Consider the following 452610-nt stretch of genomic DNA (forward strand, 5'->3'; position numbering starts at 1 on the left):
GATGAATACTGCGACCAGGTTTGTTTTTTTCGCTGCCGGCCTGATACCTGCTGCGGCAACAGCTCAGGCAATTGACGAGGGTGCGTTTCTTGGGACGATCGTGCTGTCCTACCCCACGGTGCCCGGCCTCGGTGAAGACGAGATCAACGTCACCAGCGAAGGCCTCGCATTAAGCAATCCCGCCGACCTGTCCGAACTCTTCGTGGCCGAGCCGACGATCTCTGTCGGCAGTTCGATCCCGATGTCACAGAAAGTCTACGTTCAGGGAATCGAGGAAAACAACCTCGCCATCACCATCGACGGGGCAAGGCAGAACAACAAGGTCTTCCATCACAATACCACCACGCTGATCGACCCCGCGCTGCTCAAGGCCGTGCGGATCGAGCCCGGTGTCGCATCCGCCGATGCAGGCCCCGGTGCGCTCGGCGGTGCGCTGGCCTACGAGACCAAGGACGTGGCCGACCTGCTGCCCGTGGGCGAGACCTTCGGCGGACGCTACAAGTTCGAATACGATTCCAACGGCGACATCTTCTCCAACAGCGTCACGCTCTACGGGATGCGGGGCGGGTTCGAATACCTCGGGTTCCTGAAATTTGCCGAAGGCAACCTGCGCGAGGACGGCAGTGGCACCGACATCATCGGCTCCGGCACCAACGTGCTGAGCGGGTTGGGCAAGGTCGCCTACGAGACGCAGTCCGGCAGCCGTTTCGAACTCTCTTACGAACAGGTGGCCGACGACGAGGCGCGGCCTTACCGCGCCAACATCGGCCAGATCATCGGCGGCCGTCCGTTGCCATTGACCCGGCCCTACGAGCTTGAGCGGCGCAACGTGGTCTTTTCCTATTCCGAGACGAACCCCACCGGTGTGTGGGATCCGACCGTGCGACTGGCCTACAGCGGAACGGAACTGTTCAACGATGAAAGCACCCTGTCCACGGTGCAGACCACGTTTGGCGAGACCACCAGCTTCAGCGCCACCCTGTCGAACCGCTTCACGCTGGCGTGGGGCGAAGTGAACGCAGGGCTGGACTTCTACGATGACGAGGCGGGGATCGACTACGACAGTCTGTCCACGCCTGCCGACAGCTACGTGGCCCGCGAGAAGCTGCGCAATATCGGCGTCTTTGCCCAGGTCCGGATGGAGCCCACGGCAACCAGCCGCCTGTCCTTCGGCGCACGCGCCGATTTCCAGGAATTCACCGGCGTCGACGGGTCGGAGCAGAGCGACTCCGGTTTGTCAGCCAATGTCTCCGGAGAAGTCGACGTGACCGAACAGCTCACGCTGAGCGCGGGCTATGCCCATGTCTGGGGCGGACTCGAACTGGCGGAGAACTACATCATGAACCCGGCCTGGACGTATCCGGCGGGCGGGTTGCAGACGGCTTCTTCCGATAGCCTCTATGTTGCGGCAAGCTACGCGGTCGGCGACTGGGTCGTGGATGGCAAGGTCTTCGGCACGCAGATCGACGATGCCCGCGCGGCCAGCTACCGCGGCGGGCCGGGCCTGACCACGGATGTCGAAACCCGAGGCTTCGAGATCGGCGTCGGCACCGCCTGGGAGAACGGTTTCTTCCGAGCCGGCTTTGCCAGCATCGACACGGAGCTTAACGGCCGGAACGCAGACAGCTACGACGGCAATTACCTGACCATGCCGATGGGCGACTTCCTGACTTTCCAGGTGGCGCACCGCCTGAACAACGGTGTGCTGATCGGCGGCGACGCGCAGATCGCCTTCGACTACGAGGACACCTACGACAGCACGACCGGGGGCCGCGGGCCGGAGCTGCCCGGTTACACCGTGGTCAATGCCTTCGCCGAGTATTCGCCGAAGCGGATGAACAACCTGACCCTGCGGGCAGAGGTGAACAACCTCTTCGACGAGGACTATTCCAGCCGTGCCACCTATGGCCAGGAATTCATCGGAGAAGTGGCGCCGCTGAAGGAACCGGGTCGCTCGCTGCGGCTGAGTGCGGAGATCGTTTTCTAAGGTTTCCCGTCCACGGTTTTCTGCCGGGGCCAGTGTGAACGGCTCTCTGTTCGACTGGACCCAGCGGCGGGTTCAGTAGACGATTGGAAGCAGATCCTGCTTGATTGCAAGCTCGGCCGGACAACTGAGCCTGACGGCAACTAAATTCTGGATGATGATGGAAAGGCTGGTTTTCCCGCAAAGCCTAGTAAATATTCTTTCCGAGCATAGGCTCTTCGAAAAGCTGCGAGGCCCGGCTTTTGGTAGTTCCACCTACGCGCAGCAGGCGAGCCTGTTTCTCTACCGTTGGCATACATGCATCGTGAATTTTCCTTTCACGATCGAGATCTCTTTGCGCGGGTTCGTGCGCCCCGGGAAGGATCAGGACATGGCCGGTCACACTTGGCTCGATCGCTGGCGCTTGTTGCGACGGCGGGGCCGCATCGATGTTGTCAGGCTCGACCAGCCCTGCGAAATGCGCGACGAGATCCAGCACCACCGGATCGTTGCCGCCGGCGATTTGCACGGGGGGCTCCTCACAAAAGACGAATACTTGCATCACGTCTCCAGACCTGTCGAGGCGTTACGATTCGTCTTGTTGTCGCCAAAAATTGGGTTCGCACTTTGGCGGACATGAGGAATTCGTCGGTCAAATCAGGCGCTTTTGCCCTTGTGATGTCACATTTTGGATACACCCCGATCAGGGCCGGTAAACGTTTCCGGGGCAACCATTGCGACAATCAACCCGGGGTTGATCCGAAGTCGATCTTCATCCCGACACTACAACTTGCGGTTATGCGCACTTCCGGCCTCACATCGTGTGGCAGAATTAAGGCATCTGCGGAAACGAGTCGTAACAACCTGTCAGGACTCCAGGCGGAAAACGTCCTGAAGATTGCTGCGCGTCTGGAAAAGTGACGAGCCAATCGTGCACGATTCTGAAAAAATTCCTCGTACTATCAACTTCGTACCGTAGACTCTTGCTACCATGGACCCACAGGGCCGTCTTGGCCGCTTGAATACGGAGGCGTCCCAATATGCCGTCAAATGCCAACCTCGAGAACGCCTTGGGTCCTGAATTTCATGGGTCAAAGCCGTCGAACCAATCGGCCGAAACCGATTGGAGCGCATATGCGACAGCTTATGACCTCTTGTCCCTGCACAACCCTGAGTATCGGGCCCTTCTGCAGGAATTTGAAAGCTTCCTCTCAACCATCGAGACGCCGCAAGTCATCTACGACATCGGCGGCGGCACAGGCAGCTACACCGAGATCGCCGCAGGTGCCTTCCCCGGAAGCGAGATACACCTTGTCGAGCCCGACGCAACGATGTTGCGAACCGCGAGAGCCAAACTATCGAGATACAGCAAGGTCCACTTTCATGCCGCCGCACTGCAGGAGTTCAAGGCTCCCGGCAAAGCTGACCTGATCGTTTGCGTGCACGCGCTCTACACGATGCCAAACCAGCGGGAGCGGCTCGATGATCTGCGGCGAATGGTTCGCCCGGGCGGACATCTCTTTCTCATCGATCTTGGACGCTACATGGATGTGTCGGATTGGCGCCGCTATCTCTTCGCAGAGCTGAAACGAGAGCACGGTCTGATAGGTGCGCTCAAGGTTTTCTGGCAAGGCCGCCAGGTGGCAAAGCAGAACAAGGCCATTCTGAAATCTCAGCAATCCGGGGCGTACTGGACCTTTACTGGCCCTGAGCTGGCGGCTGCGGTGACCGATGCCGGCTTCGAGATCCTCAAGCAGCAACCCGTTTACCGTGGATACAGCGATCTTCTCGTGTGTCGCGCATGACCAGAGCCGCACCAAGATAACTCCAAGGCCGCATCCGCCCGTCAAGAGGCAGCGGCACAGACAGAGGACCGAGCATGGATCAGAGAGTCACCGATGCGCTGACGAGCGTTCGCTACAGAGTTGCGACTGAAAGCGACGACCTGGAGAATATCTACCGTCTGCGATATGCGTGCTACCGAGCCGAGCAATCGATATCCGAAAACGAACGCGGTCTGATGACCGATCCATTCGATGATACCGCGAACTGCGTCCATGTCGCGGTGGAGATGGAAGACAAGATCATCGCGGCACTCCGGCTGCATCTTGTCTCCAGACTTTCTCTCGCCTCCCCGACTTTGCAAGTATTCCCGGAACTTCAGGGCTACGTTGACAAGGGCCAGACCATTCTCGACCCGACGCGCTTCGTGATTGCCCCCTCTGCGCGAAAGAAGCGTGTGCCATTGCACTTCCTGGCGCTGAGAATCCCGTTTCTTGCCGCGATGTTCTATCATATCGACGTGGCTCTCGCCCCTGTCCGTGCAGAGCACACCGCCTTCTACCAGCGCTACCTTGGCTACGAGAAGGCGTTTGAGCCCCGTGATTATCCGCGCCTGAACAAGCCGATACAGTTGCTGACCGTCAACTTCCGTGAGCAGAGCGCAGCCGTACTGAAGCGCACGCCGGTATTCGGACCGATGGAGGACTTTCCCGAGGCGAACATCAGCTTCCCGCCGCTAACCGGGATTTATGCTCCCTCCAAGAAGGCGCGCACAGAGGCTGCCTGAACCAGGCCAAGGCCACATCTACCTGTCAGAATTTGTGACGGGAGAAGCCGCTGACAGCTCGCGTCTCCATCACAGACGTCGCATCCAGCGGGACGAAAAGACACATCTCGACCGGCCAGTGCCGAAGATTCACCATATTTGTATATTATTCTTCACCTCTAACAATGCCGTAGAGGTAAGAATGAACGCTCTTGAAATGTTCCAAGAAGGTCGGCCTGACTGGTTCACTTCAGAAGGTCGCGAGCAGAAGATCAAGGAATACATCAGGCTTGCCGACAAACTCGTCTGGAAACGCCAAGGCAGCTTCCTGGCCGCATCTGTGCTGACCGCATTCTACTTCGATGCAGTGTCGATCTTTACTTTCTATGGCATTGTCGTGCTCACCGAGGTTCTCGACCTGCACCTTGGCCGGGCAGCCCGGAACTGGGATGGTTCGGACGCAATTGTCGGCCGAAAAATCCTCAAGCGCATTGCCGTGAACACCGTGCTGAGCGCTGTCGCCATCGCAGCCTTCATCATCAACATCGCGCTACAGCAAGAAGCCACCGGACATTTCACGCCGCTGTTCTTCCTGATCTCGGCTTCGGTATTCGCCGCGATGTACAACAGTCAGATGTCTGGCATCCTGCTGTTGCGGCTCTCCATCTATGGTGCTGCTTTCCTCTACATCGCTCTGATCGACATCTTTAAATTCTTTCCGCCACTCAGTTCCACCATCTGGCTGGAATTCTGGACGATTGTCTTCGTTCTCTACTTCATCGCCGACATATCCATCAAATTCTACACCGGCTACGAGCAGCAGATGAAGTATGTGGCGCTGTTGAAAGAGGAGAATGAGCGCACGAAGACTGCCCTGGAGGTCAAGTCGAGGTTCCTGAGCATCGTCAGCCACGAGCTGCGCACGCCGCTGACATCGATCATTGGGTCGCTGGAGCTCATCAGGCGCGGTCATGGGGGTACGCTCCCAGACAACGTCAAGCCGGTGCTCGATATCGCTGCGAGAAACAGTCAGCGGCTTGCTTCCCTGGTCGAGGATCTTCTTGACCTGCAGAAGCTCGAAGCCGGCGAAATGGAGTTCATCTTCAAGCCGATCGATGCGAACGATCTCGTTCAGGAGGCAGTCGAGTCCGCCGAAGGCTATGCCAGCAAACTGGGTATCACTGTCGAGACCGAGTTCTGCACAGAGCCCTGCCAGATTTCAGGCGAGAACAAGCGGCTTGTTCAGGTAATGAACAATCTGCTGTCGAATGCGATAAAATTTTCGGACGAAGGATCGACTGTGACCGTGAGGGTCGAGGTCATTGGTGCGCATGTCCGCATCTCTGTTGAGGATCAGGGTGTCGGCATCCCCGAGGGTTCAAGAGAGGTTGTATTCGGCAAGTTCACCCAGGTGGACGCTTCTGACATTCGCAAGGTAGGCGGCACCGGTCTTGGTCTGAATATCACCGAGCAAATCCTTGATCGCCACAATGCGGTGATTGACTACGTCAGCGAAGTTGGTGTCGGATCCACCTTCTTCATCGAATTTGATCGTATCAAAAACGTGAAAGCTTTGCCTGGCGACAGGAAAGAGATCACGCAAGCGGCGTGATGCCAGGTTATCAGTTTCTGCGCTGAATCCGGGTGGAGGTTCGCCTTCTTTCGTCACCTGCCGGATTTATCAGGTTCGGAAAAGGCGATCACACTTCGGAGCAATTCAACCACGTTGGGCAAGCATCATGGCCCCGTCCTCCGGTCCTGGCGATGGGCTGGCAGCCGGAACGGTGATGCATCGACCGTCGTTACAAAATCTTCACTTGCGCTCCGCTCTTTATTTCATCATTCCATGAAATATGGAAAAAGATGTTCCCGATCAGCTCTCCGTTCTGGGTCACCCGCAGCGACTGGCCGTGTTCCGTTTGCTCATGCGCCGCTATCCGGACCGCGTGCCGGCGGGTGAATTGGCGGCGACGCTCGGCATCAAGGCCAGCACGATGTCCACCTACCTGTCCGCCCTGACGCGGGAACGTCTCGTGGAACAGCAGCGATCGGGCACATCGCTTCTCTACGCCATCGACATGAGCGCGGTGCAACGGCTGTTCGGATACCTTTTCAGCGACTGCTGCCGCGGGCGCCCGGACGTCTGCCTGCCTTTCAGCACGGGAACCCCTGCCATGCCTGACCGCAAATACAACGTTCTCTTCATCTGCGTCGGGAACTCCGCCCGTTCCATCTTTGCCGAGTCGATCCTGCGCGAATACGCGGGCGACCGGTTCAACGCGTTCTCCGCCGGTACGCGTCCGGGCACACAGCTCAATCCGTTCGCGGTTCAGGTCCTGAAAGACAAGGGCCACGATATTTCGGTGTTGCGGTCAAAGGATCTGACGGAGTTCTCGGGCCCCGACGCCCCACATTTCGATTTCGTTTTCACGGTCTGCGATCAGGCTGCGAACGAAGAGTGCCCCGCGTGGGAAGGGCAGCCCGTGACCGGCCATTGGGGCATGCCCGATCCGGTCAAGGCCGAGGGGAGGGACGCGCAGAAGGCGCTGGCCTTCCAGCACGCCTACGGCGCGCTGAAGCGCCGGATCGAATTGTTCACTGCACTCCATCCGGACTCTCTGAGCCGTGCAGCCATACAGCAGGCCGTCGATGATATCGGCCGCGCCAAACCCGAGGTGACCGCATGACGACCTACGCAATCAACGGCCTTGGCCGCATCGGCAAGCTTGCCCTTCGCCCCCTGCTGGAAACCGGCGCGAAGATCGCCTGGATCAACGATGCCGTCGGCGATCCCGGGATGCACGCGCATCTGCTGGAATTCGACACCGTCCACGGGCGCTGGAGGGCGGACTTTGCCCATGACGCTGACAGCGTGACAATCGACGGTACCCGCATCCCCTTCATCGGCACGAAGTCCCTGTCAGACTTGCCGCTCGACGGCGTAGACGTGGTGATCGACTGCACCGGCGTCTTCAAGTCCGAGGCAAAGCTGGCCCCGTATTTCGAGGCCGGTGTGAAGAAGGTCGTCGTGTCGGCGCCCGTCAAGGACGGCCCTACCGCGAACATTGTCATGGGTGTTAACCACGACACCTATGATCCGGCGCAGCACCGCATCGTGACCGCCGCCTCCTGCACCACCAATTGCCTCGCGCCGGTGGTGAAGGTCGTGCACGAGACCTTCGGGATCAAGCATGGCTCCATGACGACGATCCATGACGTGACGAACACGCAGACGATCGTCGACCGTCCGGCCAAGGACCTGCGCCGGGCCCGATCCGCCCTGAACTCTCTGATCCCTACGACCACCGGGTCGGCGACCGCGATCACGCTGATCTACCCGGAACTGAAAGGCCGCCTGAATGGCCACGCCGTGCGGGTGCCTCTGCTGAACGCCTCGCTCACCGACTGTGTGTTCGAACTGGAACGGGCCACCACCGTGGAAGAGGTCAACGCCGCCTTCAAGGCGGCGGCGGACGGCCCGCTCAGGGGCATCCTCGGCTACGAGACCCGCCCGCTGGTGTCGACCGATTACACCAACGACCCGCGGTCCTCGATCATCGACGCCCCCTCGACCATGGTCGTCAATGGCACCCAGCTGAAGGTCTACGCCTGGTATGACAACGAATGGGGATATGCCTGCCGTCTGGCGGACGTGGCGCTGATGGTCGGGGCGTCTTTGTGAACGACCGGCCGGAAGGCCTGTCGGCCTACATCGCCGTCACGGCGGCGTATTGGGCGTTCATGCTGACGGACGGGGCACTGCGGATGCTGGTGCTTCTCCACTTCCATACACTCGGCTTCAGCCCGGTGCAGCTGGCCTACCTCTTCGTCCTCTACGAGGTTGCGGGGATGATCACCAACCTCGCCGCCGGCTGGATCGCACGTCGGTTCGGGCTGACCTCCACGCTATATGTCGGGATCGGGTTGCAGGTGATCGCCCTGCTGGCTCTGGCGCAGCTTGATCCGGAATGGAGCATTGCCGTCTCGGTGGCTTTCGTGATGTGCGTGCAGGGGCTGTCGGGGGTCGCCAAGGATCTGGCAAAGATGTCGTCGAAATCGGCGGTGAAACTGCTCGCTCCGACCGCGAACGGAGGACTCTTTCGATGGGTCGCCGTGCTGACAGGATCAAAAAACGCCGTGAAGGGCGTCGGCTTCCTGCTGGGCGCTGCGCTGCTGGCCGGGATTGGCTTCGACTGGGCCGTGCTGGCGATGGCGATGGGGCTGGGGGTGGTCCTTCTGGCGGTGGTGGTCTTCATGCCCTCGGGCCTGCCCAAGGGGAAGAAGGGCACGAAGTTCTCCGAAGTGTTCTCGAAATCCGCCAATGTGAATTGGCTGTCGGCGGCACGCGTCTTCCTGTTCGGGGCGCGCGACGTGTGGTTCGTCGTGGGCATCCCGGTCTATTTCTACGCGGTCCTGTCCGATGGGACTGAGGCGGGCAACCGTGCCGCGTTCTTCCTGATCGGGACGTTCATGGCGGTCTGGATCATCCTCTACGGGATGGTGCAGGCCGCTGCGCCCGGGATCCTGCGTGCGGCGAGCAGACCGGAGGGCGAACTGATCCGCGCGGCCCGGGGCTGGGCCCTTGCGCTCTTTGTCGTGCCCGCCGCGCTCACGGTGGCCGTTGCCCTCTCGCCCGCGCCGCAGACGTGGCTGACGGTGACGCTCGTGGCAGGCCTGCTGGCATTCGGGGCGGTTTTCGCCGTCAATTCTTCGCTCCATTCCTACCTGATCCTTGCCTTCTCGAAATCCGACCGGGTGACGATGGATGTGGGCTTCTACTACATGGCCAATGCGGGCGGTCGTCTGATCGGCACGCTTCTGTCCGGCCTGACCTACCAGATCGGCGGGTTGACCCTCGTCATGGGCACGGCGGCCGCATTTGTCTTGCTGTCAGCGATGACCTCGGGGCGCCTGACCGATCAGTCAGCGGCAGGGTGACGTCCCGGCGCTGACCTTCGGGTTTCTGCCCAAGGTCTCGTCTTGAGGGGCCCGCTGATTAATGCGCGCGCTAGCTTTCCGGTCGGTCGAACCCCAGCCCTAGCGCCGCGCGCCGCAGGATATCGAGGATCTGGGCGCGCCGTTCCGGTTCCTGCAGCATCCCGACCGTCGCCGTCGTACCGAGCGCTGCGGGAACACCGCCAATCAGGCCGCAGGGCACCGCCAGCGCGCCTGCGCCCATCTCGAACTCGTTCTCGAGGTGGCACGCGCCTTCCTGGGCGGCTGCTTCGATCGAGGCGCGGAGGCGCGATCTGTCCACCTCTGTCGCGGAGGTGAACTGCCGGATTTCCGCATCGTTCAGGTAACCTTCGCGCTCCGCAGGGGGAAGCTGGGCCAAAAGCACCCGGCCCATGGCGGTCGGGAGCAGGGGCAGGGTGCTGCCCACCGTGAAGCCAAGGGAAATCCGCGCTGAAGGCGTGGCGGCACGGGCGACATAGATGGCCCTTTGACCGTCCAGCGTGGCAAGCGCGATCTCGCTGTCGAGTTCCGGCGCGGCCCTGTCGAGCACCGGTTGCACACGCCGGCCGAAATCGTGCCCGGCGAGATAGCCCGCACCCAAAGCAAGGGTGCGCGCCGTCAGCTCGAGTGCCCGGCCCGTCTGCCGCAGGTAGCCACAGTCCACCAGGGTCAGGCAGAGCCGCCGCGCCGTGGCCTTGTCGAAACCGGTGCGGCGCGCGACCTCGGCCATCGTCATGCTGTGCGGCGCCGTCTGAAAACAGGCGAGCACCTGCAGTCCCTTGGCGAAGGTGCTTGCTCCGATCGTCATGTTGACAAAACTCCCGGCCGCGATAAGATCAATTATCGACTTAAAGTTCAAATAACGCACTATTGATGGGCCGTCAACGCGTATGACCGACAGCAGCAAGATCGATACGGACGCCGACAATGCAGAGGGCGACTGGGTCCAGATCGCGGAAGTCGGACAGCTCGACCCGGAGCGTCCGCTGATCCCGGTCACACTTGGCGGCAGACCGTTCGTTCTGTTCCGGGATGACGACGGCCATCTGGGGCTTATCGGCCGGCACTGCCCCCACCGCGGGGCGGATCTGTGCTACGGTCGGCTGGAAGACAGCGGGCTGCGGTGCCCCTTTCACGGCTGGCATTTCGACAGGACCGGCCAATGCGTGGAGCAGCCCGCCGAACCGGAAGGGTCGCAGATGTACAAGGCCATCAAGGTGCCGATGGTGCCCGTCAGGGAAGAAGAGGGCCGAATTTTGGCCCGGCGCGTTCTCCCTCGGGAGGACGCCCGCGCAACCGCAGGAAAGGATCGACCATGATCAGTCAGGAACTCAACGACCGCATCACCCGGGTCGGCCCGGGAACGCCGGCGGGTGCCGTTTTGCGGCGCTACTGGCAGCCTGCGGCGCTGAGCGACGAGATGGCGCGCGGACTGCCGCTGGCGGTGAACCTGTTGGGCGAACGGCTTGCGCTGGTGGCCGATGATCGCGGCGGCCTGCAGCTTGTGCCGCGCGAAGCCGCCGCCGACGAGGCGCCGAGCCATTCACCCGACCCGTCCGAGATCGTGCTGGTCAAGGGGGGGCCGGTGTACCCGGCGCAGGAAAGAAACGGCGTGGTGTTCGCCTACCTCGGTCCCGACACGCCGCCCTCCTTTCCCGAGTTCGACTGCTTCCGCGCGCCGGAAAGCCATGTCTTCGCCTTCAAGGGCCTGTGGGAATGCAACTGGCTGCAGGCCCTGGAAATCGGGATCGACCCGGCACATGCGTCGTTCCTGCATCGGTTTCTCGAGGACGAGGATCCCGGCGACGGCTACGGAAAACAGTTCCGCGACCGGGCGGCCCACACGAACATGCCGATGACACAGGTGTTGCGCGAATATCCGCGCCCCGACATCCAAGTGGAAGAGACCGACTTCGGCCTCAAGATCGTGGCCCTGCGCCACATGGAAAACGAACTGACCCACGTGCGCGTGACGAACCAGATCTTTCCCGACGCGATCTGCATTCCGATGTCGCGCGAGATGACGATCACGCAATGGCATGTGCCGATCGACGATGAGAATTGCTATTGGGTGTCGATGTTCACCAGTTTCGGTGCGCCCGTGAACAAGGACGTGATGCGGGCGCAGCGTCTGGAAGAGCACGAACTGCCGACATACGCGCCGAAGAAGAACCGCGATAATCGCTATGGATACAACCCGGCCGAGCAGCAGAGCACGACCTACACGGGCATGGGGCTGGACATCAACGTCCACGACCAGTGGGCGGTCGAGGGCATGGGCGCCATTCAGGACCGCACCCAGGAGCATCTGGGGCGCAGCGACGTTGCCATCGTCCGGTACCGTCGGCTCTTGCGGAAGTGCATCGCGGCGGTGGAGGAGGCCGACGAGGCCGTGCTGCCGATGCGCGGGCAGGCGGACCTGTGCGCCCTGAAGGGGCCGCTATCGAACGATGCGATCGCGGAGACGCGTGATTGGTCCGGGGCAAACCACGCCGCCGACATGGCGCGGCGGGCGGCCTGCCCGTGGGACGCGACCGTCTGATCCGGGGATGAAAACGCAAAGACATTCCCGCATCGGCGCAGGAAAACTGGCGCAGATGGGCCTGCTGGACGATGACGCGCAGCGTCAGGCGGCAGAGTTGCTGGACCGGGTCGAGGCCGACGGACTGGAAACCGTGCGGCTCGCCTTTTCGGACCAGCATGGCATCCTGCGGGGCAAGACGCTGGTGGCATCTGCCCTTGAATCCGCATTCGTCTCGGGGTTGGGGCTGCCCTCGACCCTGCTGCTGAAGGACACGGCGCACCGGACGGTTTTCGATGTCTGGTCCGGTCGGGACGACCTCGACGGGTTGACGCTGAGGGGCGCCAGCGACGTTCTTCTGGTGCCGGATCCGGCGGCGTTCCACAAACTCGACTGGGCGCCGAAGAGCGGGCTGCTTCTGGGTGACGTCGTGCTGCGCGACGGCGCGCCCATCCCCTTTGCCCCGCGGCATGTGCTGCGCACGGCGGTGGAACGGCTTGCGGGAACGGGCCATGTCGCGATGATGGGGCTGGAAGTGGAGTTTCAGGTGTTCGAGCGCATCGACGCGCGGCTCGACCATGGGCAGGCGACGATGCCGGGCGCGCCGGTCGCCACCCGCAACACGACGCAGGGCTATCAATACCTGACAGAGACGCGCTACGGCGAGGCGGAGGCGCTTCTCGACGCGCTGCGCCGTGCGGCCGAGGTGATGGGCCTTGCGCCGCGCTCGGTCGAGATCGAGATGGGGCCGAGCCAGTACGAATTCACCTTCGACGCGTCCGACCCGATGGAGCAGGCCGACCGGTTCGTGCTGTTCCGTACCATGGTCAAGGAAGTCTGCCACGCCCGTGGGCTGCACGGCAGTTTCATGGCCAAGCCCGGACTGCCCAACGCTGCGGCCAACGGCTGGCACATCCATCAGTCCCTCGTCTCGGCCAAGGATGGTGTTCCGGCATTCATGCCCGAGCAGGACGGGATCCCCACGCCGGCGGCCGAGGGGTGGATCGCGGGGCTGCTGGAACATGCCGCGGCGAGTTGCCTGCTCACGACGCCGACGGTCAACGGCTACAAGCGCTACACGCCGTTCCAGCTTGCGCCGAACCGCATCCAGTGGGGCACGGACAACCGCGGTGCGATGATCCGGGCGCTGATGTTCAGGGGCGACAGGGCGAGCCGGATCGAGAACCGTGCTCCGGATTCCACCGCCAACCCTCATTACGCGCTGGCCGCGCAGATCCTGTCGGGGCTGGACGGGCTGCAACGCAAGGCCAGACCGCCTGCACCGACGTCAAATCCCTATGAGGGCGCCGCGCTCTTGCCGACAAGCCTCGGCGCCGCCATCGACGCGTTCGAGGCAAGTCCCCTGTTCCGCCAGACGCTTGGCGAGGGGTTCGTTTCCTATCTCGGCCATCTCAAACGGGCGGAATGGGACCGTTACCTCATGACCGTTTCGGACTGGGAGCAGGCCGAATACTTCAACCTGTTCTGACAATGGCCGATCCGCAACCCGTCGTTGGCCGCTTCTTCGAGGACACGGCGGATGGCTATTTCCAGTTGCACGACACGCTCGCGCAGGTGCTGGCGCGCCACGGGTTCGCCAGCGCTTGGATCGTGCTGACACATGCCCCGATCATGGCCCTGCCTGATGTGCCGCGCCATGCACCCGTGCCCCTGCGCCTGCCGCGGGGCGCTGCCGGCACGCTGCGCCATGCCGCGTTGATCGCGGAGACCCGGGGCGACAGCGCGCGGTTGCGGGGCCGGGCGACGTGGTCCTGGCTCGACCGGCGGCCCGCCGAAGCGGTGTTCGACCCGAACTGGCGCCTCGCGGAGCCCGCGTTTCTCTGCGGTATCGGTTTTCAGGCGGGCACGCTGGAAGTCCCCGGTTTCGGCCGCCTGACCGCGGCCGGGCCGACCGGCGCCTTCGCCATCGGCGACCCGGGAATTGCCGCCCCGGACCGGGGCAGGTCGGGCAGGGTTCGCGCCTGGGCGATGGACGGCCTTGAGATACTGAACGCGGCAGCACACCCCGGCGGCGTCTGCTACGGCGAAACGCCGGGGCCGGATTGTTCGTCGCCCGCCATCCTCGTGGATACCGCCGACAGCGACACCGCGGCGGCAGCGGCGCGCCTCGCGGCGGAGCGGTAGGCGGCACGGCTGATAAGAACCGATGCCGCCGGCAGGGTCATCGCGATCTGGCTCTTTCCCTAACAATCGTTTGGCAAACTGACCGGAATGGTGTTTCCTGCCGCAGGTACGGCCCGCCCGGGCCGATACCGAATTTCACGGGGGCAGACATGCACAACAGATTCTCAGACACGTCCTGCACGCGGGATGCAGCGTTGTGACCTTGCGGATCGGGATCGTCGGCGCGGGCGCCATCGGCGGGTTCTTTGCTGCCCACCTTGGCCAGGCCGGTGCGGAAATCCGGCTGCTGGCGCGGGGGGCGACACTGGCCGCGCTGCGCGAGAAGGGCGTGCAGCTCGAGCACGACGGAGGCCGCATTCACATGGAGCCGACCGTCGTTTCCGACGATCCGGCGCAACTGGGTCCGGTGGATATCCTGATGATAACGGTCAAGGGGCAGGACACCGCGGCGGCGATTGCCAACCTCGATCCGATGATCGGGCCGGAGACCCGTCTTCTCAGCCTGCAGAACGGATTGGCGGGTCTCGAGGTCATGGCGGACACCTATGGCGCAGACCGCGTGTTCAGCGGCATCACCTATGTGCCCGCCGGCGTGACCGAGCCGGGGCAGGTGCGCCACACCGGGGCCGTCACCCGAACCCTGTTCGGTCCCTACGTGGCCGGCGCGGCGCATCCGAACGGGCCGCGGCTTGCCGAACTGGGTGCGGCCGCAGGTCTCGACATGTCCTACCTCGAAGAGCCGCTGCCGGAAATCTGGGCAAAGTTCGTCATGCTGGCCCCGTTCCACATCGTATGCGCGCTCACCCGCGCGCCGCTGGGCGCATGGATCGACTGCTCCGAGACCCGCGAGGTCTACCGCGCAGCGATGGCGGAAGTGGCGGCGCTGGCACGAGCGCGCGGTGTCGATCTGCCTGCCGACATCGTCGATCGCCACCTCGCGTTTTCCGTCTCGCAAGCCGACCGGCGGACGCGCGCGTCGATGCTCGACGACCTTGAACGTGGCCGCGCGACCGAGCTCGAGGCGACCGTGGGCTGGCTGGTGCGCGAGGCCAGGCGCCTTTCGGTGCCGGTGCCCGTCCACGACATGGGCTACGCGCTGCTCAAGCCTCTGTCGGCGGGACGCCCCCCGGCGGGGAGCGCCGCGTGACGTGGCAGCGCACCGCGTCGCGCCGAGGCATACAGATCAAACGGCGTATTCTGCTCCCAGCCGATCCAGCCGCCGCTTAAGCGCGGCGAACTCCCGCGTGCCAAGATCAGCACCCAGTCCGGTCATGGCCTGCTTGTGCGCCAGCTGCTGCACCTCTTTCGGCGGAATATGAAGCGACCCTGCGGCCTGGGCCGCGATCTGGATGCGGCAGGCCTGCTCCAGGTAGAACATCATGATGAACGCCTCGGGGATCGACCGGCCACACGCCAGCAGACCGTGGTTGCGCAGGATCAGCATGTGCCGTTCCGGACCAAGGTCGGCCAGCAGCCTCTGCTGCTCTTCCATGTTCAGGGCCAGACCCTCGAATTCATGGTAACCGATCAGATCCCAGTAGAGCAGGCTGGTCTGGCTCAGGGGTAACAACCCCTCCGCCTGCGCTGATACGCCGACGCCGGCAGTGGTGTGGGTGTGGATGATGCAGGTGAGATCCGGCCGTTCGCGGTGCACGCAGGAGTGGATCACGTAGCCCGCCGGATTGATGTTCTCCTCGGTCTTGTCGATCTTGTTGCCGTCAAGATCGACCTTGATCAGAGAAGATGCCGTGACCTCCTCGTAGAGCACGCCGAAAGGGTTCAGCAGGAAGTGTTCCTCGGGCCCCGGCACACGCGCCGAGATGTGGTTGTAGATCAGGTCATCCATCCCGAAATGCGCGATCAGGCGGTAGGCCGCGGCGAGGTCGACTCGGACCTCCCATTCCGCATCCGACATGCCGGCGGGCTTGGTACCTTGTGTACCCATAGTCTGTTCCATGTGCGTATCCCTTTGATGTTTAAAGGTTATTGCATTCCGCGGGGCGGCTCCTCCCGGTTCCCGCTGGCGGTGAATCTGCATGGTTGCGCAAATTTTCTGTTGCGAGATTACACATTCGGCGTAACATGAACAGGCGTTTGTTTGGCAAAAGGAAGGACGGCCTTCGCCGGGCGACGCAACGACGGGCCGCAAGACGGCCTCGAAACAGCGGTCGGACGCCGCTCAGGGAGGAAACAGATGAAACTCAATCGACGCACGTTCTTCAAATCGGGCGCTCTCGGGGCGGGGGCCATGACCCTGGCCGCGCCCGCAATCGCACAGAATCGGCGGGAACTGACGATGGTCATGGCTTGGCCGCACAATTTCCCGGGGCTGGCTTCCATCGCGTATAATTTTGCCAAGTACGTCGAGGAACTGTCGGACGGTTCGATCACCATCAACGTCAACGCGGCGGGTGAACTTGTCGGCGCCTTCGAGGTGTTCGATGCCGTGGGCCAGGGGACGGCGGATTTCTACCATGCCTCGCCGATGTTCCTGGCGGGCAAGTGGCAGCCGGTCACGTTTTTCGGGCTGGTGCCCTTCGGGCTGAACGCGAACGAACACTGCGCCTGGATGTATTTCGGCGGCGGCGAGGAGCTGCAGGACAAGCCCTACCGCGAGATGTTCAATCTCAAGGGGTTCACCTGCGGTCACACGGGTACGCAGATGGCCGGCTGGTTCAACGAGGAAATCAATTCCCTCGACGACTTCAAGGGCGTCAAGATGCGCAGCTCCGGCATCGCGGGCGAAGTGATGCGCCGTGTCGGCGCCAGCGCGGTGATGATTCCCCCGCAGGAGATCTTCACCTCCCTGCAGTCGGGGGCCATCGACGCGACCGAGCTCTGCTGTGCATGGCTGGACAGCGCCAACGGCTTCCATCAATACGCCAAGTACTACTATGCGCCCGGCTGGCAGGAAGTGAACAGCGCCGGCGAGATCGGCATGAACGCGGACCTCTGGGACGATTTCAGCGCGCACGAAAAGGTCATCGTCCGTCACGCGGTGCAGTCCGCGAACTCCATCAACATCGGCGAATGGCCCTACTACAACGCCCGCGCGATGGACACACTGCGCAACGACCACGGCGTCGATGTACGGCTCTATCCCGATGACGTGCTCGAAGCTCTGGCGATCACCTCGGCCGAAGTCGTGGCTGAACTGGGCGAAACGGACGACTACGCGCGCGATATCTACGCCAGCTGGAAGGAATACCGCGACACCGCGCTGCGCTATTCCGCGCTGGTGGATTACCCGCTCTATCGCGCGCGCAAGATCGCTTTCGAAGCCGGGGCCTGAGGCCCACCCAAGCAATCGTGCGGCGCCCGAAGGGGCGTCGCCGCCATTTTTCCGGGGTGATCCGACTTGCGCTACCTAGACCTGCCAATCGCGATCCTTGACGCGGTGACCGCCGCGATCGGGCGCGCCTTTTCATGGCTGACGCTGTTCATGGTGCTGATGACATTCGTGAACGTGCTGCTGCGATACGTTTTCGGGCTGTCGGTCGTGGCGGCCCATGAAACGGTGATCTACGCCTTCGGCATCGTCATGACAGGCGTCGGCGGCTGGGCGCTGCTGACCGACCAGCACGTCCGGATCGACGTGTTCTACGGCGGCATGAGCGCACGCGCCAAGGCCATCGTGAACGTGGGCGGCACCCTGCTGTTCCTCGCGCCGCTGCTCTACGTGATCGCGTCGCGGTCGGTGGATTACGTGGCCCGGTCCTGGAAGGTGCGCGAAGGCTCCGCGGAGATCGCCGGGCTGGATTACCTTTACGTCCTCAAGAGCTTCATTCTCGTCTTTGTCGTTGTCCTGGGGCTGCAGGCCATTTCCTTCTTCCTGCGGAACCTGCGCATCCTCGTGCTGGGCTACGACCCCGCGCCCCCACCGCGGGTGGAGGATGTGACCGTCGGTGACAACCCGCTGACCGGGCAGGAAAAGTCATGATCGCCGAATACCTCGAACTGTTCCTTTTCCTCGCCATTTTCTTCCTGATCCTGCTGGGATTTCCGGTGGCCTTCACGCTGGCCGGGGTTGCGCTGATCTTCGCGGTGATCGGCTACTGGCTTGGCGAATTCCAGCTGCGGCAGCTCAGCTTTCTGCCGCAACGCATCTTCGGCACGATGTCCAGCGAGGTTCTGATCGCGGCGCCGATGTTCATCTTCATGGGGCTGGTGCTGGAGCGGTCCAAGGTCGCTGCCGACCTGTTGACGTCCATGGCCAAGCTGTTCCGCGGCATGCGGGGCGGGCTGGCCCTGTCGGTGGTGCTGGTCGGGATGCTGATGGCCGCGTCGACCGGGATCGTCGGCGCGACGGTCGTCACCATGGGATTGATCGCGCTTCCGGTGATGCTCAAGGCAGGCTATGACCCGCGCCTCGCCACCGGGACGATTTGCGCCAGCGGCACGCTGGGGCAGGTGATCCCGCCGTCGATCGTGCTGGTTTTCCTGGGCGACGTACTGACCTACGCGAACCAGCAGGCCAACCTCAAGGCCGGGAATTTCGCGGGCAAGTCCGTGGGCGTGGGCGATCTCTTTGCCGGATCGCTGATCCCGGGTCTCGTGCTGGTGGCGCTCTACGCGATCTACATCATCACCGTGGCCTGGCTGAAACCGGAGATCGCGCCGATCCCCGAACCCGAAGAGGGTGAAGAAGGGCTCAGCCGCGCGGAAAGCCTCAAGCTGCTTCTGAACGGGCTGCTGCCGCCCGGACTTCTGATCATCGCGGTGCTGGGGTCGATCCTGTCGGGTATCGCCACGCCGACGGAGGCCGCAGGCGTCGGCGCGGTCGGCGCGCTGATGCTGGCCGCGTCGCGCGGAAGGCCCCGGTTGGCCTGGGTCTTCCGGGCGGGCGTCGTGGCGGCCATCGGCCTCATCCTCCTGAACGTGTTCTTCGACCTCCTGATCCAGCGCAGCGACTTCAGCCCGACCGAACAGGTTGCGGTCTGGGGGGCGATGCTGCTGGTGGCGGTGGTGATCGTCGCCGTGCTGGTCGCCTGCTGGGTGCTCTTCCGGGACGGTCAACTGGCCCCGGTCGCGGAACAGACCGGCCTGATTACCGCGATGATCTTTGCAGTCCTGGTGGGCGCGAGCCTGTTCTCGCTGGTGTTCCGGGGTCTGGGCGGCGAGGAAACGGTGCACCACCTGCTCGACGCCCTGCCGGGCGGATTGTTCGGCGCGATGGTCTTCGTGATGTTGCTGATGTTCGTCATGGGCTTCTTCCTCGACTTCCTCGAGATCATTTTCATTCTGGTGCCCATCGTGGGACCGGTGCTGATCCTCATGGGGGCGGACCCGGTCTGGCTGGGCGTGATGATCGCGGTGAACCTGCAGACATCCTTCCTGACGCCGCCTTTCGGCTTCGCGCTTTTCTTCCTGCGCGGCGCGGCCCCGGCGAGTGTCCAGACCTTCGACATCTATCGTGGCGTGATGCCCTTCATCGCACTGCAACTGATCGGACTTGCATTGATCGCGGTCTTCCCGGCCCTGGCCACATGGCTGCCGGATTACCTCTTCTCCAAGTGACCGCGACCGAGAGACAAAGGAGCGACTGAATGACGGAAACAGTATTGGCCGGTGGCCTGCGTACGGCGCTGGGGGCCTTCGGTGGCAGCCTCGCGGGGCTCGAAATGACCGAAATGGCGGGCCGCACCGCGGCCGCTTGCATGGCGGACGCCGGGATCGCCCCTGAAAAGGTGGACCACATGGTCTTTACCACCACGGTTCCGTCGGACCGCGACAGCCTGTTTGCGGCGCGGGTGGTGGGCGTCAAGTCCGGGATCCCCGAATCCGCCGGTGCGCTGGGCGTGATACGGGCCTGTGCCTCGGGCCTGCAATCCCTGCTTTCCGCGGGCCAGCAGGTGGACAGCGGACATTCGAAAATCGCGCTGGCAGGCGGCGCGGAAAGCTATTCACGCGCGCCCCACGCCATCACCACCCTGCGCGGCGGTACGCCACGCGGCCCGGCGCAGATCGAGGACATGCTCGACTGGGCCTACCGTTGCCCTTTCTCGCAGGAATACATGGGCGATACCGCCGAGAACCTCGCAGATGACTACCAGTACACCCGCGACGCGATGGACACCTGGGGCGCGATGAGCCAGGAGCGCGCGCTCAAGGCCCGCGACAGCGGTTTCCTCGCGCGGCAGATCACGCCGATGACGCTCGAAAGCAGGGATGGTCCGGTCGTCTTCGACACCGACGAATGCCCCCGAGCCGATGCAACCGCCGAAAAGCTGGCCCGCTTGCGGCCCGCCTTCCGAAAGGACGGCCGCGTGACGGCGGGCAATGCCTCCACCGTGAACGATGCGGCGGCCTTCATGCTGGTCGGGGACCGGACCGCGCTGGAGAACGAGGGTGTCGCGCCCCGCGCCCGGATCACCGACTGGACCGTGGTCGGGGTTCCCGCCCGCATCATGGGGCACGGACCCGTGCCCGCGATCAACGCCTTGCTGGAGAAGACTGGCCTCGCGCTGTCCGATATCGACTACTTTGAAATCAACGAGGCCTTCGCCGCCGTCAACATCCACGCCGAGGCGCAGCTCGGCATTCCGCGCGACCTGCACAATCTCTACGGTGGGGGCATTTCGCTTGGCCATCCGCCGGGTGTCACGGGGGTGCGCATGGCCCTGACCGCGATGCAACATCTGGAGGACACGGGCGGGCGCCGCGCGATCCTGTCGATGTGCCTTGGCGCGGGTCAGGGGATGGCACTGCTGATGGAGCGGATCTGATGCAGACACTCTTTGCCGGACTGGAGGCGGCGGCGGACCGCTGGCCCGATCGTCCCTTCCTCTGCACGCCGCCGCGCCCCGGGCGGGATTACCTGCCCGAGGGATCGGAATGGACCTTCGCGGAAGTGCTGGAGAAGACCCGCGCGCTGGCCGAGACTTGGCGCGCGGCCGGCTGGGGGATGGGCCACCGCGTGGCGCTGGCGCTGGACAACCACCCGGCGCACGTCGTGCATTTCCTCGCGCTGAACGCGCTGGGCGTTTCCCAGGTGCCGGTGAATCCCTACTACCTTCACCACGAACTGACCTACCTGCTTGAGCACTCCGAGGCACAGGCCGCCGTGGCCCTGCCGCACAACCGCGCCCGGCTGGAGGCCGCCGGCGATCTGCCGATCGTCGACTGGGATGACCGGACCGACGTGACCGATTTCGCGCCGCCCCCGCCCCCGGTGCCCGCCGCCGACGGCGCGCCGGGCCGGAACACCGAGATCGCGGTCATCTATACATCCGGAACCACGTCGCGACCCAAGGGCGCGATCCTCGACACGGCCTATGCGGTCGCCGCCGGCCTGTCCTATGCCGAGCACGGCGGGGCGCTGACCCTGCGCCCCGGGGTCGAGCGGATCTTCGTCCCGCTGCCGTTCTTTCACGTCAACGCGGGCATCAACACCCTGACGGCGGCGCTGCTGACGGGAATTTGCCTGATCGTGCCGGACAGATTTCATGCGGAAACATGGTGGGACGATCTACGCGCCACCCGCGCCACAGCCTTCCATTATCTCGGCATCATCCCTCCCGTGCTGATGAAGGCGCCGCCGCGACCCGATGATGCGACCCACGGCCTGCGCTTCGGTCTCGGCGCGGGGATCGATCCGGCGATCCACGCCGCCTTCGAGGCGCGGTTCGCCGTGCCCATGGTCGAGGTGTGGGGCATGACCGAAACCGGTCGTTTCCTCGCAGCCTGCCACGAACCGCGCAAGGTCGACACGCGGGCGTTCGGCCGTCCCATGCCCGGTCACATGGAGGCCCGCGTGGTGGACGAGACCGGCGCCGAAGTGCCGCGCGGCACGGCCGGAGAACTGGTGGTCCGCGCCCCGGGGGACGATCCGCGCGCCGGCTTCTTTGCCGGATATCTCAAGAACGAGGCGGCCACGGCAGAGGTATGGCGCGACGGCTGGTTCCACACCGGGGACGTGGTGACCCAGGACGAAAGCGACATGCTGTGCTTTCTCGAGCGATCGAAGAACCTGATCCGGCGGTCGGGCGAGAACATTTCAGCCGCCGAAGTCGAGGACGCCCTGATCGACCATCCCGCCGTGGGTCAGGTCGCGGTGCTGTCCGTTCCCGACCGGATGCGCGACGAAGAGGTGATGGCCGTCATCGTGCCCGTCGCGGGTCACGCGCCGGATCACCAGACCGCGACCGCGATCCTCGATTTCGCGCGGGACCGGCTGGCCTACTACAAGCTGCCCGCCTGGGTCGTGTTCCGCGACAGCCTGCCTGTCACCGGGACCCAGAAAGTCCAGAAGCACAAGCTTTTCGAACCCGGCGCTGACCCTTGCGCGCATCCCGGAGCGATCGACCTCAGGACAGAAAAATCGAACCGGCGAAAGGAAAAGGCATGAGCGATCAGGGCGGTACCATCACGCTGGACCGGCAGGGGCCTGTCGCGATCCTGCGTTTCGGCAATCCCGACGCGGGTTACATGGATCCGGGCACCGAATCCGCGCTGCCCGGCATGCTGGACGCGGTCGAGGACGACCCGGCGATACGCGCAGTGGTCCTGACCGGCGCGCAGGACGACGTGTTCATACGGCACTACGACGTCAAGGTGCTTGAAAAGCGCAGCCGCAAGATGGCCGAACGAGGCCTGACCTTCGACACCGAGAGGCCGGTGCCGGAACCGGCCCTGCACCAGTGCATGCGACGGATCGAAACCAGCGCCAAACCCTATATCGCGGCGATCAACGGAACCGCCATGGGGGGCGGCTTCGAACTGGCCCTCGCCTGCGACATGCGCTTCGCGCAGGCAGGCGACTACCCGATCGGTCTCCCCGAGATCCGCATCGGTCTCCTGCCCGGCGCAGGCGGGACGCAGCGGCTCACGGCGCTGATCGGGCAGGCCCGCGCGCTGGAGTTCATGCTGCTGGGGCGCACGTTCGATCCGGGCCGCGCGGCGGAGCTGGGGATGGTCAACGCCTGCGTGGATGGGCCCGTTCTGGATCACGCCCTGCGCATCGCCGAAGAACTCGCCGCGCTGTCGCCGCGCGCGCTGGCGCAAATCAAGCGCCTGATCCGCCGGGCCACCCCCGATCCGGACGCGCTGGCAGATGAACGGACCCTGTTCTGCGACCTCATGGTTTCGCCCGAGGCGCTGGAACTGATGGGCAGGATGAACAGCAACGACAGCGACATCCGCACACCCTGAACCCCTGTTCGTCGCGACGGAACCGTGCGAAACAGTTGCCAACCCGCCCTTCCATCGCGAAAATGGCCCCGCCCGTCGACGACCGGACGCCCCAAGCAAAGAGATCAGCCCCTTGAGACCAAGACCCAAGCAGGAAACGACCGAAAAGCCCGCAACGTCGCCCCGGCCCGCACGCGGCAAGGGCGGCAAGAACCGGCGCGAGGACATCCTGCGCGCCGCCGGTACGCTGATGGCGGCCAAGGGCTACGATGCCACCTCGATGCGCGACATCTCGGCCGCGGTGGGGATGCTGCCCGGTTCGGTCTACTACCATTTCCCCTCCAAGGAGGCGCTCTTCGTCGAACTGCACAATGACGTGGTGCAGACCATGACGGCGCGCGTCCTCGCCGCTCTCGAAGGGGTCGACGACCCCTGGGAGCGCCTGCGCCTTTCCGCACGCGCCCACCTCGAGGGACTGATCCAGAACGACAACCTCGTGGCCATCGTTTCGCCCCAGTTCATCGGTGGCGAAAAGGAGGTGGCGCAGGTCGTCACCGATCACCGCCGCACCTACGAGCAGATCTTCCGCGACATTTTCGAGGCGCTGAACCTGCCGGAAGGGGCCGACCCTACCATCCTTCGGCTCGGCCTGTTCGGATCGCTGAACTGGGTGCCGGTCTGGTACGAAGGCGACGGGCGGCGCAGCCCCGCAGAGATTTCCGACCAGTTCGTGGCCACGCTCAAGAGCGCCTACGCCGCGTGAATCGCGCGGGCCGGCCCGCCCGTGCGCCCCGGTAACGCCGGGGCGATCCTGATACCTTCAGAAGCCCGGTCGCATTGACAGCGAATCCGTGCATTGTTAAAAAACAATCGTTCGTTTGATATTTGGGGAGCCGTGATGAACAAGGTCGAACAGACAGCGAATTGGCCCGGCCTCTCGGGCAGCGCCGCCCTCGTCACCGGTGCGTCCTCGGGCCTCGGGGTCCACTTTGCGCACCTGCTGGCGGGGCAGGGGGTCCGGGTCACCTTGGCGGCGCGCCGCGCCGACCGGCTGGAAACCGTCTGCCGCGAGATCCGCGATGCGGGTGGGCAGGCCGACGCGGTGGAAATGGACGTGTCGGCGCCCCAGTCTGTCGAACAGGCACTTCAGGGCCGCGTCTTCGACATCGTCGTCAACAACGCGGGGACAACGGCTTCGGCATCGGCCCTCGACCTCGATACCGCGACCATCGACCAGATCATCGACATCAACCTCAAGGGGGCGTTCCACGTCGCCCGCACCACGGCGCGCGCGATGAAGGATGCCGGGCGGCCGGGAACCATCGTCAACGTCGCCTCGATCCTCGGGATGCGCGTTGCCGGTCATGTATCCGCCTATGCCGCCTCCAAGGGGGGGCTTTTGCAACTGACGAAATCGCTGGCGCTGGAATGGGCGCGTCACGGCATTCGCGTGAATGCGCTCTGCCCCGGCTATGTGGAGACGGACCTGAACCGCGCCTTCTTCGAGACCGAGGCGGGCGAGGCGCTGATCCGGCGTGTGCCGATGCGGCGGCTGGGTCAGGCCGAGGATCTGGACGGGCCGCTGCTGCTGCTGGCATCCGACCTGGGCCGGTTCATGACCGGCACCGAGATCGCGGTGGACGGCGGCCACCTTGTGTCCTCGCTCTGAGGCAACCTCCGCGTGACGTCATCGCGGAAACATCCATCGCCCGGGAGGGGGCCGAACCATGCAGGATCTGGACGAGAGCGCGCTGGCCGATTGGCTGAAAGACGCCATGCCCGAAGGGGAGGGGCTGTCGACCCGGCGCATCAGCGGCGGACAGTCCAACCCGACGTGGTTCGTGACATGGGGTGACCGGGAACTGGTGCTGCGCAGCAAGCCGACCGGCCCGATCCTGCCGGGGGCGCACGCGATCGAACGGGAATTCCGCGTCATGACCGCACTGCGCGACACGCCGGTGCCCGTGCCGCGCGCGCTCCGTCTGGAAGAAGACCCGGAGGTGCTCGGCGCACCGTTCTACCTGATGGAACGGCTGGAAGGCCGCGTCCTCAGCGATTGCACGCTGCCGGGCATGACACCGCAGATGCGCCGCGACACCTACCTCGAAATGGCCCGCACCCTGGCCCGCCTGCATGCGGTCCGTCCGGAGAAAGTGGGCCTCGAAGACTTCGGTCGCCCCGGCAACTACTTCGAGCGGCAAATTCGCCGCTGGACCCGCCAATACGAGGAGTCCGAGACCGAACGTCTGCCCCGCCTCGACCGCCTGGCCCGCTGGCTGTCCGAAAACACGCCGCCGGACGACGGGGTCGTGGCCATTGCCCACGGTGACTTCCGGCTGGGCAACCTGATGTATCATCCCGACCGTCCCGAGGTGGTCGGCGTCCTGGACTGGGAACTTTCCACCCTGGGACATCCCCTGGCCGACCTCGGCTTCTGCGTCATCCCCTGGCATTCCTCACCCGAAGAGTACGGCGGCATCCTCGGCACCGGATGGGAAGACAGCGGAATCCCCACGCGCGCGGAATTCGTGGAGGAATATTTCCGTTACAGCGACCTCGATGCGCCGCTCCTGCCGTTCCATGTGGCCTTCGCCCTGTTCCGGTTCGCGGTGATCTTCATCGGCATCGCCGACCGCGCCCGTCGCGGGAACGCGGCCTCGGACGAAGCCGAAGCGCTCGGCCCGCTTGCGGACAGGTTCGCCGCACGGGCGCTGGACATTCCGGGAGTAGGCTGAATGACGGCGCTCCCGGTCCGCAATTCACCCCTGCGTCAAAAACTCCATCGGGCGCGCCCTGAACAGGCGGCGCCGGAAAGCCTGCCACGCAACGGACGTGTGCATCCGCGAAACGCACTGGCGTGCGCAAGCCGGGCAAACGGGCCCGGACGCGGATCGCACCATCATGAAAGGACACAGCCATGACGGATATGCTCGACGACCCGCAGGTCTATCTTCCAGACCTTTTCGCGACCCACGCACGGCACTACCCCCGCAAGACCGCCATCGTCTGCGGGGACGATACCCGGACCTGGGGGGATTTCTCGGCAAACGTGAACCGGGTGGCGCATCACCTCATCGACCAGGGCGTCGGCAAGGGCGACATGGTCGCCGTGATGATGGGTAACGCCATCGAGACGCTCGAGGCGATCTTCGGTGTCGTCCGGGCAGGGGCCTGCGTCGTGCCTCTCTCGGGGTTGTTGACCAGCGACCAGCTGGGCGGGCTTCTGTCCGACAGCGGCGCGGTGGTGGCGATCGTCTCCGATGCCTTCCGCGACCGCGTCGAACCGTTGCGCGCGGGGTCCGGCGCCGTCCGGCACTGGATTTCCCACGGTTTCTCCGGCGACGGCTGGTATCCGCTTGCGGACGTCCTGCAAGGCGACCGCACCGGTGCGCCCGACGTCCGCCACGCGCTGACCGATCCGTTCAACCTGATCTATTCTTCCGGCACCACGGGCTTGCCCAAGGGGATCCTGCAAACGCACCGCGCGCGGCTGCACTGGGCGTTTTCCAATGCGGTCGAAATGGGCTTTGGCGCATCCAGCCGCGCGCTGGTGACGACACCGCTCTATTCCAACGGAACATGGCTGATGATGCTGCCGATCCTGTTCGCGGGGGGCACATTGCACGTGATGCCGGGCTTCGACGCGGCCGGCTTCCTCGACATCGTCGAACGCGAGCGCATCACCCATACATTCATGGTGCCGGCGCAATACATCATGGTGCTGGATCAGCCCGCGCTGGACAAGGCCGACCTGTCCAGCCTGCAGACCGTCCTTTCTGCGGGATCGCCGCTGCGGCGGAACACCAAGCGCGAGGTGATGGACCGCATATCGCCCGGACTTTACGAACTCTACGGCTACTCCGAAGGGTTCGCGTCGATCCTGCGGCCTCACCAGCATGACGAGAAGTTCGACACCGTCGGCACCCCGGTGATCGGGTTCGAGGTCTGCATTCTCGATGACGAAGGCAACGAGATGCCGACCGGCGAAGCGGGCGAGATCGCGGGATACGGCGCCGGGATCATGTCCCGGTATCATGGCCGCGCGGAACAGACGGCCGAACTGATCTGGCGCGATGCGCGCGGGCGTACCTTCATCCGGTCGGGAGATATCGGGATGCTGGACGAGGACGGTTTCCTCAAGATCCTCGATCGCAAGAAGGACATGATCATCTCGGGCGGCTTCAACGTGTTCCCGAGCGACGTGGAAGCCATCGTGGGCCAGCATCCCGAGGTCAAGGACGTCACGGTGATCGGAGTGCCCCACGACAAGTGGGGGGAAAGCTGCCTCGCCCTCGTCATTCCCCACGATGCAAACGCCGATTCCGACGCGATACTGGCATGGTGCAACGAGCGGCTGGCCAAGACCCAACGGCTGGTGGGCGTCGAACTGCGCGAGGACTTTCCGCGCAACGCGCTCGGCAAGGTCATCAAGAAGGAACTGCGGGCGCCCTACTGGGAAGGCGTTGACGCCTGAAACCTGCGGGCAGGATATCCTGAAAGAAGAAGGCCCCGGCGACGATCGCCGGGGCCTTTCTCGTAACTGTAGGGCTGCCAGGTCCGGTACGCGAGGCCGTCAGGCTTCCGGCGCTTCGAGCAGGATCACCGAGCAGGCGGCCTCGTCAAAGCCGATCACGCCGCCGCCGTTCTCGGCCATGGCGATCCTCGGGCTGTCGGTCTGACGCTCTCCGGCTTCTCCTCGCAGCTGCAGGCCCAGTTCGTGGATCATCGACAGGCCGGTCGCGCCGACGGGATGCCCCTTGGACACCAGCCCCCCGGACAGGTTCACCGGCAGGCGGCCGCCCAGTCGGGTCGCGCCGCTTTCGACGAGGTCGCCCCCCTTGCCGTCCTCTGCGAACCCCAGCATCTCGAGCTGGAAGATCTCGCAGAACGAAGTCGCGTCATGCAATTCGACAAGGTTCACGTCGGACGGGGACAGGCCGGACTTCGCATAGGCCTTCTGCGCGGCGACGCGGCTCAGGCCGGGTTCGGCGGGATCGCGGTACTTGCCACCCGTCAGCACCGATGCCCGGACCTTCAGGGCGCGGGCGCGGACCTCTGCCGGCTGCCGCGCCAGAAAGTCGCCTGACACGAGTATCGCCGCGGCGGCACCGTCGCCTACCGGCGCGGCCATGGATCGGGTGATCGGCCAGGATACCTCGCGGTCGTTCAGCGCTTCCTCGACCGACACCTCGAAGCGATACTGTGCCTTGGGGTTCATGGACCCGTGCCAGTGGTTCTTGGACGCCGCGATCGCGATCTGCTCCTGCGTGGTGCCATAGGTCTTGATATGCCACGCGGCCTGCATGGCGTAGGTGTCCATGAAGACGGTCCCGCCCGCGCCGTTCGGATCGAAGGGCTTGCCTGCTTCGGCGCCGCGCGCCTTGTAGTAGGCGTGCCATTCCTCCGGATCGAGCTGGTCGATACCGCCCTCGAAGATTTCCAGCGTGCGGCCCGGATCGCCCTGCACAAAGGTCTTTTCGACACCGATGGCCAGAGAGGCCTCCATGTCGCCGGAGGCGACGTCCTTCCATGCCCCGTGAAACGCCATCGAAGCGGTGGCGCAGCCGCCTTCGACATTGATCATCGGCACGCGCTCGGGAAAGAGGCCCTCGCGCACCAGCGGCGTGAAACAGACCTGTCCCCGGATGTTGCGCTGGCCGAAAGTGCCCATGCCGCAGTTGCCGAACCACGCCTGTTCGATGACATCGCCGTTTTCCAACCCCGCATCCGCAAGCACGGCGGTATAGGCTTCGCGGGTCAGGTCCTTGAAGCTGTCACCGGGGCGCTTGCCGAAGGCGGTGCAGGAGGTTGCCAGTACATAAACGTCACGCATCTTTGTCTCCCGTCAACATGATCTTGCCGTTGCGTCCGCCCCGTGCCGCGTGGGACAGCGCGTCGTGAATGCGGTCCAGCGGATAGGCCGCATCGATTTCGGTGTGCAGCACGCCTGCCGCCAGCTTGTCCTCGAGGAACGTGTGCAGGTCGCGCATCTTCTCGGGCGTGGCGGTGCGATACCAGTCGAACAACCAGAAGCCCCGCAGCCGGACGTCGCGAAAGACCATGTCCCGCGCGGCGACACGGTGGTCCTCGCCCGAGAGCAGACCGTAGGTGACGACCGTGCCCCGGTCCGCCACGGCGGCGGCAAGCGCGCCTGTGGACGCGCCGCCGATCGCGTCGAGCGCCAGTTTCGGCGGGGCACCTGCGGCCTCGCGGACCGATTGAGCCAGTTCGTCTCCCCCGTCCGAGACGATCACCGCGTCCGCGCCGTCGTCCTTCAGCGCCCCTACGACGTCATCGCGCCGAACGACGTTCACCGTGCGGATGCCCCTTTCGCGGGCAAAGCGGATCACCATCCGGCCCACGTTGGAATTGGCGGCGTTCTGCACGATCCAGTCCCCTTCGGACAACGCCACCATGTCGGTCAGCAGCAACCATGCCGTGCCCGGATTGGCGCGCATCAGCGCGGCCTGCTGCGGGTCGGCGCCGACGGGCGCCTTGGGGGCCATCCGTTCGTGCAAAATCAGCGTATCGGCCCAGAAACCGCCGCCCACGGGCAGCACCGCGTCGCCAACCGCCAGCCGTGTGACCTCCGGCCCCACCGCATCGACGATCCCGTAGGCGCCGACGCCGGGGGTGGCGGGAAGGTCCATCGGTTCCGCACCGTAGCGGCCTTCGATGGACAGCAGATCGGCGGGATTGATGGTCATGAACCGGGTGCGGACGCGAACCTCTTTCGGCCCCGGCTGCGGGTCCGGTTCATCGACGAGTTCGATAACCTCGGTCGGGGCGCCGTGCCGGCGGAAGATCGCCTTTTTCATCTGTCCGTTTCCTCCCTTGCGCGCGACGATGCCGCGCCGAATGTCGTGGGCCGGCGCTGCGTCCGCCCGCCCTTTGCCGCCCGGCCCTGGCGTCAGCCGTTCAGCCTGACCGGCAGGCGGCGGGTGCCGCGGGGCACCATGGCGTCCAGCCACTCGGGGGGCTCGGCCGGGTTCAGCGTCAGATCGGGGAATCTCTCGAACAGCTTGCGCACGGCGATGCGTCCCTCCTCCCGCGCCAGCTTGGCCCCGAGACACAGGTGAATCCCTTGCCCGAACGTCAGATGCCGGTTCTGATCGCGGGTGATGTCAAACCGGTCCGCGTCGTCGAACATCCGCGGATCACGATTGGCCGAGTTGACCATGACAAAGACGCGCTCGCCCTCGCGCAGGGTGCGCCCGTGCAGGTCGTGGTCCCGCGCCACGACCCGGACCAGTGCATTGGTCGGTCCGTCGAAACGCAGCACTTCCTCGATCATCGGGTCCACCAGTTCGGGGTCCGCGCGCAGGCGGTCCAACTGCTCGGGATGGCGCAGCAGTAGCAGCGTGGCGTTGCCGATCAGGTTGGTGGTGGTCTCATGCCCGGCAAAAAGCACCAAGATGCAGGTCGCCACGAGTTCGTCGTCGCTCAGCTTGTCGCCTTCGTCACGGGCGTTGATCAGGTCCATCAGGAAGCCGGGCTTGGGATTCGCGGTGCGCTCCTCAATCAGCTTGCGGAAGTAGTCCGACATGTGGCGGCAGCCCCGTGCCGCGCGTTCGTACTTGTCGTCCGAATTGCGTGCCCCGCCAATGAAGACGGCCATGTCGTCTGACCATTCCTTGAATTCGTCCAGCATGTCGCGCGGCACGTCCAGAAGGTCCATGATCACGAAAGCGGGCAACTGCAGTGCGTATTCCCGGATCAGGTCGACGTCGTCGGTCCCCGCAGCGGCCAGACGGTCCAGCAGCAGGTCGCTGATCTCGTGGATCTGCGGGCGCATCGTGGCGATGGCATCGGCGGTGAAGGCATGGCGCATGATCCGGCGCACGCGCGTGTGGTCCGGCGGATCGCGGAAGGCCAGCCACAGGTTCAGGTAGTGGACGATGTCGCGCAGCAGCATCGCATCCGCCGGGGGCAGCGATTCATAGAATTGGAGCAACCGGTTGACGGACATCGTGTCGGAAAGAAGCAGATCGCGCACGTCCGTGTAGCGGGTGATGATCCACGACCGGAGCGACGGGCTCCAGTGGACGGGATCCTCCTCGCGCAGGCGGGCGTATACGGGAAAGGGGTCGGCCATCACCGCAGGATCGGTTGGGTCGTAGACAAGCTCCTCGGGGCGCGATGTATCTGGCATGGGCTAACCTCTCGATCGACATTGACAACTACCAAACGTTCGTTTGATATTGTGCATGTTTACGCTGGCTTGTACGTCAGATCAAGCCGGTTCGCGGCGTCGTGGTGAAATTGCATGTCGGCCGGCGGTGCCCGGCAAGGTCCGGTGCCCGGGATGAACGACGGGCGTGGCCGACCGGGCCGGAAATGATACAGGTCTCGAAAAAGGAGCTGAGAATGAAGATTGAAGGACAGGCGGCTGTCGTCACCGGTGGCGCGTCGGGCCTTGGCGGGGCGACTGCCGACCGGCTGGCGCGCGACGGGGCCAAGGTCGCGATATTCGACATGGACGAAGACCGTGGCCAGGCCCGTGCGGAGGCCGTGAAGGGCGCTTTCTTCCGGGTCGATGTCACGGATCCCCAGAGTGTCGAGGCCGGGCTTGCCGAAGCCGAGGCGCGTCACGGCAAGGCGCGCATCCTGGTGAACTGTGCCGGGATCGGACCGGCGGCCAAGGTTATCGGCCGCGACGGTGCCGCCGCCCCGCTCGAGGCATTCAACCGGGTTCTCGGCGTCAACCTGTCGGGCACCTTCAACGTGCTGTCCAAGTTCGCAGCCGCCCTGCAGCAGGCCGATACGGTGGGCGAGGAGCGGGGCATCATCGTCAACACCGCCTCCGTGGCGGCCTTCGATGGGCAGATCGGGCAGGCGGCTTACTCCGCCTCCAAGGGCGGCGTGGTGGGCATGACCCTGCCCATCGCCCGGGAACTGGCGCGCTATGGCATCCGCGTGATGACGATCGCGCCGGGCCTGTTCATGACCCCGATGCTCGAAACCCTGTCGGAGGAAATCCGCGCGTCCCTCGGGGCGCAGGTGCCGTTCCCGCCGCGGCTGGGCGATCCATCCGAATTCGCCGATCTCGTGGCGTCCATCGTTTCCAACCCCATGCTAAACGGCGAAACCATTCGCCTCGACGGCGCAATCAGGATGGCCCCCAAATGACGTTTCAAATGGAAAGGCGCGGAATTTCCGACCGCGCGCTCGATATTGCCGACCGGGTCGAACGCTTCGTGCGCGATCAGGTCGTACCGCTGGAACCCCAAGCGCGGAACAGCGCCCACGGTCCGTCAGAGGCACTTTCCGACCGGCTCAAGGACATGGCCCGCGCCGAAGGCCTTATGACGCCGCACATCCTCGACGATGGCGATCACCTGTCCCAGCGCGAGACCGCGGCGGTGCTGATCCGTTCGGGCCTTTCGCCGCTTGGTCCGCTGGCGCTGCACGTCTGCGCCCCCGACGAGGGCAACATGTTCCTTCTGGGCAAGGTCGCCTCGCCCGAATTGAAGGACAGGTTCCTGTCGCGCATGACGCGGGGCGAGATCCGTTCGGCCTTCTTCATGACCGAACCCGCACAGGAGGGCGGCGCAGGATCCGATCCATCCATGATGCAGACCACCTGCGCGCCGGACGGGAATCACTGGGTAATCAACGGGCGCAAGACCTTCATCACCGGCGCGGAAGGCGCGGGCATGGGGATCATCATGGCCAAGGCCGAAGAGGGTGCGTGCATGTTCCTTGTGGACCTGCCCGATCCCGCCATCCGCATCGACCGGGTGCTCGACACCATCGACAGCTCGATGCCCGGCGGCCACGCCGAGATCACGATCGACAACCTGCGATTGCCGGCCGACCAGATGTTGGGCGAGGCGGGCGAGGGCTTCAAATATGCGCAGGTGCGCCTTGCGCCCGCGCGCCTGAGCCACTGCATGCGCTGGCTGGGTGCCTGCATCCGCGCGCAGGAAATCGCGGTGGACTACGTCAACCGCCGCCACGCTTTCGGGAAACCGCTGATCGACCACGAAGGCGTGGGTTTCATGCTCGCCGAGAACGCGATGGATCTCAAGCAGGCCGAACTCATGGTCTACTGGTGCGCCGATGCGCTCGACAGCGGGTCACAGGGTTCCGTCGAAAGCTCCATGGCCAAGGTCGCCGTTTCCGAGGCGCTGATGCGGGTCGCCGATCGCTGCGTGCAATGCATGGGCGGGCAGGGCGTGACCGGCGACAGCGTGGTCGAACAGGTGTTCCGCGAAGTGCGTGCCTTCCGGATCTACGACGGGCCGACCGAAGTCCACAAATGGAGCCTCGCAAAGAAGATCAAGCGAGGCTGGAAGGATGCGAATCCGGCCTGAACCGCCCTTGCGGAACGGCATTGAAACAAAGGCTTCAGGCGGAAAAACAAACGTTTGGTTTTTTGGTGGACATCGGCCGTCGCGTCTGTAATCCTCTGCCCGAATGCCGAGCCGGCATGAGGACGCGTCCGGCCTTCGGGACCGGTCGCGCCGCGCTTGATATACGGGAGGTACGCATGCGCTCGATCACGAAACTCGTTCTCAATGGAACTTTCATGGGGCTTCTGGCCACGACGCAGGTCGCGGCACAGGATTATCCGTCGCTTTCCCTGCGCATGGCGCACCCGCTGCCGGAAACTTGGCCCGCGGTGAGCTGGGACAAGTGGTGGGCCGAGGAAGTCGAGCGCCGCAGCGGCGGCAAGATCGACATCGAGATTTTCTGGTCGGGCCAGCTTGGCGGCCTGACCGAGATCAAGTCGCTGGTGGGTGACGGTGCCGTCGAACTCGGCGTGTTCGCACAGGCCGTCCACGCCGAGGAACTTCCGATGATGGCCGCTTCCGCCGGGTTGCTGAACCGTGTTTCCGCCGACCCGCAGACCGCCAACACCCTCGCCGGCGAAATGTACGCGCAGGAGATGGTCAAGGCCGAGACCGACAAGGCGGGAATCGTGCCGATCAAGTGGACCGTGCCGTCGACCTACACGCTGCTGTGCAATAAGCCGGTCAACGAGATGGCCGATCTCGAAGGCTTGCGGGTGCGCGCGGTCGGCGGTGCCTATGTTCCGATCTGGATGGAGGAATATGGCATGGTGCCGACCCGCGTTCAGGCGCCCGAACTGCGCGAGGGGCTGGAACGCGGAACGATCGACTGCAACTTCGGCCCGATCGAATGGGCCACCTTCTCCGAACTGGAAGAGGTCGCGCCCTATTGGTCAGACATCAACACCGGCGCCTTCACCACGTTCCAGCTCATCGTCTCCAAGGAGTCTTGGGACAGCTGGCCGCAGGAGGTGCGCGACCTGATGACCGAAGTGGCCCGCGAAGCCATGGAGAAGGACCAGGCCGAATTGGCCGAGGTGGAGCAGAAGGCCATCGAGGAGTTTCAGGCCGCGGGGGGCGAGATCGTCAACCTCAGCGACATGGACGCCTTCGTCGCGCGGTCGCCCGACATGATCGAAATCTGGCGTGAACGCACCCTCGCCGGCGGCGTGAGCGAAGAGGATCTCGCCCCGATCATCGAGCTGCAGCGCAAGGCGGAAAGCTCTTTCGGGAACTGACGCGTGTCCGGCCGCCCATCATCCAACGGCACCTCCGCCCCGTCCAGGCTGACGGGGCGGAGCGTGTCCGCCCTGCTGACCGTAGCCTCGGCCGGCAGTGCCATCGCGATCTTCGTCGTGATGATCGTGGGCGTGGTGGATATCGTCCTGGGCGAGACGATCGGTTTCTACCTGCCGTTCAAGGTGGACATGTCCGGAACGCTGACCGCCGCCGCGGTCTTTCTGACCTGGCCGCTGGTCCAGTGGCAGCGGGGGCACATCAGTGTCGATCTGTTCAATCCCTTCATGCCGGACTGGCTGCTGCGGCTGCGCTGGTGGGTGGCGCAGGCCGCCGGGCTGGTGTTCGTGGCGCTGCTGACCTACGGCGTCTGGGTGCTCGCGCTTGACAGCATGTCGATCTGGGAACGCTCCGCCGCGACGCTGGGCTACCCCATCTGGCCGGCCAAGCTGGCCTGCGCCATCGGGGCGTCGCTGACCTGCCTCATCGTCCTGATACAGCTGATCCTGCACGCCCTGGGGCATGACGGGGTCGAGGGCGACGGTCCATGAGCGGGCTGGCGGAGGGCACCATCGGTTTCGTTGCCTTGCTTGTTATGCTCGGCATCGGGGTGCCCGTGGCCTATGCCATGGGCCTTGTCGCGGCGGTGGGCATCTACCTGTCGGTGGGCGAGCGCTTTCTGCTGACCACGTTCAAGTCGATGCCCTATGCGCTGACCAGCGACTACAACTTTGTCGTGATCCCGATGTTCGTGCTGATGGGCGCGATTGCCGGGCGCGCGGGCATCATCAAGGATCTCTATACCGCGGCGCAATATCTTCTCAGCCGGGTGCGGGGCAGCCTGCTGATGGCCACGATCTTTGCCCAGGCGGGGTTCGCCGCGGCGTCAGGCTCGACCGTGGTCGCGTCCAGCGTATTCACCCGCATGGCGCTGCCGGAAATGCTGCGGTTCGGCTACAACGGCGGCGTGGCGGGCGGCTGCATCGCCGCCGCGGGCACACTGGCGGGGCTCATCCCTCCTTCCATCGCGATGGTGCTTTTCGCCATGTTGACCTCCGAGCCGGTGGGCCAGCTTCTGGTGGCCGGGATCGTGCCCGGCGCCCTGACGGCAATCAGCTATGCCATCGGGATCCGGCTGTTCCTAATCGCGCGGCCCGAATGGGCCCCCCGCGCCACGACCGAAATCACCTGGGTGATGCGCGGGCGTGCCCTGTCCAAGGTGTGGAGCGTTCTGCTTCTCATGACCCTCGTCATGGGCGGCATCTACCTCGGCTTCTATCCGCCTTCCGCCGCCGGCGCGGTCGGTGCCGCAGGCGCGCTCGTCATCGCGCTGTCCATGCGGCGCATCGGTGGCGGCGACATCTGGGACTCGCTGGTCGAGGCGGTGCGCATGTCGGCGATCATCTTCGCCATCGTGATCGGGGGGCTGCTGTTCAGCCGTTTCCTGCTCATCAGCGGTTTCATCCCCGAGCTGCGGGGCGTCATCGTGGACACCGAGATCGGTCCCTTCGGCTTCATCGTCATCACCATCGCGATCTTTCTGCTGCTGGGCATGTTCGTCGACTCCGTGTCGCTGCTCGTGATCGCGGTTCCCTTCCTCTACCCGATCTCGCAGTCGCTTGGAATCGATGCGATCTGGTTCGCGGTGCTCGTGGTCAAGCTGATCGAGATCGCGGCGATCACGCCGCCGGTGGGCCTGAACCTCTATGCCGTGCTGGCCGCCGCGGACGGCAAGTTGCAGGCCGGTGCGCTGTTCAAGGGCGTTCTGCCCTTCATCCTGATCGAGGCGATGATTCTCGCGCTCATCATCATCTTCCCCGAGGTCGTCCTTTACCTGCCCCGGCAGATGTAAGACGGGCGATCACATCCCCGTGCTGTCGATTGCGCGCCCCCGTGCTTTCGGTCAGAAGACCTGCATGAGGATACTGAGACATCTCCTGATCCTGATGCTGACGGCGGGCCTGCTTCCATGGTGCGGCTTGACCTCGGCCTGGGCGGCGACCACGCCCCTCGATCCGGCGATCGTGGTATCGGCCGACAGCGTGCCGACGGCGGCTGCCGCCGTCGATCCGAGGGCGCAGCGTGTCGTCGACGGTGCCGAATCGTCCAGGGAGCCGCGCTTCCTCGCTTTCACCTCCCTGCATTGCAACGGCGCGGTGGGCCTGCTGCCTTCCGGCGTCGCACTCGATGCCGTGCTGACCGGACGGGCCCTGTTGCCGGACAGGGCGCAGGCCCGCTCCGGCGTGACCCGTGCGCCGCCCCGGATGCCGCCGCGCGTCGCCTGATCTGAACCCGGCGCGATGCGCCCAGATTTGGATTACAAAAGGCAATCACGGATGTTGAACAGAAGAACCCTCCTCGCCGCCGGCGGGGCGGCGGCAGTCGCCGCCTGCGCCCGCCAGCTTCCACCGGTGCCCGCCGCACCGCCCCCCGTCCAGCCCGGACCACCCCCGATGCCCGCGTTCTACGACGCGCTGCAGGGCGAGCCGTTCCCGGTCCCCGCCATCCCGAGAGGCAGCATCGAGCCGGAGCTCTGGCGGCAGGAGGTCGCGAACCCGTGGCCCGACCGGCCGCGCGGCACGATCATCGTGGATCCTGACGCCGCGATGCTGCATTTCGTCGAATCCGCCGAGACCGCCACCCGCTACGGTGTCAGCGTCGGGGCGGAAGGCTTTTCATGGAGCGGCACCGCGCGGCTGCAGTTCCAGCGCAAGTGGCCGCGCTGGAACGTCCCGGACTCCATGATCGCCCGCAAGCCCGAGCTCGAGCCCTATTCGGTCGCCAACGGCGGCATGGATCCGGGGCCGGGCAATCCGATGGGCGCACGGGCGCTCTACCTGTTTCAGGATGGGGTCGACACGCTCTACCGGATCCACGGCGACGCATCGCCGCGCGAACTGGGCAAGGCGGTGTCGTCGGGCTGCATCAGGATGCTGAACCAGGACGTGATCCACCTTTACGACCGGAGCATCCACGGCGCCGACGTGATCGTTCTGTCCTCGATGAGGCCACAGTCCACCGACGCCGTCTACTGACCGGCGGGGCGGCGCGGGCCGGCGGGCCCGCGCCGAAAGCCGCGTATAGCGGCCCCGCGGCGCGCTTCCTGGCCCGTAGGTCTTGCACGACCGCGTCAAATGGCCTATACGCGCGGCTGTCTAAGGGGCGATGACAGCACCGGGCGCAGTACCTGAGGCAGGGTCGGTATCACCGGCCCTCTTTCTTTTGCACCCGCCGGACCGTTCCGAAGTCCAATTCACATGCAAGACCGGCGGAGACAACCGCGCGGCCGGATACATCTAAAAAGGAAACGTAAAGCTACATGTCAAATGCTATGGACGAATTTGAAGCCCTCCTGGAGGAGAGCTTCGAGATGGACACCCCCGAGGAGGGGTCTGTTGTCAAAGGCAAGGTCATTGCCATCGAGGCCGGTCAGGCCATCATCGACGTCGGTTACAAGATGGAAGGCCGTGTCGAGCTGAAAGAATTTGCCGATCCGGGTGAAGCACCCAAGATCGAAGTCGGCGACGAAGTCGAAGTCTTCCTGCGCCAGGTCGAGAACGCCCGCGGCGAAGCGGTCATTTCCCGCGAGATGGCCCGCCGTGAAGAGGCGTGGGACCGTCTCGAGAAAGCCTATGCCGCGGAAGAGCGTGTCGAAGGCGCGATCTTCGGCCGCGTCAAGGGCGGCTTCACCGTCGATCTCGGCGGCGCCGTGGCCTTCCTGCCCGGCTCCCAGGTCGACGTGCGCCCCGTGCGCGACGCGGGCCCGCTCATGGGTCTCAAGCAGCCGTTCCAGATTCTCAAGATGGACCGCCGCCGTGGCAACATCGTGGTGTCGCGCCGTGCGATCCTCGAAGAGTCCCGTGCCGAGCAGCGCGCCGAAGTCATCGGCAACCTGACCGAAGGCCAGAACGTCGACGGCGTGGTCAAGAACATCACCGAATACGGTGCGTTCGTTGACCTCGGCGGTGTCGACGGCCTGCTGCACGTCACCGACATGGCATGGCGCCGCGTCAACCACCCGTCCGAGATCCTGTCGATCGGCGAGACCATCAAGGTCCAGGTCATCAAGATCAACAAGGAAACCCACCGCATCAGCCTGGGCATGAAGCAGCTGCAGGAAGATCCGTGGGATCTGGTTGCCGCCAAGTACCCGCTGGAAACGGTGCACACCGGCCGCGTGACCAACATCACCGATTACGGCGCCTTCGTGGAGCTGGAACCCGGTGTCGAAGGCCTGGTTCACGTCTCGGAAATGTCCTGGACCAAGAAGAACGTCCACCCCGGCAAGATCGTCTCCACCTCTCAGGAAGTGGAAGTCATGGTGCTGGAAATCGACCAGGCGAAACGTCGCGTGTCGCTCGGCCTCAAGCAGACCATGCGCAACCCGTGGGAAGTGTTCGCCGAAACGCACCCCGAGGGCACCGAGGTCGAAGGCGAAGTCAAGAACATCACCGAATTCGGTCTGTTCGTTGGCCTGCCCGGCGACATCGACGGCATGGTTCACCTTTCCGACCTCAGCTGGGACCAGCGCGGCGAAGAGGCGATCCAGGACTACCGCAAAGGCGACGTGGTTCAGGCCGTTGTCTCCGAAGTGGACGTCGAGAAGGAGCGCATCTCGCTCTCCATCAAGGGTGTCGGCGGCGACAAGTTCGCCGAAGCGGTCGGCGGCGTGAAGCGCGGCTCCATCGTGACGGTGACCGTGACCTCCATCGAGGACGGTGGCATCGAGGTGGAATACGAAGGCATGAAGTCCTTCATCCGCCGCTCCGATCTGTCGCGTGACCGGGCCGAACAGCGCCCCGAGCGTTTCTCGGTCGGTGACAAGGTCGACGTCCGCATCACCAACGTCGACACCAAGGCGCACCGCCTCGGCGTGTCGATCAAGGCGCGCGAGATCGCCGAGGAGAAGGAAGCGGTCGAGCAGTACGGCTCTTCGGACTCCGGTGCATCGCTGGGCGATATTCTCGGCGCGGCGCTGAAAGGCGACGACAAGTAAACCCGGCCTTGCCGGAAACGTCAGAGGGCCCCGCATGGCGACGTGCGGGGCCTTTTTTCGCGTCATGGGTGTGTCGCCGTCATGACCCTGACCGCAGAGGTGCGTCCTGTGACGCAGCCCACGAATCGGCCCCGGATCGGACGCGGAAGTCTCGTTGCGATGGTCCGCCGCGGCGCGGCGTCGGCGATGTTATGCAAAAAAGCCCGAAAAACAGCAGGTTCCGGTCCCAAAAAGCCGAAGTCTGTCGCAGCCACGGCTTCACTGGCGCAGGGTTTCTTCCTATAGTGCCCGGCGGAAGACATATAAAGAAGCGCCTTGGGGGGTATCGCGATGATCCGGTCTGAACTGATCCAGAAGATTGCGGACGACAACCCGCACCTGTACCAACGGGACGTGGAGCGGATCGTGAACACGATCTTCGACGAGATCACGGGCGCCATGGCCAAGGGCGACAGGGTGGAGCTGCGCGGATTCGGCGCATTCTCCGTCAAGAAGCGCGATGCCAGGGTGGGCCGCAATCCCCGAACCGGGGAGACCGTGCATGTGGAAGAGAAGCATGTACCCTTTTTCAAGACCGGAAAACTGCTCCGGGATCGGCTGAACGGGAAAGCATGATGCGTTATGTTCGTTACTTCTGCATCGCGGTTTTCGCGATCGCCCTGATCGCCGTCGCGCTGGCCAACCGCGAGATGGTCCTGCTCAAGGTCCTGCCCGCGGAAGTGGCCCAGTGGTTCGCGGTAACGCCTCAGGTCAGCCTGCCGCTCTTTGTCGTGATCCTGGGCAGCATTCTTGCGGGGCTGCTAATCGGTTTCATCTGGGAATGGATCCGCGAATACGGCGAACGCGCCGAAGCGGCCAGGCAGGCGCGCGAGATGCGCCGGCTGGAGCGCGAGGTCGCGCGGCTCAAGGGCGAGAAGCACAAGGGCAAGGACGAGGTCCTGGCGCTTCTGGACGAAACCGGCTGAACCAGCGGTGTCCGCTCCCGTCAACGTCAAGATCTGCGGCCTGACCGACAGCGCCGACGTGCCCGCCGCCATCCTGGCCGGGGCGCGCTATCTCGGCTTCGTGTTCTTCGAGAAATCGCCGCGCAACCTCGCGCTGCCCGATGCCGCCTTCATGGCCGGCACGGTGCCCGAGGGCATCTGCAAGGTCGCGCTTGCGGTGGATGCGACCGACGATTTTCTCGACCGGATGCTGGCCGAGGTGCCCATCGACATGCTTCAGCTTCACGGCAGGGAGACTCCGGCGCGGGTGAGCGAGATCAGGGCGCGACACGGCCTGCCGGTGATGAAGGCCGTCGGCGTGGCCGGGGCCGAGGACCTGGCGGCACTGGATGACTACGCGCAGGTCGCGGACCAGATCCTGGTGGATGCGAAGCCGCCGAAGGACGCGGCACTGCCCGGCGGCAACGGGCTGGCCTTTGACTGGCGGCTGATCGCGGGCCGCCGCTGGCCGGTGCCCTGGATGCTGGCGGGCGGCCTGACCCCGGACAACGTGGCGGAGGCGATCGCGATGACCGGGGCGCGGCAGGTCGACGTGTCCTCGGGCGTCGAAAGCGCGCCGGGGGTCAAGGACGCGGACCGGATGGCGGCCTTCTGCGCGGCGGCACTGTCGCGATGAACCGCTGACGCGGTACGCGATTTCATCTTGCTGATGAGGGGGCCTTGCCCCCTCAAACTCCCCCGCGAGTATTTATGGGCAAAAAGAGAGGGGGGTCGGGCCTTGTCCGTCGGGCAGTGCCTGATTATAAGCCCCGCATGGCATGGCATTTCGCGATCCTCATTCGAATTATTTCCCCGGCGCTCTGACCGATTGGAGACGCCGGGCTTGAGGTGTTCGAGACCATCGCACCGATCAGACCATTTTTCCCGAGATTCGAAGGACGCAAGACATGTGTGCCGACACGCCAGAAACACCTGACTACAAATCCACCCTGAACCTGCCCAAGACGGATTTCCCGATGCGCGCGGGCCTGCCCAAGCGCGAGCCCGAGTGGCTGGCGCGCTGGGAGCGGATCGGGGTCTACGACCGCCTGCGCGAGAAGGAGGGCAGGGCGCCCTTCACGCTCCACGACGGGCCACCCTACGCCAACGGCAACCTGCACATCGGCCACGCGCTGAACAAGACCATCAAGGACATGATCGTGCGGTCGCACCAGATGATGGGCTACGACGCGCGCTACATCCCCGGCTGGGACTGTCACGGTCTGCCGATCGAGTGGAAGATCGAGGAGCAGTATCGCAAGAAGGGCCGCGACAAGGACCAGGTCCCGATCAACGAGTTCCGCGCCGAGTGCCGCCAGTTCGCGGCCGGCTGGGTCGATGTCCAGCGCGAGGAATTCAAGCGGCTGGGGGTCACCGGGAACTGGGCCGACCCCTACCTGACGATGGATTTCCACGCCGAGCGCGTGATCGCGGAGGAATTCATGAAGTTCCTGATGAATGGCACGCTGTACCAGGGGTCCAAGCCGGTGATGTGGTCGCCGGTGGAGCAGACGGCGCTCGCAGAGGCGGAAGTCGAGTACCACGACAAGGAAAGCTTCACCGTCTGGGTCAAGTTTCGCGTCGCGGACTTCGACCTGCCGGAGCTTGTGACCATGGGCGAGGAAGAGACCCCGGATGCGCGCCAGCGGATCGAGGCCGCGCGCGCCGAGGTGGCCGAGGATCTTCTGGGGGCCTACGTGGTCATCTGGACGACCACGCCCTGGACCATGCCCAGCAACAAGGCGGTGGTTTACGGCGATGACATTTCATACGGTCTCTACGAGGTCACCGGCACGCCGGAGGAATGCTGGGCAAAGGTGGGCGACAGGTACCTCCTGGCCGACAACCTTGCTGCCGATGTCCTGGGTCGCGCCCGGCTGGAGGACGGCATGTGGACACGCCTGCGCGACGTCACCCCGGCGCAGCTTGCGGGCATCAGGCTGACGCATCCGCTGGCGGCTGCCGAAGGGTCGGAAGGCGAATGGGACGACCTGCGGGATTTCCGCGCGGCGGATTTCGTGACCGATACCGAAGGCACCGGGTTCGTCCATTGTGCCCCGTCGCACGGGCTGGAGGAATACGAGCTTTACCGCGGTCTGGGCATGCTGGGCCAGGTCATCACCTACAACGTGAACCCCGACGGCCGCTACCGCGACGACCTGCCTTTCTTTGGCGGCAAGGCGATCCTCAAGCCGAATGGCAAGGAGGGCAATGCCAACGCCGCGGTGATCGACAAGCTGGCGGAGGTCGGCGGCCTGCTGGCGCGCGGCAAGATCAAGCACAGCTATCCGCATTCGTGGCGCTCCAAGGCGCCGGTGATCTACCGCAACACGGCGCAGTGGTTCGCGGCCATCGACAAGCCGGTGGGCGACGGGCTGGACATGCACGGCAAGACCATCCGCGAGCGCGCGCTGACCGAGATCGACAACGTGCACTGGACACCGAAATCGGGGCGCAACAGGCTCTATTCCATGATGCAGGCGCGGCCCGACTGGGTGCTGTCGCGCCAGCGCGCCTGGGGCGTGCCGCTGACCTGCTTTACCAGGAAGGGCGCGCTGCCCACGGACGATGACTTCCTGCTGCGCAACGCGGAGGTGAACGCGCGCATCGTCGAGGCTTTCGAGGCCGAGGGCGCCGATGCCTGGTACGAGGAAGGCGCCAAGGTGCGCTTCCTCGAGGGGATCGTGAACCCGGACGACTACGAACAGGTGCGGGACATTCTCGACGTCTGGTTCGACAGCGGCTCCACCCACGCCTTCACCCTGCGGGACCGCCCCGACGGGACCAAGGACGGCATCGCCGACGTCTACATGGAAGGCACCGACCAGCATCGCGGCTGGTTCCATTCCTCGCTGCTGCAGGCGTGCGGGACCATGGGCCGCGCCCCGTACCGGAACGTGGTCACGCACGGTTTCACGCTGGATGCCAAGGGCATGAAGATGTCCAAGTCCATCGGCAACACCATCGTGCCCCAGCAGATCGTCGACCAGTACGGCGCCGACATCCTGCGGCTCTGGGTGGCGCAGACCGACTACACCGCCGACCAGCGGATCGGGGACGAGATCCTGAAAGGGGTCGCGGACAGCTACCGGCGGCTGCGCAACACGATGCGCTACATGCTGGGCGCGCTGAACGATTTCGAGGAAAGCGACCGCGTCGAACCGGCAGAGATGCCGGAGCTGGAACGCTGGGTGCTGCACCGGCTGGCGGAACTGGACAAGGTGGTGCGCGACGGCTACGCGCGCTTCGACTTCCAGGGCGTGTTCCAGGCGGTCTTCACCTTTGCCACGGTGGACCTTTCGGCCTTCTACTTCGACATCCGCAAGGATGCGCTCTATTGCGACGGCGACACGCTGCGGCGGCGCTCGGCGCGCACCGTGCTGGACCTGCTGTTCCACCGTCTGACCACATGGCTCGCCCCGGTGCTGGTCTTCACGATGGAGGAAGTCTGGCTGGAGCGGTTCGGGGGCGACGAGTCCTCGGTGCATCTGGTGGACATGCCGCGCACGCCGGACACATGGCTGGACCCGACGCTGGCGGCGAAATGGGCCAAGGTCCGGGCGGCCCGCCGGGTGGTGACCGCCGCGCTCGAGGTGCAGCGCACGGACAAGGTCATCGGTGCGTCGCTCGAGGCGGCGCCGGTGGTGCACGTGGCGGATCCTGACCAGCGCGCGGCGCTGGAAAGCGTGTCGTTCGAGGATGTGGCGATCACTTCCGACATCTCGGTCAGCGGCGATCCGGCCCCGGCGGAGGCGTTCCGTATGCCCGAGGTTGACGGCGTTGCGGTGGTCTTCGAAAAGGCATCCGGCGAGAAATGCCAACGCTGCTGGAAGGTGCTTCCCGATGTGGGCACGCACGACCATCCCGGAATCTGCGGCCGCTGCGACGAGGCGGTGCGCGAGGTCGAAGAACGCGGGTGAACCCGGCGGGTGGCGCGGCTGTTGCGCCGCGCCCCCGCTGCCCGCACTGGCGTGACACGCGGGTTTAACCGGCGACGCCTAGAACCCGATCCGATCGCGATCGACCGCCGGAAGACTTTCCACCTTACGGCACCACAGGAGCAGAGGCGCGCAAAAGGCGCGCCACACTGAACCGTTCAGGGTGCAGGGCCATGCCCTGTCTCGTTTTCCGAATCTGGCGGCGCCGCCATCCTTACCGGCTCCTTTCCATGTTCAGGCAGACTGCAGCGACACCGCCGGGGCCGAGGGCCTCGTGCGGGTATCGTTGCGTGCCCCACGAAACTCCGCCCGGCGGTTGTCGCAGGTTCCGGATTGAGCGGGCAGGCGTTCCGCGCCATTCTGCGCCGATGAAACGCACCCATGTCCCCACCCGTTTTGGCGATCTGACCCTGACAGAACAGGATGGCGCGATCACCGCTTCCGGCTGGGGGGCCGTGTCCCAGCCCGACCACAGCGATCTGCTGGCAGAGGCCGCCCGGCAACTGGCGGCCTACAATGCCGGGAAGTTGGAGGTTTTCGACCTGCCGCTGCGGGTCGCGGGCTCGGACCTTCAGCGCCGGGTCTGCGCCGCCATCGCGGCGATCCCCTTTGGTCATACCCGCACCTACGGTGAGATCGCGCGCGATCTCGGCGTGCCCGCGCAGGCGGTGGGGCAGGCCTGCGGCGGCAATCCGATCCCCGTGATCATTCCCTGCCACCGCGTCATGGGGGCCAGGGGGCTGACCGGGTTTTCGGGCCGCGGCGGGGTGGAGACCAAGGTGGCGCTGCTGCGTCACGAGGGCGCGGCAGGGCTGCTCATCTGAAGGCGGTCATCGTGCGGGTGGCGGCGCAGCAGTCCCGCCATTGCCGCCAGACCGATCAGCGCAAGAGGCAGGCTCCACAGGAACAGCAGGGTCGCGACATGCGCAGCGTCGGACGGCCCCTCCATTTCCAGGAAACCGCCGGCATTCACGACGATCCCGACATAGGCTGCGCCCAGCGCGTATCCCATCCGCTGGACCGTGGGGATCGCGCCGGATACGCGGGCGGCCTCCGCGGGCGGAACCAGGGCCGTTACCCGGCGCAGGATGAAGGTCCACGCGAGGCCGAAGCCGGCGCCGTCCAGCCCGGCGAAAAGGGCGATCAGCCAAATCGGCCCGTGGGGAACGGCATGGGCCAGACCCGCGACGCTGACCGTGGTGATCCCCATGCCCAGCCCTATCCAGAGCCGGTCGCGCCGCTCGGGCGAGCCGCTGACGGCCACCGCCGCCAATGTCCACCCGATGGAAGACGCGGCCACGATGTAGCCTGCCGTCAGCGCCGACATGCCGTGGATCAGCGTCATCAGCAGCGGCCCGTAGGCCAGCAGGCCGATGGTCGCCATCGACATGCACAGCAGCATCAGCAGGGTCGCCCCCGTGGCCCTGCGCGGGTCCAGCGGGGCGGCGGGCAAGAGCCGTGCGGCACCGGCACGGGCATCGCGCCACAGGAACCACCACAGGCAGGCGCCCCCCGCGAGGATCAGCAGCGTGCTGCGCAGCATCTCCACCCGCACGCCACCGGCCGAGATCAGCACCACGGCCCCGCACAGGACGGCCAGCCGGAACAGGGGGAAGGGGCCGGGAGGGCTTTCATCCAGCGCCGTTTTGCCCGGTTCCGTGCGCAGGGCGATCCACAGGCCCAGGCCCAGCGCCTGTGCCGCGAAAAAGGCGAAGCCCCAGCGCCATGTCGCGAATTCGACGAAGAGTCCGCCCAGCAGCGGACCGAGAAAGGCGGACATGCCCCAGAAGGCCGAAACGACAGCCAGTGTGCGCGCGGCGAGGCGGCGGGGAAACAGGGCATTGATGGCGATGAAGGACAGCGCCACCAGCCCGCCGCCGCCCAGCCCTTGCAGGCCGCGCCCCACCAGCACCAGCCCCATCGACCCACTCAGCGCCGAAAGCGCGCAGCCCGCGGCAAAGCAAAGGGCCGCCCCCGCCATCGGCAGGCGCAACCCGTGGCGCAGGGTCAGCAGGGCGCTGGCCGCGCCCGCCACGATCGATCCGATCTCGTAGATCGAGACGGTCCAGCTGACATAGGCCGCGCCGCCGATCTCGGCGACGATGGCGGGCAGCATGGTGGCGACCACGAGGCTGTCGGCGGCGTGCATCCAGACGCCGAGGCAGACCAGCACCAGCGGCGCGGTATAGCCGGCGGAGAGAAATTCGCGCCAGGAAACATAGTCGGGTTTGGGAGCTGTCTGCGCTTGGGTGGTCATGGGCAATCCTGTGCGGTTCACCCCTTGATGGCGGCTCAACCAAGGTTGAGGTCAAGCGGAAAGATCAGTCCTTCGGGTCGAAAAACGCCTGCTGTACCGCGCCCGCCAGCGTGAGGTAGAGCGAGGTGACCACCAGCCCCCAGTGTGACCAGCTGGACGCGTCGAAGTTGCCCCATGCGGCCCAGCCGGCAAAGACGGTCCAGGCGAGGGCCATCGGCAGCGTCACGGCGCGCCACCGCTCGGTCCGGACGGGATGCACGAACTTGATCGGCAGGAACATCGCGACGGACAGGACCGTGACGATGATAAGGCAGATCCACCACGACGGCGTCAGCGCGAAGAGCACCAGCACCAGCATGTTGAAGCAGCCGGGAAAGCCCCAGAAGGAGTTGTCCTTCGTCTTCATCCGGGTATCGCAGAAATACATGGCCGACGCGAAAGTGACGATGATGATCATGACCCAGCCGCTCCACCCGCTCATCAGGCCCGAGGTGAACAGGGCGAAGGCGGGGATGAACACGTAGGTCAGGTAGTCGATGATCAGATCGAGGAGAATTCCGTCGAACTCCGGCGCGTTGGTCTTGACGTCGTACTTGCGCGCGAGCGGCCCGTCGATCCCGTCGACGAAGAAGGCCACGACGAGCCATAGGAACATCATGTCCCACTTGCCATCCACGGCGGCCAGCATCGCCAGCATGGCGAAAACGGCACCGGTCGCGGTGAACAGATGAACCAGAAGGGCACGCATGCGAATACTCATTCCCAAGGTTTGACAAATCGGGCAGCGGGATGAAAGGGATATTTGCCAAAGGCGGGCCGGGGGGGGCTGATTGGGGGCGCGCGTGTGCGGGGTCGGGCCACTTTGTTGCGGCCTTGCCCGAAACCTGCGGACTTCGGCGGCCACTGCGGCTTGACGCCAAGGGTGATTCCCACTAAAGCCAGCGGACAAGTTTTCGGGTCGCATCGCGCGGCCCCTTTTATGTGTTGCAGCGGGCCGCGTTGCCACACCACTAAAACAAAGGATGAACCCATGTCGCGTGTTTGCGAACTGACCGGAAAAGGCCCGATGACGGGCAACAACGTAAGCCACGCCAACAACAAGACGCGGCGTCGCTTCCTGCCGAACCTGAACGACACCACCCTCCAGTCCGAGGCGCTGGGCCGCTCGTTCAAGCTGCGCATCTCCGCGCACGCGCTGCGGTCCGTCGACCACCGCGGTGGTCTGGACAAGTTCCTCGCCCGCGCGAAGGACGCCGATCTGTCGCCCAACGCGCTCAAGATCAAGAAGGCGATCAAGAAATCCGGCATGGAAGCAGACGTGCTGAGCTGATCAGCGCTTCCTGTCGCCGACACTGCAACCCCGGGCCCCGCCCGGGGTTGCGTCGTTTTCGCCCCTCGTCATCGCCGCGCGTAACGCATAGAACCGGGCCCATGACGCGCACGCTTTCTTCCCTGTTGCTGGCCTTGCTGCTGGCGCTCACCAGCCAGAGCATGGCGGTGGCGCGCGGCTCTGCTGCCGCGACCGGGCAGATGGTGCTTTGCACCGGGACCGGACCACTGGCGGTCTACGTCGATGCGCAGGGCCAGCCGACGCAGGCGCCCCACATCTGTCCCGATTCCGCGCTGAACGTCGTGTTCGACGGCGCCGCCCCCGCCGTGGTGCTGCCCCGGCGGCTGGTGTTCTTCCAGCCCGGCGGCCTGCAGGCGGGCGAACCCGCCCGAGCCTCGCACCGCCCCACACCGCCTCCGCGTGCGCCGCCCGTCCCTGTCTGATCTCGCACCTTTGCACTCATCGAACAGACCAAGGATACCACCATGACACGTTTTCTGACCGCAGCCGTCGCTGCGACCCTTCTTGCCGCGCCCGCGCTTGCCGACATCACGGTAAAGGACGCCTACGTGCGCAGTTCCACCCCGACCTCCGTGACCGGGGCCGCCTTCATGACGCTGATGAACGACGGGCCCGAGGACGACCGTCTTCTCGCCGCGTCCTCCGACGTGGCCGAAAGGGTCGAACTGCACACCCATACCCAGGACGCGAATGGCGTGATGCGCATGTCCGAGATCGAGGGCGGCATCGCCGTGCCTGCGGGGGGCAAGCACCAGCTGGCCCGCGGCGGCGACCACGTGATGTTCATGGGGCTGACCGGTCCGCTTGAACAGGACAGCGAGATCGCCGTCATCCTGACCTTCGAGAAGGCGGGCGAGATGCAGGTGATGATCCCCGTGGACCACGACCGCAAGCCCGACCACGGCGCCATGTCGCACGGGGACTGACCCCGGCGGGGCGGGCGCTTGCCCGCCCCCGTTCGCCGTTCATGAAATTGCGATCTCCTTGCGCCCGAGCGCGGCTTCCAGAAACAAGTCGGACCATCGCGCCGCGAAATTGTCCTCCGGTCGGACCGATGTCGCGATGTTGTCGGGGGCATTTTCGGACGGTGCCTCAGCCATGTCGAGAATCGCATCTTTCCACGCGGAAACGGAGCCGTTGCCGACAGCCCGTGCGCCGTTTGGGATGTGATCTCTCAAGCCATCCACCGGATTGACCAGAAGACGACGCCCCGCTGCCAGTGCCTCGATCGCTACGAGGCCGTAGGCTTCCCAGACGGATGGCATGGCGACGGCGTCCACCGTGGCCATCGCCGCGACGGGATCGTGGGTGAAACCCTTGAAGTGGATTCGGGCGTCATCTTCGGCCAGCGCCCGGAGCGATGCCTCCTCGGCGCCTTCTCCGAAGATGCAGAGGCTGATGTCCGACCGGTCCGTCATCCGGAACGCGCGGATCAGAGTGTCGAAGCCCTTCTGCTTCTCAAGTCGCCCGATCGCGCCGAACACACGTACGGGTGCCGTCGGCGGCGCGATGGCGCGGAAGGCAGAAAGATCCACGCAGGATTGTATGACTGTCAGCGCGGACTGTGGCACGGCACCGCTGCGCTGCAGCCACTCCCCTTGCGCATGGCTGACCGCGGCGACACGATCGAAGAGACGATAGGCGGCGCGCAGAAGAAGCGCGAAGCGGCGCGTGTGGATGACGTTGGTCGCCACGAACGCTTCGGTGTAGCTGTGTTCGACATGGACAAGACGGGCCGCCGGGTGGCGCGCGCGCAGGCTCAGGAGCAAGGGCAGAACCCGCCAGCTGACGGCAAGATGCGAGACGATCAAGTCCGCCTCGATGCGCCCCGAGAAGATCGCGCCGCGGTCGACGACCTTTAGACTGTGTGTCGCGCCGCGGGACAGCGCGGGCGCGGTCATCAGATGATCGAGCACCCGCATGACACCGCCTGCGGTGGTATCGTCAACCACATGAACGACGCGTAGCCGGGGCATCAGGCGGCCTCCGCACGGCGCAGGCGCGTGGAAAACTGGATGATCCTGTGCAGGGTCTGCCGACCGAACACCGACAGCACGGCGGCTGCGGTGAGGGTCACGGCGGATTTGACCGGCTCCTCGATCAACGGCATGCGCGATTGCGACACCCATGCCCGCGACAGCGCAGCGGCGCGCGGTGCGTCGAGATCGCTGATGGCGCGGCGGGCAAGATAGCGCAGCTGATAGGCCCGCGCGACCGGCGTGTTTACCTCGAAGAACGCCGGGTTCAGCGGGGTCAGCTTTTCAACCATCCGCTCCCATGCGGCAAGCTGGCGGTCGGTGGCGGCGGACAACCCGCCCGAAGCGATGCGGTAATGGGTCCAAAGACCGGGGATGCCCTCGAATTTCCACTCGGTGCCGAGAGCGATCCGCAACCAGCATTCGATATCCTCGGACTGGCGGAAGGTTTCGTCGAAATACCAGTCGCGCGACGGCTCGTGGCGCGGGCGGTAGGCGATGTCCTCCAGCACGGCGCGGCGCAGCACCGGGGCAGAGCCGTTGCCGACGGGGTTGCGCTTGAAGATCGTGGCGGCATCGACCTGCGCGAGCCGGGGGCGCTGTGCCTGCCCGGTCAGCACGCCCGCGTCATTCATCAGCGCGGAGCCGCAATAGCTGACGCCGACCTGCGGGTGCGCCTCGAGATGCGCGACGTGCAGGGCCAGCTTTTCGGGCCGCCACAGGTCATCGGAATCGCAGAACCCGATCACGTCGCCGCGCGCCGCGGCGATCCCGGTGTTGCGCGCCCCGGCGAGGCCCCGATTGGCCTGACGAATGACCCGGACACGGCGGTCCTGCGCGAATTGCGCGGCGATCCGCGGTGTGTCGTCGGTCGAGCCGTCGTCGACGATGATGACCTCGAACGCGGCATAGGTCTGCGCGAGCAGGGAGGTGAGCGTCTCGGCGAGGGTTGCGGAGACGTTGAAGGCGGGAACGACGATGGAAGCGAAGGTCATGGAGCGAATCTTTCGGTTTCAGGAGAAGAGGGATTGGCGAAAGGCGCGGGGTAGCAGCAGGGCCGCCAGTGCGCCCAGGAATGTCGGTACGCCCCGGCGCGGCGGACACAGGAAACCGGCCGGGCTGCGGATCATGCCGTGAACCGTGTGACGCAGGGGCGCGGTACGGCTGTCCGCCATGCGCAGGGCGCGGCGGGCAAGGTACCGGTGGTGGATGGCGTGACTTCTGTTCGAGGGGCGCACGCCAAAGGATGCCGCCGTTTCGACCGCCCGCGCGCGCCCGGCAAGCATCGCGTCGAGGTCGGTCGAGAGGCCGCCGGGGCTGGTGCGATACCAGGTATGGAGCAGATCCACGCCGACGACGCGCGCCCCGAGGCCGACCAGCCGGATGAGCCAGTCCAGATCCTCGTTGTGCACCATCGCCGGATCGAAGCCGCCGGACCGTTCGAAGACGCCCCGCCGCACGGTGATGTTGGACATGGTGCAGACCGGGTTTTCGCCCAGAAGCATGTCTATCGTCAGGTCTCGGGCAGGGACGGTCGAAAAGACACCGCTGTCGCCCGGTACACTCTGGAAAAACCCGATCCGTCCAAATACGGCGTCAATGCTGCGGTCGCTCAGGATATCGCGCAGATGGCTCAGCTTGCCGGGAACGAACAGGTCGTCCGCATCGCAGAACGCCAGCAGATCGCCCGACGCGCAGGCCAGGGCGCCCATGTTGCGGGCGTCGCTGGGGCCCTTGCCGGTATTGCTGACAAGCCTGATACGCGGATCGCGCCGCGCGGCCTTGCGCACGAGGAAGGCGGTCGCATCGGTCGATCCGTCGTCGACGCAGATCGCCTCCCAGTCGGCAAAGCTCTGCGCGGACAGGCTGGCGAGCGTGTCGGTGATGGTGGCTTCGGCGTTGAAGCAGGGCAGGATTATCGAGAAGAGGGGCATGGGATCAGGCCTTTGCGACGGTCGGGCCAAAGGCCAGGAACAGGGCGGGAAGGGAGGCGCCAACCATGACGACCGTCGCGACGATGGCGTAGCCTGTGGCAACGGTGGCGAGGCCGAAGGGGGCCAGCAGCGCCGTGTTCAGCATCAGCGCGACCGTCATGGCGCCGGTCACCCAGAATTCGCGGTGTGCGCGGCCGGTCGCCCGCAGCCAACCCGCCGTGGCGGACCAAAGCGTCGTCGGGATTGCGACGAGGCAGAGGATCGACACGATCAGGTCGAGGCCCTCCCATCCCGCGCCGAACAGGATCGGAACGTAATAGGGGGCGAGCACGGCCTGGACCACCACGGCAGGCGTAATCAGGCCCATGGCGAGAAGCATGCTCTGACGCAGGGCGAGGGATTTGTCGGTGCTGGCGCAGAGATGCGGAAAGAGCACGGTGGAGAAGGCGACGGAAAAGGAATTCGCAAGGCTGAGGCCCGCGTTGAAGGCCATGAAATAGAGACCCAGCGCTTCGGCCCCCATCAGCGTGCCGACGATCAGCTTGTCGGCCTGAAGCCGAAGCGCCTTGACCAGTTCGACACCCAGCACGGCCCAGCCGAAGCTCAGGAACGGACGAAGGGGGGCGAAGCCTTGGCGCAAATCGCGGGTCCACGGATGCAGGCGGCGCATCGCCACGAGCCAGAAGGGCGCGGTCAGCAGCCGGGGCAGGATCAGCGCCAGCGCGGAGGGCCAGAGCAGCGCGAGCGCCGCTGACATCACGTTCGCGCCCACGATCTGCGCGCCCGAGATAGCGGCGGTCTGGCGCAACTTGCCCGCGCGCATGGCCAGCGCTGTCTGCACCAGACCTGCGGGCATGAACAGGTATTCGCCCGCGAGCAACAGGATCAGCATCAGCAGTTCAGCACTCGCGCCGGTGGCATAGAGGGCGAGGCCGATCGCGGACTGCGCGAGGAACAGTCCCACGCACCAGACCCAGAAGATGCGGTGCGCCGTGGCGCAGGTTTGCGGCAGCTCGTCTTCGGGGGCAGCGATGATCCGCTGGCCGACGCCGTTCTCGGTCAGCGCCTTGAGGATGTCCGCCGCCGCCAGCGCGGCCGCCGCAACGCCGATCTGCGCGAGATCGAGGGATCGGGCCACCGCCACGACGACCAGCAGCCGCGACGCCTTGGCGGCCACTTCGGACGCGCCGTAGGCAAAGAGATTTTGCGCGATCTGCGGAAGCTTGTTGAGGGGTGTCATGATTTCGGGTCCAGTCCATTCGGTCGCCCCGTCTTACGCCCGAGGCTGACGTGGTGTCCCGGACGCCACGGGACAGCATGAAGGCGCAACCGAACTGCACCATATCCGAACGGATAGGCCCGCCGATGCCTTCGCACTCTCGACCGCGAAACGGGAAATCCGTAGAACCGTTGCAATCGCAGGCTGGAGTGAGCAGACAAATGCCGCAGACCCTCAAATTCGGATCGCTGTTGCTGGCGTTACTTGCCTTGGGCAACTGCGCGGGCTTCGATGCGCCCGACAATCTCGAACCGGTGGCCGCCGGTGACGGGTATCAGGCCCAGTATCGGACGCCGGATGTGGACAGGAAGAACGCGCAATTCCTGCGCTCTGCCAGCATCAACGCCCAGAAATGCCGCCCCGCACGGGGCGGGACCGGCGGCAAGGGCACCGGTATCGCCGCTGTCGCCTTGCGGGGCGAACGCCTGACGCGCAACGATCTGGTCGACGTGCGCATCGCGGACGACGACACGTTCAGCGGCGACTACGTTGTCTCGCGCGATGGCACGATCAAGCTGCCTTTCCTGACGCCGGTCCTCGCGCAGGGCCGGTCGACGGCCGAGGTCGAAAGCGACATCGCGGCCCAGTTGATCGCGGGCGATTTCTTTGACGACCGACCGCGGATTTCCGTCCGGGTGGCGGATTTCGCCTCGGTGACCGTCGGCGTATCCGGCGCGGTGTTCGAACCGCGCAGCGTCGAGATCGGCGGCGTGCCAGGCGACCAGGTGGACACGCGCCGCCAGAGTGCGCTTGGTGCATCGAGCGAAGGGCGCAACCTGTCGGCGGCCCTGCGTGCGGCTGGCGGCGTTCGTCCCGACGCCGATATTTCGGCGGTCGAAGTCCGCCGGGGTGGCGCGCTTTACGTTCTCGACATGCGGGGCGTGTTCGAAGGCCAGAATGCCGTCGACATCATGCTGCTGACCGGCGATGCGGTGTCGGTGCCGAGCCGGGGCTGCTTTCAGGAAGACCTGATGCGCCCCAGCCCGATCAGCCCGCCGGGTGTGTCGCTTTTCCTGTCCAACCTGACCCAGCCCGCCGCCGGCAACGCCCCGTCCGCCGTTGGGCGCGACGTGCGCGAAGTGCCCTATGGCACGCGCTACATGCAGGCGGTGATCGACACCAACTGCGTTGGCGGGGCGCGCGCGACGAGCGCCGACCGCTCCGCCGTCCTGTTCTCGCGCAATCCGATCACCGATGTCTCGGTGGTGATCGAGCGCGATATCGAGGATCTGCTGCGCCGCGCGGACCGGGACGACTACGACCCGTTCCTGCTGCCGGGAGATTCCATCGCCTGCTACGACAGCACCATCACCAATATCGGCGAAGTCGGCAGGGTGATCGGGATCGTCGGCCTGTCCGCCGTGGCGTTGTAACTTTCCGCCTCAACGCAGCGTTCTGCGCCGGTCCGCCCGCATCTGCGGGCGGGTGGCGCTCCAGATGGCGGAAAGCGCATCGATCGCCTCTGCCATCGCGTCGGCATTGCCGGCTTTGGCCGCTTCCTCCACCTTCAGCAATCCGGTCCGCAATTCGACCGCGCCCAGCGTGGCCGCGCTTCCCGCGATCCGGTGCGCGCGGGAAGCGATGTCGGCAGCTGTGTGCCGGGGGTGGTTTTTCAGAAACGCCAGCGTGTCGTCCACTTCGACCTTGAACCGGTCCAGCAACGGTGCAAGCGCGTCGATTCCCAGCGTCGCTCTGAGATCGTCGAGATAGGCCTGCGCGACGGCATTGGAGTGGTCAGTGCGCGAGGCGGTGATTTCGGTGCGCGCTTCCGTGTGGTTGGCGATCACCCGAAGCAATCCGTCCCGCGTCAGGGGTTTCGTCAGGATGTCGTTCATCCCGTCGGACAGGAAAGCTTCCTGCTCCTCGGCCATGGCATTCGCGGTCAGGGCCACGATGGGCGTCTGCGCCGCGGCCCCCTGACCGGCGCGGATCTCGCGGGTGGCCTGACGTCCGTCCATGACGGGCATGCTGATGTCCATGAAGATCAGGTCGAAGGGTTCGGATTCCGCCAGTTCGACGGCGCGTTTTCCGTTCGTCGCTTCGGTCACGTGATGCCCGGCGGCGGTCAGCATCTCGCGCGCGACGACGCGATTGATCTCGTTATCCTCGACCAGCAGGATGCGTTTGGGGCTTGCGGGTGCGCCCGGTTTGCGGATGTCAGGATGGGTGTTCGGCGGTTCCATCGTTTCGACAGGGAAGCGGATGCTGAAGGTGCTGCCGACGCCAGGTTCGCTCTCGACCTCGATCTCGCCGCCCAGCGCCTTCACGAAGCGCCGTGCGATCCCCAAGCCGAGCCCGGTGCCGCCGACATCCCGGTCGTAGGAGCTGTCGCCCGTCATGAAGTCGTCGAAGATCTGCGCCTGAAGCGCCTTGTCCATGCCGATGCCCGTATCGCTCACGTCGATCTGCAACCGGGGCGCGCCGGTGTCATTGTCCAGAACCTGCGCCTCTATCGTGATGCGCCCGTCGCGGGTGAATTTCACCGAGTTGCCGATGACGTTCATCAGGATGTGCTGGATCCGGTCACGGTCAGCGCAGATCCAGTCGGCCGAAGGGCCGATCCATCCCCACTCCAGCGTCGTGTTATGGGCCGCCGCAGCGCCGCTCTGGTTGTCGACGATATCCTGCAACAGCGTGCTGATGTTCATCGCGACAGGCCGCAGCCGCAGTTTTCCCGCGTCGTATTTCGTGATGTCGAGCACGTCCGAGATGTGGCTCATCAGGAGCTTGCCCGAGGTCTCCATGTTCCTGACCGACCGCATCTGCCTGGCGCTGAGCCTGGTGTCGCGCAGAAGGGCGAGGTTTCCCAGCAAGCCATTCAGAGGTGTCCGGATTTCATGGCTCATCGTCGCCAGGAAGTCGGTCTTGGCCTTTTCCCCGGCAAGCGCGCGGTCCCGCGCCGCGACCAGCTCGGCCTCGGCCCTGACGCGATGGGAGATGTCGCGCAGGAACGCGATGAAGATTTCTCCTTCGTCCGTGTCGGCAGACTGGATCGCGAGTTCGACGGGAAAGATTTCCCCGTTGGCGCGCTTGGCCTCCAGCTTGACACGGCCCTTGCCGACCATGCGCTTTTCGCCATCGGCGCGCAGGCGCGCCATGCCGGCGACATGGGCGTCACGGTGATGATCCGGAACGAGCAGCATCCCGAGATCCGCACCGATGGCGTCCCGGGCGGCGTGGCCGAAGATCTGTTCCGCCGCCGCGTTGAAGTCGAGGATGCGGCCGTGGCTATCGCTGACGACCACGGCATCGAGTGCCGTGCCGGTGACGATCTTCATGCGCGCGCTCGCCTGGACGGCTTCCGCCCGGCGGCGTGAATTCTGCCGGTTCAGATAGGCGAGATACAGCGCGAGGAACAGGAGCGTGACAAGCAGCGCGGTGACCGCCCCGGCCAGTTGGGTCAGCGTGACGGCGACGTTGTTGCGGCGGCGGTCGGAATCCTCGGCGAAGTGGTTCAGGCCGGAGTTCGCCAACATCCTGACGTTTGGCCGGACGTCCGTGGCAAGCTGCAAAAGCTCGGGCAACCGGGCGATCAGCTCCGCGTCGGGGGCGTCGATCCCGTCAACGGATCTGGACAGGAACGTCTCGACGATCCTGAGATTGCGCGAGAACGCCGGAAGGTCGCGCAGGTTTGCATAGGTCGACGCCTGCCGCAGGGTGGAGATCCGGCTGTAGAAGATATCGAACTCGCGGCGCAGGGTCTTCAGGTCGGGCTCCGCCCCGGCGGCCAGCAGCCCGAGGTGCATCTGGTATTCGAGAAACTCGACCTCGGTCTGCGACAGCGTCCATTGCACGTTGTCGGACCGGGCCGAGTTGAGCAGGCGCAGGTCACGGGCGACGGCGATCGACATGTAGAGGATCGCCGCCACGCCCACGATGCCGAGCAGCAGCATGATGAAAAGCCGAAGCCGGATCGGGGTGTTCTTCAGGTATCGCACGTGGTCCCGCCGGGGTGAGGAGATGCCATCGCAAGTGGCAAGGGATCCGACTAACTTTACTCCACGACCTCTATGCGGTCGAGTTGCCAGATACTGCGCGAATAGACGACCTCGGTGCGGTAATCGGGATTGGCGTCATAGGGATACACGATCCAGAGCGGGCCCTTGTCGCGCACCGACATGGTGTCGCCGTCCATCCGGTAGGCGACGATGGGGCCGCCCTCGACCGCATCGCTCAGCGGGATGTCGATGGCGTAGTCGTTGATGGCCGTGGCGCGCAGGGTCTCGCCCTCGAGGCCCAGCCGGTCGACCAGCAGGTCCAGCGAAACGCCGGTAAAGCTGTGTTCGCCTTCCGTCCAGATCGTTGTCGTCTCGAAGGTGGTCGCGTCCAGCGCCTCGAGCATCTCGAGGTCGAACTGCGCCGTTCCGTCCACGTTGGTGGTCGCGAGCGGGCCGGACACGGTCAGGATCACCTCGCCCTGCGGCTGGGCGAGTTCTTCGGCGCCGGCGGACAGGGCGCTTGCCGCGACAAGGGCAAGGGCGGGAAACAGGGCACGGAACATGGCAACATCCTTTGATAAGATGACCCAATATGACACAAACATCGCGTCGGCGCATACGGTCAGACGGATAGATCCCTATCCTTTCGGATAGGGGTCGTGTCAGGCGGCGTATTGCCGTGGGGCGCTCTTCGTCTCGAGGAAGCGTTCGATCCCGTCCTGCAGGTCGGGCCGGTCCAGGGCGAAGGCCATCGTCGCCTGGACGAAGCCCAGCACCGACCCGCAATCGAACCTCTCGCCTTCGAAGCGGTATCCGGTCACGCCGATCTCGTGGACGTCCGCGTTGATCGCATCGGTCAACTGCAGTTCGCCGCCCGCGCCGGGACCGAGATCGGACAGGCGGGCAAAGATCGACGGCTCGAGGATGTAGCGGCCGACGACCGCGCTGCACGAGGGGGCCAGTTCGGGGCGGGGTTTCTCGACCAGACCCCTCGCGCGGGCCAGCCTGCCGGATTCCCGCGCCACGTCGAGGATCCCGTAGGAAGATGTATCCTGCCGCGGCACCTCCATCGTGGCGACCATGTGGCCACGTATCCGCCCGTGCGCCGCCACCATCTGGGTCAGCGCGCCCTGCGGGGACCGGATCACGTCGTCGGGCAGCAGGACGGCAAAGGGCTCGTCCCCCACGAGGCGCTGCGCCAGCCGCACGGCGTGTCCCAATCCCAGAGGCGCCGCCTGGCGCACGAAGGACAGCGCGCCTTCGGGCATCCGCGCACGCTCAAGTGCTGCCAGCGCATCGGTCTTGCCGGCGGCGGCGAGGCGCTGCTCAAGCGCCGCGGCGGTATCGAAGTAATCTTCCAGCGCGCCCTTGCCTGCGGCGGTCACAAAGATGAACTCCTCGATCCCGGCGGCGCGGGCCTCGTCCACCGCGTACTGGATCAGCGGGCGGTCGACGAGCGGCAGCATCTCCTTGGGGATCGACTTGGTGGCGGGGAGGAAACGGGTGCCCATGCCGGCGACGGGAAAGACGGCCTTGCGAATATGTGTCATGGTTCTGGTCCTTTCGATTTCAAATGTGGGGGTCAGTAGGCGCCGCGGCCGGAGGCGACCGCACCGAAGGTCCTGAGGATCAGCACGAGATCCAGCAGCAGCGTCCGGGAGGAGGCATAGGAGAGGTCCATCTCGACCATCTGGTCGAAACCGACCGTCGCGCGGCCCGACACCTGCCAGACGCCGGTGATGCCCGGTTTCACCGCGAGCCGGCCGAGGGCGCGCTTGGGATAGGCCTCGACCTCGCAGGGCAGCGCGGGACGCGGGCCGACGATCGCCATCTCGCCGCGCAGCACGTTGATGATCTGCGGCAGTTCGTCGATGGAATACCGGCGGATGATCCTTCCCACGCGGGTGACACGCGGATCGGTGCGCGACTTGAAGCAGACGCCTTCGCGGTCGGAAGATGTCAGGATCTCGGCGCGCCGGGCTTCGGCATCCGTGGTCATGGACCGGAACTTGAGGATCGTGAAGGGCTTGCCGTTACGACCCACGCGTGTCTGCCGGAAGAAGACCGGCCCGTGGCTGTCGGCCTTGATCGCCAGCGCCGTCAGCGCCAGCAGCGGGGAAAGCAGCAGGAGCGCGCTGGCCGACACGGTGATGTCCAGGAACCGGCGCTGCACGTCTGCCACCGACGTCCGCGCGGCGACACGGAACCCGGCGTGGGCCAGAAACGAGACGTTGCCCGCGAGGTAGCGTTTGGCCAGGCGACGCGGCTCCTGTGCCAGCCGCCAGACCCATTCCAATCTCGCGCGACGCACGACTTCGGGTGCGCGCACGACCGTACCGGCCAGGAAATCGAACAGCGCGCCGACCGCGAGGGTCAGCGGGGCGTTCAGGCGGTGGGCGTACCGGTCCAGCCAAAGCTCCTGCATCGGCACGCCCAAGGCGACGAGCACGATGTCGGCGCCGCTGTCATTGATGTCTGCGATGACCGCTTCGGCGTCGGCGGCATCGGCAAAGCCGTTGGAGGTTCCGGCAATCCGCAGTCCGGGGATGGCGTGGCTCAGGTTTGCCGCCGCCGCGTCCGCGGTGCCGGGGGTGCCGCCGAACAGGTAGACCGACTTGCCGAAGCGGGCCGCCTTCTTGAGCAGCGCCGGAACGAGGTCGGTTCCATTGAGATTGGCGGTCAGTTTCTGACCCGTCATCTTTGCCGCCAGCTCGACGCCGATGCCGTCTGGCAGCAGAACGTCGGCGCGCGCCACGGCCTGGGCGTATGCCGCATCCCGTCTGCGCACGTTGCAGCAATGCGCGTTCATGAAGAACACCCGGCGACGGCCGGGGGCGAGCAGATGGTCGATCGTGCGTTCGGGCGTCGCGTCGACCAGATCGAGGTCGAGGGCAGGCAGGTGCATCGTCGGCAGGCAAGCCGGTTCAACGGGACGGGAAAGGTCGAAGTCGGAGGTGAAGGCAGCGTGTTTCATTCGGGTAAGTCCTTGAGTTTGCGGAAATTGCTCTCAGACTGACCACAATCGTCTCACCGCTCAACGGAGCGGAAGGCGAGGTTTCGGGGCCTTTGGTTAATGAAACCTTTCGGTTGGTTAACCGACCTATCCGGACGGAGGAGACAGTATACCGATGCGTCGCTCGCCTGCCTTGATCGGAACCCAATATTGTCGTGCATCGGACACGTTCACGGTTTAGTTGTGCACGGGAAAAAGGAGACCGGAATGCGCGTATTGATCGCAGATGACCACGACTTGCTGCGCGACACGCTTGTCCTGTTCTTGCAGGCTCAGGGCGACATCGAAACCAGCACTGCGGCGGACCTTCCCGGCGCCTGCAATCTGATCGAGACGGAAGACCGGTTCGACCTGATCCTGCTTGATCTGAACATGCCGGGCATGAACGGTCTCGAAGGCCTGAAGAAGACGATGGCCATCGGCGGGGGGCAACGGGTCGCGTTGCTGTCGGGCGAGGCGACCCGCGACATCGCCGAACGGGCGCTGGAGGCGGGTGCCGCCGGTTTCGTGCCCAAGACGCTGCCCGCGAAATCCATGATCAACGCGGTCAAGTTCATGGCCATGGGCGAACAATACGCCCCCATCGACTTCATGACGGCTGTGGACGAGACACCGTCGCACCCGCTGGCCGACAAGCTGACCCCGCGCGAGTTGCAGGTGCTCAAGGGCCTCACGGAAGGCAAGTCGAACAAGGAGATCGCGCGCGACCTCGACATCACCGAACCGACGGTCAAGCTGCACATGAAGACGCTTTATCGCAAGGTCGGCGCGGCAAACCGCACGCAGGCCGCGCTGATCGCGCGGGAGGCCGGGCTGTTCTGATCTATCCCTTCGGATAGGTCATGAACCCCGATGCGCGGCCTTGCTGCCCATGCGCGCGCGCGCACCGGCGCGACCGGTATCGTAGAGTGACGGGCAAAGGAGATGCCCGATGACACTGCAAGAGACCTTTCAGCCCGGCCTTGCCGCCCCCCGCCGCGCACGCCGCATTTCGTTCCGTCGCATTCTGGTGGGTGGGCGGATCGGCGATCTTGGTCGCTTTCCGCGCTACCTCGCCTTCGCGCTGATCGGCGGCACCCTGATCTGGGCCCCGATCACCGGCTACCTGCGCAACGCCCCGCTGTCGTTCAAGTCAGGGACATCGCTGATCCTGCCGGGGTCCGGTGCCTCTGCCTCGATGAACCTCAACGGTATCGGTCAGGCGTCGTCCTATGCGAACTCGGCGTTCTCCAGCAATTCCGTCAGCCCGACGGAAACCTACAAGCGCCTCATCGGCGCGGACCGCATCCTCGAGGCGGCGGCGCGGTCGATGGGGCTGAGTCGGGCGGAGTTCGGCAAGCCCCGGATCGACCTCGTGGATCAGACCAGCCTGATCCACCTTGAAATCACGGGCGCCACGGCCGAGGACGCGCAGGCCCGTGGCGACGCGCTGCTCAACGCCTTCTTTGCCGAACTCGATGCGCTGCGCCGCGACGAACAGGCGACCCGCGAGGACAGCGGACTGGCCGCCATCGCCGATTACCGCAATTCCGTCGCCGCCACCCGGTCGGACATCGCAAGACTGCAGAAGGAGACGGGGCTGATCTCGGCCGAGCAGTACGATGCCATCGTGGACGCGACACGGCTGCTCGACGCGCGTGTGCAGGATCTGGCCGCCACGCTGGAGGAAGAGACACAGAGCGTCACCGCGCTGGAAGCCAGCCTTGGCATTCCGGCAGATGCCGCTGCCGCGACGCTCAAACTCTTCGCCGACGCGGAATATATCGCCCTGCGGGACGAGGTCGCCCTCCACGCGGCAGACCTCGCCAAGACGCGCTCGAAGTTCGGGGAGGGGCACCCCAAGGTGCAGTCGGCCCGTTCCGCGCACAAGGCCGCGGATGCCGCGGCACTCCGGCGGGCCGGGGCCGTGACGGGGCTGGATGCGGCCCGGCTTGCGGCGCTGGATCTTGCCCCCGCCGGCGCGCGGGCGGACCTTCTGGCGGAGCTGGTACGGATGGATGCCGAACGCGCCGGGACCGCCCAGGAACATGCGACGCTTGCGGCCCGGCTGGCCACCGAAAAGGCAAGGCAGCAGAACCTTGCCGCCGCCGCTGCCCGGTTGCAGGACCTGCAACGGGATTTCACGGTGGCCGAAGCGGTCTTTGCCTCGGCCATTGCCCGGACGCAGTCGACGAAATCGGACGTCTACGCCTCCTATCCGTTGGTGCAGGTGTTGGAGAACCCCTCGCTGCCGGACCGGCCCTCGTCCCCCAACCGCAAGCTGGCCATCGCGGCGGGCGGTGCCGCGACGATGATGCTGCTGTTCGGTCTCCTGCTGGGCTGGATGCGTTCCGCCGTCATCGGGCGGCTGATGAACGCGCCGAAGGCCGCAGAATGACCCCGCAGAACCCGGCCGAGCGGCTGGTCTTTCGGACCATGGCGCTGACGTGGCCCTTCTACGCCATCGGCGCGCTCTACGTCGTGGGGCCTGTACTGGCCTGGATCATGGGCGGGCTGGCGGTGCTGGTCCTCTATCTTGGCCCGGCGGTCCGGCACGACCTGCGGGCGACCGGCTCGGTTCCGGGACTGATCTGGCTGTGGATCCTCGGGATGGTCGTCATGCTTGTGGCGCTGTGGGTCGGGCACCTCAACTGGGGTCTGGGCATGAAGCAGACGATCAAGTCGTCCATCGGCTGGGCCAAGGGCTGGGCGCTTCTGGCGCTTTTCCCGCTGGTGGGGGCCGTGCTGCCGATCCGCCGCGCGATCCTGATCCGGGGCCAGTGCGTCATCGGGGCGTGGACGCTTGCGCTCGCGCCCCTGTTGCTGGTCGCCCCCTACATCGGGCTGCCCGAACGGATATTCACGTCGCCCCTCAAGGCGATCGGCGGTCCGGGGCCGGAGTACTTCTCGGTGTTCCTGTTCACCTTCGATCCGGCAAGCTGGACGCCCCGGTGGCAGTTCTACGCCCCCTGGTCCCCCTTTGCCGCCCTTCTGGGCGTCGTGATGGTGCTGTTCGCGCTGGAGGAGAAGGACCGCAAGTGGATGCTGGCCGGGGTGGGTGCGGGTATCCTGATGATCCTCGCCTCGAAATCCCGCATGGGATTGGTCGGATTGGTCGCCTGTACCATCGCGCCGCGGATGATGCCGCTGATCCTGCGCAGCGGTGCGTGGTACATGACCGCCGCACTGACAGCATCGCTGGCCGTTCTCGGGACGGCGCTGATCACGCTGGCGCAGGATGCCGTATCGACGTTCAAGGGGGCCCGTGCCGACAGCACGCGGGTCCGCGAGACGCTCCAACGCATCGCGAGCGAGCGCTGGCGGAACGAGGCGGTCTGGTTCGGCCATGGGACGGTCCACCCCGGATCGCACGCCGTGGAATACATGCCGATCGGATCGCATCACACTTGGTACGGCCTTCTGTTCGTGAAGGGTTTGGTGGGCTTCGCGGCCCTTCTGGTCCCGTTGGCGCTGCATACGCTCATCGTCATCTCGGACGCCGCGCGGCACCCCCGGGGACGCCTGCCCATGGGAATCCTGATGACCATCGTTCTGCTATCATTCGGCGAGAATCTGGAAATCGAGGCCTATATGCTATGGCCGGGCCTTGTCTTGCTCGGGGTTCATCTGCGTGAGATGGCGGCGGACCAGACCGCGCCGCAGCACCACGAAAGACCGGTGAATGACAGTTCCATGCCGGTCGTGTCGCCCGCCTGAACCGAGAGGTCGACATCCCGGTCGCGGAGGCTGAACGCGTCGCGCCGACAAGGTCGGGTGGCGGGCGTGGCGCGTCAGGCGCCTAGCCGCGCAGGAATTCTTCGACCCAGTCTGTCACCGTCCGCGACGCGGGGCCGGTGCGGTGTTCTTCAAAATGGTTGCCGACCGACGACCGCTCGAGATTGAACTCGATCGTGTGGGCCCCCGCGCGGCGGGCTTCGGCCACGAACCCTGCCGCCGGGTAGACGTTGCCCGAGGTGCCGATGGCGATGAAGATGTCGGCCTCGCTCAGGTGCCGGAACAGCAGGTCCATGTCATAGGGCATCTCGCCGAACCATACCACGTCGGGCCGGGCGGCGGGCGCGTGGCAGGACGGGCAGGGGTCGCCCGGTGCCATGACAATCGGGGCGGGCCACCGGTGACCGCAGGCAGCGCAGAGTGCGGTCTTGAGCGCGCCGTGCATGTGAAAAACGGTCTGCGAGCCGCCGCGCTCGTGCAGGTCGTCGACATTCTGGGTAATGACGATCACCTCCCCGTCGTGCTCCGCCTCCAGCCGTGCCAAGGCGCGATGCGCCGCATTCGGTTCGACATCGGGCAGCTGGGCGCGGCGGCTGTTGTAGAAATCCACGACCAGCTTGGGATCGCGGGCGAACCCTTCGGGCGTGGCCACGTCCTCCACCCTGTGCTGCGCCCAGAGCCCGTCCTCGGCGCGGAAGGTCTCGATCCCGCTTTCGGCGGAAATTCCGGCACCGGTGAGGATCACGATCTTGCTGCGGGAATGGATCATCGGGTCTGGTCCTCGATCAGGTGAAAGCTTTCCGCCAGCCAGGGCAACTGCGCCGTGGCCGGGGCGATCATGTGGGTCTGCATCAGGCGGCGCATGGTGGCAGCTATATCGCGCGGCACAGGGTCCGACCAGTCCGCCCCGGCGAAAAGGGTGATCTGGCGCGCCGCGTCGGGCAGCGGCAGGGGCATCGGCTGCATCGCGTCGTGAAACCGCGCCGCGCGCATGTAGCCCAGTGGCGTGGTGATCGACCAGCCGATCCCCCGTGCCACCATCGCCATGAGCGCGAGGTGGCTGCCGATCTCGAACCGGGTGGGGAGGCTCAGCCCCGCCCGCGACAGGTGCTTGCCGATCTGCCGGGCGATCAGCTGCTCGCCGGCGTAGTGCAGCAGCGGCAGCGGCCCGGCCCCGGCCAGAAGGGCTTCGGAGGTGCACGCCTCCCCTGCGGGTGCCACGATGATGAGCGGGTCGCGCGCGAGCGGATACTCGGTGGCCCCCTCGGGCGGGGTTTCGGGCCGGGCCCCGATGGCGATATGCAGCTCCCGCGCCGTGATCGCGCGGGCCAGCTCCAGACTGCCGTCGGTGATCATGCGGAACCGGCAGCCGGTCAGGCTGTCCGCGAGGATCGTGGCAAGGCGCGGCGTCAGGTCGTTGTCGAAGTCGTCGATGATCCCGAGGTTCAGTTCCTCGAGGTGGGCGAGGTCCATCACCGTCACCTCGCTTTGCGCCTGGCGCAGCTCGGACAGGGCGACGCCGACATGACGCAGGAAAAGCTCTCCCGCGGGGGTGAGGCGCATGGGGCGGCGGGAGTGGTCGATCAGCTCGGCGCCGACCGCCTGTTCGAGATTGCGCATCTGCTGGCTGACCGCGGGCTGGCTGAGCCCCGTGGCAACCGCCGCCTGCGCCACCGAACCGGCCTGCGCCAGCGCCTCGAAAACCTCGATCCCGCGGAGCGTGACCCCTTTTTTCAGCATGGCCTGGTTCTCCCCCGTTTCGTGTTTTCTGAAACCCGCTGCCGCTAGGGTCAAGGTTTTCAGCCATCTTTCTTGAAGGTTCATCACGAAATCGGAATATGCCGGTCTTGCGATGGCCCCTTGCAGCCGGACGGCCGGGTGCCCACAATGCGCGAAAACGGAGACACCGATGAAGATCGCTACCGCAGCTTACCCGCTCGACGTCCTGACATCCTGGGCGCAGTACGAAGACAAGATCGCGCGCTGGGTCGCAGAGGCCGCGGGGCAGGGCGCGGATCTGCTGGTCTTTCCAGAATACGGCGCGATGGAACTGGCGACCCTTTCCGGACCCGATGTGGCGGCGGACCTCGAAGCCTCGCTGCATGCCGTGTCGGACCGGCTGGAGGACGCGGACGCGCTGCACCTCAGGCTCGCCCGCGAGCATGGCGTGCATATCGTCGCCGCTTCCGGTCCGGCGGACACGGATACCCGCCCTGTGAACCGTGCCCGGCTCATGACCCCCACGGGCCAGACCGGCGTGCAGGACAAGCAGATCATGACCCGCTTCGAGGCCGAAGTCTGGGACGTGATACCGGGCAACGGGCTTCAGGTGTTCGATACCGCGCTCGGCAAGATCGGGATCCTGATCTGCTATGACAGCGAATTTCCCCTGTTGGGACGGGCGCTTACGGAATGCGACATCATCTGTGTCCCGTCGGTGACCGAAGCGCTGGCGGGGTACTGGCGTGTGCGCATCGGCTCGATGGCGCGGGCGCTCGAGAATCAGTGCATCACCGCCATGTCCAGCGTCGTGGGAGAGGCCGACTGGTCGGATGCGCTGGGCACGAGCTTTGGCGCGGGCGGCATCTTTGGCCCGCCCGATACGGGCTTTCCGCCCACCGGGGTGCTCGCGGCAGGAGAGCTGAATGCCCCCGGATGGACCTTCGCCGAAGTCGATCTGGGGCAGGTCGCCCATGTCCGCCGCGATGGCGTGGTGCTCAACCGGCGCCACTGGACCGGGCAAATCGGGCGGGACGGCCCTGCGCCATCTGTCAGATTGCGCTGAATACCCCTTGAAAAATGGCCGCAATAGGCTCATTTAGCAGCGTGCCCCGAAATTGGGGGCAGGTAAGTCAAGGAGAGACCATGGCCAAGGAAGATACGCTCGAATTTCCCGGTGTCGTGAAGGAACTCCTGCCTAACGCGACGTTCCGGGTCGAGCTTGAAAACGGCCATGAGATCATCGCGCACACGGCAGGCAAGATGCGCAAGAACCGCATTCGCGTTCTGGCAGGCGACAAGGTACAGGTCGAGATGACCCCGTACGATCTGACCAAAGGTCGGATCAACTACCGGTTCAAGTAGGCCGCGCTTGCCGCGGCCCGCGCGGCGGGCGTCCTGCACGCAGGGCGCGGTCGGCACCCGTTTGCCATTCCGGCTGATGCCCTTGGTGAAAGGCCGTTCATGACACTTATCCTGGGTTCCGGTTCCCCCCGACGCCTCGAACTGCTGGCGCAGATCGGCGTCGTTCCCGATGATATCCGTCCCCCCGATATCGACGAAACACCGCGCAAGGCCGAGTTGCCACGCCCCTATTGCGCCCGCATGGCGCGGGAGAAGGTGGCAGCGGTGCCCTGCGGCGACGATGACATCGTGCTCTGCGCCGACACCACCGTGGCGCTGGGCCGGCGGATCCTGGGCAAGCCTGCCGACGCGGCAGAGGCAGAGACCTTTCTGAGGATGATGTCGGGGCGCCGGCACAAGGTGATCACCGCCGTCGCCGTCAAGCGGGGCGGGCGGCTGTGGGAACGTGACGTGCAAAGCGCGGTCCGCATGAAATCGCTGTCGGACGCCGAGATCGCGGCCTACCTCGCCACCGGCGACTGGCGGGGAAAGGCCGGCGGCTACGGGATCCAGGGGCCCGCGGGCGCGTTGGTCCCGTGGATCAGCGGATCGTTCACCGGTATCGTCGGGCTGCCGCTGGCCGAAACCGCCAACCTGTTGACCGCGGCGGGCCATCCGCCGCTGAAAGGAAGCGCATGAAGGGCCGGACGATCATATTGGACCACCTCGGCGACCGGGAGGCCGCCGCGCTGATGGTGGACGGACAGCTGGACGATCTGCTGGTCGACAGCGACGCACCGCGCCCCGGCACCGTCTACCGCGGCATCGCGGACCGCCCGGTCAAGGGGCAGGGCGGCATGTTCCTGAAGACGCCCGACGGCGCCGCGTTTCTGCGGCAGATCAAGGGGCTGGCACCGGGGCAACCGATCCTCGTTCAGGTCAGCGGCTTTGCCGAACCGGGCAAGGCGATCCCGGTGACCGCGAAGATTCTGTTCAAGAGCCGTTATGCCATCGTCACCCCGGAGGCGCCGGGCTTGAACATCTCGCGCGGGATCAAGGACGAGGCAGAGCGCGACCGCTTGCTGGAAATCGCCCATGACGTGGCCGGAGAGACCGGCTTCGGCCTGATCCTGCGTTCGGCGGCGGACGGGGCGGACGAGGACGATATCGCCGAGGACATCGCCGCCATGCTCGGCCTCGCCGATCGGGTGATGGGCGACACCTCCGACGCCATGGAAGTCCTGACCGAGGGCGACGGCCCCCACGTGCTTGCCTGGCGCGACTGGACCGCGCCCGCCGAGGTGGTGACGGAACCGGGTGGCTTCGACATCCACGGCGTGCTGGACGCCCTGTCGTCGGCCCGGGGCGCTCAAGTGGGCCTGGGCGGCGGCGCCTCGATGTACGTCGAGCCCACCCGCGCCCTCGTGGCCGTGGACGTGAACACCGGCAGCGACGCCTCGCTCGCCGCGGGGCTCAAGGCCAACATGGCCTGCGCCCGGCTGCTGCCGCGCGCGCTGCGGGTGCGCGGGCTTGGCGGGCAGATCACCCTGGATCTCGCGCCCATGGCCAAGAAGGATCGCCGGGCCTTCGAATCCGCGCTGCGCGCCGCGTTCCGGGGGGACGACGTGGAAACGGCCCTCGTCGGCTGGACGCCGCTGGGCCATTTCGAACTGCAACGCAAGCGCATGCGCGCGCCCCTGTCGGAGGTCTCGTGATGGCCTGCCCGATGTGCGGCAAACCCACGGTCAAGGCGTACCGCCCGTTCTGCTCGGGCCGCTGCGCCGACCTGGACCTGGCGAAATGGTTCAACGGATCCTACGCCGCCCCGTCGACCGATCCGGAGGACATCGAGGCCGCGATCGACGCCATCGAGGCCGCGACCCGCACGCCGCCGAAACCCCAGTAATTTTCCCCGGTCCGCCCGGCAAAAAGAGGCTGGACACCCCGTCCTAGAAACCCTAGAACCCGCACACCCGACCACCTCGTGGTCCCCGTGCCCGGGTAGCTCAGGGGTAGAGCAGTGGATTGAAAATCCTCGTGTCGGTGGTTCGATTCCGCCCCCGGGCACCACTTTAATCAGCAAAGACAATCGTATAGCTTCGTTCGCTGCATGGCTACGAGGCTCTGTGCTGGGGCTGGGTGCCGTATGGGTGTTAATTGACTTCGAACCCGACTAACGCCGAAGCTACCTCGGCAGAGCGGCAAGGATTCCTTCTATATCGCTTTGGTTTCCAATCCCAAGTGTCGGAAGGAAGGCCATCAAGATAATTACTATCCTGCCGGACCGATCCTGCGCCATCACGCGTTTGTGCCGGATCAGTGACCGCGTCGAGGCCGAAAGCTCCGAACGGTGCTTCTCGAGCACGGCGAGGCTGCCATACGCGTGAGGGATCATGCCCGACGTTTCAATCTGCCTCCCAACGGCCCGACCTTGATCGGGCAATAGTTCCGGTCTCTGAAATATCAGTCGCGTGTCATAGTGCCGGAGAGAGCTGAAGGGCTTTTCATCGGCTGGCTTTCGGTTGAACGAACCCGGCACGCGCAGCAGCTTGTTTGGCGCGCTTCCACCCGGGTCGACCCCCCCCCCCCCCCGATGGCGATAGGTCAACGCCTTCGAAAAGGCCGAAGCCCGTTTCGGTGTGTGGGGCCGGCTCCAGAACCAAAGGGCCTGAGTATTGCCCGGTGACGTTTCCCAGACAGCCGAAGGCAGCGGCTCAAAGCCGCTGGGGTTGGATTCTCCCGCAAACCCGGCGCGGTTCATTGCTTGACCTTTGAGCCATCTGTAGCGCAGACCGTCCCGTGCTTCTGTCGGGCCGTTTTTCGTTCTTTCCGTCCGCCGAGCTAACGGTGCATCGGGCGGGCTTCACTCTGAAAAGTGCCGACTGCCGGCAACGCCTCATGCGCAGGCCGAGAGCGCCGTCGCCAGATACATCGACGGGTTCTATGATCCTGGCACTCGACATCCATCCCGCGGCTTCCAAGGGGCCATCTCCTTCGAGAGAAAGGCGCAGGAAATGAGCTAAACACTCTCCACAAAAACAGGGCAAGTCTTGTGGCGGGCTTATCTCAAGCACCCAATCAGGCAGCTCAACCCGTCATCACCTACCCCGTTGGCGGCATAACCACCTCTGATACCCCCGGCGCGCGTCTCGAAAGGATGTTGCTTCTGGACGAAGTTGCGCGGGGATTGTTTCCAGAATCGTCAGTATGGCAACCTTGCCAGCTGCGGCAAATTTGCATACTATCGTAAGTCTGTAATTCTTTGGTATGGATAACTCCTGTGGAGTTTCGTACGAAGCGGTGTATGGTTAAAAGTATGGGGTCCTCGCTTTCGCGTTATGGTCGGCGATGGGGTCCGCTTTTTGATGCAGGGCATCATGTCGTGTGAACGGCTCAGAGTCATGGAGCTGCCAATTGGGCAAGTTTGAGAGCAACAAGGGTACTCAGGCGCAGGATCAGGGCGCGCGTTCGCCGATTCCGATGTCCCATTTGCAGGCATTGAGCGAAATGGGGTCGCGCAATACCGGCGTGACAGTCACGGCTGGCGCGATCGGCATGGGCTTGGCCTCGCAGAGCGCGTCTCAGGACGGGCTGCTTGCCTTTGCGGCGACCCTGCCCGGAGGTGAATTCGTCGCGCCCGTCGCGAAAGCCCGACCTCAGGCGCAGCGCGGCGGCGGGCCGGTGGATGGCGCGGTCGATATTGCGGCCGAAGCGGGTGTCGCGGCCGAATTTCAATCCGATTCTCCGCTGGCCGAAACTGGCGCCCGGAACGATTCTGTCGGTGCAGAGGGGCAGGAGACTGCCGCAAGCGACTTGGCGGCCGCCCCTGCGTTCCAAGAAAATCAGCAAATTTTCAGCATTGCCGGCGAGGCAAATACGCCCGGAACTGTTGCCGTTTCGGATACAGTGGTTGCAGTGCAGACCGATGCCCACGGCGGTGGAATGACCGCTCCGTTGGCCGGGGCCGGTGGAAATGCCGACTCTGAAGAAAACGCCAGCCCGGACGATCAAGGGGTGATCGGCGGCCTTCTGGGTGAGGATGGCGTTATCGGCGGGGGTATCGGTTCGATCATCGGCGATGATGGCCTTGTGGATGACCTGCTGGGTGGTGTGCTTGGCGAGGGCGGCGTGCTTGGCTCCGTCTTGGGCGAGAATGGCGTGGTGGACGCGATCATCGGTGAGGATGGCATCCTTGCGGGCGTTCTGGGCGACGGCAGCATCATCGAGTCCGTTCTTGGAGACGGTGGCCTGATCGACGTGGTGCTTGGCGATGACGGTCTGGTCGATGGGGTTCTCGGCGACGGTGGCCTGGTCGATGGTGTCGTGGACGGTGTTCTTGGGAATGACGGTCTGGTTGACGGCGTCCTTGGTGATGGCGGTCTGGTCGACGGGGTTCTGGACGGTGTTCTCGGGGATGAAGGCCTGGTTGGCGGTGTCCTTGGTGAAGAGGGCGTGCTGGGTGGTGTGCTTGGCGAGGGCGGCGTGCTTGGCTCCGTTCTGGGCGAGAATGGCGCGTTGGGCGTGCTCACCGGCGAAGACGGTGTCCTTTCGGGCGTACTTGGTGACGGGGGCGTTATCGTTTCCGTTCTCGGCGACGATGGTCTGGTTGACGCGGTGCTTGGCGACGACGGGATTGTTGGCGGGCTCTTGGGCGATGGTGGTCTGGTTGACGGTGTCCTCGGTGAGGACGGCGTTGTCGGTGGCCTGCTGGGCGACGACGGTGTGGTCGATGCGGTTCTGGGCGATGGCGGCCTGCTTGGTGGTCTGCTTGGTGGTTCCGCGCCCGATGTGGCCGCTCCGGAAGCGGTTGAGGGTGTCGTAGAGACGGTCGAGGAGCTTGCTGACAGTGTCCTCGGTGAGGATGGCGTTGTCGGTGGTCTGCTGGGCGACGACGGTGTTGTCGACGCGGTTCTGGGCGATGGTGACCTGCTTGGTGGTCTGCTTGGTGGTTCCGCGCCCGATGTGGCCGCTCCGGAAGCGGTTGAGGGTGTCGTAGAGACGGTCGAGGAGCTTGCTGACGGTGTCCTCGGTGAGGACGGCGTTGTCGGTGGCCTGCTGGGCGACGACGGTGTGGTCGATGCGGTTCTGGGCGATGGCGGCCTGCTTGGTGGTCTGCTTGGTGGTTCCGCGCCCGATGTGGCCGCTCCGGAAGCGGTTGAGGGTGTCGTAGAGACGGTCGAGGAGCTTGCTGACGGTGTCCTCGGTGAGGATGGCGTTGTCGGTGGTCTGCTGGGCGACGACGGTGTTGTCGACGCGGTTCTGGGCGATGGTGGCCTGCTTGGTGGTTCCGCGCCGGATGTGACCGCGCCGGAAGCGGTTGACGGTGTCGTAGAGACGGTCGAGGACCTTGCTGACGGCGTCCTCGGTGAGGATGGCGTTGTCGGTGGCCTGCTGGGCGACGACGGTGTTGTCGACGCGGTTCTGGGCGATGGCGGCCTGCTTGGTGGCCTGCTTGGTGGTTCCGCGCCGGATGTAGCCGCGCCGGAAGCGGTTGACGGTGTCGTAGAGACGGTCGAGGACCTTGCTGACGGCGTCCTCGGTGAGGATGGCGTTGTCGGTGGTCTGCTGGACGACGACGGTGTTGTCGATGCGGTCCTGGGTGATGGCGGTCTGCTTGGTGGTGATGCGCCAGATGTGGAAGATGTTCTTCCCGAGGTGCAGGCGGTTGATGAGCCGGTTGAGGATGCCGTCGAGACTGTCGAAGACCTTGCGGATGAGGGTCTCGGTGACGAGGGCGTTGTTGGTGGCCTGCTTGGGGATGGTAATCCGGCTGTTGCGGATGTTGTCGCACCGGAAGTGGTCGAGGATGTTGTAGAGACTGTCGAAGACCTTGCTGACGGTGTCCTTGGCGGTCTGCTTGGCGGTGATGAGCCGGATGTGGAGGATGTGCTTCCCGAGGTGCAGGCGGTTGATGAGCCGGTTGCGGATGTTGTGGAAGTCGTCTCGGCCGAACTGGTTGAGGATGCCGTAGAGACTGTCGCAGACCTTGCGGATGAGGGTCTCGGGGACGAGGGCGTTGTTGGTGGCCTGTTTGGGGATGGTACTCCGGATGTTGCGGATGTTGTCGCACCGGAAGTGGTCGAGGGTGTTGTAGAGACGGTCGAAGACCTTGCTGACGGTGTCCTTGGCGGTCTGCTTGGCGGTGATGCGCCGGATGTGGAAGATGTTCTTCCCGAGGTGCAGGCGGTTGATGAGCCGGTTTCGGATGTCGCTGACAATATCTCTCCGGACGTGGTTGAGGATGCCGCTGAGACGGTCGAGGACCTTGAGGATACAGTTCTTGCAGATGCGGGTGCTGCGGATGGCCTGCTTGGTGAAACACCTGTTGCCGGCGTACTTGCGGATACATTGCCCTCGGCGGGCGGTGTTCTGACCGACGGGGTAATTCCCATGCCCGTTGACAATGTCGATGAAGCCCCCGCGGCCGAAGTGGCTGAGGAAGACGACGAACCGGTCATCGAAGATCTGCCGGCTGGCGAGTCCGAAGGCGATGACGGCTTCCTGGATACGCTTGTGGCCGGGATCGGTGATGAAGCCGTGGGTCCTGCCGACGAAATCTTCGAACTGGGCGAGTCGGTCCTTGACGGGCTGCTTGGCGAAGCAGATGTCTTTGGTATCAACGTCGTCGAAAACGGCGGGGAAGGCGACGATCTTTTCGCGGGTCTGACCGGTGGCGAGGGGCTTTCCGGAAGCCTGATCGAGCAAGGTGTGCTGCAACTTTCCGATCCGGTCGATACCGGCGAAACCGACGAATATATCGACAACCTTCTGAACGATATTCTGGCTGGTGGCGTGAGTGACATCACCGGTGAGGAGGCCGCCTTTGACTCGCTTCTGGGCAACGATGTCGAAGTCGAGGAAGTGGGTGAAGTCGGCGAGCTGGTCGGGACCGAGGTTGGCGAAGTTGCGGAGGCGACGGCGGTCGAGGACGCTCTGGGCATTCTCTTCGACCAAGGAGCGGAACAAGGGCACAACTCGCCCTTTGGTGGATTGCTTGGTGGCTTGACTAACGACGACAGCGCTTAACGAGCGCGTTTCAGACGGGGAGGACAGACGGTCATCATAGTCAATTGGTGGCCAAATTTCGCTTGAGGTTTTTTACGGTAAGTGCCGAGTATCGTTAACTTTTCTCGATTGCCATAGAATTAACTCAATTTAGTTGCAGCGTGCAAAAGAGTACAATTAAAACTTGTAAAGAGCGACCTGGAAAGTTTTAAAGAAAACCACCTCTGGTTGGGTGGGAGTCTGAGATGGCTTGGAATGAAATCGGGCGAGAATAAGAATTTTGGAAGGGACTGGCCTTGGCAGTCGGCGTTACACTGAAGCAAAGGGGATCTTCCGAAGCGGGAGACCTGCAAACTGCGTCGAACGTGTCACTGAACAAGCCGATGGATGTCGCGCTTGTGACTGGGGCGGCCTCCATCGTTGCCTCGGACAAGCTGGGTTCCAACCTGGTTGTGACCTTTTCGGACGGCACCACGCTGCGCGTCGACGACTTTTTCGTGATCGGAGAGAATGGCGACTTCAGCCGTCTTCTGCTGCCCAGTGGAGACCCCTTCGTGACCGGGCTGATGGGGCCCGAACCGGCCTATCCCGACGGCGCGACGGAGCGGATGGCACAGGCATCGGGGGCGGAGGATGCCGCGGGGGATGATGGGGATGCCGATCAGGACGGGCTGGTCGGGCAATCGGTGGATTGGTCCGATCCTTTGCTTCTGGCCGGGGCCGGGATTTCGCTTGGGTCGGGCGTGGATTTCCTTTCGGGCGGCGGCAGCAGCACCGCGCCGGAGACCGGAAGGGAGGAGGAAGATGATCTTGCCCAGGTCATTGACGATTTCACTGGGGGTGAATCCGGAGTCTTGGATCCTTCGGAATATGATATGGATACCCAAGATGTCGATGTCGATGCCGAGGCGGCGGCGGAAGATATGGCAGGCGAAGCGATTGGTTCGGATGATTTCACTGTGGAAGGCACGTTTGTCGGTGCCTCTGAAACGGCGGATGTCCTGCAAAATGCCGAGTCTGACGCTCCGCATGATTTGCTGAATGAGTTGTTGACGGAGTTTTGAGTTGTTGGCGGAGTTTGTCGTATGAACCGTGTTGGTCCCATCGATCACTGGTGTCGGCCAAATGCCGTTTGGCTGAACTGCGGGTTTGCGCTGTTGCTGTTGCTGTTGCTGGTGACACCGGCGCAGGCGCAGATGGCGCTGAGCACGGCTGTTCTGCGCGCCACGGAAAGGGATGGTGAAATCTCGGCGCTGCGCCAGAAGGTTGCCAGCCGGACGATCGACATCCAGGCGGCCCGTGACGAATATTATCCCAGTGTCAGCCTGTCGGGCGATACCTCCACCACCGACTCGAACGGGCCGGGAATCACCTTGACGGTGTCACAGGTGCTGTTTGACTGGGGGCTCATCCGAAACAAGATCAATGCAGCGTCCCATGTCCGCGTGCAGGCGGTTTCCGACCTGAAAATGGCGGTGGAGGGGCTGACCCTTCAGGTGGCCGAGTATTTCATCGACGTTGAGATGACTGACCTCAAAGTCGCGCGCACCCGTGATTATCTCGCCTTTGCCAAGCGGATCGCGGGGCAGGCGCAGGATCGCGCCAGGGCGGGCATCGGTGACAACGGTGAAGTTGCGCGTGCGCGTCTAGAGATTGCCCGTGCAGAGGACCAGCTTTCGCAGCTGGTGGCGAACCGGCGGATTGCGCTGTCGCAGATCGAGTTTCTAGTCGGCGCGCAGGTGGGGGCGGTCGGCAGGCCGAGCGATCTGGGCTTTTCCGCCCGCTATGCCGCGCCCGCCAAGATCCGTTCTGCCGTGCGTATCGCGCCGGATTACATCGCCGCGCGCGCGGGGGTGGACGAGGCCGCTGCCGGTGTGGAAATCGCCAAGGCCTCGCGGCTGCCGACGATAAAATTGCAGGCTCAGGGGCGTGCTGACCTGAATGGCGGCAAAAGCCGGGCCGCGATTGGCCTGTCCACGGGGGTGGACCTGAGCTCCAGCGGGTTGGGTCGGCGTCAGATACAGGCGGCGCAGCTGGATTTGCAGGCGGCGGAATCGACCCTGACTTTCACCGAGCGCGAGCTGACCAATACGGCTGCCAGCGCGCTGCAGCAGATCAAGATCTTGCGCCAGACCGAAAGCGCGCGATCGCAGCAGCTGATCGAATCGCAGCGCGTGCTGGACAATTATGAGCAACAGTTCATTGGCGGGCAGCGCGAGTTGCTGGACCTGCTGACGACGGGTCGCGATTTGTACGATTCGGAAATCGAAAAGATCTCCACCTACGAGGATCGCAAGCGGGCCGAATACCAAGCGGCGCATGATCTGGGTGTCCTGGGGACCCTGATCATTGCCGCATCGGCAACCCGGTAGACAGGTGGGAATGTGCTAAACGGGTGTAGAAATGAGTAACCACGGTTCCCCGGATCCCCTGATTGCCGGTCTTGTCGAGCTTTGCCGGATTCAAGGTGTGACAACATCGGCAGAGCAATTGACCGACGGTCTGCCGAAAACCCATTGGGCCGAGAAGGGCGAGAGCCTTGCCGGCCTAGCGTTGCGCCGGGTGAATATGAGCTGCCGGATCAGCAAGGAGCCGCTAGCAACGCTGCCTGACCATTGTCTGCCGGCTTTGCTGTTCCTGAAAGACGGTCGGACCGTGGTGGTCGAAGCCCTGACGGAGACCCAAGCTTGGGTCATCCTGCCGGAATCCGGCGGCGGTCGCGGCGACTGGCCGCTTGAGGATCTCAACGCGCTGCATGACGGGCGGGTGCTGATTTCGAAGCCGATTGATATCGTGACCCGTCGGCTGGACGATTCCAAATCCGGCCAGCATTGGATCCTTGGCCCGGTGTTGGGCAACTGGAGCATCTATCGCGACGTGATCTGGGCCTCACTCGCGGCCAACCTGCTGGCGGTCGCCACGGCGCTGTTCTCGATGCAGGTCTATGACCGGGTAGTGCCTAGCAATGCATTCGATACCCTGTGGATCCTGGCCAGCGGTGTCGGGATCGCCATTGTGCTGGAACTGGTGCTGCGGCTGATGCGCGCGACGCTGGTCGATGTCTCGGGGCGGGACATCGACCTGAGGCTGTCGGCGCAGCTGTTCGACAAGGTGGCCAACATGCGGCTAAAACACCAGCCCCCCTCGACCGGGGTCTTTGCGAACCAGGTCCGCGACTTTGCAGTGGTGCGGGATTTCTTCACCTCCAGCACGGTGACGGCCATCTGCGACCTGCCCTTTGTGCTGATCTTTGTCGGGGTGATCTATTTTATCGGCGGATCAATCGCGCTGGTGGTCCTCGCAGGCGTGATCCTGACAGTGGTGCCGGGCTTGGTCATGCAGAAAAAGCTTGCACGGGCATCAAAGGAGAACACTCGTGAGGCTGCGGCGCTGAACGGTCTGTTGTTGGAAACGATTTCCAACCTTGAGACAGTCAAGGCCTCCCGCGCCGAAGGGCGCTTGCAACGGGCCCATGCCCATCTGACGGCGACGATGGCCACCACCGCGATCAACACCCGCAGTATCACCAACTTTTTAACCCAGCTGGTCAGCACGGTGCAGAAGCTGGCTTATGCCGGGGTGATCGTCACCGGCGTCTATCTGATCAGCGCGGGCGAGCTGACCGTGGGCAGCCTGATTGCCTGCACGTTGCTGTCGGGGCGTACCATGGCCCCGATGGGGCAGGTGGCCGGGCTGCTGGCGCGCTGGCAACACGTGCGCGCGGCCATGGAGGGGCTGGACCAGATCATGGACTTCTCCGTGGAACGGCCCGAAGACCGCCATTTCGTGCGCGCGCCCTCGCTTTCCGGGGCCTTCACGCTGGATGGCGTGGTGTTCCGCCACGATCCGCAAGCGCCGCCGGTGCTGTCGATCCCTGACCTTGCGATTGAACCGGGCGAACGCATCGCGTTGCTGGGCGGCAACGGTGCTGGCAAATCAACCTTGTTGCGGATGATGGCGGGCCTGATTGACCCGCAGTCCGGCAGCGTGCTGGTGGACAGCCTGTCGTTGAGCCAGATTGATCCCATCGACCGGCGGCGGCAGATCGGCTACCTGCCACAGAGTGTTGCGCTGTTCCAGGGGACACTGCGGGACAACCTGCTGTTGGACCATGGTCTGCACAGCGATGATGAACTGCTTGAAGCATTGGACGCGGTGGGTCTGGGCACCTTCGTCCGCCGCCATGTGCGCGGGCTGGACCTGATGCTGCAGGGCAATGCAAATGTGTCGGGCGGGCAGCGCCAGTCGATCGGTCTGGCGCGGGTGCTGTTGCAGGATCCCCGGATCGTGCTGCTGGATGAACCGACGTCGGCTTTCGACCATGTGACGGAAAACAAGGTCATCGCTCATATGAAGGATTGGCTGAAAAGCCGGACGACGATCATTTCGACCCACAAGAGGGAGCTGCTGGCCCTGACCGACAGGGCGGTTGTGCTGAAAGATGGCCGTGTCGCGCGTGACGGCGATCTGATGAACATCCTGAACACGGCGCGCGCCAATGCGGTTCAGAAAAAACCGGTGCAGGCCGTCACATGACCGTCGCGGAGGACATCCTGACCAGCCACCTGGATGGCAGTTACCGACGACAGACACTGAAGGTCGCGCGCTGGACGATCCGTACCGTCGTCCTCTCGCTGATCATCGCCATTGTCTGGGCCTCGATTGCCCAGATCAACGAGATCAAGCGCGGCGACGGGCGCGTTATTCCTCTGCGCAGAATGCAGACGATCCAGAGCCTCGAAGGGGGTATTCTCGCGGAGTTGATGGTGCGGGAAGGCGATATCGTCAAGGAGGGGCAGGTGCTGGCCCGGCTTGATCCGACCCGTTCGGAGGCTGCTTTCCTTTCGGCGGAATCCGAGATCACGGCGCTGGAGGCCGAGGTTGCCCGTCTTGAGGCGGAAGTGCTGGAACAGCCAAAGCTGGATTTCGGCGATACGCCGAATACCTCGGAAGTGACCGAGCTGAAGCTGTTCACCGCGCGGCGGACCAAGCTTGAGGCCTCCCTTACGGCCCTCGAAGCGGAGCTGACAGCGATCCAGCAACAGATCGACATCACCCGCCCGCTCGCGGCCAGCGGATCGGTCAGCCGCATCAACCTGCTTCAACTGGAGCAGAAGAAGGCCGAACTGGACGGCAAGATCAGCGAGACCCGCAATGCCTATGTGCAGGACGCCTATAAAGACCTGGCGCAACGTCGCGCCAAGCTGCAGATGATGCAGCAGCAACTGGTCCAGAAACAGGATGAGTTTCGCAGGACGGAGATCCGGTCTCCGGTGTCGGGCCGGGTTAACAACATCGACATCACCACGCTTGGCGGGGTGGTGCAGCCAGGTGAATCGATCATGGAGATCACCCCGACCGACGACCAGCTGATCATTGAGACCAAGATCAAGCCGCGGGACGTTGCGCTGATCGCGCCGGGTATGCCCGCCAGCGTCAAGATCACGGCCTATGATTTTGCCACCTACGGCGACCTGCGTGGCACGGTCACACAGATTTCGGAGGACACGGTGGAAGAAGATACGCCCCAGGGGCCGGCTGATTTTTATCGGGTCATGGTGCTTACCGAGCGCAGCTATCTCGAACGGTTCGGACAGCGTTACAGCATCCGGCCCGGCATGATTGCCCAGGTCGACATTGAAAGCGGCGAAAGGTCCATTCTAAGTTATTTGACACGCCCGATCCTCAAGGCGCGTCTTCAGTAAATCCGTGAGGAAGGGCCGCTGCTGGCCCGTCTCCACACCAAGTAAAACAGGAAAGTGCTGCCCTTGCCCCCTCTGCTACCGTCAGGTGCCTCGCGCGCCCTATTTTTCAGTGTCATTAGGGGATTGCCACCGGCTGCGGCGGTCTTACTGGCGATGATACCGGGGTCAGTGGCTGATGCGCAGGTTGTGCGCGACGTTGAGGTGCGCGGCGCCCAGTTCATTCCCGAAGACGACATCCGCAGGACCTGCGGTGCGGAATCGGGAGTGGAATATTCGCGCTGGGAACTGCTGGCCATCGAGGATTGCCTCATGTCCACCGGGGTGTTTGAAACCGTGGACCTGTCGCGGGAAGGGGACACGCTGGTGATCGACGTTCAGGAGCTGGACACAAGGCCCGGGCGCATTGATGCCAGCATCGCCTATGTCTCGCAGGATGGTCTGACGGCGAGCTTGGCCTATGAACGCTACAACCTTTTCGACCGGACCTATGGGGCGTTCAGCCTAGAGTACAGCAAGGAGATTCAACGCTATAGCGCGAACCTGTACCGCACCGAAGTCTTTGAGAGCGGTCTTGATCTGGGGTTCGAGCTTGTCGGCGGGCGTGACGATTTTGACGACCGCAGTTTCACCCATGAAACGATCCGTGCAGAAACCTATCTGGCCTGGCCGTTTTCACCCAGGACCCGGTTCGAGGGCGGCATCGGCTATCGTGACCACCGCCTCTATGATCTGGACCCTGCTGCCAGCCCCTTGCTGGTGCGCGAACAGACCAATGGTATTTCTGCGCCATATGTCCGTCTGGGGCTGAAACACAAGAGCCTGCTGGATGACGAAGAGGGCGGCGACCGCTGGCAAAACTTTGGCTATAGTGTCCGGCTGGACCAGTATTTCTGGAATATCGGCACATCGGACCCGCTGTCCGATACCAGGTTCGAGGCTCTGATGCAGTTTCCGATTGCGGACCAGACCCGTCTGTTGTTCGCGTTCGATGCGGGCGCGGTCACCGGGCTGAGCGGCAATGCGACTCGGGCAATCGACCGCTACTTTCCGGGCGCGGACGGCTTCCGCGGTTTTGCGCCCCGTGGCATCGGCCCGCGCGACGGCGGAGATGCCTTGGGGGGCAACACTTTTGTCCGGGCCTCCATCGAACTGCAGCGGGATTTTGGCGAAGTGTTCAAAGCGCCGGTGCTGGGGGTATTTTTCTGGAATCCGGCGGCAGCTGGGATTTGGACGATACGCTGGGGGGGGTCATTGACGATGGCTGGCGCCGGCGCAGCAGCGTCGGGCTGTCGGTTGTATTCGACATTGGCCAGACCCCGGTTTCGCTTTACCTCGCCACGCCGATTGAAAGCGAGCCCGGTGACGAGAGGCAGACCTTTGGCATCAGCCTGAGCACGCAGTTTTAGCGCCCTGAAGCCAAAAGACACTACATTGACCAATAGATCCCGGATCGCTTGCGACCCGGTTCGAGCCCGACTGCGCCCCCCCCCGGGGGGTGGGCGCGAGTTATTCCGACGTTTTTCTGCAATCTCTCGCCATACCTGCATCACACGCCAAGAGCCATCATGCCCACTCCGGAGCCCAGCCGGGAACCTCTGTTGCGCGCCTGTCTCAATGCTGCGGACTTCGAGTCCGGGTGACTATGGTCAACCCGGGGCAGGGCGGCCTATCCGTGCGGCGCGGTTGGACATGGCCTGCCGGAACAGGGCCATGTAACGCGGTGCGACGACGGACAGGTCGTATTGCGCGCGGGCCATGCTGCGCGCCTTTTGCCCATAGCGATAGCGCCGCGCCGGATCGTCCATCAGGGCGTTAATCTCGGCAATCCAGGCTTCGTTGTCATCGGGCAGAAGCCGGCCGTTGATGTCGTCCTGGATCAGCTCGGCGGCATAGCCGCGATCAGGGGCCAGAACACAGCCGCCGCGGCCCAAAATCTCCACCAATCCCCAGTTCGCGACGCCGAATTTCAGCGGATAGAGAAAGATATCGATCCCGGCGATGCGATTGGCGAAGTCGTGGTAGGGCAGCTTGCCGGGAAACTCGATCACCTTTGCCGCACGAGGATAGGCAAGCATCAGGTGGTCGCGGAAGCTCGTGACCTTGCCGCCATGCTGGCGTTTGACGGCCTGCTGCTCATAGCCATAGGTGGCCTCCTCGGCGCCGCCGAAGGCAACGAATTGCGCATCGACGCCCCGCTCCACCAGGGTGTCGACGAGCCGCACATAGGTCTCGAACCCCTTGGCGGAGGAGAGGTCGCGGGCGGCAAAACCGATCACCGGTTTGCTGCCCTTGCCCCGCTTGCCGCCGTTGCCGCTGACCGGGTTTACGGGGTCGGCCATGGCGGCAAAATCGAACCCCTCCAGCTGCACCTCGATGCGGGACCGCAAGGGAGCAGGAAACATGTTCTTGGCGTGCAGACTGGGGCAGATCACCAGATCGCTGTTCAGCGCCTGATGAAAGTTCAGCATTTCGGTGTTCCGGTCGGTAATCCGCTGTGCCAGATCAGGCGGATAGGCCGGATCCCATCCATGCGCCCGAAAGCTCGGAAATTCGATGTAGCTGATGATTGCCGCGTCTATTTCATCGTAAAGGAAATGCGGTGCCCCCCAGAGCGAATGCGCTACTACCGCGTCGATCCGGGTATGTTTGCGCATCGCGGTCAGGGCGTTGAGCACCCCCCGGCCGATACGGGCAGACCGTTCGACCTTGGCCGAATAATAGTAGCGGTCATCTGAGATGATCGGCCCGTCGGGCTGAAAACCCAGAATGTGGTTGCCCCGCTTGCGGTTGCGTTCCATGTGCCCTGGGGTGGTCAGGAAAAAGCTTTGTGCCTGATCAGTTTTGCGCAGGTAATCGCACAGATGGCCGAACTGGCCCGGGTACACCGCACCGACAAAGACGATCACTGGTTTGCTCATGGTGCATCTCCGTTCTCAGGCAGCTCGGATCAGGTCGGGCGACCGCGGCACCCAGGAGCGTAACTCACATAAACTTAAGGAGGCAACCAAAGACGAAATGCTGGCGGCGCGGTTTGCGGTCCTCCCCGGGGTCCGAGTGGTTGCTGGAAAACGAGTCTGTATGCGTTTTTATAAGTCGCAACTGGAAAATTCTTCTTCGATGCTGCCGCCGAAACCTTTGGCGCAGGCTGAAAGCCCGGGCCGCGCTTGCCCCCCGTCAAACCGAAGGTATCCCTTCGACAAAGCGAGAGGGCGCTTTTGCAACTTCATCCATTCATTGACAGCATAGAGCATTCGCGGCTCAGTGCCTTGTTCAAATGTCTGGAACGCTGGTCCTCCCTGATCCGAACGACGCAAGCGCAAAGACAATCCCCCTGCCCAGTGCCAACGTGTTAATGCCATGAGTTTTCGGCAGCCTGTTAGAAAATACCGATGTCCCGGGCCACGATCACCGCCTGAGTGCGGTTGCTGGCCCCCAGCTTCGCACAGATCGACTTGACGTGCATCTTCACGGTGGCCTCCGCGAGGCCGAGCTCGGCACCGATCTCCCGGTTGGGCTGGCCTTGGGCGAGTAGGGCCAAGACTGTCATCTCACGCTCTGACAGCGATGAATTGCCCGAGCTGTCGCGTGCCTTTGCACGGGGGCGGTTGATCAGTTCAACTGGGACATATCGCCCGCCATTGGCCATGAAACGGATCTCATTGGTCAGGTTCTTCAATGATTCCGTCTTGAGGATGATGCCAGCGCCGCCGAGTGACAGGGATTCTGAAACCACATGGGCGGACGGGTCGCTGGTCAGGATGCCCACCGGATTTCCGCCATTACGCTCGATTGCCTTTGACAGCCCGCCAACGCCGTTCATGCCGGGCATATCGAGATCAACCAGAACCAGGTCGAAGGGCCCCTCGGCGTCCAGCTTCTCGAGCGCAGTGTCGAGGTCGGGCGCGGTCTGCGCCTCGAAATCCGGAAGGCTGGACAGGAACTGTTTGAACATCTCCAAGACCATGGCATGGTCATCTGCAATCAGCACTCGGATCTGTTTGGATTCAGAGGGTGTCTTCATGCTCATCTTAGATTTAATAACCTTATGGTGATACCTACTCGTCAGAAAAGGCGCCGTCAGACGAATTCCCGACGGTAGATATCGTACGGGATCTGCCCGTCCGATTGACAGAGTGCGCGGTAATGTATCACGACGGCGAAGCGTGGCAAGCAGTCATCTCCCTTCACCGGCCTCTGACTCGATCCGGCTGATCGCCTCTTCCGTCACATGCAACGCTTGGTTCGCCTCTGCAATGATGGCGTTCAGGTTTGCCACCGGGCCGTCCAGTGCAATCTCGATTTGGCGCAGGCTGCTTTCCAGCAGGGCCAGACCGGTCAGCCCGGAAGACCCGGTCGCGGAATGCAGCAGGCGTTTGCAGTCCGGGTACTGGCTGTCTTGGGTGACTTTGTCTATGACCGTTTGCGCCTCTGCATGGGCGCGGATCATAAAGCCCAAGGCGGCTTTTTTCCCTAGTTGCCCGATCAGTTCGGCAACCACTTTTTGGGCCAGAGGATGACCCAAGGTTGCGGTGGCCCGCTCCGAACGCTGCTTCAGCCTGATCGCCTTGGCCGCCCCCGTGTCGGTTTTGCCTTGGGCTGCATTTTTCACGGCGCGGCAGAGCTCAGCGGTGCGGATCGGCTTCTCCAACAGTCGGGACATGCCGAGCGCCAGACAGGTCTTCTCCAGCCTGGTATCGGTATGTGCTGTTAGGCCGAGGATCCGCCCGTGCCATGCCATCGATTTTCTCGATCTTTCTGTATTGATGCGCTGCATAAGTTCGACACCGCTCATACTTGGTAGGGTGATGTCGGTCAGCAGGACATTTATTTGCTCCACTGCTTGGGGCTGTTTCAGGATCTCAAGCGCCTTGAAGCCATTTTCAACCCCATCGACCCGCGCCCCCGCCGTGCTCAGACATCGGACTAGCCAGTCACGGCTTGATGGGCTGTCTTCTACCACCAGCACGCCGATGTCCTGTAGCAGCCCGTTGTCTGTGGCGGCGGGCGGGTGTTCCTTCGTGTTGGGCGGCGCATAGGTACTTGTTTGCGGGAGCGAGAATGTCGCCCGCAGGATGGTGCCGATGACCGGGTTGTTCTTCGGCGGTCCGCCCTCGGCGATGCGGTCGAAGACTTCGATATTGCCGCCAAGCTGGCCGATGGCATGGGACAGCACGCTCAACCCTGCTGTTGTCCGGTCCGCGATGGCGCCCGTGGTGCGTGCGTCGCGGGTACCGTCGGCGCCGCTTCCCAGCAAGCGTGCCTTTTGCGCGGCAGGCAGGCCGCCCCCCTGATCCGCGACCTCGATGGTAATCAGCCGCTCCTTGCGGCCATCTTTCGAAGTGGTCGGTTCGGGGGCGCAGGCGACGCGGATGTCGATGGTCTCTCCGCCATGTTTGCTGGCATTATCGAACATGTTCTGCAACAGCGCCCGGACGATGTGCACCGGGCCGTGCAGGTCAATTGCTGCTTCCGGCTCTATCTTCATCGTCACGGTTGCGCGGCGCGCCTGTACAATCGGTTCGATCATATCGAGGATATTGCGAGATTCTTCGGCCAGATCGAAGTCTTCGTCGGCCTGCAGATCCGTGCTTGTCAACTCACCGCGGATGACCCGGATCACCTTGTCGATATGGGTCAGCGCCATCCGCGCCGATTTCTCTACTCTGGCGGTATCGGGATTGGTTCTTCCCGCGCAGTTGGCCCTGCTGTCAAAGAGCGCCTCTGCGGAAGCGAGCACGGACTGGATTGGCGTCTTGAGATCGTGCGAAACCCGAAGCAGCGTTGCCGCGCGTGCCCGGTTCTGCAAGAGCACCGCTTCCTGATCGGTTTCCACCAGACGCAGCAGAAAAGCAGCGGCGTTCCCCAACGGTAGGTGAACGAGCTCTCCCTCAAGGCGTTTGTCGCGGAAGGTGACCGATACAGCGACGCTGCCGCTGCGCCGCGCACGGGTGCAGAGGGTAGGCCAGTTGAAAGCCGTCTGCAGGGCGGAAGCGTCCAGTTCCAGCTGGGCGGCAGGCTTGTTCGACAGCAGGATTTCCGCCTTTTCCGTCGCCAGGACGACGATGCGCCGATCTGTGGAGATGAGCCGCGCAATTGCCTGTAGGGTGGGTCTGACCCGCGCTGCATCAAACGCTGGTTCGCTTTCGTTGGGCATCCCATTCTCCATGATACTGCATCTTCTTTCGCGCGGAACAAGCTCGACCCGAACCAAGTAATCGCGGGGAGTCTGCTGCTTTGATTCCATGCCGTCAATTGCGCGGGCGATTGCGGTGAAAGCAGCCAGCGCGTCAGGCATTGGAACAACGTTGGCATGATAATATCCCAAAGTATGTCTCTTCCATCTATTGACGGTAACTTTAGTATGTGGTGTGACTGAAAAAGATTGGGTGGGCGCCTGAACACGCTCTGGGGAGCGTTAGATAGACAGAGGGAAGTGATATGACGACGACTTCATACCGGGCCGGAAACATGGTCGAAGTGAAAATAAACGCGACAAAGGCAGATATTTCCAATTATGTGAAAAGAGGTGACGACCTCGTCGTCGAGCTGGCGGACGGCAACAAGATTGTTGTCTCCGATTTCTACGATCCCGCGCAGGGCGGCGTACCGCACCGGCTGATGCTGGCGGACGGCAGCTTCAGCGGTGTCGAGGGCATCTGGAACGAGGATGAGGAGGCCGCCGGACTGGGTGCCAACATGGAGCAGATCGGTGCCGGCCTGGGTGCGCTGGCGACCGGGCTTATCGCCGCGGCCAGTGACAGCGAAGACCCCACGGACCCGACAGATCCTACGGACCCGACCGATCCCACGGAGCCTACGGACCCGACCGATCCCACGGAGCCTACGGACCCGACCGATCCCACGGAGCCTACCGATCCGACCGATCCCACGGAGCCGACCGATCCGACCGATCCTACGGAGCCGACCGATCCGACCGATCCCACGGAGCCGACCGATCCGACCGATCCCACGGAGCCGACCGATCCGACCGATCCCACGGACCCAACTGATCCGACTGATGCGGGTGTTCTTGATCCGATTCTCGCGGACGAAGGCGTGCTGGGCGACCTCACGGGCAACGACGGGTTGCTCGGAGACCTGACCGGTTCCGACGGTTTGCTGGGCGACCTGGTTGGCAACGATGGCCTGCTCAGCCCGGTCACCGGAGAGGATGGCCTGCTCGGCACACTGACCGGCGGCGGGCTTCTGGGGAACAGCGATGGGTCGGGCAGCCTGACCGGCGGACTTCTGTCGGAAGATTCGCTGCTGGGCGATGTGCTTAGTGGCGTCGGTCTGACCGATGGTCTGCTTGGCGAAGGCGGCACAGTGGATGGAATCGTTGAAACCGTGGAGGAGGTTCTTGACGGGGTGATCGGTGACGAGGGTATCGTCGGCGGTCTGCTTGGTGGCGACGGTGGTTTGCTGGATGGCGTGCTCGGCGACGAGGGTATCGTCGGCGGTCTGCTTGGTGGCGACGGTGGTCTGCTGGATGGCGTGACCGGCGATGAGGGAATCGTTGGCGGTCTGCTCGGCGGTGACGGTGGTCTGCTGGATGGCGTGCTCGGCGACGAAGGCATAGTGGGCGGTCTGCTCGGTGGCGACGGTGGGCTGCTTGCGGGCATTGGTGCCGAAGACGGCTTGCTTGACCCGGTGATTGCCGACGGTGGTCTACTCGGCGATGTGACCGGAAACACAGGCGTGCTGGGCGATGTGACAGGCTCCGAGGGACTGGCGGGTGATCTCGTCGGTGACATGGGCCTGCTGGGCGACGTGACCGGCGAAAGCGGGCTGGCCGGTGACCTGACCGGTGTCGGCCTGCTGGGCGATGGCAGCGATGGCGGCCTTCTCGACGGCGGCCTGCTGGACGGTGTGATCGGTGACGAAGGCATCGTCGGCGGTCTTCTCGGCGGTGAGGGTGGTCTGCTCGATGGTGTGCTCGGTGACGAGGGTATCGTCGGTGGCTTGCTTGGTGGCGACGGCGGTCTGCTGGACGGTGTCCTTGGTGACGAGGGTGTCGTTGGCGGCTTGCTTGGCGGCGACGACGGTCTGCTGGATGGCGTGATCGGCGATGAAGGTATCGTTGGCGGCCTGCTTGGCGGTGACGATGGTCTGCTGGATGGTGTCATTGGTGACGAGGGTGTCGTTGGTGGATTGCTCGGCGGCGACGGTGCTGGTGGTGTCCTTTCAGGCACTGTCGAGGATCTGCTGGCCGGCATTGATGCCGAAGATGGCCTGCTTAACCCGGTGATTGCGGACGGTGGTCTGCTCGGCGATGTGACCGGGAACGCAGGCGCGCTGGGCGAGGTGACCGGCTCCGAGGGGCTGGCGGGCGATATTATCGGTGACATGGGCCTGATGGGTGACGTGACCGGGCAAAACGGGGTGCTCGGTGACCTGACAGGTGTCGGCCTGCTGGGAGACGGCGGCAATGGCGGCCTTCTCGGCAACCTGGGCGGCGATCTGCTTGATGGGCTGAACTGACGTGGCGCGGGTTCAAATCCGCCCGGAACGGTAAGCAGGATGTAAACAAACTGTTTCCATCTCAATAGATACTGAAAAAGCCCCGCCGGAAGACGGGGCTTTTTTATTTTAAAACAGCGCCTTCAGTGCTTTCACGTAGAAGTTGCTCTTTCTGGGTTAAGAGGGGTGAGAACCACCCATTCGGCATTGACATAGATACCAATGGCTGATTTTCATATACTTAAGATTGCATTACATACTTTAGTTCGTCTTGCCCGCAAGCGCACCCATGAGGAGTTCAAACATGGCAAACAGAAGCATCCAGGCTGGGCCTGAAATTGGCATCAAGATCGACGTGGATCGGTCTGAGATCGCCAATTACGCACGGAAGGGGAGTGATCTGTTCATCACCCTCAAAAACGGTGACGTGATCACCGTTGTCGATTTTTACGAGCCAGCGATGGACGGCTCTCTGCACAGCCTGATCCTGGCCGATGGTGAAGAAAGCGGTGTCGAGGGTGATCCCGCAGCCGGTGGCAGTGGCGAGATGACCGATGAGGGCATTATCGCTGCTGCCGTTGGTGGTTTGGGCTTGCTCGCCGCCGCATCCGGTGGTGGCGGCGGTGCGCCCGTTGATCCGACCGATCCCACGGACCCGACTGATCCGACAGATCCTACTGACCCGACTGATCCTACGGACCCGACTGATCCGACCGATCCTACGGACCCGACTGATCCAACCGATCCTACGGACCCGACTGATCCGACCGATCCTACGGACCCGACAGATCCGACCGATCCCACGGACCCGACTGATCCGACCGATCCTACGGACCCGACTGATCCGACCGATCCGACAGATCCTACTGACCCGACTGATCCTACGGACCCGACAGATCCGACCGATCCTACGGACCCGACAGATCCGACTGATCCTACGGACCCGACAGATCCGACCGATCCCACGGACCCGACTGATCCGACCGATCCTACGGACCCGACTGATCCGACCGATCCCACGGACCCGACAGATCCGACTGATCCCACGGACCCGACAGATCCGACCGATCCCACGGACCCGACAGATCCGACCGATCCCACGGACCCGACAGATCCGACCGATCCCACGGACCCGACAGATCCGACTGATCCTACGGACCCGACAGATCCGACCGATCCCACGGACCCGACTGATCCGACCGATCCTACGGATCCGACAGATCCGACTGATCCTACGGACCCGACAGATCCGACCGATCCTACGGACCCGACTGATCCGACCGATCCCACGGACCCGACAGATCCGACTGATCCCACGGACCCGACAGATCCGACCGATCCCACGGACCCGACAGATCCGACTGATCCTACGGACCCGACTGATCCTACGGATGCTGGCGACCAGGGCTTCCTTGATCCGATCATCGCTGATGACGGGCTGCTCGGTGACCTGACAGGCAACTCCGGGGCGCTCGGGGACATAACCGGCTCGGACGGCCTGCTCGGCGATCTGGTCGGAGATGGCACGCTGCTTGGCAATCTGGGTGATGACCTTCTGGGTCAGCCCCTGCTGGGCGACGGCGTGACCGGTGACGTTGGTATCGCCGACGGGCTCATCGGGGATGGCGGCCTTCTGGGCGACATCACCGGTAACTCCGGCTTGCTTGGCGAGTTGACGGGTTCCGATGGTCTGCTTGGTGACCTTATCGGCAACGACGGGCAATTGTCCGACGTCTCGGGCTCCGGCGGACTTGTCGGGGACCTGACCGGTACCGGCACGCTTGGTGACGGCACGCCGGGAGGTGACGGCATTGCCGGCGGTCTTCTGGATGGTGTCCTCGGCGACGACGGCCTGCTTGGCGGCCTGCTGGGCGACAATGACATCTTGGACGATGTTATCGGAGAGGATGGCCCGCTCGGTGACGTGCTTGGTGGTATTATCGGCGAAGATGGCCCGCTGGGTGACGTGCTCGGTGGTGTGATCGGCGAAGACGGTCCGCTGGGTGACGTGCTTGGTGGTGTGATCGGTGACGATGGCCCGCTGGGTGACGTGCTTGGTGGTGTGATCGGCGAGGATGGCCCCTTGGGTGAAGTGCTCGGTGGTGTGATCGGCGAAGAAGGCCCGCTGGGTGATGTGCTCGGTGGTGTGATCGGCGAGGATGGCCCCTTGGGTGAAGTGCTCGGTGGTGTCCTCGGCGAAAATGGCCCGCTGGGTGATGTGCTCGATGGTGTGATCGGAGAGGATGGCCTTGTAGGCGGTCTGCTCGGTGAGGGCAGCCCTCTGGATGGCGTGCTTGGCGGTGTTGTCGGTGAAGACGGCCCTCTGGGTGAGGTCCTCGGTGACGAGGGCATCGTGGGCGGCCTGCTCGGCGGCGACGGTGGTCTGCTGGATGGTGTCCTTGGTGAAGAGGGTATCGTGGGCGGCCTGACCGGTGAAGACGGTCCGCTGGGTGACGTGCTCGGTGGCCTGACCGGTGATGATGGCCTTGGCGGCGGACTGCTCGGTGGCCTGAGCGGAGAGGACGACCTGGTAGGTGATCTGCTGGGTGGTCTGACCGGAGAGGAAGACCTAGTTGGTGATCTGCTGGGCGGCGTGACCGGTGAGGACGGCCCCCTAGGTGATGTGCTTGGCGATCTGAACGGAGAGGACGGCCCGCTGGGTGACGTGCTTGGCGGTGGATTGCTGGGCGGCAGCAACCCGCTTGGTGAAACGCTCTCCGATGCCAGCGACCTGCTGGGCGGGCTTCTGGGTAACGACGGCCTGGGCGACATCTGATCGCCCGAGTTGACCCATAAATGCTAACGGGTTGGCCCCTCGCTGAAGTCGCAAGACAGCGGGGGGCCAAGCCAGTTCAAGGACCAATCGGGAACACTGGGCTGCGCAAGCAGCCGTTCCTCTTTAACGATCATCATTTTTCATATCCCAAGCAGACGATAGCGTGACCTTCCGTGGAATTGCATAACTGGGTCGACCACTGGCCGATCCTAGCAATAGCGACAAGATCAGGGGCCGAAATTGCGAACCACAAAAACCAGGAACGGCGCCGAAAAGCGCGAAGGCCGGGCTTTTGCATCCGGTTGGCTGTCCTTCGTTCCCCCCGCAAGCGTTGCGCTGATCGGCCTAATCTATGCGATCGTCGCCGCCACAGTCGTCTATCTTATAGGCGGTGTCGCTTGGACCGTGGTGGTCGCGTTCCTGCTTGGCGGGGCCAGCGCGATGAAAATTGCTGCGGCGGTCCGTGCCGATATCCTGCGCGAATTCCAAATTTCTGACATCCCGCCGGACACCCTGACTGAACAAAAGAAATCGGCCGGACCGGAAGAACCGTGTCTGGCCGGGTCTGATGCCCTACGTCTCTCGCGGACCGGCGATCAGCGTGCGGATGATACCGCAGGCGTGTGACCGAGCAATGCCTTGTGCATGGTTTTCTGGCGCTCGACCAGTCGGCCAATCGCCCGGTCAAAGGTGTTCTTGACCCGCTGTGTCCGGTGGGCATTCGGATGGATCGGGCGCCCCAGCGAGATGCTGATCGGGGCATCGAGCGGCTCTTGATCCCAGGGGATCAGGGTCTTCAGCTCTCTTTGCACCGATTGCTCGATCTGCGGCCATTCCGGCAGGTCATCGCCGGTGAGGATGCCCAGTAGCGTGCCGCTTCCGATATGCGCCATGAGAAGTTGTGGCTTGTCCACAACCCGGCCGATGGCTCTCGCGCCAGCCGCGATGGCCATGACATATTCACGGCTAGTGCAATGGGCGTAGAGAGCTGTGATATCTTCGACCTGCGCGCAGAATACATGGCAGGCATTGAGGTTATTACGCGAAAGCTGCGATAGGTAGTTGCCAAGGGTGAAAGGGGGGACCAGCTGATGAGTCCCCAGAACGTAAAGCGGATCTTCAAGAGAGAAAGCATGCCGGCCGCGTTCGCCGTTCGGCAGCATCATCTGCGGATTGACCCGCATCGCTACTTCGGTCGATTCCAGCATCCGCTGAGTGACCCGGAGCCGTTTTGCGATCTCGTGGACTTCGAAGGGTTTGAAGATGTAATCATTGGCGCCCGCAGCAAACGCCTTTTCGATCGAAACCGCGTCGGTCTTGAGTGTGAGCATCGTTATCGGCGTTGTCCGGTAGCTGCGCATCTCGCGTACCTTCCGGCAGAGCGTAATTCCGTCCATGTTGGGCATGACGATGTCAAGCAGCAGGCAATCGAAGGGCTCCGTCGCATTTTTTAGGATGCGCAGCGCTTCTTTGCCGGAGGATGCAACGGTAACATCCGGGAAATCCGCTTCTTTCAGGATCGCTGGCAAGAAGTCGAGCATGAAGGGATTGTCATCTACGGCGAGTATCTTCATGGGTGGTTTCCTTTAACCGTGGTTTGGCAGGCACAGATCAGAGCCGGAGGAGGTAGTTTTGATGACCTATTTCTGCCGGATCGACGTCGGATCAGCGATGGAGGTCACGGCAAGTTCGGTCTTTTCGTTAGCTTAAGATATATTCATAAGTATGGTACATACTAATGAGTATATCGACAACCAAGGCATTATTAGGGCTTTTTTGCGCTGAATTTTGTACGGTTGAACAAGAAATCCGAACAGCGCAGAAACTGATCATATCGCTGCCGCAAGTGAAGTTGTCTCCCCAGCGAGGGCATCAACATGGCTGACGATGACACGCACCAGCCGGCGTAGTCGTCCGCAAATTCAGGGCGATCAAACGCTGCATCGAGAAAAGCGACACGAGCGAGTATCTTGATGCAGCGTCGGCTTTGATCTTCTCGCGTCTATTCAAGCTAAAGGCTTCTGGGCATTGGGATATGGTTTCAATCAACTGAACTTGCCGTGGTTTGTGGCCTCTCCTTTGATAGCGTTTACAGCGCGAAGGAGGACTGATTCTGAGACTGAAACGGACGGATGAAATTCGCCATTTTTTAAATACAACAACAGCTTCAATAATCCGCACCGCTGACAATCAGCACTGGGCTGGAAGGGCCCACTCTCCTTCGAATTAAAGGGTGGCTCGAACGAGCACCGGGGGCGGCACGAAAGCGTGACAGGTCCAACCGAGACCGAAAGGCCGCTGACGAGATCACGGCCGCAGCTCATATATTGATTAAGACGGCAGACTAGCCCTGAGACAAGATAATCCGGCATATACATAAGCGTAAGCGGCAAGCCTATCGCGTTTCCAGAAATCGTGGAGCGCTCTGGCCCAGAACGCCATAACTCTGACGAAACCCCGGATCGGTTCAAAGCCAGTATTCGTGAGCGCCAACTTACACTCCCTCTCATCCGGTTTCACCGCATGTTCGCCGCTTCGGCCAGTTCAAGCAGCCCCTCCAAAGCCTTTCGAAAGGGACCATCCAATTCAATTTCCGTTCTAAGTGTTGCCATTCGAAAAAGCACGACCAGACCTTGCTCTGCATCGCTGAATGGCAACCCAAGTGTGTCGCACAGCACCTCATAGACGCCGGTATGGTACTCTTCGATCGCAACAAGCAGGAATCTTGTTTGGTCCAGACCCAGGGCCTGCGACAGTGCAGGAATGCGGTCCAAGGGAACCTTGATCAGGCCTTGCTCCATCATGGTGAGAATGTTTGGATGCTTAAAGCCAACGCGATCTGCAAGGTCGTGAAGTGGTCCCAGGAAACCGGACAGTCAGCTAAGGTGTTTCCCGAACCTTTGAAGGGATACGAACATGGCAAAGCGCCGGAACTTTACAGATCAGTTTAAGGCCAAGGTGGCGTTGGAAGCGCTGCGTGGCGACAAGACCGTGCAGGAGATCGCGGCGAAGCATCAGTTGCACCCAAATCAGGTCAGCACATGGAAGCGGCAGGCCATCGAGGGCATGGCCGATGTGTTCTCGGGTGGCAAGCAGAGCGGCCCGACCGAGGCGGAAGTAAAGGAACTTCACGCCAAGATCGGGAGGCTGGCGGTCGAGAACGATTTTTTGTCGGAAGGGCTGAAGCGATGAGCCCTGGAAAGAAACGCGCGATGATCAACCGGGATCACCCCAAGCTGAGCATCAGCCAGCAGTGCAAGCTGGTGAGCCTGAGCCGGTCGGCGTTCTACTACACGCCCGCCGGGATCGACGCCGACACGCTGTCGATGATGAAAGAGATCGACCGGGTGTTCACCAAATACCCATTCTTCGGGTCGCGCCAGATCGCGGCCTATCTGCGCCGGGAAGGCATTGTTGTTGGCCGCCATCGCGTCAGGCGATTGATGGCGAAGATGGGTCTTGAAGCGGTCTACAAGCGCCCACGAACCAGCCAGCCGCATCCTCAGCACCCGGTCTTCCCGTATCTGCTGAGGAAGATGGTGATTGACCGACCGAACCAGGTCTGGTGCGCCGATATCACCTTTGTGCCAGTCAGAAATGGCTTCCTCTATCTGGTGGCAATCATGGACTGGGCGACGCGCAAGGTGCTGAGCTGGCGGTTGTCGAACACGATGCACGCCGACTTCTGCGTCGAAGCACTGAGCGAGGCCATCGCCAGGTACGGCCCGCCTGAGATCATGAACACAGATCAGGGATCGCAGTTCACCGGATCGGCCTGGATCACGACGCTGACCGAGGCGGGCGTGCGCATCTCGATGGACGGGCGCGGGCGTTACCTCGACAACATCTTCATCGAACGCCTCTGGCGATCCCTGAAGCAGGAGGCCATCTATCTCGAAGAAATCAATGAAGGCTTCCGGGCCCGTCGTGTCATCAAGGGCTGGATGGCATTCTATAACACCAGCCGACCCCATTCCGCGCTTGATCGGCAGACGCCGGACGACGCATATTGGGCAGGCTTGGAAGAGCGACACGCAGCATGAAACCTAAACCCGATACACCTTAGAAACGCTGCAAACCTGTCCGAAAAGATGGGACCACTTCATCGCGCTGTGTGAGGCCGGACTCTTCGATACCTTTTGCAAGCATTTGGGCGGTAGGGCTGTAAGTCATCGTTGTATCTCCTGAATGTTCGTTGCGACTATGCTGTGTGCTAGTTTTCAGTGAGATGTCCGATCAATGGCGCGCCAAACGAGCTGTGGTTAGCTCTCTGCGGCGCTTAGAGAAATGTGGGGCGCGATGAAGGGGTTTCAGCGGGTGTTGCGCTCTCTACGCTTCCGAAACTCTCAGGGCCGCACCTAAGCTCTCTGTCAACGGGCGGTTGCCGATACAAGGATGCGCGCCTAAATAGGATTTTCCTGCCTGCAGCGCGCTTTGACAAGTGCGCTGGCTGTCTAGGACTTCCAGCCTTATCTCCTTGATAGAAGGACGGCAAAAATAGCAAATTCTTGCGGGGTTAGTACGGGGTTAGTACGGGGTTACATCGGGTTTAGTTCAGCTATAACGCTGCTATTGCTCAATATCATAGATACGGTTGCAAGCCCCGTTTGTGTCGGCAATTCTCGAGAAACGCCGTTTCAACAGCGCCTCATATGATTATAGCAAGGTTGGGAACATCGATTTGAAATGGTTTGAAGTTCCCCTGCTGTTCAACTCCGCCCCGAGCTGGCCCGCTGCTTTGGATCCACCGTCCTTGCACTACAGTGTGCGACCCTATGCCCCCAGCAAGGGTGCAGCCGTTCAGCCCGTCCTGCGAGACCGTCTTATCGTCGAACCCGATGTCAATCTGAATGACTACCGCTGTTATGCGGAGATCGATTGGATCGAGATCGTGCTCGAGACGACAAGCGTCCACCAGGCTGTGAACGTCCATCGGTTTGCGAGCAAGGCTCTGGCAGACATGGGCTCCGAAACGAGCATTTATGTCTCCGGACCGGACGGGCGGTCTCACTACATCGGTTCCGCGTTCACGCTTCGGATTCAGCAGCCAAAGCCGCGCACGTTGACTGGTTTGCTCAAGGCGTTAGTCAAGAAGTACGTTCCCGGCCAGACCTTCATCCGAAACCTACCGGTCTCGGGTATCGAGGTCTCGGTCGACTTCTACGTGAAGGAACGGGCGACCCGGAACCTTGATGCCCAAAACCTATGGCGTTGGCGAATGACGGATCTACTGCGGCGTCACTTGAAGCCGAAGGACATCCTGACAGAGAACGAGGATTGCTTTCCGAGACACTTCAGCAATCAGAATGGCAGGGCTACAGCGACTTATACTGTGGGTCGGCGAGGGGCTCAATCCGGGCCAAGGGCTGCGCAACTCATGCGGCTGGGTCTCCCTCAGGAACTCCAGCAGCCTCTACGGCTGGGCAATCACAACAAGGCACCGATTGATACCACAAGCTATATCGGAGCGAAGGAGTTTCCGGTCATGTTGCGCGTAATGGACAAGCGGACGGATCGCCGGGATCCGAATGCGGGTTCCGTCGTGAACCTGCCATCGGACCAATGGCGCTCGAGGGTCGAAGTCACGTTGCGCACAGAGACGGGCACCGTTGGCGTCCCCGCAGCACTCGGGTTGGCAACGATCGCGAATCTCAAAGGCTTCGACTTCAAAGATCTCAGAAAGCTCGTCTTCGAGTTCTTCCTGCCGACGTTTAGTCCCGAAGATCCACTGGGCGAACTCCCTTTCTCTGTCAACTTGACTGAAGAAGATGTCTTCGCCAGAAGCGGGGTGTACGGTCTAGATCGGATGCATCGGTCTGTAGAACAGATCCTCGCAGCGCGTTTTCGGAGGAGTGAAATCGCAGCGAAGCCGGTGAAACTTGGCGCGAAGGGCAGGTTGGTGTCCTACACCGCGTTGAACAACAAGGTCGACCGTGCCCTCAGGAGCATGTCGCGACGCTGGCGGTAACTCTGATGCTGTTTGACGGCAGGGTACGTGCTGAGGGGCTCAGAGAGCGTCACAGGGCGCGATGCCGCCAAAGGGGCGAGTTCTTCGAAGGCGAACTGTTGGGGCCTCTCTAGGGCTCTCTGCGAGCCCCTCACGGCCGACAGGTAGTCCCCCTTGGTTCGGGACGTCCCAGCCGCATGGGTGAGCGTAGTCGTGCGGTCGCCGATGGCAGAACAGCCGGGTAGAAACGGCAACTTTTATTAACCGTGGACTCTTGTAGAGAGAAATGGCTCCGAGCAGCCTGTGGACGGGTTTGAGCTAAGCCGCTGTGGGTTTGGTCGAGATCCGCAGCTTTCGATTGGGATGGCAGCGGATTGCTAACCCTAATAGCTCACATACCACCAATACACCTCTCATACTTCTTAGAAAGCGTTTTCCTATGGTGCAAAATTCTTGCCGATAGGACGATTGCCTATCTTGGCTGAACTTTGCTCTGAGTTATAGGCGGTTCTACCCAGATGTAAGGAAGGTGGATCTGCGCTTCAGAAACCCATTCAAGTCCACTTATCCCTGCGCAACTCTTGTACAGACCGATGCTGCGTCTCTAGTGGCAGATGGAACGTCGGTGTCGCTGATGAAAGCCAATCTTTCGGTGCTAGCTATCCTGCGTTACCCTCCTTAGGGCTCGCTGTGCTGAGCTGACCGTCCAGTCATTCCCCCGTGTGGTCTTCAAACCTCTGTCGTTTGCTGCCTTCACAAGTGCTGCCAGCTTTGGGGTCTTGTCTACTTCGGTCAGGTCTTTCTGTAGCCCAAGCAGTTCTGCGGCCTTGGCGTCCGCTGCTGCACTTCGTGCGCGTTGGGATGCTTTCGTGGCCTTCGATGTTTGTCTGTGTTTCTCATGTGCGCTTCTTTGTGAGCGTGGTTGCTTTCCCAGCTTGAATCGTACTGGTGACACTGCCAGAAGCAATCGGGCCTTATAAGTGTCATTGAGGTCACCAATATCGCTAGCAGTTTCGACGTCAAATAGATGCCCAGAATATCTCTGAAGATCCTTGAGGAGTTGTTTTCTATTTGAGATTGGGCAGTTGCAGAAAAGCCGCAAATAGGTGTCAATGAAGACGCGAAAGCCCTTCTTCTTTGCGTTGTCGAGAGTGCCACGGAGTTTGGGTAGCTGGTCTAGACCCTCGACCTTTCGCGCGTAGTCGTAGTAGCAAGCGAACTTCCGTTCGCCAGTTAGTCGTTCAGCCGCCTCGAATAGATTGATGCGTTGCTGCCGAGCCGCACTGCAACTCTCTAGGCCGCCGCTCGGCTTTGGTCCGTAAGAAATCAAAATATAGCCAATCACCAGTTACTCCACATTAGCGTTGTTAAAACGTAAATGATCACGAAAGGTATCACGCAGCAACCCCTTATATCGGCAGATATCTGATACTGGTGAAGTGGTCCCATCTTTTCGGACAGGTTTGCAGCGTTTCTAAGGTGTATCGGGTTTAGGTTTCATGCTGCGTGTCGCTCTTCCAAGCCTGCCCAATATGCGTCGTCCGGCGTCTGCCGATCAAGCGCGGAATGGGGTCGGCTGGTGTTATAGAATGCCATCCAGCCCTTGATGACACGACGGGCCCGGAAGCCTTCATTGATTTCTTCGAGATAGATGGCCTCCTGCTTCAGGGATCGCCAGAGGCGTTCGATGAAGATGTTGTCGAGGTAACGCCCGCGCCCGTCCATCGAGATGCGCACGCCCGCCTCGGTCAGCGTCGTGATCCAGGCCGATCCGGTGAACTGCGATCCCTGATCTGTGTTCATGATCTCAGGCGGGCCGTACCTGGCGATGGCCTCGCTCAGTGCTTCGACGCAGAAGTCGGCGTGCATCGTGTTCGACAACCGCCAGCTCAGCACCTTGCGCGTCGCCCAGTCCATGATTGCCACCAGATAGAGGAAGCCATTTCTGACTGGCACAAAGGTGATATCGGCGCACCAGACCTGGTTCGGTCGGTCAATCACCATCTTCCTCAGCAGATACGGGAAGACCGGGTGCTGAGGATGCGGCTGGCTGGTTCGTGGGCGCTTGTAGACCGCTTCAAGACCCATCTTCGCCATCAATCGCCTGACGCGATGGCGGCCAACAACAATGCCTTCCCGGCGCAGATAGGCCGCGATCTGGCGCGACCCGAAGAATGGGTATTTGGTGAACACCCGGTCGATCTCTTTCATCATCGACAGCGTGTCGGCGTCGATCCCGGCGGGCGTGTAGTAGAACGCCGACCGGCTCAGGCTCACCAGCTTGCACTGCTGGCTGATGCTCAGCTTGGGGTGATCCCGGTTGATCATCGCGCGTTTCTTTCCAGGGCTCATCGCTTCAGCCCTTCCGACAAAAAATCGTTCTCGACCGCCAGCCTCCCGATCTTGGCGTGAAGTTCCTTTACTTCCGCCTCGGTCGGGCCGCTCTGCTTGCCACCCGAGAACACATCGGCCATGCCCTCGATGGCCTGCCGCTTCCATGTGCTGACCTGATTTGGGTGCAACTGATGCTTCGCCGCGATCTCCTGCACGGTCTTGTCGCCACGCAGCGCTTCCAACGCCACCTTGGCCTTAAACTGATCTGTAAAGTTCCGGCGCTTTGCCATGTTCGTATCCCTTCAAAGGTTCGGGAAACACCTTAGCTGACTGTCCGGTTTCCTGGGACCACTTCACTGGCGAAGCCTGTTAGCAACTGATATTGCCTGATTTTCTTTGTGTTGACCGGTGGAAAACACCCGACGGAGACTTCTCACTGTTGTATAATGAGACATCAAGAACACAACGCGATGGAGAAGCGTATGCCCCGACACTCGAAGACTGTCACCGATGCCTGCAACAGCTGGTTGAAGACCTGCGAACGCAACGACTTGGAACGATCGACTATCAAGGCTTACCGAAGCCACGCAAAGATCCATATCGAACCGAAGATCGGTGATCTCCTGCTCAAGGACCTGTCACGAAGTCAGGTCCGAGACTTCATGCATGAATTGATGGATGATGGTGTGTCTCGGTCCCAAGTCCGCAAAATCATGGTCAGTCTACGTTCGATCTTGTCCGAAGCAGTTGAGCGGGAATGGATCGATCACAACGTCGGCGTCGATGTGAAAGTAAAGCGGCAGGCACGTGCGCTGGGTGATGACCAAATCATTCCGAATAAGGATGAAATCCGCACGATTCTTGAAAATGCCCCGAAGTCGCATCGGGCGATGTTTGTGACCGCGATCTTCACTGGCATGCGCATTTCTGAACTGCGTGGGCTTACCTGGAGCAACTTAGACTTCACAAACAGAGTTATCCGGGTCAGTCAAAGAGCAGATGAATACTGTCAGATTGGCGCACCGAAGAGCAGGGCAGGGGGCCGGAGCATTCCGATGGCGCCGATTGTCTCTCAGACATTGGCCGATTGGAAAGACCGCGCACCCGAGAGCTCGATCGGTTTGGTCTTCCCGAACTCTGTTGGAAAGGTTCAAAACTACTCAAACATTTATAACCGTATCTTCAAGCCGATGCTGGTAGAGAACGGCATCGTAGATGAATCCGGTCAGTCAAAGTTCGGGATCCATGCGTTGCGGCATGCGGCCGCTTCCTTGTTTATCGAGCAAGGCTGGAACCCAAAGAAGATCCAAACGCTACTTGGGCACGCGTCGATCAACATGACGATGGACGTGTATGGTCACCTGTTTGAGAACGCAGAGGAAGACGCGTCGATGTTCGAGAAACTTGAAGCTGACTTGTTGGCTGCCTGACGTCAGAAGCCGATACTCGCTTATTTGAGTACGGAAGTCCGCCTTGCTGCACAAAACAGTCGTTGCCCCTCTCAAAACAAACGGCTGCGCTGCATGCTTTGTGACAGCAGCTAACAACAGCAAGGGCGGACAGCGGACCTTCGCTGCAAGCGCGAACCAGTCATACCGCGACGACAAAAGCCGACTTTGACGCAATCTTGAAACAGGCTTTCACTCTGCACTGTCGCATGACCACAAAGAGCCCTTACCGGACATGACGTCGATCTAGTCCGTCGAGCGCGCACCACCGCCTCTGCCCGGGACCGTCATCCGAAGGGCCGAGACCCGGCGTGTTCGGCGACCATGCGGCAACGTCGGAAGTGGGCTTTGGAGGAGACCCCGGACGATGCAAGTGGTTGTAGGAAGACGGATGCGGCGGTCTCGGAGAGGAGTGCCGACCTCTACTAGGACGCGGAGGTATGGCTGCGGTATAGACAGTTTTTCTCACTTAAATCTCTGATTGTGTTGTCGCAAGGATGGCTTGTGAGCTACCATGCTATAGAGGCGTAGCCGTAAATCTTGCATCAGGCGTGGCGAGAGACGAATGGATGGTGACCTCGACCTGTAATGTAAACCCTTGTCGCGATGCACGGAATCTGAATGCCCCATGATCTCTCCGTGCTATCCCCGTCAGAGTTCGAGGCACTTTCCGCAGACTTGATCGGCCAAGTTCTTGGCGTTCGCTTCGAGCAATTCGGGGAGGGGGCGGATGGCGGCATCGACGGACGATATGTCGAGGACGCGGATGGTGTGACGATCCTCCAGTCCAAGCGGTACGAGAAGTCAGCGATCGCGGCCCTTAAGCGCGAGATGAATAGCGAGCGGGCGAAGATCGATCGGTTGGCTCCGACGCGCTACATTCTCTCGACTTCGGTATCGATGACGCCGGGCCGGAAACAAAGCCTCATGGAAATCTGCGGCCCTACCGTGCGAACGTCGGGTGATATCTTCGGGTGGGAGGATATCGAGGCACTTTTACGAAAGTTCCCGGAGGTCGAAGAAGCTTATCCTGCGCTCTGGGTTCCAGCCAGCGGCGCAGCATTAGAACGGCTTCTCAACCGCGCTTTGGATGGTCGCGAGCAGCGTCAGGTGCCTCAGGTCCTCCATAAGCTTCTACCAAAGCCGGCAACCGGGGCTGATGATACTAACACGGTCGAGCGGGATACGCTTTTCTTGATCGGCGCGAGTTCGGTCCACGACCAATTCCTGCTCTGGCTCGGCCCAAAACTTGAGGCGCATGGATACCGGGTCTTCTCCGAATTGCTGACGCTTGAGCCCGGAGCGCGGTGGCACCGAGAAACGGGCGCCGCGCTTGAGCACCGCGCCGTGAAGGTGTTGGCCGTCGCAGCTGCGGCAACCGGGGCGGACGATGGGGCGATGGATCTGATTGATCGGGCCAAAACGCTCTCAAAGAAACTCGACGACTCGCGACTGATCATTCCACTTCGATATGAGGAGGGGGCGAAGATCGATGGATTGCGCGACGCAACGCCGACCGACTTCACCCATGGGTGGGCTGAGGGTCTCGTGAAGCTGCTCGACGCGCTTCGCCGGCAAGGAATCCGGCAGCAGCCGGGCCCTGCATCCGTTGCCCCGCAATGGGATAGCTTCCGGAAGCGCGGCGCGATCCCTCTGGTTGCCGAGCCTGAGCCGCTGGTCTCGAACTGGGTTCAGATCCTCGAGATGCCCGACGAGGTCCACTTCTATGAGGTGAGTGGGGCGGTCCGGGAGGACACGCTCAAGCGCCGGATCAAGATGCTGCCGTTTCCGGCCGCGCAGCGGGGCCGAGGTCTGATCACCTTCGCGACGCCGCCCGACGTCGAAGAAAGCTTGGAAGGGGTTGCGAAGCTGCGCCTGCGCGAGTCGGCGTCGATAGCAAGTGCGGCAGAAGATGGCATGCCCGAGATCGAGCTCACCGGCCGCGATCTGTCTAACGTCGTGACCGGCCTCTTGCGGGATGCATGGGAGCGACACTGCCGGACCGCGGGAATGGTGGCCTATGCCTATTCCGGGGGTGACGGTTTCCATGTGTCGCCCGACCAGGCAGCTATTGGCGAGCGCGTCCCGTGGGGCAAGCAGGGCGCACGCCGATCATCCATGCTGCGCAATATCGCCAAGAAGCACGTGTGGTCCTACGGTGTGACGGCGATCCCGAGGAATTGGCCCTTCTGGCACTTCAGACTGAAAGCGCGCGTTCTCTTTGCGAAGGATAACGACACGGCGCAGGGCGAGCCGATCAACGACTCGAAGACGATGCATCGCCTTCGTCGCTCGGGATGCAAGGGCTGGCGAAACAAGCAGTGGCACGGTCGGCTCTTGGCGTTCCTGCAGGTCATGTCGGGGGACTCGGCCTTCATCAGGGTATCGCTTGCGCCGGGACAGGATATGCTCCTGTCGTCCGAGCCTTTGCTCTTCACATCGCCTGTCAGCACGGCGTTGCCGGACAGCGCGGACCCTGACACCGAGGAGGAAGATGCGAGCACGCTCGGCCGTCCTGAGACCATGGATGAGGATGCCGATGGAGAGTCAGCGTGAAGTTTCCTGAAGTAAGCCTTGTCGTCGATCACTTCGACGAGCCCGAACTCGATTTCAGATACGATCAACGAAGCCACCACCCGAAGGACGGGTTGTTCCTCTATGGACCGTATGACGCACCGCGGAAGGTTCAGGAGGTTCGGATCGGCGTTATCGGGACAAAAGAAGGGATCAGTCATTTCCGCTCTTGGAGCGACAGGCTCTTATCGGGGATCGCCGTTCCGCCACCAAGTCCGACGGAAAAGAAAGATCGCTTACATCTTGCAGACTTCGCGGGCCTCGAAGAGACCTTCGGCATCACGTTCGATCCTCAGAGATGTCGGGCACTGACAGTAGAGTTTGATGCCATCGAACGGGCGACCCGGATGGAGAACATGCACGAGGCCGTCGATGCTGTCGCGCGTATCTACACGGATCGCATGGACAAGTTTAGGCGCAACGAGGAGGGTGCGATCGACGTCTGGATCTTCGTCGTTCCCGAGATCGTCTATGAGCGATGCCGTCCCGAATCCCGGAGGACCGGACTGACGCTTGTGCGAGGCAAGGCGCCAAAGCGACAACGTACGCGATCCTTCCAAGGATCGCTTCTACTGGACGATAGCTTTGATCCCAACATCGAGAATGTCTTCGATGACATTCCGGACTTCCGAAGACATATAAAGGCGCGTCTCCTGTCGATCGCACCTTCACAGATCCTGCGCGAGTCTACGCTGGAGCCGACGGCTTTCTTGAACAGCGCGGGCTATCCAAAGCGGACGACGCAGGACGCGGCCACGGTTGCTTGGAACCTTGCGACCGGCCTCTATTACAAGACGCAGGAGCGCCCTCCATGGCGTCTCTCCAACGTGCGCGACGGCGTCTGCTACATCGGAATGGTCTACAAGAACCTCCCCAACAACCGCGACAACCATGTGTGCTGCGCAGCCCAGATGTTCTTGACCGAAGGCGACGGGGTCGTCTTCCGCGGTGCGAACGGCCCGTGGAAGACCGGCGACTACGAGTATCATCTGAGTGCGGCCGCCGCAGAGGAGCTCTTGGGTACCGTGATCGAGGCGTATCGCGATATGCATTCCGAGCCGCCAAAAGAACTCTTCATTCACGGGCAGGCTTCGTTCAACGACGAGGAGTGGCAAGCATTCTGTCGCGCGGCTCCGAAGGGCACGAATGTGGTCGGGGTCAGGATCAAGTCGACGGGCGGGGACGCGAAGCTGTTTCGGGCAGGCGACTACCCGGTGATCCGCGGCACGGCGCTCCAGCTGAATGACAGCAACGCCTATCTCTGGACGAGCGGTTACGTCCCCCAGCTTGACACGTATATCGGGCCGGAGACGCCTAACCCCCTGATGGTCACAATTCTCCGCTCAAAAAACCGCTGCCCGAGGATGCAGACCGTGCTGGCCGACATCATGGGACTGACGAAGATCAACTACAACTCTTGCAACTTCAACGACGGGCTACCGGTTACCGTGCGCTTCGCCAGGATGGTAGGCGACATTCTGGTCATGGGGTCCGCGCGGGAAGGGGGCCCACAGCCATTCAAGTACTACATCTGATGGCATCATCCGGGTCCGCGGCGTGGTGGAGGCCGAGAGAGCCAAACCAACGAGCCTCTTCCATCGGCGTACTGCGGGTCATACTTAGTGTGTCGCATCGGGTATGATCCGTGCTAGATACTCATAGGCCCTTTGTAAGGGATCACCTTGGTTGAACGGAGCGAAAACGCTGGAACAAGTCATCGCGGATATGTGGAACAGCGCCGAAAGGCTGGAGGTCGAGCCGTGGGCATCCGTAGATGCCTTTCGCTCGGGCACCTCGCACGCGTTCGACGATCCGCTTGTCGCGGCGCTGATGTCCCTCGCACCGCTGAAACGCCTGAAGGGTATCGGATTTCTTGGGGCGATCGATTATCTGCGTCATGGTTCGGGTCGTGCCGGTCATCGCCGCCGGCACAACCGGCTGGAGCACTCGCTCGGTGTCGCTCACTTGGCTAACGTCTACGCGCGAGAGGTCGGTCTACCGGATAATCGACGTCGCCTGCTGCTTGCCGCATCGCTGCTACACGATGTCGGTCACGGACCGCTTTCACATACGCTGGAGCCGGTGTTCTCGGACGCCTTCGGGATCGACCACCATAGTGTCACGCGCGACCTAATCACGGGTGACCGGCGCGCAGGCTTGGGCATCGCCGAAGTGTTGGCGGCGGAACAGGTTGATATTGAGGAGGTCTTGGCACTCATCGACGGCGAACATGACGGCGACGTTGGCTTCTTATTCTCCAACCAGATCAATCTCGACACGCTCGAGGGAATCATGCGGTGCCGCGCGTTCATTGCGCCGCGTCCGGCTTATCGCGGGGCGGAACGGATCGCGTTGCTTTGGGCGCGAGGTGACCATACAGCCGAGGGTGCATTCGATGAGTTCTGGCGATTGAAGCACGACATCTACACGCTCTTCATCGGTGGACCGGCCGGCGCGGCGCTCGACACGTTGGCGCAGACCTACATGCGAGAGCATCTGTCGCAGTTCTCGCCCGACGATTTTCTCATCAGCGAGACGATGCTTTTACGGCGTCATTCGGAACTGCACGGATACCTGAAAGTCGCTGCGCGGTCGCAGGAGAAGCTGCGCGAGGTCGTTCCGAAGGGATGGCTGAGAGCGCCGGTCGAGCGGCGCAGGCGGGAGTTCTTCATCGAGAAGGACACGCGGCTCGTGAACAACGCAGCGATCAACTTCCGGTATCGGCAAACGAAGACGCGCAGCGCCACCACCTTGGCAGATTTGTTGGACTGACCCCATGCCTAAAATCAAACGACTGACCACGGCGGACCAAGTCCGAGATGTACTCGGACGCGCGCGTGCTGAAGCGGACCGTCAACTCGAAGCTATGCGGGCCGCGGCGAAGTACGTCATACCATACGATGCCGGTGTGATCGTGGGCGTGAATGGCTCGGTTGCAAGACGGGAAGTCACCAGTGGTTCCGACGTCGATCTTTTCTTCCTGACGACGAGGGACGATGCGGAGGCGGCTCGCCCCATTCAAGAAGCTTTCCGCGACCGGCTTCGGGCGGATGGTGTGAAGATGCCCGCGCATGGGGGCGTGTTCGAAAATCCGCTCAGTGTGAAGGATATTTTATCCAACATCGGCGGCGATGCTGACACGAACGCCTATCTCACCCGCCGGATGCTGTACCTGCTGGAAGGCGAGTGGCTACATGATCGGCCTGCATTCGAGAACCTGCGCGAGAAACTCATCGGCCACTATGTTCGCGACTCGCTGGAGGATCGTAAGCTCTGCCGCTACCTGCTGAACGACGTAATCCGGTATTGGCGGACCATCTGCGTGGACTTCGAGGAGAAGACGGCAGATGGGGATAAACCGCGAGCGATACGTCTCGTAAAACTGCGGTTCGCGCGAATGATGCTCTACTTCGGTGGGGTTGCAGCGATCGCCCGCACCGACGACGACGTGCCCGCGGCGACAAAACGGGACATGCTGCTCGAGACCTTCGCGATGCCTCCGGCAGACCGCCTAACGCAGGCGTTTGGTGACGCCGAGATGGAAGCCCCACTCGCGGCCTATGCTACGTTCCTCAATGCCATCGACGACACAGCAATCCGCGACGCGCTGGAGCGCGATGGGCATGAGGGGCTCGAAACGATCGAGTACCAAGAATTGCTCGAGGTAGCTCGGGAATTCCGGCAAGGGCTTCAGGATGTCCTGGTGGGGCCTGAGGGCCTCCGAGGCAGGATCGGTTCGGCACTCTTGCTGTGACGGCGGTGAACGCTGAGCGAATCTTGGTCTTGGTGCGACATGCGCCGACGGCGTGGAACCGCGACGGTCTCGTAATGGGTCAAACCGACATTCCCTTGGACGCGATGGGACGCCATGAAGCGACCATCGCTGCGTATACGGCGGGCCTTCAAGGCATGAGCATAGATGGTCTCTTCTGCAGTCCGATGAAACGATGTGTCCAGACGGCGGAGGCGCTTGGCATCGTTCTCGACTTGGAGACGCAGTTGGTGCCGGGGTTGAAAGAGCGCGGTTGGGGCCCTTTCGAAGGACAGCCGAAGAGTGAGCGCAGTCGCGGCTCCGAGGCCCAGGGCGTCGAGGATCTCTACGACCTGACGATCCGCGTAGCTGAGGCGCTTTGCTGGATCGGGGAGCGTGCAACCACGCCTCTGATCGTGACTCATTCTGGTGTCATTCGCGTAGCACTCGCGAGAAGCGGTCAGTCGTCTGATGCGCGGGTCCCGCATCTAACGCCAATACGCGTTAGGTGGAAGCCGACGGCGAGAAAGTAGGCGCGACCCTTGGGTCGCGCACTTCAAGGGTGCGTCTCTTCGCAGTGCCGAGGCCTCTGGAGCCTCGGCCCGGGGGCGGGATGCTGGCGTCAGCCGCCTCGCCGCCGAACGGCGCCCCCTCCATTGCGCGGGGCTCGAAGGCCACCAGCTCCGTCGAACCGATGGGAAAACCCAGCTTTACCGACAGGCAGCTCGAGCTATCCTCCCGGGTATTCTCGAAAATCGTGGTCACCTAGGCGTCACGTATCCTGTCGTCTGGGGGCCGTCGAGGTCTTCAATGCGGCAAAAAGCGAAGTTGCCGAGCCGGGCCATCATTTCGACAGCGATCTTAGCAATATCGTCATACCTCTCTCGGTCATACTGATCCGTCGTGAAGAACTCACCTGTCGATGCGAGTGACTGAAGTCGCTTTGCGTATTCAAGTCATAGGTCTTCCATGTCTGTCAAATTGCGATCCTCAAGGCTTTATGCGTTGCAACATTAACCTACGCGAAGCGGACGTCGCCGTCCCGTATGTCCTGCTCAGTGGACCTTGGCCGTCGGAAAATGCTGCGCGTCTCGCGAACGACCGCTTCGGTGAAGCTGCGCCGGAGCGTTGTCACGCATTCCCAAAGGCGGCGAAGGGCCGATCTTGTCGCGCCGGCCCCTGCTGCAAACCCAAACACTCCGCCATCAGCGCGGTCAATGTCGGGCTTGGAGCTCCCATTCGTGGCTTCGACCGGGACGAACTAGTCGGTGCGTCTAGTAGAAGACAGCAGTGCTGTGCTTCGGATAGAAGGACTAGATCAGCGATGGTTTGCGTTGCTCGAACGTAAATGTATATATTATGCACGACCTGGTTGGATGGATTGAAAATCCTCGTGTCGGTGGTTCGATTCCGCCCCCGGGCACCATATTAAAAATATCAAACGCGAATTAGGTCTTTGTCCCAGATTTTGTCCCACTAGCGGACGTGTCGGGAAATGGCGCTTTTGTCGTGGCTCCGTGCTCCTGCCAGTCTGCGAGAGATCTCTCGGGGCCCGCCCCGAAACGGTCAGGCGCGGGGTTCGTCCATTTGGGTCACGCCCGCCAGTGCCGAAATCTCGCCCGAGATCGCGCCGGCTGTCGCGAGCAGATCCTGGTGGTAGAGGTCGTAGGCCCGGTCGAAGCGCATGGCGGTCGAGGCCCAGATGATGGTGATTGCCGCCACGACCTTGCCGTGGTGATAGATCGGGGCAGAGAGGCTCTCGGTTTCGCTGACATAGTCCTCCCGTCTGAAACCGACGCCGAGCTGCCGGGTCTGTTCGAGCACGCGGGCGAGGGGGCCGTCACGCAGGATGAGCGGCAGGGGTTCGTTCCGCTCCTCCGCGATAATGCGGACGATCTCTTCACTCTCTTCCGGCGGCAGGAACGCCAGATGCGCGCGCCCCGAGGCTGTTTCGGGAATGGGCAGCTTGCGGCCCACCATGCCGTGATTCACCGCGTAGGGGCTGATGCTGTGGGTCGATTCCCGCACTTCCATCCGGTATTCGCGCATGGTCATGAGGTCGATCGGCCAGAGGATGCGCCGCCCCAGCTGTATCATCTTGGGGATCGCGACCTGGCAGACCCAGTCCTCGTCGCGGAACCCCGAACTGAGCGATTTGGTGTGCAGCGTCGGGCGCCATTTCTCGGACGACCGGTCGCGAATGACGAGTTCCATTTCCTCGAGCGTTTCCAGAAGCCGGTAGACCGACGCGCGGGGAATTCCCGTGGCAGCCGCGATTTCGGAGGGCTTCAGCCCGTTGTTCTGATTGATCGTCTGGAGGACGCTGACGCCGCGTTTAAGCGACCGGATGGTTGAGTCTGAAATCTTGACACCTCGGGGTTGGGTAGCATTCAGGGTTTCATGTCGTTCTAGCCCAGTAAAGCCGCCTTGTCCGCTTGGCGGGCAGATGTGTTCGCCAAGCGGACGCTCGATGCAAAATTGCGGAACCGGGCAGGGGAGGCGCCTAGGAATGGCCCGAGCAGAGGTTCACGCTTCGCTGCCCAACGGAGGATCGGCAATATGACATTGAAGTCCCTTGGCTATATCGGGGTGAACTCTTCCAGGACGGCGGACTGGAGTTCCTTTGCCACTGATCTTCTTGGCATGCAGCAGGTCGATCGCGGCGGCAGCAGCCGGGCGTTCCGGATGGACGACCGCAAGCAGCGCCTGATCGTGACGGGCGAGGGCGAGGACAACCTGGCGTTCATGGGGTGGGAAGTGGACACGCCGGATGATCTGGACCGGCTTGCGTCGAAGCTCGAGAATGCCGGGGTCGAGGTGACCTGGCACGGAAGCGCGCTGGCGGATCAGCGTCACGTTGCGCGCCTCATTTCCTTCCACGATCCGGATGGCAATTGCATCGAGGTCTTCAGCGGCCCGGAGATCGCGAGCGACCCCTTCGTGCCGGGGCGGCCGATTTCGGGGTTCAAGACCGGCACGCTCGGGATGGGTCACGCCGTGCTGCACGTCGAGAACGTGGAGGGGCTGCTCGAATTCTACCGGGACTTGCTGGGTTTCAGCGTCACCGACTACGGGCTGACGCCCTATCCGCTGTATTTCTTCCATATCAACGGCCGGCATCACAGCTTTGCCATGGTCGGTTCCGGGCGCAAGGGGCTGCACCATTTCATGGTCGAGCTGCAGATGCTCGACGATGTGGGGCAGGCCTACGACATCGCCGAGGCGGAGAAAGATCGCGTTGCCTACACGCTGGGCCGTCATTCCAACGATCACATGATGAGCTTCTACGCCAACTCGCCCTCCGGTTTCTTCGTGGAATACGGCTGGGGCGCGCAGGTGATCGACCCCGCCACCTGGGAGCCGTTCGAGACGCACGAAGGGCCGTCGACATGGGGCCACGAGCGCGTGCATCTCCCCGAGGATTCCGAGGTCCGGCAGCGGATGCGCGACATGCGGATGAACAACGCCAGGACCGGCTTCCGGGCCGCCGACCCGGTGCCGAACTGTGCCTGGCTCGACACTGTCGTGCATCGCGAGTGATCGCGCGCGGCACCGCAATGACCATGGAAAACGGAAAGTGACATGAAGATAGCTTCCTACATCTTGCCCAATGGGCAGCGCTCCTACGGAAAAGTGGACGGCGACACCGTGACCGACGCAGGCGCCGCGCTGAAGGCCGATTTCCCCGACCTTCGGGCCCTGCTGGCCGGGGGCGCCATCGACCGTCTCGAGGCAGCCGAGGGTGCCACGGTCGCGCTCGATGATCTCACGCTGCTGCCGACGATCCCGAACCCGGACAAGATCATCTGCATCGGCCTCAACTACATGGGCCACATCAGGGAGACCGGGAAGGACAAGCCCGCAAAGCCGTCGATCTTCACGCGCTACCCGTCGACCCTCGTCGGGCACGGGGCTGCGATGATCCGGCCAAAGGTCTCGGACACGTTCGACTTCGAGGGCGAGTTCACCGTGGTCATCGGCAAGGCCGGCCGCAACATCCCCGCCGCCCGGGCGCTGGAGCATGTGGCGGGCTACACCTGTCTCAACGACGGATCGATCCGCGAATGGCAGCGGCACACGACCCAGTTCTGGGCGGGCAAGAACTTTGACAGGAGCGGGTCGATGGGCCCGTGGCTGGTGACGGCGGACGAGATCCCCGATCCGGCCACGCAGAAGATGGAGACCCGCCTGAACGGCGAGGTCGTGCAATCGACCCCGATCTCGGACCTCGCCTTCTCGATCCCGGAGCTGATCGAATATCTGTCCACCGTGACCGAGCTGCTTCCCGGCGACGTGATCGCGACAGGCACGCCCAGCGGGGTCGGCGCGTTCCGCGAGCCGAAACTCTGGATGAAGCCCGGCGACCGCATCGAGATCGACATCAGCGGGATCGGCATCCTGTCCAATCCGATCGAAGACGAGGCCTGAGCGCCCGCACCGTACGAAGGAAAACCCAGACATGACGACACCTACGGTTGATATCGCGATCGTGGGCGGGGGGCCCGTCGGCCTGACGGCAGCGAACCTCGCCGGTCACCTCGGCCTCTCGACCGCGCTTTTCGAGCGCAACGACGCCACGTCGTTCCATCCGAGAGGCCATGTCCTGAACACGCGGACGATGGAGATCTGGCGGCAGGTCGGCATGGAGAGCGCGATCAACGACGCCGCGCTGCCGATCGAGCGGCACGCGGGCATAGGGTTCGTCACCAGCCTTGCTGGAGAGGAGATCGGCCACATCCAGACCCGCGGCGACGCGGTCCGGGACCGGCTCGAACGCAGCTGGAGCCCCGCGCTCAAGAGATCCTGCCCGCAGGACGTCATCGAGCCGATCCTGCGCCGGCATGCGGACCGGCGGGAGAGTGTGGAACTGGCGTTCGGGACCGAGGTCACCGGCCTCGAACGGGATGGCGAGGGCTACCGGCTGCGCTGGGTCGACCGCGACGGGCAGGCGGGAGAGACTTTTGCAAGGTACCTGATCGGTGCCGACGGTCCGCGCAGCTTCGTCCGCGAGTGGCTGGGCATAGAGATGCACGGGCGGTCGATGGGCCAGCAGATGGGCGTCTATTTCCATGCCGATCTGTGGAAGTTCATCGAGACGCGGCCTTACCTGCTCTGGTGGGTCTACAACGCGCGGACGACCGGCGTGCTGATCGCCATGGATGGCCGAAACCGCTGGACCTTCAATTTCGCCTACGGCGCGGAGGAGTCCCGCCACGACTTCTCCGAGGAGCGGTGTCTTGAACTGATCCGCGCCGCGATCGGCGAAGATGTCCCGGTCGAGATCCGGAGCATCATGCCGTGGCGGATGCAGGCGCGCATCGCCGAGCGGATGGGAAAAGGCCGGGCGTTTCTGGCCGGCGATGCCGCGCATCCGCTGCCGCCGACGGGCGGGCAGGGCATGAACACAGGCGTGGCCGATGTTCACAACCTCGTCTGGAAGATCGCGATGGTGATCCGGGGCGTGGCGCCCGAGGCGCTTCTGGACAGTTACGATCTGGAACGGCGGCCCGTCGCGACCTTCAACGTCGAACAGAGCGCGCGCAACGCGGAGGCGATGGCGAAGTCCGGGCTGGCAGGCATGCTGGCGAACGACAGCGCCGTCACGCAGAACATCGAGGGACCGGAAAGTGCCGCGGTCCGCGCGCGGCTGGCCGAGGCCATCCCCAAACAGCGCGGCCACTTCGATTATCCGGGACAGACCTTCGGCTACTCCTACGACGGAGACCTGATCACGCCGGACGGCACGGCGCCCCCGCCGCTGGATATCGAGACCTACGTGCCCTCGGCCCGGCCCGGGATGCGTGCGCCGCATTTCCCGATCCTGAAGGACGGTGCCGAAGCCTCGGTCCTGAATCTGTTCGAATACGGCAGCTTCACCCTTCTTGCCGCGCCGCAGGCCGCTGACATCGCGGCGGACCTTGTCGAGGGCGCGGAGTTTCTCGGCGTGCCGTGCCGGGCGCATGTCGTGGGGCCGGGGGCCGGGGTGGAACCGGTCGGCAGCGACTGGCTCGATCTCTACGGCATCGGTCCCGCCGGGCTTGTCCTGATCAGGCCCGACGGGCACGTGGCCTGCCGCCTGCCCACGACGGACGCGTACAGCCTGAAGAACCTGACGATGGCCCTCACGGCCTCGACAGGGGCGAAGAGCCCGGCGGTGTCCGGGCAGACAGTTTCATAGCCGGAGGTACCGATGAGCATTCCCACCACACAACGCGTCATCGTCATCAGCAAGGCGGGTGGTCCCGACGTGCTGGTCCCGGCGGAGGTGCCCGTGCCGTCGCCGGGCGAGGGTCAGGTCCTGATCGAGGTCGCCGCGGCGGGCATCAACCGGCACGACGTGCACCAACGGGCGAACGGTATCCACCATGACGGGTCGCCGACGCCCGGTCTGGAGGTCTGCGGGCGGGTCGTGGCGGTTGGTGCTGGTGTCACCGCCCCGGCGATCGGCGATCGGGTCATGGCGCTGGTGCAGGGGGGCGGCTACGGCGAATACGCCGTCGCGGCGGCCGCGCTGGCACTGCCGGTTCCGGAAAACGTTTCGGATGCGGAGGCCGCCTGCGTCCCGGAGGCCCTGTTCACGGCCTGGTGGAACTACTTCGGACTCATGGACCTGCAGAAGGATCAGTTCGGCCTTTTCCACGGCGGCACGAGCGGGGTCGGGCATCTGGCCCTGCAGGCGCTTTCGGCGCTCGGCTACAGGGTGATTGCCACGGCGGGGTCGGAGCGGAAAGTGAAGGCGGCGAAGGAATTCGGTGCCTTCGAGGCGCTCAACTACAACGACGCCGCACTGGCGGAGAAGGTCCTGGATGCCACGGATGGCACCGGCATCTCCTGCCTGATCGATGTTTCGGCCGGCGCACACCTGACGCAGGACGTCGCGATGATGGCGCCCGATGGCACCATCGCGCATCTCTCGGCCGGCGGCGGGGCGGAGCTGAGCCTTCCGCTTCGTTCGATCATGGCAAAGCGTATCCGCATCACGGGATCCTTCCTGCGCCCCCTTGCGCTGGAGCTGAAGACGCAAGTGGCCGATCGTCTGCGGCGCGAGGTTCTGCCCCTGATCGGAAACGAGGTGCGGCCCGTGATCGCCCAGCAATTCGAGCTGATGGATGCGAAGGGCGCGCATGCGGGGATGGAGAAGGCCTCGCATATCGGAAAGATCGTGTTGGTTGCCTGACCGGCTGCCGCTTGTCCGCAAAGATGGGAGCAGGATGATGAAACTCTACTACGCGCCCGGCGCATGTTCGATCGGAACCCACTTCCTGATGGAGGAGATGGGCTTGACCTACGACACCGGCCGCCTCGACCTGAAACAGGGGGACCAGCTCAAGCCGGCGTATCTGGACGTGAACCCCAAGGCCAAGGTGCCGGCGCTGGTGCGCGATGACGGCAGCCTGTTGACGGAGTTCGTGGCCATCGCCTTCTGGCTGGGCAGGACATACCCGGAGAAAGGCATGATCCCCGAGGGGATGGAGGCAGAGGTACGCACCCTCGAGATGCTCGACTACGCCGTGGCCACGATCCACATGCAGGGATTTTCCCGGCTGTTCCGGCCTGCGAAATTCGCCAGGTCGGAGGCGGAACACGACTGGGTGCGCGAGCAGGGCAGGGCCGTGGTGGACAAGGCCTTCGGGATCGTCTCGGAAAGGCTCGGCAGCTCGGACTTCATCATGGGCGATCGTCTGACGCTGGCCGATGCGGCGTTGTTCTACGTGCTTTTCTGGGGGGTCGACCGGGTGAAGCTGGATGTCCCGGAAAATCTGGCTGCCTACTACGCGCGCCTGCGCGCGAGACCCTCGGCGCAGAAGGTCTTTGCGGACGAAGGTATCCAGTTCAGCTGATTGCGCCGGCCCGCGGTCCGGCGACGGGACACCGGCCTGTCCGCCTGCCGGACGCAATTCATTGGAACCTTACCCGCCATGGCCCGCCGCGACATAGTCGTTGGTACGGTAAACCGCATCGAAGGGGAGGAAGATGCGATACTTGACCCTTATCGAGGATAGGGCGCGTGCCGCAACGCGCTGGCTGGCCCTGATCGGGTTTGCCGGTCTTCTGGTCCTCGCGATCATGACCACCCTCGATGTCCTCATGCGGTGGCTTTTCGACAATCCCATCCACGGGGTGAACGACGTCAGCGCCGTGGTCATGGCCGTCGTCATCGCCAGCTGCATTCCAGCCAACCTCGAAGGGCGCAGGAACATTTCCGTCGATGTGCTGGGTGCGATGACCGGACGCCGGGCGACCCGCCTGCTCGACGCGTTCGGGGGCTTCGTGACCCTGCTCTTCATCGGGGCGGTCGCCTGGCAATTCATTGGCTACGCCGACTCCATGTATCACAGCGGCCGCCGCACATGGGTGCTGGCCCTGCCACTGTGGCCATGGTGGGCGGCCGCGACCGCGTTTCTCTGGTTCGCCGCGCTGATCCAGCTCGCCAACGTCATCCGCGATCTGCATCGCACGTTGACCGGCGGTTCGGACGGCCATGCGTCTCCCCATCCCATACGGCCCGATGCGGCCGACAGCCTCGGGCATACGGAATCTTGATGGACCCGACAATTCTCGCCTTTGTCGGCTTCGCCGGCATGTTCCTCCTGATCGGTCTGCATGTGCCGATCGGCGTCGCCATGGCCGTCGTCGGTGTGAGCGGTTTCGCCGCCATCGCGGGGTGGGCGCCGGCCCTTTCGCTGCTGGCGACCGAACCTGCCTCGACCATGTCCAACCTCGATCTGGCGGTGATCCCGCTGTTCATGCTCATGGGAAGCCTTGCGACCACGGCCGGTCTGGCGGGCGACATATACGCGACGGCCGAGGCGCTGATCGGGCACAGGCGCGGCGGGCTCGTCGCGACCACGGTCGTCGCCAGCGCAGGTTTTGGCGCGGTCTGCGGTTCCGGCGTGGCCACGACGGCCACGTTCGGGCGGGTCGCGCTGCCCGAGATGCTGGGTCGTGGCTATTCCGAGAAGATCTCGGCAGGCTCCGTCGCCGCCGGGGGGACGCTCGGGATCATCGTGCCGCCGTCGAGCATCATGATCCTCTACGCGGTCCTCACCGAAAATTCGATCCTCGATCTCTTTTCCGCCGCGCTTGTGCCGGCCCTCCTGACGGTGAGCCTCTACCTCGCGGCGATCTTCATCGTTGCAAGGCTCCGGCCCGAGTCGATGCCCGGCTCGACCCGGCAGCCGCTTGCAACGCGGCTGCGCGTTCTGACCCGTGCATGGGGTGTCATCCTGCTGGCGGTCGTCGTCCTTGGAGGCATCTACTCGGGCATCTTCACCGTGAACGAGGCGGCGTCCGTCGGCACGGTGATCGCGTTCCTGTTCGCGCTCGGGCGGGGCAAACTCAACCGCGAGTCCTTTCTGGCGGTCCTGTCCGAAGCAAGCGTCGCGACGGTCATGATCTACGTGGTCGTGTTCGGCGCGACGATCTTCTCGTACTTCATCAGCATCACCGGCGTGGCCGCGAACATCATCGCCGGCATCGAGTGGCTGGACCTGCCGGCCCTCGGGGTGATCCTGCTTCTCGTCCTGCTCTATCTCTTCCTCGGCGCGTTCTTCGACGAGGTCGCGGCGATCGTCATCACGCTGCCCTTCGTCCTGCCGCTGGTCCTGTCGCTTGGATACGACCCCGTGTGGTGGGGCATCCTGAATGTCGCACTGGTGGGGATCGGTATGCTGACGCCGCCGATCGGGCTCAACGTCATGCTGCTCAGCTCGATGCGCCCCGATATTCCCCTGTCCTCGATCTACCGGGGCGTCGTCCCGTTCTTCCTGGCCGACTGCGTGCGCATCCTGATCCTTGTCCTGTTCCCTGCCGTGACCCTGTGGCTGCCCAGCATCCTTTGATTGCCCGCCCTTCGGACACAATCTGCAAACACCTCGCCAAAGGGGACCGGGCCACCGCAAAATCTGTTCAGAAACGCATATTTGGGAGGATAAGATGCGTATCAGTCAAATCATTTGTGCCGCAGCGCTTGCCGCGGGCCTGACCGGTCCCGCCATGGCAAAGGAAACGCTGAGGTTCGCCAGTTTCGAGCCCGCAGGCGCGTTCCTGACCGGTACGATCTTTGCCCTGTGGGCCGAGGACGTCGCCGCGGCATCCGAAGGGACGCTGGAGATCAAGATATTCCCGGGAGGCACTCTCGGGCGGGATCCGGCCGCGCAGATCGACCTGGTCGAGAACGGCGTCGCGGACATCGCATGGGCCATTCCGGGCTATGCGCCGGGGCGGTTCGACGAAAGCACCGTGATCGAGCTGCCGTTCCTCGTGAAGAATTCGGAAGCGGCTTCCTATGCCGCGTGGAAGGTCTTCGAGGACGGGCTTCTCGGCGGCGACTACGACAAGTTCAAGATGCTCGGGACTTTCTCGAGCCCGCCGAACATGATCGCGGCCACCATTCCGCTGGTCGAGCCGTCGGACATGAAGGGCGTCAATTTCCGCGCGCCCGGCCCGACGCAGCTCAAGGCGATCGAGGCAACCGGTGCCGTGCCGGTCGGTGGCATCACCGGCCCATCTCTTGCCGAAGCGCTCAACCGGGATCTCATCAAGGGTCTGTCGACAGAGTTCCTGGCGGTCGAGACCTTCCGCCTCGAAGAATTGCTGACGAACTACACCGTCGTCCCCATGGGCGCGACGCCGATGCTCGTGATCATGAACAAGCAGCGCTACGAGAGCCTGCCCGATGCGGCGAAGGCCGCGATCGACAAGTATTCGGGCGCCGCTTTCTCGGAACGCTTCGGAAAGGCGTTCGACGAACGCGTCGCGACCATCCGGGAGCGTGTGACGGCACGGGATGATGTGACCATCGTCGCGCCCACGGAGGCGCAGGTCGAGCTCTGGCGCGACGCCACCTCGGTCGCGACCGAGGATTGGCTGGCTGCCAAGGACGGCCGTCAGTCCCTTTATGACGCCTTTGCGGCTGCCATGAAGGAGCATCCCGCCAGCCAGTAGCGGGCGGTCCTGCTTTCACGTTCGGCAGGTACGACAGGCCGCGCCCCGCAACGGGCGCGGTTTTCCGTTTCCCGGGGTGCGGCATGCGCGGTGTTTGCGCGCTCAGGTTGCGGATACGCAAGGTGAAACGCCCGCGCGCTGGGCGCACGGGCGTCTGGCCGATCCGAAGGAGCCGCGGCGTCAGCCGGCCAGCAGGGTCGGTACCTTTTTCCCGGCGGTCAGGCCCCGGACCCTTTCGACGATCGCGTCGGCGTCGATCCCGTGTGCCTTGTACAGGTCGCCGATGGTGCCGGTCTGGCCGAAATGCTCGACCCCCAGCGGGACGGTCACATGCCCGGCCACGGAACCGAGCCATGCGAGCGTCGCGGGGTGGCCGTCAATCACGGTCACGATCCGGCAATCGCGGGGGAGGGGTGACAGCAGCCGTTCGGCCAGCGACTGCGCCCGCTGTCCCCGGGCGCGGGCGCGCTGCGCGGCGGTCCAGCCGGCGTTCAGCCGGTCGGCGGAGGTCACCGCCAGCACGCCGATGTCGCGGCGGAATTCGCCAAGCATCCCGGCGGCCCGGATCGCCTCGGGCGCAATGACGCCCTGGTAGGCGATCACGACCTCGCAGTTCGGCCCCGGCTTGCGCAGCCAGTAGGCGCCGTCGATGGCCCCCTGCCGCCAGTCCGGATCGGGGCGCGGGCCGGGTTGTTCGATCGGGTTGGTCGACAGCCGCAGGTAGACCGACCCGCCGGTCTCGTCCCTCAGCCATGTGCGCTCGTCCGGGTCGCCCTCGCCGTCGCGCTGGAGGTAGTCGAAAGACCATTCGAGGATCGCGGCCAGTTCGTCCGCGAAGGCCGGCTCGAAGGCAGCGATGCCATCCTGACTCATCCCGATCAGCGGCGAGCCGATGGACTGGTGGGCGCCGCCTTCGGGCGCGAGGCTGACACCGGATGGCGTGCCGACCAGCAGGAAGCGCGCGTCCTGGTAGCAGGCGTAGTTCAGCGCATCGAGCCCGCGCGCCACGAAGGGATCGTAGACCGTCCCGATGGGAATCAGCCGCCGGCCGAAAAGCGAATGCGACAGGCCCGCCGCGCCCAGCATGAGCATGAGGTTCATCTCGGCGATGCCGAGTTCGAAATGCTGGCCCTCGGGCGCGAAATCCCACTTGGCGGTCGAGGGGATCTTTTCCTCGCGGAACGTATCCGTCTGCGTCTCGCGCGCAAAAAGCTTGCGACGGTTGACCCAGGGCCCGAGGGACGTGGTGCCGGTCACATCCGGCGACATGGTGATGATGCGTTCGGCCAGCGCGCTGTCGCTCCGCCCGATGGTGTCCAAAAGCTTGCCGAAAGCCATCTGGCTTGCGATCTCGGCATCCTTCGGCACGGCGATCTCGGGCACCGCGATCCGCGCGTCGTCGTGGCGGCGGGTGCCACGGGCAAAGAACGGCACCTTGGACAGCCAGTCACGATAGGCGTCGGGGTCCGGCACGGTCGCCATCGGCTCCCATTCCGTGCCGTCCTCCACGCCCATATGGGCCTTCCATTCGGCCATCTGGGCGGTCGTCATCAGCCCGCCGTGGTTGTCCTTGTGGCCCGCGATCGGCGTGCCCCAGCCCTTGATCGTATAGGCGAGGAAGCAGGTCGGCCTGTCGTGGTCTATGGCGGCGAAGGTGTCGGCCATGGTCTGCACGCAGTTGCCGCCGAGATTCTCCATCAGCGCGGCCAGTTCGGCATCGCTGCGCCGTTCGATCAGGCGGCTGACCGGGCCCTGATCGCCCAGCTCGTCCAGCAGCCGTTTCCGCCAGACGGCGCCGCCCTGATAGGTAAGCGCGGAGTAAAGCTGGTTCGGACACTTTTCGATCCAGTCGCGCAGGGCCTCGCCGCCCTCCTCCTCGAATGCGGCTCGTTGCAGCGCGCCGTATTTCACCCGCACCACGTCCCAGCCGAAGGCGTCGAAGATCTTCTCGATCCGCTGCCAGAGCCCTTCGCGGATCACCCCGTCGAGCGACTGGCGGTTGTAGTCGATGATCCACCAGGTGTTGCGCAGGCCGTTCTTCCACCCCTCCTGCAGGCATTCATAGATGTTGCCCTCGTCCAGTTCGGCATCGCCCACGAGCGCGATCATCCGCCCCGGCGCCACGTCCCGTCCCCAGTCCTTGGCGGTGACGTAGTCCTGCGTCAGCGAAGCGAAGGAAGTGATCGCCACGCCGAGACCGACGGACCCGGTGGAGAAATCCACGTCGTCGATGTCCTTGGTCCTGCTGGGATAGCTTTGTGCGCCGCCGAGGCCGCGGAAATTCTCCAGTTTCTCGCGGGTGGTGTTGCCCATCAGGTACTGGATGGCGTGGAACACCGGCGAGGCGTGCGGTTTGACCGCCACGCGATCCTCGGGCCTCAGGGCGGAGAAATAGAGCGCCGTCATGATCGACACCATCGAGGCGGAACTGGCCTGGTGCCCGCCGACCTTGATCCCGTCCACCTTGGGCCGGATGTGGTTGGCGTGGTGGATCATCCAGTGGGACAGCCACAGCAGGCGCTGCTCGGTCAGCTTGAGATTCGACGTCATTCATTCCTCCGTTCGTTCGCGCGGAGTATCGCATTCCCGCCGTAGCGAGTCCGAGCGAAGGCGGTTGCGCTAAGGCCGAAATTTGAAGATATTCAGCATGGAATTAGAAATACTGAGGGATTTGCGCCATGATCGACAAAATCGATGGTGACATCATGAAGGCGTTGATCCGGAACGGCCGGGCCTCGATCAACGAGATTTCCGAGAGTGTCGGTCTGAGCCAGACGCCCGTCGCGCGGCGTATCCGCAGGCTCGAGCAGGACGGGATCATCACCGGCTACACGGCACTGGTCGACGAGGCCGAACTGGGATTCGCGGTGTCGGTCTTCGTCTCCGTCAAGCTCGACCGGCAGGTGGACGAAGCGCTGGAGACCTTCGAGGCCGCGATCTCGGACTATCCGGAGGTCGTCGACTGCTGGCTGATGACCGGCAGCCGCGACTATCTTCTCAGGATCGCGACCGAAAGCCTGAAGACCTTCGAGGTCTTTCTGGTCGGCAAGCTCACGAAGGTGCACGGGGTCGCTTCCATCGAAAGCTCAATCCCCCTGCGGCGCGTCAAGTCCGGGCTGTCGCGCGCGATCTGACCTCGTGGAACTGCGCGCCGAAGTCGTGGGAAAGATTCGCACCGAGAATTCAAAGTCGATCGATCCGTTTGTGCTGGTGAACATGACCCGGACTGTATCGGGGCAGATGGGCTCCGTCCCCGGACATTCCTTGTCGAGGACGGAGGCAGTAGGTTTTGTCAGGTATGGTCCGGACCGTCATCGCGGCCACGACCCCTGCCGCCATTGCGGCCGCCGTTGTCATCGCCCGGTGCATCGTCTGCGCCGCGACCCCTGCCGCCGTTGCGGCCACCGTTGTCATCGCCGGGTGCATCGTCCGCGCCGCGACCCCTGCCGCCCCGTCCGCCACCGTTGTCGTCGTTTCCATCATGGCCGGCCCCGTCGTCGGCACCGTGGCCCCCGCGGATCTGGATGATCTGGGCGTCGCCATGCCCGGACAGATCGAAGGCGGTGCGCGACAGGTGCGGCGCGGCCTGCGCAGCGGCGGGACCGAGAGCCATGGCGAAAGCGGTCAGAATGGCGGCTTTGACTCCGTTTTGCAGAAAGGTGTTCATGAGATTATCCTCCGTTGGGCCGGGGCTCCAGTGCCCGGGCTGATCCCATCTGGCATACCCGTTTTCGCCTTGGCGACAGGGTCCAGACCCCTGCCACCCCGGCCCGGACCTGCGGACGCGGATCATCCGACGATCCGCTGCAAAAGCTTCGGACCTTGGTCTGATGACACTTGATTTCAGAACGGCGCGACCGCCTTGTAGCCTTGTGCAACAAGGATGACGCCCGTGGCGACACTGGAAGAGAATCTTGCCGCATCGCGCGGCGCAGGCCTTGCCGCGCCTCTTGCGCGGTGGCTGGCTGCATGGCCGCTGCACCACCGCTTCGCGATGGTGGGCAGCTTTGTCACCCTTGTCGGGATGGCCGTGATCGGCTCCCTCGTCAGCACGAGTATCGAAAGCAGCGTTGTCCGGAACTCGGCAATCTCCAGCGCCGTCTACATGGAGAGTTTCATCGCGCCGATGTCACAGGAGCTTGCCAGTTCGCAGCGCCTTTCGGACGGAACCGTTGCGCGCATGGAAGCCCTGCTCAAACAGCCTCCGCTCTCCGAGCGGGTGGTTTCCGCGAAGATATGGAGACCGGACGGTTTGCTTGCCTTCAGCAGCGATGCGGACCTGATCGGAAGGACGTTCCCTCCGAGTGATGACCTTCTGGAGGCTTGGCGGGGCGACCTCAATGCATCTTTCGACGATCTCGAGGGAGCCGAGAGCCTGCGGGAGCGCGAGTCCGGTGTGCCTCTGCTCGAGGTCTACAACCCAATCCATTCGATCCTTACCGGTGAGATCATCGCCGTCGCGGAATTCTACCTCGATGCAACGGAGCTCGAAGCGGACCTGCGCGCTGCGCATGTCCGTGCCTGGGCCGTGGTCGCATTGGTCACCGGAATTACCTTCCTTGCCCTGTTCGGCATCGTCAGGTCGGGCAGCCGCACGATCGAGGACCAGACCCACCGGCTGACCGCGCAATTGGCCGAACTCGCCCGGATCTCGGCTCAGAACGAGGCGCTGCGGACACGCGTCGAGGTGGCGTCGCAGCGGGTGAGCGAGACCAATGAACGTTACATGCGCCGGGTCAGTGCCGAGTTGCACGACGGTCCGGCCCAGGCGTTGGCGCTGGCGTCCCTTCGACTTGACGCGCTCATGCGTCGCGCCGGCGTGACGCCGGGTGATCCCGAGGCGCAGATGTTGCGCGATTGCCTCGGCGAAGCGTTGCGGGATGTGCGCGATCTCTGCAGCGGCCTCACGCTGCCGGAACTTGAAGGTCTTTCCGTGTCGGAAACGCTCGATCTTGCGATCCGGGCGCACGAGCGTCGGTCCGGCGTCACGGTGGACCGTGCGTTCCTCCACGAACCAGCGATGATGAAGCCCGCGCCGCATCCCTTCCTTATCTGCATCTACCGTTTCGTACAGGAAGGGCTGATGAACGCCTTCCGCCACGCGCCGGGAGCACGGGTGAGGGTCAAGGCACATACGGAGCCTGGCCGAACCATCATCGAAGTGCAGGACGAAGGCCCCGGTTTCAACATCGCCACGCGTACACTCGGCGGATTGGGGCTGCCCGGCCTGCGTGAACGTGTCGAGAGCATCGGCGGCAGTTTCGAGATCAAGAGCAGCCCCCAGAGCGGCACGTCGCTGACCATGAGCCTTCAGACGGGGGCGCTGTGGTGACCTCGAAGATCCAGATCATCGTCGCGGACGACCACCCCCTGTTTCGCGGCGGTGTCGTTCTGACCCTGCAGGAACACGGCGGCTTCACCGTCGTGGCGCAGGCCGGGACGGCAGAGGAGGCTGTCGCCGCCGTCGAGGCGCATTTGCCCGAGGTCATCCTGCTCGATATCTCCATGCCGGGATCGGGCCTTGCCGCCGCGGCGGAGATCGCCCGCCGCTTTCCCGCCGTGGCCATCGTCATGCTGACCGCTTCGGAGGCTGATGACGACCTGCTGACGGCCCTCAAGGTGGGCGCGCGCGGCTACGCGCTGAAAGGCATAAGCGAGAACGCGTTGACCGATATCCTGCTGAGCGTTGCCGCAGGCGCATCCTATGTGCCACCGGCATTGGCCGGCCGCGTGCTTGCCGCGCTTCAGGACAGGCGCAACATGCGGTTGCCCGAAGTCGAGGAACTGACGGATCGGGAGACGGACATCCTGAGGCATGTCGCGTTGGGCCAGAGCAACAAGGAAATCGCCCGCGCGCTCGGGCTGCAGGAAAAGACCATCAAGCACTACATGACCAATATCCTGCAGAAACTGCAGGTGCGAAACCGCGTCGAAGCTGCCCTGAAGGCGCGTGAACTCGGCTTGTCATGACAACCGGCTCCGAAATTGTTGTCGCCTTTCGGCTTGGAAAAACATCCGATCCTTTTCCTGCAAGGGAAAGTCGGAGCGACGCGCGCACGCGCGTGAGAGGGCGACGCTGGCGCCCATGGGCCTGAGCCGGCGGCGGGTGCGCGAATTGTTCATTGAAGTGCTGCAGGGCCGGGGCTGACCGCGACGGGCCCAGGGTGGTGATATCGTTGGCAGGGGGGCGTTCGGCTTGACACCCCCCTGCGTGACACGAGCAGAGCGTCGCTCAGGTGTGGCGGATCTCGGTGCCGAGGACTTTGAGACATTCCCGCATGAATGCGGCGAGTGCCGTCCAGCCCTTGGCTGAAACCATCGTTCCGTCGACGTAGGCTTCCTTGGGATCGGCATCGTAGTAGATGCCGCCCACCGCCGTGACCTCGGGCGCGCAGGCCCCGAGGCCGGCGACGGTCTTTCCTTCGAGCACGCCGGGCACTGCCATCAGGATTTGCACCCCGTGACAAATGGTGAAGATCGGCTTTCCGGTCTCGTGAAAATGTTTGACGATCGCCTGGACGCGGGGATCGGTGCGGATGTACTCTGGACCCCGGCCACCGGCCGCGTAGACCGCGTCGTAGCTGTCGAGTTCGGCTTCAGCTTCGGAAAAGGTCTTGTTGATCTCGGCATTGTGGCCGGGTTTCTCCGTATAGGTCTGGTGGCCTTCGAAATCGTGCAGCGAGGTGGCGATCATATCGCCTGCATTCTTGTCGGGGCATACCACGTGCACGGTGTGGCCAACGGCCTCCATGCCCTGCTGGTAGACGTAGATTTCATACTCCTCGGTGAATTCACCGCAGAGCATGAGGATTTTCTTGCCGCTCATGTGGGCCTCCTTGAAAGGTGTGTAAGATCGCCGGCCACCGTGGCGGCCGGCGCGTGTTCGGGCTCAGAACGGGGAGTCGGGGAAGTAGAACTGGTCCGCGTTCTCGGGGGTGATGAGCGGCGCGTCCAGCTTGAACGAGCCGCGCATCGGGGCCTGGCCGGCGAATTGCGCGGCGGTCATGAACATGGCCGAAGCAATCATCGACGGTGCGTAGGGGGTCGAGATCGGCGTGCGTTCGTCGCCCGCCATGACCATTTCGATCACCTGCTTCATACCGTTGCCGCCGAGGGCGTACTTCACGTCGTCCCGCCCGGCCATGTCGACTGCCTCGAGCACACCAAGCAGCATGTCGTCATCGTTCGCCCAGACGGCATCGATGTTCGGATACTTGCCAAGGTAGTCCTGCATCAGCGTGAAGGCTTCATCCTGGTTCCAGTTGGCGTACTGGATATCGAGAATCTTGATGTCGGATTTGTCGATCACCTCGGTGAAGCCCTGAATGCGCTCATCGTCGATCACGGTTGGAATGCCGCGCAGAACGACGATCTCCCCTTCGCCGCCCAGTTTGTCGACCAACCATTCCGCGGTGTTCGCACCCACGGCGATGTTGTCGCCCGCGACGTAGAGATCCTGAATCGACGGATCGGCGAGCCCGCGGTCGACGACGGTGATGAAGGTGCCGTTCGAGGCGACCTGTTCCACCGGGCCGGTCAACTCTTCCGAGGTGAACGGAAGGATGACCAGGGCATCCAGTTCGTTGGTCGCCGAAAGGTCTTCGAGCGACGACACCTGCGCCGTCGCCGACGATGCGGTCGATACGATCACGTCGATGTTGGGATAGGCTTCCTCGATCTGGCGCTCGGCCTCCTGCGCATGATAGACGACGCCGCCCGTCCAGCCGTGGGTCGCGGCCGGAATGGACACCGCGATGGTGAACTCCGTATCCTGAGCGTGTGCAGTGGTGGCGACAAGCCCCCCTGCGATGACTGCGGCCGACAGGAATGTCGTGCCCTTGTTGCTGGTCTTCATGGTTTCCTCCTCCGTTGGTTGATAGAAAGCCCGCGCAGCGTCAGCGCGCGCTTGTGAAGCGGTGAGCCAGCATGGCGATGATGATGATCGCCCCCTGGACCGCGGCCACGAGGTATTCCGACACCATGTCCGACAGGACCATGACGTTGGCGATGACCTCGAGAATGAGTGCGCCCGCGACCGTGCCCCAGATGTGGGCCTTGCCTCCGCGCAGAAGCGTGCCGCCGATGACGACCGCCGTGATGACCTGAAGCTCCCACAATTGCCCGGTTGTCGGCGTCGCGGCGCCCAGTCGGGGCACGTAGCAGATGGCCGCGACAGCGACGCAGAAACCCTGGATCACGAACGCCATGGTCCGGACGCGTCCGACATGCACACCCGAGAAACGGGCGACGTCCGAGTTCGACCCGACCGCGGTGACACGGCGGCCATATTTCGTCCGGTAGAGAACGAAGGCACCGATCAGCGCGACGACGACGGTGATGATCACCGGGTAGGGCACCCCGAGGAAATCTCCGAAATACAGGGGCCGGTAGGCGCTGCGCAGGCTGCGGTCGATCGACAGCGAACCGCCGTCGGTCATGTAGGTGATGAAGGCGCGGAATATGCCCATGGTGCCAAGCGTCACGATGAAGGGTTCGATGCGCCCCACGGTTATGATCAGCCCGTTCATGAGCCCGCAAAGAGACCCGACCACCAGCGCGACCAAGGCGCCGACCGGGATCGCCCACACCCCGATCTGCGGCGCGAGGCTGTTCATCGCCATGATCATGATGCCGACGACAAAGGCCATCATCGAACCGATCGACAAATCCAGTCCCCCGGTCGCGATCACGAAGGTCGCTCCGACGCCGATGATGGCGATGAACGCACTGCGCGTGATGACGTTCATCAGGTTGTTCGCGGCCATGAAATTGGAATTGATCAGTGCGCCAAGCAGGACGATCAGCGCCAACGCAATGAAGGGCGCCATATCGGCCCAGCGGATCCTGAACCCTTCGCTTTCCGGAAGTGATGCGATTTCGGCGCTGCTCATGCGGTTTTCCTCCCCTCGGTGTCGTTGCCGCTCGAGGCGGCGGCGTAGACGACGTTCTGTTCAGTGATGTCTTCGCCCGTCAGTTCGACGACGAAGCGCCCGCCGCGCATGACGAGCACGCGGTCGGACAGGCCCACGAGTTCGGGCAACTCGGACGAGATCACCACGCAGGCTTTCCCGGCCCGGACGAGGTCGTCGATGAAGTGGTAGATCTGGCTCTTGTTGCCGATGTCGATGCCGCGTGTCGGTTCGTCGATGATGACGACGGACGGATCCGCGAGCATGACCTTGGCCAGAAGCAGTTTCTGCTGGTTGCCGCCCGACAGTTGCCCGGCTTCGATGGACAGCGAGCGGACCCGGATATCGTATTCCTGAACCGTCGATTTCACCGACCGGACTTCCTTGCGGCGGTCCAGCCGTACGCCGGGATTGACCTTGCCGAGTGCCTGAAGCGTCAGGTTCGGACCAAGGCCCTCGTTCAGCAGCAGGCCCTTACCCTTCCGGTCTTCCGTCAGATAGACGAGACCCGCCGACATCATCTTCTGGACATCCGGCTTGGTGATGGATTTGCCGTTCACCGTGATCGCCCGCGCCTGCGCGGGGCGCAGGCCCATCAGGCCCTCGATCAGTTCGGTCCGCCCGGCGCCGATCATGCCACCCAGGCCCAGCACTTCGCCCGGACGGGCCGTGAAGCTGCCCACGAACTTGCCGTGATCGACCGACAGATCCTCGACGGCCAGTATCGGATCGGTCGTGGCCGGGCCGCGTTTCGGCGGGTAGAGCATCGACAATTCGCGGCCCACCATGAGCTCCGCCATGCGGCGCTGATCCATTTCGCGCGCGCGCCATGTGCCGATCATCTCGCCGTCGCGCAGGACGGTGACGCGGTCGGCCAGGGCTTCGACCTCTTCCAGCCGGTGCGAGATATAGAGCACCGCCACGCCTTGATCGCGCAGATTGCGGACGATGCCCAACAAGGCATCGACTTCATCGTTCGCCAGCATTGCCGTCGGTTCATCGAGGATCACGACCTTGCGGTCGTCCAGCAACGCCCTTGCGATCTGAACCAGCTGTCGTTGCGCCAGAGGCATGTCGCCGACGCGCGTCGTGGGGCGCGCAACGCACCCGACGCGCTCCAGCACCTCGGCGGTGCGGCGGTTCATCGCGCGGTCGTCCACCCGCAGTCCGCGCGAAAGTTCCCGCCCGAGAAAGAGGTTCTGCGCCACGGTAAGATCGGCTGCGAGAAGGATTTCCTGATGCACGAGAACGATGCCGGCGTCTTCTGCCTGCACGGCGTCGGCAAAGGCCACCGTCTGGCCCGACATCTCAAGAGACCCTTCGGTCGGGGGCGTATGGCCCGACAGCATCTTCATCAACGTGGATTTGCCGGCGCCGTTCTCTCCGATGATCGCGTGCACCTCGCCTGCACGGATATCGAGGGTCACACCGCTGAGAACGGTGATCGGGCCATAGGCCTTCGACAGGCCGTCGGCGCGCAGGACCGCAGGTTCAGACACCGCCGGGGCATCCTGCAGGGTATCGGGCCGGGGTTGGTTCATTCGAAGGCCGCCACGAGCCGATCGTGTGAAAAGCTGATGTGATCGTGCATTGCCTTGTAAGCCGCATCGGGATCGCCGGCCCTGAATGCCGCGAGCAATTGCTCGTGCTCTTCCAGTGCCTCCTGCGTGACACGGGTGTGAAACATAAGGCGAAAGATGTGCAGATGGATGTGCTGGTCATTCAACGCCTGCCGTACCGTGGCATTGTCGGCGACCTTGAGTATCTCGTCGTGGAAATGCGCATCCGCCCGGGCGAAGCGAGAATAGCGGCTGTTGCGGTCGACCGGCTGCTCGCCCTTTTCCATGTCGGCCGCCGCAGCTTCGATGTCTGCGAGCGTTTCCGGCGTCAGTTTCAGGCAGGCCTGCCGGGCGCTTTCGGGTTCCAGCATCAGGCGGAACTTGTAGAGGTCATCGAATTCCTTGTGGGTCAGTTGCGGTGAGGCGGAATACCCGATCAGGTGGGCCTTTCGCACCAGACCCTCCCTTTCAAGTCGGGTCAGAGCTTCGCGGACAGGTGTTTGCGACACGTTGAGGTCACGTGAGAGCCCGTCGATCGGGATGCGTGCGCCCGGCGGAATCTCCAGCGCCATGATGCGTTCGTAGATTCGCTGATGCACGCTTTCGGCGATGCTTGGCGGGCGCACGAGCGCGCCTTTTTCACTGATATTTGCCGCTTCAGCCATTTGCGCCTCTTCCCATCAGCATCCTTGACAAGACCGAACCTAACACTAATAGGATATCGTGTGTCAAATACAATATCATATACGATTTTGTGAAAGGAGAATTTGCGGGTGCTTGTTTCAGCCGAGGCGCTTCATGACATCTCGAAAAATGCCCTGATGTATCAGGGTGTTACAGATGTTCATGCGGATATTCAGTCCGATGTGCTGATCGAGGCGGAGCTCCGTGATTTGCCCTCTCACGGACTTCAGAGGTTGCCGCGACTCATAGAGAGGCTCGAGACCGGGCTAGCCAATCCGACCGCCTCCGGGACGGGCCAATGGTCGCGTCCGAGCGTAATGCTCGTGGACGGAAATCGCGGGCTGGGTCCGGTTGTCATGATGGAGACGCTCGAGAAACTGGCGGTCGCTGTGGACGAGCAGGGCATCGTCGTCGGCGCGATCCGCAACGCGAACCACATTGGCATGCTGGCCTACTATGCCGAGGCCGCCGCGTTGCGCGGACTGATGGCAATCGTCATGACCACCAGCGAAGCGCTGGTTCATCCCTTCGGTGGCACCGAAGCGATGCTGGGGACGAACCCCATCGCCATCGGCATCCCCACAGGGGCGGCGCCGTTTATCCTCGACCTTGCCACCAGCAAGGTCTCCATGGGGAAAATCCATCATCATGCGCTGACCGGCGATCCGATCCCCGACGACTGGGCCGTCGACACCGCAGGCAATCGCACCACTGATCCGGTGGCGGCAAAGACCGGCGCCATCGCGCCGTTCGGCGAGGCCAAGGGCTTTGGGCTGGGGCTGGGTGTCGAGCTTCTGGTCGCGGCGCTGTCCGGATCGGCGTTTGCGCCCGAGGTTCGCGGTACGCTCGACGCGCAAGAGGTCGCGAACAAGGGTGACGTCTTCGTCCTGATCGATCCGAAGGCGGGGCAGGGCACAGCGAAACACCTGGCCGGTTATCTCGATCGATTGCGCGCGTCGCGACCGGCCGATGCGGACCGGCCGGTATTGGTGCCGGGCGACGGGATGCGGTCCCGAAGGGCGCGCGCGCTGTCGACCGGCATCGAGATACCCGAGAAACTTTATCAAGAGATCTGCGCCCTCAGGGGGCGTGATGACATGCAACAGGAGACGACATGACCCTATTCGGCACAATCCGAGCCCCGAGAGAACTGATTTTCGGCGCGGGACAACGCGACGCCCTGGGGCGTGTCGCCGCAAGGCTCGGACGGCGTGCGTTGGTCGTCACCGACGAAAGACTGGCGGCGGATGCGGACTTCCTGCGGCTGGTGGGCCAGTTGGAGGCGGCGGGCGTCGAGGTGAAAGTCGACGGTTCGACCCTGCCGGATGTGCCCGTGGAAACCGCCGTCGCGAGCGCCGAGGCGGCGCGCGGTTTTGCACCCGATCTTGTGATCGGTGTCGGCGGCGGGTCCTGCCTCGACATGGCGAAATGCGTGGCCGTGCTGCTGACCCACGGCGGCAAGCCGCAGGATTACTACGGCGAGTTCATGGTGCCCGGCCCGGTGATGCCGCTCATTGCTGTTCCAACCACCGCTGGCACCGGGTCCGAGGTGACGCCGGTTGCTGTTCTGTCCGATTCCGAGCGTCAGTTGAAGGTCGGTATCTCGTCGCCCCATCTTATTCCGACAGCCTCGATCTGCGACCCGGAACTGACAGTCACCTGTCCGGCGTCGCTTACCGCGATCGCCGGCGCCGATGCCCTGACCCACGCGATAGAGGCCTTCACGGCCATTCGCCGCGAGCCCGTTGCAGGGCTGGCGCAGGAGCGGGTCTTCGTCGGCAAGAACGCCACGTCAGACCACTTTGCCCTGACAGCCATCGGGTTGCTTTGGGAGGGGCTGGAGACGGCCTGCACCGACCCGGGCAATGCCGACGCCCGCGCAAAGGTCATGCTGGGGGCGACCACCGCGGGCCTCGCCTTTGGCGTGGCGGGCACGGCTGCGGCCCATGCGATCCAATATCCCGTCGGGGCCCTGACACACACGGCGCACGGGGCAGGGGTGGCCTGCCTCATGCCCTACGTGATGGCGTGGAACGCGCCCGAGATCGGGCCCGAGCTGGATCAGATCGCCGAAACGATCGGGCTGGCTGCGGGGGCCGACGTGATTCCCGCGTTCACCTCGCTCTTCGCGCGTATCGGCATTCCATCGAGCCTGCGTGAGCTGGGGCTGGCGGAGGACAGGATCGATTGGGTGGCCGAACAATCATGCGGCATCTCGCGGCTGATCCAGAACAACCCACGACCGCTGCCGCCTCAGGACATGCGGCGGTTGGTCGGCGCGGCCTATCACGGCGACATCGCCGGTCTCGAAACGAATTGACGGAGTTTTCCATGACATTAGACACTGTTTTCACCGGATACGCTGCCCCCTCGCTCCATGCCGAAGGCCTTTTCATCGGCGGCAAATGGGAGGCCGGCACAGGCATCACCGTCTCCGACCCGTCGACCGGAGATACGCTGGCCGAAGTGCCGGACGCCACCATCGACGACGCCATGCGGGCGGTCGACGCCGCCGAGGCCGCCGCAGCCGACTGGCGCAGCACTCCGCCGCGTCAACGCTCGGAAATCCTGCGGCGCTGGTTCACCCTGATGACCGAGCACACCGAAGAACTGGCGATGCTGATCAGCGTCGAGAACGGCAAGGCGCTGGCGGATGCACGCGGAGAAGTGGCCTATGCTGCGGAATTCTTCCGCTGGTATGCCGAGGAGGCGACGCGCATCGGGGGAGAATTTCGTCACGCACCCTCGGGCGCGCACAACATCCTCGTCGATCATGAACCCATCGGCATCGCCGTCCTGATCACGCCGTGGAACTTTCCCGCGGCGATGGCCACGCGAAAGATCGGTCCTGCGCTGGCCGCAGGGTGCACGGTCATCCTCAAGCCCGCGTCGGAAACGCCGTTGACGGCCTATGCAATGGCGCGGCTCGGCGCCGAGGCCGGCGTGCCCGCCGGAGTGGTGAACGTGCTGACGACCGCCAATCCCGGTCCGGTCACGGCGGCGATGCTGGCCGACCCCCGTGTGCGAAAACTGTCCTTTACCGGGTCGACCGGGGTGGGGCGCATCCTGTTGGGAGAGGCCGCGAAAACGGTCGTCAACTGCTCGATGGAGCTGGGGGGCAACGCGCCCTTCGTGGTCTTCGATGACGCGGATCTTGATGCGGCGCTCGATGGGGCGATGGTCGCCAAGATGCGCAACGGCGGCGAGGCCTGCACTGCGGCGAACCGGTTCTACGTGCAGTCCGGTATTTACGACGCCTTTGTCGAGGGGCTGACAAAACGGATGGCAGCGCTGAAACTGGGCGCAGGCTACGCGCCCGACACCCAGTGCGGGCCCATGATCACGCCGCAGGCCGTGGACAAGATCAATCGCCTTGTCGAAGAGGCGAAATCGCGCGGCGCAAGGGTCACGACGGGTGGGGCCCTTCAGGACGGACGCGGGTACTACTATCCGCCCACGGTGCTCGAAGCCGTGCCCACCGACGCCGCTCTCGCGCATGAGGAAATCTTCGGGCCCGTCGCGGCGGTCTACCGGTTCGAGGCGGAGGACGAGGCGGTCCGCCTTGCCAACGACACCGAATACGGGCTTGCGGCCTATGTCTATTCACAGGATATCATGCGGGCGATGCGCGTCGGGCGTCGTATAGAAACGGGGATGGTCGGCATCAACCGCGGGCTGATGTCGGACCCGGCGGCCCCGTTCGGCGGAGCAAAGCAGAGCGGCCTTGGCCGCGAGGGCGGGGTCACGGGCATCCTCGAGTTCATGGAGCCCAAGTATTTTGCAGTGGAGTTCTGAGGGAGGAAGACATCGTGGCTGAACGCGACCTTTACTACAACCGGGCCTTCATTCCCGATTTCGACGAGATCATGAAGGAGACGGAGGCGCGCAGTCACGCCCTCGCAGAGACGTATCGCGTCGAGCGAAGCGTGAGCTACGGGCCGAGCCCACGGCAAAGCTTCGACCTCGTCTTTCCGCCAGACCAGCAGTCGGGCGCGCCGCTGCACATGTTCATCCACGGCGGCTACTGGCGGGCGGGCAGCAAGGAGGCGCACACCCTCGTGGCGGCGCCGGTTGTCGCGGCGGGTGGGATCGCGGCGCTTGTCGGCTACGACCTCATGCCGCAAACACGACTGGCCGAGATCGTCGCGCAGGTCCGCCGCGCCGCACGGCACCTTGTCCGGCTGGCGCCCGACATCGGCGCGGACCCTGAGCGCTTTACCGTGAGCGGCCATTCCGCGGGCGCGCACCTCGCTTCGCTGCTCGCTTCCGAGGCGGCAGGTGACACCGGGCCGGCCGATCTGCCGACCCTGCGCGGCATGTTGCTGGTCAGCGGAATATACGACCTGTCCGGCATCCCCGGCTCGTTCCTGAAAGACGAAGCCGAGATGCGGGACGACGAAGCGAGGGCGTGGTCGCCCCTGATCGCCCGGCACAAACCGGGCCCGTTGCGCATCATCACGCGGGGTGAAAGCGAAACCGCGCCTTTCCAGGAACAGGCGGTCGCCCTGAACGCCCTGCTGGACCGAGAACAGCAGGAAACGGAGCTCAGGATCGAGCCCGACAAGAACCATCTTACCATCGTGTTCGACCTTGCCGATCCCGATGCGCCTCTGGGTCGACGGCTGCGTGAACTGGTCAGATCATCCTGACGGGCGATGACGTGGCGCCCGATTGACGAAGGCGCCCGTGCCGGCGTCGGGGGAAAATATTCGGCAGACCGGCGTTCCCGGGGCCATCCGAAAGTGACTTGGCCCGTCAGGGCGGCTAGAACGTCGGAAGCATCTTGAGGAGGAAAGAAGATGAACCCGATTCTGAAAGCAGCAGTGGCGGCCCTCGCGGTCACGGTCTCGGCTGCCACCGTGGCCACCGCCGAGACGCGCGTGACCTACAAGTCGGCCAAGACCGGCTCGTCCTATTACCAGATGGGCGTCGAACTGGCCGAAGCGATGAAGGCAGGGACAGACGGCGACATTTCCGTCACCATCGAGGAAAGCCAGGGCTCCGTCCAGAACGTGATGGAAGTGCGCGCGCGGGGTGGCGACTATGTCTTTACCACGCCGCCGGCGCTTGTGGGGCTCGCGCAGCAGGGCAAGGCGATGTTCGAGGGCAAGGGAGATCCCGCCTTCGACGAGATCCGCGCGCTGTTTCCGATCCCGTCGCTGACCATGCATTTCGTCATGTCCAAGGATAGCGGTACGACCGACCTCGCGGGGATGGAGGGCAAGACGATCCTGCTTGGCAAGGGGTCGTTCGGCGCGACCGAAGGCGAGAAATACCTCGAACTCTTCGGGTTGACCGACAAGGTCACGGTGGCGGACGCGGAATTGTCCAACGCGGTTGCCGCGCTCAAGAACGGCCAGATCGACGGCTTCGTGACCGCAGGCTCGTGGCCCGCACCGAATGTCATCGAGGCGGCGGCGTCCATGCCGGTGACGGTGCTGTCGCTGAGCGACGACCAGATTGCCGAGACCAAGCGGACCAAGCTGACCATCCCCGCCGGAACCTACGCGGGGCAGGAGGCCGATATCACCACCACCTCGCTTCCGGTCGTGGCCTTTACCACCACGAAGATGGACGATGACACGGCCTACGAACTGACCAGGACGTTCTGGGAAAGCAAGGCCAAGCTTGGCGATACCTCGCCGTGGTGGAACGGCGTCGATGCCGAGATGCTGGGCAACATCGAGGGCAAGATCCATCCCGGTGCCGTCCGCTACTACGAGGAAGCGGGCATCGCGCTGACTGACGCGCAGAAGTAGCGGCAGGACCATCCACGCGGGTCGGGTGCGTCCCGACCCGCATCCCGCTTTTCCCAAGAGACTCTTTTTATGTCGCACCCTTTCAAAGGTCGCGCCGTTGCGGCTTTCTGGCTGATCCTTGCCGCGGCATTGGTGGCATTTCACCTTGCGCTCGTCTTCTCCGGCCTTGTCCCCAACCTTGTCAGCCGTCCGCTGCACATGGCGTTCATCCTGCCGTTCGCGCTGGTTCTGGGCAGCACCACGCGCGCGGGCCGGATCAGTGGCATGTTTCTGGCGGCGCTGGGCATCGCTGCGGCGCTCTGGGTTGCGATCAACCACGACCGGCTGATGGATCAATACGGTTTTTTGGAGAGCAACTTTCAGATCGTGATCGCGATCATCCTGCTTTGTGTCACGCTCGAGGCCGCGCGGCGTGCCGTCGGCTGGCCCCTGCCACTCGTCGCGGCGGCGGCCCTGCTCTACGGGCTGTTCGGACAGTATATTCCCGGCCAGTTCGGGCATTCGGGCACCCCGGTCGCCAGCTTCCTCGGGACCCTGACCATCGCCGAGGGCGGCATCTGGGGCTCGCTCACGGGGGTGTCGGTCAGCGTCGTGGCGATCTTCGTCATTTTCGGCGCGGTGCTGAACGCGGGCGAGGCAGGGCAGGGCTTCATGAACGTGGCCGGCGCCGCGGCGGGTCGCCTGAAGGGCGGCGGCGCGAAGGTTTCGGTGATCTCTTCCGCGCTGTTCGGATCGATTTCCGGCTCCGCTTCGGCGAACGTGGCCTCGACCGGTGCGATCACCTTGCCCGCGATGACAAAGCTGGGCTATCCCAAGCGACTGGCAGCGGCGGTCGAGGCGGTCGCCTCCTCGGGCGGGCAGATCATGCCGCCCCTGATGGGCGCGGGGGCCTTTGTCATGGTCGAGCTGACCGGCGTGCCCTACACGTCGATCATGGCGGCGGCGATCCTGCCCGCGTTTCTCTATTTTCTCGCGGTCTGGGTCGGCATCAACGCCTATGCGACACGTTTCGACCTCAAGGGTGTGGACGCGGCCGACCGGCCGTTGCGGCGGGATGTCGTCATCACGTCGCTGTTCTTCCTCGTGCCGTTTTCCGTCCTGCTCTGGGCGATGTTCGGCGCCCGGTTCACGCCGGAATATGCCGCCGCCCTCGCCATCCTGGCAGGGGCCGCCCTGCTATTCTTCAACGCGGAACTCTCGTTCCGGCCCGCGCAGATCGCGGAGCGCTTCAAGGATGCCGTGCTGAACGCCGCCCGGCAGGTGTCGATGATCGCGGCCATCATACTGTGTGCCTCGATCATCATCGGCGTGCTGGCGATCACGGGTCTCGGCGTCAAGATCACCTCGCTCATCCTCGAAGGGTCGGGCGGGCTGCTCTGGCCGTCGCTGTTCCTGACGGCCATCGCCTGTCTTGTTCTGGGAATGGAGGTGCCGACGACGGCGGCCTATGTCATCTGCGTGTCCGTCGCCGGTCCGGCGCTGATCCAGCTGGGGCTCGAGCCGTTGCAGGCGCATCTCTTCGTCTTCTGGTTCGCGCTGCTGTCCACGATCACGCCGCCCGTCTGCGGCGCGGTGTTTATCGCCGCCGGCATGATCGGCGAGAACTGGCTGAAGGTCGCGCTGACCGCGATGGCGCTGGGCGTGGGGCTGTACCTCATCCCGCTGGGCATGGTTGCCAATCCCGATGTCCTGCGGCTGGCCGAAGACCCGGTTCCCGCGATCATCGCGATGTTGCGGCTTGCCGTCGGGCTGGCGCTCGTGTCCTATGGTCTGATCAGTGCGCGCAGGATCCTCAGAACCGTGCTGCTGGTCGGGGCGGGGCTGATCGTGATCTTTTCAGGCCTGTACATCTGACCCGGCCCCGCCGAGGCTGATGTCGAGGGCCGCCAGGACATTCTTGTGCGGGGATTGCGCGCACGATTGCCGGATTTGTGGAAAGGTCCGCACGAAACCTTTGGATCAGGCCGGTTCTGCGTACCTTCCGCGTGGAAGAGGCGCTACAACCGCGCGGAAAGCCTGCCCAACCGAAGAGGGAGCCACATCATGTATGTCTACCAGTCCATCGCCCAGTCCCTTGCAGACCATAGTCACGACACGATGTTCGGCCTGATGGGGGATGCCAATCTCTTCATCGTCGATCATTTCGTGCGCGGGGCCGGTGCCACGTTTGTCCCCGTCGCCTACGAAGGCAGCGCCGTTCTGATGGCGCTGGCCCACGGCAGGGTCGCGGGCAAGGTCGGGATCGCCACGGTCACCCATGGTCCCGCGCTGACCAACTGCGTCACCGCGCTGACCGAAGGCGCACGCGCGCGGGTTCCCATGGTCCTGCTGGCCGGCGACACCGCCGTGTCGAACCCGCAGAACCTTCAGAACATCGACCAGCGCGAGACGGTCAAGATTACCGGGGCGGGGTTCGAGCAGATGCGCGCGCCCGAAACGGCCTCCTACGATGTCGCCCATGCGATCTATCGCGCGCAGGTGGAACAGCGCCCGATCGTCCTGAACATGCCGGTGGATTTCATGTGGCAGGAGGTGGAGCACGTCCGTCACGTGTTCAAGGGGTTCAAGGCGCCTTCCTACGTGCCGGAAGGGGACGATCTTGACCAGGCCATCGGCATGATCGCCAGCGCGAAGCGGCCGATCATCCTTGCGGGCATCGGGGCCAAGGACGCGGTTGCCCAGATCAAGAAGCTGGCTGAAAGACTGGACGCACCGCTGGCTACGACGCTGAAAGCCAAGGGGATGTTCAACGGCCATCCGCATAACATCGACATCTTCGGCACCTTGTCCACGCCCGCCGCCTATGACGCGATCGGCAAGGCGGATTGCATCATCGCGTTCGGGACATCCCTGCATCATTTCACCACCGACAAGGGGGCGCTGATGAAGGGAAAACGGGTCATCCAGATCAACAACACCGTCACCGAGGTTGCCAGGAACTACCACCCCGACGCGGCGCTGCTGGCCGACGCCGGGCTTACCGCCGACAACATCGTCTGGTGGCTTGACGAAGCCGAGATCCCCGGCAGCGGCTTTGCCGCGGAACTCGACATGGAGGTGCTCACCGCGCACCCCAAGGGCGACCCGGACAAGGCCGCGCCCGGCTTCGTGAATTTCGAGTACGCGCTCGACCGACTGGAGGAGGCCCTGCCCAAGGACCGGTTCCTGACCACCGATGGCGGGCGCTTCATGACCGAGGTCTGGTGCCGCATCTCCTGTCCGGACGCGGAAAGCTTTTTCGCGACCACGAATTTCGGCTCGATCGGGCTGGGGATGCAGGTTGCCATCGGGGCGGGCTACGCGGTGTCGAAGCGGCCGGTGGTGCTGTTCACCGGCGATGGCGGTTTCATGATGGGCGGCATCAACGAGTTCAACACCGCCGTCCGGATGAAGCAGGACCTGATCGTGATCGTGGCGAACGATTCCGCCTACGGGGCCGAGCATATCCAGTTCCTCGACCGCAAGATGGATCCGGGCCTGTCGATGTTCGACTGGCCCTCGTTCGCGCAGGTCGGGACCGCCTTGGGCGGGCACGGTATACTGGTCGAGAACAACGAAGATCTCGACCAGGCGATCAAGGCCATGGAAAACCGGGACAAGCCCCTGCTGATCGAACTGCGGCTGGATCCGAACGCCGTGCCGCGTATGCGGATCTGACCGCAGGGGGCGACGCCTGCCGCCGCGACCTCAGCTCACTTCCAGGGGGTAACGAGGTATTTTTCCCCGGTTCTCATCGCGCGGTAGTCGGTGACGGCTTCTTTTGTCAGCATTTCTTCCAGATCCACCCGCTTCTTGTAGGTGCTGGCGAAGGTTGTCGTCAGGCTGTCCAAGACGCGCTTGCGCATCCGGTTCACCGTGTCTTGCCCCACGGATTGAAGGAACGGGAACAAGAGCCAGCCCGACAGGGTCCAGCCGAAGCCGTAGCTGGGGGACAGCACGGTCGGCCCCGTGTCGAGGCGGCCATAGATGAACATGCGTTTCTGTTGGTTCGAGCCATAGCGCGAATACTCGGTCATGTGGCCGACGGCGACCTGTTCCATGGCCTTGAACACGCTGTCCACCGTCTTGCCGCCGCCGATCGGATCGAACCCGTAGAATGCCCCGGTGTCATCGATGGCGGCGCGGAGCTGCTTCATGAAGTCGTCGTCGGAAGAGTTGACGACGTGATCCGCGCCGATCTGGCCAAGCAGGTCGGCCTGTTCCTGCTTGCGCACGATGTTCACGAGCCCGAGGCCGTCTTCCTTGCAGATCCGGGTCAGCATCTGGCCGAGGTTGGAGGCACCGACGGTGTGAAGGATCGCGTCCTGCCCGTCCATCTTGGCGTTCTCGGCGAAACCCAGCGCCGTCATCGGGTTGACGAAGCCGCTCGCGCCTTCTTCGGCGGTATAGTCGCCCAAGGGGAGACACATGGATGCCCGCGCGATGCAGTACTGGCTGTAGGCGTTGCCCGGCACGCAGGCGACGCGTTGGCCCATCAACGCCTTGGCGGCGTCCGTATCACCTGTCGCGACGACGGTGCCGGCGCCTTCGTTCCCGGCAGGGAGCTTCAGCCCGTGCCGTGCCTTCGAGCCTGAATTGAACGGTTCGGGCATGGTGGCGACGTATTTGCCGGGTTCGTATTGCGCGTTCTCGAGGTCCGCCGCGCCGGTCAGGATGGCGAGGTCCGACGGGTTGATCGGCGCCGCTTCCATCCTGACGAGGACCTGGTCACCGGTGGGATCGGGAAAATCCACGTCCTCGAGCGCGACGGTCAGCGTGCCGTCGCTTTCCAACGTGGTGAACAGTTGCTTGCCGGTTGTGGTCATGTCGATGTCTCCAGTGTGAGTGCGTTTCGAAGAGGACCGGGCGAGTGTCCGGCCGTCAGTTCATCCAGCGGGGCAGGAAGAGCACGATGTCGGGAAAGGCGATCAGCAGGGCGACGATCAGCAGATCGATGACCACGAACCAGAAAACCCCCCGGAACACGGCGGTCAGCGAGACCGCGTTGCCCACGACCCCCTTGATGACAAAGACGTTCATCCCCATCGGTGGCGTGATCATCCCGATTTCCAGCAGCTTGACCAGCACGACGCCGAACCAGAGCAGGCTGTAGCCGGTTTCGTCCACCAGCGGCAGGACGATGGGCAGGGTCAGCAGCATCGCGCCGACGGGTTCGAGCATCATGCCCAGCAACAGGTAGACGACCACGACGCCGATCATGATGAGCACCGGCGACACGCCGAAGGCCAGGATCGACGACGACAGCGCATCCCCGATGCCCGACAGGGCGAGGAACCGTGTCAGCAGGCTGGCGCCTACCGCGATGATCAGCAGTGCGGCGGTGGTGGTGATCGTCTCGACCACCGCCATCCGGATGGCCCGGAAGGTCAGCGTCCGGTAGAGCGCGGCGACGATCATTGACAGGAGGGCACCGATGGCGCCGGCTTCGGTCGGGGTGAAGGCCCCGCCGAAGAGGCCGGCGAAGACGCCGATGACGATCAGCAGGACCGGCCATGTCTGACCGAGCGCCTTGATCTTTTCCGCGCGTGTCGCGCGGTTGCCGTCCACCGGGGGCGCGAGGTTCGGGTTCAGTTTGACCCGGACCACGATGAGCAGGACATAGGCGGCCAGCGTGATGATCCCGACCACAAGGCCGCCGAGGAAAAGCTGGCTGACCGACTGGCGCGAGATGATGCCGTAGAGGATCATCAGGATGGAGGGCGGGATCAGCGCACCGATGGTGCCTGCGGCGGCGATGGTGCCGGTCGCCAGTTCCGGGCTGTAGCGGTTCCGCATCATCTCGGGCACGGCGATCTTGCCCATGGCGGCGGAGCAGGCGACGGAGGACCCGGTCACGGCGGCAAAGCCCGCGCAGCCGAAGACCGACGCGATGGCGAGCCCGCCTGGAAGGCCCGAAAGCCATGTCTGTGCCGCGCTGAACAACCCCTGCGTGAGCCGCGTGTGGTAGCAGATGAAACCCATCATCAGGAAGGCGGGGATCGAACTGAGCACCCAGCTGTTGGCGAAGTTGTAAGGCACAATGCCCAGCGAGCCCCATGCGATGTTCCAGTTGAACATCGACCACAGGCCGCCGAACGACACCGCGATCAGCGAGATGCCGATCGGCACACGCATCAGGATCAGGAAGAACAGGGCGCCAACGAACAGGCCGGCAATTTGGATGTCAGACATTGGACTTTTCTTCGGAAAGGTAGGGGTCTTCGACCTTCATCATGCTCAGGCCGCTGTCACGTCCGGTCAGCATCGCGATCAGCTTCCAGACTGACACGACCGCCATCATCCCGAAACCGATGGGCAGGTAGAAGTAGCTGGGCCATGTCAGGATCTTGCCGCCCGCCTCGATCGAATAGGCCCCGGCCGCGTATTTCGACAACGCTTCCTGGCCCGTGCGCACGGTCACGGCTGCCGCAACGATCGCGGTGACCAGGGTCGCAATGAAGGCCAGGGCGGTCTGGATCCGGTCGGGGAAGCGTTCGGCCAGGAGCTCAACCGCGATATGGCTGTCCTTCTGTTCCACCAATCCGAGCGGCAGGAAGGCGATCGCGATCATGTAGAAGACCGACACGTAAAGTATCGTGGCATCAAGGGGCCGCTCGAACACGTAGCGCATCGTGACGTCGGCCGAGACGTGCACCACCATGATGATGACCAACACGCCCGCAATCCCCGACGCAAGGCCATTGATCCCCGAAATCAGCTTGCCGATGACTTTCATGGTCCGTCCTCCACTTTCGGGCTGGGCGAAAGAATCGGGGCACCCTTGGCGCAGGATGCCCCGACAGCGATGATTATTGAGCGTAGCTTGCCGGATCGACCTTGGAAATCACCTCGTCCCAGTAGAGCTGCTGAAGCTGCTCCTTGGTTTCGACATCGGCAACCAGACCATACCATTTTTCGAGGATCGGCTGGAATTCGTCGCGGATCTCGGTCGCGCGCTCGACCCCGTAGGTGTCGCGGAAGAGATCGGAGACGATGTTCAGGTCCTCGCGGGCGAATTCCTTGACCGCTGCCGCCAGTTCGGCGTCCGCTTCGAGGATGTTGATGCCCTTGTCCTTTGCGTTCTGGATGGCGACAGCATCATCGGTGTAGAAGCCCCATGTCGTGCTCGCGGTGATCTGCGCACCGCCCCACAACAGCGCTTCGCGCTGCGCGTCGGTCATCGCTTTCCAGCGGTCGGCGTTGACGTTGGCGGATGCCACGCCCGCGAAGGCGCCGCCGGGAACCGCCAGCGTGATGTCGGTGACGACTTCGTGCAGGTTGTAGTTGGTCAGTTCGGGGGCGCTGTTCATCGCGCAGTCGAGGATCCCCTGGTCCAGACCTTCGTAGACCTCGTTCACCGGCAACCGGACACCCTGTGCGCCGAACTTCTCGGCAAAGCGCACGAAACCGGCGCCGCCGGCGCGCAGGCGCTTGCCTGCCAGATCCTCGATCGACGTGATCTGCACGTCCTTGCACAACAGGTTGTAGAGCGGGGTCACGCCGCCGCCGGTATAGACCTGGTTCTGCGCCTGATACTCCGCGAGGCACTCGGGGCAGTCGTTGAAGGTGTATTCCAGCATCGCGCCGGTGTAGGCCAGAGGCTCCTTGCCGGTCGGGTTTTCCGCGAGGGTGATCAGCAGGTTGAGTTCGTGCAGGAACAGGTTCGTGCTGTATTCGGCGGGCAGGTACGGGGTTAGGACGAAGCCCACGTCGGCCAGTCCGTCGCGCACGCCGGGGCTGGTTTCCGACAGGCTCAGAAGGGACATCGGGAAGCCGGTGACGGACAGGCTGCCCTCGGAACGCTCTTCCACGGCGCTCTTGTAGTCGGCGACGGCGATGCCGATGGCCGAGCTTTCGGGGTAGCCATAGGCAAAGTTCAGGCTTTCCTGTGCCGTGGCGGCAGAGGCCATTCCCATGGCGACCGCAGCGATCGCGGATGACGTTTTGAAGTAGTTCATTGTGCTCCTCCCGAGCTTTTGATTCAGTGTGCCGAAAGTCCGGCGGCGGGTCTTGGCGGGATGCGCCTTCAACCTGTTGGGATGCGTGCCCGGCTCCTCCCGCAGCAAATCGCAAAAACATTCCGACTGGTATGTTTATAGATCAGTGGCATGATCCGAGTGTCAAGCATCGCCGCCGCGTCAATTCTCGCAAAGCTTGCACAAGGGGGGCAAAAACTGCCCGTATGGGGCCGGGCGGCGCGCGCGTTGCGCCCCCGCGACACAATGACGGACCGGAAGATGACAGCACCACAGGCTCTACTGACCAAACGACAACTGGCAAGCCGCAAGGAAATCATCGAGGCCGCCGCGGTCTGCTTCATGAAATACGGGCTGGAAAAGGCCACCATGGATGACATGGCCCGGGAACTGGGATCGACCAAGGGGCGCGTCTATCACCACTTCGAATCGAAGAATCAGATCTTCTTCGCCGTCTACCGGCAGGCGATGCAGTATTGTTTCGACGCGGTGGAGCCGATCATGCAACAGGCCTTGCCGCCCCCGGAGAAGCTGTTGCGCATGGCCCGTGCCCACGCAATCGTGATGATGGAGACCCTGCCGTTCCAGCGCAGCATACGACAGGGCGTGAACGTCTACCTGCACGGACAGAAGATCGGCGTCGAAAGGGACGTGCTGAATGAATTGATCGCGCGGCGCAACGACTACGAGGATCTCTACCGCGCGGTGCTTCAGCAGGGGGTCGAGGACGGCAGCCTGTCGGCACCCGATATCGCGATCGCCGGGCGTGCGATCATGGGCGCGCTCAACTCGCTGGTGGACTGGTATCGCGTCCGGCCCGACCAGACCGGCGCCGACCAGATCAGGATCGCCGAGACGCTCGCGGAAACCATCATCAACGGGGTGCTTGCCTAGGTTCCGGTTTCGACCAGATCGCGCAGCACTTTCTTGACCACCTTCCCGTTCGCGTTGCGCGGCAGCGGTTCGTCGCAGAACGTCACGAAATCCGGGGTCTTGTAGTCGGCGAGACCGGCGGCGCAATGGGCCCTGACCGCATCGGCGTCGAGGGCGGGGTCGCTGCTGCAGACAAAGACGTGCAGCTTTTCACCCAGCACCGGGTCGGGCTGGCCGATGGCCGCGCATTCCATCACCGCGGGGTGCGCGGTCAGCGTGTTCTCCACCTCGGCGCTATAGATGTTGTAGCCGCCGCGGATGATCATGTCCTTGGCGCGGTCGTGCAGCCGGATGAACCCCTGGGCATCGCGCGATCCGACGTCGCCGCTTTTCCAGTAGCCGTCCTGAAATTCCTGGGCCGTCTTTTCGGGATTGTTCCAGTATCCGGGCACCACCATCGGTCCCTTGATCCACATCTCGCCAGGCACATCCGTTGCTGTGTCCTCGCCCTGCGCATCCACGATCCGGATGTCCCCGCAGGGCACGGCGATGCCGATGCTGTCGGCCCGCTCGGCGCCCAGTCCCGGCGGCAGGATGGTCGCGGGCGAGGTCAGCTCGGTCGCGCCATAGGCGTTCATCAGGACGAGGTTGGGCAGCTTTTCCGTCAGCTCGCGAATGGTCGATTCGGCCATCGGCGCGCCGCCGTATCCCCCGATCCGCCAGTTCGACAGGTCGTAGTCCGATACCGTGCAGCGCAGCAAGAAGAGGTTGTACATCGCCGGGACCATCAGCGTCTGAGTCACCTTCTCCCGCGCGGCGAGAGCCAGGAAATCCTCTGCCTTGAACGCGCGCATGATGACGCTGCAGCCTGCCGTGCGCAGCATGGTGAACAGCGTCGCCACCAATCCGGTGACATGCGAGGCGGGCACCGAAAGCAGGGAGCGTTCGTTCTTGCCAAGTTCCATGCAGAGTTCGAAATGCATGGCGGAGTGGATGATGTTGAGATGGGTCAGCATCGCCCCCTTGGGCCGTCCCGTGGTGCCCGAGGTATAGAGGATGACGGCCGTGTCTTCCTCGCCGACCTGCGCGGGCGCCTTGCGCGCGCCCGTCGCCGACAGGCTGTCGTAGCCCCTGGACCCCGCGACCGTCCCCCCGACGCTGACGCGGTGCCGCAGGGCCGGCGTCGTCTCGGGGTCGGGCAGCTTGTCGGCGGTGTCGGCGTCATGCACCAGCACGGCGGCACCGCAGTCGTCGAGGATGTGCTGCAGTTCGGGTTTCTGCTCGCGGACGTTGATCGGCACCGCGATGGCCCCGATCCGGAGGCCGGCCAACAGGACGATCAGGAACTCCGGGCCGTTCGCCAGAAGCAGCGCGATCCGGTCGCCCTGGCCAAGGCCAAGCTCTGCAAGGCCCGCGCTGACGGCTTCGACCTTTGATTCGACCTCGCGGTAGGTCAGCCGCAGATCGTCGCAGACCAGCGCCTCGCCGTCCGGGTTGGCCGAGACGGCGTCGGCCAGCATCGCGTTGAGATCGGCGGGGCGGTCGGAAAAACACTTGATTCCGGACCGGCCGAAATGGGTTTCGACGGCAATCCGGTCGGTGATGTGTTCTGGCCACGTGCGCATGATTGGTCCTCCCGGTAAATTGCGCGCATCCTTGCAACCCGGCTGACGGAATTGCAATCGCTTCAGCCGCGGCACCCTCACTTGCGGGTCACGGATGACAAGACAGGGTATCGGCGCCGCCCGTTACAGCAGGCCGGAGATGGACAGCCGGCGCGACAACAGTTCCGCCGCCTCGGCCAGCGCGGCGCCGATCGTGCCGCGCCCTTCATCCGAGAAAAGGGGGTTGAGCCCGACGACACTGATGACGGCGGTGACCGCACCGTCCTGATCGCGGATGGTCTGTGCCTGTGCGCTGAGACCCTCGATGATGTCGTCGCGGGAAAATGCCGTATCCTGACCGCGCATCTCGTCGACCATGCGGGCGAGTTCGCGCGGATCGGTGATCGTCGTCGGGTTGGCGGAGGGCAGGTCCGTCGCGAGATAGGCCGCCCGCTGATCCGCGGGCATATGCGCCAGCAGCAGCTTGGGGCCGGCCCCCTGGTTGTAGGGGCGGACTTCGCCGATGTTCCACAGCTGCACCTGCACGGGAGGGTCGATGACCGCACGTGCGATGCAGACAGCGCCTTCCTTGCCATACGTGGCGAGGAAGGTCAGGCATTCCGTCCGTATCGAGACGTCCCGCAGGATCGGGTCCGCGATCTGGTGCAGGTCGTGCTGGCCCGGCACGCTGGCCGCCAGCGACAGGATGTCGAAGCCCAGCCAGTAGCGCCGCGACACGGTGTCGTGAACGACCATGTCGCAGGCCATCAGGGTGCCAAGGATCCGTGTCGTCGTCGCCTTGTCGAGGCCGGTGGCCTGGGCGATCTCGGTCAGGGACATCTTGGGATGCTGGGGCCGAAAGGCCCGCAGGACCATCATCGCGCGCTCGATCGCCCGTACTTTCGGCATGCCGGATACGGTGGTTGTGGTGTCTGAAGTCTTCATCTGTCCCCGTGATCCGGCCTGCCTGGGATTTCAGCCTAGCATACTTCGCGTCATGCGATGTCCTTCATGAATTCTTCCTGCAGCCGCTCCACCTCGGGGAAGCCGATGAAATGCTTGAAGTCGTTCAGGCTGGTCTGGTCCCCCTGGTCCAGGGCGCGCGTGGTGCGGGCGTTCCGCACGCGGGTGAGCGCGCTTTCCATCGCGCGGGTCGCGCTGAGGAGCGATACGAGGGGGAAATGGGCGATGCCCGCCACGCTTTCGATCTCGTCGCCGGACAGGTCACTTTCCAGCCAGCGCATGATCTGCAGGGACAGCGGCACGCCGCAGGCTTCGCGCAGGTCGCGCAGATCGTCGAGCGACGCGTAGCCCGCGCTGATCGGCTGGATCATGTCGGCCCCGGCGTCGGCATATGCGCGGGCGCGCCTGATGCTTTCTTCCTTGGTGTCCGCGTCGGTCCGTCCGACGATCAGGGTGTCCGGGTCGCGCCGGGCGGCGACAGCGGCGCGGATCTTGGAAACGCCTTCCTCCACCGGGATCAGTTCGAGCCGGGAGGCGACGGCCGGGCACCGTTTGGGCATGACCTGATCCTCGATGATCATCGCGGCGGCGCCAGCCTGTTCGAACTCGCGCACCGTGCGCATGACGTTGATGGCGTTGCCGTACCCGGTGTCGGCGTCGGCGATCACGGGGATCTGCACCGCGTTGGACACGTTGCGCACCACGCCCAGGTTCTCCGTCATCGAGTAGACCTCGACGTCGGGCTGTCCCAGCAGGGACGCGGAAATCCCGAAGCCCGAGGTCAGCAGGACGTCGAAACCGGCCTTTTCCACCAGTTTCGCGGAGAGCACGTCGTGGCAGCCCGCGCTCCACAGGCATTTACCGCTGCGGATGGCCTGGGCCATTTCTGATTTGGTCATCATGGGATCAGTCCTTTCTGCCGGCACTGCCGGAAAACGAGTCGTAGAGGTAGTTCATGTGTCCGCCGTGGATCAGCAGGTTCTGTTCGGTCTTCGTCGGCATTTCGAACGGGAGTTCGACACCTTGGGTCAGGTTCAGCACCATGCCCGTGTCCCAGTCGACGCGCAGGTCGTCCCACCGTGCGACCGCACCGAGGATCCCGGGGCAGGTGATCTGCGGAAAACCCATCGCCGTCTCGCCCCGATAGTATGTCGGCGCGAAGGATTCCGCGATGACACCGCCGACGCCCATGTGGCGCATCGCCTTCATCGGCGGCGAATGCGGGTGGCCGAAACCGAAGTTCGCCCCCCCACCAAGAGGTCGCCGGGCCGGACGGATGTGCGGAAATCCGGGTCGTAGGTCTGCATGGCGATGCCGCAAAGCTCGTCCAGGTCCTGGATCCGGATGTTCTTGACGCCGATGATCTGGTCGATGTCATAGTCTTCCTCGTGGAAGATCCATGCGGCGCGCCCTTCGAGGCGGGGCAGGGATTTGAGGGCCGTTTCGGTCATCACTGCATCTCCTCCACCATGTCGGAAGAACGGGGGATGCGGCCGTCGATGGCGGTGCGCGCGACCACGGCCGCGTTCACGAGGAAGATCTCGGAATCGGGGCTGCCCATCCGGCCCTTGACGTTCAGAGTGCCCGTGGAAACGGCGCGCTGGCCCTCGCGCATCGTGGCGATCCGCCCGTAGCAGAAATCGCAGGAGGCGGAAGAGACGAAGGCGCCGCAATCGCTGAAGATTTCGAGCAGCCCTTCCTGTGCCGCCTGCGTCATGATCCGCCGTGAAGTGGGCACGACGTGCAGGGAAAAGCCGGGGGCGATCTTGTGCCCCTTGAGCACCTTGGCCGCCGCGCGCAGATCCTCGATCCGGCCCGAGGCGCAGGAGCCGATGTAGCCGACCTGCACGTCCAGCCCCGACACTTCGTCCAGCGGCGTGGTGCGCGAGGGCGAGGGCGGCTGCGCCACCATCACGCCGATCTCGCTGACGTCGACGGTGTGGGTGGCGAGGTAGGTGCAATCCGGATCGCTCGACACGGGCTCGATCTGGAGCCGGGCAATGGGCAGCGCGTGGTCCAGCATCGCCTGGTCGGGGTTTATCACCGCGGAGAGCGCCCCGGTGAACATCGAGATGCTGGTCAGCGCCTGCCGCCCGTCCAGTGACAGCTGGTCGATCACCTCGCCGCCCAGTTCGAGCACCGCGAAGCGGGCGAACTTGTTCCCGAGCTTCTGCACGATCCCGTGGAACAGGTCGCGGGGCATGACCCCCGGCTGAACCTTGCCCACCAGGTTGAGACGTATCGTCTGGGGCACCTGAAAATCGATGTATTCGCGCACGAAGGCTTCGGTCAGTGTCTGACGCGGCATGTTCACCGCGAGGCATCCCAGCGCGCCCAGTTGCGAGATGTGGCCGTCGTAGTGCACCGCGAAGGCACCCGGCACGCCATAGCCTGTCTCTCCGGCCACGTGGTGGCCGATGCCTTCGCGCTCGACGCAGGTGATGTCGAACTCACGGCACCATGCGCGGGTCATCTCGTGGAATTCTTCCTCCTTGGGATCGACGGCGGGCACCATGTGGTCGATGAAGATCACGAAGCGTTCCTTTGCCGGCAGTTCGGTCAAGCCGAACTTTTCCTTCACCGTCTTGAAGATCACGTCGGTATAGCCGGGGAAGTCATAGGCCATCACGAAGTCGGGCCTGATCTTGAGCTCATCGCCCGCCGAGACGGGGGCGCCGCCGCTGATGCGTGACATGATCTTTTCGACCATGGTCTTGCCGGTCATAACATTTCCTCCAGTTGGGGTTTGTGCCAGTGTTTCCCCGGCACCGCGTCCAGCAGGGCGCGGGTATAGTCGCTTCGGGGGTTGGCGAAGATTTCCTTGGTGCTGCCTTCCTCCACGATTTCACCTTTGCGCATCACGAGAAGTCGGTGGCAGATCGTTGCGGCAACCCGCAGGTCGTGGGTCACGAAAAGAATGGCGATGCCCATGTTGAGGCGGATGTCCTCCAGTAGGCGCAGGACCTGCTTCTGCACGGACACGTCCAAGGCCGAGACAGCCTCATCCGCGATCAGGATGCGCGGCTGCATGGTCAGGGCGCGGGCGATCCCGATGCGCTGGCGCTGTCCGCCCGAGAATTCATGCGGGAAACGGTCCATCACCGAGGCGTCGAGGCCGACGATTTCGAGCATCTGCCGCGCGCGGTCCCACGCCTCTTGCCGGGGAACGCCGTGCTGCATCGGCCCGATGGTCAGCGCCCGCCCGATCCGCCGCCGCGGATTGAGGGAGGCATAAGGATCCTGAAACACGAACTGGATTGCCGACGGCAGGTCCAGCCCCGGCGCGTCGATCGGGGTGCCGTCGATGTCTATCTGACCGGTGTCGATTTGCGTCAGACGCATCACGGCGCGCGCCAGCGTGGATTTGCCGGAACCGGATTCGCCCACGAGGCCGATGATCTCGCCCTCGTGCAGGTCGAACGAGACCGAGCGGAGCGCGGGCACTTCGCGCCGTCCGCCGAAGAGCCCGCCGCGCGAGACGTACGTCTTGCAGGCGTCCCGGACCGACAGCAATGGCGTTTCCGCGGGGCGGGTGCGTGCGTGGTCGTCCAGCGTCGGTACCGCGGCGATCAGCTTGCGCGTGTAGGGGTGCCGGGGGCGGTTCAGCACGGAATCGACCGAGCCTTCCTCGACCACCTTCCCACGCTCCATCACGACGATGTGGTCCGCGATCTCTGCCACGACGCCGAAGTCGTGGGTGATGAACATCACGCCCATGTCGTTCTGGGTCTGCTGTTCGCGGATGAGCGCGAGGATCTGCTTTTGCGTCGTCACGTCGAGCGCCGTGGTGGGTTCGTCGGCGATTAGGAGTTTCGGCCTGAGCGCGAGCGCCATGGCGATCATCACCCGCTGCCGCTGCCCGCCGGACAACCGGAAGGGATAGCTGTCCTGAAGGGTATCGGGATCCGGAAGGTGCATGTCCGCCAGAAGCGAGGCGATCCGCCGGCGCATGGCCGCGCGGGGCAGCGGTTCGGTCTTGCGGATGACCTCTTCGATCTGCTGGCCTACCGTCATCAGCGGATTGAGGGCGGTCATCGGTTCCTGGAAGATCATCGAGATATCGGCGCCGCGCACCTTGCGCATCTCCGCTTCGCTGCGGGTCAGCAGTTCCTGCCCCTGAAAGAGCAGCGATCCGCCCGTCACGCGGACATGGGGCCGGGGCAGCAGGCCCATGATCGCATTGGCTGTCATGGACTTGCCCGAACCGGATTCCCCGACGATGCAGGTGATCCGGCCCGGTTCCACCCTGTAGCTGATCTGTTCGACCGCGTTGGGCCGGTCCGCGCCGTCGGGCAGGGCCACGGTCAGGTCGCGGACTTCGAGCAGGGGAGGCGCCGAGGGCACGATACGGATCCCGTCTTTCATGCTTTCGTCCTGCGGCATCACTTCTTCCTCCGTTTCAGGTTCGGGTTGAGCGCGTCGCTCAGTCCTTCGCCCACGAGGTTCAGGCACAACACGGTGATGATGATCGCGACACCGGGGAAGAAGCTCATCCACCAGGCGGTGCGCAGCATCGTCCGCGCGGCACCGATCTGGTATCCCCAGCTGATCATGTCGGGGTCGCCCAGCCCGAGGAAGCTGAGGCCGGATTCCATCAGGATCGCGGTCGCGACCATGAGGGTGGCTGTCACGATGACCGGTGCCATGGCGTTGGGGAGGATGTCGGTCAGCATGATGCGCCAGCTCGGCAGCCCCAGCACGCGCGAGGCCTCGACGAACTCCCGGCTGCGCAGGCTGAGGAACTCGGCCCGGACGAGGCGCGCCACCGGCGGCCACGAAACCACCGAGATCGCGAGGACGATGGAATTGATGGAAGGGCTCATGATGGCCACCAGAACGATGGCGAAGATCAGGCTGGGAATGGTCTGGAACACTTCGGTAAGGCGCATCAGAAGATCGTCGACCAGCCCGCCGGCGTAGCCTGCGACGGCCCCGATTCCGATGCCGATCACCAGCGCGATGCCGGTGGAAATCAGGCCGATCATCAGGGAGACCCGAGCGCCGTAGACGAGCCCCGCCGCGATGTCGCGGCCCAGCATGTCGGTGCCAAGAAGAAAACCGTTCTCAAGCGGCGCCTGGAATGGTGCGCCGACCATCTTCCAGGGTGACTGCGGGTAGATCAGCGAGGCGCCCATCGCCAGCGCTGCGATGAGCAGGAGGCAGGCAAAGGCGCACAGGGCGGCGCGGTTGCGCAGGAAGATCGTCCAGGAACCGGTCATTGCGTCACCTCGATGCGGGGATCGACAAGCGTGTAGAGAATGTCGGTGATGATGTTGAAGACGACGACCATCACCGAGGTGATGATGAAGATGCCCAGAAGCACCGGGTAGTCGCGCTGAAGCAGGCTGTCGAATGCCAGCCGCCCGATGCCGGGCCATCCGAACACGGTCTCCACCAGAACGGTCCCGCCGATCAGGTGGCCCGCCTGGATGCCTGCAAAGGTGATGACCGGCAGCAGCGCGTTGCGCAGGATATGACGGCGGGTGATGTAGGCCTCTGTCATGCCCTTGGCCCGCGCCGTCCGGACGAAATCCATCTCGGCCACTTCGAGCATCGAGGCACGGGTGAGCCGGGCGTAGACCGCCATGTAGAACAGGCCGAGGATCGTCATCGGCATGACGAGATGGTGCAGCACGTCAAGCACGTGGCGCAGTCCCTCGTAGCGCATGTCGGAAGAGACCATGCCGAAGGCCGGGAACCAGCCAAGGACGAGCGAGAACAGGAGGATCGCCATGAGGCCCATCCAGAACAGGGGAGTCGCATAGAAGATCAGGGCCAGCGTGCTGATCGCGCTGTCGGCCCATGTGCCGTGCCGCCGGGCGGCCAGCGCGCCGGCCATCACCCCCAGCAGGATCGAGATGGCCGAGGCGCTGAGCGTGAGCAGCAGGGTGGCCGGCAGCCGTTCGAGGATGATCTCCATCACGGGGGCGCCCTGCCGGTAGGACTGGCCGAGGTCGCCCTGGACCAGACCCTTCATGAAGATGCCGAGCTGGACGAGGATCGGCTGATCCAGCCCCAGTCGGGTGCGCAGGGCCTCCATGTATTCCGCGTCCACCGACCCGGATTTGCCGGCGATGACCGCGACCGGGTCGCCGGGTACGAGCCGGATCACGAAGAAGGCCAGAACACCGATCGCCAGGATGACGAAGATGCCCTTGATGAGGCGGCCGAGAACGAAGGAGAAGCGCTGCATGGGAGAATATCCGTGTCAGATCCCCCACCGCCGGGGCGGAGGGGGAAGGGAGGGTACGGTGGGATCAGCGTGCGATCCAGACGTCCGCCATCGTGTCGTTCAGACCGATCGCGCTGTCGACGAGGTTGCGGACCCGCGTGTGGTAGACGGTGGGGAAGTTGACCCGCACGAGGTAGGCGAAATACGCCTCTTCGACGACTTTCTGCTGAAACGCCTGGTAGAGTTCCTTGCGCTTCTCGTCGCTGGTCGCGCTGGCGGCTTCGGAAAGCAGGCGGTCGATCTCGGGATTGTCGAGGCCCGACACGTTGGCCGAGGGAGACCCCTGCACAAGGTTGCTCGACACGTAGGCACGCTCCACGCCGAGGGCCGGGTCGCCGTACTGGTAGAGCAGGTTCATGGTCAGGTCATAGTCCCACTGGCCCAGCGTCTGTGCCCATCCGCCGACATCGGTTTGCGTCACGTCCAGCTCGATCCCCACTTCGCGCAGCTGCTGGCGCACGTATTCGCCCATGCGGATGTAGGTTTCGGAGTAGGGCAGGCTGAGATAGCGGACGGTGACGCGCACACCGTTGTCGTCCGGTGTGAGACCCATCTCGTCCAGCAGCGCGCGGGATTTTTCGGGGTCATAGTCGGCGGCCGGCAGGTTGTCCGCATGGTAGGGCGAATTCGCGGGCAGAGGACCGTCGGCCGGATCCGCAAAGCCCATCCAGATCGCGTTGGCGATGAAATCGCGGTCGATCGCATGCCACACCGCCTTGCGGAAGCGGGGATCGTTCATCGGCTCGTTGCGCAGGTTGAACTGCACCCAGATGATCGGTGACAGGAATTCCCAGCCTGCATTCGTGACCTCGGTATCGGGCAGGGCGGCAAGGCGCTGCACGTCGAAATACTCCACGTCGCCGCCGCGCAGGACGTCCACTTCGCCGGTCTCGAAAGCGACCGCGCGCGACGCCGCGTCGGGCACGATGTTGAAGACGATCTCGTCGAGATAGGGCTTGCCGTCCTGCCAGTAGTCGTCATTGCGGACCAGCCGGATGAAGGAGCCGCGCTGCCATTCGTCCAGCTTGAACGGGCCCGTGCCGACAGGCGTATCGTTCGCCGGGTTCGCCCGGTAGTCGGTGTCCCGGTACAGGTGGGCCGGGATCATCGGCGTGCTGGACACTTCGAAGGACTGGAGGAACGCCGGGAACGACTCGTTCAGGGTGATCTTGACCGTGTTGTCGTCGGGGGCGCTGATTTCCTTGACCCGTTCCAGTACCCCACGGGCGCGGGGATGCACTTCGGGCAGGAATTCGGAGAGAGAGAACACGACGTCATCGGACGTGAACGGCTCGCCGTCGTGCCAGGTGACATCGTCCTGAAGATCGAAGGTGTAGGTCAGGCCGTCTTCGGAAACCTCCCAGGCTTCGGCCAGTCCGGGCATCGCCGACAGGTCGGGGCCGTAGCGGAGCAGACCTTCGTAGATCTTGCCTGCGACGAACTGGGTCGGACCCTGCTGGTTCAGGCCGAGCATGAGCATCGGCGGCTCCGGCTGTGCGATCAGTCGCAAGGTGCCTCCGGTCTGGGGCTCTTGCGCGGTGGCAATTTGAGCGGTCAGCGCAAACGCGGCCGCGTACTTCAGGAGCTTCATGGCTCTCCTCCCTGGTTTGGGTCTGCCTCCCAGCCGACCCCACGAGTTTCATTTGATGAAACTAGTTTCAAAAACACTCTGGCAATTCACCAAACAAGTGTCAACTACTGTAATTTCAGGCAAGTCGCAGGATGCAGCCAACGCGCAAGAACGCCCGACGCAGATTGCGAAAGGCGTTCTCTTTCAGGGTTTTAGAGTGAATTCAGGCCTAGGGTTGCCAAGGTTCCGGTGCGCGCGGATGGATGTCCGTCACCACGTCCAGCAGGACGGGCTTGCGCCCTGCGATGGCTCGTTCCAGCGCCGGGGCGAGGTCTGCAGGGTCCTCGATCCGAATCCCCTTGACTCCGAAATCGCGCGCGATCGCCGCAAAATCCGTGGGACCGAACCGGTTGATCTCGTCTGGGTTTCCGGGTCGGTCGCCATAGTGTCCACGCACCTTGTAGACGCCCTGGCCAAAGCCGGAATTGTTGTTGATCACCGTCACCACCGGGATGTTCCAGCGGCGCTGGGTCTCCAGTTCGCTCAGGTGATAATAGAACGCGCCGTCGCCGGAAAAGCAGACGACCGGCCGATCCGGTGCGCCGACCTGGGCGCCAAGGGCGGCGGGAAAGGCCCAGCCGAGTGACCCCGCCGCGCGGAGGTAGGTCTGACCCGCGTGGGGAAGATCGAGGACGGTCGCTGTCCAGATACCGGAATAGCCGGTATCAGCCACGAGCACGGCATTCTCCGGCAGAGCGGATGCAATCTCGGTGCACAGCCGTTCGACCCGGATGGGGGTTGCATCGCTTGTGGTATGAGGGCGCATTTCCTCGCGCCAGGCCGCCACCACGCCGCCCGCGTGGCTGGCCCAGTCCTGCCGAGGTGCCAAGGACGATCCGAGCTGGTCGTGCAGGTCGGCCAACGCCTGCGCCGGGCAGCCCCAGACAGGCAGCGTATCGGGGTAGTTTCGACCGATTTCCTGTCCGTCGAGGTCGATCTGAACGATCGGGGTGCCCGGCGCCGGAACTGTATAGGCATGCGTCGGCTGGTCGCCCGCGTGACATCCGACGAAGATCACGAGGTCGGCTTCGGAAACCAGCCGATTCGCAGGCGGCGCGGAGTAGCTGCCGACCGTTCCGATGTGCAGGGGATGATCCGTGGGCAGGATGCCGCGCCCGCCAAGCGACGTGGCGACGGGAATGTCGCATGCCTCTGCCAGCTTGCGCAGGGCGGCCTGCGCCCCGACCTGAAGCGCGCCCGCCCCGACCACGAAGACAGGGCGTTTCGCGGATCTGATCCGTTCGGCTGCCGCCGTAATGACGGCATCTCCGGCGTGGGGGCGGTGGCGCGGCAGGGCGCCCAAGGCCGGATCGGGGACGGGCGCACCGGTCAAGTCGCCCTGTTCGATGCGCTCTCCACCCAGACCATCGAGGTCGAGGTGCACCGGACCGGGAGAACTGTCGCCCGCGGTGCGGAACGCCTGCGCCAGCAGGTGCGGCAGCGCCGCGGGCTCGTCCACGGCCATGCTCGCCTTGGTGACCGGGGCAAAGAGCGGGGCGTGCGGCACTTCCTGGTAGGCGTTTCGATACTGCAGCATCGCCTCTTTCTTGCCCGTCAGCGCAACGACGGGGGCCCGGTGCAACCGGGCGTCCTGAAGCCCCGCGGCGAGGTTCGCCGCACCGACCGACTGGCACATGCAGACGCCGACACGGCCGGTGACCCGCGCGTATCCATCCGCCATATAGGCGGCGGATTTCTCGGCGTGGGCCATGATGCGAGCGATGCCCAGCTCCTCCATTTCAACCAGCGTGGGTCGCAGGATCGCGTCCATGAAGAAGACGTGACTTACGCCCAGATGCTTCAGGGCTTCGGCCATGTAACGGGCGCCCGACGTTCGGTCATCTTGCATGTGAGGTTCCTTTCCTGTGTGCGGGGACAGTCTAGGGCGACTTTGAAAGCGCTTTCAAGATTTGATTCATTGCGTTTCTTGGTCTACTAAAAGCATGGATGTAATAAAGGTACGCAGAGAAGAACAAGATTGAGAGCGCTTTCACGATGATGGAGATGGCCAAACCCAAGGGACGGGTCCGCATGGAGGAGGTCGCGCGGGTGGCGGGGGTCTCGCTCGCCACTGTGTCTCGTGTCCTCAGGCAGCCCGAGAAGGTGTCTCCGGGTCTGAGGGAAAAGGTGCAGGAGGCCGCCGCGCGGCTGGGGTATGCCCCCGATCCGGTGGCAGGCAGCCTTGCGGGCGCGCGATCCGCGTTGGTGGGGGTCGTCGTGCCAAGTCTGACGAATGCCTTCTTTGCCGGGACGCTGGAAGCCATGAGCGAGGTTCTGGAAAAGCGCGGTCTGCAGTTGATGGTCGGCTGCCACGGCTACGACCCCGACAGCGAGGAAGAGCTGGTCGCGGCACTTTCGGGCTGGCGGCCCTCGGCGCTGGTGATTACCGGGCTTGGCCAGGGACGCGGCGTGCTGGGCCACCTGTCACGGTCCGGCTGCCCGGTGATCGGCATGTGGGACACCGACGGCGGTTTCATGGACAGCACGGTGGGGTTCTCGCAGGCGCGGGCCGGAGAGATGGCGGCCGAGGCGCTGGTGGAGAAAGGTCACCGCGACGTTGCTTTTGTCGGTGCGACGCTGGACCGTGACAGCCGCGCGCGGGCGCGGGCGCGCGGGTTTGCCGCGCGGTTCAAGGCGCTGACCGGGCGAGAAGTTGCCTGCCACGACGTCGCCGGGCGCGGCCCGGGCGAGGGCGGCGCGGCGCTGGGGACCGTGCTGGCGGGGGACACGCGGATAACGGCAATCGCCTTTTCGGGCGATATGCTTGCCATCGGTGCGCTCTTCGAGGCGCAGCGCAGGGGCATCTCCGTCCCGGGCGAGCTGGCGTTGCTGGGTTACGGCGATCTCGAGATCGCGGGGTGTTCCAACCCCGGCATCAGCACGATCCGCCCCCCAGCCGTCTGATCGGCGAGGCGGTGGCAAACCACGTTCTCGCCCGTCTTGACGGGGCCGCGGCGTCGGTGGTGATAGATCTGCCTCTTGAAACAGTGCGACGGGGCAGCCTGTGACCGGTGTCGCGCAACCAAAGGCCGTTGCCGTCATCGGCGCGGGAACGATGGGCCATGCGCTGGCGCTGGTACATGCACTGGGAGGGTGCGAGGTCGCGCTTCACGATGTATCCGCGCCCGTCCTGGCCGCAGCGCCGGGATTGATCGATGGCGCGCTCGACACACTGGTTCAATCGGGCACTGTCACGCAGAAGGCGGGCGGCGAAGCGCTTGGCCGGATCCGCTATACCTCCGTGCTGCCCGAGGCGGCGGAGGGCGCGGAGCTGGTGGTGGAGGCGGTCGTGGAGAGCGCCGAGGTGAAGCGCGCCGTCTATGACGAACTGGACCGGGTTTGCGCCGCCGGGGCGGTCTGGGCGAGCAACACGTCCTATCTCGATGTTTTTCCGCTGATGCCGCGGCGGCGGCAGGACCGTGCGGCGATCGCGCACTGGTACACGCCGCCCTACCTCATCGATCTGGTGGACCTCGCGCCCGGTCCCGGGACCGATCCGCAGGTCATTTCCATGCTCGAACGCTTCTATGCCGAGATGGGCAAGGCGCCCGTCGTCTTCGACAGGCTGGTCCCCGGCTACGTTGCCAATCGCCTGCAGATGGCCCTGAACCTCGAATGTCTGCGCATGATCGAGGAAGGCTGGGCCGGCGCGGAAGAGATCGACAGGTCGATCCGCCATGGGCTGGTGGCGCGGATGGCCGTGCTCGGGCACATGCGCAAGATGGATTTCACCGGGCTTGAGATGGTGCGCAACGGGGTTTCGGCGGGCACGTACCAGCCGCCAGTCTCAGGGCGTGACAGCCCGGTCTTGCGCGGGTTGATCGAGGCTGGCCGCTCGGGTGTGCGCGATGGGGCGGGGTTCTATGACTATGCGGGCGAAAGCGCGGAGGTCCTGTTTCGGCGTCGCGATCAGCGGATCGCGCGGATGAAGCGGGCGATTGCGGATATCATGGAAGGGGACGGGGAATGATACAGGCGGATCTGAAGGGGCGCCGGGCGCTGGTGACAGGAGGCGCTTCGGGCATCGGGCTGGCCTGTGTCACCCTGCTGGCGGAGAGCGGCGCGCGGGTGGCCCTCAACCATCTGGCGGACGACCCCGCCGGGCCGGAACGCGTGGCTGCCCTGCAGGCGCGTGGGCTGGACGTGATCGGGGCGCCCGGCAACGTTTCCGTTCCCGGCGATGCGGAGGCGATGGTGAAGACCGCCATCTCCGACCTCGGCGGCCTGGAGATCCTCGTGAACAACGCGGGGACCTCCGGCACGGACGACAAGATCCCGCCATCGGAGTTGGACCGGATGACGGAAGACTTCTGGCAACTGCTGTTGAGCACGAACCTGCTTGGCGCCTTTCGCTGCGCCAAGGCTGCCGCTGACGCGTTGAAGGCGGGGCAGGGGGCCGTGGTGAACATCGCGTCGATCGCGGGGCTTGGCAAACAGGGCAGTTCCATTGCCTACGCCGCCAGCAAGGCCGCCCTCGTCAGCCTGACACAAAGCCTCGCGCGGGGTCTGGCCCCGGAGGTGCGGGTGAATGCCGTGGCCCCCGGACAGACCCGGACGCCGTGGACGGAAAACTGGCCGGAGGAGCGCAAGCAGTGGGCGCGCGACCTGTCGGTGCTGGGCCGCGTATCGGAACCGGAGGACATTGCGGAGGCGGTGTTGTTCCTGGCGGCAGGGGGGCGGATGGTGACCGGGCATGTTCTGGTCGTCGACGGGGGCATGACCCTGTGAGCGGCTGAGGGGCCGCCCGTCAGGCGGCGCCGTCCGTCTTCACGATCAGCGCATCCACTGCCACGCACCCCTTGCCCCGGGGCAGGACCAACACGGGGTTGAGGTCGATTTCCGCGATATGCGCGGCATGGGCTACCGCGAACCGGGAAAGGCGGACGATCGTGTCTTCCAGCGCGGCGCGATCGGCAGGCGGCGCGCCGCGGTAGCCGTCCAGAAGCGCGGCGAGGCGGGTCTCGTCGATCATTTCCGCTGCGTCCTCCGGCGTCAGCGGGGCGCGGCGCAGGGCCACGTCGCCCACCAGTTCGGTCAGCGTGCCCCCAACTCCGACCAAAATCATCGGCCCGAAATCAGGGTCGTTCTGCACCCCGATGATCGCCTCGACCCCGCCTGAGATCATCTGTTGCACCACGTACTTCGGTGATCCGCCGTTCAGCGTCGTCCCGTGCAATTTGGCGGACAGGTCTTCAAAAGCCGTGCGCAGGCCGGCGGCGTCGCCGATGCCGAGGCGGACCAGTCCGGCCTCCGTCTTGTGCTCCATGCCATCGGCCAACCCCTTGAGCACCACCGGGAAGCCGATGTCGCGTGCCGCCTCCTCGGCTGTCCGAAGGTCGTCGCACAACGCTTCGCCCACCATCGGCAGGCCGGCCTCACGCAGCAGCGCCTTCGCATCATACTCCGACAGGCTGCGGCCCGCGACCTGATCGAGGATCGCGGGGCGCGGCGCGGGTTCGGGCATCGGTGCGCTTTTCGCGGCGCGCGACAGCCGCGCGTGAAAGTCCAGAAAGTGCCGCAACGCCCGCAGCATCGGCCGCGTGCCGCGGTAGATCGGCAAGCGCCGGGCACGGGCAAGCCGCTCGTAGCCTTCTTCGACCACCTTGCCGCCATCGTAGACCACGAGAATCGGCTTGTCGGTGCGTGCGGCCAGATCTTCCAGCGGGCGGATCAGCCCTTCGCGCCATGCCGCACGAACTTGGTGGATGAACACCACAAGGATATCGGTATTGTCATCGGCCGCCACGGCCTCAAGGGCTTCCGCCCAGCGTTCGGGGTGGGTAGTGACATTGCCGGACAGGTCGAGCGGATTGTCCGGTGGTGTGAAATCGAGCAGGGGCCGAAGGCGGGCCACGGTTTCGGAGGTGAAATCGGTCAGCTCGATCCCCAGCGTTTCGGCTTGGTCCGCGATCACGCCGCACCATCCCCCCGAGAAGGACACGACGCCGACACGCTCGCCCCGGGGGGGCGGGCATTTCTCGAACAGGGTCGCGACCTGCGCCAGTTCCATGGGGTCGTCCACCGCGATCACGTTGCCTTGGCGAAAGACGGCGGCGTAGGTCCGGTGTGCACCCGCCATCTTGCCGGTATGGGCCAGCGCGGTGCGTGCAGCGCGGGCGCTGCGCCCGATCTTCAGGACGATCAGCGGCTTCTGCGCCGTCATCGCCTGCCGTGCCACGGCGAGGAACCTGGCGGGGTCGCGCAGGCCCTCGAGCACCATGGCGACCGACGTCACCGCGGGGTCCGCCAGGGCGTAGCCGGCGTAGTCCGCGGCCTCCACGTTCATCTCGTTGCCGGTGGACACGATGTAGCGCAGGTGCGCGCCCTGATCGTGGGCATGTGTCAGCAGCACCATCATCAACTGCCCGCTCTGCGAGATCAAAGCCGTTCCGCCGGGGGAAAGGTCATCGGGGAAGGTGGCCGAGGTCAGGCCCATGAAGCCGTTGCCGAGATTTGCGAGGCCCAAACAATTCGGCCCGCAGACGGCGATCCCGTGCGTGTTGGCGATGGTCCTGATCCGGTCCTCCAGCGCCCGGCCCTCTTCGCCGGTTTCGGAAAATCCGGCCGCCAGGATCACCGCGCCCTTGACGCCCTTGCGGCCGCATTCCTCCAAAACCTGCGGCAGCACCGCCTTGGGCACGAAGATCAGTGCAACGTCCACCGGACCGGGAATGTCGGCGACGGAGGCGTGGCACGGCAGGCCGTTCAGTTCATCGTACTTGGCGTTGACAGGGTGGATGTCGCCCTTGAAGCCCATCCGTTGCAACGTGGGAATGGCGCTCCCGCTCCAGCCCTCCTTGCGGGCGCTTGCGCCGATGATGGCGACACTCCACGGTGCCATGAGGCCCGAGAGGCGACTGTCCTCGATCGCTTTTCCCACGTCTTCTGCCATTGTCATCCCCCGCTTCGCCACAGTGCGAGGACTATTCAGAAGAGACCGGCGCTTGTCAAAGAAATTGAAATTAGATTTCGCACAGCGGACAAATGGCCATGACCTACGCGTGCGGAAGGCTGCGCATCCGCGCCTCGATATTGCGTGCGGTGTTCAGCAGAGCAGGGGCAAAGTAGCTGGCGGCCCTGGCCGGGGTCAGGATCGAGGACAGGCCCGAGACCGAGATCAGCAAGGGTTCCGCCCCGTCGGCGATCCGGATGACCGTCGCGATGGCATTGAGTTCGGGGAACCAGTCCCCGAACGCGGAAACGTACCCAAGCGTCCGCAGGTCTTCGGCGGCATGGTCGATGGCCCGCGCGTGTTGCGCCCAAAGCGATGGGTCCTGCGCCGAGAGGCGTTCGATCAATGCGCCGCGGACTTCCGGCTGGAGCCAGCCCAGGTACGCGCGGCCGATGGCGGTCTGCGCGATGGGCACCTGCGCACCGACGTTGAGGTTCAGCACGATCGCTTCCGGCCTCCGGGCGAGATCCACGTATTTTATTGTCCCGTCGTCAGGTGTTCCCAGCGCGACGGAAATGTCGCCGATCTCGGAAAGGGCGGCAATCGCGGGGCGGGCGATGTCGCGCAGGCCGGTCGCATGGTGGGCCGCCTGCCCCAGCGCAACCAGACGTGGCGACAGGCTGTAGCGTCCCAGCGCCTTGTGATGGACGAGGTAGTTCAACTGCACCAGCGTATGCGCAAGGCGTGCCACTGTCGGACGGGGCAGTGCGGTACGGTCCGCCAGCATCTGATTCGTGAGGCTGCGATCATCCGGCCCGAAAGCGGCGAGCAATGTCAGGCCCCGTGCCAGCGAGGTCACGAACTGGCGGTCATTGCTCCGATCCGGAATGTCATGTGCCATCGGTCACACCTTCGTCCTGTACCTTGGGCGCGATCGGCCGCCGCGCAATGTCGCAAAGGTATCATGCTGTTGCACTTTTTTGGAATACTTATCCGCTATGCAGACATTTATCGTGATTTCTGTCCGACGCCGATCTCCTCCGCCCCTGCCTGAGCGAACGGAGGACCGGAAATAATCGAGTGACACACCGACATTTTTAAAATACAGTTCCAAAAAGGTAATTGCCATCCGGGGAGGGAGCCCCGGAGGCACAACGAGGGTCGGCCCGACACGATGGGAAGGCCTGAATCAGGGAGGAATACAGATGAACAAGATCACCAAGACGGTGTTCGCCGCGGCCCTTGCCGTGACCGCCACGGTCGGTGGCGCATGGGCGCAGGAGATCACGCTCAAGGTCGGCCATTCGTCCGAAGCCGAGGCGATGCTGCCCGGCGCGGGCCGGACAGCGGGTGTGCTGGCATTCAAGAACCATATCGAAGTCGCCTCGGGCGGCCGCATCGCGGTAGAGGTGTTTCCCAACGGTTCGCTGGGCAATGCGCGCACGATGATCGAATCCGCACAGCTTGGTACGTTGCAGGCTGTCGGCGGCTATACCTCGATCATGGTGCCCTTCGTGCCCGAGATCGCCGTCACGCAGATTCCATACGTCTTCGAAGACAACCTGACCGCGTGGAAGGTGATGGATGGCCCGGTCGGCGACGATCTCGCGGCGCTCTTCCTCGAGGAGACGGGCCTGCGTGTTCTGGGGTGGGCCGACGGATCCGGCTATCGCCACATCTATTCCGAAAAGCCGATCAAGAGCCCGGCCGACATGAAAGGCATGACCATGCGGGTGCCCGAGAATCCGGGTCTGCTGGCGATGTTCCGCGCCTGGGGCGCCAAGACGGTGACCATCACCTGGGCGGAGCTCTACACCTCGCTTCAGTCCGGCATGGCCGAGGGGCACGACACCGAGCTCTACTCGATGTACTCCAAGAAGCTGTACGAGGTGAATCCCTACGTCACCATGAGCCGTCACAGCTTCAACCTGCATCCGCTGATGATGAACGAGCAATTCTTCCAGTCGCTGTCCGAGGAGGACCAGACCATCGTCCTTCAGGCGGCGGATCTTTACACCCGTGTCGCCAACGCACACTCGCTGCTGAGTTCGCTGGTGGTGCAGGAGGCGATGGAGAAGGAAGGTGCGACCTTCTACTATCCGACGGATGAAGAGATCGACCAGTTCCGTGAATTGGGCCAGCAGCCCTACATCGACACCATCGTGGGCAAGATCGGTGACGACGGCCAGGAGTGGGTCGATCGCATCATCTCCGCCGCCGAAGAGGCGAAGGACGAAAGCTGACGCAGGGCGCGGGGTGGCCTTTGCCGCCCCGGCATCCCCGAACGATCAAGGCAGACAGACCCTCGGCACGGACCGCAACCGGTCCGTGCCCGCCATGCAGACCAGAGCCGACCATACCGTTGTGAGGGGCGAGACATGAGGCGTTTTGCGGAGTTCTACCAGAGATTTCTGGACCTGATCGAAAAGGCGACCTTTGCCGTGGCCATGACGCTGACGGCGGCTCTTTTCCTTGTGACCTCGCTGGGGATCATCACCGAGCAGACGACCGGCAATTCGCTGGTCTGGACCGAAGAGATCAACAACCTGCTGTTCGCGTGGATCATCTTCCTCGGCGCAGGGGCCATTGCCCGCCGGGGCGGACATATCGGGGTGGACCTGATCCATGGCTACATCGGGCCACGCGGTCTCTATGCGCTCAGGGTGCTTTACGCCGCGCTGGCGATGATCGTGGTGTTCGTCATGGTCTGGTACGGCCATCGTATGGCGATGTTCGTCGGGCGGTCGCAGACGTCGCTCTACCTCGATATCTCCCTCTACTACTACTACCTTTCGATCCCCGCGGGCGGTGTGATCTTCGGCCTGATGACCATCGGGACGATCCTGCCCGGTACCCCGAAACGCGAAGACGAGCTATCCCAGCTCGAGGAGATCCCCGAATGATCACGATACTCGCGGGCAGCTTCGTGCCCATGCTCATCCTCGGGGTGCCGATCGCGCTGTGCCTCGTGCTGATGACGATCTTTGCCTATGCCAACATCGGCGAACCGCTGCTGTTCCTGCAAATTCCGCAGCGGATGTTTTCGTCGACGGAGAACCTGCTGCTGTTGTCGATCCCGTTCTTCATCATGGCGGGCGAAATCATGAACCGCGCCCGCATCACCGACCGGCTCATGGACCTGTCGGCGGCGCTGGTCGGCTGGATCAGGGGCGGGCTGGCCCATACCAACATCGTGGCCTCGATGTTCTTTGCGGGCATCACCGGATCGGCGGTTTCCGATACCGTCGCGGTGGGCAGCATCATGGTCCCCGCGATGCGTGAACACGGCTATGACGAGGACTACAGCGCGGCCGTGACCGCATCGAGTTCGGTGATCGGGCCGATCATTCCGCCGTCTATCCCGATGCTTCTCTACGCCTCGGTCATGAACGTTTCCATCGCGGGACTGTTTCTGGGCGGGTTGCTGCCGGGGGTTCTGGTCGCACTGGCGCTGATGGTCGCGGCCTATCTGCTGGCGGTGCGGCGTGGCTTCGGGGAGCGCGCGCCTTTCGTCGGCGTTCTGAGGCTGCTGCTGGCGGTCCTGCGCGGCATTCCGGCGTTGCTGCTGCCGATGATCATCATGGGCGGCATCCTGTTCGGCTTCTTCAGCCCCACGCAGGCTTCCGCCGTTGCGGTAATGTACGGTCTGGCCATCGGCTTCCTTTTCTACCGTACCCTCAGCTGGCGCGATATCGCCCCGATCCTCAAGCACACCGTGACGGCCACGGCGATGATCATGTTCCTGCTGGCCTCTGCCAAGAGCTTCTCGTGGCTCGTCAGCTACTACAACCTGGTGGAACACGTGACCCTGGTCTTTGTCAGCCTGACCGAGAACAAGTACGTGTTCCTGATGCTGGTGAATGTCCTGTTCCTTGTCATCGGCATGTTCCTGGACATGGGATTTGCCATCATCGTCCTCGGGCCGCTCATCGCGCCGATCGCCTATCAGTACGGGATCGACCCGATCCATTTCGGCCTCATCACGTGCGTCAACCTGACCATCGGGCTGGCGACGCCGCCGTTCGGGTTGGTGCTGTTCGCCGCCTGCAGCGTGTCGGGCGTAAAGCTGTCGCGGCTGAGCTGGTCGATCCTGCCCTTCATCGGGGCGGAACTGGTGGTGCTGATGCTGGTGACCTACGTGCCGTTCTTCACGATGTTCTTCCCCAGGCTCTTCGGCTACGCCTGATCGGCTGGCCGGCCCATAGGTCCATACGAAAGGCCCGGTGACATGTCACCGGGCCTTTTCGCTTTTGGATTTTCAGGAAAAGGTCGGTCAGATCACCATCGCCTGCCCGCCATTGATGTCGAGGGAGGCGCCGTTGACGAAACCTGCCTCCTCGGACGCGATGTAGGCGACAGCGGCGGCTATGTCCTCGACCGTTCCGTGGCGGCGCACCGGGATCGTGGACAGCACCCTCTCGCGTTCCTCGGGCGATTGCCGTTCGGACAGGAGCCGTTCAACCCGCGGCGTCAGGATCGCGCCCGGACAGAGCGTGTTGCAGGTGATGCCCGCCGGCCCGAATTCCTGCGCGATCTGGAGCGTGAAAGCCTGCATCGCGCCTTTCGACGCGGCATAGTTCGCCCCGGCGAAGAGCGAGCCGAACCGTCCGGCCTTGGAGCCCATGTTGATGATACGGCCATAGCCCGCATCGACCATGGCCGGCAGCAGGGCGCGCGTCGTGCGCACGCAGGCGGTGACATTGACGTCCATCACGAGGTTCCAGTCCGCCTCGCTCTGCTCGAGGAACCTGAAGGGGGTGTGGAGTGATCCACCGATGTTGTTCACCAGCACATCCAGTCCACCGAAGGCTTCCAGCAGTTCCGCCGCCGCTTCGGCGATGGCCGTGCCGTCGGTCATGTCGAGGGTCGTGGTGTGCAGCGACAGGTCCGCATCGCGGGCCGCCCGGACCGCGTTATCCAGCGCCCCGGAGTCGCGGTCCCAGATCGCGACCCTTGCGCCTTCGGCTGCCAGCCGCAGGGCGACACCCCGGCCCAGCCCCTCGGCCCCCGCCGTTACTAGGGCGGTCCGGTTCTCAAATCGGCGCATTGTCCACCGCCTCGTGATGGCTCGCCTCGGGATCGATCTTGACGTCGACCACCACGGGACCGCCCATGTCATGCGCCTGGTCGAGCGCATCCCTGATTTCGTCCGGGTGATAGACGCTCAGCCCCTTGGCCCCCATGCCCTCGGCTACCTTGGCAAAATCGACTTCGTTGAAATCGACGGCGATACGCTTGTCCCCGAGATTGTCGCGGACCATGCCGAGACCGGAGTTGTTCGAGACGAGGTAGACCACGTCGAGTTCCCTCTGAACGGCGGTCGGCAGGACCTGTACCGTCATCATGAAACCGCCGTCCCCCGCCAGGCAGGTGACCCTCTTTTCCGGATGCACCATCTTGGCGGCGGTCGCCGCCGGGCCGCCCCAGCCCATCACGCCGGTGCCGCCGGGCACCAGCAGCTGCCCCCCGTGCGGCATGCGTAGGCCGAAAGTCGCCCAGATGCGCTGTGCGCCGGCGTCGAGTGTCAGAAGATCGTCCGCGCCGAGAAATCCCTGCAGGCTGCGGACCACGTCGGTGTGGTGAACCGTGCCCTGCGCCGCCGGCAAGTCGGGCAGAAGGTCGTAACCGTGCTTCTTCTTCAGGGCCATTCCCGCTTCGATGCGCGCGCCGGTCTTCTCGGACGACAGGCCCCGTTGGGACAGCATCGCGACCACGTCGGCGACATCCCCGGTCACGGCGAGGTCCACCGGGTATACCCAGCCCGCATTCCGCGGATCGATGTCGATCTGCACGAGGGTCTGGTCTCCGGGGCGGATAAGGTCCGGATCGCGGAACCGGGTATAGTCAGGCCCCATCGACGCGCCCATCATCACCACCAGATCAGCCGCGGCCAGCACCCGGTTCGCGGCCTTGTGGCCCCATGTGCCAAGCATTCCCGCACAGACCGGCGCATCCTCCGGGATCACGCCCTTGCCGTTGTAGCTGGTCACGACCATGATCCCGGCGGCCTCCGCCAGATCCTGCAGCGCCTGACCCGCACCCGACGACAAAACGCCGTTGCCCGCCACGATCACCGGTGATTTGGCCCCCTCGATCAGGTCGGCAATCTGCGCCACCGCTGCAGGGTCCGGCTTGGGCGGCACATGGCGCAGGTAACCTTCGGAAGGGTACAGCGCGGGCTTGGGCGTGTCGGGCATTTCCTGCCGGATGATCGGCGTCTTCATGATGACCGCCGCAGGCCCCTGACGCGGAAGCGTTGCGTGTTTTACCGCCATCTGCGTCCCGAACACCGCCTCTTCCGGCGCGGTGGCGTAGGTGCAGTACTTTGTAATCGGTTTGAGCGAGGCCATCGCATCGGCGCCGCCATAATCTCCGGTCATCGTCTGATAGCAGCCCATCTGGCCATAGCCGTCGTAATCGGAGGTTTCGGTAAGGATGACCATCGGGGATCCCGCGAAATGCGCTTCGATGATGCCAAGGCCGCCCATCGTGGTGATCCACGGCCCCTGGCCCATCAGTGCGGCGGGTTTGCCGGTCAGCCGCCCGGTTGCCTGCGCCATGATCGACGCGATCCATTCGTTCCGGCACAGGACGACGTCGAAATCGTCCTTCGCGTCGTGAAAGGCGGGAAGGGCCCATGTCACGCCCAGTCCCGGCAGGGTAAAGCCGCGGGTCACGCCGCATTCCACCAATGTGCGGACCACCATTTCGCTTGTTTTCGCCACGTTCACCTCCCTCTGGCACGGTGCCGCCGGGGCCGGTGCCGGGCGCACCCTTTGGTGGACCGGCGGCCCTGGCGCGCGACCTGTTTGTCGAGATCACACTGACATTTTTGAAATTCAGTTTCAATATTAATTGGAATATGATTCCAAAACTGTATGCTGCTGGCCAAGGCAGGCCGCCGCACCGGTGAAGGAGGACAAGAAATGGCTGACAGGGTTCTGATCACTGGAGCGACCGGTTTCCTTGGCGCCTGGACGATCGACCGGTTGCTGGCCGAGGGCAGGGAGGTCATCGCGACGGATCTCGGCACCGATCATCGCCGCCTCGAGGCGATAAGGCCGCTGCCCGAAAAGGGTCTATTGATCGAGCGTTGCGACGTGACGGATGCCGCCGCCCTGAACGAGCTGGTGTCGCGCACGCGGCCCGGCGGGATCATCCACCTTGCGGCACTTCAGATACCGCAATGCCGCGAAAACCCGGCCCTCGGGGCCAGCGTGAACATCCTTGGCCATATCAACGTGCTGGAAGCCGCGCGCGCGGCGGGCATCGGCAAGGTCGTCTATACCAGTTCCATCGCGGCCAAGCCCCGCGGACCGGCGAACGCGCCGTCGAATCTCTACGGTGTCTACAAGAAGACCTGCGAGGAGATTTCGCGGCTCTATTGGCAGGATCACGGTCTGCCGTCGCTGGGCCTGCGGCCGCATATCGTCTACGGTGTTGGCCGGGACGACGGCGAAACCTCGGCCATCACCCGCGCGATAGAAGCGGCCGCGTTGGGGCGTGCCTACACGCTGCCTTTCCGGACCCGCAGCTGTTTTCAGTACGTGGGGGACGTGGCCAGGATCTTTGCCCGCGCGGTCGGCAGCGACTGGCAGGGCGCGCTGTTGTCGGACGTGACCGACAACGTGATCTCGACCGACGATATTCTTGCCGCGATCCGAAAGGCGGTGCCGGACTCGCGGATCGACGGAAGCGCGGAGGAGCGGGAGTCGCCCCTGGTCGGCTTCGATACCGAACCGCTCCGGCAGGTGATCGGTGACTGGACGGAAACCGGCGTGGAGGACGGCGTCGCGCAGACGGTGTCGCTCTACCGCGATAACGCCGCCCGGATGTCCCGGCAGGGGGCCTGACCCCGCTTGGCAAAGGGCTACGATCACGATTCTGCAGCCTGCGAATGTCCCGCTACCGGATCACTCTTGGCGTTCCGGTAGCGGGACGTGCTATGACCCTGCGCAGACAACAACCACCTATCCGGGAGCCTCCCTTGGTCAAACGCAAACCAGCGCCCTCCGAAGACAGCGGGCAAAAGGATTATCGGATCAACTCCGGCCTCGCGCGCGGGCTCTCGGTGCTCAAGGCCTTTGGCCCCGACAACCGGCCCATCGGCAATTCCGAGATCGCGGACCGGGTCGGCCTGCCGAAAGCCACGGTGTCGCGGCTGACCTTCACGCTGACCGAACTGGGCTATCTCGAACATGACGCGGATACCGGCCGTTACGCGCTGGGCCCGGCGGTGCTGACGCTGGGGTACGACGTGCTGGCCCAGATGGAGATTCGCGACATCGCCCGCCCCTACATGCAGGAGCTGGCGGAATATGCGGATGCGAACGTCTATCTTGGTACACCCAACGGGCTCGAGTTCATCTACGTCGAGGCCTGCCGCACCCCGGCGTCCATGGCGATCCGGCTCGGGGTTGGGTCGCGCATACCGATCACCCGGACCGGGATGGGGCGGTCCTTTCTCGCTGCCCTGCCCGAGGCGGAGCGCGAACGCATCCTCGCGGCGATTGCGCAGCGGGACGGCGACGGCGGCCCGGATCTGATCGCCAAGGAACGCGAGGCCATCGCCTATGCCACCGAGCACGGTTTCGCCATGAGCGGCGGAGACTGGATTCCCGAAGCGAATTCCGCGGGCGCCGTGATCCGCCGCGCGGATGGCTACCCGGTTTACGCGATCAACGTCGGTGGGCTTCGGTCGATCATCACCCGGCAACGGCTGGAGGACGATCTGGGGCCCCGGCTGATCGCGACCGCGCGCAAGATCGAACACATCGCGCGCGGCATGCTGTAGCGGCGGCGGATCAGGCCGCGCCTGGCAGCGCCAATGCGTCCGGGATCGGGACCACCTTGCGCGTCTTCAGGTCCATCAGAACCGAAAGCACCTGCCCGACGGCGTAGAGCTCTCCGGTCACGGCGTCCTCGATCTGGTGGCAGAACCGGTAGGTCTTGGAGCCCAGGTCGATGCAGTGGCTCGACTGGCTCAGAACGGCGCCGGGACGGGGCTGCGCGATACAGTCGAATTTCATTTCCAGTACCACGCGGCCCAGGGATCGCTCTCTCAGCCAACTGCTCGTGGCGCCCAGCAACGCCCATGCGGATTGTCCGCCGTTGCTGAAACTCGACACCAGCCGCTCGGCGCGCCATGCGCCTGCATGATCCATGTCCGACGGCAGAACGTGGGTGATGCAGGTGACCGCGCCGCGCCCGCCCCTGATCCGCTCGGCGGTGTCGGGCAGGGGCGGGATCGGACCGGTATCCAGCCCCCGTGGCGCGGCATCGGGAAAATCGGCGAGCGGCTGCGTGTCGAGGTGAGACGCATCGCTCCGGAGCCGGTCCAGCGTCCCGCAGTTCAGGGTGGTACCGTCCACCGTCAGCCGGTGCATCAGGTAGACCGCCCCGTCGGAATCGTGCACCGGCAGGGTCATTACCGTCGCCGCGTCGTCCACGTGGAGTTCACGGAAGAACCGCGTGTGTGCCGTTGCCATCGGAACATCGTCCAGACCGTGACGCAGCCGGAACAGGGTGCCAGCCTCCCGGAACCGCTGGTGAAAGAACTGGACGTTCAGGTGACTGTTCGAATCGCACTCCCAGGTCTGGACGGTGGAGACATGCGTAAGCTGGCCTTCAAGCATGGGCGGTCCTTGTTCGTTGGTATCCGCTCGATGCTAGCCGATGTCCGCGCGGAAGACGACAGCCGCCGCCCCTGTCCCCGGTCGTTCGTTCAGATGGCGGCGGAATGGGCGGTCGCGTCGGACGCGAAGGTGTCCACGTGGCTCGCGATCACGCGTACCAGCGGGCGCGCATGGCTTCGCATCTCCAGCCCGTCCCGCCCGATATAGAAGACGTCGGAAAAGCGGGTCATGAGGGAAACGCCGGTGCGGTGGATCAGGTCGGCCTGATCCGGGAACCTCTCGCGCAGTCCGGCCTCGTCATAGACGAACCGGCACATCAGGTCCTCGACGATGCGGGCGATCAGCACGTCCTGCGCGGTCATCCCGTAGCCCTTGTGCGCGGCCAGACCGCCGGTCGTCACCCGGTCCTGATAGGCCGAGGTCGCCGTGGCGTTCTGCAGGTATCCCTGCGCGAAGCGCGAAATGGCGGAGGCCCCCAACCCGATCAGCGTTTCGCTGCAATCGTCCGTGTAGCCCTGGAAATTGCGGCGCAGCCTGCCGGCGGCCGCCGCGCGCGCGAGGCTGTCGGTCGGGAGGGCGAAATGGTCGATGCCGATGCTGTCGTAGCCCTCTTTCAGAAAGGCGTCCTGCGCCTGGGCCGCAAGGTCGAACCGGGTTTCGTTGTCGGGCAGGGCGTCGGCCTTTATCATCACCTGGCGCTTGGACATCCACGGCACATGCGCGTAGCCGTAGATCGCAAGCCGGTCGGGCCGTATCCGGGCCACGTGCCGGAGGGTCTGGCCAAAGGTCCGCGAGGTCTGGTGCGGCAGCCCGTAAAGGAGGTCGAGGTTCAGGCTGGCCACGCCCCCGGCGCGCATCAAGTCGATCACATGGCGCGTCTGCGCCAGGGACTGGCTGCGGCCGATCGCATTCTGCACCTCTTCGGCGAAGTCCTGAACGCCGACACTGGCCCGGTTCATACCGCGCGAGATCAGCAGGTTCAGCAATTCGTCGGACGCTTCGGTCGGGTCGATCTCGACCGAGAATTCGAATTCCGCGCTGCGCTCGAACGCCGCGAAGAGCGCGTCCAGAAGCCGCGACATGGTCTCCGACGACAGGATCGTCGGTGTGCCTCCGCCCAGATGCAGGCGTCCCATCCGCATCCCCTCGGGCAGCATCCGGCGCACCGTCTCGATTTCCCTGAGCAGGATCGCGACGTAGGCATCGACCGGGCGCAGGGTCGCGGTCCCCTGCGTGCGGCAGGCGCAGAACCAGCACAGCCGCTTGCAGAACGGAATGTGGACATAGACCGACACGTCGTCGCCCTGCGGTACCGTGGCCAGCCATTCGGCCTGATGACGCTGGCCGAAGCCGTCTTCGAAGTGATTGGCCGGCGGATAGCTGGTGTACCGGGGAACCCGTGCGTCAAAAAGTCCGTGGCGGCGAAGGGAATCGATGCTTTGCATGCTTTCTTTTAGGTTGTATCCACCGGCACTTCTTTGATTTAGATCAAGACATCATGGCCATTCCCTCCCTTGCCCGCGTCAAATGCAGCGACTGTCCGATCCGGCACCGGGCCGTCTGTGCCCGCTGCGACGAGGACGAGCTGCAAATCCTTGAAAGCATGAAGTCCTACCGCAGTTTCGCGGCCGGTGAGGCGATCCTCTGGCGGGGCGAGCCGCTGAGTTTCGTGGCCTCGCTGGTGAGTGGTGTGGCGTCGCTGTCAAAGACGATGGAGGACGGCCGGACTCAGATGGTGGGCCTTCTGCTGCCGTCGGATTTCATCGGCCGGCCGGGCCGGTCGCGAATCGAGTTCGACGTGACGGCGACCACGGACGTGACGTTGTGCTGCTTCGATCGCAAGCCGTTCGAACGGCTCGTGGACGAGACGCCGCACGTCGCCCAGAGGCTGATGGAACTGGCGCTGGACGAACTGGATGCCGCGCGGGACTGGATGCTGCTCCTGGGGCGCAAGTCCGCACGCGAGAAGATCGCCACTTTCATCGAGATGCTGGCGCGCCGTTCCCGCGGGACGGAGCCGGTGCCGGACGGCCCGATCCAGCTGCCGATGACCCGCGACCAGATCGCCAATTACCTCGGTCTCACGCTGGAAACCGTCAGCCGCCAGTTCAGCGCGCTCAAGAAGGAAGGCGTGATCGACTTCACCGACCGCCGCCGTTTCGAGGTGCGCGACATCATCGCCCTTCAGGACGCCACGGGTGACGACGCCGACGGCGGCATTCTTTCCTGACACCGGGCGACCGGAAAAACATCGCAAGTTGATTCAGATCAAAGTGGGCCGCCGCCCGACTTTCTAGACATGCCCTGCGAACAGGAGCGTCCAAGGATGCTCTGACAGTATTTGAGGGCATGAAAATGGACTATGTGAAACTCATCCTCCTGGGTCTGGTGACGCTGCTCGCCGCCATGGCGGCCAGCTGGGGCCACGATCTGGCCTACCAGGTGCACGCCTTCCTGATCATGGTGATCGCTTTCGCCATGTTCATCTGGGTCTTGCGCAACACGGAGGAACCCCGCCGTGTCGATGCGCTGCAGCATGATATCTACCAGGACGGCGTGATCCGGGCAGGGGTGATCGCCACCGCCTTCTGGGGCATTGCCGGTTTCCTCGTCGGCACCTTCATCGCCTTTCAGCTCGCCTTTCCGGCGCTCAACTTCGACTGGGGGCAGCCTTTTACCAACTTCGGGCGGCTCCGGCCGCTGCACACCTCGGCGGTGATCTTCGCCTTCGGGGGCAACGCGCTGATCGCCACGTCCTTCTACGTGGTGCAGCGCACCAGCGGCGTGCGGCTCTGGGGCGGGCGGACCGGGTGGTTCGTGTTCTGGGGCTACCAGCTTTTCATCGTGCTCGCCGCGACCGGCTACCTGCTGGGGGCGACCCAGTCGAAGGAATACGCCGAACCGGAGTGGTACGTGGATCTCTGGCTGACGGTCGTCTGGCTGGCCTATCTCGCGGTCTTCCTCGGGACCATCATCAACCGCCGGGAAAAGCACATCTACGTCGCCAACTGGTTCTACCTCGCCTTCATCATCACGGTGGCGATGCTGCACGTGGTCAACAACCTGTCGATCCCCGTCAGCATCTGGGGCAGCAAGTCCGTGCAGGTGTTCTCGGGTGTGCAGGACGCGATGACGCAATGGTGGTACGGCCACAACGCCGTGGGCTTCTTCCTCACCGCCGGGTTCCTCGGGATGATGTACTACTTCGTTCCGAAACAGGCCGAGCGGCCGATCTACAGCTACAAGCTGTCCATCATCCACTTCTGGGCGCTGATCTTCCTGTATATCTGGGCCGGTCCGCACCACCTGCATTACACGGCGCTGCCGGACTGGGCCTCGACACTGGGCATGGTGTTCTCGATCATCCTGTGGATGCCCAGCTGGGGCGGCATGATCAACGGTCTGATGACCCTGCAGGGCGCATGGGACAAGCTGCGCACCGACCCGATCCTGCGGATGTTCGTGCTGAGCCTCGGGTTCTACGGCATGTCCACCTTCGAAGGGCCGATGATGTCGATCCGCGCGGTGAACAGCCTCAGCCACTATACCGACTGGACCATCGGGCACGTGCATTCCGGGGCGCTGGGATGGAACGGCATGATCACCTTCGCCTGCCTCTACTTCCTCACGCCGAAACTCTGGGGCCGCAAGCAGATGTATTCCATGTCCGCGATCAGCTGGCACTTCTGGCTCGCGACACTGGGCATCGTTCTCTACGCCGCGTCGATGTGGGTCACCGGCATCATGGAAGGCCTGATGTGGCGCGAGGTCGATGACCAGGGCTTCCTCGTCAACTCCTTCGCCGACACCGTCAGCGCCAAGTTCCCGATGTACGTGGTGCGCGGATTGGGCGGGGTCATGTTCCTCTCCGGTGCGCTGATCATGGTCTGGAACATGTGGATGACCATCCGCGGCGCATCGCCCGCAACCGCCGCACTGCCCGGTGCAGCCGCAACCGCAACACCCGCAGAATAAGGAGGGGGTTATGGCTGATAACGAAAAAGTCCAACCGTCCGACAAGGACCCCAAGGTCTCGCAACTGTCCGATTTGCCGGGCGAGGTGCCCAACGAATTGCCGCACCAGACCGCGCTGATCGACCGCCACGCGATCCTCGAGAAAAGCCCGACGCTGCTGCTGACCTTCTCGCTTCTGGTCGTCACCGTCGGCGGCATCGTGGAGATCGCGCCGCTGTTCTGGCTGGAGAACACGATCGAGAAGGTCGAAGGCGTGAGGCCCTACAGCCCGCTTGAGCTGACCGGGCGTGACATCTACGTGCGCGAAGGCTGCTATGTGTGCCACAGCCAGATGGTCCGCCCGATGCGGGACGAGGTCGAACGCTACGGGCACTACAGCCTCGCGGCGGAATCCATGTACGACCACCCCTTCCAGTGGGGGTCCAAGCGGACCGGGCCCGACCTGGCCCGTGTCGGCGGGCGGTATTCCGATGCCTGGCACGTGGATCACCTGATGAACCCGCAGTCGGTAGTGCCGGAAAGCATCATGCCCAAGTACGCCTTTCTTGCCGATACCCCGATCGAGCCCGACCGGATCGAGGCGCTGATGTCCACCCACCGGCTGGTCGGCGTCCCCTACACCGAAGATCAGATCACCTCGGCCCGTGCCGATTTCCGGGTTCAGGCGGATCCGGAGGGCGATTGGGACGGGCTGGTGGAACGCTACCCCGGCGCGGCCGTCGGCAACTTCGACGGCCAGCCCGCTCTGACCGAGATGGACGCGCTTATCGCATACCTGCAGGTCATGGGCACGATGGTCGATTTCTCGACCTTCACCCCGGATGAAACCCGATAGGAGGCACCGACATGGATACCTATTCCCTTCTTCGCCAGATCGCCGACAGCTGGGTACTGCTGGCCATGTTCGGCTTCTTCATGGGCACGGCCATCTGGGCCTTCCTGCCGAGCCAGAGCCGCGCCCGCCAGGACGCCGCCATGATCCCCTTCCGCGAGACCGCTGCCAAGGCTCCCTGCAAGGGCACCTGTGCCACCTGCGCCTGCGCACCGTCCCGCTTCACCTTCGAGGACAAGCACGATGTCTGAGCGCAAGATCGACAAGACCACAGGGGTCGAGACCACGGGCCATTCCTGGGACGGCATCGAGGAACTGAACAACCCCTTGCCGCGCTGGTGGCTGTGGACGCTGTACGCCACGATCATCTGGGGCGTGGGCTATACCATCGCCTATCCCGCCTGGCCGATGATATCGGGCGCGACATCGGGGCTGCTGGGATACTCCACGCGGGCCGAGGTCGCCGCCGACATCGCGGCTCACGAAGCGCGGAACGGTGAACTGGTCGCGGCGCTGGAGTCCGCCGACCTTGCCACCCTGGGCGAGACCGATGACCTGCGGCGCTATGCCGTCGCGCGGGGCGGGTCCGTCTTCCGCGCCCAGTGCAGCCAGTGCCACGGGGCCGGTGCGGCAGGAGCCAAGGGATACCCCAACCTGCTGGACGACGATTGGCTCTGGGGCGGCGACATCGAAAGCATCGCCTACACGGTCAACCACGGCATCCGCAACGAGACCGATCCGGACGCGCGATATTCGCAGATGCCTGCCTTCGGCGATATCCTGCAGGACGAGGAAATCACATCGGTGGTCGAATACGTGGTCAGCCTGTCGTCGGACGACTATGACCGCGCGCTGGCCGAGACCGGGAGCCAGGTCTTTGCCGACAACTGCGCCGCCTGCCATGGCGACGCAGGCGAGGGCAACCGGGATCTGGGCGCGCCCGACCTTTCCGACGCGATCTGGCTTTATGGCGGCGACCGCGACACGCTGAGCACCACGGTGCGCAACGCGCGCTTCGGGGTGATGCCCGCATGGGGCCAGCGCCTGTCGGACGCCGATGTCCGCGCCGTTTCTGTCTACGTGCACAGCCTGGGAGGAGGCGAGTAGACAGACCCTGGCTGCCTTCGGGCAGCCCGAACCCGAAGCGGCCCTGTTCGCAAAACGTCGCCGCTTCGGGTGCTGTCAGTTGCACGGGCCTGAGGACATTCGTGAAAGGTGCGGCGCATGGCAGGAACGACGCTGGAAAGACGTGAGGCGCAAGCCGGGTCTACCGTGGCTTGGCATCCCGAAACCTGAGGGGCGCGTCCGACCCGGGGCCGGAGGCCGTCTTGCAAAAGGTCCGGTGGACCTTTTGAGGCCGGAGGCTGCGGCAGCACCGGGGGCGACGCAGTCGCGCCCGCCCAGGGGGCGGGTCGGGCGCGGCCCGGACGCGGGGCGTCCGGGCGTTGTGGTTAACGGCAGCAAAGACCGCCGAACAGACAGCTGCACGCGCCATGTCAAGGGGCCGGAAAGGGCCGGCACTGCGCGGCATTCTACAGGTCTTGATCCAGATCAAGGCGGCCTGACGGATCCGGCCCTAGACAGGTCCTGCGAACAGGAATCATCAAATGACCACTCCCACTCCAAGTCTCTACGCGGCCCGCGAGCCGATCTTTCCCCGCCGTGTCAGCGGGGCCTTCCGCCGTTTCAAGTGGTGGATCATGTTCATCACGCTGGGCATCTACTACCTGACGCCCTGGATTCGCTGGGACCGGGGGCCGAGCCTGCCGGATCAGGCGGTGCTCGTCGACATGGCGCACCGGCGGTTCTATTTCTTCTGGATCGAGATCTGGCCGCACGAGTTCTATTTCGTCGCGGGCCTGTTGATCATGGCGGGCCTGGGCCTGTTCCTGTTCACCTCGGCCCTGGGGCGGGTCTGGTGCGGCTATGCCTGCCCGCAGACGGTCTGGACCGACCTTTTCCTGTTGGTCGAACGCTGGATCGAAGGCGATCGCAATGCGCGGCTTCGCCTGCACAAGGCAAAGTGGGACATGCGCAAATGGCGGTTGAGGCTGACCAAGTGGGCGGTCTGGCTGATGATCGCGGTGGCGACCGGCGGGGCCTGGGTGTTCTATTTCACGGATGCGCCGACGCTGCTGCGTGACCTCGTCCAGTTCCAGGCACATCCCGTGGCCTATGCCACGATAGCGGTTCTGACGGCGACCACCTTCGTCTTTGGCGGTTTCATGCGCGAACAGGTCTGCATCTACATGTGCCCCTGGCCCCGTATCCAGGCCGCGATGATGGACCCCGACACGATCACCGTGGCCTATCGCGAATGGCGGGGCGAGCCGCGCGGCAAGGGCAATGTGCGCAAGCGCGACCGTGCCGCCGCCGAACGCGCGGAGCGCGACTCCTACGCCGCCGGTCCGGGAGAGGCGCGCTACCCCGCGACACCGTATCCAAACAAGGCGTTGCAGGTCGGTGGCCTGCCCGCCGCCACGGCGCAGGTGGAGGATCACGGCGATTGCATCGACTGCATGGCCTGCGTGAACGTCTGCCCGATGGGCATCGACATCCGCAACGGGCAGCAGATGGAATGTATCACCTGTGCCCTGTGCATCGACGCCTGCGACGACGTGATGGCCCGTATCGGCAAGCCGCGCGGGTTGATCGACTACATGGCGCTGTCGGACGAGGCGGCGGAGCGCGCGGGCGCCGCGCCGAAATCCATCTGGCGGCATGTGCTGCGGCCCCGCACCATCCTTTACACCGCCATCTGGCTGCTGATCGGTTTCGGGCTGGTCTATGCGCTGTTCATCCGCTCGGACATCGAACTGACGGTCAGCCCGGTGCGCAACCCGACCTACGTGGTGCAATCGGACGGGTCGATCCGCAACATCTACGACGTGCGGCTGCGCAACAAGCTGGGCGAGGACCGCGTGTTCCACCTGAGCCTGACCAGCGACGAAATCCTGCGGATCGAACTGGAAGGGAACGCCAACCGGCTGAACGTGACCGTGCCCGCCGACAGCACCGTGTTGCAGCGCGTCTATGTCACCGCGCGGCCGCAAGACCCGGCCGCCAGCACGGACACCACCGATCTGCGGCTCTGGGTCGAAGACATCGCCAGCGGTGAGCGGGCCAGCCGCGCCACAACCTTCAACGGGAGAGTGCAATGATACGCGAGATCAAGGGATGGCATGTCTTTGCCGGCTTCGCGACGGCCTTCGGGATCATCATCTCGGTCAACATGACGCTGGCCTTCAACGCCGTGCGGACCTTTCCGGGGCTTGAGGTCAAGAACTCCTACGTGGCCAGCCAATCCTTCGACCGGGAAAGAGCGGCGCAGCTGGGCCTCGGCTGGGACGTCTCCGCTACGCTGCGGGGCAATGACCTGGAGCTCGTGATCCTGGACGCGGGCAGGGCCATCGCCCCGCGGATCGAAAGCGCCACCTTCGGGCGGGCCACCAGCGTCGCGCAGGACCAGACACCCGAGTTCACCTTTGACGGCAGCGCCCTGCGCGCCACCGTGCAGGGCGGGCGCGGCAACTGGAACCTGCGCCTGCGCGCGCGTGCCGACGATGGCACGCTGTTTCAGCAGCGCATCGTGGTGAGGCATCCGTCATGACCTCGGCCTGCCCCGCCTGCGATGCCGCCCCTTTCGCGCAGGAAATCGCCAGCGGTCCGGCGCTGCAATTCTCCCTGCCGGGGGTCCATTGCGCGGCCTGCATCGGCAAGATCGAACGGGGCCTTGCCGACGTGGTGGGGGTGCAGCATGTCCGCGTGAACCTGTCGCTCAAGCGGCTGTCGGTCTCGGGGCCGGTGAGAGCCGACCGTGTCCTCGCGGTGCTGACGGGGCTGGGCTTTGAGGCCTACCCGCTGGACCTCGTCGCGCTGGAACGCGACAACGACACCGAGGGCCGGACGCTGCTGATCCGGATGGCCGTCGCCGGCTTTGCGATGATGAACGTCATGCTGCTGTCCGTCGCGGTGTGGTCCGGTGCCGAAGCAGCAACGCGCGACCTTTTCCACCTGATCTCGGCGCTGATCGCCCTGCCCGTGGTGGCCTATTCCGGACAGCCGTTCTTTCGCAACGCCTGGGCGGCGCTGCGGGTGCGGCGGCTGAACATGGACGTGCCGATCTCGCTGGCGATCGTGCTGGCGGCGGGCATGTCCCTGTTCGAGACGCTGAACAGCGGGGCGCACGCCTATTTCGACGCGGCGCTCTCGCTGACCTTTTTCCTGCTGATCGGTCGCTACATGGACCACCGCACCCGAAGCGCCGCGCGATCCGCCGCGCGGGAACTGACCGCGATGGAAGTGCATACCGCCGAACGTGTCACCGGAACCGGCACCCGGACCGTGCCGCTCTCGGCGCTGGCGGAGGGGGATGTGATCGCCGTGCCGTCGGGCGCGCGGGTGCCGGTGGACGGCGTGCTGCTGACCGACGCGGCGCTGATGGACCGGTCTTTCCTCACCGGCGAGACGGCCGCCGTTTCACTCGCCGCCGGGGCCGCGCTGCAGGCGGGCGAGATCAACCTCGCGGCACCCTTGCGGCTGCGGGCGACGGCGGTGGGCGAGGATACGTCGCTCCGCCGCATGGCGGCGCTGGTGGAAACGGCGGAACATGCCCGCAACGCCTATACCGCGCTTGCGGACCGGGCGGCTCGGATCTATGCGCCGCTGGTGCATCTGCTGGCCTTCGCGGCTTTCCTCGGCTGGGCGGCCGCCACGGGCGACCTGCGCCATGCGCTGAACGTGGCCATCGCCGTGCTCATCATCACCTGCCCCTGTGCGCTGGGCCTTGCCGTTCCGGCAGTGTCCACCGCTGCCGTCAGCCGACTGTTCGCGAACGGGTTTCTGGTGCGCAGCGCCTCCGCGCTCGAACGGCTGGCAGAGGCCACCTGCATCGTCTTCGACAAGACCGGCACCCTGACACAGCCGTCGGTCAAGGTGCCGCCGGAACTGCCGGCCGGGGAACGGGCCGTGGCACGGGCACTGGCGGAGGTGTCGCATCATCCGCTTTCGCGGGCGTTGGTCACGGCGCTGGCGGATACCGCGCCGGCAACTCTTGACGCAGTGCAGGAGGTTGCGGGGCAGGGCATCGAAGCGCGCCACGACGGTCTGCCGGTAAGGCTGGGGCGTGGCCCCTGGCTCGGGGCGCCTTTCGCCGGCCTGGGGCTGCGGATCGCGAAGGGCGCGGCGGTCCCGCTGGAGGCGGTTGATACCCTTCGCCCCGGTGTCCGCGACGCGCTGGCGGACCTCGACCTGCCCGCCGAGATCCTGACCGGAGATGCCGAGGCCCCCGCGCGCGGATTGGCCGCGACACTGGGCCTCCCGGTCACGGCCAATGCCCGACCGGAGGACAAGCTGAACCGGCTGGCTGCGCTGGCCGCGCAGGGGGACAGAGTGCTCATGGTGGGCGACGGGCTCAACGACACGGCCGCGCTGGCCTCGGCCCATGTCTCCATCGCGCCTGCCAGCGCGCTCGACGCGTCGCGCAGCGCGGCGGACATCGTGGTGCTCAAGGACAGTTTTGCCGACCTGCCGCTGGTGCTGCGCGTGGCGCGTGCCACCGGGCGCCTGTCGCGGCAGAACTTCGCCATCGCGGCGGCCTACAACTGCATCGCCATTCCCGTGGCGCTGGCCGGCTTCGCCACGCCGCTCGCCGCTGCACTGGCGATGTCGCTGTCTTCGATCACGGTGCTGCTGAATTCACAACGGATGAGGAGCCTGCGATGAACGTTCTGGTCGTCTTGATCCCGGTGTCCCTGATCCTTGGAGGGATCGGGCTGGTCGCGTTCCTGTGGACCGTGCGGTCGGACCAATACGACGACGACAAGGGCAACGCCGTGCGCATCCTGCTGGACGACGACTAGGTCCGAAGGGGCCGCACCTTGGGTGTGGAATGTCGCGCAACTCCGGATGCTGGCGGCGAATTGGCTGTCTCATGTCAGTGGGCCGTGCCGAGAAAGTCTGACCCGAACCAGACTTTGGGGGTGGGTTGGGGCGAGGTCAGGTGAGCGGACTTCGCGGTCATTCGTATTGGCTCGCAACCAAAGAGGCAAACCCCATCGAGATAGCGAAAGCTGTTCTTGAAAACTTCACGATCTTGGCCTATGTAGAGGGCAGTAATGGGATGGTCTAACCGTCCGTTCATTGGCGAGCGTCTGCTCGCCTTTGAATTTTATAGCCCTTCGTGAAACACGTCATATTTGCCGATTTCACAGGTCGTTCCTGAACAAAAGTGAAGTTTTTCAAGCAGTACTTCGGTGGCACGTTTATCTGTTTCTGACCGTTGATCAGTTGCATGAAGGTAGTGATTTCCAATCGGTCGGGCGGTGAGGTCAGCGATCTGAAGACCCGACGAGTTGCTTTTCTTGTCCATCAATTCAAGCCGAAAATTCGAATAGTTACGGGTGGCCACAGGAGCCAAGAGGGACCCTTGAACAGAAACCTGCTTATAGGCTTTGCTTAGAGCGGCATCATCGTCGCGGCCACGGGCTTCGAACACGATGTGCAGCTCTTTTGCCAATTCGTCCGGGTCGTAAACTTTCAGATAGGTCTCAATCTGGCGGAACCCCCTTGAAAGTGAGATATGATATGGATCGTAGGACTTGTGCCATTCCGGCACTTTAGGCTTGTCGATCACAACGCAGAAACAGCGAAACTGCGCGTCGCGCATGAGCTGCGTCAGCTCATCCATAAAAGCGCGTCTGCGATCACCTTGGAGCCCTTCATATTTCGAGCGAACGGCAGGATCTCTGATCTTGTCGGATTTCCGCAAATCGCGTTCATGCAGAACGATGTTGTCGCAGCCCCAATATTTGAATTTCAAACGGTTGAAACGCGGGATTAGCTCATCGATGTAGTGATCTTTCTCGAACATGCAGTAGTTGAGGCAGAGCAATGGATACTCTGGCGCAGCTTTCCAATTGGAGTGGCCGCTTTCGTCGACATAGACGACATATTTGCTGAACTCTGACATCAATCACAGTCTAACGCATTTTATCAAATGGTGCGAAGAGATATCCACGTTGGCCGACATGGTCCATTTCGCCTAACCCAATTACGCGTTCACTCCGGCCTCGTTCCCACCGTTCGCTGCATTTTCCACGAATGACCGCGAAGCTGCTGCGCCATCCCACGAACGTAGCGCCGCGCGCCGGGTCGGCGATGTGACCATAGGGCGGTTTCGCCCGCCACCTGACACCGGGGCGCTCCTAGGTGAATTTGCGGAACAGCTTGGTCTGGTCGAACATTTCCTCCAGCCCCTCCATGCGCCTGCGGGTGTTGTTCCAGTCGAGGTTCTGCACCGCAGAGATCATCGTCTCGGTCAACAGCAGTGTCGTCGCTGCCGAATCCCAGGCCGAGGGCACGACGATGCGGCTGCTGAAACAGATATCGGCAAGCTGGTGCACGGGCGACCGCCACTGGTCGGTGAAGAGGATGATCTTGGCCCCCTGCGCGTGGGCGAGCTCAGCCAGCTTGAGCGTGTTGTTCTCGTACCGGCGCACATCGTAGATCACGAAGACGTCGTCCGGCGTCACGTCGAGCAGGTAATGCGGCCAGGCGTTCGAGGTGGACTGGATGTGGGTGATGCGGGGGCGGATGACCTGCATGTGCAGGAACAGGTATTCCGCCAGCGTATGCGTCACCCGCCCGCCCACGATGTACAAGTGACGCCCGGTGTCGCCCACCAGCGCGCAGGCGGCGTCAAAGGCCTGCGGGTCGATCTGGCCCAGTGTGTGGCGGATGTTGTCGATCACCGCATCGGTGAAACGGTTCAGCATGTGTCCCTCGGGCGCGCCGTCCGCCCAGGTGTCGTGCTTGGCGATGGGGCCCTTGACCTTTGCCCGCAGTTCCTCGCGCAGTTCGGCCTGGAACTCGGGGTAGCCCTTGAAGCCGAGCTTCTGCACCATGCGCGCCACCGTGGGCACCGAAACTTCGGCATCCTTGGCCAGCGCGGTCAGCGGGCCCAGCCCCGAGGCCGGATAGTTCTCGAGAATCGAATGCGCCAGCTGCCGTTCCGCGCGGGTCAGCCCCTCCAGCTTCTGCTGGATGCGGTCGGAGATCGTCAGGGGTGCCTCGGGCATGGGTGCTCCGCTTGATCGAAAAATTATCAACAGGCCGCCGCATGTGATAAATTTTTCACAATTCTGTTGACAGGTGCGCCGTTTGGCAAGCACTTTATCCGTGAAAAGGGGACGTGATGGGCCGGACGACAGATCATGCAGAAGCGGTCGGTGTGGCGGAGGTGAACCCTTCGGGCACGTCATCCATCGTCCTGATCTGCGAGCATGCGAGCCATCATATTCCGGATGATTTCAAGGGGCTGGGTCTTGCCCCGGACGCGTTGCAGAGCCACGCCGCCTGGGATCCCGGCGCGATGGCGGTGGCGGAGCGGCTTTCGGCACGGCTGGACGCGAAGCTGCTGGCAGGCACCGTGTCGCGGCTGGTCTACGACCTGAACCGCCCGCCCGACGCACCCGGCGCAATGCCCGAGCAGAGCGAGGTGTTCGCCGTGCCGGGCAACCGCGACCTGACGCAGGCCGCCCGCGCGGAACGGGCCGCGCGTTACTACCAGCCGTTCCATGACCGGATCGAAGAGGTGATGGCGGTCATAGACGCGCCCATCCTCGTGACGGTTCACAGTTTCACGCCGGTTTTCCTCGGCCAGCGCCGCGCGGTGGAGATCGGCGTGCTTCACGATGCCGACAGCCGGCTGGCCGACGCCATGCTGGCCTGCGCCGAAGCGCATACGCAATCCGACGTGCAGCGAAATGCGCCCTATGGCCCGCAGGACGGGGTGATGCACACGCTGCACCTGCACGGGATCGCGCAGGACCGGTTGAACGTCATGCTGGAAATCCGCAACGACCTGATCGGCACCGCCGACGATCAGGACCGCATGGCACAGATGATCGCCGGCTGGCTGGCCGATGCCTGCGCACGGCTCGGGGCAGGGGAGCGCGTGTCATGCGTGGCCTGATGCGCGGGTATATCCGCGTTGCCGATGCGGTGAATTACCGGCTGGGCCGGATCGTGATGTACGGAATCTTCGTGCTGATGGGGGTGCTCCTGTGGTCGTCGATCAGCAAGACCTTCTTCCTGCCCTCGCTCTGGACCCTCGAGATGGCCCAGTTCATCATGGTGGGATATTACATCCTCGGCGGGCCTTATTCCCTTCAGCTCGGCTCGAACGTGCGGATGGACCTGCTTTATGGTGAGTGGTCGCTGCGGCGGAAGGCCTGGGTGGACCTCTTCACGGTGCTGCTGCTGATCTTCTACCTCGGCGTGCTGCTCTACGGTGCGATCAGCTCCACCGCCTACTCGCTGGGGTACTGGAAGGACGCGCCGGTCTCCTATCTCTTCGGCGTGCTGACCGGAACCGAAGAGGTCGGCAGGCTGGAACAATCCTCTTCCGCATGGCGGCCGTACATGTGGCCGATCAAGGTGGTGATGATCGTCGGGTTCTTCCTGATGATCGTCCAGTGCCTGTCGGAATTCTGCAAGGACGTGTTGCGCCTGAAGGGTGAAGTGATCTGATGTCCTACGAGTTGATCGCCACCCTGATGTTCTCCACGATGATGCTGATGCTGCTGACCGGCCAGCGTGTATTCGGCGCCATCGGTTTCGTCGCCGTCGTGGCCGCGCTGCTGCTTTGGGGCGACAGGGGCGGGTTCGACATCGGCTTCTCGGCCGCGATGAAGCTGATGAAGTGGTATCCGCTGCTGACGCTGCCGATGTTCATCTTCATGGGCTACGTACTGTCGGAATCGCGCATCGCGGACGACCTTTACAAGATGTTCCACGTCTGGATGGGCGGGCTGCGCGGCGGCCTTGCGATCGGGACCATCGGGCTCATGGTGCTGATCTCGGCCATGAACGGGCTCAGCGTGGCGGGCATGGCCATCGGTGCCACCATCGCGCTGCCGGAACTGCTGAAGCGGGGTTACGACAAGCGCATGGTAACCGGGGTGATCCAGGCGGGGTCGAGCCTGGGCATCCTCGTGCCGCCGTCGGTTGTGCTCGTGCTCTACGCCATGATCGCGCGCCAGCCGGTCGGCCAGTTGTGGCTTGCGGGCGTGGTGCCGGGCCTGTTGATGGCCGCGATGTTCATCGCCTACATCGCGTTGCGCTGCCGGCTGAACCCGGCGCTCGGTCCGGTGCTGGACCCGGCGGAGCGCGACCTGCCGCGCGCCGAGAAACTGCGCCTGCTGCGCGCCGGCATTCTCCCCTTGGTGATCTTCGCCGTGATGATGGTGCCCTTCATCAACGGCTGGACCTCACTGGTCGAAAGCTCGGCCATCGGTGCCATCGCCGCTTTCCTCGCCGCGGTGATGAAGGGGCGGATGACACGCGAGGTATTCGAGAACTCGGTGCGCAACACGCTGGGCATCACCTGCATGTTCATGTGGATCATCCTCGCCGCGCTGGCCTTCGGCGCCGTCTTTGACGGGCTCGGCGCGGTCAAGGCGATCGAAAGCCTGTTCACCGAGAAGCTGGGCCTGAGCCCCTGGATGATCCTGATCCTGATGCAGCTTTCCTTCATCGTGATGGGCACGTTCCTGGACGATACGGCCATGCTTGTCATCGTCGCGCCGCTCTACGTGCCGCTGGTGGGCGCGCTCGGCTTCGACCTGATCTGGTACGGCATTCTCTATACCATCACGACGCAGATCGCCTACATGACACCGCCGTTCGGCTACAACCTGTTCCTGATGCGTGCCATGGCCCCGCCCGAGATCACGCTTCGCGACATCTATGCCTCGATCACGCCGTTCGTTCTGGTGATGATCGCGGCGCTGACCATGGTGATGGTCTTTCCGGGCATCGCGACATGGCTGCCCACCTACGTCTACGGAAACTGAACCCATAAGCCGGGCCAACCGGCATCCAACCCCAACAAGGAGACAACGACATGACCACAAGACGCAAGTTCATCCAGGGGGCCGCGCTCGCAGGGCCCGCCGCCCTAGCCACGCCCGCACTGGCGCAGAACAAGATCACCTGGAGGCTCCAGACCTACGCCGGCGCGGCGCTGGCCGAACACGTGCTCGACCCCGCGATCAAGATGTTCAACCAGATCGCAGGCGACCGCATGCAGATCGAAACCTACTACGCGGACCAGATCGTCCCCACTGGCGAGCTTTTCCAGGCGATGCAGCGCGGCACCATCGACGCTGTGCAGTCGGACGACGATTCGATGGCGTCGCCGACCGAGGTGACGGTCTTCGGCGGATACTTCCCGTTCGGGTCGCGCTACAGCCTCGATGTGCCGGTGCTGTTCAACCAGTACGGGCTGAACGAGATCTGGGCGGAGGAGTACGCGAAGGTCGGCGTGAAGCACATCAGCGCCGGTGCCTGGGACCCGTGCCATTTCGCCACCAAGGATCCGATCAACAGCCTTGAGGACATGAAGGGCAAGCGCATCTTCACCTTCCCGACCGCGGGGCGTTTCCTGTCGCAGTTCGGCGTCGTGCCGGTGAACCTGCCGTGGGAGGACATCGAGGTCGCCGTGCAGACCGGTGAACTGGATGGCATCGCATGGTCCGGCATCACCGAGGACTACACCGTGGGTTGGGCGGATGTGACGAACTACTTCCTGACCAACAACATCTCCGGCGCGTGGATCGGCCACTTCTTCGCCAACATGGAGCGCTGGAACGAATTGCCCGAAGACCTCAAGATGCTGTTCGAGGTTTGCTGCCAGCAGTCGCACTACTACCGCCAGCACTGGTACTGGGGCGGCGAGGCGCGCCTGCGCGTGCACGGCGAGAAGCTGAAGCTGACCACGATCCCCGATGCCGAGTGGGCCACGGTCGAAAGCGCCGCGCGCGAGTTCTGGGAAGAGATCGCGGCGGAGTCGGACGTGAAGCGCCGGGTCGTCGACATCTTCAAGCAGTACAACACGGACATGGAGAAGGCTGGACGGCCCTATCGTTACACCTAATCTGCGCGGGCGCGCCGCGCACCGCCACGATCAACGGCACTCCGGGGTCTGCCCGGGGTGCCTTTCATACCAGAGGACTTCTTCATGCCCGGCACCCTGAGTTTTGACGACCTGAAATCCCGCGTCGCGGACGGCACCATCGACACGGTTCTGGTCTGCGCCGTCGACATGCAGGGCCGACTGATGGGCAAGCGCTTTCACGCGGTCAATTTTGTCGAGACGTCGTTCAAGGAAACGCACTGCTGCAATTACCTGCTGGCCACGGATCTGGAGATGGCCACTCCCGAAGGCTATGCCGCGACGTCCTGGCGCAAGGGGTACGGCGACTACGTCATGGCTCCCGATCTTTCCACCCTGCGCCAGGTGCCGTGGCTGGAAGGTACGGCGATGGTACTTTGCGACATCCTGGACCACCACCACGATCCGGTGCCCCACGATCCGAGGGGGATGCTGAAGAAGCAGATCGCCCGCCTTGCCGACCTCGGGTTCGAGGCGCAGATGGCGACCGAACTGGAATTCTTCCTTTTCGAAAAGAGCCTGGACGACATCCGCAAGAGCGGCTTTGCCGATCTCACACCGATCAGCGGCTACAACGAGGATTATCACATCTTCCAGACGACCAAGGAAGAACACGTGATGCGCCCGCTGCGCAATCACCTGTTTGCCGCCGGACTGCCGATCGAGAATTCCAAGGGCGAGGCCGAGGCGGGGCAGGAGGAGCTGAACATCCGATACGCCCCCGCACTCGACTGCGCGGACCATCACACCATCGCGAAGCACGCGGTGAAGGAGATTGCATGGCAGCAGGGCCATGCGGCCAGTTTCCTGCCGAAGTGGCGTCCGGACCGCGTCGGGTCGTCGAGCCACGTTCACCAGTCCCTGTGGCAAGACGGCAAGCCGGCCTTCCACGATCCGCAGGCCGACCTGGGCATGTCCGACCTGATGCGCCACTACATGGCGGGCCTGATCGCCTATGCGCCGGACTACACCTTTTTCCTTGCGCCTTACGTGAACAGTTACAAGCGGTTCGCCAAGGGCACCTTCGCGCCGACCAAGACGGTCTGGTCCATCGACAACCGCACCGCGGGTTTCCGCCTGTGCGGCGACGGAACCAAGGGAATCCGTGTGGAGTGCCGCATCGGCGGGTCCGACCTGAATCCCTACCTTGCACAGGCCGCGATGCTCGCCGCCGGCATCAAGGGGATCGAGGACAGGATGGAACTCGCCCCGCCTACCAAGGGTGATGTCTACGATGACGCCAAGGCGGCGGACATTCCCCGGACGCTGCGCGATGCGACCGAAACGCTGCGTCGGTCCGATTTCCTGCGGCAGGCGATGGGCGACGACGTGATCGACCATTACACCCGCTGCGCCGAATGGGAGCAGGAGGAATTCGACCGCGCGGTGACGGACTGGGAAATCAAACGCGGATTTGAAAGGGCCTGACATGATCAGATGCATCTCCCCCATCGACGGATCGGTCTATGCCGAGCGACCCGTCCTGACACTCGACGAGGCGCGGCGCGCCGTGTCCGAGGCAAAGGCGGCCCAGGCTACCTGGGCGGCGTTACCGCTCGAGGACCGGATCGCGCGGGTGCAGGCCGGTGTCGCGAACGTGGGCGCCATGAACGAGGCCATCGTGCCGGAACTGGCTCACCAGATGGGGCGGCCCGTGCGCTACGGCGGTGAATTCGGCGGGTTCAACGAACGTGCCACCTACATGGCGGGCATTGCAGAAAAGGCCCTGGCGGATATCGAGATCGAGGACAGCGAAAGCTTTCGGCGCTTCATCCGCCGGGTGCCGCACGGCGTGGTCCTTGTCATCGCGCCGTGGAACTATCCCTACATGACTGCGATCAACACGGTCGCGCCCGCGCTCATCGCGGGCAGTGCGGTGATGCTGAAACATGCCAGCCAGACGCCGTTGGTCGGGGAACGTCTGGCCGAAGCCTTTCATGCGGCGGGCGTGCCCGAAGCGGTGTTCCGAAACGTCTTTCTCGACCACCAGACCACGTCCGACCTGATCGCGGCGAAATCTTTCGGGTTCGTCAATTTCACCGGTTCGGTCAGCGGGGGGCAGGCCATCGAACGGGCGGCGGCAGGCACCTTCACCGGGTTGGGGCTGGAACTGGGCGGCAAGGATCCGGGATACGTGAGGGCCGATGCCGACGTCGAGGCGGCGGCGGACAGCCTGATCGACGGCGCGATGTTCAACTCGGGCCAATGCTGCTGCGGGATCGAACGGATCTACGTCCACGAAGACGTCTACGATGCCTTCGTGTCCCGGGCGGTGTCCATTGTCGAGGGCTACCGGCTGGGCGACCCGCTCGACCCCGAGACGACGCTGGGCCCGATGGCGCAGCCGCGCTTCGCGGACCTCGTCCGCGCCCAGACCGCCGAGGCCGTCGAAATGGGGGCGAAGGCGCTCATCGACCCCGCGCTTTTCCCGAAGGATGGCGGCGCGTACCTGATGCCCCAGATCCTGACGGACGTGACCCACGACATGCGGGTGATGCGTGAAGAAAGCTTTGGCCCCGTCGTGGGCATCATGCGTGTCTCGGGGGACGATGAGGCGGTCGCGCTTATGAACGACAGCGACTACGGGCTGACCGCGGCCGTCTGGACACGCGATGCCGCGGCTGCCGAGGCCCTGGGCGACCGGATCGAAACCGGCACGGTCTTCATGAACCGGGCCGACTATCTGGACCCGGCCCTGTGCTGGACCGGCTGCAAGGACACCGGGCGGGGCGGGGGGCTGTCGGTGATCGGCTATCACAACCTCACCCGTCCGAAATCATACCACCTCAAGAAAGCCTGACTCATGACGCTTACCGCCAACTGGTCCTATCCTACCGCCGTCCGCTTTGGCGCCGGACGCATCTCGGAAATCGCGGAGGCCTGCATCGCGGCAGGCATCCAGAACCCGCTGCTGGTCACGGACCGGGGGCTGGCGGCGATGGAGATCACGACCCGCACGCTCGATCTGCTGGAGGCCGCGGGACTTGGCCGTGCCATCTTCGCCGAAGTGGATCCGAACCCCACCGACCGGAACGCCGAGGAAGGTGTGCGCGTCTACCGCGAAGGCGGGCACGACGGCGTCGTCGCCTTCGGCGGCGGATCCGGTCTGGACCTTGGCAAGGTCGTTGCCTTCATGGCCGGGCAGTCGCGCCCGCTGATGGATTTCGAGGACATCGGCGACTGGTGGACGCGGGCCGACGCCGACGCCATCGCGCCCATCGTGGCGGTGCCGACCACTGCGGGCACCGGTTCGGAAGTTGGCCGCGCCAGCGTCATCACCAAGTCGGACACGGCGGAAAAGAAGATCATCTTTCACCCCCGAATGCTGCCGGCGGTGGTGATCTGCGATCCCGAACTCACGATCGGGATGCCGCCCTTCATCACTGCGGGCACCGGGCTGGATGCCTTTGCCCATTGCGTCGAGGCCTACTGCTCGCCCCATTATCATCCGATGTCGCAGGGCATGGCGCTTGAGGGGATGCGGCTGGTCAAGGACTTCCTGCCGCGGGCCTATGCCGACGGCGGCGACATCGAGGCGCGGGCGCAGATGATGGCGGCGGCGGCGATGGGGGCCACCGCGTTTCAAAAGGGGTTGGGGGCGATCCACGCCTTGTCGCATCCCATCGGCGCGATCTACCACACCCACCACGGGACCACGAACGCCGTGTGCATGCCCGCCGTGTTGCAGTTCAACCGGCCCGAGATCGAGGGCGTCATCGACCGCGCCGCGCGCTACCTCGACATCGATGGCGGCTTTGATGGTTTCGCGAGCTTCGTGGACGATCTGAACGCATCGATGAAGATCCCGACATCGCTGAGCGCGATGGGGATCGAAGAGGTGGACATCGACCGCGTCGTCAAAGGGGCGCTGGCCGATCCCAGCACCGGCGGCAACCCGGTCAAGATGACCGAGGAAAACACCCGCGCGCTGCTGGAACGGATCGTCTGACCGCGTCGTGGCGGGGCTGCGCCGGCCGGTTCAATCCTCGAATACGGCCAGCCCCAGCCATTCCGCGATGAGGGCGGGGGTTTCCTCGCCCTCGATCTCGATGGTCATCAGGTTCTCGCGCATCATCTTGTCCTTGCCGCGCGCACGGACCGCCTGAAGCGTGAACCGCCCCCGCAGGCGCGATCCGGCCAGCACCGGCTTGAGAAACCGCACCTTGTTCATGCCATAGTTCACGCCCATGAGCTGACCGGGCATCATCGAAAAACAGTCGTAGGCAAAGCGGCTCGCCAGCGACAATGTCAGGAAGCCATGCGCGATGGCCCCGCCGAAAGGCGATTCAGCCGCCGCGCGTTCCGGGTCGACGTGGATCCACTGGGTGTCGTGTGTCGTCTCGGCGAACTGGTCGATCATCGCCTGGTCGACCGTGATCCAGTTCGACACCCCCACTTCGGTGCCGATCAGTTTTTCGCTGGCCTCCAGGGCCTTCTGCATGGCGGACATATTCCTGCTCCTTCAGTTCTGGTCTGCGGCAACGCGCACCATGCGCTTTCCCCTGTTATCGCCGGCCAGCAGGCCGATCAGTGCCTGAGGGGCATTCTCCAGCCCCTCGACGATATCTTCCGTTACCTTGATTTGCCCGCTTTCCACCCAGTGACGCAAGGCGCGCAGGCAGGTGTCGTCGTCGCGGGCATGGTCCATCACGATGAAACCCTCCATCCGCAATCGCTTGACCACGATCAGGCCGGGCAGGTTGCGCGGACCGGAGGGCGCGTCGGTATCGTACTGGCTGACAGCCCCGCAGCAGATCACGCGGCCGCGTTCGTTCATCACGTTCAGCGCGGATTCGAGCACCTTGCCGCCCACGTTGTCGAAATAGACATCCGCCCCGTCCGGGCAAGCCGCCGCCAAAGCCCGCGACAGGCCGCCCGCGCGGTAGTCCACGCAGGCGTCGAAACCCAGCTCTTCCTCGACCCAGCGGCATTTTTCGGGGCCGCCGGCGATTCCCACGACCCGGCACCCCAATGCCTTTGCGATCTGGCCGACGTATCCGCCGACCGATCCGGCGGCAGCCGATACCACGACGATTTCACCGGCCACGGGCCGCCCGATCGAGATCAGTCCGTGGTAGGCCGTCTTGCCGGCGACCCCGTAGACCGACAGGAGATGCGACAGCTGCGGTACCTTCGGCAGCTTCTGAGCCTTGCTTGCGGGCAGGGTGACATAGTCGGACCATGTCGCCTCCGCCGCGACGATGTCGCCCACTGCAAGTGTGTCGCTTTTGGATTGCACGACCTCGCAGATCGCGTAGGTGGGCATGGTGTCTCCCGTTTTCACTGCCGCGCGATAGGTGGCCCCGCGCATCCACGAGCGGTTCGCGGCGTCGATGGACATCAATATCACCCGCAGTTGCACCTCGCCCTCACCGGGGGCGGGCGCCTCGGCTTCGGTCAGTCGGAAATGCTCGGGGCGCAGGGTATCGCCCGGCAATTCCGCGATCACGATCTGGCGGTTCTTCATGGGATATGTCCTAATGGTCTGAAGTGAATGGGAGAAAGTCATGAGCAACGAGGCACGACAGCACCGGTTCCGGCCGCCGCAGGGGGCCGCGGATCTTTTGCTGATCCGGCACGGCGAAACGCAGGCGGCCGTGCGGGGGCAGGATTTCCCGATGGTGGAAGGGCAGGGCAACCCGGCGCTGCGCCCGGAAGGCGAGGCGCAGGCCCGTGCCGTGGCGGCGCGGCTGAAGGGCGAGAACATCGGTGCGATCTATGTCACGACCATGCAGCGCACGCACCAGACCGCGGCCCCCCTGGCCGAGGCGCTGGGCCTTGTTCCGAAGGTTGAGCGTGACCTGCGCGAGGTCCATCTGGGAGACTGGGACGGCGGCGAATACCGCTTTCGCGTGGCAGAGAACGATCCGATCATTCAACGGATGCACGAAACCCAGGACTGGGGCGAAATCCCCGGCGCCGAGAAACGCGAGGCCTTTTTCGACCGCGTGCGGCGCGGCCTGCTGCGCATCGCCGCGGCGCATCCGGATGAACTGGTCGCGGTCGTCGTCCATGGCGGGGTCATCGGCGCGGCATTGGCCATCGCCACGGGGTCGCGGCCCTTCGGCTTTACCGGGGCCGACAACGGCTCCATCAGCCGCCTTGTGGTGCAAGGCGACCGGATGATCCTGCGCGGTTTCAACGACGTGTCGCATCTCTGAAGCGGTCGGCGGGGGGCGCGAGGCGCCCCCCGTGCCCTTAGTCCACGGTCACGACGACCTTGCCCAGCACCTTGCGGTCTTCCATCATTTCCAGCGCCTCAGCGGCCTTTTCCAGCGGGAAACGTGCCGAGATGCGGGGCTTTATCTTTCCGTCTGCGTACATGCGGAAAAGATCCTGCATGTTCTCGGCGTGCGCTTCGGGTTCGCGGGCGGTGTGCGCGCCCCAGAAAACCCCGACCACCTGGCAGCCCTTCAGCAGCGTGAGGTTCAGCGGCAGCTTGGGAATCCCCGCGGGGAAGCCCACCACGAGGAACCGGCCCTTCCATGCGAGAGCGCGAACGGCGGGTTCGGCATAGTTTCCGCCCACCGCGTCGTACACCACGTCGACGCCGTCGCCCCCCGCCAGCTTCTTGATCTGGGCAGAGAATTCCTTTTGCGCGTCACGGTCCAGTTCGCGCGGGTAGATCAGTGTCTCGTCCGCGCCGAGGTCGCGGCAGAACTGCGCCTTTTCCTCCGAGGAGACCGCAGCGATCACCCGCGCGCCCGCCGCCTTGCCCAGCTCGATCGCCGCCGCGCCGACACCGCCGGCCGCACCGAGAATCAACAGCGTCTCGCCCGGCTGGATGGCCGCGCGATCCTTGAGCGCATGGTGCGAGGTGCCATAGGTCAGCACGAGACACGATGCCTCGTCATATGGCATCGCGTCGGGGATCTTGATAACCTTTGCCGCGTCTGCCACCACATGCGTGGCGAACCCGCCGAAGCCGGTCATCGCCAGCACGCGGTCGCCCTTGGCCAGCCCGCTGACACCCTCGCCCACCGCGTCGATCTCGCCCGCGACCTCGCCGCCGGGGGCGAAGGGGCGGGGCGGTTTCATCTGGTACATGTCGCGGATGATCAGCGTGTCTGGAAAGTTCAGACCCGCCGCATGGACCCGCAGGCGGACTTGGCCCTTGCCGGGTTCGGGGGTTTCGACCTCCTTCAGAACCAGTGTTTCCGGACCGCCGGTTGCCTCGCTCAGCATCGCTTTCATCTTGATTTACTCCCGAATTCAATTTCGCCTCAGTAGGGGACGCAGCGTCTATCCTTGTCAATCCAATTTCGAAAGGGCATTCTGCTCTGCGGAATGTTGCGACAGGGAGTGACGCTGCGTTCTCAAGGGAGGGAGACCGATATGAGCGCCGAATCGACGCCAGAAGCCTTCCGCGCGGAATTGCGCGCGTGGCTTGAGGAAAATTGCCCGCAGGAAATGCGGGACGGCAAAATGACCGAAGAGGGGATCTGCTGGGGCGGCAAGAACTGGACGTTCACCTCCGATGCGCAGAAAGTCTGGCTCGAACGCTGTGCGGCCAAGGGGTATACGGTCCCGACCTGGCCGACCGAGTATGGCGGCGCCGGTCTGAACCGCGCGCAGGAAAAGATCTTCTACCAGGAGATGAGCCGCATCAACGCGCGCCGCCCCGTGCAGAGCTTCGGCATCTGGATGCTGGGGCCCGCCCTGCTGCATTTCGGCAGCTACGAACAGAAGCTGCATTACCTGCCCCCGATCGCGCGCGGCGAAGTGCGGTGGTGCCAGGGGTATTCCGAACCGGGCGCCGGGTCCGATCTGGCGTCGGTCCAGACAAGGGGCGAGGACAAGGGCGATCATTGGCTGGTCAACGGACAGAAGATCTGGACTTCCTACGCGGACAAGGCCGACTGGATCTTCGCGCTGGTACGCACCGACCGCGAGGCTCCCAAGCACAAGGGCATTTCGTTCCTGCTGATCGACATGGAAGACCCGGGCGTCGAGACGCGCCCGATCAAGATGATCAGCGGCATCTCGCCCTTTTGCGAGACGTTCTTTACCGACGTGAAGGTGCCGAAGGACCAGATCGTGGGCGAGGAGAACCGCGGCTGGGACGTGGCGAAATACCTGCTGACCCACGAGCGCGAGATGATCTCGGCCGGCGGGGCCGGGCTGTCGGGCGGCGGTCGTGCACTCGGGGCGGTCATCAAAGACACGATGGAAGACCTGACGGACGCGACCCTGCGCGCCGACGCCATGCGCTGCGAGATCGATTCGCTGGCCATCGGCCTCACGCTGGAGCGCTACAAGGATCAGGCCGAAGCCGGGCAGGGTGCCGGCGATGCCTCGGCCATGCTGAAATACATGGGCACCGAGCTGAACAAGCGGCGGCACGAGCTGATGATGACCGCCGGCGGATCGGACGCGCTGGAATGGGACGGCCCGCTGGGCAATCGTGCGGGCGACTGGCTGCGCACCAAGGCGAACTCGATCGAGGGCGGCACCAGCGAGGTGATGCTTTCCATCGTGTCGCGCCGTGTTCTGGGATTGCCGGGGTAAAATCATGGAAAAGCTTGTACTGACCGAAGAAGAAACGATGCTCGCAGACATGGCGCGCGGGTATCTGGATGGCGCGGCGCCTGTCGCCAAGCTGCGCAAGATGCGTGATGCGGGTGAAACGCATGACGCGGCGCTGTGGAAGGAAATGGCGGACATGGGCTGGGCCGGTGTTCTGGTGCCCGAAGCGCAAGGCGGGTCCGACATGGGCCATGCCGCCGCGAACCTGCTGGCGGGCGAAATGGGCAAGACACTGACAGTCAGCCCCTTCATCTCGACCGCGGTCATCGCCGCGACGGCGCTCCGTCAGGTTGCCGATACCCGGGCAGAAGCGGCGCTGGCCCGCATCGCCGCAGGCGAGGCGACCTATGCGCTGGCGGTGGACGAGGGGATCAAGTTCGATCCCGAGGCCGCGCAGATGACCGCGCGCGCCGACGGCAACGGCTTCCGGCTCGACGGCAAGAAGCAGTTCGTCGTCGATGGCGCGATGGCCGACCGGCTGCTGGTGCTGGCGCGCTCCGACAACGGCCTGACCCTGTTCGACATTCCCGCCGACCGGGCGGGCGTGACCCGCGACCGCAGCAACATGATCGACGCGCGCGACGCCGCACGGATCACCTTCGACAACGTCGAGGCCACGGGCGAAGACGTGCTGGGGCAGGTCGATCAGGCGATGACCGTTCTGAAACCCGCGCTGATGGCGGGACAGGGGGCGCTCGCCGCCGAGATGACGGGGCTGGCCGCCGGCGCTTTCGACATGACGGTGGGCTACATCAAGGAGCGCAAGCAGTTCGGCATCGAGATTGCCCGCTTTCAGGCGTTGCAGCATCGTGCCGCACATCTGTGGTGCGAGATCGAGGTGACGGCGTCTGCCATCCTGAACGCCGGGCGTATGCTGGATGCCGACCCCGAAAACGCGGCCTTGGCCGTGTCGCTGGCCAAGGCGCGCGCGACCCAGACCGCGACCCTCGCTGTACAGGAGGGCGTGCAGATGCACGGTGGCATCGGGATGACCGACGCCTACGATATGGGGTTCTACATGAAACGCGCGCGGGTCGGTGCGGAATGGCTGGGCGACTACAGCTATCACGCCGAGCAGGTCGCAGCGGCACGGGGGTTCTGAATGGATATCGACACGCTGTTCGGGCTGCAGGGCAAGACCGCCCTGGTGACCGGCGGGGCCACCGGCATCGGTCGCATGGCCTCCGAAGCCCTTGTGCGGGCGGGGGCGACAGTGCTGCTGGCCAGTCGCAAGGGCGCTGCCTGCGTGGCCGTCGCGGAAGAGCTTAACGGGCTGGGCGCGTCGGGGCGGGCCATCGGTTTCGCCGGTGACGTCGCCACGAAGGAGGGCGTCGAGGCGTTGGTCGCCGCGGTAGGGGATCGGACCGATACGCTGGACATTCTGATGAACAATGCGGGTGTCACCTGGGGAGCCCCCCTGGGCGAATTCCCCTACGAAGCCTGGGACAAGGTGATGAGCATCAATGTCGCCGGGCTGTTCCATCTGACGCAGGCGCTGCTGCCGATGCTGCGCGCCTCGGGCAGCGCCGACGACCCTGCGCGGGTGGTCAACGTCGGTTCCGTCATGGGCGAACGCGAGATGGGCGACGGCGTCTACAGCTACGCCGCCTCGAAGGCCGCGGTGATCCACCTCAGCAAGATCCTGGCCAAGGAGCTGGCCGGCGAGGCGATCACCGTCAACGCGCTCGCACCCGGCCCCTTCGTGAGCCGGATGACGGCGTTTGCAACACAGGACGCGGACATGCGCGACAAGGTGGGGCAGGATGTGCCGCTCGGCCGCGTGGGCCGCGACGAAGACATCGCGGGCTGCATGTTGTTCCTTTGCGGGCGCGGCGGCGCCTATGTGACCGGCGCGGTGATCCCGGTTTCGGGCGGGATCAACGTGATGTCCGGACCCAACATCTTTGAACAGGCGCTGCACTGATGGCTGATATTCGATTCGACGGAAAAGTGGCAATCGTCACCGGCGCGGGCGTCGGGCTGGGCAGGTCGCACGCGCTTGGCCTCGCCGCGCGCGGGGCCAAGGTCGTGGTCAACGACCTCGGCGTGTCGCGTGACGGCACCGGCAGTTCGTCCGAGGCGGCAAAGGCCGTGGTGGCCGAGATCCGCGACATGGGCGGCGAGGCGATGAGCCATGGCGCCGATGTATCGGACGAAGCCGCCGTCAGGGACATGGTGGCGCAGGCGATGGATGCCTGGGGCCGTGTCGACATCTGCGTGAACAACGCGGGCATCCTGCTGGACAAGACATTCGCCAAGATGGAAATGTCCGCCTTTCGCAAGGTCGTGGACGTGCACCTGATCGGTTCGGCCAACGTGGCGCATGCCTGCTGGCCGCACATGCGGGAACAGAAGTACGGGCGCATCGTGCTGACCTCTTCTGCATCCGGTCTCTATGGCAACTTCGGTCAGTCCAACTACGGCGCTGCCAAGGCGGCGATGGTGGGCCTCATGAACGTGCTGCACATGGAGGGCGCGCGGGACAACATCCGGGTCAACACCCTGGCCCCCACCGCGGCCACCCGGATGACCGCCGACCTGCTGCCTGCCGAAGCGCAGGAACTGCTGGCGCCCGAAACCATCACGCCGGGACTTCTGTACCTCGTGAGCGAGGACGCGCCCAGCCAGGTCATCCTTGGCGCGGGCGCCGGCAGCTATGCCGAGACCCGGATCTACGAGACCGCCGGCATCACCCTGATGGAGGATGCCAACACCCCCGAAGACGTGGCCGCGAGGTTCGCAGAGATCCGCGATCCCGAAGGCCAGCAACAACTTGGCGATGCCTTCGGGCAGACCAAGAAGTACGCCCTCAATGCAGCCCGGGCCAAGGGCCTGAAGCTCGACTGGTAAAATAGGAGACCACCCATGCGCGACGCAGTCATTGTATCCACCGCCCGCACCCCGATCGGCAAGGCCTATCGCGGTGCATTCAACAACACCACGCCGCAGGCGCTGGCAGCGCACGCCATCGAACACGCGGTGAAGCGCGCCGGCGTCGATCCGTCGGAAATCCGGGATTGCATCATCGGTGCCGCCCTGCAGCAGGGTCACTCGGCCGGGAACATCGCCCGGCAGGCGGCGATCCGGGCGGGCCTACCCGTCACCGTGGCGGGCATGTCGCTCGATCGCCAGTGCGCCTCGGGCATGATGGCCATCGCCACGGCGGCCAAGCAGGTCGTGATGGACGGCATGGACGTCGTCGTCGGCGGCGGCGTGGAAAGCATTTCGATGGTGCAGACCCCGGAAATGCGCGTCAGCCGCGATCCGTGGCTCAAGGAGCACAAGCCCGAGATCTACATGTCGATGCTCGAGACCGCGGAAACCGTGGCCGAACGCTACAACGTCAGCCGCGAGCGTCAGGACGAATACGCCGCCCGCTCGCAAGAGCTGACCCACCAGGCGCAGGAAGCCGGCAAGTTCGACGACGAAATCGTGCCGCTGACCAGCAAGATGATGGTGCAGAACAAGGAAACCAAGGAAATCACCGAACACGAGGTGACGCTGGAGAAGGACGAGGGCAATCGCCCCGGCACCACGGCGGAAAGCCTTGCGGGCCTCCAGCCGGTGCACAAGAACGGCATCCACATCGCCGAGGGCAAATACATCACCGCCGGGAACGCCTCGCAGCTTTCCGATGGCGCGTCCGCGACCGTGGTGATGGAGGCCAAGAAGGCCGAGCAGATGGGCCTGCAGCCGCTGGGCCGCTACGTCGGCGTCATGGCAGCAGGGTGCGAGCCCGACGAAATGGGGATCGGCCCCATCTACGCGGTGCCGCCGCTGCTCAAGGCGCACGGGCTGACGATGGACGACATCGGCCTGTGGGAACTGAACGAGGCTTTCGCGGTGCAGGTGATCCAGTCGCGTGACGTGCTGGGCATCCCGGACGAGCTGCTGAACGTGAACGGCGGCGCGATCTCCATCGGGCACCCCTACGGCATGTCGGGCGCGCGCATGGTCGGCCACGCGCTGATCGAGGGCAAGCGCCGTGGCGTCAAGTACGTGGTCTGCACCATGTGCGTCGGCGGCGGCATGGGTGCTGCCGGCCTGTTCGAAGTGCTCTGAAGCGCTTGAGGGCGTACCGATCGTGCGCTTCGCCAACAAGAGGGGCGGGTTCACCCGCCCCCTGACCGTAAACATGAACCTGACAGGAGCCACGATGCCCCGCGACGATTCCCATCTGCCCCACGCGCTACAGGGTCTGCGACTGCCCATGATCGGCTCGCCGCTGTTCATCATCTCGGTCCCGAAACTGGTGATAGCCCAGTGCAAGGCGGGTATCGTCGGGGCCTTTCCCGCGCTCAACGCACGCGAGGCCGAGGGCGAGCATCCGCTGCTCGATACCTGGCTGACCGAGATCCGCGAGGAACTGGACCGTCACAACCAGGAAAACCCGGATCACCCGGCGGCACCCTACGCAGTGAACCAGATCGTCCACCGGTCCAACGGCCGACTGGAGCGAGACCTCGAAATCTGCGCAAAGCACGAGGTGCCGATCTGGATCACATCGCTCGGCGCAAGGGTCGAAGTCAACGAGGCCGCGCATTCCTGCGGCGGCATCGTGTTGCATGACATCATCAACAACACCTTCGCCAGGAAGGCGATCGAGAAAGGCGCCGACGGCCTTGTCGCGGTCGCGGCGGGCGCGGGCGGCCACGCGGGCCAGCAGTCCCCCTTCGCCCTTGTGCGCGAGATCCGCGAATGGTTCGACGGTCCTCTGGCCCTGTCGGGGTCGATCGCCACCGGAGAGGCATTGCTGGCCGCCCGTGCGGCGGGGGCCGATCTGGGCTACACGGGATCGCCCTTCATCGCCACGGACGAGGCCAATGCCGATGCGGACTACAAGAAGATGATCGTCGAGGGTGGGGCGGAGGATATCGTTTATTCGTCGCTCTTTACCGGGGTCTGGGGCAACTACCTCAAGGACTCGGTACGCAAGGCCGGCATGGACCCGGACAACCTGCCGACGGCGGATGCGTCCTCGATGAATTTCGGTCAGGACCGCGAGAAACCGAAGGCTTGGAAGACCATCTGGGGGTCCGGCCAGGGCATCGGCGCTGTCAAGTCCGTCGGTCCCGCCAGTGCCATCGTCGACCGCATGGCCGAGGAATATCTCGCAGCGGGCCGCAAGCTGGCCGCCGAATTCTCGTGATGCGGGCCGGAACCGGGAAAACGGGAGGACCAGATGGCTGAAATGCTGGTCATCCGCCATGGGCAGGCGTCGTTCGGGCAGGACGATTACGACGTGCTTTCGGACCTCGGCAAGCGTCAGTCCGCCGCCGTCGGTGCGGTGTTGCGCGACCTCGGCTGGGTGCCCGACCGTCTTGTGACGGGGACGCTGACCCGGCAAAAGGACACGCTGTCCGAGATGGGTTTTTCAGATCCGCCGGAGGAGCACGCCGGCTTCAACGAATACGATTTCCACGACCTGCTGCACGCGCGCTATGCAGGGCAGGTGCCCGACCTCGTGAAGGGTGACCGCAAGGCGCACTTCCGGGCATTGCGCGATACCATCTTTGAATGGCAGGACGAAAAATTCGACGGTGCGGCCGAGACATGGGAGCAGTTCGCGGAACGGATCGAGGCCGCGCGCAGCTTTGCCACCGACACCGATGCGCGCCGGGTTCTGGTGATCTCGTCGGGCGGGGTGATCGGCCAATTGGTCGCCACCGCCCTCGGCGCGCCCCGGCGGCAGATGATGAACCTCAATCTCCAGATCAGGAACACATCGATCACCCGGTTCGTGTTCTCGGGGGACAATTTCTCATTGGCCGAATTCAATGCCACCCCTCATTTTTCGCATGCCGAGGGCGCGAAACTGATAAGCTACAGTTAAGGACGCAAGCATGACCGCAGACACACAGACATTGGACCAGGACGCCGTCAGCGCCTACCTGCGCGAACACCTGCCGGGTTTCGAGCGTCTCACGGGGGTAACGAAGTTCCAGGGCGGCCAGTCCAACCCGACCTTCCTGCTGGAAACCCCCGCGCACAATTACGTGCTGCGGCGCAAGCCGCCCGGCGTGCTGCTGAAATCGGCTCATGCGGTCGACCGCGAGTACCGCGTGCAAAGCGCGCTGGCCGACACGGATGTGCCGGTCGCAAAGATGCACCTGCTTTGTGAAGACGACAGCGTGATCGGCTCTGCCTTCTACATCATGGATCACGTGCCGGGCCGCAACTTCAACCTGCCCTCGATGGAGGGCGTATCGGTGGAGGATCGCGGTCGCATCATCGACGAGATGAACCGGGTGCTGGCCGCACTGCACGAGGTGGACATCGATGCTGTCGGGCTTGCCGACTACGGTCCGGAAGGAAACTACTTCGAGCGCCAGGTGGGCCGCTGGTCCAAGCAATACAAGGCGTCGGAGACCGAGGACATCCCGGCGATGAATCACCTGATGGAGGCGCTGGTGGAACAGCGCCCCGAAGACGACGGCCAGCGCACGCTGGTGCACGGCGACTACCGGCTGGACAACATGATCTTCGATGCCGACAAGCCCGAGTGCCGGGCGGTGCTGGACTGGGAACTATCCACCATCGGGCATCCGTTCGCCGACCTCGCGGCGGTCATCATGCAGTGGCAGATGCCTGCGGGGCCCGAAGGGCGCGGCATGGCCGGGCTGGATCGCGCGGCCCTGGGACTGCCATCGGACGAGGCCTTCATCGCGGCCTACTGCGAACGTCGCGGGCTGCCGGAAATCGAGCATTTCGGGTATTACCTGGCTTTCAACTTCTTTCGCATGGCGGCGATCATACAGGGCGTGCTGAAGCGCGCGCTGGACGGCAATGCCTCGAACCCCGAGCGGGCGATGAAGGTCGGAAAATACGTGCCCATCTTCGCACAGCACGGGGCGGATGCCCTTAAACGGTAGGGAAACATGGACGATTTTGACGCCGACCTCGGTGAAGGCAAGGACCGCAACTTCGTGACCGCTCTGGCGCGGGGGCTCGACATTCTTCGCGCGTTCCGCCCGAACGAGGCAACGTTGACGAACTCGGATCTCGCCGAGCGGACGGGCCTGCCGAAGGCAACGGTGTCGCGGCTCACCCACACGCTCTGCGCGCTGGACTACCTCGTGGCGGACACCCGCGTCGGGACGTACCGGCTCAGCGCAGGGGTGCTGCGGCTCGGCTTCAGCGCGTTGAGCGCCATGGACATTTCGGCCCGCGCGGAAACGGAAATGCGGGCCTTGCGTGACGGGCCGAACAGCTACATCACCGTCGCCCTGGGCGAGCAGCACCGGCTCGAGGTGATCTACGTCGCCACCCAGAATTCCTTCGAAGGGGTTTCGCTGACTCTGCCGGTGGGCTCCCGGCTGCCGCTTTTCCGGTCGGCCATCGGCAAGGCGATCCTCGTCGGCATGACGGAGGCGGACCGCGACCGTATCTTTGCCACCGCCGCGCAGGCCGGACCGGATGTCGAGGACGAGGGCCGCGCCAACTATGAACTGGCGCTGGCGGAATACCGCGCCAACGGCTTCTGCTCGGGCTATGGCAGCTGGCGCAGCGACGTGAACGGAATTGCGGTTCCGATCGTCAGCTTGGACGGCCGGCGGGTCTATGGCCTGAACGTCGGGGGGCCCTCCTTCGGGGTCAAGAAAAAGCAACTCGAAACCGTTTATGCACCCCGTCTGATCAAGGCGGCGGAGCTGATCGGGCTGAGGGGCTGACAGCCGCCGAAGGGCGCCGAGAATCGGCAATCGGCTGCGCGGCGAGTTGTTTCGCAGAGCGGAATTTTCCCGCGACATTTTATTTCGCATCTGCGGAAAAAGGCGGGCTTCAAGGCGGGTCGCGATCGTTTTTTCGATCACTTTTCCGCTGCCGGGAGTGCCCGTCAAACAGGCAAAAAATGCTGACATTACAGTCATTTCAGGCCTTATCTTCTACCATCCATCCGACCCGCCTTTTCATTTGTTATTCAAATTCAGCGCCTTATGCCGTGTCTTGCACTCGGCGGTTGAAATCGAGCCCCGGAGGCAGATGCGTCACGGGGGCCGCCGGCATCCAAAGTGACGCTAGGTTCATTGCCATCACGAGCCTTGACTTTGCCCCGTGGTGTGCAAGGCTCGACCTGCGATCGAAAGCGTCAGAAGCACGCGCCAAACAGGTCGCCATAGGGAGGAAAACATGAAAAGCATTACCAAGCTGGGCGCGGTCTCGGCCCTGTCACTTGTCATCGGTGCATCCGCATCATTTGCCGAAACCATCAAGATCGCCTTCATCGATCCGCTCAGCGGACCGTTTGCGAGCACCGGCACGAACGGTCTGCACCAGTTCCAGTTCGCGGCCGACTACATGGTCAACGAAAAGGGCGGCGTTCTTGACGGCGACACCTTCGAGGTCGTCGGCTTCGACAACCAGACCAGCCCCAAGGAATCCCTGATCCAGCTTCAGGTCGCGATCGACCAGGGCATCCGCTACATCGTGCAGGGCAACAGCTCGGGCGTGGCGAACGCGCTGACCGAAGCCATCGACAAGCACAACCGCCGCAATCCCGACAGCCGCGTGCTGTTCCTCAACTACGCCGCCGTCGATCCGGCGCTGACCAATGACAAGTGCAACTTCTGGCACTTCCGTTTCGACGCCAACGCCGACATCAAGATGGACGCGCTGACCGACGTGATCGTCGCGGACGAGAACATCAAGAAGGTCTACATCATCGGCCAGGACTATTCCTTCGGCAAGGCGGTGTCGGATGCCGCCAACAAGATGCTGGGCGAAAAGCGCGACGACATCGAGGTCGTGGGCGACGAACTGCACCCCATCGGCAAGGTGAAGGACTTCACCCCCTACGCCCGCAAGGTCGTGTCTTCGGGCGCCGATGCCGTGATCACCGGCAACTGGGGCGCCGACATGCTGGGGCTGGGCAAGGCGATCATCGACAACGGTTTCGAGGGTCCGATCTTCACCTACTACGCGGCCGGCTCCGGCATGACGGCGGCCTTCGGTGAAACCGGCAAGGACCGCATCCGCCTGATTTCCCAGGGCAGCATCAACCCGATCGGTTCGGAAGAAGCCCGCGAGACCTATAACGCCTTCAAGGAAAAGTATCCCGAGGGCAACATCGACCAGAGCCGGATCTTCAACACCATCGGCATGCTGGCCACGGCCATCGAGGAAGCGGGCACCGCGGATGACGTGGTCGCTGTCGCCTCGGCACTCGAGGGGATGGAGTACGACAGCATGTGGGGCGGCAAGCTGTTCATGCGTCCGCAGGACCACCAGCTGATCCAGGACATGCACGTCGGCGTCCACACCAATGAAAACGTCGAATTCGACTACGACAACTCCGGTTTCGGCGTGGTGAACGAGTCGACCATCGAGATGGCTGGCATGGACAGTGCCACCACCTGCGAGATGAAGCGCCCCGAATAAGGCGTTCGAGGTCCGTTCCCGGCCCGGCCGGGAGCGGACCTTTTTTCATCCGATAAAACACGACCTTTGTGACACCCTAGCCGGAGGGGCCAATGGACCTCATTCTCGTCAATATCATCGACGGGCTTGTGACCGGACTGCTGCTGTTCATGCTGTCTGCCGGTCTGACCCTGATCTTCTCAATGATGGGCGTTCTGAACTTTGCCCACGCCAGCTTCTACATGCTGGGGGCCTATTTTGCCTACCAGATCAGCCAGGGACTGGGGTTCTGGATGGGGCTTCTGATCGCGCCGCTGATCGTCGGTGTGCTGGGCGCGGGGGTCGAACGCTATGGGCTCAGGCGCGTGCACCAGTATGGCCACGTGCCCGAACTGATCTTCACCTTCGGTCTGGCTCTGCTGATCGAGGAGCTGGTGCAATTCGTCTGGGGCAAGAACCAGATGCCCTATTTCGTCCCCGAGGCGCTGAACTTCTCGGCTTTCGCCATCGCGGGCAACTCCATCCCTGCCTACAAGATCTTCATGATCTTCATCTCGCTCGCGATCTTCATCGGGTTGCTCTTCATCCTGACCCGGACGCGCGTGGGCATGATCATTCAGGCCGCGCTCAGCTATCCCCGTACCGTCGAGGCGCTGGGCCACAACGTGCCGCTGATCTTCATGGGTGTCTTCGGCGTCGGCACCGCGCTGGCCGGTGTGGCCGGGGTGATCGCGGGACCGGTGCTGGGCACTTTCCCGGGCATGGCCTTCGTGCTGGGGTCCATCGTCTTCGTGACCATCGTGATCGGCGGTCTCGGGTCGCTTTGGGGCGCGTTGGTCGCGTCGCTGCTGATCGGCTGGATCACCACGTTCGCCAAGGCCTACAACATTGCGATGGCCGATATCCTGAACGGCATCGGGTTCGCGACCCCCGAGAACCTCGACGATAACCTGTTCCGCGACCTGTGGACCGTCACATCGCCGCAGATCGCTGATATCCTGCCCTACATCCTGATGGTGCTGATCCTGATCTTCCGGCCTTCGGGACTCTTTGGAAAGCGCCACTCATGACACAGATGGACACGAAATCAGACGTCAAGGGCGCCCGCGGCGACGAACAGATCACGACCGATCCGCGTTCCCCCGCGCAACAGATGGGCGCCGGCAACATGACGTTGACCTTCGCGCCATGGATCGTGGCGGCGGTGCTGTTGGCGATCCTGCCTTTCATCTTCACCAACAACTCCTCGATCACGATCATGAACCAGATGTGGATCACCGTGATCTTCGCGCTGGCCTACAACATGCTGCTGGGCCAGGGGGGCATGCTGTCCTTCGGTCACGCGGTCTATGCCGGGGTCGGCGGCTTTGCCTGCATGCACATCATGAATGCCTCCGACTTCTTTTCGGTGCTTCCACTTCCGGTCCTGCCAGTGTTCGGCGGGCTGTTCGGCATGGGGCTGGCGATCATCGTGGGCAGCTTCTCCACACGCAGCGCGGGCACCGTTTTCGCCATGATCTCCCTTGGCGTCGGTGAATTGATCGCGGCCTGTTCCGTGATCATCGTCGCCTTCTTCGGCGGCGAGGAAGGCATCTCGGGCGACCGGACCTATGCGCAGCCGTTCTTCGGTGTCGAGTTCCTGCAGCAGATCGAGGTGTACTACCTGATTTCGGCGTGGGTGCTGATCTCTGCCGCGCTCATGTACCTCTGGTCACGCACCCCTGTCGGCCGCATGGCCAACGCGGTACGCGACAATCCCGAACGGGCCGAGTTCCTGGGCTATTCCGCCCGCTGGGTGCGGTTCTACAGCTTCGTCGCCTCGGGCTTCTTTGCCGGGGTCGCTGGGGGGCTCTTTGCCATCAACTACGAGATCCTGACCGAGGAGAACCTGAACACCGCGTCGTCCGGCGTGATCCTTCTGGTCACCTTCCTCGGCGGTGTCGGCTTCTTCTTCGGGCCGATCATCGGCGCCATCGCCTTCACCCTGCTGCAAACGGTTCTCAGCCTGCAGACGGACCTCTGGGCCTTCTACGCCGGTACGCTGTTCGTCGCGACGGTGATGTTCTTTCCGGGCGGTCTGGCCGGGCTGCTGATGATGCACGTGCCCGTGTTCAGGCTGGGTAACGCGCGGTCGTTGATCGTGCCCTATTTCAAGACCCTGCTGCCCGCCCTGATCGGCATTCTCGGTCTCGCGGCCCTCGTCGAGATGGTCTTTCACGTCCGGCACGCCGCGCCCGGCGACGACGAGATGACGCTGTTCTGGACCACTTTCGACAGCCATGCCGTCCTGCCCTGGGTCATCGCCATCGGCGTCACCCTGATTGCGCTGGGCATCACCCGCGCCACGGCTCCCGGCCTGCGCGAAGCATGGAACGAGGCGACCACCCCAGGAGCGCGCGCATGAGCACACCGGCACTCGAACTCAACGGACTGAAGAAGAGCTTCGGCAAGGCCGAGATCATCCGTGGCATCGACCTGTCCATCGGCCAGTCGGAACGCCACGCGATCATCGGACCCAACGGCGCGGGCAAGTCCACGCTCTTCAACCTCATCACCGCACGCTTCGCGCCGACTTCGGGCACCGTGAAGCTGCACGGAGAGGATCTGACCGGGCTCCAGCCCTTCCAGATCAACCGCAAGGGGCTGTCGCGGTCGTTCCAGATCACCAACATCTTTCCCAAGATGTCGGTGTTCGAGAACGTGCGATGCGCGTTGTTGTGGTCACAGGGGTACAAGTACAGTTTCTGGAACCTTGTCAGCCGCAGCCGCGACCTGACCGCAGGCACCGAAGCGATCCTCGAGCAGATCAACCTCACCGCACGGCGAGATCTGCCCGCGGGCACGCTTTCCTACGCCGAACAGCGCGCGCTCGAGATCGGGATCACCATCGCGGGCGGGGCCGACGTGATCATGCTGGACGAACCCACCGCCGGCATGAGCCACTCGGAAACCGATTATATCACGGACCTGATCATGCGCGTGACCGAGAACAAGACGCTGGTCATGGTCGAGCACGACATGGGCGTGGTGTTCGGTCTCGCGGACCGCATCTCGGTGCTGGTCTACGGCGAGATCATCGCGACCGGCAGACCGGAGGAGGTGCGGGGCGACCCGAAAGTCCAGGAAGCCTACCTCGGCGCGGCATTGGAGGCCGAACACTGATGATCGAAGTCACCGACATGCACGCCTATTACGGCAAGTCGCACATTCTTCAGGGCGTGACGCTGAACGTCCGCGAGGGCGAGATCGTGGCCCTTCTGGGCCGCAACGGCGTGGGGCGCTCCACCACCTGCAAGGCGATCATGGGCGAAGTCGAGCCGAAAGGCTCGGTCAAGTTCAAGGGGCAGGAGATTGCCGGCAAGAAGGCCTACGAGATCGCCAACATGGGTGTCGGCTACGTCCCCGAGAACCGCGATATCTTTCCGGGCCTCACCACCCGCCAGAACCTGACACTGGGCCTCAAGCCGGGTCAGAAGGACGGTGCCGGCCGCTGGTCCATGCAGGCGATGTTCGACATGTTCGAAAACCTCAGCCGCCGCGCGGATGTCGAGGCGTCGGTGCTTTCGGGCGGCGAACAGCAGATGCTGACCATGTGCCGCACCCTGATGGGCGATCCGGATTTCATCATGATCGACGAACCGACCGAAGGCCTGTCGCCGCAGATGGTGCAGAAGGTGGCCGAAGTGCTCAAGGCCATCGCCGACAAGGGGATCTCGACCCTGCTGGTTGAGCAGAAACTGTCCATTGCAATGGACATCGCCCATCGTGTTTATGTGATGGGGCACGGACAGGTCGTCTTTGAAGGGACACCCGCCGAACTCAAGGCCCGTGACGATGTACGCAAGGAATGGCTAGAGGTCTGAAGTATGGGCGGATTTGATGCTGGGCGCCTGGATCGCATCGCGGTCTGGATGCAATCTTACGTGGAGCAGCGCCGTTTCGCCGGATGTTCCGTCCTTCTCGCCCAGGGCGGGAAGGAGGTTTGCTACCATCAGGCCGGGCTGCGGGACGTGGCCGCGGGCAAACCGTGGGAGCGCGACACCGTCGCCCGCATCTATTCAATGACCAAGCCGGTCACCAGCCTCGTGCTGATGACCCTTGCCGAAGAGGGGTTGTTTCACCTCGACGCGCCGGTGTCGGATTTTCTGCCCGCCTTCTCGGACATGACCTGCCTCGTGCCCGGTGCCACCCGCGCCGACCAGGTGGAGCCTTGCGCGCCGCCGACGCTTCACCAGCTGCTCACACATACGTCGGGCCTCAGCTATGCCTTCAACCCCGGCCCGCTGGGGAAGCTGATGGCCGAACACAAGATCGAGTTCCGGGCCAGTCAGCCCGGTCTCGCGCCGATGTGCGACGCGCTGGCCGCGCTGCCGCTGGCCTTCCGCCCCGGCACCCGCTGGGAATATTCCGTCGGCATCGATGTCATCGGCCGCGTGATCGAGGTCGTCACCGGCCAGACCCTCGAAGAGGTCTTCATCGAGCGCGTCTTCGACCCGCTGGGGATGCATGAGACCCGGTTCTCGGTGCCGCCCGCGGCGCGGGACCGTTTCGCGGCGTGCTATACCCCGCTGGCCGAGGGCGGCTTTACCGTGGGCAAGGCCGAAAAGGGGCCTGACCCGCTGCGCCTGATCGACGGCGCGGAGAAGTCTCCGTTTCTGTCCGCCACCCTGATGTCCGGCGGCGGCGGGCTGGTCGGCACGATCGACGACTACCTCAAGTTCACCGAAATGCTGCGCACCGGTGGCGCGGGGATCATCGGCCCCATGACGCTGGAGTTCATGATGCGCAACCACCTGCCGGGCGAGATCGCGTCGATGGGGCCGCAAAGCTTTGCCGAGCAGCCGATGGAAGGCATGGGCTTCGGCATCGGCGGGGCGGTCCTGCTGAATCCGGGCCGTGCACGGTCGCCCGGATCGGTCGGCGATTTCAGCTGGGGCGGCATGGCCTCGACCTTCTTCTGGGTCGATCCGGTGCTCGAACTCTCCGCCATTTTCTTCACCCAACTCGTGCCGAGCAGTTCCTATCCCGCGCGACCCCAGCTCAAGGCACTGGTCCACGGGGCAATGACATGAGCGCCGACGTCCTCTGGGAACCCTCCGCCGACCGGCGCGAGGCCAGCACCATGGCCGCGTTCGAAGGCTGGCTGGAAGAAAACCGCGGCCTGACCTTCGATGACTACAACGCCATGTGGCGGTGGAGTGTCGATGACCTCGAAGGGTTCTGGTCCGCCATATGGGAGTTCTTCGACGTGCGGGCCAGCTTGCGGCCCGAAAAGTTGCTGGTCCGGCGTCAGATGCCCGGTGCCGAATGGGGCACCGGCGCGCGGCTCAACTATGTCGATCAAGTGATGAAACATGCCGAGGGTCGCGAGGACGCGACGGCGCTGATCGTTCAGTCCGAAACCGTCGGGCGCCGCGAAATCACCTGGGGCGAGTTGCGCCGCCAGGTTGCCAGCGTCGCCGCGCATCTCGCGGAAATGGGCGTAGGCAAGGGCGACCGGGTCGTCGCGATCCTGCCCAACACCGACACCGCGCTCATCGCCTTTCTGGCGACGGCGAGCATCGGTGCGATCTGGTCGCTTTGCGCGCCGGACATGGGGCATGTGGCGATCCTGGACCGGTTCAAGCAGATCGAGCCCAAGGTGCTGATCGCGCAGGACGGCTACATTCATGCGGGCAAAATGATCGACCGCCGCGCCGTGCTCTCGGACATTGCCGCGGGCCTGCCCAGCGTTACGCATTGCGTCACCGTGGCCGTTGCGGGCGACCTGCCCGAAACGCACCTGTCCTGGGACAGCCTGACAGGGGACGATGCCACCTATCGCTCGGAACAGGTGGAATTCGAACATCCCCTCTGGATCGTCTATTCTTCGGGCACCACGGGCAATCCGAAACCCATCGTGCACGGCCACGGCGGCATCATTCTGGAGGCGGCCAAGCAGTCGCTGCACCACGACCTGACCAACCGCGACAGGTTCTGCTGGCTCACGTCCTCGGGGTGGATCATGTGGAATGCCCAGTGGATGGCGCTGGGGCAGGGGGCGACCGTGGCCCTGTTCGACGGGGCGCCGAACCATCCCGACATGGGCGTCGTCTGGCGGTTCATCGCGGATGAACGGCTGACCTACTTCGGCGCCGGTGCCGCGTTCTTCTCGGGCTGCATGAAGGCGGGCGTGACCCCGCGCACCGAAGTGGACCTGTCCGCTCTGCGCTCGCTCGGTTCCACCGGCTCGCCCCTGTCGTCGGATGCCTACGACTGGATCTACCGTGACGTGAAGCCGGACCAGTGGCTCGCACCGATCTCGGGCGGGACGGACCTCGCCGGGGCTTTCGTTCTGGGCCATCCGGGCATGGCCGTGCGCGCGGGCGAGATGCAATGCCGCGCGCTCGGCAATGCCGTGCGTGCCTATGACCCGCAGGGCAACGAACTGGTCGGCGAGGTGGGAGAACTGGTCTGTACCGAACCGCTGCCGTCCATGCCGCTGTTCTTCTGGGGCGACGACGACGGCAGCCGGCTGTTCGACAGCTATTACGCGGATTACCCCGGCGTCTGGAGGCACGGCGACTGGATCAGCATCGACGCCGACGGCCACAGCGTGATCTACGGGCGCTCGGACGCCACCATCAACCGCAAGGGCCTGCGCCTGGGGTCCGCCGAAATCTATCAGGCGGTGGAGGGACTGGACAGCGTGCTGGACAGTCTCGTGGTCGACCTCGAATTCCTGGGCCGCGACAGTTTCATGCCGCTTTTCGTGGTGCCCGCCCCCGGCGTGGCCTTTGACGACGCGCTCAAGGACCAGATCAACGCGGCCATCCGCAGCGGCGTGTCGGCACGATTTATTCCGAATGAAATCATAGAGATACAGGAAGTTCCCCGCACCCTGTCGGGCAAGAAGCTTGAGGTTCCGGTCAAAAAGCTGTTGTTGGGAGGCGATCCCGAAACGGTCGTGAACCGCGATTCCATGGCCAATCCGTACAGCTTCGACTTCTTTATCGCCTATGCCGCGGCACGGGCCCCGACCTGAGAAAGCCCCCCATGACCGCCGTCGCCGAAGAACTTCTGGACCTGCTGGACATCGAACAGCTCGAGGTGGACCTGTTTCGCGGCATCGGCTCGGGCGGGGAAACGACGACCCGGATTTTCGGCGGGCACGTGATCGCGCAGGCGCTGATGGCGGCGTACCGAACCGTGCCCGACCGGCTTTGTCATTCCCTGCACGCCTATTTCATCCGTCCCGGCGACCCGTCGATACCGGTGATCTACCAGGTGGACCGCGCCCGCGACGGCGGCAGCTTCACGACACGGCGGGTGGTGGCGATCCAGCACGGCAAGCAGATCTTCAATCTTTCCGCCTCGTTCCATGTGGCGGAGGAGGGCTGGGAGTATCAGCACCCCATGCCGGACGCGGACACACCGGAAAACTGGCCGGACCGACCCGCCCTGCGCGCCGCCAATGTCGAGAAGATACCCGAGAAATACCGCGAGGATTTCCTGCGCGAACGCCCCATCGAGATCCGCGAGATCGAACCGCGCGACCTGATCGAACCGGACCGGGCGGACGACCGCAACCAGCTCTGGTTCCGGATGGAAGCTGCGCGCGGGCAGGGGCCGCAGATGCAGCACTGCCTGCTGGCCTATGCGTCGGACATGAACCTGCTGGGGTCATCGCTGCGGCCCCACGGGCTGACCTGGTTCCAGGGCAAGGTGATGACCGCGAGCCTCGACCACGCGATGTGGTTCCACGCCCCGATCGAGTTCTCGGACTGGCACCTCTACGACCTAGACGCGCCCTGGACAGGGGGCGGCCGCGGCTTCAACCGCGGCCTGATCTACAGCCAGACCGGCCAGCTTGTCGCATCGGTCACGCAGGAAGGTCTGATGCGCCCGCTGAAGAAGCGGGGGTAGTACGGCTGGTTCGGGGACTTGGTCGTCAGGTCCAACATCCGAGACAGATCGCGCCCGCCCCGTGGGGGCGGCTCGGGCGCTGCCAAAGCCTTGCTTTGGCAATAGGTCTTCTCATTGAGAGTGGAGCATCGGCTCGAAGCGGCCCTTCGCTGCGCTATGCACGAACGTCCGCAAAGCGGACTTTACCGACATTCGCCAAATGCACGTCGATGTCCGGTTCGGGTGAAAAAATAATGGTTGTCATCAGCCGAACTGGGTTGTCCCTTGGAAAGGGCAATGCGTCGTTAGTGTGGGACTTCACATATGAACTATATTGATTTTGCTATGTTAAATGCGCTTTCGCTCCTTACTATCTCCGCAATGGACCTCAGTAGAAGATCAGGAACCAACGCAGAACAAGGCAATAAAAACAGGGCGACTCTCCTGCTGTTTGCCGCTGGTTTTTTGCAGGTCGCGACAGTGTTTCTTGCTATTCACGTCGGATTTCGACTTTTCTCGATTTGAGTGCCATTTAACGAGGACAGTCATTCAAAGGGCAGAACCGGCCACTCAAGTTCTCAAAGCTGCCGTTCGCCGGGTTCGCGAACCGCAGGGAGCGTCGGAGGGCAGTTATGCGGACCACAGCTGCCGGTCAATAGGAGCTCTTTAGGTCCTGATCCTAGACCCCAGCGCGGCGCGCTTCACATCACCCGAAAACGAAGAAACACAGCTTGTTGCCGTCCGGATCACGGACGTAGGCACCGTAGAACTGGTCCTTGATGCGCTGGCCCGGCGCGCCCTCGTCGGGTGCGTCGAGGTCGCGGGCGCGCGCGTACATCGCGTCCACCTCGGCCTTGTCTTCGCAGGTGAAGGCGATCATCGTCCCGTTGCCGGGGTTGGGTGCATTGCCGTCGTAAGGCTCGCACATGGCCAGCATCGGCTTGCCTCGCCCCGCCGACAGAAAGGCGATGCGCCCCTGGTCCATGACCACCTTGGCCTTGCCCTCGAACAGGTCGCCGTAAAACTTCTTGGCGCGGGCCATGTCCGCCACGCCGATTGTTGCATATCCGATCATTCTCTGTCCCTCGCGGTTAGCGGTCGAAATTGCCGAAGCGGCGGTTCAGCTTGCGCATCCCCCCGATCCAGCGGTCGTAGTTCTCGGTCTTGTTGCGCATGTAGGCCAGCACTTCAGGGTGCGGCAGCACGAGGAAGGTCTCGTCCCGGATCGCCTGCACGCAGGCTTCGGCCACCGGGGCGGGTTCCATCATGCCGTCGATCGCCGCCACGTGGTCTTCGTGGCCGCGCGTCATTTCCGTGCGCACCGCCTGCGGACACAGGACGCTCACCTTGATGCCCTGATCGCCGTACGTCAGGGCGATCCACTCCGCCAGCCCGACGGCCGCATGCTTTGTCACGCCGTAGGGCGCCGAGCCGACCTGGTTCAGCAGGCCGGCGGCAGACGCGGTGTTCAGGAAATACCCGCCGCCGCGTTCGGCCATCTTCGGCACCAGATGGCGTGCGGCCCAGACATGGGCCATCACGTTGATCTCCCAGATGCGCTGCCAGGCGTCGTCCTCGACCTCGACACCGCCCGCGACGGAAATGCCCGCGTTGGAGCAGAAAAGGTCGATCGGCCCGGCCTCGGCCTCGACCTTGTCGATCATGCCGGTCAGCTGGTCGCGGTCCCGGACATCGACCATGTGGGCGCTGCCGCCCATCATGGCTGCCGTTTCCTCCGCGCCTTTCAGGTCGCGGTCCACGCAGGCGATATGTTTCGCGCCTTCTTCGGCAAACCTTTGGCACATGGCGCGGCCGATGCCGCTGGCGGCACCAGTCACGACGATGATCCTGTCTTTCAATTCCATGTCGTCACGTCCACATGTTGGAGCCGCCGCAGACGGTCAGGGCCTGACCGGTCATGTAGCGGCTTGCATCGGAGGCAAGGAAGACGGCGAGTCCCGCGAAATCCTCCGGCTCGCCCAGGCGGCGCAGGGGGATCTCTTCCTTGATGCGTTTCTCGACCTCGGGATTGTCCCACAGTTCGCGTGCGAATTCGGTCTTGACCAGCCCCGGACAGATCGCGTTGAAACGCAGGCCCTTCGGCCCGAATTCCGCCGCGAGGTTGCGGCACAGCCCGATGAGCGCGAGCTTGGACATGCCGTAGGTGCCCAGCATGACCGACGGCTTGAACGCGCCGATGGACGAGGTGAACGCCATCGACCCCGACCCCTTCTCGATCATGTCGGGGGCCACCATCTGGGCCAGCCAGAGGTTGGATTTGACGTTGGCGTTCATCGTCTTGTCATAGGCGTCGTCGGGGATTTCCGAGGTCTTGCCGTAATAGGGGTTCACGCCAGCGTTGCCGATCACCACGTCGATCTTGCCCGCCTTTTCGTGGGTCTGATCGACCAGCGCCTGAAGCTGGTCCTTGTAGCCCACGTTGCAGGCCACCGCGTGGGCCGTTCCCTTGCCGAGGGCGTTGATGCCCTCGGCGGCTTCGTCAAGCTGATCCTGCTTGCGGGCCGAGATCACGACGGTGGCGCCGTGCTGGGCGAGGGCCGTGGCCATCGCCAGTCCCATCCCCTTGGAGGCGCCGGTCAGCAGCGCCACCTTGCCGGTGAGGTCGAAAAGATCGCTCATCCCATGAACCCCGCGCTGCCACGGTTTTCCGTGTGCTGCTTGGCGGCGTCCTGACGCGCGTTGCTTTCCTTGTAGGTGTTGACCTCGTGCCGGGCGATGACGTGGTGGTGCACCTCGTCCGGGCCATCGGCGTAGCGCAGGGTGCGTTGCTGGGCGTACATGCCCGACAGCGGCGACCACTGCGAGATCCCCGTGGCACCATGCACCTGCATCGCCTGGTCGATGATCTCGCAGACCTGTTCGGGGACCTTCGCCTTGATCATCGACACCCAGATGCGGGCTTCCTTGTTGCCCAGAACGTCCATCGCCTTGGCGGCCTTGAGAACCAGAAGGCGCATCGCCTCGATCTCGATCTTGGCGCGGCTGATGGTTTCCATGTTCTTGCCAAGGTCGATGATCCGCTTGCCGAAGGCTTCGCGCGACAGGCCGCGTTCGATCATCAGGTCCAGCGCCTTTTCCGCCTGCCCGATGGAGCGCATGCAGTGGTGAATGCGGCCCGGTCCAAGGCGGACCTGGCTGATCTCGAACCCCCTGCCTTCGCCCCAGAGGATGTTGCTTTCCGGCACGCGGACATTGGTGAACCGGATGTGCATGTGACCGTGCGGCGCGTCGTCATGGCCGAAGACATGCATCGGCCCGAGGATTTCCACGCCGGGCGTGTCCATCGGCACGAGGATCTGCGATTGCTGGCGGAAGGGTTCCGCGTCGGGCGAGGTCTTGACCATGACGATCATGATCTTGCAGCGCGGATCGCCCGCACCGGAGATATAGTATTTCTCGCCGTTCATCACCCATTCGCCGTTTTCCAGCACGGCGGACATGGCGATGTTCTTGGCATCCGACGACGCGCGGTCCGGTTCGGTCATCGCAAAGGCCGAGCGGATTTCACCGGCCAGCAGGGGCTTGAGCCACTTTTCCTTCTGCTCTTTCGTGCCGACCCGTTCCAGCACTTCCATGTTGCCCGTGTCGGGGGCCGAACAGTTCAGTGTCTGCGAGGCGAGGGGGTTCTTGCCCAGTTCCGCCGCGATGTAGGCATAGTCGAGGTTCGACAGGCCTTCGCCGGTTTCCGCGTTGGGCAGGAAAAAATTCCACAGCCCCGCGTCGCGGGCCTTCTGCTTGGCCCCTTCCAGCAGTTCCAGCTGGCGCGGATGATAGCTCCAGCGATCCTCCTGCGCGTCGCCCAGCCGGTGGAATTCCTCGGTGATCGGGTCCACGTTCTCGCGGATGTGCTTGATCACCGCGTTCAGCAGGGGCTTGTTGGCCTCCGACATCTCGAGGTTGTTCAGTTCCGGTGGGTTCATGTCGCTCATCAAATGTGCCTCCTTGGGCGTTGTTCCGTCAGTCTGTTTCCGGTTCCCTCGGAACCGCGAATTGGTGTCCCCGCGGGGACGGTCACTTGTTCACCCAGTTGGGTTTCCGTTTTTCCACGAAGGCGTTGACGCCTTCCTTGAAGTCCTCGGTCTTGGCCAGATCCGCCTGCACCTCGCGCGAGTAGGCGAGGCTTTCGGGGAGGCCGTCGGCAACCGCCATGGAGTTCAGGATGCGTTTCGTCGCCTTCACGGACGATGGCGAGACGCTGCACAGTTCCTCGGCCTTGGCCATGGCGCGGTCCATCAGATCGCCCGCAGGCAGGACTTCGTTGACGCAGCCCAGGCTCAAGGCCTCGGCGGCGTCGATGGTCCGGCCGGTCAGCATCAGTTCCTGCGCGGCAAGGCGCCCGATGTAGCGCGACAGGCGCTGCACGCCGGAAGCGGAGGCGAAGAAGCCGACCTTGACCTCGGGCAGGGCGAACTTGGCGTTTTCCGAAGCGAGGATGATGTCGCAGGACAACGCGGTTTCGAAACCGCCGCCCATCGCGAAACCGTTCACGGCGGCGATCAGCGGTTTTTCCAGATCGAAGCGCGAGGACAGGCCGGCAAACCCGGTCTGCGGCAGGCCCTTCTTGATGCCGCCCTGCTGTGTCGCCTTGAGGTCGTTGCCGGCGGAGAACGCCTTGTCCCCCGCGCCGGTCAGCACGGCGACCCACAGGTCCTGGTCCGCCGCGAAGGCATCCCAGCAATCGCTCATCTCGTGGTGCATGTCCTCGTTGACGGCATTGTAGACGTCGGGCCGGTTCATCGTCACGACCAGGATATGGCCCTTCTTTTCGGTCTTGATGTACTCGTAGCTCATACCTTGAGCCCTCCAGTGTCGATTTCGGTGAATTTGCCGCCCGACTCGGCGAGCTTGCGCAGGGTGTCGGCGGGGGCGAACTCGGGGTCCTCCGCGCCCAACTGCTCCATGCGGTTCAGCACGGCCTGCGCGCCGACCATGTCGCCGTAGAACATCGGGCCGCCCTTGTCAGCCGGCCAGCCGTAGCCGTTAAGCCAGACCACATCGATGTCGCTGGGGCGTTGGGCCTTGTTCTCTTCCAGGATCTTCACCGCCTCGTTGATCATCGGATAGATGCAGATCTCGATGATCTCCTCGGGGTCCATCTTGCGCGGTTCGGCCCCGGTGATGTCGCGGATGATCCCCGCGGTCACGTCCGACGGAATCGGGCGGCGGTTCTCGTCGTAGTCGTAGTAACCCGCCTGGGTCTTCTGGCCGCGGCGGTCCATCTCGCACAGGGCATCGCGGATCGGGTTCTGGGTCTTGGCGCCCTTGGACCAGCCGATGTCGAGCCCCGCGAGGTCGCTCATCTGGAAGGGGCCCATCTTGAACCCGAACCGGTTCAGCGCCGCGTCCACGTCCCATGGCATGACGCCGGAATCGACCAGCTTGTTCGCCTGCTTCTGACGCGCAAAGAGGATGCGGTTTCCGACGAAGCCGGGACAGACCCCGACCAGTACCGCGACCTTGTTGATCTCGCGGGCCAGTGCCATGCAGGTCGCGACCACGTCGTCGGCGGTGTGCTTCGCGCGCACGATCTCGAGCAGCTTCATCACGTTCGCGGGCGAGAAGAAATGCAGACCGATCACGTCCTCGGGGCGCTTGGTCATGCCCGCGATTTCGTCGATGTCCAGCGCAGATGTGTTGGTGGCCAGGATCGCGCCCCGCTTCATCACGCTGTCGAGTTCGGTGAAGATCTTGCGCTTCAGTTCCATGTCCTCGAACACCGCCTCGATCACCAGGTCGCAGTCGGCCAGGTCGGAGAGGGACAGCCGCCCGTCGAAACGGCCCATCCGGATCTCGACCTCGTCCTGCGGGAAGCGCCCCTTGTCGGCGCTGCGCTGGTAGTTGCCGCGCACCACCTTCAGACCCCGGTCCAGCGCTTCCTGCGTCGTCTCGACGATCCTGACGTTGTAGCCTGCGGTCGCGAAGTTCATCGCGATGCCGCCCCCCATGGTGCCTGCGCCGATGATGCCCACGGTTTCGATCTTGCGATGCGCGGTATCGTCCGGCAGGTCCGGAACCTCCCAGGCGGCCTTGCCCGCCTCGGCGATGTACTGGCCGATTTCTTGTTCAGTCGGATGGGTCATGCAGTCTCTTCCATTTGTTTTAAACAGGCCGCGCGCAGGGCGCGGCGGTCGATCTTGTCGGTGGCGCCACGGGTCAGTGGCTCCTGCTGGCACCAGAGCAGCGCCGGTATCTTGAAGCTGGCGAGGTGCCCCTCGAGCGCCCGCGCCATTTCATCCCGAGTGAGGCTGGTGTCAGGGCGCAGTTGCACCACGGCGCCCACGATTTCGCCCAGCCGCTCGTCGGGAACGGAAAAGGCGCAGGCTTCGGCCACTTGCGGCAGCCGGTGCAGCGCGCCTTCGACATCGAGGCAGGCGATGTTCTCTCCGCCCCGGATGATGATGTTCTTCTTGCGGTCGAGGATGGTGACGTAGCCGTCTTCGTCGATCACACCCAGATCGCCGGTCCGCAGCCAGCCGTCCTGCATCGTTTCGGCTGTCGCCTCGGGCATGTTGAGGTAGCAGCGCATGTTGGCAGGGCTCTTGACCGTGATTTCGCCCAGCGTGCCCGGCGGGACATCCTTGCCCGCGTCGTCGAGAAAACGCAGTTCCTGCACGGGCGGGTGCAGCTTGCCCGCGCAGTCGGGCCTGGCCTTGTAGTCGTCGCCGATCATGCCGATCCCCAATGCTTGGGTTTCCGTCATGCCCCAGCCGGTGGCGACGCCCGCGTCCGGAAAGGTTTCGGCGATGGCTGCGACCTGCGCCGCGGGCCGTTTTGCCCCGCCCGCGCCGATGTAATCGAGGGAGGGCAGGGTTTCACCCATGCGGCGCGCCGCCTCGGACAATTCGGCGGATTGCGTGGGCACCCCCAGAAAGCGGGTGATGTTGCCATCGCGGATCAGGCGGACCGCCTCGGCGGCGTCCCAGCGGTACATCAGCGTGACCTTGGCCCCGGCAGGCATCGACAGCAAAAAGACAGGATGCGTCGCCGTCACGTGGAACAGCGGCGTGACCACCAGCACCGAGGGGCGCGGCGGTTCCGGGGCGTCGGGTTCGGGCGGTGTGACCAGCGGCGCTACGACGGACTGCATCAGCCAGCTGAACACCGCGTTGACGGCGCCCCGGTGGGTCTGCACCACGCCCTTGGGGTGTCCGGTCGTGCCCGAGGAATACATCACGGCGAAATCGTCGTCTGTATCGATCGCGACGTCGGGCGGCGCATCGCTGGCGGCGGCATCGTAGAGCGCACGGTAATCGTGATCGCCCTGTCCCTCGCCGTCGCGGCAGCCGATCAGCGTCAGGCCCAGCCCGTCTTTCAGCGGCGACAACCGGTCGATCCTCGGACGGTCGGCAAAGACGATGCGGGCGCCGCTGTCGCGCAGGGCATAGTCCAGTTCTTCGGTGGTCCACCATGCATTGAGAAACACCACCGTCGCCCCGAGCGACGAGATCGCCATGATCGCCGTCAGCAGTTCGGGGTAGTTGCGCATGGCAATGGCCACGCGGTCACCCTGGCGCACGCCAAGGTCGTCGCGCAGCGCATGGGCGATGCGGTGGGCGTGGCCCCGGAATTCGTCGAATGTCAGGCTTTCGCCCTCGTAGGAGAGATAGTCGAGCGCGCCATCTCCCTGCTTGGCCCGGCTGGCCGCCATCAGGGCGGGTACCGTTCCGGGGATGTTGCGGAACGCCTTGAAAGTCACGCCGCGGATCTCGACCTCTTCGACGGCGAAGGTGGGGTCGGTCGCAACCACATGGCGCACCGCCTCTTCGGGGGTCATGGCGGTCACGATGTCGGGCACCGGACAAGCGGGGTCGGCTGTTGGTGTCGCATGATATCCTCCCAGATCATCTGCCGCGCCGCCTCCTCCTCAGGTTGCGCGACTCTCACGCGGGAGGCTAGCCAGTAAATGCGGCGGTGCCAATACCGCAGGTCGGAACTTCGTTTCGCAAAGTTTCACTTCCCTTGCGTCACACCGCGCGGCGGCCTGCGCACTGCGTCAAAAGATGTCACTCGGCGCAAACGATTTTTCCCCGCTCGCCCTTGAGAAACCCGAAAAAAATGCTCAACAATACGGGACTGCACAGGCTGACAGACCAGGAGTTCAAGTGTCCCTCTTTCTTATCGTTGCCCTGCCGTTTCTGGGTGCTCTTCTGCCCGGACTGATGAATCCGGCGGGGCGCTCTGCCTGTGCCGGCGTGACGTTCACCGTGACCCTTGCCGCCTTCATCGGCCTGCTGACCAACCTTCCGGCCGTTCTGGCGGGCGACGTGGTGACGGCGGGCGTCGACTGGCTGCCGATGCTGGGCATGAACGTCAACCTGATGCTGGACGGCCTGGGCTTCTTCTTTGCCGCGTTGATCCTGGGTATCGGGCTGCTGATCATCACCTACGGGCGGTTCTACCTGTCGCGCAAGGACAACATGGGAGAGTTCTTTACCTACCTGTTGCTTTTCCAGGGCGCGATGGTGGGCATCGTGCTGTCCGACAACATCCTGCTTTTGCTGGTATTCTGGGAACTCACCTCGCTGTCGTCCTTTCTGTTGATCGGGTACTGGAAGCATCTGCCCGAAGGACGGCAGGGCGCGCGCATGGCCTTGACGGTGACCGGGATGGGGGGCCTTGCCATGATCGGGGGAATGCTGATCCTGGGCCAGATCGTGGGCAGCTACGACCTGAGCGTGATCCTGCAAAACCGCGATATGATCCAGGCCAGCCCGCTTTACATGCCCGCGCTGATCCTGATCCTGCTGGGGTGCTTCACCAAGTCGGCGCAGTTCCCCTTCCACTTCTGGCTGCCGCACGCCATGGCGGCGCCCACGCCGGTCAGCGCCTACCTGCACTCCGCCACGATGGTAAAGGCGGGCATCTTCCTGATGGCGCGGATGTGGCCGGTGCTGTCGGGCACGCCGGAATGGTTCGTGATCGTGACCACGGCGGGGCTGGTGACGATGGTTCTTGGCGCAGTCATCGCGCTGTTCAAGCATGATCTCAAGGCGCTGCTGGCCTTTTCGACCGTGTCGCACCTGGGGCTGATCACGATGCTGCTGGGCACCGGCACGGCCTTTGGCGCGATGGCGGCGGTGTTCCACATTCTCAACCACGCGACCTTCAAGGCGGCGCTTTTCATGTCGGCGGGCATCGTCGACCACGAGGCGCATACCCGCGACATCCGGCGGCTGGGCGGGTTGCGTCACCTGATGCCCATCACCTTTGTCATCGCCACGGTGGCGGCGCTGTCGATGGCCGGTATCCCGTTGCTGAACGGGTTTCTCAGCAAGGAGATGATGCTGGAGGAGGCCACCCATACGGTGCTTTTCGATACCTGGTGGCTGGTGCCGGCGCTGGCGCTGATCGGGTCGTTGTTCTCCGCCGCCTATTGTTTCCGTCTGATCGGTCACACTTTCCTTGGCCCGAAGCGCGACGACTATCCGGCGCACCCGCACGATCCGCCCTTTGGCATGTGGGCGCCGCCCGCGCTGCTGGTGGTGCTGGTCGTGGTGATCGGAATTGCGCCTTTCCTCGTTCAGGATTTCGTCTTCCTCGTGGCGCGCGCCGTGATCGGCGGTGTGGCCGAGCTGGATGTGCACTATATCAAGATCTGGCATGGCCTTGTGCCCGCGCTCTACATGTCCGTCGCCGCGGTGGTCGGGGGCCTTATCGTGCTGGCACTGTTCAATCCCTTGCTGCGCATGTGGGACGCGGCCCCGCGGCCCGAGGCCAAGACCATCTTCGAGGCGATCATCGCCGGCGCGGTCGCGCTGGCGCGGCGGAGCATTCACGGGCTGAACAACGGGGCCTTCACCCGCTACGCTGCGATCATGGCTGTGACCGTGGTGGCACTGGGATATCACGCATGGCGGACCGGCACGATCGGCCCCGCGACCCGGACCATGCAGCCCGCCGGCGCGATCGAGATCGCGGGCTGGGCGATGCTGGTGGCGGCGACGCTGGGGCTGGTGTTCCTGCACCGCAACCGCCTGCTGTCGCTGATCCTGATCGCCATCGTGGGGCTGATGGTGTCGGTCGGTTTCGTCGTGTTCAGCGCGCCCGACCTCGCCATGACCCAGCTTACCGTCGAGGTGGTGACGATCATCCTGCTGTTGCTGGCTCTGAACTTTCTGCCGAACCGCACGCCGGTGGAAAGCACCGTGCTGCGGCGCATGCGCGACGTGGCGGTGGCGATTGCCGGTGGTGTGACGGCGGCGTTCATGTCGTGGCATTTCCTGCTGCGGGACGCGGTGGCCCCCCCGATTTCCGAGTTCCACCTCGCCAACTCCTACAAGGGCGGGGGCGGCACCAACGTCGTGAACGTGATCCTCGTGGACTTCCGGGGCTTCGATACCTTTGGCGAGATCATCGTGCTGGGCATCGCGGCGCTGCTGATCTACGCCCTGACGGAAACCCTGCTGGACGGCCCGGTACGGGCGCGGCTGCTGAACCGCAAGCCGGACCAGCCGCGCGCCGGCGACATGCATCCGATGATGATGGTGGTGCTGACGCGCGTGATCATGCCGGTGGTGCTGATGGTGGGTTTCTACATCTTCCTGAGGGGGCATAACGAACCGGGCGGCGGGTTCATCGCGGGTCTGGTGGTGTCCATCGCCGTGGTGATGCAGTACATGGCCAGCGGCTTCAGCTGGGCCGCCGCGCGGCAGCGCTATCCCTATCATGGGATCATCGGCGCGGGCGTGCTCGTGGCCGGGCTGACCGGCATCGGGTCGTGGTTCGTGAGCAAGCCCTTCCTGACCTCGGATTACACCTATGTCCGCATACCGCCTTTCCACGAGTTCGAACTGGCGACGGCGGCGCTGTTCGACCTGGGCGTCTTCCTCGCCGTCGTCGGCGCGGTGATGCTGTCCCTGGAGAGCTTCTCGCGGCTGGCGCGCCGCGCGCACATGCCCGAAACGGACCACGCGATGGACATCGACCCCTCGCGCGATCCCGACGATCCCACAAATCCCAAACTCGAAGGGGGCGTGTGAGATGGAATTTCTCGTTGCTTCGGCCATTGGCGTGATGACCGCCGGGGGGCTGTACCTTGTGCTGCGCCTGCGGACCTTTCCGGTGATCATGGGCATTTCGCTGCTGACCTATGCGGTCAACGTGTTCCTGTTCGCGTCTGGGCGGTTGACCCTTGGGGCGCCGCCGATCCTGACGGATGCGGAACGCTATACCGATCCGCTGCCGCAGGCGCTGGTGCTGACCGCCATCGTGATCTCCTTCGGGATGACGGCGGTGATCGTGATGATCGCGCTGGGGGCCTACCTCGGCGCGGATGACGATCACGTCGACGATCCTGCCAAGGGCGATACCGCAGCGGAGGACAAGGCATGACCCACTGGATCATCGCCCCCGTCGTTCTGCCCGCGATGCTGGCCCCGTTCATCGTACTGGCCGCGCGCTATCACATCGGCATCCAGCGGGTTTTCTCGGTCGCCGGTGTGCTGGCGCTGATCGCGATTGCCGCCGGGCTGACATGGCAGGCATCGGATGGCACGGTCACGCTGTACCAGCTTGGTGACTGGGCCGCGCCCTTCGGCATCGTGCTGGTGGCCGACCGGCTGAGCACGATGATGGTCCTGCTGACGGGTGTCCTGGCGCTCTTCGTGGTGCTCTACGCGATCGGGTCCGGATGGGACAGCAGGGGGCGGCATTTCCACGCGCTGTTCCAGTTCCAGTTGATGGGGATCATGGGCGCTTTCCTGACCGGCGACCTGTTCAACCTCTTCGTGTTCTTCGAGGTGCTGCTGATCGCCTCCTACGGGCTGATGATCCACGCGGGCGGCAACGCACGGCTGCGGGCCGGGGTGCAATATGTGCTCTACAACCTGCTGGGATCGACGCTGTTCCTGTTTGCGCTGGGGGCGCTTTACGCCCAGACCGGCACGCTGAACATGGCCGACCTGGCGGAACGTGTCGCGATGATCGATGCCGCCGATACGGTGGGCATCCGCATCGCGTCGGTGATGCTGCTGATGGTCTTTGCCGTCAAGGCGGCGCTGGTGCCGCTGCATTTCTGGCTGCCGTCGAGCTATGCCGAGGCCCCGGCGCCCGTGGCGGCGCTGTTCGCGATCATGACCAAGGTGGGCGCCTATGCGATCATCCGGGTCTACACGCTGATCTTTGGCCCCGACGTAGCGGCGACAGAGGGGCTGCACGGGCTGTGGCTGATGCCGCTGGCGCTGGTGTCGCTGGCCATCGGGATGGTCGGCGTGCTGGCCGCGCGGCAGTTCGACCGGCTGGTCGCCTATTCCGTGATCGGGTCGATGGGGATGGTCATGGTTTCCATCGCGCTGTTCACCCAGGCGGGCATCGCCGCAGCGCTCTATTACATCATCCATTCGACACTGGCGGCGGGGGCCCTGTTCCTGATCACCGATCTTGCGCGGGCGGGGCGATCGGATCTCGATCTGACGGCGCAGCCGCCCATCGCGGGCGGGCCGCTGACGGCGGCGCTGTTCTTTGTCGCGGCCATCGCGATGGCAGGCCTGCCGCCGCTGTCGGGGTTCGTCGGCAAGCTGCTGATCCTCGACGCCGGCTTCGCCAGCGGCTGGGTGATCTGGATCTGGGCGGTGGTGCTTGGTTCCAGCCTCGTCTCGGTGGTCGGATTTGCCCGCGCGGGCAGCACCCTGTTCTGGAAAGCGCGCAGCGTGACGGTGCCCGACGACGTGGACGAGCCCGAGGATACCAAGAGCCTCGAGAACGCCGAAGCGACCCTGCACGGCGAAGCCAGACTGGTGCCGTCCACCCTGTCGTACGCGGCTGTTGGCGGTCTGCTGTCGCTGCTGGTGCTGCACACGGTTCTCGCCGGGCCGGTCTATCGCTACACCGACGCGACGGCGTCGCAGCTCTTCGGACCGGACGACTACGTCTCGACCGTACTGGACACGAAGGGCAAGCTGACGCGACCCAAGGCCGAGAGCCCGGAGGGTTCATACGGCGGCGCGGGGGATCACGGCGCGCCCGAGGGCGACGCGAAAGAGGAGGGACACTGAGATGATGCGTGCCATTCGGTGGCTGTTGCCACATCCGTTCCTGACCCTGCTGCTGGCCGTGGTCTGGACGCTGCTTCAGAACGACGTCACCGCGGGGATGGTCGTTTTCGGCCTGATCCTGGGAATCTTCATCCCCATCGCCACGGCCCAGTGGTGGCCAGACCGGCCCGGCGGGATCAGGCCCTTCCGGATGCTCAGCTATTGCCTGCTGGTCATGTGGGACATCATCGTGGCCAACATCGAGGTTGCCTGGATCGTGTTGACCAAGTCCAACGCGGCGATGCGTCCGGCGTGGGTCGTGATCCCGCTGGACCTGCGCAAGCCCGAGGCGATCACGATTCTCGCCGGCACCATCACCCTCACGCCGGGGACCGTGTCGGCTGACTTGTCCGACGAGGGGCACAGCCTGCTGGTCCATGCGCTCGACGCGCCGGACCCGGACGCCGTCCGGGACGAGATCAAGCAGCGGTACGAACGCCGATTGAAGGAGATTTTCGCATGACCCTTGCCAATGACGTGATGCAATGGTGCCTGGTCGCGGCCTTCGTCTGTGTCGCGCTGAGCCAGCTTGGCGCGATGGTGCGGCTGTTGATCGGGCCGTCCACGGGCGACCGGATTCTGGCCCTCGACACGATGGTGATCAACGCCATCGGCCTGATCGTGCTTCTGGGCCTGGCTCAGGGAACCGCCATCTATTTCGAGGCTTCGCTGATCATCGCCATGCTCGGCTTCGTGTCGACCGTGGCCTACGCGCGGTTCGTGCTGCGGGGGGACATCATCGAATGACGTTCGAAGTGATTGGAACCTATGCCGCGGCCTTCTGCCTTGTCGTGGGCGCGGTTTTTGCCCTAGTGGCGGCAATCGGCCTTCTGAAGCTGAACGATTCCATGACCCGGCTGCACGCCCCCACCAAGGTGGGGACGGTGGGGATCGGGTCGCTGCTGCTGGCGTCGATGATCCATTCCTTCGTCGTCGGCGAAGGCTCGCTGCACGAGCTGCTGATCATCGCTTTCCTGTTCGTGACGGCACCGATTTCGGCGAATTTCATCGCCAAGGTGAACATCCACAAGCGTGCCTGCGACATGCCGCCGGCACCGCCCCGGGATGACACGTGGTCGACCCTGAATGTGCCGGCGGCGGACCTCGAGATCGAGGAAACGGAAACTGAGCCGACGCGCTAAGTTTACGGTTGGCGCGTCCGGATCAGCGCCTTGAGTTCTGCGAGTTCGGCGCGCAACGCGTCGACCTCCGCCAGACGGGCCTCCTGCTCCAGCGTATATAGCGTCAGTTCCTCGACCTTTTTCAGCAGGGTCATCTGCATCTGCGTCAGGTCGACACCCTCCGCCCTGATCTCGGCCTCGGAGGGCACGTCCGGTAGGTGGCTGTTCGCGTCGATGAAGGCGCGGACCTCGGGCAGGGGTTTGAGGGCGTAGTCATCGGCGAACACGTAGTCCGGCACGTTCATGTCGATGTTGTTGACGACGAGCGTGCCGGTCACGACGACCTCGTCCGGGCGGCCGTTGCGGCCCAGCCGCAGCAAATTGTTGGCCGCGAGGTTGTCGATCTTGAAAGGGGTGTTCCCGCCCGCGATGCCGACGTTCAGCCGGCCCGAGCTTTGCTGGTTGCGGAACTCCCAGGTGGTCGGGATGGTGCCGTTCTGCCGGATCCGGAACGCCGAGTCGGACCCGGCCCCCTGGGCGTCGAACAGCGCGAAGGAGTCCGTGTTCGGCGCGGTGGTCAAGATGTGCAGCTTTTCCTCGGGTACAGCGGTGCCCAGACCGACGTCGCCATTGTCCTTGATCCGGAACGCGGCGTAGGGCGCATCCGCCTCGATGACGAAACTGGCTGCGCTGCGGATGATCGAAAATTCGTTGTGGTTGCCTTGCATCCGCCATGTCGATGCGGGGTTTCCCGTCGATGTTGATTGCTCCAGCCGGATGGAGGGAAAGGAGGGGCCGACGATGTGCAGTTCGGATGCGGGAAACATCGTTCCCAGCCCCAGTTTGCCGTCACTCGCGAGGAACAGGGCGTTGTCTGGCGCACCACCGGCAATGGTGAAGGGTGTGGTTCCCGCCGTGGCGTCCTCGACTGCGAATTTCTCCAGCCCCCCTGCGTCGTTGTCGTTGATCCGCAGAACCCAGTCGCGATCAGGATTGGAGGGTCCGGAGGTGTCGTTGAACTCGATCGTGTTCTGAGTGTACTGGAAACGCAGTGTCACATCGTTCGCGAAGGTCTCGTTCGTGGTGCAGGTATTGCCGATGCACAGACTGCCGTCGATGACGCTGTCGTCTTCGACGTAGAGACTGCCGGAGGCGGGGGATGTGGACTCACTGATGGTCAGATCGCCCTGGATGGTCGTGTCTCCGGGGATGACCGTCTGAGCCGAAAGGGGCGCCGCGGCCAGCACACACGCCAGACAGTATAGAACCTTGAAATCGGATTTCATGAGCTTGCTCCCGCCGGTCAAAATGAACCGGCCTAATGATACTTTGAAATGATCCAGCCCGTTTCGGGGTGGTGGGCAAAGGCTATGCGAAGCCTTTGCCGTCTGTCAAAGAATCACCGATCTGCCATCAGTTTTTCCACCATGGCGCGAAGCTCCGCGATTTCGGCGCGTTGCGCCGTGATTTCGCGGTCCTGCGAAATCGTGTGCAGTGTCAGTTCCTCGATCTTCTCGAGCTGCGCCATCTGCATCCGGGACATGTCGAGCCCTGTCTCCGCTACATCGGCCGCAGAGGGGACGCCGGGCAGATGGCCGTTGTCCGCGATGAAGGCATCGACTTCCGCAAGGGTCGGCAGGTCGTAGCCGGGTTCAAACACGTAGTCAGGCACGTTCATGTCGGTGTTGTTGACCACGAGCGTGCCGGTCACGACGACTTCGTTCCGGCGGCCGTCACGTCCAATCTTGAGCAGGTTGTCTGCGGCCCGATTGTCGATCTTGAGAGGGGTGTTGCCGTTCTTAAGCCCGATATTCAGACGGCCGGAGCCCTGCTTGTTTCTGATTTCCCACGTGCTTCCGACGTCACCGCTCTGGCCCAGAAGGAGACCTGCGTCCGAGCCTTCGCCAAAGGCATAGACGTGGATGAGGGCATCGGTGTCAGGCGCGTCCGTGGCGACATCGAGCACTTCGGACGGGATTCTTCTCCCGATCCCTACCTTGCCTTCGGAGCTCACGAAGAACGCGCCGTTGGGCGCACCCGCGCGTATCTCGAAAGGCGTCGTCCGGTCCTGCAGGTCGTAGAGGGAAAATCCTGTGTTGCTCGCTCGAAGGTCCCAAGTGTAGTTCGGAGCCACCGTTTCTTCGAAACGGATCCCGGCGTAATCTCGACCGATGATATGGATATCCTGCTGCGGAAAGGCCGTTCCCAGCCCGAGGTTGCCATTGGGCTGAAGCCGGAGGCTATTTGTCTGCGCGTTTGCATCCACGCGGAACGGGACCGAACCGGAATTGGAATGCTCGATCGCGAAATAGTTGTCGAAGCCGCCTGCGCCGTCGTTGATGAGGATCCGCCAGTCGTCGTTCGTCGACTGGCCAGGCGAGGACGTGTCTTCGAAATCTAGACGCACCGTGCTGTTCTTGAGACGAAGCTGATTGTCATCGCGTGTCTCGGCGTCCAGGCAGGGGCCGCCGACGCAGAGAAAGCTCCGGATGGTTGGACTGCTGTTCGAGAGTACTTCGGCTTGGGCGGACAACGGAGCCAGCAGGCCGAGCGCGGTGGAAAAGAAAACGGATATTTGGAAACGGGTCAAGAAAAACTCCCTGCATTTTGCGGGGGCACTAATAATAACCCTGAGTAATCAGGGGTTTGATCGCTCGCTGCCCCCTCCGGCGAGCAGGAAAAGTCTAGGCGAGGGGGCGGCAGCCTGTCAAATCTGCCGCCCGTCGGCACGCCAGCCGGGGCCGTCTTCATGCCGCTGGACGGTCAGCGATCGGCCAACAGGGCTTCGATCATGCCTTCGAGCAGGGCAATGCGGTCGCGCTGTTCTGCATTCGCCTTGCCCAGGTCGATGACATGCAGCGTCAGTTCCTCGATCTTCTCCAGCTGGGCCATCTGCATCCGGGTCATGTCGAGACCAGACTCAGCCACTTCGGCGGCCGAGGGGACGCCGGGCAGATGGCCGTTGTCCGCGATGAAGGCATCGACTTCCGCAAGGGTCGGCAGGTCGTAGCCGGGTTCGAACACGTAGTCTGGCACGTTCATGTCGGTGTTGTTGACCACCAGCGTGCCGGTCACGACGACCTCGTCCGGGCGGCCGTTGCGGCCCAGCCGCAGCAGGTTGTTGGCTGCGAGGTTATCGATCTTGAAGGGGGTATTCCCGCCCGCGATGCCGACGTTCAGCCGCCCCGAGGTCTGCTGGTTGCGGAACTCCCATGTGGTCGGGATCAGGCCGTTCTGCCGGATCCGGAACGCCGAGTCGGACCCGGGCCCCTGGGCGTCGAACAGCGCGAAGGAATCGGTGTTCGGCGTCGTGGTCACGATGTGCAGCTTTTCTTCGGGGTTTCGGGTACCGATGCCGGTAAACCCGACCGAGTCGATCAGGAAGGCACCGTTGGGCGCGCCCCCGCGGACTTCGAAAGGAATACCGCTGCTTTGAGGATCAAAGAGGTAGAAGCCCGCACTGTTGCCTCTCAGCTCCCAGGCGAATGCCCCGCCAGAAAATTCTTCGAAACGAATCCCGGCTTCGCCACTGCCGACGATATGCAGGTTCTGTTGCGGCAGGGCCGTTCCCAGCCCCAGGTTCCCCGCGGCATTCACCTTCAGCGCGTTCGTGGGGGCGCCGGCATCGACGCGGAACGGCGTGAGGCCGGCGCTTGCATCGTTAATCGAGAAGTAGCTCTCGCCGCCGCCGAAAGTATCGTTGATCACGATCCTCCAATCATTGGTCGGCAAGCCAGCAACGTCAGAGTCGTCTTCGAAATGCAGCCGGACGCTATTTCCTTTCAAGCGCAGCTCGTCGCCTTGGGGGTTCTCGGGATCGATGCAACCGGGGCCGACACAGAGGAAGCTTCTGATCGTCGGGTTCGTCGTGGAAAGCACCTCGGCGTAGGCGGTAATGGGCGCGAGCAGGCTCAGCGCGGCTGAGAACAGGAAAGTGGAACGAAAACGGGTCATGGCAATGCTCCCAATATATGAAGGGGCACTGAAAATGGGTCTGCAAATCGCAGGAATTCAAATATCCGCCGCCCCCGGTCGCGGACGGCGTCAGGCTAGTGCGACGGGCGGTGCCCTGTCAAACGCGCCGATCGGGACGCGTCCGGCAGGGCAATCATTCGGTCTCAGCGGTTCGAGAGCAGGTCTGTGACCATGCCTTCGAGCAGGGCAATGCGGGCGCGCTGTTCTGCATTCGCCTTGCCAAGGTCGATGACATGCAGCGTCAGTTCCTCGATCTTCTCGAGCTGGGCAAGCTGCATCCGGGTCATATCAAGCCCTGTTTCGGCTACATCCTCTGCCGAGGGGACGCCGGGCAGATGACCGTTTTCCGCGATGAAAGCGTCGATTTCCGCGAGGGTCGGCAGATCGTATCCGGGTTCGAAAACGTAGTCCGGCACGTTCATCTCGGTATCGTTGACGACCAGCGTGCCGGTGATGACCACCTCGTCCGGGCGGCCGTTGCGGCCCAGCCGCAGCAGGTTGTTGGCGGCGGTGTTGTCGATCTTGAAGGGCGTGTTGCCGCCCGCGATGCCGACGTTCAGCCGCCCCGAGGTCTGCTGGTTGCGGAACTCCCACGTGGTGGGGATCAGGCCGTTCTGCTTGATGCGGAAGGCGGAATCCGATCCGCTCCCCGCCGCCTCGAACAGCGCGAAGGCATCGGTATCGGGGGCGGTGGTGCGGATGTGCAGCAACTCTTCCGGCGCAGAGGTGCCCAGACCGACGAAGCCACTGCTGACGACGCTGAAGCTGCCGTCGGGGGCGCCCGGTTCGATGCTATAGGGCGTGGTGCCGTTGGTGGCGTCCGAGACGTAGAATGCGTTGTGGTTCGCATTGATGTCCCAGACCTGCACCGGGGCGCTGCCGCCCCGCTGGTCCATGCGCAGGCTGACGGTACTGGCGTCCACCATGTGCAATTCCCGCAGCGGCATCGCGGTCTTGAGCCCGATCCGCCCGGTCGGCGCCATGAACAGCGCGTTTTCGGGAGCACCCGCGGAGAGGCGGAAGATCTGCGGCCCGCGGGTGGCGTCCTGAATGGCAAAGTATTCTTCCGTTCCGCTGGCACTGTCGTTGATCATGATGCGCCAGTCGTTGTCGGGGCTGCTGGAACTCGACACATCGTCGAAGTGGATGCGGATCGTGTTGTCCTTGATGCGGAAATCGTCGATTCCCGCGATGTCCTGATCGGCGCAGTTGAAACCGACGCAAAGAAAGCTCCGGATGGTCGGATTGTCTTCGCTCAGGACTTCGGCCTGGGCGCAGGCAGGTAGGGTGACTGCCGCGACCGCAACAGCGCTGAGATAGGTCTTCAAGGGCATTGGTGTCCTCATCGTTCGTTATTGGCCTGTGGAATTGGAAATCGGGAGCGCGGATGGCGCGGCCCGTGGCTTCGCGGTCGGTCGGGCACGCGTGCTGAAAACAGCCATGATGCCGGTGTCCGTCAAACCTGTTGCTCCGCTGTGAGTTGCCTTTCGAACGGCACCTTGCCCGGACGATTTGGCTTAAACTGGGCGAAGGAATGGCATCTGGGCGGCAAAATGGCCGTTGCGGTTGCGGCGGGTTGGCCGGCGCATCCGCGGTCCCGGCCGGTCGGCGCAAAGGCACGCAAGGTGGCGGTCATCCACGGCGGGCAGGGGGGGCTGGCTACCGGAAGTCCTGAAGCGCGCCCAGCAGGTCCAGCAGTTTCTCGTAGTTTTCGTGCCCCAGCGACCTGCGGATACGGTCTGCGATGCGCAGCGCCTCGGCGTGATTGTCCTCGATCACCTGCTGACCCGCAGGGGTGATCGCCAACATCTGCCGGCGGCGGTCGCCGTTGTCACGGGTGCGGGTGACAAAGCCTCGGTCCGACAGGCTGCGCACGATCCGCGTGAGACTGGGAAGCAGGAGGCTTGCGCGTTCGGCCACTTCCGTCGCGTCGAGCGTGCCGCCCTCGGACAGGACGCGCAGCACGCGCCACTGCTGTTCGGTGATGCCTGTCTCGCTCAACATCTCGCGGACCGGGGCCATCACCCTTTCCCGCGCGCGGATCAGCGCGATCGGCAGGGACCGGTCGGTGGGGGGCAGCGTGGATGGTCTGGGATCGTCTGGATCGGTCACGGCAAACCTGCTTTCGGGTGGGTTCATCTGGGATTTTGCGATTGACAGTGCAAGGTCATATTGCTTTACATGTTAACTAAATGGAAGGGGAGTTTCGGCCTTGCCGCATCTCATCATCGACTACTCGGCAAATCTTGAAGATGCGATCGATATGGCCGGGCTGTGCGAACGGCTGCGCGTCGTGGCGACGGGGCTGGAGGCGTTTCCGGCGGCGGGGGTGCGGGTGCGCGCCCATGCGGCGCGGCACTACGCCATCGCGGACGGCAACTCGGCGCATGGCTTCATCGACGTGTCGGTGCGGCTCCGGGCGGGGCGCGATCCGGAGGTGAAGAAGGCTGCCACCCAGGCGCTGTTCGATGCGGCGGAAGCCTTCATCGCGCCCGTCATGGCGACCCGTCCCATCGCCCTGTCCTTCGAGATGCGGGACATAGATCCCGCGCTGTCGCCCAAGACGGGCACCATTCGTGACCATCTGGAGGGTTGATCGTGTCAAAGTTGAACGAGAACGTCGAGAAGCTGGAGCGCCACCTGGCACGCTTCCGCGAAGGCGGCATCGCCAATCGCATCGGGGGGCAGGACCGTTCCGGTGCGGGTGGCACATTCCAGACCGTGTCCCCCGTGGACAAGAGCGTCATCTGCGATGTGGCGCGGGGGCAGGCGGCGGACATCGACGCGGCGGCGCAAGCGGCCCATGGTGCGTTTCCCGCGTGGCGGGACATGCCCGCGAAGGAACGCCGAGCGATCCTGATCCGCATCGCCGAGGGAATCGAGGCACGGGCCGAGGAGATCGCGCTCTGCGAATGCTGGGATACCGGGCAGGCGTGGAAGTTCATGTCAAAGGCAGCCCTGCGCGGGGCCGAGAACTTTCGCTATTTCGCCGACCAGGTCACATCGGCGCGGGACGGGCGGCACCTGCCGTCGCCCACGTTGATGAATGTCACGACCCGCAAACCCATCGGGCCCGTGGGTGTCATCACGCCGTGGAACACGCCTTTCATGCTCTCCACGTGGAAGATCGCCCCGGCGCTGGCGGCGGGCTGCACGGTGGTGCACAAACCCGCCGAAGCCTCGCCCCTCACGGCGCGCCTGCTTGTCGAGATCGCCGAGGAAGCGGGATTGCCTCCCGGCGTGCTGAATACCGTCAACGGTTTTGGCGAGGAGGCGGGCAAGGCCCTGTGCGAGCATCCGATGATCCGGGCCATCGCCTTTGTCGGGGAAAGCCGGACGGGCAGCATGATCGTGAAACAGGGGGCGGACACGCTCAAGCGCAACCACCTCGAGCTGGGCGGCAAGAACCCGGTGATCGTCTTTGACGACGCCGATCTGGACCGCGCGCTGGATGCGGTGATCTTCATGATTTACTCCATCAATGGCGAACGCTGCACCTCTTCCTCGCGGCTGCTGGTGCAGGACACGATCCGCGCCGAGTTCGAGGCAAAGCTGATCGAAAGGGTCAATGCCATCAAGGTCGGTCATCCGCTGGACCCCGCGACCGAGGTTGGCCCGCTGATCGGCGAGGAACATTTCGCCAAGGTGAGATCCTATTTCGACATCGCCCGGCAGGACGGGGCGACCGTCGCGGCAGGGGGCGAGACGCTGGGCGACACGGGATATTTCGTCCGCCCGACGCTGTTCACCGATGCCCGCAACGACATGCGGATCGCGCGGGAGGAGATATTCGGCCCCGTGCTGACCTCCATCCCCTTCTCGACGGAGGAGGAAGCGCTGGCGCTGGCCAATGACACCGAATACGGGCTGACCGGCTACGTCTGGACAAACGACCTGACCCGCGCCCTGCGCTTTACCGACGCGCTGGAGGCGGGGATGATCTGGGTGAATTCCGAGAACGTCCGCCATCTTCCCACCCCCTTTGGCGGGGTCAAAGCCAGCGGCATCGGCCGTGACGGCGGCGATTGGAGCTTCGAGTTCTACATGGAGCAGAAGCACATCGGTTTCGCCACCGGGCAGCACAAGATTACCCGCCTCGGCGCTGAATAGGAGATCCGCATGAGCGTTCCCGCACCCAATCTGTATCCGCCTTTCAACGTCGTCCGGCTGAGCCATACCTGCCTCAATGTCTCGGATCTGGACACAAGCCGGGCCTTCTATACCGACACGCTCGGACTGCAAGTCACGGACGAGGAGGGCGACCGCGTCTATCTGCGCGCGATGGAGGAACGGGGCCATCACTGCGTGATCCTGCAGAAATCCGACCGGCCCGGCACGGTCGAGGTGATGGGCTTCAAGGTGTGGGACGAGGATGACCTCGACCGGGCGGAGACCTATTTCCGTGAGCGCGGGCAGCCGACCGAGTGGGTTGAACGGCCTTACCAGGGCCGCACGCTGCTGACCCGCGACAACATCGGCATCCCGCTGGAATTCTATCACAAGATGGACCGTTTGCCGCCGATCCATCAGCAGTACGCGCTGTATCGCGGGGTCAAGCCGCTGCGGATCGACCATTTCAACTGCTTCTCGCCGGACGTGGATGCGTCGGTCGCATTCTACAATGACTTCGGTTTCCGCGTCAGCGAATACACCGAGGACGAGGAAAGCGGGCACCTCTGGGCCGCGTGGATGCACCGGAAGGGTGGCGTGCACGACATGGCATTCACCAACGGGCGGGGGCCACGCATGCACCACGTCGCCTTCTGGGTGCCGACGCCCCTCAACATCATCGACCTGCTGGACCTGATGGCCACCACGGGTTTCGTCAAGAACATCGAGCGGGGGCCGGGACGACACGGCATCTCGAATGCCTTCTTCCTTTACATCCTTGATCCCGACGGTCACCGGATCGAGATCTACTGCTCTGATTATCAGACGCTCGACCCCGATCACGAGCCGATCAAGTGGGATCTCAAGGATCCGCAGCGCCAGACGCTCTGGGGGGCGGCCGCCCCCAAAAGCTGGTTCGAACATGGATCGAATTTCGTCGGTCAGGAAACGACGGAGGCGGTGCTGAAGGCCACGCCGATCGTCGCGCCATGAGGGACGCACGGTTCGCCAGCTTCCTCGCCGACGGAGCCCGCCACTACGGCGCGGTGACGGACGCCGGAATGATCGCGCTGTCGCCGCAGTTTCCCCAGTGGCCGACGTTGCAGGCGGCCATCGCGGACGGCGGTTTGCCCCTTCTGGCCGAGGCGGCCCGGGGCGCTGCCGTCAGCCATGCCGATTTCACCTATGACATTCCGCTTCCCGATGCGCGGCGCATCATCTGTGTCGGCGTGAACTTTCCCGACCGAAACGCCGAATACAAGGACGGCAGCGCGCAGCCGAAGTACATGTCGCTCTTTCCCCGTTTCGCGAGCGGATTCACAGGGCACAACACCCCGCTGATCCGGCCGCCCGAGAACCACACGCTGGACTACGAAGGGGAGGTGGCGGTGGTCATCGGCACGTCCGGACGCAGGATCGCGGCCAGTGATGCCTATGACCACATCGCGGCGCTGACGCTGTGCAACGAGGGGACGATCCGCGACTGGGTGCGCCATGCCAAGTTCAACGTCACGCAAGGCAAGAACTGGGACCGGTCCGGCGCGATGGGGCCGTGGCTCGTGCCCTTCACCGACGCGGCGCAGATCGACGACGCGCATCTGGTGACGCGCGTGAACGGCGAAGTGCGGCAGGACGATCACCTGCGCAACATGGTCTTCCCGATCCGCGAGCAGATCGCCTACATCTCAACGTTCATGACATTGCAGCCGGGCGACATCATCGTCACCGGTACGCCCACCGGGGCAGGCGCGCGCTTCGACCCGCCGCGCTACCTGGTGCCGGGTGACGTGGTTGAGGTCGAAGTGTCCGGCATCGGGACGCTGCGCAACGGGGTGGAGGACGAAGCATGACGCCGCAGGATCACGCAAAGGTTGCAGCGGACCTGCTGCGCGCGGAACAGACCGGCAAGCAGATCGGCCTCATTTCCAAGGCATATCCCGGGATCACGATGGACGATGCCTATGCGATCCAGTCCGCGATCCTCGCGTCCAAGCTGGCGGCGGGCCGCAGTGTCATCGGCTGGAAAATCGGCCTGACCTCAAAGGCGATGCAGACTTCTCTGGGCATCGACATTCCCGACAGCGGAATCCTGTTCGACGACATGGCGTTCGAGGACGGCGCGGTGGTGCCCGAGGGGCGGTTCATCCAGCCGCGGGTGGAGGCCGAGATCGCCTTTGTCATGGGTTCCGCATTGGGCGGAGAAGAGGTGACGCGGGCCGAGGTACTGGCGGCGACCGACCATGTGGCGCCGGCGCTGGAGATTCTGGACACGCGTGTGCAACGGAAGGATCCCGAGACCGGGGCGGCGCGGGTGATCTTTGACACGATCAGCGACAACGCGGCGAACGCGGGTATCGTGCTCGGACCCCAGCGGCACGCGCCCGACAGTCATGACCTGCGCTGGGTTGGCGCGATCGTCACCCGCGATGGCGCCGTCGAGGAGACGGGTCTGGGCGCCGGTGTCCTGAACAATCCCGTGGAAAGCGTGGTGTGGCTGGCCCGGCGCATGGCGCAATACGGGCAGAAGATCGAGGCGGGCCAGATCATCCTGTCGGGCAGCTTCATCCGCGCGGTGGAATGCCCGCCGGGGGCGGTCATCGCGGCGGACTTCGGCACGTTCGGATCGGTCGGCGTCAGCTTTGCCTGATCGGTTGACAAGGGCCGTTCGGCAGGGACCGTCGCGGCCTGACCAGACGGCGAAGGGGCCCGCGCGATGACATTCCGCCTGTTTTCGGACAAGCACCGCCCGGTGCACATGGGCCCCTATCCCTCCGAGCTGCTGGCGCGGCAGGACGGGCCGGCGGACCTGTCCGGCGTGCCGGAGATGCGGCAGCTCGGCTTTGCCCGACCGGACGACCCGCATTCCATCCTGAACGCGATGCGCGAACATCAGGCGATGCTGGACGCGATCCGGGACGGGCTGATCAACCGGGGCGTTTCCGAGGTGCCGGAGGACCTGCAGGAGCGTGCCAATCATCTGAAAGCGTTCGGGTACTTCTCGGACGCGGCGGTGGTGGGGGTCTGCGAACTGCCCGCCGCGGCGGTGCTCGGGACACCCTTTCGCAACCCCGACATCGACCGTCTGGCGCAGGATCTGCGGACGCGGCAGACCAAGACGCTGGCCTCGGGGATCGACATGATCATGGCGGACCTCAAGGAATCGATGGAAGCGCCGCCGGGCACGATCGACGGACATACCCATGCGTTGGTTTTCCTCTACGAGAACCCGCGCGACGTGGCGCCGGGTGAAGCGGGAACCGGCTGGATCAGGGAGGCGCAGGCGCATCGGGCGGGGCTGCTCGCGGCGGAGACGGCGGTGGTGCTGGCGAACTACCTTCGGGTGCTGGGCCACGACGCCCGGGGGCATACGGTGTCCACATCGGATGTCGACCTTGGCCGGCTGGCGGTGGCGGCGGGGCTGGCGACCGTGGAGGACGGCGCGCTGCATCATCCCTACATCGGCAGGCGCTTTGGATTGGCGGCGGTGACGACCAGCTTTGCCATGGCGCCGGACAGGCCCCTTGCCCCGATGGCGGCGCAGCCTGCCTCGGCCTTTGGGGCGCGGTGGAAGCTGGGAACGGGATTTCGCAAGAACGCGATCAACGCGGTGCCCTATGCCAAGCGACGGTTCGTGGACGGGGCGCACCCGTTCGAGCGGCTGAAACGCGTGGACGACCCCACCACCTACATCGACGAGGCGCGGGTGGCGCGGGTGCCCAAGCGGACCGACATGTTCGCCCGCGCCCAGTTCGGCGACATGGGCAAGGCCCTGCAGGAAGGCGCAAAGGGCGGATACTACGTGCGCAAGGCGGCGCCCTCGACCGCGCAGCGCCGGGCGCTGGGGGCGTTCGTTCTGTTGCAGGACGGGGCCCCGGCGGCGGACAAGGTCACGCTGGACCCGGCGGAGGCCGCCGCGCTGGTCAAGGCGACCTGCTATTACCTCGGGGCGGATGCGGTCGGCATTTCGCGCTGCCCGGACTGGGCGTGGTATTCGCATGACGCCACCGGCGCGCCCATCGACCCGCCCCACGATCAGGCGGTGTCGCTGATCATCGACCAGGGCTACGAGACGATGGAGGGGGCGTCGGGCGACGACTGGATCAGCGTGGCCCAGTCGATGCGCGCGTATCTGCGGTTCTCGCTGATCGGCGGGGTGGTGGCGAAACAGATCCGAAACCTCGGCTACAGCGCCAAGGCGCATACGGTGATGGACGGCGAGGTGCTGCAACCGCCGCTTCTGCTCCTGAGCGGGCTGGGCGAGGTCAGCCGCATCGGCGAGGTGATCCTGAACCCCTATCTCGGGCCAAGGCTCAAATCCGGTGCGATCACCACCGACCTGTCGATGGCGCATGACAAGCCCATCGACTTTGGCCTGCAGAAGTTCTGTGAGTCCTGCAACAAGTGCGCGCGGGAGTGTCCTTCGGGCGCGATCACCGCCGGACCGAAGCTGATGTTCAACGGCTACGAGATCTGGAAATCGGACAGCCAGAAATGCGCGACCTACCGGATCACCACGCCGGGCGGCGCGATGTGCGGACGCTGCATGAAGACCTGCCCCTGGAACCTTGAGGGCATCTTCAAGGAGGCGCCGTTCCGCTGGGCGGCGATGAACCTGCCCGCGGCGGCTCCGGCCTTGGCACGACTCGATGACGCGGTCGGCAACGGCGGGCTGAACCCGGTCAAGAAGTGGTGGTGGGATCTGGAGATTGCCGAGGACGGCGGGTACCGTCCGACGGACAAGCCGGTGAACGAACGGCACCTGCAACGTGATCTCGACCTGCGGTACGAGGACCAGACCCTGGCCGTTTATCCCGCGCCGCTGGCCCCTCATCCGTACCCTTACCCCGATCCAATGGACCGCGAGGCGGGTATCGCCGCCTACCAGGCGATGATCCCGGCGGCGGACTACCGGCGGCGGTTGTCCGAGGGCGACGAGACCATGGTGCATCGCTATGGCGACCAATCCGACAGCCCGGTGATCGAGGTCCGGATCACCAAGGCCGAAAAGATGGCCGCGGGCATCACCAAGTACGAGTTTCAGCCTGTCGCGGGGGGCGCGTTGCCCGCGTGGCAGGCGGGGGCGCATCTGGACATCGTGGTGGCCCCCGAGTTCCTGCGCCAGTATTCCATGTCGGGCGACCCCGGCGACCGCAGCACCTATCAGATCGGGGTGCTGATGGAGGATATGGGGCGCGGCGGATCGAAACTGCTGCACCGCATCTTCGCAGAGGGGCGGCGGGTCTTCATCTCGAACCCGATCAACCATTTCCCGCTGGACCCGGAGGCGCCGTTCTCGCTGCTGATGGGGGGCGGCATAGGGGTGACGCCGATGATCGCGATGGCGCACGAACTGCACCGCGCGGGGCGCGATTTCTCGCTGCACTACTCGGGCCGGTCCCGCGCCAGCATGGGCTATCTGGCGGACCTCGCGGTCGTGCCCTGGGCTGACCGTGTGCATCTGCACATCACCGATGAGGACACGCGCGCCGACCTGGGTGCCGTCATGGGCGGCCTGCCTGAGGGCACGCATGTCTATACCTGCGGGGCGGACCGCTACATGTCGGCGGTGCTGGCGGCGGCAGAGGCGGCGGGCGTCCCGGAGGAGGCGCGCCACCTCGAGTATTTCTCCGTGCCGGAGGTGCCAGAGTACGAGAACCACGACTTCGTCCTGCGGCTCGCGCGGTCTGGGCGCGAGCTGACCGTGCCTGCCGATAAGAGCGCGACCGACGTGCTGGCTGAAAACGGCATCCAGGTGGACGTCAAATGCTCGGACGGGATCTGTGGCGTGTGCAAATGCGGGCTGGTTTCCGGCGTGGTCGAACACCGCGATTTCGTGCTGTCGAAAGCGCAGCGGCAGGGCGCGATCATCCTGTGCCAGAGCCGCGCGGCGGAACCCGGTGGCGTGGTAGAGGTGGACCTGTGACTACTTCGCCGCCGCCAGTGCCGCCCGGATCACCTCGCGGTCGCCGATGTGGTTGCACAACACCAAGATCAGCCGCGCGTTGAGCGCATCCGATTCCGCTTTTGTCAGCCCTTCATGCGCGCGCAGCAATTCATCGTAGAACCCGTCTTGGTCGGGGATGTTCGGGGTCAGTGTCACGGCCATGTCAGCTGTCCTTTCCGATGGCGCGGGCGATGGCGGCAGCGATGGCTTGCGCGTCGAAGCCGGGCCAGCGGGCCACCACATGCTGGTCGGGTCGGATGAGATAGACGGCCTGCTCCGCATCGCCGAGGTAGCGGCGGGTCATTGCGTCGGAGGGTGTGGCGATTTCCACGACGCCCGCGTCGATGCCCTGCGCGCTGACGGCGTCCGCGGTGCAGCCCAGGGCGAGGATGGTGAACCTGCCGTGCAGATGATCCAGCAGGAAGCCGTCCTCGACCGGGGCGTCGACGCAGGGCGCACCGGGGCGGGTCGCGGCGGGGCCCTGCAACGCATCCGGGCCGAAATGCGGGAAGCCGTCGTAGGTGCAGGGCACCGAAAGGCGGCCCGAGTTCACCAGCGGGCGGGCGAAGGCGTGCCGCCCGGCGAGGTCCAGAACCGCGTTGCGGAAGATCGTGCTGATCTCGGTCTTGGGCGTCATGAAATCGGTCGCGCGGGAGGAATTCAGAATGTTCTCGTCCGCGCCGTATTCCCGCTCGGTCGCGTAGCTGTCGAGCAGGCTGTCGTCGGCCAGTCCGCGCAGCACCAGATCCAGCTTCCAGCCGAGGTTGTCGGCATCCTGCACGCCGGAGTTCGCGCCGCGCGCGCCGAAGGGAGAGACCTGGTGCGCGCTGTCGCCGGCAAAGATCACGTTGCCATGCCGGAAGGTCTGCATTCGGCGGCACTGGAAGGTGTAGATCGAGGTCCATTCCAGTTCGTACTCCGGGACGGTGCCGGTCTGGCTGGACAGCATCGCGTCGACGCGGGCGCGGATGCGCGCCGGGTCGAGTTCCGCCTTGCGGTCGATGTCCCAACCCAGCTGGAAATCGATGCGCCAGATGTCGTCGGGTTGCTTGTGCAGCAGCGCGGACTGGCCCGCGCCTTCGAAAGGGGGATCGAACCAGAACCAGCGTTCGGTCGGAAAATCCGCTTTCATGTGCACGTCCGCGATGAGGAAGTTGTCCTCGAAAACGCGGCCGTCGAAGGTCAGGCCCATCATGTCCCGCAGGGGCGAGCGCGCGCCGTCGCAGGCGATCAGGTAATCGGCCTCGATCCGGTAGGGGCCGTCCGGGGTATCCACATCAAGCGTGGTGAACCCCTTTTCGCGGGTGATGCCGGTGACCTGGTTGGCGCCTCGGATCTCGATCGGCGCACCGTCCGCCTGCGCTTTTTTGATGGCTTCCACCAAGTAGCGTTCGAAGTACGGCTGCTGCAGGTTGATGAATGCGGGGTGCCGGTGTCCATCCTCGGGCAGGAGGTTGAATTCGAACACCTGCCCATCGGCGTGAAAGACACGCCCCGTGTTCCAGACAACGCCCTTGTCCACCATCGGCGCCGCCGCCCCGAGCCTGTGCGCAATGTCGAGGGTGCGCTTGGCAAAGCAGATCGCCTTCGATCCCAGTCCCGCGCCTTCATGGTCGTCCAGCACCAGCGCAGGCGTGCCCTTCAGCCCCAGATCGAGCGCCAGCGCCAGGCCGATGGGGCCGCCGCCGACGATCACCACCGGATGCCGCAGGGGTGCCTGCGATTGCGCGGGCACCCGTGCGTAGGGGTAGAGTTTGAAAGCGGTCTGGTATCTGACGGCAACCATGCTGATCCTCCCGAGGCGCGCAGGTTATGCCTGCAGCGCGTTCCACATCTCGATGTCGCGTTCCGCCGTCCAGATGCGCGGCGTGTCGATGCCGCGTGCCTCGTCGTAGGCGCGGGCGACGTTGAAGGGCAGGCAGTGTTCGTAGATCGCGTAGTCCGCGAACTTGGGATCGCAGGCGGCGCGCACGGCGTCCCATGCCTCCTTCAGGGTGCCGCCGCTTGCCGCGACACGGGCGGCGGGCGCGTAGGTGGAGTTCACGAAATCGCGGGTGCTGTCGATGGCGCGATTGACGGCCTCCCTGCCCACCAGCGCACCGCCGCGTCCCGGAGCGATGGCGTCCAGATCGTAGGCCAGGATGCGGTCCAGCGTGCCGCCCCAGTCATTGAAATGCCCGTCACCGCAGTAGCAGGCGGAATGATCCTCGACGATATCGCCGGTGAACATGACGTTCTGGTCGGGCACGTGGATCACCGCGTCGCCCGCGGTATGGGCGCGGCCGATGTGGCGAATGTCCACCCGGCGGTTGCCCAGATAGACCGTCATGCTGTCCGAGAATGTCGTGGTGGGCCAGGTCAGACCGGGGATGCTCTCGTGGCCTTCGAAGAGGCGGGGAAAGCGCTGGAATTCGCTGTCCCAGTCCTCCTGCCCGCGTTCCACCACCATGGCGCGGGCGGTATCGGACATGATGATCTGGTCGGCACCGTAGGCGGAGGCCCCCAGCACGCGCACGGCGTGGTAGTGGGTCATCACCACGTGGCTGATGGGCTTGTCGGTGACTTCGCGCACCTTCTCGATCACCTTGTTCGCCAGACGCGGGGTTGCCTGCGCCTCGACGATCATGACGCTGTCGTCGCCGATGATCACGCCGGAGTTGGGGTCTCCTTCGGCCGTGAAGGCCCAGAGCCCTTCTCCGACTTCGTCGAAGGTGATTTTCTTTTCGGTCATGTCACCTTGAGAGGCGAATGCTTTGGCCATGTCTTGTCCTTTCCGGCGTGGCGCCTGTGGTGGCGTCATGTTTGTGTATTTTTCGGAACAATGAAGCTCAGGGGAACTTCACCGCAGGTTTGATCGTGCTGGTGCAGCTGCCGAAGCCGATGCGGTAGCCATCGCCGCGGGCAGCGCCCTTGAGTGTCATCGTGTCGCCGTCCTCGATGAATGTGCGTGTCTCTCCGCTGTCCAGCGTGATCGGTTCCTTGCCGCCCCAGCTGAGTTCGATCAGGGAGCCTCGCTGGTCCTTTTCCGGGCCCGAGATGGTGCCCGAACCCAACAGGTCGCCGGCGTTCATCGCGCAGCCCGAGGACGCGTGATGCGCCAGCTGCTGGGCCGCGGAGTAATACATCTGGTTGTAGTTGGTGCGCGCGATGGTGCTCGGGTCCTTGCCTTCCGGGGCCATCGTCACTTCGAGCTCGATATCATAGAGCATCGGGCCGGGTTCGCGCAGGTAGGGCAGCAGTTCCCTTTCGCGTTCCGGGGTGGAGGTGCGGAAGGGTTCCAGCGCCGCGCGCGTCACGATCCAGGGCGAGATCGACGTGGCGAAGGCCTTGGCCTGGAACGGCCCGAGGGGCTGGTATTCCCACGGCTGGATGTCGCGGGCCGACCAGTCGTTCAGTAGCACGTAGCCGAAGATCATCTCGTCCGCCTGCGCCACGGTGACGGGCTGGCCCATCTCGGACGACGTGCCGACGATCGCCCCCATCTCGAGCTCGATGTCCAGCCGCTTGCTCGGGCCGAAGGAGGGCATGCCGGCGTCGGGCGCCTTGGTCTGGCCGTTGGGCCGCACAATGGGCGTGCCCGATACGACCACGGTAGAGGCGCGGCCGTTGTAGCCGATGGGGATGTGCAGCCAGTTCGGCGGCAGCGCGTTTTCCGCGCCCCGGAACATGGTGCCGATGTTGGTGGCGTGATGCTTGCCCGCGTAGAAATCGGTGAATTCGGTCACGACGAGCGGCATGTGCATCCGCGCTTCGGCCATCGGCACGAGGTGGGGCGCAACCTGCGCCTGGTCGGGGGCGTCCGCCGACAGCAGACCGGTCAGCCGGTCGCGCAGCGCGGCCCAGCCGTCGGGTCCCAGTTCCATCACGTCGTTCCAGTAGGGCACGTCGAACACCGGCTCCTCGGCCAGGTCGATTAGCCCTTCTTCCTCCATCGCGGCCATGTCGAGGATCATGTCGCCGATCGCCACGCCGCAACGCGGTTCCAGGCTGTCGGTCTCGAACACGCCATAGGGCAGGTTGTTGAGCGGAAAGTCGGTGTCGGCGCTGTTGGCGCTTTCCACCCAGGATTGGAGCAGGGTCATTGGTCTTCCTTGTGCTGATACCTGCCGGTTTCACTTAGGTCGAAACCGGCGGGGGGCATCATTTCTTGCCGGGGGTGCCGTCGAATTTCTTTTCCAGATCGGTCCAGCAGTCGATGTAGTCGTCCTGAAGCGGCGCTTCTTTTGCGGCAAAGGCGGTCAGGTGCTGCGGGAAGCGTGTCTCGAACATGAATGACATGGTGTTTTCCAGCTTCTCGGCCTTGAGATCGGCGTTCGACGCACCTTCAAAGGCGTTCTTGTCCGGGCCATGGGGCAGCATCATGTTGTGCAGAGACATGCCGCCGGGGACAAACCCCTTTGGCTTGGCATCGTAGATGCCGAAGATGTTGCCCATCAGTTCCGACATGACGTTCTTGTGGTACCACGGCGGGCGGAAGGTATCTTCGGCCACCATCCAGCGGTCGCGGAACAGGACGAAGTCGATGTTCGCGGTGCCTTCGACACCCGAGGGGGCTGTCAGCACCGTGAAGATCGACGGATCGGGATGGTCGAACAGGATCGCGCCGACAGGGCAGTAGGTGCGCAGGTCGTATTTGCAGGGGGCGTAGTTGCCGTGCCAGGCGACGACGTCGAGCGGGGAGTGTCCGATCTTCGTCTCGTGGAACTGGCCTGCCCATTTCACGGTGACGGTGGAGGGCGCGTCGCGGTCCTCAAAGGCCGCCACGGGTGTCTTGAAGTCGCGACGATTGGCCATGCAGTTGGCACCGATCGGGCCGCGGCCGGGCAGGTCGAACTTCTGGCCGTAGTTTTCGCACACGAAGCCGCGACAGGGCCCTTCGAGCACTTCGACCCGGTAGACCAGCCCCCGAGGGATGATCGCGATTTCCTGCGGTTCGATGTCGATCACACCCAGTTCGGTGGCAAAGCGCAGGCGGCCCTCCTGCGGGACAACCAGCAGTTCACTGTCGGCCGAGTAGAAATAGGCGTCCACCATGCTGTCGGTGACGAGGTAGATGTGGCTGGCCATACCGACCTGCGTGTTCACGTCGCCCGCCGTGGTCATGGTGCGCATGCCCGTGAGCCAGGTCAGCTTTCCTTCGGAATGCGGCACGGGATCCCAGCGGTACTGGCCGAGGCTGACCACGTCCGGGTCCACGTGCGGCGCGGATTTCCAGTAGGGCAGGTCGATCTTCTTGAACCGGTGCGTGTGCTTGACCGATGGGCGGATGCGGTAGCACCATGTGCGTTCGTTCTGGTGGCTTGGGGCGGTAAAGGCAGTGCCGGACAGCTGTTCGCCATAGAGGCCGTAGTTCACCTTTTGCGGGCTGTTCATGCCCTGCGGCAGTGCGCCGGGCAGCGCCTCCGTCTCGAAATCGTTGCCGAAGCCGGGCATGTACCCTTCGTGGGTGCCGACGGGCGTGGCGGCACTTTGCAGCGCGCGGGGGGCGACGTCCTTGTTCATGGCAGGTCCTTTCGCAAAACGTGAGGATGACATATTAGTTGGTTTTGTAACTAACAACGGGATAAATTGCAAAATGCCGGAAAAAGACGGGGCCGGACACCGAGAGACGGGGGAGGATTTCGACCTGCGGGGGTTCCTGCCGTACTTGCTGAACATGGCTGCGGAAGAATCCAGCGCGAGCTTTCAGCAGTATTACAAGGGCAGATACGGGATGTTACGCACGGAATGGCGGGTGCTGTTCCACCTCGGGCGCTATGGCGCGATGACGGCCAAGGAAATCTGCGACCGCGCCCGGATGCACAAGACCAAGGTCAGCCGTGCGGTGGCGGCGCTGCAGGCCAAGCGATTCCTGACGCGCAGCCCCCGGGAGGACGACAGGCGCCACGAAACGCTGGCGCTCACATCGCAGGGCAGGCTTGCCTATGCCGATCTCGCCGCTCAGGGGAAGCAGTTCGACCGGGCCCTGATGGCCGATTTTTCGGAAGAGGAGGCCCGGCTGCTGCGGCAGGCGCTGGTCAGGATCGCCAGGCTCTAGGGGATGTGACCCCGGCGGCAACGGGGGGTGCGCCGCCGGGGTCCTGCGCGGGTCAAGCCGGCTTGGGATCCAGCTTGCCCACGGTCACGTCGAGGGTGACTTCCTCACCCTTGCGCAACACGGTGACCTTCGCCTGCTGTTCCGGCTCGGTCGTGGCGACGGCGCGGGTCAGATCGCGCAGATCCTCCACGCTGGTTTCGCCGAAGGACATGATGATGTCGCCTTTCTGCAGACCGGCCTTCGCAGCGGGGCTGTCGTCGCTCACCGCTTCGATCACGGCACCCTTGGGGGTGTCGTAGCCCAGCACGTTCGCGACCTCTTCGGTCATCGGGCGGATGTTCACGCCCAGCCAGCCGCGTGCCACGGTGCCGTCGTCCGCAAGGTCGGCCACGACGGTCTGCACGAGATCCGCGGGCACGGCAAAGCCGATGCCGACGGAGCCGCCGTCGGGCGAGATGATGGCGGTGTTCACGCCGATGACCTGCCCGTCGTTGTTGAACAGCGGCCCGCCCGAGTTGCCGCGGTTGATGGCCGCGTCGGTCTGGATGAAGTCATCGAAGGGGCCGGAGCGGATATCGCGGGACAGCGCAGAGATGATGCCCGAGGTCACAGTGCCACCGAGGCCGAAGGGGTTGCCGACAGCGACGACCTCGTCGCCCACGCGCAGCCCGTCCGTCGTGCCGAAGCTGACGAAGGGCAGGTCCACGTCCGCCTCGATCTTGAGCAGGGCCACATCGGTCATCGGGTCGCTGCCGACCACCTTGGCTTCGAAGCTGCGGTCGTCGGCCATCTTGACGGTCACGGTGTCGGCGCCGGCGACCACGTGGTGGTTGGTGACGATCTGGCCATCGGAAGAGATGATGAAGCCCGATCCCACGCCCTGACGCGGTCCCTGCTGTCCGGGCATTCCCGGCATGCCGTCCTCGAAGAAGCGGCGCAGTTGCGGCGGGATGTTCTGCGGCAACGCCGGCGCGACATCGTTCTTGGCCTCGGAGGTGACTTCGATGAAGACCACCGCCGGCGAGACCTGTTCGACAAGGTCGGCATAGCCGCCGGCAGGGACGGCGTAGGCCGCGCCGGGTGCGACGGTCAGCGCGGAGGTGGCGAGCAAGGCCGCGGTCAGCGCCGCTGCGGCACCGTTGCGGGAGTGTTTCAAGATGGATTGCATCGGGGATACCTCGATTGTTGTGTTACCGCCCCCATATGACGGGCAGTTCTTACAGCCGCGTGGGCGGTGCTATACAAATTTGTAACGGGGCATGCGGGCCCTTATTCTCTATGCGGGGGGCTTGCAGCGCGCGAGCGAGGACGAGATGAAAATCCTGGTCATAGAAGACGATGCGACGACCGGCGGCTACATCGCCAAGGGCCTGCGCGAGGAAGGCCATGCGGTGGATCTGATCGCGGACGGCCGCGAGGGGCTGATCGCGGCGACCGGCGGTGGGCACGAGGTGGTGATCCTCGACAGGATGCTGCCGCAGGTGGACGGGCTGACGGTGCTGAAAACCCTGCGCGGCGCCGGATCGACGGTGCCGGTGCTGCTGCTGACCGCGATGGGCGACGTCGAGGACCGGATCGAAGGGTTGCGGGCAGGGGCCGACGACTATCTCGCGAAACCCTTCGTTTTCGGTGAATTGTCGGCACGTGTGGCGGCCCTCTCGCGCAGGCCGCAGGCCATCGACGCCGAGACGGTGCTGCGCGCCGGCGATCTCGAGATGAACCTGATCGCCCGGACCGTGACACGGGCCGGTCAGGAGATCGACCTCCTGCCGCGCGAGTTCGCGCTGCTGGAACACCTGCTGCGCCGCAAGGGCCGGGTGCAGACCCGGACCATGCTGCTGGAGGCGGTCTGGGACATCGGCTTCGACCCCGGCACCAACGTGGTCGAAACCCATATCAGCCGTTTGCGCGCCAAGGTGGATCGTCCTTTCGACGCGGAGCTGATCCAGACCGTGCGCGGCGCGGGCTACCGGATCGCGGCATGACAACCGGGCTGGCGCAGTTCTGGCGGTCGATGCCGCTGCGGCTGGCGCTGCTGCTGGTCGCGCTTTTTACGGCCGTCAGCCTGCTGAGCCTCGCGGCCAGCTACGGCTTCACCCAGCGGTCGTTCGAACAGGCGATGCGCGCGGACCTGCGGCAGGATCTGGCGGGGTTCCGTGCCGCGCCCAACGCCCGCGCGGTGGCGGCGCTGGTGGAGGCCGAAAGCCGCGAGACGGACCCGAACCGCATGGTGCTGAGCTATGCCGCACCCTCGGGGCGGATCTACGGCAACGGGGCCATCGCGCGGGACGAGGCGGGGTTTCACATCGTCTCGCTTGGCCGAAACCGCGCCGACTACGAAGGCGCCTACCTGTCACTGACGGACAGGCTTTATGGCGGTGTCATCACCATCGCGCGCAGCCGGGCCGAGATCGAGGCGCTGGGCGATGTGTTTCGCAACATTCTCCTGATCAGCCTAATGCCCACGGCGCTGATCGCGCTGTCGGGTGGGCTGGTGCTTGCGCGCCGGTCCAAACGTCACGTCGAGGTGGTGGGAAGCGCGCTGGACCGGATGACGCGGGGAGATCTGGGCGCGAGGGTCGACGTGGGGCCGCGCTGGTCAGACGATCTGGCGCAGATCGGCGGCAAGCTGAACCAGATGGCCACGGCGCAGGAGGCCTCGGTGACGGCGCTCAAGCAGGTGTCGTCGGACATTGCCCATGATCTCAAGACACCGCTGCAACGCGTCGCGCTGCGGCTGGAAGACCTGGAAGGCAAGGTCGAACCCGGCAGCGAGGAGGGCGATCTGGTGGCGCGCACCCGCGCCGAGGTGGCCGAGATGGGACATGTGTTTCAGGCGCTCTTGCAGCTTCCCCAGGTCGAGGCGGGCGCGGCCCGCGCCCGCTTTGCCCCGGTCGATCTGGTCCAGGTCTGCCGAACGATGATCGAGGTCCACGAGCCGAGCGCGGAGGAGTCAGGCCACGATCTCGTCCTCGAGGCAGAGGGCGATGTGCCGCTGGTGCCCGGCGACCGGGCGCTTCTGGGGCAGATGGTGTCCAACCTGATCGAGAACGCGCTGCGACACACCCCGCCGGGCGGCCGGATCGTACTGCACCTTTCACTGCAGGGGGACGACCGCGTCTCGCTCAGGGTGACCGATACCGGGCCCGGCATCCCGGCGGCCGAGCGCGAGAAGGTGCTGGACCGGCTTTATCGTCTGGACCGCAGCCGCAACACGCCCGGCAACGGGCTCGGGCTGAGCCTCGTCGCGGCGGTTGCGCAACTGCACGGCGCGGACCTCGTGCTGGGCGACAATGATCCCGGGCTTACGGTCGACCTGACGTTTCGGAAGAATTAGGGTGCAAAAGAAGGTCCCGGCTGCGGCGAAATGTGACGCTGTACTCGCCGGTCAATGGTCCTATGTCGGGGGCAGTTGATAGAAAGGTCAGGCCATGTTGGACGGATACTCCGCAGAGATACTCGCCCGGGTGCAGTTCGCCTTCACCATTTCCTTCCACATCATCTTTCCGGCGTTCTCGATCGGGTTGGCCAGTTTCCTCGCGGTGCTGAACGCGCGTTGGCTGTGGACGCGCGACGAGACATTCCTGATTTTGTTCAACTACTGGGTCAAGATCTTTGCCATCGCCTTCGGCATGGGGGTCGTTTCGGGCATCGTCATGTCCTACCAGTTCGGCACCAACTGGGCCGTGTTCTCGGACAAGGCCGGGCCGGTGATCGGGCCGCTCATGGCCTACGAGGTGCTGACGGCGTTCTTCCTAGAGGCGGGTTTCCTTGGCATCATGCTGTTCGGCCGCGAGCGGGTCGGCGAGACCCTTCATATGCTGGCGACCGGCATGGTCGCCTTCGGCACGCTGATCTCGGCCACCTGGATCCTGTCGGTCAACTCCTGGATGCAGACGCCCGCAGGGTTCAGCATGAACGAGCTGGGCCAGTTCATTCCCGAGGACTGGTGGCAGATCGTCTTCAATCCATCCTTCCCCTACCGGCTGACGCACATGGTGCTCGCGGCCTTTTTGACCACGGCGCTCGTGGTGGGCGCGGTGGGCGCGCTGCATCTGCTGCGTGACCGCAAGGACGCCCCGGCACGGCGCATGTTTTCCATGGCGATGTGGATGCTGGTTCTTGTCACCCCCTTGCAGATCGCGGCGGGCGACTTTCACGGGATCAATACCCTCGAACACCAGCCCGCCAAGGTGATGGCGATGGAGGGGCACTTCGACAGTCACCCTGACGGTGCGCCGCTGATCCTGTTCGGGCTCCCCAACCAGGCGGAAAAGCGGGTGGACTATGCGGTGGAGATCCCCAAGCTGAGTTCGCTGATCCTCAAGCACGACCTGAACGCGCCGCTCGCCGGGCTCGATACCATCCCGGACGAGGACGAGCCGCCGGTGGCCATCGTCTTCTTCTCCTTCCGGGTTATGGTCGGCCTCGGTTTATTGATGCTCGGTCTGGGTGTCTGGGGGCTGATCGCGCGGGCGCGAGGTCGGTTGTTCGACGCGCCCATGCTCTGGCGCGCGTCGATGGTGATGGGGCCGATGGGGTTCGTCGCCGTGTTGGCGGGCTGGATCACGACCGAGGTGGGCCGCCAGCCCTTTACCGTCTACGGGCTGCTGCGGACATCCGACAGTCTTTCGCCGGTGGCAGCCCCGGCGGTGGCGGCCTCGCTCATCGCGTTCATCATCGTCTACTTCTTCGTGTTCGGGGCCGGGACCTACTATATCCTGCGCCTGATGAACAAGCCGATCAAGCCGGTCAGCGACGCGCCGATGACGGACGAAGGACCGACCCGTACCGCCGGGACCACCCCGGCGGCGCAGGTCCAGGAAAAACATGAAGACAAGGGGATGACGTGACATGCTGGGATTGGAACTGTCCTTCATCTGGGCCGGCATCATCGCCTTCGCGGTGCTGGTCTATGTCATCCTCGACGGTTTCGACCTTGGGGTGGGGTTGCTCTTTCCGCTGACCAAGGACGAGAAGGAGCGCAATGTGATGATGAATTCCGTAGCACCCATCTGGGACGGCAACGAAACCTGGCTGGTCCTGGGCGGCGGCGGGCTCTTCGCGGTGTTCCCGCTGGCCTACGCCGTGGTGATGCCCGCGCTTTACATGCCGATCATCCTGATGCTGCTGGGCCTGGTGTTCCGTGGCGTCGCGTTCGAATATCGCTGGCGGACCAAGCGCTGGAAGGGCACATGGGATATCGCCTTCTTCGGCGGCTCGCTGCTGGCCTCGCTCTGCCAGGGGATCGCGCTGGGGGCGCTGGTGCAGGGGATCGAGGTCGAAAATCGCGCCTATTCGGGCGGATGGTGGGACTGGCTCACGCCGTTCTCGCTCCTGACCGGGCTGGCGGTGACGGTGGGGTATGCGATGCTCGGCGCGACCTGGCTGAACATGAAGTTGGAGGGCCGTATCCAGGCCCACATGCGGCGGCTGGCATGGCCCTTCGGCATGGCGACCGTCGGGTTCATGGCGGCGGTCAGCCTGTGGACGCCGTTCCTTGACAGTGTCTATTTCGAACGCTGGTTCGTCTTTCCCGCGATGGCGTTCAGCTTTGTCGTGCCGGTGCTCGTGGCGCTGTGCGTCCTGGGGTTGTTCCGAGGGTTGCAGCAGCACCGGGACGTGCAGCCGTTCCTCTGCGCGCTGAGCCTCTTCGTCCTCGGCTTCATCGGCATCGGGATCAGTTTCTATCCCTACATCGTGCCGCATGAACTGAAGATCGTGGATGCGGCGGCCCCCGACAGCTCACTCTGGTTCACCCTGGTGGGGACGATGGTGCTGATCCCGATGATCCTGACCTACACCGCCTATGCCTACTGGGTCTTCCGGGGCAAGATCGACCCGGAAGAGGGGTACCATTGATGCCGCCCTGGATGCGCAAGCTAGGCTGGTTCGTCCTGTTGTGGGCGCTCAGCATCGCGGCGCTGGGTGTTGTTGCCTACGGCATCCGGTCGGTGATCTACGCTGGCTGAGCCGCGCGGCCTTGCCTTTCGCGTCTCCGGCTGGTGAAACCATCGCAAATCGAAAGGAACCCCGATGCGCGCCATGCAAGTAACCGCCTACGACGAACCCCTCAGCCTTCAGGAGCTGGAGTTGCCTGTCCCCGGTCCGGGTGAAGTGCTGGTCAGGGTGGAAACCTGCGGCATGAATTTCGGCGATACGCTGATGATCAAGGGAACCTATCAGGAAAAGCCGCCGCTGCCCTTTACCATGGGCATGGAACTGGCCGGCCGCATCGAGGGATTGGGCGACGGGGTCGAGGGCCTGGCGAAGGACCAGCGCATCGCGGCCTACACGGGGCATGGCGGACTGGCGGAATACGCCGTGCTGCCCGCCGACGTCTGCGTGCCGATCCCCGACGAGATGAGCGCGGTTGACGCGGCGGCCTTCCTGATCGCCTACGGCACAAGCCACGTTGCGCTGGACTACAAGGCGGGTCTGAAACCCGGCGAGCGCCTGCTGGTGCTTGGCGCCTCGGGCGGCGTGGGGCTGACGGCGGTGGAACTGGGCACGCTGATGGGCGCGGAGGTCATCGCCTGTGCCCGTGGCAAGGACAAGCTGGAGATCTGCCGCAAGCTGGGCGCCGATCACCTGGTCGATTCCGAAAGCGACGACATCCGCGCGGCGGTCAAGGCGCTTGGCGGGGCCGATGTGGTCTATGACCCGATCGGTGGCGACCAGTTCAAGGCGGCGATGCGCGCCTGCAACCCCGAGGCCCGGCTGTTGCCGCTGGGTTTCGCAAGCGGAGAGGTGCCGCAAATTCCGGCGAACATCCTGCTGGTCAAGAACCTGACGGTCCTCGGCCTGTACTGGGGCGGCTACGCGCGGATCAAACCCAGCGTGCTGACCGACAGTTTCCGCACTCTTTTCGACTGGTATGTCGAAGGAAGGATCAGGCCGCATGTCAGCAACGTGCTGCCGCTGGAACAGGCGAACGAGGCACTGGACCTGCTGCGGACCCGCAAGGCGACGGGCAAGGTGGTGGTACAGGTGTCGGAGGCGGAGTAGCCGTTTTCTTTGAAGAAAACGGTCCGGAATTTTCGAAAATTCCGGTCTGGTCGGGAATTTCACCTCATGCCACTCATGAAAACATGACACCCAGCGATATCATCCTTCTCTCGATCCCGCCTCTGGTGATTGCGCTGATCGTCTGGGCAAGGGTGCGCGCAAGTCGGCGCAAGAGCCTCCTGCCTCCACCTGTGCACGCGCCTCACAGCCCCGATCCGGGCTATGACCGCACTGAAATGGCCCGAAGCGCGATGCAGGGCCACGCAGAGGGCGGTACATCGAGATAGGTTGTCGCTGACCTCAGTACCGCCGGGTGGTCGGGCGGCTGACCGTCGAGCGCGCTTTCTGCCGCTCGCGCAGGAACACGAACAACCCCGAGCCGAGGATCAGGGCGATGCCGATCCAGACCTCCCAGGCGGGCAGGTCGCCGAAGATCACGACGCCCCAGAACACCGCCAGCGGCAGGCCGAGGTATTCGAAGGGTGCCACCGTCGCCGCATCGGCCATCCGGTACGCGGCGCTCAGGCAATAGCCGATCACCGCCGCGTTCAATCCCATGCCGACAAACACCCAGCCGTCGCCCGGCGCAGGCCAGACCCAGGCGCGCAGCAGGAACTGCATGGAGGCCGAGCTGCTCTCGTCCACGAAGCGCCCGTCGCCCGCGACCACGAAAAACCCCAGCGACACCACGATGAAGACCGTCTGGATGTAGACCGACAATGCCGATGCCTTGCTCTTGACCCCCAGCCTGCGGGTCATCAGCTGGTTCAGGGCGTAGGTCAGCGCGGCGAGGACCGGCAGCAACAGGACCAGCCGCGAGACCTCCAGGGTCTCTGTCCCCGCCCAGGGCCGCTGCATGATGACGACGCCGACGAAACCGATGGTGACGGCGCCCAGCCGCAGGGGGCCGACCTTTTCGCCCAGGATCGGGATCGACAGCAGGGTGATGAACAGCGGCGCGGCAAAGAACAGTGCCGTCGCATCCGCCAGCGGGATCGCCCCCAGCGCCACGAAGAAGGTCATGTTCGCGATGACCACCAGCGCGCCGCGCAGCAGGTGCAGGCCGGGCCGATCGGTCTTGAGAATGCGCCAGCCGCCTTCGATTTGGACCAGCACGAGGCTGAACAGGATGCCGATGGCGGACCGGACGAAGACCAGTTCATGCAGCGGATAGCCTCCGGAGAGCCGCTTGATCAGCATGTCGTTGACCGAAATCGCAAGAATCCCCGCCACGACGAAAGCGATGGCGGGGCCGGCACGATTCTGCATTAGGGTGGTCATGGCAATGACCTACCAGTCCAGCCTGCGCTGTCCAGAGCGTTTGCCGCTGGAAAGTCCGCACAGTTTGACTATCCTGACGCCGAATAACCCGGAGGACTCCAATGCAGATGTCAGACACCCGCCAGATTGCGGCGCCCCCGTCAGAGGTTTACGCGGCCCTGCTGGACCCCGAGGTGCTCAAGGCCTGCGTGCCCGGCGCGACCGAGGTGACGGGATCGGTGGAGGACGGCTACGAGGCGACCGTGGTGCAGAAGGTCGGCCCCGTGAAGGCGACCTTCAAGGGACAGGTCACGATCACCGACCTTGTGCCCAACGAGTCGATGAAGATCGATGGCGCGGGCAAGGGCGGCGCCGCGGGTTTCGCCAAGGGGGGCGCGGACGTCCGCCTTGCCGAGAAGGACGGCGGCACTGAGCTCAGCTACGACGTGGAAGCCAAGGTGGGCGGCAAGCTCGCTCAGTTGGGCAGCCGGATCATCGACGGCTTCGCCAAGAAGATGGCGGACCAGTTTTTCGACAACCTTCAGGAAACGCTGGAGGGGCCGGCGGAAGATGCGGAAAACAACGACGATACCCCGAAGAAGAAGGGATGGTTCGGACGGTCGAAGGACTGAACGGAACTGTTTACTTTGTGAGCCCGCCGACTACCTTCGCGCGGGATGAAGGGGGCTTTGCATGCCGAATATCGTAGAAATCACCGACCTGCGCAAATCCTACAAGGGCGGGTTCCAGGCGCTGAAAGGCGTCAACCTCGGGATAGAGGAGGGCGAAATCCTCGCCCTTCTGGGCCCGAACGGCGCGGGAAAGACGACGCTCATCTCGACCGTCTGCGGCATCACGATGCCGACGAGCGGGACGGTCACGGTGGGCGGTCATGACATTCTGACCGACTACCGCGCGGCGCGGTCGATGATCGGGCTGGTGCCGCAGGAGATCAACCTCGAACCGTTCGAGAAGGTCATCAACACCGTGCGTTTCTCGCGCGGGCTCTTCGGCAAGTCGCCCAATGACGCCAACATCGAGAAGGTGCTGCGCCAGCTGTCCCTGTGGGACAAGAAAGACAACCAGATCAGGGAGTTGTCGGGCGGGATGAAGCGCCGTGTGCTGATTGCCAAGGCGCTCGCGCACGATCCGCGCGTTCTGTTCCTGGACGAGCCGACCGCGGGCGTGGACGTGGAGTTGCGCAAGGACATGTGGGAGATCGTCGCCAGCCTGAAGGCCGATGGCGTGACCATCATCCTGACGACCCACTACATCGAGGAAGCGGAAGCGATTGCCGACCGGGTCGGCGTCATCGCCCACGGCGAGCTGCTGCTGGTGGAGGAGAAGGCGACGCTGATGACCCGGATGGGCCAGAAGGAACTGGAAGTGCAGTTGACCGAACCGCTGACCGATGTGCCCGAGGGGCTGCGCTCGGACGCCCTGAAGCTGTCGGAGGACGGTAACGCGCTGATCTACACCTACGATACCAACGCCGAGCGGACCGGGATCACCAAGCTGCTGGCCGACGTTTCAGCCGAGGGGCTGGTATTGCGGGACGTGGTCACGCGCCAATCGAGCCTGGAAGACATCTTCGTCAACCTCGTCAAGGAGGATGCGGCATGAACTGGATGGCTGTCCGTTCGATCTACCTGTTCGAGATGGCGCGGTTCTTCCGCACCATCGCGCAAAGCTTTCTCGCGCCGGTGATTTCCACCTCTCTCTACTTCGTGGTCTTCGGCGCCGCCATCGGCAGCAGGATCGACGAGGTCGAGGGCGTTGGATACGGCGCCTTCATCGTGCCGGGGCTGATCATGCTCACGGTCATCACGCAGTCGATCTCGAACGCATCTTTCGGGATATACTTCCCCAAGTTCATCGGCACCTTCTTCGAACTGCTCTCTGCACCGATCAGCTTTCTTGAAATCGTCATGGGCTACGTCGGTGCCGCCGCGACGAAGGCGCTCATCATTGGCTTCATCATCCTGCTGACCGCCTTCTTCTTCGTCGATTTCAGCATCGCGCATCCGCTGGCGATGGTGGCGTTCCTGCTGCTGACGACCATCAGTTTCGCGCTTTTCGGTTTCATCCTTGGAATCTGGGCGGGCAACTTCGAACAGTTGCAGATCGTTCCGCTGCTCATCGTCACCCCGCTGGTGTTTCTCGGCGGATCCTTCTACTCCATCTCGATGCTGCCGCCCTTCTGGCAAACGGTGTCGATGTTCAACCCGGTGGTCTACCTCATCTCGGGGTTCCGCTGGGCGTTCTACGACAAGGCGGACGTGCCGATCGTCACCAGCCTGCTGGCAATCGGGCTGTTCACGGCGATCTGCCTCGGCGTGATCTGGTGGATCTTCCGGACCGGGTGGCGCATTCGCCAATAAACCGGGGGCACTCCTTGTTTGGCCTGCGCCGGCGTTCTACATGGGGTCCATGAACAAGTACCTGCCCTTCGTCAAATCCGGTCCGACAGTTGCCGTCATCCGGCTTTCAGGCATCATCAGCACGTCGGGCCGGGGCGTGTTGAACGATGCGACCCTCGGGCCGGTCATCGAAAAGGCGTTCAGCCGGGGCAAGCCCGATGCGGTCGCGCTCGAAGTCAACTCGCCGGGCGGGAGCCCGGTGCAGTCGTCCCTCATCGGGGCGCGCATCCGCAGGCTGGCCGAAGAGAAGAAGATCCCCGTGATCGCCTTTGTGGAGGATGTCGCCGCTTCGGGCGGCTATTGGCTGGCCACGGCGGCGGACGAGATCTATGCCGATCCGTCGTCGATCCTCGGGTCCATCGGGGTGATCTCGGCCTCATTCGGCGCGCATGAGTTCATCAACAAGCACGGCGTCGAACGGCGGGTCTACACCGCCGGCGAGTCAAAGAGCATGCTGGACCCGTTCCGCCCCGAAGACCCCGAGGATGTCGCACGCCTGAAAGGCCTGCTCGAGGACATTCACGGCAATTTCAAGGAACATGTGACCGACCGGCGCGCGGGCAAGCTGGCCAGCGACCGTGACCTGTTCACCGGCGAGATATGGCTGGCCAGACGCGCCACCGAACTGGGCCTGATCGACGGCATCGGCCACCTGCGCCCGATGATGAAGGACCGCTTTGGCGACAAGGTGAAGTTCCGCCGTTACGGCGCCCGCAAGGGGCTGTTGTCGCGGTTCGGCGCGCGGGTCGTGGAGGACCTGGCCCATGGCATCGAAGAACGCGCGGCCTTTGCGCGGTTTGGGCTCTGAATGGTTTTCAAGATCGTCCTTCTTTTCTTGGTCTTCATGGGCCTGATGGCATGGTTCGGCAAGATGCACTGGATCGGCGGCAAGCGCCTGCGCCAGACGAAATGTGACGGCTGCGGACGCTACCGGATCGGCAAGGGCCCCTGTGGCTGCGGGGGCAATCGCTGATGCTGATGCCGTGGTTGCTGTCCATTCTGGGCCTCGTGATCCTCCTGCTGGCCGGCGATGCGCTGGTGAAGGGGGCCGTGAACCTGTCGCTGCGGCTGGGCGTGCCCGCCCTGATCGTGAGCCTGACCATCGTGGCGTTCGGCACCTCGGCGCCGGAACTGCTCATTTCGATCAAGGCGGTGCTGGACAACGCCCCGGGCATCGCGCTGGGCAACGTGGTCGGGTCGAACACGGCGAACATCTTGCTGGTTTTGGGCATTCCGGCCCTGCTGGCGACGATGCACACCTCCGAATGCGATACACGCAAGACCTTCAACTTCATGATCGCGGCCTCGGTCTTGTTCATCGGGCTTGCCTCCAGGGGGGTGTTCGACTGGCTGGCGGGGCTGGTGCTGCTGGGCGGTCTTGCCTACGTGCTGTTCGACCAGTTCAGCGAGGCCCGCAATCATCGCAATGCCTGCCGTGGTGACGACGCGGAAGAACCCGAAGGCGCCGACCCGGACATGCCCGGCTGGCAGATCGGGCTGTTCCTTCTGCTGGGCCTGATCGGTCTGCCGCTGGGTGCGAGCCTGCTCGTGGAAAACGCGACGATCATCGCGACCGCCTATGGCGTGAGCGACACGGTGATCGGCCTTACCCTCGTGGCTGTCGGCACCTCGCTTCCGGAACTCGCGACGACGGTGATGGCGGCGCTGCGCCGACAGGCGGACGTGGCGCTGGGCAACGTGATCGGTTCGAACATGTTCAACCTTCTGGCGATCATCGGCATCGCCAGCCTCGTCGGACCCATCGGTGTCGATCCGGAATTCCTGCGGTTCGACCTCTGGGTGATGCTGGGCGCGTCGTTGCTGCTGATCCCCTTCGTCCACCTGGGCCGAGATATCACGCGGGTTTGGGGCATCGTGCTGTCCGCCCTATATGCGCTGTATCTGGTTCTGGTGCTGATGTGAGGAGACGGCAATGGTGATGAAGCGGGCCTTGGTGACCGGCGCGGGCAAACGACTGGGCCGCGCGATGGCGCTCTACCTGGCGGAGCGTGGCCACGACGTGGCCGTGCACTATGCCAGTTCCGCCGATGCCGCGGAGGAAGTGGTGGCCGAGATCGGGCGCATGGGACGCCGGGCGGTGGCACTGCAGGCTGACCTGCTGGACCTCGACGCCACAGAGGCGCTGCTGCCCCGTGCGGCCGAGGCGCTGGGCGGGCCGGTGACCTGTCTGGTGAACAATGCATCCATCTTCGATCACGACACCGTCGCATCGGCCACCCGCGACAGCTGGGACCGTCACATCGGCAGCAACCTGCGCGCACCTTTCGTGCTGACCCAGGCGATGGCTGCGCAGGGGCTCGAACCCGAAGAGGACGAGAACGGAGAGCCGCGCGCGACGGGTCTGATCGTGAACATGATCGACCAGCGGGTGCGCAAGCTGACGCCCGAGTTCATGACCTACACCATCGCCAAGATGGGGCTGTGGGCGATGACGCGGACCACCGCACAGGCGCTGGCGCCCGCGATCCGGGTCAACGGCATCGGTCCGGGGCCGACACTGAAAGGCGCCCGCCAGAGCGAGGACCACTTCGCCGAACAGCGCGCCAGCACCCTGCTGGAGCGTGGTGCGAATCGCGAGGACATCACCGCCGCGCTGGGCTATTTCCTCAATTCTCCGGCCGTGACCGGGCAGCTCTTGTGCATCGATGGCGGCCAGCACCTTGTCTGGCAGACCCGCGATATCATCGGCGTGGAATAGCCGACGGTTCGAAGTTCTGCACCGCGCCGCAAAGCTGTTACAAAACCGTTTCAAAAGTCCTTTGATTTCAACGGATTGCTCAATGCTCATAAAATTTATAAGCGATATCAATGCCTTGATAATGCGCTTAAAATTTGTGCAAACTAACGAACTGGCGCGGATTCAAGGAAAATTTCCGACTGCCACAGAGTTATCAGCAGAATTATCCACAGGTTTAGTGGACATGTTCAACCTTGTCACAGCCCGCCGCCTGTTGCAGGCAAACCGAAGAATCAGGTTACCGCGATGACGAACGAATCAACCGCGCCCCGTCCGGGTCACGAGGTGATCCAGGGCTACCTCAAGACCATCGACACCTCGCCCGGCGTGTACCGCATGCTGGATGCGGAAAGCCGTGTGCTCTACGTCGGCAAGGCCCGCAATCTGAGGGCACGGGTCGGCAGCTACGCGCGGCCGACGGGGCATTCTCCCCGCATTGCCCGGATGATCGCGAATACCGCCTCGATGATGTTCCTGACAACGCGCACGGAGACCGAGGCGCTGCTGCTGGAACAGAACCTCATCAAGCAGCTGAAGCCCAAGTTCAACGTGCTCCTGCGCGACGACAAGAGCTTTCCAAATATCCTCGTGACGACCGGTCACGACTATCCCCAGATCAAGAAGCACCGTGGCGCCAAGAAGGAGAAGGGGGCCTATTACGGTCCTTTCGCCAGTGCGGGCGCGGTCAACCGGACACTGAACCAGCTGCAGCGGGTGTTCCTGTTGCGGGATTGTTCGGATTCCATGTTCGACAGCCGCACGCGGCCCTGTCTCCAGCACCAGATAAAACGATGCAGCGCGCCCTGCGTCGGCAAGATCGGCAGTGAGGACTACCGCCAGTCGGTGCGGGATGCGGAGCGGTTCCTGTCCGGCAAGACGACCGATATTCAGGCGCGGCTCGCCTCGGAGATGGCGGAGGCGTCCGAAGCGATGGAATTCGAGCGCGCGGCGGCCCTGCGCGACAGGATCAAGGCGCTCACCCAGGTGCAGACGGCGCAGGGGATCAACCCCAAGGGCGTGTCCGAGGCCGATATCATCGCGCTGCACATGGACAGCGGACAGGCCTGCGTGCAGGTGTTCTTCATCCGGGCGAACCAGAACTGGGGCAACCGCGACTATTATCCCCGGGTCGGGGCGGACGTGGATGCCGCCGAGGTGCTGGAAGCCTTCATCGGCCAGTTCTACGACAGCCGCGAGCCACCGCGCCAGTTGATCCTGAGCAACGAGATCGAGAACCCGGACCTGATGGCGGAGGCGCTGTCGGGAAAGCTGGGCCGCAAGGTCGAGCTTCTTGTCCCCAAGCGCGGCGAAAAGGCCGAGCTGGTGGACGGCGCCCTGCGCAACGCGCGCGAAAGCCTCGCACGCAAGATGGCCGAGACAGCGACCCAAGGGAAGCTCCTGGACGGTCTGGCCGCGGCCTTTGACCTGCCCGGCCCGCCACAGCGGATCGAGGTCTATGACAACTCTCACATCCAGGGCGCCCACGCCGTCGGCGCGATGATCGTCGCCGGGCCGGACGGGATGATGAAGAACCAGTATCGCAAGTTCAACATTCGCGGAGACGAACTGACGCCCGGCGACGATTTCGGCATGATGAAGGAGGTGCTGCGGCGCCGGTTCAAACGGCTGATCAAGGAAGATCCGGAGCGCAAGGAAGGGCATTGGCCCGAGTTGCTGCTCATCGACGGCGGCGCCGGGCAGGTTTCGGCGGTGGCGTCGATCATGCGCGAATACGGTGTCGAGGACATCCCGATGGTCGGTGTCGCCAAGGGGGTGGATCGCGATGCGGGCAAGGAGGAGTTCCACCGCGTCGGCAAGCGGCCGATGGCGCTGCGCCACAATGATCCCGTGCTCTATTTCGTGCAGCGGTTGAGGGACGAGGCGCACCGCTTCGCCATCGGCACGCATCGGGCGAAGCGGGCGAAGTCCGTCGGGGCCACCCCCCTTGACGACGTGCCGGGTGTGGGAGCGGCCCGCAAACGGGCTCTGCTGGCGCATTTCGGATCGGCCAAGGCGGTCAGCCGCGCGAACCTGAGTGACCTCAAGGCGGTCGAAGGTGTATCCGATGCGCTGGCCGAGACGATTTATGCCTTTTTCCACGACCGTGGCTGACCGGGGGCGCGGCTGTGCAGCCTGCGCATTCACGGCCTCCCCGGTGGCCGTTTTCCCGACCGCCCGACGGGAAAACCGATACCCGGAAAGAGATGCGCGGTTGGTGCTTTCGCGCCTATCGCCTGCAGGGTAGGGTGCGGCCATGAAGTGGAATCTGCCCAATGTTCTGACGCTTCTGCGTCTGGTGGCCGCGCCGGGAGTCGCGGTGATGTTCCTGTACTTTACCCGGCCCTACGCGGATTGGTTCGCGCTGCTGCTTTTCATCTCGGCGGCGGTGACGGACTGGTTCGACGGGTATCTCGCCCGCGCCTGGAAGCAGGAGACAAAGCTTGGCGCCATGCTGGACCCGATCGCCGACAAGGCGATGGTCGTGATCGCCCTGATGGTCATCATCGGCTTTTCAAGCTGGTCGCCTTGGCTGGTCCTGCCGGCGACGCTGATCCTGTTCCGCGAGGTGTTCGTTTCCGGCCTGCGCGAGTATCTCGGCGACGTGGCGGGGACGCTGAAGGTGACCAAGCTGGCCAAGTGGAAGACGACGTTGCAGATGATCGCCATCGCGGTTCTGTTCAGCCAGGGTGTCTTCGAGCATTATCTCGGCATGTCGGTCTTCGGTATGGATGAGGAGACCATTTCGGCCATTCTCAACGGAGAGGTCGAGGACGAGCTGGGATTGTGGTGGAAACTGGCCGGCATGGAATGGGCCGGCCGCATCGGGCTGGTGCTGCTTTGGATCGCCGCGGCGTTGACGGCCATCACCGGGGCCGACTATCTCGCCAAGGCATTGCCGCATCTCAGGGAGGGCAGGCCATGAACGTGTTGTATTTCGCATGGGTGCGCGAGCGGATCGGTCTGCCGCGAGAGACCGTGCAGTCGAGCGCGCGCACCGTCAACGAGCTGGTTGACGAATTGCGCGCGCGCGAGGAACGCTATGCCGCCGCTTTCGAGGACCTGTCGGCGCTGCGGGTGGCGGTGGATCAGGAGCTGGCGGATTTCGATACCTCCCTCGACGGCGTGCGCGAGGTCGCGTTCTTTCCGCCGATGACCGGGGGCTGAAACATGCGTGTCTCGGTACAGTCCGACCCCTTTGATCTCGGCCGCGAGGTTGCGGATTTTGCCACCGCGCGGGCCGACATGGGGGCGATCGTGACCTTCACCGGCGTGGTGCGCGACCTGCCGGACGATCCGCTGGAGGTGATGGAGATCGAGCATTATCCGGGGATGACCGAAGCGGCGCTGACGGAGATGACCGCGCGGGCCGTAGAGCGGTTCGCGCTCGGAGACGCCCTCGTGATCCATCGGCACGGGAAGCTGAAACCGGGCGAGATGATCATGATGGTCGCGACCGCCGCCCCCCACCGCAAGGACGCGTTCGAGGCGGCGGAGTTTCTGATGGATTACCTGAAATCCCGTGCGCCCTTCTGGAAACGTGAGATCACCGCGCAGGGCAGCACGTGGGTGGCGGCCAAGGACGAGGACGAGGAGGCGCTGGACCGCTGGTCCTGACGTCACGCGGTTTGACCCATATCAAGGTTGCGGTGGATGGCCGTGGTATGATGGGGCGAACAAACAGGAGGATTCGAGATGATTAAGTCGATCGTTGTCGGTTTCGACGGGTCCGAGGCGGCGGAACGCGCGCTGAAGATGGGATGTGAACTGGCACTGAAATTCGATGCGCGGCTGGAGATCTGCCACACGCCGCTCGAGGAGACAGTGACCTTCGCCGCGGAGGCGATTTCGGGCTTCTACGTCGGCCCCACGGCGGCCCATGACGAGATGCTGCGCGAAGCGGCGATCAAGGTGGCGGAACGCGCGCGGGGCATCGCGGCAGAGGCCGGCGTGCCCGAGGCGGAAGTGCATATCGGCCACGGCATACCGGCAGAGAACGTGCTGGCGCGGGCCAAGGCGGCAAAGGCCGATCTGATCGTCACCGGGCGACGCGGTCTTGGGGCGGTGAAAGGCCTGTTTCTGGGATCGACCTCGCAGGAGATCAGCAGAACCGCGGAATGCGCGGTGATGACCGTGGCCTGAAACGGCGGCGGCGGAATGGCGGGCGATCAGCCCGCCTGCTGCCGGTCGATGTATGCGCGCATTTCCTCGGCCTCGTGCCGCGCGTCGCGCAAACCGTCCATGGCGGCCCGCAATTCCGCTTCGGTCTGTGCCAGCTGGTTGGTCAGTTCGGCCTCGCGCTGTTGCAGGTAGGTGATTGCCTGGTCGCGCGTTTCTTCTGCCTCGTGCAGTTCCTGGCTCATCTTGTCGAGCTGCGCCACATCGCCCGCCGCGACCCGGGTGAACCGGTGCAGCAGCCAGTTCGCGAACCACCCGAGGCAGAATGCCACGAAGAGGATGATCGCGGTGGCGAGGACGAATTCAGTTCTGCTCATCGGTGGGGCCTTCTTCGACTTGATCCGCCTCTGTATCGCTTGATTGGGCCAGGGATTCCAGCGTTGTTTGCCCCGGCAATTCCACCGTGTCGGGACGGATCAGGCGGAACTCGATGCGGCGGTTGGCCTCGCGTCCTTCTTCGGTCTTGTTGTCGGCCACGGGGTTTTCCTCGCCGTAGCCCTTGGCGGTGAAGGAACTGGTCAGCACGCGCCGGGCGCGCAGTTCGTTCAGCACGGATTCGGCGCGCGACTGCGACAGGGCGAGGTTCATGGATTCGCGGCCTTGGCTGTCGGTATAACCCTGGATCTCCAGCGGCAGGTCGCCGCAGCGTTTCAGAATCTCGGCGATATCGTCCATCGTGCCAAGGGCGCTGGAGTCGATCGTGGCGCTGCCGGGTTCGAAGTTGATCTTGGAAACCTTGACCACTTCCGCGATCTCGGCCTCGCATTCGTCGGGAGTCGGCAGGCCAAGCACGGGGTCCAGCTTTTCCTGGTAGGTGACGTCGATGTCATACTCCGCGCCTTCCCCGAGCTTGTCGGACAGGAGGGAGGCGATCTCGGTGCTGGCGTCCGGGTTGCCGGTGTTGCCGGTGACGGACAGGCTGTCGGGGGTCACGGTGATGGCGCCGTTGGACAGCGCCGCCAATGCCTCGAGCCCGGTCAGAACGCGGGGCGCCCAGCTGTCGGGCAGGTCCTCGTCGATGCGGGCGGCCATGTAGACCTTTTCCGAGCCGAACCGCGCCTTGGCGTAGCTGTCGGCGAGCTCCCGCAGGGCCGCGTCGGTGACACGGCCGCGCAATTGAACCTGGCCCTCCGGACTGAGGGTCGCGAGGAATTCCGGCGGACCGGCGTTGGGATCCTCGACTTCGGGCAGCTTCGCCGTCAGGGCAAAGACTTCGGGAAGGGACGTTTCCAGTTCGCCCACCACGTCGTCGAAAAGGCCCTGGTCGATGCCGGGCTGCGCGATCAGCGTCATGTCGGCGTCCGCCAGCGTCACCGATCCGCCTTCCAGCCGCCGGACGGCGTCGATCCCCTGCAGCACCGCTTCCGACCAGTTCGGGCTCGGCACGCCGAGGCCTACGGTACAGCGGCTGTTCGCGGGGGCGCCGGCGCGTTCGCCGGCAGCGAGGATCCTCGTGCGGGCGGCCTCCGTGTCGGCGGCGCAGGCATCGAAACGCGCGCCGTCGGCGTCGAGTTCGAAGCGCATCGTGAAGGGGGTGATGACCGGACGCGGGGCTGAGATGTCCAGCGTGAGCTTCAGGTTGGGGGGGGCCGCGCGCTTGAGGTCGGCTTCCATCTCGGCCTTGACTTCGGGGCTGTCGGCCATCGCGGTGATGAAGACGCGGCCGGCCTCGATTGATGCCTTCGCACGGGGCAGCCGGGCGATTGCCGTGGTGGCGAAGCCGAGCGCCTCTTCCCAGCCGGCGGGGGCGGGGTAATCGGCCTGTTCAAGCAGGTCGGCGACTTCGGTTCCCCCGGACATCTTCCTGAACCGGCTGATGGCGGCTTCCCGGTCGGTCGATGTCGGAATCAGGCCGATGATGGAAATGCCGCTGTCGTTGCGCAGGACTTCGGCGGAGAATCGGGGCGGCGCGATGGCGGCCTGGGCTTCCACCTCCATGTCGTCGATCACCCGGGCCGCATCGACGATGGAGCCGGCCGTCGTGAGGGCGCGAAAACGCACCGCCTCTGTCGGGGCCATGCCCGACAGGGTGACCTGAAGCCCGTTCGCCTGCACCTCGGCCCATGTCATCCCCTGATCGTCCAACGCATCCCGTACCCCGATCTCCGACGTTTCCTCGATCAGCTTCACCGAAAAATTCGCCGCCACGAGGGCGACGACCGCGGCGGCGACGAAGGTCAGGGTGATGGTCAGGACGGCGGACAGGCGCATGGCTATACTTCGTGATCGTGAACGCTGCCGTCTTGATACGCGCCGGGGGCGGGGCGTGCAATCATGCGAGCAGTGCCGCGCCGAAGAACAGCAGCGGGATCATGCCTGTATCCCTGTTGGCCCGAAACAACTGAAGCATTTTCGAGGAGTTATCCAGATCGAGACCTCGCAGCTGCCAGGCCATGTGCCATCCCATCGCCCAGGGGCCGCCAAGGGCGAGCACCAGTGCCAATACGGAGGCGTCTGGAAGCGCCGAGAAGATCACGGCGAGGCCCATCAGCCCGACAGTCGCCGCCAGAAACCGTCGCAGCCAGTGCGGGCTGCGGTCCCCGAAGAGCCGCGCGGTGGACTTGACGCCGATCAGGGCGTCGTCCTCGGCATCCTGATGCGCATAGATCGTGTCATAGAAAAGCGTCCATGCCATCCCCGCGACGTAGAGCAGCACGGCAGGGGATTCCAGCCGGCCGATGTGCGCCGTCCAGACCAGCAGGGCCCCCCAGTTGAAGGCGAGGCCCAGAAAGATCTGCGGCCACCAGGTGAACCGCTTGGCGAAGGGGTAGATCGTGACTGGAAGCAGGGCCAGCACGCCCAAGCCGATTGCGGTCCAGTTGAACGTGAAGAGGATGCACGCGGCCAGCAGCGCCTGCAGGACCATCCACGCCAGCGCCTGGCGGACCGAGACCTGCCCCGACGGGATCGGGCGGGACCGGGTGCGCGCCACCTTGTCATCGATGTCGCGGTCCGTGATATCGTTCCACGTGCAGCCCGCGCCGCGCATCAGGAAGGCGCCGATGCCGCAGCCCGCGAAGATCCACAGGTCTTCCCATCGCGGCGACTGGTCGTGCAGGATCGCCAGCGCGAGCCCCCACCAGCAGGGCAGCAGCAGCAGCCATGTGCCGATCGGGCGGTCGGCGCGGGACAGGCGCAGGTAGGGGCGCAGGCCCGCGGGCGCGTAGCGGTCCACCCAGTTGTCGGGTGGCGCGTCCGCGACGGTGCCGGTCCCCGGTTGTGCGGTGTCCGGACCATCTGGCGCGGCGGGCTGGTCTTGCATATATGAACCTCATGAGTGCGAAGATCAGGCTGTATGTAGATCACCCGCTGGGGGCGGGGCAAACGGTTCCTTTGGAGCGGGCGCAGGCGCATTACCTCTTCGGGGTCATGCGGCAGACCGTCGGCGGACAGGTCGCGCTGTTCAACGGACGCGACGGAGAATGGCTTGCCGAGGTGACCCGCGCGGGCAAGCGCGACGGCGAACTGTCCTGCCTCGAGCAGACCCGGCCGCTGCGCATGCCCCCCGACCTGTGGCTCTGTTTCGCGCCGATCAAGAAGGCCCGCACCGATTTCATCGTCGAGAAGGCGACAGAGATGGGCGCGGCGCGGATCGTGCCGGTCATGACCGAGTTCACGAATGCGGGTCGGGTCCAGACGGATCGGTTGCAGGCCCATGCGGTCGAAGCGGCGGAGCAATGCGGCGGCACCTACGTGCCCGAAGTGGCGGAACCGGTTCGCCTCGACAGGCTGCTGGACGGATGGGACGGCGCACGCCACCTGATGTTCTGCGACGAGGCGCTGGCCGCCGAGGGGGGCGGTGCCGGTCTGGAGACGCGCGGGCCGTGGGCCATCCTGATCGGTCCCGAGGGCGGGTTTTCCGAGAAGGAACGCGCAAGGCTGGGCCGGTTGGAGGCGGCGGTCGCGGTGCGTCTGGGCCCGCGCATCCTGCGGGCGGACACGGCGGCGGTTGCCGCGCTGACGCTCTGGCAGCTTGCGTTGGGCGACTGGGGCTGAGGGCGGACCTGTGTATTTTTGGAACAATGAAATGAGGGGGCGCGCGTCATGAGGTTCCTGCGCCCGGAGGCAGCCGAAACGCTGTGGCGCTGGCGCGAGGTGATCGCGGGGGCGGCGCTCGGGCTGGTCGGGCTCTGGCTGGTGGCGGGGCCAGGCTTCCTGCTGGCCATTGTCGGTTACCCGGTGATCGCGGGCGGGCTGGCGCTGGTGTGGATCGGCGTTCAGCGGCTGAGGTTCCGCGCCGGGCGGGACGGCCCCGGCGCGGTGCAGGTGGACGAGGGCCAGGTGACCTATTTCGGTCCGCTCACGGGGGGGACCGTGGCCCTGCGCGAACTGGTCAGCCTGCGGCTGGAACGAAACATGTATCCCGCGCACTGGCGGCTCGACCAGCCCGGCCAGTCGCCGCTGCTGATCCCGGTCAACGCGGCGGGATCCGAGGCGCTCTTCGACGCCTTCGCGACGCTGCCGGGCATCCGCACCGAGCGCATGTTGAGCGAGCTTCGGACGGGAGGGGTCGAATCCGTGGTCATCTGGCACCGCGCGCCGGTCACCCCGGCGGTGCGCGTGCTGCATTGACACGCCCTGCCTGATCGCCCATCCCTGACCTTTCAGAGACCTTGTTGCGGAGCCTTCACCCATGTCCATCCCACAGTCCGGCGGCGGCCCGATCGAGCGGCACGAGCAATTGGCCGAATACCTCGCGGCGGGCTGCAAGCCGAAGGACCAGTGGCGGATCGGCACGGAGCACGAGAAGTTCGGCTACTGCAAGGACACGCACAAGCCGCTGCCCTACGAGGGGGAACGCTCGATCCGCGTCATGCTCGAGGGTTTGCGCGACCGGCACGGGTGGGCGCCGGTCGAAGAGGGCGGCAAGCTGATCGGTCTTGAAAAGGACGGGGCCAACGTATCGCTCGAGCCGGGGGGGCAACTGGAACTGTCGGGCGCCCCCGTCGAGACCATCCACGAGACCTGCGACGAAGTGAACAGCCACCTTCGGGAGGTCAAGGACGTGGCCGACCGGATCGGCGTCGGCTTCATCGGGCTGGGGGCCGCGCCGGAGTGGACCCACGAGCAGATGGACCTGATGCCCAAGGGCCGGTACAAGCTGATGAACGATTACATGGGCCGGGTCGGTACCATGGGCCGGATCATGATGCGGCGCACCTGCACGGTGCAGGTCAACCTCGACTTCGGATCCGAGGCGGACATGGTGCGCAAGATGCGCGTGGCGCTGGCCTTGCAGCCTGTCGCGACGGCGCTCTTCGCGAATTCACCCTTCTTCGAAGGCAAGCCGAATGGCTACAAGTCGTTGCGCAGCAGGGTTTGGCGCGATCTGGATGCATCGCGGACCGGCATGTTGCCCTTCGTGTTCGACGAGGGCTTCGGGTTCGAGGCCTGGGCGGAGTATGCGCTCGATGTGCCGATGTACTTCGTCTACCGCGACGGCAAGTACATCGACGCCCTTGGGCAGTCCTTCCGCGATTTCCTCGCCGGCAAGCTGCCCGCCCTGCCGGGAGAGACCCCGACACTGAGCGACTGGGCCGACCACCTGACCACGGCCTTTCCCGAGGCGCGGATGAAGAAGTTCATCGAGATGCGGGGCGCCGATGGCGGCCCGTGGCGGCGGCTGTGCGCGCTGCCCGCGTTCTGGGTGGGGCTGATGTACGATCAGGCGGCGCTGGACGGTGCCTGGGACGTGGTCAAGGGATGGACCGCCGCGCAGCGCGACGGGTTGCGCGTGGCTGCGAGCATCGAGGGGCTTCAGGCGGAGGTTCAGGGCATCCGGATGCACGATGTCGCGCGCGAGGTGCTGGCGCTCTCCGAAGCCGGGCTGAAGGCCCGTGCGCGGCCCGGTGCCGGCGGGCTGGTCCCCGACGAGACCCATTTCCTGAACGCCCTGAAGGACAGCGTCGAAAGCGGCAAGACGCCGGCGGACGAGCTTCTGGACGCCTACCATGGGCCCTGGGGCGGTGACCTGAGCCGCATCTACGCCGATTTCAGTTATTGACCTCGCCCGGGGTCCGGTCGGGGATGAACGTCCGCAGGAACGCGATCACCTTGTCGGCGGTCATCTCGCACGGAAAGAGGCGCGGGCCGCTTTCGAGCAGATAAAAGTTGAGGCTGATGTAGTCGGGGCCACCCAGTTGTTCCGCCACCAGCTTGATCGACCGCCCCCCGTTGAAGGTGCTCTTGCTGGCCACATAGGCGCGTCCGTGGGCGCGGCCTCGTCGGGTGCCTTCGGGCAGGGCGCGCAGCAGACCCGCGACGTCGGCAGGTGGGGTCACGCGGCCTTGCCGATCCTCGGCTCGGTGCCTGCCTTGATCCGCTTGATGTTGCCGCGATGCCGCCAGAAGACCAGCAGGGTCAGCACCGCGCCAAGCAAAAGCGCCTGTCCTGCGCCGAACACGACCATCAGGAACGTGGAGGCAGAGGCGGCGGCGAGAGCGCCCACCGATGAAATGCGGCTGGTCAGCGCGCCAATCAGCCAGGCCGCGCAGCAGCCCAACCCCACGGGCCAGGCCAGGGCCAGCAGAATGCCGAGGAAGGTCGCCACACCCTTGCCGCCGTTGAACCGCAGCCAGACCGGATAGCAATGGCCCAGCATGGCCATCAGGCCGGCAAGCTGCGCCGCATCCTCGCCCGCCATGGCACGCGCCAGCAGGACGGCGACGGCACCCTTGGCGCCGTCCAGCAGCAAGGTCAGTGCGGCGGCAGTCTTGTTCCCGGTGCGCAGAACGTTCGTCGCGCCGATGTTGCCGGACCCGATGGTGCGCAGGTTTCCGAGCCCCATCACGCGGGCCAGAACCATGCCGAACGGGATCGACCCCAGCAGGTAACCCAGGACGCCCCAGAAGATCAGGAGAGCGGTTGAAGTTTCAATGATGGGCATTGGGGGCCTCGAAAACGCAATTGCCTGCAACGTAGGTTTTCAGGACCTTACCCTGCATCCGTGCGCCGTCAAACGGGGTGTTGCGGGATTTCGACCGCAGCGTGGTGCGATCCAGCACGAAGGGCGCGTCGGCATCGAACAGCACGAGGTCGGCGGGCGCGCCGCTGCTCAGCCGGCCGCCCGGCAGGTTCAGCCGCCGTGCCGGGTTGAGCGACAACGCGCGCCAGAGGGTCGGCATATCCAGCATCCCGGCGTGGACCAGCCGCAGCGCCGCGGGCAGGAGGGTTTCCAGCCCCACCGCGCCCGATGCCGCCTCCTCGAACGGCAGGCGCTTTGATTCCTCGTCCTGGGGGGTATGCATCGAACAGATGATGTCGATGAGCCCCGAGGCGACGGCTTCGACCACGGCGATGCGGTCGTCCTCGTCCCGCAGGGGAGGCTTCAGCTTGAAGAACGTACGGTAGTCGGCCACGTCGAGCGCGTTCAGCGTGAGATGGTGCACACCGATGCCGGCAGTGATGTCCAGACCGTTGCGCTTGGCCCGTTGCAGAGCGGGCAGGGCGCGAGCCGTGGTGATCTGGTCCGCGTGGTACTTGGCCCCCGTCATTTCGATCAGCGCGATGTCGCGGTCGAGCCCCATGCGCTCGGCCATGGGCGACACGGCGGGCAATCCCCGCAGGGACGCGAACTTGCCCGACGTGGCTGCGGCGCCCGCGCTGAGGACGGGCTCCTGGGGGTGGGCAATGACCAGTGCGCCAAGGCTGCGGGCGTAGGTCAGCGCGCGGGAGAAGACCTTGGTGTCGGTGACCACATGGTCGCAATCCGTGAAGGCGGCGGCGCCCGCGTCCATCAGGAACCCGATTTCGGTCATCTCCTGTCCCGCGCGGCCCTTCGTCAGCGCGGCCATGGGAACGACGTTGACCGGCGCCGCCTCGTTTGCGCGGCGGGTGACGAATTCCAGCACTTCGGGGCTGTCGATGGCGGGGGTCGTGTCGGGGCGCGTGACCATGGTGGTGACACCGCCCGCCGCCGCTGCCAAGCCGGCGCTGCGATAGCTTTCCTTGTGCCGTTCGCCCGGCTCGCAAACCTTCACGCCAAGATCGACGATGCCGGGGGCGAGGTACTTGCCCCTGCAGTCGATCAGTGTGCCTTCCTGCGGGGGCGTCTCGTCTGCCGAGACGGACACGATGACGCCGTCCCGGACGCTGAGCGTTCCACGGGTCACTCGGCCCGCTTCGGGATCGACAAGCTGGGCGTTGATGAAGTGCAACGTCATGGCGGGCCTTCGTCAGTTGGGTCGGGCGTCTCTTGCCCTAAATCGCTGTCCGAACCAAGGGTCAACTTCGCGGCTGACCTCAGCCGCCGATTTCGCCCCGGCGGGCCGCATCGATCGCCGCGGCGGTCTTGCCGGGAAAGGGCAGGTTCCCCATGGCGATCCGCTGTCCCGACGAGAGTTCGATCACCACACGGCCCCCCATGCGGGTAAAGACGCGGTCGATGTCGGCGAGCGGCACCTGCGCCGTGCCTTCGCCGCTTTCATAGACGAGGTGTCCGGCCTGAAGATGCCAGCGGTCGTATTTCGACCCGCGCCAGCGCAGCGCGTCATCGAAAAGGAAACCGGCGGTGATCAGAACCGCCGTGGGCACCACCCAGAGATAGGTCAGACCGAGAAGGACAGAAAGCAGGGCTCCCAGCGCCACCAGAACGGCACAGGTGATCGTCGCGTTGATCGCCGTGCGTCTGATGAAGACGGCCCGCTGCGGGGCCCAGCTGAGCTCGGGGATCATCAGGCCATCCACACCATGAGCGCGACGACACCGAAGGCGACCAGCAGCGCGATCATGGCGATGCGGCCTGACATCTTGGGATCGGGTTCGGGTTCCTGCATATGTTTCCCCTAGCACCGTAATGCGGTCCAGGGAAGCACCCCTGCGCCGGCCTCGCAGCGCGTCAGGACAGCAGCCACCAGCAGACCAGCATGAGCAGAAGCACCAGACCGGCGATCACCATCACGCTGCCGGGGCGCCCCCGAACGGGTTGCGGCGGTGTCATCGTCGGACTGCCAGAGTAAGGCTTCGCCGCGTCCGACTCCACTTCCAGCCGGGTAGGATCCGGCTGGGTACGTCCGTAGGTGCCGATCAGGGTCAGTTCCGGCGTCGGCGTGAATTCCACCTGCCGCCCCTCGAAGGCGCTGGAGTGAACCAGCAGAACCCAGCCTTCCAGCGCTTTCAGCTTGGTCCGGTCACGGGCGAGATCCGCCTCTTCGGCATCGACGCCGTCGCGCAGGTAGCCGTAAAGGCCGAAATCGGCGAGATCGGCGATCCGGAAGACCTCGACCCCGCGCGGATCCATCTCCTTCAGCCCCAGCGCGTCGGCCTGGGCGTGACGGCTGTTGCGCAGCGACTCCGCCTGGTCCGCCGACATGGAAAGGCTGAAGACGCGCACGACACCGTGCTCATGCGCCGGAACGGTGATGGTGGTCATCTCGTCGGTGTCCGTTGTTCCGGTGGGGGATATTGTCTGGTTCATCCAGTCCAACGCCGCCCGCCTGAAATGGTTCGCGCATCGGTCAGGAAAGTTGACGTGCCGGGGCATTCCCCAGATTTCGCGCCAGAAGGTCCATCGCGGCCATGCGCACGGCCACGCCCATTTCCACCTGGTCCTGGATCACGCTGCGGTTGATGTCGTCGGCCAGCGTGCCGTCGATCTCGACCCCGCGGTTCATCGGGCCGGGGTGCATCACGATGGCATCCGGCGCGGCATGGGTCAGCTTTTCGGCGTCGAGCCCGTACCGGTGGTAGTACTCCCGTTCGGACGGGATGAACCCGCCGTCCATCCGCTCCTTTTGCAGCCGCAACATCATCACGACGTCAACGTCCCTCAGACCCTCAGCCATGTCATCAAAGACTTCGACCCCGAAATCGGCCACGCCCGCCGGCATCAGGGTCGGCGGGCCGATCAGGCGGATCCGGTTTTCCATCTTGCCCAGCAACAGGATGTTCGACCGGGCCACGCGCGAATGGGCGATGTCCCCGCAGATGGCGATGCTCAAGCGGTGCAGCCGCCCCTTGGCGCGGCGGATGGTCAGGGCGTCCAGCAGCGCCTGCGTGGGGTGTTCGTGCCGCCCGTCCCCCGCGTTGAGCACCGCGCAATTGACCTTTTGCGCCAGCAGGTCCACCGCGCCCGACTGCGGGTGGCGCACCACCAGCAGGTCCGGATGCATCGCGTTCAGCGTCATCGCGGTGTCGATCAGCGTCTCCCCTTTCTTGATGGAACTGGCCTGCATCGCCATGTTCATCACGTCCGCGCCGAGCCGCTTGCCCGCGATTTCGAAACTCGCTTGCGTGCGCGTGGAATTTTCGAAGAACATGTTGATCTGCGTCAGCCCGGTCAGGGCATCGGCGTGCTTGTCCGGCTGGCGGTTCAGGTCCGCGTAGGTATCGGCCAGATCCAGCAGGGTAGTGATGTCCGACTGGGACAGATGCTCGATCCCGAGCAGGTGGCGGTGGGGGAAGGACATGGCGGCGCCTCTCGTCATTGTCGCGGCCCTTATAGGGTCGGCCGGGCGGGCGCGGCAAGGTAGGGATTTAGCTTGGCCCATGCGGGGCGTAGGATATGCGCATGGAATCATCTGGATATCATCACGACCTCGCCCTGCTGGAATGGCAGATCGAACTCGGCGCGGTCGAGGCGATCGGCGACGCGCCGGTCAACCGGTACGACGTGCCCGCCGCGCAGGAGAAGACCCGCGCGCCGGCGGTGGCGCCTGCGGCCCCGGCACATGCCGCGCCCGCAGCGGCCCCCGACGCTGTTGCCGTGGCAGAGCAGGCCGCCGCGGCTGCCGCCACGCTTGACGACCTGCGCGCCGCTATCGCGGCGTACGACCACTGCGATCTGAAGAAGGGCGCGCGCAACCTCGTGTTCAGCGACGGCATTCCCGGCGCGCCCGTGATGCTGATCGGCGAGGCGCCGGGCCGGGAGGAGGACCGCGCCGGCAAACCCTTCGTCGGTCGGGCAGGCCAGCTTCTGGACCGGATGCTGGCAGCCATCGATATGGGGCGGGACCGCGCCGATGCGCCGGTCTACATCACCAATGCCCTGCCGTGGCGCCCCCCGCAGAACCGCGACCCCAAGCCCGACGAGATCGCGATGATGCGTCCTTTCCTGTTGCGCCACATCGCGCTTGCGCAGCCCAGGGTGCTGGTGATCGTGGGCAACTGGTCCTGTCAGGCCCTGCTGGGCAAGCGGGGCATCACCCGGCTCAGGGGGAACTGGACGGAAGCCGCGGGTCTGCCCGCGCTGCCGATCTTCCATCCCGCCTACCTGCTGCGATCGCCCGAGTTCAAGCGCGAGACCTGGGCGGACCTGCTGGCGCTCAGAGCGCGACTGTCCCATGGTTGACCCGCTGACCCTGCTGGCGTTCGTGCCGGCGGCACTGGCGCTGAACCTGACACCGGGCGCCGACATGATGTTCTGTCTCGGCCAGGGCCTGCGGTCGGATGGCCGCGCGGCCGTCGCCGCAAGTGCCGGCATCTCGGCGGCGTGCATGGTGCATGTGACACTGGCGGGGCTGGGGCTGGGGGCGGTGGTCGCCGCGCTGCCCTGGGCGCTGGAGGCGATCCGCTGGATCGGCGTCGCCTATCTGCTCTGGCTGGCGGTGCAGACCCTGCGGCACGGCAAGGCGGCGCGGGACGAAGCGCGCGCCCATGGCGTCTGGCAGGCGTTCCGCACCGGGTTCTACGTGAACCTGAGCAACCCCAAGGTGATCCTCTTCGTGCTCGCCTTCGTGCCGCAGTTCGTGCGCCCCGAAGCCGGCCCCGTGCTGGGGCAGTTCCTCGTCTTTGGCGCGGTTCTGGGACTGGGCGGATTCGTGATCAACGCAGGCGTCGGGATTTTCGCCAGCACGCTGGGCCGCAGGCTGGCACGTGGCGGGCGGGTGCTGGGCTATGTCAGCGCGGGCATCTTCGTCGCGCTGGCGGCGCGGCTTGCAATGATGGAGCGGACATGAGCCGGATCGACGACAGCAAGGAATTCATCCCGGTACGAATCGCGGTGATGACGGTATCGGACACGCGCACGCTGGCCGAAGACCGGTCGGGCGACGTGCTGGTCGACCGGATCGAGGCGGCGGGGCATGTGCTGGCCGACCGCCGGATCCTCCCCGACGAGCGAACCGAGATCGCGGACCAGCTCCGTGCATGGTGCGCGGACGAGAGCGTGGACGTTGTGATCAGCACCGGGGGCACGGGGCTGACGGGCCGTGACGTGACAGTCGAGGCGCACCGCGACGTCTACGAAAAGGAGATCGATGCCTTCGGCACCGTTTTCACCATCGTGTCGATGAACAAGATCGGCACTTCCGCCGTCCAGAGCCGTGCGACCGGCGGGGTGGCGAACGGCACCTACCTCTTTGCGCTGCCGGGGTCGCCGGGGGCCTGCAAGGATGCCTGGGACGAGATCCTGGCCCGGCAGCTGGACTACCGCCACCGCCCCTGCAATTTCGTCGAGATCATGCCAAGGCTGGACGAGCACCAGCGCCGGAAGTGATGAGAGGGGCCGGAGTTTTATGAAAACTCCGGGGAAATTCTTTGAAAGAATTTCCGCGACAGGGTCAGAAGGTCTGGTCGTAGTCACCCACGCCGGGTTCGGTTCGGATCACGTCGTCCAGTTCGGCGAAAATGCGGCGCAGCTCGTCCTCGGAGTCCGGGCTTTCGCAGACCACGACCAGGTTCGGCGTGTTCGACGACGCCCGCACCAGACCCCAGGCCCCGTTGTCCAAGATCACCCGCGCGCCGTTCACCGTGACAACCTGATCCACCTTGCGGCCCGCCAGCACGTCCAGGATGGAAAGTTTCTGCACGATCCGGTCGAGGATGGCGTATTTCTCCGTATCCGGGGCGAAAGGCGACATGGTCGGCGTGGCCCATGTCTGCGGCAAGGCCCGGCGCAGGTCCGACATGGACTTGTCGGGGTTGCGGTCCATGAGCTTGCAGATCTCCACCGCGACCCGCATGCCGCAGTCGTAGCCGCGCCCGATCGGCTCGGCCAGGAAGTAGTGGCCCGATTTCTCGAACCCCGCCAGCGCGCCCAGTTCCTTGACCCGGCGCTTCATGTGGCTGTGGCCGGTCTTCCAGTAATCCGCCTTGATGCCGTGCTTCAGCAGCTCGGGATCAGATGCGAAAAGCCCGGTGGATTTCACGTCCGCTACGAAGGTGGCGCCGGGATGCAATTTCGCCAGGTCGCGGGCCAGGATCACGCCGACCTTGTCGGCAAAGATCTCCTCGCCCTCGTCGTCCACCACGCCGCAGCGGTCGCCGTCGCCGTCGAAGCCGAGCGCGAAGTCCGCGCCGGAGGCTTTGACCGAGGCCGCCATGTCGTGCAGCATCTCCATGGCCTCGGGGTTCGGGTTGTAGTGCGGAAAGGTGTAGTCGAGCCTGTTGTGGCTTTCGATCACTTCCACGCCCATGCGGCGGAAGAGTTCGGGCGCGAAGGCCGAGGCGGTGCCGTTGCCGGTCGCACAGACCACCTTGAGCGGCCGCGACACGCGGAAATCGCCCACGAGGTCGTCGAGATAGGCCTCGCGCACCCCTTCGACGAATTCGTAGGAGCCGCCCTCGCGCGTCTCGCCTTCGCCATTCAGCACGATGTCGCGCAGCTCGGCCATCTCGTCGGGGCCGTGGGTGAGGGGCCGTTCAAAGCCCATCTTGACCCCCGTCCAGCCGTTGGGGTTGTGGCTGGCGGTGACCATCGCCACGGCGGGCGCATCGAGGTGGAACTGCGCGAAATAGGCCATCGGCGACAGCGCGGGGCCGATGTCGCGCACCCGGATGCCGGCCTGCATCAGGCCCAGCATCAGGGCGTTCTTGATGGACAGGGAATAGTCGCGGTAGTCGTTGCCGACCGCGATCACCGGTTCGATGCCGCGGCGGTGCATCTGCGTGCCAAGCCCGAGCCCCAGCGCCGTGATGCCCGGCAGGTTGATGTCTTCAGGATATTTCCAGCGCGCGTCGTACTCGCGGAAGCCGGTGGGCGCGATCATCGCGTCGCGCAGGAATGCCCATGTGTTGGGCGTGACGGTCGGAGCGGGGCGCGGCATGGTTCAGATCGCGACCGGGTGCTTCTTTGCCAACGCGTCGAACTGCATCAGCGTCTGGATCAGTTCCGGCATATGGTCGAGATAGATCATGTTCGGCCCGTCGCTGGGGGCATTGTCGGGATCCTCGTGGGTTTCCATGAATACCGCCGCGACCCCGATCGCCACGGCCGCCCGCGCCAGCACGGGCGCGAATTCGCGTTGCCCGCCCGAGGACGTACCCTTGCCACCGGGGGAGGCCACCGCGTGGGTCGCGTCCATGACCACCGGAAAGCCGGTCTGCGCCATCTGGGGAAGGCCGCGCATGTCGGTCACCAGCGTGTTGTAGCCAAAGGACGTGCCACGTTCCGTGAGCAGGATCTTGTCGTTCCCGGTGGAGGTGATCTTGTCGACGATGTTGCCCATCTCCCAGGGGGCGAGCCACTGGCCCTTCTTCACGTTGACCGCCTTGCCGGTCCGTCCGGCGGCAAGCAGCATGTCGGTCTGCCGGCAGAGGAAGGCCGGGATCTGCAGGATGTCCACGACATCACCCGCGATCCCGCACTGTTCCTCGGTGTGCACGTCCGTCAGGACCGGCACCTTGTTGGCGCGCGCGACCGATTCCAGCACCTTGAGCCCGGCGTCGATACCAAGACCGCGCTTGCCGGACAGTGAGGTGCGGTTCGCCTTGTCGTAGCTGGCCTTGAACACGAATTGCGCGCCCGCAGCCGCACATGCGTCCTTCATCCTGCCGGCGATCATCTGGGCGTGATCCTCGGATTCCAGCTGGCATGGCCCCGCGATGATGGTCAGGGGGCGGTCATTGCCGATGAGAAGGTCGCCGATCTGGACTTGGGTCATGAAGTTACCTGTTCTCTGAGGATCGCCGCTGTCAGGGACAGCATCAGGTAGATGCCTGCAAAGATCAGGAAAGCCAAGATCGTGTTCTCGAACTTGCGTGGATAGGTGGGTTCCTGCGGAGCGACGGGCTCAACCGCGACCGTGAGGTAGCGCACCTGGCGGTTCGCTTCGGCACGGGCGGCTTCGAGACCGGTCTGCGCCAGTTGCAGGTTGGCGTCCGCCGCCACGAGGTCGGCTTGCGCCAGCTGTAGCTCGACAGCCTTCTTGGCAAGGGAATCGTCGCCCTGGGTGGCGGAGTTCAGCCTGTCGTTCAGCTTGTCCAGCTGATCGTTGATGCGCCGCACGTCACCCTGGGCACCGTCCACCTTGGCCTTGTTGGGCCGGATGTTGTCCAGAAGCGCGGCCAACTCCAGTTCCTTTTCGATCAGCAGCCCCTCGTAGGTGGTGATCTGGCTGCGGATCGCCACGATCTCGGCTTCGGGGTCCACGCCGTTCTGCACCTGCAGCTCGATCAACCGCTGCTGCACGTCGCGGCGATTCTGTTGCGCCAGTTCCAGCCCTTCGACCGCGTCCGCCATCCCGTCCTCGCGCTTTTTCTTGGACAGGTTGTTCACGCGTTCCTCGGCGTATTCCAGCAGGTGGCGGGAAAAATCGGTCGACACCTCGGGGTCGGCGGCGACGACCTCCATGCGGATCACGCCTTCGGTGGGATCGTAGCCGATCTTCACGTTCTTCTTGTAGACCTTGTAGGCTTCCTCGTTGGTCGGGTCGTCCGTCAGACGCTGGATCGGATCAATGGAATCGTCCGTGAAATGGGATTTGAATCCCACGTCCTGGTCCAGCCGCAGCATGGCGTCCTTCGACTGCAGGTAGGCCTGCGTGGCGATGCTGTCCTGCGAGTTGGCGAATTGCGTCGGCAGCAGCCCGCCAAAGGGGCTGGTGCTGGTGCCTTCGGACTGGATCAGCATGAACTGGCTCGTGGTCGCGTACATCGGCGTGGCGACCTTGTAGAAGTAATAGCCCGCGGCAAAGGTCGGCAGCATCACGAAGAACGCCAGCCGAACCATGAGAAGGCCGAGCTTGCGCCGGCGGCGGCGCGAGATATCGCGCTGGATCTCGCCGATCTCGCGTTCGCGGCGCTGGGCTGGGCTGAGTTCGGTCGACGGCAGGTTGACACCGCCCCCCGCCGGGACGGTCTGGGGCAACTGCACACGGCCCTGTCCCGCGCCGCCGCGCTGGGCGGGGAGGTTCGCCATGATGTCGCCGGGCGCGCCGTCGCGGTGTTCGCCACCGGCCTGGGGCACCACCAGCTCGAGCATGTTGGACCGCTGAAACGGGTCGATGCCGCGGGCGCGCAGGAGACGCACGGCATCAAAGTCGGATGTCGGGGCAAGGCCGTGCTTCTGGGCCACGCGGCGCGCCATGCGCAGCTGGCGTCCGGTCAGCCCTTCGCGCCGGATCGCGTCCATGTCGAGTTCGCCCGCGACCTCGCTTGCGGAGGATACCTCGCCGGTGCGGGCCGTTTCGGAAGATGCGGTATCCTCGTCCTTCCCGGCGCCGGAGGTCGGAGCGGGACGTTCGGGGGGCATGGCCGCATCCGGAACCGCCCGCGGCCCGCCCGGACGGTCGGAAATGTCGGAACGGTCCTGAGGCTGCGGACGGCGCAGCGTCACCGGTTCCGTCTCCCGCGCGGCGTTGTTCTCGGCAGCGGCGGCAAGGCCCTGCGGGGGCGGCGGTGCGGACCGCTTGATGCGGAATTTACGAGCCTTGGGTTTCGTAGTCATAGAGCTGTTTCGCTTCTTCCAAGGTATCAAACATGTACAACTGCCCGTTCAGCAGGACCGCGGCGGACCGGGCGAATTTTTCCAACGTCTGCGCCTGGTGCGAGACGATGATGATGGTCGTGGTACGCAGCCGCTCCTGAAGGATATCGCCTGCCTTGCGGTTGAACTCAACATCCGTCGTGGCCGGCATGCCCTCGTCGATCAGGTACATGTCGAAATCCAGCGCCAGCATGAGGGCAAACGAGAACCGTGATCGCATCCCGGCCGAGTAGGTGCCGAGCGGCTGGTCGAAATACTCGCCGAGCCCGCAGAGCCACCGGCAGAAGCTTTCCACGTAGTCCGGGTCGAGTCCATAGAGCCGTGCGATGTAACGCGCGTTCTCCATCGCCGAGACCTTGGTGACGACGCCGCCCATGAACCCCAGCGGGAACGAGATGTTGCAGCCGCGACGGATTTCGCCTTCGTCGGGCTTCTCCAGCCCCGCCATCATGTTGATCAGGGTCGTCTTGCCGGTGCCGTTCGGCGCGAGGATGCCCAGCGACCGCCCCAGTTCGACCTTGAACGAGACCCGGTCGAGGATGACCTTGTGTTGGGATCCCGTCCAGAAGGACTTGGATACGTTCTCGAATTCCAGCATGCCTGTATCGCTCGCGGTTCTCGTTCCGGTCGAATGCCTCGTTGGTCGTGGCTTGGCAGAAACCTAATGCCCAATTTTGTCCACATTATGTCTCATCGCAGAGCAAATGTACAACGCGGGCTGGGCTGTCAGTGACCGATCACGCGGGCGTCGCTGCAGGCGCGATCGGCGCTTTCCATTTCCAGCGTCGAATGATGCAGGTGGTGCGCCTCGGCGAGCCGGGCCTTGACCGCGACCCGGGTCGTGTCGGGCGGCGCTCCCGGCTCCAGCACGACGTGCGCGTCGAGCGCGGTCTCATGCTCGCCCATCATCCAGAGGTGAACGTGGTGGGCACTGGCCACCCCGGGCGTGGCGCGGACTGTCTCGATCACCGCGGCGGTGTCGAGGTCGCGCGGGCTGGCCAGCATCAGGATGCGCATCACGCCGGGCATCTCGCGCAGGGATTGCCACAGGATGTAGCCCGCGATCAGCAGGGTGGCCGCCGGATCGACCCATGTCCAGCCGAACAGGATGACCAGCGTGCCCGCAAGGATCACCGCGATGGATCCCAATGCATCCGCGACGTTGTGCAGAAAGGCCGCGCGGATGTTCACGCTGCTTTTCGACATCGCGTAGGTCAGCGCAGCGGTCGCGAGGTCGATCACCAGCGCGACCCCGGCCACGATCACGATGATCCAGCCCGCCACCGGCGCGGGGTCGATGAACCGCATCACCGCTTCGTACACGAGGTAGAGGCCGATCACGATCAGGGTGGTGTAATTGACCAGTGCCGCCACCGCCTCGATGCGGCCATAGCCGAACGTCATCTCCGCATCCGCCGGACGCCGGGCGATCTTGCGCGCGCCGAAGGCGATGATGAGGGCGATGGCGTCGGAGAAATTGTGCAGCGCGTCGGCGATCAGCGACAGGCTGCCGGCGACGATGCCGCCCACGATCTGCGCCAGCGTCAGCACCATGTTCAGCGCGATGGCAAAGACGACCCTGGTGTCGCCCGCCTCGGGGTCGATGTGATGGTGATGATCGTGTGGCATGTCTACCAGCTCCCTGATGGGGCAGCGTTTCCCGTCGCCCCGCGCGTTTCCCGATGTAGCCTTCAGGCCACGGCTTGCCAGATCAGCCCGGCCAGCAGGGCGCCGACAAGCGCGAAGCCGATGTAGGCGGCGAAGACCCGCGGCTTGACCAGTGCCCAGACCGCGATGGCCGCCGGGATGCAGCTGACACCGCCCGCGATGACAAAGGACATCGCGGCGCCCTGCGTCATGCCCTGCGCCAGCAGCGCGTCCACCAGCGGGACGGCGGCATAGCCGTTCAGGTAGGCAGGGGCGCCCACCACCGCACCCAGCAGGATCGGCATCAGGCCTGTTCCGCCCAGCACCCCGGCGATCCAGTCCGCGGGCACATAGGTCAGCATCAGCGCCTCGATCACGTAGGCGAGGGTCAGCCATTTGGTCAGGAACAGCGCATTGTCGATCGCGGTTTCCCTGAACACCGCGTTGCGGTCGCCGTCGTGCCAGAAGCGCCAGACCGGTTGACCCGAAAACGGTTTCCTGACCCCGCAGCAGCCACCCACGGCGGGGCGTTCGCGCAGCGGGTCGGCAAAGAGCGGGGTGTTCGCCGCGAGCATGACGCCGAAGCCGCCGAACATGCCGATGCCGATGGCGGCCAGGGTCTTGGCAAGGGCAAAATCCCAGCCCAGCGTGCCCGACGTGATCGCGAACATGGCGGGGTCCATCAGGGGCGAGGCCAGCCAGAAGGCCATGACCGCCCCCAGCGGCGCGCCGACCGCCAGCAGGGCCGCGATGAAGGGGATCACTTCGCACGAACAGAAGGGCGACAGCCCGCCAAGCAAGGCCGCCATGACGATCATCCGCGCCGGGTTGCCCTCGAACGCGCGGGCAAGCAGCGTCTCGGCGCCGCTCGCCTTGAGATAGGCCACGGCAAGGACGGCAAAAAGGATGAAGGGCGCGGTGTGGATCAGCGCCGTGCCCGCAAAGATCACCGTCGGGCCGAACCGGGGCTGGTCGAACAGGGCCACCGCGACGAGGATCGCGGCGGTGAAGGCCCAGGCGCCGGGACGCCAGCGCAGCAGGTGCGCCGTCAGGCCACGGTGAGATTGCGTTGTTTCAGCCATGATCGTGGTCCTCGCAGGGGGCCGCGGCATCCGCGCAGCATTCGGTCAGCAGGAAATGCGCCAGCGCCTGTACCTCGTCATAGGCCACGGCCGCGCAGATCGTCGAACGCCCCGCCCGTGTCTGTTTGACGAGGTTGGCGGCGGCAAGCAGCTTGAGGTGGTGTGTCAGGGTGGAGCCGGTGACCCCGGTGCGTTCGCCCAGCTTCCCGATGCTCAGCCCGTCGGGGCCCGCGCGCACCAGTGTACGCAGGACCGACAGGCGCTGTTCGGAGCCGAGAGCGGCAAAGCTGGCGGCGGCCAGTGTCAGGGGCGGGGTGCTGAGGGAATCGGTTTTCATATTTCTAGAAGTATAGAAATGACTTCGCGGTGCAAGCATTATTTCTAACTTTATCGAAATGTGGCGACCGGCCTGTTGTGTATTTGAAGAACAATGAAACTGGGGGTTGGCAGGGCGGGGAGCCGGTGTATCTGAGGGTCATGTCTGACATGCGCGACGATCTGAGGGCCTGCCGCATCTGCGCCGAACGCTTCGCGGCCACTGCAACGGGACATGCACCCAACCCTGTGGTGTGGTTTGCGCCGGGGGCGCGCATCCTGATCGCCAGCCAGGCGCCGGGACTGCGGGTGCACAAGGCCAACACGCCGTTCTGGGACGCTTCGGGCAAGCGTCTGCGGGACTGGCTGGGGCTGGACGAGGCGCAGTTCTACGATCGCGGCAAGGTGGCGATCATCCCGATGGCCTTCTGCTTTCCGGGGTACGATGCCAAGGGCAGCGACCTGCCGCCGCCGCCCGTCTGCGCCCGTACATGGCGGGCGCGGGCGCTCGACGTGGTGCCGCAGATCCGGCTCACCGTGCTGATCGGGGGCCATGCCATGCGCTATCACCTGCCGGGATTCCGCACCGTGACGCAGGCGGTGGCGGACTGGCGAAACCATCCGCCCGGCGTCTTTGCCTTGCCTCATCCGTCCTGGCGCAATACCGGATGGCTGAAGAAAAACCCGTGGTTCGAAGTCGAGGTGCTGCCCCGCCTTCGCGCCGCCGTCGCAGAGGTGCTGAATGACTGATCCGACCCCGCTCGACACCGCCCACGCCGCCATGATGGCGGCGGAGGACGACGACACCGCAAGGTTGCGCTTTTACGAGCGGATCGCGGATGTCGAACTCTACCTGTTGCTGGAGGCAGAGCCGGAGGGTGACCGCATCAGCCCGGTACTGCTGGACGATGCCTACGTGCTCGTCTTCGACCGCGCCGCGCGGCTGGGCGCCTACGTGGGCGAGCCCGCGCCCTATGTCGCTTTGTCGGGGCGGGCGATCGCCGGCATGCTGGCGGACCAGCCGCTGGGCATGGCCGTCAACGTCGGGGTGGCGCCGTCGGAAATCCTGCTGCCCGCCGATGCGGTCGCCTGGCTGCGCGAGACCCTCGACCACGCGCCCGGAGAGGTGGAGGCGCGCATTGAGAAGGTGCTGCCGCCCAAGGGGCTGCCGGAGACCCTGATCGCCGCCATCGACGCCAAGCTTGCCACCGCGACCGGGATGGCGGCGGGCGCCTTTCTGGTGGGGGTGGAATACGCCGGTGGCGGCCGGGGGCACCTGCTGGGGTTCGTGGGGGCAATCCCGCGCGCGCACGACGCTCTCGTGCGCGCGGCGTCCGAGGCGCTCACCTTTTCGGGAATCGAGGCCGGGGCGATGGACGTCGGGTTCTTCGCGCCCTCCGACCCGGTCGTGGCGAAACTGGCGAAGGTCGGCCTGAGGTTCGACCTGCCCCAGGGCGAAGAGCTGCAACAAACGCCTCGGATGCCGCCAGGGTCGGACCCCGCGAAACCGCCGATCCTGAAATAATCGGGCATCGGGATCACGGGACGTCTCGTCCGGTGTCACGGGGCCGCGAGGTCACGGTCTTGTGCGGTGCGTGATGCGCGGGCCCTGCCTAGCCTGATCATCGAAATGATCCCAGCAGGAAGATGACCATGACCAGATTTACCCTCGCGCTTGCCTCCGCCGCCACCGTTCTGACACTCGCCACCGGCGCGCTGGCCGGGGAGCAATACGTGGACGACACAGGATTTGCCGTATCTGGCTACGATGTCGTTGCCTACTTCGGCCTGCCGCAGGGGGCGGTGGGGGCACCCCAGCCCGCCGCCGTTCCCGGCAAGGCGAGCATAACCGCCGAGTACAACGGTGCGACGTTCGCCTTCTCGTCGGAGGAGAACCGGGAGAGGTTCCTCGCCGATCCGGCGCGGTACGCGCCCCAGTACGACGGGCACTGCGCCTACGGGGTCGCCAAGGGGGGGAAAGTGCCCGGCAATCCCGACCTGTGGCGCATCGTCGATGACAAGCTCTATCTCAACATCACGAGAAATGTCGTCGGTTTCTGGGAGGAAGACATTCCCGGCAACATCAACCGCGCCGACGGCAACTGGGTTTCGATCGAGCCCGACGCCCCGGCGACCGGGGCGATCCCCCAGTTCACGTCCGCTGCCCCGGTGAAGTGACGCGGGCGATTTCCCGTGGACCGGCGCCCGAAAGCGGGCCGGTTCACGGGAGGTCGGCCCAAATCGGCAGTCATTCCGCCGCGATCTTCTCCGGCGCCAGCAGGTGTGTCCTGATCTGCAAGCGGGCGCGCCGCGCCTGACCGACGATCGCGGGTTCGCGCAGCGTGTTGGGGCTTTCCATCCGCAAGCCTCGGCTTGCGAGATTCGACAGGTTGATGCTGGAGAGCGCGGAAAGCGGCACCGCCATCACCAGGCTGAAGACGATCGGCACCAGCCAGAGCGAGATCAGCCCCGCCGCGAGCCCAGAAAGCAGCAGGATGCCCAACAGGGTTTCCAGCCAGTGAAAACCGATCAGCGTGCGCAGCGGGTATCCCTTGCCGCCGCGTTGCTGCGGGGCCCAGGCCTCGGTCCGCGTCAGGACGGCATTCATCACGGCCTTGGTCTGCTGGATCATCATGATCGGGGCGTAGGCCACCGAAAGCGCGACTTCGACCAGAAAGGACGTGACGAACGCGCGCTTGCCGCCATAGACCGCGACGGCCTTGGGGCTGAAGGCGATGATACCGGCCCCGGCCAACTTGGGCGTGAGCAGCATCGCGTACATGATGACCAGGAAAACCGCGCTGTCGATATGGCTCATCGCCGGCGGCCAATCGGGAAAGTAGGGGTTGGCCTGATTGAAATAGCGCACGACGTTCGTGTCGGAGTCCTTGCCCAGCAGCGACCAGAAGACCAGCAGGATGAACCACGCGGGCGAGAGCAGGTAAGCGACCGCACCATGGAAGAGATGGAAGCGCGACACGGGATGCAGGCCTGCCGTCCCCAGCAGCCGCAGGTGTTGCAGATTGCCCCGGCACCACCGCCTGTCGCGCACGACGTAGTCGATGAGCGTGCCGGGGGTTTCCTCGAAACTGCCGGTGACGCGCGGCAGGAAGCGGACCCGCCATCCGGCGCGGCGCAGCAGCCCCGCCTCGACGAAGTCGTGGCTGAGGATCAGGTCGTCGCGTCCGCCGGAGGTCAGATGCGGCAGACCCGCGCTTTCGGCGAAGGCGCGGGTGCGGATGATCGCGTTGTGGCCCCAGTAGTTGCCCTCGTTGCGTGCCCACAAGGCAAGGCCTTCGGCCAGCAGCCATCCATAAGCGATGTTGGAAAACTGCTGCACGCGCGCAAACAGCGTTTCCGCGCCGATCAGCATGGGAAAGGTCTGGATCAGGCCGGCGTCCGGGTCGGCCGAAAGTTCGCTGGCGAGCCGGTCGATCGCCCGGCCGGTCATGAGGCTGTCGGCGTCAAGCACGATCATCCCTTCATAGGCGGCACCCCAGCCGGTGATCCAGTCCATCAGGTTGCCGACCTTCTTGTCCGTGTTGGCCGTGCGGCGGCGGTAATGGACGGACATGCCGGCGGGCGCGTCGGCGCGAAGGCGCTCGAACGCGCGGCGCTCCTGCGCGGCAATGTCGTCGTCGCGGGTGTCGGACAGGATGAAGAGGGCATAGCGGTGCTTTCCCTTGCGCCGGTGCAGGTCGGCCAACATCGCGGCCGCGTTGCCGAAGACGTCCCAGGGAACCTCGTTGTAGATCGGCACCAGCAGCGCCACGTCCAGCGGCGTGACGGCGCCGGGCGCGCGTTCGTCCGCGTTCTGCCTTGCCAGCAGGCCCGCGATGGCGACGCCCACGGTGCTGACCGACAGCGTGACCCAGACGAAGGTCGCGCCGATCATGCTCAACAGGGCCCATTCCAGCCAGGTCATCCCCGATCCGGCCAACCAGCCGTAGAGGCCGTACATCAGCAGGGCGGTTCCGATCAGTGCCGGGCCGAAGACCGCGATCCGCCATCCCAGAGACCTTGGTTGAGACGCTGTGACCCTGCGGGCCGGCGCGCGCGCGAAGTCCTGCGGCTGCATGGAAAGGGGCGCACGCTCGGGCATGGTGGTGGCCGAGGGCGGTGTCTCAGGTGTCATGTCGCGGTCCATCGATACAGCCAGACTTCACTCAAAGGTTCATCCCGAAGGCGCAGCTGCACGCGGAACTCGGCGGACTGCGCATCTTCTGGTTGAAATGTGAACGCCAGACGCGGACCGTTGGTTTCCGGGTTCCGCTGAATGATGCCGGGTGTCAGCGAAACTTCGCCGCCGCGCAGCACGACTTCGATCTCGGCAAGGTCTTCGGGCACGTCCGGACCGTCGGCAAAGTCGATCACGACGACGATGCCCCCTTCCATGCGTCCACCGATCGCCGTGTTGAGCACCTTGACCGGGACGTCCGCCGTGACCGCCACGGGGTCAGCGCCCCAGTGCATGGTATAGCTCATCTGGTGTTCGGACCCGGCCGCCAGCGGCTTGGCCGGTCGCCAGAAGCTGACGATGTTGTCATAGATCTCGAGGTCGGCTGGGATTTCCACAAGGGTGACGGCACCGGGCCCCCAGTCTTCGCCGGGGGTGATCCAGACCGCGGGCCGGTTATGGTAGAGTGCCTCGAGGTCGTTGAAATCCGAGAATTTCCGCTTGCGCTGAAGCAGCCCGAAGCCACGCGGGTTGTTGTCCACGAAACTGCTGATCTGCAGCGACAGGGGGTTGGACAGGGGCCGCCAGATCACCTCGCCGCCGCCGTTGTGCATCAGCAGCCCGTCGCTGTCGTGCACGGCCGGGCGGAAGTCGGAGAACCGCTGGCGCATGGTGTCGTCGAACAGGAACATCGAGGTGAGCGGCGCAATGCCCACGTGGGTCAGTTCCTCGCGGGCGAAAAGCGTCGCCCTGACCTTCATCTGCAGGACGGGGCCGTGGGTAATGTCGAACCGGTAGGCTCCGGTGCAGGACGGGCTGTCGAGCAGCGCGTGCAGAACGATGTTGGTGCTGTCCGCTGCGGGACGCTCCAGCCAGAAGGCCGTGAAATCGGGAAATTCCTCGCCCTCCGGGTCACCGGTCTTGAGCGCGAGCCCCCGCGCGGACAGGCCATAGGTCTCACCATTGCCGATGCCCCGGAAATAGCTGGCCCCTTGGAATACCGCGTATTCCTGAAAGATGCCCTGTTTCTCCAGTTCCGCCCGCAGCCGCAGACCTGAATATCCCAGCGTTTCGTCCACCGGCAGGTCCGGAAACTGGTCCGTGGTGTCGAAGACGCCCATGTCGAAGGTAACGGGCCGTGCCGTCCCGTTCTCGACCACGTACATCGCCACGGCCTGTGGAAAGTATAGACCGGGAGGAAAGACATCGACCCGCTGCGGCGAGTCCGCGCCTTCCCAGAGCGCGTTGCGCCCGTCGAACCAGATCTGGCGATACTGGTCGTAGCTGAGGTCGCGCCACCCCTGCGGAATCACCGGGCGGGGCGTGTAGGGCTTTCCGGCGAGAATGCGTGCACGATTCGTGACCGTGTCGGGGCCGAAGGGCGCGCCGGGTTCGCCCAGCGTCAGGCCCGGTTCCTCGGACGAGGCGGCGCTGGGCAGGGCGGCCAGCGCCGCCAGCATTTTCAGAACGTCACGTCGGATCATGATGCGGCTTTCTTCTGACGCCAGGGCTGTGACTTGAACCAGCCCGCGCCATAAGCGACGGCGACCAGCAGCACGCAGCCAAGGAGGTTCACGGCAAGGGTGGTGAAAACGTCACGCCCGGCCACGTCCATGACAAAGCCGAGGACACGGGCGGTGAACATGCTGAATACGAAGACGGCGAGGCTTTGCTGACCGACCTTGAGGATCACGGTCACGAGGCCCTCCCACAGTCGCGAAAGGGCACCGCTGCCGCGCGCCAGCAGGTTTTCGCCCCGGTCCCCGGCAATCACCCAGAAGACGTAGGCGAGGCTGAGGAAATGCACGTAGCGCAGGATCGCGAAGTCGGACTTGTCGAAAAGGGCCGCGTTGGCCTCGCGCCAGTCGGCGGCCCATTCCAGCCCGAGAACGCGCACGCCGATGTTCGACAACGGGATGTTGGCGAGGACAAGGAAAGTCGCAAGGGCAAAGAGCCCGGCGCTGACCGGCGGTTTCGGCAGCCATCCCCGCATGAAGGCGAAGCCGGTGAAGAAGATCAGCTGCCAGCCGAAGGGATTGAAGAACCAGCTACGGTCGCTCCAGGGTTCTGCGGGGAATTCCAGATGCCACGCGCCCAATCCCAGCGCCTGCAGCAGGGCGTCCTGAGCCAGCAGCCATGTGACGATGACAAAGGCCGCGACAAGGCGCAGGTCGACCTTGGCCAGTGCCATGACCACCGGCATCAGCAGCAGAACGATCATGTACATGGGCAGGATGTCGAAATAGTTCGGGACATAGCTAAGTGTCATGAAGGACAGCAGGATATTCGGATTCTCCCACTTGTCGCTCTCGACAAAAACCGGCCAGAGATTCAGCTGGCCCCAGTAGTTCTCTCCGGTGATGTCGAGATCGGTCAGATAGACCGTCATCGCCAGAGTGGCCACGAACAGCCCCACGTGCGCCCAGTAGACCTGCCAGACACGGAACAGCACCCGCGCCGTCCCAAGCACCCAGCCGACGCGGGCAAAGGCCCCGCCAAAGGCGATGGCCGAGGCCATTCCCGAGCAGAACACGAAGATTTCGGTCGCGTCGGAAAAACCCCAGCGCGCGGGAATCCAGAGCGTCAGCAGGTTGCCGGGGGTATGGGCAAACAGGATGATGAACATCGCGATCCCGCGAAAGAAGTCGAGCCGCAGGTCGCGGACCCGCACGGGAGACCTCTCGCCCAGGGCGGTGACCGGGCGGGAGGGGAACTTGTCGGTGTCGGCGATGGTCATGTCGTCAGAAGTCTCGATGCTATTGTGCGGGGATACGTCGAAGGTGCGAAAGCTGCTCTAGCCGGCTTTCGGCAAAACGATCCGCATGCCCTGCACGCAGCGCCAGCCGGTCCAGAAGGATCTGCTCCGTCGCGTCGAGATGGCCCGCGCGCAAACCCGCGTCAATGGTCATTCTTTCGAAAACATCGCGTTGCGCGTGACTTCCGCCGATGCTCTGCAGTTTCGGTCGTGCGGTACTCAGATTCAGGAAAGCGGCGCTGTAGCGGCCTTCGGAAAAGGCGGTAAGCCCGGCAAGTGCCGAGAGGCCCGGATCGGCCACACGTACGGCCATGTCACCCGATTTCGCGGCGTCGCGGGCAAAGCGGGCCGCCATGTCCTGCATGGCGCGCCGCTTGTCCGCGCCGGCCAGCGCAAGCTGATAGTGCAGATCGGCAAAGACGACACAGCCATCGTCGATGCGGTGGACCGCGAGGTCGCCCAGTTCCTCCCAGCGGTCGCCCACGTCCACCCCTTCGAGCTGCAGCCGCATCAGCAGCGACGTGGCGTTGGCGATGTCGCGGTAGTCGTCGGTGCGCTCCGCGCGGATGCGGGTATCGTAGAGCGAGAGCGCCACGTCGGTCTCGCCCCGGTCAAGATGCAGCAGCGCCTTGTGCCACCAGACGTGATAGCGGAAATTGTTGCTCCCGTCCCAGGCACCGCGGAAAGTCTCGATCAGCGCGATCCCGGCCTCGGGTTCGCTGCGCATGTCATGGACATGGGCCACCGCGTGCAATCCCCATGCATCGTCGGGCGCAAGGGTCAGCCCGGCACGGCCAGCCCGTTCCGCCGCCGCATAGGCGCCCGTCTCCTCGAGTGTGAAGGCATGGCATCCCATCAGGTAGCCGCGCAGCGGATGGTCGGCGCCGTGGGCGGGCAACACCCGTTCGACGGACGCGCGCATGCCCGCCGCATCGCCCAGAATGAACCGGATGCCATGACTTGCCTTGGCGCTCAGTGTATCCTGCGGCCAGTGCTGCATGACCGTTTCAAGGGCAGCGACCGCGCCGGTCGGACTGTCCGCCAGCCACTGGTCCAGCGCGTCCAGCCAGCCCCGTTCCCGGGCCGATGGCGGACAGTCGCGGGCCGCCGCGTGCGCCGCCGTCCGGGCGTCCTCGGCCACCTGCCACATCTCGGCCCGGCCCAGCATCAGCGCGAAGAGACCGCGCGCGGCATGACCCATGGCGAACTGCGGCGCGGCATCGAGGGTATCGGCAAGGTGCTGCGGTGTCGAAGGCTTGTGCGCGAGAAAGGCGCGGATCATCGCGTTCCAGCTGCCCATCTCGTCGGGGCCGGACAGCGCCACGGGGGCATCGCAGATATCGTGGTTCATTCAGCTTCGCCTTCAGGTCCGTTTTCGGGTGCCCATACCTTACCTTCCAACGGGCAATCCCGGGCAGCACATGGCCGTGTCACACGTCAACGTGAAGCTGATACTCGGTTCCGTGAGGCAATGTGACAAATCCCGCCGAAATGAACCTGTGGTTGAGCGATTTACCGCGCAAATTCCCGGCATGGCAGAAGCTCTGCCTAGTCCTGCAACAAATCGCCGCCAAATTCGGCAATGATCTCATCGGTATCCTGCCCGAAGCGCGGCGGAGGCCGGTCGTAACGAACCGGCGTTGCCGACATCTTGAGCGGATTGCCAAGCAGGCGCACCAGCCCGCCGGCCACGTCGCCCGCGGGGATCTCGACAACCGCGCCGCGCGCCTTTGCCTGGGACGATTCCAGCGCTTCGGAAATGGTGTTGATCGGTCCGCAGGGCACGCCCGCCGCCTGCAGCCGTTCGAGCAGTTCGGCCTTTTGCCTGTTCCGCAGGACCGGCGCGATTTCCGCCATCAGGGCCGTGCGGTTCTCGATCCGCCTGAGGTTGGTGGAAAAGCGGTCCTCCTGCGCAAGACCCACCGTATCGCAGAAGCGGGCGAACTGCGCGTCGTTCCCCACCGCCAGCAGGATGTGACCATCGGCGCATTCGAAGGCGTCATAGGGCACGATGTTGGGGTGCGCGTTGCCGCGCCGTTCCGGCAGGGTGTTCGACGTCAGGAAGTTCGTGCCCTCGTTGACCAGCCATGCCATGGCGCTGTCCACAAGGGCGAGGTCGATGTGCTGCCCTTCGCCCGTGGCATCGCGGTGGCGCAGGGCGGCAAGGATGCCGATGGCCGCGTACATGCCGCACATCACGTCCGCGATACCGACACCGACCTTCATCGGAGCGCCGTCCGGCTCTCCGGTGATCGACATGATCCCGCCGAAACCCTGCGCCATCAGGTCATATCCCGGTCTGGCACTGTTCGGCCCATCCTGGCCGAAGCCGGAGATTGAACAGTATACAAGGCCGGGATGCCGTGCGCGCAGCGTGGCGTGGTCGAGCCCGTATTTCTTGAGCCCGCCGGGTTTGAAATTTTCCACGACCACATCCGCCCGGGTCACCATCCTGTGCAGAATGGCCTGTCCTTCGGGCGTGGCGATGTCGAGCGCGACGGATTTCTTGTTGCGGTTCGCGGCCATGAAATAGGCCGAAAGGTCCGTCCTGTTGCCGTCGCGGTCCAGGGCATAGTTCGGCCCCCACCCACGGGTGTCATCGCCGCGCGTGCCGGGATGCTCGACCTTGATTACCGTGGCGCCGAGATCGCCAAGCAGCTGCGTGCAAGTCGGCCCGGCAAGGATCCGGCTGAGATCGAGCACGAAGATGCCGTCGAGGGCCCCCTTAGATCCGGCCATCGTAGGCCCCCCTGTCGATGATGGCGGCGATGACGGTGAACCTGTCGGCGTTCAGGGCGCTTGTCAGCGCTTCTTCCAGCGCGGCACGGTCATGGACCGTAACGCCGTTGCCGCCAAAGGCGACCCCCATCGCGGCAAAGTTGTGCCGGGCAAAATCCACGCCGGCGTTGTGCAACTGGCGTTCGCGCTGCTTTTTCTCGATGAGCGCAAGCGACGCGTCCACGAACACCACGAAAATCGGGGCAAGATCCAGTTCGGCGGCGGTGGCCAGTTCGCCCGCCACCATCAGGAACCCCGCATCGCCCGAGAAGGAAACCACCGGCCGGTCGGAATTCGCCAGCTTCGCGCCGATGGCCAGAGGCACCGCGCAGCCCATGGTGCACAGGGCGGAGGATTGCAGCAGGGTGCGCGGGGCGGGGCACTCCCACATCTGGCTCAGCAGGATGCGGTGGGCGCCGCTGTCCACGGTGGCAATCGTGTCTAGGGGCAGCACGGCGCGGCAGGTGTCGATGACGGCGGCGGGCCCCCAGTCCTCGTGCCGGGGAAATGCCGTGGCGAGCGTCGCCTTGAGGCTGTCAATCTCGCCGTTCGCCCAGGTGTCGCGCCCCGTGACGCCTTCGGCCAGCGCCTCCAGCGTCGGTGTGCAGTCGGTGACAAAGTTCAGCGTGGCCTGGTGCATGTAATGGTGGTTCGGCACGGCGGTGATGTCGATCACGCGCTGCCGCTCCGGATTCCAGACGTCTTTCCAGCCGGGCCGCATTTCGATCGGGTCGTAGCCGACACAAAGGATCAGGTCCGCGGACTGGACAAACGGCAGAAGGTGACGGTCCGCCAACGGCGACAGTCCCGCGCCGCCAAGGGACATCGCGTGATCCTCGGGCAGGATCCCCTTTGCCTTGTAGGTGGTGATGACCGGAACGCGGCGGTCCTCGGCAAAGGCGCGCACCGCTGCCTCGGCCCGCTGGTTCAGGGCATCGACGCCGACGATCATGACCGGTCTTTCCGCCTGCGCCAGCCACTGTCTGGCCTCGGCCAGGTCGGTCCCGTGCGGCGCACGGACCGAGGCCGGCGCACGCGGGGCAGGGGCGCGCGCCGGCACCTGCGCGTCCGCGACCGAGATCGGCACATCGATATGGACCGGGCCGTGACGGCCCTCTGTCGCGATGGCCACCGCCTTGTCCGCGATCAGGTGGGCGGCGCCCGCGTTCAGCGTGAACTGCGCTTTCGTGAGCGGCCTGAGCACGGCGGCCTGGTCCAGCACCTGGTGGGTGTAGCTTTGCGCCTCGTCCGCGTCCATGCAGCCCGACAGCACGATCAGCGGCACCTGGTCCTGAAGCGCGTTGGCGACCGTGTTCACCCCGTTCAGCACGCCCGGACCGATCGTCCCCACGAGGATCGCCGGGGCGCCATCGACGTGATGCACGCCTTCGGCCATGAACCCGGCGGCATTCTCGTGTTTCGCGAGGACGAAGCGGATACCGGCGCGTTCAAGCGCGTCTATCAGGGTCAGCACCTCGCCGCCCGGCATGCCGAAGGCCGTGCGGCAGCCCGCGGCAAAGAGGCGGCGGGCCAGCGCATCGGCGGCACGGATGGTTTCGGTCATGGGCGGTGGTTCTCCGGCAGGTGACGACATCATCAACCACGGCCGGAGAAGCGGTGCAATTCAATTGCGCGTTGGGTTTGTTGCAGGCCGATCCGGCGCCCGCCGGTCAGCGGCGCCGGTCGCGGCGTGCGGACATCGGCTGGAACGCGACGCCGACGTGTGCCTCGCAATAGGGCTTGCCCTGCTTGACCGGCAGGCCGCAGAACCAGAAATCTTCGGTCGCGGGGTCGCCGACCGGCCATTTGCAGGTGCGTTCGGTCAGGTCCATCAGGCCGATCCGCTTGGCCTTCTTCTCGACCTCGTTGACCTTCGCCAGGGCTTCGGGGCTGATCTCGTTCGCCGAGGGCTGCGGCGGCAGCGGCTGGCCCGCCGGAATGATCTGCTTGCGCGCAGGCAGGGTCGGCTTTGCCGGTGTCGCCGCCTCGGTCTTCATTTCGGGCTTCTCGGCTTTCGCCGCCGCCTTGGGCTTCGGCTCGGGCTTGGGCTTGGGTTCGGGCTTGGCCGCCGGCGGGTTCGCCGCCGTGCCCGACGCGGCACGGTTGGACAGTCCAAGGCGGTGAACCTTGCCGATCACGGCATTCCGGGTCACGCCGCCCAGTTCCTTGGCGATCTGGCTGGCGGACTGGCCTTCGCCCCACATCTTCTTCAGCGTCTCTACACGCTCATCGGTCCAGGACATGGCAGGTTTCCCCAGTTAAAAAGCGGCCCTTCTTCAGTGGCCGCTTTGTCAAAGTCAGGCCCCTATTCTAATCACTCCTCTGACGGGTGCAAGGGAGGAAGCGTCACACGGCCGTCGTGGGCCGGGGCGGTTGCGGTTTCTGCCGTGCCTCCCGCAGGGCCAGGAGGACGGCGCCGGCAATGATGATGGCAGCGCCGACAACGGATACCGCGTCCGGCACCACGCCGAAGAAGGCCAGGTCGTAGAGCGCCGCGAAAATGAGGGTGCCGTAGCTGAACGGCGCGACGAAGCTTGCGTCGGCCCGCGCCATGGCGTTCACGAAACAGGCCTGCGCCAGCGCCATGCAGAAGCCGATCCCGGCCAGGATACCCCATTGGGCGGCGGTCGGCGGCTGCCAGACAGGCAGCACGGCCAGCGTCGCGATGCAAAGGCCGATGAGGTTGTTGAACAGCAGGATCTGGAACGGGTTCTCGCGCCGCGCCAGCTTCTTGATGAAGATCAGCTCCACGCCCATGACCATCGCCGCGGCCAGTGCCAGAAGGGCGGCGGGCTGGAAACTTTCCGGCGTGGGCCGCAGCAGCACCGCCGCGCCGACAAGGGCCATGACCGCGGCGAACCAGCGGATCGGACCGACCCGTTCGCCCAGCAGCGGGATCGCGAGCATCATCGCGAAGACCGGGTTGAGAAATGAAATGGCCGTGGCGTCTGCCAGCGGGATGAAGGCGACCGCCGCGAAGATCAGCGTGATCCCGCCCCAGCCGCAGGCCGTGCGCGCGACGTGCAGCCCCCAGTGCGGCCGCGCGAGCACGGGACGCAGCACCAGCGCGGCGGTGCCGACCGCGACGAAGGCAAAGAGAAACCGCCCATGGCTGATCTGAAGGGCGGGCAGCGGCGCGCCGAAGGTATCGCCGCCCAGTGTCTTGGCCATCAGCGTGCAGGCGGCGAGAAAGGCCGTCGCCACCCCGATCAAACCGGCGGCAAGTGCGTTGTTCTGGACCCGTGCCTGATACATGGGCCTGCTATGGCCGCAACGCGATGTCGAGGCAAGCCGTCTTTTGGGGCTGGGCAAACGCCTCCGCGCTGCATAGAAAACACCCCATGATCACCTTGCGACATATCCCGTCACGACGACGCCGCGGCTGAAACGCCTTTGGCGTGACCTGCCGACCGCAGGTCCGATCCCCGGTGCACCGCACCACCCCAAATCTCTTGACCCTGCACGCCGCCCATGCCCATTTGGGCTTTTCGCGGCCCCATCATAGGAACTCCAGATGATCTCTTCTGTCCTGCCGACCTACAACCGTGCGCCCCTCAGCTTCGTGAAGGGCGAAGGCACCTGGCTCATCGAGGCGGACGGACGACGTTTCCTGGACCTCGGCGCCGGAATCGCCGTCAACGCGCTGGGCCATGCGCACCCCGGGCTGACCGAGGCGCTGACCGCGCAGGCCGGGGCGCTTTGGCACACGTCCAACCTCTACCAGATCCCGCAGCAGCAGGCCCTGGCGGACAAGCTGGTCGAGGCGACCTTTGCCGATACGGTGTTCTTCACCAACTCGGGCACCGAAAGCTGCGAGCTGGCGGTCAAGATGGCGCGCAAGTATTTTTATGACAAGGGTCAGCCCGAACGGGTGGAGATCATCACCTTCGACGGCTCCTTCCACGGTCGTTCTTCGGCCGGGATCGCCGCCGCCGGCTCCGAGAAGATGACCAAGGGCTTCGGCCCCCTGCTGCCCGGATTCGTGCATCTGGCGTTCGGCAACCACGACGCGCTGCGCGCCGCGATCACCGACCGGACCTGCGCGGTGCTGGTCGAGCCGGTGCAGGGCGAGGGCGGCATCCGCCCGCTGCCCGACGCCTGCCTCAAGGGGCTGCGCGATCTTTGCGACGAACATGGCATCCTGATGATCCTCGACGAGGTCCAATGCGGTGTGGGGCGTACCGGCAAGCTGTTCGCCCACGAGTGGGCGGGGGTGACACCCGACATCATGATGGTGGCCAAGGGCATCGGCGGGGGCTTCCCGCTGGGCGCGGTGCTGGCGACCGAGGACGCCGCCAGCGGCATGACCGCGGGCACCCACGGCTCCACCTACGGGGGCAACCCGCTGGGCTGTGCCGTGGGCTGCGCCGTGATGGACATCGTGGCCGACCCCGGTTTCCTTGCCGAGGTGAACCGCAAGGCGGGCCTGCTGCGGCAGAAGCTGGAGGGGCTGGTCGCAAGCCACCCCGACGTGCTGGAGGGCGTCCGCGGTTCCGGGCTGATGCTGGGCCTCAAGTGCAAGGTCGCCCCGGCCGATCTGGTGGCCGCAGGCTACACCGCCGAGGTCATCACCGTGCCCGCGGGCGACAATGTCGTGAGGCTCCTGCCGCCGCTCACGATCACCGACGACGAAATCGCCGAGGCTGTCTCTCGCCTAGACCGCGCCGCCGGCAGCCTCGCGCCGTCCTGATCTTCTTTATGCCAAGAATACTCTCCGGGGGTCCGGGGGTGGAAAACCCCCGGCTCCCACAACAAAGAGCTTACCCATGACCCATTTCCTGGACATCCACACGACCGATACCGCCGATCTGCGGTCCATCATCGACAACGCCCGCAGCATGAAGACCGCGCGAAACGGCAGGCCAAGGGGGGCACCCGACGACGAGCAGCCGCTGAAGGACCACATGGTCGCGCTGATCTTCGAGAAACCGTCCACCCGGACGCGGGTGTCGTTCGATGTGGGCGTGCGCCAGATGGGCGGCCAGACGATGGTGCTGTCGGGCGCCGACATGCAGCTGGGCCACGGCGAGACCATCGCGGACACCGCCCGCGTCCTGTCGCGCTACGTGGATCTGATCATGATCCGCACCTTCGAGGAACAGACCCTGCTCGACATGGCCGAATACGCCAGCGTGCCGGTGATCAACGGCCTGACCAACCGCAGCCACCCCTGCCAGATCATGGCCGACGTGATGACCTTCGAGGAGCACAGCGGCCCGATCAAGGGCAAGAAGGTGGTCTGGTCGGGCGACGGCAACAACGTCTTCGCCAGCTTTGCCCACGCCGCCAGGCAGTTCGAGTTCGATCTCGTGTTCACCGGCCCGCCCCCGCTCGATCCCGAACCGGCGCTCGACGGGCTCTACACGGTCGAGCGGGATCCGCACAGGGCGGTGGAGGGCGCCGACCTCGTGGTCACGGACACCTGGGTCAGCATGCACGACCCCCAGTCCGCCCGCGAACGCCGTCACAACCAGCTGCGCGGCTACCAGGTGAACGAGGCGCTGATGGCGCGGGCCAAGAAGGACGCCCTGTTCATGCATTGCCTGCCCGCCCACCGCGAGGACGAGGCGACAAGCGCGGTGATGGACGGGCCGAACTCCGTGATATTCGACGAGGCCGAGAACCGGCTGCACGCGCAGAAGGCCATCATGCGTCACTGCCTGGGCCGATAAGGCCACGATGCGCGCCGACCCCCATATCGTCGTTGCCGGGGCCGGTGCCATCGGCTGTTTCGTCGGGGGGCTGCTGGCGGCGGCGGGGGCGCAGGTCACGCTGCTGCTGCGCGCTCGGGTGGCGGCCGAGATCCGCACGCACGGGCTGACCCTGACCGATTTCGACGGCATGGCGCAGAAGGTCAGCGCGGAACGGCTTGCGCTGTCAGAAGATCCGACCTGTCTGGCCGGCGCCGACCTTGTGCTGGTCACGGTGAAATCCGGCGCCACCGCCCAGATCGCCCGGCTGATCGACCGGCACGCGCCCGCGAAATGCCCGGTCGTGAGCCTGCAGAATGGCGTGAGTAATGCCGCTACCCTGCGCGACATGCTGCCGGGGCGGGATCTGCGCGGGGGAATGGTGCCCTTCAACGTCGTCCCGCTCGGGCAGGGGGGCTACCATCGGGCAACCAGCGGCGACATCGTGATAGAGGCAGGGCCAGATGACCTCGGGGCGGTGCTTGGTGTGCCCCATCTGCGCGTGACCGAAAGCCGCGATATCGAAGCGGTGCAGTGGGGCAAGTTCCTGATCAATCTCAACAACGCGCTGAACGCGCTCAGTGGCCTGCCGCTGAAGGCACAGCTGCACGACAGGGGATGGCGTCGGCTGATGGCCGATCAATGGGCGGAGGCGCTGGCCGTGCTGCGCGCGCACGGCATCAGGCCGGTTTCCACCACGCCGGTGGATGTCGGCAAGGTGCCGTGGATCCTGAGACTGCCCACGCCCCTGTTCACGAGAGTCGCCGCGCAGATGCTGACCATCGACGATCAGGCGCGTACTTCCATGTCCTACGACCTGATGGCGCATCGCCCGACCGAGATCGACGCGCTTCAGGGCGAGGTCATCCGGCTGGGAGAATCCGCGGGACGGCGCACGCCGATCGCCCGGCTGGTGCTGGACCTGATCGAGACCGCCGAACTGGCCGGGCAGGGCTTGCCCAACCTTCCCGCCGCGGCCCTGCGCTCGGAACTTGGGCGGGCCTGACGCCGGATCAGTTCACCACCGCGTTGAGCACGAGAAAGACCACCGCCGAGATCGAGGCGGCCGCTGGCACGGTGATGACCCATGCGGCGATGATGGTCATGAAGTGCGACCGGCGCACCAGTTTCCGGCGGCGGCGTTCCTCGGGGGCGATGCGCTTGACGGTGCCGACGGCCACATCGGGCCGGCGCAGGCGCCGCTCCATGTGCCATTCGCGATAGAAGCCGACGCCGAAGACGCCGCCGACCGCGATGTGGGTGGAACTCACCGGCAGACCTAGCCAGGAGGCGATGATGACGGTGATCGCGGCCGACAGCGCGACGCAGTAGGCGCGCATGGGATTGAGCTTGGTGATCTGGCTGCCGACCATCCGGATCAGCTTTGGCCCAAAGAGGAACAGGCCGAAGGAGATGCCGAAGGCGCCGATGATCATCACCCAGAGAGGGATGTTCACCTGCGCCTCGAAACCGCCGAACTGGCTGGCGTGAACGATCGCGGCCAGCGGGCCCACGGCGTTCGCGACGTCGTTGGCACCGTGGGCGAAACTCAGCAGCGCGGCGGAGAACACCAGCGGCAGGCCGAAAAGGACCTTCACCGACTTGTTGCGGTTCTCCATGCCTTCGGACCTGCGCCGGATCAGCGGCGAGGAGATCGCATAGGTCGCCACCCCCAGCACCAGACCGATGAGCAGCGCGGTGGGCATGTCGATGGAAATGACCTTGTTCAGCCCTTTCAGCGCAAGGTAAGCGGCAAAGACACCTGCCATGATGCCCACCAGCACCGGCACCCATGTGCGCGACGCGGCGATCTTGTCTTCCCGATAGAGGATGCGCGCCTTGATGAAGGCGAGGAAGGCGGCGGCGACCGTGCCGCCGAGCACCGGCGAGATCACCCAGCTTGCGGCGATCATGCTCATGGACGGCCAGTTCACCGCCGTCATGCCTGCCGCCGCGATGCCCGCGCCCATCACGCCGCCGACGACCGAATGGGTGGTCGAGACGGGGGCGCCGACCCATGTGGCGAGGTTGACCCACAGGGCCGACGAGATCAGCGCCGCCATCATCGCCCAGATGAATATCCTTGTATCGGCGATCGACGCGGGATCGATGATCCCCTTGGATATGGTCGACACCACGTCACCCCCGGCCAGCAGGGCGCCCGCGCTTTCGCAAAGGGCGGCGATCAGGATGGCGCCGCCCATGGTCAGCGCGTTGGCCCCCACCGCGGGGCCCATGTTGTTGGCAACGTCGTTGGCCCCTATGTTCACCGCCATGTAGGCGCCGAACACCGCTGCGGCGATCACCACGAAACTGGTCGAGGTCTGGCCGAAGAAGACCCCGGCAACGATCCCCGCGACCACCATGAAGGCCAGCGCGATACCCGGCGCGACGAGGGGGCGCGACACGTAGGCGGTCGCAAGTTCGACTTGGGAAATACGGTTGAGATCGGTGTCCAGCGTTTTCCACTGGCTGCCCTTCGGTCCGGTGCTCATGCCCGTTCAATGCCCCCGGTATGGTTTCGGTTGGTGACACGGGGTGTCACAACGGGCCGCCATGCGCAAGCCGCCGGACGTGGGCCCTGGCGGCTCAGAGCGCGCGCAGGATGGCTTGCAGATCGGGCTCTTCCACCAGCGCCGCCGCCTCTTCGGGCGAAAACCATGCGCGCTTGCGCTGATCGGCCTCGGGATACTCTTCGCGCAGATCCTTCACGCGGGTCAGATAGACCTGCGCCTCGACCGGCATGGTCAGGCCTTCGCTCAGACCCTTGTCATAGTCGTAGAACCCGACCGGGGCGCTTTCGATATCGGCTTCGCGCACGCCGGCTTCCTCCCAGGCTTCCTGCAGCGCCGCACCGGGACCGTCGAGCCCGTCGATCGGCCAGCCCTTCGGCACGATCCAGCGGCCCGTGTCGCGGCTGGTGATCAGCAGGACGCGCTTGCCCGCGGGCGTATCACGATAGCACAGCGCGGCCACCTGTAGGCGCTTGGGGCGCTTCAGGAACGGTAGGACCATCTCGGCCCAAGCGAGGCGAAAGGCGTGCATCATCGGTTTTGCCTGTTAATTCTTTTTTAATATCAGAACCTTGTATGCGTCTGTGGATAACTTGTTCCGGCGCGAAATGCAATTCCAATCTGTGGTCTTGCGCCGCGCGGGCCCAGCGATCACTTTGCAGACAGGCAAACGAAGGAGCGATCATGGTCGTCACTGCAGATATAGGTGTGTTCGGCCTCGGGACAATGGGATCGGCGCTCGCCCTGAACCTGGCTGAAAAAGGCTTCACCGTCGCGGTGTCGAACCGGGAGGCCGAGTGGATCGCGCCTTTTCTGGCGGAGGCGGGCCCGCTGCTGGATCATCTGGTGGGCCTTGCGGACCTCGAAGAGTTCGTCGCGGCGCTCTCGAAGCCGCGGTCGGTCCTGTTCATGATCCCGTCCGGCGCGCCGATGGACGAGATGATCGCGCGGATCGCGCCCTTGCTGGAACCGGGCGACACGATCATCGACGGCGGCAACGCGGACTTCCACGATACCCGCCGCCGGTCGGCGGCACTGGATGCGCAGGGCCTGCATTTCGTCGGCATGGGTGTTTCCGGAGGCGAAGAAGGCGCGCGCCACGGCCCCTCGATGATGGTGGGGGGCACGGATCATTCGTGGCGGCAGCTTCGGCCGATGCTCGAGGCGATCGCGGCGACCTTCGAGGGGACGCCCTGCGTGGCGCATCTGGGCCCGGACGGTGCGGGCCATTTCGTCAAGACCGTGCACAACGGGATCGAATACGCCGACATGCAGATGATCGCAGAGGTCTACGGGCTGATGCGCGACGGGGGCGGCCAGCAGGCGCCGGCCATCGGGGCCCTTTTCCAAAGCTGGCGGGACGGGCCGCTGAAATCATACCTCGTGGACGTGACCGCGGCAGTCCTGTCCGCCACCGATGAGCCGACCGGCCGGCCGATGGTCGACATGATCCGGGACCAGGCGGGTCAGAAGGGCACCGGACGCTGGACCCTGATCGAAGCGCTGCGGATGGGCCAGTCGGCCAGCACGATCGAGGCAGCCGTCGGTGCGCGGGGCTGGTCCTTGGAGAAGGACGCGCGGGAGGCGGCCGAGCCGCTGCTGCCCGCCGGGACGCAGAACGCGTCGATGCCCTCCGACGCGGACCTTGAACAGGCGCTGCTGGCGGGGCGCATCCTGTCGCACGCGCAGGGGTTCCGCATCCTGTCCGCCGCGTCAGCGGAATTCGGCTGGGAACTCGACCTGGCCCGCGTATCCGACATCTGGCGCGCCGGCTGCATCATCCGCTCGGCCTTGCTGGATGACTTTGCGTCGGCGTTCAGGGGCGCGCTGCCCCACGGGCATCTGATCCTGGCCCCGGCGATGCGCGCACGGCTGGCCGAGACGATCCCGGCCTTGCGCAGGGTGCTGGCAGCCGGCGTGTCGATGGGCATCGCCTTGCCCGCGCTTTCCGCCGCGATGGCGTGGTACGACACGATCCGCCGCGGGCGCGGCACCGCCGACCTGATCCAGGCGCAGCGCGATTTCTTCGGCCACCATGGGTTCGAGCGGACGGATACGACCGGTCGGCATCACGGCACCTGGGGGGCGCCGGTCTGAAAGGCCGCCGCCCGCCCGACTTTTACCATCCGGCGTTCCTGCTCAGGCGAAGGGATCGTCCGGATAACCGACATGGGCCAGATAAAGCCCCTGCGGCGGGCAGACCGGACCACAGGCGGCCCGATCGCGGGCGTCGAGCGCCCGCTGCATGTCTTCGGGCGACCAGGAGCCGGTGCCGACACGCTCCAGCGAGCCGACGAAGCTGCGGACCTGGTTATGCAGGAACGACCGGGCCCGCACGTCGAAATGGTACTCCGGCCCGCCCGGGGTCTCGACCCGCTCAATATCCAGCCTGTCCAGCGTCTTGACCGGGCTGTCGGCCTGGCAGACAGTCGACCGGAAAGTGGTGAAGTCGTGCTTGCCCAGCAGGAGGCCTGCCGCCTGCCGCATGGCCTCGAGGTCGAGCTGGTGCTTGATCTGCCAGACCAGTCCCGCGCAGTGCGTCGCCGGCGCCCGCCGCGACAGGATGCGGAACAGGTAGCGCCGCTCGCGGGCCGAGAACCGGGCGTGAAAATCATCTGACACGGCGCGGCAGTCGGTGATCGCGATAGGCAGCGGCTTAAGGTGGTAATTCAGCGCCTCCGACAGCCGGAAGGCATCCCATGCGGTTTCCATGTCGCAATGCGCGACCTGTGCGAGCGCATGCACGCCCGCGTCGGTGCGCCCCGCCGCGACGATGGTGTGGTCGCGTGGTTCCAGCCGGGCCAGCGCCGCTTCGATCGCGCCCTGTACCGACGCGAGGTTCGTCTGCCTTTGCCAGCCGACGAAAGGCGCGCCGTGGTATTCGATTTTCAGGGCATAGCGTGGCATGGCCGCGCTTTAGCCGGGCGCTGCCCATCTGGCAATCCCCGCGCGGCAACCCTATGTTGGCGCAAGAAACGAGGGGACGGGCAGGACATTGGTCATCGGGCGTATCGCGGACGGTATCTGGCGTCAGGTCGAAAACGTACAGGACGCGGTTTCCGAGACCTTCATGGAGCCCGTGATCCGGCTTGGCGTGACGGGCCTCGCGCGGTCGGGCAAGACCGTCTTCATCACGTCGCTGGTGGCCAACCTGCTCGACCGGGGCCGGATGCCGAATCTCGTCGCGGCACGGGAAGGGCGGATCGAGGCGGCGTTTCTCCAGCCGCAGCCGGACGACACGGTCCCGCGTTTCGATTACGAGAACCATCTCGCCGCGCTGACCGGCCCGACCCCCCACTGGCCGGACAGCACCCGCGCGATTTCGGAATTGCGGCTGTCGCTCAGGGTGCGGCCGAACGGGTTGCTTGCCGGGTTGCAGGGGCCGCGCACCGTGCATCTGGATATCGTGGACTACCCCGGCGAATGGCTGCTCGACCTTGGCCTGATGGATCGCGGCTACGAGGACTGGTCGCGCGAGACGCTTGCACGGATCGCGGCGCGACCGGCCGCGGCGGGCTTCATGGCGCGGGTTCAGGAACTGGACCCCGAGGCCCGGCACGATGAACCGCTGGCGCAGGAACTGGCACGCCTTTTTGCCGACTACCTGGTTCAGGCGCGTGCCGCGGGCTTTTCCGACTGCACGCCGGGCCGGTTCCTGCTGCCGGGCGATCTTGCCGGCAGCCCGGCGCTGACCTTTGCCCCGATCCCGACGCAGGGCGCATCGGCGCGCGGGTCGCTTCACCGGGAAATGGCGCGCCGCTTCGAAGCCTACAAGGCACATGTCGTCCGGCCCTTCTTCCGAGATCACTTCGCGCGGATCGACCGGCAGATCGTGCTGGTGGACGCGCTGGGCGCCATCCACCAGGGCCCGCAGGCGGTGGAAGACCTTCGGACGGCGATGGGCGAGACGCTGGGCGCCTTCCGGCCGGGGCGGAACCGCTTCCTGACCAACCTGCTTGGCGGCAGGCGGGTGGAGCGGATCCTGTTCGCGGCGACCAAGGCCGATCACCTGCATCACAGCCAGCACCCCAAGCTGACGGCGATCATGGAGGCACTGACTCGCGAGGCCCGCGACCGGGCGCAGTACGCCGGCGCGGGAACATCGGCCATGGCGATCGCGTCGCTGCGGGCCACGACGGAGGATACGATGACGCACAAGGGCGAGGATCTGGGCGTGGTGCGGGGCACCCTGCTGGACACGGGCCGGCAGGCGGCCTTTTACCCCGGTGACCTTCCGTCGGATCCGAACCACCTGCTCGTTCCGGCACGCAGCGGGGCGGACCGATGGCTCGATCAGGACTACCAGATCATGCGTTTCGCCCCCGCCGCGCTGGAACTGCGGCCGGGGGACGGCCCTCCGCACATCCGGCTCGACCGGGCGGCGGAATTCCTGATCGGAGACCGGCTGTGACCCGGTTGCGGGCGGCCGGACCCGCGGATGCGGGCGCGGTGGGGATGATCCTGTCGGAGTTCGTGGATACCACGCCATGGATTCCGCGCGTGCACAGCCGCGCACAGGATCTGGCCCATGCGGGAGACATGATCGAGATGGGATGGGTGACGCTGGCCGAGGACGGTCGCGACGTGATCGGTTTCGCGGCGCGCGACGCGGGCGACCTGCACGCGCTATACGTCGCACGGCATGCCCGGGGCCGTGGCGTGGGCAGCGACCTGCTGCAGCAGGCAAAGGCGGCGGTGTCCCGGCTCACGCTCTGGACCTTTCAGGCGAACACCGCGGCGCAGCGCTTCTACCGCCGCCACGGCTTTACCGAGGTGCTGCGCACCGACGGGGCGACGAACGACGAAGGGTTGCCCGACATTCGTTTCGAATGGCGACAGGAGGTGGCGTGATGGCACGGGGTCCGGTTCTGTTCGACCTTGAGGAGACCGCCGCGCCACGACCGCAGGTGGCGGCCGCGCCCCCGGTGCCCGACCTGTCGGACGCCGCGCCGAAGGGGCAGGCGATGCAGGTCGCGGCGCAGCTTGCCGCGCGGCGGCCCTCGCGGCTGGTGCGGCTGTTCTGGTGGCTGGCGACCGCGCTGATCGGTGCGCTGGTGTCCATCGCCGCCTGGAGCTTCATCGCGGGATTGATGGCGCAGTATCCGCTTTTGGGCTGGGCGATGACGGTACTGGTCGCGGCGTTCCTGCTGGTGCTGGGGCTGCTCTGCCTGCGCGAACTGGCCGCCTTCAGCCGCCTTGCCCGGCTTGACGGGCTTCACCATGACGCCGCGCAGGCGCTGGCGCAGGATGACCTTGCCGCGGCGCGCGGCGTGACGGATCGACTGGTCGCGCTTTACAAGGGGCGCGAGGATACCCGCTGGGGGCGGGACAGGCTGGCGGATCTGAGGGGCGACCAGCTTGACGCGCAGGGGCTGCTCTCGCTGGCCGAGGCCGAGGTGTTGACCCCGCTCGACCTTGCCGCCAGCCGCGAGGTGGAGGCAGCCGCACGACAGGTCGCGACCGTGACGGCGCTGGTCCCGCTGGCCCTGGCCGACGTGGCGGCGGCGCTGACATCGAACCTGCGGATGATACGGCGGATCGCGGAGATCTACGGCGGCCGCTCTGGCTTCTTCGGGTCATGGCGGCTGACGCGTGCCGTCCTGTCTCACCTCGTGGCCACCGGCGCGGTCGCGGTGGGCGACGACCTGCTGGAGCCGGTGCTGGGCGGGTCGATCCTGGCCAAGGTCAGCCGGCGGTTCGGCGAGGGGCTGGTCAACGGGGCGCTGACGGCGCGGGTCGGGGTCGCGGCGATGGAAGTCTGTCGGCCCTTGCCGTTCTCCGCCGCGAAACGGCCGAAGGTGCGCGGCATCATCAAGCGCGCCCTGGGCGGGCTGTTCTCGAAGGACGATTGAGGGTCGGCAAAAATTTATCGACCCGGTCGCGACGGAAACGCGGCGTGCCTGCGTATCAGTCTTGTGAGTTGCATTTTCGCGCTGGGCACTAGGATATGAGGTCGCCCCAGCCAGTTTTCGGATCGGTACCGCATGCGGTTTATCAGACAAAGTATGATCGGCCTTTTCCTTGCGGCGGCGACGCTCGGCCTGCTTGCATACGCCGTCTACATGGTGGGCAGCGCCCTGCAAGAGCGGCTGTCGGCCGAGACCAAGGCGCCGCCCGCGCAGGAGCGGGTGTTTTCCGTGAACGTGCTGGTACCGCAGGCCGCAGACATCGCGCCGGTGATCGAGACGTTCGGCGAAGTCCAGAGCCGCCGGCTGCTCGAATTGCGCACGGCCGTCACGGGGCGGGTCGTGGAACTGGCCGAGAATTTCGAGGATGGCGGCGCGGTCGAGGCCGGCCAGGTGCTTGTACGGCTCGATCCGAGCGATGCGGAAGCGGCGGTGGAGCGCGCGACCAGCGACATCTCGGATGCGCAGGCCGAACAGCGCGATGCGGAACGAGGGCTGACCCTGGCGCAGGATTCTCTGGCCGCCGCCGAGGATCAGGCCGCCCTGCGCGACCGTGCCTTCGCGCGGCAGCAGGATCTCGACAGCCGTGGCGTCAGTACCGCCACGGCGACCGAAACGGCCGAACTCGCGGCATCGACCGCGCGACTGGCCGTGATTTCCTCGCGGCAGGCGGCGGCTGCGGCCGAAGCCCGGGTCGATCAGGCCGCTACCGGCCTGCAACGGGCACGCATCGCCCTGGCCGAAGCCGAGCGTCGCCTGGCCGACACCACCATCGACGCCCCGTTTTCGGGCACCCTGTCCTCGACCTCGGTCGTGGTGGGCAGGCTGGTGTCTGCCAACGAACAGTTGGCACAGCTCATCGACCCCGAAGATCTGGAGGTTTCCTTTCGCCTCTCGACAGCGCAGTACGCGCGGTTGCTGGATGGACAGGGCGACCTGCTTCGCGCCGGGGTGACGGCGACGCTGGAGGTCGCCGGGGTGGACCTGACCGCACGGGGCCGCATCAGCCGCGCCAGCGCCGCCGCCGGAGAAGGGGCCACGGGCCGCCTGATCTTTGCCGCGCTCGATGACGCCGCCGGGTTCAAGACCGGCGATTTCGTGACGGTCCGGGTGCAGGAACCCGTTCTGCGGAATGTCTTTCGCCTGCCGGCCTCTGCGCTGGACGCTGGTGAAAGCGTTCTGGTGCTCGGCCCCGAGAACCGTCTGGAACAGGTATCGGTCACGCTCCTACGCCGTCAGGGCGACGATGTTCTGGTGCGCGGCCCGGTCGAGGGCCGGCAGGTTGTCCGCGAACGCTCGCCCCTTCTGGGCGCGGGAATCGCCGTCAGGCCGCTGGACAGGGCACAACCCGGCCCGGCCGCTGAACCGGAAGAGACCGCCGACATGCTGGAGCTGACGGAGGAACGCCGCGCCCGGCTGGTCGCCTTCGTGGAGGCGAACAGCGCCATGCCGCAAGAAGCGAAGGAACGCGTGTTGGCCCGGTTGTCGGAGCCGCGCGTTCCCGCCGGGATGGTGGAGCGGCTGGAAAGCCGCATGGGCGGCTAGGCCGTGGCCCGCGCGATCACCGGCAAGGCGGGGGGGCTGCTGTCCTATTTCGTCCGGCACCGCACGGCGGCGAACCTCCTCTTGGTGCTCCTGCTGGTCGCCGGTGCCGCCGCCGCGCCGAACATGCGCGCGCAGTTCTTTCCCGACGTGATCGTCGACAATGTGACCGTCACGACCGTCTGGGACGGCGCCGGGGCCGACGACGTGGATGCCGCGATCGTGCAGGTGCTGGAGCCGGCGCTGCTTGCGGTGGAAGGGGTCGAAAGTTCGGAAAGCACCTCGCGCGAGGGACGGGGCACGGTCACGCTCGATTTCGAACCGGACTGGGACATGGCCCGCGCGGCAACGGACGTGCAGACGGCGGTGGATGGCATCACCACCCTTCCCGAAGAGGCCGAGGATCCCAACGTGCGGCGGGGCGCATGGCGGGACCGCGTGACGGACGTGGTCCTGACCGGGCCCGTCGCGCCGGAGCAGTTGGGCCGGTTCGCGGACGAGTTCGTGACGCGGCTCTTTGCCGCCGGGGTCACCCGAACCTCGATTCAGGGGATCGCGGCCCCGCAGACCCTGATCGAGGTGCCTTCCGCGCGGCTGATCGCCTACGACATCTCGATGGCCGACATCGCCACGGCGATCGCGGCCGAGGTCGATGCCGACCCTGCCGGCGACGTCACCGGGGCCAACGCGCGGGTTCGCACGGGCACGGCCAAGCGGTCGCCTCAGGAAATCGCCGAGATCGTGCTGCGATCGAACCCGGACGGGTCCAAGTTGACCATCGGTGACCTCGCCACCGTGCGCAGCGAGGGGGTGGACCGGCTGGAATCCTATTTCGTCGGTCCGAACCCGGCTGTGTCGGTACGGGTGGACCGGTCCGACGGGGGCGATGCCATCGGCATCCAGGCGACGGTCGAGGAGGTCGCGGAGGCACTGGCGGCGACGCTTCCGGCGGACGTGTCCGTCGAACTGATCCGCACCCGCGCCGAGGCAATCACCGGCAGGCTGGACCTGCTGATCGACAACGGGTTGATGGGGCTGGGGCTGGTCGTGCTGCTGCTGTTCCTGTTCCTGAACGCGCGCACCGCGTTCTGGGTGGCGGCGGGCATTCCCGTCGCCATGGGGGCGGCCATTGCCCTGATGTATGCCGCGGGGCTTACCTTCAACATGATCTCCCTGTTCGGGCTCATCATCACCCTGGGCATCGTGGTGGACGACGCCATCGTCGTGGGGGAATACGCCGATCAGCGGTACAAGGCGGGCGAAGGCGCGCTTCAGGCGGCCGAGAACGCGGCCCGGCGCATGGCGATGCCCGTGTTCGCCGCCACGCTCACGACGATCATCGCCTTCTACGGACTGGTGATCGTGGGCGGTCGGTTCGGCGATCTCATCCAGGACATCCCCTTTACCGTCATCGCGGTGCTGGCAGCGTCGCTGGTGGAATGTTTCCTGATATTGCCCAACCACATGGCCCACGCCATGCGCGCGGCGGCGAAAGAGCATTGGTACGATCTGCCGAGCCGGGTGGTGAACCGCGGCTTCGAATTCGTGCGCGATCGGCTTTTCCGGCCCCTGATGGCCGGGGTCATCGCCGCGCGTTACGTAGTGCTGGCGGGCGTGGTCGTGGTGCTGGCCTCGCAGATCACGCTATTCATAAACGGGTCGGTGCAGTGGCGCTTCTTCAACTCGCCCGAACAGGGCAGCGTGTCGGGCAGTTTCGCCATGGCCGAAGGCGCCAGCCGCGAAGACACCATCGAAATGATGCGCGAGATGCAGCGGGCCACCGAGGAGCTGGGTGCGAAATACGCCGACCGCTACGGGGTCAACCCGCTGGACTACGTCATCGCGCAGATCGGCGGCACGTCGGGCCGGGGGCTGGCGGGGGCCGACAACAAGGACGCGGATCTTCTCGGCGGCATCTCGATCGAACTGATCGACGCGGATCTGCGGCCCTATTCCAGTTTTGCCTTCGTGGCGGATCTTCAGGATCGGGTGGTCAACCACCCCCTCGCCGAAACCGTCAGCTTTCGCGGGTGGCGATCAGGGCCCGGCGGGGATGCGCTGGACGTGCAGTTCTACGGGGCGGACACCGACACGCTCAAGGCTGCGGCGGAGGATCTGAAGTCGGCGATGCGCAGCTACCCCGAGGTCACGGCCGTCGAGGACAATCTGGCCTACGACAAGGAAGAACTGATCCTCGACCTGACCCCGCAGGGACAGGCGCTTGGGTTTACCATCGATGCGCTGGGCAGGGTATTGCGCAATCGGCTGGCGGGGATAGAGGCCGCGACATATCCCGACGGGCCCCGTTCTGCCACGATACGGGTGGAGTTGCCCGAAGGCGAGTTGACCGCGGACTTCCTCGACCGGACGCAGATGCGCACACCCGAAGGGCTGTACGTGCCCCTGGCCGATATCGTCAGTGTCGAGAGGCGGACCGGCTTCAGCACCGTGCGGCGGGAAAACGGCATTCGGCTGATTTCCGTCACCGGCGACATTTCCGAGGATGACGCGGCCCGCGCGACGGAGATCCAGCAGGCGCTGCAGGACGACATTCTGCCGCGCATCGCCTCCGAACGGCAGGTCGAATGGCGGCTCTCCGGCCTGAGCGAGCAGGAAAGCGATTTTCTGAGCGATGCGTTGACGGGCCTGATCCTCGTGCTGACGGGTATCTACCTTGTCCTGGCCTGGATCTTCGGAAGCTGGACCCGTCCGCTGGTGGTGATGGCGATCATTCCCTTCGGGCTTGTGGGCGCCATATACGGCCACGCGCTGTGGGACGTGCCGCTGAGCATGTTCACGGTGGTCGGTCTGCTGGGCATGACGGGCATCATCATCAACGACTCCATCGTTCTGGTCACCACCATCGACGAATATGCCGAGACACGGGGCCTGATCCCCTCGATCATCGACGGCGCGGCGGACCGGCTGCGGCCGGTGTTGCTGACAACGCTGACCACCGTGCTGGGCATGGCGCCGCTGCTGTACGAGCAGAGCCAGCAGGCGCAGTTCCTGAAACCCACCGTCATCACGCTGGTCTACGGCCTCGGGTTCGGCATGGCGTTGGTGCTTCTGGTCGTGCCCGCGCTGGTGGCGGCCCAGCATGATCTGGCGCGCCAGATCGCGGCGATGCGGCGCGGGGTGCGCGCGCCCCTGCGCAGCATGCGGCTGGGGCTTCTTGCGCTCTGGGCACTGGTATTGGCCTGGGGCGGCCTGACGCTTGGCTGGGCCGCCTGGCGGGGGGCCGTGCATCCGGTGGCCGGGTGGGTGCTACCCGACGCGGCGACGGGCGTGCAGGCGGCGCTGCTGGTGTTCCTGATCGGCGCGGCAGCAATAGCGCTGGCCGGTTACGGGATCGGTGCGCTGTCCTACGCGCTTGCGGCGCGGCGGCGTCGGTCCGTTCCCTAGCCGCCGGTGCACCCGCGGATTTCGACGGCCTGGCGGTCTCCGAGAACGGTGATCGTGATGCGTGACCGGTCGATGGCCACCGCGCCGCCCGCGTCGGCGCCGAGTTCTCCCGTCGCGGTCAACGTGCGGCCCGACCGTGTGCTGTCGGTTTCGCTTGCCCAGACACCGGCCTGGCCGGGTTCGATCACCACCAGCTCCTGACCGCCGGTTGGCGGCATGTCCAGTCGCGCCTCGATCCGGAACCCGTCTGCAGTGGGGCGCAGGGCACAGGTGGCCGAGCGGACATCGCCTTCGGTCGCTGAAAAGGCGCGCGCCGCGAGGGCCGCGGCGATCGCGGGCGAGGGAGAGCGCTGCGACTGATCGAGCGTGGCGGCGACCTGCAGGCGTTGCGGAACGCAGATGTCGCTGCACACGCCGATGTCCAGCGTCACATCCAGCCTTACGGGCTGGCCCGGATCGCGGGGCGCCAGGGTGATCGGCAGCACCAGTTCGTTCTTGTATCCGATGGTCAGCACGCCGCCCTCGCGGAACACCTGCGGCGCGGGCCAGGTAATGCCGACGCCGCGCAGGTTTTGCGAACCGGTCCAGTCGAACTGTGGGGGGATGCCCGCGTCGCCGGGGGCGCGCCAGTAGGTCTTCCATCCCGGTGCGAGGGCAAAGCGGATGGCCGCGACACGGGTGCCGTCGGGCTTGACCCATCCGGGCAGGATGTCGGCGGTGACCGGGGTGCCGACGCCGTCCTGCGCAAGGCTTGGCAGGGCAGTGGCTAGGCAGAGGACCAGGGCGAAGGCAAGCTGTCGGATCATGGCCCTTCAATGGCCCAAGCGCGGGCGGCTGCCAAGTCACGTTTGCATCATCGATGTTTCGCGAAATGCCGCTGCCGGCGTGCCGCCCCCTTGTCACGCGGTCCCGGCTTGGGCATCGTGAGGGCGACGCCCACCGGACACGGGACCCAGCCGATGAACCTGACCGGAAAACTCCTCGTGGCAATGCCCGGCATGGGTGACCCCCGGTTCGCACATGCCGTGATTTTCATCGCGGACCATTCCGAGAAAGGCGCGATGGGATTGATCGTGAACAAGCCCGCCACCGACGTCCTGCTGTCGGACGTGCTCGACCAGATCGAGACGCCGATCGCTCCGCCGCAGCACGAATTGCGGGTCCACATCGGCGGTCCGGTGGAAACCGGGCGGGGGTTCGTGCTGCATTCACCCGAATACAGGTCGGCCATGCAGACGATGACCATCGCCGGCGACTTCGCCGTGACGGCGACGCTGGACGTGCTCGAGGATATCGCGGCGGGCAAGGGCCCTCGGAAGGCGCAGTTGATGCTGGGCTATGCCGGGTGGGGGCCTGACCAGCTGGAAGCCGAGATCGCGCAGAACGGCTGGCTGACCTGCGAGGCGACCCCCGAGATGGTGTTCGATCTCGAGGACGGGCGGAAATGGGCCGCGGCGCTGAAATCCCTTGGTGTCGATCCGGTAGGCCTGTCGGCCACGGCCGGTCGGGCCTGACCCTCAGCGCGGGGCGGCAGCGCGGCGCAGCCGGTCATTGATGGCACGGCCCAGCCCGACCTCGGGAACGGGGGCGACGGCGATGGGCCGATCCATGGCGTCCAGCTGGTGCAGCCGGTCGAACAGCCGGCTCGCCGCCTCGACCAGATCGCCTGTCGCGGACAGGGTCAGCGCGCCGGTGATCCCGCCGAAACCCAGCAGCACCTCGTCCCCTTCGGCTGTCGTGGCGTTCAGCCGGACGCGGGCGCGCGGCGCATAGTGCGACGCGAGTTGTCCCGGGGCGATGACCTCGGATCCGGCCGCGGTTTTGAGCGGCGCACCAAGCGCGGCTTCCAGCGCTTCCTGCGGCAGGCCACCCGCACGCAGAAGCGTCGGCACGGGACTGGCCAGCCCGATGATGGTGCTTTCCAGCCCGACGGCACAGGGGCCATCGTCCAGCACGGCCGCGATTCTTCCGGAAAGGCCTGACAGCACGTGGCCGGCGGTCGTTGGGCTGATGCGCCCGGATGGATTGGCGGAAGGCGCCGCGACCGGTCCGCCGAAGGCCTTCAGCAAGGCGCGCGCCGCCGGATGGGCGGGCACCCGCAGTGCCACGGTGTCCAACCCTGCCGTGACAAGCGTCGACAGGCCGTGTCCGGCTTTCAGCGGCAGCACGAGGGTCAGCGGCCCGGGCCAGAAGGCAGAGGCGAGGATCTCGGCCCGGTCGGACCATTCGACGTAGTCGCGGGCCTGCGCCGGATCGGCGAGGTGGGCAATCAGGGGATTGAAGCTGGGTCTGCCCTTCGCGGCGTAGACGGCGGCCACCGCGTCGCCGTTGCGGGCGTCGGCGCCAAGGCCATAGACCGTTTCGGTGGGAAAGGCCACGAGCCTGCCGGCGGACAGCAAGTCGGCGGCCCGGGCGATGCCGAGCCCGTCATGCTGGAGGATTTCCGTGTCTTCTGTCATGCTGACTACTGACGCTGCGTTTTGGGTTGCGGGGCGCCTGAGGGCGCTTCATGTTGTGGCAGGATCGGCCTGCCCTTAGCAGGGCCGGGCCCGTGTTGCCAAGCCACAGACGCCCCCATTCGGGAGAGAATTACATGCCATACCACGCCGCCGCCGACGAGTTCGCCTTTCTGATAGAGCACATCCTCGACATGGAAGCGCTGCGCGAAACGTCGCGATTTGCCGATGCGACAGAGGACGTTACCCGCGCCATTCTGTCCGAGGCGGGCAAGATGTGCGACGAGGTTCTTGCACCGCTGCAACGGCCGGGCGATCTGAACCCGGCGCGGCTTGAGAATGGCGTCGTGCGCACGTCGCCCGGTTTCGCCGACGGGTTCCGGGCCATCGCCGACGGGGGCTGGATCGGCATCACCGCGGATCCCGAATATGGCGGCATGGGTCTGCCGATGACGCTGAATACCGCCGTCAACGAGATGATCAGCGGCGCCTGCCTGTCGCTGCAGCTTGCCCCCCTGATGAGTCAGGGCCAGATCGAGGCGCTGGAGCATCACGCCTCGGACGAGATCAAGGCGATGTACCTGCCCAAGCTGATTTCGGGCGAATGGACCGGCACCATGAACCTGACCGAACCGCAAGCGGGATCGGACGTGGGCGCGCTGGTCTGCAAGGCGCGCGACAACGGTGACGGGACCTACGCCATCAGCGGGCAGAAGATCTACATCTCCTGGGGCGACAACGATTTCGCGCAGAATGTCTGTCATCTGGTGCTGGCACGCCTGCCGGACGCCCCGGCCGGGACAAAGGGGATCAGCCTGTTCCTCGTACCGAAATTCATCCCGGACGCCGACGGCAATCCCGGCAAGCGTAACGGTCTCAAGGTCGTCAGCCTCGAGCACAAGCTCGGTCTGCACGGCTCGCCGACCGCGGTGATGGAATATGGCAGCGCCACAGGCTGGCTCGTGGGGCCGGAGCAGGGCGGCATGGCGGCAATGTTCACCATGATGAACAACGCCCGGCTCGGCGTCGGGGGGCAGGGTGTCGGGGTTGCCGAAGCGGCCTACCAGCACGCGCTGGCCTATGCCCAGGACCGCAAACAGGGCGGCAAGGGGTCGATCATCGACCACGCCGACGTGCGCCGGATGCTCGCCAGCATGAAGGCCGATGTCTTTGCCGCGCGGGCGATCGAGATGTCCTGCGCCCATGCCATCGACATGGGCAACGCGACCGGCGATCCCGCATGGAAGGCGCGGGCCGCCCTGCTGACCCCGATCGCAAAGGCGTTTGGGACCGATGTGGGCATCGAGGTCGCCCAGACAGGTGTTCAGGTTCATGGCGGCATGGGCTTTGTCGAGGAAACCGGCGCGGCGCAATTCGCCCGCGACGTGCGCGTCACCGCGATCTACGAAGGGACCAACGGCATTCAGGCGATGGATCTCGTGGGCCGCAAGATGATGGACGGCGGCGAAGCGGCGGGCGCCCTGCTGGACGAGATGGAAGCAGACGTGGAACGGGCACGCGAGACCTTTCCGAACATGGCGGACGCGGTCTGGCAGGCCTGCGAAAGCCTGCGGGAGGCGACGGACTGGCTGGTGTCGCAGGACAACATGCAGGCGCGCTTCGCCGGTGCGGTCCCCTACCTGCGCGCCTTCGCGCGGGTGCTGGGGGGGCATCTGCACCTCAAGGCCGCGATGGTCGACAAGGGCGGGTCGCGTGAGCGTCTGGCGCGCTTCTATATCCAGCGGATCATGCCCGAATATGCAGGTCTGCTGTCTCATGCGCAGTCGGGTGATGCCGACCTCTTTGCGCTGACCGCCGAAGACCTGGCCGCCTGATGGCCGATACCGCTCCTGCCGGTCTCCGCTACCCTTGGGAGACACCGCCCGAACCCGGCTCCGGCGCGATAGAGGTCGCGCCGGGCATTCTCTGGCTGCGGATGCCGTTGCCGATGAAGCTGGACCACGTGAACATCTACGCGCTCGACGAGGGCGACAGCTGGACGATCATCGACACCGGTTTCTCCTCCAAGAAGTCGAAGGCGCTGTGGACCGAGGCGCTGGCGGGCCCGCTCGGCGGCAAGCCGGTCAGCCGGGTGGTCGTGACCCATCATCACCCCGATCACGTGGGCCTCGCCGGCTGGTTCCAGACCGAGCACGGGGCGGAACTGGTCACCACCCGGACCGCATGGCTCACCGCGCGGATGCTGACGCTGGACGCGCAGGAGGTCGCCCCGGCGGAGACACTCAGTTTCTACCGCCAGTCCGGCATGGACAGCGACATCCTGGAAAAGCGCAGCACCGACAGGCCCTTCAACTTTGCCGATGTGGTCGATCCGATGCCGCTGGGCTACAGGCGGATCAAGCAGGACGATACCGTCGTGATGGGCGGGCGCACATGGGACGTGCACATCGGCAACGGCCATGCGCCCGAACACGCGACGTTCTGGAGCCGCGACGACAACCTCGTTATCGCGGGCGACCAGATCCTGCCGTCCATCAGCCCGAACGTGGGCGTCTACGCGACGGAACCGATGGCTGATCCCATCGGCGAATGGCTGGAGGCCTGCGAACGGCTCGCGCCGCTGGCCCGACCCGATCACCTTGTGCTGGGGGGCCACAAGCTGCCCTTCACCGGCCTGCCCAAACGGATGGAGCAGCTGATCGAGAATCACCACGGTGCGCTGCGGCGCCTGACGGAATTCATCGCGACGCCGAAATCGGCGTCCGAATGCTTTGCGCCCCTTTTCAAGCGCAAGATCGGCGAAGGTGAATACGGGCTCGCGTTGGTTGAAGCCGTGGCGCATCTGAGCCACCTTTACCAGATGGGCCACGCCACCCGCACCCTGCGGCAGGAGGACGGGGCCTGGGTCTACCAAAGCAAGGGATGAGCATGGACAACGAGATCAGAACCGCGGCGGAAGCCTACGAGGCAGACGCCCTGCCTCGGCGTTACGAGGTCCAGATCGACCGCGAGTCGATTCAGGCGCAGGACGAAAAGGTGCCCGGCGCGGCAGGCGACGTGCCGCCCGCGCGAAAGTCCCCCGCCCAATGGGCCTACGAGCGCATCGTGCTCTATCTCAAGAAATTCGAGGAGCAGCTCGACGGGGATCACGAGGTCGCGATGGGCTTTACCGGTGCCGATGCCGGGGTGCTGCGGATCGTCGGGATGGGCTATTTCGACCCGGACATCATCACGTTCTACGGGGCGGATCCCGCAGGCGGCAAGATGCAGCAAATCCAGCACGTCAGCCAGCTTAACGTCATCCTGCGGGCATTGCCCAAGGCAGTGAAGGGCGAAGCGCCCAACCGGATCGGGTTCCGGCTTGTGCAGGACCTTGAAAAAGAGGCGGAGCAACAGCCCGCGACAACCTGACCACCCGCCGCTTTCGGGTCGTGACAGCAAGGAGCGAATAGGGTAGTCAGCCGCAAACATCGATACGAGGGACCTTTTCAAATGGCCGAACACGAACATGGCAAGATGGACATCACGGTGCAGGAAAAAACCTTTGCATCCTTCATGTCCTTTGTGACGCGCACGACGATCGTGATCCTCGTGCTGCTGGTGCTGATGGCGCTGTTCATCCGCTGAAGCGGCCCGCGGCGCCTTCTGGTGCCGGATTTCCTGCCCTGTTCCGGAGAGTATCCAGTGAAACGCCTGCTGACGGGCCTCGCCCTCATCGCCCTTGTCGCCGGTTGCGCGGTCGATACCAGCCCGGACGCTTCGCCCGATGCCGTTGCCGCCGCGGCATTCCGCGCGCCGGGGCCCAAGAAGCTGACCGTGATCACCATGATCAACAACCGTACCGGCAAGGGCGGGCATACGGCGCTTCTTGTCAACGGATCGCAGCAGGTCATCTTCGACCCTGCCGGTTCCTTTCGCGAGGAGCGTGTCGTGGAACGTGGCGACGTGATCTATGGCGTGTCGCCGGGCTGGCTTCAGGCCTACAAATCCGCCCATGCCCGGTCGACCTTCCACGTCGTCAGCCAGGAAATGGTCGTGACACCCGAACAGGCCGAAACCGCGCTGCGGCTGGTGCAGTCGAACGGGGCGGTGCCGGGGGCCTATTGCACCAATGCCACCACGTCGCTGCTGCGCCAGGTTCCGGGTTTCGAGAACATCGACGTGACCTTTTACCCCGAAAAGCTGATGCAGCAGATCGCGAAGCGCCCCGGCGTCGTCACCACGCGGTACTTCGAGGATGACGAGGGCAACGTGACGGACGCCATCGCGGCGGGCTTCACCGTCCCGCAGTAGCGTTCAGCCCAACAGGTAAAGCAGACCGAACAGTGTCGCGGCCCCGGACAGGATCGCGCCGATGACGCTTTTTGTCAGGATGCCCACGGCCAAGGTCACGACAGCGGCGGCAAGGCGCGCCGTGTCGGTTTCTCCGCCGGTCGCGTTGGGCCAGATCACCTGCGGAGCCACCAGCGCAGGCAGTACCGCAACGGCCGTGTAGCGCAGGTGGCGCAGCAGCCACTCGGGCATGGCCCTGTTGCCGACCAGGCCGGTAAAGACGAACCGCAGGAAAAAGCTGCCTATCCCAAGGCCCGCGATCACGATCCAGAGCGTCGTCTTGTCGATCATCTGCCCTTCCTCGCGGCACTGGCCATCCAGTATTCGACCTGCGCCCCCGCCAACATGCCGGCAAGGCCCGCCACGATGACGCCCAGCGAATAGGGGACGGCCACGGCCAGCAGGCTGACCACCACGGCGACAACGGCCGCGGCGACATGGGCCAGCGTGCGGAACATCGGCGCGATCATGGCGAGGAACGTGATGGGAATGGCAAAGTCCAGCGCCCATTCATCGGGCACCTGCGCGCCGAGGTAGGCACCGATGAAGGTGAAGAAGTACCAAAGCGGCACGATCGGGGTCACGCAGCCGAAGAAATAGGCCATTCTCTGTGGAATGGTCATCTCCGGCGCTTTCTCGAACTGACCGACGGCAACCACGTAGGACTGGTCGACCGTCAGGTAGGCGGCCAGCGCCCGCTGCCACAGGGGGGCCGCCCCGATCCATGGCGTAAGCGAGGCGGAATACATCGCCATGCGCAGGTTGACCGCAAGCGCCGAGGCCAGCACGATGATGGTGGGCGCCTGCTCCTGCATCAGTTGCAGGGCCGTGAACTGGGCCGCACCCGCGATCACGACGACCGAGAAGGAAAGCGCCTCGATCACCGACAGGCCGGCCTCCGTCGCAATCAGGCCGAAGAGCGCGGCGAAGGGAATGATCACCAGAATGAAGGGGGCACCGTCGGCAAAGCCCTTCAGATAGGCGGATTTGGTGGTGGTGATGACCATGGGATGCCCCTAGATTACGGCGACAGGGGTAACCTGTTACAAAAGGGGATACAATTGGCACTGGACCCGGACCTGTCGGATTATCTGATCGCGCCCGATCCCACGGCTGCGCGGCTGACCCGCGGGGTGCGCGGGGTGGATCAGGACGGCGCGGAAACCCACATGCAGGTGGTGGAGGAACGCCCGCTGACGATCTATCTCAACCGGCAGGAGATCGTCACGGCCATGACTATCGGGGATTACCCGGAATACCTTGCGCTCGGCTTCCTGCGCAATCAGCGGATGCTGCGCCCAGATGACGAGATCACCCGCGTCGACTACGACGAGGAACTGGAGACGGTCGTGGTCCGGACCGCGCGGCAGACCGACTATGAAGACAAGATGCGGCGCAAGACCCGTACCTCCGGCTGCGCCGTCGGCACTGTCTTTGGCGACATGATGGAGGGCCTCGACGAGGTGCGCCTGCCGCAGACGCCGGTGACCACCTCCGCGCTTTATGCGCTTTCGGCCCGGATCAACCGCACCCCCAGTCTCTACCTCGCAGCCGGCGCGATCCACGGGACCGTTCTGTGTCAGGACGACCGCGCGCTGGTCTACATGGAGGACGTGGGCCGCCACAACGCGGTCGACAAGATCGCCGGTTGGATGCTTGCCGAACGGGTCGGGGGGGCTGACAAGATCCTCTATACCACCGGCAGGCTGACATCCGAGATGGTGATCAAGACCGCGATGATGGGCATCCCCGTGCTTGCTTCGCGCTCCGGCTTCACCGCGTGGGGGGTCGAGATCGCCCGCAAGGTGGGGCTGACGCTGATTGGCCGTCTCAAGGGACGTCGGTTCATCTGCCTGAGCGGGGAGGAAAGGCTGCTGCGCGACATGGATCCGGCCTCCGTGGCGGAAGAGCCGCGCCGGTCCGGCCGGAAAGGCGAGGCATGAAACAGCCGCTTGGCGTGATCCTCGCGGGCGGACAGGCCACGCGGATGGGCGGGGGCGACAAGGGCCTGCTGGGCCTTGGCGGCCGGACCGTTCTGGACCGGGTGATCGAACGCCTTTCACCCCAGATCGCGGATCTGGCGCTGAATGCCAATGGCGATCCGGCGCGGTTCTCGGCACTCGGGCTGCCGGTTCTGCCCGACAGCATCGGCGGCTACGCGGGCCCGCTGGCCGGGGTTCTGGCGGGGCTGGACTGGGCGGCGGAAAGGGGGGCGGAGACGATCGTGACGGCCGCCGCCGACACCCCGTTCTTTCCCTGCGACCTGGTTCCGCAGCTGCTGCTGGCAAGCGAGGGGATGGCGCAACCGCTGGTGCTGGCTGCCACGCCGGACCCTGAACGCGGACGCGCGCGCCATCCGACATTCGGCTTGTGGCCCGTGGGGTTGCGCGACGATCTTCGCGCATCGCTCGAAGAAGGAACGCGCAAGGTCGTGCTCTGGACAGACCGTCACGGCGGACGCGAGGCGCTTTTTCCGGACCCGGAGGCGTTCTTCAACATCAACACGCGCGCCGACCTCTCGCGGGCCGAGGCGATGCTATGAGGCTTTATGGCGTCGTCGGCTGGAAGAACGCGGGCAAGACCGGGTTGATGGAACGTTTGGTGACCGAGATCACCGGGCGCGGCCTGCGGGTGTCGACCGTCAAGCACGCGCACCATACCTTTGACGTGGATCACCCCGGCAAGGACAGCCATCGACACCGCGTCGCCGGCGCCACCGAAGTTCTGCTGGCGTCGCGAAACCGTTTTGCCCTGATGCACGAACTGAGCGATGAGCCGGAGCCGACCCTCGAGGCCCTGCTGGCGCGCCTCTCTCCGGTCGATCTGGTGCTGATCGAAGGCTACAAGCGCGACGGCCATCCCAAGGTGGAGGCCCACCGCGCCGAGACCGGCAACCCGCTGATCGCGCCGGATGATCCCACGATACGTGCCGTGGCCAGCGACGTGCCGTTGGACCTCGACCGCCCGGTCTTCGACCTGAACGACACCGGCGCGGTGGCGGACTTCATCCTGTCAGAGGTGGGGCTGTGACCGGCTTCGATACCTTCGTGGTGGTCGATTGGTCCGCCCGTGCCGCACCTTCGCCCAGAAAGCCGACCGCCGATTCCGTCTGGGTTGCCGTAGTGCAGGGGGGAAGCACGCCTACCTGCCATTATCACCGCACCCGGCACGACGCGATGGCGGCGTTGCGCGGTCTTTTCGACGCGGAGCTGGCGGCGGGGCGGCGCGTGCTGGCGGGCTTCGATTTCTCCTTTGCCTACCCCGCGGGCTTTGCCCGCGCCCTGACCGGCTCGGACGATCCGCTGGGCCTGTGGCCGGTGGTGGCCGCGATGATCGAGGATGCGCCGGACAACGCCAACAACCGGTTCGACGTGGCCCGCGCGCTCAATGCGCGCTTCCCCGGCGTCGGGCCGTTCTGGGGATGTCCGGCAGGGCAGGAGGACGCGGTCCTGCCTGCCCGGGGCTCGCGAAGACACGGCTACGGGATGCTGGAGCGGCGCGGGGTCGAACTGCACCCGGACATGAAACGGTCCCAGCCGGGTTGGAAACTCTACACGACCGGATCGGTCGGCTCGCAGGCCCTGCTGGGCATCCCGCGCCTGCAGGCGCTTCGCGAGCATTACGGCGATGCGCTCCGCGTGGCCCCGTTCGAGCGGGGCGATGCCCCGCTCGTGCTGGCGGAGGTCTATCCTTCGCTCATTTCCGATGTGGTTGCCGACGCCCGCAGGGAAGACGAGATCCTCGACCGTGCACAGGTGCGCGTCCTGGCAACGGCGCTGTCGCGGCTGGCGCCGGAAACGCTTGATGCCCTGCTGCGCGAGGGCGATCCGGTCGAAGGGTGGTCCCTGGGCGTCGGCAAGGCGGATGTCCTGCGGGCGGCGGCGCGGATGGAACAGGCACCGCTCCTGCGCAATGACTGCTTTGCCCTGCCGCCCGGCGTCAAGTGGACCAGAGTGGTCGAGGCACTGGCACATCTGCGCGAGCGGATGCAGCCGGTCACGGATATCGAAACCGTGTCGCTGGGCGTGGCGGCGGGGCGGATCGCGGCCAGGGACATTAGCGCGCGGCGGGCAAATCCGCCCCTGCCGAACACGGCGGTCGATGGCTACGGCTTTGCGGGGGGGCGAGGCGAGGGCACCCATCGCCTGCCGCTTGCCCCGGGCCGCGCGGCGGCGGGGGATCGGCCCGGTGCGGTCCCTGACGGGCAGGCGATCCGCGTTCTGACGGGCGCGGCGCTGCCCAAGGGCGTGGATACCGTCATCCTGCAGGAGGATGTCGCGGTGGCCGAAGGCGAAATCGTTTTTCACGGACCGGTCAAAACCGGCGCAAATACCCGCAGGGCAGGAGAGGATGTTGAGGCGGGCGATAGGGTCGTGCCCGCGGGCCGCCGGATCACCGCGCCGGACCTCGCGCTGCTGGCAGCGACGGGGGTGGCAGAGGTCGAGGTGCGCGCGGGGCTGCGTGTCGGCGTGCTGTCCACGGGCGACGAGCTGATCGAACCGGGCGAACCGGCGTCGGACGGGCAGATATTCGACGCCAACCAGCCCATGCTGACGGCCCTCGTCACCGAATTCGGTCACCACGCGGTCGATCTGGGCCGGGTGGGCGATGACCGGGCGGCGCTGCGGCAGGCGTTCGATGACGCGGCGGGACGGGTCGACGTGATCCTGACCAGCGGCGGCGCCTCCGCCGGGGATGAGGACCACGTATCGGCGCTGCTGACCGAGACCGGCACCATGGGCCTGTGGCGCATCGCGGTAAAGCCGGGTCGCCCGCTGGCGCTGGGCATGTGGCAGGGAAAGCCTGTCTTCGGCCTGCCGGGAAATCCGGTCGCGGCGATGGTCTGCACGTTGATCTTCGCGCGACCGGCGCTGGCGGTCCTCGCGGGTGGGAACTGGTCGGAGCCGCTGGGCTTTGACGTGCCTGCCGCGTTTTCCAAACGCAAGAAGGCGGGCCGCCGCGAGTACCTGCGCGCGCGCATCCGCGACGGTCGGGCCGAGGTCTTCGCCTCGGAAGGGTCGGGAAGAATCAGTGGTCTCAGCTGGGCCGAAGGGCTGGTGGAGTTGCCCGAGCCGGCAGTCGAGGTGGCACCGGGGGACACGGTGCGGTTCATTCCCTACGGCAGCTTCGGGCTCTGACCCGGCCTAGTCGAACGTCCCGGCACAGCGGCCCAGCAGCATGAAGGCGCGGGCGGTACGGGTATCGGCCAGGGCCGAGATTTCCCCGTCGGAGGCGTTCTTCTCGAAACCCGCGAAAGTCTTGTCGAAACGGCGCAGGAAGTGGTGCGCGGCGTCGCGAAATATCGGATCCTGTTTCATGCGTGCGTTCGTCAGCGCGAGCGACGACCGGTCCCTGATGCCGCCAAGCGCCGCGATGGGCCGCCCTCGGGCGCCCTGGGCGAACTGGCGCCAGACCTCGGGGCGGGCGCGATCGGGGCGCAGGTCGTCCATGTAGATGCCATCCTGGCTGAGCAGGGTCAGCACATCCTGCGCCGCCTGGATCAGTTGCTTGGCGGCCCGATCCTTGAGCGCGCGGCGCAGGGAGGCAAAGCCGCTCTCGTCCTCTGCCGTTTCCGGGAAATTCAGAGCGCGGATGAAATCCTCTGTCGACAGGACCGGCACCATGTCGGACGCCTGCGTCCCCAGCGCCAGCGTCGGCTGGTCGTCCACGGCAGGCGCAGGGGCGAGCGGCGCAAGGCGCGCGCGGTCGTCGCGACGGGACTGGAAGGTGGCCAGCGCGGTTTCCGTCTTGCGGGTGGCGGCGGCGATCTCGTCCAGCTTGCGCGCGACCGAGGATTCCGCCCGCATGTGGCCGCCCTGCTGCTGCGCGATATAGGCCTGCCGTATCGCGTCGATGGCAGACTGCAGGCGTTGGCTTTCCTCGCGCATGACGCGGCTGGCCCGGGCGGCCGTTGCCGCCACCCAGATCATCGCGACGGGCATGAACACCGCCAGCATCGTCATCAGGAAGCGCAGTCCGCCCGATTCCGTCTCGGATTCGGGACCCGAACTGACGAAGACAAAGAAGATGCCCGCCCCGAGCAGCCAGACGGCGCTGAGCGCGATCGCGATCACTTCCACCGGCGTGATCAGGTCGGGCTTGGGCTTGTCATACAGGCCCAGCGGTGTCGCGCGGGCCGGTCTTGGGGCCGGGGGCTGTTCCGAGCCGGCGGGTTCGGGCGCATCGGTCATGCTGGCACCCTCGCGTCAGGCGTAGACGATCTTGAGAACCTCATAGGATTTTTCGCCCCCCGGTGTTCGCACCTCGACCGAATCGCCTTCTTCCTTTCCGATCAGCGCCCGCGCGATGGGCGACTTGATGTTCAGCAGGCCGTCCTCGATCCGGGCTTCGTATTCACCAACGATCTGGTAGGTCTTTTCCTCGTCCGTGTCCTCGTCCACGAGGGTCACCGTGGCGCCGAACTTGATCGGGCCGGACATCTTGGCAGGGTCGATCACGTCGGCGAGCGAGATCACGCCCTCCAGCTCCTTGATGCGCCCCTCGATGAAGGACTGCTTTTCCTTGGCGGAGTGATATTCGGCGTTTTCGGACAGGTCGCCGTGTTCACGGGCTTCGGCGATCGCCTTGATGATGGCGGGGCGCTCGACGCTCTTGAGCTGCTTCAGTTCGGCTTCCAGCGCAGTGTGGCCCGCGCGGGTCATTGGGATCTTTTCCATGGGCTGTCCGTCGACGTAAGGAGGGCCGCACCCCGGTCCGTTGCCGGGAGCGGCCTTGATTGATTGGACTCCAAGTGACCCAAAGTTGCATAAGATTGCAAGGGGTCGGTTGAGGATCGGCGCGCTGCCGCGGTCAGGCGTAGCTGACGACCTCGTACTCGATGCCGTCGTCATCGTGAAAATAGAACCGTCGTCCCGGTTCGTAGTCGGCGTGCTTGCCGGTCTTGAAACCATGCGCCGCAATCGCCGCTTCGGTGGCGTCCAGATCGTCGACCACCACGGCGATATGGTTCAGGCCGGCGATCCGCGCATAGCTGTCGGTCGCCGCCCCGGTCGCGCCGGGCGGTGTATAGAGCGCGAGGTACTGGCTCTGCGATCCGACATGGACCGTATGACCCCCGGAAATGGCCTCGCCCTGCCAGCGCACGTGCCAGCCAAAGAGCTTTTCCATCCACGCGGCCGTCGCCGCCGGATCGGACACGGTGAAATTGGTATGTTCGAGAAGTGCGGTCATCCTTGTCTCCCAAGTTGTTGCAGTCTCCACGGTAATTGCTAAACCTCACTTTAGGTCAAGGTATTTTCGGGAGGGAATTGCATGGCGGTGAACGAGGGCTTGTCGATCGGCGCGCTGGCGGACAGGACCGGGCTGGCGGTATCGGCGATCCGGTATTACGAGGCGCAGGGCCTGATCCGGCCCTGGCGCAATGCGGGCGGCCAGCGGCGGTTCCAGCGTGCCGACCTGCGCCGCCTGAGTTTCGTGATGATCGCGCAGCAGTTCGGCTTCACGCTTCCGCAGATCAAGTCGGAACTGGACCGCCTGCCGGGAGGCCGTACCCCGACAAAGGCGGACTGGGCGCGGATCAGCGCCGGCTTCAGGGCGGCGTTGGATCAGCGGATCGACGCGATGATCCGGCTCCGCGACAACCTCGACGGCTGCATCGGGTGCGGCTGCCTCAGCCTCGACACCTGCGCGCTTTACAACCCCGCGGATCGCGCTGCGGCGCTGGGGCAGGGGCCGCGCTACCTGATGGGCGATCAGCCCGCATCCTGATCCCCGGCGGCGGCTTTCGGGGAACGTGTGCGGCGGCGGCGCGTTCCTTATCGGTGGCGCGGCGATATGCCCGAAATTTCACGCGACGTCCCGATTGCATTGGGACGTGGCGTGGTTTAGCCACGTCGAAACCTTTTATGTTGCCTTGGAGGGAGCGCCGAGCATGGCCGATATCGAACGCGAAGCAATGGAATACGATGTGGTCATCGTGGGCGCCGGGCCCGCAGGTCTGTCGGCCGCAATCCGGCTCAAGCAACTTGACGCCGACTGCAATGTGGTCGTGCTCGAGAAAGGGTCGGAAGTGGGCGCACACATCCTGTCGGGCGCGGTCCTCGATCCCTGCGGTCTCGACGCGCTGATCCCCGACTGGAAGGAAAAGGGCGCACCTCTGAACGTCCCGGTCAAGGAAGACAATTTCTACATGCTGGGCGAGGCGGGCAAGGTGCGGGTGCCGAACTTCCCCATGCCGCCGCTGATGAACAACCACGGCAACTACATCGTGTCCATGGGCAACGTCTGCCGCTGGATGGCCGAACAGGCCGAGGAACTGGGCGTCGAGGTGTTCCCCGGCATGGCCTGCTCCAAACTGGTGTTTGGCGACAACGGCGAGGTCAAGGGCGTCGTCGCGGGCGAAATGGGCATCGGTGCCGACGGCGAACCCGGCCCCAGCTATGAGCCGGGGATGGAGCTGCACGGCAAGTATGTCTTCCTGTCCGAGGGCGTGCGCGGCAGCCTGTCCAAGCAGGTGATCGCCAAGTATGGCCTGGACGAGGGCAAGGAGCCGCAGAAATACGGCCTCGGCATGAAGGAGATCTGGGAGATCGACCCGGAAAAGCACCGCGAAGGCACCGTGACCCACACAATGGGCTGGCCGCTGGGCAAGAACGCGGGCGGCGGATCGTTCATCTACCATCTCGACAACAACCAGGTCTACGTCGGCTTCGTGGTGCACCTGGGCTACAAGAACCCCCATGTCTTCCCCTACATGGAATTCCAGCGGTTCAAGCATCACCCGATGGTCAAGGAACTGCTGGAGGGCGGCAAGCGCGTGGCCTACGGCGCGCGGGCGATCACCGAAGGCGGCTACCAGTCGATGCCCAAGATGGTGGCGCCGGGTGTCGCGCTGTTGGGCTGTTCCGTGGGCATGGTCAACGTGCCGCGCATCAAGGGCAACCACAACGCGATGCTGTCCGGCAAGGCAGCGGCGGAAGCGGCCTTCGAGGCGATGTCCGCCGGCCGCTCCGGCGACGAGCTGACCGACTACGAGACCGAGGTGCGCGAGGGCGAGATCGGCAAGGACCTCAAGAAGGTGCGCAATGTCAAACCGCTCTGGTCCAAGTACGGCCTGACCACGTCGCTCGCCGTCGGCGGCTTCGACATGTGGTGCAACACCTTCGGATTTTCCCTGCTCGGGACGATGGGCCATGGAAAATCGGATGCTGAGGTGACCGAAAAGGCCTCCAAGCACAAGCCGATCGACTATCCCAAGCCCGACGGCAAGCTCAGCTTTGACCGGCTGACCAACGTGTCCTTCTCCTTTACCAACCACGAGGAAAGCCAGCCGGCACACCTCAAGCTGAAGGATCCCGACCTGCCGGTGAAGGTGAACCTGCCGGAATACGATGGCCCGTCCGCCCGGTACTGCCCGGCGGGAGTCTACGAGTTCGTGAAGGACGACAAGACCGGCGAGGACCGTTTTGTCATCAACTTCCAGAACTGCGTGCACTGCAAGACCTGCGACATCAAGGATCCCAAGCAGAATATCGTCTGGACCACGCCGCAGGGCGGTGACGGGCCGAACTACCCGAACATGTGATGCGGGCGAAGGCGGGGGTGACCCCGCCTTATTCGTTTCAGCCGGTCGCGCTCACCTCCGACCGCCCGGCGTGCGTCCAGTCACCTGGCGGAACACGGACGTCATGTGCGACTGGCTGGAAAACCCGCAGTCCAGCGCAATTTCGGCAAGGCCTGCGGTGGTGTCCATGGCGATACGTTCCTGCGCCCGCGCCACGCGCAGGGCCAGCACATGGGCATACACGGTTCGCCCTGTGGTCTGTCGAAACAACCTTGCAAAGCGGGCGGTGCCCATGCCCGCGACCTTGGCAAGGTCAGCGACGCGCAGGGTGCCGTCCAGGCCTTCGTTGATATAGTCATCGACTGACTTGAGAACTGCCGGGGAAAGGCGGTCGCCCCGTTCCGGCGTTCGCCGCTGCTGCGCCAGGAAGGTCAGGCGGTCCACGACAAGGTGCAGGGCGCTGTCCGCAAAGAGGCTGTAGCCGGTGCTGTCTTCCCCCTCGCGCCAGAGCGTTGTGCAGAGCTGAAGCAGCAAGTCGTCCCGAAACGGCGCGGCATAGAGTGGACCAAGCCTGCCCAGTCTTTCCCGCGCGCAGGTTTCTTCGCCGTCGAACAGGCTGACGGGAAGACACAAGCCGATGAACGCATGTGGACCGGACAAGGTGACATCCGACGCGGTGTCTGGCGGGACGAGGGTCAGATCCTGGCTGCGCCATGGGCCGACCCAGCGACCGCACCCCCAGTCGAACTGCGCCTCGCGCGTGCCACGGGTCGCCAGATAGAGCAGGACGTTGGGCATCGCGGGGTCGGGGAAATGGCCTGCCGGTTGCCGGGCAGAGAACAGGCTGACCGGCGCTTGTCCCACGATCTTCCGGTCGATCATGTAACGGGCGTAGGGGCCGCGCCGGTAGAAATCGGCGTGGTCCGCGAAAGCGGAGGCATCTGTGGGCTGAGTCATTTTCTGTTCCGGACCAGAGAGTCGAATCCTAACAAGGCGTCCGTGATCCTGAAAGACCGCGCTGTGGTGTCGGCCTAATCTGGCCGAGCCGGGGCGCTCCCGCCCGGGCCACTTGAAACAGAGGCTGTGAATACAATGAATTTCATCGGATCGACGCTTGGGGCGCTCTGCGGGATGCTGGCGGTTTGTATCGGAGCCGCCGCGCAAGAGCTGGCTTTCGAGGAGGACGGGCCGTTTCGTCCCGGAGAGGGGTTCGGCACCCCGGCCACCTGCGAAACCATGCCCGACTGGATCGACAGGGCACCCGATATCGGAGGCCGGATCAGCATGGTGATTGAAGGCCCCATCACGCAAAGCCATTGGGACGGGGCACTGGCCTATCTCATCATGTGCGACCCGCAGGAGGTTCAGGTGATGTGCGTCACCTACTACCCCCAGGAGGTGACGGGCGAGCCGGTGCAGTTCGCGGGGGGGTACAATCGCGCGGGAGAGCGCCAGATCGTTCTGGATCCCTGCCTGACCTACCCGGTGGAGGGCGAGCCGGTGGGTGTGGATTGAGCCGGACGGCCCGCCGTCCGCGTGCCTTTGCTCACAGCTGTGTCATGGCGGGGCTGCGGCATTGCGCTTGGCGCTGGACCTGATAGCCTTTCGCAAATTCCCGATGAGAGGCAGTAGCGATATGTTGAGACTTGTGCTGAGTACGGTTGCCGTTCTTGCAGCAGGGACCATGCTGACGCCGCCGGCGCAGGCGCAGTCGGTCGCGGGATCCTACCTTGCCGGGCGTCATGCCGCCGTGAACAGTGACTACGAGGAAGCGGCGCGCTACTACACCGAGGCGCTGGCACAGGACCCCACCAATGCGGAACTGATGGAAAGCGGCACGCTGGCGCTGCTGTCGTTGGGGGATGTGGAAAAGGCATTGCCGCTGGCCCGCGCGCTCGAGGAAAAGAACCACCGCAGCCAGGTGGCCCGGCTCGTGCTGACCGCGGATCTTGCCAAGAAGGGCGACTACCAGGCCCTGCTCGAACGCGGAGACGACCCCACGGGGATCGGCCCGTGGGTGGACGGGCTCGTGAAGGCCTGGGCGTACATGGGCGCGGGTGACGTTACCTCTGCCATGTCGGCCTTCGACACCCTGAGCGAAGAGCCGGGAATGCAGGGGTTCGTGATGTATCACAAGGCGCTCGCCCTGGCGAGCGTGGGGGACTACGAAGGGGCCGAAGAGATTTTCGGCGAGGGGCTGGTGGGGGCCGCCGGGCAGACCCGGCGCGGCGTCATGGCCCATGCCGAGATTCTGGCGCAGCTTGAAAAGCCGGAAGAGGCGCTGACCCTGATCCGGACCAGCTTTGGCGCCGGAACGGACCCCGAACTCGACATGCTGATCGACGCGCTGGAGGCGGGTGATCCCGTTCCCTTCACCCATGTGCCGGACCCGCTTGCCGGCATGGCCGAGGTCTTCTTCACTTTTTCCGCCGTTCTCAAGAGCGAGGATGCGGGCGACTATTACGTCCTGCTGTATTCGCGCGTGGCCCGCTACCTGCGGCCCGATCACATGGACGCCCTGCTGCTGACCGCCGAGTTGCTCGAGAATCTCGGTCAGTTCGATCTCGCGATCGAGGAATTCGCCGCCGTACCTTCGGACAATCCCACCTATCACGCGGCAGAACTGGGCCGTGCCGGGGCGCTGCGCCGGTCGGGACGGGAGGATCAGGCGATCGAAGTGCTGAACCAACTGGCACGCAGCCACGGCGACCTTGCCGTCGTGCATTCCACGCTGGGGGACATCCTGCGTGGGCAGGAAGATTGGGCCGGGGCCATCGCGGCTTACGACCGGGCCATCGAACGCGTGTCAGACGACACCCGCATGCGCTGGGTGCTCTACTACTCCCGTGGCATCGCGCACGAGCGCTCCGGCGACATGGACGAGGCCGAGGCGGATTTCCGCGCCGCGCTGGAGATCAACCCCGAGCAGCCCCAGGTGCTGAACTATCTGGGGTATTCCCTGGTCGAGCAGCAGCGCAATCTGGACGAGGCGCTGGACATGATCGAACGCGCGGTCGCGGCCAGCCCCGATTCCGGCTACATCGTGGATTCACTCGGCTGGGTGCTTTACCGCCTCGGCCGCTACGACGAGGCGGTGGACCAGATGGAACGGGCGGTGGAACTGCTGGCCGTCGATCCGGTCATCAACGATCATCTGGGTGATGTCTATTGGGCGGTGGGCCGCAAGCGCGAGGCCGAATTCCAGTGGCGGCGGGCGATCTCCTTCGTCGATCCCGAGGATGACGACGGCGAGGCCGATCCGGACCGCATCCGCCGCAAGCTGGAAGTGGGGCTTGACGCAGTGCTGGAAGAAGAGGGCGCGGAGCCCTTGAAAACCAGCAGCGATATCTAAGCGACAGGTGGCTGAAGTAACCGCGCGCGCCCGGGTGCGCGCCCCCGCCAAGATCAACCTGACACTTCACATCACCGGCAAGCGGGACGACGGATATCACCTGCTGGATTCGCTCGTGGTTTTCGCCGACGTGGGCGACCGGCTGGAATACACCGTTGGCGGGCCGCTGTCCCTGTCGATCACGGGCCCGGAAGCCGGTGGGCTGGAGGCGGGGCCGTCGAACCTCGTGCTGCGGGCGGCGTCGCTGGCGGAAGCCGATGGCGGCCGCTTCAAGCTGGAAAAGAACCTGCCGGTGTCCTCCGGCATCGGAGGCGGCTCCGCCGATGCCGCCGCTGCGGTGCGCGTGCTCCTCGCGATGGGGGCGTCGGGCGGTGCGCAGGCAGCCGCAGTCGACCCGGCCGCCCGCTTTCTGCCGCTGGGGGCGGACGTTCCCGTCTGCCTCGACTGCCGCCCGGTCCGGATGCAGGGCATCGGAGAGATCCTGACGCCGATGCCCGACCTTCCGGGCCTGCACGCCGTCCTGATCAACCCGCGCGTGGCCTTGGCCACCCCGGTCGTCTTCCGTGAACTTCAACGCGCCGAAAACGCGCCGATGCCGGCCACTCTGCCCGATTTCGAAGGCCGCCGCCATCTCGTGTCGTGGCTGCGAGACCAACGCAACGACCTTCAGGAAGCGGCCCTTTCTCTGGTGCCCGCCATCGGCGATGTTCTCGCCGCGCTGGAAGGCGCGCAGGGCTGTCTGCTGGCCCGGATGTCGGGATCGGGCGCGACCTGCTTCGGGCTGTTCGACCACGCGGCATCGGCGAAAACGGCGGCGGCGCGCATTTCGGACCGGCACCCGCACTGGTGGGTGACACCGACGCAACTGGGCGACATGCAGGCGCTGTCGCAGCCGCGGATCAGCCGATCCGGCTGACGACGTACTCGGCAAGGTCAGACAGCATTTCCCGCACCGGATGATCGGGCAGGGGGGCCAGCGCCGACCGGGCTTTTTCTGCCCAGTTGCGGGCTTCGCGCTCTGTCTCCATCAGGGCGTCGTGGCGGTGGAGCAGTCCAAGTGCGGTATCGAGATCGCCTTCTTCCTGCCGACCTTTCTCGATGGTGCGCACCCAGAATGCGCGCTCCTCCGCGTCGGCCTTTGCCACCGCCTTGATGACCGGGAGTGTCAGCTTGCGTTCGCGGAAATCGTCGCCGACGTTCTTGCCCGTGGCATCCGATTGACCGCGGTAGTCCAGCAGGTCGTCCACGATCTGGAAAGCGACGCCAAGCGCGTCGCCATAGTCGAAAAGGGCGCGCACATGATCTTCGGGCGCGTCGGCGATCACGCCGCCCACCCCCGTCGCGGCGGAGAAAAGGGCCGCCGTCTTGCCCCGCACCACCTGCAGATAGACGCTCTCGTCGGTCGCGAGATTCTGCGCCGCGGTCAACTGTAGCACCTCGCCCTCGGCGATCGTCGCGGCGGCGTTCGACAGGATCCGCATCACCCGCATGGATCCGGGTTCCGTCATCAGCTGGAAGGATCGGGCGAACAGGTAATCTCCGACGAGAACCGACGACTGGTTGTCCCACAGCAGGTTCGCGGTGGGCCGCCCACGCCGCTGCGCGCTCTCGTCGACCACGTCGTCGTGCAGCAGGGTGGCGGTGTGGATGAACTCCACCGTTGCGGCAAGGTGGACGTGATAGGGACCGTCATAGCCGCACATCCGCGCCGCGGCGAGGGTCAGCATGGGGCGCAGTCGCTTGCCGCCCGCCTCGACCAGATGGGCCGTGACTTCGGGGATGCGCGGCGCGTGTTCCGACGCCATCCGCTCGCGGATCAGTGCGCCGACCGCGGTCATGTCCTCGGAGAGGTAGGTGGCCAGCCTGTCGTGCGGTTTCGCCTTTGTCGCGATATTCATGGCTTTACCCCACCCAAGGCTCGACAAACGGGCGCGCATGGCCCAGATCACTGTAATGAAGGAACTTTTGCGCAGCACCGACATGACGACCATCGCCTTTGCCACCGCCCTTCTCAGGGGCGAGGATATAGCCTGCTTCGAGATGGACGTAAACATGAGCGTTCTCGAAGGGGGCATCGGAATCTTTCCGCGCCGGCTGATGGTCCATCCCGACGATCACGCGGCAGCGGTTCAGGTTCTTCGGGACAACGACATTCCCCTGGGCCTGTGACCGGCACGGGCAATAGCAACCTGACGCGCGACGCCTTTCTGGGGGGCAGGCTGCATCTGTGGCAACCGCGCGAGGGCTACCGCGCGGGGGTGGACGCGGTACTGCTGGCCGCAAGCGTCGGCGCCACCACCGGCCAGCGTGTGCTTGAACTGGGCTGCGGGGTGGGAACCGCGATTTTGTGTTTGAATTCAAGGGTTCCGGGCCTTCGTCTGGCCGCCGTCGAAGTGCAGCCGACCATGGCCGATCTGGCCCGACGCAACGGCGGAGACGCACTGGAAGTCTTCACCGCGGACGTGGCGGAGTTGCCGGCGGACCTGCGCCAGCGGCAGTTCGATCATGTGCTGGCGAACCCGCCCTACTACGACAGGGCCGCCTCTGTTCGGTCCGGCGACCCGGCGCGCGAAGCCGCACATGGCGAGACGACCCCGCTGGCGACGTGGGTCAGGGTTGCGGCGAAACGCCTCGCTCCGAGGGGGCAGGCCCACTTCATCCACCGTGCCGAACGCCTGCCGGATCTCATACGCGCGCTGCCCGACGACCTGGGGTCGGTCGAAGTGCTGCCGTTGGCGGCGCGGGAGGGCCGTGCTCCCGACCGCGTGATCCTGCGGGCGCGCAAGAACGGGCGCGGTGCCTTCCGCCTGCATCCGGCCCTCGCCCTGCATGTCGGCGCGCATCACAGCGATGCCAACAAGGATTACGCGCCCGTGGTGGACGCTGCCCTGCGGGAGGGGGCAGCGCTCCGCTTTTAGGCGGGATTAAGCAAAGCTTTACCAGTTTGGCCGATATGCTGCATGGCGGCGTGACAGAACCGCAGTTCTGTGGTCCACTTTTCGGACCCACTCATCACATGGAGGATTACATGGCTTTTGACGCGCATCTGGAGAACCTGAAGCGGAAACACAAGGCGATGAGCGAGGCCGTGGAGAATGCCCAACGCTCCCCCGGTTTCGATGATCTGGAAGTGGCTACCATGAAAAAGGAAAAACTGCGTCTGAAGGAAGAGATCACGCGTCTTTCGACCTAGCGCCTTTTCATGCTCGTATAGGCGGCAACTCCGGCGCCGCCCGTGATCAGCAGAGCCGCCCACAGCAACGTGAAACTGGGGGCGGCCACCCCGGCAAGGACCAGTACCACCGTTGACAGCAGCGGTGCCGCGTAAGAGCTCGTTCCAAGAAGCTGGATATCGCCCTGTTTTACACCGATGTCCCAGACGAAGAACGCAAGCCCCACAGGGCCAATTCCCAAACCGAGAATCGCGGCCCACCCCAAAGCCGTTTGGGGCAAGACCGTTTCTTCCAGCATCAGGTGCAGCGGCAAGGACAGGGCCGCGGATGCCAGGCAGAACACCGTGACAGACGCGGTCGGTGCGAACCCCACCAATCGCGACAGCACGGAATAGCTGGACCATGTGAACGCGCAGAGCAGGGCCAGCATGTAACCCGGCAGATGGTCGGCCGAGAATCCCATCCCGCCGCCCGTGATGATCAGCGCGGCGCCGGCGAATCCCAGTGCCGCGCCCAGCATGTGACCGGCCCTTAGCCGTTCGCCCGGCAGCAGTCCTGAAAAGATCACGATCAGCAACGGCCAGAGGTAGGCAATCAGCCCCGCCTCGGCAGCCGGGGCAAGCCGAAGTGCCGAGAAATAGAGGGCGTGATATCCGAACAGTCCGAATGTGCCAAAGGCGTATACCCGGAACGGCACGTGCTGCAGCGCGGGTAGTGTGCCGGTTGCCCAGGCCCAGATCAGCCCCAGCGTTCCGCCGGTCGCAAAGCACAGGGTGTTGAGCAGAAGTGGCGGCGTGGGCGCCGAACCGACGGTGAAAAGCGCCAGCAACGCCCAGAGCAGCACGGCGATGAAGCCGACGGCAGTCGCGGTTGTCCGGGTCATGTTATGTCGGCCCCTTGCAGCATGGTCACCGCGTCGGGGATATGCGCCGTCTTGTCAATCTCGGTTTTCCGCGCCCGGCGGTCACGGGAAGCGGAAGGCGACGCACCCCGCCGCCTGCCGCGCCATTCATGCGGCTCACGTCGCCCGGGAGGCTGCCGTCTCCGCCTTGAAGGAGGGCTGTTTCACCGCAGCCCCCGCCGATCTGCAGGCCATTCGGCCTGAGGCCGGCGCCCTCGCGCCGGCCACTTTGTCATGATCGTCCGGGCGTCAGACGAAGAACTGTGCCCCGTTGGCCGAAATGGTCGATCCGTTGATGAAACCCGCGTCATCCGCCACCAGGAACTTGACTGCCCGGGCGATTTCCTCGGGCTCGCCCAGACGGCCTGCAGGGATTTGCGCGATGATGGATTCGCGGACCTTCTCCGGCACGGCCATCACCATGTCCGTACCGATATAGCCGGGGCAGATCGCGTTGGCGGTGATGTTGGCGCGCGCGCCTTCCTGCGCCAGAGACTTCACGATGCCAAGGTCGCCCGCCTTGGTCGCGGCATAGTTCACCTGCGCGAATTGCCCTTTCTGGCCATTGATCGACGAAATGACCACGATCCGGCCGAACTTGCGCTCCCGCATGCCGGGCCAGACCGGGTGGATGGTATTGAAGACACCCGTGAGGTTCGTGTCGATCACCTGGTGCCACTGTTCCGGGGTCATCTTGTGAAACGGCGCGTCGCGCGTGATGCCCGCGTTCGCGACGATCACCTCGATCGGGCCGAGGTCGGCTTCGACCTGTGCGATCCCGTTCTTGGAAGACTCGTAGTCGGCGACGTTCCACTTGTAAGTCTTGATGCCGGTCTCCTTGGTGAACTCGGCGGCGGCCTCGTCATTGCCGGCATAGGTCGCGGCGACGGAATAGCCCGCCTCCTTCAATTCCTTCGAGATGGCGGCGCCGATCCCACGGCTTCCGCCGGTTACAAGTGCGACACGGGACATTAAGTTTCCTCCGGTAATGATATTTCGATATGCATCTATTTGACGCAACTTTGTTTCGACCACATCCCGTTTAGGCGGCTTGCGCCTCCTTGGCAACACCCAAGGGGCCGCCGGAACTCAATTTGTACCGGCTTGACGCGCGGACAGGTATTCGCGCCCGTCCGTCTCGCCCGTGGCCCATGTCCGCCGCAGCTTTGACGGGTCGGTAAAGTCGATCTTGTCGGCTTCGACCTCCTCCTTCGGGCTGATGTAGGTGCGGTGCTCGACCTCGGGGATACGGTCGTAGGCGCGGGTCAGCAGGATCAGGGTTGCGCCCCGGTCAGGCCGGGGCAGGGGGGCCTGATCGGCCATGCCGCCATCGATCACGGGCTTGCCGTCCCAGAGCGGGGGTCGAACAGCGGCGGGATCACGGCAGCCGCGCAGATCAGGTCCGCCAGCTTGCCGTCGGCCGCGGCCTGGCGTGCGTCGACCATGGTGCTGGTCACGCCGATCTTTTCGGCCCAGTTGAAGTGCGGACTGCCGACAAGGTGCAATTCGGCCTCGTAGGCGAGCGTCGCGGCGGTGCCGGTCAGACGCGCCAGCGCACCGGCGGGCGGATGCCCGATCAGGATCTGAAACGACGGTCCATCGGCGACCTCGGCCATGGCCGTCCTGTCGAAGACGTCGCTGACCACTTCGCGGTAAAGCTTCTGGTGCGGGCTCCAGCCGTCATCCCCGACAGCGTGGGGATCCATGTTGCTGTCGAGGGAGTCGAAGGCGCCGCACAGGTTGTCGAGAAACATCTTGCCGCGCCGCGTGATGAAACCCGCCGCGGTCCCGGCGCCGCCGCTGACACCCGTGATCCGGTCGGGGTCAAGGGCGATTTCGTCGCGCACGATATCCAGCCATCCCCCCTGCCAGCAGCAACGCGTGCCGCCGCCCGAGCAGACCAATTGTTCAAACGGGGAGGAAGAGGGCGAGGACATGAGCAGACACAGGCGCGACCCGGTTGGCAGGTCGCGCCAAGACCCCGATCAGGGGCGCTCGAGACACATGGCGACACCCATGCCGCCGCCAATGCAGAGCGTGGCCAGACCCTTCTTCGCGCCGCGGCGCTTCATCTCGAAGAGCAGCGTGTTCAGGATGCGCGCGCCCGAGGCACCGATGGGGTGGCCGATGGCAATGGCACCGCCGTTCACGTTCACGATCGCCGGATCCCAGCCCATGTCCTTGTTGACGGCACAGGCCTGCGCGGCAAAGGCTTCGTTTGCTTCCACCAGGTCCAGATCCTCCGGCTTCCAGCCCGCCTTTTCCAGCGCCTTGCGGCTGGCATAGATCGGGCCCACGCCCATGATCGACGGGTCCAGCCCGGCGGTGGCGTAGGAAGCGATCCGCGCCAGCGGTTCGATGCCGCGCTTCTCGGCTTCGGCAGCGCTCATCAGCAGCGCGCCCGCGGCACCGTCGTTCAGACCCGAGGCGTTGGCGGCCGTGACGGACCCGTCCTTGGTGAATGCGGGGCGCAGTTTCTGCATCGCCTCCATCGTCGCGCCATGGCGGATGTATTCATCGCTGTCCACGACCGTGTCACCCTTGCGGCCCTTGACCGTGTAGGCGACGATCTCGTCCTTGAACTTCCCCGCCTTCTGCGCGGCCTCTGCCTTGTTCTGCGAGGCGACGGCGAATTCATCCTGCGCGTCGCGGCTTATCTGCCATTTCTCGGCCACGTTCTCGGCGGTCTGGCCCATGTGATAGCCGTTGAACGCATCCCACAGGCCATCCTTGATCATCGTGTCGATGAATTGCAGGTCGCCCATTTTCTGACCCGCGCGCAGGTTCTGGGCGTGGGGGACATCGTCATGTTTTCCTGCCCGCCGGCGGCCACGATCTCGGCATCGCCAAGCTGGATGTGCTGGGCCCCCAGTGCGACGGCGCGCAGGCCGGAACCGCAGACCTGGTTGATGGACCATGCGGCGGACTCGATCGGCAGTCCTGCGTTGATATGGGCCTGGCGCGCCGGGTTCTGGCCCTGCGCGGCGGTCAATACCTGACCGAGGATCGTCTCGGATACGTCGGCAGCATCGACACCCGCGCGGGCGATGAGTTCGCGCAGCACGGCGGCGCCAAGGTCATGGGCGGGGGTGTTGGCGAATGAACCTCCAAAGCTGCCCACGGGGGTGCGTGCGGCGGATGCGATGACGACATTGGTCATGAGATAGCGTTCCTCTTCGTTTTGCGCAGATGCGTGCCGCCGCGACGAGGGGTGAATGCCGCGACTCCTCTGCCCTCTGGGTCCGTCATATCCCATGCACATCGAGGCGGCAACTGAACGAAAGTTGCGGTGCTATCCCACCGCGCCCCGCCGGGCAGATGCCAGCCATGCGGGCTTCAGCGTCGGCGCGCCGAAATGGTATCCCTGCATGCAGTCCACGCCAAGGGCGGCGACCGCGGCGGCATCCTGCGCCGTTTCCACGTTCTCGGCGATGGTCAGCATGTCGAAATGCCCCGCGATGGAGACGAGCGCGGCCGTCAGCACACGGTTGTCGGCGTTCTGCGCGATCCCGCGGATGAACTGTCCGTCGATCTTGATCACGTCGAACAGGAAATCCTTGAAGTAGCGGATCGCCGTCTGGCCGGCGCCGAAGTCGTCCAGGGCAAAGCAGACACCGCGGGGTTGCATTTCGTCCATCAGGTCCACCACCAGTTCCGGGAGGGTCATGGCCGAGGTTTCCGTGATTTCCAGTATCAGGCGTTCGCCCAGGGTAGGATTCCGGTCCAGGCTTCGTTGCAGCAGCTCGGACCAGCCCTTGTAGCCGATGGAACGGGCGGACATGTTGATCGACAGGCGCAGGGCGGGATGGCGCTGCAACGCCGTCAGCCCCATGCGCAAGGCGATGACATCGAGCTGCCGCCCGAGTTCCGTGTCCTCGACCACCGGCATGAAGTCGCGCGCCGGAATCACCCTCCCCGTGGCGTCCAGCACCCGGATCAGCCCCTCGTAAAAGGCGACGGTGCCGGGCAACCGGGCAGAGACGACCGGCTGGTAGGCCAGCAGGGTTTCACCGTGCGCGATCGCGTCACGCACCATGTCGAGGGTCCGGGCGTCGCGCGCGCTGACGGCACGGGCCAGCGGGCTGATGGCATCGGCGGGCGGGAGCGTCCCTTCTTGTGTCTTTGCGGCGGTCACGGCATGTACTTTCCTCAAGGTCCGCGCCACCATGGCAGCCAAAGTGATAACGGCGCTTTAAGGGAAGAATTCGCGTGGAATTTGCCGCGCCGGGGAGGACTGATGCAGCGTTGCGCATGGGCCGGAACGGATCCGGAGTATATCGCCTACCACGATACCGAATGGGGCGTGCCCGAGTACGACAGCCGCGCCTTGTGGGAAAAACTGGTTCTCGACGGGTTTCAGGCCGGTCTGAGCTGGATCACGATTCTGAGGAAGCGCGACAATTTCCGCGCAGCCTTCGAAGGTTTCGACCCGCATCGTATCGCGGAGTGGGGCGAACCCGAGGTCGCGCGGCTGCTTCAGGATCCGGGGATCGTCCGCCACCGGGGCAAGATCGAGGCGGCCATTTCCAACGCCCGCGCCTGGCAGCGGATCGAGGCGCGCGAGGGGTTCGCGGATTTCATGTGGTCCTACGTGGATGGATTTCCCGTGCAGAACAGGTTCGCGACGCAGGCCGATGTGCCCCCGCAGACTCCGTTGTCGATCCGGGTGTCGAAGGATCTCAAGAAGGCGGGGTTCAAGTTCTGCGGCCCGACGATCGTCTATGCCTGGATGGAGGCCTGCGGGCTGGTGAACGACCATATCGTCACCTGCCACCGCCATGCCCCGGTGGCTAGCATGGCTCGGCCTCGAGGCTGAGGATCGCCTGCCGTATGTCCTCCGGCGAGGACGGCTTGGCCACGATGGGGACTTCGAACCGCGTCACCATTTCGCCCCGCCGGTCGAGATCGCCGGTATGCAGCAGGAACGGCACGCCGATGTCCTTGAGCCGCGCCGCGACCGGCTCGCAGGTCTTGCCACGTCCAAGATTGACGTCCAGCACGGCGGCATCCGGCGGATTGTCGTCGATGATCGCAAGCGCCCGTTCCGCCGAACTGGCGGTGACCGGCGTGAACCCCGCTTCCGACAGGGAGAACTCGAGATCCATCAGGATCAGTGCCTCGTCATCGAGCACGAGAATCCGTTTGAGGCGATCCGCCCCATTGGCCATCGTTTCCTGCATCTGGTCTCCTAGTCTATCAGGGGTAGCGAAATGTGGACGTGCAGCCCTTCCGGGCGCCAGTCGTAGTCGATCACGCCATCGGCCGATCGTAGCAGCGTTTCCATGATGTTGTGACCCGTGCCGCCCGATTTCTCGCGCAATTCCTTTGGGACGGTCCCGGTTTCGGTCCATTCCAGGGACACCCGCCGCGATTCGGCGATGGACGTGTCCTTGTCCAGCCGCCACGCCACCTTCACCTTGCCATGATCGGTCGCCAGGGCACCGTATTTCATTGCGTTGGTGGCAAGTTCATGCAGGGCGAGGCCGAGGATCGACACCACATTGGCTTCGGCACGCAGGCCGTTGCCATCGAGCTCTATCCGGTCTTCCTCCGGATCGTAGGGCGCCAGCACCGACCGGATCGCCTGCCCGACCTCGATCGAGCCGAGGCGCGCGTCGTCCAGGGTGGGCTCATAGGCCCGGCCCAGGGCGCGGATACGCTGGTTGATCGCTTCCGCGATGCTTGTGTTCCCCTCCATGCGCCCGGTGACCGACACGATGGAGGCGATGACCGAGAACATGTTCTTCATCCGGTGAGACAGTTCGCGCGACATCGCCTTGGCGTTGGCTTCCTCCGCCCGGGCCGCGTGGACATCGGACACGTCCCACTGACTGCCGAAATAATAGAGAAGCTCGTTGTTCTCGTTGTAGATCGGACCAAGGTGGAGCGCGTTCCAGAATTTCTCGCCATCCTTGCGGTAGTTCACCAGCTCGACGACGATCACCGCTTCTTTTTCGAGCGCGGTGCGGATACGCCTGACGGCCGCCGGGTCCGTTTCGGGGCCCTGCAGAAATCGGCAGTTCCGGCCGACGATTTCGGCCTCGTCATAGCCCGTCAGTTCCATGAACGCGCGGTTGGCGAACACGATGGGGCTGTCCTCTGCATTGGGGTCGGACAAACAGATCGCCATGCGTGTCTGCGCCATGGCCTGTTCGAACAGCACGCCGGACGCTCCGGAGAACTGATCGTCGGCGTGTTTCTCTCTGAATCGCTGCGGGCTGTCGTCAAACGCCCGGTGGACCTGTCTCTTCTTTTCTTCGCTCATCGGGGTTTCGGCTCGTCGTAGATCGTTACTCATATGAATCACGCCGATGAAAACGATGGAGCGTGACAGCCCATGGGCAACTAGAGGTACGCGCGCCGATGTCAAGTTGACTTGTCCGCCTGACGCTCCGTCGTGATGTTCCGTTGAAAAGACACGTTGACTCCGGGCTGCACGGCCGTATAAGCGCGGCTTCATTGGTGTTGGTGGCCCCCGCAAGGGGATGCCTGTCGGGGTATCGCACCCAGAGGACAACGCCCTTTACCGCCCCAAGGGGCCATATAAAGGAGAACAGCCGTGACCAAACGCACCGCTGCCAAGCACAAGATCGACCGCCGCATGGGCGAAAACATCTGGGGCCGCCCGAAGTCCCCGGTCAACCGCCGCGAATACGGCCCCGGCCAGCACGGCCAGCGCCGCAAGGGCAAGCTTTCCGATTTCGGCATCCAGCTGCGCGCCAAGCAGAAGCTGAAAGGCTACTACGGCGACCTGACCGAGAAGCAATTCCGCCGCATCTACGGCGAAGCCGAGCGGGTCAAGGGCGACACCGGTGAGAACCTGATCGGTCTGCTGGAGCGCCGCCTTGACGCAGTGGTCTACCGCGCCAAGTTCGTCGCGACCGTGTTCGCCGCGCGCCAGTTCGTGAACCACGGCCACGTCCGCGTGAACGGCCGCAAGGTGAACATCCCCTCCTACCGTGTGAAAGAGGGTGACGTGATCGAGGTCCGCGACCGGTCCAAGCAGATGGTCGCGCTGCTCGAAGCCACCCAGTTGCCCGAACGTGACGTGCCGGACTACATCGAGGCGGATCACTCCAAGATGACGGCGACTTTCGTGCGCACCCCGGCGCTGGGCGACGTGCCCTATCCGGTGGTGATGGAACCCAACCTCGTCGTCGAATTCTACGCCAAGAACTAAGCTTCTTCGCACATGTTTTCAGCAAAGGCCGCGCCACCGGGCGCGGCCTTTCTCGTTGCGCGGCAACCATGTCATTTCCGGAAGCGGCCATTTGAGGATGGGAAGGCGGCGCGGCTTTGTGTAGAAACACCTACCAACGCAGGAGGGCAGACCCATGGACATCCCGTTCAAGACGACACGCATGTTGAACTTCGGCGACTGCGATATTTCCGGCACCGCCTATTTCCCGTCCTATCTCAACATTCTCAACGGCGTGAACGAGGAATTCTGGCTCCATCTCGGCTGGCCATGGCACAAGATCATCTGGGAAGAGCGCTGGGGCACGCCCACGGTGCACCTGTCGTCCGACTTTTCCAGCCCCTCGTTTTTCGGAGAGGAGCTGACCTTTGAAGTGCACGTGCGGAAAGTGGGCCGATCATCGGTGACGATGTACCACGAGATCAGCTGCGAGGGCGAGAAACGCTGGTCCAGCACGCAGGTTCTCGCGGCCTCCGACCTCGACAAGCATACCTCGATCCCCTGGCCGGCCGACGTGAAGGCGGCGCTTGAGGCCTGCCTGCCCGGCGATGGCTCCCCACAGGATTGACCCTTCGGCGCGTGTCATGCATCACCGGGCGAACCGGACACAGCAGGAGACGCCGCCATGACCACCTATCCCACCTATGGGCGCATCGACGGTCCCATCGTGATGATTGGCTTCGGCTCGATCGGACGGGGCACGCTGCCGCTGATCGAACGGCATTTCGACTACGACGCGGACAAGCTGGTGGTCATCGAACCCGATGACGGCGTGCACACCTTTCTCAGCCAGCGAAAGATCCGCCACATCGCGGAGAAGGTGACGCGCGAGAACTACCGCGACCTGCTGGGGGATCTGTTCAAGGACGGCAAGGGGTTCTGCGTGAACCTCAGCGTCGATACCTCCAGTCTCGACATCATGAAGTACTGTCGCGAACTGGGTGTCCTTTACATCGACACGGTCGTGGAGCCGTGGGAAGGGTTCTACTTCGAGACCCAGAACAACGCGGAGCGGACGAACTACGCCCTGCGCCAGCGGGTGCGTGACGAGGCTGCGGCGAACCCCGGCGGCCCGACAGCGGTCTCCTGCTGCGGCGCCAACCCGGGCATGGTGAGCTGGTTCGTGAAGGAGGCGTTGCTGACCCTCGCGCAGGATACCGGCAAGGACGTCACCACGCCGGAAACCCGCGCGGGCTGGGCGACACTGATGCAGTCCCTCGGGGTCAAGGGCGTTCACATCGCCGAGCGGGACACGCAGGCCCGCCGCACGCCGCGGCCACGTGGCACATTCGTCAACACCTGGTCGGTGGAAGGGTTCATCGCCGAAGGATTCCAGCCCGCGGAACTGGGCTGGGGCACGCACGAGACATGGATGCCCGAGAATGCGCACAGTTACGACAGCGGGTGTCAGGCGGCCATCTGGTTCGAGCGCCCCGGCGCGATCACGCGGGTGCATACCTGGTGCCCGACACCCGGTCCGCAGTTCGGGTTCCTCGTGACCCACAACGAGGCGGTGTCGATCTCGGACTACTATACCGTGGGGGACGCCGCGAACCCGGACTATCGGCCCACGTGCCACTATGCCTATCACCCCTCTGACGACGCTGTCCTGTCGCTGCACGAGATGTTCGGCTCGGGCGTTACCCAGACCCGGCATCACATCATGGAGCCCGACGAAATTTCCGAAGGCATCGACGAGCTTGGCGTGCTGCTGTACGGCCACGAGAAGAACGCGCTCTGGTACGGCTCACGTCTGAGCAACGCCGAGGCGGTCGAGCTTGCACCCTACCAGAACGCCACCGGCCTTCAGGTCAGTTCCGCCGTGCTGGCCGGGATGGTCTGGGCGCTCGAGAACCCGGAGGCCGGGATCGTCGAGACGGACGAGATGGACCACGCCCGCTGCCTCGAGGTCCAGCGCCCCTACCTCGGCCCCGTCGAGGCGCATTACACCGATTGGACCCCGCTTCAGAACCGGTGGGAATTGTTCCCCGAGGATATCGACGAAAGCGATCCGTGGCTGTTCAGGAACGTGCTGGCAAGCTGACGAAACCGGTGGTGCAGCCCGGACCGGGCCGCTAGAAGGTGGGCCATCACTATGGAGTGCGCCACATGACACAGATCACACCGCAGCCCGGCATCATGGATATCGAGCTCTACCAAGGTGGGGCGAGCCATGTGGCCGGCATTCAGAACGTGGTCAAGCTCAGCTCGAACGAAAACCCGCTGGGACCGTCCGAAGCGGCGATGGAAGCGTTCCGCCGTGCGGCCTTTACCCTGCACCGCTACCCGTCGACCGATCACGCGAGCCTGCGTCAGGCCATCGGCGAGGTGCTCGGGCTGGAGGCCGACAACATCATATGCGGCGCGGGCTCGGACGAGATCATCGCGCTCCTGTGCCAGGCCTACGCCGGCCCGGGGGGCGAGGTGATCCACACCGAACACGGCTTTGGCATGTACAAGATCAACGCGCTGGCGGCGGGGGCGACCCCGGTCGAGGTGCGCGAGCGCGAACGGGTCACCGACGTGGACGCCATCCTTGCCGCATGCGGTTCAAAGACGGCGCTGGTCTTCATCGCGAACCCCAACAACCCGACAGCGACCATGATCGCCCCGGGCGAAGTCGCACGACTGGCCGACGGCCTGCCACCCCAGGCGCTGTTGGTGCTCGACGGGGCCTATGCGGAATATGTCGACGGGTACGATGGCGGCGCCTCGCTGGTGGAATCGCGCGAGAACGTCATCATGACCCGCACCTTCTCCAAGATATATGGCCTTGGCGGCCTGCGCGTCGGCTGGGGCTACGGGCCGCGCCACGTGATCGATGTGCTGAACCGCATCAGGGGGCCCTTCAACCTGTCGCAGGCGGCGCTGAGCGCGGCCGAGGCGGCGATCCGCGATGTCGCCTACGTCGACCACTGTCGCGCCGAGAACGCGCGGATGCGCGGCTGGATGGCCGACGCCCTTGCCGAGATCGGTGTGCCGTCGGACGTGTCGCTGACCAACTTCGTTCTGGCCCGTTTCGCCAGCCCGGAAGAGGCCGCCGCCTGCCATGCGCATCTGACGGCCGAGGGGCTCCTTGTGAGACCTTCGGCCAACTACAACCTGCCGAACTGCCTGCGGATCACGGTGGGGGACGAACCCTCCTGCCGCCGCGTCGTCCACGCGGTCCGCCAGTTCAAGAACGGTGAGGCGGATGGCTGAAATCTACGACCGCGTGGCGCTGATCGGGCTCGGCCTGATCGCATCGTCGATGTTCTGGGCCATTCGCCGCGCCGGACTGGCGGGCGAGGTCAGGGGATACGCACGCTCCGCCGAAACCCGCGAGACCGCGCGCGAGATCGGGCTTTGCGATCGTGTCTGCGATACCCTGTCCGAGACCGTCGAGGGTGCGGACCTCGTCGTGCTTTGCGTGCCGGTCGGCGTCATGGGGGACATCGCGGTCGAGATCGCGCCGCTTCTGAAGCCGGGCGCCACCGTGACGGACGTGGGATCGGTCAAGTCGGACGTGATCGCTCAGGTCAGGCCCCACATCCCGGACGGGGTGCATTTCGTGCCGGGCCATCCGCTTGCCGGGACCGAACATTCCGGCCCGAGGTCGGGCTTTGCCGAGCTTTTCGACAACCGCTGGTGCCTGCTGGTCCCGGTCGAGGGCACCGATCCCGCCGCCGTGGACCGGCTCCGCCGGTTCTGGGAGGGCTGCGGTGCCAACGTGGACGAGATGGACGCCGACCATCATGACCTCGTCCTTGCCGTGACCAGCCATGCGCCCCACCTTATCGCCTACACGATGGTCGGCGTGGCGGACGACCTGCGCCGGGTCACCGACAGCGAGGTGATCAAGTATTCCGCCGGCGGTTTCCGGGATTTCACCCGCATCGCGGCATCGGACCCGACCATGTGGCGCGACGTTTTTCTGTCGAACAAGGATGCCACGCTGGAGATCCTCGGCCGCTTCACGGAAGAGTTGTTTGCCCTGCAAAGGGCGATCCGCCAAGGTGACGGGGCGCATCTGCACGACTACTTCACCCGCACCCGCGCGATCCGCAAGGGGATCATCGAGGCGGGACAGGACACCGATGCGCCGGATTTCGGCCGGGGAGGGGGCAAGAAATGAAACGGTTCGGCGCGGTTTGCGCTCTGGTGGCGGTGGCCACCGTGGCGCATGCGAACGCGCCGACCGGTTCACTCCGCCCCGTTCCCCGCGCGGACGGCACCCCTGTCGTCACTGCGCCTGCCATGGCTGCCGAGGCCGCACCCGAAGTGCCCGCCGCCCCGTCCGATGACCGGATCGCGGCGCAGGAACCGCAGATCGAACGCCGCGGTCTGTTCAAATCGCTGCGTCCCCTGTTCCGGTCCCGCAAGGTGGAAAAGGCCGCCCGCGCGCAGCGCGAGACGCTCAGAAAGGGGGCTGTCTGCGGTGATCTGGCCATTCAGGGCGAGGCCGTCGGACGCATCCGGGGGGAGACCAGCGGCTGCGGCGTGGACAACGCGGTCAGGGTGAGGACCGTCTCCGGCGTGAAACTGAGCACCGCTGCGCTCATGGATTGCGCCACCGCCAACGCGTTGAAAACATGGATGGACCGTGCCGCGAAACCGGCCCTTGCGGGCAAGGGGGGCGGCCTGCAGAGCGTCCGGGTGGCCGCGCACTATGCCTGCCGGGGGCGCAACAACCAGAAGGGCGCGAAGATTTCCGAGCACGGCAAGGGACGCGCGATCGACATATCCGGCTTCGTCCTGAGCAACGGCACCGAGATCAGCGTCCTTCAGGGATGGAACGCGCGGAGCCACGCCAGCGCGTTGCGCCAGATGCATCAGGCGGCATGCGGGCCTTTCGGCACCGTTCTGGGCCCCGAAGCCAACAAGTTTCACCGCGATCACTTCCATTTCGACACGGCCCGCTACCGGTCGGGAAGCTACTGCCGCTGACGGCTAGTCGAGCAGGATCCGCGGGGCCGGGCCAAGCTGGATCGGGCCAAGCGCCATCTGACCGTCGGCAAAGGCAAGCGTCACTTCCAAGTCGCCATCCTGCCCGCCGATGTTGGCGAGTCCGCCCATCAGCAATTGCGCCTGATTGCGCGGCGCCGGGCCGAGCATCCCGGTATCCGAGGCAAGGTCGAGCAGGCGCTGCCACCGGGCGAGCCGCAGGGTGACCGTACCGGTCGGGATGCCATCCGCATCGATTGTCACGCGCCCTTCGCCCCCGACCTGGATCTCGCCCCAGCGCACATCCAGCGAGTCCACCGCGATGAGGCGGGGCTGGGGCGGCACGCCGTCCAGTGCCGCGCGATCCACCGGGCGGTCGAAACCGACGCTGCCGCGCAGCGCCAGCGCATCGAAGGCGCGGGGCCAGTCCGCCGGCAGGTTCAGCATCGCGCGAATGACGTCGCCCGGTGTCACAGCATCCGTTTCCAGCCGCAGGTCGTAGACAGGGTCGGTCGCCTGCTGCACCGCGACCAGCGAAGCACGGTCGCCGCTCAGCAAGGCGCCCTGAGCCGTTGACAGCAGGAATTGCCGGCCTTCCACGGTCGCGCTCTCCAGTTCGAGTGCCGTGCCGGGATGCAGTCTGAGGTTCATGCGGGCATCCTGCGCGCGCAGGCGAAAGGGCTGCCCGGACAGGGTCACGGTCATCGGTGTTTCGGGCAGGTCCAGCGTGACGAACCCCGGCCACCACGCCGGCGCCGACAGCGCGACGTGATCCGCCGTCAGACCACTGCCACCGGTCGGATCCACCAGCGCCACCTCTTCGAGCCGGCCGTCGAGGCGCAGCGGAAATCCCGATTGGACCAGCCGTGCCTCCGCCTGCCATCCGGCGGCGCGGCGATCCTGCAGCAGCGACGTTACCCCCTGTCGCAGGCCATAGCTGGCTGCAGCCCACCACAGGCACCACAGAAGGGCGAGCGACACCAGCAATACCAAGAGCCTGCGCATCCAAGACACCCCTTTCAATCATCCTGCCGATGCGGTTTACCGGGGACAAAGCGAAAGGACCAGCCAGATGGAAATGTGGGTGTTCGGGTACGGGTCGCTGTTGTGGAACCCGGGGTTCGAAGTGGCGGAAAGCGTGGTCGGCACCTTGCCGGGCTACGCCAGATCTTTCTGCATGCGGTCTATCCACCATCGTGGCAGCGTCGAGCTTCCGGGCCTCGTCCTCGCGCTTGACGAACAGCCGGACCATGCCTGCACCGGTATTGCCCTGCGCGTGGCACCGGGACACGAGGCCGCCACGCTGGCATACCTGCGCGAGCGGGAACTGATTTCATCCGCCTACATCGAAAAGAACCTCGACGTGGATCTGGCGGACGGCAGACGGGTCCGTGCGGTGGTCTACGTCATCGACGAGACCCACGAACAGTACTGCGGGGGCCTTCCGCTGGAGGAACAGGCCCGGATCATCGCGACGGCGGTTGGTGGGCGCGGCCCGAATACGGAGTACCTCTACAACACCGCGCGCCACCTCTCCGAGATCGGCCTGCAGGACCCTGAACTCGACTGGCTGCACGAAAGGGTGAGGCACCTGACCTCATAATTACATGGCGCAACGTGGCAAATCCGGTATAAACACCGGCGAGAGCAGGAAAAAGGGTCGGGAGCAAGCCCTGATGGCGCAGCCAGACCGCGCAAGAACACCACAGTTTTCCCAGCCGGTTCGTCAGATCACACTGATGCTGATCGTGCTGGCACTGACCGCCGTGGGCGGGTTCCTTGCCCTGCCGTCGGTCTTTCCGATCTTCGTGGCCAATCCCTACCTGAACGGGGTCATCGTGCTGGTGTTCTTCATCGGCGTGCTGGCCTGTTTCTATCAGGTTTACCAGCTGATCGGTTCGGTGCGGTGGATCGAGAACTTCGCCTCGGACAAACCGGATCCCGACACGGTCGCGCCGCAACTGCTGGCGCCACTGGCGCAGCTTCTGCGGACCCGCAACGCGCGGATGCAGGTCAGCGCGACGTCCACCCGGTCGATCTTGGATTCCGTCGCGACCCGCATCGACGAGGCGCGTGAAATCACGCGTTACATCGTCAACATGCTGATATTCCTCGGCCTTCTCGGCACCTTCTACGGTCTGGCCACGACCGTTCCGGCGGTGGTCGACACCATTCGCAGCCTCGCCCCGTCCGAGGGCGAAGGGGGTGTGAACGTGTTCAACCGGCTGATGACCGGGCTTGAGGCACAGCTGGGGGGCATGGGCGTTGCCTTCGGCTCGTCGCTGCTGGGGCTTGCAGGGTCGCTGGTGGTGGGCCTTCTGGAACTGTTCGCCGGCCACGGTCAGAACCGTTTCTACCAGGAGCTCGAAGACTGGCTGAGCTCGATCACGCGGGTCGGGTTCACGGCAGGCGACGACGCCAGTGGTGACCAGCAGATGGTGGCGGGCGTTCTCGATCACATGGTCGAGCAGATGGACAGCCTGCAACAGATGTACACCCAGTCCGACATCAGCCGGTCGATGGTGGACGAGAAGCTGGGCAAGCTGGCCGATGCGGTGGATCGCATGACCACGCGGATGGAACAGGGCGACGCCCCTGTCGCCGCGTTGGAGCGCATCGCGGAAGGTCAGGAGCGGCTGATCGGGGCGCTGGAAAAGTCCGGCGGCGATGGCATGGATGCCGAAAGCCGGATGCGGCTGAGGTCCATCGACGTTCAGATGCTGCGCATTCTCGAGGAAATATCGGCAGGCCGACAGGAAACCATGGCCGAGCTGCGTCACGATATCTCCCTGCTCGCCAAGGCCGTGTCGGGTGGTCGCCCGGCGTCGCTGCCGCGCCGCATGCGCAGTCCCGACACCCCGGATGAGAGCTGAGCATGGCGTTGTCCCGGCGGACAGGCGCGCGCTTTCAGGGGTCCATCTGGCCCGGTTTCGTGGATGCAATGACGGGTCTTCTGCTCGTCCTCATGTTCGTGCTGACGATTTTCATGGTCGTGCAATACGTCCTGACCGAAAGGATCACCGGACAGGAAAGCGAGCTGGATCAGCTATCGGGCGAGATCGCCGCGCTGGCGCAGGCGCTGGGCGTGGAAGAACGATCGAACGCGCAGCTTGAGGCCCGGCTGGGCGCGCTGAACGCCACCTTGAACGACGCGCAGGAACAGATCAGCCAGCAGACTGCGCTGATTTCCTCGCTCACCAGCGAGCGTGACACGCAGGCCGCCGCGCTGGACGAAGCCCGCACCCGCATCAGCAGCTTCGAGGCGCAGGTCGCGGCGCTGATTTCGGCGCGCGACGACGCGCTGGGGCAGGTGGCGACGCTGGAAGAGTCCGAGGCCGCGCTGCAGGAGCGGCAGGCAGAGCTCTTGAGCGAGCAGGAAGCGTTGAACCTTGCGCTGGCTTCCGCGCGTGACGAGATGGACGCCCAGGCCGAGGCGGCGCGGCTTGCCGCCTCCCGCCGCGAGGCGCTGGATGCGCTGGTGGCGGACCTGCGGGCCCGCAATGCCGAGGCGGGGGGCGAGGTCGAGGCGCTGCAGACCCGGGTGGCCGAGGCCGAGGCCGCCCTGAGCGAAGAGGAAGCGGCAAGACTGGCCGAGGCGGCGGCGGCGGAGATGCTGCGCGACCGCCTCGAAAACGCGAATACCGAGCTGACGGCGATGACGCTCGCGCTGGAGGAACAGCGCCGTGAAGCCGAGGACACCCTGACGCTGCTCGCGGCCGCGCGAGCGGCGGAGAAGGATCTCGACACCCGGCTGTCGCGCACTTTGCTCGAACTGGAAGACGCGCAGGCGGCAGCGGCCGAAGGGTCGCAGGCGCGTCAGACCGCGGCTGACCTGCGCGCCGAGATCGACGCGCTACAGGACAGGCTCGACCAGACCACGCAGACGATGTCGCAGGAACGCGACGATCTGCGCGACCAGTTGGCCCGCGCCGTCGCGGCGAAATTGGCCGCGGAAACCTTGGCGGAAGATACCACCACCGAGGCAGAGAAACGCGCGGCGCTTCTGGCCACCGCGCAATCCGCCCTCGCCGAGGAAAAGGCGACCAGCGCGGAAGCCCAGCGGGAGACCGAATTGCTGAACCAGCAGGTCGCAGCGCTGCGCCAGCAACTTGGCGACCTGCAGGCGCTGCTGGACGACGCGGTCGCGCGAGACGCCGCGCAATCGGTGGAATTGCAATCGCTTGGGTCCGAGTTGAACACGGCATTGGCCCGCGTGGCCGCCGAACAGCGCCGCCGGGCCGAACTGGAAGCTGCGGAACGGGCACGGCTCGAGGCGCAGACCAAGGACCTCGAGCAATACCGGTCCGAATTCTTTGGCCGCCTTCGGGATCTTCTCGGCGCGCAGGAGGGGATCCGGATCGAAGGCGATCGCTTTGTCTTTTCGTCAGAGGTTCTGTTCCCGCCGGGCGGGGCGGTGCTGTCGCCGGACGGCGAGCGCGAGATCGCCAAGGTGGCAGGTATCCTGCGGTCCATCGCCGACGATATCCCGCCCGAGATCGACTGGGTGATCCGCGTGGACGGACATACCGACAACGTGCCGCTCTCGGGACTGGGCGAATTCGCCGACAACTGGGAGCTGTCACAGGCGCGGGCCCTTTCGGTGGTGAAGTACATGATCAATTCGGAAGGTATTCCGCCGAGCCGGCTGGCCGCGAACGGTTTCGGCCAGTACCAGCCGGTCGCGACGGGTGACAGCGAGGAAGCCCGCGCGCAGAACCGGCGGATCGAGCTCAAGTTCACCGAAAAATAGCGCTTGGCGGGTCAGCGCAGGGTGATCTGCGTGGTTCTTTCGTCCAGCATCGCCCCCTCTCTGACCAGTGCCGCGGTGGCGGTGTAGTCTCCGGCAGGCCAGCTTGCGCCGCTGCGGCGCTTGCCGATGGCGCGAAACGCCTGAGCCTGATCGCGGGTGAGGGTGATATTGTCCGCTATGACTTCGCCTTGCGGTCCGGTGATTGCGAGCCTGAGGATGTCGCCCTCCCGTGGCCCGAAGAAGTAGGCGAAGACGACCAGCGCAGGTGCGTCCGCGGGCAGGGCAGTCGCGGCCGCTTCCCCGTTCTTGATGCGGTCGTAGTCGGGGATCGCATTGGCGAATCCCAACGCCAACAGCCCGCCGGGCTGATAGGTCGGCGGCTCCGCCCAAAGGGTGCTGTCGCCGGGGTCTTCGCAGTCGAGTACGCCGTCGGGATCGAAGGGGTCGACCGGTGTGCCCTTGTCGTCCCGGACGGAGAGGTGCACGTGGGGAAAGGCGGCGTTACCGGACTGGCCGATCTGGCCCAGCACTGTGCCTGCCTCGACCTTCTGGCCGCTGCCGACAGTGACGGAATCCTGTTTCAGATGGCAGTACTGGGTTTCCCATCCGTTGTCGTGCCGTATGACGATGCCGTTCCCGCACTCGCGCCCGGCCAGTTCGGCACGGCGGTCAGGGGTGTAGCCGCGGTCGTCCATGCCGTCGCGCACGCCGGTCACGATGCCCGGGGCGGCGGCCATCACGTTGACCCCGGCCATCATGTCGGCCCGCGTCGGCAGCGCGAAGTCCGTCCCCTTGTGCCCGCCGTAGCTCAGCCCGGCGCAGGTGAAATCGACGGCCCCCTGACCGGGGTCACGATCCATGTACTGCTGGATGAAGCAGTCCTGCCCCAGGATGCAGTCCACGGGAGACTGCAAAAGAAAACCCTCCGCCAGTGCGGGACCGGCGAAGGGCATGGCGAGGGCGAGGATGCCCCGAAGGATCATTCCGCAGTCAGAAGCGGCGGCTTGTTACCCGACAGCCGCGCGTTCTCCGGGCTGAGGATCTGAAGGTCGAGTTCGCCCTTCTTCACGCCGACCTTGACCACGCCGCCCTTGGCGAGTTTGCCGAACAACAGTTCCTCGGCGAGAGGCTTCTTGATGTTCTCCTGGATGACGCGACCCAGCGGGCGTGCGCCCATCTTGTCGTCGTAGCCCTTGTCGGCCAGCCATTCGGCTGCCTTTTTGCTCAGTTCGATGGTCACGTTGCGGTCCATCAGCTGTGCTTCCAGTTGCAGGACGAACTTCTCGACCACGCGCAGGATGACCTCCTTGGGCAGGGCGCCAAAGCTGATAACCGCATCCAGACGGTTGCGGAACTCGGGCGAGAAGGTCCGCTCGATCGCGGCGGTATCCTCGCCGGTGCGGCGGTCACGGCCAAAGCCGATCGCCTCCTTGGCCTGTTCCGCAGCGCCAGCGTTCGACGTCATGATGAGCACGACATTGCGGAAATCCACCGTCCGGCCGTTGTGGTCGGTCAGCTTGCCGTGGTCCATCACCTGCAGCAGGATGTTGTAGACGTCCGGATGAGCCTTCTCCATCTCGTCAAGCAGCAGGACACAGTGCGGGTGCTGGTCCACGCCATCCGTGAGCATGCCGCCCTGGTCGAAACCGACGTAGCCCGGAGGCGCGCCGATCAGGCGGCTGACCGCGTGTTTCTCCATGTACTCGGACATGTCGAAACGCAGCAGTTCCACGCCCAGCGTGTCGGCAAGCTGCTTGGCGACCTCGGTCTTGCCGACACCGGTTGGCCCGGCAAACAGGTAGTTGCCGATGGGCTTTTCGGGTTCGCGCAGACCCGCGCGGGCCAGCTTGATCGCCGAAGACAGCGCCTCGATCGCCTTGTCCTGACCGAACACCACGCGCTTGAGCGACGACTCCAGGTCCTTCAACACCACCACGTCGTCCTTGGACACGTTCTTGGGCGGGATCCGGGCGATCTTGGCCACCACGGCCTCGACCTCCTTTGTGCCGATGGTCTTGCGCCGCTTGGAGGCCGCGACCAGATGCTGGGCGGCACCGGCTTCGTCGATCACGTCGATGGCCGAATCCGGCAGCTTGCGATCGTTGATGTAGCGGTGTGCCAGCTCGACCGAGGTCTTGATCGCGTCGGAGGTGTACTTGACGCTATGGTGCTCCTCGAAATAGGGCTTCAGGCCCTTGAGGATCTTGGTCGCGTCTTCCACCGACGGCTCGTTCACGTCGATCTTCTGGAACCGGCGGCTCAGCGCGCGGTCCTTCTCGAAATGCTGACGGAACTCCTTGTAGGTGGTGGAGCCCATGGTGCGCAGCTTGCCGCCCGCCAGGGCAGGCTTGAGCAGGTTTGAGGCATCCATCGCGCCGCCAGACGTCGCGCCGGCGCCGATCACCGTGTGGATCTCGTCGATGAACAGAACCGCGTCCTTGTGGTCTTCCAGTTCCGCGACAACGGCCTTCAGCCGTTCCTCGAAATCGCCGCGATAGCGTGTCCCCGCGAGGAGGGCACCCATGTCGAGCGAGTAGATGGTGGTCTTGGAAAGCACTTCGGGGGTTTCGCCTGCCACGATCTTGCGCGCCAGCCCTTCGGCGATGGCGGTCTTTCCCACGCCGGGGTCACCCACCAGCAGCGGGTTGTTCTTGCGGCGGCGGCACAGCACCTGAATGCAACGCTCGACCTCGGACTCGCGACCGATGAGCGGATCGATATCGCCTTCGCGCGACTTGGCATTGAGGTCCACGCAGTACTTGGCCAGCGCGGATTCCTTCTTGTCGCCGTCCGTGACGCCCTGCGCCTCTTCCTCGTGCTCGGGGGCGCCTGCCACCGGGCGCTGTTCGCCGTACGCCGGATCCTTGGCGACGCCATGCGCGATGTAGTTCACCGCGTCGTAGCGGGTCATGTCCTGTTCCTGCAGGAAATAGGCGGCGTTCGACTCGCGTTCGGCAAAGATGGCGACCAGCACGTTGGCACCGGTCACTTCGGTTCGGCCGGACGACTGGACGTGGATCGCCGCGCGCTGGATCACGCGCTGGAACGCGGCAGTCGGCACTGCCTCGGACCCGTCGACATCGGTGACGAGGTTGCTCAGATCCTCGTCCACGAATTCGACCAGCGTGTCACGCAGTTCGGAAACATCGACCGAGCACGCCTTCATCACCTGTACGGCGTCGGGTTCATCGATCAGGGCCAGAAGGAGATGTTCCAATGTCGCAAATTCGTGCCGACGGGCGTTGGCCAGGGCCAGCGCGGCATGGATTGCTTGCTCAAGCGTATTCGAGAATGAAGGCACAAGGTGCTCCTTTTCGATCGGGGTCGGCTGGGTGCTGTGGAATGACAGGGCCCCGGTCCGACCATGGCCTCATACTGTTAGAGTTTGGTTGATCGCGGCCCGGCTTCAAGCATTTTCTTGAAAATTCTATTCACAATGGGCGTGATCGCGGTGTTTTGGCGTCAGAAGCGGCAGGATGCCTGACGCACCTCCGGGGCGGCCCGTCGGCGCGACACAACGGGTGGATTCCGCGGTGTCAGAAGTCATCCTTGCGCTTGCGGATCTCCGCAAACACGTCGCTGTCCGAGGCGTCTGGCATCCCCAGGGTGGCCCGGATGCCGGGGTCGGCGGGGCGCAGGAAGGGATTGGTTTCAAGTTCGGTTGAAAGTTTCGACGGCACCGTCGGTTCGCCCTTTTCGCGGGCATCCTCCACGGCCTTGGCCCTAGATATAAGCGCGGCGTTCTCGGGATCAACGGTCAGCGCGAATTTCGCGTTCGACGCGGTATACTCGTGGCCGGAGCAGATCGTCGTCTCGGGGGGCAGTTCCATCAGCTTTTGCATGGAGCCCCACATCTGCTCGGGCGTCCCTTCGAACAGGCGCCCGCACCCGAGCGCCATCAGGCTGTCCGCGGTAAAGGCGGCGCCGGCGTCCGCCACGTAGAAGGCGATATGGCCCACGGTATGCCCCGACACGTCGATCACGCGGGCGGAAAGGTCGCCCAGCTTCACGGTGTCGCCTTCCTTGACCCGGACATTGAGCTCGGGCATCCGGTGGGCGTCCGCCGCAGCCCCCACCACGGAGGCGTGGTGATCCGCCAGCAGGTCGGCCAGACCATCCACGTGATCCCAGTGGTGATGGGTCAGCCAGACCTGGGACAGGGTCCAGCCATGATCCTCCAGCGCCGCCTTGATCGGTCCGGCTTCCGGCACGTCGATGCAGGCAGTCTCCCCGGTGTTGCGGTCGTGCAGGAGATAGGCGTAGTTGTCCGACAGGCAGGGAACGGTAATCAGATCAAAGGGCATGGCGTATTCCTCTTTCCTGTTGATAAGGTCTGTTCAACAGTGACACTCACCACGATGGGCTGCAATGCATCTTGACGTCCAGGACCTGCGCAACTTCTACTACCGCAGCACGCTGGGCCGTGCCGCCCAGAAATCCCTGCGCAACCGGATGCTGGGCCTCTGGCCCGAGGCAAAGGGCCAGACCGTGGTCGGCTTCGGGTTCGCCGCCCCGCTTCTGCGCCCCTATCTGGCCGATGCGCGCAGGGTGATGACCCTGATGCCCGCCCCGCAGGGGGTGATGCCCTGGCCCGCGGGGATGCCCAACACCTCTGTCCTGACAGAAGAGACCATCTGGCCGCTGGAAACCGGCCACGTGGACAAGCTGGTTCTGTTGCATGGGCTCGAGACCTCCGAACGTCCTTCGGACCTGCTGGAGGAATGCTGGCGGGTGCTCGGACCCGGAGGCAAGGCCCTGTTCATCGTACCGAACCGGGCGGGTCTCTGGGCACGCCGCGACCGGACCCCGTTCGGCTACGGTCGGCCCTATTCGCCGGGACAGCTGGATGCGCAGTTGCGCAAGCACCAGTTCATTCCGGAACGCCAGGTAGGCGCCCTCTACCAGGTGCCCTCGCAACAACGGATCTGGATGAAATCCGCAGGCCTTTTCGAGCGTTTCGGCCGCCACACGCCGACGATCCTTGCCGGCGGCGCCTTCATGGTGGAGGCGACAAAGCAGGTCTATCCACCCAAGGGCCGGACTCAGAGGCAGCGCAAGCGGGTCAGTGTCCTTGACGGGCTGACCGAACCCGCGGTGGGCAGCGCCCGCAAACTGGGAACCTGAAGCCGGTCAGGCGACCGCGCGGGCGTTCTCGTGGATCACGATCTGATCGGCGTCCAGCGCGGTGACACCCGTCAGCCGCACGGTAAAGGACTGCGCCGGCGCCGTGGCGGAGGCTGCGACATCGACAGTCACGTCGAGGTAGCTGCCATCTTCGGAAGGCGTTGTCGAAATCCCGTTGACCTGGCTGCCCGAACCGCGCAGGTCCAGCACCAGATTATCCTCCTGCGGGTCGAAATCGCTGATATGGGTCACCACGCCCAGATCGTCGTCCTGCGGGTCCGCGGGCCGGGCAGGGTCGTAGAGCTCTATGGTGAAGCTGTCGGCACCTTCGCCTCCGGCCAGTGTGCTGGCCGCATCCGCCGCCCCGGCGTCGAGCACGACGCGCACCGCCAGATCGTCGTTGCCATCGTCGCCAAAGGCTTCGGCCCCGGCGGATTCGATGTAGATCACGTCGTCGCCGGCGTCGCCGTGGATGACGCCGCCTTCGCCGCCGACGATGAAGTCGTCGTCGCCCTCGCCGCCGTTCAGGCGCACGTCGCCGCCTTCGATGAAGGCTTCGAACACGTCGTTGCCGGTGCCGCCATTCCCTTCGAGATCCTGATCGGTCTGCAAGCCGAAGAAGTCGTCCCCGCCGTCGCCGTTCAACACCGCGTCGACGGCATCATCGTTGTAGAGGCTGTCGTCGCCCTCTCCGCCGTTCAGCGTGGGGGCGGTGCCCCCCGCCCTCAGGTCGTCGCGCCCGTCGTCGCCATTCAGCACGGCCCCGTCCGAGGTATCCGTCGCGAACAGCCGGTCGTCGCCTTCGCCTCCGTTCAGGGTGGAATTGCCGCCCTCGGCCTGCAGGTCGTCGTTGTCCGCCTCGCCGTTCAGCACGGCACCGACGGAGCCGGCATTCGTGGTCAGGGAGTCGTTTCCGGCCCCCCCGTTCACGGTTTCGGATCCGGTGGCCGCGAGGATGTCGTCTCCCTCCGTACCGTTCACCACCTCGTCCGGCGTTTCGGGGTCCGGAGTCTCCACAGTGTCGTCATCGTCGTTGTTGAAGGCAACGAGGAACAAGCCGACGCAAAGGAACGGCAACAGCGTGAGACCAAGCATGGGAATCCCCTAGAAAAAGACAGGCGAGAGCATGCCAGCCGATAACCGACCCTTTGTCAAATGTCGGGCCGAAAACGGGGCAAGTCGTTGCCGCGCATGAAACAATCGCGGCCAATCAAGACAGACTATCGCGAACCCGGCGCATTACGGGTCCGCGCAGGGCTGCACCCCTATGCCGCGCCTGCGCGGTTGATGTCGAAGTCGAAGACTTCGTTCGCATAGATCGTCTCGTTCGACCCAATGGGCGCTGTAGTCAATTGCAGCACCTGTGTGTCACCCACGAAGATCGCAAAGTCTTGCGTTGGTTCTACCAGGGGGCTGTCGTACCTGTTTGTTACGACGTCAATGTCCCCTTCGATCCCTGGATCGATGTTCAACTGAATACTGGCCCCACCTGGTGGTCTGAGAATTGTTGCGAAACCGTTTGTCACTTCATCCTCGGAGATGTTCACGACGAAGGTACCTTCGCTGGAGTTAGGGACATCAACGGCTGTCTGGCCAGCACGAATGGTAAAACTGTCCGTCCCGGTGCCGCCCCAGAACACCACATCCGGTCCAGACCCTTCCTGCGCGATGAACACATCATCCCCAGAGCCACCGTTGACAAAAATGTCGTCGCCACCAATCGAAACGGTGTCGTCACCGGTTCCACCCGACACCTCCGCGGCATCGTGATCGACGCTGAGCACATCATCGCCTGCGCTACCCAGATAGTGCGCATTGCCTCCAGCCGGACCGGCTTCGATGGTGTCATTGCCATCCCCGCCGGTGACGGTGCTGCCGTCGGCCCCGTTGACCTGATAGAGGTCGTCGCCATCGCCGAGTTGCGTATACGCCCCGCCGCCATCCCCGGTCACGGTGTCATTGCCGCCGCCCAGCGTGTTGTAGGTGCCACCCGCAACAGCCACGCCGCCATCGTCGGTGCCGGTTGCATCGTCAAACCCCGGGTTCAGCACGTCTCCGTCCGGACCGACAAATGTCAAGTTATCCATCGTCAGACCTGAGACACCTTCCAGTCTTATGGAAACGTCGCTGACTTCATCGGATCGTTCATCGGTGAGGGATAGGTTCAGGTCGGTATAGCTGCCGTCATCGGCCTCGGCGAAGGTGACGTCGTTCAGCTGCAGATAGGACGAATCCGCCAGCAGATCCAGTTCCAGCACGTCCTGTGCCGGGTCGAAATCCTCGATCCGGGCAATCAGCCCGATATCTGAATCAGCCGAATTGTAGCTCAACGCAAAGGTATCATTGCCCGCACCGCCGCTGAAACTGCGCAGGGCGCCTTCCTCCGGATCGGTATACTCCGTCACTTCGATCCCGATGGTGTCGTCACCGTCGCCGCCGTTCACCGTGACCGGCCCGCTACCGGAAAGCCCGGTGGCTGCCCGGATGAAATCGTCGCCTTCGCCCCCATCCGCACGGGCTGCCGAGCGATAGACCAGTTCGTCGTCGCCGGCACCGCCATTAAGGGTGCCACTGCCAGACAGCCTGTCGTCTCCGATGCCACCGTTGGCCGTGGATGAACCGAAACTTGCGATGGTGTCATTCCCGGCGTCGCCATTCAGGACGTTCCCATCGAACCGGCTGTCCGCGATGAGTTCATCGTCGCCCGCACCGCCGTTTACGGTCGCATTGTCAACGTGGACCTCAATCCGGTCATCGCCGGCCGTCCCGTCGAAGACACTGCCTTCCGTGGGTTCATCTGGTGTTTCAGGCGGTTCCAGCGGATCGGGCTCGTCCGGTACCTCCGCATCTTCAGGGTCGCTATCCGAACCAAAGGGGATAAACAGCAAGCCAAAAACCAACAGCGGCAAAACGTACAGCCCCAACATCGCACCATCCTTTTCTGAACACCCGTCATGCAACCGTTGGCGGTGTGACGAGTCAAGTTTCGGGCCGTTTCGCCGGGAAATTGGCGCAGATGCTTGAAATATGGGGGCATTGTTGAGCCAGTCGAAACACCGATCATGGGCCGGCGCGTGAGAATCGCGTCATCAAGGGGGGTGTGCCGCGATTGGAGGGAAGGCCGCACAATGTTCGCCCACTTGAAAATAAAGGGATACGCAGGGCATAAAGCCGCACTATACTGTGTTGCGGGCTGGGAACCTTCCTGCTACATCGCCCCTGATTTTGACGTCTTGAGACTATTCAAGCCGCGCCAACGAACCGGTGACGCGACTTCTTTCGCATATCCGGACAGACTTTTGAGAGGATGGACGTGTCCGAAACAGCTTCGATTTCCACCGGTATCGCACAGCGTTACGCGTCAGCGGTCTATGATCTGGCCAAGGATGGCGACAAGGTCAAAGATATCGAATCCGATCTCGACGCGCTGAACGAGGCGCTGAACGGCAGCGAGGATTTCCGCGACCTGATCAATTCGCCGGTCTACACCCGCGACGAGCAGGGCAAGGCCATCACCGCGCTCGCCAAGAAGATGAATCTTTCCTCGATCATGTCCAGCACCCTGGCGCTGATGGCAAGCAAGCGGCGGCTGTTCGTCCTGCCGCAGCTGGTCCGGACGCTGCGCGAGCAGATCGCCGAGGACAAGGGCGAGGTCACCGCGGACGTGGTATCGGCCAAGGCGCTGACCAAGGCGCAGTCTGACAAACTTGCCAAGACGCTGACCGCGAACACCGGCAAGACCGTAACGCTTCAAACGACCGTTGATGAAAGCCTCATCGGCGGTCTTATCGTCAAAGTGGGCTCCAAGATGATCGATACGTCGATCCGCTCGAAGCTCAATTCCCTCCAGAACGTAATGAAAGAGGTCGGATAAATGGGTATCCAAGCGGCAGAGATTTCTGCAATCCTGAAGGACCAGATCAAGAATTTCGGTCAAGAGGCCGAAGTCGCCGAAGTCGGCCGGGTGCTGTCCGTCGGTGACGGTATCGCGCGGGTCTACGGTCTGGACAACGTGCAGGCCGGCGAAATGGTCGAATTCCCCGGCGGTATCCAGGGCATGGCCCTGAACCTCGAAGCCGACAACGTCGGTGTCGTGATCTTCGGTTCCGACCGCGACATCAAGGAAGGCGACGTCGTCAAGCGCACCAACTCCATCGTGGACGTGCCGATCGGTGACGAACTGCTTGGCCGCGTCGTGGACGGCCTGGGCAACCCGATCGACGGCAAGGGCCCGATCAATGCCTCCAAGCGCGGCATCGCCGACGTCAAGGCGCCCGGCATCATCCCCCGCAAATCCGTGCACGAGCCCATGGCGACCGGTCTCAAGGCCGTCGACTCGATGATCCCCATCGGCCGTGGCCAGCGCGAGCTGATCATCGGCGACCGTCAGACCGGCAAGACCGCCGTCGCGCTCGACGCGATGCTGAACCAGCAGCAGGTGAACGAGGCCGCCGACGGCGACGAGAGCAAGAAGATGTACTGCGTCTACGTCGCGATCGGCCAGAAGCGGTCGACCGTGGCGCAGCTGGTGAAGAAGCTCGAAGACACCGGTGCCATCAACTATTCCATCGTCGTGGCCGCCACCGCCTCCGAGCCGGCGCCGATGCAGTTCCTCGCGCCTTATGCCGCGACCGCGATGGCGGAGTATTTCCGCGATAACGGCCGCCACGCCCTGATCGTTTACGATGACCTGTCCAAGCAGGCCGTGTCCTATCGCCAGATGTCCCTGCTGCTGCGCCGCCCGCCGGGCCGCGAAGCCTATCCGGGCGACGTTTTCTACCTGCACTCCCGTCTGCTGGAGCGGTCGGCAAAGCTGGGTGACGAGGCCGGGAACGGCTCGCTTACCGCGCTGCCGATCATCGAAACGCAGGGCGGCGACGTGTCGGCCTTCATTCCGACCAACGTGATCTCGATCACCGACGGCCAGATCTTCCTTGAAACCGAACTGTTCTACCAGGGTATCCGCCCCGCCGTGAACACCGGTCTTTCGGTGTCGCGCGTTGGTTCCTCGGCCCAGACCAAGGCGATGTCCTCGGTCGCCGGCCCGGTGAAACTGTCGCTCGCCCAGTACCGCGAGATGGCGGCCTTCGCCCAGTTCGGTTCCGACCTGGACGCGGCCACCCAGCGCCTGCTGAACCGCGGTGCGCGTCTGACCGAGCTGATGAAGCAGCCGCAGTATTCGCCGCTGTCGAACGCCGAGATCGTCTGCGTCATCTATGCGGGCACGCACGGCTACCTCGACAAGCTGGACGTGTCCGAGGTCGGTCGCTGGGAGCAGGGCCTGCTGTCGCACCTGCGTTCCAAGAACGCCGATCTGCTCAAGGACATCACCAACAATGACCGCAAGGTGAAAGACGAGCTCGAAGAAAAGATCAAAGCCGCGCTCGACGCTTACGCCGCAGACTTCGCTTAAGGAGAGATAAGCCAATGGCAAATCTCAAGGACCTTAAAAACAGGATCTCGTCGGTCAAATCGACCCGCAAGATCACCAAGGCCATGCAAATGGTTGCCGCGGCGAAACTTCGCCGCGCGCAGGAAGCTGCCGAGATGTCGCGTCCCTATGCCGAACGGTTCAATGCCGTCATGGCACGCCTGTCGGCGTCCGTCGGGGGAAGTGACAGCGCGCCCAAGCTGTTGACGGGCACCGGGTCTGACAAGGTCAACCTGCTGATCGTCATGACCTCCGAGCGGGGCCTCTGCGGCGGCTTCAACTCGAACATCGTCAAGAAGGCGAAGACGCACGCGCAGAAACTGATTGGCGAGGGCAAGGAGATCAAGATCCTGACCGTCGGCAAGAAGGGGCGCGATCAGCTTCGCCGCGACTACGGCGACAAGCTGGTGGGTCACGTCGATCTGTCGGACGTCAAGCGGCTGAGCTACGCGGACGCGCAGGGCATCGCCAAGGACGTGCTGGCACGTTTCGATGAAGGTGAATTCGACGTCGCGACGCTGTTCTATTCCGAGTTCGAGAATGTGGTCAGCCAGATCCCGCAGGCCAAGCAGATCATCCCCGCCACGTTCGAAGAGGACGAGGCCGATGGCGCCGACAGCCTGTTCGACTACGAGCCCAGTGAAGAGGCCATCCTGGCCGATCTTCTGCCACGCGGCGTGGCCACGGCGATCTTTTCCGGCCTGCTGGAAAACGCAGCGTCCGAACAGGGCGCGCGCATGTCCGCGATGGACAACGCCACACGCAACGCGGGCGAGATGATCGAGGATCTGACGATCGAATACAACCGTTCCCGTCAGGCCGTCATCACGAACGAGCTGATCGAAATCATTTCCGGCGCGGAAGCGCTGTAAGCAAACCGGAGAAACGACATGGCAAAAGCAGTCGGCAAAATCACTCAGGTCATCGGCGCCGTCGTTGACGTGCAGTTCGATGACAACCTGCCCGAGATCCTGAACGCCCTTCACACCGAGAACCAGGGCAAGACGCTGGTTCTGGAAGTGGCGCAGCACCTCGGCGAAAACACCGTGCGTACCATCGCGATGGACGCCACCGAAGGCCTCGTGCGCGGCGCGCCCGTCACTGATACCGACGCCCCGATCCAGGTGCCCGTCGGCAAGGCAACACTGGGCCGCATCCTGAACGTGACCGGCGAGCCGGTGGACGAGAAGGGCCCGGTCGAAACCGACGAGAGCCGCGCGATCCACGGTGAGGCGCCGTCCTTCGACGCCCAGTCCACCGAGACCGAGATCCTGACCACCGGCATCAAGGTCATCGACCTGCTGGCCCCCTACACCAAGGGCGGCAAGATCGGCCTGTTCGGCGGTGCCGGCGTGGGCAAGACGGTTCTGATCATGGAACTGATCAACAACATCGCCAAGGTGCACTCGGGCCTGTCCGTGTTCGCCGGCGTGGGTGAACGGACCCGCGAGGGTAACGACCTGTACCACGAGATGATCGAATCCGGCGTTATCGTGCCTGACAACCTGCAGGAATCGAAAATCGCCCTGGTCTACGGCCAGATGAACGAGCCTCCCGGTGCGCGTATGCGCGTCGCCCTGTCCGGCCTGACCCTGGCCGAGCAGTTCCGTGACGAATCCGGTTCCGACGTTCTGTTCTTCGTGGACAACATCTTCCGCTTCACGCAGGCGGGCTCCGAGGTGTCGGCGCTTCTGGGTCGTATTCCTTCGGCGGTGGGCTATCAGCCGACCCTCGCGACCGACATGGGTGCGATGCAGGAACGGATTTCGTCGACCAAGAAAGGCTCGATTACCTCCGTGCAAGCGGTCTACGTGCCTGCGGACGACCTGACCGACCCCGCGCCCGCGACCTCCTTTGCGCACCTCGACGCGACGACGGTTCTCGATCGTTCGATCTCGGAAAAGGGCATCTATCCGGCCGTGGATCCGCTGGGCTCGTCCTCGCGCCTTCTGGACCCGCAGATCATCGGGCAGGAGCACTACAAGGTCGCAACCGACGTGCAGCAGATCCTTCAGCGCTACAAGTCGCTTCAGGACATCATCGCGATCCTCGGGATGGACGAACTGTCCGAAGAGGACAAGATGACCGTTGCGCGCGCCCGGAAGATCGAGCGTTTCCTGAGCCAGCCCTTCGACGTGGCCAAGGTCTTTACCGGCTCCGACGGCGTGCAGGTGCCGCTGGAGGACACCATCGCGTCCTTCAAGGCGGTTGTGGCCGGTGAATACGACCACCTGCCCGAAGGGGCGTTCTACATGGTCGGCGGTATCGACGAAGTGAAAGCGAAAGCCGAGAAACTGGCTGCAGACGCAGCCTGAGGGAGCCTGACTGATGGCAGACACAATGCAATTCGATCTCGTGTCGCCGGAGCGGCGGCTGGCCTCCTTGCAGGTCACCTCCGTGCAGATTCCCGGTGCCGACGGCGACATGACGGCGATGGAGGGGCATGCGCCCACCATCACCACATTGCGCCCCGGCGTCCTGTCGGTCGAAGGGCCGGACGGCACGGCGGAGTATGTCGTGACCGGCGGCTTCGCCGAGATCAGCAGCCAGGGCGTTTCGGTCCTGGCCGAGCGTGCGGTACCGAAAGGCGACATGACGCAAGAGCATCTCGACGAGATGGTCGAAGAGGCGCAGCAGACCTACACCAAGGCCAAGGAAGTTTTCGAGAACGAGCCCGGCCCCGTGGATGATGCGGCCAAGCTGCTGGCCGACATGGTCGCGGTCGGTGACGAGATCGGCCTTTCCTCGAAGCAGCCGAGCCTCTGAGCGGCGTTTCAATCTCTTGGAAAAGCCCCGCTTCGGCGGGGCTTTTTCTTTTCCGCATCGCGCAAAAGATGTCGAAAGCCCAACACATTATCCATCTTTGATCGACGGGCGTTTCAGGTCATAACTACCCCATGAAGAGACTAAGAAGTCATACCACCGGCGTGGACAGCGGCGACCTGATCCTGTTTTCCGATTACGAGGACGGCGGCGCTATGTGGACGGGCAGGGGGCAGCGGGAGCGGCGTCGCCATATCCGGTTCTCCGAGCCCTATCTCGAGCCGCCGACGGTTCAATTGTCCCCGTCACTCTGGGATCTCGATGCCTCCACCGTCATGCGGGCGGATATCGCAGCAGAATCCGTGACCGTATCGGGGTTCGACATGGTGTTCCGGACGTGGGGGGACACGCGGGTCGCGAGGATGCGCATCTCGTGGATCGCCATCGGACAGCTTGGCGACGAGAATGACTGGGACGTCGACTGACACGCCGGCAGCCGGCCGACATTTCAGCTTACGTCGCACCAAACGGTCGGCGCGGTTCATCGCCCCGTAGGGCCGGCGAGGGTCTACTCCGCCGCGTACATCCCGTCATAAATCGGTCCGAGCGTATCCGCCTCGAACAGCGACGACACCGATGTGCCGTTCCAGATGTTCAGGATCGCCTGAGCAAAAATCGGAGCGGTCGGCACGATACGGATGTTCGCGGCCTTCTTCACTTCGTTCGTCGGTTGGATGCTGTCGGTGATCACCAGCGATTTCATCACCGAGTTCGTGACTCGCTCCACGGCGGGGCCGGACATCACACCGTGGCTGATGTAGGAGTGCACTTCCTTGGCGCCGTTTTCCAGCAGCACCTCCGCGGCCTTGCAGAGCGTACCCGCGGTGTCGCAGATGTCGTCGACGATCAGACAGGTCTTGTCGGTGACGTTGCCGATCACGGTCATCTCTGCCACCTCGCCCGCTTTTTCGCGGCGCTTGTCCACGATGGCCAGCGGGGCGTTCAGCCGTTTCGCCAGCTCACGGGCGCGGGCCACACCGCCGACGTCGGGGCTGACGATCATCAGTTCGTCCATGCGATCCTTGAACGTGTTCTTGATGTCCAGCGCAAAGACCGGCGAGGCATAGAGGTTGTCCACCGGAATGTCGAAGAACCCCTGAATCTGCGCCGCGTGCAGATCCATGGTCAGGACCCGCTCGATCCCGGTGCCGACCAGCATATTGGCCACCATCTTTGCGGTGATGGGCGTGCGGGCCTTGGTGCGGCGGTCCTGCCGGGCGTAGCCGAAGTAGGGCAGCACGGCCGTCACCCGCGCGGCGGAAGACCGGCGCAGGGCGTCCGCCATGATCAGCAGTTCCATCAGGTTGTCGTTGGCGGGATTAGACGTCGGCTGGATGATGAACATGTCCTCGCCGCGCACGTTCTCGAATACCTCGACAAAGATCTCGCCATCGTTGAACCGTTCCACACGGGCGTCGACCAGCCCGACGTTGACGCCCCTGTGCAGCGACATCCGCCTTGCGATCGCCTTGGCAAGCGGCATGTTCGCGTTCCCTGAAATCAGCTTGGGCTCGGACGTTCGGGGCATGGGGGAGGTCTCCGTGGCAGCGGCTATGTGACAGATTCGTGTCGTTGAACCTCGCTTAGCACGCAGCTACGGTGCCACCAAGCTGTGACCCTCCCAAGGAAGACCAAATGTCCCAGATCGACTATTATTTCGCGACACTGTCCCCCTATTGCTATCTTGCCGGATTGCGGCTCGAGGCTGTTGCGGAAAAACACGGTGCCACCATCAACTACAAGCCTTTCGATATCATCGCTGCCTTTTCCCGCACCGGTGGAAAGCCCCCGAAGGAGCGTCACGTCAGCCGTATCGAGTATCGGGCGCAGGAACTGCCACGTCAGGCGCGCAAACTGGGCATGCCGTTCCATCTGCAACCGGCGCACTGGCCGACCAACGGGGCGCCGGCGGCCTATGCCTTCATCGCGGCCCAGAATGCCGGCGGCGGGGATCTGGGGCTGCTGGCCCATGCGATCACCCGGTCGGTCTGGGCCGACGAACGGGACATTGCACAGGACGATGTGATCCGCGCATGCCTCACCGAAGCGGGTTTCGATCCCGGCCTCGCCGACAGCGGCCTGCTGGAAGGGGCGGAGACCTATGCCCGCAATCTCGAAGAAGCGGTCGAGCGCGGCGTCTTCGGCGCGCCTTTCTATATCGTGGGGGATCAGCGCTTCTGGGGGCAGGATCGCATCGCCGACCTCGATCTGCACCTGGCAGGCGAACTGTGAGTCCCCAGCCGGGGTTTCACACCCACGTTCACACCCTCGGCAACGGGCCGCGCCGCGCGCTGGCGCTGCATTGCACGCTGGCCTTCGGCGGTGCCTGGGCGGGGGTCGCCGAGGCGATGTCGGATCAGTTGACCCTGATCGCCCCGGACATGCCCAGTCACGGCAAGAGCGACGACTGGGACGAGACCAGCCATCTGAGCGATACCGCCGTCGCCTCGGCTGTCGGGGCGATGGACCCCGAACCGATGGACGTGATCGGGCATTCCTTCGGTGCCATGACGGCCCTGCGGATCGCCGTGTCCCACCCGGAAAGGGTCCGCAGCCTGACCGTGATCGAGCCGGTATTCTTCGCGGTCGCCCGCGCGGACGCGCCCGAGACGATCGAAGCCTACGAAAGCCACTCGGCGCCCTTTGCCCGGGCGATGCGCGATGGTGACCGCGAGGCGGGCGCGCGGGTGTTCAACAGCATGTGGAGCGATCAGGCGCCATCCTGGGACAGCCTGCCCGAACGGACCCGCGCCGCCATGATCCGCGGCGTTCATGTCGTTCCGGGCAGCAGAAGCGTGCTCTACGACGATGACAGGGGCCTGCTGCGCCCCGGTGGGCTTGACGCGACCCCAGTCCCGACCCTGATCTTGCGCGGCGCGGATGCCGATCCGGCCATCATCGCGACGAACGCCGGACTTGCGGCACGGATGCCCGACGCGCGTCAGGCGGTCGTCCCGGGCGCGGGACACATGGCCCCGATCTCCCACCCGCGGGAAACCGCCCGGATCTGGAAGAAATTCCTCGACACGGTCTAACGCACCTGCGTCAGAAGTGGCTCAGAAACGCGTCCACGTCCTCGGCCTGCACCGACCAGTCGCAGACCAGTCGCGCGCCGATGGGCTCCGCGTCCGGGCCGTCCAGCGTGCCACCGGAAAGGTAGTACCGCGCACCGGCCTCGTGCAGCTTGCGATGGACGGCACGGGGCCAGCTGGCAAAGATCATGTTGGCCTGCGGTTCGTGCAGGAATGTCGCCCCTGCCTTGCGCAGACCGTCTGCAAGCCGGGCGGCGTTGTCGTTCGCGCGCCGGGCCATCGTGAGCCACAGGTCGTTGGCAAGATAGCCCGCCATCTGCGAAGACAGGTAGCGGTGCTTGGAAAACAGGTGCGCGCCGCGCTTGCGCCGCAACTCGAACTCCCACGCCTTGGCCGGGTCGAAGAAGATCACCGCCTCCACGCCCATGCAGCCGTTCTTGGTGCCGCCAAAGCTGACCACGTCCACACCGGATTTCCACGTCATCTCTGCCGGCGTGCAGTCAAGCGCGACCAGCGCATTGGCGAAACGCGCGCCGTCCATATGCACGGGCAGGTCGTGCGCCTTGGCCACCGCTGTCAGCGCACGCAGCTCTTCGAGGCTGTAGACCGACCCGCGCTCCGTCACCTGCGTGATCGACACCGGGCCGGGCTGGGCGCCGTGGACGTTGCCGGGCTTCTGGCCCTTGATCGCCGCTTCGAGTTTGGACGGATCCATCTTGCTGTCGGTTTCGATCAGCGTCAGCTTCGCCGCACCGGTATAGAACTCAGGCGCGTTGCATTCGTCCATCTGGACATGCGCGACCTTGGAACAGAATATCGTCTGCCAGGGCTGCGTGTAGCAGGCCAGCGCCAGCACGTTCGCCGCCGTTCCCGTCGCCACCAGATAGACCGCCGCTTCCGGCGCCTCGAAGATCTCGCGCAGCCGGTCGCGGACCTCGGGCATGATCGTGTCATTGCCGTAGGGCATCTGGTGTCCGGCATTGTCCGCGACGATCCGCTCCATGATCTGCGGATGCACGGGCCCCGCGTTGTCAGAGCTGAAGAACATGGCGTTACTCCTCTATGATATGGTCTTCCCATTCCTCGAAAGGGACATCGAATTCCGACAGGGTCCGGCCCTGCACCGAGATGCCCGCCTCATGGACCGACTGCGGGGTGCCGGTGATCAGCGGGTGCCAGTCGGGCAGGGGGCGGCCCTGCCACAAAAGCCGATAGGCGCAGGTCCGGGGCATCCAGTAGGCATGCGTATCCAGATTGTCGGGGCGCAGCACGATGCAGTCGGGCACAAAGGCATGACGGTTCTCGTAATGGCTGCAACGGCAGGTGGCGTCGTCCAGCAGGCGGCAGGCGACACAGGTCAGCGCGACCTCTTCGGTGTCCTCGTCCTCGAGCTTGTTCAGGCAGCATTTGCCGCATCCGTCGCACAGCGCTTCCCACTCGCGGTCGGTCATCTTGGTCAGGGGGGTGGTTTCCCAGAAACGGGGCCGCAGGCCCTTGCGCGGGATCGGATCCTTCATAGCGCCCCGAGGATGCGCCGCGCCTCGGCGCTGTCGGCGTCCATCTGGGATATCAAGGCCTCGAGGCTGTCGAACTTTTCCTCGCCGCGCAGGTGCTCGACCAGCGCGACGGACAGCGGTGCGCCGTAAAGATCGCCCGTGAAGTCGAAAATGAAGGTTTCGAGGTTTGCCTTGTTTTCCCCGAACATCGGTCTGACACCAAGGCTCGCCACGCCCTCGTAGGCGCCCGCGTGCGGCCCGTCCAGGACGTCGACCAGAACGGCGTAGACACCGAAGGCGGGGGGATGCAAACCGTCGATCGACATGTTGGCCGTGGGATAGCCCAGTTCACGGCCCCGCTGCTCGCCGCCGATCACGGGGCCTTCGATGCGGTGCCAGTGCCCCAGCATCGCGGCGGCGGTGCGCGGCTCGCCGTCCGTCAATGCCTGCCGGATCGCCGTGGACGACACGGTCTGGCTGTCGCTTTCCATCAACTGTGCGATGGTCACGCCAAAGCCCATGTCGCGGCCGAAACGTACCAGGTCGGCCGCCGTGCCCGCCCGCGCTTTGCCGAAACAGAAATCGGCCCCGACAACCACGTGGCGCAGCCCCAGTCCGTCACGCAGCACCTGCGCGGCAAAGGCTTCGGGGCTGAGCGACGCGAGGCTCTTGTTGAAGGCCAGTTCGTAAAGCTTTTGAACGCCCAGCTTTTCCAGCCGGTGCGCCCGTGCGTCCCGGCCCATCAGGCGGAAAGGCGGCGCGTCGGGGGCGAAGAATTCGCGCGGATGCGGCTCGAAGGTGACCACACCCAGCGGCGCGTCCGGAACCGCCGCGCGTGCAAGGTCGATCACCGACTGGTGGCCGCGATGCACCCCGTCGAAATTTCCGATGGCGGCTGTCGCGCCACGGTCGGCGGCTTCTATGAACTGGTAATCGCGCAAGATCTGCATGGCACTTGCCTAGCCCCCCCTCAGGGGGAGGGCAAGACGTGCAGAATCCAATGTCTCGAAAATCGGCGTCCGGGGCTCGGGTCAGTCGAATTTGCGCGAGGGCGCAAGGACGGTCGCTTCTCCGACCAGCACCTTCTTGCCATCCACGGAACAGTGGCAATCCATCCGCACGATGCGCTTGGCGATGTCGATATCGGTGACCTTCACCTCGGCATAGACCATGTCGCCGGGGCGCACCGGCCGCAGGAACTTCAGGGTCTGGCCCAGATAGACGGTGCCATGACCGGGAAGCTGTTCCCCGATCACCGCCGAGATCAGTCCGGCGGTCAGCATCCCGTGGGCGATTCGTCCCTGGAAAATGGTATCCTGCGCGTAATCGTCATCAAGATGCACCGGGTTGCGGTCAGTGGAGACAGTCGCGAACATCTCGATATCTGCGTCGGTCACTTCCTTGCGGATATAGCGGAACATGCCGATTTCGATGTCTTCGATAACGATCGTGCCGCGCGGAAGATTGTCCAACATACCGTACCTCTGAGTAATAAAGTGCCGTGGAGCGACGCTTTCTGGCAACTTAATTACTTTGCGGGCGCAGAAACGCAAGTTCTTTTTCTACCGCAGAAAGCCGATCGCGTAGGTGGGCTGGACGTTTTCCTTTTCCAGATAGGCGCTTAACGCATTCTCGTCCGGCTGGGCGTCGGTCCTCGTCTCGGACGCTGCCAGCCCGCCCGTGATGAAGAGCGAATCGATGTCCTCTCCAGCCGCGCCCCTGATGTCCGTCAGCACGCCGTCGCCGATGGCGAGGATCCGGTCGTCCGGCACCTCGGCCCCCAGCGCGGACAGACGGCGGCGGGCGAGGTCGTAAATCGGGGGATGCGGTTTGCCGAAGTAGAGGCTCTCGCCGCCCATCTCGGTGTAGAGCTGTGCCAAGGCGCCCGCGCACCATTCCCGCTCCTCGCCCCGGTCGACTACGATATCCGGATTCGCGCAGAGAAATTTCAGTCCCCGCTGGATCGCGATTTCGAAATCCGGGCGCATCACCTCGGGATCGGCAAGGGGCTCGCGCGGTCCGGTACACACCACGCCCTCCGCTTCATCCAGCGGCACTTGTCGCACCGGAACGGGGTTCTTCTGGATACTCAGGGGTTCAAAGAACTTTTCCTCACCGGGCTGGCCGATGAACCAGACCTTTTCGCCCACGGTGCCGCGAAACATCGCGGCGCGGGCGGAATCACCCGAGGTGGCGATCGAATCCCACGCGTCCTCCGGTACACCGAAGTAAACCAGTTGCTTCTGCACGCCCGCCCGCGGGCGGGGAGAGTTGGTGACCAAGATCACCTTGCCACCCGTCGCCCGATAGGCCTGAAGCGCCGCCACCGCGTCGGGAAAGGCGGTGACGCCGTTGTGCACGCATCCCCACAGATCGACGAACAGCGCGTCGTATTGCGCGGAAACCTGGGACAGGTCTGTGATGATGCGGGTCATGCGGTTCTCCTCGATGATCGCGCCAGCGATAGTCGAATTCGGGCCGGTAGGAAACGGTGCGAAAGAAAAGGGCCGGTCGCTGTGCGCCGGCCCCGATGGTCGATCAGACCTTGAGGTTCGGGATGATCTGCTTCTTCCGGCTCATGATGCCGGGCAGAACCACCGTGTCGCCCGAAACGCTGGCGCCGAAACTCTTTTCCGCCACGGTCTTGGTCAGGTCGTTCGGGATCAGCATGGTCGCTTCCTCGTTCAGGATGTCCACGACGAACAGCAGGACCTGGTCCGCGCCGTCTTCGGTGGCGACACCGGGCATTGCCGCCATCAGCGCATCCTTTCGGTCCAGCACGGCGGCAGGCGACGTGGTTTCCAGCACAGAAACGCGGAACTGCTTGCCGCCGACTTCGTATTCCTTGCTGTCCATGCGCAGCAATTCGGCCTCGGAGAACGACGAGACATCGGACTTGGCCGCGAACATCTGTGCCGCGTAGTCGGAAATGTCGATGTCGAGATCCTTGGCCAGTGCCCAGGCGATGGCCTTGTCTTCCTGCGTGGTGGTGGGGCTGCGGAATTCGAGCGTGTCGGAGAGGATGCAGGTCAGCATCGCGCCTTTGATTTCGGTCGGCATCTGCGCCATGTCATCGCCGATGGCCTTGTACATGATCGTCGCCGTGCAGGCGAGCGGCTGGATGTTGATGTGGATCGGGCCCTTGGTTTCCAGCCCGCCGACCAGCTTGTGATGGTCGATGATCGCCTTGATGTCGGCATTGTTGATGTTGTCGGGCAGTTCGGCGGGGTTGTTGGTGTCCACGATCACGACCGGCTGGTCGTCCTCGACGCCGTCGATGATGCGGGGCTTGTCCAGCTTCCAGTGATCCAGCATGAACAGCGCTTCGGTGTTGGGTTCGCCAAGCAGGGCGGGCGCGGCATCGACGCCGTGGATCTGGTTGAGATACCAGGCCCAGATGATGGGCGAGCCGGTGCTGTCGGTGTCGGGGGATTTGTGACCGAAAACGAGCGTTGTCATGAAAATGAGTCCTGAGTTGAAGCGGTGGATTTGCGCGCCTTATAGGGGCGGCGCCGTGACTTGTCACCCCTTGATGCTGCGGCGCAGCATCACAGGCCGAGAGCGGCGCGTTTCCTGCCGCTCAGGCCGGACAGTACCATGCCGTAGGATGCCTCGATATGCTCTCGCAGACTGTCGTCGGACAGGCCCGGCGCAGCGTAGTGCTGTATCCATTTCAGCCCGCGAGACGCCATGTAGGGGGCGGGGCGCAGGCCGGGGGCAACCGACAGGATTTCGAAGGCGAGGTCGGAAGCCTTGAACGTGACCGAGGCGCCGGTCTCGGCCATGCCGATGATGGCAAAGACCTTTCCGCCGACCTTGTAGACATCGGCGCCGCCCCACTGGATCACATGGGTCGCCTGGGGCAGGGAGGCGCAGAATCTGTTCAGGTCGTCGCGGGTCATGGTCCGAGCATAGCCGCTTGGATCGGGCGCCGAAATAGGTCAGTCTGCCGCCATGAGTCCGCCCCGCGAAACCGATCTCTACCCGCCGATCAAGGCGCATCTGGAGGATCAGGGCTATGTCGTGAAATCCGAGGTGGGCGCCGCCGATGTGATGGCGGTGCGCGGGGCAGAGCCGCCGGTGCTGATCGAGCTCAAGCTGGGGTTCTCGCTGGCGCTGTTCCACCAGGGGCTCGACAGGCTGAAGGTGGCGGACGACGTCTATCTCGCCGTGGCGCGGCAGCCCGGCAAACGCTTTGCCAAGGCGCTCAGGTCCAATACGGCAATGGCGCGGCGGCTGGGTCTGGGGCTGATCACCGTGCGGCTGTCGGACGGCCTGGTAGAGGTGCACTGCGATCCGGGCCCCTACGCGCCCCGCAAATCGGCCAAGCGGCAGGCCGCGCTGCTGCGTGAATTCGCCCGCCGACAGGGCGACCCGAACGATGGCGGCCAGACCCGTGCGGGGCTGGTCACTGCCTACCGGCAGGATGCGCTGAAACTGGCAGTATACCTCTTCGAAGCCGGCGCGAGCAAAGGTGCCGACGTGGCGAGGGAGACAGGCGTGACCCGCGCCACGACCATGATGCGCGACAACCACTATGGCTGGTTCGAGAAGGTCGAGAAGGGCATCTACGGCCTGACCCCCACCGGGGCCGAGGCGGTCGGGGTCAGCGGAAGGGTTCTCGGGGCCTGACGGCACCGGCGCCTTCGATAATTGCGGCCTTGTTTTCCCGACTGCGTCGGCGTTCCGCGGACACGGCTTGAACCTGCTGACAGAACGCTTAGGTCGGCCCGTGGAACCGACCTCACCCGCGCGCCGCCGAGGCGAAAATTTTACGCAAACGGGTGCTTGACTCGGCTTTCGGCTATCCCTAGCTATGCGTCGTTATCACTCGACCCTGCTGAGTGCTAATCGCCCGGAGAAGCGGGCGACTGGAAGAAACTTTGAGCGTTAAGGAGCTACAAAGATGGCATTGAAACCGCTTCACGACCGCGTGCTGGTAAAGCGCACCGAAAGCGAAGAGAAAACTGCTGGCGGGCTGATCATCCCCGATAGCGCGAAAGAGAAACCTTCCGAAGGCGAAGTCGTTGCCGTGGGCGAAGGCGCTCGCAAGGACAACGGCGAGCTGATCGCGATGGCGGTCAAGGCCGGCGACAAGATCCTGTTCGGCAAGTGGTCCGGCACCGAAGTGACTGTCGACGGTCAGGAAATGCTGATGATGAAGGAAAGCGACATCATGGGGATCATCGAGTAAGCCCCGCGCTTCTCTGACCCCGATCGCTGATCTGAACTGAACATTCTCAAGAGGAGAAAAGAAAATGGCTGCTAAGGACGTCAAATTCGACACCGATGCCCGCAACAAGATGCTCAAGGGTGTCAACATCTTGGCCGACGCGGTGAAAGTGACACTGGGCCCCAAGGGCCGGAACGTGGTTCTGGACAAATCCTTCGGCGCACCGCGCATCACCAAGGACGGCGTGTCCGTCGCGAAAGAGATCGAACTGGAAGACAAGTTCGAGAACATGGGCGCCCAGATGGTGAAGGAAGTCGCTTCCCGCACCAATGACGAAGCAGGCGACGGCACCACCACCGCGACCGTGCTGGCCCAGGCCATCGTCAAGGAAGGCATGAAATCCGTCGCAGCGGGCATGAACCCGATGGACCTCAAGCGTGGCATCGACATGGCAACCGCCAAGGTCGTCGAAGCGATCAAGGCCGCGGCCCGTGACGTGTCCGACAGCGACGAAGTCGCGCAGGTCGGCACCATCTCCGCCAACGGCGAAAAGGAAATCGGCCGTCAGATCGCGGACGCGATGCAGAAGGTCGGCAACGAGGGTGTCATCACCGTCGAGGAAAACAAGGGTCTGGAAACGGAAACCGATGTCGTCGAAGGCATGCAGTTCGACCGCGGCTACCTGAGCCCCTACTTCGTCACCAACTCCGACAAGATGACCGTCGAGCTGGAAGACGCCGTGATCCTGCTGCACGAGAAGAAACTCTCCTCCCTGCAGCCGATGGTTCCGCTGCTCGAGCAGGTGATCCAGTCGCAGAAGCCGCTGCTGATCATCTCCGAGGACGTGGAAGGCGAAGCGCTGGCGACCCTCGTGGTCAACAAGCTGCGCGGCGGCCTGAAGATCGCAGCCGTGAAGGCACCGGGCTTCGGTGACCGTCGCAAGGCGATGCTGCAGGACCTCGCGATCCTGACCGGCGGCCAAGTGATCTCCGAAGATCTGGGCATGAAGCTCGAGTCCGTGACCATGGACATGCTGGGTTCGGCCAAGAAAGTGACCATCACCAAGGACGAAACCACCGTCGTCGACGGTGCGGGCGAGAAGGCCGAGATCGAGGCACGCGTTGCCCAGATCCGCAACCAGATCGAAGAAACCACCTCCGACTACGACCGTGAGAAGCTGCAGGAACGTGTTGCCAAGCTGGCAGGCGGCGTTGCCGTCATCCGCGTCGGCGGCATGACCGAAGTCGAAGTGAAAGAGCGCAAGGACCGCGTCGATGACGCGCTGAACGCGACCCGCGCGGCCGTTCAGGAAGGTATCGTCGTCGGTGGCGGCGTGGCTCTGGTTCAGGCGGCCAAGAAGCTTGACGGCCTGTCCGGTGACAACAACGACCAGAACGTCGGCATCTCCATCGTGCGCAAGGCGCTGGAAGCGCCGCTGCGTCAGATCGCTGAAAACGCCGGTGTCGATGGTTCCGTCGTCGCGGGCAAGATCCGCGAGAGCGACGACCTGAAGTTCGGCTTCAACGCCCAGACCGAGGAATATGGCGACATGTTCAAGTTCGGCGTGATCGACCCGGCCAAGGTGGTGCGGACTGCCCTGCAGGACGCGGCCTCCATCGCGGGTCTGCTGATCACCACCGAAGCCATGGTTGCCGACCGTCCCCAGAAGGACAACGGCGGTGGCGGCGGCGGCATGCCCGACATGGGCGGCATGGGCGGCATGATGTAAGAGCCCGCCAGCCGTGCGCGTGACGCGCATAGCCTGAGCGTAATACCAGAAGGGCCCGGCGGATCGTCGGGCCCTTCTTCTTTTGCCCACTATGGGTTAAGTTCCTGCGAGACTGCAGATCCTGCGCGAAAAGGGGATGGGTAAGATGATCGAAGGCAGGACTTTTCTTGGTACTTGGCCGAGGCGGCTCAGCGGCCTTTTCGACGTCGGCGTTTCCTTCGCCGACCAGCGCATTCTGGATGTCGGGTGCAACATGGGCATCGTCGGCTATGAAGTCTGCAAGCAGGGGCCGGCATATTACCACGGGGTGGAGTTGCTCGAGACCCATTGCCAGATCGCCCGCAGCATCTTTACCGCTGTGCCGGTGGAAAGCGTGTTCCACGATTTCGACGTCACCGACGCGTCGGTGCGGAACGAGGTGCTTTCCGAGGATTACGACGTCGTCCTCTACCTCGCCGTCCATCATCACCTCGTCAAGAAGCGCGGCAAGGCCCCCGCCGAGGAGACCGCCCGCGATCTTTTCCGGCGGTGCCGGCGCAGCCTGATCTTCCGTGGCGACGATTTCGACGCCTTTGCCGAACTGGCCGACGCCGCAGGTTTCGAACAGGGTCCGGTTATCAAGGACCCCCTTCTGCACCCCTTCTGCGCCTACACGCGACGGCCCTGACGGACATTGCCCGGATCAATCGGTCGGCAGGCGGAGACTGGCAAGGCGCACGCGTTAAGCCGACCTTGCTGAGCGTGTGCTCGAACCCCTTCGCTTTTGGTTGGCTGCCCGCGATCGAGCAGGTAAAGCCATCGCCATGCGCCTCGCCCTTCTGACAGCCCTCACCATGATCGCCTTTGCGGCCAATTCCGTTCTGACGCGGGCGGCCATCGACGGGGGCCATATCGACCCGTCGGGCTTCGCGCTGGTGCGGGTGCTGTCGGGGGCGGTGGTCCTGGGCATGCTGATGACCCTGCGTGGTGGCAGCCTGCCGCTGTTGCGGCGCAGCCGCCTGCCGGGCGCTTTCAGCCTTGCCGCCTACATGGTCGGGTTTTCGCTGGCCTACCTCACACTCGATGCGGGCTTGGGCGCGCTGATCCTGTTCGGCGTCGTGCAGATCGCGATGTTCACCCATGGCGCCCTGCGCGGCGCGGCCCCGGGCACGCGGCAGATCACCGGTGCAACGGTTGCTTTTGCCGGTCTCGTGATCGCCCTCTGGCCCGGCTCCGGCGACAACAGCGACCCTGTCGGAGCGGCGCTGATGGTGATCGCGGGGCTGGGCTGGGCTGCCTACACGATCCTCGGACGCGGCGCGACGGATCCGCTGGCCGCGACCACCGCCAACTTCCTGCTCTGCCTGCCGATCCTTCTGGTTCTGCTGATGTCCTCGGGCCTGTATTTCAGCGCGACGGGTCTGGCGTTGGGGATGGTCTGCGGTGGCGTGACCTCGGGCCTTGGGTACGCGCTCTGGTACAGCGTTCTGCCCCGGCTTGAACAGGCGACCGCCGCCATTGTCCAACTCAGCGTGCCGGTGATCGCCATTGCATCGGGGGCGCTCTTGCTGGGCGAGGCAATCGATGGAATGCTGATCCTCGCCGCGGTGCTGGTGCTCGGCGGCATCGCCTGGGCGATCGGCGCCGCACCGGCCCGGGCCGGCAGGGGATGATCGGCCGGCAATGCCTGCGATCTTTCACAACGTCACCGGACCGTGCATTTCACATCCGCGCAAATCGGTTTATCTCAGCCCCATGAAGCGCATCGTCATCGTTCTTTCCGTCCTGCTCGGCCTCAGCGCCTGCGGCCAGGCCACTGCACAGGGGCGCTGCGTCGTGCTTCTGCACGGACTGGCCCGGACGGAAGCCTCATTCGCGCTCATGGAGGCTGCGCTCGAAGGGGAAGGCTATCGCGTGGTACGCCCCGGCTATCCCTCCACCGAGGCGCCCGTCGAAGAGCTGGTGAAACAGACACTCCCCGATGCAGTGGCTGCTTGCGGCACGCCCAAGGTCGATTTCGTGACCCATTCCATGGGGGGCATCCTCGTGCGCCAGTGGGTCGTCGACTCCGGTGCGGACCGTGTGGGAAGGGTCGTGATGCTCGCGCCTCCCAATCAGGGCAGCGAGGTGGTTGACGAACTGGACGACATCACCGCCTTTGACTGGATCAACGGCCCCGCAGGCGCGCAGATGGGCACCGGGCCCGGCTCTCTCCCGCGCAGACTGCCGCCCGTGACCTTCGACCTCGGTGTCATCGCCGGCTCGCAATCCCTGAATCCCTACTTCTCCTCTCTTCTGCCGGGGGCGGACGACGGCAAGGTCTCGGTGTCCTCGACGCGGGTGGAGGGCATGCGCGATCATATCGTGCTGCCGGTCACCCATACCTTCATGATGAACAACCCCCGCGTGATCGCGCAGACCATTAGTTTTCTGAACACCGGTGCCTTCGACAGGTCGATGACCTGGATCGGCGGGGTGCTGGATTCCTTCGGTTGTCCGGGGGGCAGCTGCATCACTGGCGGACCAGATGCCCGACCTTGACCTGACCGGTGCACGCGTCCTGCGCCCCGAGGGGTGGAGCGACGCGCCGTTGTCGTTCCACGCGGGACGGATCGTCGGCGATCCTGTGGGCAGATCCGTCGATCTGAGTGGATTCAAGGTGTTGCCGGGCATCGTTGACCCTCATGGCGACGGGTTCGAGCGCCACCTCGCCCAGCGGCGCGGCGCGATGAAGCAGATGGACGAGGGGCTGATCGCGTGCGAGGCGGAGCTGGCAGCGAACGGGATCACCACCGCCGTTCTGGCGCAATTCGTGAGCTGGGAAGGCGGAATGCGCGGATTGTCCTTTGCTGACAAGGTGTTCCACGCCATTCTTGCGACAAGAAACACTGTCGTCACCGACCTGCGCGGACAGCTCAGGTTCGAAACGCATCTCCTTGATGAATATGATGAACTTCCCCGCAGGATCGCTGACTGGGGGATCGAGTACATCGTGTTCAACGACCATCTTCCGCACGACCGCCTGGAGGCGGGCAAGCAGCCGCGTCGGCTGATGGGACAAGCCCTGAAGGCAGGACGCAGCCCGGAAAGACACCTGAGCCTGATCCGGGATCTGCACGACCGCACGGGCGACGTGCCTGCCGCGCTGGACCGGCTGTGCCATACGCTTGGCGCCGCGGGGCTGTGCATGGGCAGCCATGACGACACGACTGCCGAGGCAAGGGCTGCATGGCGCGGCAGGGGGGTGCGGATCGCCGAGTTTCCCGAAACGCTGGCGGCGGCAGAGGCGGCGCACGGCGGCGGCGATACCGTCATCATGGGCGCGCCCAACGTGGTGCGGGGCGGTTCCCACAACGGCAACCTTTCGGCACTGGACCTCATCGTGATGGGCTACTGCGACGCCATCGCGTCGGACTATCACTATCCGTCGCCGCGCCGGGCGGCGTTGATGCTGGAACAGGCGGGCGTCGCCCCGATGGCCGAAATCTGGCACCTGATTTCCGGCGGGCCTGCGGCGATGCTGGGGCTGGACGACCGGGGCACGCTGGAAACCGGGAAACGGGCCGACCTCGTCGTGCTCGACGCGGCCACAAGCCGGGTGGCCGCAACCATCGTCGCCGGAAAGGTATCCTACATGTGCGGTGAATTCGCGGAGCGGCTTACCGCATAACCCGGTTGAAATGGCCCATCTTGCGTCCCGGCTTGACGTCCGCCTTGCCGTAGAGATGCAGGCTCACGTCCTTTTGCCGTGCCAGTTCCGGCACCCGGTCCATGTCGTGCCCGATCAGGTTCTCCATCACCACGTCGGTGTGGCGCGACCCATCGCCAAGCGGCCAGCCCGCGATGGCGCGGATATGCTGTTCGAACTGGTCCACGCTGCAGCCCTGTTGTGTCCAGTGGCCCGAGTTGTGGACCCGCGGGGCGATCTCGTTCACGATCAGGCCGCCTGTGGTCACGAACAGCTCGACCCCCAGCACGCCGACATAGTCGAGGGCGTTGAGGATTTTCCCCGCCATCAGCACGGCATCGGTCCGCTGTGCTGCGGACAGCCGGGCAGGGACCGTGGTGGTGTGCAGGATGCCATCGCGGTGAACGTTTTCGCCGGGATCGAAGCAGGCGACCTCACCCGACGTGCCCCGCGCGGCGATGACCGAAACTTCGTGACTGAAATCGACAAAGCCTTCAAGGACACAGGGGGCGCCGTTCATGCCCTCGATCGCCTCCGCCGCATCCTCCGGCCCGCGCAGCCGCGCCTGGCCCTTGCCGTCATAGCCGAAACGCCGGGTCTTGAGGATGGAAGGGGTCCCGATCTCCGCCAGCGCCGCATCCAGCGCGGCCCGGTCGGGAATGTCGGCATAGGGCGCCACGTTCAGCCCCAGATCGCGCAGGAAATCCTTTTCCGTCAACCGATCCTGGCTGATGCGCAAGGCCTCCCGGCCGGGTCGGATCGGCACATGCGCCTCGATCAGGTCGAGCGCGCTGGTCGGCACGTTTTCGAATTCGAAGGTGACGATGTCGCAGGCGCTGGCGAAAGCTTTGAGCGCCGCGTTGTCCTCGTAGTCCGCCGTGGTGACAGCATCGGCCACATGGCCCGCGGGCGGCGCGGCCCCGGGTTCGAAGATATGGGTCCGGAAGCCGAGGCGCGATGCCGCGACCGACAGCATCCGGCCAAGCTGACCGCCGCCCAGAATGCCGATGGTACTGCCGAGGGCGAGGGGTTCAGTCATCGCTCGGCACCTCCGGGATCGACGCGCTCAGCGCTGCGCGCCAGTCGTCCAGGCGCTGGGCTACGCCCTTGTCCTGCAACGCGAGAATTCCCGCCGCCATGAGCGCCGCATTTGCCGCGCCCGCGGCGCCGATCGCCATGGTCGCCACCGGGAAACCGCGCGGCATCTGGAGGATGGAATAGAGCGAATCCACCCCCGAGAGCGCCCGCGTCTGCACCGGCACGCCGATCACCGGCACGCGCGTCTTGGACGCCATCATGCCGGGCAGGTGTGCCGCGCCGCCCGCGCCCGCGATGATGACCTGCAGGCCACGGTCCACCGCCGTCTTGCCGTACTCCCACAACCTGTCCGGCGTGCGATGCGCCGACACGATGCGCGCGTCATAGGGGATGGCCAGTTCGTCGAGCAAAAGCGCGGCCTCGCGCATGGTGGCCCAGTCCGATTGCGAACCCATGATGATGCCGACGGGAGGAGGGGTCATGCAAAGCAGCCTTTCGCGAAGTATTCAGAGCGCGCACTATAGCCGCGCAGGCCCACAGGGCAATGCGTGCCGACCAAGTTTCAGGCGATGATGTCAGGGGTCAGTCGGTCCTCGATCTGGGCGATCAGGTCCTTCAGGCGCAGCTTGCGTTTCTTCAGCCGCTGAACGGTCAACTGGTCGGCAACCGTGCGTTCCGTCAATGCGCGGATCGCCTCGTCCAGATCCCGATGCTCGCGCCGGAACACTTCCAGTTCCACCCGCAAGACTTCGTCGTTCTTCATGGACAGATCGGAGGGCGCATTCATCGGTCGGGTGATTCCATCAGGTCGTCTGAGCCCCAATATAGGCGCTGGTCGCCGATGCGCATAGCCCTTGCGCCGTGGTAAAGGTGACCCCATATTCAGGATACGGGTCGCCGCAACAGGGGCCCGTATCTGACTGTCGCTTTGAAACAGGACGTGTCGCATGACGAAACTGACGCTTGCTTCCTACCCCCATATGCTGGGGTTCGAACAGCTGGAGCGGGTGCTGGAACGCACCGCAAAATCCGGCAACGAGGGCTATCCGCCCTTCAACATTGAACAGACTTCCGATCACAGCTACCGCATCACGCTGGCCGTCGCGGGCTTTGCCGAGGAAGACCTCGCCATCACGGTCGAGGACCGGCAGCTGGTGATCCGTGGACGCCAGCATGACGACGGCGAGGACCGTGTTTTCCTGCACCGCGGGATTGCCGCGCGACAGTTCCAGCGCAGCTTCGTGTTGGCCGATGGCGTGGAGGTGGGCGAGGCCCGGATGGAGAACGGTCTGCTGCACGTGGACTTGACCCGGGCGAAACCCGAAACAGTTGTACAGACCATAAAGATCAAGAAAGGGTAAGAAATGCATGACATGACCACCCACAGCGGCGACCGGACGGTATACGTCAAGACCATCGCAGTCAGCGATCTGCCCCGCGAAGTTCGCGATCAGGCTGAAGGTCTGGAACAGTTGTACGCGGTTCACGATGCGCAGGGACAGCAACTTGCGCTGGTCGGCGACCGCAAGCTCGCATTCCACCTCGCCCGTGAACACGATTACGCACCGGTGATGGTTCACTAAAGACGGCCGGGGGCCTTTACCCCGTCCCGCAGATCATGGATTTGTATGAGGCCGCAGTGCGCTGCGGCCTTTTTGCTGTCCGGGGAGCCGCGCCATGCGTTTCGATTTCGACTGGGTCGATGCCTTTACCGACCGTCCGTTCGGCGGCAACGGCTGTGCCGTGGTGCATGGTGGTGCCGCCCTGTCCGCCGAGACCTGCATGGCCTATGTGCGCGAGACGTCGCTGGTGGAATGCACCTTTACCGGCCCCTCCGACGTGGCCGACCTGCGGGTGAGGTACTTTCTTGCCAGCCGCGAGATCCCCTTTGCCGGGCACCCGACCATCGCCACCGTTGCTGCGCTGCGCCATCGTGGCCTGATCGGAGACGGACCGCTGCAGCTGGAAACCGGGGCTGGCATCGTTCCCGTCGACGTTGCCGGCGACACGATCACCATGACACAGGTGGCCCCCACATTCGGTGCCGAGATCCCCGCCGATCTGGTCGCCGCGGTCGGCAGCATCGATCCGGGCGATATCGTCAGCCCCCCGCAGGTCGTTTCCACCGGGCTGCCGTTCTGCGTCACGGTCTTGCGCGACCGGGCCGCCATCGACCATCTGAGGCTCGATCCCTACGCGCACGCGACCTACGCCGAGGCACTTGGCCATCGAAGCCTCGACATGATGGAGCCCTACTGGATCACCATGGGCGGTGCGACCGAGACGGGGGATACCTATGCCCGCCTGCTGATCGCCCGTCCGGGGCCGCCCGAAGACCCTTTCACCGGGTCCGCGACCGGCGCGGCCGCCTGCTATCTCTGGGCGCGCGGGCTGCTCGACCGGCCCGACTTCGTGGCCGAGCAGGGGCATGGCATGGGCCGTCCCGGACAGGCGCAGGTAAGCGTGACGGGCCCCCGCAACGCGATAACCGGCGTCACCGTGGCGGGGCAGGGCTGCGTGGTCATGTCAGGCGATGTCTTTCTGCCCGCCGAAGGCGAAGAACGGTGACCGATTTGGCCATCGCGGTCCTGCCCTACGGACGGAAGCTGGGCGCCGCGCTTGCGCAAACGCCGCTGGACGAGCTTGTCTGGCCACTGGGGCGGCCGGAGCGGCTGGCCCGTGGCACCGCCGCCGATCTGCGCCCCACCGACCACCTGATCGTCTATCCCAAGACGGCGATGCACTTCCAGCGGCACTGGGGAACCCGCGCGAGGGTCTCGGTGATGGTGGTCGAACCGGCGGTCATTCACAGGCGGCACCTGCGGCTGCTGCGGCTGACCTGGCGGCGATTCCACCGGGTGCTTTGCCACGACGACGCGCTGCTGGCGGCGATCCCGAACGGGGTGATGCTGCCCTTCGGGACAAGCTGGATCCCGGATCCCCAAGCGGTGCGGACCGAAAAAGAAAGGCACATGTCGCTGATCGCTTCTGCAAAGCGCGACACCGAAGGTCACCTGCTGCGCCACGCCATGGTCGACATGGTAAGGCACGAGGGGCTGTCGGTCGAGATCCTGGGCCGAGGCTATGCCCCTTTCGCCGAGAAATCCGACGGCCTCGCACCCTACCGGTTTTCCGTGGTGATCGAGAATATCCGCGAACGTAACTATTTCACGGAAAAGATCGTGGACGCTGTCCTGTGCGAAACGGTGCCGATCTACTGGGGCTGCCCCAACATCGGCGATTTCATGGATACCGGCGGCATGGTGATCTGCGAGGACGCCTCGCAGATGAAAGCCGCGATCCGGGCCGCTGACGACGCGCTCTATCAACGGCTCGCCCCCGCCCTGCGGGGGGCCAAGTCGCAGGCGGCGCACTGGGCGGATCTTGAAGGACGTGCCGCCCGCGCCATAAAGGACAGCCTGTGAAATGCAAAACGCAGCCCCGTGGGGCTGCGTTCAGGTGTCGTCAGGGGCGGCGGCGATCAGCCGCTGATCAGGCCCATGCTTTCCAGTTTCAGCAGCACCTGGTGTGCGCAGTTGTCGACGTCCACGCTTTCGGTGTCGAGCGACAGTTCAGGGTTCTGCGGCACGTCGTACGGGTCTGAGATGCCGGTGAATTCCTTGATCTTGCCTTCCCGCGCCAGCTTGTAGAGGCCCTTGCGGTCGCGGCGTTCGCATTCCTCGATCGACGTGGCGACATGCACCTCGACAAAGGCGCCAAAGGCCTCGATCTCTTCGCGGACCGCGCGACGGGTCGCCGCATAGGGCGCGATGGGCGCACAGATCGCGATGCCACCGTTCTTGGTGATCTCCGACGCGACATAGCCGATGCGGCGGATGTTCAGATCGCGATGCTCCTTGGAGAAGCCGAGTTCGGAGGAAAGGTTCTTGCGGACGATGTCCCCGTCGAGCAGGGTTACCGGGCGACCGCCCATTTCCATCAGCTTGACCATCAGCGCATTCGCGATCGTCGATTTGCCGGAGCCGGAGAAGCCGGTGAAGAACACGGTGAAACCCTGCTTTGCACGCGGCGGCGAGGTGCGGCGCAGTTCCTGCACGACCTCCGGGAAGGAGAACCATTCGGGAATCTCCAGCCCTTCGCGCAGGCGACGGCGCAGCTCGGTGCCCGAGATGTTGAGGATCGTGACATTGTCCTTGTCCTCGATCTCGTCCGCGGGTTCGTACTGGGCGCGTTCCTGCACGTAGACCATGTGTTTGAAATCGACCATCTCGATTCCCATTTCCTCCTGATGCTCGCGGAACAGGTCCTGCGCATCGTAGGGGCCATAGAAATCCTCGCCCTGGCTGTTCTTGCCGGGGCCGGCGTGGTCGCGACCGACGATGAAATGCGTGCAGCCGTGGTTCTTGCGGATCAGCCCGTGCCAGACGGCCTCGCGCGGGCCGGCCATGCGCATGGCAAGGTTCAGCAGCGACATGGACGTGGTGGCGGCCGGATACTTGTCCAGCACCGCCTCGTAGCACCGGACACGGGTGAAGTGATCGACGTCGCCCGGCTTGGTCAGGCCCACGACCGGGTGGATCAGCAGGTTGGCCTGCGCCTCGCGCGCGGCGCGGAAGGTCAGCTCCTGGTGCGCGCGGTGGAGCGGGTTGCGGGTCTGGAAGGCAACGACCTTGCGCCAGCCCATCTTGCGGAAGTAGGCGCGCAATTCGTTCGGCGTGTCGCGGCGGGCGCGGAAGTCGTAGTGGACCGGCTGCTGGATGCCCGTCACCGGGCCGCCCAGATAGACCTTGCCCGCCTTGTTGTGCAGGTAATTGACCGCCGGGTGCGCGTCGTCATCCGCGCCGAAGACCTTCTCGGCCTCGCGCGCCTTGTCCGGCGTCCAGCGATCGGTGACGGTCATCGTCGCCAGGATCACGCCTTCTTGGTCACGCAGCGCGATGTCCTGGCCAAGTTCCAGTTTCTCGGCGAAGTCCTCGGTCACGTCCAGGGTGATCGGCATCGGCCAGAGGGTTCCGTCCGCGAGCCGCATGCTGTCGACGACGCTGTCGTAGTCGGCTTCGCTCAGGAAGCCCTTGAGCGGGTTGAAGCCGCCGTTCATCAGCAGCTCGAGGTCGCAGATCTGGCGGGGTGTCAGGTCGTGGCTGACCAGCTCTCCCGCTTCGTGCTTCATCTTCTGGGCGGAGTCGTAGGAAACATACAGTTCGGAGATCGGAGATAAATTCTGCACCATCGTCATGTCAAACTCACTTTTGCCTTATGTCGTCGTGACCTTATGGCAGGCCCTATGCCCCCGATGGCCGGACAAAGTCTAGCGGTGCAGCGTGCAAATCCGAAAAAATCGTGCCGGGGTTGCGGAAAACAGCCGGTTTCGTGGCGGTCACGCCGTTTTGGCGCGCGTCAGCGTGTCGATTTGCAGGCTCAGCTCGGACGCGGTGGCGACCGGCCAGGCCGCCAGCGGCGCATCCAGCCCGCGCAGTTGCAGTTCAACCAGGTGGGACGGATCGGGATCGATGCCTGCCGCAAGCAGCAGCGGGGCGGATATCATGGCCTGTACACGGTGGTCCTTTGTCACTCCTTCGAGCCGCGAGGCGGTATTGACCGTATCCCCGATCAACGTGCGCGGGGCCTGTCCGACCGCGCCGATTTCGCCCAGAACGACTTCGCCCAGGTGCGCGCCGATGCCGATCCCGATCGGGCTCTGGCCTTCCTCGGCGATCCGCGCGTTGAAGGCGTCCAGCGCGCGGGCCATGCCCTCTATCGCGCGCAGGGCGGCCCGGGCCGATGCCTGCGGTGTCGCGCTTTCGAAAATGGCAAGGAACCCGTCGCCGAGGTACTTGTCGATGGTGCCGCCCTCACGGGTCACGGCAGGCACCACCGCGTCGAAGAAACGGTTCAGCAGGAACACGACATCGTAGGGCAGCTGTCCCATGGTGCGGGCGGTAAAACCGCGCATGTCGAGAAACAGCAGGGCCAGCCGCTTTTCCTCGCCCTGGCTGGCATGGTTGCGGTTCTGGCGGCGGCCATCGGGCTGGAAGACCCGAAAGACGGTCGTGGGGGCAACCGGCACGATCTGGCAGGCGAGGCGGGTTCCGACGGGCGCCCTCACTGCCATCAGGCTCTGCATTTCCGTGGGTGACGGCGGCGGCAACCGGTCGGCACCATCTTTCACCAGTACCCGGCAGGTGGTGCAGCGTCCCCGCCCACCGCAAAGCGCGGCATGGGGCACCCCGCGCAGGCGCGACACCTCCAGAAGGGTCAGACCCTTCGGCGCCCACACCTCGGGCCCGTCGATGTAGGATACGCGGACCGATTGCCGCCGGGCCAGAACCGCCTTGCCCACGTAGATGCCTGCCACCACCAGCAGCAGCCCGAAAAGCCCCCAGGCTAGGGCACGGGTCCAGCCGATCAGCATGGCGAACGTGTCGGCATCCGGAAAGTTGTAGTCGACATAGATCGTGTCGCGCTCGCCGGACAGGGCGAAGCGGGCCGATATTTGCCGCGCCTCCGTCAGGAAGCCGGCAAGCGCGAACCCCGGGACGAGTGCTGCGCATCCCGCCAACCACGGCAGACGCCGGCGCCACCACGCTTTTTGACGAAGCCAGAAATGCAGCCCGATACAGCCATGGGCCCAGACCAGCAGCAGCAACGCGGCCTGCTTCCAGCCGTCCAGCGTGTCGTAGAGCAGCAGCGAGATGTAGCCCATCTCGTCGCGCACGCCGAACAGTTCGTGCGCGGCGCGGGTGTGAACCAGATGCGCGATCAGCAGGACCGGGATCATCAGGCCAAAGGCTGTCTGTGCCGCTTCCCACGGGGGCATCCGCAAAGTGCCCCGCAGGGCGAGCCGGGCCAGCGACATGGTCACGTGCACGGCGAAGGCCCCATAGATCACGATGGTGCCGGGAATGCTGCGGGTCACGACCTGCCGCAGATCCTGCGCCACATGCATGGCTTCGGTCGAAACCAGCCCTAGCCCGATGTTCAGAAAGTGCAGCAGGGCGTAAACGAACAGCACGAGTCCGCTGGCGATGCGCAGCCGTGTGGCGATGGTGCCGCGCCAGAGGTCGTTCATGCTCTGCTCCTTGCGTCCGCCCGACAGTGCGGGGGCGCAAGGATCAGGTCAAGTCTGCCCGTGGGCGGCCTTATTCGGCGACCTGCGCGCCGTAGCCCAGCGGCAGGGACGTGTCATGGCCGTGATCCACGTCAGCATCGTCGCCATGTTCGGCCAGAAACCGCTCTGCTTCCAGCGCGGCCATGCAGCCCATTCCCGCGCTGGTCACCGCCTGCCGGTACTTGTGGTCCGTCAGATCGCCCGCTGCGAAAACGCCCGGAATGGATGTTTCGGTGCTGTCGGGCTTGGTCACCACGTAGCCGCCCATGTGGGTTTCCAGCGTGTCCTTCACCAGCTCGTTCGACGGGGCGTGACCGATGGCGACGAAAACGCCCTTGGCCGGAATGTCGGTGATCTCGCCGGTCTTGACGTGCTTGACCTTCACGCCCTCCACGCCCAGCGGGCTGTCGGTGCCATAGACCTCTTCCAGCGTGTGGAACCAGAGCGGTTCGATCTTGGGGTTCTTCATCAGCCGGTCGATCAGGATCTTTTCCGCCCGCAGTTCGTCACGACGGTGGATCAGTGTCACCTTCGACGCGAAATTGGTGAGGAAAAGTGCTTCTTCCACGGCGGTGTTGCCGCCGCCGATCACCACGATCTCCTGCCCGCGGTAGAAGAACCCGTCGCAGGTCGCGCAGGCAGAGACACCGAAGCCCTTGAATTTCTCCTCACTCGGCAGACCGAGCCACTTGGCCCGCGCGCCGGTCGCGAGGATCACGGCGTCGGCGACGTAGGTCGTGCCGCTGTCGCCCTTGGCGTGGAAGGGGCGCGACGACAGGTCGAGGTCGGTGATGATGTCGCCGATGATCTCGGTTCCCATGGCCTTGGCATGCGCCTCCATCCGGACCATCAGGTCGGGGCCCTGCACCTCGGTGTCGCCGGGCCAGTTCTCGACCTCGGTGGTGGTGGTGAGCTGGCCGCCCGGTTCGATCCCCTGCACCAGGATCGGCTCCAGCATGGCGCGGCTGGCATAGACACCGGCGGTGTAGCCCGCCGGGCCGGAGCCGATGATCAGAACCTTGGTCTTGCGTGTCTCGGCCATAAGGCACCCCCGAAAAACTGTTGCAGCCCCCGTGATATAGCCTCGCGGCGCCGGCGCTTAAACCCCCGATGGCTCACGGGGGCTTCCCATCGCGGCGGACCACGGCTAAGTGTCACTTCTGGAAGATTCTTGCGTGTCAGCGAAACAATATTGCGCAGACTCGTGGCGCTGGTATAAGAACTGCAAAATTCAGAGGGGATATCATGGCAGGCACACGGCTTGACCCGATTGATCGGAAGATCCTGGCCGAGTTGCAGGCCGATGGTCGGATGACCAACGTCGAACTTGCCAAGCGGGTCGGAATTTCAGCGCCGCCCTGCCTGCGCCGGGTGCGCACGCTCGAAGAACAGGGCTACATCCGGGGCTATCACGCGGACGTCGATCCGCGCGAGCTCGGGTTCGAGGTGCAGGTGTTCGCCATGGTGGGGCTCGCCAGCCAGGCGGAAGCGGACCTGAGCGCGTTCGAGCAAAAATGCCGCGACTGGCCGCTGGTCCGCGAATGCCACATGCTCAACGGCGAAGTGGACTTCATCATCAAGTGCGTGGCCCCGGACCTTTCCAGCTTCCAGAGTTTCCTGACCGGTAAGCTCCTGACCACCCCGAACGTGGCGAGCGTCAAGACCAGCCTCGTGATCCGAGGCGCCAAGGATGAGCCGGGCGTGCCCTTCGACGTTCTCGAAGAACGGCTGAAGACGGCGCCCTGACACCGACCTCGGCGTCTGGCCGCGCCGGTCAGGCGACCTGACCGGCTTCCGCCTCGGGCGCACGGGGATGGGCAAGCGGCCCGAAGTCCGTGATGTGGCCGATCCGCGGGAACATCCCCAGAAACCGGTCGCGCAGCGAGTGGCTGACCGTGCGGGTCGCGTTCGCGCCGGGGTGAAAGGTCTCCATCTCCAGGCCGCCTGCGTTGATCGCGGCGTGCCGGTCGAGGCAGATGTGAAACAGCCGCACCGGCGTCGGCGGCACGATCTCGATCACGTTCACGCCGTCCACGAACTCCCGAACGGCGGTCAGCATCCGGGTGCCGCCCGCCTCGGACCGCAGGTGATGCGGGGTGTGCAGAATGCGTGCGGCCGGCCCGACCGTGATGAAGGACTGGGGTCGTCCCTGGCCAAAGCTTTCGGCCATGATGCGCACCAGGGGCATCCGGCGCCCGGCGTCTGCGGGCACGAAGCTGGAAGATCCGATCCATATCAGCTTAGCGGGCTCGCCGCTGGACGTGTTGATCATGTCGCCGGGTTGCAGATCCTCGACGGCCACCTCGCCGTTGACGGTCTGGATCAGCGTGCCGCGGGCGAACGCCGAGAAGGCGGATTCGAACAGCGGGATCGCCGGCGCGGTGTCCTGTCCGATGTAGAGCGATCCGTCGGTGCGCAGCGCGGCGATTTCGAAGTTGCGCATCGGCATCGGCGCGGCGGCGCGGATGCCGCCATTGGCGGGGCCGGGAGCGTGGATGTCGTATCCACCGGGTTTCTTGAATCTGGTTGCCAGGCGTGAACCCGGGGCAGCGGTAATGTTCATGCGATCACCCTTTCGAGGTTGGTCACATCCGTGTCGGCCCCCACCGACAACAACGGAAATAACGATTGTCATTTCAAGTACTCAACGAGACTTAAATCGCCATGAACGCTTCCGATTGTCAAAGATTGCCGAACATTTACGCCCTATTTTTGTCCAATTCGGCCAAAATCCGCCTTTCTGTTTCCTCGTTTCCCGGTGCCGTTGCCACAATTCGCAATGAAAAAGACCCCTCCCGCGAATCAACGCGGGAGAGGTCCTGCCCGGGTGCCGACCGGGGCCAATAGGTGGGGAGGGGCCGCCGCTGGCGGTCAGTACCTTTTCAGGCAGTCTTGCGGGCCGGGGTCGTTTCGGCGCTGCGCTTCGCGATGAAGGCCTTGCGCCGCGCGCCGCGCGCCCACGGCATGACCGTGTCATCCTTCGCGGCGGTTTCGATCACGTTCTTGATAAAGCGGGTGTTGGTTTTCATCGGTTCATCCTCGGTTTGCCTGGTATCGGGCCGGAGCCCCTGCTTGAGGATCAAGATGCACGACCAATCTGGCGGGTTTGGGGCGTTTGTTGAAAAACTTCGGAGAATTCTCGACCCTGGCGGCGATCATTGTGGCCGGACTGCCGCAATTGGCCAAAGCCCTTGTTTCATGGGAGATTCCACATGATCGATCAACAATCATGCCATTCGGAGGCGATTGTTTCCGGATTGATCAGGTGGTTTCTGGCAGGAAAGGGGCCGGTGCTGCCCCAATCATGCCAGCTTCACAACGTGATGGCCGAGATCAGCCGCCCGTAGTCGGCTTCCTTGCCATGGGTGCTGCGCCGGTAGGAGTAGAATCGCGCCGGATCGCTGTATGTGCAGTGATGCGTCCATTCCGCGTGGCCCACGCCGGCGGCGCGCAGCCGGTTCAGGCCGAAACCCGGCAGGTCGAACAGCATCCGGTCGCCTTCGCCATTCGCGAAGTAGCGGGCAAAGGCCTGATCCTCGGCGATGAAATCCTCGAAGAACTCCGGCCCGACCTCGTATGCGCGCTGGCTGATGCAGGGGCCGATCACGGCGGTGATGCCCTCCGGCGTCGCGCCAAGGTCCACCATCGCGTCCACCGTCGACTGCAGCACGCCGTCCAGCGCCCCGCGCCAGCCCGCATGGGCGGCGCCGATCACCCCGGCTTTCGGGTCGGCAAAGAGAACCGGCTGGCAGTCGGCTGCAAGGACCGACAACGCCAATCCGGGGGTCGCGGTCACCAGCGCATCCGCGCGGGGCCGTTCGGGCAGGGGCGCGTCCACCTTGATCGCCGTTGCGGAGTGTATCTGGTGCACGCCCAGAAGGTGATCCGGCGGCACGCCCATCGCCTCGGCAACCCGGCGGCGGTTGATGCTGACGATCTCGCGCTGGTCCGAACTGCCGTGCCCGCAGTTCAGCCCCGCGAACACGCCCGAGGACGCGCCGCCCGCGCGGGTGAAGAACCCGTGACGCAGGGGCGCCAGACTGTCGGATGTGAGAATTTCCAGCGTCATGTTTCCAATCCCGGTGGCGGTGTCTCGCCTTCGCGGTGCAGGGCGATCACCTTGAAGAGGTTTCCCATTTCCTGCGGATGCGTCAACCGCCGATGTGCGGCGATGTGGCTGTCGAGCGCGGGTCCGGCCAAACCGCCGGCCAGCTGTTGTGCCCGTCGGGTGATGCCCAGCCGCTCCAGAAACACGCCCTGCGGCGTCACCCGGCTGTGGGCACAGGGCGCGGCGGCGCGGGCGATCGCCTCGAAGTCGACATGCGCGGTCAGGTCCGCCTGACCCGGTTCGGCCAGGGGGTCGGCCGGCCGATGCCCTTGCACAGCCTGCCAGGTATCGCCCAGCGTGCGCCAGTCGCCGTAGTCCACGATTAGCGCCGCGCCGCCGTGGCGGGCAATGCGGGCGGTGACGGGCGACAGTACTGACGACAGCGGCTCGCACACCTCCACCAGATCGCCGTCCTGCGTATCTTCCAGCCGGTCCTTCAGCGCCGGCTGGGGCTGTGCGGGGCCCAGTCCCAACACCAGCGCATCGTTCTCGACCCCCACCTGCCGTTCGCGCCAAACTGCGCCGTCACGGACGAACTGGCGGATCGGCAATGCATCGAAGAACTCGTTCGCCACGAGGTAAATGGGCCGTTCGGGCAGCGCATCCGTGCTGTCGGCCCAGGTGACCGTCCACGCCGCCAACGTCTGCGCCTGCACCGCGCGCAGCGTCTCGGATGCCTCGACCAGCGTGATGTGCGCCGCATCGACGAACCCCGGCACGCTTTTCCCCGCGCGCAGCATGTCGGCCATCAGCGTGCCGCGTCCGGGGCCAAGCTCGGCCAGGGTGAAGGGGGACGGTGCCCCATCGTCCAGCCACTTCTGCGCCAGCGCAAGGCCGACGAGTTCGCCGAACATCTGGCTGATCTCCGGGGAGGTGGTGAAGTCCCCCCCGGCACCCAGCGGATCCCGGGTGGCGTAGTACCCCCAGCGCGGGTGCAGCAGGCAGCTGTGCATGTAGTCGTCCAGCCGCATCGGTCCCTCGGCCCGGATCCGTGCGATGATATGGTCTCGAAGGCTCATGCCGGGCGGCGGCGTGCCCGCAGGATCAGCAGAAGCCCCACAAGGATCATCGGCACGCACAGGATCTGGCCCATCGTCAGGCCATAGCCGTTGATGTGCCATGCCAGCCCAAGCGGATTGCCTTCGCTGACGAACTGGGCGTCGGGCTGGCGCACGAATTCCACCGCGAACCGTGCGAGACCGTACCCGGCGAGAAACGTGCCGCCGATCAGCCCTTCGTGCTTCAGCGCCCCGCGCCGCCATGCCATCCAGATCAGCAGGCTGCCCAGGATCAAGCCTTCGAGCAGCGCCTCGTAGAGCTGGGAGGGATGCCGGGCGCAGATGCCCGCCACGTCAGGACAGTATTGGGCCGCATCGGTCGGAAAGGCCACGCCCCAGGGCAGGTCCGTCGGGCGGCCCCACAGTTCGGCGTTGATGAAGTTGGCCAGCCGTCCGAGGAACAGCCCCGGCGCAAGGCCGAGACACACCATGTCCCCGGTCGAAATGGTGGCGACCCTGTGTCGCAGCGTATAGAGCCACCCGGCAAGGATCACGCCCAACGCGCCGCCGTGAAAGGACATGCCGCCCTCCCACAGTTGAAGGATGCGCATCGGATTCGCGAGGTAGAAGCCGGGCTGGTAGAACAGGACATAGCCAAGCCGACCGCCCAGGATCACACCGAGGATCACCCAGAACAGCAGGTCCTCGACCTGCGCCGGGGTCATGACCGGGGTGTCGTTCTTCCAAAGGCGCGGGGTGCGGGTTGCGCGCACCACGATGCGCCATCCAAGCAGGATCCCGACGATATAGGCCAGCGCATACCAGCGCAGGGCGAAAGTCGTGCCGAAGAGCGAGATCGAGAAGATCTCGGGCGAGATGTCGGGGAAGGGAAGCATCGCGATCATGCGCCGATTGAGCGCGCCACGGCGGGGAAGTCAACCTTGCGCCTGCGGCATTCGGGCCCCATATAAAGCCAAAGTGAACGCTGGAGGCCAGACATGCAGACCCGCAACAAGTTTTTCGACGACGTCAGCCAGATGATGACCAATGCGATGGGTGTGGCGCAGGGGGCCCGGAACGAGGCCGAGACCGCGCTGAAGGGCATGGTCGACCGCTGGCTCGCCGACCGCGACTTCGTCACGCGCGAGGAATTCGACGCCGTGCGCGCCATGGCGCAGAAGGCACGCGAAGAAAACGAGGCGCTGAAATCCCGGCTCGACGCCATGGAAGCCAAGAAAGGCTGAACCGGAAGGCGGCGCTGCCGCGCCGTTCCGATCCGTCTTCAATGTCGCGCGATGGCCCGGCCGCCGGATGGCGTGGAAGCGGGTCCCGCGATTCACATACGCCTCTGCCCAAAACGACCCGCCGTCGAAATTTTGGGCCGTTTCGCGTCTTCTCCACAAGATGATGGACATATCCCCTATAATTTGGGGATTATCCCCAACAAAAAGGTTGCCAGCGCGGCCGCTTGCCCCCACCATATCTAGTATAGGGGCGGCAACGTTCCGCGCCTATTTGTGCAGGCATCCATGGTTGGTGGCGCAGGCGTTGCCCCGGCTCTGGAACAATCAGAGGTGGCGAAATGGCCCTGTCCGAGCATTACCTTGAAGAAGACATTCACCCCATCGACATCGTCGAGAACCTGGCCGCCCATCACGAGTGGGATTTCGACCGGATATCCGACGAACAGATCGCCATGGCTGTCGAAGGCCAGTGGCGCACCTATTCGATCACCCTCGCCTGGTCCGCGTTCGACGAAACGCTGCGCCTGATCTGTACCTTTGACATGGACCCACCGGAACATGCGCTGCCGGGGGTCTACGAGCTTCTCAATGCCGTCAATGACCAGTGCTGGGCGGGCGCATTCACCTACTGGGCCGAGCAGAAGCTGATGGTCTATCGCTACGGGCTCGTGATGGCGGGGGGGCAGGACGCCTCTGCAGAACAGATCGACACGATGATCACCGCCGCGGTGATGTCGGCCGAGCGTTACTACCCGGCCCTGCAACTGCTGATCTGGGGAGACCGGACACCGAAGGACGCCCTTCAGGTCGCCATTGCAGAGGCCTACGGCCACGCGTAACAAGCTTCCGCAACAACCACGCGGGAGACAGACGATGAAAGACAGCCGAATTGCGGCCGACGGGCTGGTACTGCTGGGGTGCGGCAAGATGGGCTCGGCCATGCTTGCGGGCTGGCTGAAACGGGGCTTGCCGCCCACCTCGGTATGGGTGACCGATCCTGCCCCCTCCGACTGGTTGCAGGGGCAGGGCGTCCATCTCAACGCGGAACTGCCAGATGCGCCCGCGCTGGTGCTGGTGGCGGTCAAGCCGCAGATGATGGCCGAGGCGCTGCCGACCCTTCGAGAGATGGGCAACGCGGACACCGTGTTCGTCAGCGTCGCGGCGGGCACGCCGATCTCCTACTTCGAAACCGTGTTGGGGGCGGATACGCCGGTGGTGCGTGCCATGCCGAACACGCCTGCCGCAATCTCGCGCGGGATTACGGCCATCGTCGGAAATGCGGCTGCCGGTGCGCGCGCGCTCGACGAGGCGGAGACGCTGCTGCGCGCGGCAGGCGAGGTGGTGCGACTCGAGGACGAGGCGCAGATCGACGCTGTCACCGGGGTCAGCGGTTCTGGCCCGGCCTATGTCTTTCACCTGATGGAAACCATGGCCGACGCGGGCGAGGCGCAGGGATTGCCCCGCGACCTCGCGCTGCAGCTGGCCAAGGCGACGGTGGCCGGGGCCGGGGCCTTGGCGATGGAAGCCGAGGAAGACCCCGCGCAGTTGCGGCGGAACGTGACCAGTCCCAACGGCACGACCCAGGCGGCGCTGGAAGTGCTGATGGATGCCCGGAACGGGTTTCCGCCGTTGCTGAAGCGCGCGGTCGCCGCGGCGACGGAGAGATCGCGGGAGCTGTCGCGTGGCTGAGATTTCGTTCGAAGACTTCATGAAAGTCGACATCCGCGTCGGCACCGTGGTCAAGGCGGAGCCCTTTCCCGAGGCGCGCAAGCCTGCGATCAAGCTTTGGGTGGATTTCGGATCGGAGATCGGCGTGCGCAAGACTTCTGCGCAGATCACGGTGCACTATACGCCCGACGGCCTTGTGGGGCGGCAGGTCATGGCGGTGGTCAACTTCCCGCCGCGCCAGATCGGCCCCTTCATGTCCGAGGTGCTGGTGCTGGGAACGCCCGACGAGGACGGGGCCATCGTGCTGCTGTCCCCGGACCGGGATGTGCCCAACGGCGGACGCATGCACTGAAGAAATTCAATGGGTTGCGTGGCGTTGTTCAGGCGTTGAGTGAAGATTTCAGGTGCGGGTCATCTCCCGCGCCCTGTCGTCTTGCTGAACGACACCGGCCGCGATTTCCGGGCCTGAACTCAACCAGAATGAACGGTTTTGCGGCACTTTTCGAGTTTAGCCGCGGTCTTGGCGCGCCCGAGAGGGCTCGGCAGGTGGGTTGTCGCCACTGTGCATGAAAAAGACCGCAATGTTCGATTTTGGAAACTTCTTACAATCTCGCGGGGGGTAAGTTGCCTTTAGGGTCGCCTTTGTTGCAGTTGTGATGCTCAGTTATCCCCAACAGCTTCCCGCCAGTGGCGCCGGCAAAGTGACACGTAGGTCTCGTTGCCACCGATCTGGACCTGCGCGCCGTCGCGTTGCGGTTTGCCCGACGCATCCAGACGCACCACCATCGTCGCTTTCTTACCGCAGTGGCATATCGTGCGCACCTCGCGCATCTCGTCGCTGAGGGCGAGCAGGGTGGCTGAACCGGGGAAAAGCGCGCCGCGAAAATCCACCCGCAGGCCAAAGCACATGACGGGAACGTTCAGGTCGTCCACCACCCGCGCCAACTGCCAGACCTGGTCGGGCTGCAGGAACTGGGCCTCGTCCACGAAGACGCAGGCGCAGGGGCCTTCGGACAGCTGCACTTCGACCTTGGCGTAAAGGTCTTCGCCTTCAGCAAATGTGTCGGCCTTCTGTCCGATCCCGATGCGCGAGGCGATCCGCGCCTCGCCGGCACGATTGTCCAGCCGGGCGGTCAGCAGGTAGGGGTGCATTCCGCGTTCCACGTAGTTGTGCGCCGCCTGCAGCAGCACGGTGGACTTGCCCGCGTTCATTGTCGAATAGTGGAAATAGAGTTTGGCCATGCCGCACCCCATACGTCAGGAGCCGCGCGGCGATCAAGCGAAAGACAGCGCCGGGTGCCCGGCGTGTTCAGCCGTGTTTCTGCACGATGACCGACCCCACCGAATAGCCCGCCCCGAAAGAGCAGATCAGCCCCAGGTCGCCATCCACGAGATCGTCGGAGTATTTGCTGAAAGCGATGATCGACCCCGCGGAGGACGTATTGGCGTAGTCCTGCAGAATGTTGGGCTGCTCGCCCGGTGCGGGTTCGCGGCCCAGTACCTTGCGGCCGATGAAATCGTTCATGGATTTGTTGGCCTGATGCAGCCATATCCGTTTGAGCGCCTCGCTCGTGATGCCGTCTTCCGCCATGTGGTGCGCGATGTGATCCGAAACCAGCGGCAGGACTTCCTTGAACACCTTGCGGCCGTTCTGCATGAACTGCATGTCGCGCCGGTCAGCCAGCCCGTCGCGGCGCGAACGGCGCAGGAAACCGTTGTTGTTCCGAATGTTGTTCGAAAATTGCGTGGCGCAGCGGGTCGACCTGATCTCGAAATGGGGGCCTTGTGCAGCGTCTTCCCGTTCGATCAGCGTCGCGGTCGCCACGTCGCCAAAGATGAAATGACAGTCCCTGTCGCGCCATTCGAGGTGGGCCGAGCAGATCTCGGGGTTGACCACGAGCGCCGAGCGGATCGAGCCGGAGCGCACCATGTCTGAGGCGGCCTGAATCCCGAAGGTTGCCGAGGAACAGGCGACGTTCATGTCGAAGGCGAAGCCGCCGATGCCCAGCAGGTCCTGGATCTCGATCGCAACCGCGGGATAGGCGCGTTCGAGGTTCGACGCGGCACAGATCACGGCGTCCACGTCCGCTGCCGTCTTTCCCGCCTTGTCCAGCGCCTTGCGCGCCGCGTCGATGGCCATTTCCGCCATCAACGACGGTTCGTCGTCGCTGCGCTGGCGCAGCAGCGGATGCATCACCCTCGGGTCCAGAATGCCGGATTTGTCGATCACGTAACGCTGTTCGATCCCCGAAGCCTTCACGATGAACTCTTCCGAGGAATAGGTCTTGGGTTCCAGCTGTCCCGCCTCGATCGCCGCCGCGTTCTCGGCGTTGTAAAGATCGACGTAGGCGTTGAAGGAAGCCACCAGTTCCGCGTTGGTGATGGTCTGTTCCGGTGTGAACAGGCCGGTGCCGGTGATGACGGGTGTGTACATTGGGATCCCTCGTGACTTTCGTCATGCTAGCCGCTGGCTCGCCGGGTGGGCAAGGGGCAGGGCAGGCAGACGATCAGCGTTCCTTTAGACACTAGGCTGTAGCAGGTCGCTGGCAAGGAGGGGAGAGGCATGATCCCTATGTCTGTCGGCGCCCGGAGCAGCGGGCTGACCTAACCCGCGGAGACTGGCATGCAGCCGCCGGTCGCTACCGCCGCGGGACCGAATAGAGGACGAAGCCATCGCGCCGCGCGACTTCCTCGGCGCCCGTGTCCAGGACGAACACGCCGAGGTTCTCCAGGTCCGCCGGGCAGCCGACCAGATCGGCAGAGTCGTCGAGGAACGGATTGGTAAAGGCGTCCTCGCCGACGCGGCGGCAGGCGTCGCCATCGAACCGGTAGCCGTTGCCGAAGAAGGGCAGATCCGTGCCTGCGGGGCCGACAGCCGTCTCGCAGGCTGAAATCAGCAGAACGGCGGGAAGGATGGCGCGGATCATGGGGCGGCTCCTTTAGGGGTAATGCGACGATACCACGCCGCGACAGACGCCGGTAGACCCATGTGGGTGCCGCGCCCGCCTGAGGGCGCGGCAGTACCTCAACCCTGAAGCGCCTTGACGCCGATCTCGTCCTCGGCCTGCGCCTTGATCGCCAAGGCGGCCGCATAGGCGCCGGCTGCGGTGGTGAAATAGGGTATCTTGTCGAACAGCGCGATGGACCGGATGCTCTTGCTGTCCTCCACCGCCTGCGCGCCTTCGGTCGTGTTCAGTACGAGGTGTATCGCGCCGTCCTTCATCATGTCGGTGATGTTCGGCCGGCCTTCGTAGACCTTGTTGACCACATCGCAGGCATGTCCGTTTTCCCGCAGCCAGTCGGCGGTGCCACGGGTCGCGACGATGGTGAAGCCCTGTTCCAGCAGGATACGCGCCGCCGACAGCATGTCCGCCGACTTGTCTGCATCCTTGATCGAGATGAAGGCGCATCCCTCGCGCGGCATCACGTTGCCGGCGCCCATCTGGGCCTTGAGAAAGGCCCGCGGGAAATCGCGATCCCAGCCCATGACCTCGCCGGTGGAGCGCATTTCCGGCCCCAGCAGGGTATCGACACCGGGGAAGCGGGCAAAGGGCAACACCGCTTCCTTGACCGAGAACCACGGCATGTCCGGGTCCGCCAGTGTCAGCGGATCGCCCAGCGGGAGCACGTCTGCATAGGCGGCCTGCTCGGGGTAGGGTGCTCGCTTGGGGAACGCCGAAAGGGGCTCGCCCGCCATGATGCGCGCGGCGATGGAGGCGATGGCCGAATCTGTCGCCTTGGCCACGAAGGGCACGGTGCGCGAGGCGCGGGGGTTCACCTCGATCAGGTAGACCTCACCGTCCTTGACCGCGAACTGGATGTTCATCAGACCGACCACGTTCAGGGCCAGGGCGAGCGCATGTGTCTGGCGGGTCACTTCCTCGATGATCGCCCGGTCGAGCGAGTAGGGCGGCAGCGAACAGGCGCTGTCGCCGGAGTGCACACCCGCTTCCTCGATGTGCTGCATGATCCCCGCCACGTGCACGTCGGTGCCATCGCACAGCGCATCGACGTCGAGTTCGACCGCGCCGGCGAGATAGCTGTCCAGCAGAACCGGGCTTTTGCCCGAAACCACGACGGCGTCGCGGATGTAACGCTCCAGCCCGGCACGGTCGCGGACGATCTCCATCGCGCGGCCACCCAGGACATATGAAGGCCGGATCACAAGCGGAAAGCCGATGTCCTCCGCGATTTCCATCGCCTCGGCGTCGGAATGGGCGATGCCGTTGCGGGGTTGCCTGAGGCCCAGCGTCTGCACCAGCTTCTGGAAGCGCTCGCGATCCTCCGCGAGGTCGATCATGTCGGGGGTCGTGCCCAGGATCGGTATCCCGGCATCGTGAAGGGCATTGGCCAGTTTCAGCGGGGTCTGGCCCCCGAACTGCACGATGACGCCATGCAGGGTGCCGTTGTCCTGCTCGACCCTCAGGATTTCCATGACGTGCTCGAAGGTCAACGGCTCGAAATACAACCGGTCGGAGGTGTCGTAATCGGTCGAAACGGTTTCCGGGTTGCAGTTGACCATGATGGTCTCATACCCCGCGTCGGTCAGCGCGTAGCAGGCATGGCAGCAGCAATAGTCGAATTCGATCCCCTGTCCGATGCGGTTCGGCCCGCCGCCAAGGATCACGACCTTCTTGCGGTCCGTCGGCCGGGCCTCGCATTCCACGTCGCCCATCATCGGCGCCTCGTAGGTGGAATACATGTAGGGGGTCTGCGCTTCGAACTCGGCGGCGCATGTGTCGATGCGCTTGAAGACGGCCCGAACGCCCGCGTCGAGACGCGCCGCGCGCACCTCCTCTTCCGACCGCCCGCACAAAGTGGCCAGCCGGGCGTCCGTGAAACCCATCATCTTGAGCCGCCGCAGCCCGTATTCGTCCAGCGGCAGACCTTCTTGGCGCACCTGCTCCTCCGCGTCCACGATCTCGCGGATGCGGTCCAGGAACCAGGGATCGAACATGGTGATCCCGTGGATGTCATCATTGGACATGCCGTGCCGCATGGCCTGGGCAATCGTGCGCAGGCGGTCCGGGGTCTGTTTGCTGATCGCCTTGATGATCGCGGCGCGCGCTTCCGGCGACAACGCCCCCTCACCCAACCCTCTCCCCCGCGGGGAGAGGGCTCGCGCGTCATCCGGCGCGGAACGCGGGTCGTCTGACGCCGCGCCCGGTTCGGGGCGCAGCTCCCTCTCCCCCTCGGGGGAGAGGGTTGGGGTGAGGGGGGGCAGGCCGGGAATATCGATCTCGTCGAAGCCGGTCAGGCCCGACTCCATGGAGGCCAGCGCCTTTTGCAGGCTCTCGTGGATGGTCCGGCCGATCGACATTGCCTCCCCCACGGACTTCATCGCGGTGGTCAGGTTGGGTTCCGAGCCGGGGAATTTCTCGAAGGCGAATTTCGGGATTTTCGTCACGACGTAGTCGATCGTCGGCTCGAAGCTTGCCGGGGTCACGCCGGTGATGTCATTGTCGAGTTCGTCGAGGGTGAAGCCGACGGCCAGTTTCGCGGCGATCTTGGCGATGGGGAAACCCGTCGCCTTCGAGGCAAGTGCCGAGGACCGGCTGACGCGGGGGTTCATCTCGATCACCACCATGCGGCCGTCTTCGGGGTTCACCGCCCACTGGACGTTGGAGCCGCCCGTTTCCACGCCGATCTCGCGCAGGACCGCGATCGAGTGGTTGCGCATGACCTGGTATTCCTTGTCGGTCAGCGTCAGCGCCGGGGCGACGGTGATCGAATCGCCCGTGTGCACGCCCATCGGGTCCACATTCTCGATCGAGCAGACGATGATCGCGTTGTCGGCGGTGTCGCGGACCACCTCCATTTCGTATTCCTTCCAGCCGAGCAGGGATTCGTCGATCAGGATCTGGCCCATGGGCGACGCATCCATGCCGGACCGGCAATAGAACTCGTAGTCCTCGCGGTTGTAGGCCACACCGCCTCCGGTGCCGCCCATGGTGAAGGCGGGGCGAATGATCGCGGGCAGGCCGATGTCCTCGAGCGCCTCGAGGGCGAGCCGGACGCCGGCGGCGAGGTCCTTCTTGCCCCTCGCATCCTTCGGCGCGGTGCAGATGGTGGCGCGGGGGTTCTCGATCCCCAGACGGTCCATCGCTTCGCGGAACAGCTTGCGGTCCTCCGCCATTTCGATGGCTTCGCGCTTGGCGCCGATCATCTCGACGCCGAATTTCTCCAGCACGCCCATTTCCTCGAGCGCGAGGGAGGTGTTCAGGCCGGTCTGTCCGCCCATCGTCGGCAGCAGCGCGTCGGGGCGTTCCTTTTCGATGATCTTGGCGACGATCTCGGGCGTGATCGGTTCGATGTAGGTCGCATCCGCCAGACCGGGGTCGGTCATGATCGTCGCCGGGTTGGAGTTGACCAGGATGACCCGGTAGCCTTCCTCCTTCAATGCCTTACACGCCTGGGCGCCCGAGTAGTCGAATTCGCAGGCTTGCCCGATGATGATGGGGCCTGCACCAATGATCATGATCGATTTGATGTCGGTGCGCTTTGGCATGGTCAGCCCCCTGATGTGCAAATTGTCTGCGTTATAGGCATGGCGCGGTCGGGTGCAAGACCGGATTGGCGGCAACCCGAAACAGGCCGGCGCGAAAGGGCGTGCCGGGCAGGGCCAGCCGGGGACTGCCGGGAGGTCAGCCCGCGTGCGGAGTCCGGTAGAGGTAGTCGCGCGTCAGCGGCACCGCGTCCCGCCGGTGCGCCAGCTGGATCTGGTAGACCCCCTGCATCTGGTGTTCGAAGGCCGCGATGCAGATGGCGAAGTAGTAGCGGAACATGGTGACGAACCGGTCGTCGTACATTCTGCGGACGGTGTCGATATTGTCCTCGAATCGCTGGCGCCAGTGGCGCAGGGTATAGGCATAGTGCAGCCGCAGAAATTCGATGTCGGTCTGCCAGAGCCCGCTCTGTTCCATCGGGACGGCAAGTTCGGAAAGAGAGGGCACGTAGCCGCCGGGAAAGATGTACTTGTTGAGCCATGAGCTATGCGGCATCGGCGGCGCGCTGCGGCCGATGCTGTGGATCAGCGCGATGCCGTCCGGTTTCAGCAGGTCGGCGACCTTGGCAAAGTAAGTGCCGTAGTTGGGGACGCCGACGTGTTCCAGCATGCCGACACTGACGATCCGGTCGAAGGAATCGGTCACCTTGCGGTAATCCTGCAGGCAGAATGTTACCCGGTCCTCCAGCCCTGCCTCCCTCGCACGGGCCTGCGCGGTCGCCAGCTGGTTCCGCGACAGCGTCACCCCGGTGACGTGGACATCGAAGTCCTGTGCGAGGGTGAGCGCCATGCCCCCCCAGCCGCAGCCGATGTCCAGCACCCGCTGGCCGGGTGAAAGGCAGAGCTTTCGGGCGATGTGGGTCTTCTTGGCCATCTGAGCGTCCTCGAGGGACATGTCCGGATCGGTGAAATAGGCGCAGGAATACTGCATGTCGTCATCAAGGAAGAGACGGTAAAGATCGTCCGAGATGTCGTAGTGATGCGCGACGTTCGCGCGGGCGCGTTCCGGTGTGTTGCGCTGAATGAACCGCCGGGCGTGAAAGCGGAAATTGTTGGCGGTCCGGATCCAGCCGGGCTGGTCTCCGGCGGCGCGGTTCTGGAGGATGATACGGAGAAACGCGTCGAGGTCCGTGTCGATGAGGGCGATGGTGCCGTTCATCAGGCCCTCCCCGAGGGCGAGATCGGGATTCAGGCACAGCCGACGCAGGGTTTCGTTCTCGCGGATGGCGACCTGGGCCAGGTCGCCCCGATCGGGACCATATGTTTCTGTCGTGCCGTCGGGAAATTCGGTTCTCAGTCTGTCGCGCACCATCATGGCGCGCATCATGCGATCAAATAGGGTCTTCCACATGACCTTTCCTCATGCTCCTCCGCCTAGAATGTTAACCGTTTTCCCCGAAAGGCAAGGGGGTCGGCGGTTGCCGGCGGTCTCAGGCGTCGAGAAAGGCACGCAAGGCGGCTTCGAAATGGCGGGGTTGTTCCGCGTGCAGCCAGTGCCCCGCGCCGGGCAGTTTCGCAAAGCGCGCGGCGGGGAAGAGCGCCGTGATCCCGTCGCGGTCCTCGCGCCTGACGTAATCGGACGCACCGCCCGAGAGGAAAAGGGTGGGCCCCTCGAACACACCTTCAAGGTCGTCCGGCCAGCCGACGATCTTGGGCATCTCGGCCTCGAGCACGTCGAGGTTCAGCCGCCAGGCCCGGTTGGGTACGTCCAGCGACTGGGTAAAGAAACTTTGCAGCGCGGGCTCGACCCCCGCCTCGGCCAGCTGTGCTTCGGCCTCGGACCGGCGGGTCAGGCCGGACAGATCGACCTGCCGCATCGCGTCGATGAGATGGGACTGGGTATGGTCATAGGCCACCGGCGCGATATCGGCGACGATCAGCGTGTTGACCAGCTCCGGCCGGGTCAGGGCCATCGCCATCGCCGCCTTGCCGCCCATGGAATGTCCGCAAAGGTCGATTGGCGCGCCAAGGGCCTCTGCCAGCTCCGCAAGGTCGGCGGCCATGTCGCGGTAGCTTTGCGTCGGCGCGCGGGGGCTGCTGCCGTGGTTGCGCATGTCCGGCGTCACGACATGGCGCGTGTCCGCCAGCCGCTTGGCGATCACGCCCCAGTTCCGGCCCGACCCGAACAGCCCGTGCGCGATCACCAGCGACGGCCGGCCTTCTTCGGGGGTCCCGTATTCGAGATAGTTCAGCATGCGCAAGGGTTAACGCCATTGCGCGGCGGGCACCAGTCGCTTTAGATGGGGTTCATGCTGACCGAAAAGGAAATAACCGCCAGAAACCGAAGCCTGCAACAGCTTCTGCATGAGAAGCTGGGCGTCAGGGGGCGTGATCTGGACCACGCGCTGCGGCGGGCGGGCCGATTGCTGCCGCGCCGGGTGCGCGGGCAGGGGGCACGGCTGGTCGCGGCGCAGAAGATAGCGGGCAACCCTCGGCTGGTGCGGCAGGTGGACGGTGGCACTTTCGGCCGCGACCACGCCGAGATGAGCGCGCATCTCGCCGCGATCGACGTGGCCGATCGCCGCAAGGGGCGTCTGCTCGGGATCGCGGCTGCGGTGGCGGCAAACCTGCTGATCGTGACCACCGCCTTCGTGGTCTGGCTGTGGTGGCGCGGCTATGTCTGACCGGCGGACCCCCGCATGACCGTCACCCGGATCGTGTGCAATTTCGCCAGTGCGGATGTGCCCGGGCTGGCGGCTTTCTACAGCGACCTGCTGAACCTCAACATCCTGATGGACCAGGGCTGGATCATCACCCTGGGTTCGGGAGAGCTGGGCCCGGTGCAATTGAGCGTCGCCGCACAGGGTGGGGCCGGATCGCCCGTCCCCGATATTTCGGTCGAGGTCGAGAACGTCGACGAGGTCCATGACCGCGCCCGCGCCATGGGGGCCACGATCACCTATCCCCTGACCGAGGAAAGCTGGGGCGTGAGGCGATTCTTCGTGGCCGATCCGATGGGGCGCGAGATCAACATCCTGTCGCACGTCTAGCCGGCGTATTGCGCGTCCGTCACCGGTTCCATCCAGTCGGCGGTGGTGCCGTCCTGCTCTTCCTGCAGGGCGATATGCGTCATGGCGCAATCGGGGGCCGCCCCGTGCCAGTGTTTCTCGCCGGGGGCGAACCAGATCACGTCACCGGGGCGAATTTCGACGATGTCCTCGCCGTCCTTCTGGGCACGGCCCGCGCCCGCGGTGACGATCAGGGTCTGTCCCAGCGGATGCGTGTGCCAGTTTGTCCGGGCACCGGGCTCGAAGGTCACCGCGATGCCCCGCAGCCGAGCGGGCGCGGGGGCCTGGATCAGCGGGTCCATCCGGACCGTGCCGGTAAAATACGCGGGGTCGGGTGTGGTCGAGGGGCGCGAGCCTGCGCGGTGGATGATCATGGGGGCCTCCGTCGGAAAGGGATCGATGCCACACCCTAGATCGCATCGGACGGCAGGTCACCCGGGCATTCACCCGGGCGTCGCCGGTCTCCGTCTTCGCAGGCCCCCAGCTTCTTTATGCCAAAAATACTCGTCGAACCGCCAGACATCCGGGAGGGTCGGTGGGAAAGGGGCGGCACGGATCACGCGCCGCCCCCGACCGTGATCACAGCTGCGGATAGAGCGGGAACTTCGCGCAGAGCGCCTCCACCTCGGCTTTCACCTTGGCTTCGACCTCGGCGTTGCCGTCCTCGCCGTTTGCGGCAAGACCATCGACCACCTCGATGATCCAGTCGGCGATCTGGCGGAATTCGGCCTCGCCGAAGCCGCGGGTCGTTCCCGCGGGGGAGCCGAGGCGGATGCCGCTGGTGATGGTCGGCTTCTCGGGATCGAAGGGCACGCCGTTCTTGTTGCAGGTGATGTGCGCGCGTCCCAGCGCCTTTTCGGTCGCGTTGCCCTTGACCCCTTTGGGCCGCAGGTCCACGAGCACGACGTGCGTGTCGGTGCCGTGGGTCACGGTGTCGAGACCGCCCTTGATGAGCTGGTCGGACAGCGCCTGTGCGTTGGCGATCACGGCCTTGATGTAGTCCTTGAACTCGGGGCGCAACGCTTCGCCGAAGGCGACGGCCTTGGCCGCGATCACGTGCATCAGCGGGCCGCCCTGGATGCCGGGGAAGATGGCGGAATTGAATTTCTTCGCCAGCGCCTCGTCGTTGGTCAGGATCATGCCGCCGCGGGGGCCGCGCAGGGTCTTGTGGGTGGTCGTCGTGGCCACATGGGCGTGCGGGAAGGGCGAGGGATGCTCTCCGGCGGCGACGAGGCCGGCGAAATGCGCCATGTCCACGTGCAGGTAGGCGCCGACTGAATCGGCAATCTCGCGCATCCGGGCAAAGTCGATCTGGCGGGGAATGGCGGAGCCGCCGGCGATGATGAGCTTGGGCTGATGCTCGGTCGCCAGTTCCTGCACCTGGTCGTAATCCAGCAGGTTGTCCTGCTTGCGCACGCCGTATTGCACCGCGTTGAACCACTTGCCCGACTGGTTGGGGGCTGCGCCGTGGGTCAGGTGCCCGCCCGCGTCGAGGCTCATGCCGAGAATCGTGTCGCCCGGCTGCAGGAGGGCCGTGAAGACGCCTTGGTTGGCCTGGGAGCCCGAGTTCGGCTGCACGTTCGCGAAGCCGCAGTCGAACAGCTTGCAGGCCCGTTCGATCGCGAGGTTCTCCGCGACGTCGACCCATTCGCAGCCGCCGTAGTAGCGACGGCCCGGATAGCCTTCGGCGTACTTGTTGGTCATCACCGATCCCTGCGCCTCGAGCACCGCTGCGGATACGATGTTCTCGGACGCGATCAGTTCGATCTCGTTGCGCTGGCGACCCAGTTCCCCGGTGATGGAGACCAGCAGTTCGGGATCGGACTGTGCCAGCGAGGCGGTGAAGAAGTCTTTCATGCGGGGCTCCTGTGCGGCGGAAATTTCCGTCGTGTGGTACCGGAAAGGACGCGGGCCGGAAAGAGCGTAAAGCGACCCTTGGACCGATATGCGCGGCAGCACTGGCAGGCATCGGCAATCTGTGCTTGGTTCGGGGCAGAACGTGCAGCATCGGAAACTTTCGCCATGATCTCCTTTCAACCCTGGCCGACCCCGTGAAGATCGCTTTCGTGGCCAGCCGGGCCGACGTGGCGCAGACGGCCCGTGCCGTTCTGACACAACGATACGGCAACGTGCCGCCTGCCGAGGCCGAGGTGATCGTCGCGCTGGGGGGCGACGGTTTCATGCTGGCGACCCTGCACCGCACCCAGGCGCTGGATGTGCCGGTCTACGGTATGAACCGGGGCACGATCGGCTTCCTGATGAACGAGTACAGCGAAACCGACCTGATCGACCGCCTGCGCGCGGCCGAGACAGCGGTGATAAACCCGCTGGTGATGCAGGCCACGCAGATCAACGGCGACATGGCCACGGCGCTGGCCATCAACGAGGTGTCGTTGCTGCGCGCGGGGCCGCAGGCCGCCAAGTTGCAGATTTCGGTCGACGGGCGGCTCAGGATGCACGAGCTGGTCTGCGACGGGGCGCTGGTGGCCACACCCGCCGGATCGACAGCCTACAATTATTCCGCACACGGACCGATCCTGCCCATCGGGTCCGACGTGCTGGCGCTGACGGCCATGTCGGCGTTCCGGCCCAGACGTTGGCGCGGTGCGCTGCTGCCCAAGCAGGCGAAAGTCCGCTTCGACGTGCTGGAACCCGAAAAGCGCCCCGTGATGGCGGATGCCGACGGCACCTCCTACCGGGACGTGATCACGGTGGAAATCGCATCCGAGCCGACGGTGTCGCACACGATCCTGTTCGATCCGGGTCACGGGCTGGAAGAACGCCTGATATCCGAACAGTTCACCTGACCTGCGGCGGTTCAGTCCTGCGCAGAGAGGTACTTCAGCGCGATGTCGGCGGCCTGCCGGCCCTCCAGCACGGGCGGCAGCAGGGTCAGGACGTCCCCCTCGGCATCCATGAGATAGATCAGCGACCCGTGGGAGTAGACCGGCCCGTACTCGGGGTCTTCGTAGGCCAGCGCATGATCGACCGAGAATGCCTCGTAGGCCGCCGCCAGTGCCTCCGGCGTGCCCGTCAGGCCCAGCAGGGCAGGGTGTATCTCGGAGAGCGGCGCGGCCATGGTATCGACCGTGTCGCGGGCGGGATCGACGGTGATCATCACCGGTTGCACGGTGATGCCCCGCGCGCCAAGAATGTCCGTCACCTCGCCCATCATGGGCAATGCGGCGGAACAGATGCCGGGGCAGTTCGCATAGCCAAAGAACAAGAGCTGCGCGTTGCCCGCCGGGTCGGCCTGGGTATGGGGCCGCCCGAAGTGATCGACCAGCGCATAGGGGCCACCCACGTCGAAGGGCAGGGGCGTTTCGGCCACGGCGCCACCCGCGGCCACGGTCGCGCAGGCAACTGCGATCGCGCGCCAGATCATTTGAACAGGTACGACTTGAACGCCTCGTCCGTCTCCAGACCAAGGCCAAGGTATCCGTTCTTCTCGATCTCGGCGGCAATGCGCGGATCGCGGCGGAACCACGGGCCATCGCCGGCCACGTCAGGGTTCTGTTCGGCCCAGTGACCAGTGAAACGGTCCGTCTTGGCCCAGTCGCCGCCCGCCGTCTTGACGCGCTGGACGAGGTAGATGTTCGAGGCTCCAAGGTCCGGGTCCTCGATCAGCAGCCCGTCCACGGTGACGTCCTGTCCGCAATAGGGCAGCAGGTCGACCACGGCACCGCTGAAGGCGGACTGGTTGTTCTTGGTCGCGAGCACCAGCGCGTCGTCCGCGCTCCGCAGGAGGCCGAGCTGTCGCGCGCCATCGCCGCAGTTCGCGGGGCAATCCCCGGTCAGTTCGCACATCACGTCCACGACGCGCGCGTCGAAAAGAGCGGGCACCTCGGCGTAAAGGTTCCACGACCGCGCTTCGGAGTCTGCGGAAAAATCCTGCGCCGCCAGCGGAGCGGCGAGCAGCAGAACGGCGGCGGCGGTTGCGAGCGCCCTCATTCCTTCGGCTCCGGGATCGCGAAGGATGGAACCACGTCGTACTCCTCGTGGGTGGGGTTGGTGATGCCCATATCCTCAACGACCTTCTCGACCACGATGTACTTCACGCCGTCGCGTTCATAAAACATGCCGTCGGCGGTGATCGTGTGCGACGCGAGCGTCAGGGCGGTGTCGCCCCCTGTCGCATTCGCCTGTGGCCCCAGCTTGAGCACGGTATAGACGGTGCCATCCTCGGCCAGCAGACCGATGGGAATACCGCCCGCGGAACACCACATGGCGCAGGTGTGGTGGGCGGAACCCACGACCGCGTCCGGCCCGCCCATGACACCGGAATAGTAGCACCACGTATCGATAATCTCGCCGGTGACGGTAATTCGCTCCGCCGCGGCCATCGTAGCAGGTGCCAGCACCAGCGCCAGCATTCCCCCGAATCTCTCTAACATGTCTGTCCCCCTTCTGAATGAAGTAAGGTTATGCGCTGTCCGGAGTTTCGGCCAAATCACATTTTCGAACGGCGCGCGAATGGCCGGTGCGGGAACCGAATCGACGTATGGGACGTTTGATATTCGAACCTGCCGCAGCGTTTTACGGATGTCGGCAGACCAGCAATATCAAGGAGACAGAAAATGAATTGGGACGAAATCAAAGGCAACTGGAAACAGATGACCGGCTCAATCAAGTCGGAGTGGGGCAAGCTCACCGACGACGAGGTCACCGAAGCGGAAGGCAACCGTGACAAGCTGGTCGGCAAGATCCAGGAGCGGTATGGCGTGGCCAAGGACGAGGCCGAGCGTCAGGTCGACGATTTCGCCGCGCGCCAGTAAGCCGCGAACAGACAACATAAGGGCGGTCCATCGGGACCGCCCTTTTTCGTGCTTTTTCGTGAGGTTGCCCCGAGAACCGCGGTGATCAGTCGAGCGTGAAGAGTTCCTGCCGCTGGGCGACCCCCCGCAGGCGATACTGGCCTAGCGACACGAGTTCCGGCGTGGATTCCAAAAGAGGTTGAGCCACGGCGGAGGAGATGATGATGCCCTGATCCAGTGGGCGCGTCATGCCCAAGATGCGGGCGGCGGTGTTGACGGTTGGGCCGATCACCGTGAAATCCAGCCGGGTCTTCCCCCCGATGTTTCCATAAAGAACGTCACCGGCGTGAAGGGCCAGCGTGAAATCGGCCGTGGCCAGCCCCTCGGCCTCGCGGGCGGAGTTGAGTTCGCCGAAGGCCGCCCGCAAGTCCAGTGCGGTTTGGACGGCGATGCGCCGGGCGTCGGGCAGCGCGTCCAGATCGAAGATCGCGAGCATCCCGTCGCCCATGAATTTCAGCACGTTGCCGCCGTTGCGCTCCACGATCTCGACTGCCGTGCCGAAACTCGCGTTCAGCAGGTCGATGACCGCATCACCCGGCAGGGACTCGGAGATCTTGGTGAACCCCCGAAGGTCGAAATAGAGGATCACCGCCGAGATCGTCTCGGATGAGCCGCGCATGATCGCGCCCGAAAGCACCCGACGGCTGGCATCGCGGCCCATGTAGGCCGCGGTGATGTCCTCGGCCATCAGGCGGTTCGCGCCGCATTTCAACGTGAGGCACAATGCCGGAAGCTGGCTGCGTATCGCGTCGCGCTGGGCTTCGGTGAAGCCGCCCGGCGCGTCGGTCGTCAGCGACAGGGTCATCCCTTCCGCGCCGCCGGGACCGAGATCGGTCGGGCTTGCGTGGTTCGGGTCGATGAAAAATCGCTTGAGCGCGAAATACTCGGTGCAGCCACGGGCGCGCAGGTCTTCGAAGATCGGGAAGTCGAGTTCCGGTTCCGGGTCCGTGAGATCCTGCCGCATTTCCGAGATGCCGGTGTTCAGCAGGTAGAAGAGCGGACTTTGCCGGTACTCCTCGGACCCTGAGTTCGACCGCTGGTACCCGAACCTTTCCTTGACGCCGTTGCGGAACCAGCGGAACGCGACTGCGCCAATCTCGGGATGGTGCGCGCGCAGGGAAAGGTTGACCCGGTGCAGGGGCACGCCCGCCGCGACCATCCGTTCGCACCATTCGACGGTCCAACGTTCGACGGGCGCGTTCTCGAGCCCCTGACGGATCAGCCAGTCGGTCAGATCCTTGAGCGCCGCCGTCATTTCCATCGCGTCTCGGACAGGGGCAGTCATGGCGGTTCTCCCGGCTGTGTTAGGTCAGTTCATCGACCACCATAACCGATGGTTTGCAGCGCGGCCCTGATTTCTTCGAGGATGGCCGGATCGTCGATGGTGGCGGGCAGGCGGAATTCCTCGTTGTCCGCGATCTTGACCATGGTCGCGCGCAGGATCTTGCCCGACCGGGTCTTGGGCAGACGGTCCACCACCAGCGCCTGCTTGAAGGCGGCGACGGGGCCGATCTGGTCACGGACGCGTTTGACGCATTCGGCGGCAATCTCCTCGTGCGGGCGGTTCACGCCCTTGGAGAGACAGACGAAGCCGACCGGGGCCTGCCCTTTCAACGGGTCGCTCACGCCCACGACGGCACATTCCGCAACGTCCGGGTGGCCGGCCAGCACTTCTTCCATCGCGCCGGTGGACAGGCGGTGCCCCGCCACGTTGATGACGTCATCGGTGCGCGCCATGATGTAGAGATACCCGTCCTCGTCCATCATCCCGGCATCGCCGGTCTCGTAGTAGCCCGGAAATGTCGTCAGGTAGCTCTTGCGAAAGCGGTCCTCGGCGTTCCAGAGCGTCGGCAGGGTGCCGGGGGGCAGGGGCAGCTTGATGGCGATGGCGCCAAGGGTGCCGCGCGGCAGTTCCTTGCCGCTTTCGTCGAGGATGCGGATATCGTAGCCGGGCATCGCCACGCTGGGCGAGCCGATCTTGACCGGCAGGTCGTCCAGACCGGCGGGGTTCGCGACCATCGGATAGCCGCTTTCCGTCTGCCACCAGTGGTCGAAAACGGGCTTGGCCAGTTTCTCCTGCGCCCAGATCACCGTGTCCGGGTCCGCGCGTTCCCCCGCGAGGTAGAGCGCGCGCAGGCAGGACAGGTCATATTTCTTGATGAACTCGCCTTTGGGGTCCTCGCGCTTGACCGCGCGGATCGCCGTGGGCGCGGTAAAGAAAGAGCGGACGTTGTGTTCCTCGATGATGCGCCAGAAGGTGCCCGCGTCCGGCGTGCCGACGGGCTTGCCCTCGAACACCACGGTGGTGTTGCCGTGGACGAGTGGCCCATAGCAGATGTAGCTGTGACCGACGACCCAACCGACGTCGGACGCCGCCCAGAACACGTCGCCGGGATCCACGTTGTAGACGTTCTTCATTGTCCAGTTCAGCGCGACGAGGTGGCCGGCGGTGTGGCGCACGACGCCCTTGGGCGCGCCGGTGGTGCCGGACGTATAGAGAATGTAGGCCGGGTGGTTGCCCTCCACCGGCACGCAATCTGCCGGTTCGGCGGCCTCTTGCGCCGTGGTCCAGTCGATGTCCCGCCCCGGGGTCAGGTCGCAGCGGTGCTGCTCGCGTTGCAGGATCAGGCAGACCTCGGGCTTGTGTTTCGCCATGTCAATCGCCCCGTCCAGCAAGGGCTTGTATTCGACCACCCGGCCCGGTTCCAGCCCGCAGGAGGCGGCCAGGATCGCCTTGGGCGCGCAGTCGTCGATACGGACGGCAAGTTCGTTGGCGGCAAAGCCTCCGAAGACCACGGAATGCACCGCGCCGATGCGCGCGCAGGCAAGCATCGCGTCGATGGCTTCGGGCACCATGGGCATGTAGATGATGACCCGGTCGCCCTTGGTCACCCCCTGCGCCTGCAGCGCCCCGGCGAGTTTCGACACGCGGTCCTGCAATTCGGCAAAGGTGATTTTCTGCTGGGTGCCGGTGATCGGGCTGTCGTGGATGATGGCAAGCTGGTCCGCACGTCCGTTTTCGACGTGACGGTCCACCGCATTGTAACAGCCGTTGACCCGCGCGTCGGCATACCATTCGTAAAGATCCGCCCCCCGGTCGAACAGGGCCTTCCGCGGCGGTTCGATCCAGTCGATGCCGCCTGCTGCATTCAGCCAGAATGCCTCGGGGTCGTTCTTCCAGGCTTCAAAGGTCGCGCGGTAGCTCATGTCGTCGTTCCTCCCGTTTACGATTGGTTACGCGAGGCGGGGGCGGCGGAACAAGAGGCTTCGCCCGGAGGCGGCCATAAATGCAAAGAAATTTTCTATGGCATTTGGACGACAGCGGACGAGTTTACATCGCCGGCACGGGTTTGCGGCTGTTCTTTCCGGGCCTGCGTGCTAAGTGCGTTGCAGTACCTGTTGTCTCTATCTGCTCGGAGAAGATTACCATGCGCGCCACCTCGCTTGCTTTCGCCCTCGCGGCCTCCTGCCTTGTCGCCCTGCCGGCTGCGGCGCAGGAACGGTCGTTCAACTTTGCCCTGCGCGGTGGAATCGGGGCGGCGCCGGCCTATCCGGGGTCCGACGATTTCACGGCGGCACCCGATCTCGGCTTTACCTTCGGGGCACTCAAGTGGGGCCGGGTCGATGTGGGCAACGGGGTCCGCGCCATCCCCGACAACGGCTTCGCCTTCCGCGGGGCATTCAAGTACGTGGGCTCGCGCGATGTTGCGGACAATCCCGAACTGGCCGGGCTGGGCGACATCGACGCGGCGGTCGAACTGGGCTTCGGGCTGGTCTACCGCGAGACGAACTGGCAGGTCTTCGGCGAAGTGCGTCACGGTTTCGGCGGGCACCACGGGGTGACCGGCACGCTGGGCGGCGATCTGATCTTTCGCCCCAGCGACAGGCTGACGATCCTCGCGGGGCCGCGGATCAACATGGGCAACACCGAATACGCCCAGACCTACTTCGGCGTGACCCCCGCGCAATCCGTGGGGTCGGCCTTTGCGCCCTTCGCGGCGGACGGCGGTGTGCTCGGGGCGGGCGTGACGGTCGAGGTGATCTACGAGCTCGACGACCGCTGGGCGCTGGAAAGCGCGGTGACCTACGAACGGCTGCAGAACTCTGCCGCGGACAGCCCGATCACCGCTGCCGGGTCCGAGGATCAGTGGACCGTGCGCTTCGGGGTCAGCCGGGTCTTCGACTGGCGGTTCTGAGCCGACGGCGGGCCTGTCCGCGCAGCGGATGTCGCAAACGGGCCGGGGTGTCGAATTTCCGACAGCCCGGCTTTTCTTTTGGGCGCAGGCTGATCCGCAGGGACGGCATCCCGCCGGTCCCGTGTCATGACAGGGTTCACGACAATGGGTGACAAGCTCGCCAACAAGAAGAAGAAAGCCCAGAAGGCCGCCAAGCCGGCGCCGAAGGGGCCGACCACCGTATCCGAGATCAAACCGTCCGCCCCGCGCAAGTGAGACGGAAAAGGACCGCCCCGGCGCTGGCCGGAGCGGTCCGCAGCACCTAGCCGTAGTGGGTCACCGGCGTGCCCGCGATGGCCCCGACGTTGAGCAGCCCGCGCGGGGTGATCGAGGGTGACACGATGTGCGCGCGGTTGCCCATCCCCATCAGGATCGGCCCGACTTCCAGCCCGCCGCCCTTCATCTTGAGGATGTTGCGCACGCCGGATGCGGCGTCGGCATGCGCGAATATCAGAACGTTGGCCGCCCCCTCCATCCGGTTGCCGGGCAAAAGGCGTGCGCGCAGGTCGGCATCGAGAGCCGTGTCGATGTTCATCTCGCCTTCGTAACAGAAATCGTCCCCCGCCGCGTCGAGAATCCCGATGGCGGCGCGCAGCCGGCCGCCGGTGCCTTCGCCCTGGTTGCCGAACTGCGACTGCGAGCAGAAGGCGATCTTGGGCTCGATCCCGAAACGGCGCACGTGGCGGGCCGCGCCCCGCGCGACTTCCACGATCTGCTCGGGGGTCGGGTGCAGGTGCACATGGGTGTCCGCGATGAACAGCGGGCCGTCTTCCAGAATCATCAGGCTGAGCGCGCCGTGGGGCCGCAGACCGTTCCGGCCGAGAACCTGTTCGACGTAGTTCAGGTGCCAGCGGAATTCCCCGAAGGTGCCGCAGATCAGGCTGTCGGCCTCCCCCCGGTGGACCATGACCGCACCGATGGCCGTGGTGTTGGTGCGCATGATCGCGCGGGCGATATCGGGCGACACGCCGCGCCGCGCCATCAGGTGATGATAGGTCTCCCAGTAGTCGCGGTAGCGGGGATCGTTCTCGGGGTTGACCAGTTCGACATTGTCGCCCAGCCGCAGCGCCAGTCCGGCCTGTTCGATCCGTTTCTCGATGACCTCGGGGCGGCCGATCAGGATCGGCGTCTCGACGGTTTCCTCGATGATGGCCTGCGCCGCGCGCAGCACGCGTTCGTCCTCGCCCTCGGCAAAGACCAGACGGCGTGGCGAGTCGCGGGCGGATTCGAACACCGGCCGCATCAGCAGCGCGGACTTGAACACCGACCCGTCGAGTTTCTGCTTGTAGGCCTCGAGGTCCGCGATCGGGCGCGCGGCGACGCCGGTTTCCATGGCGGCACGGGCCACGGCGGAGGAGACGACGCCGATCAAGCGGGGATCGAAGGGTTTCGGAATCAGGTACTCCGGCCCGAAGGTCATCTGCTCGCCCTGATAGGCGGCGGCGGCCTCGGCGCTGGTGGTGGCGCGGGCGAGGGCGGCGATCCCGTCGATACAGGCAAGCTGCATCGCGTCGTTGATGGTGCTGGCACCCACGTCCAGCGCGCCCCGGAAGATGAAGGGAAAGCAGAGGACGTTGTTCACCTGGTTGGGGAAATCCGACCGCCCCGTGGCGATGATGGCATCCGGCGCCACCGCGCGGGCGACGTCGGGCAGGATTTCCGGCGTGGGATTGGCGAGGGCGAAGATGATCGGACGGCTGGCCATTCTTGAGACCATTTCCGGGGTCAGCACGCCGGGGCCCGACAGGCCGAGGAAAAGATCCGCGCCCTCGATCACCTCGTCCAGGGTGCGCCTGTCTGTGTCTTGCGCGTACTCGGACTTGATCGGGTTCATGTCGACCTCGCGGCCGGTGTGGACCAGCCCATGAATGTCGCACAGCCAGACGTTTTCGCGCTTCACACCCAGCTTGAGCAGCATGTTCAGGCAGGCGATCCCCGCGGCACCGCCGCCGGTCGACACGACCTTGATGTCCTCGAAACGCTTGCCGGCGACGTGCAGCGCGTTCTTGGCGGCGGCCCCGACCACGATGGCGGTGCCGTGCTGGTCGTCGTGGAAGACCGGAATGTTCATGCGCTCGCGGCAGATCCGTTCGACGGTAAAGCAATCCGGGGCCTTGATGTCCTCGAGGTTGATCGCGCCGAAGGACGGTTCCAGCGCGCAGACGATGTCGGCCAGCCTTTCCGGGTCGCTCTGGTCCACCTCGATGTCGAAGCAGTCGATGTTCGCGAACTTCTTGAACAGGACGGCCTTGCCCTCCATCACCGGTTTGGAGGCCAGCGCGCCGATGTTGCCCAGGCCGAGGACTGCCGTGCCGTTCGTGACGACGGCCACGAGGTTCGCCCGTGCGGTGTAGAGCGCCGCCGCCGCCGGATCGGCCTTGATCTCGAGACAGGCTTCGGCCACGCCGGGCGAATAGGCCCGTGCCAGATCCCGCCCGTTGGCCAGCGGCTTGGTCGCCCGGATTTCGAGTTTGCCGGGCTTCGGCAGCGCGTGATAATCGAGCGCTGCCTGCCGCAGGTTGGAAGTGTCGGACATGCGCGGGGGCTCCTGCTGAAATTTTGTTTAGCGTTAAACTATCTTGCTCGCTTACGCCAGAATGTCATATCCCGAGGTCTTGGCAAAGCAGATTGCGCCCGCTCCGTGGCGGTGGATACTGCAGGAGACCGGCAAGAATGAAGGGTTTTGTCCGTGCAGACTTTCTGCAAGGATTCCCCTCCACAGGTGGGAGATGACGAACATGGGTCAGGATTTGAGACAGGCGGCAATGGCCGTGCGCGAGAACGCGCATGCACCCTATTCGGGGTTCAAGGTAGGGGCGGCGTTTCGTGCCGCGTCCGGCACGGTCTACGTGGGCTGCAACGTTGAAAACGTGGCCTATCCCGAAGGGACCTGCGCGGAGGCCGGGGCGATTGCCGCCATGGTCGCTGCGGGCGAGACGGTGCTGAGGGAGGTCTACGTCATCGCGGACAGTCCCATGCCCGTCACCCCCTGCGGCGGCTGCCGCCAGAAGCTGGCCGAATTCGGCGCCGGCGACGTGCCGGTCATCATGGCGACGACGGCGGGCGACGAACAGCACACGACCATTGCCGACCTGCTGCCGGGGACGTTCACCGCCGCCCACATGGAGGGGCAGGGATGAATGCCCGCGCCATCTTGGCGAAATTGCGTACGCGGCGCACTCCGTCCCGTGACGAATTGGCGTGGTTCGCTCAGGCTCTGGCGGATGGCGGGGTGAGCGACGCCCAGGCCGGCGCCTTTGCCATGGCGGTCTGCCTCAACGGGCTGTCGGACGTGGGCCGGGTGGCGCTGACGCTCGCGATGCGCGACTCGGGGCGCGTGCTGTCGTGGGATCTGGACGGGCCGGTGCTGGACAAGCACTCGACCGGTGGGGTGGGCGACTGCGTGTCCTTGATCCTCGCACCGGCGCTTGCGGCCTGCGGGGCCTTCGTTCCCATGATCTCCGGGCGGGGTCTGGGGCATACCGGCGGCACGCTCGACAAGCTGGAGGCGATCCCCGGTGTCGCGACGCAGCAGGACGAGGCGCGCTTTCGGCAGATCGTGGCGCAGGCGGGCTGCGCCATCGTCGGCGCCACGGCTGACATCGCCCCGGCCGACCGGCGGCTTTACGCGGTGCGCGACGTGTCCGCCACGGTCGAATCGCTCGACCTGATCACCGCCTCGATCCTCTCCAAGAAGCTGGCCGCGGGGCTGGACGGGCTGGTGCTGGATGTGAAGGTCGGCAGCGGCGCCTTCATGAAGGATCTTCCGGCCGCGCAGGCGCTGGCGGAGGCGCTGACCAAGACGGCCAATGCCGCCCGATGCCGGACCACCGCCGTCATCAGCGACATGAGCCAGCCTCTGGTCCCGAGCCTTGGCAATGCGCTGGAGGTTGCAGAGGTCATGCGCGTGCTGACCGGTCCGGGGCGCGGGCCCATCGTGGACGTGGCCGCGGCTCTGGGCGGTGTATTGCTGGCCAACGGCGGGCTGGTGACGGACGTTCAGGACGGGGCGGACGCCATCGCCCGGGTGATCCGGAACGGGACAGCCGCGGAGCGCTTCGGCAGGATGATCGCCGCAATGGGCGGTCCCGTGGGATTTGTCGAAAACTGGCAGCGGTTCCTGCCGGAGGCCAGCGTGATCCGGGAGGTCAAGGCCACGTCGTCAGGATACGTGCGCGCCATCGATGGCGAGGCGCTGGGCCTGACGGTGGTGGATCTCGGCGGTGGCCGCAAGGTGGAAACCGACAGCGTCAACCCGGCGGTCGGCCTGTCCGAAGTCGTGCGCCTGGGTACCAAGGTGGACCGGGGGCAGACCCTCGCGGTCGTACATGCGACCCGGTCGGACCATGCCGACGCCGCCGCTGCCGCCGTGGCGGGGGCCATCAGCCTCGGATCTGCGCGGGCCAAGGTGCCGGACCTGATCGTCGAAAGGATCGGATGATGTCGCGCGCGTTTCTGGTGGTGATGGATTCGGTCGGGATCGGCGGCGCGCCGGATGCGGACCGCTATTTCAACGGCGATGTGCCGGACACGGGTGCCAATACGCTGGGGCATATCGCGCAGGCCTGTTCCGAGGGGCTGACCGGGTTCGGGCAGGGGCCGCTGAAGCTTCCGACACTGGATGCGCTGGGCCTGGGTGCGGCATTGAAACTGGCAAGCGGCTTCGAGACGGTGGATGGCAGCCTCTCGCCCCGGTCCACCGCCACCTTCGGTGCCGCGACAGAAGTGTCGCGGGGCAAGGATACCCCCTCGGGCCATTGGGAACTGGCGGGCCTGCCGGTGCCGTGGGACTGGCATTATTTCCCCGACACGCGGCCCGCTTTCCCCGGTGACCTGTCGGCTTTCGTGGCGGAGGCCGCAGGAACCGAAGGGATCCTTGGAAACTGCCATGCCTCCGGCACGGCAATCATCGCAGAGCTTGGTGCGGAGCATTGCGAGACCGGCTGGCCGATCTGCTACACCTCTGCCGATTCGGTGTTTCAGGTCGCCGCGCACGAGGAGACCTTCGGGCTGGATCGCCTGATGGCGCTTTGCGAGGCCATCGCGCCGCGCCTGCACGCGATGAAGGTCGGCAGGGTGATCGCCCGGCCCTTCACCGGCAGCGCGGACGACGGTTTCACCCGCACCGCGAACCGCCGCGATTTCGCCATCACACCCCCGGCGCCCGTTCTGACCAACTGGGCGCAGGACGCCGGGCGCAGGGTCTACGCGGTGGGCAAGATCGGCGACATCTTTTCGATGCAGGGGATCGACGAGGTCCGCAAGGGGACGGACAGTCAACTGATGGGACACCTTGCCGACCTTGTGGACGAGGCCGAGGACGGCAGCCTGACCTTCGCGAATTTCGTCGAGTTCGACAGCGTTTACGGCCATCGCCGTGACGTGGCGGGTTATGCGCGGCAGCTGGAATGGTTCGACGCCGAGATCGGCAAGCTGCTGGGGCGGCTGCGGCCCGGTGACATCATGGTGCTGACCGCCGATCACGGCAACGATCCCACGTGGGTCGGCACGGATCACACCCGCGAGCGGGTGCCGGTACTGGTGGCGGGCAGCGATTCCGGGCCGCTGGGTCTGATCGGTTTCCGTGACGTCGCGGCGCTTGTCGCGGGGCACCTCGGTGTCGGCGTGGACGAGTGAGGCGCTAGGGTCACCGCGCCCCTCGGCAATGCCAATCCCCGGCGCGTTTTTCCACCCAAAAACGTGGGGCTCATGCTTGCGGCCCGAACTTTTTCACGCGACAACGGGATCAAAAGGAAACCGCTGCCATGCCCCCGATGACCGAAGACCACCTCACCGTGGTGGACCACCCGCTGGTCCAGCACAAGCTGACCATCATGCGCGACCGTGAGACCCCGACAGCCGTGTTCAGGCAGCTGCTGCGCGAGATCAGCCAGCTGCTGGCCTACGAGGTCACGCGCGGGTTGCCGATGACGACCAAGAAGATCAACACGCCGATGCAAGAGATGGACGCGCCCACCCTCGACGGCAAGAAGCTGGCGCTGATCTCGATCCTGCGCGCGGGCAACGGTCTTCTCGACGGCGTGCTGGAACTGGTGCCATCGGCCCGCGTGGGTTTCGTCGGGCTGTACCGCGACGAGGAAACGCTGCAGCCGGTCCAGTATTACTTCAAGGTGCCCGAAGGGCTGGACGACCGGCTCGTGATCGCGGTTGATCCGATGCTGGCCACCGGCAATTCCTCTGCCGCGGCGATCGACCTGCTGAAGCAGGCGGGCGCCACCAACATCCGCTTCCTGTGCCTGCTGGCCGCCCCGGAGGGGGTGGCGCGGATGAAGGAGGCGCATCCGGACGTGCCGATCGTCACGGCGGCGGTGGACACTGCGCTGAACGAGGTGGGCTACATCGTGCCGGGCCTCGGCGACGCCGGTGACCGGATGTTCGGGACCAAGTAGCGCGCGCAAGGCATTGAATGTGCGTGAAAGGGTGGCTCGGCGCTGGACACCGCGAGGCGGCTGGGGCATCCTCGGTCGAAGTGTAGAATTCAGATTGTGTGGGGGCACGAGATGAAGCTCAAGAGTTTGATTGCCATCGCCGTCATCGCCGCATCAGGCGGTACCTTCGCGGACCGAGCGGTCGCGCAGGAACAGGTTCCGGCGGAATTCCCGCCCGCGTCCTACAAGGGCAAGCAGTATATCGACAGCCAGGGCTGTGTCTTCATCCGCGCAGGGATCGACGGCAACGTGACATGGATCCCGCGGGTGACGCGGTCGCGCAAGGTGGTTTGCGGGTTCAAGCCGACGCTGGCCGGGCAGGTCGCCTCGGCCGCGCCGGCCCCCTCCGACGCTCCCGCGCCGGTCCAGATCACCCTGAACGATGCGCCGGTCGCCACGCCTGTGCCCGCTCCGGCGCCGCGCAGGGCTGCCCCGCCCAAGCCCGCTCCCGTGGTGGTGCGCCAGACTGCCCCCGCGCCGAAGCCTCGGCCCCGCGTCACGCCCGAGCCCGTCGTCATCGCGCCCGCGCCGGTCGCGCCGGTCCAGACCGCCACACGTGTCGCCGGTGCCTGTCCCGGTGCCTCCGCGCTGTCGAGCCAGTACCTGCGCGGCGCGCCCGGCGTGGTGGTCCGCTGTGGCCCGCAGGCCGAGCGGATCGTCGCCTCTGGCGGCGCCTCCCGTCGGGGGGCTGTCGCCGTTGCGGCCGATGACATCGAGATCACGGCCCATACCCGGATCGTGCCGAAGCACGTGGCGCAGAACCGGATCAACACCATCGACGGCGTCCGCGTGCCCAAGGGATACAAGGAAGTCTGGGATGACGGTCGGCTCAATCCGCACCGGGCCGAGCAGACGCTGGCGGGGCGCAGTGACATGCTGCTGATCTGGACGCAGACGGTGCCACGCCGCCTGATCGACCGGCGCACCGGGCGGGACATGACCGCGTCGGTTCCGCTGGTCTATCCGTATCTCGACATCGTTACGCAGCGCCGCCAGTTGGGCGAGGTCACGATCGTCCAGCGCGATGGCAAGTTGGCCAAGCGGATCATCCGCAATGCCGGGACCGCGAAGCGCAAGCCGGTCTATTCCAGCCGCTCCGCGCCGCAGGCGGCCCAGCCGCAGGCTTCGGCGAAGGCGCCGGCGCTGGCGGGCAAGCGTTTCGTGCAGATCGGCACCTACGGCAATCCGGCAAACGCCCGCCGGGCCGCCCAGACCGTCGCCCGCATCGGAATGGCCGCGCGCATCGGCAAGCACAATCGCGGTGGCACCACCTACATGACAGTGCAGGCCGGGCCGTTCCAGTCGGCGTCGGCGCTGCGAAACGCCGTGCAGCAGCTGCGGGGCGCAGGCTACCGGGACGCCTTCGCGCGCTGATCCGCAGCGGCGGTCCCGCAGGATACCTTCGGCCAGTCGGACAGGATCCGGCCCCGCAACTCCCTTGCCCAGAGCGTATAGAGACGCGCGGACGGATGGAAACCGTCCGCGGCCATGAGGCCGGGTTCGGCAGGGGTGTCGTAAGGGACATGAACGATGCCCGCGCGTCCGGTCAGATCACGCGCAAGGGCGGTCTCCAACCTGCGGCCGTGACGGGCCAGCGTCCAGCGCAGCGGGTCGGGCAGCAGCGGAAAGTGCTCTAGCGGCGGGATCCCACTGACATAGATCAGGCGCGGCGCATGAAGGACCGCCACGCGGTCCAGCAGGGCGCGCTGGCGCCGCAGCCAAAGCCGGGCCGGCAGTTGCCGGGTCACGTCGTTCACGCCGAGCGCTGTCACGACGACGTCGGCGGGCTCCGGATCACGGGTTGCCAATCGGCGCAGCGTGCTGCGGGTGGTGGCCCCGGTGACCGCGTCGAGTGTCCAGCGTATCCTGAAGTCGTCGGCAAGCATCGCCGCGAGCTGACCCGCGAGCGCATCGTCCTGCGATGCCACGCCAACCCCCGCGGCGGAGCTGTCGCCGATGATGCGCAGGCGCAGAGGTTGTCCGGACCCGAGCGTGCCATGGCGCGGGCCGTCCGCCTCGGGCAGGCGCAGGGCGCGGCGCCGCACCGCTACCGCTTGCGCCACGAGCACCGGAGACAGGGCAAGGCGCGCGGCGAGGTCCAGCATCAACCGCCGCAGATATTCTGCAACCGCAGCCAGTTTGCGTCCGACATCAGCGGCGCGGTCAGCTTGCCTGCCATGGGGTCGGCTTCGATCAGGGGCAGGGTGGTTTCACCGCTGATGTCGCGGGCGTAGGCATAGGGCGTGCTGCGGACCTCGGCCTTGGCGAACCGTTCCAGTTGCGCGGGCAGGGCGACCGGCGCGGGATCGGTGGCCATGAGGTGCTCGGCATACCGGTCCAGTGCCTTCGGGGCGACATCGCCCGTGGTCAGCAGGCGGAAGTTCTCGCGCGGGCCGACGGCGTCCAGCAGGTCGCGCAGCGGGTCGCTGTCGGCCCGGCGGGTCATCTCGGTCAGGACGTAGCCGGCTGCGACGTCGGGTTCCTCGAAATCCTCGATCACGGACCGGTCGAGCACGATGAGCCCGCCGGGCAGGTGCAGGCTTTCCCGCGTCATGTCCGGCAAAACCGCCAGCTTGCCGGCGGACAAGCGTTTGGAAAGGAGCGCGAGCGCCGCGCGACCGGCGGTGTCGGCGCAGGCCGGGCCAGAAACCCGTTCGATCCGGTCGAGCAGGGCGAGGCCGATTTCCACGCGTTTGACGCCGGGCACGACCCGAAGCGTGTGGTCCCGCATCGCGCCGGGCAGCCAGAACAGGATCAGCGCCGCCACGACCACCAGCGATACGGCGAGGCCGACAACCCGCAGACGCCCGGGCCGGGGGCGGGCACGGGTGATCGCACGGCGCAGCGTTTCGATCGCCTCGATCATCTCGGTTTCCGCTTCGGCGATCTCGAGGGTTTCGCCGGGGTCGCCATCGGGGTGGTAGACCGCCGGGGTGTCGCCGGGATTGGCCCGTTCGACCGCGGCCAACGACCAGTGGGTCAGGGGGCGGTCGTTGAGATTTGCGATCACCAGCGTCGCGTCGCCGATCGACACGATGACCTCCTGCCGCTGGGCATCCGGCGTCGCGCGCCAGAGCGCGGTCGCCTCGATCCTGGCGTATCTGGTGAGGGCGGTCATGAAGGTGGTGGCCTGTCTCTTGTTTTACCCCACTTTATCATCGCAGGTGGCGGCGGCAATGGGCCTGCACTGCCGCGACCCCGTCCCGCGATGAAGGTCCGGCGCCATGTCTCCGCCGGCCCCGACGCCCCTCGCGAGGAGCGGTCTCGGAGCGCCGGTGTCAGACGTCCGCAGCAGACGTCACCATGTTGCGCCGCCGACCGTTCAGAGTGAAGCCGCGCGTTTGCGCAGCTCGAATTTCTGGATCTTGCCGGTGGACGTCTTGGGCAACTCCTGGAAAACAACCCGCTTCGGCGTCTTGAACCCGGCGAGAGACTCGCGCGCAAAGGCGATCAGGGCCGCCTCGTCCTCGGCCGCGCCGGGCTTGAGCTCGACGAAGGCGCAGGGCACTTCGCCCCATTTCTCGTGGGGCTGGGCGACCACCGCGGCGAGGTTCACGTCGGGATGACCCATCAGCACGCCTTCGACCTCGACGCTCGAGATGTTCTCGCCGCCCGAGATGATGATGTCCTTGGCCCTGTCCGCGATCTGGATGTAGCCGTCGGGATGCTGCACGCCGATGTCGCCGGAATGGAAATAGCCGCCCTCGAACGCCTCGGCTGTCGCCTCGGGGTTCTTGAAATAGCCCTTCATCACCCCGTTGCCGCGGAACATGATTTCGCCCTGGGTCGTGCCGTCGGTCGGCACCGGTGCCAGCGTGTCGTCCGTGACGACGATCTCCTCGAAGATCGGCATGGCGACACCCTGCCGCGCCTTTCGGGTCGCCCGTTCCGCACCGCGCAGCGGTTCCCATTCGTCGCGCCAGAGGCATTCGGTCCCGGGGCCGTAAGTCTCCGTCAGCCCGTAGACCTGCGTCACGTTGAACCCCATCGGTTCGATCTTGGCCAGCGTGGCGGGCGCGGGGGGCGCACCGGCGGTAAACACCTCGACAACGTGGTCGAAGGTGCGCCGGTCTTCCTCGGGCGCGTTGACGAGAGCGTTCAGCACGATGGGGGCGCCGCCGAAGTGCGTCACGCCTTCGTCCGCGATGGCGTTGAAGATGTTCTTCGCGGTTATGTCGCGGCAGCACACGAGCGTGCCGCCGACCATCGGCATCATCCAGGTGTGGCACCAGCCGTTGCAGTGGAAGAGCGGCACGATCGTCAGGTAGACCGGGTGCAGGACCATGCGCCAGCTGAGGATCTGGCCCATCGCGTTCAGGTAGGCGCCGCGGTGATGGTAGACGACCCCCTTGGGCCGTCCGGTCGTGCCGGACGTGTAGTTGAGCGCGATGGATTCCCATTCGTCGCGGGGCATGATCCAGCCGAACGCCGGGTCGCCCTCTGCCAGGAAATCCTCGTAGGTCGTGTGCCGTCCGGTCGCCGGGTGTCCGGCGGCCGGGTCCGGTACCTCGATGATCTGCGGCCCGTCGCCTTGCATCTCCTCCAGCGCCGCCTCCGCCAGGGGGACGAACTCGGTGTCCACCAGCACCAGCTTTGCCCCGCCGTGACCGAAGATATAGGCGACCGTCCCGACCTCCAGCCGGGTGTTGATGGTGTTGAGCACGGCCCCGCAGGCCGGTACGCCGAAATGCGCTTCCGCCTGCGCCGGCAGGTTCGGCAGCAGTGTCGCCACCACGTCGCCCGGGCGGACGCCGCGGCCGGCGAGCGCCGACGCAAGGCGGCTGCACCGGGCGTGGTAGTCCGCATAATTCACCCGGTGGTCACCGTAGACGACCGCGGTGCGACCGTCGAAAACCCGTGCTGCGCGTTTCAGTTGCGAAAGGGGGGTCAGCGGCACGTAGTTCGCCGCGCATTTGTCCAGCCCGGTTTCGTCCTGCATCCAGCCCATCGGTATCCTCCCTGTTCCGTGCCCGGCGTATCGACTATTGCGATCCGACCATGTCTTTGGAAAGGTGAAAAGAAAAGAGGTATCGGGTGAGCGTCCCTACAATCAGACCAGGGCTGGCGGCGGTCTTCGTGCTGGGCGGCATGGCCACACTGGGCCTGACGGACAATTTCGTGCCGCATATTTCCGAGCGCGGATCGCTCTGGCAGTTTCATTTCGTCCGCTCGCTGATGGCCATGGCGGTCATGCTCGCCGTGGCGGCCGTGGGTCTTGGCAGCCTGCGGCCCCGCAGACCCTGGGCGGTCGCGGGTCGGAGCCTTTTCCAGGCGGGGTCGATGCTGATCTACTTCGGCTGCCTGTCGGTGCTGCCCATCGGCGTCGTGGTGGCGGGGCTGTTCACGTCGCCGCTCTTCGTCGTCCTGATCTCGATCCTGTTCCAGGGCAAGCGCGTCGGCCCCTGGCGCTGGTGCGCCGTGGGCATCGGCTTTGCCGGGGCGTTGCTGGTCATCCGCCCCGATCCGTCGGCGCTGAACTGGGTGTCCTTCGCGCCGATCCTCGCCGGGATGCTGTATGCGGTCGGGGCGGTCGCGACCCGTGCATGGTGCGAGGGAGAAACCACTCTGACGCTGAGCGCGGGCTTCTTCGCGGCGCTTGGCGTTTTCGGGCTCGTCGGCATGGCGCTGCTGCCGGGAACGGGCGCGCCTGAGGGGCACGCGGGCTTCGTATGGCGCACGACCGGCCCGCTGGATGCGACCATGCTGTTCTGGTTCGCGGTACAGGCCGTGGGGTCGCTCATCGGGATCGCGCTCATCTTTCGGGGCTACCTGCTGGGCGAGGCGAGCCACGTCGCGGTGTTCGAGTACTCGCTGCTGGTCTTCGCCAGCTTCTGGGCCTGGGTTCTGTGGGGCCAGGAGGTACCGCCTCTGGCGCTGGCGGGCATGGCGCTGATCGCCAGCGCGGGCAGCATCATCGCCCTGCGGTCGGATGATCCGGTGCCGCCGGGGCGGACACCCGCAGGGGACGGCCCATGATCATCAGCCGGGGGCGGTCCTATATCTTCGTGCACGTCCCCAAGACCGGCGGCACGTCTCTTGCCCTCGCGCTGGAGGACCGGGCGATGAAGGACGACATGATGCTGGGTGACACGCCAAAGGCGGCCCGGCGGCGGCGTCGGCTGAAGGCGGCACCGGCAGCGGGCCGTTTGTGGAAACACAGCACGCTGTCGGACATCGACGGGCTGCTGACCCCGGCCGAGATCGCGGGCATGTTCACCTTCACCATGGTCCGCAACCCGTGGGACCGTGTCCTGAGCTACTACCGCTGGCTGCGCGGGCAGAGGTTCGATCATCCTGCCGTGAAGCTGGCGCAGGCAACGGATTTCGCCGGCTTCCTGACGGACGCGGGCACGCAGGACAGCCTGCGGCACTGGCCCGCCGCCCGGTACATGCGCGATGCCACGGGAACCGAGCGTTGCAGCGCCTACATCCGGCTGGAGCGGTTCGACACCGATGCCATGCCGCTGTGGGACCACCTCGGTTTCCGGCTGGAGCTGCCGCACGTCAACGCCTCGGCTGCGGGCGACTCCGACCGGGATGCCTATACCCCCGCGCTGCGCAGGATCGTCGCGCGGTGCTGCGCCGAGGACATCGCGCGATTCGGCTATTCGTTCGACTGACGCGGTCCGACGGTCGCGACCGCAGCGGCGCGGGGTGATTGTGCCGCCGACGCGCATCATTCCGCGGTGTTCGACGGGAACTGTTGCTGATACCCGGCACAATGCCCAAATTGCGCCGCTTTCCTGTCCCGTACCGGACACGGGAATCACTCCAATTGGTCTCATCAACTGCATCGGCGCCCTGCCACGGCGCTTCACCATGGGGATGGATGAAATGTTTGGATGGAAGACGAAGCAGCCGAACCGTCGCGCGACCGAGATGACCGGCGCCTATGACGGGGGTCTTGCGATGATGACACAGGGCCTGATCGCGGGGACACGGGTCGCGTCCAACCTGGGCTGGCGCGCAGTCGAGGCACTGGCGGTGGGCGACAGCGTGCTCACCTTCGACAACGGCATGCAACGCATCACCGAATTGCGGCGCTTGGCCCTGTTCCCCGACGCGCCGGACACAGCGGCGGCCTGCTGGCCGGTCGTTGTCCCGGAAGGTGCCCTGGACAACCGCGCGGAACTGACGCTCCTTCCGGACCAGGGCGTGCTGGTGGAAAGCGATGCGGCTTCGGACATGTACGGCGATCCGTTCGCCGTGGTGCCGGCCCAGGCGCTGGTCGGCCTGCGCGGGATCCACCGCGCCGCCCCGCAACACAAGGTCGAGCTGGTGATCATCGCCTTTGCCGAAGAGCAGGTGATCTACGCCGAGGGCGGCACGCTGATCCATTGCCCCCTTGTCCGGCCCGCGCTCGACAACCTGATGGACAAGACCAGCGCGGTCTACGATGTCCTTGGGATGCGAGATGCGGCATATGTGGCCGGCTGCCTGAGCGCCGAAGACCGTATCCTCGCGACCGCGGGGCGCATGGCCGGCCCGGCAGCCTATTGCTGAGACCGCAGCCGAACCAGCGGACCCGCGGGTAACAGCCTTGGGCCTTTCCTGCCGCTTTCAGAGCGCGACCAGATGGTTGTCCCACATCAGCGCGGCACTGGCCCGCGCACCGGCGGTGTCGCGCAGGCAGCGCAGCGTGCCGGTTCCGGTCGTCACGGTGAATCCCTGCGCCGCCGGGGCGATCCCGCAAACATCCTCCAGCGCTTCCGACCGCGTGAGAGCCATGGTCGCCGTGTCGTAGAACTGGACCATTCCGCCGCGCGGCGAGGTGACGGCGATCGTCGCGCCATCGGCCGAACAGGCAACGCTCCCGATATAGCCCTGCATCCGGTCGACCGCTTCAGCGGGCGCGTCGAAAAGCGTGATCTCCGATCCCCTCCGGTGCAGGCCCACCAGCGCATCCACCGGCTCTTCTCCCTGCCACTGCATCCCGAGCGCCACTTCGCCTTGGGGTCCTACCGCAAGGTGACGGATCGAATTCTTGTGCAGTGCCTTCGGCAGGGCGGCCTGTTCGACGATCCGCTCGGCCTCGATATAGGTCAGGTTCGGGGCCATGGTCGGAATGTTGAGCTTGGCCCGACCGCTGTCGGGATGGGTGTCTATCCCCCCGTTGGCCACGACCAGCGTGTCGGAGCCGGGCAGACGCCGGATGTCATGCGGACCGATGCCGCCACTGGCGATCTCGCCCACGCGGACATAGCCCGCCGTGACGTCCCAGACGCCGATACGTCCGGTGCCGGTGGTGAAGTCGTTCTCCGTGGTATAGAGCAGATCGCCTGCCTGCGAATAGGCGCCATGCCCGTAGAAGTGCCGCCCCTCCGGGCTGGCGAGGGTGCTGAGGATCCGGCCGCTGGCGCAGTCGATCACCAGCGCGAAGGTGCCGGGCCGGCGGGCGAAAGCCACCGCCTGCGGGCGGCTGGGATGGGCCGCCGCGGCGTGGCCACGCGCGGGCAGCGGAAGTTCGAAGCGCACCGACAGGTCCGCGCCAATCCCGCACAGCAGGTAGCTGCCGTCGGGACGGCCCCCCGCGGCAAGATAGGCGGGCGAGCCGGCGTCGGCCCAGGTGGGGCGCGGGATCACGCCCGCGGCGATCAGCCCGCCGAGAAATCGCCGACGGCCCGTGTCAGTGCGACGTGTCATCTCAGTCTCCGTCAAGCGAATTGAACCCCGCGGCGACGCCCAGTGTCGGACCGAGGTCCGACCGGGCCAGGCTGCGGATGGCCTCGATGTCCTGCTGGATCACCTCGATTTTCAGCCGGCTTTGCGGTTCGGCGACCCCCGCGAAGACCGGGTCATCCAGCGCGTCGAGCCGCGCGAGCGCTTTGTCGAAGGCGTCGTCGAGGCTTTGCGTCACTTCGGGGTGGCCCGCGGCCAGCCGGTCGGCCAGATCGCGCAGCGACACGAGGCTGAGGCGCACGTGTCGGGCGGACCGGCCCGAGCGCCAGGCTTCGGCGCGGGCGGGATAGGAACGCTCGAACGTGCCGAGCGGACGTCCCAGCCGGGTCTCGGCGGTAAATTCCAACCCCGAAGTCAGGGCGGTGAAGAGCTGTTGCAACACCTCTTGGTCGGAGCGGTAGGCGGCGTCGGGACCGGGATCCGTCATTTCCGCGGCATAGCTGTCGTGCCAGTCAGCGCGGATGCTGCCGGCCGTCGTGGCGATGTCGCCGGTCACGGCGCGCACGAGGCCGCAGACATAGGCGCCATCCGCGCGGTCGGTCATGTCGGTGTCGTAGATCAGGTAGTCGAGTGCGTAGAACCCCCGCGCAGCGATCGACACCTGGGCAAAGCCTTCGGGCGTGTCGATCACCGGGTCACGGTCGGCGATCAGACCTGCCAACGCCCGGGGCGTGGCACCCCGGCTGTCGGGCCAGAACGCGAGCGCGAAGCCGCGGTCGCCCACTTCGGTCGGGCCGAAACGCAGGTGGCTGGCGCTGACCCAGGCGTCGAAGCTGTCCTGATAGGCCGCGCGCAGCGTGGGAGAGGCGATCTCGCAATCCTCCTGCGCCACGTCGGCAAGGGTATGTGCCTGCTCTGCAAGGGCATCCACACGCGGGAGGATGTGGTTTTCGACGACGTCGGCGACCATGCCCGGGGCGTCCTGCTGGGCGAAGGCGCCAAACGGCAACAACAGCGCGGTTGCAAGGATTGTAAGGCGATTCATAAGCTCTCCAGAAATGCGATCAGCGCATCGCGCTCGTCGGCGGGCAGGTCGATGACCGTATCGCGCTGATCCTGCGCTTCTCCGCCGTGCCAGAGTATCGCCTCCAGCAGCGACCGCGCGCGGCCGTCGTGCAGGAAATAGGTGTGGCCGCTGACCTCCTGCGTCATACCGATACCCCAAAGCGGCGGCGTGCGCCACTCCGTTCCGCTTGCCCGCGCCTCCGGGCGGTTGTCGGCCAGACCCGGGCCCATGTCGTGCAGAAGCATGTCGGTGAAGGGCCATATGAGCTGGAAACTCTGTTCGGGCTGGTCCTTCAGCCGGTGGGTGACGAAGCTGGGCTGGTGGCAGGCCGTGCATCCGGTTTCGTAAAATACCCGCTTGCCCCGGAGCACCTGCGGATCGTCCACGTCACGCCGTTCCGGCACACCGAGGTTCCGGCTGTAGTAGGTGACAAGGTCTAGCCCCTCGGCGTCGATCTCGGTGCCGCGCAGGTCGCCGTCGCCATGGATCGCGGCCTGGCAGTCGGCTTGCAGGTCGGTGCATTCTCCCGCGCCGGCGGTGAACAGCGGATTTGAAATGCCGATATCCCCGATGAAAGCCGACGCCGATTGTTCCAGGATCGACGGGTTGCCCGCCTTGTGACCGAAGCGGCCCAGCATGGGTTTGTCGAGGGCCATGGACCAGACGATGTTGGGCCGCCCGGAAATACCGTTGCCGTCCGCGTCGTCCGGGTCCGCCAGGGCAAGGATGTCGGCGGCGGGGATCGCTTCGAGCAGGCCCATGCCGATCATCTGCGGGGCGACCCGCGGGCTGAGCATCGCGTCGGGATGCAGCGGACCGTAGCCGAGATCCGCGGCACGGTAGGTCGGGTGCCTGAGCGACACGACGCTGCCGTCGGCCAGCGTTACCGGCTCCTCGGTATAGGTGATGTCGAGCCTGTATTCGGCCGGCAGGCCCTGAACGGCGAAGTCCTGAAGCTGAGTGCCGTAGGTCGGTTCGGGACGGCTGGCGATGTAGCCCTCGATCTCGTCGATGGCGTCTTCTTCGCCACCGGGAATGGAGACCCTCAGGAACATCGAGATCGCAGTGTCGTCCCCCGCCTCTGGCGGGTGGCCGCGCCCGTCCTTGATATGGCACCGCTGGCAGGACCGCGCGTTGTAAAGGGGGCCGAGGCCATCCGAGGCAAGAGTGGAGGAGGGGGCGGACACCCAGAGCTTCCGGAACAGCCCGTTGCCGACCTTGAAGGTCAGCTCGTCCTCGAAGCCGATGTTGCCGGAAGGTTGTGAAAAGGCGTCCGCCGTCCTGCGCGCCCGTACCGTTGCCGCACCGGCGGACAGGTGTTCGTATTTCGATGGCCGGGTGAAATCGGTGGGCGGCGCGGTGACATCGGCGATCCGGGCGGTCTCCTCTGCCGTGCGGGGCACAACGTCGAGGTGGGAGTCGTCCAAAGGGGGCAGGTTCTGAGCCAGCGCCGCCGACCCGATCGACAGGGCCAGCGGCAAAAGGGGCCGGCACAGCCGGTGCGTGCGGCGTGACGGGCGGCTGGCCTGATCGGGCCTCTTGGCGCGAAAGGATTGGCTGACCGTCATTTAGGCACCCCTTGAGTTAGAAAGATACGACCGCCGCCAGGCCGACCGCCGTGGATTTTACCCCGCCCACGTCGAAACGGGCGACGCCGAAGTTGATTTCCGTGCGGTCATTCAGGGCGCGGTCTACACCAAGCGCCAGCATGGTGTCACGGCCCGCCCCGGAGGTGTCGACCACGGTACCGGTGCCCGAGAATGTCCACTGGTCCAGCGCATAGGCCGCGCCGAGGGTGGTGTAGGTGGCATCGGCCCCCGTGCCGCCCGCGCCGTTGAAATGCGCGACTTCGCCGATCATGTCCCAGCCGTTGCCGAAGTCATGGGCGACGCCGGCGACCAGTCCGTTTTCATCCGACACGTCGCCGATGCCTGCTGACAGGTGCCGTGCGCCGACCCAGGCCGAGGTCGCGCCGAAGCTGTGGGTGTATTGCACCGCCGCATTGTTCAGCTTGCCGGTGTTGCCCACACCGCCCGCGGCCGCGGAGTTGCGCCCGCGCCGGTCGCCGATGCTGTCGCTGAGAAACGTGTCGTCAGGGTAGAACAGCGCCACCGAAAGAGTACCGTCGCTGCCGATCGGGGTATCGACGACGGCGCCGATCATTTCGGAGAGTTCATAGTCCTCGGCCAGCGAGGTGCCGTAGTAGCCCGGCGTCGCGTCCCATGCGACGCCGAAGACCGGGCTGAGCTTGCCCAGCGACAGCGTGGTCTCGCCAAAGGCGAAGCTGAGACCCAGCGTATCGACGTAAAGCCCCAGATCTTCGAAGGCGCGGTCGTCGGTCGCGTCGGTGATGGATTCCAGCGTCAGCCCGCCGAACGCGGTGACGCGGTCGGTGATCGCGGCCTCGAAGGCGGCCTCGATGCTGATGTAGGTATCGCTGAATTCCGCCGTCGGATCATCGGAACTGACGGTGCTGTCCACGCCGACCTCGACGCTGCCTTCCCAAGTGAAGGCGCTGTCCTGTGCCGATGCCGATTGCGCACCGAGTATCGCGAGGCTGCAAAGCCCCGCCAAGTTCAACTGTTTTTTCATTCTTGTTGTCCTGAGGAGGGGAGGGGGGCGCTGGCAATTTGCTGCCAGCGCACCGGATTATTGGAAAACGGCGTTCGGATTGTCGAGACTGTCCGACCCTTCGAAGGCGAGTTGATCGAGGCCAAGCTCATTTACGAGGCGCTCGATGGTGCGGGTCTGATCGATCAGGCCGTTCACGCCCCCCAAGATGAGCGTTTCGCCACCCGCGTTGCCCCGTTCGAGCATCTGGTCATAGGCGAAGCCCGCCTCGGCGGCGGTCTTGATCTTGCCCAGGGCCATCATGGTCGTCGCGAGCTTCTCCTGCATTTCGCGGTCAAGCTCGGGGTTGGTTTCGGCCACCAGATCCGACAGGGAAGGGCCCGAGACGGTGGTGCCGTCCACGCGGACATATTCGCCGAGGTAGGTGTTCTGCACGCCCAGCCCGTCGTAGTAGTGGCTGTTGTGCGTGTTGTCGGAGAAGCAGTCGTGCTCTTCTTCGGGGTCGTTCAGCATCAGGCCGAGGCGCATCCGCTCGCCTGCCTGCTCGCCGTAGGACAGTGACCCCATCCCGGTCAGCATTGCCACGAGGCCCGCATCCACGTTCTCCAGCAGGTTCGCGCGTGCCTCGCCGCCATCGGCCCACTGGCCGGCCATCCATTCGAGGTCCGACACCAGCAGGTCCGTGGCGGCAACGAGGTAGTCGGCGCGCCGGTCGCAGTTGCCGTTGGTGCAGTCGGCGCCGGTGGCATAGTCCGTCCAGGAACGGTTGCCCGCGCCGGGGGCGTGGCCGTTCAGATCCTGGCCCCAGAGCAGGAATTCGATGGCGTGGTAACCGGTGGCGACATTCGCCTCGATGCCGTCGGCCTCGTGCAGCGTATCCGACAGGAGGGCAGGGGTGATCTGGGTCGCGTCCACTTCGCTGCCGGACAGGGTGAAGGTCGGGTTCGCCACCACGTTCAGTGCCGCCAGCCCGTTCTCGTCGGACGGCCCGCCATAGCTGTTGTCGACATAATCGATCAGCCCCTCGTCCAGCGGCCATGCGTTCACCTTGCCCTCCCAGTCGTCGACAATCGCATTGCCGAAGCGGTAGACCTCGGATTGCTGGTACGGCACCCGGGCCGCGATCCAGGCTTGCCGCGCCTGTGTCAGACCCTCTGCCGAGGGCGCCGCGACGAATTCAGCGACCGCGTCCTGCAGGCGCTTGGCGGTGGTCAGGCTGTCCTCGTATTTCGCCGATGCGATGTCGGCGTAGTTTTCGATCACCGCGGTCTTTTCCACGGCCAGCGCCGGGGTGGCGACGGCCAGAAAGGCGGCGGTGGAAAGCAGGGTGGAGCGGGTCATGGGGTGTCCTTTCGTCTTGGGGCCGCCGTGCCGCGGGCGGGGGTGAGGCCGCAATCGGCCTCTGGCGCGTGGGTGGCGCGCCCGCGGTCGAGTCGGGGCTGGCTGGTCCCGTTATATCTGACCGAATTGATAAGGAAACTGTTTCTGACGAAAAAAGTCGGAATATTTCTCCGGTATCCCGGGGCGCGATGCATCTTGCGGACCTCGCGCGGAAGTAGCTGGAGCTTGCCGCTTACCTGCCGCGACGCAGGGACGGGTGGCGGGTTCCCGCCCGGCCGCACCGGGGCAATCTACCGCCAAGAGATGTCGCCTTTGTCGGTCGGGCAGACCGGCACGGGAAAAAATTCAACTTTTCGCGACAGCGCTGACGCAAATTTCCTCTCCGCCAAACCCCTGAGAACAGCCAATTTCTGATCTTGGCCATCTGGGCGCGAAAATTGTTCCAAGCTGTTTGAAAAAGATCGGGCGGAACATCGCCGACTCCGACTTGTTGCGCCACCAGAGGAACTGCCGGCTCTCGGCGTTGGCGCGTCACCGGTCGTTTAACACTTTGAAACTTTGAGGAGATCTACATGACCATCCGCACATTTTCTGCCAGCAAGCTGTTGCTCGGCGTCTCGGCGCTGACCCTTGCTGCCGCGTTGCCCGCATCCGCCCAGCAATCAAATTCGACCCCGGTACAGGGTGGCGAAGTGGTCGTTGAGCAAAAGGATGCCGAAGTCGATGTGACCGTTCCGGAACCCGACGTGAACGTCACACAGGGTCAACCCGTCGTGACCGTGGAACAGCCGCAGCCGGAAATCACCGTCGAAGTGCCCGAACCCACCGTGCGCGTCGAGCAGCAGGCACCGGTCATCACGGTCGAGCAGGCGCAGCCGCAGATTACCGTGGCCATTCCCGAGCCGGTCGTCACCATCGCGGTGCCGAATCCCGAGGTCGACGTGAACACGGGCGAGCCGAAGGTGGACCTCGACCAGCCGGAACCGGTCGTTCGCTTCGTCCGTCCCGAGCCCAAAATCACCGTTCAGGAGAGCGAGCCGAACATCCAGGTCGAAGGCGCAGACGCACAGGTCGACGTGGCCGAGGCGGAAGAAGCCAAGGTCGACGTGAGCCAGGCCGACGCGCAGGTCAACGTCGAGCAGACGGGCGACGCCAATGTCGTCATGGACGAAGCCGAAGAGCCGCAAGTCAACGTCGAGCGCGCCGAGGGTGCCGACATCAACGTGACGCAGGAAGAAGCGCAGATCGTGATGAAGGACTACAACGCGGACGAACAGGGCAACATGTCCGAAGACGACAAGGCGCGCTATGCGGACGAAACGCAGAACCTGCCGATCTTTGACATGACCGTCGGCGAACTGGTGGGTCGCAGCGTGGCGACCGAAAACGGCGAAGACGTCGGCGAAGTCGACTACATCGGCGTGCGTGGCGATACCGTCGTGGCGATCGTGGGTGTCGGCGGTTTCCTTGGCATGGGCGAGAACGAGGTCGCCGTGCCGGTGAACCAGATGCTGGTCCGCGAGACCGAGCTGATCGTGCCCGGCACCACCGAAGATCGTCTCGAGAGCATGCCGGAATTCGACGAATCCGAAGTGCGCCTGCTTGATGCGGATATCCGTCTGGCAGAGGAAGTCGGTCTCGACTGATACCGCCTTTGGTCAAGAGTGAAGGGGAGGCTTTCGGGCCTCCCCTTTTTCGTGCGCAGAGACAGCAACGGGCGCGGTGAAGGTCAGTTGTGCGGACATTGCTGTCATGTTCAACATCCGAAACAGGTCGCGCCCGAACCGAGGGGTGGGCGAGAAGCGCCCGCCCCGTGGGGGCGGTTCGGGCGCTGCCAAAGCTCTGCTTTGGCAATGGATATTCACTCTGAGAGCACAGGTATGGGCTCGAAACGGTCATTGTGCTCCGGACGGCTGAGGGATCACCCCGCGCGTCATGCAATGAAAAAGGGGGCCCATCGGCCCCCTTTGTACACCTGCGGTGCGGCGGTCGGCCTCAGGCCGCTGCCTGTGCCTCGGGGCCGAAACGGCCGTAGAAGGTCTGGTTCTTCTCGGCCATCTCGCGCAGCAGGTCGGGGCACTTGAAGCGGGGGCCGAACTTGGCCTCCAGCTGGTCGCACCGTTCCGCCGCATAGGGGGTGCCGATCATGTCCAGCCAGGAGAACGGGCCGCCGGACCACGGGGCAAAGCCCCAGCCGAGGATCGCGCCCACGTCGCCTTCGCGGATGTCCATCAGCACGCCTTCCTCCAGCGCGCGCACGGCTTCCAGCACCTGCACGAACATCAGCCGGTCCTGGATTTCCTGAAGGTCCGGTTGTTCGTCGGCCACCGGGTACTTGTCATGGATGCCTTTCCAGTAGCCTAGGCGCTTGCCCTTCTCGTCGTAGTCGAAATACCCGGCCTTGGCCTTGCGGCCCAGACGCCCGAGGTCTTCCATCCAGACGATCAGGTCGTCCGCTTCGGACGCGGGGTATTCGTTGCCCATCGCCGCCTTCGTCGCGCGCATGATCTTGGTTGCCAGATCGATCGACGTCTCGTCGCCAAGCTGCACCGGCCCCACGGGGAAGCCCAGCAGCTGCGCCGCGTTGTCGATCAGCACGGGCGCGACCCCTTCGGTGATCATGCGGTTCGCTTCATTGCCGTAGGGGATGATGCAGCGGTTGGCATAGAAGAACCGCGCGTCGTTGACCACGATGGGTGTCTTGCGGATTTGCCGGACGTAATCGAGCGCCTTGGCCACCGCGCGGTCGCCGGTCTTCTCGCCCTTGATGATCTCGACCAGCGCCATGCGCTCCACGGGGCTGAAGAAGTGGATGCCGATGAACTGGTCTGCGCGGCTCGATGCCTCGGCGAGGCTCGTGATCGGCAGGGTCGAGGTGTTGGAGGCAAAGATGCAATCCTCCGGGATCACCGCCTCGACCTTCTGGGTCATCTCGGCCTTCACCTTGGGGTCTTCGAAGACCGCTTCGATAATCAGGTCGCAACCCTTGAGCGCGTCCAGATCAGGGGTGGCCGTGATCAGCCCGAGGGCGGCTTCTTTCTTTTCCGGGGTGGATTTCTTCTTGGCAATGCCCTTGTCGAAATAAGCTTCGGCATAGCCCTTGCCCTTGTCGGCAGCGGCCTGGTCACGGTCGATCAGCACCACTTCGATCCCGGCCTGTGCCGACACCAGCGCGATGCCCGCGCCCATCATGCCCGCGCCCAGCACGCCCAGCTTCTTCACCCGCTGGTCCGCGACGCCTTCGGGGCGCACGGCACCCTTCTCCAGCGCCTCCTTGTTCAGGAACAGCGACCGGATCATGGCCGAAGAAGACGGGTTCATCAGGACGTGGGTGAACCAGCGCGCCTCGATCTTGAGCGCGGTGTCGAAGTCGACCAGCGCCCCTTCATAGACCGCCGACAGCAGCGCCTTGGCGGCGGGGTAGACACCCTTGGTGTTGGAATTGACCATGGCGGAGGCGCCCACGAAGGTCATGAAACCCGCCGGGTGGTAAGGTGCGCCGCCGGGCATCTTGTAGCCCTTGGCATCCCAGGGTTTGACCAGGTCCGCGTCCTTGGCATTCAGCACCCAGTCCTTTGCGGCGGCGACCGGGTCATCCGCGACCTCGTCGATCAGGCCCGCCTTCACGGCAGCCTCGGGCGCGACCATCTTGCCTTCCAGCAGGAAGGGGGAGGCGGCCATCGCGCCCAGCTTGCGCGAGACACGGGTGGTGCCGCCCGCGCCGGGGAAGATGCCGACCATGATTTCCGGCAGGCCGATCCGCGCCTTGGGATTGTTGGCGGCAAAGATGCGGTGCGTGGCCAGCGGCAGCTCAAGCCCGATGCCCGCGGCCGTGCCGGGCAGGGCGGCGGCGATGGGTTTGCCGCCGGTCAGCTTCTTGGGGTCCATGCCCGCACGCTCGATCTTGCGCAGCAGGGCGTGCATCTTCATCGTGCCCTCGAACAGGCCCTTCGCAGGGTCGTCTCCCGCGTCCTGCTTCATCTTGGCCAGCAGGTTCAGGTCCATGCCACCGGCAAAGGAACCGTCCTTGCCCGACGTGATGACGATGCCCTTGACGGTCTCGTCGGCGAGGGCGTCGTCGATCAGGGCATCCAGCTCGGCCAGTCCGTCGATGGACATCACGTTCATGGATTTGCCGGGCACGTCCCAGGTGATGATGGCAACGCCGTCGGCATCGGTCTTCATGGTGAAATCGGTCATTCGATATGTCCTCTAGTCTGTTTTCTGCATGCCTGTGATGGCGTCCATCCGGTCCATCCAGTCGGCATGTCCAATGGTGTGTGCGGTGCTGACCGCGCGCCAGACCCGCCCAGATCGCCGCAGCGTGATGCAGGAGCGGTAGGGCGCGATGAAAAGCTGGTCGTTCCGGTACAGCTGGGTCTCGTAGATGCCGGTAGCCAGATCGGCCCCCAGCATCGTGGTGGCGGTGACCCGGTGGCTGAGATCGTGGAAGCCGAGTTGGTGCAGGCCGATGCGGAACAGGTGGAAATGTTCGCGCATGTCCTGCCGGCGCACGAAGGTGCGGGTCTCCCGCGCGGTGATGACCTGGTAGGGCAGTTCGATCATGGACAGGTAGCCGTCGGCGTCATCCTCGCGGATGATGCCGATGACCTTGTCCATGAACGCCTGCAGGTTCAGCATCACACGCGCTCGATGATGGTACCCGCGCCCATGCCCGACGCGATGCAGAGCGTCGCCAGACCGACTTCCTTGTCGGAACGCTCCAGCTCGTCCAGCAGGGTGCCGATGATCATCGCGCCGGTCGCGCCCAGAGGGTGACCCATGGCGATCGCGCCGCCGTTCACGTTGACCCGGTCGTGGTCCACGTCGAAGGCCTGCATGAAGCGCAGGACGACCGAAGCGAAGGCCTCGTTCACCTCGAAGAGGTCGATGTCCTTGATGGACATGCCGTTGTCCCTGAGGATCTTCTCCGTCACCGGCACGGGCCCGGTCAGCATGATGGTGGGATCGGTGCCGATCTTGGCGGTGGCGCGGATGCGGGCACGCGGCTTGAGGCCGTGCTTCTCTCCGAACTCCTTGGTGCCGATCAGAACGGCCGCTGCGCCGTCCACGATCCCGCTGGAATTGCCCGCGTGGTGGATATGGTTGATCTTTTCCAGGTGCGGGTACTTCATCATCGCGATCTTGTCGAAACCCGGCATGACCTCGCCCATGGCCTGGAACGCGGGGTTCAGGCTGCCGAGGCTCTGCATGTCGGTTTCGGGGCGCATGTATTCGTCACGGTCCAGGATGGTGAGGCCGTTCTGGTCGCGGACGGTGATGACGGACTTATCGAAACGACCGTCCTTCCAGGCCGCCGCCGCGCGCTGCTGGCTTGCCATGGCAAGCTGGTCGGCATCGTCACGGGTAAAACCGTATTCGGTGGCGATGATGTCCGCCGAGATGCCCTGCGGAACGAAGTACTTTTCCATCGCGATGGACGGATCGACGGCGATGGCCGCGCCGTCGCTGCCCATGGCCACGCGGCCCATCATCTCGACCCCGCCGGCGATGTAGGCTTCGCCCGCGCCGCCGCGCACCTGATTGGCGGCGAGGTTCACCGCCTCCATGCCGCTCGCGCAGAAGCGGTTGATGGCAAGGCCGGGGATCCGTTCGTCAAGGTCGGAGGCCAGCACGGCGGAGCGCGCAAGGCAGCCACCCTGTTCCATCACCTGGGTCACGTTGCCCCAGATCACGTCCTCGACGGCATGACCTTCGAGGTTGTTGCGTTCCTTGACCGCGTTCAGGGTCTGCGCGGAAAGCCGCAGCGCTGTCACCTCGTGCAGGGCGCCGTCCTTGCGGCCCTTGCCGCGGGGCGTGCGCAGGGCGTCGTAGATATATGCGTCTGTCATTGTGGTCACTTCCTTTCTTCAGGCCCGGTCAGCCGGGCTGCCGGGCATCAGGTCATAGGGTGCTTTCCACCCCGATTGTTCGGAAAGACGCGAGAGCCACGCGTCGATGTTCTTCCATTCGCTGCGGTCAAAGCCGAAGGGTTCGGGATAGTAGAGATAGCCGCAGCAGGTCAGGTCGGCGTTGGTCAGCCCGTCACCGACGATCCAGTCGCGGCCCTCGAGGTGGCTGTCGAGCACCGCGTAGGTTGACTTGAGCCGCCCGAGGTTGAAGTCGATGACCTCCTGCGGGCGCTTGTCCTCGGGCAGGAAGTTCATCAGGAACCGCGTCATCCCGGCCATCGAGCTGAGCTTGTGGTTGTCCCACAGGATCCAGCGCAGGATCTCGCGCCGCTCGGCCGCGTCGCGACCGCCGAACTTGCCGGATTTCTCCGACACGTAGTCCTGGATCACGCCCGACTGGGTGAGGCGGACATCTCCGTCGATCATCACCGGCGCCTCGCCCATGATGTTGAGCTCGTTGCGGAACTCCGGCGTGCGGCCCTGTCCGCCAAAGAAGTCTATCTTGACCGGCTCCCAGTCCAGGCCGGACAGTTCCAGCGCCAGCGCCGCCTTGTAGCTGTGGCCGGATTCGCCGAAGCAGTGGAGTTTGATGGTCATCTGCGTTCTCTCCTGTGTCTGGGGGCGGACCGGGGGTTTCACACCCCCGGACCCCCGTGGTATATTTACGGAACAATGAATGATTGCCCGGCGTCAGAAGCCGCGCGCGATCAGTTCCTTCATGATCTCGTTGGTGCCGCCGTAGATCCGCTGAACACGGGCGTCCGTCCACATCTCGGCGATGGCGTATTCCTGCATGAAGCCGTAGCCGCCGTGCAGTTGCAGGCAGTCGTCCAGCACTTCGCCCTGTGTGTCGGTCAGCCAGTATTTGGCCATCGCGGCCCGCTCGACCGTCAGGTCGCCGCGCAGATGTTCCGCGATGCAGGTGTCGAGAAAGGCGCGCGCCACCGCTGTCTTGGTCTTGCATTCGGCCAGCTTGAACCGTGTGTTCTGGAATTGCAGCAGGTTGCCGCCGAACGCCTGCCGCTCCTTGCAATAGTCGACGGTCAGCGCCACCGCGCCCTCCATCGAACCGACCGCTTCGCACCCGATGATCAGCCGTTCCTGGGGAAGCTGCTGCATCATCTGGTAGAACCCCTTGCCTTCCTCCTGGCCGAGAATGTTCTCCGGCGGGATCTCGACGTTGTCGAAGAACAGCTCGGACGTGTCGGACGCGTGTTTCCCGATCTTCTCGAGGTTGCGGCCACGGGTGAAGCCCTCGGCACCGTCGGTTTCGAGCACGACGAGCGACACCCCTTTGGAGCCTTCCGTGGGGTCGGTCTTGGCCGCCACGATGATGAGGTCGGCGTGCTGGCCATTGGTGATGAAGGTCTTCTGCCCGGACAGCCGGTAGGCGTTGCCGTCGCGGATGGCCTTGGTCCTGATCCGCTGCACGTCGGACCCGGCGGAGGGTTCGGTCATCGCCAGCGCGCCGACCATCTCGCCCGAGACCATCCGGGGCAGCCAGCGTTTCTTCTGCTCCTCGGTGCCGTAGGCGAGGATGTAGTGGGCCACGATCCCGGAATGGATGCCGTTGCCCCAGCTTGCCAGGTTGGCGCGTGCGCCTTCGATCAGGATCGCCGCCTCGTGGCCGAAGTCGCCGCCGGCGCCGCCGTATTCCTCGGGGATGGAGGGGCACAGAAGCCCCAGTTCACCGGCCTGCTGCCAGGTTTCCCGGTCCATTTCGCCCTGTTTGCGCCATTTCTCGAACTTCGGAGACCACTCCGTCCGGATGAAGGACGCGGCCATTTCTGCGATCATCCGGTGTTCGTCGGTCATCCAGCCCGATGGTGCCGTGCTCATGTCGTTCATGTTCCCTCCCCGGGGTCTTGTCCGTTCAGCGCTTGCGGTCGTCCAGATCCGCGTTGAAGAGGCGCAGCCGCGCGATCAGGTTCTCTTCGTTCATGACCGAGTTGAAGTTCTCGAACAGGAAGGAGAGCGCCTCGCCCTCGTCCAACCCGGCATCTGCACTGAACTTCTTGAGGCGGCGGTAGCCGTCCTCGGTCATGGCGACGGGAAAGCGGCGGGTGAGGCGAAAGCGTTTTGGCATTGTCTCTCCGGACTGTGGATCGGGCGGGGACCGGCCCCGCCCGACGATCTTAGAAGTTGGCTGCGTCCAGCGCCATAACCGTATCCGCCCCGGACTGGATGCGGGTCAGGTGCAGCGCGGTCGCTGGCAACTGACGTGCCATATAGTAGCGGCCGGTGGCCAGCTTTGTTTCGTAGAACGCCGCGTCGCCGGTGCCGTCCTTCAGCGCCTGCGTCGCCGCGAGGCCCATCCGGGCCCACATCAGCCCGAGGCAGACATGGCCGAACATGTGCATGAAGTCGTTCGAGCCGGCCAGCGCATGGTTGGGGTTCTTCATGCCATTCTGCATGAAGTACATCCCCGCCTGCTGCAGATCCTTGCTGGCCGCCTTCAGCGGGTCGAGGAACTGCTTGTCGAAATCGGCGTCCTGTCCCGCGTTCTGCTTGATGAAGTCCTTGACCATGTCGAAGAACGCCATGACGTGCTTGCCGCCGTCCTGCGCCAGCTTGCGGCCGACGAGGTCGAGTGCCTGAACGCCGTTCGCGCCTTCGTAGATCATGGCGATGCGGGCGTCGCGGGTGAACTGGGACATGCCCCATTCCTCGATGTAGCCGTGCCCGCCATAGACCTGCTGGGCCTTCACGGTCATGTCGTAGCCCTGGTCGGTCAGGAAGCCCTTGATGACCGGGGTCAGCAGCGACACGAGGCCGTCCGCCGCCTTGTCTTCCGAACGGTGCGCCGCGTCGATCATCGAGGCACCCCAGAGGATGAAGGCGCGCGCCCCTTCGACAAAGCTTTTCTGATCCATCAGGCTGCGGCGGATATCGGGGTGGACGATCAGCGGATCGGCGGGTTTGTCGGGGTATTCCGCCCCGGTCACCGCGCGTCCCTGCAGCCGGTCCTTGGCGTATTCCAGCGCGTTCTGATAGGCCACTTCGGCTTGCGCGAGGCCCTGCATCCCCACGCCGAGGCGGGCTTCGTTCATCATGGTGAACATGGCGCGCATGCCCTTGTGCTCCTCGCCCAGCAGGTAGCCGGTCGCACCGTCGTAGTTCATCACGCAGGTGGAGTTGCCGTGGATCCCCATCTTTTCCTCGATGGAGCCGACGGCCACGCCGTTGCGTTCGCCCAGCGACCCGTCCTCCTTGACGAGGAACTTCGGCACGATGAACAGGGACACGCCCTTGATCCCCTCGGGGCCGCCCTCGATCTTGGCCAGCACAAGGTGGATGATGTTGTCGGCCATGTCGTGTTCACCCGAGGAGATGAAGATCTTCTGCCCGGTGATCTTGTAGCTGCCATCATCCTGCGGCGCGGCCTTGGTGCGCATGAGGCCGAGGTCGGTCCCGCAATGCGGTTCGGTGAGGTTCATGGTGCCGGTCCACTCGCAGGAGACCATTTTCGGCAGGAACGTATCCTTCTGCTGGTCGGTGCCATGCGCCAGGATCGCCGACGCTGCACCATGGGTCAGGCCCTGGTACATGGTGAAGGCCTGGTTCGCGGCCGAGAACATCTCGCCCACCGCGGTGCCCATCACGTAGGGCATGTTCTGCCCGCCGTATTGTTCCGGCATGTCCAGACCCGGCCAGCCGCCTTCCTTGACCTGCTCAAACGCTTCCTTGAACCCCTTGGGCGTGTAGACGACGCCATTCTCCAGCCGGCAGCCTTCCTTGTCGCCTACCGCGTTCAGCGGCGCCAGAACGCCGGAGGTCAGCTTGCCGGCCTCTTCGAGGATGGCCGAGGTGAATTCGGCCTCCAGCTCATCGTAGCCGGGCGTGGCGCTGTCGGTGACCTTCAGCACGTCATGCAAGACGAATTGAAGGTCCTTCACTGGGGGGGTGTAGCTGGGCATGGGAATCTCCCTTTGACGTGTCTTGATGGGGTGGGGCGCTTATTCGGCGGCCTTGCGGGACTGGTTCATGGAGCCGATCATCTTCTCGCCCCACTTCAGCTGATCCTTGAGGTCGTCGATCGCCTCGTTGAGTTCGTCGCGTTGCGCTTCCATGTCGGCGAGGCGCGCGCGCGCGATGTCATAGGTGCGCGCGATCTGCGTCTGCTGCTGGTCGCCCATGTGGTAGAGGTCCAGCAGCTGCCGGATTTCCTCCAGCGAAAAGCCGAAGCGCTTGCCGCGCAGGATCAGTTTCAGCCGCGCGCGGTCACGCTTGGTGAACAGGCGCTTCTGCCCCTGCCGGATCGGGAACAGCAGTTCCTTTGCCTCGTAGAAACGCAGGGTGCGGGGTGTCACCTCGAAGGCGTCGCACATCTGGCGAATGGTCATCGTATCGGTTGTCATCACATCTGCTCTCATCAGAATTGCGTCTGGTTCGACGTCGATCTGGGAATACGAGACGGCTCTTACAACATCCGTTGACGTTTACGTAACATAGACGTCACGTCACTTTGGATGGACTTCCGCCCAAACCTCTGCGGTGGTTCCGAAATTCGTCCGCGCCGCGCCGCGCCGGGATCGGACCTTTCACTCAGTTTGCATTCCACATATTGCTCGTTTTCCTGTAGTATTGGGCAGCGGACCTGGTGGTTTATGTCTCCTGAAACGATAAAAGGTCTTGTAGGGCAGTGTGCGGACGCACCCGATCCGGAGCGTCTGTGGCAGGCCGTGCTCGCCTTTTTTCACAGCCGTGACATAGAGATGGTCAGTTACCACCTCGGCGACACGGCCGATCTGCCGGGCGGGCGCATGGGGTTCGTCGAGGACGGTTTCCCCGAGGCGTGGGTGTGTGAATACATCGAGTCGAACCTCAGGGTGATCGACCCAATTCCCGAATTGTCGAAAAGACTGTCGCGTCCCTTCCTGTGGTCCGAGATCGAGGCGCTCGGCGACCTGACCGAGCAGGAAGCGGCCTTCATGGAGCGCCGCAAGAAGTCGGACATCGGCGAGGGATTGGCGTTGCCCGTGTTCGGGCCAAAGGGTCGGAACGCGTACTTCGGGGTCGGTTTCGCCAAGTCGGCCCCGGCCCCGAATTCAAAACAGATCTTCGAGCTTCAATGCGCCGCGCAGGTCGCGCATCTGCGGTTTTGCGAGCTGATCGAGCCGCCGCGGCTTCGGGTCGACCTGTCGCCGCGCGAGCTCGAGATCCTGCGTTGGATGGCCCGGGGCAAGAGCAACGGCGTCATCGCCGAGATTCTCGGGATCTCGCGCCATACGGTTGACACCATGGGACGCAGGCTATTTGACAAATTGGATGTCAATGATCGTACGACTGCGGCAATCAAGGGACTGGGGTCGGGTCTGATACAGATCAGCAATCTGGATGTCGTGTAACGCATCTGCGCGACATGACCGCTCACGGAAACAGGGCTAAGCGGCCTGTCTACTCCCCGGATGCTGCAGGTGCAGCAAAATTCGAAAGGTTGCCATATGGATGACTCAGCGAATTCACTTTTGCACGGCGATCCTCGTCAGAATTTGCTTGAGGCCGCCAAACTCGTGGAAGACGCCGCTTACGAAATGGCTACCTCGCAGTCCAGCAGGCTGGTGTCCGAGCTGATCGTGATTGCCGCCGATCTGGACAGGATCGCCAGCAGCATGGCCCACCACCACGGCAAGCGAGATGGCGCGGCACGGGGCTGAGGCCGGATCGACCTTACGTCATCGCCGCGCGGGCACAGGCCCTCTGACTCAGGCGCCCCGCTTTTCGAGTTCCTCGACCGTTTCGTCATGCAGCCGCTGGAGTTCCGCCATCGCCTCGTCCAGCTGAGCGCGCTGCTCGGCCAGTTCCCCAAGCTGGCGTTCGGAGGCGGTAACCCACGCCCGCATCTGCGCCTCCGTGCCTTCCTTTTCATAGATCAGAAGCCACTGACGGATGCCTTCCAGCGAGAAGCCGAACTTGCGGCCGCGCAGGATCAGCTTCATCCGGGCGCATTCCCGCGGGCTGTAGAACCGGGACCGGCCTTCGCGTTCGGGATGCAGCAGTTCGATGTATTCGTAGTACCGCAGGGTCCGCGGGGTGACGTCGAAACGCTCGCACATCTGTTTGAAGGTCAGTCTGTCTTCGGTCATCTTCGGTCTCCCCGCGCGCAAGCTATGGTGCCGAATGTCCAAGCGCAACAGCCGGTCTTGTTCTTTGGCCGCGAGGCGCTGATAACGGTGCCCGAAAGGGAGCCAGATGACCGACACGACTTCACGCGCGAACCAGTTCATCCGTGCGTTGCCGCACGCGCGGGCACTGGGGATGGAATTGAAGGCCCTGCGCGACGGCACGGCCGTCATTTCCATGCCTTACGCAGACAAGCTGATCGGTGACCCGAACACCGGTGTGGTCCATGGCGGCGCGGTGTCCGCGCTGATGGACACGGCCTGCGGGGCGGCCGTCATGAGCCACCCCAGCAACCCGGCGGGGACGGCCACCATCGACCTGCGGATCGAATATCTGCGCGCCGCCACGCCGGGTCAGACCATCACCACCGAGGCGACCTGCTATCACGTGACCCGCTCCGTCGCCTTCGTGCGGGCGACCGCGACGGACGACAACACCGAAACGCCGGTGGCGACCGTGACAGGCACCTTCACCGTGGAGGGCGGCAAATGAGCAAACGTCGAGGACCGGAACCCGTGCAGGTCGTCAAGCAGCGCCGCGATTCGGTGCTGCGCGCGCTGGTCGATGGTGTCCCCTATATCCAGTTCATGGGCATCGGTTTCGAGCGGCGCGGGGATGAACTGACCGGCATCCTGCCTTTCAAGGAAGACCTGATCGGCAATCCGCTTCTGCCCGCGTTGCATGGCGGTGCCACGTCGGCCTTTCTCGAGGTGACGGCGATCATCACGCTGAGCTGGAGCTACATCTGGGAGGACATGGAAAACGGCGTGCTGGATGTCAGCGACGTCGGCAACGTCGATCTGCCCCGGTTGCCCAAGACCATCGACTTTACCGTCGACTACCTGCGTTCCGGATTGCCGCGCGACGCCTATGCCCGCGCCCGGATCAATCGGTCGGGCAGGCGCTATGCCAGTGTTCACGTGGAGGGTTGGCAGGACAACCGCGAGCGCATGTTCGCGCAGGCCACGGGCCATTTCCTGATGCCGCAGCGCAAGGCGTGACATGACCGAGCCGCTCCGCGAAAGCGAGGTGCGCGCGATCAGTACCGGCGCGCTGGCGCCGCGCGACGTCATCACCCACCGCCGCGTGCTCAACATCGCGCTGCCCATCGTCATTTCCAACGCCACCGTGCCGATACTGGGCGCGGTGGACACCGGGGTTGTCGGGCAGATCGGCCTTGCCGCGCCCGTGGGCGCCGTCGGGCTGGGCGCCATCATCCTCTCGGCGATATACTGGATTTTCGGCTTCCTGCGCATGGGCACTACCGGGCTGACCGCGCAAGCCTCGGGGCAGGGGGACGAGGCCGAGGTCGCCGCGCTGCTGACCCGCGGGCTGGTGATCGGTTTCGGGGCCGGCGTGCTTATCATCCTGTTGCAACTGCCCCTGTTCCTTGCCGCCTTCCGGGTGTCGCCGGGCAGCGCCGAGGTGGAAGGTCTCGCACAATCCTACATGGCGATCCGCGTCTGGTCGGCGCCGGCGGCCATCGCGCTCTATGCCATCACCGGCTGGCTGATCGCGCAAGAGCGCACCCGTGCCGTGCTGGCGATCCAGGTCGCGATGAACGGCATCAACATCGTGCTCGACCTGTGGTTCGTGCTGGGCCTCGACTGGGGCGTGCAGGGGGTCGCCGTGGCGACCTTCATCGCCGAATGGACCGGCGCGGCCCTCGGCCTCTGGTTCTGCCGCGCCGCCTTTTTTGGGACCGCATGGCGGAACTGGTCCCGTGTCTTCGACCGGGTGCGGTGGATCCGGATGGCGCGGCTCAATTCGGATATCCTGATCCGGTCCCTGCTGCTCGAGGCGATGTTCGTTTCCTTCATGTTCTTCGGGGCGGGCATGGGCGACGTCACGCTCGCGGCCAATCAGGTGCTGCTGCATTTCCTGATGATCACCTCCTACGGGCTCGATGGCTTCGCCTTTTCCGCCGAAGCGCTGGTGGGTCGCGCGATGGGGGCGGGGCGGCGCGACGTGCTGCGCCGGGGGGCGCTGGTCAGCACCGGCTGGGCCTACGCCACCTCCGTGCTGGCCTCGGCCGTGATCGCGCTCGCCGGGCCGCAGATCGTCGACCTGATGGTCAAGGCTCCCGAGGTGCAGCAGGCGGCCCGTCTCTACATGCCATACCTGGTGGTCCTGCCGGTGATCGCCTGCGCCGCCTTCATGCTGGACGGAATCTTCATCGGCGCCACCCGCTCGCGCGACATGCGCAACATGATGGCGGTCAGCTTTGCGTTCTACGTGGTGGCTGTGGCGCTGATGCTGCCGACGCTGGGCAATCACGGCCTGTGGCTGGCGCTTCTGATCGCCTTCATCGCCCGCGCCGTGACGCTCGGTCTGCGCTACCCGGCGCTGGAGCGGGCGGCGGGCTAGCCCGTCCCGCCTCTCGGGCGCGCCGGTTCAGAGGATCGCGCGGACTTTCTCGGGGGGGCGGCCGATCACGGCGCGCGCCCCGGCAAAGACGATCGGACGTTCGATCAGGATCGGATGGGCCGCCATCGCCGCCAGCAGCGCCGTTTCCGAGGCGTCGGAATCCAGCCCCAGCTCGCGCAGGATCTTCTCTCCGCTCCGCAGCATCCCGTGCAGGCTCCCGAGCCCGAGCGCATCGCGCGCCGCCTCGATCTCGACGGGGGCGGGCGGATCCTCGAGGTAGCGGCGCACCGCGACCTCCGCGCCGGTTTCCTGCAGCAACGACAGGGCCTGCCGCGATTTCGAACAGCGCGGGTTGTGCCAGATGGTGATCACAGCCATTCCTTTCGCCGGCTCGCGACCGCATCCGAAACCTGGTCGAACCCGTCGCGTTCCAGCAGGACATCAAGGCCGCGGGCGATCTCCGCCGCAAGGCCGAGCCCGTGAAACACCAGCGCCGTGTAGAGCTGGACGGCGGAGGCCCCCGCACAGATCTTGGCATAGGCCTGTTCCGCCGATCCGACACCGCCGACCCCGATCAGGGGAATGTCGGTCAGCGTGGACAGACGGGCCAGCACGCGGGTCGACTTGTCAAAGAGCGGCTGGCCCGACAGACCGCCCGCCTGGTGCGCGTGCGACGAGCGCAACCCCTCGCGGTCCAGCGTGGTGTTGGTGGCG

Annotated in this window: 430 protein-coding genes, 1 tRNA gene and 2 pseudogenes (1 of these 433 only partly in view); 251 read left to right on the plus strand and 182 right to left on the minus strand. The window is 64.7% G+C overall.

Features of this window, described 5'->3' with window-relative positions:
* Window positions 1-100: 100 nt before the first annotated feature.
* From BOO69_RS02290 to arsJ, 8 genes are all read left to right on the plus strand, one after another.
* Complete coding sequence (locus BOO69_RS02290) at window positions 101-1987, plus strand: TonB-dependent receptor domain-containing protein (RefSeq protein ID WP_172839483.1); 1887 nt, start codon at window positions 101-103, stop codon at window positions 1985-1987.
* Between the two features lie 100 nt (window positions 1988-2087).
* Complete coding sequence (locus BOO69_RS23295) at window positions 2088-2603, plus strand: hypothetical protein (protein ID WP_156874843.1); 516 nt, start codon at window positions 2088-2090, stop codon at window positions 2601-2603.
* Between the two features lie 400 nt (window positions 2604-3003).
* A complete protein-coding gene (locus BOO69_RS02300) occupies window positions 3004-3768 on the plus strand; it encodes a class I SAM-dependent methyltransferase (RefSeq protein WP_071969931.1) in 765 nt (254 codons plus the stop codon).
* A 74-nt stretch (window positions 3769-3842) separates the two neighbouring features.
* On the plus strand, window positions 3843-4532 hold the full coding sequence (locus BOO69_RS02305) for an N-acyl amino acid synthase FeeM domain-containing protein (protein WP_071969934.1): 690 nt from the start codon (window positions 3843-3845) through the stop codon (window positions 4530-4532).
* A gap of 181 nt (window positions 4533-4713) precedes the next feature.
* Window positions 4714-6123, plus strand: a complete 1410-nt coding sequence (locus BOO69_RS02310) for a sensor histidine kinase (RefSeq protein ID WP_071969936.1) — start codon at window positions 4714-4716, stop codon at window positions 6121-6123.
* Between the two features lie 241 nt (window positions 6124-6364).
* Window positions 6365-7198 (plus strand): arsenate reductase/protein-tyrosine-phosphatase family protein, encoded by an 834-nt coding sequence (locus BOO69_RS02315; protein ID WP_071969938.1) that lies wholly within the window; start codon window positions 6365-6367, stop codon window positions 7196-7198.
* On the plus strand, window positions 7195-8193 hold the full coding sequence (locus BOO69_RS02320; RefSeq protein ID WP_071969939.1) for an ArsJ-associated glyceraldehyde-3-phosphate dehydrogenase: 999 nt from the start codon (window positions 7195-7197) through the stop codon (window positions 8191-8193). Before BOO69_RS02315 ends, BOO69_RS02320 begins: the two co-directional genes overlap by 4 nt.
* Window positions 8190-9449 carry an organoarsenical effux MFS transporter ArsJ gene (gene arsJ, locus BOO69_RS02325; protein ID WP_071969942.1) on the plus strand — a complete coding sequence of 420 codons (1260 nt, stop codon included), beginning with the start codon at window positions 8190-8192 and terminating at the stop codon, window positions 9447-9449. Before BOO69_RS02320 ends, arsJ begins: the two co-directional genes overlap by 4 nt.
* Window positions 9450-9519: 70 nt before the next feature.
* Here arsJ and BOO69_RS02330 read toward each other — a convergent pair whose 3' ends face one another.
* Window positions 9520-10275: an IclR family transcriptional regulator gene (locus BOO69_RS02330; protein WP_071969944.1), complete on the minus strand. Its 756-nt coding sequence runs from the start codon at window positions 10273-10275 to the stop codon at window positions 9520-9522.
* Window positions 10276-10357: 82 nt separating this feature from the next.
* Between BOO69_RS02330 and BOO69_RS02335 the strand changes: the two genes are divergently transcribed.
* From BOO69_RS02335 to BOO69_RS02355, 5 genes are all read left to right on the plus strand, one after another.
* Window positions 10358-10786 carry a Rieske 2Fe-2S domain-containing protein gene (locus BOO69_RS02335; protein ID WP_071969946.1) on the plus strand — a complete coding sequence of 143 codons (429 nt, stop codon included), beginning with the start codon at window positions 10358-10360 and terminating at the stop codon, window positions 10784-10786.
* Window positions 10783-12009, plus strand: coding sequence for an aromatic ring-hydroxylating dioxygenase subunit alpha (locus BOO69_RS02340; protein ID WP_071969948.1), 1227 nt, complete (start codon window positions 10783-10785; stop codon window positions 12007-12009). The genes BOO69_RS02335 and BOO69_RS02340 overlap by 4 nt, the downstream gene beginning before the upstream one ends.
* 7 nt (window positions 12010-12016) lie before the next feature.
* Window positions 12017-13477, plus strand: a complete 1461-nt coding sequence (locus tag BOO69_RS02345; protein ID WP_071969950.1) for a glutamine synthetase family protein — start codon at window positions 12017-12019, stop codon at window positions 13475-13477.
* Window positions 13478-13479: 2 nt separating this feature from the next.
* Window positions 13480-14133 (plus strand): hypothetical protein, encoded by a 654-nt coding sequence (locus tag BOO69_RS02350; RefSeq protein WP_071969952.1) that lies wholly within the window; start codon window positions 13480-13482, stop codon window positions 14131-14133.
* A gap of 196 nt (window positions 14134-14329) precedes the next feature.
* Window positions 14330-15280, plus strand: coding sequence for a ketopantoate reductase family protein (locus tag BOO69_RS02355; protein ID WP_071969953.1), 951 nt, complete (start codon window positions 14330-14332; stop codon window positions 15278-15280).
* Window positions 15281-15316: 36 nt separating this feature from the next.
* Here BOO69_RS02355 and BOO69_RS02360 read toward each other — a convergent pair whose 3' ends face one another.
* Window positions 15317-16090 (minus strand): class II aldolase/adducin family protein, encoded by a 774-nt coding sequence (locus tag BOO69_RS02360; RefSeq protein WP_237267547.1) that lies wholly within the window; start codon window positions 16088-16090, stop codon window positions 15317-15319.
* Between the two features lie 237 nt (window positions 16091-16327).
* Between BOO69_RS02360 and BOO69_RS02365 the strand changes: the two genes are divergently transcribed.
* The 10 genes from BOO69_RS02365 to BOO69_RS02410 all read left to right on the plus strand — a co-directional run bounded on the left by BOO69_RS02365 (window position 16328) and on the right by BOO69_RS02410 (window position 27736).
* A complete protein-coding gene (locus tag BOO69_RS02365; protein ID WP_071969955.1) occupies window positions 16328-17425 on the plus strand; it encodes a TRAP transporter substrate-binding protein in 1098 nt (365 codons plus the stop codon).
* A gap of 66 nt (window positions 17426-17491) precedes the next feature.
* A complete protein-coding gene (locus tag BOO69_RS02370) occupies window positions 17492-18073 on the plus strand; it encodes a TRAP transporter small permease subunit (protein ID WP_071969957.1) in 582 nt (193 codons plus the stop codon).
* The gene (locus BOO69_RS02375) at window positions 18070-19650 is read left to right on the plus strand and encodes a TRAP transporter large permease (RefSeq protein ID WP_172839485.1); all 1581 of its coding nucleotides are present in this window, start codon (window positions 18070-18072) and stop codon (window positions 19648-19650) included. The genes BOO69_RS02370 and BOO69_RS02375 overlap by 4 nt, the downstream gene beginning before the upstream one ends.
* 29 nt (window positions 19651-19679) lie before the next feature.
* Window positions 19680-20858: a thiolase family protein gene (locus BOO69_RS02380; RefSeq protein ID WP_071969960.1), complete on the plus strand. Its 1179-nt coding sequence runs from the start codon at window positions 19680-19682 to the stop codon at window positions 20856-20858.
* Window positions 20858-22480, plus strand: a complete 1623-nt coding sequence (locus BOO69_RS02385; protein WP_071969962.1) for an AMP-binding protein — start codon at window positions 20858-20860, stop codon at window positions 22478-22480. The genes BOO69_RS02380 and BOO69_RS02385 overlap by 1 nt, the downstream gene beginning before the upstream one ends.
* The gene (locus BOO69_RS02390) at window positions 22477-23283 is read left to right on the plus strand and encodes an enoyl-CoA hydratase/isomerase family protein (protein WP_071969964.1); all 807 of its coding nucleotides are present in this window, start codon (window positions 22477-22479) and stop codon (window positions 23281-23283) included. The genes BOO69_RS02385 and BOO69_RS02390 overlap by 4 nt, the downstream gene beginning before the upstream one ends.
* Window positions 23284-23395: 112 nt before the next feature.
* Window positions 23396-24025: a TetR/AcrR family transcriptional regulator gene (locus tag BOO69_RS02395; RefSeq protein WP_083545424.1), complete on the plus strand. Its 630-nt coding sequence runs from the start codon at window positions 23396-23398 to the stop codon at window positions 24023-24025.
* A 135-nt stretch (window positions 24026-24160) separates the two neighbouring features.
* Entirely contained in the window at window positions 24161-24931 is a 771-nt protein-coding gene (locus BOO69_RS02400) for an SDR family NAD(P)-dependent oxidoreductase (RefSeq protein ID WP_071969968.1), read from the plus strand.
* A 58-nt stretch (window positions 24932-24989) separates the two neighbouring features.
* Window positions 24990-25997 (plus strand): phosphotransferase family protein, encoded by a 1008-nt coding sequence (locus tag BOO69_RS02405; protein ID WP_071969971.1) that lies wholly within the window; start codon window positions 24990-24992, stop codon window positions 25995-25997.
* A gap of 182 nt (window positions 25998-26179) precedes the next feature.
* Complete coding sequence (locus tag BOO69_RS02410; protein ID WP_071969973.1) at window positions 26180-27736, plus strand: class I adenylate-forming enzyme family protein; 1557 nt, start codon at window positions 26180-26182, stop codon at window positions 27734-27736.
* A gap of 99 nt (window positions 27737-27835) precedes the next feature.
* On the opposite strand, the gene BOO69_RS02415 is transcribed toward BOO69_RS02410, so the two are convergent.
* From BOO69_RS02415 to BOO69_RS02425, 3 genes are all read right to left on the minus strand, one after another.
* Complete coding sequence (locus BOO69_RS02415; RefSeq protein ID WP_071969975.1) at window positions 27836-29095, minus strand: thiolase family protein; 1260 nt, start codon at window positions 29093-29095, stop codon at window positions 27836-27838.
* Window positions 29088-30080 (minus strand): zinc-dependent alcohol dehydrogenase family protein, encoded by a 993-nt coding sequence (locus BOO69_RS02420; RefSeq protein ID WP_071969977.1) that lies wholly within the window; start codon window positions 30078-30080, stop codon window positions 29088-29090. Before BOO69_RS02420 ends, BOO69_RS02415 begins: the two co-directional genes overlap by 8 nt.
* Window positions 30081-30172: 92 nt before the next feature.
* On the minus strand, window positions 30173-31414 hold the full coding sequence (locus BOO69_RS02425) for a cytochrome P450 (protein ID WP_071969979.1): 1242 nt from the start codon (window positions 31412-31414) through the stop codon (window positions 30173-30175).
* 215 nt (window positions 31415-31629) lie between these two features.
* Between BOO69_RS02425 and BOO69_RS02430 the strand changes: the two genes are divergently transcribed.
* From BOO69_RS02430 to BOO69_RS02490, 13 genes are all read left to right on the plus strand, one after another.
* Window positions 31630-32391 (plus strand): SDR family NAD(P)-dependent oxidoreductase, encoded by a 762-nt coding sequence (locus BOO69_RS02430; RefSeq protein ID WP_071969981.1) that lies wholly within the window; start codon window positions 31630-31632, stop codon window positions 32389-32391.
* An 8-nt stretch (window positions 32392-32399) separates the two neighbouring features.
* Window positions 32400-33578 carry an acyl-CoA dehydrogenase family protein gene (locus tag BOO69_RS02435; protein ID WP_237267548.1) on the plus strand — a complete coding sequence of 393 codons (1179 nt, stop codon included), beginning with the start codon at window positions 32400-32402 and terminating at the stop codon, window positions 33576-33578.
* A gap of 176 nt (window positions 33579-33754) precedes the next feature.
* Complete coding sequence (dctP, locus tag BOO69_RS02440; protein ID WP_071969985.1) at window positions 33755-34795, plus strand: TRAP transporter substrate-binding protein DctP; 1041 nt, start codon at window positions 33755-33757, stop codon at window positions 34793-34795.
* A 63-nt stretch (window positions 34796-34858) separates the two neighbouring features.
* Window positions 34859-35344 (plus strand): TRAP transporter small permease, encoded by a 486-nt coding sequence (locus tag BOO69_RS02445; protein WP_071969987.1) that lies wholly within the window; start codon window positions 34859-34861, stop codon window positions 35342-35344.
* Window positions 35341-36645, plus strand: coding sequence for a TRAP transporter large permease (locus BOO69_RS02450; RefSeq protein ID WP_071969989.1), 1305 nt, complete (start codon window positions 35341-35343; stop codon window positions 36643-36645). Before BOO69_RS02445 ends, BOO69_RS02450 begins: the two co-directional genes overlap by 4 nt.
* 64 nt (window positions 36646-36709) lie before the next feature.
* Entirely contained in the window at window positions 36710-37078 is a 369-nt protein-coding gene (locus BOO69_RS02455; protein ID WP_071969991.1) for a hypothetical protein, read from the plus strand.
* Window positions 37079-37129: 51 nt separating this feature from the next.
* Window positions 37130-37828 carry a L,D-transpeptidase gene (locus tag BOO69_RS02460; protein WP_071969993.1) on the plus strand — a complete coding sequence of 233 codons (699 nt, stop codon included), beginning with the start codon at window positions 37130-37132 and terminating at the stop codon, window positions 37826-37828.
* Between the two features lie 284 nt (window positions 37829-38112).
* Window positions 38113-39789 (plus strand): 30S ribosomal protein S1, encoded by a 1677-nt coding sequence (gene rpsA, locus BOO69_RS02465; protein ID WP_071969995.1) that lies wholly within the window; start codon window positions 38113-38115, stop codon window positions 39787-39789.
* Window positions 39790-40119: 330 nt separating this feature from the next.
* Window positions 40120-40404 (plus strand): integration host factor subunit beta, encoded by a 285-nt coding sequence (gene ihfB, locus BOO69_RS02470; protein ID WP_071969997.1) that lies wholly within the window; start codon window positions 40120-40122, stop codon window positions 40402-40404.
* Entirely contained in the window at window positions 40404-40754 is a 351-nt protein-coding gene (locus tag BOO69_RS02475; RefSeq protein ID WP_071969999.1) for a LapA family protein, read from the plus strand. The genes ihfB and BOO69_RS02475 overlap by 1 nt, the downstream gene beginning before the upstream one ends.
* Window positions 40755-40761: 7 nt before the next feature.
* A complete protein-coding gene (locus BOO69_RS02480) occupies window positions 40762-41409 on the plus strand; it encodes a phosphoribosylanthranilate isomerase (RefSeq protein WP_071970002.1) in 648 nt (215 codons plus the stop codon).
* Window positions 41410-41680: 271 nt separating this feature from the next.
* Window positions 41681-44692, plus strand: coding sequence for an isoleucine--tRNA ligase (ileS, locus tag BOO69_RS02485; RefSeq protein ID WP_071970004.1), 3012 nt, complete (start codon window positions 41681-41683; stop codon window positions 44690-44692).
* Between the two features lie 386 nt (window positions 44693-45078).
* Entirely contained in the window at window positions 45079-45534 is a 456-nt protein-coding gene (locus tag BOO69_RS02490) for a methylated-DNA--[protein]-cysteine S-methyltransferase (protein WP_071970006.1), read from the plus strand.
* Here BOO69_RS02490 and BOO69_RS02495 read toward each other — a convergent pair.
* Together BOO69_RS02495 and BOO69_RS02500 are read right to left on the minus strand one after the other, a co-directional pair.
* Window positions 45504-46967 (minus strand): MFS transporter, encoded by a 1464-nt coding sequence (locus BOO69_RS02495; RefSeq protein WP_083545426.1) that lies wholly within the window; start codon window positions 46965-46967, stop codon window positions 45504-45506. The genes BOO69_RS02490 and BOO69_RS02495 overlap by 31 nt on opposite strands.
* Before the next feature lie 64 nt (window positions 46968-47031).
* Window positions 47032-47727 carry a CDP-alcohol phosphatidyltransferase family protein gene (locus tag BOO69_RS02500; RefSeq protein WP_071970008.1) on the minus strand — a complete coding sequence of 232 codons (696 nt, stop codon included), beginning with the start codon at window positions 47725-47727 and terminating at the stop codon, window positions 47032-47034.
* Window positions 47728-47997: 270 nt separating this feature from the next.
* Here BOO69_RS02500 and rpmB point away from each other — a divergent pair, with 270 nt between their 5' ends.
* The 3 genes from rpmB (at window position 47998) to BOO69_RS02515 (ending at window position 49244) form a co-directional block, all read left to right on the plus strand.
* A complete protein-coding gene (gene rpmB, locus BOO69_RS02505; RefSeq protein ID WP_071970010.1) occupies window positions 47998-48297 on the plus strand; it encodes a 50S ribosomal protein L28 in 300 nt (99 codons plus the stop codon).
* A gap of 101 nt (window positions 48298-48398) precedes the next feature.
* Entirely contained in the window at window positions 48399-48740 is a 342-nt protein-coding gene (locus BOO69_RS23365; RefSeq protein WP_071970012.1) for a hypothetical protein, read from the plus strand.
* A 42-nt stretch (window positions 48741-48782) separates the two neighbouring features.
* Complete coding sequence (locus BOO69_RS02515) at window positions 48783-49244, plus strand: copper chaperone PCu(A)C (RefSeq protein WP_071970014.1); 462 nt, start codon at window positions 48783-48785, stop codon at window positions 49242-49244.
* Window positions 49245-49283: 39 nt separating this feature from the next.
* Here BOO69_RS02515 and BOO69_RS02520 read toward each other — a convergent pair whose 3' ends face one another.
* Genes BOO69_RS02520 through BOO69_RS02535 form a run of 4 tightly spaced genes read right to left on the minus strand, consistent with a single transcriptional unit; the run spans window position 49284 to window position 53468 of the window.
* A complete protein-coding gene (locus tag BOO69_RS02520; RefSeq protein ID WP_071970016.1) occupies window positions 49284-50294 on the minus strand; it encodes a glycosyltransferase in 1011 nt (336 codons plus the stop codon).
* A complete protein-coding gene (locus BOO69_RS02525) occupies window positions 50294-51289 on the minus strand; it encodes a glycosyltransferase family 2 protein (protein ID WP_071970018.1) in 996 nt (331 codons plus the stop codon). Before BOO69_RS02525 ends, BOO69_RS02520 begins: the two co-directional genes overlap by 1 nt.
* Before the next feature lie 18 nt (window positions 51290-51307).
* The gene (locus BOO69_RS02530; protein ID WP_071970020.1) at window positions 51308-52228 is read right to left on the minus strand and encodes a glycosyltransferase family 2 protein; all 921 of its coding nucleotides are present in this window, start codon (window positions 52226-52228) and stop codon (window positions 51308-51310) included.
* 4 nt (window positions 52229-52232) lie between these two features.
* Complete coding sequence (locus BOO69_RS02535) at window positions 52233-53468, minus strand: oligosaccharide flippase family protein (protein WP_071970022.1); 1236 nt, start codon at window positions 53466-53468, stop codon at window positions 52233-52235.
* 200 nt (window positions 53469-53668) lie between these two features.
* Between BOO69_RS02535 and BOO69_RS02540 the strand changes: the two genes are divergently transcribed.
* Window positions 53669-54880, plus strand: coding sequence for a polysaccharide biosynthesis/export family protein (locus tag BOO69_RS02540; protein ID WP_071970024.1), 1212 nt, complete (start codon window positions 53669-53671; stop codon window positions 54878-54880).
* A gap of 9 nt (window positions 54881-54889) precedes the next feature.
* On the opposite strand, the gene BOO69_RS02545 is transcribed toward BOO69_RS02540, so the two are convergent.
* The 4 genes from BOO69_RS02545 to BOO69_RS02560 form a co-directional block, all read right to left on the minus strand.
* Entirely contained in the window at window positions 54890-57445 is a 2556-nt protein-coding gene (locus BOO69_RS02545; RefSeq protein WP_237267549.1) for an ATP-binding protein, read from the minus strand.
* 56 nt (window positions 57446-57501) lie between these two features.
* The gene (locus BOO69_RS02550) at window positions 57502-58008 is read right to left on the minus strand and encodes a putative pterin-binding protein (RefSeq protein ID WP_071970026.1); all 507 of its coding nucleotides are present in this window, start codon (window positions 58006-58008) and stop codon (window positions 57502-57504) included.
* Between the two features lie 99 nt (window positions 58009-58107).
* Window positions 58108-58995 (minus strand): UTP--glucose-1-phosphate uridylyltransferase, encoded by an 888-nt coding sequence (locus tag BOO69_RS02555; protein WP_071970028.1) that lies wholly within the window; start codon window positions 58993-58995, stop codon window positions 58108-58110.
* Between the two features lie 32 nt (window positions 58996-59027).
* The gene (locus BOO69_RS02560; RefSeq protein ID WP_071970030.1) at window positions 59028-60419 is read right to left on the minus strand and encodes a WecB/TagA/CpsF family glycosyltransferase; all 1392 of its coding nucleotides are present in this window, start codon (window positions 60417-60419) and stop codon (window positions 59028-59030) included.
* Window positions 60420-60665: 246 nt separating this feature from the next.
* On the opposite strand from BOO69_RS02560, the gene BOO69_RS02565 reads away from it, so the two are divergent.
* From BOO69_RS02565 to BOO69_RS02575, 3 genes are all read left to right on the plus strand, one after another.
* The gene (locus BOO69_RS02565) at window positions 60666-61280 is read left to right on the plus strand and encodes a response regulator (RefSeq protein ID WP_071970032.1); all 615 of its coding nucleotides are present in this window, start codon (window positions 60666-60668) and stop codon (window positions 61278-61280) included.
* Between the two features lie 109 nt (window positions 61281-61389).
* Complete coding sequence (locus BOO69_RS02570) at window positions 61390-62835, plus strand: GumC domain-containing protein (protein WP_071970034.1); 1446 nt, start codon at window positions 61390-61392, stop codon at window positions 62833-62835.
* Window positions 62832-64154: a capsular biosynthesis protein gene (locus BOO69_RS02575; protein WP_071970036.1), complete on the plus strand. Its 1323-nt coding sequence runs from the start codon at window positions 62832-62834 to the stop codon at window positions 64152-64154. The genes BOO69_RS02570 and BOO69_RS02575 overlap by 4 nt, the downstream gene beginning before the upstream one ends.
* 82 nt (window positions 64155-64236) lie before the next feature.
* Here the strand turns inward: BOO69_RS02575 and BOO69_RS02580 are convergent, their stop codons facing one another.
* Entirely contained in the window at window positions 64237-64941 is a 705-nt protein-coding gene (locus BOO69_RS02580; protein WP_071970038.1) for an NAD-dependent deacylase, read from the minus strand.
* Window positions 64938-65912, minus strand: coding sequence for a LysR family transcriptional regulator (locus BOO69_RS02585; RefSeq protein ID WP_071973599.1), 975 nt, complete (start codon window positions 65910-65912; stop codon window positions 64938-64940). The genes BOO69_RS02580 and BOO69_RS02585 overlap by 4 nt, the downstream gene beginning before the upstream one ends.
* A 169-nt stretch (window positions 65913-66081) precedes the next feature.
* Between BOO69_RS02585 and BOO69_RS02590 the strand changes: the two genes are divergently transcribed.
* The 6 genes from BOO69_RS02590 (at window position 66082) to BOO69_RS02615 (ending at window position 69305) form a co-directional block, all read left to right on the plus strand.
* Complete coding sequence (locus tag BOO69_RS02590) at window positions 66082-66957, plus strand: carbon-nitrogen hydrolase family protein (protein WP_071970040.1); 876 nt, start codon at window positions 66082-66084, stop codon at window positions 66955-66957.
* A gap of 80 nt (window positions 66958-67037) precedes the next feature.
* Window positions 67038-67256, plus strand: a complete 219-nt coding sequence (infA, locus tag BOO69_RS02595) for a translation initiation factor IF-1 (protein WP_005978431.1) — start codon at window positions 67038-67040, stop codon at window positions 67254-67256.
* A gap of 99 nt (window positions 67257-67355) precedes the next feature.
* Entirely contained in the window at window positions 67356-67934 is a 579-nt protein-coding gene (locus BOO69_RS02600) for a Maf family protein (protein WP_071970042.1), read from the plus strand.
* A complete protein-coding gene (locus BOO69_RS02605) occupies window positions 67931-68950 on the plus strand; it encodes a ribonuclease E/G (protein ID WP_071970044.1) in 1020 nt (339 codons plus the stop codon). Before BOO69_RS02600 ends, BOO69_RS02605 begins: the two co-directional genes overlap by 4 nt.
* Entirely contained in the window at window positions 68950-69141 is a 192-nt protein-coding gene (locus tag BOO69_RS02610) for a DNA gyrase inhibitor YacG (RefSeq protein WP_071970046.1), read from the plus strand. Before BOO69_RS02605 ends, BOO69_RS02610 begins: the two co-directional genes overlap by 1 nt.
* Before the next feature lie 89 nt (window positions 69142-69230).
* Window positions 69231-69305, plus strand: a tRNA-Phe gene (locus tag BOO69_RS02615).
* A 115-nt stretch (window positions 69306-69420) separates the two neighbouring features.
* Here BOO69_RS02615 and BOO69_RS23665 read toward each other — a convergent pair.
* Complete coding sequence (locus tag BOO69_RS23665; protein WP_071970048.1) at window positions 69421-69996, minus strand: DNA-primase RepB domain-containing protein; 576 nt, start codon at window positions 69994-69996, stop codon at window positions 69421-69423.
* Window positions 69997-70634: 638 nt separating this feature from the next.
* Window positions 70635-73952, minus strand: a complete 3318-nt coding sequence (locus BOO69_RS02625) for a hypothetical protein (protein WP_071970049.1) — start codon at window positions 73950-73952, stop codon at window positions 70635-70637.
* Between BOO69_RS02625 and BOO69_RS02630 the strand changes: the two genes are divergently transcribed.
* The 6 genes from BOO69_RS02630 to BOO69_RS02655 all read left to right on the plus strand — a co-directional run bounded on the left by BOO69_RS02630 (window position 73944) and on the right by BOO69_RS02655 (window position 81337).
* Window positions 73944-74261, plus strand: coding sequence for a hypothetical protein (locus tag BOO69_RS02630; RefSeq protein WP_071970053.1), 318 nt, complete (start codon window positions 73944-73946; stop codon window positions 74259-74261). The two genes, BOO69_RS02625 and BOO69_RS02630, sit on opposite strands and share 9 nt — an antisense overlap.
* A 275-nt stretch (window positions 74262-74536) precedes the next feature.
* Entirely contained in the window at window positions 74537-75304 is a 768-nt protein-coding gene (locus BOO69_RS02635) for a BapA/Bap/LapF family prefix-like domain-containing protein (protein WP_156874845.1), read from the plus strand.
* A 21-nt stretch (window positions 75305-75325) separates the two neighbouring features.
* Complete coding sequence (locus BOO69_RS02640; protein ID WP_071970057.1) at window positions 75326-76612, plus strand: TolC family protein; 1287 nt, start codon at window positions 75326-75328, stop codon at window positions 76610-76612.
* Between the two features lie 31 nt (window positions 76613-76643).
* A complete protein-coding gene (locus BOO69_RS02645; RefSeq protein ID WP_071970059.1) occupies window positions 76644-78776 on the plus strand; it encodes a type I secretion system permease/ATPase in 2133 nt (710 codons plus the stop codon).
* The gene (locus BOO69_RS02650; RefSeq protein ID WP_071970062.1) at window positions 78773-79945 is read left to right on the plus strand and encodes a beta-barrel domain-containing protein; all 1173 of its coding nucleotides are present in this window, start codon (window positions 78773-78775) and stop codon (window positions 79943-79945) included. Before BOO69_RS02645 ends, BOO69_RS02650 begins: the two co-directional genes overlap by 4 nt.
* Before the next feature lie 168 nt (window positions 79946-80113).
* Complete coding sequence (locus tag BOO69_RS02655; RefSeq protein ID WP_071970064.1) at window positions 80114-81337, plus strand: BamA/TamA family outer membrane protein; 1224 nt, start codon at window positions 80114-80116, stop codon at window positions 81335-81337.
* A gap of 254 nt (window positions 81338-81591) precedes the next feature.
* On the opposite strand, the gene BOO69_RS02660 is transcribed toward BOO69_RS02655, so the two are convergent.
* The 3 genes from BOO69_RS02660 to BOO69_RS02670 all read right to left on the minus strand — a co-directional run bounded on the left by BOO69_RS02660 (window position 81592) and on the right by BOO69_RS02670 (window position 86240).
* Window positions 81592-82863 (minus strand): glycosyltransferase, encoded by a 1272-nt coding sequence (locus BOO69_RS02660; RefSeq protein WP_071970066.1) that lies wholly within the window; start codon window positions 82861-82863, stop codon window positions 81592-81594.
* Window positions 82864-83321: 458 nt separating this feature from the next.
* Window positions 83322-83972, minus strand: a complete 651-nt coding sequence (locus BOO69_RS02665) for a response regulator transcription factor (RefSeq protein WP_083545428.1) — start codon at window positions 83970-83972, stop codon at window positions 83322-83324.
* 147 nt (window positions 83973-84119) lie between these two features.
* The gene (locus BOO69_RS02670; RefSeq protein ID WP_156874846.1) at window positions 84120-86240 is read right to left on the minus strand and encodes an ATP-binding response regulator; all 2121 of its coding nucleotides are present in this window, start codon (window positions 86238-86240) and stop codon (window positions 84120-84122) included.
* 143 nt (window positions 86241-86383) lie between these two features.
* Here BOO69_RS02670 and BOO69_RS23590 point away from each other — a divergent pair, with 143 nt between their 5' ends.
* From BOO69_RS23590 to BOO69_RS02695, 3 genes are all read left to right on the plus strand, one after another.
* Window positions 86384-88426 carry a BapA prefix-like domain-containing protein gene (locus BOO69_RS23590; RefSeq protein WP_156874847.1) on the plus strand — a complete coding sequence of 681 codons (2043 nt, stop codon included), beginning with the start codon at window positions 86384-86386 and terminating at the stop codon, window positions 88424-88426.
* A gap of 283 nt (window positions 88427-88709) precedes the next feature.
* Window positions 88710-91181 carry a BapA/Bap/LapF family prefix-like domain-containing protein gene (locus tag BOO69_RS23305; protein WP_216636997.1) on the plus strand — a complete coding sequence of 824 codons (2472 nt, stop codon included), beginning with the start codon at window positions 88710-88712 and terminating at the stop codon, window positions 91179-91181.
* A gap of 240 nt (window positions 91182-91421) precedes the next feature.
* Window positions 91422-91808, plus strand: a complete 387-nt coding sequence (locus BOO69_RS02695; protein WP_071970076.1) for a hypothetical protein — start codon at window positions 91422-91424, stop codon at window positions 91806-91808.
* Here BOO69_RS02695 and BOO69_RS02700 read toward each other — a convergent pair.
* A complete protein-coding gene (locus BOO69_RS02700) occupies window positions 91778-92755 on the minus strand; it encodes a response regulator (RefSeq protein ID WP_071970078.1) in 978 nt (325 codons plus the stop codon). The two genes, BOO69_RS02695 and BOO69_RS02700, sit on opposite strands and share 31 nt — an antisense overlap.
* Before the next feature lie 942 nt (window positions 92756-93697).
* Window positions 93698-93985, minus strand: a complete 288-nt coding sequence (locus tag BOO69_RS02705; protein WP_071970080.1) for a hypothetical protein — start codon at window positions 93983-93985, stop codon at window positions 93698-93700.
* A gap of 112 nt (window positions 93986-94097) precedes the next feature.
* On the opposite strand from BOO69_RS02705, the gene BOO69_RS02715 reads away from it, so the two are divergent.
* A protein-coding gene (locus tag BOO69_RS02715; protein WP_369924169.1) for an IS3 family transposase occupies window positions 94098-95224 on the plus strand; the annotation gives its coding sequence in 2 pieces (ribosomal slippage) (window positions 94098-94344 and window positions 94344-95224; 1128 coding nt in all).
* Between the two features lie 566 nt (window positions 95225-95790).
* The gene (locus tag BOO69_RS02720; RefSeq protein ID WP_071970082.1) at window positions 95791-97149 is read left to right on the plus strand and encodes a hypothetical protein; all 1359 of its coding nucleotides are present in this window, start codon (window positions 95791-95793) and stop codon (window positions 97147-97149) included.
* Between the two features lie 634 nt (window positions 97150-97783).
* On the opposite strand, the gene BOO69_RS22955 is transcribed toward BOO69_RS02720, so the two are convergent.
* Window positions 97784-98473, minus strand: a complete 690-nt coding sequence (locus tag BOO69_RS22955) for a hypothetical protein (protein WP_156874849.1) — start codon at window positions 98471-98473, stop codon at window positions 97784-97786.
* 152 nt (window positions 98474-98625) lie between these two features.
* Window positions 98626-99752, minus strand: a protein-coding gene (locus BOO69_RS02725; protein ID WP_197918801.1) for an IS3 family transposase whose coding sequence is annotated in 2 segments (ribosomal slippage) — window positions 98626-99482 and window positions 99482-99752 — 1128 coding nt in all. Because the reading frame shifts where the segments join, the coding sequence is not laid out codon by codon here.
* Between the two features lie 156 nt (window positions 99753-99908).
* Here BOO69_RS02725 and BOO69_RS02735 point away from each other — a divergent pair.
* From BOO69_RS02735 to BOO69_RS23670, 6 genes are all read left to right on the plus strand, one after another.
* Window positions 99909-100892, plus strand: a complete 984-nt coding sequence (locus BOO69_RS02735) for a tyrosine-type recombinase/integrase (RefSeq protein WP_237267551.1) — start codon at window positions 99909-99911, stop codon at window positions 100890-100892.
* Window positions 100893-101531: 639 nt separating this feature from the next.
* Window positions 101532-103466 (plus strand): TIR domain-containing protein, encoded by a 1935-nt coding sequence (locus BOO69_RS02740; RefSeq protein WP_071970084.1) that lies wholly within the window; start codon window positions 101532-101534, stop codon window positions 103464-103466.
* Entirely contained in the window at window positions 103463-105019 is a 1557-nt protein-coding gene (locus BOO69_RS02745; protein WP_071970086.1) for an argonaute/piwi family protein, read from the plus strand. The genes BOO69_RS02740 and BOO69_RS02745 overlap by 4 nt, the downstream gene beginning before the upstream one ends.
* Window positions 105020-105170: 151 nt before the next feature.
* Window positions 105171-106256: an HD domain-containing protein gene (locus tag BOO69_RS02750; RefSeq protein WP_156874850.1), complete on the plus strand. Its 1086-nt coding sequence runs from the start codon at window positions 105171-105173 to the stop codon at window positions 106254-106256.
* 4 nt (window positions 106257-106260) lie between these two features.
* Window positions 106261-107238 carry a hypothetical protein gene (locus BOO69_RS02755; protein WP_156874851.1) on the plus strand — a complete coding sequence of 326 codons (978 nt, stop codon included), beginning with the start codon at window positions 106261-106263 and terminating at the stop codon, window positions 107236-107238.
* A gap of 32 nt (window positions 107239-107270) precedes the next feature.
* Window positions 107271-107768 carry a histidine phosphatase family protein gene (locus tag BOO69_RS23670; RefSeq protein ID WP_418361305.1) on the plus strand — a complete coding sequence of 166 codons (498 nt, stop codon included), beginning with the start codon at window positions 107271-107273 and terminating at the stop codon, window positions 107766-107768.
* Window positions 107769-107996: 228 nt separating this feature from the next.
* Here BOO69_RS23670 and BOO69_RS23675 read toward each other — a convergent pair.
* Both BOO69_RS23675 and BOO69_RS02770 read right to left on the minus strand, forming a co-directional pair.
* Window positions 107997-108179, minus strand: a pseudogene (locus BOO69_RS23675) (NUDIX hydrolase N-terminal domain-containing protein); the annotation flags it as partial.
* A 622-nt stretch (window positions 108180-108801) separates the two neighbouring features.
* Window positions 108802-109746 (minus strand): IclR family transcriptional regulator domain-containing protein, encoded by a 945-nt coding sequence (locus BOO69_RS02770; RefSeq protein WP_335743942.1) that lies wholly within the window; start codon window positions 109744-109746, stop codon window positions 108802-108804.
* Between the two features lie 48 nt (window positions 109747-109794).
* On the opposite strand from BOO69_RS02770, the gene BOO69_RS02775 reads away from it, so the two are divergent.
* The 8 genes from BOO69_RS02775 to BOO69_RS02810 all read left to right on the plus strand — a co-directional run bounded on the left by BOO69_RS02775 (window position 109795) and on the right by BOO69_RS02810 (window position 118182).
* On the plus strand, window positions 109795-110775 hold the full coding sequence (locus BOO69_RS02775) for a VOC family protein (RefSeq protein ID WP_071970096.1): 981 nt from the start codon (window positions 109795-109797) through the stop codon (window positions 110773-110775).
* Between the two features lie 42 nt (window positions 110776-110817).
* Window positions 110818-111663 (plus strand): fumarylacetoacetate hydrolase family protein, encoded by an 846-nt coding sequence (locus BOO69_RS02780; RefSeq protein ID WP_071970098.1) that lies wholly within the window; start codon window positions 110818-110820, stop codon window positions 111661-111663.
* A 31-nt stretch (window positions 111664-111694) separates the two neighbouring features.
* Window positions 111695-113413: an FAD-dependent monooxygenase gene (locus BOO69_RS02785; RefSeq protein ID WP_071970099.1), complete on the plus strand. Its 1719-nt coding sequence runs from the start codon at window positions 111695-111697 to the stop codon at window positions 113411-113413.
* Window positions 113414-113425: 12 nt separating this feature from the next.
* Window positions 113426-114412, plus strand: coding sequence for an NAD(P)H-quinone oxidoreductase (locus BOO69_RS02790; protein ID WP_071970101.1), 987 nt, complete (start codon window positions 113426-113428; stop codon window positions 114410-114412).
* Between the two features lie 37 nt (window positions 114413-114449).
* Entirely contained in the window at window positions 114450-115076 is a 627-nt protein-coding gene (locus BOO69_RS02795; RefSeq protein ID WP_172839487.1) for a glutathione S-transferase family protein, read from the plus strand.
* A gap of 133 nt (window positions 115077-115209) precedes the next feature.
* Window positions 115210-115779 carry a TRAP transporter small permease gene (locus BOO69_RS02800; RefSeq protein ID WP_216636998.1) on the plus strand — a complete coding sequence of 190 codons (570 nt, stop codon included), beginning with the start codon at window positions 115210-115212 and terminating at the stop codon, window positions 115777-115779.
* Window positions 115779-117077 (plus strand): TRAP transporter large permease, encoded by a 1299-nt coding sequence (locus BOO69_RS02805; RefSeq protein ID WP_071970104.1) that lies wholly within the window; start codon window positions 115779-115781, stop codon window positions 117075-117077. Before BOO69_RS02800 ends, BOO69_RS02805 begins: the two co-directional genes overlap by 1 nt.
* A gap of 94 nt (window positions 117078-117171) precedes the next feature.
* The gene (locus tag BOO69_RS02810) at window positions 117172-118182 is read left to right on the plus strand and encodes a TRAP transporter substrate-binding protein (protein WP_071970106.1); all 1011 of its coding nucleotides are present in this window, start codon (window positions 117172-117174) and stop codon (window positions 118180-118182) included.
* Between the two features lie 180 nt (window positions 118183-118362).
* Here the strand turns inward: BOO69_RS02810 and BOO69_RS02815 are convergent, their stop codons facing one another.
* Window positions 118363-120732, minus strand: coding sequence for a transketolase (locus tag BOO69_RS02815; RefSeq protein WP_071970108.1), 2370 nt, complete (start codon window positions 120730-120732; stop codon window positions 118363-118365).
* A gap of 128 nt (window positions 120733-120860) precedes the next feature.
* Between BOO69_RS02815 and BOO69_RS02820 the strand changes: the two genes are divergently transcribed.
* Complete coding sequence (locus BOO69_RS02820; protein ID WP_071970110.1) at window positions 120861-121316, plus strand: Lrp/AsnC family transcriptional regulator; 456 nt, start codon at window positions 120861-120863, stop codon at window positions 121314-121316.
* Between the two features lie 158 nt (window positions 121317-121474).
* Here the strand turns inward: BOO69_RS02820 and BOO69_RS02825 are convergent, their stop codons facing one another.
* A complete protein-coding gene (locus tag BOO69_RS02825; RefSeq protein ID WP_071970112.1) occupies window positions 121475-121849 on the minus strand; it encodes a hypothetical protein in 375 nt (124 codons plus the stop codon).
* Between the two features lie 225 nt (window positions 121850-122074).
* On the opposite strand from BOO69_RS02825, the gene BOO69_RS02830 reads away from it, so the two are divergent.
* Both BOO69_RS02830 and BOO69_RS02835 read left to right on the plus strand, forming a co-directional pair.
* Complete coding sequence (locus BOO69_RS02830; protein WP_172839488.1) at window positions 122075-123514, plus strand: ATP-binding protein; 1440 nt, start codon at window positions 122075-122077, stop codon at window positions 123512-123514.
* On the plus strand, window positions 123511-124152 hold the full coding sequence (locus tag BOO69_RS02835; RefSeq protein ID WP_071973603.1) for a response regulator: 642 nt from the start codon (window positions 123511-123513) through the stop codon (window positions 124150-124152). The genes BOO69_RS02830 and BOO69_RS02835 overlap by 4 nt, the downstream gene beginning before the upstream one ends.
* A gap of 262 nt (window positions 124153-124414) precedes the next feature.
* Here BOO69_RS02835 and BOO69_RS02840 read toward each other — a convergent pair whose 3' ends face one another.
* The 5 genes from BOO69_RS02840 to BOO69_RS02860 form a co-directional block, all read right to left on the minus strand.
* Entirely contained in the window at window positions 124415-125008 is a 594-nt protein-coding gene (locus BOO69_RS02840; RefSeq protein WP_071970114.1) for a DJ-1/PfpI family protein, read from the minus strand.
* Between the two features lie 63 nt (window positions 125009-125071).
* Window positions 125072-126037: a substrate-binding domain-containing protein gene (locus BOO69_RS02845; RefSeq protein WP_071970116.1), complete on the minus strand. Its 966-nt coding sequence runs from the start codon at window positions 126035-126037 to the stop codon at window positions 125072-125074.
* Window positions 126038-126077: 40 nt separating this feature from the next.
* Window positions 126078-127073: an ABC transporter permease gene (locus tag BOO69_RS02850; RefSeq protein WP_071970118.1), complete on the minus strand. Its 996-nt coding sequence runs from the start codon at window positions 127071-127073 to the stop codon at window positions 126078-126080.
* On the minus strand, window positions 127070-128632 hold the full coding sequence (locus tag BOO69_RS02855; RefSeq protein ID WP_071970120.1) for a sugar ABC transporter ATP-binding protein: 1563 nt from the start codon (window positions 128630-128632) through the stop codon (window positions 127070-127072). Before BOO69_RS02855 ends, BOO69_RS02850 begins: the two co-directional genes overlap by 4 nt.
* Window positions 128629-129315, minus strand: a complete 687-nt coding sequence (locus tag BOO69_RS02860) for a GntR family transcriptional regulator (RefSeq protein WP_071970122.1) — start codon at window positions 129313-129315, stop codon at window positions 128629-128631. Before BOO69_RS02860 ends, BOO69_RS02855 begins: the two co-directional genes overlap by 4 nt.
* 108 nt (window positions 129316-129423) lie before the next feature.
* Here BOO69_RS02860 and BOO69_RS02865 point away from each other — a divergent pair, with 108 nt between their 5' ends.
* The 7 genes from BOO69_RS02865 (at window position 129424) to BOO69_RS02895 (ending at window position 138750) form a co-directional block, all read left to right on the plus strand.
* Window positions 129424-130452, plus strand: coding sequence for an Ldh family oxidoreductase (locus tag BOO69_RS02865; RefSeq protein ID WP_071970124.1), 1029 nt, complete (start codon window positions 129424-129426; stop codon window positions 130450-130452).
* Window positions 130449-131654, plus strand: coding sequence for an iron-containing alcohol dehydrogenase (locus BOO69_RS02870; RefSeq protein ID WP_071970126.1), 1206 nt, complete (start codon window positions 130449-130451; stop codon window positions 131652-131654). The genes BOO69_RS02865 and BOO69_RS02870 overlap by 4 nt, the downstream gene beginning before the upstream one ends.
* 11 nt (window positions 131655-131665) lie before the next feature.
* Window positions 131666-133129 carry an NAD-dependent succinate-semialdehyde dehydrogenase gene (locus BOO69_RS02875; RefSeq protein WP_071970127.1) on the plus strand — a complete coding sequence of 488 codons (1464 nt, stop codon included), beginning with the start codon at window positions 131666-131668 and terminating at the stop codon, window positions 133127-133129.
* A 14-nt stretch (window positions 133130-133143) separates the two neighbouring features.
* On the plus strand, window positions 133144-133983 hold the full coding sequence (locus BOO69_RS02880; RefSeq protein WP_083545433.1) for an alpha/beta hydrolase: 840 nt from the start codon (window positions 133144-133146) through the stop codon (window positions 133981-133983).
* 150 nt (window positions 133984-134133) lie between these two features.
* Window positions 134134-135093 (plus strand): TAXI family TRAP transporter solute-binding subunit, encoded by a 960-nt coding sequence (locus tag BOO69_RS02885; protein WP_071970129.1) that lies wholly within the window; start codon window positions 134134-134136, stop codon window positions 135091-135093.
* A 69-nt stretch (window positions 135094-135162) separates the two neighbouring features.
* On the plus strand, window positions 135163-136947 hold the full coding sequence (locus BOO69_RS02890; protein WP_071970131.1) for a TRAP transporter permease: 1785 nt from the start codon (window positions 135163-135165) through the stop codon (window positions 136945-136947).
* A 189-nt stretch (window positions 136948-137136) separates the two neighbouring features.
* Complete coding sequence (locus BOO69_RS02895) at window positions 137137-138750, plus strand: thiamine pyrophosphate-binding protein (protein ID WP_071970134.1); 1614 nt, start codon at window positions 137137-137139, stop codon at window positions 138748-138750.
* Between the two features lie 35 nt (window positions 138751-138785).
* On the opposite strand, the gene BOO69_RS02900 is transcribed toward BOO69_RS02895, so the two are convergent.
* The 4 genes from BOO69_RS02900 to BOO69_RS02915 form a co-directional block, all read right to left on the minus strand.
* Entirely contained in the window at window positions 138786-139898 is a 1113-nt protein-coding gene (locus BOO69_RS02900; protein WP_071970136.1) for a zinc-binding dehydrogenase, read from the minus strand.
* Between the two features lie 55 nt (window positions 139899-139953).
* Window positions 139954-141264, minus strand: a complete 1311-nt coding sequence (locus BOO69_RS02905) for a TRAP transporter large permease (RefSeq protein WP_071970138.1) — start codon at window positions 141262-141264, stop codon at window positions 139954-139956.
* Window positions 141257-141808 (minus strand): TRAP transporter small permease, encoded by a 552-nt coding sequence (locus BOO69_RS02910; protein ID WP_071970140.1) that lies wholly within the window; start codon window positions 141806-141808, stop codon window positions 141257-141259. The genes BOO69_RS02905 and BOO69_RS02910 overlap by 8 nt, the downstream gene beginning before the upstream one ends.
* A 73-nt stretch (window positions 141809-141881) precedes the next feature.
* Window positions 141882-143030 (minus strand): C4-dicarboxylate TRAP transporter substrate-binding protein, encoded by a 1149-nt coding sequence (locus BOO69_RS02915; protein ID WP_071970142.1) that lies wholly within the window; start codon window positions 143028-143030, stop codon window positions 141882-141884.
* A gap of 279 nt (window positions 143031-143309) precedes the next feature.
* On the opposite strand from BOO69_RS02915, the gene BOO69_RS02920 reads away from it, so the two are divergent.
* Window positions 143310-143942 carry a TetR/AcrR family transcriptional regulator gene (locus tag BOO69_RS02920; RefSeq protein ID WP_071970144.1) on the plus strand — a complete coding sequence of 211 codons (633 nt, stop codon included), beginning with the start codon at window positions 143310-143312 and terminating at the stop codon, window positions 143940-143942.
* On the opposite strand, the gene BOO69_RS02925 is transcribed toward BOO69_RS02920, so the two are convergent.
* The 11 genes from BOO69_RS02925 to BOO69_RS02970 form a co-directional block, all read right to left on the minus strand.
* Window positions 143939-145546 carry a class I adenylate-forming enzyme family protein gene (locus BOO69_RS02925; RefSeq protein WP_071970146.1) on the minus strand — a complete coding sequence of 536 codons (1608 nt, stop codon included), beginning with the start codon at window positions 145544-145546 and terminating at the stop codon, window positions 143939-143941. The genes BOO69_RS02920 and BOO69_RS02925 overlap by 4 nt on opposite strands.
* A gap of 123 nt (window positions 145547-145669) precedes the next feature.
* Window positions 145670-146434 (minus strand): IclR family transcriptional regulator, encoded by a 765-nt coding sequence (locus tag BOO69_RS02930; RefSeq protein WP_071970148.1) that lies wholly within the window; start codon window positions 146432-146434, stop codon window positions 145670-145672.
* Between the two features lie 86 nt (window positions 146435-146520).
* A complete protein-coding gene (locus tag BOO69_RS02935) occupies window positions 146521-147390 on the minus strand; it encodes an isocitrate lyase/PEP mutase family protein (RefSeq protein WP_216636999.1) in 870 nt (289 codons plus the stop codon).
* 4 nt (window positions 147391-147394) lie between these two features.
* On the minus strand, window positions 147395-147697 hold the full coding sequence (locus BOO69_RS23310; protein ID WP_216637000.1) for a 3-isopropylmalate dehydratase small subunit: 303 nt from the start codon (window positions 147695-147697) through the stop codon (window positions 147395-147397).
* Entirely contained in the window at window positions 147694-147939 is a 246-nt protein-coding gene (locus BOO69_RS23315) for a 3-isopropylmalate dehydratase small subunit (RefSeq protein WP_216637001.1), read from the minus strand. Before BOO69_RS23315 ends, BOO69_RS23310 begins: the two co-directional genes overlap by 4 nt.
* The gene (locus BOO69_RS02945; protein WP_071970150.1) at window positions 147939-149213 is read right to left on the minus strand and encodes a 3-isopropylmalate dehydratase large subunit; all 1275 of its coding nucleotides are present in this window, start codon (window positions 149211-149213) and stop codon (window positions 147939-147941) included. Before BOO69_RS02945 ends, BOO69_RS23315 begins: the two co-directional genes overlap by 1 nt.
* Entirely contained in the window at window positions 149210-150853 is a 1644-nt protein-coding gene (locus BOO69_RS02950) for a dipeptide ABC transporter ATP-binding protein (protein ID WP_216637002.1), read from the minus strand. Before BOO69_RS02950 ends, BOO69_RS02945 begins: the two co-directional genes overlap by 4 nt.
* A gap of 17 nt (window positions 150854-150870) precedes the next feature.
* Entirely contained in the window at window positions 150871-151707 is an 837-nt protein-coding gene (locus BOO69_RS02955) for an ABC transporter permease (RefSeq protein WP_071970154.1), read from the minus strand.
* A complete protein-coding gene (locus tag BOO69_RS02960) occupies window positions 151704-152681 on the minus strand; it encodes an ABC transporter permease (RefSeq protein WP_071970156.1) in 978 nt (325 codons plus the stop codon). The genes BOO69_RS02955 and BOO69_RS02960 overlap by 4 nt, the downstream gene beginning before the upstream one ends.
* 64 nt (window positions 152682-152745) lie before the next feature.
* Entirely contained in the window at window positions 152746-154311 is a 1566-nt protein-coding gene (locus tag BOO69_RS02965; RefSeq protein WP_071970158.1) for an ABC transporter substrate-binding protein, read from the minus strand.
* Between the two features lie 208 nt (window positions 154312-154519).
* Entirely contained in the window at window positions 154520-156199 is a 1680-nt protein-coding gene (locus BOO69_RS02970; RefSeq protein ID WP_216637003.1) for a thiamine pyrophosphate-binding protein, read from the minus strand.
* 146 nt (window positions 156200-156345) lie between these two features.
* Between BOO69_RS02970 and BOO69_RS02975 the strand changes: the two genes are divergently transcribed.
* From BOO69_RS02975 to BOO69_RS02985, 3 genes are all read left to right on the plus strand, one after another.
* Complete coding sequence (locus tag BOO69_RS02975; RefSeq protein ID WP_083545436.1) at window positions 156346-157254, plus strand: LacI family DNA-binding transcriptional regulator; 909 nt, start codon at window positions 156346-156348, stop codon at window positions 157252-157254.
* A gap of 100 nt (window positions 157255-157354) precedes the next feature.
* A complete protein-coding gene (locus BOO69_RS02980; RefSeq protein ID WP_216637004.1) occupies window positions 157355-158320 on the plus strand; it encodes a 3-hydroxyacyl-CoA dehydrogenase family protein in 966 nt (321 codons plus the stop codon).
* The gene (locus BOO69_RS02985) at window positions 158317-159078 is read left to right on the plus strand and encodes an SDR family NAD(P)-dependent oxidoreductase (RefSeq protein WP_071970160.1); all 762 of its coding nucleotides are present in this window, start codon (window positions 158317-158319) and stop codon (window positions 159076-159078) included. The genes BOO69_RS02980 and BOO69_RS02985 overlap by 4 nt, the downstream gene beginning before the upstream one ends.
* A 19-nt stretch (window positions 159079-159097) precedes the next feature.
* Here BOO69_RS02985 and BOO69_RS02990 read toward each other — a convergent pair whose 3' ends face one another.
* Both BOO69_RS02990 and BOO69_RS02995 read right to left on the minus strand, forming a co-directional pair.
* Window positions 159098-161242, minus strand: a complete 2145-nt coding sequence (locus BOO69_RS02990) for an acetate--CoA ligase family protein (RefSeq protein ID WP_071970162.1) — start codon at window positions 161240-161242, stop codon at window positions 159098-159100.
* Window positions 161243-161345: 103 nt separating this feature from the next.
* On the minus strand, window positions 161346-162143 hold the full coding sequence (locus BOO69_RS02995; protein ID WP_071970164.1) for an IclR family transcriptional regulator: 798 nt from the start codon (window positions 162141-162143) through the stop codon (window positions 161346-161348).
* A 304-nt stretch (window positions 162144-162447) separates the two neighbouring features.
* Between BOO69_RS02995 and BOO69_RS03000 the strand changes: the two genes are divergently transcribed.
* The 3 genes from BOO69_RS03000 (at window position 162448) to BOO69_RS03010 (ending at window position 165428) form a co-directional block, all read left to right on the plus strand.
* On the plus strand, window positions 162448-163485 hold the full coding sequence (locus BOO69_RS03000; RefSeq protein WP_071970166.1) for a TRAP transporter substrate-binding protein: 1038 nt from the start codon (window positions 162448-162450) through the stop codon (window positions 163483-163485).
* A 135-nt stretch (window positions 163486-163620) separates the two neighbouring features.
* Window positions 163621-164145: a TRAP transporter small permease gene (locus tag BOO69_RS03005; protein ID WP_071970168.1), complete on the plus strand. Its 525-nt coding sequence runs from the start codon at window positions 163621-163623 to the stop codon at window positions 164143-164145.
* Window positions 164142-165428: a TRAP transporter large permease gene (locus BOO69_RS03010; protein WP_071970170.1), complete on the plus strand. Its 1287-nt coding sequence runs from the start codon at window positions 164142-164144 to the stop codon at window positions 165426-165428. Before BOO69_RS03005 ends, BOO69_RS03010 begins: the two co-directional genes overlap by 4 nt.
* Window positions 165429-165515: 87 nt before the next feature.
* On the opposite strand, the gene BOO69_RS03015 is transcribed toward BOO69_RS03010, so the two are convergent.
* Window positions 165516-166289: an SDR family NAD(P)-dependent oxidoreductase gene (locus tag BOO69_RS03015; protein ID WP_071970171.1), complete on the minus strand. Its 774-nt coding sequence runs from the start codon at window positions 166287-166289 to the stop codon at window positions 165516-165518.
* Window positions 166276-167967 (minus strand): thiamine pyrophosphate-binding protein, encoded by a 1692-nt coding sequence (locus BOO69_RS03020; RefSeq protein ID WP_216637005.1) that lies wholly within the window; start codon window positions 167965-167967, stop codon window positions 166276-166278. The genes BOO69_RS03015 and BOO69_RS03020 overlap by 14 nt, the downstream gene beginning before the upstream one ends.
* Window positions 167968-168168: 201 nt before the next feature.
* On the opposite strand from BOO69_RS03020, the gene BOO69_RS03025 reads away from it, so the two are divergent.
* Window positions 168169-169095, plus strand: a complete 927-nt coding sequence (locus BOO69_RS03025) for an NAD-dependent epimerase/dehydratase family protein (protein WP_071970175.1) — start codon at window positions 168169-168171, stop codon at window positions 169093-169095.
* Between the two features lie 134 nt (window positions 169096-169229).
* Window positions 169230-170036 carry an IclR family transcriptional regulator gene (locus BOO69_RS03030; protein ID WP_071970177.1) on the plus strand — a complete coding sequence of 269 codons (807 nt, stop codon included), beginning with the start codon at window positions 169230-169232 and terminating at the stop codon, window positions 170034-170036.
* Between the two features lie 10 nt (window positions 170037-170046).
* Here BOO69_RS03030 and BOO69_RS03035 read toward each other — a convergent pair whose 3' ends face one another.
* The gene (locus tag BOO69_RS03035) at window positions 170047-170877 is read right to left on the minus strand and encodes a thioesterase family protein (RefSeq protein ID WP_071970179.1); all 831 of its coding nucleotides are present in this window, start codon (window positions 170875-170877) and stop codon (window positions 170047-170049) included.
* An 89-nt stretch (window positions 170878-170966) separates the two neighbouring features.
* The gene (gene hemN, locus BOO69_RS03040) at window positions 170967-172322 is read right to left on the minus strand and encodes an oxygen-independent coproporphyrinogen III oxidase (RefSeq protein ID WP_071970181.1); all 1356 of its coding nucleotides are present in this window, start codon (window positions 172320-172322) and stop codon (window positions 170967-170969) included.
* A gap of 53 nt (window positions 172323-172375) precedes the next feature.
* Between hemN and fnrL the strand changes: the two genes are divergently transcribed.
* The 9 genes from fnrL (at window position 172376) to ccoS (ending at window position 181545) form a co-directional block, all read left to right on the plus strand.
* Window positions 172376-173107 (plus strand): transcriptional regulator FnrL, encoded by a 732-nt coding sequence (gene fnrL / locus BOO69_RS03045; protein ID WP_071970183.1) that lies wholly within the window; start codon window positions 172376-172378, stop codon window positions 173105-173107.
* A 125-nt stretch (window positions 173108-173232) separates the two neighbouring features.
* Window positions 173233-174852, plus strand: a complete 1620-nt coding sequence (gene ccoN, locus BOO69_RS03050) for a cytochrome-c oxidase, cbb3-type subunit I (protein WP_071973609.1) — start codon at window positions 173233-173235, stop codon at window positions 174850-174852.
* A gap of 10 nt (window positions 174853-174862) precedes the next feature.
* Window positions 174863-175687 carry a cytochrome-c oxidase, cbb3-type subunit II gene (ccoO, locus tag BOO69_RS03055; protein ID WP_083545440.1) on the plus strand — a complete coding sequence of 275 codons (825 nt, stop codon included), beginning with the start codon at window positions 174863-174865 and terminating at the stop codon, window positions 175685-175687.
* An 11-nt stretch (window positions 175688-175698) separates the two neighbouring features.
* Entirely contained in the window at window positions 175699-175935 is a 237-nt protein-coding gene (locus BOO69_RS03060; protein ID WP_071970185.1) for a CcoQ/FixQ family Cbb3-type cytochrome c oxidase assembly chaperone, read from the plus strand.
* Entirely contained in the window at window positions 175928-176791 is an 864-nt protein-coding gene (gene ccoP, locus BOO69_RS03065; RefSeq protein WP_071970187.1) for a cytochrome-c oxidase, cbb3-type subunit III, read from the plus strand. Before BOO69_RS03060 ends, ccoP begins: the two co-directional genes overlap by 8 nt.
* A gap of 500 nt (window positions 176792-177291) precedes the next feature.
* Entirely contained in the window at window positions 177292-178845 is a 1554-nt protein-coding gene (ccoG, locus tag BOO69_RS03070) for a cytochrome c oxidase accessory protein CcoG (RefSeq protein WP_071970189.1), read from the plus strand.
* On the plus strand, window positions 178842-179294 hold the full coding sequence (locus tag BOO69_RS03075; RefSeq protein WP_071970191.1) for a FixH family protein: 453 nt from the start codon (window positions 178842-178844) through the stop codon (window positions 179292-179294). Before ccoG ends, BOO69_RS03075 begins: the two co-directional genes overlap by 4 nt.
* Complete coding sequence (locus BOO69_RS03080; RefSeq protein ID WP_071970193.1) at window positions 179291-181408, plus strand: heavy metal translocating P-type ATPase; 2118 nt, start codon at window positions 179291-179293, stop codon at window positions 181406-181408. The genes BOO69_RS03075 and BOO69_RS03080 overlap by 4 nt, the downstream gene beginning before the upstream one ends.
* A complete protein-coding gene (ccoS, locus tag BOO69_RS03085; protein WP_071970195.1) occupies window positions 181405-181545 on the plus strand; it encodes a cbb3-type cytochrome oxidase assembly protein CcoS in 141 nt (46 codons plus the stop codon). The genes BOO69_RS03080 and ccoS overlap by 4 nt, the downstream gene beginning before the upstream one ends.
* Window positions 181546-181853: 308 nt before the next feature.
* Here ccoS and BOO69_RS03090 read toward each other — a convergent pair whose 3' ends face one another.
* Both BOO69_RS03090 and BOO69_RS03095 read right to left on the minus strand, forming a co-directional pair.
* Window positions 181854-182654 carry a DUF3800 domain-containing protein gene (locus tag BOO69_RS03090; RefSeq protein ID WP_071970197.1) on the minus strand — a complete coding sequence of 267 codons (801 nt, stop codon included), beginning with the start codon at window positions 182652-182654 and terminating at the stop codon, window positions 181854-181856.
* Window positions 182655-182889: 235 nt separating this feature from the next.
* Window positions 182890-183762 carry a MurR/RpiR family transcriptional regulator gene (locus BOO69_RS03095; RefSeq protein ID WP_071970199.1) on the minus strand — a complete coding sequence of 291 codons (873 nt, stop codon included), beginning with the start codon at window positions 183760-183762 and terminating at the stop codon, window positions 182890-182892.
* A gap of 116 nt (window positions 183763-183878) precedes the next feature.
* On the opposite strand from BOO69_RS03095, the gene BOO69_RS03100 reads away from it, so the two are divergent.
* From BOO69_RS03100 to BOO69_RS03130, 7 genes are all read left to right on the plus strand, one after another.
* Window positions 183879-184658: an N-formylglutamate amidohydrolase gene (locus BOO69_RS03100; RefSeq protein WP_071970201.1), complete on the plus strand. Its 780-nt coding sequence runs from the start codon at window positions 183879-183881 to the stop codon at window positions 184656-184658.
* Window positions 184646-185215: a TRAP transporter small permease subunit gene (locus BOO69_RS03105; protein WP_071970203.1), complete on the plus strand. Its 570-nt coding sequence runs from the start codon at window positions 184646-184648 to the stop codon at window positions 185213-185215. Before BOO69_RS03100 ends, BOO69_RS03105 begins: the two co-directional genes overlap by 13 nt.
* Entirely contained in the window at window positions 185215-186540 is a 1326-nt protein-coding gene (locus BOO69_RS03110) for a TRAP transporter large permease (protein ID WP_071970205.1), read from the plus strand. Before BOO69_RS03105 ends, BOO69_RS03110 begins: the two co-directional genes overlap by 1 nt.
* A 50-nt stretch (window positions 186541-186590) precedes the next feature.
* Window positions 186591-187622 carry a TRAP transporter substrate-binding protein gene (locus tag BOO69_RS03115; RefSeq protein WP_071970207.1) on the plus strand — a complete coding sequence of 344 codons (1032 nt, stop codon included), beginning with the start codon at window positions 186591-186593 and terminating at the stop codon, window positions 187620-187622.
* An 84-nt stretch (window positions 187623-187706) separates the two neighbouring features.
* A complete protein-coding gene (locus BOO69_RS03120; protein WP_071970209.1) occupies window positions 187707-189068 on the plus strand; it encodes a glutamine synthetase family protein in 1362 nt (453 codons plus the stop codon).
* A gap of 1 nt (window position 189069) precedes the next feature.
* Entirely contained in the window at window positions 189070-190440 is a 1371-nt protein-coding gene (locus BOO69_RS03125) for an aldehyde dehydrogenase family protein (RefSeq protein ID WP_071970211.1), read from the plus strand.
* 3 nt (window positions 190441-190443) lie between these two features.
* Window positions 190444-191589, plus strand: a complete 1146-nt coding sequence (locus BOO69_RS03130; protein ID WP_071970213.1) for an iron-containing alcohol dehydrogenase — start codon at window positions 190444-190446, stop codon at window positions 191587-191589.
* A gap of 30 nt (window positions 191590-191619) precedes the next feature.
* Here the strand turns inward: BOO69_RS03130 and BOO69_RS03135 are convergent, their stop codons facing one another.
* Window positions 191620-192090, minus strand: coding sequence for a MaoC family dehydratase (locus BOO69_RS03135; protein ID WP_071970215.1), 471 nt, complete (start codon window positions 192088-192090; stop codon window positions 191620-191622).
* A 12-nt stretch (window positions 192091-192102) separates the two neighbouring features.
* The gene (locus tag BOO69_RS03140; RefSeq protein ID WP_071970217.1) at window positions 192103-193107 is read right to left on the minus strand and encodes an NADP-dependent oxidoreductase; all 1005 of its coding nucleotides are present in this window, start codon (window positions 193105-193107) and stop codon (window positions 192103-192105) included.
* A 40-nt stretch (window positions 193108-193147) separates the two neighbouring features.
* Here BOO69_RS03140 and BOO69_RS03145 point away from each other — a divergent pair, with 40 nt between their 5' ends.
* Complete coding sequence (locus tag BOO69_RS03145) at window positions 193148-193801, plus strand: histidine phosphatase family protein (RefSeq protein WP_071970219.1); 654 nt, start codon at window positions 193148-193150, stop codon at window positions 193799-193801.
* 37 nt (window positions 193802-193838) lie between these two features.
* On the opposite strand, the gene BOO69_RS03150 is transcribed toward BOO69_RS03145, so the two are convergent.
* On the minus strand, window positions 193839-194834 hold the full coding sequence (locus BOO69_RS03150; protein WP_071970221.1) for an NADPH:quinone oxidoreductase family protein: 996 nt from the start codon (window positions 194832-194834) through the stop codon (window positions 193839-193841).
* 141 nt (window positions 194835-194975) lie between these two features.
* Between BOO69_RS03150 and BOO69_RS03155 the strand changes: the two genes are divergently transcribed.
* The 18 genes from BOO69_RS03155 to BOO69_RS22965 all read left to right on the plus strand — a co-directional run bounded on the left by BOO69_RS03155 (window position 194976) and on the right by BOO69_RS22965 (window position 213929).
* The gene (locus BOO69_RS03155; RefSeq protein ID WP_071970223.1) at window positions 194976-196148 is read left to right on the plus strand and encodes an acyl-CoA dehydrogenase family protein; all 1173 of its coding nucleotides are present in this window, start codon (window positions 194976-194978) and stop codon (window positions 196146-196148) included.
* A gap of 4 nt (window positions 196149-196152) precedes the next feature.
* Window positions 196153-197268 (plus strand): acyl-CoA dehydrogenase family protein, encoded by a 1116-nt coding sequence (locus BOO69_RS03160; protein ID WP_172839490.1) that lies wholly within the window; start codon window positions 196153-196155, stop codon window positions 197266-197268.
* Window positions 197269-198090, plus strand: coding sequence for an SDR family oxidoreductase (locus BOO69_RS03165; RefSeq protein WP_071970225.1), 822 nt, complete (start codon window positions 197269-197271; stop codon window positions 198088-198090).
* Window positions 198090-199016: an SDR family NAD(P)-dependent oxidoreductase gene (locus tag BOO69_RS03170; protein WP_071970227.1), complete on the plus strand. Its 927-nt coding sequence runs from the start codon at window positions 198090-198092 to the stop codon at window positions 199014-199016. The genes BOO69_RS03165 and BOO69_RS03170 overlap by 1 nt, the downstream gene beginning before the upstream one ends.
* 15 nt (window positions 199017-199031) lie before the next feature.
* Window positions 199032-200228, plus strand: a complete 1197-nt coding sequence (locus BOO69_RS03175) for an acetyl-CoA C-acyltransferase (protein WP_071970229.1) — start codon at window positions 199032-199034, stop codon at window positions 200226-200228.
* Between the two features lie 94 nt (window positions 200229-200322).
* Window positions 200323-201315, plus strand: a complete 993-nt coding sequence (locus BOO69_RS03180) for an NAD(P)H-dependent flavin oxidoreductase (RefSeq protein WP_071970231.1) — start codon at window positions 200323-200325, stop codon at window positions 201313-201315.
* 33 nt (window positions 201316-201348) lie between these two features.
* Window positions 201349-201999, plus strand: coding sequence for a histidine phosphatase family protein (locus tag BOO69_RS03185; protein WP_071970233.1), 651 nt, complete (start codon window positions 201349-201351; stop codon window positions 201997-201999).
* A gap of 10 nt (window positions 202000-202009) precedes the next feature.
* A complete protein-coding gene (locus BOO69_RS03190) occupies window positions 202010-203038 on the plus strand; it encodes a phosphotransferase family protein (protein ID WP_071970235.1) in 1029 nt (342 codons plus the stop codon).
* A gap of 6 nt (window positions 203039-203044) precedes the next feature.
* Window positions 203045-203836: an IclR family transcriptional regulator gene (locus tag BOO69_RS03195; protein ID WP_071970237.1), complete on the plus strand. Its 792-nt coding sequence runs from the start codon at window positions 203045-203047 to the stop codon at window positions 203834-203836.
* Window positions 203837-204293: 457 nt separating this feature from the next.
* Window positions 204294-205541 carry a branched-chain amino acid ABC transporter substrate-binding protein gene (locus BOO69_RS03200; protein WP_071970239.1) on the plus strand — a complete coding sequence of 416 codons (1248 nt, stop codon included), beginning with the start codon at window positions 204294-204296 and terminating at the stop codon, window positions 205539-205541.
* A gap of 92 nt (window positions 205542-205633) precedes the next feature.
* Window positions 205634-206590 (plus strand): branched-chain amino acid ABC transporter permease, encoded by a 957-nt coding sequence (locus BOO69_RS03205; RefSeq protein ID WP_071970241.1) that lies wholly within the window; start codon window positions 205634-205636, stop codon window positions 206588-206590.
* Complete coding sequence (locus BOO69_RS03210; RefSeq protein WP_071970243.1) at window positions 206587-207924, plus strand: branched-chain amino acid ABC transporter permease; 1338 nt, start codon at window positions 206587-206589, stop codon at window positions 207922-207924. The genes BOO69_RS03205 and BOO69_RS03210 overlap by 4 nt, the downstream gene beginning before the upstream one ends.
* Window positions 207921-208682 carry an ABC transporter ATP-binding protein gene (locus tag BOO69_RS03215; protein ID WP_071970245.1) on the plus strand — a complete coding sequence of 254 codons (762 nt, stop codon included), beginning with the start codon at window positions 207921-207923 and terminating at the stop codon, window positions 208680-208682. Before BOO69_RS03210 ends, BOO69_RS03215 begins: the two co-directional genes overlap by 4 nt.
* On the plus strand, window positions 208679-209383 hold the full coding sequence (locus tag BOO69_RS03220; protein ID WP_083545623.1) for an ABC transporter ATP-binding protein: 705 nt from the start codon (window positions 208679-208681) through the stop codon (window positions 209381-209383). Before BOO69_RS03215 ends, BOO69_RS03220 begins: the two co-directional genes overlap by 4 nt.
* Window positions 209384-209386: 3 nt before the next feature.
* The gene (locus tag BOO69_RS03225; protein WP_071970249.1) at window positions 209387-210592 is read left to right on the plus strand and encodes a serine hydrolase domain-containing protein; all 1206 of its coding nucleotides are present in this window, start codon (window positions 209387-209389) and stop codon (window positions 210590-210592) included.
* Entirely contained in the window at window positions 210589-212544 is a 1956-nt protein-coding gene (locus tag BOO69_RS03230) for an acetoacetate--CoA ligase (protein WP_071970251.1), read from the plus strand. Before BOO69_RS03225 ends, BOO69_RS03230 begins: the two co-directional genes overlap by 4 nt.
* Window positions 212545-212555: 11 nt before the next feature.
* Window positions 212556-213425 carry an acyl-CoA thioesterase gene (locus BOO69_RS03235; protein ID WP_071970253.1) on the plus strand — a complete coding sequence of 290 codons (870 nt, stop codon included), beginning with the start codon at window positions 212556-212558 and terminating at the stop codon, window positions 213423-213425.
* 303 nt (window positions 213426-213728) lie between these two features.
* On the plus strand, window positions 213729-213929 hold the full coding sequence (locus BOO69_RS22965; protein ID WP_156874852.1) for a hypothetical protein: 201 nt from the start codon (window positions 213729-213731) through the stop codon (window positions 213927-213929).
* Window positions 213930-214110: 181 nt separating this feature from the next.
* Here the strand turns inward: BOO69_RS22965 and BOO69_RS03240 are convergent, their stop codons facing one another.
* From BOO69_RS03240 to BOO69_RS03270, 7 genes are all read right to left on the minus strand, one after another.
* Complete coding sequence (locus tag BOO69_RS03240) at window positions 214111-214479, minus strand: VOC family protein (RefSeq protein ID WP_071970256.1); 369 nt, start codon at window positions 214477-214479, stop codon at window positions 214111-214113.
* A 16-nt stretch (window positions 214480-214495) separates the two neighbouring features.
* Window positions 214496-215269: an SDR family oxidoreductase gene (locus BOO69_RS03245; RefSeq protein WP_071970258.1), complete on the minus strand. Its 774-nt coding sequence runs from the start codon at window positions 215267-215269 to the stop codon at window positions 214496-214498.
* Between the two features lie 4 nt (window positions 215270-215273).
* Window positions 215274-216044, minus strand: coding sequence for an SDR family NAD(P)-dependent oxidoreductase (locus BOO69_RS03250; RefSeq protein WP_071970260.1), 771 nt, complete (start codon window positions 216042-216044; stop codon window positions 215274-215276).
* Complete coding sequence (locus tag BOO69_RS03255; RefSeq protein WP_237267553.1) at window positions 216041-217354, minus strand: acyl-CoA dehydrogenase family protein; 1314 nt, start codon at window positions 217352-217354, stop codon at window positions 216041-216043. Before BOO69_RS03255 ends, BOO69_RS03250 begins: the two co-directional genes overlap by 4 nt.
* Before the next feature lie 82 nt (window positions 217355-217436).
* Complete coding sequence (locus BOO69_RS03260; RefSeq protein WP_071970263.1) at window positions 217437-218216, minus strand: enoyl-CoA hydratase-related protein; 780 nt, start codon at window positions 218214-218216, stop codon at window positions 217437-217439.
* Entirely contained in the window at window positions 218213-219505 is a 1293-nt protein-coding gene (locus tag BOO69_RS03265; RefSeq protein ID WP_071970265.1) for a 3-hydroxyacyl-CoA dehydrogenase, read from the minus strand. The genes BOO69_RS03260 and BOO69_RS03265 overlap by 4 nt, the downstream gene beginning before the upstream one ends.
* Window positions 219502-221220, minus strand: a complete 1719-nt coding sequence (locus BOO69_RS03270) for a class I adenylate-forming enzyme family protein (protein WP_237267554.1) — start codon at window positions 221218-221220, stop codon at window positions 219502-219504. The genes BOO69_RS03265 and BOO69_RS03270 overlap by 4 nt, the downstream gene beginning before the upstream one ends.
* A 307-nt stretch (window positions 221221-221527) precedes the next feature.
* On the opposite strand from BOO69_RS03270, the gene BOO69_RS03275 reads away from it, so the two are divergent.
* From BOO69_RS03275 to BOO69_RS03300, 6 genes are read left to right on the plus strand one after another with little or no spacing between them, the layout of a single operon-like run.
* A complete protein-coding gene (locus BOO69_RS03275; protein WP_071970267.1) occupies window positions 221528-224404 on the plus strand; it encodes a monovalent cation/H+ antiporter subunit A in 2877 nt (958 codons plus the stop codon).
* Window position 224405: 1 nt separating this feature from the next.
* Window positions 224406-224756, plus strand: a complete 351-nt coding sequence (locus BOO69_RS03280; protein WP_071970269.1) for a Na+/H+ antiporter subunit C — start codon at window positions 224406-224408, stop codon at window positions 224754-224756.
* Entirely contained in the window at window positions 224753-226417 is a 1665-nt protein-coding gene (locus BOO69_RS03285; RefSeq protein WP_071970272.1) for a monovalent cation/H+ antiporter subunit D, read from the plus strand. Before BOO69_RS03280 ends, BOO69_RS03285 begins: the two co-directional genes overlap by 4 nt.
* Before the next feature lies 1 nt (window position 226418).
* Window positions 226419-226919, plus strand: coding sequence for a Na+/H+ antiporter subunit E (locus BOO69_RS03290; protein ID WP_071970274.1), 501 nt, complete (start codon window positions 226419-226421; stop codon window positions 226917-226919).
* Entirely contained in the window at window positions 226916-227203 is a 288-nt protein-coding gene (locus BOO69_RS03295) for a K+/H+ antiporter subunit F (RefSeq protein ID WP_071970276.1), read from the plus strand. Before BOO69_RS03290 ends, BOO69_RS03295 begins: the two co-directional genes overlap by 4 nt.
* Window positions 227200-227598: a Na+/H+ antiporter subunit G gene (locus BOO69_RS03300; protein WP_071970278.1), complete on the plus strand. Its 399-nt coding sequence runs from the start codon at window positions 227200-227202 to the stop codon at window positions 227596-227598. The genes BOO69_RS03295 and BOO69_RS03300 overlap by 4 nt, the downstream gene beginning before the upstream one ends.
* Window positions 227599-227600: 2 nt before the next feature.
* Here BOO69_RS03300 and BOO69_RS03305 read toward each other — a convergent pair whose 3' ends face one another.
* From BOO69_RS03305 to hpaR, 5 genes are all read right to left on the minus strand, one after another.
* Entirely contained in the window at window positions 227601-228863 is a 1263-nt protein-coding gene (locus tag BOO69_RS03305; RefSeq protein ID WP_071970280.1) for a hypothetical protein, read from the minus strand.
* A gap of 113 nt (window positions 228864-228976) precedes the next feature.
* Window positions 228977-230167 carry a hypothetical protein gene (locus BOO69_RS03310; protein WP_071970282.1) on the minus strand — a complete coding sequence of 397 codons (1191 nt, stop codon included), beginning with the start codon at window positions 230165-230167 and terminating at the stop codon, window positions 228977-228979.
* A gap of 173 nt (window positions 230168-230340) precedes the next feature.
* Window positions 230341-231531 (minus strand): hypothetical protein, encoded by a 1191-nt coding sequence (locus BOO69_RS03315; RefSeq protein ID WP_071970284.1) that lies wholly within the window; start codon window positions 231529-231531, stop codon window positions 230341-230343.
* Window positions 231532-231695: 164 nt separating this feature from the next.
* Window positions 231696-232886, minus strand: coding sequence for a hypothetical protein (locus tag BOO69_RS03320; protein WP_071970286.1), 1191 nt, complete (start codon window positions 232884-232886; stop codon window positions 231696-231698).
* A 325-nt stretch (window positions 232887-233211) separates the two neighbouring features.
* Complete coding sequence (hpaR, locus tag BOO69_RS03325; protein ID WP_071970288.1) at window positions 233212-233691, minus strand: homoprotocatechuate degradation operon regulator HpaR; 480 nt, start codon at window positions 233689-233691, stop codon at window positions 233212-233214.
* 73 nt (window positions 233692-233764) lie between these two features.
* Between hpaR and BOO69_RS03330 the strand changes: the two genes are divergently transcribed.
* From BOO69_RS03330 to BOO69_RS03355, 6 genes are all read left to right on the plus strand, one after another.
* Window positions 233765-234148: a 5-carboxymethyl-2-hydroxymuconate Delta-isomerase gene (locus BOO69_RS03330; protein WP_071970290.1), complete on the plus strand. Its 384-nt coding sequence runs from the start codon at window positions 233765-233767 to the stop codon at window positions 234146-234148.
* Between the two features lie 2 nt (window positions 234149-234150).
* A complete protein-coding gene (gene hpaE / locus BOO69_RS03335; protein ID WP_071973613.1) occupies window positions 234151-235662 on the plus strand; it encodes a 5-carboxymethyl-2-hydroxymuconate semialdehyde dehydrogenase in 1512 nt (503 codons plus the stop codon).
* A 9-nt stretch (window positions 235663-235671) separates the two neighbouring features.
* Window positions 235672-236655: a 3,4-dihydroxyphenylacetate 2,3-dioxygenase gene (hpaD, locus tag BOO69_RS03340; RefSeq protein WP_071970292.1), complete on the plus strand. Its 984-nt coding sequence runs from the start codon at window positions 235672-235674 to the stop codon at window positions 236653-236655.
* Entirely contained in the window at window positions 236652-237512 is an 861-nt protein-coding gene (locus BOO69_RS03345) for a fumarylacetoacetate hydrolase family protein (RefSeq protein ID WP_071970294.1), read from the plus strand. The genes hpaD and BOO69_RS03345 overlap by 4 nt, the downstream gene beginning before the upstream one ends.
* Window positions 237509-238309, plus strand: coding sequence for a 2-oxo-hept-4-ene-1,7-dioate hydratase (hpaH, locus tag BOO69_RS03350; protein ID WP_071970296.1), 801 nt, complete (start codon window positions 237509-237511; stop codon window positions 238307-238309). The genes BOO69_RS03345 and hpaH overlap by 4 nt, the downstream gene beginning before the upstream one ends.
* A gap of 66 nt (window positions 238310-238375) precedes the next feature.
* Window positions 238376-241585 (plus strand): 2Fe-2S iron-sulfur cluster-binding protein, encoded by a 3210-nt coding sequence (locus BOO69_RS03355; protein ID WP_071970298.1) that lies wholly within the window; start codon window positions 238376-238378, stop codon window positions 241583-241585.
* On the opposite strand, the gene BOO69_RS03360 is transcribed toward BOO69_RS03355, so the two are convergent.
* From BOO69_RS03360 to hmgA, 5 genes are all read right to left on the minus strand, one after another.
* Complete coding sequence (locus tag BOO69_RS03360; RefSeq protein ID WP_071970300.1) at window positions 241586-241768, minus strand: DUF2783 domain-containing protein; 183 nt, start codon at window positions 241766-241768, stop codon at window positions 241586-241588.
* A gap of 1 nt (window position 241769) precedes the next feature.
* Complete coding sequence (locus BOO69_RS03365) at window positions 241770-243392, minus strand: FAD-dependent oxidoreductase (protein WP_071970302.1); 1623 nt, start codon at window positions 243390-243392, stop codon at window positions 241770-241772.
* 24 nt (window positions 243393-243416) lie between these two features.
* A complete protein-coding gene (locus BOO69_RS03370) occupies window positions 243417-244367 on the minus strand; it encodes an MBL fold metallo-hydrolase (RefSeq protein ID WP_071970304.1) in 951 nt (316 codons plus the stop codon).
* A 67-nt stretch (window positions 244368-244434) separates the two neighbouring features.
* Entirely contained in the window at window positions 244435-245688 is a 1254-nt protein-coding gene (gene fahA / locus BOO69_RS03375) for a fumarylacetoacetase (protein ID WP_071970306.1), read from the minus strand.
* Between the two features lie 58 nt (window positions 245689-245746).
* A complete protein-coding gene (gene hmgA / locus BOO69_RS03380) occupies window positions 245747-247108 on the minus strand; it encodes a homogentisate 1,2-dioxygenase (protein ID WP_071970308.1) in 1362 nt (453 codons plus the stop codon).
* 73 nt (window positions 247109-247181) lie between these two features.
* Between hmgA and BOO69_RS03385 the strand changes: the two genes are divergently transcribed.
* On the plus strand, window positions 247182-247643 hold the full coding sequence (locus tag BOO69_RS03385; protein WP_071970310.1) for a MarR family winged helix-turn-helix transcriptional regulator: 462 nt from the start codon (window positions 247182-247184) through the stop codon (window positions 247641-247643).
* Between the two features lie 52 nt (window positions 247644-247695).
* Here BOO69_RS03385 and BOO69_RS03390 read toward each other — a convergent pair whose 3' ends face one another.
* Complete coding sequence (locus BOO69_RS03390) at window positions 247696-248811, minus strand: Do family serine endopeptidase (RefSeq protein ID WP_071970312.1); 1116 nt, start codon at window positions 248809-248811, stop codon at window positions 247696-247698.
* Between the two features lie 145 nt (window positions 248812-248956).
* Between BOO69_RS03390 and BOO69_RS03395 the strand changes: the two genes are divergently transcribed.
* The 7 genes from BOO69_RS03395 to BOO69_RS23320 all read left to right on the plus strand — a co-directional run bounded on the left by BOO69_RS03395 (window position 248957) and on the right by BOO69_RS23320 (window position 254938).
* The gene (locus BOO69_RS03395; protein WP_071973614.1) at window positions 248957-249628 is read left to right on the plus strand and encodes a winged helix-turn-helix domain-containing protein; all 672 of its coding nucleotides are present in this window, start codon (window positions 248957-248959) and stop codon (window positions 249626-249628) included.
* Window positions 249625-250980, plus strand: coding sequence for a sensor histidine kinase (locus BOO69_RS03400; protein WP_071970314.1), 1356 nt, complete (start codon window positions 249625-249627; stop codon window positions 250978-250980). The genes BOO69_RS03395 and BOO69_RS03400 overlap by 4 nt, the downstream gene beginning before the upstream one ends.
* Before the next feature lie 94 nt (window positions 250981-251074).
* Window positions 251075-252496 (plus strand): cytochrome ubiquinol oxidase subunit I, encoded by a 1422-nt coding sequence (locus BOO69_RS03405; protein ID WP_071970316.1) that lies wholly within the window; start codon window positions 251075-251077, stop codon window positions 252494-252496.
* A 1-nt stretch (window position 252497) separates the two neighbouring features.
* On the plus strand, window positions 252498-253505 hold the full coding sequence (gene cydB, locus BOO69_RS03410; RefSeq protein ID WP_071970318.1) for a cytochrome d ubiquinol oxidase subunit II: 1008 nt from the start codon (window positions 252498-252500) through the stop codon (window positions 253503-253505).
* Window positions 253505-253615: a DUF2474 domain-containing protein gene (locus BOO69_RS03415; protein ID WP_071970321.1), complete on the plus strand. Its 111-nt coding sequence runs from the start codon at window positions 253505-253507 to the stop codon at window positions 253613-253615. Before cydB ends, BOO69_RS03415 begins: the two co-directional genes overlap by 1 nt.
* Window positions 253616-253679: 64 nt before the next feature.
* Window positions 253680-254651, plus strand: coding sequence for an NADPH:quinone oxidoreductase family protein (locus BOO69_RS03420; RefSeq protein WP_071970323.1), 972 nt, complete (start codon window positions 253680-253682; stop codon window positions 254649-254651).
* An 83-nt stretch (window positions 254652-254734) separates the two neighbouring features.
* Window positions 254735-254938 (plus strand): hypothetical protein, encoded by a 204-nt coding sequence (locus BOO69_RS23320; protein ID WP_216637006.1) that lies wholly within the window; start codon window positions 254735-254737, stop codon window positions 254936-254938.
* A gap of 13 nt (window positions 254939-254951) precedes the next feature.
* On the opposite strand, the gene BOO69_RS03425 is transcribed toward BOO69_RS23320, so the two are convergent.
* The gene (locus BOO69_RS03425; RefSeq protein WP_071970325.1) at window positions 254952-255932 is read right to left on the minus strand and encodes a DMT family transporter; all 981 of its coding nucleotides are present in this window, start codon (window positions 255930-255932) and stop codon (window positions 254952-254954) included.
* Window positions 255933-256033: 101 nt separating this feature from the next.
* On the opposite strand from BOO69_RS03425, the gene BOO69_RS03430 reads away from it, so the two are divergent.
* The 12 genes from BOO69_RS03430 (at window position 256034) to BOO69_RS03480 (ending at window position 265229) form a co-directional block, all read left to right on the plus strand.
* The gene (locus BOO69_RS03430) at window positions 256034-256543 is read left to right on the plus strand and encodes a CoxG family protein (protein ID WP_071970327.1); all 510 of its coding nucleotides are present in this window, start codon (window positions 256034-256036) and stop codon (window positions 256541-256543) included.
* A 61-nt stretch (window positions 256544-256604) separates the two neighbouring features.
* Window positions 256605-257534, plus strand: coding sequence for an ABC transporter ATP-binding protein (locus tag BOO69_RS03435; RefSeq protein ID WP_071970329.1), 930 nt, complete (start codon window positions 256605-256607; stop codon window positions 257532-257534).
* Window positions 257531-258292, plus strand: coding sequence for an ABC transporter permease (locus tag BOO69_RS03440; protein WP_071970331.1), 762 nt, complete (start codon window positions 257531-257533; stop codon window positions 258290-258292). The genes BOO69_RS03435 and BOO69_RS03440 overlap by 4 nt, the downstream gene beginning before the upstream one ends.
* A 49-nt stretch (window positions 258293-258341) precedes the next feature.
* Window positions 258342-259139, plus strand: a complete 798-nt coding sequence (locus tag BOO69_RS03445) for a S49 family peptidase (RefSeq protein WP_071970333.1) — start codon at window positions 258342-258344, stop codon at window positions 259137-259139.
* Window positions 259140-259304: a hypothetical protein gene (locus BOO69_RS23190; RefSeq protein WP_172839491.1), complete on the plus strand. Its 165-nt coding sequence runs from the start codon at window positions 259140-259142 to the stop codon at window positions 259302-259304. It begins immediately after the preceding gene.
* Between the two features lie 2 nt (window positions 259305-259306).
* On the plus strand, window positions 259307-260254 hold the full coding sequence (locus BOO69_RS03450; protein WP_172839564.1) for a calcium/sodium antiporter: 948 nt from the start codon (window positions 259307-259309) through the stop codon (window positions 260252-260254).
* Window positions 260255-260270: 16 nt separating this feature from the next.
* Entirely contained in the window at window positions 260271-261050 is a 780-nt protein-coding gene (locus tag BOO69_RS03455) for an SDR family oxidoreductase (protein ID WP_071973616.1), read from the plus strand.
* Between the two features lie 285 nt (window positions 261051-261335).
* Window positions 261336-263201, plus strand: coding sequence for an excinuclease ABC subunit UvrC (uvrC, locus tag BOO69_RS03460; RefSeq protein WP_071970335.1), 1866 nt, complete (start codon window positions 261336-261338; stop codon window positions 263199-263201).
* Between the two features lie 142 nt (window positions 263202-263343).
* Window positions 263344-264012, plus strand: coding sequence for a CDP-diacylglycerol--glycerol-3-phosphate 3-phosphatidyltransferase (pgsA, locus tag BOO69_RS03465; protein WP_071970337.1), 669 nt, complete (start codon window positions 263344-263346; stop codon window positions 264010-264012).
* A complete protein-coding gene (moaD, locus tag BOO69_RS03470; RefSeq protein ID WP_071970339.1) occupies window positions 264009-264254 on the plus strand; it encodes a molybdopterin converting factor subunit 1 in 246 nt (81 codons plus the stop codon). Before pgsA ends, moaD begins: the two co-directional genes overlap by 4 nt.
* Before the next feature lie 3 nt (window positions 264255-264257).
* Window positions 264258-264704, plus strand: a complete 447-nt coding sequence (locus tag BOO69_RS03475; protein ID WP_071970340.1) for a molybdenum cofactor biosynthesis protein MoaE — start codon at window positions 264258-264260, stop codon at window positions 264702-264704.
* Between the two features lie 78 nt (window positions 264705-264782).
* Entirely contained in the window at window positions 264783-265229 is a 447-nt protein-coding gene (locus BOO69_RS03480; protein ID WP_071970342.1) for a universal stress protein, read from the plus strand.
* A 26-nt stretch (window positions 265230-265255) separates the two neighbouring features.
* Here BOO69_RS03480 and BOO69_RS03485 read toward each other — a convergent pair whose 3' ends face one another.
* The 3 genes from BOO69_RS03485 to ubiA form a co-directional block, all read right to left on the minus strand.
* Window positions 265256-265582 carry a hypothetical protein gene (locus BOO69_RS03485; RefSeq protein ID WP_071970344.1) on the minus strand — a complete coding sequence of 109 codons (327 nt, stop codon included), beginning with the start codon at window positions 265580-265582 and terminating at the stop codon, window positions 265256-265258.
* Window positions 265569-267476, minus strand: a complete 1908-nt coding sequence (locus tag BOO69_RS03490; RefSeq protein WP_071970346.1) for an OmpA family protein — start codon at window positions 267474-267476, stop codon at window positions 265569-265571. Before BOO69_RS03490 ends, BOO69_RS03485 begins: the two co-directional genes overlap by 14 nt.
* A gap of 61 nt (window positions 267477-267537) precedes the next feature.
* Window positions 267538-268527, minus strand: coding sequence for a 4-hydroxybenzoate octaprenyltransferase (gene ubiA / locus BOO69_RS03495; RefSeq protein WP_071970348.1), 990 nt, complete (start codon window positions 268525-268527; stop codon window positions 267538-267540).
* Between the two features lie 11 nt (window positions 268528-268538).
* Between ubiA and BOO69_RS03500 the strand changes: the two genes are divergently transcribed.
* From BOO69_RS03500 to BOO69_RS03510, 3 genes are all read left to right on the plus strand, one after another.
* Complete coding sequence (locus BOO69_RS03500; RefSeq protein ID WP_071973617.1) at window positions 268539-269261, plus strand: 16S rRNA (uracil(1498)-N(3))-methyltransferase; 723 nt, start codon at window positions 268539-268541, stop codon at window positions 269259-269261.
* Between the two features lie 48 nt (window positions 269262-269309).
* Window positions 269310-269837, plus strand: coding sequence for a hypothetical protein (locus tag BOO69_RS03505; protein WP_071970350.1), 528 nt, complete (start codon window positions 269310-269312; stop codon window positions 269835-269837).
* A 61-nt stretch (window positions 269838-269898) separates the two neighbouring features.
* The gene (locus BOO69_RS03510) at window positions 269899-271269 is read left to right on the plus strand and encodes a glutamate--cysteine ligase (RefSeq protein WP_071970352.1); all 1371 of its coding nucleotides are present in this window, start codon (window positions 269899-269901) and stop codon (window positions 271267-271269) included.
* Here the strand turns inward: BOO69_RS03510 and BOO69_RS03515 are convergent.
* From BOO69_RS03515 to BOO69_RS03540, 6 genes are all read right to left on the minus strand, one after another.
* Entirely contained in the window at window positions 271259-271546 is a 288-nt protein-coding gene (locus tag BOO69_RS03515; protein WP_237267555.1) for a hypothetical protein, read from the minus strand. The genes BOO69_RS03510 and BOO69_RS03515 overlap by 11 nt on opposite strands.
* Window positions 271543-272151 carry a glycerol-3-phosphate 1-O-acyltransferase PlsY gene (gene plsY, locus BOO69_RS03520; protein ID WP_071970354.1) on the minus strand — a complete coding sequence of 203 codons (609 nt, stop codon included), beginning with the start codon at window positions 272149-272151 and terminating at the stop codon, window positions 271543-271545. The genes BOO69_RS03515 and plsY overlap by 4 nt, the downstream gene beginning before the upstream one ends.
* On the minus strand, window positions 272138-273427 hold the full coding sequence (gene pyrC, locus BOO69_RS03525; RefSeq protein WP_071970356.1) for a dihydroorotase: 1290 nt from the start codon (window positions 273425-273427) through the stop codon (window positions 272138-272140). The genes plsY and pyrC overlap by 14 nt, the downstream gene beginning before the upstream one ends.
* 79 nt (window positions 273428-273506) lie before the next feature.
* A complete protein-coding gene (locus tag BOO69_RS03530) occupies window positions 273507-273938 on the minus strand; it encodes a hypothetical protein (RefSeq protein WP_071970357.1) in 432 nt (143 codons plus the stop codon).
* Window positions 273939-274101: 163 nt separating this feature from the next.
* Window positions 274102-274680 (minus strand): hypothetical protein, encoded by a 579-nt coding sequence (locus tag BOO69_RS03535; protein WP_156874853.1) that lies wholly within the window; start codon window positions 274678-274680, stop codon window positions 274102-274104.
* Window positions 274681-274720: 40 nt separating this feature from the next.
* Window positions 274721-275671: an aspartate carbamoyltransferase catalytic subunit gene (locus BOO69_RS03540; RefSeq protein WP_071970361.1), complete on the minus strand. Its 951-nt coding sequence runs from the start codon at window positions 275669-275671 to the stop codon at window positions 274721-274723.
* Between the two features lie 101 nt (window positions 275672-275772).
* Here BOO69_RS03540 and BOO69_RS03545 point away from each other — a divergent pair, with 101 nt between their 5' ends.
* The 3 genes from BOO69_RS03545 to moaB are packed head-to-tail and all read left to right on the plus strand — an operon-like array spanning window position 275773 to window position 277698.
* A complete protein-coding gene (locus BOO69_RS03545) occupies window positions 275773-276552 on the plus strand; it encodes a uracil-DNA glycosylase (protein WP_071970363.1) in 780 nt (259 codons plus the stop codon).
* On the plus strand, window positions 276545-277159 hold the full coding sequence (locus BOO69_RS03550) for a LysE family translocator (RefSeq protein ID WP_071970365.1): 615 nt from the start codon (window positions 276545-276547) through the stop codon (window positions 277157-277159). Before BOO69_RS03545 ends, BOO69_RS03550 begins: the two co-directional genes overlap by 8 nt.
* The gene (moaB, locus tag BOO69_RS03555) at window positions 277156-277698 is read left to right on the plus strand and encodes a molybdenum cofactor biosynthesis protein B (protein WP_071970367.1); all 543 of its coding nucleotides are present in this window, start codon (window positions 277156-277158) and stop codon (window positions 277696-277698) included. The genes BOO69_RS03550 and moaB overlap by 4 nt, the downstream gene beginning before the upstream one ends.
* Window positions 277699-277762: 64 nt before the next feature.
* Here the strand turns inward: moaB and BOO69_RS03560 are convergent, their stop codons facing one another.
* The 7 genes from BOO69_RS03560 to BOO69_RS03590 form a co-directional block, all read right to left on the minus strand.
* Complete coding sequence (locus BOO69_RS03560; protein ID WP_071970369.1) at window positions 277763-279247, minus strand: phosphomannomutase/phosphoglucomutase; 1485 nt, start codon at window positions 279245-279247, stop codon at window positions 277763-277765.
* A 3-nt stretch (window positions 279248-279250) separates the two neighbouring features.
* Window positions 279251-280084, minus strand: a complete 834-nt coding sequence (kdsA, locus tag BOO69_RS03565; protein ID WP_071970371.1) for a 3-deoxy-8-phosphooctulonate synthase — start codon at window positions 280082-280084, stop codon at window positions 279251-279253.
* Entirely contained in the window at window positions 280081-281868 is a 1788-nt protein-coding gene (locus BOO69_RS03570) for a KpsE/RkpR family capsule polysaccharide export protein (RefSeq protein WP_071970373.1), read from the minus strand. Before BOO69_RS03570 ends, kdsA begins: the two co-directional genes overlap by 4 nt.
* Complete coding sequence (locus BOO69_RS03575) at window positions 281843-282505, minus strand: ABC transporter ATP-binding protein (RefSeq protein WP_071970375.1); 663 nt, start codon at window positions 282503-282505, stop codon at window positions 281843-281845. The genes BOO69_RS03570 and BOO69_RS03575 overlap by 26 nt, the downstream gene beginning before the upstream one ends.
* Window positions 282506-282633: 128 nt before the next feature.
* The gene (locus BOO69_RS03580) at window positions 282634-283536 is read right to left on the minus strand and encodes a cation diffusion facilitator family transporter (RefSeq protein WP_071970377.1); all 903 of its coding nucleotides are present in this window, start codon (window positions 283534-283536) and stop codon (window positions 282634-282636) included.
* A gap of 62 nt (window positions 283537-283598) precedes the next feature.
* Window positions 283599-284636: a permease gene (locus tag BOO69_RS03585; RefSeq protein WP_071970379.1), complete on the minus strand. Its 1038-nt coding sequence runs from the start codon at window positions 284634-284636 to the stop codon at window positions 283599-283601.
* The gene (locus tag BOO69_RS03590; RefSeq protein ID WP_071970381.1) at window positions 284629-284973 is read right to left on the minus strand and encodes an ArsR/SmtB family transcription factor; all 345 of its coding nucleotides are present in this window, start codon (window positions 284971-284973) and stop codon (window positions 284629-284631) included. Before BOO69_RS03590 ends, BOO69_RS03585 begins: the two co-directional genes overlap by 8 nt.
* 140 nt (window positions 284974-285113) lie before the next feature.
* Between BOO69_RS03590 and BOO69_RS03595 the strand changes: the two genes are divergently transcribed.
* The 3 genes from BOO69_RS03595 (at window position 285114) to BOO69_RS03605 (ending at window position 287129) form a co-directional block, all read left to right on the plus strand.
* Entirely contained in the window at window positions 285114-285701 is a 588-nt protein-coding gene (locus BOO69_RS03595; protein WP_156874854.1) for a uracil-DNA glycosylase family protein, read from the plus strand.
* Complete coding sequence (locus tag BOO69_RS03600; protein WP_071970385.1) at window positions 285694-286476, plus strand: SseB family protein; 783 nt, start codon at window positions 285694-285696, stop codon at window positions 286474-286476. Before BOO69_RS03595 ends, BOO69_RS03600 begins: the two co-directional genes overlap by 8 nt.
* A 128-nt stretch (window positions 286477-286604) precedes the next feature.
* Window positions 286605-287129 (plus strand): YHS domain-containing (seleno)protein, encoded by a 525-nt coding sequence (locus BOO69_RS03605; protein WP_071973619.1) that lies wholly within the window; start codon window positions 286605-286607, stop codon window positions 287127-287129.
* 70 nt (window positions 287130-287199) lie between these two features.
* Here BOO69_RS03605 and mdoH read toward each other — a convergent pair whose 3' ends face one another.
* The 8 genes from mdoH to BOO69_RS03645 form a co-directional block, all read right to left on the minus strand.
* The gene (gene mdoH, locus BOO69_RS03610; protein WP_083545630.1) at window positions 287200-289086 is read right to left on the minus strand and encodes a glucans biosynthesis glucosyltransferase MdoH; all 1887 of its coding nucleotides are present in this window, start codon (window positions 289084-289086) and stop codon (window positions 287200-287202) included.
* Window positions 289083-290612, minus strand: a complete 1530-nt coding sequence (locus tag BOO69_RS03615) for an OpgD/OpgG family glucan biosynthesis protein (RefSeq protein ID WP_071970389.1) — start codon at window positions 290610-290612, stop codon at window positions 289083-289085. The genes mdoH and BOO69_RS03615 overlap by 4 nt, the downstream gene beginning before the upstream one ends.
* A complete protein-coding gene (locus tag BOO69_RS03620; protein WP_071970391.1) occupies window positions 290609-291865 on the minus strand; it encodes an OpgC family protein in 1257 nt (418 codons plus the stop codon). The genes BOO69_RS03615 and BOO69_RS03620 overlap by 4 nt, the downstream gene beginning before the upstream one ends.
* A gap of 19 nt (window positions 291866-291884) precedes the next feature.
* Complete coding sequence (locus BOO69_RS03625) at window positions 291885-293234, minus strand: tetratricopeptide repeat protein (RefSeq protein WP_071970394.1); 1350 nt, start codon at window positions 293232-293234, stop codon at window positions 291885-291887.
* Window positions 293235-293431: 197 nt separating this feature from the next.
* The gene (locus BOO69_RS03630) at window positions 293432-294622 is read right to left on the minus strand and encodes a CaiB/BaiF CoA transferase family protein (protein ID WP_071970396.1); all 1191 of its coding nucleotides are present in this window, start codon (window positions 294620-294622) and stop codon (window positions 293432-293434) included.
* Window positions 294609-296225, minus strand: a complete 1617-nt coding sequence (locus BOO69_RS03635) for a thiamine pyrophosphate-binding protein (protein WP_071970398.1) — start codon at window positions 296223-296225, stop codon at window positions 294609-294611. Before BOO69_RS03635 ends, BOO69_RS03630 begins: the two co-directional genes overlap by 14 nt.
* A 106-nt stretch (window positions 296226-296331) precedes the next feature.
* The gene (locus BOO69_RS03640) at window positions 296332-296904 is read right to left on the minus strand and encodes a GcrA family cell cycle regulator (RefSeq protein WP_071970400.1); all 573 of its coding nucleotides are present in this window, start codon (window positions 296902-296904) and stop codon (window positions 296332-296334) included.
* A 103-nt stretch (window positions 296905-297007) separates the two neighbouring features.
* Entirely contained in the window at window positions 297008-297916 is a 909-nt protein-coding gene (locus tag BOO69_RS03645) for a DMT family transporter (protein ID WP_071970402.1), read from the minus strand.
* 259 nt (window positions 297917-298175) lie between these two features.
* Here BOO69_RS03645 and BOO69_RS03650 point away from each other — a divergent pair, with 259 nt between their 5' ends.
* From BOO69_RS03650 to BOO69_RS03660, 3 genes are all read left to right on the plus strand, one after another.
* Window positions 298176-299351 carry an aspartate aminotransferase family protein gene (locus BOO69_RS03650; protein ID WP_071970404.1) on the plus strand — a complete coding sequence of 392 codons (1176 nt, stop codon included), beginning with the start codon at window positions 298176-298178 and terminating at the stop codon, window positions 299349-299351.
* Window positions 299352-299427: 76 nt separating this feature from the next.
* Window positions 299428-300333, plus strand: a complete 906-nt coding sequence (gene argF / locus BOO69_RS03655) for an ornithine carbamoyltransferase (RefSeq protein ID WP_071970406.1) — start codon at window positions 299428-299430, stop codon at window positions 300331-300333.
* Between the two features lie 7 nt (window positions 300334-300340).
* The gene (locus BOO69_RS03660) at window positions 300341-301357 is read left to right on the plus strand and encodes a 2-dehydropantoate 2-reductase (protein ID WP_071970408.1); all 1017 of its coding nucleotides are present in this window, start codon (window positions 300341-300343) and stop codon (window positions 301355-301357) included.
* Between the two features lie 7 nt (window positions 301358-301364).
* Here BOO69_RS03660 and BOO69_RS03665 read toward each other — a convergent pair whose 3' ends face one another.
* Together BOO69_RS03665 and BOO69_RS03670 are read right to left on the minus strand one after the other, a co-directional pair.
* The gene (locus tag BOO69_RS03665) at window positions 301365-302846 is read right to left on the minus strand and encodes an inorganic phosphate transporter (protein ID WP_071970410.1); all 1482 of its coding nucleotides are present in this window, start codon (window positions 302844-302846) and stop codon (window positions 301365-301367) included.
* Between the two features lie 94 nt (window positions 302847-302940).
* The gene (locus BOO69_RS03670; RefSeq protein WP_071970412.1) at window positions 302941-303399 is read right to left on the minus strand and encodes an NUDIX hydrolase; all 459 of its coding nucleotides are present in this window, start codon (window positions 303397-303399) and stop codon (window positions 302941-302943) included.
* Between the two features lie 149 nt (window positions 303400-303548).
* Between BOO69_RS03670 and gndA the strand changes: the two genes are divergently transcribed.
* Window positions 303549-304961: an NADP-dependent phosphogluconate dehydrogenase gene (gene gndA, locus BOO69_RS03675; RefSeq protein ID WP_071970414.1), complete on the plus strand. Its 1413-nt coding sequence runs from the start codon at window positions 303549-303551 to the stop codon at window positions 304959-304961.
* 42 nt (window positions 304962-305003) lie between these two features.
* Here gndA and truA read toward each other — a convergent pair whose 3' ends face one another.
* Complete coding sequence (gene truA / locus BOO69_RS03680) at window positions 305004-305771, minus strand: tRNA pseudouridine(38-40) synthase TruA (RefSeq protein ID WP_071970416.1); 768 nt, start codon at window positions 305769-305771, stop codon at window positions 305004-305006.
* A gap of 88 nt (window positions 305772-305859) precedes the next feature.
* Here truA and BOO69_RS23380 point away from each other — a divergent pair, with 88 nt between their 5' ends.
* From BOO69_RS23380 to BOO69_RS03705, 5 genes are all read left to right on the plus strand, one after another.
* The gene (locus BOO69_RS23380) at window positions 305860-307275 is read left to right on the plus strand and encodes a YcjX family GTP-binding protein (protein WP_071970418.1); all 1416 of its coding nucleotides are present in this window, start codon (window positions 305860-305862) and stop codon (window positions 307273-307275) included.
* A complete protein-coding gene (locus BOO69_RS03690) occupies window positions 307272-307715 on the plus strand; it encodes a GNAT family N-acetyltransferase (RefSeq protein ID WP_237267556.1) in 444 nt (147 codons plus the stop codon). The genes BOO69_RS23380 and BOO69_RS03690 overlap by 4 nt, the downstream gene beginning before the upstream one ends.
* Window positions 307715-308716: a YcjF family protein gene (locus tag BOO69_RS03695; RefSeq protein ID WP_071970420.1), complete on the plus strand. Its 1002-nt coding sequence runs from the start codon at window positions 307715-307717 to the stop codon at window positions 308714-308716. The genes BOO69_RS03690 and BOO69_RS03695 overlap by 1 nt, the downstream gene beginning before the upstream one ends.
* A gap of 132 nt (window positions 308717-308848) precedes the next feature.
* Complete coding sequence (locus BOO69_RS03700; RefSeq protein WP_071970422.1) at window positions 308849-310315, plus strand: efflux RND transporter periplasmic adaptor subunit; 1467 nt, start codon at window positions 308849-308851, stop codon at window positions 310313-310315.
* Window positions 310316-310318: 3 nt separating this feature from the next.
* Window positions 310319-313717 (plus strand): efflux RND transporter permease subunit, encoded by a 3399-nt coding sequence (locus BOO69_RS03705; RefSeq protein WP_071970424.1) that lies wholly within the window; start codon window positions 310319-310321, stop codon window positions 313715-313717.
* Here the strand turns inward: BOO69_RS03705 and BOO69_RS03710 are convergent.
* Window positions 313714-314523: a protein-disulfide reductase DsbD domain-containing protein gene (locus BOO69_RS03710; RefSeq protein ID WP_071970426.1), complete on the minus strand. Its 810-nt coding sequence runs from the start codon at window positions 314521-314523 to the stop codon at window positions 313714-313716. The two genes, BOO69_RS03705 and BOO69_RS03710, sit on opposite strands and share 4 nt — an antisense overlap.
* A gap of 153 nt (window positions 314524-314676) precedes the next feature.
* Between BOO69_RS03710 and BOO69_RS03715 the strand changes: the two genes are divergently transcribed.
* Window positions 314677-315231 (plus strand): YqgE/AlgH family protein, encoded by a 555-nt coding sequence (locus BOO69_RS03715; RefSeq protein ID WP_071970428.1) that lies wholly within the window; start codon window positions 314677-314679, stop codon window positions 315229-315231.
* Window positions 315232-315234: 3 nt separating this feature from the next.
* Here the strand turns inward: BOO69_RS03715 and BOO69_RS03720 are convergent, their stop codons facing one another.
* On the minus strand, window positions 315235-316176 hold the full coding sequence (locus BOO69_RS03720; protein ID WP_071970430.1) for an L-threonylcarbamoyladenylate synthase: 942 nt from the start codon (window positions 316174-316176) through the stop codon (window positions 315235-315237).
* 134 nt (window positions 316177-316310) lie between these two features.
* Between BOO69_RS03720 and BOO69_RS03725 the strand changes: the two genes are divergently transcribed.
* The 5 genes from BOO69_RS03725 (at window position 316311) to BOO69_RS03745 (ending at window position 320427) form a co-directional block, all read left to right on the plus strand.
* Complete coding sequence (locus BOO69_RS03725; protein ID WP_071970431.1) at window positions 316311-318008, plus strand: acyl-CoA dehydrogenase; 1698 nt, start codon at window positions 316311-316313, stop codon at window positions 318006-318008.
* A complete protein-coding gene (locus BOO69_RS03730; RefSeq protein WP_071970433.1) occupies window positions 318008-319060 on the plus strand; it encodes an MBL fold metallo-hydrolase in 1053 nt (350 codons plus the stop codon). The genes BOO69_RS03725 and BOO69_RS03730 overlap by 1 nt, the downstream gene beginning before the upstream one ends.
* 2 nt (window positions 319061-319062) lie before the next feature.
* The gene (locus BOO69_RS03735; protein WP_071970435.1) at window positions 319063-319545 is read left to right on the plus strand and encodes a DUF6173 family protein; all 483 of its coding nucleotides are present in this window, start codon (window positions 319063-319065) and stop codon (window positions 319543-319545) included.
* A gap of 81 nt (window positions 319546-319626) precedes the next feature.
* Window positions 319627-319761: an aa3-type cytochrome c oxidase subunit IV gene (locus BOO69_RS03740; protein WP_071970437.1), complete on the plus strand. Its 135-nt coding sequence runs from the start codon at window positions 319627-319629 to the stop codon at window positions 319759-319761.
* A gap of 57 nt (window positions 319762-319818) precedes the next feature.
* Entirely contained in the window at window positions 319819-320427 is a 609-nt protein-coding gene (locus tag BOO69_RS03745; protein WP_071970439.1) for a hypothetical protein, read from the plus strand.
* A gap of 3 nt (window positions 320428-320430) precedes the next feature.
* Here BOO69_RS03745 and BOO69_RS03750 read toward each other — a convergent pair whose 3' ends face one another.
* Window positions 320431-320757 carry an AzlD domain-containing protein gene (locus BOO69_RS03750; protein WP_071970441.1) on the minus strand — a complete coding sequence of 109 codons (327 nt, stop codon included), beginning with the start codon at window positions 320755-320757 and terminating at the stop codon, window positions 320431-320433.
* Window positions 320754-321473: an AzlC family ABC transporter permease gene (locus tag BOO69_RS03755; RefSeq protein ID WP_071970443.1), complete on the minus strand. Its 720-nt coding sequence runs from the start codon at window positions 321471-321473 to the stop codon at window positions 320754-320756. The genes BOO69_RS03750 and BOO69_RS03755 overlap by 4 nt, the downstream gene beginning before the upstream one ends.
* Before the next feature lie 54 nt (window positions 321474-321527).
* Here BOO69_RS03755 and BOO69_RS03760 point away from each other — a divergent pair, with 54 nt between their 5' ends.
* Genes BOO69_RS03760 through BOO69_RS03775 form a run of 4 tightly spaced genes read left to right on the plus strand, consistent with a single transcriptional unit; the run spans window position 321528 to window position 325604 of the window.
* Window positions 321528-322409 carry a formate dehydrogenase accessory sulfurtransferase FdhD gene (locus tag BOO69_RS03760; RefSeq protein WP_418361300.1) on the plus strand — a complete coding sequence of 294 codons (882 nt, stop codon included), beginning with the start codon at window positions 321528-321530 and terminating at the stop codon, window positions 322407-322409.
* Window positions 322406-323008, plus strand: a complete 603-nt coding sequence (gene mobA / locus BOO69_RS03765; RefSeq protein WP_071970445.1) for a molybdenum cofactor guanylyltransferase MobA — start codon at window positions 322406-322408, stop codon at window positions 323006-323008. Before BOO69_RS03760 ends, mobA begins: the two co-directional genes overlap by 4 nt.
* Window positions 323005-323496 carry a molybdopterin-guanine dinucleotide biosynthesis protein B gene (gene mobB, locus BOO69_RS03770; protein WP_071970447.1) on the plus strand — a complete coding sequence of 164 codons (492 nt, stop codon included), beginning with the start codon at window positions 323005-323007 and terminating at the stop codon, window positions 323494-323496. The genes mobA and mobB overlap by 4 nt, the downstream gene beginning before the upstream one ends.
* Window positions 323493-325604 (plus strand): molybdenum cofactor synthesis domain-containing protein, encoded by a 2112-nt coding sequence (locus BOO69_RS03775; RefSeq protein WP_071970449.1) that lies wholly within the window; start codon window positions 323493-323495, stop codon window positions 325602-325604. The genes mobB and BOO69_RS03775 overlap by 4 nt, the downstream gene beginning before the upstream one ends.
* A 6-nt stretch (window positions 325605-325610) precedes the next feature.
* Here BOO69_RS03775 and BOO69_RS03780 read toward each other — a convergent pair whose 3' ends face one another.
* The 3 genes from BOO69_RS03780 to BOO69_RS03790 all read right to left on the minus strand — a co-directional run bounded on the left by BOO69_RS03780 (window position 325611) and on the right by BOO69_RS03790 (window position 327657).
* Window positions 325611-326657 carry a hypothetical protein gene (locus BOO69_RS03780; protein ID WP_071970452.1) on the minus strand — a complete coding sequence of 349 codons (1047 nt, stop codon included), beginning with the start codon at window positions 326655-326657 and terminating at the stop codon, window positions 325611-325613.
* Window positions 326658-326672: 15 nt separating this feature from the next.
* Window positions 326673-327143, minus strand: coding sequence for a transcription elongation factor GreA (greA, locus tag BOO69_RS03785; RefSeq protein WP_071970454.1), 471 nt, complete (start codon window positions 327141-327143; stop codon window positions 326673-326675).
* Between the two features lie 133 nt (window positions 327144-327276).
* Complete coding sequence (locus tag BOO69_RS03790) at window positions 327277-327657, minus strand: VOC family protein (RefSeq protein WP_071970456.1); 381 nt, start codon at window positions 327655-327657, stop codon at window positions 327277-327279.
* Between the two features lie 81 nt (window positions 327658-327738).
* Between BOO69_RS03790 and soxR the strand changes: the two genes are divergently transcribed.
* Both soxR and BOO69_RS03800 read left to right on the plus strand, forming a co-directional pair.
* Window positions 327739-328194 (plus strand): redox-sensitive transcriptional activator SoxR, encoded by a 456-nt coding sequence (gene soxR, locus BOO69_RS03795; protein WP_071970458.1) that lies wholly within the window; start codon window positions 327739-327741, stop codon window positions 328192-328194.
* 163 nt (window positions 328195-328357) lie between these two features.
* Complete coding sequence (locus BOO69_RS03800) at window positions 328358-330010, plus strand: electron transfer flavoprotein-ubiquinone oxidoreductase (RefSeq protein ID WP_071970460.1); 1653 nt, start codon at window positions 328358-328360, stop codon at window positions 330008-330010.
* A 51-nt stretch (window positions 330011-330061) separates the two neighbouring features.
* Here the strand turns inward: BOO69_RS03800 and BOO69_RS03805 are convergent, their stop codons facing one another.
* Entirely contained in the window at window positions 330062-330946 is an 885-nt protein-coding gene (locus tag BOO69_RS03805) for a helix-turn-helix domain-containing protein (RefSeq protein WP_071970462.1), read from the minus strand.
* 135 nt (window positions 330947-331081) lie between these two features.
* Between BOO69_RS03805 and BOO69_RS03810 the strand changes: the two genes are divergently transcribed.
* The 3 genes from BOO69_RS03810 (at window position 331082) to BOO69_RS03820 (ending at window position 334257) form a co-directional block, all read left to right on the plus strand.
* Window positions 331082-331504: a hypothetical protein gene (locus BOO69_RS03810; RefSeq protein WP_071970464.1), complete on the plus strand. Its 423-nt coding sequence runs from the start codon at window positions 331082-331084 to the stop codon at window positions 331502-331504.
* 121 nt (window positions 331505-331625) lie between these two features.
* A complete protein-coding gene (locus BOO69_RS03815) occupies window positions 331626-333341 on the plus strand; it encodes a tetratricopeptide repeat protein (RefSeq protein ID WP_071970466.1) in 1716 nt (571 codons plus the stop codon).
* 7 nt (window positions 333342-333348) lie between these two features.
* Window positions 333349-334257 (plus strand): 4-(cytidine 5'-diphospho)-2-C-methyl-D-erythritol kinase, encoded by a 909-nt coding sequence (locus BOO69_RS03820; RefSeq protein ID WP_237267557.1) that lies wholly within the window; start codon window positions 333349-333351, stop codon window positions 334255-334257.
* Here BOO69_RS03820 and BOO69_RS03825 read toward each other — a convergent pair.
* Complete coding sequence (locus tag BOO69_RS03825) at window positions 334241-335239, minus strand: polyprenyl synthetase family protein (protein WP_071970470.1); 999 nt, start codon at window positions 335237-335239, stop codon at window positions 334241-334243. The two genes, BOO69_RS03820 and BOO69_RS03825, sit on opposite strands and share 17 nt — an antisense overlap.
* A 55-nt stretch (window positions 335240-335294) precedes the next feature.
* Here BOO69_RS03825 and BOO69_RS03830 point away from each other — a divergent pair, with 55 nt between their 5' ends.
* From BOO69_RS03830 to BOO69_RS03840, 3 genes are all read left to right on the plus strand, one after another.
* Window positions 335295-335510 (plus strand): putative signal transducing protein, encoded by a 216-nt coding sequence (locus tag BOO69_RS03830; protein ID WP_071970472.1) that lies wholly within the window; start codon window positions 335295-335297, stop codon window positions 335508-335510.
* Window positions 335507-336259 (plus strand): tRNA1(Val) (adenine(37)-N6)-methyltransferase, encoded by a 753-nt coding sequence (locus BOO69_RS03835; protein WP_071970474.1) that lies wholly within the window; start codon window positions 335507-335509, stop codon window positions 336257-336259. The genes BOO69_RS03830 and BOO69_RS03835 overlap by 4 nt, the downstream gene beginning before the upstream one ends.
* A 110-nt stretch (window positions 336260-336369) precedes the next feature.
* Window positions 336370-336534 carry a YdcH family protein gene (locus BOO69_RS03840; RefSeq protein ID WP_071970476.1) on the plus strand — a complete coding sequence of 55 codons (165 nt, stop codon included), beginning with the start codon at window positions 336370-336372 and terminating at the stop codon, window positions 336532-336534.
* Here the strand turns inward: BOO69_RS03840 and yddG are convergent.
* From yddG to BOO69_RS03865, 6 genes and pseudogenes are all read right to left on the minus strand, one after another.
* Entirely contained in the window at window positions 336531-337397 is an 867-nt protein-coding gene (gene yddG / locus BOO69_RS03845) for an aromatic amino acid exporter YddG (RefSeq protein ID WP_071970478.1), read from the minus strand. The two genes, BOO69_RS03840 and yddG, sit on opposite strands and share 4 nt — an antisense overlap.
* Window positions 337398-337664: 267 nt before the next feature.
* Entirely contained in the window at window positions 337665-338387 is a 723-nt protein-coding gene (gene phbB / locus BOO69_RS03850) for an acetoacetyl-CoA reductase (protein ID WP_071970480.1), read from the minus strand.
* A 117-nt stretch (window positions 338388-338504) separates the two neighbouring features.
* A complete protein-coding gene (locus BOO69_RS23610; protein WP_335743932.1) occupies window positions 338505-338738 on the minus strand; it encodes a hypothetical protein in 234 nt (77 codons plus the stop codon).
* A gap of 11 nt (window positions 338739-338749) precedes the next feature.
* On the minus strand, window positions 338750-339352 hold the full coding sequence (locus tag BOO69_RS03855) for a patatin-like phospholipase family protein (RefSeq protein WP_335743933.1): 603 nt from the start codon (window positions 339350-339352) through the stop codon (window positions 338750-338752).
* 48 nt (window positions 339353-339400) lie between these two features.
* Window positions 339401-340575, minus strand: a pseudogene (locus BOO69_RS03860) (acetyl-CoA C-acetyltransferase).
* A 132-nt stretch (window positions 340576-340707) separates the two neighbouring features.
* Window positions 340708-341550 carry an EAL domain-containing protein gene (locus BOO69_RS03865; protein ID WP_071970481.1) on the minus strand — a complete coding sequence of 281 codons (843 nt, stop codon included), beginning with the start codon at window positions 341548-341550 and terminating at the stop codon, window positions 340708-340710.
* 102 nt (window positions 341551-341652) lie between these two features.
* Here BOO69_RS03865 and BOO69_RS03870 point away from each other — a divergent pair, with 102 nt between their 5' ends.
* Window positions 341653-342231, plus strand: a complete 579-nt coding sequence (locus tag BOO69_RS03870) for a DNA-3-methyladenine glycosylase I (RefSeq protein WP_071970483.1) — start codon at window positions 341653-341655, stop codon at window positions 342229-342231.
* On the opposite strand, the gene BOO69_RS03875 is transcribed toward BOO69_RS03870, so the two are convergent.
* A complete protein-coding gene (locus BOO69_RS03875) occupies window positions 342206-342595 on the minus strand; it encodes a response regulator (RefSeq protein WP_083545442.1) in 390 nt (129 codons plus the stop codon). The genes BOO69_RS03870 and BOO69_RS03875 overlap by 26 nt on opposite strands.
* An 8-nt stretch (window positions 342596-342603) precedes the next feature.
* Window positions 342604-343680 carry a PAS domain-containing protein gene (locus BOO69_RS03880; RefSeq protein ID WP_071970485.1) on the minus strand — a complete coding sequence of 359 codons (1077 nt, stop codon included), beginning with the start codon at window positions 343678-343680 and terminating at the stop codon, window positions 342604-342606.
* Between the two features lie 294 nt (window positions 343681-343974).
* Between BOO69_RS03880 and rpsD the strand changes: the two genes are divergently transcribed.
* The 6 genes from rpsD (at window position 343975) to BOO69_RS03910 (ending at window position 349539) form a co-directional block, all read left to right on the plus strand.
* Window positions 343975-344595: a 30S ribosomal protein S4 gene (rpsD, locus tag BOO69_RS03885; RefSeq protein ID WP_071970487.1), complete on the plus strand. Its 621-nt coding sequence runs from the start codon at window positions 343975-343977 to the stop codon at window positions 344593-344595.
* A 154-nt stretch (window positions 344596-344749) separates the two neighbouring features.
* On the plus strand, window positions 344750-345181 hold the full coding sequence (locus BOO69_RS03890) for an acyl-CoA thioesterase (RefSeq protein WP_172839493.1): 432 nt from the start codon (window positions 344750-344752) through the stop codon (window positions 345179-345181).
* 57 nt (window positions 345182-345238) lie between these two features.
* Window positions 345239-346657 (plus strand): homospermidine synthase, encoded by a 1419-nt coding sequence (locus BOO69_RS03895; RefSeq protein ID WP_071970489.1) that lies wholly within the window; start codon window positions 345239-345241, stop codon window positions 346655-346657.
* Window positions 346658-346722: 65 nt separating this feature from the next.
* Window positions 346723-347814: a histidinol-phosphate transaminase gene (hisC, locus tag BOO69_RS03900; RefSeq protein ID WP_071970491.1), complete on the plus strand. Its 1092-nt coding sequence runs from the start codon at window positions 346723-346725 to the stop codon at window positions 347812-347814.
* On the plus strand, window positions 347807-348727 hold the full coding sequence (locus BOO69_RS03905) for a prephenate/arogenate dehydrogenase family protein (protein ID WP_071970493.1): 921 nt from the start codon (window positions 347807-347809) through the stop codon (window positions 348725-348727). Before hisC ends, BOO69_RS03905 begins: the two co-directional genes overlap by 8 nt.
* Window positions 348724-349539 carry an extensin-like domain-containing protein gene (locus BOO69_RS03910; RefSeq protein ID WP_071970495.1) on the plus strand — a complete coding sequence of 272 codons (816 nt, stop codon included), beginning with the start codon at window positions 348724-348726 and terminating at the stop codon, window positions 349537-349539. Before BOO69_RS03905 ends, BOO69_RS03910 begins: the two co-directional genes overlap by 4 nt.
* A gap of 3 nt (window positions 349540-349542) precedes the next feature.
* Here BOO69_RS03910 and BOO69_RS03915 read toward each other — a convergent pair whose 3' ends face one another.
* Window positions 349543-350541 (minus strand): DUF2125 domain-containing protein, encoded by a 999-nt coding sequence (locus BOO69_RS03915; protein WP_071970497.1) that lies wholly within the window; start codon window positions 350539-350541, stop codon window positions 349543-349545.
* Between the two features lie 67 nt (window positions 350542-350608).
* Between BOO69_RS03915 and BOO69_RS03920 the strand changes: the two genes are divergently transcribed.
* From BOO69_RS03920 to BOO69_RS03930, 3 genes are all read left to right on the plus strand, one after another.
* Window positions 350609-351139, plus strand: a complete 531-nt coding sequence (locus BOO69_RS03920; protein WP_071970499.1) for a gamma-glutamylcyclotransferase — start codon at window positions 350609-350611, stop codon at window positions 351137-351139.
* Window positions 351140-351212: 73 nt separating this feature from the next.
* Window positions 351213-352409 carry a biopolymer transporter ExbB gene (locus BOO69_RS03925; RefSeq protein WP_071970501.1) on the plus strand — a complete coding sequence of 399 codons (1197 nt, stop codon included), beginning with the start codon at window positions 351213-351215 and terminating at the stop codon, window positions 352407-352409.
* Between the two features lie 2 nt (window positions 352410-352411).
* Window positions 352412-354286: a peptidoglycan -binding protein gene (locus tag BOO69_RS03930; protein WP_071970502.1), complete on the plus strand. Its 1875-nt coding sequence runs from the start codon at window positions 352412-352414 to the stop codon at window positions 354284-354286.
* Window positions 354287-354297: 11 nt separating this feature from the next.
* Here the strand turns inward: BOO69_RS03930 and BOO69_RS03935 are convergent, their stop codons facing one another.
* The 3 genes from BOO69_RS03935 to gloB all read right to left on the minus strand — a co-directional run bounded on the left by BOO69_RS03935 (window position 354298) and on the right by gloB (window position 358590).
* Window positions 354298-355269 carry a M23 family metallopeptidase gene (locus tag BOO69_RS03935; RefSeq protein ID WP_071970503.1) on the minus strand — a complete coding sequence of 324 codons (972 nt, stop codon included), beginning with the start codon at window positions 355267-355269 and terminating at the stop codon, window positions 354298-354300.
* Entirely contained in the window at window positions 355266-357587 is a 2322-nt protein-coding gene (gene clpA, locus BOO69_RS03940) for an ATP-dependent Clp protease ATP-binding subunit ClpA (protein WP_071970504.1), read from the minus strand. Before clpA ends, BOO69_RS03935 begins: the two co-directional genes overlap by 4 nt.
* Before the next feature lie 235 nt (window positions 357588-357822).
* Window positions 357823-358590, minus strand: a complete 768-nt coding sequence (gene gloB, locus BOO69_RS03945) for a hydroxyacylglutathione hydrolase (RefSeq protein WP_071970505.1) — start codon at window positions 358588-358590, stop codon at window positions 357823-357825.
* Window positions 358591-358654: 64 nt separating this feature from the next.
* Between gloB and BOO69_RS03950 the strand changes: the two genes are divergently transcribed.
* Window positions 358655-359410 carry a class I SAM-dependent methyltransferase gene (locus BOO69_RS03950; protein WP_071970506.1) on the plus strand — a complete coding sequence of 252 codons (756 nt, stop codon included), beginning with the start codon at window positions 358655-358657 and terminating at the stop codon, window positions 359408-359410.
* 6 nt (window positions 359411-359416) lie between these two features.
* Here the strand turns inward: BOO69_RS03950 and BOO69_RS03955 are convergent, their stop codons facing one another.
* Complete coding sequence (locus BOO69_RS03955; RefSeq protein WP_071970507.1) at window positions 359417-360505, minus strand: calcium-binding protein; 1089 nt, start codon at window positions 360503-360505, stop codon at window positions 359417-359419.
* 170 nt (window positions 360506-360675) lie between these two features.
* A complete protein-coding gene (locus BOO69_RS03960; RefSeq protein WP_071970509.1) occupies window positions 360676-362337 on the minus strand; it encodes a calcium-binding protein in 1662 nt (553 codons plus the stop codon).
* Between the two features lie 386 nt (window positions 362338-362723).
* Between BOO69_RS03960 and BOO69_RS03965 the strand changes: the two genes are divergently transcribed.
* The 6 genes from BOO69_RS03965 to BOO69_RS03990 all read left to right on the plus strand — a co-directional run bounded on the left by BOO69_RS03965 (window position 362724) and on the right by BOO69_RS03990 (window position 368089).
* Window positions 362724-363284 (plus strand): F0F1 ATP synthase subunit delta, encoded by a 561-nt coding sequence (locus BOO69_RS03965; protein ID WP_172839494.1) that lies wholly within the window; start codon window positions 362724-362726, stop codon window positions 363282-363284.
* Window positions 363285-364823: a F0F1 ATP synthase subunit alpha gene (gene atpA / locus BOO69_RS03970; RefSeq protein ID WP_071970513.1), complete on the plus strand. Its 1539-nt coding sequence runs from the start codon at window positions 363285-363287 to the stop codon at window positions 364821-364823.
* Window positions 364824-364837: 14 nt separating this feature from the next.
* Window positions 364838-365713, plus strand: a complete 876-nt coding sequence (locus BOO69_RS03975) for a F0F1 ATP synthase subunit gamma (protein WP_071970515.1) — start codon at window positions 364838-364840, stop codon at window positions 365711-365713.
* Between the two features lie 18 nt (window positions 365714-365731).
* Window positions 365732-367156: a F0F1 ATP synthase subunit beta gene (gene atpD / locus BOO69_RS03980; protein WP_071970517.1), complete on the plus strand. Its 1425-nt coding sequence runs from the start codon at window positions 365732-365734 to the stop codon at window positions 367154-367156.
* 13 nt (window positions 367157-367169) lie between these two features.
* The gene (locus tag BOO69_RS03985; protein WP_071970519.1) at window positions 367170-367607 is read left to right on the plus strand and encodes a F0F1 ATP synthase subunit epsilon; all 438 of its coding nucleotides are present in this window, start codon (window positions 367170-367172) and stop codon (window positions 367605-367607) included.
* Window positions 367608-367738: 131 nt separating this feature from the next.
* Entirely contained in the window at window positions 367739-368089 is a 351-nt protein-coding gene (locus BOO69_RS03990; protein ID WP_071970521.1) for an H-type lectin domain-containing protein, read from the plus strand.
* A gap of 83 nt (window positions 368090-368172) precedes the next feature.
* Here the strand turns inward: BOO69_RS03990 and BOO69_RS03995 are convergent, their stop codons facing one another.
* Entirely contained in the window at window positions 368173-369192 is a 1020-nt protein-coding gene (locus tag BOO69_RS03995; protein WP_071970523.1) for a ribose-phosphate pyrophosphokinase, read from the minus strand.
* A gap of 107 nt (window positions 369193-369299) precedes the next feature.
* Between BOO69_RS03995 and BOO69_RS04000 the strand changes: the two genes are divergently transcribed.
* Both BOO69_RS04000 and BOO69_RS04005 read left to right on the plus strand, forming a co-directional pair.
* Window positions 369300-369896 carry a 2-hydroxychromene-2-carboxylate isomerase gene (locus tag BOO69_RS04000; protein ID WP_071970525.1) on the plus strand — a complete coding sequence of 199 codons (597 nt, stop codon included), beginning with the start codon at window positions 369300-369302 and terminating at the stop codon, window positions 369894-369896.
* On the plus strand, window positions 369893-370699 hold the full coding sequence (locus BOO69_RS04005) for an alpha/beta fold hydrolase (RefSeq protein WP_071970527.1): 807 nt from the start codon (window positions 369893-369895) through the stop codon (window positions 370697-370699). Before BOO69_RS04000 ends, BOO69_RS04005 begins: the two co-directional genes overlap by 4 nt.
* A gap of 10 nt (window positions 370700-370709) precedes the next feature.
* Here BOO69_RS04005 and BOO69_RS04010 read toward each other — a convergent pair whose 3' ends face one another.
* The 7 genes from BOO69_RS04010 to BOO69_RS04040 form a co-directional block, all read right to left on the minus strand.
* Complete coding sequence (locus BOO69_RS04010; protein ID WP_071970529.1) at window positions 370710-371744, minus strand: threonine aldolase family protein; 1035 nt, start codon at window positions 371742-371744, stop codon at window positions 370710-370712.
* Window positions 371745-371748: 4 nt separating this feature from the next.
* On the minus strand, window positions 371749-372213 hold the full coding sequence (locus tag BOO69_RS04015; protein ID WP_071970531.1) for a YcgN family cysteine cluster protein: 465 nt from the start codon (window positions 372211-372213) through the stop codon (window positions 371749-371751).
* Window positions 372210-373142 (minus strand): bifunctional riboflavin kinase/FAD synthetase, encoded by a 933-nt coding sequence (locus BOO69_RS04020; protein WP_071970533.1) that lies wholly within the window; start codon window positions 373140-373142, stop codon window positions 372210-372212. Before BOO69_RS04020 ends, BOO69_RS04015 begins: the two co-directional genes overlap by 4 nt.
* 81 nt (window positions 373143-373223) lie before the next feature.
* Window positions 373224-373667, minus strand: a complete 444-nt coding sequence (locus BOO69_RS04025; protein ID WP_071970535.1) for a MaoC family dehydratase — start codon at window positions 373665-373667, stop codon at window positions 373224-373226.
* An 87-nt stretch (window positions 373668-373754) separates the two neighbouring features.
* Entirely contained in the window at window positions 373755-374627 is an 873-nt protein-coding gene (locus BOO69_RS04030; RefSeq protein ID WP_071970537.1) for a TIGR01459 family HAD-type hydrolase, read from the minus strand.
* A gap of 103 nt (window positions 374628-374730) precedes the next feature.
* Window positions 374731-375651, minus strand: coding sequence for a manganese-dependent inorganic pyrophosphatase (locus tag BOO69_RS04035; protein ID WP_071970539.1), 921 nt, complete (start codon window positions 375649-375651; stop codon window positions 374731-374733).
* 89 nt (window positions 375652-375740) lie between these two features.
* Window positions 375741-376094, minus strand: a complete 354-nt coding sequence (locus BOO69_RS04040) for an MmcQ/YjbR family DNA-binding protein (RefSeq protein WP_071970541.1) — start codon at window positions 376092-376094, stop codon at window positions 375741-375743.
* 52 nt (window positions 376095-376146) lie between these two features.
* On the opposite strand from BOO69_RS04040, the gene BOO69_RS04045 reads away from it, so the two are divergent.
* The 7 genes from BOO69_RS04045 to BOO69_RS04075 all read left to right on the plus strand — a co-directional run bounded on the left by BOO69_RS04045 (window position 376147) and on the right by BOO69_RS04075 (window position 382743).
* Window positions 376147-376824 carry a DUF2161 domain-containing phosphodiesterase gene (locus BOO69_RS04045; RefSeq protein WP_071970543.1) on the plus strand — a complete coding sequence of 226 codons (678 nt, stop codon included), beginning with the start codon at window positions 376147-376149 and terminating at the stop codon, window positions 376822-376824.
* Between the two features lie 274 nt (window positions 376825-377098).
* Window positions 377099-377386 carry a co-chaperone GroES gene (gene groES, locus BOO69_RS04050; RefSeq protein WP_071970545.1) on the plus strand — a complete coding sequence of 96 codons (288 nt, stop codon included), beginning with the start codon at window positions 377099-377101 and terminating at the stop codon, window positions 377384-377386.
* A gap of 64 nt (window positions 377387-377450) precedes the next feature.
* Window positions 377451-379094 carry a chaperonin GroEL gene (gene groL / locus BOO69_RS04055; RefSeq protein WP_071970547.1) on the plus strand — a complete coding sequence of 548 codons (1644 nt, stop codon included), beginning with the start codon at window positions 377451-377453 and terminating at the stop codon, window positions 379092-379094.
* A gap of 136 nt (window positions 379095-379230) precedes the next feature.
* A complete protein-coding gene (locus tag BOO69_RS04060) occupies window positions 379231-379761 on the plus strand; it encodes a class I SAM-dependent methyltransferase (protein WP_156874855.1) in 531 nt (176 codons plus the stop codon).
* Between the two features lie 136 nt (window positions 379762-379897).
* Window positions 379898-380746, plus strand: a complete 849-nt coding sequence (locus BOO69_RS04065; protein ID WP_071970551.1) for a DMT family transporter — start codon at window positions 379898-379900, stop codon at window positions 380744-380746.
* Between the two features lie 82 nt (window positions 380747-380828).
* The gene (locus BOO69_RS04070) at window positions 380829-381614 is read left to right on the plus strand and encodes an alpha/beta fold hydrolase (protein ID WP_071973624.1); all 786 of its coding nucleotides are present in this window, start codon (window positions 380829-380831) and stop codon (window positions 381612-381614) included.
* A complete protein-coding gene (locus BOO69_RS04075; protein WP_071970553.1) occupies window positions 381601-382743 on the plus strand; it encodes an alpha-D-ribose 1-methylphosphonate 5-triphosphate diphosphatase in 1143 nt (380 codons plus the stop codon). Before BOO69_RS04070 ends, BOO69_RS04075 begins: the two co-directional genes overlap by 14 nt.
* On the opposite strand, the gene BOO69_RS04080 is transcribed toward BOO69_RS04075, so the two are convergent.
* From BOO69_RS04080 to BOO69_RS04090, 3 genes are all read right to left on the minus strand, one after another.
* Window positions 382733-383800, minus strand: coding sequence for a 5-(carboxyamino)imidazole ribonucleotide synthase (locus BOO69_RS04080; RefSeq protein ID WP_071970555.1), 1068 nt, complete (start codon window positions 383798-383800; stop codon window positions 382733-382735). The genes BOO69_RS04075 and BOO69_RS04080 overlap by 11 nt on opposite strands.
* A complete protein-coding gene (gene purE / locus BOO69_RS04085) occupies window positions 383793-384281 on the minus strand; it encodes a 5-(carboxyamino)imidazole ribonucleotide mutase (protein WP_071970557.1) in 489 nt (162 codons plus the stop codon). The genes BOO69_RS04080 and purE overlap by 8 nt, the downstream gene beginning before the upstream one ends.
* Before the next feature lie 80 nt (window positions 384282-384361).
* Window positions 384362-384586, minus strand: a complete 225-nt coding sequence (locus BOO69_RS04090; protein ID WP_071970560.1) for a YdcH family protein — start codon at window positions 384584-384586, stop codon at window positions 384362-384364.
* Between the two features lie 160 nt (window positions 384587-384746).
* On the opposite strand from BOO69_RS04090, the gene BOO69_RS04095 reads away from it, so the two are divergent.
* The 4 genes from BOO69_RS04095 (at window position 384747) to BOO69_RS04110 (ending at window position 387224) form a co-directional block, all read left to right on the plus strand.
* On the plus strand, window positions 384747-385160 hold the full coding sequence (locus BOO69_RS04095; RefSeq protein ID WP_071970562.1) for an Hsp20 family protein: 414 nt from the start codon (window positions 384747-384749) through the stop codon (window positions 385158-385160).
* A 3-nt stretch (window positions 385161-385163) separates the two neighbouring features.
* On the plus strand, window positions 385164-385382 hold the full coding sequence (locus tag BOO69_RS04100) for a DUF1150 family protein (RefSeq protein WP_071970564.1): 219 nt from the start codon (window positions 385164-385166) through the stop codon (window positions 385380-385382).
* Between the two features lie 94 nt (window positions 385383-385476).
* On the plus strand, window positions 385477-386367 hold the full coding sequence (locus BOO69_RS04105) for a PhzF family phenazine biosynthesis protein (RefSeq protein ID WP_071970566.1): 891 nt from the start codon (window positions 385477-385479) through the stop codon (window positions 386365-386367).
* On the plus strand, window positions 386364-387224 hold the full coding sequence (locus BOO69_RS04110) for a glycosyltransferase family 10 domain-containing protein (RefSeq protein ID WP_071970568.1): 861 nt from the start codon (window positions 386364-386366) through the stop codon (window positions 387222-387224). The genes BOO69_RS04105 and BOO69_RS04110 overlap by 4 nt, the downstream gene beginning before the upstream one ends.
* A gap of 56 nt (window positions 387225-387280) precedes the next feature.
* Here the strand turns inward: BOO69_RS04110 and BOO69_RS04115 are convergent, their stop codons facing one another.
* From BOO69_RS04115 to trxB, 3 genes are all read right to left on the minus strand, one after another.
* A complete protein-coding gene (locus tag BOO69_RS04115; protein ID WP_071970570.1) occupies window positions 387281-388996 on the minus strand; it encodes a bifunctional sulfate adenylyltransferase/adenylylsulfate kinase in 1716 nt (571 codons plus the stop codon).
* A 141-nt stretch (window positions 388997-389137) separates the two neighbouring features.
* Window positions 389138-390829, minus strand: coding sequence for an adenylate/guanylate cyclase domain-containing protein (locus BOO69_RS04120; protein ID WP_071970572.1), 1692 nt, complete (start codon window positions 390827-390829; stop codon window positions 389138-389140).
* 70 nt (window positions 390830-390899) lie between these two features.
* Window positions 390900-391910 (minus strand): thioredoxin-disulfide reductase, encoded by a 1011-nt coding sequence (trxB, locus tag BOO69_RS04125; protein WP_071970574.1) that lies wholly within the window; start codon window positions 391908-391910, stop codon window positions 390900-390902.
* 203 nt (window positions 391911-392113) lie between these two features.
* Between trxB and BOO69_RS04130 the strand changes: the two genes are divergently transcribed.
* Window positions 392114-392614, plus strand: a complete 501-nt coding sequence (locus tag BOO69_RS04130; protein ID WP_071970576.1) for an Lrp/AsnC family transcriptional regulator — start codon at window positions 392114-392116, stop codon at window positions 392612-392614.
* A gap of 28 nt (window positions 392615-392642) precedes the next feature.
* Here BOO69_RS04130 and BOO69_RS04135 read toward each other — a convergent pair whose 3' ends face one another.
* The 5 genes from BOO69_RS04135 to lgt all read right to left on the minus strand — a co-directional run bounded on the left by BOO69_RS04135 (window position 392643) and on the right by lgt (window position 396879).
* The gene (locus BOO69_RS04135) at window positions 392643-393431 is read right to left on the minus strand and encodes a Hint domain-containing protein (RefSeq protein WP_237267558.1); all 789 of its coding nucleotides are present in this window, start codon (window positions 393429-393431) and stop codon (window positions 392643-392645) included.
* Window positions 393432-393750: 319 nt separating this feature from the next.
* Window positions 393751-393951 (minus strand): hypothetical protein, encoded by a 201-nt coding sequence (locus BOO69_RS04140; RefSeq protein WP_071970578.1) that lies wholly within the window; start codon window positions 393949-393951, stop codon window positions 393751-393753.
* A 230-nt stretch (window positions 393952-394181) separates the two neighbouring features.
* Complete coding sequence (pgeF, locus tag BOO69_RS04145) at window positions 394182-394937, minus strand: peptidoglycan editing factor PgeF (protein ID WP_071970580.1); 756 nt, start codon at window positions 394935-394937, stop codon at window positions 394182-394184.
* Entirely contained in the window at window positions 394934-395995 is a 1062-nt protein-coding gene (locus BOO69_RS04150; protein ID WP_071970582.1) for a class I SAM-dependent methyltransferase, read from the minus strand. The genes pgeF and BOO69_RS04150 overlap by 4 nt, the downstream gene beginning before the upstream one ends.
* Window positions 395992-396879, minus strand: a complete 888-nt coding sequence (gene lgt / locus BOO69_RS04155; protein WP_071970584.1) for a prolipoprotein diacylglyceryl transferase — start codon at window positions 396877-396879, stop codon at window positions 395992-395994. Before lgt ends, BOO69_RS04150 begins: the two co-directional genes overlap by 4 nt.
* A 93-nt stretch (window positions 396880-396972) precedes the next feature.
* Between lgt and BOO69_RS04160 the strand changes: the two genes are divergently transcribed.
* From BOO69_RS04160 to BOO69_RS04175, 4 genes are all read left to right on the plus strand, one after another.
* Window positions 396973-397218 (plus strand): accessory factor UbiK family protein, encoded by a 246-nt coding sequence (locus tag BOO69_RS04160; protein WP_071970586.1) that lies wholly within the window; start codon window positions 396973-396975, stop codon window positions 397216-397218.
* Between the two features lie 338 nt (window positions 397219-397556).
* Window positions 397557-398057: a type III secretion system chaperone family protein gene (locus tag BOO69_RS04165; protein WP_071970587.1), complete on the plus strand. Its 501-nt coding sequence runs from the start codon at window positions 397557-397559 to the stop codon at window positions 398055-398057.
* 34 nt (window positions 398058-398091) lie between these two features.
* Window positions 398092-398907: a pyrroline-5-carboxylate reductase gene (gene proC / locus BOO69_RS04170; RefSeq protein WP_071970589.1), complete on the plus strand. Its 816-nt coding sequence runs from the start codon at window positions 398092-398094 to the stop codon at window positions 398905-398907.
* A complete protein-coding gene (locus BOO69_RS04175; RefSeq protein ID WP_071970590.1) occupies window positions 398900-399238 on the plus strand; it encodes a tRNA-binding protein in 339 nt (112 codons plus the stop codon). Before proC ends, BOO69_RS04175 begins: the two co-directional genes overlap by 8 nt.
* 308 nt (window positions 399239-399546) lie before the next feature.
* Here BOO69_RS04175 and BOO69_RS04180 read toward each other — a convergent pair whose 3' ends face one another.
* From BOO69_RS04180 to BOO69_RS04205, 6 genes are all read right to left on the minus strand, one after another.
* Window positions 399547-400128 (minus strand): thymidine kinase, encoded by a 582-nt coding sequence (locus BOO69_RS04180; protein ID WP_071970592.1) that lies wholly within the window; start codon window positions 400126-400128, stop codon window positions 399547-399549.
* Window positions 400129-400195: 67 nt separating this feature from the next.
* Entirely contained in the window at window positions 400196-401320 is a 1125-nt protein-coding gene (locus BOO69_RS04185; protein ID WP_071970594.1) for a beta-ketoacyl-ACP synthase III, read from the minus strand.
* A 205-nt stretch (window positions 401321-401525) separates the two neighbouring features.
* Entirely contained in the window at window positions 401526-401813 is a 288-nt protein-coding gene (locus BOO69_RS04190) for a hypothetical protein (protein ID WP_071970596.1), read from the minus strand.
* Window positions 401814-401911: 98 nt separating this feature from the next.
* The gene (gene carB, locus BOO69_RS04195; RefSeq protein ID WP_071970598.1) at window positions 401912-405394 is read right to left on the minus strand and encodes a carbamoyl-phosphate synthase large subunit; all 3483 of its coding nucleotides are present in this window, start codon (window positions 405392-405394) and stop codon (window positions 401912-401914) included.
* 136 nt (window positions 405395-405530) lie between these two features.
* Window positions 405531-406742 carry an SAM-dependent methyltransferase gene (locus BOO69_RS04200; RefSeq protein WP_071970600.1) on the minus strand — a complete coding sequence of 404 codons (1212 nt, stop codon included), beginning with the start codon at window positions 406740-406742 and terminating at the stop codon, window positions 405531-405533.
* Between the two features lie 79 nt (window positions 406743-406821).
* On the minus strand, window positions 406822-407586 hold the full coding sequence (locus BOO69_RS04205) for an alpha/beta fold hydrolase (protein WP_071970602.1): 765 nt from the start codon (window positions 407584-407586) through the stop codon (window positions 406822-406824).
* A gap of 54 nt (window positions 407587-407640) precedes the next feature.
* Between BOO69_RS04205 and BOO69_RS04210 the strand changes: the two genes are divergently transcribed.
* Both BOO69_RS04210 and BOO69_RS04215 read left to right on the plus strand, forming a co-directional pair.
* A complete protein-coding gene (locus tag BOO69_RS04210; RefSeq protein ID WP_071973626.1) occupies window positions 407641-408015 on the plus strand; it encodes a hypothetical protein in 375 nt (124 codons plus the stop codon).
* A 15-nt stretch (window positions 408016-408030) separates the two neighbouring features.
* Window positions 408031-408381 (plus strand): VOC family protein, encoded by a 351-nt coding sequence (locus BOO69_RS04215; protein ID WP_071970604.1) that lies wholly within the window; start codon window positions 408031-408033, stop codon window positions 408379-408381.
* Here BOO69_RS04215 and BOO69_RS04220 read toward each other — a convergent pair.
* The gene (locus BOO69_RS04220) at window positions 408378-408773 is read right to left on the minus strand and encodes a (R)-mandelonitrile lyase (protein WP_071970607.1); all 396 of its coding nucleotides are present in this window, start codon (window positions 408771-408773) and stop codon (window positions 408378-408380) included. The genes BOO69_RS04215 and BOO69_RS04220 overlap by 4 nt on opposite strands.
* A 205-nt stretch (window positions 408774-408978) precedes the next feature.
* A complete protein-coding gene (gene glyA / locus BOO69_RS04225) occupies window positions 408979-410256 on the minus strand; it encodes a serine hydroxymethyltransferase (RefSeq protein WP_071970610.1) in 1278 nt (425 codons plus the stop codon).
* Window positions 410257-410450: 194 nt separating this feature from the next.
* Here glyA and BOO69_RS04230 point away from each other — a divergent pair, with 194 nt between their 5' ends.
* The gene (locus BOO69_RS04230; RefSeq protein WP_071970612.1) at window positions 410451-411206 is read left to right on the plus strand and encodes an NAD kinase; all 756 of its coding nucleotides are present in this window, start codon (window positions 410451-410453) and stop codon (window positions 411204-411206) included.
* Between the two features lie 11 nt (window positions 411207-411217).
* Here BOO69_RS04230 and BOO69_RS04235 read toward each other — a convergent pair whose 3' ends face one another.
* Genes BOO69_RS04235 through BOO69_RS04245 form a run of 3 tightly spaced genes read right to left on the minus strand, consistent with a single transcriptional unit; the run spans window position 411218 to window position 412793 of the window.
* A complete protein-coding gene (locus BOO69_RS04235; RefSeq protein WP_071970614.1) occupies window positions 411218-411784 on the minus strand; it encodes an SCO family protein in 567 nt (188 codons plus the stop codon).
* On the minus strand, window positions 411781-412350 hold the full coding sequence (locus BOO69_RS04240) for a hypothetical protein (protein ID WP_071970617.1): 570 nt from the start codon (window positions 412348-412350) through the stop codon (window positions 411781-411783). Before BOO69_RS04240 ends, BOO69_RS04235 begins: the two co-directional genes overlap by 4 nt.
* Complete coding sequence (locus BOO69_RS04245; RefSeq protein ID WP_071970619.1) at window positions 412347-412793, minus strand: hypothetical protein; 447 nt, start codon at window positions 412791-412793, stop codon at window positions 412347-412349. Before BOO69_RS04245 ends, BOO69_RS04240 begins: the two co-directional genes overlap by 4 nt.
* A gap of 183 nt (window positions 412794-412976) precedes the next feature.
* Here BOO69_RS04245 and BOO69_RS04250 point away from each other — a divergent pair, with 183 nt between their 5' ends.
* Complete coding sequence (locus tag BOO69_RS04250) at window positions 412977-413174, plus strand: CsbD family protein (RefSeq protein WP_071970621.1); 198 nt, start codon at window positions 412977-412979, stop codon at window positions 413172-413174.
* A gap of 85 nt (window positions 413175-413259) precedes the next feature.
* On the opposite strand, the gene BOO69_RS04255 is transcribed toward BOO69_RS04250, so the two are convergent.
* Both BOO69_RS04255 and BOO69_RS04260 read right to left on the minus strand, forming a co-directional pair.
* A complete protein-coding gene (locus tag BOO69_RS04255; RefSeq protein WP_071970623.1) occupies window positions 413260-414498 on the minus strand; it encodes an adenylate/guanylate cyclase domain-containing protein in 1239 nt (412 codons plus the stop codon).
* A gap of 29 nt (window positions 414499-414527) precedes the next feature.
* The gene (locus BOO69_RS04260; RefSeq protein ID WP_071970625.1) at window positions 414528-416420 is read right to left on the minus strand and encodes a propionyl-CoA synthetase; all 1893 of its coding nucleotides are present in this window, start codon (window positions 416418-416420) and stop codon (window positions 414528-414530) included.
* Between the two features lie 221 nt (window positions 416421-416641).
* Here BOO69_RS04260 and BOO69_RS04265 point away from each other — a divergent pair, with 221 nt between their 5' ends.
* Window positions 416642-417409 carry a MipA/OmpV family protein gene (locus tag BOO69_RS04265; protein WP_071970627.1) on the plus strand — a complete coding sequence of 256 codons (768 nt, stop codon included), beginning with the start codon at window positions 416642-416644 and terminating at the stop codon, window positions 417407-417409.
* A gap of 144 nt (window positions 417410-417553) precedes the next feature.
* The gene (locus tag BOO69_RS04270) at window positions 417554-417664 is read left to right on the plus strand and encodes a malic enzyme (protein ID WP_071970629.1); all 111 of its coding nucleotides are present in this window, start codon (window positions 417554-417556) and stop codon (window positions 417662-417664) included.
* 46 nt (window positions 417665-417710) lie between these two features.
* Here BOO69_RS04270 and BOO69_RS04275 read toward each other — a convergent pair whose 3' ends face one another.
* Window positions 417711-419984, minus strand: a complete 2274-nt coding sequence (locus BOO69_RS04275; protein ID WP_071970631.1) for an NADP-dependent malic enzyme — start codon at window positions 419982-419984, stop codon at window positions 417711-417713.
* A 202-nt stretch (window positions 419985-420186) separates the two neighbouring features.
* On the opposite strand from BOO69_RS04275, the gene BOO69_RS04280 reads away from it, so the two are divergent.
* The 5 genes from BOO69_RS04280 (at window position 420187) to BOO69_RS04300 (ending at window position 425271) form a co-directional block, all read left to right on the plus strand.
* A complete protein-coding gene (locus BOO69_RS04280) occupies window positions 420187-420588 on the plus strand; it encodes a cytidine deaminase (RefSeq protein WP_071973627.1) in 402 nt (133 codons plus the stop codon).
* On the plus strand, window positions 420585-421889 hold the full coding sequence (locus BOO69_RS04285; RefSeq protein WP_071970633.1) for a thymidine phosphorylase: 1305 nt from the start codon (window positions 420585-420587) through the stop codon (window positions 421887-421889). The genes BOO69_RS04280 and BOO69_RS04285 overlap by 4 nt, the downstream gene beginning before the upstream one ends.
* Entirely contained in the window at window positions 421889-423085 is a 1197-nt protein-coding gene (locus BOO69_RS04290) for a phosphopentomutase (protein WP_071970635.1), read from the plus strand. The genes BOO69_RS04285 and BOO69_RS04290 overlap by 1 nt, the downstream gene beginning before the upstream one ends.
* Window positions 423086-423222: 137 nt before the next feature.
* Entirely contained in the window at window positions 423223-423858 is a 636-nt protein-coding gene (upp, locus tag BOO69_RS04295) for a uracil phosphoribosyltransferase (protein WP_071973628.1), read from the plus strand.
* Window positions 423859-423969: 111 nt separating this feature from the next.
* On the plus strand, window positions 423970-425271 hold the full coding sequence (locus BOO69_RS04300; RefSeq protein WP_083545444.1) for an SPOR domain-containing protein: 1302 nt from the start codon (window positions 423970-423972) through the stop codon (window positions 425269-425271).
* On the opposite strand, the gene BOO69_RS04305 is transcribed toward BOO69_RS04300, so the two are convergent.
* The 3 genes from BOO69_RS04305 to BOO69_RS04315 all read right to left on the minus strand — a co-directional run bounded on the left by BOO69_RS04305 (window position 425247) and on the right by BOO69_RS04315 (window position 428845).
* Window positions 425247-426002, minus strand: coding sequence for an SGNH/GDSL hydrolase family protein (locus BOO69_RS04305; protein WP_083545445.1), 756 nt, complete (start codon window positions 426000-426002; stop codon window positions 425247-425249). The genes BOO69_RS04300 and BOO69_RS04305 overlap by 25 nt on opposite strands.
* Complete coding sequence (locus tag BOO69_RS04310; RefSeq protein WP_071970637.1) at window positions 426002-427015, minus strand: hypothetical protein; 1014 nt, start codon at window positions 427013-427015, stop codon at window positions 426002-426004. Before BOO69_RS04310 ends, BOO69_RS04305 begins: the two co-directional genes overlap by 1 nt.
* 204 nt (window positions 427016-427219) lie before the next feature.
* A complete protein-coding gene (locus BOO69_RS04315; protein WP_071970639.1) occupies window positions 427220-428845 on the minus strand; it encodes an AMP-binding protein in 1626 nt (541 codons plus the stop codon).
* 86 nt (window positions 428846-428931) lie between these two features.
* Here BOO69_RS04315 and BOO69_RS04320 point away from each other — a divergent pair, with 86 nt between their 5' ends.
* The 3 genes from BOO69_RS04320 (at window position 428932) to BOO69_RS04330 (ending at window position 431400) form a co-directional block, all read left to right on the plus strand.
* Window positions 428932-429873, plus strand: a complete 942-nt coding sequence (locus tag BOO69_RS04320) for a DMT family transporter (protein ID WP_071970641.1) — start codon at window positions 428932-428934, stop codon at window positions 429871-429873.
* A complete protein-coding gene (locus tag BOO69_RS04325) occupies window positions 429870-430517 on the plus strand; it encodes a sulfotransferase family 2 domain-containing protein (protein WP_071970643.1) in 648 nt (215 codons plus the stop codon). Before BOO69_RS04320 ends, BOO69_RS04325 begins: the two co-directional genes overlap by 4 nt.
* Window positions 430518-430731: 214 nt before the next feature.
* Window positions 430732-431400: a Hint domain-containing protein gene (locus BOO69_RS04330; RefSeq protein ID WP_172839495.1), complete on the plus strand. Its 669-nt coding sequence runs from the start codon at window positions 430732-430734 to the stop codon at window positions 431398-431400.
* A 57-nt stretch (window positions 431401-431457) separates the two neighbouring features.
* Here BOO69_RS04330 and BOO69_RS04335 read toward each other — a convergent pair whose 3' ends face one another.
* The 5 genes from BOO69_RS04335 to BOO69_RS04355 are packed head-to-tail and all read right to left on the minus strand — an operon-like array spanning window position 431458 to window position 437494.
* Window positions 431458-432540: a DUF1513 domain-containing protein gene (locus BOO69_RS04335; RefSeq protein ID WP_071970645.1), complete on the minus strand. Its 1083-nt coding sequence runs from the start codon at window positions 432538-432540 to the stop codon at window positions 431458-431460.
* 1 nt (window position 432541) lies between these two features.
* Window positions 432542-433561: an imelysin family protein gene (locus BOO69_RS04340; protein WP_071970646.1), complete on the minus strand. Its 1020-nt coding sequence runs from the start codon at window positions 433559-433561 to the stop codon at window positions 432542-432544.
* Window positions 433558-435150: a di-heme oxidoreductase family protein gene (locus BOO69_RS04345; RefSeq protein WP_083545447.1), complete on the minus strand. Its 1593-nt coding sequence runs from the start codon at window positions 435148-435150 to the stop codon at window positions 433558-433560. Before BOO69_RS04345 ends, BOO69_RS04340 begins: the two co-directional genes overlap by 4 nt.
* Before the next feature lie 16 nt (window positions 435151-435166).
* On the minus strand, window positions 435167-436174 hold the full coding sequence (locus BOO69_RS04350; RefSeq protein ID WP_071970647.1) for a porin family protein: 1008 nt from the start codon (window positions 436172-436174) through the stop codon (window positions 435167-435169).
* Window positions 436175-436231: 57 nt separating this feature from the next.
* Window positions 436232-437494, minus strand: a complete 1263-nt coding sequence (locus BOO69_RS04355; RefSeq protein WP_071970648.1) for an imelysin family protein — start codon at window positions 437492-437494, stop codon at window positions 436232-436234.
* Between the two features lie 572 nt (window positions 437495-438066).
* Between BOO69_RS04355 and BOO69_RS04360 the strand changes: the two genes are divergently transcribed.
* Window positions 438067-439140, plus strand: coding sequence for a PRC-barrel domain-containing protein (locus BOO69_RS04360; RefSeq protein ID WP_071970649.1), 1074 nt, complete (start codon window positions 438067-438069; stop codon window positions 439138-439140).
* A 349-nt stretch (window positions 439141-439489) separates the two neighbouring features.
* Here the strand turns inward: BOO69_RS04360 and BOO69_RS04365 are convergent, their stop codons facing one another.
* The 8 genes from BOO69_RS04365 to BOO69_RS04400 form a co-directional block, all read right to left on the minus strand.
* Complete coding sequence (locus tag BOO69_RS04365) at window positions 439490-441694, minus strand: 3-hydroxyacyl-CoA dehydrogenase NAD-binding domain-containing protein (protein WP_071970650.1); 2205 nt, start codon at window positions 441692-441694, stop codon at window positions 439490-439492.
* 12 nt (window positions 441695-441706) lie between these two features.
* Window positions 441707-442135: a hypothetical protein gene (locus tag BOO69_RS04370; protein WP_071970652.1), complete on the minus strand. Its 429-nt coding sequence runs from the start codon at window positions 442133-442135 to the stop codon at window positions 441707-441709.
* Window positions 442135-443346: an acetyl-CoA C-acetyltransferase gene (locus tag BOO69_RS04375; RefSeq protein ID WP_071970653.1), complete on the minus strand. Its 1212-nt coding sequence runs from the start codon at window positions 443344-443346 to the stop codon at window positions 442135-442137. The genes BOO69_RS04370 and BOO69_RS04375 overlap by 1 nt, the downstream gene beginning before the upstream one ends.
* Window positions 443347-443364: 18 nt before the next feature.
* On the minus strand, window positions 443365-444003 hold the full coding sequence (locus BOO69_RS04380) for a glutathione S-transferase family protein (protein ID WP_071970655.1): 639 nt from the start codon (window positions 444001-444003) through the stop codon (window positions 443365-443367).
* A 93-nt stretch (window positions 444004-444096) separates the two neighbouring features.
* Window positions 444097-445245, minus strand: coding sequence for an acyl-CoA dehydrogenase family protein (locus tag BOO69_RS04385; RefSeq protein WP_071973632.1), 1149 nt, complete (start codon window positions 445243-445245; stop codon window positions 444097-444099).
* Window positions 445246-445279: 34 nt separating this feature from the next.
* Window positions 445280-445492, minus strand: a complete 213-nt coding sequence (locus tag BOO69_RS04390; protein WP_071970657.1) for a hypothetical protein — start codon at window positions 445490-445492, stop codon at window positions 445280-445282.
* A 49-nt stretch (window positions 445493-445541) separates the two neighbouring features.
* Window positions 445542-447323: an acyl-CoA dehydrogenase C-terminal domain-containing protein gene (locus BOO69_RS04395; protein ID WP_071970659.1), complete on the minus strand. Its 1782-nt coding sequence runs from the start codon at window positions 447321-447323 to the stop codon at window positions 445542-445544.
* Between the two features lie 39 nt (window positions 447324-447362).
* Window positions 447363-447764 (minus strand): MerR family transcriptional regulator, encoded by a 402-nt coding sequence (locus BOO69_RS04400; protein ID WP_071970660.1) that lies wholly within the window; start codon window positions 447762-447764, stop codon window positions 447363-447365.
* A gap of 111 nt (window positions 447765-447875) precedes the next feature.
* Here BOO69_RS04400 and BOO69_RS04405 point away from each other — a divergent pair, with 111 nt between their 5' ends.
* Together BOO69_RS04405 and BOO69_RS04410 are read left to right on the plus strand one after the other, a co-directional pair.
* Complete coding sequence (locus BOO69_RS04405) at window positions 447876-448754, plus strand: helix-turn-helix transcriptional regulator (protein ID WP_083545448.1); 879 nt, start codon at window positions 447876-447878, stop codon at window positions 448752-448754.
* A gap of 96 nt (window positions 448755-448850) precedes the next feature.
* A complete protein-coding gene (locus tag BOO69_RS04410) occupies window positions 448851-449063 on the plus strand; it encodes a hypothetical protein (RefSeq protein ID WP_071970662.1) in 213 nt (70 codons plus the stop codon).
* A 48-nt stretch (window positions 449064-449111) separates the two neighbouring features.
* Here the strand turns inward: BOO69_RS04410 and BOO69_RS04415 are convergent, their stop codons facing one another.
* Window positions 449112-449492, minus strand: coding sequence for a MerR family transcriptional regulator (locus BOO69_RS04415; RefSeq protein ID WP_071970664.1), 381 nt, complete (start codon window positions 449490-449492; stop codon window positions 449112-449114).
* A gap of 106 nt (window positions 449493-449598) precedes the next feature.
* Here BOO69_RS04415 and BOO69_RS04420 point away from each other — a divergent pair, with 106 nt between their 5' ends.
* The 3 genes from BOO69_RS04420 to BOO69_RS04430 are packed head-to-tail and all read left to right on the plus strand — an operon-like array spanning window position 449599 to window position 451896.
* On the plus strand, window positions 449599-450021 hold the full coding sequence (locus BOO69_RS04420) for a PaaI family thioesterase (RefSeq protein WP_071970666.1): 423 nt from the start codon (window positions 449599-449601) through the stop codon (window positions 450019-450021).
* Window positions 450018-450530, plus strand: a complete 513-nt coding sequence (locus BOO69_RS04425) for a PaaI family thioesterase (RefSeq protein ID WP_071970670.1) — start codon at window positions 450018-450020, stop codon at window positions 450528-450530. Before BOO69_RS04420 ends, BOO69_RS04425 begins: the two co-directional genes overlap by 4 nt.
* A 1-nt stretch (window position 450531) precedes the next feature.
* Window positions 450532-451896 (plus strand): MATE family efflux transporter, encoded by a 1365-nt coding sequence (locus BOO69_RS04430; RefSeq protein WP_071970672.1) that lies wholly within the window; start codon window positions 450532-450534, stop codon window positions 451894-451896.
* Window positions 451897-451923: 27 nt separating this feature from the next.
* Here the strand turns inward: BOO69_RS04430 and arsC are convergent, their stop codons facing one another.
* Window positions 451924-452274 (minus strand): arsenate reductase (glutaredoxin), encoded by a 351-nt coding sequence (arsC, locus tag BOO69_RS04435; RefSeq protein WP_071970674.1) that lies wholly within the window; start codon window positions 452272-452274, stop codon window positions 451924-451926.
* Window positions 452265-452610: the final stretch of a quinone-dependent dihydroorotate dehydrogenase gene (locus BOO69_RS04440; RefSeq protein WP_071970676.1), read on the minus strand. It continues 698 nt past the right edge of the window; only the last 346 of its 1044 coding nucleotides appear in the window; the start codon falls outside the window, past its right edge; its stop codon occupies window positions 452265-452267. The genes arsC and BOO69_RS04440 overlap by 10 nt, the downstream gene beginning before the upstream one ends.

This window comes from Sulfitobacter alexandrii (assembly GCF_001886735.1).
Taxonomy (GTDB): Bacteria; Pseudomonadota; Alphaproteobacteria; order Rhodobacterales; family Rhodobacteraceae; genus Sulfitobacter; species Sulfitobacter alexandrii.

Coding starts and splice junctions, on each gene's coding strand:
- BOO69_RS02300 (WP_071969931.1), top strand. CDS start 3,004: ATGCCGTCAAATGCCAACCTCGAGAACGCCTTGGGTCCTGAATTTCAT.
- BOO69_RS02305 (WP_071969934.1), top strand. CDS start 3,843: ATGGATCAGAGAGTCACCGATGCGCTGACGAGCGTTCGCTACAGAGTT.
- BOO69_RS02310 (WP_071969936.1), top strand. CDS start 4,714: ATGAACGCTCTTGAAATGTTCCAAGAAGGTCGGCCTGACTGGTTCACT.
- BOO69_RS02315 (WP_071969938.1), top strand. CDS start 6,365: ATGGAAAAAGATGTTCCCGATCAGCTCTCCGTTCTGGGTCACCCGCAG.
- BOO69_RS02320 (WP_071969939.1), top strand. CDS start 7,195: ATGACGACCTACGCAATCAACGGCCTTGGCCGCATCGGCAAGCTTGCC.
- BOO69_RS02330 (WP_071969944.1), bottom strand. CDS start 10,275: ATGACGATCGGAGCAAGCACCTTCGCCAAGGGACTGCAGGTGCTCGCC.
- BOO69_RS02335 (WP_071969946.1), top strand. CDS start 10,358: ATGACCGACAGCAGCAAGATCGATACGGACGCCGACAATGCAGAGGGC.
- BOO69_RS02340 (WP_071969948.1), top strand. CDS start 10,783: ATGATCAGTCAGGAACTCAACGACCGCATCACCCGGGTCGGCCCGGGA.
- BOO69_RS02345 (WP_071969950.1), top strand. CDS start 12,017: ATGAAAACGCAAAGACATTCCCGCATCGGCGCAGGAAAACTGGCGCAG.
- BOO69_RS02350 (WP_071969952.1), top strand. CDS start 13,480: ATGGCCGATCCGCAACCCGTCGTTGGCCGCTTCTTCGAGGACACGGCG.
- BOO69_RS02360 (WP_237267547.1), bottom strand. CDS start 16,090: ATGGAACAGACTATGGGTACACAAGGTACCAAGCCCGCCGGCATGTCG.
- BOO69_RS02365 (WP_071969955.1), top strand. CDS start 16,328: ATGAAACTCAATCGACGCACGTTCTTCAAATCGGGCGCTCTCGGGGCG.
- BOO69_RS02375 (WP_172839485.1), top strand. CDS start 18,070: ATGATCGCCGAATACCTCGAACTGTTCCTTTTCCTCGCCATTTTCTTC.
- BOO69_RS02380 (WP_071969960.1), top strand. CDS start 19,680: ATGACGGAAACAGTATTGGCCGGTGGCCTGCGTACGGCGCTGGGGGCC.
- BOO69_RS02385 (WP_071969962.1), top strand. CDS start 20,858: ATGCAGACACTCTTTGCCGGACTGGAGGCGGCGGCGGACCGCTGGCCC.
- BOO69_RS02390 (WP_071969964.1), top strand. CDS start 22,477: ATGAGCGATCAGGGCGGTACCATCACGCTGGACCGGCAGGGGCCTGTC.
- BOO69_RS02400 (WP_071969968.1), top strand. CDS start 24,161: ATGAACAAGGTCGAACAGACAGCGAATTGGCCCGGCCTCTCGGGCAGC.
- BOO69_RS02405 (WP_071969971.1), top strand. CDS start 24,990: ATGCAGGATCTGGACGAGAGCGCGCTGGCCGATTGGCTGAAAGACGCC.
- BOO69_RS02410 (WP_071969973.1), top strand. CDS start 26,180: ATGACGGATATGCTCGACGACCCGCAGGTCTATCTTCCAGACCTTTTC.
- BOO69_RS02415 (WP_071969975.1), bottom strand. CDS start 29,095: ATGCGTGACGTTTATGTACTGGCAACCTCCTGCACCGCCTTCGGCAAG.
- BOO69_RS02420 (WP_071969977.1), bottom strand. CDS start 30,080: ATGAAAAAGGCGATCTTCCGCCGGCACGGCGCCCCGACCGAGGTTATC.
- BOO69_RS02425 (WP_071969979.1), bottom strand. CDS start 31,414: ATGCCAGATACATCGCGCCCCGAGGAGCTTGTCTACGACCCAACCGAT.
- BOO69_RS02430 (WP_071969981.1), top strand. CDS start 31,630: ATGAAGATTGAAGGACAGGCGGCTGTCGTCACCGGTGGCGCGTCGGGC.
- BOO69_RS02435 (WP_237267548.1), top strand. CDS start 32,400: ATGGAAAGGCGCGGAATTTCCGACCGCGCGCTCGATATTGCCGACCGG.
- dctP (WP_071969985.1), top strand. CDS start 33,755: ATGCGCTCGATCACGAAACTCGTTCTCAATGGAACTTTCATGGGGCTT.
- BOO69_RS02450 (WP_071969989.1), top strand. CDS start 35,341: ATGAGCGGGCTGGCGGAGGGCACCATCGGTTTCGTTGCCTTGCTTGTT.
- BOO69_RS02455 (WP_071969991.1), top strand. CDS start 36,710: ATGAGGATACTGAGACATCTCCTGATCCTGATGCTGACGGCGGGCCTG.
- BOO69_RS02460 (WP_071969993.1), top strand. CDS start 37,130: ATGTTGAACAGAAGAACCCTCCTCGCCGCCGGCGGGGCGGCGGCAGTC.
- rpsA (WP_071969995.1), top strand. CDS start 38,113: ATGTCAAATGCTATGGACGAATTTGAAGCCCTCCTGGAGGAGAGCTTC.
- ihfB (WP_071969997.1), top strand. CDS start 40,120: ATGATCCGGTCTGAACTGATCCAGAAGATTGCGGACGACAACCCGCAC.
- BOO69_RS02475 (WP_071969999.1), top strand. CDS start 40,404: ATGCGTTATGTTCGTTACTTCTGCATCGCGGTTTTCGCGATCGCCCTG.
- ileS (WP_071970004.1), top strand. CDS start 41,681: ATGTGTGCCGACACGCCAGAAACACCTGACTACAAATCCACCCTGAAC.
- BOO69_RS02490 (WP_071970006.1), top strand. CDS start 45,079: ATGAAACGCACCCATGTCCCCACCCGTTTTGGCGATCTGACCCTGACA.
- BOO69_RS02495 (WP_083545426.1), bottom strand. CDS start 46,967: ATGACCACCCAAGCGCAGACAGCTCCCAAACCCGACTATGTTTCCTGG.
- BOO69_RS02500 (WP_071970008.1), bottom strand. CDS start 47,727: ATGAGTATTCGCATGCGTGCCCTTCTGGTTCATCTGTTCACCGCGACC.
- rpmB (WP_071970010.1), top strand. CDS start 47,998: ATGTCGCGTGTTTGCGAACTGACCGGAAAAGGCCCGATGACGGGCAAC.
- BOO69_RS23365 (WP_071970012.1), top strand. CDS start 48,399: ATGACGCGCACGCTTTCTTCCCTGTTGCTGGCCTTGCTGCTGGCGCTC.
- BOO69_RS02515 (WP_071970014.1), top strand. CDS start 48,783: ATGACACGTTTTCTGACCGCAGCCGTCGCTGCGACCCTTCTTGCCGCG.
- BOO69_RS02520 (WP_071970016.1), bottom strand. CDS start 50,294: ATGCCCCGGCTACGCGTCGTTCATGTGGTTGACGATACCACCGCAGGC.
- BOO69_RS02525 (WP_071970018.1), bottom strand. CDS start 51,289: ATGACCTTCGCTTCCATCGTCGTTCCCGCCTTCAACGTCTCCGCAACC.
- BOO69_RS02530 (WP_071970020.1), bottom strand. CDS start 52,228: ATGCCCCTCTTCTCGATAATCCTGCCCTGCTTCAACGCCGAAGCCACC.
- BOO69_RS02535 (WP_071970022.1), bottom strand. CDS start 53,468: ATGACACCCCTCAACAAGCTTCCGCAGATCGCGCAAAATCTCTTTGCC.
- BOO69_RS02540 (WP_071970024.1), top strand. CDS start 53,669: ATGCCGCAGACCCTCAAATTCGGATCGCTGTTGCTGGCGTTACTTGCC.
- BOO69_RS02550 (WP_071970026.1), bottom strand. CDS start 58,008: ATGTTCCGTGCCCTGTTTCCCGCCCTTGCCCTTGTCGCGGCAAGCGCC.
- BOO69_RS02555 (WP_071970028.1), bottom strand. CDS start 58,995: ATGACACATATTCGCAAGGCCGTCTTTCCCGTCGCCGGCATGGGCACC.
- BOO69_RS02560 (WP_071970030.1), bottom strand. CDS start 60,419: ATGAAACACGCTGCCTTCACCTCCGACTTCGACCTTTCCCGTCCCGTT.
- BOO69_RS02565 (WP_071970032.1), top strand. CDS start 60,666: ATGCGCGTATTGATCGCAGATGACCACGACTTGCTGCGCGACACGCTT.
- BOO69_RS02570 (WP_071970034.1), top strand. CDS start 61,390: ATGACACTGCAAGAGACCTTTCAGCCCGGCCTTGCCGCCCCCCGCCGC.
- BOO69_RS02575 (WP_071970036.1), top strand. CDS start 62,832: ATGACCCCGCAGAACCCGGCCGAGCGGCTGGTCTTTCGGACCATGGCG.
- BOO69_RS02580 (WP_071970038.1), bottom strand. CDS start 64,941: ATGATCCATTCCCGCAGCAAGATCGTGATCCTCACCGGTGCCGGAATT.
- BOO69_RS02585 (WP_071973599.1), bottom strand. CDS start 65,912: ATGCTGAAAAAAGGGGTCACGCTCCGCGGGATCGAGGTTTTCGAGGCG.
- BOO69_RS02590 (WP_071970040.1), top strand. CDS start 66,082: ATGAAGATCGCTACCGCAGCTTACCCGCTCGACGTCCTGACATCCTGG.
- infA (WP_005978431.1), top strand. CDS start 67,038: ATGGCCAAGGAAGATACGCTCGAATTTCCCGGTGTCGTGAAGGAACTC.
- BOO69_RS02600 (WP_071970042.1), top strand. CDS start 67,356: ATGACACTTATCCTGGGTTCCGGTTCCCCCCGACGCCTCGAACTGCTG.
- BOO69_RS02605 (WP_071970044.1), top strand. CDS start 67,931: ATGAAGGGCCGGACGATCATATTGGACCACCTCGGCGACCGGGAGGCC.
- BOO69_RS02610 (WP_071970046.1), top strand. CDS start 68,950: ATGGCCTGCCCGATGTGCGGCAAACCCACGGTCAAGGCGTACCGCCCG.
- BOO69_RS23665 (WP_071970048.1), bottom strand. CDS start 69,996: ATGAACCGCGCCGGGTTTGCGGGAGAATCCAACCCCAGCGGCTTTGAG.
- BOO69_RS02640 (WP_071970057.1), top strand. CDS start 75,326: ATGAACCGTGTTGGTCCCATCGATCACTGGTGTCGGCCAAATGCCGTT.
- BOO69_RS02645 (WP_071970059.1), top strand. CDS start 76,644: ATGAGTAACCACGGTTCCCCGGATCCCCTGATTGCCGGTCTTGTCGAG.
- BOO69_RS02650 (WP_071970062.1), top strand. CDS start 78,773: ATGACCGTCGCGGAGGACATCCTGACCAGCCACCTGGATGGCAGTTAC.
- BOO69_RS02660 (WP_071970066.1), bottom strand. CDS start 82,863: ATGAGCAAACCAGTGATCGTCTTTGTCGGTGCGGTGTACCCGGGCCAG.
- BOO69_RS02665 (WP_083545428.1), bottom strand. CDS start 83,972: ATGAGCATGAAGACACCCTCTGAATCCAAACAGATCCGAGTGCTGATT.
- BOO69_RS02670 (WP_156874846.1), bottom strand. CDS start 86,240: ATGCCTGACGCGCTGGCTGCTTTCACCGCAATCGCCCGCGCAATTGAC.
- BOO69_RS23590 (WP_156874847.1), top strand. CDS start 86,384: ATGACGACGACTTCATACCGGGCCGGAAACATGGTCGAAGTGAAAATA.
- BOO69_RS23305 (WP_216636997.1), top strand. CDS start 88,710: ATGGCAAACAGAAGCATCCAGGCTGGGCCTGAAATTGGCATCAAGATC.
- BOO69_RS02700 (WP_071970078.1), bottom strand. CDS start 92,755: ATGAAGATACTCGCCGTAGATGACAATCCCTTCATGCTCGACTTCTTG.
- BOO69_RS02705 (WP_071970080.1), bottom strand. CDS start 93,985: ATGATGGAGCAAGGCCTGATCAAGGTTCCCTTGGACCGCATTCCTGCA.
- BOO69_RS02735 (WP_237267551.1), top strand. CDS start 99,909: ATGAGACATCAAGAACACAACGCGATGGAGAAGCGTATGCCCCGACAC.
- BOO69_RS02740 (WP_071970084.1), top strand. CDS start 101,532: ATGCCCCATGATCTCTCCGTGCTATCCCCGTCAGAGTTCGAGGCACTT.
- BOO69_RS02755 (WP_156874851.1), top strand. CDS start 106,261: ATGCCTAAAATCAAACGACTGACCACGGCGGACCAAGTCCGAGATGTA.
- BOO69_RS02775 (WP_071970096.1), top strand. CDS start 109,795: ATGACATTGAAGTCCCTTGGCTATATCGGGGTGAACTCTTCCAGGACG.
- BOO69_RS02780 (WP_071970098.1), top strand. CDS start 110,818: ATGAAGATAGCTTCCTACATCTTGCCCAATGGGCAGCGCTCCTACGGA.
- BOO69_RS02785 (WP_071970099.1), top strand. CDS start 111,695: ATGACGACACCTACGGTTGATATCGCGATCGTGGGCGGGGGGCCCGTC.
- BOO69_RS02790 (WP_071970101.1), top strand. CDS start 113,426: ATGAGCATTCCCACCACACAACGCGTCATCGTCATCAGCAAGGCGGGT.
- BOO69_RS02795 (WP_172839487.1), top strand. CDS start 114,450: ATGAAACTCTACTACGCGCCCGGCGCATGTTCGATCGGAACCCACTTC.
- BOO69_RS02800 (WP_216636998.1), top strand. CDS start 115,210: ATGCGATACTTGACCCTTATCGAGGATAGGGCGCGTGCCGCAACGCGC.
- BOO69_RS02805 (WP_071970104.1), top strand. CDS start 115,779: ATGGACCCGACAATTCTCGCCTTTGTCGGCTTCGCCGGCATGTTCCTC.
- BOO69_RS02810 (WP_071970106.1), top strand. CDS start 117,172: ATGCGTATCAGTCAAATCATTTGTGCCGCAGCGCTTGCCGCGGGCCTG.
- BOO69_RS02815 (WP_071970108.1), bottom strand. CDS start 120,732: ATGACGTCGAATCTCAAGCTGACCGAGCAGCGCCTGCTGTGGCTGTCC.
- BOO69_RS02820 (WP_071970110.1), top strand. CDS start 120,861: ATGATCGACAAAATCGATGGTGACATCATGAAGGCGTTGATCCGGAAC.
- BOO69_RS02825 (WP_071970112.1), bottom strand. CDS start 121,849: ATGAACACCTTTCTGCAAAACGGAGTCAAAGCCGCCATTCTGACCGCT.
- BOO69_RS02840 (WP_071970114.1), bottom strand. CDS start 125,008: ATGAGCGGCAAGAAAATCCTCATGCTCTGCGGTGAATTCACCGAGGAG.
- BOO69_RS02845 (WP_071970116.1), bottom strand. CDS start 126,037: ATGAAGACCAGCAACAAGGGCACGACATTCCTGTCGGCCGCAGTCATC.
- BOO69_RS02850 (WP_071970118.1), bottom strand. CDS start 127,073: ATGAGCAGCGCCGAAATCGCATCACTTCCGGAAAGCGAAGGGTTCAGG.
- BOO69_RS02855 (WP_071970120.1), bottom strand. CDS start 128,632: ATGAACCAACCCCGGCCCGATACCCTGCAGGATGCCCCGGCGGTGTCT.
- BOO69_RS02860 (WP_071970122.1), bottom strand. CDS start 129,315: ATGGCTGAAGCGGCAAATATCAGTGAAAAAGGCGCGCTCGTGCGCCCG.
- BOO69_RS02870 (WP_071970126.1), top strand. CDS start 130,449: ATGACCCTATTCGGCACAATCCGAGCCCCGAGAGAACTGATTTTCGGC.
- BOO69_RS02875 (WP_071970127.1), top strand. CDS start 131,666: ATGACATTAGACACTGTTTTCACCGGATACGCTGCCCCCTCGCTCCAT.
- BOO69_RS02885 (WP_071970129.1), top strand. CDS start 134,134: ATGAACCCGATTCTGAAAGCAGCAGTGGCGGCCCTCGCGGTCACGGTC.
- BOO69_RS02890 (WP_071970131.1), top strand. CDS start 135,163: ATGTCGCACCCTTTCAAAGGTCGCGCCGTTGCGGCTTTCTGGCTGATC.
- BOO69_RS02895 (WP_071970134.1), top strand. CDS start 137,137: ATGTATGTCTACCAGTCCATCGCCCAGTCCCTTGCAGACCATAGTCAC.
- BOO69_RS02900 (WP_071970136.1), bottom strand. CDS start 139,898: ATGACCACAACCGGCAAGCAACTGTTCACCACGTTGGAAAGCGACGGC.
- BOO69_RS02905 (WP_071970138.1), bottom strand. CDS start 141,264: ATGTCTGACATCCAAATTGCCGGCCTGTTCGTTGGCGCCCTGTTCTTC.
- BOO69_RS02910 (WP_071970140.1), bottom strand. CDS start 141,808: ATGAAAGTCATCGGCAAGCTGATTTCGGGGATCAATGGCCTTGCGTCG.
- BOO69_RS02915 (WP_071970142.1), bottom strand. CDS start 143,030: ATGAACTACTTCAAAACGTCATCCGCGATCGCTGCGGTCGCCATGGGA.
- BOO69_RS02920 (WP_071970144.1), top strand. CDS start 143,310: ATGACAGCACCACAGGCTCTACTGACCAAACGACAACTGGCAAGCCGC.
- BOO69_RS02925 (WP_071970146.1), bottom strand. CDS start 145,546: ATGCGCACGTGGCCAGAACACATCACCGACCGGATTGCCGTCGAAACC.
- BOO69_RS02930 (WP_071970148.1), bottom strand. CDS start 146,434: ATGCCGAAAGTACGGGCGATCGAGCGCGCGATGATGGTCCTGCGGGCC.
- BOO69_RS02935 (WP_216636999.1), bottom strand. CDS start 147,390: ATGATGACCAAATCAGAAATGGCCCAGGCCATCCGCAGCGGTAAATGC.
- BOO69_RS23310 (WP_216637000.1), bottom strand. CDS start 147,697: ATGAAGGCGATGCGCCACATGGGCGTCGGCGGTGTCATCGCGGAATCC.
- BOO69_RS23315 (WP_216637001.1), bottom strand. CDS start 147,939: ATGACCGAAACGGCCCTCAAATCCCTGCCCCGCCTCGAAGGGCGCGCC.
- BOO69_RS02945 (WP_071970150.1), bottom strand. CDS start 149,213: ATGACCGGCAAGACCATGGTCGAAAAGATCATGTCACGCATCAGCGGC.
- BOO69_RS02950 (WP_216637002.1), bottom strand. CDS start 150,853: ATGAAAGACGGGATCCGTATCGTGCCCTCGGCGCCTCCCCTGCTCGAA.
- BOO69_RS02955 (WP_071970154.1), bottom strand. CDS start 151,707: ATGACCGGTTCCTGGACGATCTTCCTGCGCAACCGCGCCGCCCTGTGC.
- BOO69_RS02960 (WP_071970156.1), bottom strand. CDS start 152,681: ATGCAGCGCTTCTCCTTCGTTCTCGGCCGCCTCATCAAGGGCATCTTC.
- BOO69_RS02965 (WP_071970158.1), bottom strand. CDS start 154,311: ATGAAGCTCCTGAAGTACGCGGCCGCGTTTGCGCTGACCGCTCAAATT.
- BOO69_RS02970 (WP_216637003.1), bottom strand. CDS start 156,199: ATGCAAGATGACCGAACGTCGGGCGCCCGTTACATGGCCGAAGCCCTG.
- BOO69_RS02975 (WP_083545436.1), top strand. CDS start 156,346: ATGATGGAGATGGCCAAACCCAAGGGACGGGTCCGCATGGAGGAGGTC.
- BOO69_RS02985 (WP_071970160.1), top strand. CDS start 158,317: ATGATACAGGCGGATCTGAAGGGGCGCCGGGCGCTGGTGACAGGAGGC.
- BOO69_RS02990 (WP_071970162.1), bottom strand. CDS start 161,242: ATGGCAGAAGACGTGGGAAAAGCGATCGAGGACAGTCGCCTCTCGGGC.
- BOO69_RS02995 (WP_071970164.1), bottom strand. CDS start 162,143: ATGGCACATGACATTCCGGATCGGAGCAATGACCGCCAGTTCGTGACC.
- BOO69_RS03000 (WP_071970166.1), top strand. CDS start 162,448: ATGAACAAGATCACCAAGACGGTGTTCGCCGCGGCCCTTGCCGTGACC.
- BOO69_RS03005 (WP_071970168.1), top strand. CDS start 163,621: ATGAGGCGTTTTGCGGAGTTCTACCAGAGATTTCTGGACCTGATCGAA.
- BOO69_RS03010 (WP_071970170.1), top strand. CDS start 164,142: ATGATCACGATACTCGCGGGCAGCTTCGTGCCCATGCTCATCCTCGGG.
- BOO69_RS03015 (WP_071970171.1), bottom strand. CDS start 166,289: ATGCGCCGATTTGAGAACCGGACCGCCCTAGTAACGGCGGGGGCCGAG.
- BOO69_RS03025 (WP_071970175.1), top strand. CDS start 168,169: ATGGCTGACAGGGTTCTGATCACTGGAGCGACCGGTTTCCTTGGCGCC.
- BOO69_RS03035 (WP_071970179.1), bottom strand. CDS start 170,877: ATGCTTGAAGGCCAGCTTACGCATGTCTCCACCGTCCAGACCTGGGAG.
- hemN (WP_071970181.1), bottom strand. CDS start 172,322: ATGCAAAGCATCGATTCCCTTCGCCGCCACGGACTTTTTGACGCACGG.
- fnrL (WP_071970183.1), top strand. CDS start 172,376: ATGGCCATTCCCTCCCTTGCCCGCGTCAAATGCAGCGACTGTCCGATC.
- ccoN (WP_071973609.1), top strand. CDS start 173,233: ATGGACTATGTGAAACTCATCCTCCTGGGTCTGGTGACGCTGCTCGCC.
- ccoO (WP_083545440.1), top strand. CDS start 174,863: ATGGCTGATAACGAAAAAGTCCAACCGTCCGACAAGGACCCCAAGGTC.
- BOO69_RS03060 (WP_071970185.1), top strand. CDS start 175,699: ATGGATACCTATTCCCTTCTTCGCCAGATCGCCGACAGCTGGGTACTG.
- ccoP (WP_071970187.1), top strand. CDS start 175,928: ATGTCTGAGCGCAAGATCGACAAGACCACAGGGGTCGAGACCACGGGC.
- ccoG (WP_071970189.1), top strand. CDS start 177,292: ATGACCACTCCCACTCCAAGTCTCTACGCGGCCCGCGAGCCGATCTTT.
- BOO69_RS03075 (WP_071970191.1), top strand. CDS start 178,842: ATGATACGCGAGATCAAGGGATGGCATGTCTTTGCCGGCTTCGCGACG.
- BOO69_RS03080 (WP_071970193.1), top strand. CDS start 179,291: ATGACCTCGGCCTGCCCCGCCTGCGATGCCGCCCCTTTCGCGCAGGAA.
- ccoS (WP_071970195.1), top strand. CDS start 181,405: ATGAACGTTCTGGTCGTCTTGATCCCGGTGTCCCTGATCCTTGGAGGG.
- BOO69_RS03090 (WP_071970197.1), bottom strand. CDS start 182,654: ATGTCAGAGTTCAGCAAATATGTCGTCTATGTCGACGAAAGCGGCCAC.
- BOO69_RS03095 (WP_071970199.1), bottom strand. CDS start 183,762: ATGCCCGAGGCACCCCTGACGATCTCCGACCGCATCCAGCAGAAGCTG.
- BOO69_RS03100 (WP_071970201.1), top strand. CDS start 183,879: ATGGGCCGGACGACAGATCATGCAGAAGCGGTCGGTGTGGCGGAGGTG.
- BOO69_RS03105 (WP_071970203.1), top strand. CDS start 184,646: ATGCGTGGCCTGATGCGCGGGTATATCCGCGTTGCCGATGCGGTGAAT.
- BOO69_RS03110 (WP_071970205.1), top strand. CDS start 185,215: ATGTCCTACGAGTTGATCGCCACCCTGATGTTCTCCACGATGATGCTG.
- BOO69_RS03115 (WP_071970207.1), top strand. CDS start 186,591: ATGACCACAAGACGCAAGTTCATCCAGGGGGCCGCGCTCGCAGGGCCC.
- BOO69_RS03120 (WP_071970209.1), top strand. CDS start 187,707: ATGCCCGGCACCCTGAGTTTTGACGACCTGAAATCCCGCGTCGCGGAC.
- BOO69_RS03125 (WP_071970211.1), top strand. CDS start 189,070: ATGATCAGATGCATCTCCCCCATCGACGGATCGGTCTATGCCGAGCGA.
- BOO69_RS03130 (WP_071970213.1), top strand. CDS start 190,444: ATGACGCTTACCGCCAACTGGTCCTATCCTACCGCCGTCCGCTTTGGC.
- BOO69_RS03135 (WP_071970215.1), bottom strand. CDS start 192,090: ATGTCCGCCATGCAGAAGGCCCTGGAGGCCAGCGAAAAACTGATCGGC.
- BOO69_RS03140 (WP_071970217.1), bottom strand. CDS start 193,107: ATGAAGAACCGCCAGATCGTGATCGCGGAATTGCCGGGCGATACCCTG.
- BOO69_RS03145 (WP_071970219.1), top strand. CDS start 193,148: ATGAGCAACGAGGCACGACAGCACCGGTTCCGGCCGCCGCAGGGGGCC.
- BOO69_RS03150 (WP_071970221.1), bottom strand. CDS start 194,834: ATGAAAGCGATGCTGAGCGAGGCAACCGGCGGTCCGGAAACACTGGTT.
- BOO69_RS03155 (WP_071970223.1), top strand. CDS start 194,976: ATGAGCGCCGAATCGACGCCAGAAGCCTTCCGCGCGGAATTGCGCGCG.
- BOO69_RS03160 (WP_172839490.1), top strand. CDS start 196,153: ATGGAAAAGCTTGTACTGACCGAAGAAGAAACGATGCTCGCAGACATG.
- BOO69_RS03165 (WP_071970225.1), top strand. CDS start 197,269: ATGGATATCGACACGCTGTTCGGGCTGCAGGGCAAGACCGCCCTGGTG.
- BOO69_RS03170 (WP_071970227.1), top strand. CDS start 198,090: ATGGCTGATATTCGATTCGACGGAAAAGTGGCAATCGTCACCGGCGCG.
- BOO69_RS03175 (WP_071970229.1), top strand. CDS start 199,032: ATGCGCGACGCAGTCATTGTATCCACCGCCCGCACCCCGATCGGCAAG.
- BOO69_RS03180 (WP_071970231.1), top strand. CDS start 200,323: ATGCCCCGCGACGATTCCCATCTGCCCCACGCGCTACAGGGTCTGCGA.
- BOO69_RS03185 (WP_071970233.1), top strand. CDS start 201,349: ATGGCTGAAATGCTGGTCATCCGCCATGGGCAGGCGTCGTTCGGGCAG.
- BOO69_RS03190 (WP_071970235.1), top strand. CDS start 202,010: ATGACCGCAGACACACAGACATTGGACCAGGACGCCGTCAGCGCCTAC.
- BOO69_RS03195 (WP_071970237.1), top strand. CDS start 203,045: ATGGACGATTTTGACGCCGACCTCGGTGAAGGCAAGGACCGCAACTTC.
- BOO69_RS03200 (WP_071970239.1), top strand. CDS start 204,294: ATGAAAAGCATTACCAAGCTGGGCGCGGTCTCGGCCCTGTCACTTGTC.
- BOO69_RS03205 (WP_071970241.1), top strand. CDS start 205,634: ATGGACCTCATTCTCGTCAATATCATCGACGGGCTTGTGACCGGACTG.
- BOO69_RS03210 (WP_071970243.1), top strand. CDS start 206,587: ATGACACAGATGGACACGAAATCAGACGTCAAGGGCGCCCGCGGCGAC.
- BOO69_RS03215 (WP_071970245.1), top strand. CDS start 207,921: ATGAGCACACCGGCACTCGAACTCAACGGACTGAAGAAGAGCTTCGGC.
- BOO69_RS03225 (WP_071970249.1), top strand. CDS start 209,387: ATGGGCGGATTTGATGCTGGGCGCCTGGATCGCATCGCGGTCTGGATG.
- BOO69_RS03230 (WP_071970251.1), top strand. CDS start 210,589: ATGAGCGCCGACGTCCTCTGGGAACCCTCCGCCGACCGGCGCGAGGCC.
- BOO69_RS03235 (WP_071970253.1), top strand. CDS start 212,556: ATGACCGCCGTCGCCGAAGAACTTCTGGACCTGCTGGACATCGAACAG.
- BOO69_RS22965 (WP_156874852.1), top strand. CDS start 213,729: ATGAACTATATTGATTTTGCTATGTTAAATGCGCTTTCGCTCCTTACT.
- BOO69_RS03240 (WP_071970256.1), bottom strand. CDS start 214,479: ATGATCGGATATGCAACAATCGGCGTGGCGGACATGGCCCGCGCCAAG.
- BOO69_RS03245 (WP_071970258.1), bottom strand. CDS start 215,269: ATGGAATTGAAAGACAGGATCATCGTCGTGACTGGTGCCGCCAGCGGC.
- BOO69_RS03250 (WP_071970260.1), bottom strand. CDS start 216,044: ATGAGCGATCTTTTCGACCTCACCGGCAAGGTGGCGCTGCTGACCGGC.
- BOO69_RS03255 (WP_237267553.1), bottom strand. CDS start 217,354: ATGAGCGACATGAACCCACCGGAACTGAACAACCTCGAGATGTCGGAG.
- BOO69_RS03260 (WP_071970263.1), bottom strand. CDS start 218,216: ATGAGCTACGAGTACATCAAGACCGAAAAGAAGGGCCATATCCTGGTC.
- BOO69_RS03265 (WP_071970265.1), bottom strand. CDS start 219,505: ATGACCCATCCGACTGAACAAGAAATCGGCCAGTACATCGCCGAGGCG.
- BOO69_RS03280 (WP_071970269.1), top strand. CDS start 224,406: ATGGAATTTCTCGTTGCTTCGGCCATTGGCGTGATGACCGCCGGGGGG.
- BOO69_RS03285 (WP_071970272.1), top strand. CDS start 224,753: ATGACCCACTGGATCATCGCCCCCGTCGTTCTGCCCGCGATGCTGGCC.
- BOO69_RS03290 (WP_071970274.1), top strand. CDS start 226,419: ATGATGCGTGCCATTCGGTGGCTGTTGCCACATCCGTTCCTGACCCTG.
- BOO69_RS03295 (WP_071970276.1), top strand. CDS start 226,916: ATGACCCTTGCCAATGACGTGATGCAATGGTGCCTGGTCGCGGCCTTC.
- BOO69_RS03300 (WP_071970278.1), top strand. CDS start 227,200: ATGACGTTCGAAGTGATTGGAACCTATGCCGCGGCCTTCTGCCTTGTC.
- BOO69_RS03305 (WP_071970280.1), bottom strand. CDS start 228,863: ATGAAATCCGATTTCAAGGTTCTATACTGTCTGGCGTGTGTGCTGGCC.
- BOO69_RS03315 (WP_071970284.1), bottom strand. CDS start 231,531: ATGACCCGTTTTCGTTCCACTTTCCTGTTCTCAGCCGCGCTGAGCCTG.
- BOO69_RS03320 (WP_071970286.1), bottom strand. CDS start 232,886: ATGCCCTTGAAGACCTATCTCAGCGCTGTTGCGGTCGCGGCAGTCACC.
- hpaR (WP_071970288.1), bottom strand. CDS start 233,691: ATGAACCCACCCGAAAGCAGGTTTGCCGTGACCGATCCAGACGATCCC.
- hpaD (WP_071970292.1), top strand. CDS start 235,672: ATGAGCGTTCCCGCACCCAATCTGTATCCGCCTTTCAACGTCGTCCGG.
- BOO69_RS03345 (WP_071970294.1), top strand. CDS start 236,652: ATGAGGGACGCACGGTTCGCCAGCTTCCTCGCCGACGGAGCCCGCCAC.
- hpaH (WP_071970296.1), top strand. CDS start 237,509: ATGACGCCGCAGGATCACGCAAAGGTTGCAGCGGACCTGCTGCGCGCG.
- BOO69_RS03355 (WP_071970298.1), top strand. CDS start 238,376: ATGACATTCCGCCTGTTTTCGGACAAGCACCGCCCGGTGCACATGGGC.
- BOO69_RS03360 (WP_071970300.1), bottom strand. CDS start 241,768: ATGGCCGTGACACTGACCCCGAACATCCCCGACCAAGACGGGTTCTAC.
- BOO69_RS03365 (WP_071970302.1), bottom strand. CDS start 243,392: ATGGTTGCCGTCAGATACCAGACCGCTTTCAAACTCTACCCCTACGCA.
- BOO69_RS03370 (WP_071970304.1), bottom strand. CDS start 244,367: ATGGCCAAAGCATTCGCCTCTCAAGGTGACATGACCGAAAAGAAAATC.
- fahA (WP_071970306.1), bottom strand. CDS start 245,688: ATGACCCTGCTCCAATCCTGGGTGGAAAGCGCCAACAGCGCCGACACC.
- hmgA (WP_071970308.1), bottom strand. CDS start 247,108: ATGAACAAGGACGTCGCCCCCCGCGCGCTGCAAAGTGCCGCCACGCCC.
- BOO69_RS03385 (WP_071970310.1), top strand. CDS start 247,182: ATGCCGGAAAAAGACGGGGCCGGACACCGAGAGACGGGGGAGGATTTC.
- BOO69_RS03390 (WP_071970312.1), bottom strand. CDS start 248,811: ATGCAATCCATCTTGAAACACTCCCGCAACGGTGCCGCAGCGGCGCTG.
- BOO69_RS03395 (WP_071973614.1), top strand. CDS start 248,957: ATGAAAATCCTGGTCATAGAAGACGATGCGACGACCGGCGGCTACATC.
- BOO69_RS03400 (WP_071970314.1), top strand. CDS start 249,625: ATGACAACCGGGCTGGCGCAGTTCTGGCGGTCGATGCCGCTGCGGCTG.
- BOO69_RS03405 (WP_071970316.1), top strand. CDS start 251,075: ATGTTGGACGGATACTCCGCAGAGATACTCGCCCGGGTGCAGTTCGCC.
- cydB (WP_071970318.1), top strand. CDS start 252,498: ATGCTGGGATTGGAACTGTCCTTCATCTGGGCCGGCATCATCGCCTTC.
- BOO69_RS03415 (WP_071970321.1), top strand. CDS start 253,505: ATGCCGCCCTGGATGCGCAAGCTAGGCTGGTTCGTCCTGTTGTGGGCG.
- BOO69_RS03420 (WP_071970323.1), top strand. CDS start 253,680: ATGCGCGCCATGCAAGTAACCGCCTACGACGAACCCCTCAGCCTTCAG.
- BOO69_RS23320 (WP_216637006.1), top strand. CDS start 254,735: ATGACACCCAGCGATATCATCCTTCTCTCGATCCCGCCTCTGGTGATT.
- BOO69_RS03425 (WP_071970325.1), bottom strand. CDS start 255,932: ATGACCACCCTAATGCAGAATCGTGCCGGCCCCGCCATCGCTTTCGTC.
- BOO69_RS03430 (WP_071970327.1), top strand. CDS start 256,034: ATGCAGATGTCAGACACCCGCCAGATTGCGGCGCCCCCGTCAGAGGTT.
- BOO69_RS03435 (WP_071970329.1), top strand. CDS start 256,605: ATGCCGAATATCGTAGAAATCACCGACCTGCGCAAATCCTACAAGGGC.
- BOO69_RS03440 (WP_071970331.1), top strand. CDS start 257,531: ATGAACTGGATGGCTGTCCGTTCGATCTACCTGTTCGAGATGGCGCGG.
- BOO69_RS03445 (WP_071970333.1), top strand. CDS start 258,342: ATGAACAAGTACCTGCCCTTCGTCAAATCCGGTCCGACAGTTGCCGTC.
- BOO69_RS23190 (WP_172839491.1), top strand. CDS start 259,140: ATGGTTTTCAAGATCGTCCTTCTTTTCTTGGTCTTCATGGGCCTGATG.
- BOO69_RS03455 (WP_071973616.1), top strand. CDS start 260,271: ATGAAGCGGGCCTTGGTGACCGGCGCGGGCAAACGACTGGGCCGCGCG.
- uvrC (WP_071970335.1), top strand. CDS start 261,336: ATGACGAACGAATCAACCGCGCCCCGTCCGGGTCACGAGGTGATCCAG.
- pgsA (WP_071970337.1), top strand. CDS start 263,344: ATGAAGTGGAATCTGCCCAATGTTCTGACGCTTCTGCGTCTGGTGGCC.
- moaD (WP_071970339.1), top strand. CDS start 264,009: ATGAACGTGTTGTATTTCGCATGGGTGCGCGAGCGGATCGGTCTGCCG.
- BOO69_RS03475 (WP_071970340.1), top strand. CDS start 264,258: ATGCGTGTCTCGGTACAGTCCGACCCCTTTGATCTCGGCCGCGAGGTT.
- BOO69_RS03480 (WP_071970342.1), top strand. CDS start 264,783: ATGATTAAGTCGATCGTTGTCGGTTTCGACGGGTCCGAGGCGGCGGAA.
- BOO69_RS03485 (WP_071970344.1), bottom strand. CDS start 265,582: ATGAGCAGAACTGAATTCGTCCTCGCCACCGCGATCATCCTCTTCGTG.
- BOO69_RS03490 (WP_071970346.1), bottom strand. CDS start 267,476: ATGCGCCTGTCCGCCGTCCTGACCATCACCCTGACCTTCGTCGCCGCC.
- ubiA (WP_071970348.1), bottom strand. CDS start 268,527: ATGCAAGACCAGCCCGCCGCGCCAGATGGTCCGGACACCGCACAACCG.
- BOO69_RS03500 (WP_071973617.1), top strand. CDS start 268,539: ATGAGTGCGAAGATCAGGCTGTATGTAGATCACCCGCTGGGGGCGGGG.
- BOO69_RS03505 (WP_071970350.1), top strand. CDS start 269,310: ATGAGGTTCCTGCGCCCGGAGGCAGCCGAAACGCTGTGGCGCTGGCGC.
- BOO69_RS03510 (WP_071970352.1), top strand. CDS start 269,899: ATGTCCATCCCACAGTCCGGCGGCGGCCCGATCGAGCGGCACGAGCAA.
- plsY (WP_071970354.1), bottom strand. CDS start 272,151: ATGCCCATCATTGAAACTTCAACCGCTCTCCTGATCTTCTGGGGCGTC.
- pyrC (WP_071970356.1), bottom strand. CDS start 273,427: ATGACGTTGCACTTCATCAACGCCCAGCTTGTCGATCCCGAAGCGGGC.
- BOO69_RS03530 (WP_071970357.1), bottom strand. CDS start 273,938: ATGATCCCCGAGCTCAGCTGGGCCCCGCAGCGGGCCGTCTTCATCAGA.
- BOO69_RS03535 (WP_156874853.1), bottom strand. CDS start 274,680: ATGAACCAGACAATATCCCCCACCGGAACAACGGACACCGACGAGATG.
- BOO69_RS03540 (WP_071970361.1), bottom strand. CDS start 275,671: ATGTCCTTCCCCCACCGCCACCTGCTCGGGATCGAGCATCTGTCCCAG.
- BOO69_RS03545 (WP_071970363.1), top strand. CDS start 275,773: ATGGAATCATCTGGATATCATCACGACCTCGCCCTGCTGGAATGGCAG.
- BOO69_RS03550 (WP_071970365.1), top strand. CDS start 276,545: ATGGTTGACCCGCTGACCCTGCTGGCGTTCGTGCCGGCGGCACTGGCG.
- moaB (WP_071970367.1), top strand. CDS start 277,156: ATGAGCCGGATCGACGACAGCAAGGAATTCATCCCGGTACGAATCGCG.
- BOO69_RS03560 (WP_071970369.1), bottom strand. CDS start 279,247: ATGCCGCGCCCCGCTCCGACCGTCACGCCCAACACATGGGCATTCCTG.
- kdsA (WP_071970371.1), bottom strand. CDS start 280,084: ATGACCCAAGTCCAGATCGGCGACCTTCTCATCGGCAATGACCGCCCC.
- BOO69_RS03570 (WP_071970373.1), bottom strand. CDS start 281,868: ATGACTACGAAACCCAAGGCTCGTAAATTCCGCATCAAGCGGTCCGCA.
- BOO69_RS03575 (WP_071970375.1), bottom strand. CDS start 282,505: ATGCTGGAATTCGAGAACGTATCCAAGTCCTTCTGGACGGGATCCCAA.
- BOO69_RS03580 (WP_071970377.1), bottom strand. CDS start 283,536: ATGCCACACGATCATCACCATCACATCGACCCCGAGGCGGGCGACACC.
- BOO69_RS03585 (WP_071970379.1), bottom strand. CDS start 284,636: ATGGCTGAAACAACGCAATCTCACCGTGGCCTGACGGCGCACCTGCTG.
- BOO69_RS03590 (WP_071970381.1), bottom strand. CDS start 284,973: ATGAAAACCGATTCCCTCAGCACCCCGCCCCTGACACTGGCCGCCGCC.
- BOO69_RS03595 (WP_156874854.1), top strand. CDS start 285,114: ATGTCTGACATGCGCGACGATCTGAGGGCCTGCCGCATCTGCGCCGAA.
- BOO69_RS03600 (WP_071970385.1), top strand. CDS start 285,694: ATGACTGATCCGACCCCGCTCGACACCGCCCACGCCGCCATGATGGCG.
- BOO69_RS03605 (WP_071973619.1), top strand. CDS start 286,605: ATGACCAGATTTACCCTCGCGCTTGCCTCCGCCGCCACCGTTCTGACA.
- mdoH (WP_083545630.1), bottom strand. CDS start 289,086: ATGACACCTGAGACACCGCCCTCGGCCACCACCATGCCCGAGCGTGCG.
- BOO69_RS03615 (WP_071970389.1), bottom strand. CDS start 290,612: ATGATCCGACGTGACGTTCTGAAAATGCTGGCGGCGCTGGCCGCCCTG.
- BOO69_RS03620 (WP_071970391.1), bottom strand. CDS start 291,865: ATGACCATCGCCGACACCGACAAGTTCCCCTCCCGCCCGGTCACCGCC.
- BOO69_RS03625 (WP_071970394.1), bottom strand. CDS start 293,234: ATGAACCACGATATCTGCGATGCCCCCGTGGCGCTGTCCGGCCCCGAC.
- BOO69_RS03630 (WP_071970396.1), bottom strand. CDS start 294,622: ATGGCCGGATCTAAGGGGGCCCTCGACGGCATCTTCGTGCTCGATCTC.
- BOO69_RS03635 (WP_071970398.1), bottom strand. CDS start 296,225: ATGACCGAAACCATCCGTGCCGCCGATGCGCTGGCCCGCCGCCTCTTT.
- BOO69_RS03640 (WP_071970400.1), bottom strand. CDS start 296,904: ATGTCCTGGACCGATGAGCGTGTAGAGACGCTGAAGAAGATGTGGGGC.
- BOO69_RS03645 (WP_071970402.1), bottom strand. CDS start 297,916: ATGTATCAGGCACGGGTCCAGAACAACGCACTTGCCGCCGGTTTGATC.
- BOO69_RS03650 (WP_071970404.1), top strand. CDS start 298,176: ATGATCTCTTCTGTCCTGCCGACCTACAACCGTGCGCCCCTCAGCTTC.
- argF (WP_071970406.1), top strand. CDS start 299,428: ATGACCCATTTCCTGGACATCCACACGACCGATACCGCCGATCTGCGG.
- BOO69_RS03660 (WP_071970408.1), top strand. CDS start 300,341: ATGCGCGCCGACCCCCATATCGTCGTTGCCGGGGCCGGTGCCATCGGC.
- BOO69_RS03665 (WP_071970410.1), bottom strand. CDS start 302,846: ATGAGCACCGGACCGAAGGGCAGCCAGTGGAAAACGCTGGACACCGAT.
- BOO69_RS03670 (WP_071970412.1), bottom strand. CDS start 303,399: ATGATGCACGCCTTTCGCCTCGCTTGGGCCGAGATGGTCCTACCGTTC.
- gndA (WP_071970414.1), top strand. CDS start 303,549: ATGGTCGTCACTGCAGATATAGGTGTGTTCGGCCTCGGGACAATGGGA.
- truA (WP_071970416.1), bottom strand. CDS start 305,771: ATGCCACGCTATGCCCTGAAAATCGAATACCACGGCGCGCCTTTCGTC.
- BOO69_RS03695 (WP_071970420.1), top strand. CDS start 307,715: ATGGCACGGGGTCCGGTTCTGTTCGACCTTGAGGAGACCGCCGCGCCA.
- BOO69_RS03700 (WP_071970422.1), top strand. CDS start 308,849: ATGCGGTTTATCAGACAAAGTATGATCGGCCTTTTCCTTGCGGCGGCG.
- BOO69_RS03710 (WP_071970426.1), bottom strand. CDS start 314,523: ATGATCCGACAGCTTGCCTTCGCCCTGGTCCTCTGCCTAGCCACTGCC.
- BOO69_RS03715 (WP_071970428.1), top strand. CDS start 314,677: ATGAACCTGACCGGAAAACTCCTCGTGGCAATGCCCGGCATGGGTGAC.
- BOO69_RS03720 (WP_071970430.1), bottom strand. CDS start 316,176: ATGACAGAAGACACGGAAATCCTCCAGCATGACGGGCTCGGCATCGCC.
- BOO69_RS03725 (WP_071970431.1), top strand. CDS start 316,311: ATGCCATACCACGCCGCCGCCGACGAGTTCGCCTTTCTGATAGAGCAC.
- BOO69_RS03730 (WP_071970433.1), top strand. CDS start 318,008: ATGGCCGATACCGCTCCTGCCGGTCTCCGCTACCCTTGGGAGACACCG.
- BOO69_RS03735 (WP_071970435.1), top strand. CDS start 319,063: ATGGACAACGAGATCAGAACCGCGGCGGAAGCCTACGAGGCAGACGCC.
- BOO69_RS03740 (WP_071970437.1), top strand. CDS start 319,627: ATGGCCGAACACGAACATGGCAAGATGGACATCACGGTGCAGGAAAAA.
- BOO69_RS03750 (WP_071970441.1), bottom strand. CDS start 320,757: ATGATCGACAAGACGACGCTCTGGATCGTGATCGCGGGCCTTGGGATA.
- BOO69_RS03755 (WP_071970443.1), bottom strand. CDS start 321,473: ATGGTCATCACCACCACCAAATCCGCCTATCTGAAGGGCTTTGCCGAC.
- mobA (WP_071970445.1), top strand. CDS start 322,406: ATGAAACAGCCGCTTGGCGTGATCCTCGCGGGCGGACAGGCCACGCGG.
- mobB (WP_071970447.1), top strand. CDS start 323,005: ATGAGGCTTTATGGCGTCGTCGGCTGGAAGAACGCGGGCAAGACCGGG.
- BOO69_RS03780 (WP_071970452.1), bottom strand. CDS start 326,657: ATGACCGATGCGCCCGAACCCGCCGGCTCGGAACAGCCCCCGGCCCCA.
- greA (WP_071970454.1), bottom strand. CDS start 327,143: ATGGAAAAGATCCCAATGACCCGCGCGGGCCACACTGCGCTGGAAGCC.
- BOO69_RS03790 (WP_071970456.1), bottom strand. CDS start 327,657: ATGACCGCACTTCTCGAACATACCAATTTCACCGTGTCCGATCCGGCG.
- soxR (WP_071970458.1), top strand. CDS start 327,739: ATGGCGGTGAACGAGGGCTTGTCGATCGGCGCGCTGGCGGACAGGACC.
- BOO69_RS03800 (WP_071970460.1), top strand. CDS start 328,358: ATGGCCGATATCGAACGCGAAGCAATGGAATACGATGTGGTCATCGTG.
- BOO69_RS03805 (WP_071970462.1), bottom strand. CDS start 330,946: ATGACTCAGCCCACAGATGCCTCCGCTTTCGCGGACCACGCCGATTTC.
- BOO69_RS03810 (WP_071970464.1), top strand. CDS start 331,082: ATGAATTTCATCGGATCGACGCTTGGGGCGCTCTGCGGGATGCTGGCG.
- BOO69_RS03815 (WP_071970466.1), top strand. CDS start 331,626: ATGTTGAGACTTGTGCTGAGTACGGTTGCCGTTCTTGCAGCAGGGACC.
- BOO69_RS03825 (WP_071970470.1), bottom strand. CDS start 335,239: ATGAATATCGCGACAAAGGCGAAACCGCACGACAGGCTGGCCACCTAC.
- BOO69_RS03830 (WP_071970472.1), top strand. CDS start 335,295: ATGAAGGAACTTTTGCGCAGCACCGACATGACGACCATCGCCTTTGCC.
- BOO69_RS03840 (WP_071970476.1), top strand. CDS start 336,370: ATGGCTTTTGACGCGCATCTGGAGAACCTGAAGCGGAAACACAAGGCG.
- yddG (WP_071970478.1), bottom strand. CDS start 337,397: ATGACCCGGACAACCGCGACTGCCGTCGGCTTCATCGCCGTGCTGCTC.
- phbB (WP_071970480.1), bottom strand. CDS start 338,387: ATGTCCCGTGTCGCACTTGTAACCGGCGGAAGCCGTGGGATCGGCGCC.
- BOO69_RS23610 (WP_335743932.1), bottom strand. CDS start 338,738: ATGGCCGATCAGGCCCCCCTGCCCCGGCCTGACCGGGGCGCAACCCTG.
- BOO69_RS03855 (WP_335743933.1), bottom strand. CDS start 339,352: ATGTCCTCGCCCTCTTCCTCCCCGTTTGAACAATTGGTCTGCTCGGGC.
- BOO69_RS03870 (WP_071970483.1), top strand. CDS start 341,653: ATGCAGCGTTGCGCATGGGCCGGAACGGATCCGGAGTATATCGCCTAC.
- BOO69_RS03875 (WP_083545442.1), bottom strand. CDS start 342,595: ATGCAGGAAACGATGGCCAATGGGGCGGATCGCCTCAAACGGATTCTC.
- BOO69_RS03880 (WP_071970485.1), bottom strand. CDS start 343,680: ATGAGCGAAGAAAAGAAGAGACAGGTCCACCGGGCGTTTGACGACAGC.
- BOO69_RS03890 (WP_172839493.1), top strand. CDS start 344,750: ATGGACATCCCGTTCAAGACGACACGCATGTTGAACTTCGGCGACTGC.
- BOO69_RS03895 (WP_071970489.1), top strand. CDS start 345,239: ATGACCACCTATCCCACCTATGGGCGCATCGACGGTCCCATCGTGATG.
- hisC (WP_071970491.1), top strand. CDS start 346,723: ATGACACAGATCACACCGCAGCCCGGCATCATGGATATCGAGCTCTAC.
- BOO69_RS03905 (WP_071970493.1), top strand. CDS start 347,807: ATGGCTGAAATCTACGACCGCGTGGCGCTGATCGGGCTCGGCCTGATC.
- BOO69_RS03910 (WP_071970495.1), top strand. CDS start 348,724: ATGAAACGGTTCGGCGCGGTTTGCGCTCTGGTGGCGGTGGCCACCGTG.
- BOO69_RS03915 (WP_071970497.1), bottom strand. CDS start 350,541: ATGCGCAGGCTCTTGGTATTGCTGGTGTCGCTCGCCCTTCTGTGGTGC.
- BOO69_RS03920 (WP_071970499.1), top strand. CDS start 350,609: ATGGAAATGTGGGTGTTCGGGTACGGGTCGCTGTTGTGGAACCCGGGG.
- BOO69_RS03925 (WP_071970501.1), top strand. CDS start 351,213: ATGGCGCAGCCAGACCGCGCAAGAACACCACAGTTTTCCCAGCCGGTT.
- BOO69_RS03930 (WP_071970502.1), top strand. CDS start 352,412: ATGGCGTTGTCCCGGCGGACAGGCGCGCGCTTTCAGGGGTCCATCTGG.
- BOO69_RS03935 (WP_071970503.1), bottom strand. CDS start 355,269: ATGATCCTTCGGGGCATCCTCGCCCTCGCCATGCCCTTCGCCGGTCCC.
- gloB (WP_071970505.1), bottom strand. CDS start 358,590: ATGCCCTTTGATCTGATTACCGTTCCCTGCCTGTCGGACAACTACGCC.
- BOO69_RS03950 (WP_071970506.1), top strand. CDS start 358,655: ATGCATCTTGACGTCCAGGACCTGCGCAACTTCTACTACCGCAGCACG.
- BOO69_RS03955 (WP_071970507.1), bottom strand. CDS start 360,505: ATGCTTGGTCTCACGCTGTTGCCGTTCCTTTGCGTCGGCTTGTTCCTC.
- BOO69_RS03960 (WP_071970509.1), bottom strand. CDS start 362,337: ATGTTGGGGCTGTACGTTTTGCCGCTGTTGGTTTTTGGCTTGCTGTTT.
- atpA (WP_071970513.1), top strand. CDS start 363,285: ATGGGTATCCAAGCGGCAGAGATTTCTGCAATCCTGAAGGACCAGATC.
- BOO69_RS03975 (WP_071970515.1), top strand. CDS start 364,838: ATGGCAAATCTCAAGGACCTTAAAAACAGGATCTCGTCGGTCAAATCG.
- atpD (WP_071970517.1), top strand. CDS start 365,732: ATGGCAAAAGCAGTCGGCAAAATCACTCAGGTCATCGGCGCCGTCGTT.
- BOO69_RS03985 (WP_071970519.1), top strand. CDS start 367,170: ATGGCAGACACAATGCAATTCGATCTCGTGTCGCCGGAGCGGCGGCTG.
- BOO69_RS03990 (WP_071970521.1), top strand. CDS start 367,739: ATGAAGAGACTAAGAAGTCATACCACCGGCGTGGACAGCGGCGACCTG.
- BOO69_RS03995 (WP_071970523.1), bottom strand. CDS start 369,192: ATGCCCCGAACGTCCGAGCCCAAGCTGATTTCAGGGAACGCGAACATG.
- BOO69_RS04000 (WP_071970525.1), top strand. CDS start 369,300: ATGTCCCAGATCGACTATTATTTCGCGACACTGTCCCCCTATTGCTAT.
- BOO69_RS04010 (WP_071970529.1), bottom strand. CDS start 371,744: ATGTTCTTCAGCTCTGACAACGCGGGGCCCGTGCATCCGCAGATCATG.
- BOO69_RS04015 (WP_071970531.1), bottom strand. CDS start 372,213: ATGAAGGATCCGATCCCGCGCAAGGGCCTGCGGCCCCGTTTCTGGGAA.
- BOO69_RS04020 (WP_071970533.1), bottom strand. CDS start 373,142: ATGCAGATCTTGCGCGATTACCAGTTCATAGAAGCCGCCGACCGTGGC.
- BOO69_RS04025 (WP_071970535.1), bottom strand. CDS start 373,667: ATGTTGGACAATCTTCCGCGCGGCACGATCGTTATCGAAGACATCGAA.
- BOO69_RS04030 (WP_071970537.1), bottom strand. CDS start 374,627: ATGACCCGCATCATCACAGACCTGTCCCAGGTTTCCGCGCAATACGAC.
- BOO69_RS04035 (WP_071970539.1), bottom strand. CDS start 375,651: ATGACAACGCTCGTTTTCGGTCACAAATCCCCCGACACCGACAGCACC.
- BOO69_RS04040 (WP_071970541.1), bottom strand. CDS start 376,094: ATGACCCGCGACGACCTGAACAGATTCTGCGCCTCCCTGCCCCAGGCG.
- BOO69_RS04045 (WP_071970543.1), top strand. CDS start 376,147: ATGAGTCCGCCCCGCGAAACCGATCTCTACCCGCCGATCAAGGCGCAT.
- groES (WP_071970545.1), top strand. CDS start 377,099: ATGGCATTGAAACCGCTTCACGACCGCGTGCTGGTAAAGCGCACCGAA.
- groL (WP_071970547.1), top strand. CDS start 377,451: ATGGCTGCTAAGGACGTCAAATTCGACACCGATGCCCGCAACAAGATG.
- BOO69_RS04060 (WP_156874855.1), top strand. CDS start 379,231: ATGGGTAAGATGATCGAAGGCAGGACTTTTCTTGGTACTTGGCCGAGG.
- BOO69_RS04065 (WP_071970551.1), top strand. CDS start 379,898: ATGCGCCTCGCCCTTCTGACAGCCCTCACCATGATCGCCTTTGCGGCC.
- BOO69_RS04070 (WP_071973624.1), top strand. CDS start 380,829: ATGAAGCGCATCGTCATCGTTCTTTCCGTCCTGCTCGGCCTCAGCGCC.
- BOO69_RS04075 (WP_071970553.1), top strand. CDS start 381,601: ATGCCCGACCTTGACCTGACCGGTGCACGCGTCCTGCGCCCCGAGGGG.
- BOO69_RS04080 (WP_071970555.1), bottom strand. CDS start 383,800: ATGACTGAACCCCTCGCCCTCGGCAGTACCATCGGCATTCTGGGCGGC.
- purE (WP_071970557.1), bottom strand. CDS start 384,281: ATGACCCCTCCTCCCGTCGGCATCATCATGGGTTCGCAATCGGACTGG.
- BOO69_RS04090 (WP_071970560.1), bottom strand. CDS start 384,586: ATGAATGCGCCCTCCGATCTGTCCATGAAGAACGACGAAGTCTTGCGG.
- BOO69_RS04095 (WP_071970562.1), top strand. CDS start 384,747: ATGACGAAACTGACGCTTGCTTCCTACCCCCATATGCTGGGGTTCGAA.
- BOO69_RS04100 (WP_071970564.1), top strand. CDS start 385,164: ATGCATGACATGACCACCCACAGCGGCGACCGGACGGTATACGTCAAG.
- BOO69_RS04105 (WP_071970566.1), top strand. CDS start 385,477: ATGCGTTTCGATTTCGACTGGGTCGATGCCTTTACCGACCGTCCGTTC.
- BOO69_RS04115 (WP_071970570.1), bottom strand. CDS start 388,996: ATGACGATGGTGCAGAATTTATCTCCGATCTCCGAACTGTATGTTTCC.
- BOO69_RS04120 (WP_071970572.1), bottom strand. CDS start 390,829: ATGAACGACCTCTGGCGCGGCACCATCGCCACACGGCTGCGCATCGCC.
- trxB (WP_071970574.1), bottom strand. CDS start 391,910: ATGGCCGAGACACGCAAGACCAAGGTTCTGATCATCGGCTCCGGCCCG.
- BOO69_RS04130 (WP_071970576.1), top strand. CDS start 392,114: ATGGCAGGCACACGGCTTGACCCGATTGATCGGAAGATCCTGGCCGAG.
- BOO69_RS04135 (WP_237267558.1), bottom strand. CDS start 393,431: ATGAACATTACCGCTGCCCCGGGTTCACGCCTGGCAACCAGATTCAAG.
- pgeF (WP_071970580.1), bottom strand. CDS start 394,937: ATGACGCTGGAAATTCTCACATCCGACAGTCTGGCGCCCCTGCGTCAC.
- BOO69_RS04150 (WP_071970582.1), bottom strand. CDS start 395,995: ATGAGCCTTCGAGACCATATCATCGCACGGATCCGGGCCGAGGGACCG.
- lgt (WP_071970584.1), bottom strand. CDS start 396,879: ATGATCGCGATGCTTCCCTTCCCCGACATCTCGCCCGAGATCTTCTCG.
- BOO69_RS04160 (WP_071970586.1), top strand. CDS start 396,973: ATGCAGACCCGCAACAAGTTTTTCGACGACGTCAGCCAGATGATGACC.
- BOO69_RS04165 (WP_071970587.1), top strand. CDS start 397,557: ATGGCCCTGTCCGAGCATTACCTTGAAGAAGACATTCACCCCATCGAC.
- proC (WP_071970589.1), top strand. CDS start 398,092: ATGAAAGACAGCCGAATTGCGGCCGACGGGCTGGTACTGCTGGGGTGC.
- BOO69_RS04180 (WP_071970592.1), bottom strand. CDS start 400,128: ATGGCCAAACTCTATTTCCACTATTCGACAATGAACGCGGGCAAGTCC.
- BOO69_RS04185 (WP_071970594.1), bottom strand. CDS start 401,320: ATGTACACACCCGTCATCACCGGCACCGGCCTGTTCACACCGGAACAG.
- BOO69_RS04190 (WP_071970596.1), bottom strand. CDS start 401,813: ATGATCCGCGCCATCCTTCCCGCCGTTCTGCTGATTTCAGCCTGCGAG.
- carB (WP_071970598.1), bottom strand. CDS start 405,394: ATGCCAAAGCGCACCGACATCAAATCGATCATGATCATTGGTGCAGGC.
- BOO69_RS04200 (WP_071970600.1), bottom strand. CDS start 406,742: ATGTGGAAGACCCTATTTGATCGCATGATGCGCGCCATGATGGTGCGC.
- BOO69_RS04205 (WP_071970602.1), bottom strand. CDS start 407,586: ATGCTGAACTATCTCGAATACGGGACCCCCGAAGAAGGCCGGCCGTCG.
- BOO69_RS04210 (WP_071973626.1), top strand. CDS start 407,641: ATGCTGACCGAAAAGGAAATAACCGCCAGAAACCGAAGCCTGCAACAG.
- BOO69_RS04215 (WP_071970604.1), top strand. CDS start 408,031: ATGACCGTCACCCGGATCGTGTGCAATTTCGCCAGTGCGGATGTGCCC.
- BOO69_RS04220 (WP_071970607.1), bottom strand. CDS start 408,773: ATGATCATCCACCGCGCAGGCTCGCGCCCCTCGACCACACCCGACCCC.
- glyA (WP_071970610.1), bottom strand. CDS start 410,256: ATGAAAGACTTCTTCACCGCCTCGCTGGCACAGTCCGATCCCGAACTG.
- BOO69_RS04235 (WP_071970614.1), bottom strand. CDS start 411,784: ATGATCTGGCGCGCGATCGCAGTTGCCTGCGCGACCGTGGCCGCGGGT.
- BOO69_RS04240 (WP_071970617.1), bottom strand. CDS start 412,350: ATGAGGGCGCTCGCAACCGCCGCCGCCGTTCTGCTGCTCGCCGCTCCG.
- BOO69_RS04245 (WP_071970619.1), bottom strand. CDS start 412,793: ATGTTAGAGAGATTCGGGGGAATGCTGGCGCTGGTGCTGGCACCTGCT.
- BOO69_RS04250 (WP_071970621.1), top strand. CDS start 412,977: ATGAATTGGGACGAAATCAAAGGCAACTGGAAACAGATGACCGGCTCA.
- BOO69_RS04255 (WP_071970623.1), bottom strand. CDS start 414,498: ATGACTGCCCCTGTCCGAGACGCGATGGAAATGACGGCGGCGCTCAAG.
- BOO69_RS04260 (WP_071970625.1), bottom strand. CDS start 416,420: ATGAGCTACCGCGCGACCTTTGAAGCCTGGAAGAACGACCCCGAGGCA.
- BOO69_RS04265 (WP_071970627.1), top strand. CDS start 416,642: ATGCGCGCCACCTCGCTTGCTTTCGCCCTCGCGGCCTCCTGCCTTGTC.
- BOO69_RS04270 (WP_071970629.1), top strand. CDS start 417,554: ATGGGTGACAAGCTCGCCAACAAGAAGAAGAAAGCCCAGAAGGCCGCC.
- BOO69_RS04275 (WP_071970631.1), bottom strand. CDS start 419,984: ATGTCCGACACTTCCAACCTGCGGCAGGCAGCGCTCGATTATCACGCG.
- BOO69_RS04280 (WP_071973627.1), top strand. CDS start 420,187: ATGGGTCAGGATTTGAGACAGGCGGCAATGGCCGTGCGCGAGAACGCG.
- BOO69_RS04285 (WP_071970633.1), top strand. CDS start 420,585: ATGAATGCCCGCGCCATCTTGGCGAAATTGCGTACGCGGCGCACTCCG.
- BOO69_RS04290 (WP_071970635.1), top strand. CDS start 421,889: ATGTCGCGCGCGTTTCTGGTGGTGATGGATTCGGTCGGGATCGGCGGC.
- upp (WP_071973628.1), top strand. CDS start 423,223: ATGACCGAAGACCACCTCACCGTGGTGGACCACCCGCTGGTCCAGCAC.
- BOO69_RS04300 (WP_083545444.1), top strand. CDS start 423,970: ATGAAGCTCAAGAGTTTGATTGCCATCGCCGTCATCGCCGCATCAGGC.
- BOO69_RS04305 (WP_083545445.1), bottom strand. CDS start 426,002: ATGCTGGACCTCGCCGCGCGCCTTGCCCTGTCTCCGGTGCTCGTGGCG.
- BOO69_RS04310 (WP_071970637.1), bottom strand. CDS start 427,015: ATGACCGCCCTCACCAGATACGCCAGGATCGAGGCGACCGCGCTCTGG.
- BOO69_RS04315 (WP_071970639.1), bottom strand. CDS start 428,845: ATGGGCTGGATGCAGGACGAAACCGGGCTGGACAAATGCGCGGCGAAC.
- BOO69_RS04325 (WP_071970643.1), top strand. CDS start 429,870: ATGATCATCAGCCGGGGGCGGTCCTATATCTTCGTGCACGTCCCCAAG.
- BOO69_RS04330 (WP_172839495.1), top strand. CDS start 430,732: ATGTTTGGATGGAAGACGAAGCAGCCGAACCGTCGCGCGACCGAGATG.
- BOO69_RS04335 (WP_071970645.1), bottom strand. CDS start 432,540: ATGACACGTCGCACTGACACGGGCCGTCGGCGATTTCTCGGCGGGCTG.
- BOO69_RS04340 (WP_071970646.1), bottom strand. CDS start 433,561: ATGAATCGCCTTACAATCCTTGCAACCGCGCTGTTGTTGCCGTTTGGC.
- BOO69_RS04345 (WP_083545447.1), bottom strand. CDS start 435,150: ATGACGGTCAGCCAATCCTTTCGCGCCAAGAGGCCCGATCAGGCCAGC.
- BOO69_RS04350 (WP_071970647.1), bottom strand. CDS start 436,174: ATGAAAAAACAGTTGAACTTGGCGGGGCTTTGCAGCCTCGCGATACTC.
- BOO69_RS04355 (WP_071970648.1), bottom strand. CDS start 437,494: ATGACCCGCTCCACCCTGCTTTCCACCGCCGCCTTTCTGGCCGTCGCC.
- BOO69_RS04360 (WP_071970649.1), top strand. CDS start 438,067: ATGACCATCCGCACATTTTCTGCCAGCAAGCTGTTGCTCGGCGTCTCG.
- BOO69_RS04365 (WP_071970650.1), bottom strand. CDS start 441,694: ATGACCGATTTCACCATGAAGACCGATGCCGACGGCGTTGCCATCATC.
- BOO69_RS04370 (WP_071970652.1), bottom strand. CDS start 442,135: ATGCTGAACCTGCAGGCGTTCATGGACAAGGTCATCGGCATCATCCGC.
- BOO69_RS04375 (WP_071970653.1), bottom strand. CDS start 443,346: ATGACAGACGCATATATCTACGACGCCCTGCGCACGCCCCGCGGCAAG.
- BOO69_RS04380 (WP_071970655.1), bottom strand. CDS start 444,003: ATGACCATCAAACTCCACTGCTTCGGCGAATCCGGCCACAGCTACAAG.
- BOO69_RS04385 (WP_071973632.1), bottom strand. CDS start 445,245: ATGAGCACGGCACCATCGGGCTGGATGACCGACGAACACCGGATGATC.
- BOO69_RS04390 (WP_071970657.1), bottom strand. CDS start 445,492: ATGCCAAAACGCTTTCGCCTCACCCGCCGCTTTCCCGTCGCCATGACC.
- BOO69_RS04395 (WP_071970659.1), bottom strand. CDS start 447,323: ATGCCCAGCTACACCCCCCCAGTGAAGGACCTTCAATTCGTCTTGCAT.
- BOO69_RS04400 (WP_071970660.1), bottom strand. CDS start 447,764: ATGACAACCGATACGATGACCATTCGCCAGATGTGCGACGCCTTCGAG.
- BOO69_RS04405 (WP_083545448.1), top strand. CDS start 447,876: ATGGACTTCCGCCCAAACCTCTGCGGTGGTTCCGAAATTCGTCCGCGC.
- BOO69_RS04410 (WP_071970662.1), top strand. CDS start 448,851: ATGGATGACTCAGCGAATTCACTTTTGCACGGCGATCCTCGTCAGAAT.
- BOO69_RS04415 (WP_071970664.1), bottom strand. CDS start 449,492: ATGACCGAAGACAGACTGACCTTCAAACAGATGTGCGAGCGTTTCGAC.
- BOO69_RS04420 (WP_071970666.1), top strand. CDS start 449,599: ATGACCGACACGACTTCACGCGCGAACCAGTTCATCCGTGCGTTGCCG.
- BOO69_RS04425 (WP_071970670.1), top strand. CDS start 450,018: ATGAGCAAACGTCGAGGACCGGAACCCGTGCAGGTCGTCAAGCAGCGC.
- BOO69_RS04430 (WP_071970672.1), top strand. CDS start 450,532: ATGACCGAGCCGCTCCGCGAAAGCGAGGTGCGCGCGATCAGTACCGGC.
- arsC (WP_071970674.1), bottom strand. CDS start 452,274: ATGGCTGTGATCACCATCTGGCACAACCCGCGCTGTTCGAAATCGCGG.